This is a genomic window from Streptomyces sp. NPDC040622 (genome assembly GCF_055593965.1).
Map to the genome: position 1 here is coordinate 208,043 of NZ_JBVIXD010000003.1, position 339,340 is coordinate 547,382.

General features: G+C 71.4%; 307 protein-coding genes and 4 tRNA genes. 154 read left to right on the forward strand and 157 right to left on the reverse strand.

Going from position 1 to position 339,340, the window contains the following annotated elements:
- Nucleotides 1-248: 248 nt before the first annotated feature.
- The 5 genes from ACZ592_RS09305 to ACZ592_RS09325 all read right to left on the reverse strand — a co-directional run bounded on the left by ACZ592_RS09305 (nt 249) and on the right by ACZ592_RS09325 (nt 8,199).
- Nucleotides 249-3,470 carry an AfsR/SARP family transcriptional regulator gene (locus tag ACZ592_RS09305; protein WP_471580901.1) on the reverse strand — a complete coding sequence of 1,074 codons (3,222 nt, stop codon included), beginning with the start codon at nt 3,468-3,470 and terminating at the stop codon, nt 249-251.
- Nucleotides 3,471-3,597: 127 nt separating this feature from the next.
- Nucleotides 3,598-4,347: a response regulator transcription factor gene (locus ACZ592_RS09310; protein ID WP_471580902.1), complete on the reverse strand. Its 750-nt coding sequence runs from the start codon at nt 4,345-4,347 to the stop codon at nt 3,598-3,600.
- Nucleotides 4,344-5,705, reverse strand: coding sequence for a sensor histidine kinase (locus ACZ592_RS09315; protein ID WP_471580903.1), 1,362 nt, complete (start codon nt 5,703-5,705; stop codon nt 4,344-4,346). Before ACZ592_RS09315 ends, ACZ592_RS09310 begins: the two co-directional genes overlap by 4 nt.
- Before the next feature lie 102 nt (nt 5,706-5,807).
- Nucleotides 5,808-6,953 carry a fatty acid desaturase family protein gene (locus ACZ592_RS09320; RefSeq protein WP_471580904.1) on the reverse strand — a complete coding sequence of 382 codons (1,146 nt, stop codon included), beginning with the start codon at nt 6,951-6,953 and terminating at the stop codon, nt 5,808-5,810.
- Between the two features lie 67 nt (nt 6,954-7,020).
- Complete coding sequence (locus ACZ592_RS09325) at nt 7,021-8,199, reverse strand: ferredoxin reductase (RefSeq protein ID WP_471580905.1); 1,179 nt, start codon at nt 8,197-8,199, stop codon at nt 7,021-7,023.
- Nucleotides 8,200-8,988: 789 nt separating this feature from the next.
- Here ACZ592_RS09325 and ACZ592_RS09330 point away from each other — a divergent pair.
- The 3 genes from ACZ592_RS09330 (at nt 8,989) to ACZ592_RS09340 (ending at nt 15,365) form a co-directional block, all read left to right on the forward strand.
- Nucleotides 8,989-13,215 (forward strand): WD40 repeat domain-containing protein, encoded by a 4,227-nt coding sequence (locus tag ACZ592_RS09330; RefSeq protein ID WP_471580906.1) that lies wholly within the window; start codon nt 8,989-8,991, stop codon nt 13,213-13,215.
- A gap of 594 nt (nt 13,216-13,809) precedes the next feature.
- Nucleotides 13,810-14,598, forward strand: coding sequence for a GntR family transcriptional regulator (locus tag ACZ592_RS09335; protein WP_471580907.1), 789 nt, complete (start codon nt 13,810-13,812; stop codon nt 14,596-14,598).
- A 5-nt stretch (nt 14,599-14,603) separates the two neighbouring features.
- Nucleotides 14,604-15,365, forward strand: a complete 762-nt coding sequence (locus ACZ592_RS09340) for a glycosyltransferase family 2 protein (protein ID WP_471580908.1) — start codon at nt 14,604-14,606, stop codon at nt 15,363-15,365.
- A 95-nt stretch (nt 15,366-15,460) separates the two neighbouring features.
- Here the strand turns inward: ACZ592_RS09340 and ACZ592_RS09345 are convergent, their stop codons facing one another.
- The gene (locus tag ACZ592_RS09345; protein ID WP_471580909.1) at nt 15,461-16,381 is read right to left on the reverse strand and encodes an FkbM family methyltransferase; all 921 of its coding nucleotides are present in this window, start codon (nt 16,379-16,381) and stop codon (nt 15,461-15,463) included.
- Nucleotides 16,382-16,435: 54 nt separating this feature from the next.
- Nucleotides 16,436-17,659 carry an amidohydrolase family protein gene (locus ACZ592_RS09350; RefSeq protein WP_471580910.1) on the reverse strand — a complete coding sequence of 408 codons (1,224 nt, stop codon included), beginning with the start codon at nt 17,657-17,659 and terminating at the stop codon, nt 16,436-16,438.
- 185 nt (nt 17,660-17,844) lie between these two features.
- On the opposite strand from ACZ592_RS09350, the gene ACZ592_RS09355 reads away from it, so the two are divergent.
- The 5 genes from ACZ592_RS09355 to ACZ592_RS09375 all read left to right on the forward strand — a co-directional run bounded on the left by ACZ592_RS09355 (nt 17,845) and on the right by ACZ592_RS09375 (nt 21,509).
- The gene (locus ACZ592_RS09355) at nt 17,845-18,291 is read left to right on the forward strand and encodes a DoxX family protein (protein ID WP_471580911.1); all 447 of its coding nucleotides are present in this window, start codon (nt 17,845-17,847) and stop codon (nt 18,289-18,291) included.
- Between the two features lie 86 nt (nt 18,292-18,377).
- Nucleotides 18,378-18,953 carry a hypothetical protein gene (locus ACZ592_RS09360; RefSeq protein WP_471580912.1) on the forward strand — a complete coding sequence of 192 codons (576 nt, stop codon included), beginning with the start codon at nt 18,378-18,380 and terminating at the stop codon, nt 18,951-18,953.
- 131 nt (nt 18,954-19,084) lie between these two features.
- Nucleotides 19,085-19,762 carry a hypothetical protein gene (locus tag ACZ592_RS09365; RefSeq protein WP_471580913.1) on the forward strand — a complete coding sequence of 226 codons (678 nt, stop codon included), beginning with the start codon at nt 19,085-19,087 and terminating at the stop codon, nt 19,760-19,762.
- Nucleotides 19,763-20,004: 242 nt separating this feature from the next.
- Nucleotides 20,005-20,751, forward strand: coding sequence for a GAF and ANTAR domain-containing protein (locus ACZ592_RS09370; RefSeq protein ID WP_471580914.1), 747 nt, complete (start codon nt 20,005-20,007; stop codon nt 20,749-20,751).
- A 5-nt stretch (nt 20,752-20,756) separates the two neighbouring features.
- Nucleotides 20,757-21,509, forward strand: a complete 753-nt coding sequence (locus ACZ592_RS09375) for an ANTAR domain-containing protein (protein WP_471580915.1) — start codon at nt 20,757-20,759, stop codon at nt 21,507-21,509.
- A gap of 33 nt (nt 21,510-21,542) precedes the next feature.
- On the opposite strand, the gene ACZ592_RS09380 is transcribed toward ACZ592_RS09375, so the two are convergent.
- Nucleotides 21,543-22,925, reverse strand: a complete 1,383-nt coding sequence (locus ACZ592_RS09380; protein WP_471580916.1) for a glutamate decarboxylase — start codon at nt 22,923-22,925, stop codon at nt 21,543-21,545.
- A 160-nt stretch (nt 22,926-23,085) separates the two neighbouring features.
- Here ACZ592_RS09380 and ACZ592_RS09385 point away from each other — a divergent pair, with 160 nt between their 5' ends.
- Together ACZ592_RS09385 and ACZ592_RS09390 are read left to right on the forward strand one after the other, a co-directional pair.
- The gene (locus tag ACZ592_RS09385; protein ID WP_471580917.1) at nt 23,086-23,340 is read left to right on the forward strand and encodes a hypothetical protein; all 255 of its coding nucleotides are present in this window, start codon (nt 23,086-23,088) and stop codon (nt 23,338-23,340) included.
- Nucleotides 23,341-23,435: 95 nt separating this feature from the next.
- Nucleotides 23,436-23,801 carry a hypothetical protein gene (locus ACZ592_RS09390; protein ID WP_471580918.1) on the forward strand — a complete coding sequence of 122 codons (366 nt, stop codon included), beginning with the start codon at nt 23,436-23,438 and terminating at the stop codon, nt 23,799-23,801.
- 9 nt (nt 23,802-23,810) lie between these two features.
- On the opposite strand, the gene ACZ592_RS09395 is transcribed toward ACZ592_RS09390, so the two are convergent.
- Nucleotides 23,811-25,022: an FAD-dependent monooxygenase gene (locus tag ACZ592_RS09395; RefSeq protein WP_471580919.1), complete on the reverse strand. Its 1,212-nt coding sequence runs from the start codon at nt 25,020-25,022 to the stop codon at nt 23,811-23,813.
- Nucleotides 25,023-25,333: 311 nt separating this feature from the next.
- Here ACZ592_RS09395 and ACZ592_RS09400 point away from each other — a divergent pair, with 311 nt between their 5' ends.
- From ACZ592_RS09400 to ACZ592_RS09410, 3 genes are all read left to right on the forward strand, one after another.
- Nucleotides 25,334-25,975 carry a hypothetical protein gene (locus ACZ592_RS09400; protein ID WP_471580920.1) on the forward strand — a complete coding sequence of 214 codons (642 nt, stop codon included), beginning with the start codon at nt 25,334-25,336 and terminating at the stop codon, nt 25,973-25,975.
- 176 nt (nt 25,976-26,151) lie between these two features.
- Nucleotides 26,152-26,580 (forward strand): STAS domain-containing protein, encoded by a 429-nt coding sequence (locus ACZ592_RS09405; protein ID WP_471580921.1) that lies wholly within the window; start codon nt 26,152-26,154, stop codon nt 26,578-26,580.
- An 82-nt stretch (nt 26,581-26,662) separates the two neighbouring features.
- Entirely contained in the window at nt 26,663-27,313 is a 651-nt protein-coding gene (locus ACZ592_RS09410) for a M23 family metallopeptidase (RefSeq protein WP_471580922.1), read from the forward strand.
- A 25-nt stretch (nt 27,314-27,338) separates the two neighbouring features.
- On the opposite strand, the gene ACZ592_RS09415 is transcribed toward ACZ592_RS09410, so the two are convergent.
- Nucleotides 27,339-27,623, reverse strand: a complete 285-nt coding sequence (locus tag ACZ592_RS09415; protein WP_361169035.1) for a hypothetical protein — start codon at nt 27,621-27,623, stop codon at nt 27,339-27,341.
- 314 nt (nt 27,624-27,937) lie between these two features.
- Between ACZ592_RS09415 and ACZ592_RS09420 the strand changes: the two genes are divergently transcribed.
- The 6 genes from ACZ592_RS09420 to ACZ592_RS09445 all read left to right on the forward strand — a co-directional run bounded on the left by ACZ592_RS09420 (nt 27,938) and on the right by ACZ592_RS09445 (nt 31,130).
- The gene (locus ACZ592_RS09420; RefSeq protein ID WP_471580923.1) at nt 27,938-28,198 is read left to right on the forward strand and encodes a hypothetical protein; all 261 of its coding nucleotides are present in this window, start codon (nt 27,938-27,940) and stop codon (nt 28,196-28,198) included.
- A gap of 135 nt (nt 28,199-28,333) precedes the next feature.
- Nucleotides 28,334-28,765, forward strand: a complete 432-nt coding sequence (locus ACZ592_RS09425) for a hypothetical protein (protein ID WP_471580924.1) — start codon at nt 28,334-28,336, stop codon at nt 28,763-28,765.
- 290 nt (nt 28,766-29,055) lie between these two features.
- The gene (locus ACZ592_RS09430; RefSeq protein ID WP_471580925.1) at nt 29,056-29,307 is read left to right on the forward strand and encodes a hypothetical protein; all 252 of its coding nucleotides are present in this window, start codon (nt 29,056-29,058) and stop codon (nt 29,305-29,307) included.
- A 267-nt stretch (nt 29,308-29,574) separates the two neighbouring features.
- A complete protein-coding gene (locus ACZ592_RS09435) occupies nt 29,575-30,267 on the forward strand; it encodes a hypothetical protein (RefSeq protein ID WP_471580926.1) in 693 nt (230 codons plus the stop codon).
- Between the two features lie 172 nt (nt 30,268-30,439).
- Complete coding sequence (locus tag ACZ592_RS09440; RefSeq protein WP_471580927.1) at nt 30,440-30,721, forward strand: hypothetical protein; 282 nt, start codon at nt 30,440-30,442, stop codon at nt 30,719-30,721.
- A 145-nt stretch (nt 30,722-30,866) separates the two neighbouring features.
- Complete coding sequence (locus ACZ592_RS09445) at nt 30,867-31,130, forward strand: chaplin (protein WP_471580928.1); 264 nt, start codon at nt 30,867-30,869, stop codon at nt 31,128-31,130.
- An 84-nt stretch (nt 31,131-31,214) separates the two neighbouring features.
- Here ACZ592_RS09445 and ACZ592_RS09450 read toward each other — a convergent pair whose 3' ends face one another.
- The 9 genes from ACZ592_RS09450 to ACZ592_RS09490 form a co-directional block, all read right to left on the reverse strand.
- The gene (locus ACZ592_RS09450; RefSeq protein WP_471580929.1) at nt 31,215-32,105 is read right to left on the reverse strand and encodes a tyrosinase family protein; all 891 of its coding nucleotides are present in this window, start codon (nt 32,103-32,105) and stop codon (nt 31,215-31,217) included.
- A 40-nt stretch (nt 32,106-32,145) separates the two neighbouring features.
- The gene (locus ACZ592_RS09455) at nt 32,146-32,601 is read right to left on the reverse strand and encodes a tyrosinase cofactor (RefSeq protein ID WP_471580930.1); all 456 of its coding nucleotides are present in this window, start codon (nt 32,599-32,601) and stop codon (nt 32,146-32,148) included.
- The gene (locus tag ACZ592_RS09460; protein WP_471580931.1) at nt 32,598-33,104 is read right to left on the reverse strand and encodes a hypothetical protein; all 507 of its coding nucleotides are present in this window, start codon (nt 33,102-33,104) and stop codon (nt 32,598-32,600) included. The genes ACZ592_RS09455 and ACZ592_RS09460 overlap by 4 nt, the downstream gene beginning before the upstream one ends.
- Before the next feature lie 71 nt (nt 33,105-33,175).
- On the reverse strand, nt 33,176-33,862 hold the full coding sequence (locus tag ACZ592_RS09465) for a vitamin K epoxide reductase family protein (protein WP_471580932.1): 687 nt from the start codon (nt 33,860-33,862) through the stop codon (nt 33,176-33,178).
- Nucleotides 33,862-34,362 (reverse strand): DUF5949 family protein, encoded by a 501-nt coding sequence (locus ACZ592_RS09470; protein WP_471580933.1) that lies wholly within the window; start codon nt 34,360-34,362, stop codon nt 33,862-33,864. Before ACZ592_RS09470 ends, ACZ592_RS09465 begins: the two co-directional genes overlap by 1 nt.
- Nucleotides 34,363-34,643: 281 nt before the next feature.
- A complete protein-coding gene (locus ACZ592_RS09475) occupies nt 34,644-34,895 on the reverse strand; it encodes a chaplin family protein (protein ID WP_471580934.1) in 252 nt (83 codons plus the stop codon).
- Between the two features lie 133 nt (nt 34,896-35,028).
- Complete coding sequence (locus ACZ592_RS09480; RefSeq protein WP_471581402.1) at nt 35,029-35,307, reverse strand: hypothetical protein; 279 nt, start codon at nt 35,305-35,307, stop codon at nt 35,029-35,031.
- Between the two features lie 265 nt (nt 35,308-35,572).
- Entirely contained in the window at nt 35,573-36,241 is a 669-nt protein-coding gene (locus ACZ592_RS09485) for a hypothetical protein (protein WP_471580935.1), read from the reverse strand.
- A gap of 276 nt (nt 36,242-36,517) precedes the next feature.
- Entirely contained in the window at nt 36,518-36,757 is a 240-nt protein-coding gene (locus ACZ592_RS09490) for a chaplin (RefSeq protein WP_471580936.1), read from the reverse strand.
- Nucleotides 36,758-37,153: 396 nt separating this feature from the next.
- On the opposite strand from ACZ592_RS09490, the gene ACZ592_RS09495 reads away from it, so the two are divergent.
- The 9 genes from ACZ592_RS09495 to ACZ592_RS09535 all read left to right on the forward strand — a co-directional run bounded on the left by ACZ592_RS09495 (nt 37,154) and on the right by ACZ592_RS09535 (nt 47,962).
- The gene (locus tag ACZ592_RS09495) at nt 37,154-38,257 is read left to right on the forward strand and encodes a DUF3344 domain-containing protein (RefSeq protein ID WP_471580937.1); all 1,104 of its coding nucleotides are present in this window, start codon (nt 37,154-37,156) and stop codon (nt 38,255-38,257) included.
- Between the two features lie 57 nt (nt 38,258-38,314).
- Complete coding sequence (locus ACZ592_RS09500) at nt 38,315-39,475, forward strand: glycosyltransferase (protein ID WP_471580938.1); 1,161 nt, start codon at nt 38,315-38,317, stop codon at nt 39,473-39,475.
- Nucleotides 39,472-40,986: an exopolysaccharide biosynthesis polyprenyl glycosylphosphotransferase gene (locus ACZ592_RS09505; protein WP_471580939.1), complete on the forward strand. Its 1,515-nt coding sequence runs from the start codon at nt 39,472-39,474 to the stop codon at nt 40,984-40,986. Before ACZ592_RS09500 ends, ACZ592_RS09505 begins: the two co-directional genes overlap by 4 nt.
- 85 nt (nt 40,987-41,071) lie before the next feature.
- Entirely contained in the window at nt 41,072-42,484 is a 1,413-nt protein-coding gene (locus tag ACZ592_RS09510; RefSeq protein WP_471581403.1) for an O-antigen ligase family protein, read from the forward strand.
- On the forward strand, nt 42,481-44,217 hold the full coding sequence (murJ, locus tag ACZ592_RS09515) for a murein biosynthesis integral membrane protein MurJ (protein WP_471580940.1): 1,737 nt from the start codon (nt 42,481-42,483) through the stop codon (nt 44,215-44,217). The genes ACZ592_RS09510 and murJ (ACZ592_RS09515) overlap by 4 nt, the downstream gene beginning before the upstream one ends.
- Entirely contained in the window at nt 44,207-44,995 is a 789-nt protein-coding gene (locus ACZ592_RS09520) for a polysaccharide deacetylase family protein (protein ID WP_471580941.1), read from the forward strand. The genes murJ (ACZ592_RS09515) and ACZ592_RS09520 overlap by 11 nt, the downstream gene beginning before the upstream one ends.
- Nucleotides 44,992-46,137 (forward strand): glycosyltransferase, encoded by a 1,146-nt coding sequence (locus ACZ592_RS09525; protein WP_471580942.1) that lies wholly within the window; start codon nt 44,992-44,994, stop codon nt 46,135-46,137. Before ACZ592_RS09520 ends, ACZ592_RS09525 begins: the two co-directional genes overlap by 4 nt.
- A complete protein-coding gene (locus tag ACZ592_RS09530; protein WP_471580943.1) occupies nt 46,134-46,796 on the forward strand; it encodes a YveK family protein in 663 nt (220 codons plus the stop codon). Before ACZ592_RS09525 ends, ACZ592_RS09530 begins: the two co-directional genes overlap by 4 nt.
- Nucleotides 46,793-47,962, forward strand: coding sequence for a GNAT family N-acetyltransferase (locus ACZ592_RS09535; RefSeq protein ID WP_471580944.1), 1,170 nt, complete (start codon nt 46,793-46,795; stop codon nt 47,960-47,962). The genes ACZ592_RS09530 and ACZ592_RS09535 overlap by 4 nt, the downstream gene beginning before the upstream one ends.
- A gap of 45 nt (nt 47,963-48,007) precedes the next feature.
- On the opposite strand, the gene ACZ592_RS09540 is transcribed toward ACZ592_RS09535, so the two are convergent.
- Nucleotides 48,008-49,360 carry a glycoside hydrolase family 26 protein gene (locus ACZ592_RS09540; RefSeq protein WP_471580945.1) on the reverse strand — a complete coding sequence of 451 codons (1,353 nt, stop codon included), beginning with the start codon at nt 49,358-49,360 and terminating at the stop codon, nt 48,008-48,010.
- A 129-nt stretch (nt 49,361-49,489) separates the two neighbouring features.
- Here ACZ592_RS09540 and ACZ592_RS09545 point away from each other — a divergent pair, with 129 nt between their 5' ends.
- Together ACZ592_RS09545 and ACZ592_RS09550 are read left to right on the forward strand one after the other, a co-directional pair.
- Nucleotides 49,490-50,791: a carboxylate--amine ligase gene (locus ACZ592_RS09545; protein ID WP_471581404.1), complete on the forward strand. Its 1,302-nt coding sequence runs from the start codon at nt 49,490-49,492 to the stop codon at nt 50,789-50,791.
- The gene (locus tag ACZ592_RS09550; protein WP_471580946.1) at nt 50,784-52,031 is read left to right on the forward strand and encodes an NAD(P)-binding domain-containing protein; all 1,248 of its coding nucleotides are present in this window, start codon (nt 50,784-50,786) and stop codon (nt 52,029-52,031) included. The genes ACZ592_RS09545 and ACZ592_RS09550 overlap by 8 nt, the downstream gene beginning before the upstream one ends.
- Before the next feature lie 382 nt (nt 52,032-52,413).
- Here ACZ592_RS09550 and ACZ592_RS09555 read toward each other — a convergent pair whose 3' ends face one another.
- From ACZ592_RS09555 to ACZ592_RS09565, 3 genes are all read right to left on the reverse strand, one after another.
- Nucleotides 52,414-53,262: a chaplin gene (locus ACZ592_RS09555; RefSeq protein WP_471580947.1), complete on the reverse strand. Its 849-nt coding sequence runs from the start codon at nt 53,260-53,262 to the stop codon at nt 52,414-52,416.
- Nucleotides 53,263-53,359: 97 nt separating this feature from the next.
- The gene (locus ACZ592_RS09560) at nt 53,360-53,551 is read right to left on the reverse strand and encodes a chaplin (RefSeq protein WP_389313642.1); all 192 of its coding nucleotides are present in this window, start codon (nt 53,549-53,551) and stop codon (nt 53,360-53,362) included.
- A gap of 310 nt (nt 53,552-53,861) precedes the next feature.
- A complete protein-coding gene (locus tag ACZ592_RS09565; protein ID WP_471580948.1) occupies nt 53,862-54,272 on the reverse strand; it encodes a rodlin in 411 nt (136 codons plus the stop codon).
- Between the two features lie 197 nt (nt 54,273-54,469).
- Between ACZ592_RS09565 and ACZ592_RS09570 the strand changes: the two genes are divergently transcribed.
- Both ACZ592_RS09570 and ACZ592_RS09575 read left to right on the forward strand, forming a co-directional pair.
- On the forward strand, nt 54,470-54,835 hold the full coding sequence (locus tag ACZ592_RS09570; RefSeq protein ID WP_471580949.1) for a hypothetical protein: 366 nt from the start codon (nt 54,470-54,472) through the stop codon (nt 54,833-54,835).
- A gap of 89 nt (nt 54,836-54,924) precedes the next feature.
- Nucleotides 54,925-55,335, forward strand: coding sequence for a rodlin (locus ACZ592_RS09575; protein ID WP_471580950.1), 411 nt, complete (start codon nt 54,925-54,927; stop codon nt 55,333-55,335).
- A 70-nt stretch (nt 55,336-55,405) separates the two neighbouring features.
- Here the strand turns inward: ACZ592_RS09575 and ACZ592_RS09580 are convergent, their stop codons facing one another.
- A complete protein-coding gene (locus ACZ592_RS09580; protein WP_471580951.1) occupies nt 55,406-55,552 on the reverse strand; it encodes a hypothetical protein in 147 nt (48 codons plus the stop codon).
- A 378-nt stretch (nt 55,553-55,930) separates the two neighbouring features.
- Between ACZ592_RS09580 and ACZ592_RS09585 the strand changes: the two genes are divergently transcribed.
- The 5 genes from ACZ592_RS09585 (at nt 55,931) to ACZ592_RS09605 (ending at nt 59,034) form a co-directional block, all read left to right on the forward strand.
- The gene (locus ACZ592_RS09585) at nt 55,931-56,875 is read left to right on the forward strand and encodes an LCP family protein (protein WP_471580952.1); all 945 of its coding nucleotides are present in this window, start codon (nt 55,931-55,933) and stop codon (nt 56,873-56,875) included.
- A gap of 116 nt (nt 56,876-56,991) precedes the next feature.
- The gene (locus ACZ592_RS09590) at nt 56,992-57,399 is read left to right on the forward strand and encodes a rodlin (protein WP_471580953.1); all 408 of its coding nucleotides are present in this window, start codon (nt 56,992-56,994) and stop codon (nt 57,397-57,399) included.
- A 202-nt stretch (nt 57,400-57,601) separates the two neighbouring features.
- Nucleotides 57,602-57,823 (forward strand): hypothetical protein, encoded by a 222-nt coding sequence (locus ACZ592_RS09595; protein ID WP_471580954.1) that lies wholly within the window; start codon nt 57,602-57,604, stop codon nt 57,821-57,823.
- A 156-nt stretch (nt 57,824-57,979) separates the two neighbouring features.
- Nucleotides 57,980-58,378, forward strand: coding sequence for an ATP-binding protein (locus ACZ592_RS09600; protein ID WP_471580955.1), 399 nt, complete (start codon nt 57,980-57,982; stop codon nt 58,376-58,378).
- 152 nt (nt 58,379-58,530) lie between these two features.
- Nucleotides 58,531-59,034, forward strand: a complete 504-nt coding sequence (locus ACZ592_RS09605; protein ID WP_471580956.1) for a hypothetical protein — start codon at nt 58,531-58,533, stop codon at nt 59,032-59,034.
- Nucleotides 59,035-59,084: 50 nt separating this feature from the next.
- On the opposite strand, the gene ACZ592_RS09610 is transcribed toward ACZ592_RS09605, so the two are convergent.
- From ACZ592_RS09610 to ACZ592_RS09620, 3 genes are read right to left on the reverse strand one after another with little or no spacing between them, the layout of a single operon-like run.
- The gene (locus ACZ592_RS09610; RefSeq protein ID WP_471580957.1) at nt 59,085-59,456 is read right to left on the reverse strand and encodes an Asp23/Gls24 family envelope stress response protein; all 372 of its coding nucleotides are present in this window, start codon (nt 59,454-59,456) and stop codon (nt 59,085-59,087) included.
- Nucleotides 59,453-60,292, reverse strand: coding sequence for an Asp23/Gls24 family envelope stress response protein (locus ACZ592_RS09615; protein WP_471580958.1), 840 nt, complete (start codon nt 60,290-60,292; stop codon nt 59,453-59,455). The genes ACZ592_RS09610 and ACZ592_RS09615 overlap by 4 nt, the downstream gene beginning before the upstream one ends.
- Before the next feature lie 41 nt (nt 60,293-60,333).
- Nucleotides 60,334-60,921 carry an RNA polymerase sigma factor gene (locus tag ACZ592_RS09620; protein ID WP_471580959.1) on the reverse strand — a complete coding sequence of 196 codons (588 nt, stop codon included), beginning with the start codon at nt 60,919-60,921 and terminating at the stop codon, nt 60,334-60,336.
- 220 nt (nt 60,922-61,141) lie between these two features.
- Between ACZ592_RS09620 and ACZ592_RS09625 the strand changes: the two genes are divergently transcribed.
- The 5 genes from ACZ592_RS09625 to ACZ592_RS09645 all read left to right on the forward strand — a co-directional run bounded on the left by ACZ592_RS09625 (nt 61,142) and on the right by ACZ592_RS09645 (nt 65,085).
- On the forward strand, nt 61,142-61,663 hold the full coding sequence (locus ACZ592_RS09625) for an Asp23/Gls24 family envelope stress response protein (protein ID WP_471580960.1): 522 nt from the start codon (nt 61,142-61,144) through the stop codon (nt 61,661-61,663).
- Between the two features lie 79 nt (nt 61,664-61,742).
- Nucleotides 61,743-61,928 carry a hypothetical protein gene (locus tag ACZ592_RS09630; protein ID WP_471580961.1) on the forward strand — a complete coding sequence of 62 codons (186 nt, stop codon included), beginning with the start codon at nt 61,743-61,745 and terminating at the stop codon, nt 61,926-61,928.
- A 119-nt stretch (nt 61,929-62,047) separates the two neighbouring features.
- Complete coding sequence (locus tag ACZ592_RS09635; RefSeq protein WP_471580962.1) at nt 62,048-63,052, forward strand: DUF6286 domain-containing protein; 1,005 nt, start codon at nt 62,048-62,050, stop codon at nt 63,050-63,052.
- Nucleotides 63,049-63,633, forward strand: a complete 585-nt coding sequence (locus ACZ592_RS09640; RefSeq protein ID WP_471580963.1) for an Asp23/Gls24 family envelope stress response protein — start codon at nt 63,049-63,051, stop codon at nt 63,631-63,633. Before ACZ592_RS09635 ends, ACZ592_RS09640 begins: the two co-directional genes overlap by 4 nt.
- A 453-nt stretch (nt 63,634-64,086) precedes the next feature.
- Nucleotides 64,087-65,085, forward strand: coding sequence for a hypothetical protein (locus tag ACZ592_RS09645; protein WP_471580964.1), 999 nt, complete (start codon nt 64,087-64,089; stop codon nt 65,083-65,085).
- A gap of 142 nt (nt 65,086-65,227) precedes the next feature.
- Here ACZ592_RS09645 and ACZ592_RS09650 read toward each other — a convergent pair whose 3' ends face one another.
- On the reverse strand, nt 65,228-66,043 hold the full coding sequence (locus tag ACZ592_RS09650; RefSeq protein WP_471581405.1) for an RNA polymerase sigma factor SigF: 816 nt from the start codon (nt 66,041-66,043) through the stop codon (nt 65,228-65,230).
- A 332-nt stretch (nt 66,044-66,375) separates the two neighbouring features.
- Here ACZ592_RS09650 and ACZ592_RS09655 point away from each other — a divergent pair, with 332 nt between their 5' ends.
- A complete protein-coding gene (locus ACZ592_RS09655; protein WP_471580965.1) occupies nt 66,376-66,909 on the forward strand; it encodes a GNAT family N-acetyltransferase in 534 nt (177 codons plus the stop codon).
- A 28-nt stretch (nt 66,910-66,937) separates the two neighbouring features.
- Here the strand turns inward: ACZ592_RS09655 and ACZ592_RS09660 are convergent, their stop codons facing one another.
- Nucleotides 66,938-67,768 carry a class I SAM-dependent methyltransferase gene (locus ACZ592_RS09660; protein WP_471580966.1) on the reverse strand — a complete coding sequence of 277 codons (831 nt, stop codon included), beginning with the start codon at nt 67,766-67,768 and terminating at the stop codon, nt 66,938-66,940.
- Nucleotides 67,769-67,954: 186 nt separating this feature from the next.
- Between ACZ592_RS09660 and ACZ592_RS09665 the strand changes: the two genes are divergently transcribed.
- The gene (locus tag ACZ592_RS09665; RefSeq protein ID WP_471581406.1) at nt 67,955-69,739 is read left to right on the forward strand and encodes a S9 family peptidase; all 1,785 of its coding nucleotides are present in this window, start codon (nt 67,955-67,957) and stop codon (nt 69,737-69,739) included.
- 1,120 nt (nt 69,740-70,859) lie between these two features.
- Complete coding sequence (locus ACZ592_RS09670; RefSeq protein WP_471580967.1) at nt 70,860-71,744, forward strand: SURF1 family protein; 885 nt, start codon at nt 70,860-70,862, stop codon at nt 71,742-71,744.
- Nucleotides 71,745-71,780: 36 nt separating this feature from the next.
- Here the strand turns inward: ACZ592_RS09670 and ACZ592_RS09675 are convergent, their stop codons facing one another.
- The 8 genes from ACZ592_RS09675 to ACZ592_RS09710 form a co-directional block, all read right to left on the reverse strand.
- On the reverse strand, nt 71,781-73,118 hold the full coding sequence (locus ACZ592_RS09675) for a hypothetical protein (protein ID WP_471580968.1): 1,338 nt from the start codon (nt 73,116-73,118) through the stop codon (nt 71,781-71,783).
- A complete protein-coding gene (locus ACZ592_RS09680; RefSeq protein ID WP_471580969.1) occupies nt 73,115-73,777 on the reverse strand; it encodes a SigE family RNA polymerase sigma factor in 663 nt (220 codons plus the stop codon). Before ACZ592_RS09680 ends, ACZ592_RS09675 begins: the two co-directional genes overlap by 4 nt.
- Nucleotides 73,778-74,127: 350 nt before the next feature.
- Nucleotides 74,128-75,186 (reverse strand): aspartate-semialdehyde dehydrogenase, encoded by a 1,059-nt coding sequence (locus tag ACZ592_RS09685; RefSeq protein ID WP_471580970.1) that lies wholly within the window; start codon nt 75,184-75,186, stop codon nt 74,128-74,130.
- Complete coding sequence (locus ACZ592_RS09690; protein WP_471580971.1) at nt 75,183-76,454, reverse strand: aspartate kinase; 1,272 nt, start codon at nt 76,452-76,454, stop codon at nt 75,183-75,185. Before ACZ592_RS09690 ends, ACZ592_RS09685 begins: the two co-directional genes overlap by 4 nt.
- A gap of 236 nt (nt 76,455-76,690) precedes the next feature.
- Entirely contained in the window at nt 76,691-76,903 is a 213-nt protein-coding gene (locus ACZ592_RS09695) for a hypothetical protein (protein WP_471580972.1), read from the reverse strand.
- 28 nt (nt 76,904-76,931) lie between these two features.
- Nucleotides 76,932-77,882, reverse strand: a complete 951-nt coding sequence (locus tag ACZ592_RS09700) for a hypothetical protein (RefSeq protein WP_471580973.1) — start codon at nt 77,880-77,882, stop codon at nt 76,932-76,934.
- A gap of 289 nt (nt 77,883-78,171) precedes the next feature.
- Nucleotides 78,172-78,372, reverse strand: a complete 201-nt coding sequence (locus ACZ592_RS09705) for a DUF397 domain-containing protein (RefSeq protein WP_471580974.1) — start codon at nt 78,370-78,372, stop codon at nt 78,172-78,174.
- Nucleotides 78,369-79,163 (reverse strand): helix-turn-helix domain-containing protein, encoded by a 795-nt coding sequence (locus ACZ592_RS09710; RefSeq protein ID WP_471580975.1) that lies wholly within the window; start codon nt 79,161-79,163, stop codon nt 78,369-78,371. The genes ACZ592_RS09705 and ACZ592_RS09710 overlap by 4 nt, the downstream gene beginning before the upstream one ends.
- Nucleotides 79,164-79,246: 83 nt before the next feature.
- Here ACZ592_RS09710 and ACZ592_RS09715 point away from each other — a divergent pair, with 83 nt between their 5' ends.
- Nucleotides 79,247-79,654, forward strand: coding sequence for a hypothetical protein (locus tag ACZ592_RS09715; protein ID WP_471580976.1), 408 nt, complete (start codon nt 79,247-79,249; stop codon nt 79,652-79,654).
- A 76-nt stretch (nt 79,655-79,730) separates the two neighbouring features.
- Nucleotides 79,731-80,033: a hypothetical protein gene (locus ACZ592_RS09720; protein ID WP_471087089.1), complete on the forward strand. Its 303-nt coding sequence runs from the start codon at nt 79,731-79,733 to the stop codon at nt 80,031-80,033.
- Between the two features lie 75 nt (nt 80,034-80,108).
- Here ACZ592_RS09720 and ACZ592_RS09725 read toward each other — a convergent pair whose 3' ends face one another.
- From ACZ592_RS09725 to ACZ592_RS09735, 3 genes are all read right to left on the reverse strand, one after another.
- Nucleotides 80,109-80,768 (reverse strand): DUF5063 domain-containing protein, encoded by a 660-nt coding sequence (locus ACZ592_RS09725; RefSeq protein ID WP_471580977.1) that lies wholly within the window; start codon nt 80,766-80,768, stop codon nt 80,109-80,111.
- Nucleotides 80,761-81,360: a recombination mediator RecR gene (gene recR, locus ACZ592_RS09730; RefSeq protein ID WP_055569715.1), complete on the reverse strand. Its 600-nt coding sequence runs from the start codon at nt 81,358-81,360 to the stop codon at nt 80,761-80,763. The genes ACZ592_RS09725 and recR overlap by 8 nt, the downstream gene beginning before the upstream one ends.
- A 70-nt stretch (nt 81,361-81,430) precedes the next feature.
- Nucleotides 81,431-81,772 carry a YbaB/EbfC family nucleoid-associated protein gene (locus ACZ592_RS09735; protein WP_471580978.1) on the reverse strand — a complete coding sequence of 114 codons (342 nt, stop codon included), beginning with the start codon at nt 81,770-81,772 and terminating at the stop codon, nt 81,431-81,433.
- Nucleotides 81,773-82,000: 228 nt separating this feature from the next.
- On the opposite strand from ACZ592_RS09735, the gene ACZ592_RS09740 reads away from it, so the two are divergent.
- Complete coding sequence (locus ACZ592_RS09740; protein WP_471580979.1) at nt 82,001-82,759, forward strand: SLATT domain-containing protein; 759 nt, start codon at nt 82,001-82,003, stop codon at nt 82,757-82,759.
- Nucleotides 82,760-82,861: 102 nt separating this feature from the next.
- On the opposite strand, the gene ACZ592_RS09745 is transcribed toward ACZ592_RS09740, so the two are convergent.
- The 6 genes from ACZ592_RS09745 to ACZ592_RS09770 form a co-directional block, all read right to left on the reverse strand.
- Entirely contained in the window at nt 82,862-83,506 is a 645-nt protein-coding gene (locus tag ACZ592_RS09745) for a dihydrofolate reductase family protein (RefSeq protein WP_471580980.1), read from the reverse strand.
- 33 nt (nt 83,507-83,539) lie between these two features.
- Nucleotides 83,540-84,190, reverse strand: coding sequence for a hypothetical protein (locus ACZ592_RS09750; RefSeq protein WP_471580981.1), 651 nt, complete (start codon nt 84,188-84,190; stop codon nt 83,540-83,542).
- Nucleotides 84,191-84,350: 160 nt separating this feature from the next.
- The gene (locus ACZ592_RS09755) at nt 84,351-86,840 is read right to left on the reverse strand and encodes a dolichyl-phosphate beta-glucosyltransferase (RefSeq protein WP_471580982.1); all 2,490 of its coding nucleotides are present in this window, start codon (nt 86,838-86,840) and stop codon (nt 84,351-84,353) included.
- The gene (locus tag ACZ592_RS09760; protein ID WP_471580983.1) at nt 86,837-87,535 is read right to left on the reverse strand and encodes a GntR family transcriptional regulator; all 699 of its coding nucleotides are present in this window, start codon (nt 87,533-87,535) and stop codon (nt 86,837-86,839) included. The genes ACZ592_RS09755 and ACZ592_RS09760 overlap by 4 nt, the downstream gene beginning before the upstream one ends.
- Nucleotides 87,536-87,741: 206 nt before the next feature.
- Nucleotides 87,742-89,097 (reverse strand): aminotransferase class III-fold pyridoxal phosphate-dependent enzyme, encoded by a 1,356-nt coding sequence (locus ACZ592_RS09765; RefSeq protein WP_471580984.1) that lies wholly within the window; start codon nt 89,095-89,097, stop codon nt 87,742-87,744.
- 512 nt (nt 89,098-89,609) lie between these two features.
- Entirely contained in the window at nt 89,610-90,131 is a 522-nt protein-coding gene (locus tag ACZ592_RS09770; protein ID WP_471580985.1) for a hypothetical protein, read from the reverse strand.
- Between the two features lie 83 nt (nt 90,132-90,214).
- Between ACZ592_RS09770 and ACZ592_RS09775 the strand changes: the two genes are divergently transcribed.
- On the forward strand, nt 90,215-90,970 hold the full coding sequence (locus ACZ592_RS09775) for a response regulator transcription factor (protein ID WP_471580986.1): 756 nt from the start codon (nt 90,215-90,217) through the stop codon (nt 90,968-90,970).
- Nucleotides 90,970-92,304, forward strand: coding sequence for a sensor histidine kinase (locus ACZ592_RS09780; protein ID WP_471580987.1), 1,335 nt, complete (start codon nt 90,970-90,972; stop codon nt 92,302-92,304). The genes ACZ592_RS09775 and ACZ592_RS09780 overlap by 1 nt, the downstream gene beginning before the upstream one ends.
- On the opposite strand, the gene ACZ592_RS09785 is transcribed toward ACZ592_RS09780, so the two are convergent.
- Both ACZ592_RS09785 and ACZ592_RS09790 read right to left on the reverse strand, forming a co-directional pair.
- On the reverse strand, nt 92,243-93,049 hold the full coding sequence (locus tag ACZ592_RS09785; protein ID WP_471580988.1) for a VTC domain-containing protein: 807 nt from the start codon (nt 93,047-93,049) through the stop codon (nt 92,243-92,245). The genes ACZ592_RS09780 and ACZ592_RS09785 overlap by 62 nt on opposite strands.
- Complete coding sequence (locus ACZ592_RS09790) at nt 93,046-93,693, reverse strand: DUF4956 domain-containing protein (protein WP_471580989.1); 648 nt, start codon at nt 93,691-93,693, stop codon at nt 93,046-93,048. The genes ACZ592_RS09785 and ACZ592_RS09790 overlap by 4 nt, the downstream gene beginning before the upstream one ends.
- 222 nt (nt 93,694-93,915) lie before the next feature.
- Between ACZ592_RS09790 and ACZ592_RS09795 the strand changes: the two genes are divergently transcribed.
- The 4 genes from ACZ592_RS09795 (at nt 93,916) to ACZ592_RS09810 (ending at nt 98,905) form a co-directional block, all read left to right on the forward strand.
- Complete coding sequence (locus ACZ592_RS09795; protein ID WP_471580990.1) at nt 93,916-94,512, forward strand: DJ-1/PfpI family protein; 597 nt, start codon at nt 93,916-93,918, stop codon at nt 94,510-94,512.
- Nucleotides 94,513-94,576: 64 nt separating this feature from the next.
- The gene (locus ACZ592_RS09800; RefSeq protein ID WP_471580991.1) at nt 94,577-95,131 is read left to right on the forward strand and encodes a MarR family winged helix-turn-helix transcriptional regulator; all 555 of its coding nucleotides are present in this window, start codon (nt 94,577-94,579) and stop codon (nt 95,129-95,131) included.
- Between the two features lie 79 nt (nt 95,132-95,210).
- Nucleotides 95,211-97,175 carry a serine/threonine-protein kinase gene (locus ACZ592_RS09805; RefSeq protein ID WP_471580992.1) on the forward strand — a complete coding sequence of 655 codons (1,965 nt, stop codon included), beginning with the start codon at nt 95,211-95,213 and terminating at the stop codon, nt 97,173-97,175.
- A 158-nt stretch (nt 97,176-97,333) separates the two neighbouring features.
- Entirely contained in the window at nt 97,334-98,905 is a 1,572-nt protein-coding gene (locus tag ACZ592_RS09810) for a PstS family phosphate ABC transporter substrate-binding protein (RefSeq protein ID WP_471580993.1), read from the forward strand.
- A gap of 89 nt (nt 98,906-98,994) precedes the next feature.
- On the opposite strand, the gene ACZ592_RS09815 is transcribed toward ACZ592_RS09810, so the two are convergent.
- Nucleotides 98,995-100,278, reverse strand: coding sequence for an adenylosuccinate synthase (locus tag ACZ592_RS09815; protein WP_471580994.1), 1,284 nt, complete (start codon nt 100,276-100,278; stop codon nt 98,995-98,997).
- A gap of 177 nt (nt 100,279-100,455) precedes the next feature.
- Here ACZ592_RS09815 and ACZ592_RS09820 point away from each other — a divergent pair, with 177 nt between their 5' ends.
- The gene (locus ACZ592_RS09820) at nt 100,456-101,337 is read left to right on the forward strand and encodes a diacylglycerol kinase family protein (protein ID WP_471580995.1); all 882 of its coding nucleotides are present in this window, start codon (nt 100,456-100,458) and stop codon (nt 101,335-101,337) included.
- A 65-nt stretch (nt 101,338-101,402) separates the two neighbouring features.
- Here ACZ592_RS09820 and ACZ592_RS09825 read toward each other — a convergent pair whose 3' ends face one another.
- Nucleotides 101,403-102,020, reverse strand: coding sequence for a GbsR/MarR family transcriptional regulator (locus ACZ592_RS09825; RefSeq protein ID WP_471580996.1), 618 nt, complete (start codon nt 102,018-102,020; stop codon nt 101,403-101,405).
- A 115-nt stretch (nt 102,021-102,135) separates the two neighbouring features.
- Between ACZ592_RS09825 and ACZ592_RS09830 the strand changes: the two genes are divergently transcribed.
- Complete coding sequence (locus ACZ592_RS09830) at nt 102,136-103,116, forward strand: ABC transporter ATP-binding protein (RefSeq protein WP_471580997.1); 981 nt, start codon at nt 102,136-102,138, stop codon at nt 103,114-103,116.
- Nucleotides 103,113-104,681: an ABC transporter permease gene (locus ACZ592_RS09835; RefSeq protein WP_471580998.1), complete on the forward strand. Its 1,569-nt coding sequence runs from the start codon at nt 103,113-103,115 to the stop codon at nt 104,679-104,681. Before ACZ592_RS09830 ends, ACZ592_RS09835 begins: the two co-directional genes overlap by 4 nt.
- Nucleotides 104,682-104,737: 56 nt before the next feature.
- On the opposite strand, the gene ACZ592_RS09840 is transcribed toward ACZ592_RS09835, so the two are convergent.
- The 7 genes from ACZ592_RS09840 to ACZ592_RS09870 form a co-directional block, all read right to left on the reverse strand.
- Nucleotides 104,738-105,964: a cytochrome P450 gene (locus ACZ592_RS09840; protein ID WP_471580999.1), complete on the reverse strand. Its 1,227-nt coding sequence runs from the start codon at nt 105,962-105,964 to the stop codon at nt 104,738-104,740.
- 19 nt (nt 105,965-105,983) lie between these two features.
- Nucleotides 105,984-106,652, reverse strand: a complete 669-nt coding sequence (locus tag ACZ592_RS09845) for a response regulator (RefSeq protein ID WP_471581000.1) — start codon at nt 106,650-106,652, stop codon at nt 105,984-105,986.
- Nucleotides 106,649-107,989 carry a sensor histidine kinase gene (locus tag ACZ592_RS09850; RefSeq protein ID WP_471581001.1) on the reverse strand — a complete coding sequence of 447 codons (1,341 nt, stop codon included), beginning with the start codon at nt 107,987-107,989 and terminating at the stop codon, nt 106,649-106,651. The genes ACZ592_RS09845 and ACZ592_RS09850 overlap by 4 nt, the downstream gene beginning before the upstream one ends.
- A 165-nt stretch (nt 107,990-108,154) precedes the next feature.
- Complete coding sequence (locus tag ACZ592_RS09855; protein WP_471581002.1) at nt 108,155-109,033, reverse strand: alpha/beta hydrolase; 879 nt, start codon at nt 109,031-109,033, stop codon at nt 108,155-108,157.
- Between the two features lie 89 nt (nt 109,034-109,122).
- The gene (kynU, locus tag ACZ592_RS09860; protein WP_471581003.1) at nt 109,123-110,349 is read right to left on the reverse strand and encodes a kynureninase; all 1,227 of its coding nucleotides are present in this window, start codon (nt 110,347-110,349) and stop codon (nt 109,123-109,125) included.
- A complete protein-coding gene (locus ACZ592_RS09865) occupies nt 110,342-111,223 on the reverse strand; it encodes a tryptophan 2,3-dioxygenase family protein (RefSeq protein ID WP_471581004.1) in 882 nt (293 codons plus the stop codon). Before ACZ592_RS09865 ends, kynU begins: the two co-directional genes overlap by 8 nt.
- A gap of 271 nt (nt 111,224-111,494) precedes the next feature.
- Nucleotides 111,495-112,148, reverse strand: coding sequence for a CGNR zinc finger domain-containing protein (locus ACZ592_RS09870; protein WP_471581005.1), 654 nt, complete (start codon nt 112,146-112,148; stop codon nt 111,495-111,497).
- 111 nt (nt 112,149-112,259) lie between these two features.
- Here ACZ592_RS09870 and ACZ592_RS09875 point away from each other — a divergent pair, with 111 nt between their 5' ends.
- A complete protein-coding gene (locus tag ACZ592_RS09875) occupies nt 112,260-113,387 on the forward strand; it encodes an NADH:flavin oxidoreductase (RefSeq protein ID WP_471581006.1) in 1,128 nt (375 codons plus the stop codon).
- Between the two features lie 192 nt (nt 113,388-113,579).
- Here ACZ592_RS09875 and ACZ592_RS09880 read toward each other — a convergent pair whose 3' ends face one another.
- From ACZ592_RS09880 to ACZ592_RS09915, 8 genes are all read right to left on the reverse strand, one after another.
- Nucleotides 113,580-113,993, reverse strand: a complete 414-nt coding sequence (locus tag ACZ592_RS09880; protein WP_471581007.1) for a DUF3151 domain-containing protein — start codon at nt 113,991-113,993, stop codon at nt 113,580-113,582.
- A 76-nt stretch (nt 113,994-114,069) separates the two neighbouring features.
- On the reverse strand, nt 114,070-115,092 hold the full coding sequence (fbaA, locus tag ACZ592_RS09885; RefSeq protein WP_471581008.1) for a class II fructose-bisphosphate aldolase: 1,023 nt from the start codon (nt 115,090-115,092) through the stop codon (nt 114,070-114,072).
- A 195-nt stretch (nt 115,093-115,287) separates the two neighbouring features.
- On the reverse strand, nt 115,288-115,839 hold the full coding sequence (pyrE, locus tag ACZ592_RS09890) for an orotate phosphoribosyltransferase (protein WP_471581009.1): 552 nt from the start codon (nt 115,837-115,839) through the stop codon (nt 115,288-115,290).
- A 43-nt stretch (nt 115,840-115,882) separates the two neighbouring features.
- Complete coding sequence (locus ACZ592_RS09895; protein ID WP_471581010.1) at nt 115,883-116,677, reverse strand: aldose epimerase family protein; 795 nt, start codon at nt 116,675-116,677, stop codon at nt 115,883-115,885.
- A gap of 25 nt (nt 116,678-116,702) precedes the next feature.
- A complete protein-coding gene (locus ACZ592_RS09900; RefSeq protein WP_471581011.1) occupies nt 116,703-117,671 on the reverse strand; it encodes an SRPBCC domain-containing protein in 969 nt (322 codons plus the stop codon).
- 60 nt (nt 117,672-117,731) lie between these two features.
- Nucleotides 117,732-119,300 carry a polyamine aminopropyltransferase gene (locus tag ACZ592_RS09905; RefSeq protein ID WP_471581012.1) on the reverse strand — a complete coding sequence of 523 codons (1,569 nt, stop codon included), beginning with the start codon at nt 119,298-119,300 and terminating at the stop codon, nt 117,732-117,734.
- A gap of 61 nt (nt 119,301-119,361) precedes the next feature.
- Entirely contained in the window at nt 119,362-119,886 is a 525-nt protein-coding gene (locus tag ACZ592_RS09910; RefSeq protein ID WP_471581013.1) for a DUF2617 family protein, read from the reverse strand.
- Between the two features lie 387 nt (nt 119,887-120,273).
- Nucleotides 120,274-120,567 (reverse strand): hypothetical protein, encoded by a 294-nt coding sequence (locus ACZ592_RS09915; protein ID WP_471581014.1) that lies wholly within the window; start codon nt 120,565-120,567, stop codon nt 120,274-120,276.
- A 129-nt stretch (nt 120,568-120,696) separates the two neighbouring features.
- On the opposite strand from ACZ592_RS09915, the gene ACZ592_RS09920 reads away from it, so the two are divergent.
- Nucleotides 120,697-121,911 carry a pyridoxal phosphate-dependent aminotransferase gene (locus ACZ592_RS09920; RefSeq protein WP_471581015.1) on the forward strand — a complete coding sequence of 405 codons (1,215 nt, stop codon included), beginning with the start codon at nt 120,697-120,699 and terminating at the stop codon, nt 121,909-121,911.
- A gap of 99 nt (nt 121,912-122,010) precedes the next feature.
- Nucleotides 122,011-123,261 carry a hypothetical protein gene (locus ACZ592_RS09925; protein WP_471581016.1) on the forward strand — a complete coding sequence of 417 codons (1,251 nt, stop codon included), beginning with the start codon at nt 122,011-122,013 and terminating at the stop codon, nt 123,259-123,261.
- Between the two features lie 9 nt (nt 123,262-123,270).
- Here ACZ592_RS09925 and ACZ592_RS09930 read toward each other — a convergent pair whose 3' ends face one another.
- Together ACZ592_RS09930 and clpB are read right to left on the reverse strand one after the other, a co-directional pair.
- Nucleotides 123,271-123,834, reverse strand: coding sequence for a YbjN domain-containing protein (locus ACZ592_RS09930; protein ID WP_471581017.1), 564 nt, complete (start codon nt 123,832-123,834; stop codon nt 123,271-123,273).
- A 162-nt stretch (nt 123,835-123,996) separates the two neighbouring features.
- A complete protein-coding gene (clpB, locus tag ACZ592_RS09935) occupies nt 123,997-126,612 on the reverse strand; it encodes an ATP-dependent chaperone ClpB (protein WP_471581018.1) in 2,616 nt (871 codons plus the stop codon).
- 133 nt (nt 126,613-126,745) lie between these two features.
- Between clpB and ACZ592_RS09940 the strand changes: the two genes are divergently transcribed.
- Entirely contained in the window at nt 126,746-127,192 is a 447-nt protein-coding gene (locus ACZ592_RS09940; protein ID WP_471581019.1) for a pyridoxamine 5'-phosphate oxidase family protein, read from the forward strand.
- Nucleotides 127,193-127,383: 191 nt separating this feature from the next.
- On the opposite strand, the gene ACZ592_RS09945 is transcribed toward ACZ592_RS09940, so the two are convergent.
- Complete coding sequence (locus ACZ592_RS09945; RefSeq protein WP_471581020.1) at nt 127,384-127,758, reverse strand: hypothetical protein; 375 nt, start codon at nt 127,756-127,758, stop codon at nt 127,384-127,386.
- Between the two features lie 315 nt (nt 127,759-128,073).
- On the opposite strand from ACZ592_RS09945, the gene ACZ592_RS09950 reads away from it, so the two are divergent.
- From ACZ592_RS09950 to ACZ592_RS09965, 4 genes are all read left to right on the forward strand, one after another.
- Complete coding sequence (locus ACZ592_RS09950) at nt 128,074-129,063, forward strand: helix-turn-helix transcriptional regulator (RefSeq protein ID WP_471581021.1); 990 nt, start codon at nt 128,074-128,076, stop codon at nt 129,061-129,063.
- Between the two features lie 668 nt (nt 129,064-129,731).
- The gene (locus tag ACZ592_RS09955; protein ID WP_471581022.1) at nt 129,732-130,481 is read left to right on the forward strand and encodes a helix-turn-helix transcriptional regulator; all 750 of its coding nucleotides are present in this window, start codon (nt 129,732-129,734) and stop codon (nt 130,479-130,481) included.
- A gap of 102 nt (nt 130,482-130,583) precedes the next feature.
- Complete coding sequence (locus tag ACZ592_RS09960; RefSeq protein WP_471581023.1) at nt 130,584-131,561, forward strand: helix-turn-helix transcriptional regulator; 978 nt, start codon at nt 130,584-130,586, stop codon at nt 131,559-131,561.
- A 168-nt stretch (nt 131,562-131,729) separates the two neighbouring features.
- Entirely contained in the window at nt 131,730-132,464 is a 735-nt protein-coding gene (locus ACZ592_RS09965; protein WP_471581024.1) for a DUF6518 family protein, read from the forward strand.
- Here ACZ592_RS09965 and ACZ592_RS09970 read toward each other — a convergent pair.
- From ACZ592_RS09970 to dnaK, 5 genes are all read right to left on the reverse strand, one after another.
- Nucleotides 132,389-132,916 carry a hypothetical protein gene (locus ACZ592_RS09970; RefSeq protein ID WP_471581025.1) on the reverse strand — a complete coding sequence of 176 codons (528 nt, stop codon included), beginning with the start codon at nt 132,914-132,916 and terminating at the stop codon, nt 132,389-132,391. The two genes, ACZ592_RS09965 and ACZ592_RS09970, sit on opposite strands and share 76 nt — an antisense overlap.
- Nucleotides 132,917-133,003: 87 nt before the next feature.
- On the reverse strand, nt 133,004-133,459 hold the full coding sequence (locus ACZ592_RS09975; RefSeq protein ID WP_471581026.1) for a heat shock protein transcriptional repressor HspR: 456 nt from the start codon (nt 133,457-133,459) through the stop codon (nt 133,004-133,006).
- Between the two features lie 4 nt (nt 133,460-133,463).
- Nucleotides 133,464-134,657, reverse strand: coding sequence for a molecular chaperone DnaJ (gene dnaJ / locus ACZ592_RS09980; protein ID WP_471581027.1), 1,194 nt, complete (start codon nt 134,655-134,657; stop codon nt 133,464-133,466).
- A gap of 33 nt (nt 134,658-134,690) precedes the next feature.
- Entirely contained in the window at nt 134,691-135,404 is a 714-nt protein-coding gene (grpE, locus tag ACZ592_RS09985; protein WP_471581028.1) for a nucleotide exchange factor GrpE, read from the reverse strand.
- Entirely contained in the window at nt 135,404-137,269 is a 1,866-nt protein-coding gene (gene dnaK / locus ACZ592_RS09990; RefSeq protein ID WP_471581029.1) for a molecular chaperone DnaK, read from the reverse strand. The genes grpE and dnaK overlap by 1 nt, the downstream gene beginning before the upstream one ends.
- A gap of 348 nt (nt 137,270-137,617) precedes the next feature.
- Between dnaK and ACZ592_RS09995 the strand changes: the two genes are divergently transcribed.
- From ACZ592_RS09995 to ACZ592_RS10030, 8 genes are all read left to right on the forward strand, one after another.
- Entirely contained in the window at nt 137,618-139,900 is a 2,283-nt protein-coding gene (locus ACZ592_RS09995; protein WP_471581030.1) for a (Fe-S)-binding protein, read from the forward strand.
- Between the two features lie 305 nt (nt 139,901-140,205).
- Entirely contained in the window at nt 140,206-141,525 is a 1,320-nt protein-coding gene (locus ACZ592_RS10000; protein WP_471581031.1) for an FG-GAP repeat domain-containing protein, read from the forward strand.
- A gap of 41 nt (nt 141,526-141,566) precedes the next feature.
- The gene (locus tag ACZ592_RS10005; protein WP_471581032.1) at nt 141,567-143,075 is read left to right on the forward strand and encodes an FG-GAP repeat domain-containing protein; all 1,509 of its coding nucleotides are present in this window, start codon (nt 141,567-141,569) and stop codon (nt 143,073-143,075) included.
- 265 nt (nt 143,076-143,340) lie between these two features.
- Nucleotides 143,341-144,735 (forward strand): FG-GAP and VCBS repeat-containing protein, encoded by a 1,395-nt coding sequence (locus ACZ592_RS10010; RefSeq protein WP_471581033.1) that lies wholly within the window; start codon nt 143,341-143,343, stop codon nt 144,733-144,735.
- 81 nt (nt 144,736-144,816) lie between these two features.
- Nucleotides 144,817-146,286, forward strand: a complete 1,470-nt coding sequence (locus ACZ592_RS10015) for a VCBS repeat-containing protein (RefSeq protein WP_471581034.1) — start codon at nt 144,817-144,819, stop codon at nt 146,284-146,286.
- Nucleotides 146,287-146,592: 306 nt separating this feature from the next.
- Nucleotides 146,593-148,071 (forward strand): VCBS repeat-containing protein, encoded by a 1,479-nt coding sequence (locus tag ACZ592_RS10020; protein WP_471581035.1) that lies wholly within the window; start codon nt 146,593-146,595, stop codon nt 148,069-148,071.
- A 44-nt stretch (nt 148,072-148,115) separates the two neighbouring features.
- Nucleotides 148,116-149,588: an FG-GAP-like repeat-containing protein gene (locus tag ACZ592_RS10025; protein WP_471581036.1), complete on the forward strand. Its 1,473-nt coding sequence runs from the start codon at nt 148,116-148,118 to the stop codon at nt 149,586-149,588.
- 221 nt (nt 149,589-149,809) lie between these two features.
- On the forward strand, nt 149,810-150,802 hold the full coding sequence (locus ACZ592_RS10030; RefSeq protein ID WP_471581037.1) for a Yip1 family protein: 993 nt from the start codon (nt 149,810-149,812) through the stop codon (nt 150,800-150,802).
- A gap of 141 nt (nt 150,803-150,943) precedes the next feature.
- On the opposite strand, the gene ACZ592_RS10035 is transcribed toward ACZ592_RS10030, so the two are convergent.
- Together ACZ592_RS10035 and dcd are read right to left on the reverse strand one after the other, a co-directional pair.
- Nucleotides 150,944-151,441, reverse strand: a complete 498-nt coding sequence (locus ACZ592_RS10035; RefSeq protein WP_471581038.1) for a phosphoribosyltransferase — start codon at nt 151,439-151,441, stop codon at nt 150,944-150,946.
- 8 nt (nt 151,442-151,449) lie between these two features.
- On the reverse strand, nt 151,450-152,025 hold the full coding sequence (gene dcd / locus ACZ592_RS10040) for a dCTP deaminase (RefSeq protein ID WP_471581039.1): 576 nt from the start codon (nt 152,023-152,025) through the stop codon (nt 151,450-151,452).
- A gap of 637 nt (nt 152,026-152,662) precedes the next feature.
- Between dcd and ACZ592_RS10045 the strand changes: the two genes are divergently transcribed.
- Nucleotides 152,663-152,736 (forward strand) — tRNA-Gly (locus ACZ592_RS10045).
- Between the two features lie 255 nt (nt 152,737-152,991).
- Here ACZ592_RS10045 and ACZ592_RS10050 read toward each other — a convergent pair.
- Nucleotides 152,992-153,549, reverse strand: coding sequence for a hypothetical protein (locus ACZ592_RS10050; protein WP_471581040.1), 558 nt, complete (start codon nt 153,547-153,549; stop codon nt 152,992-152,994).
- A 36-nt stretch (nt 153,550-153,585) separates the two neighbouring features.
- Nucleotides 153,586-154,764, reverse strand: a complete 1,179-nt coding sequence (locus ACZ592_RS10055) for a helix-turn-helix domain-containing protein (protein ID WP_471581041.1) — start codon at nt 154,762-154,764, stop codon at nt 153,586-153,588.
- 132 nt (nt 154,765-154,896) lie between these two features.
- Between ACZ592_RS10055 and ACZ592_RS10060 the strand changes: the two genes are divergently transcribed.
- A complete protein-coding gene (locus ACZ592_RS10060; protein ID WP_471581042.1) occupies nt 154,897-155,487 on the forward strand; it encodes a flavoprotein in 591 nt (196 codons plus the stop codon).
- 562 nt (nt 155,488-156,049) lie between these two features.
- Here ACZ592_RS10060 and ACZ592_RS10065 read toward each other — a convergent pair.
- Nucleotides 156,050-156,532 carry a hypothetical protein gene (locus ACZ592_RS10065; protein ID WP_471581043.1) on the reverse strand — a complete coding sequence of 161 codons (483 nt, stop codon included), beginning with the start codon at nt 156,530-156,532 and terminating at the stop codon, nt 156,050-156,052.
- A gap of 920 nt (nt 156,533-157,452) precedes the next feature.
- Here ACZ592_RS10065 and ACZ592_RS10070 point away from each other — a divergent pair.
- Nucleotides 157,453-157,758: a hypothetical protein gene (locus ACZ592_RS10070; protein ID WP_471581044.1), complete on the forward strand. Its 306-nt coding sequence runs from the start codon at nt 157,453-157,455 to the stop codon at nt 157,756-157,758.
- Between the two features lie 894 nt (nt 157,759-158,652).
- Nucleotides 158,653-159,513 carry a hypothetical protein gene (locus ACZ592_RS10075; RefSeq protein ID WP_471581045.1) on the forward strand — a complete coding sequence of 287 codons (861 nt, stop codon included), beginning with the start codon at nt 158,653-158,655 and terminating at the stop codon, nt 159,511-159,513.
- Here ACZ592_RS10075 and ACZ592_RS10080 read toward each other — a convergent pair.
- From ACZ592_RS10080 to ACZ592_RS10100, 5 genes are all read right to left on the reverse strand, one after another.
- The gene (locus tag ACZ592_RS10080; RefSeq protein WP_471581046.1) at nt 159,501-160,358 is read right to left on the reverse strand and encodes an aldo/keto reductase; all 858 of its coding nucleotides are present in this window, start codon (nt 160,356-160,358) and stop codon (nt 159,501-159,503) included. The genes ACZ592_RS10075 and ACZ592_RS10080 overlap by 13 nt on opposite strands.
- Nucleotides 160,292-161,488, reverse strand: coding sequence for a JmjC domain-containing protein (locus ACZ592_RS10085; RefSeq protein ID WP_471581047.1), 1,197 nt, complete (start codon nt 161,486-161,488; stop codon nt 160,292-160,294). The genes ACZ592_RS10080 and ACZ592_RS10085 overlap by 67 nt, the downstream gene beginning before the upstream one ends.
- A gap of 85 nt (nt 161,489-161,573) precedes the next feature.
- Nucleotides 161,574-161,741, reverse strand: a complete 168-nt coding sequence (locus ACZ592_RS10090) for a hypothetical protein (RefSeq protein WP_382800963.1) — start codon at nt 161,739-161,741, stop codon at nt 161,574-161,576.
- A gap of 485 nt (nt 161,742-162,226) precedes the next feature.
- Nucleotides 162,227-162,520, reverse strand: coding sequence for a hypothetical protein (locus tag ACZ592_RS10095; protein ID WP_471581048.1), 294 nt, complete (start codon nt 162,518-162,520; stop codon nt 162,227-162,229).
- A 245-nt stretch (nt 162,521-162,765) separates the two neighbouring features.
- Entirely contained in the window at nt 162,766-163,980 is a 1,215-nt protein-coding gene (locus ACZ592_RS10100; protein WP_471581407.1) for a helix-turn-helix transcriptional regulator, read from the reverse strand.
- Nucleotides 163,981-164,208: 228 nt separating this feature from the next.
- Between ACZ592_RS10100 and ACZ592_RS10105 the strand changes: the two genes are divergently transcribed.
- The 3 genes from ACZ592_RS10105 to ACZ592_RS10115 all read left to right on the forward strand — a co-directional run bounded on the left by ACZ592_RS10105 (nt 164,209) and on the right by ACZ592_RS10115 (nt 167,825).
- Nucleotides 164,209-164,460, forward strand: coding sequence for a hypothetical protein (locus ACZ592_RS10105; protein WP_471581049.1), 252 nt, complete (start codon nt 164,209-164,211; stop codon nt 164,458-164,460).
- A 478-nt stretch (nt 164,461-164,938) separates the two neighbouring features.
- The gene (locus tag ACZ592_RS10110; RefSeq protein WP_471581050.1) at nt 164,939-166,177 is read left to right on the forward strand and encodes a hypothetical protein; all 1,239 of its coding nucleotides are present in this window, start codon (nt 164,939-164,941) and stop codon (nt 166,175-166,177) included.
- 310 nt (nt 166,178-166,487) lie between these two features.
- Complete coding sequence (locus ACZ592_RS10115; protein WP_471581051.1) at nt 166,488-167,825, forward strand: VanZ family protein; 1,338 nt, start codon at nt 166,488-166,490, stop codon at nt 167,823-167,825.
- A 14-nt stretch (nt 167,826-167,839) separates the two neighbouring features.
- On the opposite strand, the gene ACZ592_RS10120 is transcribed toward ACZ592_RS10115, so the two are convergent.
- Together ACZ592_RS10120 and ACZ592_RS10125 are read right to left on the reverse strand one after the other, a co-directional pair.
- Nucleotides 167,840-168,541: a cation efflux transmembrane domain-containing protein gene (locus ACZ592_RS10120; RefSeq protein ID WP_471581408.1), complete on the reverse strand. Its 702-nt coding sequence runs from the start codon at nt 168,539-168,541 to the stop codon at nt 167,840-167,842.
- Nucleotides 168,541-168,876 (reverse strand): ArsR/SmtB family transcription factor, encoded by a 336-nt coding sequence (locus ACZ592_RS10125; RefSeq protein WP_471581052.1) that lies wholly within the window; start codon nt 168,874-168,876, stop codon nt 168,541-168,543. Before ACZ592_RS10125 ends, ACZ592_RS10120 begins: the two co-directional genes overlap by 1 nt.
- Nucleotides 168,877-169,409: 533 nt before the next feature.
- Here ACZ592_RS10125 and ACZ592_RS10130 point away from each other — a divergent pair.
- The 8 genes from ACZ592_RS10130 (at nt 169,410) to ACZ592_RS10165 (ending at nt 179,070) form a co-directional block, all read left to right on the forward strand.
- Nucleotides 169,410-170,450, forward strand: coding sequence for a helix-turn-helix domain-containing protein (locus ACZ592_RS10130; protein ID WP_471581053.1), 1,041 nt, complete (start codon nt 169,410-169,412; stop codon nt 170,448-170,450).
- Between the two features lie 879 nt (nt 170,451-171,329).
- Nucleotides 171,330-171,929 (forward strand): chemotaxis protein CheB, encoded by a 600-nt coding sequence (locus ACZ592_RS10135; protein WP_471581054.1) that lies wholly within the window; start codon nt 171,330-171,332, stop codon nt 171,927-171,929.
- The gene (locus tag ACZ592_RS10140; RefSeq protein WP_471581055.1) at nt 171,929-173,803 is read left to right on the forward strand and encodes a CheR family methyltransferase; all 1,875 of its coding nucleotides are present in this window, start codon (nt 171,929-171,931) and stop codon (nt 173,801-173,803) included. The genes ACZ592_RS10135 and ACZ592_RS10140 overlap by 1 nt, the downstream gene beginning before the upstream one ends.
- 22 nt (nt 173,804-173,825) lie before the next feature.
- Nucleotides 173,826-174,680, forward strand: coding sequence for a GAF and ANTAR domain-containing protein (locus tag ACZ592_RS10145; RefSeq protein WP_471581056.1), 855 nt, complete (start codon nt 173,826-173,828; stop codon nt 174,678-174,680).
- Between the two features lie 13 nt (nt 174,681-174,693).
- Nucleotides 174,694-175,434 (forward strand): ANTAR domain-containing response regulator, encoded by a 741-nt coding sequence (locus tag ACZ592_RS10150; RefSeq protein WP_471581057.1) that lies wholly within the window; start codon nt 174,694-174,696, stop codon nt 175,432-175,434.
- A 259-nt stretch (nt 175,435-175,693) separates the two neighbouring features.
- Nucleotides 175,694-177,085: an alkaline phosphatase gene (gene phoA, locus ACZ592_RS10155; protein ID WP_471581058.1), complete on the forward strand. Its 1,392-nt coding sequence runs from the start codon at nt 175,694-175,696 to the stop codon at nt 177,083-177,085.
- Nucleotides 177,086-177,211: 126 nt separating this feature from the next.
- On the forward strand, nt 177,212-177,628 hold the full coding sequence (locus ACZ592_RS10160; RefSeq protein ID WP_471581059.1) for an effector-associated constant component EACC1: 417 nt from the start codon (nt 177,212-177,214) through the stop codon (nt 177,626-177,628).
- Nucleotides 177,625-179,070, forward strand: coding sequence for a caspase, EACC1-associated type (locus tag ACZ592_RS10165; protein ID WP_471581060.1), 1,446 nt, complete (start codon nt 177,625-177,627; stop codon nt 179,068-179,070). Before ACZ592_RS10160 ends, ACZ592_RS10165 begins: the two co-directional genes overlap by 4 nt.
- 70 nt (nt 179,071-179,140) lie before the next feature.
- Here ACZ592_RS10165 and ACZ592_RS10170 read toward each other — a convergent pair whose 3' ends face one another.
- Entirely contained in the window at nt 179,141-179,677 is a 537-nt protein-coding gene (locus ACZ592_RS10170) for a hemerythrin domain-containing protein (RefSeq protein WP_471581061.1), read from the reverse strand.
- A gap of 174 nt (nt 179,678-179,851) precedes the next feature.
- Here ACZ592_RS10170 and ACZ592_RS10175 point away from each other — a divergent pair, with 174 nt between their 5' ends.
- Nucleotides 179,852-181,699, forward strand: coding sequence for a bifunctional metallophosphatase/5'-nucleotidase (locus tag ACZ592_RS10175; protein ID WP_471581062.1), 1,848 nt, complete (start codon nt 179,852-179,854; stop codon nt 181,697-181,699).
- Nucleotides 181,700-181,726: 27 nt separating this feature from the next.
- On the opposite strand, the gene ACZ592_RS10180 is transcribed toward ACZ592_RS10175, so the two are convergent.
- Nucleotides 181,727-182,686: an MmyB family transcriptional regulator gene (locus ACZ592_RS10180; RefSeq protein ID WP_471581063.1), complete on the reverse strand. Its 960-nt coding sequence runs from the start codon at nt 182,684-182,686 to the stop codon at nt 181,727-181,729.
- Nucleotides 182,687-182,784: 98 nt separating this feature from the next.
- Between ACZ592_RS10180 and ACZ592_RS10185 the strand changes: the two genes are divergently transcribed.
- A complete protein-coding gene (locus ACZ592_RS10185) occupies nt 182,785-183,564 on the forward strand; it encodes an NAD(P)H-dependent oxidoreductase (protein WP_471581064.1) in 780 nt (259 codons plus the stop codon).
- Nucleotides 183,565-183,781: 217 nt separating this feature from the next.
- Here the strand turns inward: ACZ592_RS10185 and ACZ592_RS10190 are convergent, their stop codons facing one another.
- From ACZ592_RS10190 to ACZ592_RS10200, 3 genes are all read right to left on the reverse strand, one after another.
- The gene (locus tag ACZ592_RS10190) at nt 183,782-183,997 is read right to left on the reverse strand and encodes a hypothetical protein (protein ID WP_471581065.1); all 216 of its coding nucleotides are present in this window, start codon (nt 183,995-183,997) and stop codon (nt 183,782-183,784) included.
- 125 nt (nt 183,998-184,122) lie between these two features.
- Entirely contained in the window at nt 184,123-185,349 is a 1,227-nt protein-coding gene (locus tag ACZ592_RS10195; protein ID WP_471581066.1) for an MFS transporter, read from the reverse strand.
- A gap of 5 nt (nt 185,350-185,354) precedes the next feature.
- Nucleotides 185,355-185,936 carry an SDR family NAD(P)-dependent oxidoreductase gene (locus tag ACZ592_RS10200; RefSeq protein ID WP_471581067.1) on the reverse strand — a complete coding sequence of 194 codons (582 nt, stop codon included), beginning with the start codon at nt 185,934-185,936 and terminating at the stop codon, nt 185,355-185,357.
- Nucleotides 185,937-186,077: 141 nt separating this feature from the next.
- Between ACZ592_RS10200 and ACZ592_RS10205 the strand changes: the two genes are divergently transcribed.
- From ACZ592_RS10205 to ACZ592_RS10230, 6 genes are all read left to right on the forward strand, one after another.
- Nucleotides 186,078-189,791, forward strand: coding sequence for an AfsR/SARP family transcriptional regulator (locus tag ACZ592_RS10205; protein ID WP_471581068.1), 3,714 nt, complete (start codon nt 186,078-186,080; stop codon nt 189,789-189,791).
- Between the two features lie 80 nt (nt 189,792-189,871).
- The gene (locus ACZ592_RS10210) at nt 189,872-190,237 is read left to right on the forward strand and encodes a PH domain-containing protein (RefSeq protein WP_098243742.1); all 366 of its coding nucleotides are present in this window, start codon (nt 189,872-189,874) and stop codon (nt 190,235-190,237) included.
- A 127-nt stretch (nt 190,238-190,364) separates the two neighbouring features.
- Nucleotides 190,365-190,838, forward strand: coding sequence for an FxLYD domain-containing protein (locus ACZ592_RS10215; protein WP_471581069.1), 474 nt, complete (start codon nt 190,365-190,367; stop codon nt 190,836-190,838).
- A 204-nt stretch (nt 190,839-191,042) separates the two neighbouring features.
- Complete coding sequence (locus ACZ592_RS10220; protein ID WP_471581070.1) at nt 191,043-192,260, forward strand: abortive phage infection protein; 1,218 nt, start codon at nt 191,043-191,045, stop codon at nt 192,258-192,260.
- A gap of 112 nt (nt 192,261-192,372) precedes the next feature.
- A complete protein-coding gene (locus tag ACZ592_RS10225; RefSeq protein ID WP_471581071.1) occupies nt 192,373-193,368 on the forward strand; it encodes an SGNH/GDSL hydrolase family protein in 996 nt (331 codons plus the stop codon).
- 272 nt (nt 193,369-193,640) lie between these two features.
- Nucleotides 193,641-194,129, forward strand: a complete 489-nt coding sequence (locus ACZ592_RS10230; RefSeq protein ID WP_471581072.1) for a DUF7144 family membrane protein — start codon at nt 193,641-193,643, stop codon at nt 194,127-194,129.
- A gap of 278 nt (nt 194,130-194,407) precedes the next feature.
- Here the strand turns inward: ACZ592_RS10230 and ACZ592_RS10235 are convergent, their stop codons facing one another.
- Nucleotides 194,408-195,037 carry a MarC family protein gene (locus ACZ592_RS10235; RefSeq protein ID WP_471581073.1) on the reverse strand — a complete coding sequence of 210 codons (630 nt, stop codon included), beginning with the start codon at nt 195,035-195,037 and terminating at the stop codon, nt 194,408-194,410.
- A gap of 212 nt (nt 195,038-195,249) precedes the next feature.
- Nucleotides 195,250-196,158, reverse strand: a complete 909-nt coding sequence (locus ACZ592_RS10240) for a LysR family transcriptional regulator (protein WP_471581074.1) — start codon at nt 196,156-196,158, stop codon at nt 195,250-195,252.
- 153 nt (nt 196,159-196,311) lie between these two features.
- Between ACZ592_RS10240 and ACZ592_RS10245 the strand changes: the two genes are divergently transcribed.
- Together ACZ592_RS10245 and ACZ592_RS10250 are read left to right on the forward strand one after the other, a co-directional pair.
- On the forward strand, nt 196,312-197,619 hold the full coding sequence (locus ACZ592_RS10245; protein ID WP_471581075.1) for an SGNH/GDSL hydrolase family protein: 1,308 nt from the start codon (nt 196,312-196,314) through the stop codon (nt 197,617-197,619).
- Between the two features lie 101 nt (nt 197,620-197,720).
- A complete protein-coding gene (locus ACZ592_RS10250; RefSeq protein WP_471581076.1) occupies nt 197,721-199,148 on the forward strand; it encodes an MFS transporter in 1,428 nt (475 codons plus the stop codon).
- On the opposite strand, the gene ACZ592_RS10255 is transcribed toward ACZ592_RS10250, so the two are convergent.
- Entirely contained in the window at nt 199,124-199,510 is a 387-nt protein-coding gene (locus tag ACZ592_RS10255; RefSeq protein ID WP_471581077.1) for a hypothetical protein, read from the reverse strand. The genes ACZ592_RS10250 and ACZ592_RS10255 overlap by 25 nt on opposite strands.
- Before the next feature lie 60 nt (nt 199,511-199,570).
- On the reverse strand, nt 199,571-199,990 hold the full coding sequence (locus tag ACZ592_RS10260) for an SH3 domain-containing protein (protein WP_471581078.1): 420 nt from the start codon (nt 199,988-199,990) through the stop codon (nt 199,571-199,573).
- 146 nt (nt 199,991-200,136) lie between these two features.
- Between ACZ592_RS10260 and ACZ592_RS10265 the strand changes: the two genes are divergently transcribed.
- From ACZ592_RS10265 to ACZ592_RS10285, 5 genes are all read left to right on the forward strand, one after another.
- A complete protein-coding gene (locus ACZ592_RS10265) occupies nt 200,137-201,216 on the forward strand; it encodes an ATP-binding cassette domain-containing protein (protein WP_471581079.1) in 1,080 nt (359 codons plus the stop codon).
- Entirely contained in the window at nt 201,213-202,061 is an 849-nt protein-coding gene (locus ACZ592_RS10270; RefSeq protein WP_471581080.1) for an ABC transporter permease, read from the forward strand. Before ACZ592_RS10265 ends, ACZ592_RS10270 begins: the two co-directional genes overlap by 4 nt.
- Nucleotides 202,062-202,210: 149 nt before the next feature.
- Nucleotides 202,211-203,053, forward strand: coding sequence for a hypothetical protein (locus ACZ592_RS10275; RefSeq protein WP_471581081.1), 843 nt, complete (start codon nt 202,211-202,213; stop codon nt 203,051-203,053).
- A 322-nt stretch (nt 203,054-203,375) separates the two neighbouring features.
- On the forward strand, nt 203,376-204,329 hold the full coding sequence (locus ACZ592_RS10280) for an endonuclease/exonuclease/phosphatase family protein (protein ID WP_471581409.1): 954 nt from the start codon (nt 203,376-203,378) through the stop codon (nt 204,327-204,329).
- Nucleotides 204,330-204,373: 44 nt separating this feature from the next.
- Nucleotides 204,374-206,353 carry an FUSC family protein gene (locus ACZ592_RS10285; RefSeq protein WP_471581082.1) on the forward strand — a complete coding sequence of 660 codons (1,980 nt, stop codon included), beginning with the start codon at nt 204,374-204,376 and terminating at the stop codon, nt 206,351-206,353.
- 95 nt (nt 206,354-206,448) lie between these two features.
- On the opposite strand, the gene snpA is transcribed toward ACZ592_RS10285, so the two are convergent.
- On the reverse strand, nt 206,449-207,120 hold the full coding sequence (gene snpA, locus ACZ592_RS10290; protein ID WP_471581083.1) for a snapalysin: 672 nt from the start codon (nt 207,118-207,120) through the stop codon (nt 206,449-206,451).
- A gap of 220 nt (nt 207,121-207,340) precedes the next feature.
- Between snpA and ACZ592_RS10295 the strand changes: the two genes are divergently transcribed.
- Both ACZ592_RS10295 and ACZ592_RS10300 read left to right on the forward strand, forming a co-directional pair.
- Nucleotides 207,341-208,315 carry a LysR family transcriptional regulator gene (locus ACZ592_RS10295; protein ID WP_471581084.1) on the forward strand — a complete coding sequence of 325 codons (975 nt, stop codon included), beginning with the start codon at nt 207,341-207,343 and terminating at the stop codon, nt 208,313-208,315.
- A 200-nt stretch (nt 208,316-208,515) separates the two neighbouring features.
- Nucleotides 208,516-209,751, forward strand: a complete 1,236-nt coding sequence (locus tag ACZ592_RS10300) for a hypothetical protein (protein ID WP_471581085.1) — start codon at nt 208,516-208,518, stop codon at nt 209,749-209,751.
- A gap of 79 nt (nt 209,752-209,830) precedes the next feature.
- Here the strand turns inward: ACZ592_RS10300 and ACZ592_RS10305 are convergent, their stop codons facing one another.
- A complete protein-coding gene (locus tag ACZ592_RS10305; protein ID WP_471581086.1) occupies nt 209,831-211,936 on the reverse strand; it encodes a PhoX family protein in 2,106 nt (701 codons plus the stop codon).
- Between the two features lie 700 nt (nt 211,937-212,636).
- Here ACZ592_RS10305 and ACZ592_RS10310 point away from each other — a divergent pair.
- The 4 genes from ACZ592_RS10310 to ACZ592_RS10325 all read left to right on the forward strand — a co-directional run bounded on the left by ACZ592_RS10310 (nt 212,637) and on the right by ACZ592_RS10325 (nt 220,472).
- The gene (locus tag ACZ592_RS10310; protein WP_471581087.1) at nt 212,637-214,049 is read left to right on the forward strand and encodes a VWA domain-containing protein; all 1,413 of its coding nucleotides are present in this window, start codon (nt 212,637-212,639) and stop codon (nt 214,047-214,049) included.
- A gap of 97 nt (nt 214,050-214,146) precedes the next feature.
- The gene (metG, locus tag ACZ592_RS10315; protein WP_471581088.1) at nt 214,147-215,775 is read left to right on the forward strand and encodes a methionine--tRNA ligase; all 1,629 of its coding nucleotides are present in this window, start codon (nt 214,147-214,149) and stop codon (nt 215,773-215,775) included.
- A 173-nt stretch (nt 215,776-215,948) separates the two neighbouring features.
- The gene (locus tag ACZ592_RS10320) at nt 215,949-216,539 is read left to right on the forward strand and encodes a MarR family winged helix-turn-helix transcriptional regulator (protein ID WP_471581089.1); all 591 of its coding nucleotides are present in this window, start codon (nt 215,949-215,951) and stop codon (nt 216,537-216,539) included.
- A 138-nt stretch (nt 216,540-216,677) separates the two neighbouring features.
- Nucleotides 216,678-220,472 carry a hypothetical protein gene (locus ACZ592_RS10325; protein WP_471581090.1) on the forward strand — a complete coding sequence of 1,265 codons (3,795 nt, stop codon included), beginning with the start codon at nt 216,678-216,680 and terminating at the stop codon, nt 220,470-220,472.
- 51 nt (nt 220,473-220,523) lie between these two features.
- Here ACZ592_RS10325 and ACZ592_RS10330 read toward each other — a convergent pair whose 3' ends face one another.
- Nucleotides 220,524-221,159: a TetR/AcrR family transcriptional regulator gene (locus ACZ592_RS10330; protein WP_471581091.1), complete on the reverse strand. Its 636-nt coding sequence runs from the start codon at nt 221,157-221,159 to the stop codon at nt 220,524-220,526.
- 129 nt (nt 221,160-221,288) lie between these two features.
- Here ACZ592_RS10330 and ACZ592_RS10335 point away from each other — a divergent pair, with 129 nt between their 5' ends.
- Complete coding sequence (locus tag ACZ592_RS10335; RefSeq protein ID WP_471581092.1) at nt 221,289-222,194, forward strand: NAD(P)-dependent oxidoreductase; 906 nt, start codon at nt 221,289-221,291, stop codon at nt 222,192-222,194.
- A gap of 185 nt (nt 222,195-222,379) precedes the next feature.
- A complete protein-coding gene (locus ACZ592_RS10340; protein ID WP_471581093.1) occupies nt 222,380-222,559 on the forward strand; it encodes a hypothetical protein in 180 nt (59 codons plus the stop codon).
- Between the two features lie 160 nt (nt 222,560-222,719).
- Here the strand turns inward: ACZ592_RS10340 and aspS are convergent, their stop codons facing one another.
- Nucleotides 222,720-224,483 (reverse strand): aspartate--tRNA ligase, encoded by a 1,764-nt coding sequence (aspS, locus tag ACZ592_RS10345; RefSeq protein ID WP_471581094.1) that lies wholly within the window; start codon nt 224,481-224,483, stop codon nt 222,720-222,722.
- Between the two features lie 164 nt (nt 224,484-224,647).
- Here aspS and ACZ592_RS10350 point away from each other — a divergent pair, with 164 nt between their 5' ends.
- The gene (locus ACZ592_RS10350; RefSeq protein WP_471581095.1) at nt 224,648-226,882 is read left to right on the forward strand and encodes an ATP-binding SpoIIE family protein phosphatase; all 2,235 of its coding nucleotides are present in this window, start codon (nt 224,648-224,650) and stop codon (nt 226,880-226,882) included.
- Here ACZ592_RS10350 and ACZ592_RS10355 read toward each other — a convergent pair.
- The 3 genes from ACZ592_RS10355 to ACZ592_RS10365 form a co-directional block, all read right to left on the reverse strand.
- Nucleotides 226,795-227,901, reverse strand: a complete 1,107-nt coding sequence (locus ACZ592_RS10355) for an AI-2E family transporter (RefSeq protein ID WP_471581096.1) — start codon at nt 227,899-227,901, stop codon at nt 226,795-226,797. The two genes, ACZ592_RS10350 and ACZ592_RS10355, sit on opposite strands and share 88 nt — an antisense overlap.
- Before the next feature lie 56 nt (nt 227,902-227,957).
- Complete coding sequence (locus tag ACZ592_RS10360; protein WP_471581097.1) at nt 227,958-228,914, reverse strand: pirin family protein; 957 nt, start codon at nt 228,912-228,914, stop codon at nt 227,958-227,960.
- A gap of 131 nt (nt 228,915-229,045) precedes the next feature.
- Complete coding sequence (locus tag ACZ592_RS10365) at nt 229,046-229,537, reverse strand: SseB family protein (protein ID WP_055563227.1); 492 nt, start codon at nt 229,535-229,537, stop codon at nt 229,046-229,048.
- 207 nt (nt 229,538-229,744) lie between these two features.
- Between ACZ592_RS10365 and ACZ592_RS10370 the strand changes: the two genes are divergently transcribed.
- The 5 genes from ACZ592_RS10370 to ACZ592_RS10390 all read left to right on the forward strand — a co-directional run bounded on the left by ACZ592_RS10370 (nt 229,745) and on the right by ACZ592_RS10390 (nt 234,538).
- Nucleotides 229,745-231,571: an acyl-CoA dehydrogenase gene (locus ACZ592_RS10370; protein ID WP_471581098.1), complete on the forward strand. Its 1,827-nt coding sequence runs from the start codon at nt 229,745-229,747 to the stop codon at nt 231,569-231,571.
- A gap of 170 nt (nt 231,572-231,741) precedes the next feature.
- Complete coding sequence (locus tag ACZ592_RS10375) at nt 231,742-232,353, forward strand: Uma2 family endonuclease (protein ID WP_471581099.1); 612 nt, start codon at nt 231,742-231,744, stop codon at nt 232,351-232,353.
- A 42-nt stretch (nt 232,354-232,395) separates the two neighbouring features.
- Nucleotides 232,396-233,691: a M18 family aminopeptidase gene (locus tag ACZ592_RS10380; protein WP_471581100.1), complete on the forward strand. Its 1,296-nt coding sequence runs from the start codon at nt 232,396-232,398 to the stop codon at nt 233,689-233,691.
- A gap of 85 nt (nt 233,692-233,776) precedes the next feature.
- Nucleotides 233,777-234,004 carry a DUF6458 family protein gene (locus tag ACZ592_RS10385; protein ID WP_471581101.1) on the forward strand — a complete coding sequence of 76 codons (228 nt, stop codon included), beginning with the start codon at nt 233,777-233,779 and terminating at the stop codon, nt 234,002-234,004.
- Between the two features lie 39 nt (nt 234,005-234,043).
- Complete coding sequence (locus ACZ592_RS10390) at nt 234,044-234,538, forward strand: LURP-one-related/scramblase family protein (protein WP_471581102.1); 495 nt, start codon at nt 234,044-234,046, stop codon at nt 234,536-234,538.
- 53 nt (nt 234,539-234,591) lie between these two features.
- On the opposite strand, the gene ACZ592_RS10395 is transcribed toward ACZ592_RS10390, so the two are convergent.
- Nucleotides 234,592-235,425 (reverse strand): carbon-nitrogen family hydrolase, encoded by an 834-nt coding sequence (locus ACZ592_RS10395; RefSeq protein WP_471581103.1) that lies wholly within the window; start codon nt 235,423-235,425, stop codon nt 234,592-234,594.
- 170 nt (nt 235,426-235,595) lie between these two features.
- Between ACZ592_RS10395 and ACZ592_RS10400 the strand changes: the two genes are divergently transcribed.
- Entirely contained in the window at nt 235,596-236,420 is an 825-nt protein-coding gene (locus ACZ592_RS10400; RefSeq protein ID WP_471581104.1) for a maleylpyruvate isomerase family mycothiol-dependent enzyme, read from the forward strand.
- Nucleotides 236,421-236,518: 98 nt separating this feature from the next.
- Here ACZ592_RS10400 and ACZ592_RS10405 read toward each other — a convergent pair whose 3' ends face one another.
- Both ACZ592_RS10405 and ACZ592_RS10410 read right to left on the reverse strand, forming a co-directional pair.
- Complete coding sequence (locus ACZ592_RS10405; RefSeq protein WP_471581105.1) at nt 236,519-237,826, reverse strand: MFS transporter; 1,308 nt, start codon at nt 237,824-237,826, stop codon at nt 236,519-236,521.
- Nucleotides 237,823-238,485 (reverse strand): GntR family transcriptional regulator, encoded by a 663-nt coding sequence (locus ACZ592_RS10410; protein WP_471581106.1) that lies wholly within the window; start codon nt 238,483-238,485, stop codon nt 237,823-237,825. Before ACZ592_RS10410 ends, ACZ592_RS10405 begins: the two co-directional genes overlap by 4 nt.
- Nucleotides 238,486-238,713: 228 nt before the next feature.
- On the opposite strand from ACZ592_RS10410, the gene ACZ592_RS10415 reads away from it, so the two are divergent.
- Nucleotides 238,714-239,610: a D-alanyl-D-alanine carboxypeptidase family protein gene (locus ACZ592_RS10415; RefSeq protein ID WP_471581107.1), complete on the forward strand. Its 897-nt coding sequence runs from the start codon at nt 238,714-238,716 to the stop codon at nt 239,608-239,610.
- A gap of 108 nt (nt 239,611-239,718) precedes the next feature.
- Here ACZ592_RS10415 and ACZ592_RS10420 read toward each other — a convergent pair whose 3' ends face one another.
- Genes ACZ592_RS10420 through pdhA (ACZ592_RS10430) form a run of 3 tightly spaced genes read right to left on the reverse strand, consistent with a single transcriptional unit; the run spans nt 239,719 to nt 243,460 of the window.
- Nucleotides 239,719-241,266 carry a dihydrolipoamide acetyltransferase family protein gene (locus ACZ592_RS10420; protein WP_471581108.1) on the reverse strand — a complete coding sequence of 516 codons (1,548 nt, stop codon included), beginning with the start codon at nt 241,264-241,266 and terminating at the stop codon, nt 239,719-239,721.
- Between the two features lie 11 nt (nt 241,267-241,277).
- Complete coding sequence (locus ACZ592_RS10425) at nt 241,278-242,258, reverse strand: alpha-ketoacid dehydrogenase subunit beta (protein WP_471581109.1); 981 nt, start codon at nt 242,256-242,258, stop codon at nt 241,278-241,280.
- Nucleotides 242,259-242,260: 2 nt separating this feature from the next.
- Nucleotides 242,261-243,460, reverse strand: a complete 1,200-nt coding sequence (pdhA, locus tag ACZ592_RS10430; protein WP_471581110.1) for a pyruvate dehydrogenase (acetyl-transferring) E1 component subunit alpha — start codon at nt 243,458-243,460, stop codon at nt 242,261-242,263.
- A gap of 410 nt (nt 243,461-243,870) precedes the next feature.
- On the opposite strand from pdhA (ACZ592_RS10430), the gene ACZ592_RS10435 reads away from it, so the two are divergent.
- A complete protein-coding gene (locus tag ACZ592_RS10435; RefSeq protein WP_384551420.1) occupies nt 243,871-244,530 on the forward strand; it encodes a response regulator in 660 nt (219 codons plus the stop codon).
- A 166-nt stretch (nt 244,531-244,696) separates the two neighbouring features.
- Entirely contained in the window at nt 244,697-245,119 is a 423-nt protein-coding gene (locus ACZ592_RS10440) for a pyridoxamine 5'-phosphate oxidase family protein (RefSeq protein WP_471581111.1), read from the forward strand.
- Nucleotides 245,120-245,252: 133 nt separating this feature from the next.
- On the opposite strand, the gene ACZ592_RS10445 is transcribed toward ACZ592_RS10440, so the two are convergent.
- Nucleotides 245,253-246,821, reverse strand: coding sequence for a protein kinase domain-containing protein (locus tag ACZ592_RS10445; RefSeq protein WP_471581112.1), 1,569 nt, complete (start codon nt 246,819-246,821; stop codon nt 245,253-245,255).
- A 307-nt stretch (nt 246,822-247,128) separates the two neighbouring features.
- On the opposite strand from ACZ592_RS10445, the gene ACZ592_RS10450 reads away from it, so the two are divergent.
- On the forward strand, nt 247,129-248,787 hold the full coding sequence (locus ACZ592_RS10450; RefSeq protein WP_471581113.1) for a protein kinase domain-containing protein: 1,659 nt from the start codon (nt 247,129-247,131) through the stop codon (nt 248,785-248,787).
- A 122-nt stretch (nt 248,788-248,909) separates the two neighbouring features.
- Here the strand turns inward: ACZ592_RS10450 and ACZ592_RS10455 are convergent, their stop codons facing one another.
- The 10 genes from ACZ592_RS10455 to pdhA (ACZ592_RS10500) all read right to left on the reverse strand — a co-directional run bounded on the left by ACZ592_RS10455 (nt 248,910) and on the right by pdhA (ACZ592_RS10500) (nt 259,032).
- Nucleotides 248,910-249,452: a bacterial proteasome activator family protein gene (locus tag ACZ592_RS10455; RefSeq protein ID WP_471581114.1), complete on the reverse strand. Its 543-nt coding sequence runs from the start codon at nt 249,450-249,452 to the stop codon at nt 248,910-248,912.
- Between the two features lie 65 nt (nt 249,453-249,517).
- Nucleotides 249,518-249,892 carry a hypothetical protein gene (locus tag ACZ592_RS10460; RefSeq protein ID WP_471581115.1) on the reverse strand — a complete coding sequence of 125 codons (375 nt, stop codon included), beginning with the start codon at nt 249,890-249,892 and terminating at the stop codon, nt 249,518-249,520.
- 324 nt (nt 249,893-250,216) lie between these two features.
- Nucleotides 250,217-251,194 (reverse strand): NAD(P)H-quinone oxidoreductase, encoded by a 978-nt coding sequence (locus ACZ592_RS10465; protein ID WP_471581116.1) that lies wholly within the window; start codon nt 251,192-251,194, stop codon nt 250,217-250,219.
- 10 nt (nt 251,195-251,204) lie between these two features.
- On the reverse strand, nt 251,205-251,336 hold the full coding sequence (locus ACZ592_RS10470) for a hypothetical protein (RefSeq protein WP_471581117.1): 132 nt from the start codon (nt 251,334-251,336) through the stop codon (nt 251,205-251,207).
- A 2-nt stretch (nt 251,337-251,338) separates the two neighbouring features.
- Nucleotides 251,339-252,436, reverse strand: coding sequence for a potassium channel family protein (locus tag ACZ592_RS10475; RefSeq protein ID WP_471581118.1), 1,098 nt, complete (start codon nt 252,434-252,436; stop codon nt 251,339-251,341).
- Nucleotides 252,433-254,022 (reverse strand): molybdopterin molybdotransferase MoeA, encoded by a 1,590-nt coding sequence (locus tag ACZ592_RS10480; RefSeq protein WP_471581119.1) that lies wholly within the window; start codon nt 254,020-254,022, stop codon nt 252,433-252,435. The genes ACZ592_RS10475 and ACZ592_RS10480 overlap by 4 nt, the downstream gene beginning before the upstream one ends.
- The gene (locus ACZ592_RS10485) at nt 254,019-254,954 is read right to left on the reverse strand and encodes an NTP transferase domain-containing protein (RefSeq protein ID WP_471581410.1); all 936 of its coding nucleotides are present in this window, start codon (nt 254,952-254,954) and stop codon (nt 254,019-254,021) included. The genes ACZ592_RS10480 and ACZ592_RS10485 overlap by 4 nt, the downstream gene beginning before the upstream one ends.
- A 261-nt stretch (nt 254,955-255,215) precedes the next feature.
- Complete coding sequence (locus tag ACZ592_RS10490) at nt 255,216-256,877, reverse strand: dihydrolipoamide acetyltransferase family protein (protein WP_471581120.1); 1,662 nt, start codon at nt 256,875-256,877, stop codon at nt 255,216-255,218.
- A complete protein-coding gene (locus tag ACZ592_RS10495; RefSeq protein WP_471581121.1) occupies nt 256,877-257,893 on the reverse strand; it encodes an alpha-ketoacid dehydrogenase subunit beta in 1,017 nt (338 codons plus the stop codon). Before ACZ592_RS10495 ends, ACZ592_RS10490 begins: the two co-directional genes overlap by 1 nt.
- Nucleotides 257,890-259,032, reverse strand: a complete 1,143-nt coding sequence (gene pdhA / locus ACZ592_RS10500) for a pyruvate dehydrogenase (acetyl-transferring) E1 component subunit alpha (protein WP_471581122.1) — start codon at nt 259,030-259,032, stop codon at nt 257,890-257,892. Before pdhA (ACZ592_RS10500) ends, ACZ592_RS10495 begins: the two co-directional genes overlap by 4 nt.
- A gap of 206 nt (nt 259,033-259,238) precedes the next feature.
- Here pdhA (ACZ592_RS10500) and ACZ592_RS10505 point away from each other — a divergent pair, with 206 nt between their 5' ends.
- Nucleotides 259,239-259,748 carry an Lrp/AsnC family transcriptional regulator gene (locus tag ACZ592_RS10505; RefSeq protein ID WP_471581411.1) on the forward strand — a complete coding sequence of 170 codons (510 nt, stop codon included), beginning with the start codon at nt 259,239-259,241 and terminating at the stop codon, nt 259,746-259,748.
- Between the two features lie 98 nt (nt 259,749-259,846).
- On the opposite strand, the gene ACZ592_RS10510 is transcribed toward ACZ592_RS10505, so the two are convergent.
- Nucleotides 259,847-260,440, reverse strand: coding sequence for a TetR/AcrR family transcriptional regulator (locus ACZ592_RS10510; RefSeq protein WP_471581123.1), 594 nt, complete (start codon nt 260,438-260,440; stop codon nt 259,847-259,849).
- A complete protein-coding gene (locus tag ACZ592_RS10515; protein WP_471581124.1) occupies nt 260,437-261,948 on the reverse strand; it encodes a 3-hydroxyacyl-CoA dehydrogenase in 1,512 nt (503 codons plus the stop codon). Before ACZ592_RS10515 ends, ACZ592_RS10510 begins: the two co-directional genes overlap by 4 nt.
- Before the next feature lie 197 nt (nt 261,949-262,145).
- On the opposite strand from ACZ592_RS10515, the gene paaN reads away from it, so the two are divergent.
- The gene (gene paaN, locus ACZ592_RS10520) at nt 262,146-263,837 is read left to right on the forward strand and encodes a phenylacetic acid degradation protein PaaN (RefSeq protein WP_471581125.1); all 1,692 of its coding nucleotides are present in this window, start codon (nt 262,146-262,148) and stop codon (nt 263,835-263,837) included.
- Between the two features lie 13 nt (nt 263,838-263,850).
- Here paaN and ACZ592_RS10525 read toward each other — a convergent pair whose 3' ends face one another.
- The 3 genes from ACZ592_RS10525 to ACZ592_RS10535 are packed head-to-tail and all read right to left on the reverse strand — an operon-like array spanning nt 263,851 to nt 266,668.
- The gene (locus ACZ592_RS10525; RefSeq protein WP_471581126.1) at nt 263,851-264,630 is read right to left on the reverse strand and encodes a TrmH family RNA methyltransferase; all 780 of its coding nucleotides are present in this window, start codon (nt 264,628-264,630) and stop codon (nt 263,851-263,853) included.
- Nucleotides 264,627-265,898, reverse strand: coding sequence for an HTTM domain-containing protein (locus tag ACZ592_RS10530; protein WP_471581127.1), 1,272 nt, complete (start codon nt 265,896-265,898; stop codon nt 264,627-264,629). The genes ACZ592_RS10525 and ACZ592_RS10530 overlap by 4 nt, the downstream gene beginning before the upstream one ends.
- Nucleotides 265,895-266,668, reverse strand: coding sequence for a DUF5819 family protein (locus ACZ592_RS10535; RefSeq protein ID WP_471581128.1), 774 nt, complete (start codon nt 266,666-266,668; stop codon nt 265,895-265,897). The genes ACZ592_RS10530 and ACZ592_RS10535 overlap by 4 nt, the downstream gene beginning before the upstream one ends.
- A 426-nt stretch (nt 266,669-267,094) precedes the next feature.
- On the opposite strand from ACZ592_RS10535, the gene paaA reads away from it, so the two are divergent.
- The 6 genes from paaA to ACZ592_RS10565 all read left to right on the forward strand — a co-directional run bounded on the left by paaA (nt 267,095) and on the right by ACZ592_RS10565 (nt 272,056).
- Nucleotides 267,095-268,120, forward strand: a complete 1,026-nt coding sequence (gene paaA, locus ACZ592_RS10540; protein ID WP_471581129.1) for a 1,2-phenylacetyl-CoA epoxidase subunit PaaA — start codon at nt 267,095-267,097, stop codon at nt 268,118-268,120.
- Nucleotides 268,117-268,407, forward strand: coding sequence for a 1,2-phenylacetyl-CoA epoxidase subunit PaaB (gene paaB / locus ACZ592_RS10545; RefSeq protein ID WP_471581130.1), 291 nt, complete (start codon nt 268,117-268,119; stop codon nt 268,405-268,407). Before paaA ends, paaB begins: the two co-directional genes overlap by 4 nt.
- Nucleotides 268,408-268,463: 56 nt before the next feature.
- Nucleotides 268,464-269,162: a 1,2-phenylacetyl-CoA epoxidase subunit PaaC gene (gene paaC / locus ACZ592_RS10550; protein ID WP_471581412.1), complete on the forward strand. Its 699-nt coding sequence runs from the start codon at nt 268,464-268,466 to the stop codon at nt 269,160-269,162.
- Nucleotides 269,156-269,656 carry a 1,2-phenylacetyl-CoA epoxidase subunit PaaD gene (paaD, locus tag ACZ592_RS10555; protein ID WP_471581131.1) on the forward strand — a complete coding sequence of 167 codons (501 nt, stop codon included), beginning with the start codon at nt 269,156-269,158 and terminating at the stop codon, nt 269,654-269,656. Before paaC ends, paaD begins: the two co-directional genes overlap by 7 nt.
- On the forward strand, nt 269,656-270,735 hold the full coding sequence (locus ACZ592_RS10560) for a 2Fe-2S iron-sulfur cluster-binding protein (protein WP_471581132.1): 1,080 nt from the start codon (nt 269,656-269,658) through the stop codon (nt 270,733-270,735). The genes paaD and ACZ592_RS10560 overlap by 1 nt, the downstream gene beginning before the upstream one ends.
- A 187-nt stretch (nt 270,736-270,922) precedes the next feature.
- Entirely contained in the window at nt 270,923-272,056 is a 1,134-nt protein-coding gene (locus ACZ592_RS10565) for an acyl-CoA dehydrogenase family protein (protein ID WP_471581133.1), read from the forward strand.
- 61 nt (nt 272,057-272,117) lie between these two features.
- Here ACZ592_RS10565 and ACZ592_RS10570 read toward each other — a convergent pair whose 3' ends face one another.
- From ACZ592_RS10570 to ACZ592_RS10585, 4 genes are all read right to left on the reverse strand, one after another.
- Nucleotides 272,118-272,465, reverse strand: coding sequence for a rhodanese-like domain-containing protein (locus ACZ592_RS10570; protein ID WP_471581134.1), 348 nt, complete (start codon nt 272,463-272,465; stop codon nt 272,118-272,120).
- A 30-nt stretch (nt 272,466-272,495) separates the two neighbouring features.
- Entirely contained in the window at nt 272,496-273,323 is an 828-nt protein-coding gene (locus ACZ592_RS10575) for a hypothetical protein (protein WP_471581413.1), read from the reverse strand.
- Between the two features lie 250 nt (nt 273,324-273,573).
- Entirely contained in the window at nt 273,574-275,040 is a 1,467-nt protein-coding gene (locus ACZ592_RS10580; protein WP_471581135.1) for a DUF2252 domain-containing protein, read from the reverse strand.
- A 260-nt stretch (nt 275,041-275,300) separates the two neighbouring features.
- A tRNA-Leu gene (locus ACZ592_RS10585) sits at nt 275,301-275,387 on the reverse strand.
- Between the two features lie 553 nt (nt 275,388-275,940).
- Here ACZ592_RS10585 and ACZ592_RS10590 point away from each other — a divergent pair.
- The 6 genes from ACZ592_RS10590 (at nt 275,941) to pknB (ending at nt 284,146) form a co-directional block, all read left to right on the forward strand.
- Nucleotides 275,941-276,831, forward strand: a complete 891-nt coding sequence (locus ACZ592_RS10590; RefSeq protein ID WP_471581136.1) for an FhaA domain-containing protein — start codon at nt 275,941-275,943, stop codon at nt 276,829-276,831.
- 10 nt (nt 276,832-276,841) lie between these two features.
- On the forward strand, nt 276,842-277,360 hold the full coding sequence (locus ACZ592_RS10595; protein ID WP_471581137.1) for an FHA domain-containing protein FhaB/FipA: 519 nt from the start codon (nt 276,842-276,844) through the stop codon (nt 277,358-277,360).
- Between the two features lie 131 nt (nt 277,361-277,491).
- Nucleotides 277,492-279,045 carry a Stp1/IreP family PP2C-type Ser/Thr phosphatase gene (locus ACZ592_RS10600; protein WP_471581138.1) on the forward strand — a complete coding sequence of 518 codons (1,554 nt, stop codon included), beginning with the start codon at nt 277,492-277,494 and terminating at the stop codon, nt 279,043-279,045.
- 26 nt (nt 279,046-279,071) lie between these two features.
- Entirely contained in the window at nt 279,072-280,499 is a 1,428-nt protein-coding gene (locus ACZ592_RS10605; protein ID WP_471581139.1) for an FtsW/RodA/SpoVE family cell cycle protein, read from the forward strand.
- Nucleotides 280,496-281,959 carry a peptidoglycan D,D-transpeptidase FtsI family protein gene (locus ACZ592_RS10610; RefSeq protein WP_471581140.1) on the forward strand — a complete coding sequence of 488 codons (1,464 nt, stop codon included), beginning with the start codon at nt 280,496-280,498 and terminating at the stop codon, nt 281,957-281,959. The genes ACZ592_RS10605 and ACZ592_RS10610 overlap by 4 nt, the downstream gene beginning before the upstream one ends.
- A 168-nt stretch (nt 281,960-282,127) precedes the next feature.
- Nucleotides 282,128-284,146 (forward strand): Stk1 family PASTA domain-containing Ser/Thr kinase, encoded by a 2,019-nt coding sequence (pknB, locus tag ACZ592_RS10615; protein WP_471581141.1) that lies wholly within the window; start codon nt 282,128-282,130, stop codon nt 284,144-284,146.
- 116 nt (nt 284,147-284,262) lie between these two features.
- On the opposite strand, the gene ACZ592_RS10620 is transcribed toward pknB, so the two are convergent.
- The 5 genes from ACZ592_RS10620 to ACZ592_RS10640 all read right to left on the reverse strand — a co-directional run bounded on the left by ACZ592_RS10620 (nt 284,263) and on the right by ACZ592_RS10640 (nt 288,854).
- Nucleotides 284,263-284,997, reverse strand: a complete 735-nt coding sequence (locus ACZ592_RS10620; protein WP_471581142.1) for a class E sortase — start codon at nt 284,995-284,997, stop codon at nt 284,263-284,265.
- Nucleotides 284,998-285,021: 24 nt separating this feature from the next.
- A complete protein-coding gene (locus tag ACZ592_RS10625) occupies nt 285,022-286,425 on the reverse strand; it encodes a class E sortase (RefSeq protein ID WP_471581143.1) in 1,404 nt (467 codons plus the stop codon).
- Nucleotides 286,422-287,075 carry an aminodeoxychorismate/anthranilate synthase component II gene (locus ACZ592_RS10630; RefSeq protein WP_471581144.1) on the reverse strand — a complete coding sequence of 218 codons (654 nt, stop codon included), beginning with the start codon at nt 287,073-287,075 and terminating at the stop codon, nt 286,422-286,424. Before ACZ592_RS10630 ends, ACZ592_RS10625 begins: the two co-directional genes overlap by 4 nt.
- A 210-nt stretch (nt 287,076-287,285) precedes the next feature.
- Entirely contained in the window at nt 287,286-288,005 is a 720-nt protein-coding gene (locus ACZ592_RS10635; RefSeq protein WP_471581414.1) for a class E sortase, read from the reverse strand.
- A 78-nt stretch (nt 288,006-288,083) separates the two neighbouring features.
- Nucleotides 288,084-288,854, reverse strand: coding sequence for a DUF881 domain-containing protein (locus ACZ592_RS10640; protein ID WP_471581145.1), 771 nt, complete (start codon nt 288,852-288,854; stop codon nt 288,084-288,086).
- 142 nt (nt 288,855-288,996) lie between these two features.
- Here ACZ592_RS10640 and crgA point away from each other — a divergent pair, with 142 nt between their 5' ends.
- Nucleotides 288,997-289,254 (forward strand): cell division protein CrgA, encoded by a 258-nt coding sequence (gene crgA, locus ACZ592_RS10645; protein ID WP_356260983.1) that lies wholly within the window; start codon nt 288,997-288,999, stop codon nt 289,252-289,254.
- Between the two features lie 259 nt (nt 289,255-289,513).
- Here the strand turns inward: crgA and ACZ592_RS10650 are convergent, their stop codons facing one another.
- Together ACZ592_RS10650 and ACZ592_RS10655 are read right to left on the reverse strand one after the other, a co-directional pair.
- Nucleotides 289,514-290,410, reverse strand: a complete 897-nt coding sequence (locus ACZ592_RS10650; protein ID WP_471581146.1) for a rhomboid family intramembrane serine protease — start codon at nt 290,408-290,410, stop codon at nt 289,514-289,516.
- 115 nt (nt 290,411-290,525) lie between these two features.
- Nucleotides 290,526-291,059: a peptidylprolyl isomerase gene (locus tag ACZ592_RS10655; protein WP_471581147.1), complete on the reverse strand. Its 534-nt coding sequence runs from the start codon at nt 291,057-291,059 to the stop codon at nt 290,526-290,528.
- A gap of 331 nt (nt 291,060-291,390) precedes the next feature.
- Between ACZ592_RS10655 and ACZ592_RS10660 the strand changes: the two genes are divergently transcribed.
- Together ACZ592_RS10660 and ACZ592_RS10665 are read left to right on the forward strand one after the other, a co-directional pair.
- Nucleotides 291,391-292,104, forward strand: coding sequence for a DUF5324 family protein (locus tag ACZ592_RS10660; RefSeq protein ID WP_471581415.1), 714 nt, complete (start codon nt 291,391-291,393; stop codon nt 292,102-292,104).
- Nucleotides 292,105-292,266: 162 nt separating this feature from the next.
- Nucleotides 292,267-292,785: a flavin reductase family protein gene (locus tag ACZ592_RS10665; protein WP_471581148.1), complete on the forward strand. Its 519-nt coding sequence runs from the start codon at nt 292,267-292,269 to the stop codon at nt 292,783-292,785.
- Between the two features lie 91 nt (nt 292,786-292,876).
- Here the strand turns inward: ACZ592_RS10665 and ACZ592_RS10670 are convergent.
- Nucleotides 292,877-292,949, reverse strand: a tRNA-Ala gene (locus ACZ592_RS10670).
- 182 nt (nt 292,950-293,131) lie between these two features.
- Between ACZ592_RS10670 and ACZ592_RS10675 the strand changes: the two genes are divergently transcribed.
- Both ACZ592_RS10675 and ACZ592_RS10680 read left to right on the forward strand, forming a co-directional pair.
- A complete protein-coding gene (locus ACZ592_RS10675) occupies nt 293,132-293,680 on the forward strand; it encodes a helix-turn-helix domain-containing protein (RefSeq protein WP_471581149.1) in 549 nt (182 codons plus the stop codon).
- Nucleotides 293,681-293,729: 49 nt separating this feature from the next.
- On the forward strand, nt 293,730-295,529 hold the full coding sequence (locus ACZ592_RS10680) for a serine/threonine-protein kinase (RefSeq protein WP_471581150.1): 1,800 nt from the start codon (nt 293,730-293,732) through the stop codon (nt 295,527-295,529).
- A gap of 58 nt (nt 295,530-295,587) precedes the next feature.
- Here the strand turns inward: ACZ592_RS10680 and ACZ592_RS10685 are convergent, their stop codons facing one another.
- Both ACZ592_RS10685 and ACZ592_RS10690 read right to left on the reverse strand, forming a co-directional pair.
- On the reverse strand, nt 295,588-297,111 hold the full coding sequence (locus tag ACZ592_RS10685; protein WP_471581151.1) for a hypothetical protein: 1,524 nt from the start codon (nt 297,109-297,111) through the stop codon (nt 295,588-295,590).
- A 321-nt stretch (nt 297,112-297,432) separates the two neighbouring features.
- On the reverse strand, nt 297,433-297,561 hold the full coding sequence (locus tag ACZ592_RS10690; protein WP_003999697.1) for a DLW-39 family protein: 129 nt from the start codon (nt 297,559-297,561) through the stop codon (nt 297,433-297,435).
- 312 nt (nt 297,562-297,873) lie between these two features.
- On the opposite strand from ACZ592_RS10690, the gene ACZ592_RS10695 reads away from it, so the two are divergent.
- Complete coding sequence (locus ACZ592_RS10695) at nt 297,874-298,206, forward strand: DUF6344 domain-containing protein (RefSeq protein WP_471581152.1); 333 nt, start codon at nt 297,874-297,876, stop codon at nt 298,204-298,206.
- A 367-nt stretch (nt 298,207-298,573) separates the two neighbouring features.
- Here ACZ592_RS10695 and ACZ592_RS10700 read toward each other — a convergent pair.
- The 9 genes from ACZ592_RS10700 to dnaA form a co-directional block, all read right to left on the reverse strand.
- Nucleotides 298,574-298,650 (reverse strand) — tRNA-Ile (locus ACZ592_RS10700).
- A gap of 95 nt (nt 298,651-298,745) precedes the next feature.
- A complete protein-coding gene (locus tag ACZ592_RS10705) occupies nt 298,746-299,456 on the reverse strand; it encodes a DUF3566 domain-containing protein (protein WP_471581153.1) in 711 nt (236 codons plus the stop codon).
- An 18-nt stretch (nt 299,457-299,474) separates the two neighbouring features.
- Nucleotides 299,475-302,078, reverse strand: a complete 2,604-nt coding sequence (gene gyrA / locus ACZ592_RS10710; protein WP_471581154.1) for a DNA gyrase subunit A — start codon at nt 302,076-302,078, stop codon at nt 299,475-299,477.
- A 43-nt stretch (nt 302,079-302,121) separates the two neighbouring features.
- A complete protein-coding gene (gyrB, locus tag ACZ592_RS10715; protein WP_471581155.1) occupies nt 302,122-304,182 on the reverse strand; it encodes a DNA topoisomerase (ATP-hydrolyzing) subunit B in 2,061 nt (686 codons plus the stop codon).
- A gap of 265 nt (nt 304,183-304,447) precedes the next feature.
- The gene (locus tag ACZ592_RS10720; protein WP_471581416.1) at nt 304,448-305,005 is read right to left on the reverse strand and encodes a DciA family protein; all 558 of its coding nucleotides are present in this window, start codon (nt 305,003-305,005) and stop codon (nt 304,448-304,450) included.
- 11 nt (nt 305,006-305,016) lie between these two features.
- Nucleotides 305,017-306,138, reverse strand: a complete 1,122-nt coding sequence (gene recF / locus ACZ592_RS10725; RefSeq protein WP_471581156.1) for a DNA replication/repair protein RecF — start codon at nt 306,136-306,138, stop codon at nt 305,017-305,019.
- Between the two features lie 80 nt (nt 306,139-306,218).
- Nucleotides 306,219-307,103 carry a phosphogluconate dehydrogenase (NAD(+)-dependent, decarboxylating) gene (gene gnd / locus ACZ592_RS10730; protein WP_471581157.1) on the reverse strand — a complete coding sequence of 295 codons (885 nt, stop codon included), beginning with the start codon at nt 307,101-307,103 and terminating at the stop codon, nt 306,219-306,221.
- A gap of 89 nt (nt 307,104-307,192) precedes the next feature.
- On the reverse strand, nt 307,193-308,323 hold the full coding sequence (dnaN, locus tag ACZ592_RS10735; protein WP_471581158.1) for a DNA polymerase III subunit beta: 1,131 nt from the start codon (nt 308,321-308,323) through the stop codon (nt 307,193-307,195).
- A 1,022-nt stretch (nt 308,324-309,345) separates the two neighbouring features.
- Entirely contained in the window at nt 309,346-311,226 is a 1,881-nt protein-coding gene (dnaA, locus tag ACZ592_RS10740; protein WP_471581159.1) for a chromosomal replication initiator protein DnaA, read from the reverse strand.
- 367 nt (nt 311,227-311,593) lie between these two features.
- Here dnaA and rpmH point away from each other — a divergent pair, with 367 nt between their 5' ends.
- The 9 genes from rpmH to ACZ592_RS10785 all read left to right on the forward strand — a co-directional run bounded on the left by rpmH (nt 311,594) and on the right by ACZ592_RS10785 (nt 318,567).
- Nucleotides 311,594-311,731: a 50S ribosomal protein L34 gene (rpmH, locus tag ACZ592_RS10745; protein WP_006381191.1), complete on the forward strand. Its 138-nt coding sequence runs from the start codon at nt 311,594-311,596 to the stop codon at nt 311,729-311,731.
- Nucleotides 311,732-311,752: 21 nt separating this feature from the next.
- The gene (gene rnpA / locus ACZ592_RS10750) at nt 311,753-312,124 is read left to right on the forward strand and encodes a ribonuclease P protein component (RefSeq protein ID WP_471581160.1); all 372 of its coding nucleotides are present in this window, start codon (nt 311,753-311,755) and stop codon (nt 312,122-312,124) included.
- On the forward strand, nt 312,121-312,477 hold the full coding sequence (yidD, locus tag ACZ592_RS10755) for a membrane protein insertion efficiency factor YidD (protein ID WP_471581161.1): 357 nt from the start codon (nt 312,121-312,123) through the stop codon (nt 312,475-312,477). Before rnpA ends, yidD begins: the two co-directional genes overlap by 4 nt.
- 3 nt (nt 312,478-312,480) lie before the next feature.
- Complete coding sequence (yidC, locus tag ACZ592_RS10760) at nt 312,481-313,794, forward strand: membrane protein insertase YidC (protein WP_471581162.1); 1,314 nt, start codon at nt 312,481-312,483, stop codon at nt 313,792-313,794.
- A 14-nt stretch (nt 313,795-313,808) separates the two neighbouring features.
- Nucleotides 313,809-314,327 carry a Jag family protein gene (locus tag ACZ592_RS10765; protein ID WP_471581163.1) on the forward strand — a complete coding sequence of 173 codons (519 nt, stop codon included), beginning with the start codon at nt 313,809-313,811 and terminating at the stop codon, nt 314,325-314,327.
- Between the two features lie 100 nt (nt 314,328-314,427).
- On the forward strand, nt 314,428-315,144 hold the full coding sequence (gene rsmG, locus ACZ592_RS10770; protein ID WP_471581164.1) for a 16S rRNA (guanine(527)-N(7))-methyltransferase RsmG: 717 nt from the start codon (nt 314,428-314,430) through the stop codon (nt 315,142-315,144).
- Between the two features lie 310 nt (nt 315,145-315,454).
- Nucleotides 315,455-316,531: a ParA family protein gene (locus ACZ592_RS10775; RefSeq protein ID WP_471581165.1), complete on the forward strand. Its 1,077-nt coding sequence runs from the start codon at nt 315,455-315,457 to the stop codon at nt 316,529-316,531.
- Entirely contained in the window at nt 316,528-317,643 is a 1,116-nt protein-coding gene (locus tag ACZ592_RS10780) for a ParB/RepB/Spo0J family partition protein (protein ID WP_471581166.1), read from the forward strand. The genes ACZ592_RS10775 and ACZ592_RS10780 overlap by 4 nt, the downstream gene beginning before the upstream one ends.
- A gap of 306 nt (nt 317,644-317,949) precedes the next feature.
- Nucleotides 317,950-318,567, forward strand: coding sequence for a GNAT family N-acetyltransferase (locus ACZ592_RS10785; protein WP_471581167.1), 618 nt, complete (start codon nt 317,950-317,952; stop codon nt 318,565-318,567).
- Nucleotides 318,568-318,654: 87 nt separating this feature from the next.
- Here the strand turns inward: ACZ592_RS10785 and trxA are convergent, their stop codons facing one another.
- The 7 genes from trxA to ACZ592_RS10820 all read right to left on the reverse strand — a co-directional run bounded on the left by trxA (nt 318,655) and on the right by ACZ592_RS10820 (nt 328,712).
- Nucleotides 318,655-318,987, reverse strand: coding sequence for a thioredoxin (gene trxA, locus ACZ592_RS10790; protein ID WP_471581168.1), 333 nt, complete (start codon nt 318,985-318,987; stop codon nt 318,655-318,657).
- A gap of 47 nt (nt 318,988-319,034) precedes the next feature.
- A complete protein-coding gene (gene trxB, locus ACZ592_RS10795; protein WP_471581169.1) occupies nt 319,035-320,012 on the reverse strand; it encodes a thioredoxin-disulfide reductase in 978 nt (325 codons plus the stop codon).
- Between the two features lie 236 nt (nt 320,013-320,248).
- Complete coding sequence (locus ACZ592_RS10800; RefSeq protein WP_471581170.1) at nt 320,249-321,211, reverse strand: anti-sigma factor family protein; 963 nt, start codon at nt 321,209-321,211, stop codon at nt 320,249-320,251.
- Complete coding sequence (sigM, locus tag ACZ592_RS10805) at nt 321,208-321,918, reverse strand: RNA polymerase sigma factor SigM (protein WP_471581417.1); 711 nt, start codon at nt 321,916-321,918, stop codon at nt 321,208-321,210. The genes ACZ592_RS10800 and sigM overlap by 4 nt, the downstream gene beginning before the upstream one ends.
- 66 nt (nt 321,919-321,984) lie before the next feature.
- The gene (locus ACZ592_RS10810; protein WP_471581171.1) at nt 321,985-323,709 is read right to left on the reverse strand and encodes a protein kinase family protein; all 1,725 of its coding nucleotides are present in this window, start codon (nt 323,707-323,709) and stop codon (nt 321,985-321,987) included.
- Nucleotides 323,710-323,827: 118 nt separating this feature from the next.
- Nucleotides 323,828-326,272 (reverse strand): murein biosynthesis integral membrane protein MurJ, encoded by a 2,445-nt coding sequence (gene murJ / locus ACZ592_RS10815; RefSeq protein WP_471581172.1) that lies wholly within the window; start codon nt 326,270-326,272, stop codon nt 323,828-323,830.
- Between the two features lie 46 nt (nt 326,273-326,318).
- On the reverse strand, nt 326,319-328,712 hold the full coding sequence (locus ACZ592_RS10820; RefSeq protein WP_471581173.1) for a DUF6049 family protein: 2,394 nt from the start codon (nt 328,710-328,712) through the stop codon (nt 326,319-326,321).
- Between the two features lie 275 nt (nt 328,713-328,987).
- Between ACZ592_RS10820 and ACZ592_RS10825 the strand changes: the two genes are divergently transcribed.
- Nucleotides 328,988-330,454, forward strand: a complete 1,467-nt coding sequence (locus tag ACZ592_RS10825) for a CCA tRNA nucleotidyltransferase (protein ID WP_471581174.1) — start codon at nt 328,988-328,990, stop codon at nt 330,452-330,454.
- A 112-nt stretch (nt 330,455-330,566) separates the two neighbouring features.
- Here ACZ592_RS10825 and ACZ592_RS10830 read toward each other — a convergent pair whose 3' ends face one another.
- From ACZ592_RS10830 to ACZ592_RS10845, 4 genes are all read right to left on the reverse strand, one after another.
- On the reverse strand, nt 330,567-331,082 hold the full coding sequence (locus tag ACZ592_RS10830) for a DUF3824 domain-containing protein (RefSeq protein ID WP_471581175.1): 516 nt from the start codon (nt 331,080-331,082) through the stop codon (nt 330,567-330,569).
- A gap of 114 nt (nt 331,083-331,196) precedes the next feature.
- Entirely contained in the window at nt 331,197-332,453 is a 1,257-nt protein-coding gene (locus tag ACZ592_RS10835) for an MFS transporter (protein WP_471581176.1), read from the reverse strand.
- 79 nt (nt 332,454-332,532) lie between these two features.
- Nucleotides 332,533-333,615 carry an inositol-3-phosphate synthase gene (locus ACZ592_RS10840; RefSeq protein ID WP_471581177.1) on the reverse strand — a complete coding sequence of 361 codons (1,083 nt, stop codon included), beginning with the start codon at nt 333,613-333,615 and terminating at the stop codon, nt 332,533-332,535.
- A 59-nt stretch (nt 333,616-333,674) separates the two neighbouring features.
- Nucleotides 333,675-334,361 (reverse strand): PadR family transcriptional regulator, encoded by a 687-nt coding sequence (locus ACZ592_RS10845; protein WP_389716149.1) that lies wholly within the window; start codon nt 334,359-334,361, stop codon nt 333,675-333,677.
- A 373-nt stretch (nt 334,362-334,734) separates the two neighbouring features.
- Between ACZ592_RS10845 and ACZ592_RS10850 the strand changes: the two genes are divergently transcribed.
- Nucleotides 334,735-337,494, forward strand: coding sequence for a transglycosylase domain-containing protein (locus ACZ592_RS10850; protein WP_471581178.1), 2,760 nt, complete (start codon nt 334,735-334,737; stop codon nt 337,492-337,494).
- A gap of 148 nt (nt 337,495-337,642) precedes the next feature.
- A complete protein-coding gene (locus ACZ592_RS10855; protein WP_471581179.1) occupies nt 337,643-339,202 on the forward strand; it encodes a glycosyltransferase family 87 protein in 1,560 nt (519 codons plus the stop codon).
- Nucleotides 339,203-339,340: the final 138 nt, after the last annotated feature.

Consider the following 339,340-nt stretch of genomic DNA (forward strand, 5'->3'; position numbering starts at 1 on the left):
TGGTAGCCCTCCCTCCCCCCTCCCTCCCCCCCCCCCCTCCCCCCCCCCCCCCCCCCCCCCCCCCCCCCCCCCCCCCCCCCACCCCCCCCCTCCCCCCCCCCCCCCCCCCCCCCCCCCCGCCCGGCTTTCCGCCTGCCCGCGCCGCCCCCGTCGGGGCAGCTCCCTCAGGGCGGCTCCCTCAGGACGGCTCCCTCAAGCCCGGTCCCTGAAGCCCGGCCCCTCAAGCCCGGTCCCTCAAGCCCGGCCCCTCAGGCCCGCTCCACCGCCCGCAACGTCTCCGCCTCCAGGCGGCGCAGCGCGTCCTCGCGGGAGCACGCGGCCCCCTCCTCGTACGCCTGCCGGTAACCCTCCTCGCCCAGCGTCGCCACGATGCGGTCGATCACCTCGCGCCACTCCGGCTCGCCCCGGTCGAACGCGCCGCGCATCACCTGGCTCATCCCGAGCGATCTCGCACCGTCCTCGGGAGCGCCCTCCAACGTCCGCAGCCCGCCGAGCAGTTCGGCCACCCAGGCGAGTGCGGCACCGGCCCCCTGACCGAACAGGGCGCCGGCCGCCTCCGGCAGCAGGGCCCTGGCCGCCTCCGCGTCCCCCTCGGCGAGGCGGTTCTCGACGCGGGTGCTGACGATCAGGTCGCGGGCCAGTCCCGCCAGGGAGGGGCGCCGGGCGCTCAGCGCCTCCAGGCGGTCCAGGGTCGCGTCGGACCGCGCCAGGTCACCGGCCCTGCGGTAGACGTTGGCCAGGCCCACAAGGATGTTGGCCTCCAGGCGCAGCTGGCCGCGCTCGCGGGCCTGGCGGTGCGCGGCGTGCAGATCGCGGAAGGCGCCTTCCAGGTCGCCGCTGCGCCGGCGTTCGCGGGCGAGCCGGGCCTTGCTGAGGTAGAGGTAGTCCTCGGTGCCGAGTTCGGAGCTGAGGACGACGGTCCGTTCGAACGTGGCGATGGCCTGCGCGTACTCGCCGCGCAGCGAGTGGTCGCGGCCGATCGGGAGCAGGCTCATCACCAGCCCCCAGCGGTCGCCGACCTGCTCGAAGCCGCGCAGGGCCGCCAGGCGGGAGTCGGCGCCGGTGACCAGGTCGCCCTGTTCGGTGAGGGCGAAGTCCCGGGCCAGGTGGGCGGTGGCCCGTACCCAGGGGTCGGGCGAGGTGAGGGGGTCCGGGTCCGAGGGCGTGCCCGGACCGCCGCCGGTCGCCGCGGACGGGGCGGCGAGGCGGGACATCCGCAGGAGCAGCGCGGCCGGGTGGAACTCGCGAGCGGTCGCCGACTCGCCCTTGGCGGAGGGGAGTTCACTGGTCTCGTTCCGTGGGGCGGCCGGTCCTGGCGTCTCCGCCAGGTACGTGTCGAGCTGCGTGTTCATCCCCCTGATCCCCCAGTACCAGGACAGGGCGTCGACGAAGCGTGCGGTCAGGTCCGCGTCCGGGCCGTCGACGGTCGAGCGCAGCGCGAGGACGAGGTTGTCGTGCTCGGCGTCGAACACCCCGATCGCGCGCAGCTGTTCGTGGGTACGCAGGCGGGGTTCGTGTTCTTCCGCGAGGGCGAGGTAGTACGCGGCATAGCGCCGGGTGACCGTGTCGCCGCGCTCAGGCCCGGACTCGGGCCCGCGCCCAGGCCCGGACTCGGGCTCGGGCTCCGCCTCGGCGAGCCGTCTCGCCGCGTACGCGCGGACGGTTTCGAGCATCCGGTAGCGCGGCTCGCCCGTCCCCTCGTCGACGGTGTGGACCAGCGACTTCTCGACCAGGACGTCCAGGACGTACGGGATGTCGGCGGCCGGGAGCGAGGGGTCGGCGCAGACCGCCTCGAGCGCGGGGACCGTCGCGCCGCCCGGGAACACCGAGAGTCTGCGGGCGAGGATCCGCTCGGGTTCGTCGAGCAGGTCCCAGCTCCACTCGACGAGTGCGAGCAGCGTGCGCTGGCGCGGAAGCGCGGTGCGGCTGCCCGAGGCCAGGAGGCGGAAACGGTCGTCGAGGCGGCGCGCGATCTGCTCGACGCTCATCGAGCGGAGCTTGGCCGCGGCCAGTTCGAGGGCCAGCGGCATCCCGTCGAGCCGTCGGCAGACCTCGACCACGGCGTCGAGGGTCGAGGCGTCGAGCGTGAAGTCCGGCCTGACTCCGGCGGCCCGGTCGGCGAAGAGGCGGACGGCGGGCGACCGCGCGGCCTCGTCGGGCTCCGGCGATCCCGTCGGTACGTCGAGGGGGCCGAGGTGGCACAGGGACTCGCCGGTGATGGCGAGGGCCTCACGGCTGGTGGTGAGGATCCGCAACTCCGGCAGTTGTTGGAGGAGTTCGGCGGCGAGTTCGGCGGCCGCCTCGACGAGGTGCTCGCAGTTGTCGAGCAGGAGCAGGCCGTCGCCGCTGCCGAGGAGTCCGGCCATGCGCTCGACCGGGGTGGCCCGCTCCCCCTGGCCCGCTTCGTAGAGGCGGCCGTCGGTGGAGCTGAGGGCGCCGAGCACCGCGTCGGCCAGCTGGTCCGGTGCGCTCACGCCGGCGAGCGGCACGAACCAGACCCGGCCGCGCGCATGGGCGTGGTCCCGGCCCGCCGCTTCGATGGAGAGCCGGGTCTTGCCCGCGCCGCCGGGTCCGACGATGGTCACGAGCCGACCGCGCCCCAGCAGGGCGCCGACCCGCTCCAGTTCGTCGCCTCGGCCGACGAAGCTGGTCAGCCCGGCCGGGAGGCGGCTCGCGACGGCCTCGGCCCGCTCGGCCGGCGCCGCCAACTCACCGCGCAACAGGGTCAGATGGATCTCGCGCAGCTCGGCCGACGGAACGACACCCAATTCGTCGTCGAGCCGCTCGCGTATCGCCTCGTACACCGCGAGGGCGTCGGACTGCCGGCCTGCCGCGGACAGCGCCCGCATCCGCAGCCCGGCGACCCGTTCGCTCAACGGGCGTTCGGTGCCCGCCACTTCGAGGTCGGCGAGGACCTCGCCGTACCGTCCGAGCCGCAACTCGGCGTCGCAGCGGTCCTCGGCCGCCGCGGTCCGCAACGCGTCGAGCCGGGTCGCCACGGGCCCGGCGAACGGGGCGTCGAGGACGTCGGCGAGCGCGGCGCCCCGCCACAGCCCGAGCGCCGCCGCGAGCAGTGAGGCCGCCTCACCGGCCCGCCCGGCCGCGAGTTCCCGCCTGCCCCGGGCGGTCAGCTCCTCGAAACGGTGGACGTCCACGTCCTCGGGCCGCACCGAGAGCCGGTAGCCACCGGACGCGGACTCCACCGCCGCGGTCCCGCGCAGCGCCCTGCGCAGCCGGGAGACCAGCGCCTGCAGCGCGTTGGCCGCGTCGGCGGGCGGCTGCGCCTCGCCCCACAGGCCGTCGACGAGCGAGTCGGCCGACACCGTCCTGCCCTCCTCCAGGGCGAGCCTGGCGAGAAGCATCCGCAGCCGGACGCCGCCCACCTCGACCGGCGAGTCCCCGGCCTCATGAGAAGCCAGCGACTTCTCGTCGGCGTACACCTGAACCGGTCCCAGCAGCACTACGCGCATCACCGCGGCCCCCCCCTCCGTACCGACCGGCTCCTGCCGTGTCGATCATGCCTAAGACGCCGGGTCAGCATCACCCACCCGGCGCCGACGGTAAAGGGCCGCGGTCGAGCCCCCTGCCGCGGCCCGGTCAGGTGGTGGCGCCCGGTACGACCAGGCCCGACTCGTACGCGATCACCACCGCGTGGGTGCGGTTCTGCGCGGCGAGTTTGGTCAGCACGTTTCCCACATGAGTCTTGACCGTCTCCAGGCTCACCGTGAGGGTCTCGGCGATCTCCGGGTTGGAGAGGCCCCTGGCCATCAGCCGCAGCACCTCCTCCTCCCGTACGGTCAGGGCCGCCTTCGGCAGGGCATCGGCGGACTCCAGCGGTCGGGCGGCGACCATCCTGCGCAGGGCCGTGGGGAAGAGGATCGCCTCGCCCTCCGCCACCACCCGTACCGCTTCCGCGATCCGGCGGACCGGGAGCCGCTTGAGCACGAAGCCGCTGGCTCCCGCGCTGAGCGCGGCGGTGACGTAGTCGTCGTTCTCGAACGTCGTGATCACCACGACCTTCGGCGGCGCGGGTGTCTGCTCGGCGAGGAGGTGACGGGTGGCCTCGATGCCGTTGCGGCGCGGCATCCGGACGTCCATCAGGACCACGTCCGGGCGCAGTCGGCGTGCCTCTTCCACCGCCGCGATGCCGTCGGCGGCCTCCCCGACCACCGCGATCCCCGGCTGGGCGGCGAGCAGCGTGCGCAGGCCGCTCCGGGTCACCTCGTCGTCGTCCGCGATGAGGAGGGTGATGGGGGTGATGGGGGCGGGGGTCACGGCCTGATCAGGGGCGGGGGCGGGAGTGGGGGTGGGGATGGGGACGGGGGTGAGGGGGGCCGGTTGGGTCATGTGGGGATCCGGGTGGGGAGTCGGGCCGACAGGCGCCAGTGGCGCGGGCCGTCCGGGCCCGCCTCGAACTCGCCGTGCAGCAGTCGTACGCGTTCGGCGAGGCCGGGGAGGCCGTGGCCGGAGGTGGGGAACGTGCCGGCGGCGCCACCCGCGTGCGAGCCGGTACCCGTACCCGTCCCGTTGATCACGCTCAGCTCCAGGCCGTCCCGCGTCGCCGCCACCGCGACCGCGACCGGGCCGCCCGACCCGTGCCGCAGCGCGTTCGTCAGGGCCTCCTGGAGGATCCGGTAGGCCGCGCGGGAGAGCGTGCCCTGCACCTGCGTCAGGTCGCCCGACAGGGACGGCTCCACCCGCGTGCCCGCGTGCCGCAGCCGTTCCAGGAGTTCGGGCAGGTCGGCCAGGGTGCGAGTGGGGGCCGCCGTCGCCCCGACCACCCGCATACCCCCCTCATCCTCTCCCTCCTCTCCCTCTTCTTCCTCCTCTCCCTTCGCCGTCTTCACCGTCTCCTCCTCGCGCAGCACGCCCAGCACGTAGTCCAGGTCCTCCAGCGCGGACCGCGCCGACTCCTCGATGCTGCGCAGGGCGGCCCGTGCCGCCACCGGGTCGGCGGAGAGCACCTCGCCCGCCACCGCGGCCTGGATGGTGGTCGCCGTCAGCGTGTGGCCGATGGAGTCGTGCAACTCGTGGGCCAGCCGGTTGCGTTCGGCCAGCCGGTGTTCCCGCTCGGCGGCGAGCGCGAGGCGCTCCGCCGGGGACGGGCCCAGGAGTCCCGGCGCCAGCCGGCGCAGGGCCGCCGTCACCACCGCGCACACCGCCGCCGCCAGCAGCAGGCAGACGGCCGCCGTCGCCCAGCTCGGCCAGCCGGGCGCGGGGCGCGCCGACCAGCCGAAGAGGCTCAGGTCCACGTCGGCGCGCAGCCCGGCCACGGGGAGTGCCACGGCCGTGAGCAGCAGCAGACCGCTGATCAGCGCCCCCGTCCACCCCAGCGCCACGTGCAGCAACAGCCAGAGCGGAGTACGCCAGCGGCCGGTGGCGGCGGGCAGTACCTCGATGCTGGTGGACGCGCGGGCCGTCACCGGGGCCGGCAGCGGGTCGGGCAGCGGCACCCGCAGCATGCGCCGGGCGGCGGCGACGAGCGCGCGCCGCGTGGTGCGGGCCAGCCCGGTCGCCGCGATCAGCGCCGTCCAGACCAGCAGGGCCAGGGCGATCTGCACGCCCTCGGGCGCGGACGGCCACACCGCCGACACGGGCAGCACCGCGAGAAACAGCAACGGAAGGCTCGCCAGTGCGCCGCAATAGGCGAACAGCACGCCCGCGTACGTGGAGCCGCGCAGCAGCGGCCGGAATGTCCTGGTCATGATGCGGCCAGTATCGCCGGGCGACTCGCCCCCGACCTCCCTCGGTCGGGGGAGGTCGGTCGGGAGAGGTCGGTCGGGAGAGGTCGGGAGAGCGACGAGCGGTCACGCCACCGCGTGCCGCAGGACCCGTCCCCACATCGACGCGTACTGGCGCCACAGCGGTCCTGTGACGTACGGCAGGCCGTGGCGGGCGCAGAGTTCCCGGACGCGGGGGGCGAGTTCGGCGTACCGGTTGCTGGGCAGGTCGGGGAAGAGGTGGTGCTCGATCTGGTGGCTGAGGTTGCCGCTGAGCAGGTGCAGCAGAGGGCTGCCCTCGATGTTCGCCGAGCCCTGGATCTGCCGCAGATACCACTCGCCGCGGCTCTCGCCCTCGATCTGCTCCTCCGAGAACGTCTGTACGTCGCCGGGGAAGTGGCCACAGAAGATGACCGTGTGCGCCCAGATGTTGCGCGCGGTGTTGGCGGTGAGGTTGCCGAGGAGGCAGGGCAGCGCCGACGGGCCCGCGAGCAGCGGGAACAGGACGTAGTCCTTGGCCGCCTGGTGAACGGCCTTGCGGACCAGGCCCGTCACGTCGCCGAGCAGCGCCCGTACGCTCTTCTTCCCCTGCGGCACCGCGTCGGCCTCCAGGTCGTAGAGGGCGATGCCCCACTCGAAGACGGGCGCGAGCAGGGCGGTGTACAGCGGCTGCAGCAGGTGGACCGGGCGCCAGGGCTGGTCGGGGCTCATGCGCAGGACCGTGTAGCCGAGGTCGCGGTCGCGGCCGACGACGTTGGTGTACGTGTGGTGCAGGTGGTTGTGGGTGCGTTTCCAGGCGTCGGCCGGGGTGACGAAGTCCCACTCCCACGTGGTCGAGTGGATCGCCGGGTCGCCCAGCCAGTCCCACTGGCCGTGCAGGATGTTGTGGCCGAGCTCCATGTTCTCCAGCGTCTTGCCGACCGCGAGCAGGGCGGTGCCCGTCCACCAGGCGGGCGGGAAGAGGGAGACGGCCAGTGCGGCCCGGCCGCCCGCCTCGCAGCCGCGCTGCACGGCGATCACCGTACGGATGTACCGGGCGTCGTCGGCGCCGCGCGCGGCCAGGATCTCGGCGCGGAGCGCGTCCAGTTCGCGGCCCAGCTGCTCGGTGCGGTCGGTGGGGTCGGTGGGGCCCGCGTCACCAGAAGTGGCGGCAGCGGAGGCAGTTGCGGCAGAGGTGACAGAGGCGGCAGAGGCAGTAGTAGCCGTCGCGTTCCCGGGCAGGGTCATGCGCATGGGAGTCTCCAGGAGAGCTCGGACGTCTCGGGTCGATTCGGACATCTCGCCGTTCGGGGCGGACGTCTCACAGGTCGAGGGCGAGCGGGCCTGCCGCTCCGTTGACGCAGGTCTGGATCGACTCGCCCGGTTCGCCGTGCACTTCGCCGGTCCGCAGATCGCGCACCCGCCCGTCGGCGAGCGGGACGAGGCAGCCCAGACAGATCCCGCGACGGCACCCGTACGGCATCGCCACGCCCGCCGCCTCGCCGACCGCGAGCAGCGGCACGGAGGGCGCCGCCTCCGCCTCCACACCGCTGTGGCGGAACCGCACGGCGTGGGCACCGACCCCGTCGCCGGCGGCATCCCCGGGCGGCAGCGGCGCGAGCCGGAAGCGTTCCGTCCGCAGCCTTTCCCGTACGCCCGCAGCCTCCCAGTGCCGTTCGACGGCGTCCAGGAGCCCCTCGGGTCCGCACACCCGGGCCTCGCGCCCGCGCCAGTCCGGGCAGAGAGCGGCGATCCGGTCCGGAGTGAGCCGGCCGGCCGTGCGCGTGTGCGTGACATGGACGGTGAGCCAGGGCGACCGGTCCGCCAACGCCGCGAGCTCGGCCGCGAGGAGGCACTCCCGCGCACTCGGCGCGCTGTGCAGGAGAACGGTGTCCGGTACGGGCTCGGCGCGATGGCCGTCCCCGCGGCCGTGACCGTGCCGATCGACCCTCGCGAGGGTGCGCAATACACCCATGGCGGGAGTAATGCCGCTGCCCGCCGTCACGAACAGCAGCCCACCGGCCGGGGGCCGGTCCGGCAGCACGAAGTCGCCCTGGGCCGGTCCCAGCAGGAGCACGGTGCCCGGTGCGGTCCGCCGGACCAGGTGCGGGGAGACCCGGCCGTCGCGCCGCTCCTTCACCGTGATGGTGACCTCGCCGGCCGGAAGCGAAGCAGTCGGAACCGAAGCGGTCGGGAGCGAAGCGGCCTGGGGCGAGGCGATCGGGGGCGAAGTGATCGAGTACGTACGCCAGTGCCGTACGCCGTCGATCTCGACGCCGACCGGCAGGTACTGACCCGCCCGGTGCCCGCGCCAGCCCCGGCCCGGCCGGATCACCAGCGTGGCCGCCCCGGGTCCTGCCGGACGGACGTCCGTGACCCGGCCCGCGGGGTGCCGCGCGGACCACAGCGGGTCGAACAGGCCGAGGTAGTCGTCGGGGGTGAGGGGGCTGGTCAGCCAGGAAGCGGCCGCCACGACGTACTGGGACATGCGGTGGGACACGTGCGGACCCTCCCCTGCGGGGCCGAGCTCCGATCGGATCCGTATCTGCGGTATGTGCGGTATGTGCGGTGCGTACGTTATGCGCGGTGCATGCGGTACGTGCCGTACGTGCGCCTTTCGCACCTGAGGCACGTGTGTCTTCCGTATCCGAGGTGCGAACGCCCCGCCGTCGTCGCCGGGCCGCCGGAGTCGAGCGAAACACAGCTCGTCGCGGACCACACGCCCGCCGGTCCGGTTTGCGCCACCTCGCGCACGGCTCTCGCCAGCGCGGACGCGCTCGTGTCCTGGGTGGGGCGCGGCGGAACCGCTCAAGGATGGCCCGATGAAGCGCCCGGAGGCCGGTGGGCGGCGGCGCACGGCCCGACCGCGACGCCGCGTCGTATCGGCGCCGGTCCCTCCCCTCGTGGGGACCGGCACCGATCGACGCGTACGGCGCCGACGCGCGGTGCAACTGCGTATCGGCGCGGATCAGGGAAAGTCCGGATCCGCGTTCGATGTGAAGGCGGTCCGGGTATGGCCGACTGCGTTGATCTTTGGTGCCCACGCGACGTGCCGACGTCCCGCGAAGGCAAGCCAGGCTCAGAACATTCGGTGGCGTGAGCCGCCGCTGCGAGCACCGAGCCGATGACCTGCCAGGACGCTGCGTGGTTGGTTCGCTACTGAGGCGAGATCCTGCCAGCTACGGCTCCCACAGTGGAGGTTCCGGTTGCGTCCGGACCACTTCCTCGCAGGTCAGCCGTATAAAGTGAGTTTTCCGGTCCGGATGTCCAAGTGCGGCGGAAGTAAGGGGTGGAGGCCTTGAGTTCCGACTCAGGGGCACGCACAAGCTTCGCGGAAGGCCTCGCGCTGCTGTACAAGGAAGCCGGCAACCCGCCCCTCAAGCGCGTCGCCGAAGCGGTCGTCCGCCTCCAGCGGGTCGACGAACGCGGGCGGCCCGTACGCGTGTCCGCTCAGCGGATCAGCGACTGGCGACGCGCGAAGAACGTGCCGGCCCAGTTCGCCGCTCTCGCCGCGGTGCTGCACGTCCTGATCCCCGAGGCGCGGCGCGAGCGGCCCGTGCCGGTGTCCGCGGGCCTGTACGACATGGCGCAGTGGCACCGCCTGTGGGAGCGCGCCGTGGCCGACCCCGTCGGCGGCCCCGCCGCGGGTCCCGCGGAGGACGAGGACGGGGCGGCGGTCGAGCCGCCGGACGTCCCGAACGTCTGCCCGTACCGGGGGCTCGCCTCGTACCGCCGGCAGGACGCCCAGTGGTTCTTCGGCCGGGACCGGAGCACACAGGCCCTCGTCTCCCAGCTCCGCGCGACGGAGGAGACGGGCGGTCTCGTCATGCTCGTCGGTGCTTCGGGGGCGGGGAAGTCCTCCCTCCTGAACGCCGGTCTGGTGCCCACCCTGCAGAACGGCGCGCTGGGCGAAGAGGACGGCTCGGCCGCGGGTCCCGTGCTGCAGCTCGTGCCGGGCGGCGATCCGCTCGCCGAGCTGACCCGCCAGATACCCGAGCTCGCGCCCGCGGTCGCCGTCGCGCGGCAGCAGGAGCGGGACCTGGACCAGGATCGGCACCAGTCCGAGCCCTGCGCCGAGGAGTTCGTGCGGACCGTACGCGAGTCCGTCGAGGCCTGGGCGGAGCGCTCGGCACCCGCCGCGGCCGAAACACCCGCCGCACCCGCCGCAGCCAACGCACCCACCGACATCACCCCCGGTACCGACACCGGTGCCGGTACCAGCACCGACACCAGCCCCACCACCGGTACCGGTACCGGCGCCGACCCCTGCCCCAGCCCCAGCGCCCACCGGCACCTCAGCGCGGACGCCGGTCACACCGTCGGCCACTCCGTCCCCCGCCCGGTCGTCATCGTCGACCAGTTCGAGGAGACGTTCACCCTCGTCCCCGACGAGGCGGACCGGCGGGTCTTCATCCGGCTGCTGCACGCCGCCTGCGCCCCCGCCGACAACGGCGAACCGGCTCCCGCGCTCGTCGTCCTCGGCATCCGCGCCGACTTCTACGAAGAGTGCCTCTGCTACCCCGAGCTCGCCGACGCCCTGCAGCACCGCCACATGGTGCTCGGCCCGTTGACCAGCGCGGAGCTGCGCAAGGCGGTGACCGGTCCGGCCAAGGCCGTGGGCCTGGAGATCGAACCGGGCCTCGCGGAGCTGATCGTCAGGGAGGTCAGCACGGACGGCCCCCGCGGCGCGCACGACGCGGGCGTCCTGCCCCTCCTCTCCCACGCCCTGCTCGCCACCTGGCAGCGCCGCAAGACGGGCCGGCTGACCCTGGCCGGCTACCGCGCGGCGGGCGGCATCCAGGGCGCGGTGGCGGCGACCGCCGAGCGTGCCTGGTCCGGGCTCGACCCGGCGGCCCGCACGGCGGCGCGGCTGCTCCTGCTCAGGCTGGTCCGCCTCGGCGAGGACACCCAGGCCACCCGGCGGCGGGGTACGCGCCGCCAGCTCGCGGAGGAGTCGACGGACCCCCACAAGACGGAGGAGTCCCTCGAAGCCCTGGTCCGCGCCCGGCTCGTGACCCTCGACGCGGAGACCGTGGAGATCACCCACGAGGCGCTGCTGCACGCCTGGCCGCGCCTGCGCGAGTGGATCGACGAGGACAGGAACGACAACCTGCTGCGGCAGCGGCTCGAGGAGGACGGCAAGGCCTGGGAGGAGTCCGAGCGCGACTCGGCGCTGCTCTACCGGGGTTCCCGCCTCGAGCAGGCCCGCGCCTGGGCGAAGTCGGCGGGCGACACGTTCCTGACCCGGGGCGCGGTGGAGTTCCTGACCGCCTCGGCGAAGCTGCGCAGGCGTACGGTCTGGATCAGCCGGGGGGCGGTGGCGACGCTGGTCGTCCTGGCGATGGTGGCCGTCGTCTCCGCGGTGGTCGCGCGCCAGCAGCGGGACGACGCGGTGTTCGAGCAGGTGGTCGCCGAGGCCGACCGCGCCCAGCACACCGATTCGTCCCTCTCCGCCCAGCTCGACCTGGTGGCGCACCGGCTGCGGCCCGGCGACGAGGGCACCCAGAACCGGCTGATCTCGATCGTCAACGCGCCGTTGGCCACGCCCCTGCTCGGCCACAAGGGCGCCGTGTACCTCACGTCGTTCAGCCCGGACGGGAAGCTCCTCGCGACCGCCAGCTACGACCGGACCGTGCGCCTGTGGGACGTGGCGGACCCGACGCACGCCAAACCCCTGGGCAAGCCCCTCACCGGCCACAAGAGCTGGGTGAGCACGGCGGTCTTCAGCCCGGACGGCAAGACGCTCGCCAGCGCCTCGGACGACGGCACGATCCGCATGTGGGACGTGCGGGACCCGCGCCACCCGCGGCTGCTCGGCGAGCCCCTGGCCGGGCACGGCGGCACCGTCTACCTGCTCGCCTTCAGCAAGGACGGCCGGACCATGGCCTCGGCCAACGAGGACCACAGGGTGCGGGTGTGGGACGTGAGCGAGCCGGCCGGGACGAAGCGGCTCGCCACGCTGTCCGGCCACACCGGAGCCGTGCGCTCCGTGGCGTTCAGCCCTGATGGGCGGACGCTGGCGGCCGGTGGGGACGACGGCACGATCAGGCTGTGGAACACGGCCGAGCCCCGTCGCCCGGAGAAGATCGGCACGGTGCTGCGCGGCCACACGGACACGGTGCACTCCGTGGCCTTCAGCCCCGACGGGAAGACGCTCGCCAGCGGCAGCGCGGACAACACCGTGCGGCTCTGGGACGTCAGCACACCCCGCAGGGGCAGGGCGCTCGGCACCCCGCTCACGGGCCACGCGGGACCCATGTGGTCCGTGGCGTTCAATCCGGCGGGCACGATGCTCGCGGCGGCCAGCGCGGACAGCACGGCCAGCCTGTGGAACGTCCGTGATCCGGGGCACCCTTCGCAGGTGGGCGAGCCCCTCGCGGGCAGCAGCGGGGAGATGTACTCGCTCGGGTTCAGTCCGGACGGCCGTACGCTCGCCACCGGGACCGGCGACGCCAAGGTCCGCCTGTGGTCGGTCTCGACGGGCGACATGCTCGGACGTATCGGGGCGTTCCGCCCGGACGGGAAGGTCCTCGCCACGGCCGCGCGGGACGAGAAGGTCCGGCTGTGGAACGTGCGGAGTCCCGAGCGTCCCGAGCCGCTGGGCGATCCGTTCCGGCCGGGCGAGGGGAACGTACGGGCGCCGGTGTTCTCCCCCGACGGCCGCACGCTCGCGCTGCTCACCGGCAACCGCGCGGTGCAGCTGTGGAACGTCGCCGACCCGGGGCACCCTGTTCCGTACGGGCCACCGGTCGCGCTGCGGACCCGGTTCGCGGCCGCGCTGGCCTTCAGCCCGGACGGCCGCACGCTCGCGACCCCGGACACCGACCGCACCATCCAGCTGTGGGACGTCAGTTCACCGGGCGGCATGCGCAAGCTCGGCCGGCCGCTCACCGGCCACCAGGGGTACGTGAACTCGCTCGCCTTCAGCAAGGACGGCACCACGCTCGTCAGCGGCAGCGCGGACAGCACGGTCCGGCGCTGGAACGTGACCGACCGGCGCCGCGTCACGCGGCTCGGCACACCGCTCAAGGGGCACACCGGGCCGGTCAACATGATCGTCTACAGCCCCGACGGCCGCACGCTGGCCACCGGCAGCGACGACGGCACGGTGCGCCTGTGGGACGTCGCGGGCCACCCCGCGGAGCCCACCGTCGCCGCCACGCTGACGGGGCACACCGACGCGGTGGTGTCGCTGACGTTCAGCGAGGACGGCCACACCCTGGCGAGCGGCGGCAACGACAACACGGTGCGGCTCTGGGACGTCGACGATCCCACCGACGTCTCCCCCATAGGCCAGTCGATGAGCCCCAACACCAAGTCGGGCAGCTTTCTGACGTTCAGCCCGCGGAGCAACATGATCGGGGTTTCGAGCGGCACCGACACCGTCCGGCTGTGGAACATGGACACCGACGACGCGATCGACCGCATTTGCTCGACCACGCGGGGCGTGCTGACGCGGGAGAAATGGGACGAGTATCTGACCCGGCTCTCGTACGAGCCGCCGTGCGAGGAGTAGCGGGGCAGTTCGGGCAGCCGAATGGGCAGGGCCCGAGTGGTCAATGGGCAGGGGCGGAGTGGCCGAGGGGCCGAACTCGCGGGTGGCCGGGCGGGCGGAATACGGTTCGCTGTTTTCTCCGGCACCGGACCCGCCACGTGATCCCGATCACAACTGCGTACTTCGGTCGCCGAGTTGACTCCCGCCGCGCATTCCGCCTTGTTACTCTTGCTTACAGCCCGATCGCTGGTGCATCCCCCGTCGCCAGCGGTCGGGCTCTTCCATGTCCGGGCGCCGGAGAACAGGCCTATTGCGCCCTGCGCAACGCGGCCAATTGCGGCGCGCTTTTCAACATCCCGTCCGGCGGTCCGCATTAGGGCGCGAGATCGTTTCCCACCGAAACTTCCGGCCATAACGGCCGCCGAAACCACGCCATCGGACTCTCTCTTCCATCGCCTTCTGCCTGCCGCGCTTCCTTCCTCCTTCATCCTCCTTCACCCTCCATCACCCCAAGAAGCACGCACCGCGACCCCGCACACTCGTCAACTCCTCTTGAGGAGTCGTAGGGTGGGCCGGACGGCGGCCCGACGGCGGCCCGACCACCCAGGAGGCTCGGTGCCGAAGGCCTACGAGCAGATCGCGGACGACCTGCGCCGCTCCATCCGCACGGGCCAACTGCGGCCGGGCGAGCGGCTGCCCGCCGAGACGAAGCTCGCGCAGCGCTACCGCCGCAGCGTCCCCACCCTCCGCGACGCCCTGCGCCTGCTGCGCGAGGAAGGGCTGATCGAGAAGGAGCACGGCCGCGGCAACTTCGTGCGCCGGGCCCGGACGAAGGTGATCCGCGACAACTCCCGCCACCAGTGGGAGAAGAACCGCGTGCACCAGCCGCGCGAGGACCGGGCGCGCACCGGCTCCACCGAGCGCGACACCGGCCTCGGCCTGCGCGACCTCGTCTTCACGGCCGCCTACCGCGAGGTCCCCGCGGACGGGCGCCTCGCGTCGGCCTTCGGCGTCCCGGAGGGGACACCCCTGATCGAGCGCCGCTACCGGACCCGCCACGCCGCCGAGAACGCCCCGCTCAACCTGGCGGCCTCCTACCTGCGCCGCGACCTGGTGGCCGCGAACCCCGACCTCCTGGACGAGACCAGGGAGCCCTGGCCCGGCGGCACCCAGAACCAGCTCTCCACCGTCGGCATCGAGCTGTCGCGCGTGGAGGAACGCCTCACCGCACGGCCCCCCACCCCGGAGGAGGCCGCCGAGCTCGAACTCCCCCCGGGCACCTCCGTCCTGCTCCTGCGCAAGACGTCGTACGACACGGACGACCGCGTCGTCGAGGTCTCCGACGTCACGCTGCCCGGCGACCGCACCGAAGCGGTCTTCACCACTCCCCTGGAAAGGTGGTGAGTGCCGTGCGCCGGCGCGTCATCATCGTCACCGCCGTTCACGCGCCCTCGGCCCCGTTCCTCGCGGACGCGTACACATCGCTCTGCGCACAGGAGCTCCCCGAGGGCTGGGAGTGGCACTGGCTCGTCCAGGAGGACGGCAGGAGCGGGGAGGTGGCGCCGTACGTCCCGGACGACGCACGGGTGTCCTTCCGGCAGGGGCGGGCGGGCGGGCCGGGGGTCGCGCGCACGATGGCGCTCGCGCACGCCGACGGCGCGTACGTGAAGATCCTGGACGCCGACGACCGGCTGGCCCCCGGCGTGCTGGCCCGCGACCTCGCGGCGCTGGAGGCGGACCCGGCGCTCGGCTGGGCCACCTCCCGGGTCCTCGACCTGCTCCCCGACGGCTCCACGGCCGGTTTTCCCGGCGACCCCGACCACGGTCCGCTGGAGCGCGGCACGGTGCTCGCCCACTGGGCGGCGCACGACTACCGGGCGCCGGTCCACCCGGCGACGCTCTTCGTCCGCCGCGATCTGCTGGTCGCCCTCGGCGGCTGGATGGCCCTGCCCGCGTCCGAGGACACGGGGCTGCTGCTCGCGCTCGACTCCGTGTCCCGCGGCTGGTTCTCGGCCGAGGTGGGCCTGTTCTACCGCAAGTGGGAGGGCCAGATGACGGGCCAGTCCGCCCACGTCGACGCGGGTGAGCGGAACGCGCGCATGGCGGTGGTGGAGGCGCGGGCCAGGGCGCTCGGAAACCTCGGGTGGAGCTTTCCCGGCGGTGCCGGCTGACGTACCGGAGCTGACGCGTCAGCCGGGCACGCGGCAGCCGGGCACGCGGCAGCCGGAGCACCTCACTCCGGCTTCACTCCGACCTCACTCCGGCCTCACTCCAGCGTCTCGGCGTCGACCCGCGAGAAGACCAACTCGGTCTCCTCGACGACCGGTTGCCGCCAGCGCACCGGCGGCAGCGGACGGCGGATCGCGCCCGGGTACGTCTGGGGCGCGTACTCGTTGACGAGCCGGTAGGGGTGGAAGCCCGCCTTCTCGAAGGTCTCCAGCAACTCCTCGACGGAGTCGCCGAGTTGCGACATGCGGTCCGGGGTCACCTCCACGGCGATCTCCACGTCGGGCCGCAGGCGGTCGAGGGCCGGGGCGAGGCCCCTGACGACGCCGCCCTCCGCCCCCTCCACATCGATCTTGATCACGCGCGCGCGGGCGAGCTCGTCGTCTTCGAGGAGCTCGGGCAGCGGCGCGGCCTCCGCCTCGAAGGTGGACTCGGCGGGGCCGTCGTACGGCACGATGCTGTTCGCGCCCATGTTGTGCGAGCTGGCGAGGATGAACGTGAGCCGCTTGTGGCCGTCCGACACCGCGGCGTTGACCGCCCGGATGTTGGCGCAGCCGTTCAGCTCGGCGTGCTGGAGCACCCGCCGGTGGAAGACGGGCGAGGCCTCGATCGCCACGACCCGCCCCGCCGGGCCGACGAGCCCGGAGCCGACCACGGCGAAGTAGCCCACGTTCGAGCCGACGTCGACGAACACGTCCCCGGCACCGAGCCGCCCCCGCAGCCACCGCGTCATGTGCGGCTCCCAGGCCCCGAAGAGGTACACGTACCGCTGGATGAGGTCCTGGGTGTCGACGGCGAAGCGGTGGCCCGAGCGGTCGGCGACGACGCGCCGGCGCGGGCCGTCCCGCAGGCGCGGGTTCAGGAACCGCGCGGCCAGCGCCGCCTTGCCGACGTCGCCCGGCGCGTCACGCACGTACCGGCGCCCGAGCGTGACCAGCGTCTGCGTAAGGAACGTGTTCATCCGACTGCCTCTCCACCGGGGTCGGACGAACCGTATCCGGCCCGCGCCCGGCGCCTACCGACCGGCCCGGTCGAACGGCAGGTCCAGCATGCGGATGGCGTTCCCGCGCAGCAGCTTGTACTGCAGCTCCGCCGGGAGGTGGCCGACGTGGTCGGCGGCGACGTCCTTGGTGTGCGGCCAGGTCGAGTCGACGTGCGGGTAGTCCGTCTCGAAGGTGGCGTTGTCGACGCCGACGGTCTCGATCGCCTCGATGCCGTGCTTGTCGCGGAAGAAGCAGCAGAAGATCTGCCGGTAGTAGTACGTCGAGGGCGGCTCGGGGATCAGGTCCTTCACGCCGCCCCAGGCCCGGTGCTCCTCCCACACGTCGTCGGCGCGCTCCAGGGCGTAGGGGATCCAGCCCATCTGGCCCTCGCTGTAGGCGAGTTTGAGCCGAGGGAACTTGACCAGGACCCCGCTGAAGAGGAAGTCCATCATCGAGGCCATCGCGTTGTTGAAGGAGAGCGAGGCCTGGACCGCGGGCGGCGCGTCCGGGGAGGCGGCGGGCATCTGCGAGGACGACCCGATGTGCATGTTGACCACGGTCCCGGTCTCCTCGCACGCCGCGAAGAACGGGTCCCAGTACCCGGAGTGGATCGACGGCAGGCCCAGATAGGTCGGGATCTCGCTGAAGGTGACGGCCCGCACGCCACGGGCCGCGTTGCGCCGGATCTCGGCGACGGCGAGGTCCACGTCCCAGAGCGGGATCAGGCAGAGCGGGATCAGCCGCCCGCCGCTGTCGCCGCACCACTCCTCGACCATCCAGTCGTTGTACGCCCGGACGCAGGCGAGCCCGACCTCCTTGTCCTTGGCCTCGGAGAAGGTCTGCCCGCAGAACCGGGGGAAGGTCGGGAAGCAGAGGGACGCCTCGACGTGGTTGATGTCCATGTCCGCGAGGCGCGCCTTCGGGTCCCAGCAGCCCCGCCGCATCTGCTCGCGGGTGATGCCGTCCAGCGTCATCTCGTCGCGGGAGAAGCCGACGGCGGCGATGATGCGCTTGTACGGGAAGATGTTGCCCTCGTACTCCCACCAGTCGGTGATCTGCCCCGCCGGGTCCGTCGTGAACTTGTACTTGCCGCCGATGTACTCCAGCTCGCCGATGCCCGCGGTGAAGGGCTTGGGGCCCCGGTCGCGGTACTTGGCCGGGAGCCACTTCTCGAAGAGGTGCGCGGGCTCGATCACGTGGTCGTCCACGCTGATGACCCGGGGGAGTTCCTTGGTGCCGACCTCGCTGCTGACCACTGTTGTGCCCCCTACTGCCTGCCGGTTTGCTCGACTTAAATCTGACGATCCATCAGATTGAGGTTATGGCCTCGCCCTGACGACGGCAAGGACCGGCCCCGAACTCGGCCCCCGACCAGACCCCTTGCGCAATCCGCGACGGTCCGCTGAACTGACGCCCCGTCAGGTTTATGTGGGAGGACGCGATGCAGACGACCTGGCTCAGCGGAGCCGAGTGGGTGGCCGTGCTCAGGATCGGCCTCGGCCTGTGGTGGCTGGAGAGCTGGCGCCACAAGGACAAGAAGGAGTGGTTCCGCGGCGGCGGGATCGGCTGGGCGGCGGGCATCGCGGAGAAGCACCGGTGGCCCGTGGTGCGCAAGGGCTTCGACACCGTCGTCAGGCCGCGGCCGCGCGTGATGGCGTACATCGTCGCCTACGCCGAACTGGCCCTGGGCCTCGGCCTGATAGCCGGATTCCTCACTCCGGTCGCCCTGATCGGCGGACTCGTCCTCAACCTGATCTACCTGGTCCTGATGATCCACGACTGGGCCGAGCAGGGACAGAACTTCACGATGGCGCTTGCCTCCGTGGTCGCCCTCTTCGCCTGGAGCTGGCAGACGTGGTCGCTGGACTCGGCGCTGGGACTCTTCTGACCGTCCGTGCCGGCCGTGCGCGGCCCGCCACCGGTCCACCTCGTAGGATCATGCGGTCATCGTGGGGAGCCAGGACTGGGGGCGGCTTGAGCACCGGAGAGCAACTGGTCACCGTCGGCGCGGTGTTGCTCGGCGCGCTGACGACACACGCGACCAACCACCTGATGGAGCGCGGCCGCACCAAGCACCAGCTGCTGACCCGGTGGGACGACAAGAAGGTGGACGCGTACGGCGACTACGTCGACGCGGCGAAGGCACGGATCGCCCTGTCCGTCCGGCTCTACGAGTTCCGCGAGGGCCTGCGCGAGAGCGAGCGCACGGAGCAGGAGCTCCGCGAGGACCTGGCGGACGGCGGCCGGGCCTGGGGCAGCGCCTTCGAGCGGGTGATGCTGCTCGGGGGTGACGACGCCATCGAGGCGGGCCACGACCTCAACGCCCTGCTCTCCGAGATCGACTGGCAGGCCACGGGGCGGATCACCGGCAGCCTGGCCGAGTGGCGGGAGCGGCACCGCGCCGCCTTCCGTGCGATCAACGACTTCCACGAGGCGGCCCGGCGGGACCTCGGCATCCGGGGCAGCGTCAAGGGCGAGAAGCACCCGCGGCGGGACCTCCTCCTGCCGCCCGGGGAGCAGGCGCCCGCACCGGAGCCGCGCCGGCCGTGACGGCCCGCCGGGCGACCGGGCCCGGCGCACGCACTCCCGTACGCGCTCCCCGCACGAACTCCCCTCACATCTCTGGCCTGTTGATGCCGGACATGTCACCCTGCCGTCGCCCGGCAGACGAGGAGACGGTCATGAGCGAGCGCGTCCACGGCGAAGAGACGGACACGGCACCCTCCCCCGAGGCGGCCCTGCGGGCCCTGCACGCCGCACGCGCCAGGAGCGCCGCCCGCCGCGCCGCCGCCATCTGCCACTACATCGAACAGGCCGGGCGGCGGGAGGGTCCCGGCGAGGAAGCCGCACAGGAGCAGGACGCCCAGCAGCAGGGAACCCAGCAGCAGGGCGCCCAAGAGCAGGAAAACCAGGAGCAAGGAGCCCAGGAGCAAGGAGTCCGGGAGCAAGGAGTCCGGGAGAACATCGCCTGGAAGGCCGCCCACGCCGCCCGGGTCTGTGTCCAGGCCCTCGCCGTACTCGCCGAGAGCGCACCCGACCCCGCCGCCGACTCGCGCTGCGCGCGCAACGCCGCCGCCTCCGCCGCCCAGGCGGCCCAGATGGCACAGCTGCACGACCGGGAGGGAGGGGCGGCCGTCGCCGCCTGCCGGGCCGCCGTCAAGGCGTCGCTGGCCGCCTCGGCCGCCGCGGGCAGGGAGGGCCTCGGGAAGGACGGGGACCTGAACGGCGCGGCGGACCGGGCGGAGGCGGACGCCGTCGCCGCGGCCGAGCGCGCGGGCTGGATGGAACCGGGCCGCCTCCTGCCGGAGGTGTCCGCCGGCCTGCGCAGCCCCGAGCTGATGGCGATGATGCACTTCTGAACCACCGTGCCCACCGGCCCCGCCCCGCCGCCCGCCACCGGGGGGCACCGGAAAGCCCTCCCCCGCCGGCCCGCCGCGCCGCGGCCCGCACCGCAGTAGGCTGGCGGTGCGGGAGCCCTTGTCGTCGGCCCTCGCCGTGCTCGGCCCGTTTCGCACGAGGGGAGCAGGCCGGTTCCACGTAGTGTGCGCCGCGGACGGGCAGCTGCCCGTCCGGCGTCACGACCGCGGCGGGACGGAGAGCGGTGATCAGCGATGGCATGGCCGGTGTGCTGCGGTCGTTGCACCTCGGTGCGGCCGAGAGGCTCGCCGAAGATGCCGCGCGGGCGCTCGACGCGGCGGGGTTCGCGGTCTCCCTGCTCGTCGGCAACGGCCGTACGGCAGAACCGATCTGGTCCTTCCCCGAGATGAGCACCCACATCGAGGATCTGCAGTTCACGCTCGGCGAGGGGCCGGGCGTCGACGTCATGCGCCTCGGCTCGCCCGTCGTGGAACCGGACCTGGCCAAGGTGCGGTCGGACCGGTGGCCCGCCTTCCTGCCCGCGGCCCGCGGCCTCGGCGTCAAGGGCATGTACTGCCTGCCGCTCGGCATGGGCGCGATCCGGCTCGGCGTGGTCACGGTGCTCTGCCCGGACGCCGGCGGGCTGACCCCGCAGCAGTACGACGACGCCTCGGCCCTGACCGCCTCGCTGACCAGCGCTTTCCTCAACGGCGACCGGGGCCCTTCGACCAACGGGGGTGGGGCGGGCGCCGCCACCGCCACGCTCGTCGGCCAGCCCAGGGAGCTCAGCAGGGCCGTGGTGCACCAGGCCACGGGCATGGTCAGCGTGCAGCTGGGCGTGACCCTCGCGGAGGCCCTGGTGCGGCTGCGGGCCCACGCGTACTCCAGCGAGAAGCCACTGGCGGCCGTGGCGGAGGACGTCGTCGCCAGACGACTCCGGTTCAACGACGATACGGACGGGCCTCACCCGACCGAAGGGGGAACGAGGTGATCGGAATGACCCGTGAACAGCATCTCGCACAGACTCTCGTCGAGGTGGCGGACACACTTCTCGACGACTTCGACGTGCTGGAGCTGCTGCAGCGGCTGACCACCCGCTGCGTCGAACTCCTCGACGTCTCGGCGGCCGGCATCCTGCTGGCCGACGTCAACGACGAACTGCAGATCGTGGCCGCGTCCGACGAGCACACCCGGCTCCTGGAGCTGTTCGCCCTCCAGCACGACCAGGGCCCCTGCGTCGACTGCTACCGCACCGGCCGGGCCAGGACCAACATCGACCTCACCGTCCCCGCCGCCTCGGCGAACTGGCCGCGCTTCGCCGCGCGGGCCCGCGAGACCGGATACGTCACCACCCACGCGATCCCCATGCGGCTGCGCAAGCGGGTGGTGGGCGCGCTCAACCTCTTCCAGAGTGCCGAGGCCCCGCTCCAGGAGGACGAGATCGCGCTGGCCCAAGCACTCGCCGACATGGCGACCATCGCGATCCTCCAGCAGCGCTCCCTGGAACAGTTCCACCTGGAGAACACCCAGCTCCAGTCGGCGCTGGACAGCCGAGTGGTCGTCGAGCAGGTCAAGGGAATCCTCGCCGAGCGGTGGGACGCGACACCGGACGAGGCGTTCGAGACCTTCCGGCGCTATGCGCGCTCCCACAGCCTGCGCCTGTCGGAGCTGGCCGCCCGCATCATCGACGGCGACTTCGACACCTCGGCGATCCCGGCCCCCTCACGGGCGCCCCGCACGGACGGCTGACGCCCGGCCGGTGCCCCGCTTCCCCCCGGCCCCTCAGTGGTGGAAGCCCGGGGTCTCCGGCGCTCCCGTCGACCCGCCGGACAGCCGCTCCACGGCCGCCCGCAGGTCCGCCGCCAGCAGCATGATCTTGTCGTGCCCGATGCCGTGCCGGACCAGGACCCGCTGGATCACGGTCTCCTGGCGCTCCGGCGGCAGCGGATACGCGGGGACCTGCCAGCCCCGGGTGCGCAGCTGCTCGGTCAGGTCGTAGAGCGTGAAGCCCGAGGGTGACGCGCCGTCGGTGAGGGTCCAGGAGACGGCGGGCAGCGCCCCGCGCCCGTCGTAGAGGAGCGTGAAGGGGCCCATGCCGGCGATCTCGTCGGCCAGCGCCCGCGCGCTCGCCGCGCACGCCTCGTACACCTCGCGGTAGCCCTCGCGGCCCAGTCGCAGCAGCGTGTAGTACTGCGCGACGATCTCGCCCCCGGGGCGGGAGAAGTTGAGGGCGAAGGTCGGCATGTCGCCGCCCAGGTAGTCGACGCGGAAGACCAGGTCCTCGGGGAGATGGCCGGCCGAGCGCCACACGATCCAGCCGACGCCGAGCGGCGCCATGCCGTACTTGTGGCCCGACGCGTTGATGGAGACGACCCGCTCCACCCGGAAGTCCCAGTCGAGCTCCGGCTGGAGGAAGGGCGCGACGAAGCCGCCGCTCGCCGCGTCCACGTGGATCGGCACGTCGAGGCCGGTGTCCGCCTGGATCGCGTCGAGTTCGGCGGCGATCTCCGCGACCGGCTCGTAGTCGCAGGTGAACGTGACGCCGAGGATCGCGACGACGCCGATGGTGTTCTCGTCGACGTACTCCCGCAGCTGGTGCGGGCGCAGGCCCGTCGCGCCGGGCTCCAGGGGGACCTGGCGCAGCTCCACGTCGAAGTAGCGGGCGAACTTCTCCCAGCACACCTGCACCGGGCCGCAGACGAGGTTGGGCCGGTCGGCCGGCTTGCCCGCCGCCCTGCGCGCCTCGCGCCAGCGCCACTTGAGGGCGAGGCCACCGAGCATCCCGGCCTCGCTGGAGCCGGTGGTGGAGCAGCCCATGGTGGTCTCCCCCTCCGGGGAGTGCCACAGGTCGGCGAGCATGTGCACGCAGCGGGACTCGATCTCCGCGGTCTGCGGGTACTCGTCCTTGTCGACCATGTTCTTGTCCATGCAGAGGTCCATGAGGTGGTGCACCTCGGGCTCCGCCCAGGTCGTGCAGAACGTGGCGAGGTTCTGCGACGAATTGCCGTCCAGGGCCAGCTCGTCCGCGACCATCGCGGCCACCGCGCGCGGGTCGGAGGCGTGCTCCGGGATCCGGTGGGCGGGCAGTTTCCGCGCGCTGATCGGCGTGCTGTAGATGTCTTCGTACGCCTGACGGGTCCCGGAGGACACCTGGTGCAGCCCCACGACGGCGGTCCCTTCACCTCAAAACGGACGTGAACGGACTCCACCTTCACAGACGCCACCGAAGAATCAGGTAAAGGCGCGGGTCGCTCGGACGGTGGAATTGGGCCCGCGAGGGGCGGCGACGGCGCACCTTCCGGCGCCCGGCGCCGTTTGAGGAATCATGAACAACACCAAGCGCATGCTCGCCTCCCTCGCCCTGACCGCCGCCGCCGTCGCCGCTGCCGCCCCCGCCCACGCCGCGGAGCAGTGGGCCAACGAGTCGAACGGCGGCGTGGGCCACGCCGTCGGCAAGACCCTGGCCGACCCCACCGACACGGGCAAGGAGGTCCTGGACGCGGGCAAGACCGGCCTCAGCGTGGCCGAGACCGGCCTGAAGTCCGTGCACACCGGCACGCAGGCCGCCGGCGGGCGGTAGAGCGGTACGCGGCGGGCCCGTCACCCACCCCCGCCCACCCGCACCGGCCCCGCCCGCTCAGGACACGGGCGGGGGCGCGGAGGAGGATGGGGAGCGTGCTCACCGTGCTGGTGCTGGTGGGGCGACAGCGGGAGAAGGAGCTGATCGCCCGGATCGAGAGCGTCCCCGACGTGTGCGTCCTCTCGCACACCCACGACAGCTCCCTGGCCCTGGCCCGCGCGCGGGTGCTGCTGCCCGACGTCCTGGTCATCGACCTCAGCGCCTGCTTCTCCGGGGACGCGGCCTCGGTGGTGCACCGGGCGCGCCGGCTCGGCCTGCCGAGCGAGCTGGTCGTGCACGCGGGCGACACGGTGATCGGCTCCGTCTCCCCCGGCGGCGGCACCCGCCCGGCGGCGCAGAGCGAGCCGGGTGCTCTCGTGCGCACGCTCACCCGACTGGCCCGTCACCAGCTGTCGACCTGAGAGGGCGCGCTACGCCCGGCGGCTCTGCAGGGTGCGGGCCAGGCGCGAGCCCAGGCGCTGCTTGAGCCAGCGCAGGGCCTGCATGCGGCCGACCGTCCGGTCCAGGTGGAAGTAGAGCTGCGGCGGCACGTACGGGAGCAGCGGCGAGTGGCGCTGGCCGAGCAGCGCGAACATCTGGTGCGGCTCCAGGCCCATGTAGCGGGGCAGGTTCTCGTACCACTGGGCGCTGTGCCGGGCGGCGCTCTGCACCGAGAGCAGGGCCCGCTTGCGGTCCCTCTCGTACGCGGCCAGCGCGGCCGGCACCTGCTCGGGACCGGAGACCGGGCGCAGCGCCGCGGCCAGGCCCATCGCGTCGCGCAGCGCGAGCGTGGTGCCGGCGCCGATGGAGTAGTGCGTGGTGTGGGCGGCGTCGCCGATCAGCGCGAGGTTGCCGTGCGACCAGACCTCGTTGGTGACCGTCGGGAAGGCCTGCCACTGGGCGTGGCCGCGGGTGCCGGTACGGCCCAGGAGCTCGTGGCCGTCCAGCAGGTTCGCGAAGAGCTTCTCCAGCAGGCGCAGGGACGCGTGGTGGTCGAGCCGGTCGAAGCCCAGGGCCGCCCACGTCGTGGCGGAGCACTCCACGACGCAGGTGCTGCGCTCGGGGCTGAAACCGTACGCGTAGCACCAGATCCAGCCGTGTTCGCTCTGTACGAAGGAGAAGGTGAACGCGGTCAGGACGCGGGTCGTGCCGAGCCAGATGAAACGGTTGGCGCCCGTGGTCACGCGCGTGCCGAACCGCTCGGCGTGTGCCGCGCGCAGCCCGCTGTGCGCGCCGTCCCCCGCGACGACGAGATCCGCGCCGGGCAGCTCGTCGAGGCGGGTGATCTCCCTGCCGAACTCCAGCCGCACCCCGAGCGACCTGGCCCGGTCGGCGAGGACGGTCCGCAGCCGGTGGCGGCCGATGGCGTGCCCCGGGTCGCCGTCGTGCGCGGTGGTGCGGTCGCCGACGTAGGCGAAGCCGCCGCTCCAGCACACGGACTGCTCCTCGATGAGCCGTGCGGACTCGGGGTCGTGGGCGCGCAGGTCCCGCAGGAGGTCGGGCCAGTACGTCACACCCCAGCCGTAGGTGGTGCCGGCGTCGTGCCGCTCGTGGACCGTGACCTCGTGGGCCGGGTCCTGGAGTTTGGCGAGGACGGCCAGGTAGAGGGAGGCGGGCCCTCCACCGACGCAATCGATCTTCACGCGCGCTCCTGCTTGTTCTACGGAGAGGGGAGGAGAGGGGCACCAACGTAAGCGTCGGCGGAGCGCGCGGGACGAAAGCGGGCAAGGTGTCGCCTCTTCGGATGAGTGGGCCGGGACGAGCGCCCCCGCCGCCGCACGGGCGGTCGGGTGAACCGGCCGCCCCGCTGCGGACGGTCGGGTGAATCGGCGCGCCGATCCGCCGACGGCGGGCCGCACTTCGCGGACCGCGCGTTGTTCATCCGATATGACTTGGCCCCCTCCGGCCCCACCCCCGCCTCCGGGCCCCAGCCGCCTGCGTAAGGACCACCACGATGCACCGTACGAGTAGGCGCCGTATCTCCCTCTCCCTGGTGGCGGGCGCGGTCTCCGCCCTCGGCGCCCTGGCCGTCCCGCCCGCCTCGGCCGACGAGGCCTCCCCTCCCGTGACGGCGGCCTCCGAGCCGTCGGACGACCACTCACCGGCCTCCTCAGGACACGGCGCGGAGCCACCGGGCGGCCACGGCGACGAGAGGCCCCCGGCCCCGTCGGCGGACACCGGCCACGGCGAAGAGGCCACCCGGGGCTACGGCGAGGAGGCGCCCTCCCCCACCCCTCCAGAGGCCCACGGCCCGCAACCGACACCCACCTCCGCGCGGCCCACCCCTCCGACGCCACCGGTCGCCGCACCACCCGTCACACCGTCACCGCGCGCCCCGTCCCCGCCCGTTGCGTCGCAGCCCCCGGCGGCCGGGCCTCCCCCGACACCGTCCACCCCGCCCTCCTCCACCCCGCCCTCCTCCGCCCCGGGCCCCGGCGCGGGCCCCACCCGTCCCGGCACCCGCGCCCCGCGGGCGCCCGAACTCGCGGAGACGGGCCACGACCCGCGGATCCTCGCCCTGGGCGGCGCCGCGGTCGCCCTCGTCGCGGCCGGCACCTGGCTCCGGCTGCGCGCCCGGCGCACGCGCCGCGACTGAGCCCGCCGGGCCCGGCGGGTGGCCGGGCGGCCACGGGTGCCGGCTGTGACTTGTCCGTACCGGGCTGACGTCTCCGCGTCGATCCTGTATACCCGCAGTGAGCAGATCGCCCGGACCGGAACGGACTCGACCACGTGTTCGCCGGGCCGGTACCGACGACGGCAGCTGGAGGTGTGATGGGCACGCCACCCCACCGCTTGGCGATCACGCGCCTCGCGCACTCCGACGTCTGCGCCGTCTTCAGGATCAGCGGCGAACTCGACCAGGCCTCCGAGAAGTTCTTCATGGACACGCTGGCCGGCGCGGTCGACGCGGGCCAGCGCCACATCGTCCTCGACGTGACCGCGCTGACGTTCTGCGACTCCCGCGGCCTGAACTGCCTGCTCGCCCTGCACTGGCTGCTGCGGCGCAGGACCGGCGACCTGATGCTCGCCGGCGTGGGCCGCCGCCTCTCCGCGCTCCTGGAGCACAGCGGCAGCACACCCCTGTTCACCGTGCACACCTCCGTCGGCCAGGCCCTGCGCTCCCTGCCGGAACCCTCCCGCCCGCACTGGCCGCCGCCCGCCGAACGCAGCACGGGCGAGGGCGTGTCCCCACAGGCCTGAGCCACACCGGACACGCCCACCGCATACGCCAGGCGGCTCACCCGGGATGCGCGCCGCGCCCCGCGCCAGTGAGCTGTCGGACATGGATCACGACATAGCAAGCGCGGGCGCCACCACGCGGCGCCGCGCGCTGGGAACCGTCGCCGCGCTCCTGGTGGGCGGGGCGGTACCGCTGACCACCGCGCAGCGCGCCGTCGCGCACTCGGACGACCCCCGCCACGTCTGCACGGGCGGCTACGACGCCGGGTTCGAGGACACGCTGGAGATGGCGGACGACCGCCTCGACCCGGACGCGCTCCGCGGACTCCCGGCGGGCCCCGCGCCCCGGTACGCGCTGCCGCTGCGCCGCGGCTTCCGGGTCACCGCCGCCTACGGAGTGCGCGGCGACTGGCTCGCCGGGCACCACACCGGCATCGACCTGGCCGTGCCGCAGGGGACGCCCGTCTACGCCGTGGGCGGCGGCGCCGTGCTGGTCGCCGGCTGGTCGGGCGCGTACGGCAACGCCGTGACGATCCGGATGCCGGACGGCCACTACTCGCTCGTCGCGCACCTCTCGCAGGTCTCGGTCCGCGTCGGCCGGCAGGTCGGCGCCGGGACCCTGCTCGGGCGGAGCGGGGCCACCGGACGTGCCACGGGCCCGCACCTCCACCTGGAGGTGCGGGCCCGTCGTGACTACGGTTCGGACGTCGATCCGGTGAGCTACCTGGCCCGGCGCGGAGTGCGGCTGATCTGACCCCCGGCCGGTGCTTCCCGCGGGACTACTGAACGGCGGGCAGGGCGTTCGTGACGGGCGCCACCAGGTCGGTGAGCTGGTGCAGTTGGTTCAGCTGCTGCAGGCCGCCGAGCTGGCTCTCGACGCCCGGCACCTTGCCGCGCTGCTCCTCGGGGAGGTTGCTCTCCCCGAGGGTGTCGAGCGTGCTGACGAGCGAGGGCGATGCCGTGTCGTGGGAGTGCTGCGGGGCCGCCTGCGCCGCGGGGGTGGCGAGGGCCGCGGCTCCGGCGGCCAGCGAGACGGCGGCGATGAGTCGTCGTGCTGATGTCATGTCCTCACAAACGGCTCAGCTCCACGAAGGTCACGGGTTCCGCGACGCCCTCACCCGGGAAGCTCAGTGCTTTTCGGACGGTCGCGGGACACGCCCACCCGGGCCCGTCGGCCACTCGGCCGGGCTATTTGTCCGACAGAGCGTCAGGGCGTACGTATGCGCAGGTCACAGCGGCGCGAAGGGCCGACCGTTCACACGTGCGGAGGCGGCACTGATCTGCTGCCCGCGCGCGGACGCCACCGATCCGGTCCAGCTTGGGTCTGCGCGCGACACACCCCGTGCCGCCGCGCTCTCGCTCCTCGAAAGGAAACGCAATGCGCAGCTTCGCCAAGGCCGCCGCCGTCGCCGCCCTCGTCGCCCCCATCGTCCTGGGCGGTGCCGGTCTCGCCTCCGCCGCGCCGAGCGGTGACGGCCCCGCCTACGAGCACGCCCAGAACGCCGCGAACGCGAACGGCGGTTCGTGCACCAAGACGGTCAGCGGCTTCACCCCTGACGGCAAGGCCTACTTCCACAAGGTGACCCGCACCGCGGGCCCGACCGGCGCCACGGGCAGCGGCACGGGTTCGCACTCCTGACGCAGGTGCGGGGCCCCTGGCCCAGGTGCTGAGTCTGCGTGGCAGCACGAGACGGCGTGTGTCGCTCCCGGCGACACACGCCGTCTTGCGCTTCCGGCCCGACGAACACGACACAGGAACAGGAACAGGAGTGTGATGAAGGTTCTTCAGAGAGGTCGGCACGCGGCGCGGTTCGCGCTGCGGGCCGCGACGGTGTGCGCGCTGCCCGCGGCGGTCGCGCTGGGCGGGCTCACCCCCGCCCAGGCGGCCGACAGCCTCACGGTGACGCGGGTGACGGCCGACGCCGGCGAGCCCTCGGTGCTGGTCCACTACCGCTGCGACGCCCTGAGCGGCCTGGACTCCGTGCAGGTGGGCGTCTCGGACACGCAGGGCGGCGGGGTCTTCACGGGCACCGCGCCCGCCGACTGCGACGGCTCGCGGCACCAGGTGCGGGTGCGGGCCTCCCGCATGGGCGGTCCGCCGCTCGCCCGCGGCCACGAGTGCGTGGTCTCGGCCTCGTTGGGCACGGCGTCGCTGGGGATGTTCTCCCCCGTGGTGACGGCCGGCGGGGCGCGCACCGCCCACTGATCCCGAGGGTCGCGTCACCCTATTAGTGCATGCCGGAAAAACTGCGCCGCGCGGGCTGGTGACAGGTCGTCACCGCAGGTCAACGGGGCGTCACGGGGGCGATGCGCCGGTCTCGCCGAATCCTTCCGGCGGATCTCGACGGGCGCATCCGCCCGGACCTGCTCACGGTGATATCAGCAAGGCCGTGCGAGCGGGTCTTGTCCGTGGTCGTCAGGAACACTCCTGAACCTCCCGTTCACGGGAGAACGGCCACTCCGGTGCTCGCGACCCAATCGAAGGGAATGCGTCTCATGCGCAAGCTTGCCAAGGCGATCGCTGTTGGTGCTGTTGTCGTTCCGGTCGCCCTCGGTGGTGCCACTGTCGCGTCCGCCCACGACGGCCCGGGCTACCAGAAGTCGGACAACTCGGCGACCGTCAACGGTGGTACGTCCTCCAAGACGAAGAGCGGCTTCGGCGAGGACGGCACGGCCTACTTCGTGAAGTCGTCGAAGACGGCCAACTCCACCGGTGCGACGGGCAACTCGACCGGTTCGCATTCCTGACCCCACGGCTCTCTGAGAGCCGACGGGCAGCAGGCCCCGAGGGATCCATTCCTCGGGGCCTGCCGGTGCTTGAGGCCATCTGCCGCCCCCTTCGGAGGAATAAGCGGAAAGGCCGCTCAGCACATCGAATGATGTCCGGTAAAGAAGCACGAAAGCGCGAGAAGCACGAAGGCGCGAAAGCGCGAGAAGCACGGACCGCACAGCGGCCCGGCACACCACAGCAGGCCCGTCACCCGTCCTGACCGCCCGTCCTGACAAGGAGCACCGATGCCCGCCTCCCGCAGAATGCTGAGCACCCTGGCCCTGGCCGTCGCCTGTGCGGCCGCCGGGACCGCCACGACGGCCACCGCCCTGACGGCCCGCGAGGCGCCGTCGGCCACCGCCCCGGCCGACACCACCCGCACCGCGTCCGCCATCACCGAGCTCTCGGCGGAGGAGGTGAGCACGGGGTCGTCGGCGCGCGTACGCGTCACCGGACGCCTCGTGGAGGGCGCCACGCTCTCCTTCCCGCTGGCCCGCATCCCGCTCAAGGTCCAGGTCACCGACACGACGTCCGCCACGCCCGCGAGCTGCCACGCGCGCACGACGGACCGGGGCACCTTCAGCTGCTCGGTCGCCGTGACCCCGAACTCGGCCCGTTCGGTGAAGGCCGCCTTCGCGGGCAACGAGCTGTTCGCCCCGTGCTCCTCGACCACCAGCATCGGCTCCACGGACGACACCGGTCTCCCCGCCGACCCGCTGCTCCCGGACGCCGCCACGGAGCTCCCGGACGCGACGACGACACCGTCCACGACGACCACACCGGACACGACGACCACACCGGACGCGTCCCTCACCCCCGACGCGGCCACCACCCCCGACGCGTCCACCACCCCGTCCATCACCCCCGACGCGGCCACCCCCACCGCGCCGGAACTCCCCACCGCGCCGGCGACCGGCGCCCAGGCCCTGGCCGACTGAGCTCCACCGCTCCGCCGGACCACTCTGTTGAACTGATCGTTGAGCTGATCGGGTTGGATGACTGCATTACTCGTTCCTTCACCGCCGGGAGAGCGCCCCGGCTTTGCACAATGGGTCCGCAGAGAGGAAGTGGTTCACACCTCTCGCGGCAATCCCCAGGGAAGGAAGCCTTGTGAAGGCACGTCATCTCCTCATGTCCGCGATGGCGACGGCCGCCGTGCTGACGGTGGCGGGAGCGCCACTGGCACAGGCCGCGCCGAATCCCCCTGACTGGAATTCCGAGGCCCCCACGCCCGAATGGTCCAAGGAGACGCTCTCGTTCGGCACGGACACGATGCGGCACACCAGCACCGCGTCGGGCTTCACTCCGGACGGGACCGCCTACTTCTCCAAGGAGGGGATCGGGTTCTCGCCGGAGGGAATCGAGTTCAGCGAGATCTCCTCGCACTCCTGAAATCGGCCTGCCGAAATCGGCAGCCCGGCACGCGACGGCGGCATCCGGGCCGTCCGACGCCGTGTCCTCGCCTCGACGGCAGACGTTAGAAACGATGCGACTGCGTGTGGGCAGCCGCTCTATTCCAAGATCAAAGGAGAACGTGATGTCTCGCATCGCGAAGGCAGCCGCAGTCACCCTCGGCACCGGAGCCGTCGTCCTCGGCGGCGCCGGCCTGGCCATGGCGGACGCCGGCGCGCACGGTGAAGCCGTCGGTTCCCCCGGTGTCCTCTCGGGCAACCTGCTCCAGGTCCCGGTCAACGTCCCGGTGAACCTGTGCGGCAACACCGTCGACGTCATCGGCCTGCTGAACCCCGCCTTCGGCAACCAGTGCGTCAACGACGGACACGAGGGCGGCTACGGCGGCTGACCAGCCCCTTCCGAAGCCCTTCGAAGCCCCCGGTGCGCGTTCCACCGGGGGCTTCGGCGCGCCCGCCGCGAGCGGGGCCGGACCCTACTTCCCGTACGTGTACTGCCCCTTGTGCCCGAGGAGGTCGTCCGGCTTGACGTCCCACGGCGGCATCGGCTCGTGGCGGGCGACGATGCGCTGGTACTGGGACTCGCCGAGGGACGGGGGCCGCGCGGGCAGATAGCCGGCGGACCGGGGGTGCCTGCGCTGCCAGCGGTCCCACAGCAGGTCGACGAAGGAGTGGTTGAGCCAGAACACCGGGTCGTTCACCGAGGCCCCGCCCAGCATGTGGCCGCCGACCCAGCGGTGCACCCGGTTGTGGTTGCGCCACCGCTCCTTGCCCCGCGCCGACGTCCAGCCCTCCAGCTTGTTGCGGAAGCCCTCGGGGGCCGTGGAGTCCCACGGCTCCACGTCGTAGCGCGGGTCGGCCATCGCCCACTCGACGTCCTCCGGCGTGGGCAGGTCGACGGGGTCCTGCGGCCGGCCGAGATCACGGGTGAGGAACTCCCCGTCGGTGACGTCCTCCTTGATGGTCCAGTGCCCGTTCCCGTACGCGAAGGGCCCGGTCGTCACCTGCCGGTCGCCGCGCCGCCCGTTGCCGCCCATCAGGTCGGCGCCCCAGAGCGACGCGACCGGGCTGCGGTCCTTCGTCCAGTCCCAGTACGGGACGCTCACCCCGGCGTCGACGCGCTGCAGCGCCCGCTCGAACTCCAGCAGGAACCTGCGGTGCCAGGGGAAGAACGAGGGCGCCATGTGGGCCACCCGGAGCCGCTGGTCCCCGTCCGACACGTAGAAGTCGATGTGGATGCGGACGAACTCGTCGTACTCGCCGCGGCGCTTCAGTTTCAGGAGCGCGTCGACGAAGCGGCGCCGCTCCGCGCGGCTGAGGCTGCTCTGGTTCTTGCGCGTGCGGGCCGTAGCGGCGGTGCCGGCCATGGCGGTGTCCCTTTCTCTGCGTCAGGGGCAGGTGGCCCGCTCAGTGCAGGCGGCCGCTCAGGGCCCGCAGGGGGCCGAGTTCGTCGACGGCTCCCCGGGTGGCGGCGAGCGGCGTCGCGTACGACTGGTAGTGGTCCACCATGCTCAGGTAGCTGCCGTCGGCGCGGCGCATGAGCCCGAGCTGCTGCCCGTCGACGGTGATCCGCCAGCCTCCCGGCCCGTGCCCGTCCCGGTGGGCCATCGGTTCGCCCTGGATGCGCCGTCCCCCGTACATCTCGTCGAAGGGCGGGTCCTCGGGCCCGGCCGAGAAACCCGGCGGCTGCTGGTCCGGCACGGCGCGGGCGATGCCGAGGGCGCCGAGGAGCGCGGCGGCCGCGGTGCCGATGAGGTGGCGGCGGGTCAGCCGGTCGACGAGGCGCGCGGGCGCCTCCGGGGCGGGGGCCGGGGCCCGGCTCGGGACCGGGCCCACCCCGTCCGGCAGGGGCGCCACGGTCATGCGAGACCGAGGTCGGCGGTGGGCTCCGCGCTCAGGGCCGGCGCCTCGATGCCCGCGTTGGGCAGGGCCGGCGCGGGCAGGCCCCAGAGGTCGCCGCGCGGTGCCGACACCGGGAGGTCCAGGTTGGTGCTCGGCGTGCTGGCCTGGACGTCCGACGCCCCGGTCCGCATGCCGACCGACTCGATGGTGTCCTCGCCGAGGAGGTCGGACAGGGGCGCCACCACGCGGGTGGACGGGAGGCTGTTGTCGACCGGGATGCGCGGCAGGACCCGCTCGGGCAGGAGCTTGCCCTCCGCGTAGTGCGGACCGTCGAGACCCCCGCTGGGCAGGGGTACCGGGACGCCGGTGGAGATCTCGGGGGCGTCCATGTCCAGGGCGTTCTCCACCCCGTTCAGCGGGATGGGCACCTCGGGCTGTGCCGACGCGCTCGCCGAGGAGGCACCGCCGACGGCCGCCGCGCAGGCCATGACCATGGCGAAGGCACCTCTGGTTGATTTCTTCATCGTGCTCGACTCGTCCTTTCACTGTGCGACCACATGGCCCCGCCACCGGTTCGACAGTGCCGGGTCGGCATTCAGCTGGTCCAGAACTCCCACCAGCGCGTCAGGATGAGCATGCCGATGATTCCCATGTGCAGGGCGGGAAGAACCCAGGTGAACTCCCCCAAGAAACTACGCAGTACCCGGGGTGCGGGCAGGAATCCACACCGTACGTTGTGCGAAGTCACGTACCAGAACATGAGAATGGTGGCGGCCCAGGCCAAGCAGCACCACAGACAGAGGGAGTTGATGCGGTAGAGCGACTGGAATTGCAGCCAGGTACAGAATGCGACGCCGAATGCGGTGCCCGCATTGAAGGTCAGCCAGTACCAGCGGGGAAAGCGCGCACCGCCGAGCAGCCCGGCACCGACGCACATCACCGCCGCATATGCGGCGAGACCCAGCATCGGATTGGGGAATCCGAATACCGCGGCCTGCTCGCTCTTCATGATGTTGCCGCAGGCGACCACGGGGTTGAGGCTGCACCCGGGAACGAAGTCCGGGTCCTCCAGGAGGAGGAACTTGTCGAGGGTGACGACCCACGCGGCCAGCAGCCCCGCCGCGCCGGTGACCACCAGGAGCAGCCCCAGGAGCCGCCCCGCCGCCTGCTCACGGGGAGCCCGCCCCGCGGGCGCGGCGGTGGTCGTGGCGGCGGGGGCCGTGCCGGGGGCGCCGACGGCCTGCAGGGGCACTCCGTGCGGCAGTTCGGTGGTGCGGCGCATCAGCGCAGGCTGCGGGCGGGCAGCAGGCAGTGCGCGGCGTTGAGCATGGTCTCCTCGTCACCGGCGAACGCGGCGAGGGCCTCCTCGCCGACGGGCTCGCCCGGCTCGGCCTCCGGCCACGCGCGCGTGGTGGCCATGAAGTAGGCGTGGCCGCGCTGCTTGACGGCGGCGAGCCACTCCGGCGGGACCACGCACTGCGCGTTCAGGTGGGGCATGTTGACGACGGCCTGGTCGCCCTCGACGAGGAGGCTGACCGGCAGGGAGGGGTTGCGGGCGCCGTCGAGGACCGGGCCGCCGAGCGGCAGGCCGGTGTTGGCGAGGAGGGTGCGCATCGCCTCTGCGGTGCCCTCCGGGCCGCCCTCGGTGTCGCCGAGGGAGTAGGCGAGGAGGAAGGGCATGTCCTTCTCGTCCTCGGGGTGCTCGCCGCTCCAGGCGAGAACGGCCAGGGTTCCCAGATCAGTTGCTCGGAAGGGGCGCTGTTCACTGGAAGTTGTGGTCATGAGGGGAACCGTATAGACGCCGGAGGGCCGGTCCGGCCCCTTTGTCACCCGTGTGGCGCAGCCCGCGGCCGCCATCACACGATGGGGTCACCCGGTCGGCGCCGGTGACGGCACACACCGTACGGGGGGCGAACTCACCTTCCCCCGAAAGGCGTTGTCAGCCCGTCCGGCCGTCACCCCTCGGCCTCGCCGGCCGCTCTCACGCCGAAGGGCCGGTCCGTGAGCGAGGTGACCGGCCCTTGCGTACCTCGGACAGCTGTCCGAGGCGGCCCCGAGGGGTGTCAGTTGTTGACGCCCGTGTTGCCGAAGGCCGGGTTGAGCAGGCCGATGACGTTGACGCTGTTGCCGACGGCGTTGACCGGAACGTTCACCGGGACCTGCACGACGTTGCCGGAGGCGACACCGGGGGACTTCACGGCCGCGCCCTGGGCGCTGGCGCCGTCGCCCTCGGTGGCGAAAGCGCTGCCGGAAGCGGCACCGGCCGCGATGCCCGCGGCGGCGAGGACGAGAGCGGCCTTCTTGGCGTTCTTCATAATCAAACCTTCCCTAGGGGGTTCGCTTCAGACTATGGACCCGATTGCGAGAACCTCGGCAATAACACGCCCACGTGTTCCCGTTCGCCCGCCGGGCCAATACCCCCGAGGGGACGCGGGAATTGGACGGTACTTACTTGGCGAGCGGAAGTCCGCCGAGGAGCTCGGTGGGGCCGCCCGCCGAGTTCAGGGCGTCCGTGGCGCCCTTGACCGCGTTGACCGCAGAGTCCGGGTTCTCGGTGTCGAGCATGTTCGTGCTCAGCGGCTGGGCGTCGAGCAGAGGCTGGCTCGTAAGGGTGTCAAGACCACCGTTCAGGCTGGTGGGCGCCATTTCACCGGCGAACGCGGGCGCGGCGGCACCGGCAATGGCGATCGAACCGGCAAGGACAGCAGCAGCCTTCAGGGCCTTCATCATGTTCCTTTCTTCGGCAACTCGTGTCGCCTATGGGAGAACCGTTCAGGCACCGTTTGCCTGGTCTCTCTCTGTACCGGGACCAACGAGCGCAGGCGCTTACGGAAACCCCTCCTCCTAAAACTTCCGTGATCCCACTCGAATGAAGTGCGCGTTCCATCCTCATAACAACCGGACGATGTGCCAGGGGGGTTGACGGCACACGACGAAGCCCGCCGTGCCGGTCGGAACCGGCACGGCGGACTCACCGCGCGAAGACCTCGGCTCAGAGAGCGGGGGCCTTCGGCAGGGCGGGAGCCTGGGGCAGCCCCGGCGCCTTCGGCAGCGCGTCGGTGGGCAGCGCGGGCAGCTTCGGCAGGCCCGGCAGGTTGGGCGCGGGCAGGCCACCGCCGAGGACGGAGGCGACGGTGAGGTTCACCAGGCCGGTGACGACGGTCGGGGCCGCCGCGAGGACGGCCTTGGGGTCGCCGGCCGTGGCGGCCTTGACCAGTTCGTCGACCGCCTTCTGCAGCGCGGCGACGGCGTCGGCCTTGACGTCGACCGGAGCCTTGGCGTCACGCTGCGCGCCACCGGCGGGCAGCTGCGGCACCGCGGCGGCCGGGCTCGCGGGGGCCTTGGCCGGCGGCTTGGCGGCCGCCTCGAGCGCCTTCTTCACCGCGTCGGCGTGCTTCTTGGCGTCTTCGGGGGAGATCTTGTTGTCCTTCGCCTGCAGCACCGTGGTGAGCAGCTCCGTGACGGGGGTCAGGGCACCACCGAGGCCGTTCAGCTGCTGGGCCTGACCCAGCAGGGCGCCCGCGTCCGGGGCAGGCGCGCTGGTCGCGGTCCGGGTCTCGTCGCGGGAGGCGTCGGAGGCGAGGGCCGGACCGGCCGCGCCGAGAAGCAGTGTCGCGCACAGGGCGGTGGTCGCGATACGCCGTACGGGCAGAGCGCGCATAGGTGTTTCCCTTTCGGTGATGCGTCGGATCTTGTGATCACCGTGAAAGCGGCGGACCCCGACCGCAACCGAGCGACTGCGCGACGTAGCGGCCCCTCCCTCTGCCCTACGGGTATCCGCGCAGGTGAGAAGGGGATGTGACGACCGGTCGGCGATCGGCGGGGCGGCCCTCCATTCGGGGCACGGCCGTTAGCAGACCGACGCGACGGACCCGGCCGACACGCGGAACGGCCGCCCCCGGATTCACGGGGACGGCCGCTACGGTCCGACGGTGCGTCAGTCGTTGGCGCACTGGTTGCCGAACGCGGGGTTCAGCAGGCCGATGACGTTGACGCTGTTGCCGCAGACGTTCACGGGGACGTGAACCGGGACCTGGGCGGTGTTGCCGGAGATCACACCGGGGGAGTTGGTGGAAGCGCCCTGCGCGCCGCTGTCGGCGGCAGCGATACCCGCGGATCCGGCCACGGCGGCGGCGGCGACGGCGGACAGGGCGAGAGCCTTGGTGGTACGCGACATGGAGTGCTGCTCCTTGGTGATGATGCGACGTACGGGCGGGATGCCCGTCTGGAGGGTTCAACTGCCGAGTGCGACGACGAGTTGTGCGCCCAGACGGGTGATACGTGGCGGGACCCATTGCGGTGACGGCCCGACGACTGCCTGACCGGCGGGGACGCGCGTCAACTCAGCGCCGCCCCGGGGCGTGCGGACGGCCCCCGCCCGCCCCGCCCCGTGCGATACCTTCACGAATCCGACACACGTGCCGAGGTTGACCGAGCCACCCGCCGCAGCGGCTACAGTTGCGCTTCGCTCAAGGGCATTCCACTCATAAGCGTTTAAATTCGCACACTCCGTGCGAATCCCTCTCTCCGCTGTGGTTCAGAGTTCTTCACACCTCGGAAGGCCAACGCCGTCATGCGTCACTCCTTGGGACTGCGCCGCGTGTTCGTCATCCCCCTCGCACTCGCCGCCTGCCTCGCGGCGACCGGGACCGGGTCGGCCGCCCCGCCCGGCGGCGAGCAGACGCGCATCGACTTCGCACAGAGATACCGGGCGCTGCAGCACGGCGGGATCGTGCGGGCCGCCAACTCGGCGATCACCTGCCGCCGCGCGGTCGAACGGACAGCGGCCTCCTGCGACCGGACGCGCGGCGGCCGGGCGGGAGTGAACGACGACTTCGACATGTTCTACATCGACGTCGACGACGACCCGAACACCTACAACTCCAGCAGGGGCGAGGTCCGTCTGCCCCCGCACTCGCGCGTCTCCCACGCCCGCCTGTACTGGGGCGGGAACCTCAAGGTCGGCGAGCAGAAGCCGCACAAGGACAACGCGCGCGTGCTCGTCGCCGAACCCGGCGGCCGCTACAAACCGGTCATCGCCGACACGACGGTGGGTCACCGCGTCGCCGAGGGCGCCGACGCCTTCCAGGCCTCGGCCGACGTCACCGACCTGGTGCGCGGGGCGGGCGAGGGCGCGTACACCGTGGCCCAGGTCAATGTCGCCATGGGGCGCTCCCGGGCCGGCGCATGGGGCGGCTGGACGCTGGTGGTGGCGTACGAGAACGCCGCGGAGCCGCTGCGCCACCTCGCCCTCTGGGACGGCTTCGACACGACGGGGGAGCACGGGCGGCGGCACGAGGTGCGGCTGCGCGGGGTACCGGGGCCGGGGGCGGGCGGCACCGCCGGAGTGGTCGCGTACGACGGTGACCGCGGGCGGCGCGGGGACACGGTGAGCGTGTCGGCGGGCGGCGGCGCGGCCGTGCCCCTCACGGACGGCGCCAACCCGGCGGGCGACGCCCTCAACTCGACCATCAGCGAGCCGGGACGGCCGATCCGCAGGACCCCCGCGTACACGAACACCCTCGGGTACGACTCCGATGTCTTCGCGCTGCCCAAGGGGTCCGACCAGCACGGAGACCAGCACGGAGACCAGCACCGCGACCTGACGGTCCACCTTTCCTCGCAGGATTCGGCGTGGGTCGGCGTGGTCTTCGCCGCCGTCGACGCGAAGCGATAGCGCGCGTTGCTCCGCACGGACCCCGCGTCGCACCGCACTGACTCAAGGGAGTCGCGCATGCCTCTGCCTTCAGCACCTTCTTCCCCGCGGGTCCTGCACGTCAGCCAGCCCGTGGACGGCGGCGTGGCCCGGGTCGTCCTCGATCTGGCCGCCGCACAGACCGCGGCCGGCCTGGACGTGCACGTGGCCTGCCCGCGGGAGGGCTTCCTGCCCGACGCGCTGCGCGCCCTCGGCGTGCGCGTCCACCCCTGGGCGGCCACCCGCTCCCCCGGACCCGGCCTCGCCGCCGAGACCAGGGACATCAAGCGCGTCATCGGCGCGGCGCGGCCCACGCTCGTGCACGCGCACAGCGCCAAGGCCGGACTCGCCGTGCGCCTCGCGCTGCGCGGCGGCCTGCCCACGGTGTTCCAGCCGCACGCCTGGTCCTTCGAGGCGGTCGAGGGGCCCACCGCGTACCTGGCCCGCCTCTGGGAGCGCCGCGCGGCCCGGTGGGCGACCCGCATCCTCTGCGTCAGCGAGGCCGAGTGGGTCACCGGCAGGCGGGCGGGCATCGACGGCGCGTACACGGTGATCCCCAACGGCGTGGACACCGACCGGTTCGCCCCCGCCGCCCCGGGCTCGGCGGCCGACGGGACCCTCCGCCCGCTCGTCCCCCTGGTGGTGTGCGTCGGGCGGCTCTGCCGCCAGAAGGGGCAGGACGTGCTGCTGCGCGCCTGGGCCTCGGTGGCCGCCCAGGTGCCCGACGCCCGGCTGGTCCTCGTGGGGGACGGGCCCGACGGCGAACGGCTGCGCGAGCGGGCGGGACCGCGGGTCGCGTTCGCCGGGCCGGCCGCCGACGCCGCCCCCTGGTACCGGGCGGCCCACGTGGTCGTCCTGCCGTCCCGCTGGGAAGGCATGGCCCTCGCCCCGCTGGAGGCCATGGCCTGCGCCCGCCCGGTCGTGGTCACCGACGTCGACGGGGCCAGGGAGAGCATGCCGTCGGCCGACCGCGCGCACACCCTCGTACCGCCGGAGGACCCCGACGCGCTCTCCCGGGCGCTGGTCACCCTGCTGCGGGACGGGGAGCTGCGGGACGCGCTGGGGCGGCGGGGCCGCGCGCACGTGCTGGAGCACCACGACGCCCGGCGCACCGCGGCGGCGGTCCACGCGGTGTACGGCGAGCTGCTGGGCACAGCGACCACCGAACCCACCGAGTACAGGGAGTGCACCACCACGTGAGTGCGGAACGGACCGTTGCCTCCTCATCGGGTCAGCCACGGCAGGACATCCAGGCCCCGCCCGGGACCTTCGTCGTCGCGCCACGCGAAGCGACCGTTCCCCGTGCCGGGACGTCGGCACGCCAGCCGGCCCGAAGACGGCGCTCGGCCGCCGCGCTGCTGGCCGCCGACTGCGCCGCCGCCCTGCTCGCCATGGCGCTGCTCGCCGAACCGCGGCAGCAGGCCGTCCTCGCGCCGCTGCTCGTGGCCGGTGTGCTGCTCCTGAACGCGCGGGGCCGCCTGTACGAGTACGCGGTGCTGCCCGACGCCCTCGGCGAACTCCCCTCGCTGGCCGGGCGGATCGTGCTCGGCTGGTCCCTCACCGCGGTCGTCGCCTCCGCGCTGCCCGCGGCGGGGCCGCTCTCCGCCGAGCCGCTCTCCCTGGAGACCCTGGCCGGCGTCGCCGCCGTGCAGTGTCTGCTCAGCTTCGGCGGGCGCTCGCTGGTCCACCGGCAGCGGCGAACGGCCGTCGTGCGCAGCCCCCAGCCGGTACTGGTGCTGGGCCCCGGCGGGCCGGCCCGCGGCGTGGCCGCGGCCCTGCTGCGGCGGCCCGGCTGCGGCATGCGGCCGGTCGGCATCGTGAGCGAGGCCGCGGAACAGCCCGACGACCAGGCCCCAATCGCTGACGGAACGTCAGGACCCGTGCCAGAGCTGCCGGTTCTCGGCACCGTCGACGAACTCCAGCGTGCCGTCATCCAGAACGACGTCCGTGCCGTCTTCCTCCTCTCCGGGCACGGCCCCGGGCAGGCCCGGTGGCTGCAGGCACTGAGCGGCCTCGACTGCGACCTTTGGGAGCTCGATCCGCGCTGCCGCGACCTGGCACCCGCGCCGGGCGGACCCCGGCAGTACGTGGCCGGGTACGCCTGCCGTCCCCTGCTGCCCACCCGGCCCCCGGGGACCAGCCTCGGCAAGCGGCTCCTGGACATCACCGTCTCCGGCGTCCTGCTGCTCGCGGCGGCGCCGGTGCTCGCCACCTGCGCGCTGGTGCTGCGCTCCTTCGAGGGACCCGGGGTGATCTTCCGGCAGGAACGCGTGGGCAAGGACGGTCAGTTGTTCACGCTGCTGAAGTTCCGCACCCACCGGCCCGCCGACCCGCAGGAGGCGGCGACGCGGTGGAGCGTCGCCGACGAGCACCGGATGAGCGCCTTCTGCCGGTTCCTGCGCGGCACCTCACTCGACGAACTGCCCCAGCTGTGGAACGTGCTGCGCGGCGACATAAGCCTCGTCGGCCCCCGCCCCGAACGCCCCTTCTTCGTGGCGCAGTTCAGCCAGACCTACCCGGACTACGCCCACCGGCACCGGATGCCGACCGGCATCACCGGCCTCGCCCAGATCCACGGACTGCGCGGGGACACCTCCATCGAGGACCGGTGCCGCTTCGACAACGCCTACATCGACAGCTGGTCGTTCTGGCAGGACCTGTGCATCCTGCTGCGCACCCTCGGCTGCCTCGTACGCCGCACGGGGAGCTGAGCACGTGACCCACAGCCCGTCCACCGTCCTGCCCGAAGCGCGCCCGCTGCCCGGAGCCGTCCGCCGCTCCCGGCCGCTCGACGCGATGCTCCCCGGGCTGAGACATGCCGCGCCGGTGCTGCCGGTGATGCTGATGGTCGCGCTGCTCGCCCTGCCGGTGCCCGCCGAGGACCCCACCGCGGGCGGCGGCACCGGCTCCGCGGCCGACGCGGTGTCCGCCCTGGTCGTCGGCTTCTGCCTGGTGCGCCTGGTGCGGGACCGGCGGCGCCCGCTGACCCGGACGGCCGCCGTGCTCCTCGGGCTGCCGGTCGTCGGCATCACGGTGGCCGCCTTCGGTGCCGCCTCCGCGGCGACCGGCGTCGCCGGGGCCGCCCGCTACCTGCAGATCTTCGTGCTCGTCCCGGCGGCGGTGCTGATGCTGGTCCGCGACGCGCACCACTTCCGCCTGCTTGCCTGGTCGTTCGTCGGACTCGGCCTCTACCAGGGCGTCATCGGCGTCCACCAGAACCTCACCGGCACCGGCGCCTCGTACATGGGCGAGGACATCCGCGCGGTGGGCACCTTCGGCTCCACGGACGTCATGGGGATGGCCACCGTCGTCTCCTACGGACTCGTCTGCGCGCTGGCGCTGGCCTTCCGCCCCCGCACCCCGCGCCAGCGCTCGGCGGCCGTGGTCTGCGCGGCCCTGCTGACCGTGCCGCTCGCCCTGTCCTTCAGCCGCGGCGCGTGGATCGCCACCGCGGCGGCCTGCGGCGCGGTGCTGCTGCTCGCCGGGGTGCGCCGGGCGGGCCAGGTCCTGCTGGCGGCGGGCGCGGCCGCCGTGGTCCTGGTCGCCGGGTTCGGGGTCGGCTCCGCGATGCTCCAGGAGCGCCTGAGCAGCATCACCCAGGTCACGGACACTCCCGACCAGTCGGTCACCGACCGCTACACGATGTGGGCGGCGTCCGCCGACATGTGGCGCGGGCACCCGGTCACCGGCGTGGGCCTGAAGGGTTTCCCCGACCACCGCGACGGCCACGCCTCGCTGGCCCTGTCCTCCGGCAGCGACACGGCGGGGGCGGGCAGCGGCTTCGTGCGCCAGCCGCTGCTCTCGCCGCACAACATGTACCTGCTCGTCCTCAGCGAGCAGGGCCTCCTCGGCCTCACCACCCTCGTCGGCGGCTGGGCGGCGCTCGTGGTGTGCGGGCTGCGCCGCTGGAAGCGGCAGCGGGCGCGGCGCGGCCGGCCCGGCGGCCCGGAGCTCGACTGCGCGCTGGTCGCCTGCGGACTGCTGGTCTGGCAGCTCATCGACTTCATGTACGCCGACATCGGCGGGCCCTCCACCGTCCTGACCGCGGTCGCCTTCGGCCTCGCGGCCTGGTGGGCGGTCGGCTCCCGGGACGTCCGTGACTCCGGTGACGGCCATGACTCCGGTGACGGCCGCGACACCGCTGCCTCCGCCTGCACCGCTGCCTCCGCCGGCTCCGTCGCCCTGCCGGGAGAGGCGGGTACGCGATGACCACCGTGCCGCCGACGGTGGCGGACCAGGACCCCGATCCCGATCCCGACCCCGATCACCACCCCGGGCCCTGTCCCGATCACGACCACGGTTCCGCATCCGATCCGGGCCCGGAGCCGCACCCGCCGGCCACCCCGGTGGACGTCAAGTCTCCCGAGAAGAGCGCCGGTTCGTTCCTCGCCAAGGCCGCCCTGATCACGGCCGCGCTCTCCGTCGCCGGTTCGCTCCTCGGGCTCGTGCGCGACCAGGCGCTCGCGCACTTCTTCGGCGCCGGGACCGACACCGACGCCTTCCTGGTGGCGTGGACGGTGCCCGAGCTGGCCGCGACGCTGCTCATCGAGGACGGGCTCGCCTTCTTCCTCGTGCCCGCGTTCAGCCTGGCCCTCGCCCGGCGCGCGGAGGGGCCGTCCGCGGTCGACCCGGTCCACGAGTTCGTCCGGGCCTCGCTGCCGCGGATGACGCTCTGGTTCGTGGGCACGGCCGCGCTGCTCGTCGCCGCCGCGCCCTACCTGGTCGCGGTCCTCGCCCCAGGCCTGCCCGATCCCCAACTCGCGGTGGACTGCACCCGGTTGACCGCCACCTGCGCCCTGACCTTCGGCCTCACCGGCTACTGCAGCGCGGCCCTGCGGGCCCACCAGCGGTTCGTGGCACCCGCGACGGTCTACGTCGCCTACAACGCGGCCATCATCGCCGCCCTGTTCGCCCTCGCCCTGCCGCTGGGAGTACGCGCCGCGGCGGCCGGTGTGGCGGTCGGCGGCGTCCTCATGGTCCTCGTACAGGCACCCTCGCTCTGGCGTCAGCTGCGCGCGGACCCGGTACCGGCAGCCGCGCCCGCGCCCGCCCCGGGAACGGCCCCCGCGCCCGTGCCGGCCAGGACCCTGCAGACGGCGATCATCTGGACCGTCCTGCTCTTCGCCCTCTGCCGTCAGTCGCAGGTGCTGATCGAGCGCTTCCTCGCCTCGTCGCTGCCCGCCGGGGCCATCTCGCACCTGAACTACGCGCAGAAGGTCGCGCAGATGCCGATGGTCCTCTCGCTCATGCTGTGCACCGTCACCTTCCCCGTCGTCGCGCGGGCCCTGGCCGACGGCCAGACGGAACGCGCCCGCAAGCGCGTCGAGCGCGACGTCGTCCTCGCCGGGTGCATCGTGCTGCTCGGCGCGGCGGCGGTCATCGCCGCCGCGCCCCCGCTCATCCAACTGCTCTTCCAGCGCGGCGCGTTCAGGGCGGAGGACACCGCGGCCACCGCATCGGTCATGCGCGTCTACGCCCTCGGGCTGCTCGGCCACACCCTGGTGGGCGCCCTCGCGCGGGCGCACTTCTCGGTCGCCAGGACCACCTGGGTCCCGCTCTTCGCGATGGCCATCGGCATCGTGGCCACCGCCGGGATCGGCTTCCTGACCGTCGGGACGTGGGGCGTCCACGGGATCGCCGCGGCGAACGCGACCGGCATCTGCGTCACCGCGGTGCTCCTGCTGCGCGCCATGGGCCCGCGCACCGTGCCGATCAGGACGCGGGCCGTCGTCGGCCAGCTGGGCCGGCTCGTGCTCGCGGCCGCCGGGGCGACGCTGCTGGGCGCCGCCTGCGCGCAGCGGGTGGCGCAGCCCGCCGCCGCCGTCCTCGCGAGCTTCACGGTGGTGACCGTCTCCTTCGTGCTCCTGGGCCTGCTCCTGGGGGCGCAGCCCTGGGCATCCGTCCTACGCTCCGCCGGCAGAAAGCTGCGTCATGTCCGTTGATGTCACCCCGCCCGCCCCGTCCGGCACCGAGCCCTTCCTGCGACTCAGGCAGCCCCGCACCCCTGCGTGGGTGGCGATGTACCACTCCGTCGCCGACCCGGCCGAGGACCCGTACGAGATCACCGTCTCCCCCGAGCGCCTGGACGCCCAGCTGCGGTGGATGGGCCGCCAGGGGATGCGCGGCGTGTCGATGGCGCACCTGCTCGACGCGTGCGCGCGGGGCCAGGAGCACAACCTGGTCGGGCTGACCTTCGACGACGGCTACGGCGACTTCGTCGACCACGCGCTGCCCCTGCTCCGGCAGCACGACTGCACCGCCACCGTCTTCGTCCTGCCCGGCCGGCTCGACGGCGAGAACGCCTGGGACCCGCTGGGCCCGCGCAAACCGCTCCTCGGCGCGGACGGCATCCGGCACGCGGCCGAGGCCGGCATGGAGATCGCCTCGCACGGGCTGAGCCACGTCGACCTGACCGAGGCCGACGACCGGCGGCTGCGCCACGAGGTGAGCGGCAGCCGGGCCGCGCTGCACCGGCTGACCGGCGCCGATGTGCGGGGCTTCTGCTACCCCTACGGGCAGGTGGACGAGCGTGTGGTCGCCGCGGTGCGCGAGGCCGGATACTCCTACGCCTGCGCCATCGCGCCCGGCCCCCTCGCCGGCCCCTTCGCCCTGCCCCGCGTCCACATCGGCCAGGGCGACACGGCCTGGCGGCTGCGCCTGAAGCTGCGCACGAACCGGCTCCGGCGCCGCGCGCTGGGCGGCTCGGCGGTGTCCGGATGAAGGTCCTGCACGTCATCACCGGCCTCGGCGTGGGCGGCGCGGAACAACAACTGCGGCTGATGCTGCGCCACTTGCCGACGTCGTGCGACGTGGTGACGCTGACCAACGCGGGGGCCGTGGCGCAGGGCATCACCGCCGACGGAACGCGGGTGGCCGACCTCGGCATGGCGGGCAACCGCGACCTGGGCGCGCTGCCGCGCCTGGTCCGGCTCATCAGGGCGGGCCGCTACGACGTGGTGCACACCCACCTCTACCGGGCCTGCCTGTACGGCCGCATCGCGGCCCGCATGGCGGGCGTGCGGGCGGTGGTGGCCACCGAACACTCGCTGGGCGACTCGCAGATGGAAGGCCGCCCGCTGACCGCGGGGGTCCGCGGTCTGTATCTGGCCGGGGAACGCCTCGGCCGGATGACGGTCGCGGTCTCCCCCGCCGTCGGGGCACGGCTGCACCGGTGGGGCGTGCCGCGCCGGCGCATCCGGGTGGTGCCCAACGGCATCGAGGTCGACCGCTTCCGGTTCGACCCGGTCGCCAGGACCCGTACGCGCGAGCAACTCCAGCTCCCCGAGCAGGCGTTCGTCGTCGGGGGCGTGGGACGGCTGACCCCCGGGAAGCGGTTCGACGTGCTGCTGCGGGCCGCCGCCCAGCTGCCCGAGGATGTCGTCGTCCTGCTGGTGGGCTCCGGACCCGAGGAGCCCGGGCTGCGGCGGCTCGCGCACCGGCTCGGCCTGGCCGGACGCGTGCGGTTCGCCGGCGAGTCCACCCACGAGGGCGGCGGCGCCCAGGGCGGCGTACCCGACCTCCCCTCGCTGCTCGCCGCCATGGACGCCCTCGCCTCCCCCTCTCCCGAGGAGGCGTTCGGCCTGGCGCTCGTGGAGGGCCTGGCCAGCGGGCTTCCCGTGCTCTACGCGTCCTGCCCGGCCGTCGAAGGCCTCGGCACCGGCGAACGGTCCGGCGCCGCGTACTGCCCGAGCGACCCGGACTCCTTCGCGCAGGCCATGTACGGCCTGCGCGGCGACGTCCCGCCGCACCGCTCGGCACCGGCCGCGGTGCGGCACTACAGCATCACCCGAAGCGCCGAGCAGCTGATGAACGTGTACGCGTCCGTCGCGCCCGGCCCGACCCCGGAGGTGAACCCCCGATGAGCGACTCCGTGAACCCGCGCCCGCGCACCGCCCCCCTGCGCGCCCGCATCGCGCGGCTGCCCCGCTGGTGGCCGCTGCCGGCCTGCGCGGCCCTCGGCGCCCTGATCGGCGGCGGGTACGGCGTGCTGCAGACCCCGCAGTACACGGCCACGAGCTATGTCGTCGCCGTCCCGCAGGAGAAGGCGGACCCGGCGACGGCCCTCGGCTTCGCCCAGGCGTACGGCCGGGTGGCGACCCAGCTCGCCGTGCTCGCCGACGCCCAGGTGGCGGCGGGCATGTCGGCCACGGAACTGCAGGACAGCGTGAAGGTGGCCACGTCCCCGGACGCACCGATGATCGCGGTCTCGGCGACCGCGGCCAAGCCCGGGTCGGCGGCCGTCACCGCCAACGCGGTGGCCCGTTCGCTGGCGGGCAGCGCCAACCACTCCAAGGACAGCACGCAGGTCAAACTCCTGGCGTTCTCCCGCGCGTTGACGCCCAACGCCCCCTCGTCGCTGTCGGCCGGCGTGACGACCCTGGTGGGCGGCTGCGCGGGCGGGCTGCTCGGCGGCCTCGCGCTCCTGGTCCGCCCCCGCGGCCGTACGGAGCCGGAGCAGGAGGTGGCGGCCGGCGCCTCCGTCCCCGGGCCCGCGTCCGCCCTGGTCCGGAGCGCCCCGTGACGACGGCCCTGGCGAGGGACCTCAGGGCCGAACTGTGCGTGGACGAGAACGAGTTCGAGGCGCTCGCCGAGGCGTGGGGCCGGCTGTACCGGTCGTGCGCCGCGGCGACCCCGTTCCAGAGCCATGCGTGGCTGTCGTCCTGGTGGCGGTCGTACGGGCGGCGCGGGCGGCTGCGGGTCGTCCTGGTCCGCGAGGGCGACCGGCTGGTCGCGGCGGCGCCGCTGATGCGGGTGAGCAGGCCGCTGCCCGCGCTGAAGCCGCTGGGCGGCGCGATCTCCGACTTCACCGACGTCCTGCTCGACGACGACTGCCGTGAGGCGGGCACGGAGGCGCTCCTCGCGGGCCTGTACGCGCTCGCGGGGACTGCCGTGGTCGACTTCGGGGAGGTCAGGCCCGGCGCGTGCGTGGAGAGCCTGTACGCGCGCTGGCCGGGGCCGCGCAGGAAGCTGGCCGGTTCGGAGTGCCTCGAACTGCCCGCGCTGCCCATGGACGAGCTGCTCAAGCGGCTGCCGACCCCCCGCGCCCAGCGCACCCGGGCCAAGATGCGCAAGCTGTCGGCGCTGGGCGTGGAGAGCCGTGTCGTGCCCGTGGAGGAGGTGGAGTCCTCGGTACGCACGCTGCTGCACCTGCACCAACTGCAGTGGCAGGGCCGCAAGGTGACCTCCGAGCACCTCCAGCCCCGCTTCCACGAGCACCTGCTCCGCTCGATGCGCCCGATGGTCGCGGCCGGCGAGGCGGTGGTGACCGAGTTCCGCCTGGACGGCGAGGTGATGGCGGCGGACCTGACGCTGCTCTCGGGCACGCTGGCGGGCGGCTACCTGTACGGCGCCCACCCGGGGCTCAGGGAGCGCAAGGTCGACGTGGCCACGATGCTCCTGGACGCGTGCACGCGGCACACCGGCGGCGAGCACCGGCGGGCGCTGAGCCTGCTGCGCGGCAACGAGCCGTACAAGCACCACTGGCGCCCGGAGCCGGTCGCCAACCAGCGCTTCCTGCTGGCCCGCAGGCGCACCGCACCGCTGGTGCGCGCGGCCGCCTGGGGCGACTCGGGCCGCCGGTGGGCGAAGCGGCGGCTGCGCGAGCGGGCGGAGCGCCGTGGCGACGGCGAACAGCGCGGTGGCGAGCAGCGCGGTGGCGAGCAGCGCGGTGGCGGAGCCTCGTCGTGACGGCTCGCGCCACCGAGGCTCCCGCCACCGCGGGCGCGCGGGGACTCAGGAGCTCTTCTGCTCCTTCCACCAGTCGAACTTCAGGCAGAGCTTGCCGCCCAGCCAGTACTCGACCCAGTCGCCGAACTCCACCGGCGTGCAGTTCTGCGGCTTCGGCGGCTCGGTCGGCTGCGTCGGCTGCGTCGGCTCGGTCGGCTTGTCGCGTCCGGAGAGCAGGTCCCGGTAGACCGCCGCGGAGGCGGGGTTCTCCTTGCACTGCCACACGCCGTGCGGGCAGTAGTCGGTGACCGTGTTGTACAGGGGCTTCTTCTCGTCCATCCATTCGAGCATGCGGCGCATGTATTCCTTGTTGTCGCCGTTGCGGAACAGACCCCATTCCGGATACGAGATGGGCTTCTTGTGAGCCGCGGCGAAGTCCACGTGCTCCTGGAGTCCATAGGGCTCCTTGACCTGCTCGTCGAATGACATTCCGCGCGGCTGGTCGTACGAGTCCATGCCGATGATGTCGACCACGTCGTCCCCGGGATAGCACTGCGTCCAGGGAATGGCGTCACGCCCCCTGCTGGGCGTGAAGTCGAACTGAAACTTCTGCCCCGGGACCGAACGCATCGTGGTGACGAGTCTCTTCCAGTACTTCTTCCAGGACTCCGGGTCCGGACCGCAGCGATGGGTGTAGGTCGTGCCGTTCATCTCCCAGCCCGGCACGATCACCGTGTCCGGCACGCCGAGGTCGACCAGGCGCTTGGCGAGCGTGCGGTAGTGCTCGTCGAAGTCGCCCGCGGCCCCCTGCTTCAGGAGCCCCGCCACCTCGGTGTCGCCGACGCCCTCCTCGTTGCGCTCGAGCATCGGGACGTTGAGGACGAAGAGCCGGTCGTCCTTCTCCTTGCGCCACTCGGCCCAGTCCTCCAGGAAGTCCGGGGCGCCCTCGATGTTGGACCAGCGGTCGCCGGGGAGGTACGTGTGCCCCACCCTCAGCTCGGTGCCGCCGAGCCATTCGCTGAGCTCACTGATGCGCTTGACGCCGCGCGGGCCGTAATCGAGGTACGCGCCGATGGCGGGCGCCTTCTCCGGCGCCTCTGGGCTCGCGGACGGCGCGGGACCGGCCGTGGCGGAGGGGTCGGAGGTGACTTCGGGGACGGTCGGGACTGCCGGGGTGCTCGCGGGTCGTGTCGGCTCGCCGGAGGCCAGGGGCAGCGGCACCGCCGGGTCCGTCACGAGGGGCGCGGCCGGCACCGGCGGGTCGGCGGGCGCGGGAGCCGAGGGAACGGACCCCACGGGATCACCGTCGCGCACGATGCCCACGGTGTGTCCCGGCACGGTGGCGAGGGCCACCGACGAGACGATTCCGGCAGCGATGAAGGCGAGACGTTTACTGCGTAGACGACGCTGTGGGGTCATACCTGCTCCTCGTTTTCCTACCTCACTTCACTGACACTCCGTCATATTTATTTCTATTGCGCCAATCGGGTTTCTAATCCTGTGTTCCATCACATCGCCCGCATGGGCGATCGATAAGCGAGGGTGACGTTGCAGCCTCTGGATACACGAATTCCTGCGGTCCTATTGCGGATCGACAGGAATCCCTTCCACCACGGCACGCTGGGTGCCGTGCGCTCCCTCGGGCGCGCGGGTGTCGAGGTCCATCTGGTCGCCGACGACCGGGCCAGTCCCGTCCAGCGCTCCAGGTACCTGCACCAGCTGCACGTCCCGCCCGCCCCCGGCGCCTCGCTCGCCGAGGTGGCGGCCGTGCTGCGCCGCGTCTCCCGGCGCCTCGCGGGTCCCGCCGTCCTCATCCCCCTGGACGACGCGAGCGCCCTCGCCGTCAGCGCCCTGTACGAGGAGCTCACCGACCGCTTCCTGCTGCCCCGGGTGGCCGGCGGCGTCGCCGAACGCGTGGCGGACAAGGCGACCCTGGCCCAGGTCTGCGCCCAGGCAGGCGTCGCGCACCCGACGACACTGGCCCCGGAGTCCGCCGACGAGGCCGCAGGCGCCGTGGACCACCTCGGCTCCCCCGCGGTGGCGAAGTGGAGCCGCCCCTGGCTGCTGCCCCAGGACGCCGGGCTGCGCAGCACCACGGTGATCGGCTCCCCGTACGAGGCCGCCGCACTGTTCGAGCGGCGCGCCGAGGCCGGCAGCCGGCTGCTCCTGCAGGCCTTCGTGCCCGGCGCCCGCGACGCCGACTGGTTCGTCCACGGGTGCGCGGGCCGGGACGGGGTCGTGCGCGGCGGGGGCACGGGCCGCAAGCACCGCTCCTGGCCGCGCTCCGCCGGGCTCACGGTGAGCGGCGAGTGGGTCGCGAACCCCGCGCTCTGGACGGCGGCCGCGCAGGTCGTGTCGGCCCTGGAGTACCGGGGGATCTTCGACCTCGACTTCCGCAGGGACGCGGTGACGGGCGCGTTCCACCTCATCGACTTCAACCCGCGCCCCGGCGCCCAGTTCCGCCTCTTCGCCGACGGCACGGGCACCGACGTGGTGCGCGCCCTGCACCTGGGCCTGACGCACCGCCCGGTCCCGGACCCGCGGCCGCTGCGGGGCCGCACGTTCCTGGTGGAGAACTACGCCCCGCTGACCGCACTGCGCGCCCGGTCCCGGCCCCTGCGGCGCACGTCGTCCCCGTCCGGCGAACTCGCCTGGCACGCCGGGGACGACCCGGAGCCCGGCGCCGCCATGCGCCGCCTGTGGCGCCACCACGTGGTGCGACGGCTGCGCGACGGCCTGGCCCACCGGTCGCGCGGGGTGCTGACGGCCCTGTCGATCAGGGCACGCGAGCACGCGCCCGCCGTCCTTCCCGGCACGACGAACAGAGAGCGAGCAGTCACCGATGCATGACCTGCTGATTGTCGGAGCGGGCCCCTACGGCCTTTCGGTCGCCTCGCACGCGGCGGCGGCCGGCCTGGACGTGGGGATCTTCGGCAGGACCATGGCGTCCTGGCGCGACCACATGCCGCGCGGCATGTTCCTGAAGTCGGAGCCCTGGGCGTCCGACCTGTCCGACCCCGCGGGCCGCTACGGCCTGGCCGCCTACTGCGCCCGCGAGGGCCTGCCCGCCGAGCACGGCCGCCCGCTGCCCATCGAGCACTTCGCCGCCTACGGCCGCTGGTTCGCCGAGCAGGCCTCCCCGCCGGTCGACGAACGCCTCATCACCTCCGTCCGCGAGGCCCCCGGCGGCTACGAGGCGCGCACCGAGGACGGCGAGGTCCGCCCCGCGCGGGCCGTGGTCCTCGCGGTGGGCGTGCTGCCCTTCACCGAGATCCCCCGGGCCGTCCGGGGCCTCGGCGAGCACGTCTCGCACAGCAGCCACCACGCCGACCTGCACCGCTTCCGCGGCCAGGACGTGACGGTGCTCGGCGCGGGCCAGGCGGCCCTGGAGACCGCCGCCCTGCTGGCCGAACAGGGCACCCGCGTCCGGATCCTCGCCCGCTCCCCGCAGGTCGACTGGAACACCGTGCCGCCGGCCTGGCAGCGCCCGTGGTGGGAGTCGCTGCGCGCCCCGCACACCGGTCTCGGCTGTGGCTGGCGCAACCGGTTCTACGCGCAGACCCCCGGCCTGTTCCGCAGGCTCCCCGAGCCGACGCGCGCCCGGGTCACCGAGGCCGCGCTGGGCCCCGCGGGCGCGTGGTGGGTCAGGGAGCGCGTCGAGTCCGGCGTCGAGGTGCGGGTCGGCCACGAGGTCGTGTCGGCCGAACCCGACGGCGGGCGGGTGCGGGTGAGCACCGGCGGTGGCCTGCGCTTCACCACGGACCACGTCATCGCCGCCACGGGCTTCAGGGCGACGACCGCCCGCATCGACGTCCTGGATCCGGCGCTGCGGGGCCGCCTGCGCTCCCTCGCGGACGGCACCCCGTACGTCAGCGACCGCTTCGAGTCCTCGCTCCCCGGCCTCTTCCTGGCCGGCCTGACGACGGCGTCCAGCTTCGGCCCCGCGATGCGCTTCGTGTACGGGTCGGCGTTCACCGCACAACGGCTGGTGCGGGGCGTCGAACGGTACGTGCGAAGGGGCCCCGGCGGCCTGCTCCCGGCCCAGCCGCACGGGGAGGACGCCCGGCGGACCGCGGCTTCCGCGCGCTGAACGGGTGGCGCGAGGCCGCGGCGGGGCGTGGCGCACCGGAGGCCATTTCCGGTGTTCCTGGCCTCGGTTCAGGTAGCGCGTCGCAGAGACGGCACCGGGCTCGGCTTCCGTGTACATGACTGGGTACGTGACGGGGTCCATCGAAGCCGAGCCACCAAACCCGGGCAGCTCGTACGGGTGACACGGTCGGCGAACGGGTGAACCCCGGTTCCCTCGCGGGCCGTCCGGTGATGCACTGAGTGCGCTTCATGGGACGGCCGGGTCGCTGCCCGCCAGCCGTCGGCGTTCCGCCGTGGGCGAGCGACATCCCGCAACGGGCCGGTCCCCACCTCCTTGAGCCGGCAGGGAAGCGATCTCGTCCGGACTTCCCTGCCGGCGCCCGCTACCGCCGGGCCGTGGCCATTCCCCGCCGGTACAGGATCGCCCCGCCCAGCAGCAGCCCAGCACTCGCGGCCGCAGCTCCGAGCAGGGTGCCGTCCGCTCCCGTCTCGGCCAGCCTGGCCCGGGGAATCTCCGCGTGGACCGACCGCTCGGCGTGCGTGCCCTGCGGTCCGTGGTGCGGCGCGGGGGGCGCCGCCTCGACCGGGGCCTCGGGCCGGGGGGCAGGGGGCACCACCGCGCGGGGCCGCGGGGTCGGCGCCTCGGGCGGCGAGACGGCCGGCGGCGTGACGGTTTCGGGGGTGTGCACGTGCGGGGCCTCGCCGCCGCAGTGGTTGCCCATGACTCCCGAGAGCAGGGACACGACACCCACGGCGTTGCCGCAGACGTTCACCGGCACGTCGACCGGGGCCTGCACGCTGTTGCCCGACAGGAAGCCGGGCGAGTGGGACGCCTCGCCGTGGGTGGCGGAACCGGCCGTGTGCTCACCGCCGCCGGGCGCGGAGCGCGCGGAGCCGTAGCCCTCGTCGGCGGGTCCGGGCCGTGCGGAGCCGTAGCCCTCGTCGGCGTGACTCTGCCGGTCCGCATGCGGGGCGGCGGGGGCGGAGTGGCCTTCGGAGGCACACGAGTTGCCGGTGGCCGGGTTGCCCACCGCGACGCCGTTCGCGGTGTTCCCGCAGGCGTTCACGGGGACGTCGAGCGGGGCCTGCACGCTGTTGCCCGACAAGAAGCCGGGCGAGTCCAGCGCCTGCCCGTTCGCCTCCGAGGCTGCGAACGCGTGGGTGCCGGACAGGGACAGGATGCTCGTGGCGGCCGCCGCGGAGAGCATTCCTTTGCTGAGGGCCTGTCGCAATCTAGTGGTCTTTCTCTGTCCGAGGGGGAGCCGGCCTTGGCGCCGGGAGGGCTGCCAAGACCGGCCGAGGCGCAGCAGGAACTACCGGTGCGCTACGTCAGTCGTTGGCGCAGGTGTTACCGAACGCCGGGTTCAGCAGCGCGATGACGTTCACGCTGTTGCCGCACACGTTGACCGGAACGTGGACGGGAACCTGGACGACGTTGCCGGAGAGCACGCCGGGCGAACCGACGGCCGCACCCTCGGCGCCGGCGTCCGCGAACGCCGGGGCGCCCAGGCTCAGCGCCATGACGGCACCAGCGATGATCGTTGCGCTCTTCTTGAGCTTCACAGCTTTTCCCTTCTTTCGGGTCACGCCTGAACGCCGGCCGAAACCGGGCGGGCAGTTCCTGTTCCCGCACCGTGACCTGAGCCCTACTTAACGAGCGGTAGGAGCGGAGGAAACCGCGAAGTTGACACCCTCCGGAAGTTCACTCGAATGCGAATCACCGGCGAAGAAGCATGAGAGGCAGGGGAGTTGACCCCTTACATGAGAAAGCCCGGGCCGCCCGAGGAGGAAGGGATTCGGGCGGCCCGAGCAATCTCGGCAGTGCGGCGGATCAGCCGTTGCCCACACCGTTGCCGGCGAGGACCGGGATGTCGCTGAGGATGTGCGACAGCGGCTCGTCACCCTTGGCCTGGGTGGAGTTCTCGGTGCACTGCTGGTTCTGCGGGGCCGACAGGACCGGGATGTCCTGGACGGCGATCGGCACGAGGCCGACGAGGGAGCCGACGTTGCCCTTGACCGGCAGGCCGACACAGGGCTTGTTCAGCGAACCCTGCACGAGGGAGAGCTGGGGGCTCATGTCGCCCTTGGTGGCCGAGTTGCCGAACACCTGCTTGGCGCCGTTGCCGCTCAGCGACGTGGTGCCGCCGTCGTCACCGATGGCCATAGCGGCGGGCGAAGCGGCGGCGGAAATACCGACGACGGAGACGGCGACCGCAGCCGCTGCCATTGCCTTCTTAAGCATTTGATGTTCCTTTTCTGGCGGACGCTCAGGTTACTGCGGTCTGCTCAACTCGCCCTGGCGCGTTTAGTTGTGGTCGTTCACTCCATCGGATCTTTCACGCTTCACCGTGCTGCCGAATCCGCCCCGCGCGTCAAGGGCCAGATCGGCATGAAGGTCGGATTATCCTCAGAACATCCGGCCGGTTCTGGAAGGAATTCATGAAGCGTGGGAGAGGCAAGGCCTCCGATTGGAGCGAACGGGAGCTGCGTCTCGTGGAACGGCTCGCGACCGTGCACCAGGAGCTCGAACGGGTGCACAGGGAACGCGCGGCCCTCGTCTCCTACGTGTCGCGGCTGCACGGCGGGAGTGTCGGCCTCCCCGACCGGTCGGGCGGGCGCTCGGTGCACATCGACACCGCCGCGGGCAGCCTGTCGTGGCACGTCGACGCCGAGGACGCGGACCTCCTGTCGGAGTCCGCGGGCCGGGCCCCGACCCGCTCCGGCGCGGCGGCCGAGACGCTGAACCGGCTGTCGTTCCTGCATCTGCACCGCCGGCCCAACCGGCCGGCCCGGCGCGGCCGATAGGCCATCGGAGTGAACCCCAGCAACTCATCACTCCTGAGGCAGTTGCTCAGGGTGCTCCTTGGACGGGGCTCACTCAGAAGGGAAATCCTGTGCTGAAGAAGGTTATGACCGCAGCCGCGGTCACGGCTTCCGTCGTCGGCATGTCGGCTGCTGCCGCGCCCACGGCTCTCGCCATCGGCAACGACGGCGGCACCGAGACGATGAGCGGCAACAACGCCATGCAGGAGTTCGGCAACTCCGCCACGTACGGCAACATGAGCCCGCAGATGGCGCTCATCCAGGGCTCGCTGAACAAGCCCTGCATCGGCCTGCCCGCCAAGGCCAACGTCGGTTCGCTCGTCGGCCTCGTGCCGATCGCGGTCCAGGACATCCCGGTCCTGTCGGCCCCGCAGAACCAGCAGTGCACCGAGAACTCCACCCAGGCCAAGGGCGACGAGCCGCTGTCGCACCTCCTGGAGGACATCCCGGTCCTGTCGGGCAACGGCGCGGGCAACAACTGACGCAGCCGACCACAGTTCAGCGGGCCGCCATCTCTCTCCTTGGCGGCCCGCTGTTCCGTGTTCCGAAACGTCAGTACCGGGGCCAGGGGTCGCGCTCGACCAGGCTGGTCCACTCGGGATCGGGGCGCCCGGGAAGTGTTCTCCCCTGTTCGCGCCATTTTCTGAGCATCGATTCGTAGATCGGGTCCGTGTGGCAGTCCGGGGACTGCCTGCTCACCGGAATGACACCTTGCCGCTTCCATGGTCCTGCGCGGTCAGCCATATGTCCTCGTCACGAGTGGGGGCGTCTCCGGTTTCGTTCCTGTCGAAGTCGCGAACGAAACAGCACCGTTGAGGCGAAAGAGTTGTTCACTTGCGCCACACTGCCTCCGCAAAGGAATGACGGGTCGGCCGGTCTACGGTTTCAGGGTTCCTCTTTCCCCTCACCCAATTTGCGGAGAACAGCATGGGGACGGTCTCCCGTACGCCTGGTCAAAGGCGGGCCGCGAAACGGCTCGGCATCGTCACCACGGGGATCGCGCTCGCCGCCGCCCTCACCGGAATCACTGCGGCCGCCACCCCTCTCCCTGTCCAACGCGTCGATGTCTTCGGCGGCATGAAGAATCGTCCGAACGACGGACCCGGTACGAATATTCTTCTGCTCGGGACGGACAGCCGCGCCGGGCTCACGAAATCCGAGAGAAAGCGGTTCTCGACCGGCCGCAGGGGCTGCGACTGCTCCGACACGATGATGCTCGTCCACGTGTCGGCGAAGGACGACCGCGTCAGCGTCGTCGGTCTCCCCCGCGACTCGCACGCCGTCATCCCCAGCCACCGGGACGAGACCACCGGCCGGCGGCGCGCGGCCCACCCCGCCAAGCTCAACGCGGCCTGGGCCGAGGGCGGACCCGCGCTGGCCGTGCGCACCGTCGAGCAGATGACCAAGGTCAGGATCGACCGCTATCTGGAGGTCGACTTCCGGCGGTTCATCGACGGCGTGAACGAGGCGGGCGGCGTACGCGTATGCACCCCGCGCCCCCTCAAGGACTTCGCGACCAAGATCGACCTCAAGCCGGGCACCCACCACCTGACGGGCGGCGAGTCCCTGCAGTACGTCCGCTCCCGGCACGTGGACAACAGCGCGGACTTCGGCCGCATCCAGCGCCAGCAGCGCTTCCTGGTCGGGGTGCTGAGCAGGCTCGCCTCCGAGCCCTCCTTCGCCGATCCGGTCAGGACCGCGCGCGTGGCCCGCGTCCTGCTCGGGTCCGCCCGCGCGGACCGCGGCTTCACCGCCGACGACCTGGTCGCGCTCGCCACGACCCTGCGGGGGCTCGCCCCCTCGGCGACCGAGTTCACCACGGTCCCCGTACGCGGATTCGGCGCGCCGCGGGACGGCATCGGCGAAACCCTCGAGTGGGACGGCTCCAAGGCCGCGAAACTCTTCGGCTCCCTGACCCGGGACCGCGCCCTGACCAGCCGCAAGTCCTCGGCGAAGCCCGCCGATCCGCCGCGCCTCGGACACCGGGTGACCTTCCGCGGCGACAAGGTCGCCTGCCCCTGACGTTCAGCACATTAATGAGCCGAACGGGGCACAAGCCGCAACCGCCCGGCCCATCACTCAGTTGATCACCATGCGGCTCCGCAGCGGGGCCTCTCTTCGAAGGGAACATCACCACCATGAAGAAGCTGTTCGCGACGGCCGCCATCGCCGCTTCCGTCGCCGGCATGTCCGCCGTCACCGCCCCGCAGGCCCTCGCCATCGGCGACGACCAGGGCACCACCTCGGTCAGCGGCAACGGCGCCGAGCAGACCTTCGGCAACTCGGCCACCCACGGCGACATGAGCCCGCAGATGTCCCTGGTCCAGGGTTCGCTGAACAAGCCCTGCATCGGCCTGCCCGCCAAGGTCAACGCCGGTTCGCTCGTCGGCCTCGTGCCGATCGCCGTCCAGGACATCAACGTCCTCTCGGCCCCGCAGAACCAGCAGTGCACCGAGAACTCCACCCAGGCCAAGGGTGACGAGCCGCTGTCGCACATCCTCAGCGACATCCCGGTCCTCTCGGGCAACGGTGCCGCCAACCACTGATCGGCGAGCACCCCGCCGCAGCCGGGGGAAGTGCCGGGACAGGCCCGCGGTCCGCTGACGGCGCCGTCCCGCCTCCCCCCGGCGGCGTCACCCGTCCGGCGGTCTCCGGCAGGCAGCCCCGTTCGGGACCCCGCAGCGTGGTGAGGGTTCGTGCGCATGACACCGACGTGTGCGCACGCCTCAACACCGAAGGGTCTGAAGGATGAAGCACATAGCCCGCGCCCTGACCGTTGCCGGGATCACCGCGGCACTGGCCGTCCCCGCCGCCGGCATCGCCGCCGCGGCCCCCGCGAGCGCTCCGGTCGCTCAGCAGACCGTGAGCCGGGACTGGGACGACGACTGGGACCACCACCATCACCACGGTGACTGGCACCACCACGGCCACGACCACGGTCTGCTGGACGTGGGCCTGGGCCTGCTCTGACGCCTGGCTCCTGCGGTGGCCGCCACGGATTCCGTGGCGGCCACCGCGCATTTCCGTGCGGATCGGACGAACCACCCGAACGACGTGTGTGGGCGCCGCGCCATCGGGCAGCCGAAGAGGAACGGTCCCCCACAAGATCGGTGGAAGTGATGCGCTGTGACCATCGACAGCACGCAGGACACCGGCCTCCTCACCTGCCCCCGGAGCCCGGGAGCGGCCCGGGACATGGTGCGCTCCCTGCTCCGGCAGGGTCCCGGGGCCGGCGGTGAGATGGCCGTCGCCGACGCGGTGCTCGTGACCTCGGAGCTGGTCACCAACGCGATCCGGCACGGCGGCGGACTGCGCGGGTTCGAGTGCCGCGTACGGTCCGGCTTCGCCGAGATCGCCGTCGAGGACGCCAACGACGCGCTCCCGGTGGCCCGCCCCCGCACGGCGCTCCTGGTGAGCGGCGGCCACGGCTGGCCCGCCGTGCGCCAACTGGCCAGGGACGTGAGCGTCACGCACCTGCCGGGCGGCGGCAAACGCATCGTCGCCCGCGTACCCCTGGCGGCGTGATCCCCGCCCGGTGAGCACCCTGCCGGCCCAGCGGGTGCGACACCCACCGTGTGGCTACCGGGAAGGCCGCCGGTGAAGCGGTTCCATGGGCGTCGAACACCTCCCGAGGTGTCCTACGTACGCCTCCCCTCCCGGAAGGGCCGGTCCCCGCGGTGCAGCGAATCGTCAAGACCCTCCTCGTGACAGCAGTGGCCGCGGCATCGGTGCTGCTGCCCGGCACGGCGAACGCCGCCGAGCGGCACGAGGTCACCCTGGAGCGCACGGCCGCGCTCGGCGCCGACGGCAAGGCGCTCGTCGCCGGCACGTACACCTGCGAGGGCTTCACCGGCCCCGTGCGGCTGCGGGTCACGTTCCGCACGGAGCGCACCCGCGACCTCACCCCGGCGGAGGCCGAGACGATGCAGGGCCTCTACCAGTGGCTCGGCGTGGCCGGGACGCCCGTCCCCAAGACGTCCACGGTGCACACCGCACGGGAGCGGATCCTCGACGGTTCGTGCGACGGCAGCGCGACGGCCCACCCCTGGCAGCACGGGTTCGCCGACGCGGGGACGCGGGGCGCCAAGGCGTCGGTCTCCGTGACGATGTCCTCGGTGGACACGCGTACGGCCGAGACGACGCGGCTCGCCGACACGGCGGGCGAGGTGACGCTCGGCTGAGGCCCCGGCTCACCGGGTGCCGCGCGGGCCCGCCCGTCGTACGCCGCCGGTCAGACCCGGCCGGTCACCGTCACCGAGACCTGGGCGGGATCCGGGTTCCCGGCCGTCCGCCGCAGCGCCGCGGTCACGGCGGCCCGCACCTCGCGGGTGACGTCCAGGGCCCGGTGGCCGCGGCGCAGGACGACGTGGACCTCGACGTGCACACCCGCTCCCGCGCCGGGCCGGGTGACCCGCACGGCCGAGGAGCGGGACGAGGCGGTCGCCGCCCCGTTCTTCGCCGGGTCCGCCGGGATCCTCGTCAGAGGATTGGCGGCGCGCAGGAGGTCGGCGAGGCCTGGGCGCAGGAAGGCGACGCCCGGCGTGCCGAGCACCGCCTCCCGGACGGCGTCGGCCAGAGCACCGGAATCGAGTTGTTCCGTCACGGCTGCCACCCCTCTGCGCTGTCGTCCCTGTCGTCCCTGTCGTCCCTGTCGTCCCTGTCGTCCCTGTCGTCCCTGTCGTCGATCAGGTCGGCGACCGTCACGTCGACGGTCGCGACCGGCATGCCGAGCTCGGCGTCCACCGCCTCGATGACCCGGTGGCGGACGCGGTCCGCGACGTCCTGGAGGTTCCAGGTGAGCGCCACGGCCACCTCCACGCGGATCCGTACGGGCCCGCGGTCCCGCGGCGTCGACGGTGTCAGCGGCTCGATGCGGCAGCTGCCCGCCCGTACCCCTGTCAGGGTCTCCGCGGCGGCGCGGACGGTCCGGGCGGCCGCGGCCTCCACGATCCACGCGTCCTCGTCCGGCTCGCCCAGCGGGAGCGTGCGGCCGGGGCGCAGTTCGAGGCGGACCACGTCCATGACGCGGCCGACGAGCGCGGAGGCGTCGGGCTCCGGCTCGCGCGGGTCCCCCTCGCGGGCGGCGGAGACGACGCCCTCCAGGCGCCGCAGCGTGTCGAGCGCGCCGGCGCAGTGCGGGCAGGTGGCGGCGTGCGGGTCGGGCTCGCCGTTCTCCGCGCGCTCCCACACGCTCCACAGCTCGCGCCCGCAGGGCAGCAGCTCGTTCGTGTCGTCGTCGAGGTCGGCGTCGGCGTCGGCGGGTGTGCCCCCGGTCGGCACGCCGCCAGTCGGTACGTCGTCGGTCGGCACGCCGCCAGTCGGTACGTCGTCGATCGGTACGCCGCCAGTCGGTACGTCGTCGATCGGTGCGCCGCCGGTCGGTACGTCGTCGGTCGGTACGTCGGTCATGGGTTGTTCGGTCACTGGTTCGTCGGTCATCGATCCGTCCTGCAGTGGGTCGTCAGGACCGTGCTCCTCGTTCACCGCCATGCGTCCATCGCCTCCGTGAGATAGCGCCGCGCCCGGAAGACCCGGCCCCGTACCGCCTCGGGGCTGATGCCGACCGTCTCGGCGATGGATTCGTAGGCGAGGCCGTTGAGCTCGCGCAGCACCCAGCACACGCGCTGTTCCGGGGAGAGCCCCTCCATCGCCTTGCCGAGTTCCGCCACGGCGGCGTGCGACTCGGCGACCCGGGACGGCGACGCCTCGTGCTCCGGTGCGTGCGGCTCGGGCACCTCCGCCAGGTCCACGGCGGGGCGGCGGGCCCGCAGGACGTTCAGGCAGCGGTTGGTGACGATGCGGTGCATCCACGTACCGAACCGCGCCTCCCCGCGGAACTCCGGCATCTTGCGCCAGGCGCTCACGAAGGAGTCCTGCACCGCGTCCTCGGCCTCCGTCCGGCTGCCGAGGAGCCCGGTCGCGAGCCGCAGCAGTCCCGGCGCGTGACGGCGCACGAGCTCCTCGAAGGCCTCTTCGTCGCCCTCGGCGGCCCGCACCGCCAACAGCTGGTCGTCGTGCGGTGAGGAATCGTCGGCTTCCTCCCGCGCTCTGCCCCGGTCGCCCGGCACACGCGGCTCCTCTCACTCAGTCGTACTCCTACGACACTCGGCGGGGCGTCCGCGTTACGCGACGCGGACGTTCTCCCCGCCGGAGAAGAAATTCCTCCGAGACGCGTAACGAATCACGGCCACTCGTGTCAGACAAGCGCCGGGCCGGGCACCCGGCCCCCAGTGCGATCGGACAGCAGGCGGACGGCGACACGTCCCCGACGACGAGGAGATGCCTCTCATGGCGACTCAGGAGTTCACTTCGACGACGGCCGCACCCGGTGGCGACGAGAAGCGCCTCGGCGGCGCCGCGCACCAGAGCGTGCCGGGCAGCACCACCGTGACGGGCCGCACCGGGGCCGCGGAGCCCGCGGCGACCCGAGGCAAGACCTCCATCGCCGACGTGGTGGTGGTGAAGATCGCCGGGATGGCGGCACGCGAGATCCCCGGCGTGTACGACATGGGTGGCGGGCTCTCCCGCACCATCGGGGCGGTACGCGACCGCGTGCCCGGCGGCCGGCCGAACGTGGGACGCGGCGTGAAGGTCGAGGTCGGCGAGCGGCAGACGGCCATCGACCTGGACATCGTCGTCGAGTACGGCGTGCCGATCACCGATGTCGCCCACGACGTGCGCGAGAACGTGATCTCGGCCGTGGAGCGCATCACCGGACTGGAGGTCGTCGAGGTCAACGTCGCGGTCAACGACGTACGGCTGCCCGACGACGACACCGCGGACACGGGCGGCGAGACGCGCGTGGAGTAGGCAGCCACCCTGACAGGCCACGGGCTCGGCTCCGTTGTCCCGTTCTACCGATGTCTCCTTCTGTGGTGTGAGGTGAGTGGTGAGCACAGCTCTGGTAGGCCTGATCGCCGGGATGGCCCTCGGGTTCGCCGGGTGGTTCGGCGGCTTCGGCGCCTTCCTCCTGGTCGCCGCGCTCGGCGCGGTCGGCTACGTCCTGGGACGTCTCGTGGACAACGGCACGGACATACGGGACTTCCTCGGCGGGCGTGAGCGGGGACGTCGATGAGCACGCCGGGTGCGCATGGCGCACCGCGTACGCATGGCGCACCGGATACGCCTGGCGCACCGGTTTCGCCGGACACACCGTCACAGGAACGAGGTTCGACCACCGTCGCGGACCGCGCGGTGCGCCGCATCGCCGAGCGGGCGGCCACGGAGGCGCTCGCGCCCGGCGAGGTCCGTGCCACCCGCGCCTCCGCGGCGGTGCGCGGCCGCAGGGCACGGGTGGCCGTCGCCGTGACGCTGCCCTACCCCGCGGTGCTCGACGACGCGGGCGAGCGCGTGCGGTCGCACGTCGCCGACCGCACGGCGCACCTCACCGGGCTCACCGTGCCCTCCGCGCGGGTCCGGGTCCGTGAGCTGCGCCCGCGCGAAGGGGCACCGGCGGAGGCGGCGGCCGTGCCGGAGCGTGCGGGTGGCGCGGGCGCGGCCCGTGCGCGCCGCCCGTGGTCCGAACGGCGCCTGCCCGTCGCGGTGTTGGCGCTGGCCGCCGCCGCGGCCTGTGGCGTGGTCCTCTACGACGTGCTGGCCGTGCACGCGGCCGACCGGGCCCCGTCCCTGTGGCGGGCCGACACGATGGACCGGCTCACCGCGCAAGGACCGGACGGCGCCGCCTGGCCCGGCCTGGCGGTGGCCGCCGGGGTGCTCGTCCTCGGCGTCTGGCTGCTCGTGCTCGCCGTCACCCCGGGGCGGCGCGGCCAACTCCCCATGCGCGCACCGGTGTCGGGGCTGCGCGCGGTCATCGACCGGAAAGCCGTGGCGTCGCTGGTGCGGGACGCCGTGACGGAGCTGCCCGGGATCACCCGCGTACGGGTCGACGCCGGGCGGCGCAGGGTGCGCGTACGGGCCGGGCTCGCGTTCGGCGAACCACAGTCCGCGCGGCGGGAGGTGACCGGGGCGGCGGAGCGGGCCGTGGCCTCCTGCGGCCTGGCCAGGCCGCCCCGGCTGCGTGTGCGGCTGCGCACCGAACCCGCCTGGCGCGCGCCCGCCCCGCCGGCCCCGGCCCCCGCCCCGGTGCCGCACGATCCAGCCGCGCAAGGCACCCCCGCACACGGGAGCACCGTCCAAGGGAACACCGCGCAAGGGAACACCGCGCAAGGGAGCACCGCGCAAGGGAGCGCCGACCGATGAGCCGACTCCGCAACGGCACCAACCGCACCGCGCTGTTCTGCACGGCGGCGGCCCTCGTGGGCGCGGGCGCCGTGCTGGCGTCCGCGACCGGCCCCGTCCGCGACCGGCTGCCGTCGGGCTGGCCGCGGCTCGGCACCGACCGGGTGTGGCTCGACGGCGGGGACCTCGGACGGTGGCGCGACCAGGGCTGGTGGACGCCCGGCACGATCGCCGCGCTCACCGTCGGCGTCCTGCTGTTCCTGGGCTGGACGCTGGCGCAGGCGCGCGGCGGTCGGCTGCGTGAACTCTCCCTCGGGCAGCCCGAGGTGACCCTGACCGGGTCCGCGCTGGCCGCGGTGATGGCCGAGCGGGCCGGCGCCATCGACGGCGTGGCCCACGCGCACGTACGGCTGCGGGGGAACTCGCGGCGGCTGCGCGTCCGCATCACGCTGGTGCTGCAGCCGGACAGTTCCCCCGAGACGGTCCTTCAGCGGCTCGCGGGGCAGACGGTCGCCGAGGCGAGGGCGGCGACGGCACCGCGCTCGCTGGACGCCGACGTACGCCTCTCCGTGCGGTCGCACAAGGCCAGGAGGCTGCGCTGAACGGCCCCCGGTGCCGACTGGAAGGCCCCCGGCGCGACCCGGCCGATCAACCCGGCGTCGTCACCCGGTCGTGTCACCCCGCGTGTCGCATTGTAAGAACGATTCTGCGCCATTAGGAGTCCTTCAATTTCTCCTGAAAGTATGGCTGTCGGGCGCGAAAATGAACCCGTTCGGCGGGCGCCTCACCCGCCTGAAGACATCGGACGGCGCAACCGTCCGACCAGCAGTCAGGCGGTAAGAATGACTCGCCTGCTCATCGGAGAAGTAGGGCCGACCGGAGTACTCCGCGACTGACGCCATTTCCTTCAAAGACGCTCATCCGTTCAGCCGGTCATGGAACTCAGGGACCGGCTTGAGCGACATGCCGTGCTCGCAGACATGTATTGCGAAGCGAACGAACGTGTCGTGGATGCGCAGTTGACACTTGAGGAGCTGAGAAAGAACAGAAACCGTGTGCTGGCGGCTCTCGCCGTCACCCTGGGCAGCGATACGGGCGCCGCCCACGTGCTCGGCCTGCCGGAGCGCGACGTGCGTACGGCACGCAAGGCCGTGAACCGCGAGGAAGCACTCGACCTGGCGACCAACGCGCTGGAGATGGTGGCGGCCGAGGCGGCCACCAACCCCTCGTACGTGGCCCATCCCGCACCGGGGGAACCTCCCGAAGGCCCGGAGCCCCGGGCCGTTCCGGAGCCGGTCGCCCCATTACTCGCGGAGCCCGTGGCGGCACCCGCGGCGCCCGTACGGGAGACCGTCGCGGCGCCCGCTCCCGCGCCGGCCCCGGCCCCGGCCCAGGTGCCCGCTCCCCCGCCCGCACCGACCCCCGCTCCTCCCGCTCCCGTGGCCGCGACGCAGCCGCAGCCGGCCATGGCTGCCACCGCGCAGGCGGCTCCCGCGGCCACGCCCGCTGCCCCGCACGTGCAGGTCGCGGCTCCCACGGCGGTACCCGAAACCGTCTCGTGGACCGCGCCGATGGACCATCTCCTGGTCCAGGGCTGGCACGAGGGGGTGAACCCCAGCGTGCTCGCCACTCAGCTGGGCTGCGATCTGTCGGCACTGGCACTCAGGGTGCAGGAGCTCTCCTACGCGGAGAGCGCACCTGCCCAGGCCGCATCGGCCCAGACCGAAGTCCGGACGGGAGGTGACTCTTGGGAGCCCGCGCAGGCTCCCTCGCGACAACCCGGGCGCCACCGGCGCCACCGAGCCAACGGGTCTGCTCATGGCATTTTCCCGCAAGAGACGATGACCCACCCCGATCTGCAGGGTCATCAGGGCCACCAGGGTCTCCAGGCCCACCAGGGTCTCCAGGCCCACCAAGGTCTCCAGGGCCACCAGGGCCTTCAGCAGGACGGCCACCCGTCGGGCCTGGCCTACCACCCCTCGTACGCTCCCGAGGGCCAGCCCGCGGACTACCACCTTCCCTACGGGGACGTGGCGTACCCGGTCGGCATGTGAACTGCCGGCGGGCGAAGGGAACGGACGGCGAACGGGCCGCCCTCGTGCCGTGAGAACACGAGAGCGGCCCGTCGATGCCGGTCCGTCAGAGCTGATCCGACGAGGACTGATCCGACGGAGCTGATCCGCCGGAGCTGATCCGTCAGCGTTCGTCGAGCATGCCGGAGCGCAGCCGTGCGAGCGTGCGCGAGAGCAGTCGCGAGACGTGCATCTGGGAGATCCCGAGCACCTCGCCGATCTGGCCCTGCGTCATCTCGCGGCCGAAGCGCATCTCGATGATCCGGCGCTCGCGGTCGCCCAGCTGCTCGACGAGCGGGGCGAGCGTGTGCAGGTCCTCAAAGAGGTCGAGTGCCGGGTCGTCCTCGCCGAGGATGTCGGCGTAGTCGCGGCCCTGCGAGCCGTCGTCCTGGCTGACGGGCACGTCGATCGACCCGGCGGTGTAGCCGTTGGAGGCGACGAGGCCGTCGTTGACCTCCTGCTCGCTGATGTCCAGGTGTTCCGCGAGCTCCTGCACGGTGGGGTCGCGGTCCAGCTCGCCGGCCAGCCGCTCCTTGGCCTTGGAGAGGTCGGCGCGGAGCTCCTGGAGGCGGCGCGGCACGTGGACGGCCCAGGTGGTGTCGCGGAAGAACCGCTTGATCTCACCGGTGATGTACGGCAGCGCGAACGTGCTGAACGCGACGTCGCGGGAGAGCTCGAAGCGGTCGATGGCCTTGATCAGGCCGATCGTGCCGACCTGCACGATGTCGTCGATGTCGCTGCTGCCGCCGCGGAAGCGCGAGGCCGCGTACTGCACGAGCGACAGGTTCATCTCGATCAGGGTGTTGCGCGCGTACTGGTACTCGTGCGTGCCCTCTTCGAGGTGCTGCAGCCGGTCGAAGAAGATCTTCGACAGGGAACGCGCGTCCTTGGGCGCCATGCTTCCGGCGTCCTCGACCCACGGCAGTTCGCTGCCGGACATCTCGTCCCGGGGACACGCCGTGCGCGCTTCCTCGTGCGTGGATGCTGCAGTCAACTGTGTAGGCGGCCTCACGTGTTCACCTTTGGTCGGGGACATCCGGCGGACCTTCTGCCGTACGTCCGTCGGGACATCTGACGCGACATCTGTCGAGACGTCATCAGTCCGCCTGCCCAATGTTGCCGAGGTTAAGCTCCCGGCTTACGAGTGAAGTTCGCGGAGGCGGTGCCGGAGCGGCCCGACGCACCGTTCCCCTCACCGGTCGGTGCTGTCACCATGCGGAGTCCAGGGTGTAGGGGGAGTCGCCCTCAGCGGGGGCGGAGCGGGAGGCGCACATGGCAGAGGTGTTCTTGCGGCGGCTGAGCCGTTGGCAGGCCGAGCAGCAGCGCGAGGCCGTAGCCGACCTCTACGTAGAGGCCTACCGCGGCATGTCCGGCGCGGAGTACGGCAACCGGCGGGACTTCCTGCGCCGCTTCGAACACGACGTGCAGCAGACCGATTTCGAGATGGTGGTGGCCGACGCGGCGGGCCTGGTCGGCTGCCTCTACGGGTACCGCGCCGAACGCGGCGGCACGTGGTGGGAGGCCTTCCGCTGTGTGCTGTCCCCCGAGGTCGAGGAACGGACCTCGTCGGGTCGGGTGTTCCTGCTGGGCGAGCTGATGGTGGCGCCCACCGAGCGCAGGACGGACGTCGCCGCCCGGCTGCGGACGCTGCTGCTGACCCGGCACACGTCGGACGTCGTCGTCGCCGTCATCAAGACGGACGACGACCGCAGGCGTGAGGTGCTGGAGGCGTGGGACTGGACGAAGCTGGGCGAGTTCGAGCCGGAACGGGAGGGGTGGCTGCGACCGCCGTCGCCGCTGCCGTGAGCGGGGCCCCGCGCGCCGGGGCTGCGCCCTAGGGCCGGTCCTTGCTCGCCCGCAGGGAGTACATGAGCGGGACGCGGGGGCGGTCGGCGGGGAACCGGTAGGTCTCGTCGTGGCGTTCGAGCGAGCCGAAGCGCTGGAAGAGGGTCTGGTCGCGCTCCCGGAGGAAATCGATGCGCAGGCCCGCGGCGGCGAGCGCGGTCACGACGTCGCCGATGGGGTGCTGCCACTCGACGGTGCGGTTGTGGACGGTCGGGGTGGTGGTGTCCGCATACCCGCCGGGCGTCTCGTCGATCCAGGCGTCGCGCGCGAAGTAGTCGTGCTCGACGCGGGAGCCCGTGGCGTCGTCCAGGACGTCGGTGAGCGGGTGGAACTCGGAGAGGTACAGGAAGCCGCCGGGCGCCACGAGGGAGGCGGCGGTCTCCGCCCAGCGGCGGATGTCGGGCAGCCAGCCGAGCGCGCCCACGCCGGTGTAGACGATGTCGTACGAGGAGTCGGGCACCGCTTCGGCCGCGTCGTACACGTCGGCGGTGACGAAAGCGGCCCGCTCCGGGGTGAGGCCGAGCTCGGCGGCGAGGTCGCGGGCCGCCTCCACGGCCGGCTCGGAGAAGTCGAGGCCGACGACGCGGGACGCCCCGTGCCGGGCCCAGGAGAGGGTGTCCAGGCCGATGTGGCACTGCAGGTGCAGCAGCGACTTGCCCCGGACGTCGCCCACCTCGGCGAGCTCGTGATCGCGCAGCGGGTCCTGGCCCGCGCGGAACGCGTCGAGGTCGTAGTAGTCGCTGGCCAGGTGGAGCGGGACACGCTCGTCCCAGCGCCTCCGGTTGGTCTCGCGCCAGTCGGCGGGCGTCCGGGAGTACATGACCGGAAAGTTATCCACAGGCTGGGGAATCCCGCCAGCGGATTGTCCGCGGCGACAGGCAGTATGGGGGGCATGAGCGAGACGGGTGCAGAGACAGGTGCGGGAACGGGCGCGGAGCCGACGGGCGCGGAGCCGACGGGCGCGGAGCCGACGGGCGCCGCAGGGCCGGACGCGACGGCGGACGCGATGCCGGACTGGGAGAAGCGGTTCAGGGCGCCGCGGGTGTCGCTGCCGGACTGGGCGGAGGACGCCCCGGAGCGTTCCTTGTTCGTGTCGAACGCGACGGGTACGTACGAGTTGTACGCCTGGGACCGCACGACCGGCACCCAGCGCCAGGTGACCGAGCGGCCCAACGGCACGACCGACGGCACGCTCACGCCCGACGGCGAGTGGATCTGGTGGTTCGACGACACGGACGGCGACGAGTTCGGCGTGTGGCGGCGACAGCCCTTCACCGGCGGCGCCGACGAGACCGCGGTGCCCGGCCTCGAGGGCTCCTACCCCGCGGGGCTCGCCCTGGGCCGGGACGGCAGGACGGTGGTCGTGGGCCGCTCCACGGACGAGGACGGCTCGACGATCCATGTCGTACGTCCCGACGGCACCGCCCCCGTGGAGGTGTACCGCCACCGCGAGTCGGCGGGCGTCGGCGACCTCTCGCACGACGGCACGCTGATCGCCGTCGAGCACACGGAGCACGGCGACGCGATGCACTCCGCCCTCCGGGTGATCCGGCCGGACGGATCGACGGTCGCCGAGCTCGACGACACCGAGGGCGGCACGGTCGAGCTGGGCCTCGAGGTCCTCGGCTTCGCGCCGGTCGGCGGCGACACGCGCCTGCTGATCGGGCACCAGCGGCGCGGCCGCTGGGAGCCGATGGTGTGGGACGTCGCGTCGGGCGAGCGGAACGACCTCGCGCTCGGCCTGCCGGGCGACGTGAGCGCCGAGTGGTACCCCGACGGCACGGCCCTGCTGATCGCGCACGACTTCGAGGCGCGCGGCGAGCTCTTCCGCTACGACCTCGCCTCCGCGGAGCTGGTCCGCATCGAGACGCCCAAGGGCTCCGTGTCGGGCGCGACGGCCCGTCCCGACGGGTCGGTGGAGTACATGTGGTCGTCGGCCGCGGAGCCGCCGGTGGTCCGTTCCACGGCGGGCGGCGTGGTCCTGGACCCGCCCGGCATGAAGGCGCCGAAGTCCGTCCCCGTGGAGGACGTGTGGGTGGACGGGCCCGGCGGCCGCATCCACGCGCTGGTGCAGCGGCCCGCGGGCTCCCCGGGGCCGTTCCCCACCGTCTTCGAGGTGCACGGCGGCCCCACCTGGCACGACAGTGACGCGTTCGCGGCGGGCCCGGCCGCCTGGGTCGACCACGGGTACGCGGTCGTCCGGGTCAACTACCGCGGCTCCACCGGCTACGGCCGGGAGTGGACGGACGCGCTCAAGCACCGCGTCGGCCTCATCGAGCTCGAGGACATCGCGGCGGTCCGGGAATGGGCCGTCACCTCGGGCCTCGCCGACCCCGACCGCCTGATCCTCGCCGGCGGCTCCTGGGGCGGCTACCTCACCCTCCTCGGCCTCGGCACGCAGCCCGGTTCCTGGGCGGTCGGCCTGGCGGCGGTGCCCGTCGCGGACTACGTGACGGCGTACCACGACGAGATGGAGGCGCTGAAGTCGATGGACCGCACGCTGCTCGGCGGCACGCCCGAGGAGGTCCCCGACCGCTTCCGCGCGTCGTCCCCCCTCACGTACGTGGACGACGTGAAGGCCCCCGTCTACATCTCCGCCGGGGTGAACGACCCCCGCTGCCCCATCCGCCAGATCGACAACTACGTGGACCGCCTGGTCGCGCGGGGCGCGGTCCACGAGATCTACCGCTACGACGCGGGCCACGGGTCACTGGTCGTGGACGAACGCATCAAGCAGGTGTCCCTCGAACTGGACTTCGCGTCCCGTCACGTATCGCCTGCGGCGAGCTGAACGGGGGCGGGGCGAGGGGCACCCCTCGCCCCGCCCTGAGCCCGCCCTGCCCCGCACCGCGAGGCGGGGGCAGGGGGAACACTCCGCCCGGCTCCGAGCCCGAGGGCCGCTCGGAGGGGCACCACCCCGCCACCCCGCCGCTCCGCGGCTCCGCGGCTCCGCGGCTCCGCGACGACGGCCCTCGCTCACCCCGGCCGATCCCGAGCCCGAGCGGGCGCCCTCGAAGACACCTCCCGCTCTACCCCGCCGCTCCGCGGCGGATCTCTCCCACCCGCCCACCCGATTGCCCCGCACCGCGAGGGGAGGTTAGGGCGGTACCCCGGCCGGTTCCCAACCCGAGAGGGCGCCCTCGAAGACGCCCCGCCCTAGCCCGCCGGATCCCACACCCGCCCATCCGTTTGCCCCGCACCGCGACGCGGAGGCAGGGCGGGAACCCCCGGCAGCTCCGAACCCAGGAAGGCGCCCTCGAAGACGCCCCCGCCCTGGCCCGCCGCTGCGCGGCGGATGCCCCCACCCACCCACCCGTTTACCCGGCACCGCCCAGTACGGGTAGGGCGGGACGGTCACCGGGCGGGTGGGCCCAGCGATCCGCCACGGGCGTCGGACCCCAACGCCCACCCTGCGGTGCGGGGGGGCAAACGGGGGGGGCGGGTGGGAGGAATCCGCCGCGGAGCGGCGGGACAGGGGCCCCGACGAGGCCGCGGGACAGAGCACCGGCGCGAGGGGCAGGCGGACCCCGACGACGCAGGGCAAAAGGCCCGGCACAACCCGGGGCGGTCCGCCGCGACGGCGGCGAGCCCCTACCTCCACCGTGCGGTACGGGGCAAACGGGTGGGCGGGTGGGGGGATCCGCCGCGCAGCGGCGGGGCAGGGATTGTCCCGCCGGGCCGCTGGACAAGCACCGGCACGATCAGCCGCGACAGCGGCGAGCCCCTACGCCCACCCTGCGGTGCGGGGCAAACGGGTGGGCGGGTGGGAGGATCCGCCGCGCAGCGGCGGGCAGAGGCTGCACGGGCGGGGCCGAGGTCGGGTGGGTGAGCGTGGTGGAGGCGGCGACCGGAGGTGGGGGGAGGGCTACCCCACGGTTCAGCGGCCCGCAGGGCCCCCGTACCGTGGAAGCGTGTACCGGTTCCTGCTGACGCCCCGCTGGTGGGGGATCAACGTCTTCGTCGTGCTGGCCATCCCCTTCTGCATCTTCATGGGGTCCTGGCAGCTCGGCCGCTTCGAGGACCGCGTACAGGACCACGAGTCCGCCAAGGAGCAGGTCAAGGAACAGGTCGACGAGCGGGACGGGCGGGGCAGGCCCCTGGACTCGCTGCTGCCCGTCGACAAGGAGACCTCCGGCGAGCAGGCCAGGGCCACCGGCCGTTACGGCAGGCAACTGCTCGTGCCGGACCGGGAGTTGGACGAGAAGCGCGGTTTCTACGTCCTGACCCTGCTCCGTACCGATGACGGCAAGTCGCTGCCCGTGGTCCGGGGCTGGCTCCCCGGTGAGGCGAGCGCCGCGAAGGCCCCGGCCGCCCCCAAGGGCGAGGTCACGGTGACGGGTGCGCTGCAGGCGTCGGAGAGCCCCGGTTCCAACGGGGTCAGCGCCGCGGGCGGTCTCCCCCAGGGCCAGCTGGGTGCGATCAGCTCGGCGTCGCTCGTCAATCTCGTGCGCGACGACCTGTACGACGCGTGGATCACGCTCGGCAAGGCCGACGCGGGCATGAAGGCGGTCCCGGCGACCGCGCCCAACAACACCGGCCTGGACCTGAAGGCCTTCCAGAACCTCGGCTACACCGGCGAGTGGTTCGTCTTCGCGGGCTTCGTGCTGTTCATGTGGTTCCGGCTGTTCCGCCGCGAGGCGGAGTTCGCCCGTGACGCCCGCCTCGGCCTGCTCCCCGACGCCGACACCGGCCCCGACATCGGCCCCGCCCCTGCGAGCGAGCAGCCGCCGGTCGAAGCCCAGGAGACCCAGGGACCCCAGGGGACCCAAACGCTCCAGAAGCCCCAGGACGCCTAGAACACCGGCAGCACACCCAGGAAGCCGGCCGTACGCCTAGGAAGCCGGCAGCACGCCGGTCCGGTACACCGTCCCCGCGCACGCGTTGCCGATCGTCGTCGACGCCGAGGGCGCCCCCGCCTCCGCGGTCAGGGAGACCGTGACGCTGCCGTCGACGACTCCGCCGTCGGATCGGCCCAGCTGAGGCTCCGTACCGTCGGGCGAACCGCCCTCCGTGGCTCCGCTGCCGCCCTCCGAGGGCGTCGGGTTGGGCGTGGGCTCCCCGCCGTCCGAGGGGCACGTGTCCGACGGCACCCAGGCGAACCGCACCTCGTAGGCCGCGCCGGGCTGCAGTACGAGCGGCCTGGCCTCCTGCGAGGGGTCGGGCAGGCCGGTCGCCAGGTCGCCCGCCGTGTGGTCGACGACGCCGACCTTCGTGGGGTCGGCCGCGCCCTGTGCCACCACGCCGACCGCGCCCGCGGCCTCGATCGTGCAACTGGTGTCGGAGATGTTGGAGACGCGGAAGGAGCCGTACACCTTGCTGTCGGCCTCCGCCGTGCCCGCGCTGCCCGAGGCACCGAGCTGGGCCGCGTCGCAGACCGGCGAGCTGGCGGCCTCGGACGTGGAGGGGTCGGGCGAGCCCGTACCGCCGCCGCCCGTGCCGCCCTTCTCCTTGCCGTCCTTCTTGCCCTTCTTGCCCTTCTCGTCCTTGTCCTTGGACTTGTCGGGCTGCTTGCCGGAGCCCTTCTCGCCGCCCTCGGGATCCTTGCCCTGGCTGGAGCCGCCCTGGGCGTCCTGGCTGTTGCCCGCGATCGAGGTCCGGTCGTCCGAGTCGCCCTGGGAGTTGGTGACGTGCACCAGCGCGGGGACGGCGGTGCCGATGAAGAGCGCGGCGGCGGCGAGGCCGACGACGGCCTGGCGCTTGCGGGCCCTGCGGGCGGGAACGGCCTTGCGCAGATGTTCGAGAGAGCGCTCGCGGGGCTCGATCTCCTGGACGACTTCCCGCATCATGCGTCGCAGCGCGAGCTCGTCGGCGCGGAGTTCGTCCTCGGCGCCGGGGTCACCCTCGCCGGAGCCGCTCGCACCCGGGCCGCTCGCACCCGGGCCACTCGCATCCGGGCCACCGCTCCCGCCGGAGCCGCCGTCGCCCACCGGCCCGAGTCCCGCGACCGAGCGCAGCCGGGCCAGCGGGTCCTGTCCCACGTCAGGTCCCACGTCCGAGCCGGGTCCGTCCACCCTGTCCGGAGCATCCGTCCGGTCCGGTCCGTCCCCGGCCGCACCGGGCCCCTCGGGCCCGCTGTCCGGCCCGGGGTCGCCTTCGGGGCCGCGGTTCACGTTTCCGTTCCTGCCATGGTGCTCAAATCCGCCCTGCTCATCACGCTTGCGCTCACTCATGCCGGCGCCTCCATGGCGACCCTGAGGGCCGCGATGCCGCGCGATCCGTACGCCTTCACCGAGCCGAGCGATATGCCCAGCGTCTCGGCGACCTGCGCCTCGGTCATGTCGGCGAAGTAGCGCAGCACGAGGACCTCGCGCTGGCGCCGCTGAAGGCCGCGCATCGCCTTGATCAGTTCGTCGCGCTCAAGCTGGTCGTACGCCCCCTCCTCCGCGCTGGCCATGTCGGGCATCGGCTTCGAGAGAAGCTTCAGGCCGAGGATGCGCCGGCGCAGTGCGGACCGGGACAGGTTGACCACGGTCTGGCGGAGGTACGCGAGCGTCTTCTCCGGGTCGCGCACACGCTTGCGCGCCGAGTGCACCCGGATGAACGCCTCCTGCACCACGTCCTCACAGGACGCCGTGTCGTCCAGGAGCAGCGCGGCGAGGCCGAGCAGCGACCGGTAGTGGGCGCGATAGGTCTCGGTCAGGTGGTCAACTGTGGTGCCCGCGGTCATCGTGTCGTCAGCGCCCTCGCGCTGCGACGGAATGCGGGCGGGCCGCGCCGCGGGCATGGGTGCGATCACCGGCATGCCGCCGGCCGTGCGGGCACGCCGAGTAGGACGCAGCGCCGCCGCGCCTCTCGCCTGTACCGCTGTGAAGTCGAGTACCTCTGCCACGCTTGTTGGACACGCTTCCCCCCATCAGGGTTGTACGCATCCGGCATCGCGTTTGCGGCGTGCCGTTCGGCCGCCGCTCGAGACGATGCATCCAATGCCCCCATGCGTACCAGCTCTTCCCCTATGCCCTATTTTGTTGCGGCGCTCAGGCCACCCCTGAAGGCGACCGCTAAAGACGCCCCCCGAGCCACCGTCGGTTGCAGTGATCAGACGCGAATCTTCGAACGCGGAGATGATCCAGTTCAAGCGGTTGCGGCACCGAGTTGGACACAGAACTTACACAGATCCCACAAAGGTCCACGCCCGTGGGGTGGTCCATACCAATTGGTCCCGATCGCGCCGTTTCCGGCTCAGCCGGCCGTGAACTCCGCGGCCACCAGCTCCGCGATCTGCGCCGTGTTCAGGGCTGCTCCCTTGCGCAGGTTGTCCCCGCACACGAAGAGCTCCAGCGCGGTCGGGTCGTCCAGCGACCGCCGCACCCGGCCGACCCACGTCGGATCGGTCCCGACGACGTCCGCGGGGGTGGGGAACTCGCCCGCGGCGGGGTTGTCGAACAGCACGACGCCCGGTGCGGTCGCGAGGATCTCGCGCGCCCGGTCGACCGTGACCTCGTCCTCGAAGCGCGCGTGGACGGTCAGGGAGTGGGTGGTCACCACGGGGACGCGTACGCACGTGGCGGCGACGCGGAGCCCGGGCAGCCCGAGGATCTTCCGCGACTCGTTCCTGACCTTCATCTCCTCGGACGACCAGCCGTCGTCCTTCAGGGTCCCGGCCCAGGGCACGACGTTCAGCGCGACGGGCTCGGGGAAGGGGCCCGTGTCGTCACCGACCGCACGGCGTACGTCACCGGGGCTGGTGCCGAGCTCGCTGCCGGCGACCAGCTTCAGCTGGCGGCGCAGCGTGTCGACGCCGTCGCGGCCCGCCCCGCTCACCGCTTGGTACGAGGAGACGATCAGCTCGCGCAGACCGAACTCGGCATGCAGCGCGCCCACCGCGACGATCATCGAGAGCGTCGTGCAGTTGGGGTTGGCGACGATGCCGCGCGGGCGTACGCGCGCGGCGTGCGGATTGACCTCCGGCACGACGAGCGGGACGTCCGGGTCCATCCGGAAGGCGGCGGAGTTGTCGACCACGACGACGCCCTTGGCGGCGGCGACGGGCGCCCACTGGGCGGCCACCTCGTCGGGGACGTCGAACATGGCGACGTCGACCCCGTCGAAGACCTCCTCCGACAGGGCAAGCACCTCGGTCTCCGCACCGCGCACGGCCAGCTTCTTGCCGGCCGAGCGCGGTGAGGCGACGAGTCTGATCTCACCCCAGATGTCGGCGTGCTGCGACAGGATCTGGAGCATGACGGTGCCGACGGCCCCGGTCGCTCCGACGACCGCGAGCGTCGGCTTCCGGTTCATCGCCCGGTGCCTCCATAGACCACGGCCTCGTCCGTGTCGGAGTCGAGTCCGAAGGCGGTGTGCACGGCCTGCACGGACTCGTTCACGTCGTCGGCGCGCGTGACGACCGAGATGCGGATCTCGGAGGTCGAGATGAGCTCGATGTTCACACCGGCGTCGCTCAGCGCCTCGAAGAAGGTGGCGGTGACGCCCGGGTTCGTCTTCATGCCGGCGCCGACGAGGGAGATCTTGGCGATCTGGTCGTCGTAGCGCAGCGAGTCGAAGCCGACGCTCGCGCGGGTCTTCTCCAGGGCGTCGATGGCCTTGCGGCCCTCGGCCTTCGGGAGCGTGAAGGAGATGTCGGTCAGGCCCGTCGAGGCGGCCGACACGTTCTGCACGACCATGTCGATGTTGACCTCGGCGTCCGCGATCGCGCGGAAGATCGAGGCGGCCTCGCCCGGCTTGTCCGGCACGCCGACGACCGTGATCTTGGCCTCGGAGGTGTCGTGCGCGACACCGGAGATGATGGCCTGCTCCACCTTGCGGTCCCCTTGCGGTTCGTTGCTGACCCACGTGCCCTGCAGTCCCGAGAAGGAGGACCGCACGTGGATCGGGATGTTGTAACGGCGGGCGTACTCCACACAGCGGTGGAGCAGCACCTTGGAGCCGGAGCTCGCGAGCTCCAGCATGTCCTCGAAGGAGATCCAGTCGATCTTCCGCGCCTTCTTGACCACACGCGGGTCGGCGGTGAAGACACCGTCCACGTCCGTGTAGATCTCGCAGACCTCGGCGTCGAGGGCGGCGGCCAGGGCGACGGCGGTCGTGTCGGACCCACCACGACCGAGCGTGGTGATGTTCTTGCCCTCCTGGCTGACGCCCTGGAACCCGGCGACGATGGCGATGTTGCCCTCGTCGATCGAGGTCCGGATGCGGCCCGGGGTCACATCGATGATCCGCGCTTTGTTGTGGACGGAGTCGGTGATGACGCCGGCCTGGCTGCCCGTGAACGACTGGGCCTCGTGGCCCAGGTTTTTGATCGCCATGGCCAGCAGGGCCATGGAGATGCGCTCACCAGCGGTCAGCAGCATGTCGAATTCGCGTCCGGCAGGAATGGGGGATACCTGTCCGGCGAGATCGATCAACTCATCCGTCGTGTCGCCCATCGCCGACACCACGACAACGACCTGATGGCCGTTCTTCTTGGCGTCGACAATTCTCTTGGCGACCCGCTTGATGCCCTCGGCATCGGCTACGGAGGAGCCTCCGTACTTCTGCACGACAAGGCCCACGTGCGCTCCTCGCTCAATCCGTTGTGCGGTCGGCTCAGTCTAACGAGCGGCCGAAATCCGCCTCGGCTATATCACATCGTGAGATGTCCCGCTCACAAGTTGATCACCCCGGGCGTACGGTCCCGCTTTTCGGGACGCACGTTCCGGCCGCTCGGCTTGGCACATGCCCGCTTCGGAGCACTGCACTCCGGAAAGTGGGGCGGGTCACAGGTTCTGGCGGGCTCGGGCCGGGGGCCTCAGACGGTGTAGTCCTTGAGCCTGGCCGTGTCCAGGGTGATCCCGACAGGTTCGGGGAGCTCAACGACGTCACCGAACGCCCGGCCCTCGATCTTGAGACCTTGCCCGGGAAAGAGGGAGAGCTCGGGCCGCTGCTGCATGCAGACCTTGATCAGCCACATGACGATCTGGCCGTGGTCCTGGGGGTCATGGCGTCGCCTCCTTGACCCCATGGTGCCCGGGCCCGTGTTTCCTGCACGCTCATACGTCACCCCGGGGTGCCGGGAGGCCGGCGGCGCGGCGGAGCTCGGCCACGCGTTCGGTCACGTCGATCACGGTGTCGTCCTGAACGGCGTCGGGAGCCCGGCGCGGGCGGGCCAGGAACGTGTCCGGGACGTACCCGAGCCGTTCATCGCGGGGGCAGCACTCCACGCAGATCCCGTTGACGAGCTCCACGGACGTCTCGGACCCCTCGCAGATCGGGCAGATCATGACGGCGCGGGTGACGCGGGCGCGGGCCTGGGCAGGGGCCTGGCGTTTGGGGGGCATCTTGTTCTCCAGTCGGGTACGGGCGAGACCGCCCGGATTGGTGACGGTGGGCGGCAACCCTTCGGTGAGGGCACGCGTGATGTCCTGCGGACTCGCGCCCCTGGCCAGCCATTCCGCCGCGCTCGGCTCCAGCTGATCGCACTCCCGCTCGGAGAGGGCCATGCGGCGGTCGGCGGTGCGGAGTCGGGCGAGGGTTCGGTGTGCCGCGCTCGGCTCGTCCACCGGGGGCGGGGTGGACGCCTCCTCCCGCTCCGGCCTCGGCTCCGGCTCGTCCGCCCTCGCGAGCCCGGACCGGTACGTGTGCGTCACGTCCCGCCCGTGCCGCGCCCGCACGAACTCCCGCCACTCCTCAGGGGACTTCGCCTCCCGCGACCAGTACGTCCTGGTCACCCACCGCATCGAGTTGTCCTCGACGGTGAGGTGCTCCTTGACCCAGCGGAGGTGTCCGGCGTCGGTGAGGCGGGTGAGGGAGGTGCGGACCGCTTGCTGCCCGTAGCGGGGGTGCGCGGTGGCGAGGGCCTTGTAGCCCATCGCGGCGCCGACGGGGAGCCGGTCGATGAAGGTGGCGAGGTCGCGCTCGCGGGCGTTCAGGTGTGCGAAGTCGGATTCGCTGTGCGGGGTTTCGTCATCCGCGCGGCGCTTCCCGTACCCCGTTTTGGCCATGGGGTGGGACGGGGAGGGCAGGACGGGATTATGGTTGGCGGAAGCCACCATCGAAGTCTCGATTCGATGCGAAGGGCGAGGCCTCGGACCCGGTGTTGGCGCACCGGCCGAGGCCGTTCTTTTGCCGCGAACCTAGGGCGGCTTTACGTTCCGGCGCAAGCTGACCACGGAACGTCACCCTTGAGGGTGACGATCTCTTCAACTCCCGCTCTGGGCAGGTTGGTTGGCTTTGTTCCAGCGGTGACCCAACCAAGAAGGAGCTCGGGACCCGAGGCTCGGGACCCGAGGCTCAAGCCCCGGGCTGAACTGCGGCGACGAACGCGGACCACGCGGGGGCGGTGACGGTTATCTCGGGGCTCGCGGCCCGTTTTGAGTCGCGGATGCGGACGCCGCGGCATGCGGCCTGCCGTCGCTCCAGGGCGACCTCCAGGCAGGCGCCGCCCTCCGAGTCGCTGAAGCTCGACTTGAACCAGGTCAGGTGCTCGCTCACAGTTCCTCCGCCATCCCCTTGATGAAGAGGGCCGACCCTTCGGTGCCGAGGGCCTCCATGCGGATCATGCTAAGACGCTCCGTGTGTGAACTCACCACCTCCGCCTCGGAACTCAGCACACTCGTGGACGGGCCCTCGGTGAATGCCAGGCGCTCACGGTCTCGGGTCTCCAGGAGCACCATCGGCCCCAAGAGGGCAGCTGAGATCACCCGGTCGAACGGCAGGACCTGGACCGAGATGTTGCTCCGGCGCCCCACGTCGAGCAGACGGGCCAGCTGCTCCTTGTCCACCTGGGGCACCCTCAGCGCCGCCTCGTACACGACGAAGCTGAGCGCTACAGGCGACGTACGGGTGAGAATCTCCTGCCGCTCCAGCCTCGCGGCCACTCGCCGCTCCACCGTCTCTTCATCAAGCGGAGGACAGTGGTTGCCGATGAGCGACCTCGCATAGTGCTCCGTCTGCAACAACCCTGGGATCAGCGCGACTTCGTACCACCAGAGGCTGACCGCCTCACGCTCGTACTCCATGAAGTCCTGTGCCCGCGCCGGAAACTTCTCGGCCTTCACGTAGTCCTTCGCGGCACTCAGGATGCCGTCGGCCCCGCACAACTCGTCCGCCGCGTCCAACACGCGCGGCGTCGGCATGCGGACACCCTGCTCCATCGCCTTGATGGTGTCGGGCGCGTAGTTCGAGGCAGCCCCCAGCTCCTCTCGCGTGACGTTCGCCTTCATCCGCCACCGCTTCAGCTGGTTCCCCCCGTACCGCCACGTCGGGTTGTACTGAACGGACACAGAGCCCACCTCCGACCGGTACACCCCGGCGTGTACCACCTGAGTCACTACCGAGCGTAACCCGACACTCCCACGCTGTAGTCATGACGAACGCAATTCACTGGCCCGAGTGGGTCCCGGTGGCCGGGCACCAACTCCGCGTGTCCGGCGTCCACTTCGACGCCCTCCGCATCCAGGGCGTACGCGGGGAACAGGTCGCCGCCGGACTGGTCGAGGCGACGGGCGGGGACGCCGGGCCCGTCGTCTGCGAGGCCGTCGGCTTCCGGTGGATGTACTTCCTCGTGGCGCCCGGCGCCTCGAAGGACCACACCTGGCCGCTCGGCGTGCAGCGGTTCGGCGGGGCGGGCCGCCGCACGGTGACGTACGTCGGCGTCCCCGCCCTCAACGGCAACACCTGGCCGCTCCAGTGGTACTCGGAACCGACGCGGACGGCACCCTACGTGGCGGCGGACCAGCTGCTCGCGGTGATCGGCGGGGCGAAGGGGACATAAGATCATTCGGAACGGTTCGGGGGGCCGTCGACCGCCCCGTGCCGCCAGCACGTGAGCAGTTGACCATGGAGAGAACATGAAGCGCGTCATACGCGGCCTCGGCGCCGCCGCGGCCACCACCCTCATCGCCGGCGGAATGCTCGTCGCCCTGCCCGGCGCGGCGAGCGCCAACGACTACGGCTACAGCTGCAAGAACTGGAAGACCGGCAGCTCGACCTGGTCCGCCGACTGCCACGTGACGCGGGGCAAGGCGCGGACCGTGACGGTGTGCTCGAACAAGACGCACTACGGCGACTGGGTCGGCAAGGGCTACTGGAAGTTCGAGGGCGACTGCGGCAAGTACGCGCTCAGGGCCACCGACATCAACTGGAAGGCGTAACTCCCCGGCCGGTACGGGGAGTTCGTCCGGCGGGCGGCATCGGTGCCGCCCGCCGTGCGGGAGCCCACGCGGGAGCTACTTGACCGTCCTGAGGCCCAGCGGCCCCGCGATCTCCTCCGCCATGACCCTGCCCGCCTCCTCGGCGAGGGCGTCCTCCGTGAGGTCCTCGTCCGTGTCGAGGCCGTCCAGGTCCTCCAGGGGCTGGTTCAGGCGGACGTGGGCCACCAGGGACTGGAGGGCGCGCAGGGCGCCCGATGCCGTGGAGCCCCAGTTCGAGAAGTAGGAGAACTGCCACCACCACAGGGCCTCGGTCGTGCGGCCCGCGCGGTAGTGGGCCAGGCCGTGGGCCAGGTCGGCGACGACGTCCGCCAGGTCGTCCGAGATGCGGCAGGCCACCGGGGCCTTGCGGGGCTCGTAGGGGTCGAAGACCTCGGAGTAGACGTCGATCGGGTCGAGGAGCGTCGCCAGGCGCTCGCGGAGGTCGTCCACGTCCTGCTCGGGGCCGATGTCCGGCTCGTAGCGCTCCTCGGGGACGATGTCCTCGTGCGCGCCCAGGCGGCCGCCGGCCAGGAGGAGTTGGGAGACCTCCAGGAGCAGGAAGGGAACGGCCGAGTCCGGCTCGTCGCCCTTCGCGACCTCCCTGACCGAGACGATGAAGCTCTCGATCTGGTCGGAGATCTGGACCGCGAAGTCGTCCGGATTGTCGATCACGGTGTTCAGCGTGGCGTCAGACATCTAGGAGTCGTCTCCCCTCGAAGGCGCGGCCCAGGGTGACCTCGTCCGCGTATTCCAGATCTCCCCCGACAGGGAGTCCGCTGGCCAGGCGGGTGACCTTCAGGCCCATGGGCTTGATCATGCGCGCGAGGTACGTGGCCGTGGCCTCGCCCTCCAGGTTCGGGTCCGTGGCCAGGATCAGCTCGGTGACCGTGCCGTCCGCGAGGCGCGCGAGGAGTTCTCGTATGCGCAGGTCGTCCGGGCCCACGCCCTCGATCGGGCTGATCGCGCCGCCCAGGACGTGGTACTTGCCCCGGAACTCGCGGGTGCGCTCGATCGCGACCACGTCCTTGGGCTCCTCGACCACACAGATCACCGAGGGGTCGCGGCGCGGGTCGCGGCAGATGTTGCAGAGCTCTTCCTGCGCGACGTTCCCGCAGGTCGCACAGAAGCGGACCTTGTCCTTCACCTCCAGCAGGGCGTGCGCGAGACGGCGTACGTCCGTGGGCTCCGCCTGGAGGATGTGGAAGGCGATCCGCTGCGCGCTCTTGGGACCGACGCCGGGCAGCCTGCCCAACTCGTCGATGAGGTCCTGAACCACGCCTTCGTACAACGGAACGCCTTTCCTGAAGTCCTCTTGAGGGTCTCGGCTCTCTACGTACGGTAGTTGGCCGGGGGGTTTCTTAGAAGGGAAGTCCCGGGATGCCGCCGCCGCCCAGACCCTGGGTCAGCGGGCCGAGCTTCTGCTGCTGGAGCGCCTGCGCGTTCTCGTTGGCCGCCTGGACTGCCGCGACGACCAGATCCGCCAGGGTCTCCGTGTCCTCGGGGTCGACCGCCTTCGGGTCGATCACCAGGCCGCGCAGCTCACCCGAGCCGTTGACCGTCGCCTTGACGAGGCCGCCGCCCGCCTGGCCCTCGACCTCCGTGCGCGCCAGTTCCTCCTGTGCCGCCGCGAGGTCCTGCTGCATCTTCTGGGCCTGCTGGAGCAGCTGCTGCATGTTGGGCTGGCCACCACCGGGGATCACGATCAGCTCCGTTTCGTACGGTCCGTCTGGCGGGGTTCTCCGCCTGGGAACGAGCCTACGTGGTCGGCGGGCGGGTCGCCCCAGCACTCTTTCGAGTGAGATCCGCCGTCTTCCTATACCTGATCAAGCACCTCTTCCGGGCGGAAAAGCTGCGAAAGCGGGCTCATGGCCACCCATTGGGCGGTAGGACTTAGCGTCGATACGCGTGATCTCGCAGAGGAGTACCGGGTGAGCCAGCCTGAGATGCAGCCCGAGGGGGTGCCCCCCGAGGGGCAGGGCCAGGGGTCGGGGTCGGGGGCCGGTCCTGGTGCGCGGCTCGGCGATCTGACCGGGCGGGCCTTCCCCCTCGGCGACTGGGGCGAGCCCGCCGACCGGCTCCACGAGCTGTACCGCTGGGTGGAGCGGGGCGCCCTGAACACCGCCGACTGGTACCTCGCCGACCGGGGCCGCAAGCGGCGCGCGGCGCGGCTGCTGCGGGTGGGCGCGGCCCTGGGCGCCGTGGGCGGCGGCGTGTTTCCGCTGCTCGACCTGGCGGGGGCCGTGGGGTCCGTGGCCACCTGGGGATTCGTCTCGCTGCTCGCCGGGGTGGCGTGCGTGGGGTGCGACCGGTTCTTCGGGCTCACGTCCGGGTGGATGCGGGACGTGGCGACCGCGCAGGCCGTGCAGCGGCGGCTCCAGGTGCTGCAGTTCGACTGGGCGTCGGAGAGCGTGCGGGAGGTGCTCGGGCCCACCGAGGGCACCGCGGGCGAGGCGGCCGAGCGGTGTCTCGGGGTGCTGCGGAAGTTCTGCGAGGACGTGACGGAGCTGGTGCGCGCGGAGACCGCGGACTGGATGGTGGAGTTCCGGGCCGGGCCCGTGCCGCTGGCCATGCAGGCGCTGGTGCCCCTCGGCTCGCCGCGCGAGGCCCCGGCCGCCCCCGGCCGGTTTCCGCTGCCGCCCGGGGCCCGGCCGAACATGCCGCGGCAGCGGCCGCCCGAGCCCCGGTGAGCCGCCCGAACCTCGTCGAGAACGCTGAGCCGCTGAGCCGCTGGGCCGCCATGGCCCTTCTTAAAGAAGCCGGACCATGGCGCCCTTCTTAAAGAATGCGGGTCACTTCCGCCAGAACAGGTGGTGCGTGACGCCGCTCGCGCTGGGCACGACGTCCAGGTGGAAGCGGTCGAGCAGCTCGTCGGGGGACTCCCAGAGCCGTACGCCGGAGCCGAGCTTCACCGGCGAGACCGCCACGTGCAGGGTGTCGACGAGACCGGCGTCGAGGAACTCCCGGACGACCGTGGTGCCGCCGCCGAGCCGGACGTCCTTGCCGCCCGCAGCCTCCTTGGCCCGCTCCAGGACCTCGGCCGGCTCGGCGTCGACGAAGTGGAACGTGGTGTCGGAGAGCGTGAACGAGGGTCGCTCGTGGTGGGTCAGCACGAACACCGGGGTGTGGAAGGGCGGCTCCTCGCCCCACCAGCCGCGCCACTCGTGGTCCTGCCAGGGGCCCCGCTGGGGTCCGAACTTGTTGCGGCCCATGATCTCGGCGCCGATGTTGTGGGAGAAGTCCCGGGTGAAGTAGTCGTCGAGGCCGCGGCTCCCGCCGGGGTCGGTGCGGTTCGGCCAGCTCGCCGTGGCGCCGGCCCAGGCGAACAGGTCGCCCGGGTTCGCGTGGCCGAACGGCCGCTCAAGGCTCTGGCCCTCACCGGCGCCGAAGCCGTCCTGCGACACGGTGAAGTTCTGGACTCTCAGCAGCTGACTCATGTGGTTCCGCCTCCGAAGTGGGACCTTCCGGCCCTAGCTGTAGATGATCATCGAGCCCTGGGCCAGGCTCCGGGTCGCCGCCGCGTGCAGGCCGAGCCAGACGTGGCGCTCGCGCGCGAACGGGCTCTCGTCCGGCGGGGGCGCCGCCGCCGGTTCCTCCAGGGACGTGGGGGCGGCCGGCGGGGCCGGGGCCAGCGGCGGGTTCGCCGCGTCGATGCCGATCGCGGGGGCGACGAACTCCAGCTCGCGCAGGAGCGCCTGGGAGGAGCCCAGCGGGCCGCCGCCCGCGAGCAGCTCGTCGTTGGAGAGCGGCGCCGGGAAGTCCACGGGGACGTAGGCGCCCGCGTGGTCGTAGTGCCAGACCAGGTGCGACTGCTGGGCCGTGGCGTCGAACATCTCCAGGAGCTGTTCGTAGTCGCCGCCCAGCTCGTCGACCGGGGTGACCTCCAGGCCGCAGAGCTTGAGGAGGTAGGCGCGGCGCAGGAAGTGCAGGGCGTCGTAGTCGAAGCCCGCGACCGGGGCGACGTCGCCGGACAGGCCCGGCATGTAGGCGAAGACGGGCACGGAAGGGAGTCCGGCCTCGTGCAGCGCCTTGTCGTAGACGGCGAGTTCTTCGGCGAAGGGATTGTCGGCGCTGTGGCACAGCACGTCGACGAGCGGGACCAGCCACAGGTCGCAGGCCAAGAAGGTCTCCTCGGGTCGGTCTGGCGATGACGGTGACAGTGACGATGACGGTGCGAGCGGGACGTCGGTGCGGACGGGCGCGGTACGGCAGGGCGCGCGTACGGCGGCGATGGCCGTACGTCGCCGGGCGTGCAGGCAGCGTAGTCGGGTGCCGGGGCACCTAGCTGCCCTTGTGCGGATCCCGGCCGTTGTCCTGTCGCATGTCCTGTCGCACGTCCCATACCCATACGCCGCCTACCCACTTTCCGGGACGGCCAAGGAGCGCGTCCACGGTCGTGCGCAGTTGGGTGTCGTTCTGCTGCGGTGCGAGGACCAGGACGCCCGCCTTCCAGAACGCCAGGTCCTCGCGGGCCGCCGCGCGCCAGGCGGGCGTGACCTCGGGGATGCGCCCCGAGGAGCTGACGTCGCGCAGGAGGTTGGAGGTGTTGCGGGGCGAGGGGCCGTAGATGCCGATGCGGTCCGGGCCCCAGGGGCCGTTGAAGTAGCCGCCCGGGATGCGGAACGCCAGGTCCGCGCGGGTCTGCCAGTGCAGGCCCTCCGCGTTGGCGGGGTCGGGGACCGGCACCGGGACGAGGGTCTCGTCCTCGCCCACGTACGACCGCCAGGTGCCCTGCGCGATGAACGGCGGCACCTCGGCGCGGTCCACGGCCTTCAGCGGCGCGGGCACGATCGGCAGCAGCGCGAGGGCGACGGCCGCGAGCCCCAGGTACCGGAAGCGTTGGCTGTACCGGTCCCGGTACGGGGATCGGTGCGGGTCGTTCGGGTCATGCGGGGCGGGCAGCAGGCGGGCGAGTGCCAGCGCGAGGAGCATGCCGAGCGCCGGGGCGCACACCATCGCCACCCGCGACTCGATGACGGACTCGAAGAGCGGACGGCCGGAAAGCGCCGCCCACGGCCCCGGCAGGACGTGGTCCGTCAGCGGGATGCGGAACTTCGGGCCCAGCGAGAGCAGCGCCGCCCCGACCACGGTGAAGGCCAGCGCCTTGACGACCGTGCGCTCCCAGAGCCGTACGACGATCGCGAAGGCGAGGGCGACCAGCGGCCAGCCGAAGAACGCGTTCTGCTCGGTGGGGTTCAGGGCGAGGGCTGCGGCGCCGTCCTCGCTGCCCGCGAGGGAGCGTTCCGCGAAGGAGAGGAAGGCGAGCGGACTGTTGCCCGCGTTGTCGCCGTGCAGCACGCTCTGGTAGCTCTGCGGCCCGAAGAACTGCCAGTGCAGGGGGAAGGCCACCAGCGGGACGGTGACCGCCAGGGCGATGGCGAGGCCGCGGGCGAGCGGGCGCCAGGAGGCACGCGCCACGTCCGGGCGTGCGGCCGCGTACGCGAGCGCGAAGAGCAGCATGCCGAGCGCGGCGAGCAGCAGCGGCTCCTCGCCCAGGAAGATCTGGTACGTCGTGAAGAGGCCGAGGACGACTCCGTCGCGCACGACGCGGGTGCCCTCGCAGAGCCGCAGCGCCCTGTCGATGATCAGCGGGATCATGAACAGGACGATGAAGTTCGGGTGGGCGTTGGCGTGGCTGACCATCGGCGGCGCGAACGCGGCGAGGACCGCGCCGGCCGCGGCGGCGCCCCGGTGCGGGACCAGGCGCCTGCGGATCAGCCGGTACCAGGTGGCGGCGGTGGCGGCGAGGCCGCCGGTCATCGCCACGTTCAGGGCGACGGCGGGGCCGAGCAGCCAGGTCACGGGGGCGAGCGGGACGGAGAGGCCGAGCATGACCGTGTTGGCCATGAGGTTCACGCCGTCGGGGACGTTCTGGAGGGTGGTGAACAGGGGGTTGTGGAGGTGGCGGACGTTGTCCGCGGTCACCGCGAAGAACCACTCCCACTGGTTCTGGTCCTGCATGGAGTCGGGGAAGTAGCGGTCGGCGGGGGCCACCAGACGCCCCGAGAACAGGACGCAGGACAGGGCGAGGAACAGCAGCCCGGCCAGGACGTCCGCCCGGTGGACCGCGCGGGCCTTCAGGACGGTCAGCTCGGCGAGGACCTTCCCGTAGTCCAGCGGCCTGACCTTCGATCCCTCCTGGTGGGACCAGCGCACGGGCACCTCGGCGACGGGCCAGCCCGCCCGCCGGAAGTACTGCAGTATCTCGACGTCGATGCCCCAGCCGTGCAGGCGGGACGCGGCGAAGGCCTCGCGGGCCCGGTCGCCGTCGAAGAGCTTGAAGCCGCACTGGGTGTCGTGGACTCCGGGGACGGCGACCGTGCGTATCAGGAAGTTTCCGGTGCGCCCCAGGAGCTCGCGCAGCCGGTGCTGGTGGGCTCCGATGGTCGCGCCGGGCCGGGCGCGGGAGCCGATCGCCGCCGCGTGGCCGTCGGCGAGGGCCTTGTCGAGGTGGTCGAGCTCCTCGATGGGGGCGGCGAGGTCGGCGTCGGTGATCAGGACGCGGCGGCCGTAGGAGGCGAGGACGCCCAGGCGCAGGGCGTGGCCCTTGCCCCGGTTGCGCGGGCTGCTCAGGAGCTGGACGCGGGGGTCGGCGGCGGACGCCTCCGCGGCGATCTCCGCGGTGCGGTCGGTGGAGCCGTCGTCGACGACGATCAGCTCCCACGGGCCGCGCTGCGTGCGCTCCAGGTGCTCACGGATCGCGGCCAGCGTGGGGCCCAGGCGCTGTTCCTCGTTGTACGCGGGAACGACGACCGTCAGTTCCACGCTCATGCGGCCGCCAGCCGCTCGATCAGGGCCAGGGAGTGCGTGTTGTACTCCACGACGATCTCGTGGGCGCCCGCCGGGTCGCGGCGGACCAGGGCGTCGACGAGCTCGGTGTGCCGGGACCAGAGGAGGCCGCGCAGGTCGCCGCCGTTGAGGTCGCTCCAGCGGCGGAGGTGCGTGACGGCGCAGACCCAGGACTTCACGCGCAGGCGGTGCAGGAAGTCGGAGAGGTAGGGGTTGCCGAAGAGGGCGCTGAGCTCGCGCCAGAAGCGCAGGTCGTAGCCGATCAGGATGGTCAGGTCACCGGCGCAGGCCGCGCGGGCGGCCTCCTCGCCCCTGCGGCGCACGCCCACGAGGGCGGCGCCCGCGTCGTGGCGGGCGGCGCCGCCCGCCACGAGTTCGCGGAAGATGCCGTCCGCGACCAGGCCGCGGGCCTGGAGCATGCCCCGGTAGTCGTCCAGGGTGTGCTCGTGGACGCGGAAGCCGCGGTGCTGGTCGGCGTCCAGGAGGCCCTGGGCGGTGAGGTTGACCAGGGCCTCGCGGACGGGGGTCGCGGAGACGCCGTACTGCTCGGCGATCTCCTTGACCGTGAACTCCTGCCCCGGTTCGAGCCGGCCCGCGAGCACCTCGTCGCGGAGCGCGTCGGCGATCTGCTGGCGCAGCGTGCTGCGGATGACGGCCGGGCCGTCGGGTCCGGGCATGGTGGTGGGCCTCCCCCGCCGCGTTCCGGTCTGAACCGGTCGTTCGTGGTCGTATTCGCTTACGAGCACGTCAGACTACGTGGTTCGGGTTCCGCCGAGCCGGGACGCCTTTGATCGTTACCCGGCGCCGGCGGGCGGCCGCGGCGGGGAGGCGGCTGGAGCGGAGGTGGCTGGAGCGGGGAGGTGGCCCCAGCCGCGGGCGGGGGTTACACCGTGTGCTCGTCCGCCACCGTCAGCGCCTCGTCCAGGGCCGCCAGGCCCTCCTTCGCCTCCGCCTCCGTGATGGTGCACGCGGGCACCACGTGCGTGCGGTTCATGTTGATGAAGGGCCACAGGCCCCGCTTCTTCGCGGCCGCGCCGAACGCCGCCATGGGGGCGTTCGCCTCGCCCGTCGCGTTGTACGGGACCAGCGGCTCGCGCGTCTCGCGGTTCCTCACCAGCTCCAGGGCCCAGAACATGCCGACGCCGCGCACCTCGCCGATCGAGGGGTGGCGCTCGGCGAGGTCGCGCAGGCCCGGCTCGATGACCCGGGCGCCGAGGTCCGCCGCGTGCTCGACGACGCCCTCCTCCGCCATGACGTTGATCGTGGCGACGGCCGCGGCGCAGGCCAGCGGGTGGCCGGAGTAGGTGAGGCCGCCCGGGTAGGGGCGCCGGGCGAAGGTCTCGGCGATCTTCGCGGAGATGGCGACGCCGCCGAGCGGCACGTAACCGGAGTTCACGCCCTTGGCGAAGGTCAGCAGGTCCGGCGTGACGTCGAAGAGATCGGCGGCGAACCACTCGCCGGTGCGGCCGAAGCCGGCCATGACCTCGTCGAGGACGAAGACGATGCCGTACTTGTCGCACAGCGCGCGCACGCCCGCGAGGTAGCCGGGCGGCGGGATCATGATGCCCGCGGTGCCCGGCACGGTCTCCAGGATGATCGCGGCGACGGTCTGCGGGCCCTCGAAGACGATGGTGTCCTCCAGGTGCTGGAGCGCGCGCTCGCACTCCTGCCGCTCGGTCTCCGCGTAGAAGCGGGAGCGGTAGAGGAACGGCGCCCAGAAGCGGACGACGCCCGCCGTGCCCGTGTCGGAGGCCCAGCGGCGCGGGTCGCCGGTGAGGTTGATGGCCTGGTGGGTGCCGCCGTGGTACGAGCGGTACGCGGCGAGCACCTTGGGGCGGCCCGTGTGCAGGCGGGCCATGCGCGTGGCGTGCTCGACGGCGTCGGCGCCCGCGTTCGTGAAGAAGATCTTGTCCAGGTCGCCGGGGGTCCGCTCGGCGATGAGGCGTGCGGCCTCGGAGCGGGCCTCGACGGCGAAGGCGGGCGCGAACGTCGTCATCGTCGCCGCCTGCTCCTGGATCGCGGCGACGACCTTCGGGTGCTGGTACCCGATGTTGGTGTAGACGAGGCCACTGGTGAAGTCGAGGTAGCGGTTCCCGTCGTAGTCCCAGAAGTACGAGCCCTCGGCGCCGGCGATCGCCGGCGGATCGATGAGCTCCTGTGCGGACCAGGAGTGGAAGACATGTGCGCGGTCCGCGGCCTTCACGGCGGCGCCGACCTGGGGATTCGGCTGAGGGGTCATGGGCCCGAGGGTAAATGTCCGCGGAGTGGACACGGTATGGGCGTCCTGTCGGACGCGGGGCTCCTGGCTCGACACACTGTCGTGTGGCGGCCCTGTCGTGGGGCCTGCCCTGTCGTGGGGCCTGCCCTGTCGTGGGGCCTGCCCTGTCGTGGGGCCTGCCCTGTCGTGGGGCCTGCCCTGGGGGTCCCTTTGGCTGCGGGTGGGTGGGGGCTGGTCGCGCAGTTCCCCGCGCCCCTGAAAGCGGTGACTCCGGCCGTCTTGCATGTGCGGGTGCGCTGGGGCTGGGCGCGCAGTTCCCCGCGCCCCTGGGATACCCGGGGCCAGACCCCGCGCACGGCTCGGTCACCCGGGGCCCGCCGCGCAGTTCCCCGCGCTCCTGAAAGCGGCTGGCCCGGCCGTCTCGCATGTGCGGGTGGGTGGCGGTCGGTCGTCTTGCTCAGGGGCGCGGGGAACTGCGCGATCAGCCACGGCGGGCCCGCGGCCGGGTGAAGGCCCGAGGCCCAGGGGCCAGGTCAGTCGTCGGTGTCCGGGACGACCTTGGCCCGGGGGCCGTTCGCCGTGCAGCGGATCTCGTACGGGAGGTCGTCCTGTTCGTCGTCGTCGCCCGGCTCCGCCTCCAGGCGCACCACCCTCGCGGGGCCGCGCTCCACGTCGTCGTCGATGTGGAAGCCGTCGGCGGGACTCCAGGACACGAGGTAGACCGTGCCGTCGGTGCGGCACTCCACCGTGGCGGAACCGCCGGTGAAGCGGACGGTCGATCGTTCGGGGGAAGCGGTACCGGGGGACGGCGTGCCGGGAGACGACGTGCCGGGGGACGGCGTGCCGGACGAGGGCCGCGTGTGCGTGGGGGAGCCCGACGGTTCCTGGGACGACGCCGCCAGCGCCCTCCGTACCGCCGCCTCGTCCAGCGGTCTGCTGTGCGCCGCGTCGCCTCCGCTGTCCGAACTCGCCAACTGCCAGGCGCCCAGCGCCCCCGCCGCCGTACCCACGGCCACCCACGCCGCCGTCACGACGGCGTTCCGCCACTTCCTCATCCCGCCACTGTGCCGCATCGTTTCCTAACGTCCGGTTAAGACCCCGCCAAAGCCCCTGCCCCGCCCCTGACTACGGTGGTTGTATGGCGCATCTTCTCGTCGTCGAGGACGACCCCCAGCTCCGCGGCGCGCTCGTACGGGCCCTGCGCGACAAGGGGCACGCCGTGGCGACCGCGCCCAGCGGCATGGCCGGCCTGGACGCCGCCGTGACGGACAAGCCCGATCTGGTCGTCCTGGACCTGGGTCTGCCGGACGTCGACGGCGCGCAGGTGCTGCGGATGCTGCGCGCGGTCAGCGACGTGCCCGTCATCGTGGCCACCGCCCGCGACGACGAGCCGGAGATGGTCACCGTGCTGGAGGCGGGGGCGGACGACTACATCGTCAAGCCGTTCGGCGCCGCCCAACTGGACGCCAGGATCAGGGCGGTGCTGCGCCGCCTGGGCGTCACGGAGACCGAGGAGCCGCTGCGCGTGGGCGCCCTCTCCATCGACCCGGCCGCCCGCGAGGTCACCCTGGACCGGTCCCCCATCGACCTCACGCCCCGCGAGTTCGACCTCCTCGCCTACCTGGCCCGGCGCCCCGGCCAGGTGGTCTCCCGCCGCGAACTCCTCGCCGAGGTCTGGCAGCAGCCCCTGGGCGGCGCCGACAAGACGGTCGACGTCCACCTCTCCTGGCTCCGCCGCAAACTGGGCGAGACGGCCCAGGAACCCCGCTACCTGCACACGGTCCGCACCGTGGGCGTGAAGCTCGCCGCTCCCGGCGCGGAGAGCACCGGGGCCGGGGACACGGACGGCGAGGGCTCAGCCGCCGAGTCCACCGGCGCCGGGGCCACCGACTGATGCGCCGCAGCCTGCTCCTGCTCACCGCGGCGACCACGGCCCTGGTCCTGACCGCGCTGCTCGTCCCGCTCACCCTCCTGACCCGCTCCCACGCCGCCGACCGCGCCACCGCGGAGGCCACCGCCCGCGCCCAGTGGGTGGCCCACGCCCTGGGCCCCACTCTGGCGACCGCCGACGAGCGGGAGACGGCGGAGCAGACCGTGGAGAGCGTCAACGGACAGAACCTGCCCAGCACCTCGCTGATCCTCGCGAACGGCAAGATCATCGGGCCCCGCCCGGACCGCACCCCCACCGCCACGGACCCCGTCCGCCTGGCCCGCACCGGTCGCGCCTTCACGTACGAGAGGAGCTCCGGGGACCGGCTGGTCCTGGTGCCCGTGCAAGGCGCGAAGGACGGCACCGCGGTGGTCCAAGTGACGCTGACCCAAAAACAGTTGTACGCGGGGACGCTCGCCTCCTGGCTGGTCCTTGCCGGCATCGGCGTGGGCCTCGTCCTCGTCGGCCTGCTGCTCGCGGACCGTCTCGGCGCCCGGCTTGTCGGCGCCACCCGCCGGCTCGCCCGCACCGCGGACCGGCTGGCCGCGGGCGATCTGACGGCCAGGGCCGAGCCGGAGGGGCCGCCCGAACTCCGGCTGGTCGCGGGCGAGCTGAACCGGCTCGCCGCCCGCATCGACGAACTGCTCACCGCCGAGCGGGAGAACGCCGCCGACCTGGCGCACCGGCTGCGCACCCCGGTGGCCGCCCTGCGCCTGGACGCGGAGACCCTGCGCGACGCGGCCGAGGCCCGGCGCATCGCCGCGGACGTCACCGCCCTGGAGCGCAGCGTCGACGAGGTGATCCGCAAGGCGCGGCGCCCCCTGCGCGAGGCGCCGCGCGCGGACCTGGCGGCGGTGGCCCGCGAACGGGCCGCCTTCTGGGTGCCGTTGGCCGAGGACCAGAACCGCTCCGTCACCACGACGACCCCGCCCGACGAGGTCCCGGTGCCGGTGCCGGCCGACGAACTCGCGGCCGCCCTGGACGCGTTGATCGGCAACGTCCTGGACCACACCCCTCAGGGCACGGCCTACTCCGTCACCGTCCGGCGCACCCCGGAGGGCGGCGCGGAGCTGACCGTCGCCGACGAGGGCCCCGGCTTCCCGGACACGGCCCCCGACCGAGGCACGAGCGGCGCGGGCTCCACGGGCCTCGGCCTGGACATCGCGCGCCGGACCGCCGAGGAGGCGGACGGCCGCTTCGGCACGTCGAGCACCGCGTCCGGCGCGCGCGTCACCCTCACGTTCCCGCGTGCGCTCCCCGGGGGAACGCCGTCCGGACCGCCCGCGCCCACTTGTTGATGCCGAGCTCGGGCCGCAGCGCGGCGTACCCACCGCAGTACTTGGTGAAGTCGGCGGCCCGCACCCCGAACCGGTGCAGTACCCGGTCGGCCTCGGTCAGATGCCCCTTGGTCTTGGTCTCCACCAGGACGAGGCCGCTGTCGGCCGCGGCGCTGCGGCCCGTCGCCGTGTCCCGGACGACGAGCCCGGCGTCGCAGGTGATGCGCTGCCCGTCGGCGACGAACGTCGCCCGCTGGTACTCCGTCACGAGCGAGGTGGTGAGGCCGTCCGGCGCCTGGAGGCCGTACGACCCGCGCAGCACGCCGTCGAGGAAGCCGCGCCGGGCCGCGTCCAGGACGTGGTCGTCGTCCGTGAGGCGCTGGCGGTGCTTGACGGTCTCGCCGCGCCCGCTCTTCAGCTTGATCTCGAACTGGCGCTCCCCGCTGTCCTGGTAGACGCGCTCACGGATCCGGTAGCGCAGCCGCCGGCCCTGCCGGTGGTCGTGGAAGGTGACCAGCTCGGGGGTGTCGTAGTACGTGGAGTGGTACCGGAACCAGCGCTTGCCCCCGATGCTGAGGGCCCGGAAGGGGCCGCCGGCCCGGCGCGGGTCGGTGAGCAGGGCCGCGAGGTCCTCGAAGATCTCGACGGGCACCAGATAGCTGTGGTCGAAGCGGGCGAGCAGCTCCGCCCTGGCGTTCACCTCGTCGAGCGTGATGGGGTGCGCGGCCAGCGCGGCGCGGCCGATGGCGCGTACGGCGGGGTTCACACGGTCTCCTTCGGGTGGCTGGGGGTGATCGTGCGGGACCGGGTCGTGCGTCGTCGTACCGTCAACTCCCGGGGTGGCACCGAAGGTTCCGGCTGGCGGAAACGGACTTCCAGGACCATGAGGTCGCGTACGTAGTCCACTTCCTGCACGGTCCAGCCCAGCGGCTGCCCCAGGCGCCGCTCCAGCTCGGCGCGGAGCGGGCCCTCCTCCCGGTAGACGGCGTCCAGCGTGACGACCGCGCGCCGGTCCCGGGCGAACAGCCGGGGGTGGTCGGCGCCGTACATCACGGCGAGCAGGACGGCGGCGAGCAGGGAGGCGACCGGCAGTTCCAGCCCCGGCAGGCCGCAGAGCAGGCCGAGCACCAGGGTGATGAAGTAGTACGCCACCTCTTGGTGCTGCAGGGCGTCGGAGCGCAGCCGCACGATGGAGAGCACCCCGAACAGGCCGAAGCCGAGGGCGAGGCCACCGTCGCCCCCGACGGTCCCGAGCCCGGCGACGATCGCGAACAGCGCGACGTTCAGGGCGAGGTACGCGGGGACGAGCTCACGCCTGCGGTGCCGCGGATAGAAGACGCCGAAGGTCAGCAGGGCGACGGCGGCCAGGTCGAGGCCCAGGTGGGCGCTGAGGGTCAGTGTGCTGTCCATGACCAGGACGCTAGGGAGCGGAGGGTTAAGGCCGCCCCCTGTGGACGTTAACGAAGCGCCGCCGCTTCCCACATTGACAGCATCCTGTCGATTTGACAGCATGCTTACGTACGCAGCACAGAGGCACAGCCACCCAGCAGTGATCGCGCATCGATCCAGCAGTGATCCCCCAGCGGTCCGGCGCGATCCCGCGGCCGCACGGCACCAGCCCCGGAGGCCCTCATGTCCCGCAAGCCCGTACACCTGGCCGTCTACGACGCGTTCGCCGACTGGGAGACCGGCCACGCCACGGCGTGGCTCGCCCGCTTCGGCTACGAGATCCGCACGGTCGCCCGCACCGCCGCCCCCGTCACCTCCATCGGCGGCCTGCGCGTCCAGCCGGACCTGTCGCTGGACGAGGTCCGCCCCGCGGACAGCTCGCTGCTGATCCTGCCGGGCGGCGACCTGTGGGACACGGGCGACGAACTCGCGCCCTTCGCCCGCACGGCCCGCGCCTTCCTGGACGCGGGGGTGCCGGTCGGCGCCATCTGCGGGGCGACGGCGGGCCTCGCCCGCGAGGGGCTGCTCGACGACCGCGCGCACACCAGCGGCGCGGCCGTGTATCTCGCGGCCACCGGGTACAAGGGCGGCGAGCGGTACGCCGAGGCGGACGCGGTCACCGACGGCGACCTGATCACGGCGGGGCCGACCGAGCCCGTCGCGTTCGCCCGGGAGATCTTCTCCCGGCTCGGCGACGTCCTCGACGGCGAGCGGCTCGACGCGTGGTACCGCCTCTTCCACGACTCGGACCCGGCGGCGTACGAGACCCTCAACTCCTGAGCTCGGCACGGAAGATGACAGAGCACGACAGAGCACGACAGAGCACGACAGAGGACGGCGGAAGATGACTGACGAGGAACGGCGGGCGCGGCAGGACCTGCTCACCCGGACCGCGCTGACCGCCTTCCGCCTGAACGGCCAGTTCCTCGCCGTGTCGGAGGAGTTGGCCGGTCCCGCGGGCCTGACCGCCGCCCGCTGGCAGGTGCTCGGCGCCGCCCTGCGCGAGCCGCTGCCGGTGGCCGGGATCGCCCGCGCGATGGGCATCACGCGCCAGAGCGTGCAGCGTGTCGCCGACCTGCTGGTGGCTCAGGGCCTCGCCGAGTACGCGCCGAACCCGGCCCACCGCCGCGCCAAACTGCTCCGCCCCACGGCGGCGGGCCGCGCCGCCGTCGCGAAGATCGACCCCGGCCACGCGGAGCTCGCGGCCCGGCTGGCGACGGCGCTCGGCACGGAAGGGTTCGCGGAGACCGCACACGTGCTGGAACGCCTGTCCACGGCGCTCGACACGGTGCTCGGCACGGCCCTGGAGACGGGCGCCGAACCCCGCACGGAGCGGGCTGCGGAGCCCGCGTCGGCGCCCGATGCGGAATCCCATGCGGAACCCGTTACGGAACCGTAGACGCAAGCCCGCCCCGCCCTGTCCCACGGCCGCACTATCCTCACTCTGTTGCACACCAATGGGGGAGGTCGGTGCGGCGATGGAAAAGCTCGTACCCGGAGATCCGCAGCGGATCGGCGCGTACCGCCTGCTGGCGCGGCTCGGCGCCGGCGGCATGGGGCAGGTGTACCTCGCACGCTCCGGCCGGGGCCGCACGGTCGCGGTCAAACTCGTGCGCCAGGAACTCGCCGAACAGGACGAGTTCAGGAACCGCTTCCGGCAGGAGGTGCGGGCCGCGCGGCAGGTCGGCGGCGCGTGGACGGCGCCGGTCCTGGACGCGGACACGGAGGCGGCGATCCCGTGGGTCGCCACGGGCTACGTGGCCGGGCCCTCGCTGCAGACCGTCGTCTCGCACGACCACGGCCCGCTGCCCGAACGGTCCGTGAACATCCTCGCGGCCGGGCTCGCGGGCGCGCTCAAGGACATCCACGCGGCGGGCATCGTCCACCGCGACCTCAAGCCGTCGAACGTCCTGGTCACCATCGACGGCCCGCGCGTCATCGACTTCGGCATCGCGCGCGCCCTGGAGACGGTCACCGACGGCGGCCTGACCCGCACCGGCGCGCTGGTCGGCTCGCCCGGCTTCATGGCGCCCGAACAGGTGCGCGGCGACCGCATCACCCCGGCGTGCGACGTCTTCTGCCTCGGCTCGGTGCTCGCGTACGCGGCGTCGGGGGCGCTGCCCTTCGGGACCGCCAACAGCGGGGTGCACGCGCTGATGTTCCGCATCGCGCAGGAGGAACCCGACCTGACGGGGCTCCCCGAGAGCCTCACCGAACTGATCGGCGCGTGCCTGCGCAAGGCCCCTGCGGACCGGCCCTCCCTCGACGAACTCCTTGAGCGCACGGGCGCGGCGGCGGCCCTCGGCGACGGCCGCACGGTCGACCCGTGGCTGCCGGGTGCGCTCGTCGCCCAACTGGGGCGTCACGCGGTGCAGTTGCTGGACGCGGAGGATCCGGAGGAGGCGGCGGGGCCGGGCGCGGCAGGCGGTGGCGCTGATGCCGGTGCCGGTGCCGTGTCCGCGGGCGGGGAGGCAGCCGCGAGTGGGGGTGGGCCCGCGTCCCCGGGCGCCGACGCACCCGCGCCCACCGCCGAAGGCGCTGCCGCCGACCAGGGCGAAGCCACTCCCCCGCCCCCCGGTCACCCCGGCGCCGCCCCCGTCGGCCACCCCCCCACCATGGTGTCCGGCCAGGCCCCGCCCCCCACGCCACCGCCCGTCGCGCCCGTCGCGCCCGTCGCGCCCGGCTACGGCTACCCGCAGCAGCCCGCCCAGCCCGCCGCCTACGGCTACCCGCAGTACCCACAGCAGCCCCAGCACCCGCACGCCCAGCAGCTCCCGCCCGGCTACGGGCCCACGCCCGCGTACGGCCCGACCCCCGCGTACGGCCCCGGCGCCACCCCTCCGTACGGCCCCGTCCCGCCACCCGAACCCCCGCGCCGCAGCGCCCGTTCGACCGCGGCACTGATCGTCGTCGCGCTGATAGTGGCCATCGGGGCGGGCGGCGCCGTCTACGCCGTCATGAACGAGGACGGCACCGGCAAGAAGGGCGACGACGCCAAGAGCAGCGCCGGCGCCTCCCCGAAGACCCCGGAGGGCGGCTCGGCGTCGCCCGAGCCGAGCAGCTCGGACGCGACGACCCCGGACGCGGACAAGGGCACGGTCCCCGACAAGTACCTGGGCACCTGGAGCGGCGGCCTCGACAACCAGGACGGCCACAGCACCCGCGAACTCACCCTCCAGCAGGGCGACGTGGGCGACACGGTCCTCTCGGTGACGGCGGACGGGCCCGCCAAGGGCGGCGGCACCTACCACTGCGTCTTCCAGGGCAAGCTGCAGTCGGCGTCCGGCGACCGGCTGCGCATCGGGCCGACCGACGTCACGGTCGGCGAGCCGATGACGTCGTGCACGCCCGGCCGGCCGAGCGTCATCACGATCCTCGGCAACGGCAAGCTGCGGCGCGCGAACACGGACGGCAGCGGGGAGTTGACGTACGACAAGGGGTGAGGGCGAGAGGGTGAGGGCGAAGGAGTGAGCGAGCACCGGTGAGGCGGCGCCGGGCCCCGCCGTCCCGCCGTGCCGCCGTCTGAACCGGCGGCGAACAACTGCCGACAGGCCGGCGAAGCCGCCTCTCCGCGCGGTCCGGCCGCCTACCGTCACCGCCCATGGACTGGTTGAGCGCCGAGAACACCATCGCCGTGCTCACGGCCGTCCTCGGCCTGGCCGCCACCGTCGGCGCGCTCTGGTACGAGCGCCGGGTGCCGCGCCGCAAACGCGTCGGCTACCGCGTCCAGCTGGACACGGCCATAGGGGACAACGTCCGTACGGGCGGCGCCAACACGCGCCTCGGGCTCTTCGACGAGACCCCCGAGATGTCGGATGCGACGCTCGTCCTGCTGCGCGTCGAGAACGACGGCTCGCAGGCCGTGTCCGACGCCGACTACAGCGGCCGCGCGCTGCACGGCCTCACCGCCGTCTTCACCGGCCGCACCGTGCGCGGCCTCGCCGTCACCGCGCCCTCCGGCGACGACCACCTGATGGAGCACTTCACGGCGGGCGCGGGCCTGCGCTACGAGGGCAGCACGCTGCACATCCCGCGCGTCCCGCTCAACAGGGGGCAGCACTACAAGCTCCTCGTGCTGCTCACGGGCGGTCCCGTCGGCGGCGAGATCACGCTGTCCGGCGGCATCCAGGCGGGCGAGGTGCAGCCCAACCGCTCGACCACCACCCTCGACGGCAAGGCCCCGCTCCTTTCCCGGCCCGCGCAGCTCCTGACGGTCCTGCTCACCCTCTCCGTCGTCACGCTCGCCTCGATCATCGTGCTGCGCGAGGACGACCCGCCGCCGATCGAGTGCGCGACGGGCGAGCTGACGGTGCTCGGCTCGACGGCGTTCGCGCCGGTCGCCGAGGAGCTCGCGGAATCGTACGAGGAGGACTGCCCGGGCTCCGACATCACGGTGGCCGCGCACGGCAGTGCGTCGGGCGTGCGCGAACTGGACGACAGGGGAAGGGAGTTCACCGGCGGCGGCGGGGGCCGGGGAAAGGACCGGGGGAAGGGCGCGCCACCGCTGCTCGCCTTCTCCGACGGGCCGAAGTCCGACGGTCTGCCTCGGCTCGCCGAGACGCGCGTGGCGGTCTCCGTCTTCGCCCTCGTCCTCAACGACCGGGTGCCGCTGCGGAATCTGACCCTGCCCCAGGTGCGCCGCCTCTACCGCGGCGACGTCCGCAACTGGAAGCAGCTGGGCGGCCCCGACCTGCCGGTGGTCCTGGTCAGCCGCGGCTCGAGCTCGGGCACCCGCGACACGCTCCAGCGCCGGGTCCTCGGCGGCAGCTTCGAGATCAAGGCGTCGTCCAACGACTGCCTGAGCAAGGACGACCCCTCGGTCCCCGTCATCCGCTGCGAACTCGACTCCACCGACCAGGTCCTGGCCACCGTCGGCCGCATCCCCGGCGCCGTCGGCTACAGCGAACTGCGCGCCTCCTCGGGCCCCAAGGGCCTGCACCGCGTCGACCTGGAGGGCCACGCACCCTCCACCGACCAGCTGACGAGGACCGGCTACCCCTACCGCGAGATCGAGTACGCCTACACGTACGGCCAGCCTCCCGCCGACTCCCTGGCCTCCAGCTTCCTCGCCTACGCCCGAGGCAACGGCCTGGCCGTCATCCGCACCCACGGCCACCTCCCGTGCGCGACCCCGGAGGGCCTGCGCATCTGCGGCGACGACCTGCCGCGGTGACGGACACGCGCGAGGGGCGCCCCTGGCGGGACGCCCCTCTCCTGAGCCTCCGGGCTCCGGCGGCCGCCGGTGTCCGGCAGCCGTCCGCCCTAGACGAACGAGTTGATCTCGATCGTCTCCGTGCGGCCCGGACCCACGCCGATCGCGGAGATCGGGGCGCCGGACATCTCCTCCAGGGCCTTCACGTAGGCCTGCGCGTTCTTCGGCAGGTCGGCGAAGGTCTGGGCCTTGGTGATGTCCTCGGACCAGCCCGGCAGCGTTTCGTAGATCGGCTTCGCGTGGTGGAAGTCGGTCTGGTTGTACGGGAGTTCCTCGACGCGCTTGCCGTCGATCTCGTACGCCACGCAGACCGGGATCTGCTCCCAGCCGGTGAGGACGTCGAGCTTGGTGAGGAAGAAGTCCGTCAGGCCGTTGACGCGCGTGGCGTAGCGGGCGATCGGGGCGTCGAACCAGCCGCAGCGACGGTCACGACCGGTGGTGACACCGCGCTCGCCGCCGATCGTGCGCAGCGCCTCGCCGTCCGCGTCGAAGAGCTCCGTCGGGAACGGGCCCGCGCCGACGCGGGTCGTGTACGCCTTCAGGATGCCGATGACGCGGCTGATCTTCGTCGGGCCGACACCCGTACCCGTGCAGGCGCCGCCCGCGGTCGGGTTCGAGGAGGTGACGAAGGGATACGTGCCGTGGTCCACGTCCAGGAGCGTGCCCTGGCCGCCCTCGAACAGGACGACCTTGTCCTCGTCGAGCGCGTTGTTCAGGATCAGCGTCGTGTCGGCGACGTACTGCTTGATGTTCTCGCCGTGCTCCAGGAGCTGCTCGACGATCTGCTCGGCCTCGATGGCGCGGCGGTTGAACACCTTGGTCAGGAGCTGGTTCTTCTGCTCCAGGGCCGCTTCGACCTTCTGCTGCAGAATCGACTCGTCATAGAGGTCCTGCACGCGGATGCCGGTGCGGTTGATCTTGTCGGCGTAGGTCGGGCCGATGCCCCGGCCCGTCGTGCCGATCTTCCGCTTGCCGAGGAAGCGCTCGCCGACCTTGTCGACGGTCACGTTGTACGGCGTGATGACGTGCGCGTTGCCGCTGATCAGCAGCTTCGACGTGTCGACGCCGCGTTCGTTCAGACCGCTCAGCTCGGAGAGCAGGACCGACGGGTCGACGACGACTCCGTTGCCGATGACAGGCACGCAGTCCGGGGAGAGAATCCCGGAAGGGAGGAGATGCAGCGCGTACTTCTGGTCGCCTACGACGACCGTGTGGCCGGCGTTGTTGCCGCCCTGGTAGCGCACCACATAGTCCACCGAGCCACCGAGCAGGTCAGTGGCCTTTCCCTTGCCTTCGTCACCCCACTGAGCACCGAGCAGCACAAGTGCGGGCACAGGCGTACACCCCTTCCGGGCGGGGCATGTCCAAGGTCAGGGGCCGTAGCCGCCGATATGGGTGTGCCTTGGATGCTGCCCCGGAATAGACGAAGCCCCTGGCGCAATAGCGCAAGGGGCTCTTGCACAAAGATGCTACCCGAGGTCTCAAAGAACGGCTAAAAGAAAGGGCGCACGTTGTCGGCTCGCGACCAGCTCCTAGTCGTCATCGACCCGGTCGCCCGGCGCACGGACGGTGAGTCGGTACGGATCGCGAAGGACGTGCTCGGAGCGGGCGCGGCGGTCCGTGTCTGCCTCCCCGACGGCCCCGAGGACTTCACGAAAGCACTGGTCAGGAGGGGTGCGCGCCGCCTCGTGGTGATCGGAGACGACCGGGCGCTGCTGCGGGCGGTCGGGGTGCTCCACCGGGAACGGGACCTCGCGGGATGCACGCTCTCGGTCGTTCCCGTGGGCGCCTCGCAGACCCTCGCACGGGGCCTCGGAGTGCCCTCGGGAGCGGTCGCGGCGGCGCGGTCCGTCCTGGAGGGCGTCGAACGAAGACTCGATCTGCTGGTCGACGAGAGTGACGGCGTGGTCCTCGGCGACCTGCGGATCCCGCCGGTCGGGTCGGGCGCTCCCTCGGACGGCGGCGAGGAGGACTCCGACGCCGCCGACGCCGCGTCCCGGGTGGGCGCCGGCGTCGCCGCCGAGGGGCACGCCTGGCTGCGGACCTGCCAGTCCTTCGTCCGTACGCTCGCCGCGCGCCCCGCACGGCCCGCCGCGACGGACCGGCGCGCGCCCGCGCGGCTGCGCATCGAGGCGGACGGCGTCACGCTCGTCGACCTGGACCAGCCGGTCGAGGGCGTCCGCGTCACCGCGGGCCACGGCGGCCTCGTCCAGGTGGAGGTCAGACCGTCCTCGGTGGGCGCGGGGGCGGCGCCGCTGCGGGTGCGGGCGCGGACCCTGACGGTGTCCGGGGCCGACTTCCGCTACCGGGCGGACGCGGTGGTGACGGGCCCGGTGCGCACCCGGACCTGGACGGTGCACCCCAGGGCGTGGGGGCTTACGCTGCCGCGGTGATGTGCGGACGGGGCCGGTGGGGCCACCGGCCCCCGGGGGTTGCCGGGGTTGCCGGGGGTACCGGATCACTCCTGGCCGAAGAGTGCCTCGCGGTGCACGCGCCAGCGGTCCATCATTCCGGCCAGCTCGCCCTGGACGAACTCGAAGAAGGCCAGCGTCTCGGTCAGGCGCCGCCCCGCGGGCGTGTCCGCGCCGAGGCCCTCGACCCCCTCGCGCATCGCGTTCTCCCAGCGCTTGAGGATCGAGTCGCGGCTGCCCAGCGCCTCGTACCACTGGTTGCCGTGCACCCGGAAGAGGTCCCGCCGCGTCCCGGGCTCCCGCTCGCGCGTGACCATGTGCTGCTGGGTCAGGTAGCGCACGGCGCCGGAGACGGCCGCCGGGCTGACCCGCAGCTTCTCGCCGAGCTCCGCCGAGGTGAGCGCGCCCGCGTCGGAGGCGAGCAGGGCGGCGAAGATCCGGGCGGGCATCCGCTGCATGCCCGCCTCGACGAGTTGCGCGGCGAACTGCTCCACGAAGCGGGAGACGGCCTCCGGGTCGCGGTCGCGTACGGCTGACCGCTGCTCCCGGCCCGCGCTCCCGGCCTTCCCGCCGGTCCTGTCGGTCCTGTCGGTCCTGCCGGTCCTGTCGGTCCTGCCGTTCCCGTCGATCGCGTCGTTCCCGCCCTCGGCCTCGTGCCCGGTCATCCGCCGATCATCTCCCCTGCGTCTCCTCTGTGTCCGCCCCGCTCACCACGGCACAGCAGAGTTTATACACTTCCCTAACTTCACAAATTTGTGAAAGTAGCGTACGTTCCGAAACATGACGAGAGCAATCACCGTCTCCGGACTGCACAAGTCGTTCGGCGAGACGCACGCGCTGGACGGTCTCGACCTGGACGTCGAGTCCGGTGAGGTGCACGGCTTCCTCGGCCCCAACGGCGCGGGGAAGTCGACCACCATCCGCGTCCTGCTCGGTCTGCTGCGCGCGGACTCCGGCGCGGCCCAGCTGCTCGGCGGAGACCCCTGGCACGACGCGGTCGCCCTGCACCGCCGCGTCGCCTACGTCCCCGGTGACGTCACCCTGTGGCGCAACCTCTCCGGCGGCGAGGTCATCGACCTCTACGGGAAGCTGCGGGGCGGCCTGGACCGCGCCCGGCGCGACCGGCTCGTCGAGCGGTTCGAGCTGGACCCCACCAAGAAGGGCCGCGCGTACTCCAAGGGCAACCGCCAGAAGGTCGCCCTCGTCGCCGCCTTCGCCTCGGACGTCGACCTGCTGATCCTCGACGAGCCGACCTCCGGCCTCGACCCGCTGATGGAGGAGGTCTTCCAGCGCTGCGTCGAGGAGGAGCGCGACCGGGGCCGCACCGTCCTGCTCTCCTCGCACATCCTCAGCGAGGTCGAGACGCTCTGCGACCGCGTCAGCATCGTCCGCAGGGGCCGGACCGTCGAGACCGGCTCGCTGGCCGGCCTGCGCCACCTGACCCGGACCAGCGTCAGCGCCGAACTCGCGGGCGCCCCCGACGGCCTCGCGCGGCTGCCCGGCGTCCACGACCTGGACGTACAGGGCAACCGGGTCCGTCTCCAGGTCGAGTCCGACCGGCTCGACGCCGTCCTCACCACCCTCACCGCCGTCGGCGTCAGGTCGCTGACCAGCTCCCCGCCGACCCTGGAGGAGCTGTTCCTGCGGCACTATCAGGACAACACCGCCGACACCGACAACACCGCCAACACCGCCGACACCACCGACACCACCGACACCGACGACGCGGCCGGCGCGCACGGCGCGGCGATGACCCGATGACCGCCACCGCGGGCACCGGGAGCCTGCTGCGCCTCGCGCTGCGCCGCGACCGCGTCATGATGCCCGTCTGGGTCCTCCTCGTGTCCGGCCTGGTCCTGGCCATGCCGGGCTCCCTGGAGAGCTTCTACGGCACGGCCGCCGAGCGCGCCGACGCCATGACGGCGATGAACGCCAACGCCTCGATGCGCGCCCTGTACGGGCCGGTCTTCGGCGACTCCGTCGGCGCCCTCTCCGCCTGGCGCATCGGCTGCTACGCGGGCGTCCTGGCCGCCGTCATGAGTCTCGTCGTCGTCATCCGGCACACCCGCGAGGAGGAGGAGACCGGGCGCCAGGAGATGCTCTGCGCCGCCATGGTGGGGCGCAGGGCGCCGCTCACCGCCGCGCTGCTCGCCGCGTGCGTCGCCGATGCCGGGGCGGGACTCCTGATCACCGCGGGCCTGGCGGGGCGGGGCGCGGGCGGCGCCCTCGCGTTCGGCCTCGGCGTCGCGGGCGTCGGCATGCTGTTCGCCACCCTGGCGGCGATCGCCGCGCAGCTCACCGAGAGCGCGCGGGCCGCCAAGGGCCTGACGGCCGCGGTCCTCGGCACGGCGTTCGTGCTGCGGGCCGCGGGCGACGCCGGGACCTCGGGCGGGTCCTCCGCGCTGACCTGGGCCTCGCCGCTCGGCTGGCAGGAGAACCTGCGCGCGTACGCCGGTGAGCGCTGGTGGGTGCTGCTCGTCCTCGGCGCGGCGATCGCGGCCCAGGGGTTCGTCGCGTACGTGCTCGCGGGGCGCCGCGACGTCGGCATGAGCTTCCTGCCGACGAGGCCGGGGCCCGCGCGGGGCACGCTCGGCACGGCGGGCGCGCTCGCCTGGCGGCTGCAGCGGGGCGCGGTGGCCGGCTGGACGGCCGGTTTCCTGGCCGCCGGGGTCGTCTTCGGCGGGATGGCGTCCGGCGCCGCCGACCTCGTCGGCGACAACGAAAGCACCCGCGACGTCGTCGAGCGCCTCGGCGGGCGATCCGGGCTCACGGACGCCTTCCTCGCCACGGTGACCGGCATGTTCGGCATGATCGCCGCGCTGTACGTGGTGGTGTGCGTGCTGCGGCTGCACGGCGAGGAGACCTCGCAGCGGGCCGAGCCGGTCCTCGCGGGCGCGGTCGGCCGGCTGCGGTGGGCCGCCGGGCACCTCGTGATCGCGTTCGGCGGGACGGTGCTCCTGATGACGGCCGCCGGTCTCGGCGCCGCCCTCGGCCACCGTGCCGACGTGGGCGCCGTGCTGGGCGCGTGCCTGGCGCGGCTGCCCGCGGTCTGGGTCGTCGGCGGGCTCGCGGTGCTGCTGGTCGGGGCCTTCCCGAAGGCGGCCGCGGCGTCCTGGGCCGTGGCCGGGGTCTGCCTGGCGATCGGCTGGATCGGCCCGGTCCTCGACCTCCCGCAGGCCGTCATGGACCTCTCCCCCTTCGGTCACCTGCCGAAGCTGCCGGGCTCCGCGGTGTCCTGGCCGCCGCTGGTGCTGCTCACCCTGATCGCGGCGGCACTGGTGACGGCGGGCCTCGCGGGCCTGCGGCGCCGGGACATGACCGGCTGATACGACCGGCTGACAGGACGGGCTGCGCGGCCGGCTGTTCACGATCCGCTGAGGCGTCACACCTCGACGAGCAGTTCCTCCAGGCCCCGGATCACGAAGTTCGGCCTGCGCCGCGGCTCGGCGGCCGGCCGCAGGCCCGGGGCCCGGTGGAGCAACGCCCGCAGGGAAGCGGCCAGTTCGATCCGGGCGAGCGGCGCTCCGATGCAGTAGTGCAGGCCCGCGCTGAAGGAGATGTGCGGGTTGTCGCGGCGGGCCAGGTCGAGTTCGGCCGGGCGGTCGAAGACCGCGGGGTCGTGGTTGGCCGAGCCGAAGAGGAGCGCGAGCTCCGCGCCGCGCGGGATCGTCACCCCGTCGATCTCGATGTCGTCGAGGACCCAGCGCTCGAAGAGCTGCAACGGGGTGTCGTGGCGCATCAGTTCCTCGACGGCAGTGGGGACCAGGCCGGCCGGGTCGGCGCGCAGGGCGGCCAGCTGCGCCGGGTGGCGGAACAGCGCGTACCAGCCGTTGACCGTGGCGTTCACCGTCGCCTCGTGCCCCGCGTTCAGCAGCAGCACGCACGTCGAGATCATCTCCTGCTCGCTGAGCGACTCCCCGTCCTCGTACGCGGCGATCAGGCCGGAGATCAGGTCGTCGCCCGGCTCCTTGCGGCGGACCGCGATCAACTCCCTGAGGTAAGCGCTGAATTCGAGGGAGGCGCGGACCGCACGCTCGGCGCTCTCCTCGGACGGGTGCAGCTCGTACATCCCGCAGATCGCCGCCGACCAGGGGCGCAGCGGCTGCCGGTCGCCCTCGGGGATGCCCAGCATCTCGGCGATGACCGCGACCGGCAGCGGTTCGGCGACCCGCGCCGCGAGGTCACCGCCGCCGTCCGCCACCAGCTCCCGCACCAGCCGGTCCGCCAGCTCCGCCACGTACGGCCGCAGCCGCTCGACCGTGCGCGGCGTGAACGCCTTCGCCACCAGGCGCCGGATGCGGGTGTGCGTGGGCGCCTCCAGGTCGAGCATGCCGTTGTCGTTCAGGACGTGGAACGGCTCGTGCGCGGCGGGCGGTGCCTGGCGGCCGAACTCCTCGTGGGTGAAGCGGTGCAGGTAGGTGCGGCCCAGGCGCCGGTCGCGCAGCAGGGCACTGACATCCGCGTGGCGCGGGATCAGCCACTGGCCGGTGGGCCCGTAGTAGTGGGCGCGGCCCGCCTCGCGCAGGCGTGCGTACGCCGGGTACGGGTCGGCGACGAACTCCCGCGACGAGGGGGCGAACACCTCGGAGACCTCGAAGGCTGCGTCCATGGCGCGACGCTAGTGCGGCTCACCCCGGTGTGACCAGCCTCGCCTCGTACGCGAACACCGCCGCCTGCGTCCGGTCGCGCAGCCCCAGCTTCACCAGGACCCGGCTGACGTGCGTCTTGATCGTGGACTCGGCGACCACGAGCCGGGAGGCGATCTCCGCGTTCGACAGGCCCTGCGCGATGAGCACGAGGACCTCCGTCTCGCGCTCGGTGAGCTCGCCGTACTGCTGCGCCTGGACCGCCGCCGAGAGCCGCGGCGACTCCGCGAGCTTGGAGAACTCCGTGATCAGGCGGCGCGTCACGGTGGGCGCGAGCAGCGCCTCGCCGGACGCCACCACTCGTACGCCGTCGGCCAGTTGGCGGGCGGACGCGTCCTTGAGGAGGAAGCCGGACGCTCCTGCGCGCAGCGCCTGGTACACGTACTCGTCGAGGTCGAAGGTCGTCAGGACGAGGACCTTCGAGTCACCCTCGGCCGCGATGATCTCGCGGGTCGCCTCGATGCCGTTCAGCTCCGGCATGCGGATGTCCATCAGGACGACGTCGGGGGCGAGTTCACGCACCCGCTGGACCGCCTCCCTGCCGTTGACGGCCTCGCCGACGACCTCGATGTCGGGCATGGCGTTCAGCAGGACGGAGAAGCCCTCCCGCACCATGATCTGGTCGTCGGCGATCAGCACCTTGATCGTCATGAGTCCGCTCCCGCCGGGTCGATCCGGTCCGCGGGCGCCACCGGCAGGAAGACCGTGACCTCGTAGCCGCCCTCCGCCGTCGCCTCCGCCGTCATCTCGCCGTCCAGCATCGTGACGCGCTCCCGCATGCCGGTCAGGCCGTGCCCCGCACCCGGGGACGGCTTGACCAGGCCGGTCGCAGGACCGTTCACGATGCGCAGGCCCAAACCGCCCAGGACGTAGCCGACCTCGACCCGCGCCCCGGCGCCCGGCGCGTGGCGCAGGCTGTTGCTGAGCGCCTCCTGCACGATGCGGTACGCGGACAGCTCCACGCCCTGCGGGAGCTCGCGGACCGCTCCGGTGACCACCTTGTCGACGGCCAGGCCGGCGTCGCGGACGTTGTCCAGGAGCCGGTCGAGGTCGCCGAGCGTGGGCTGCGGGGCGTCCGGCGCCTCGTAGTCCTCCGCCCGTACGACGCCGAGGACACGGCGCAGCTCGGTCAGCGCGGACACCGCGTTCTCGCGGATCGTCACGAAGGCCTGCTCCAGCTCCGGCGGCGGGTTCTCCACGCGGTAGGGCGCGGCCTCCGCCTGGATGGCGACCACCGACATGTGGTGGGCGACCACGTCGTGCAGCTCGCGGGCGATGGTGGTGCGCTCCTCCAGGAGCGTGCGCTTGTCGCGCTCGATGGCGGTGACGGTGCGTTGCACGGTGACCTCGCGCTGTGCCTCGCGGCGCACGTGCACCACGGTGGTGACCAGCAGGGCGAGCGCGGAGAAGAACAGCATCGGCGGGGCGTTGGAGGAGCTGGGGCCGCCGGCGACGACCTCCGTGCCGAGCCCGTACGCCGCCGTCCCCAGCCACATCCACACGGCCGTGCGCGGACCCGTCCTGGCCGCGACCACGGCCAGCACGACGATGTGCCCGAAGAGGGCCGGGGGCGTCCACGGCCAGCCGTCCCAGGTGTTGCCGAGCACCGCGGTGAACGGGGTCGAGGCGAGCGAGACCCAGAAGGCGCCGACCGGCCTGACCAGCGTCATCAGGACGGCGGTCGCCGGGATGAAGCCGGTGAGGAGGTGCGCGATCCCGCGTCCGCCCATGCCGACCTGGTAGGCGATGAGCACGGTGATCAGGGCGGCGGTGGCCACCAGGGCGTGCGGGGTCCACGCGGCGTACCCGCGTATCCGCTGGGGAAGGAGGCGGGCCGCCAGCCCGCCCGTCGTCCGGGGAGGCAGCAGCCGGTAGGCGAAGGGATCGCGGAAAAGCGCCTCGCGCAGGCCGCTGAAGGCCTCCCGCACGAGGTGGTACTCGGGGCTCTTCTGGCCTCTGGCCTTGAGCTGCTCAGTCGTCTCGGTCACGTCTACGACGGTACGGGGGGCGAGCCGCCGGGGCGTCCATAGCCAGGGGGGTTCCCCGGGGTCCGTCCCAGGTACTACTCGGGCCCGGTCCCGGTGCCGTCAGGGAATCCGGGGCGCTGCCCCCAGACCTCGCTCCTCCCTCGCCGGAGGGGCTCCAACCGCAGGTCAGAACGCCAACTGGGCGATTTCTTCCGCTGCCACCGCGCACGCGTCCGCCGACGGGTCGATCAGGGGGAAGTGGCCGACGTCCTCCAGGAGCGTGAGGCCCACCACCTCGCCCGCCTTCGCCGCCGCGTCGGCGTACGCCTCCGCCACCGCCTGGGGCACCACGATGTCGGTGCGGCCCTGGACCACGGTCGTGGCGATGCCCGTCGGGAGCAGGGCGGCCGGGTCGGCGTAGGGCAGGCGCTCCTCGAACCTCTCGGCGCCGCCCAGGAGCTGCCCCGCGGCCCCGCCGCACACGTCGAGGTCCGCGGCGGCGCGCAGGTCCGCGATCGGGGCGAGCGCCACGACGCCGCGCAGTGCGGCAGGGCGGTCGGTGCGCCAGGGGGCGTCGGCGGGCAGCAGGTGCCGTGCGGCGGCCCACAGCGCGAGGTGGCCGCCCGCGGAGTGCCCGGCGACGACGGTGCGCCGCGCATCGGCCGACGGGAGGGCCGTCCGGACGAGCGCGGGCAGCGCGTCGCAGGCGGCCGCCACGTCGTCGAAGGTCTCGGGCCAGCGCCCGGCCACTGGCCCCGTGCCGCCCTGGGCGGGGAGGGAAGAGCCCCTGCGGTACTCGACGTTGGCCACGGCGAAGCCCCGGCGGGCGAGGAAGCCGGCGAACGGCGTGACGTGCTGCCGGTCGTAGGGAGCGCGCCAGGCGCCGCCGTGCAGGAGCACGACGAGCGGCGCGGCATGGCCGCCGTCACCCTTGGGGGCGTAGAAGTCGACGACCTGGTCGGGGTGTTCTCCGTAGGCGGCGGTGCTGTCCGGCTTCACGACGGGATGCGAGAAGGCGGCGTCGGCCTCGGCGGCATCACGGGCCACGGCGGCGTCGTCCAGCATGCGGCAACCTCTCCACAGCAGTGCGGCTTGCGGGCTGCGCCCGCTCCCCCGGGGTGCGGGGGAGCGGGAGCAAGATCCGCCGGACGCTATCAGTCCAGCGTGTCGGCCAGTACCCGGGCCGCCCGCTCCGCATCCCCGAAGGAGACGTACAACGGCGTGAATCCGAACCGCAGCACGTCCGGCGCGCGGTAGTCGCCGACCACGCCCCGCTCGACGAGACGGCGCATCACGTCGCCGGCACCCGCACAGCGCAGCGCGACCTGGCTGCCCCGCTCGGCGTGCGCGGCGGGGGTGAGGGACGCGACCCGCCCCGCGGGTACGTACGCCTCGACGCACCGCAGGAAGAAGTCGGTCAGGGCGAGGGACTTGGCGCGCACCGCGTCGACGGAGACGCCGTCCCAGACGTCGAGGGACGCCTCCAGGGCTAGCATCGACAGGATGTCCGGCGTGCCCACGCGAGCGCGCAGCGCCCCGCCCGCCGGTTCGAAGTCGGGCCGCATGCCGAAGGGTTCGGCGTGCGAGTTCCAGCCGGGCAGCGGCGAGTCGAAGCGGTCCTGGAGGCCTTCGCGCACGTACAGGTAGGCGGGCGAACCCGGGCCGCCGTTCAGGTACTTGTAGGTGCAGCCGACCGCGAGGTCCACGCCGTGCTCGTCCAGGCCGACCGGCAGCGCGCCCGCCGTGTGGCACAGGTCCCAGACGGATACGGCGCCCGCCGCCCGGACCGCCGCCGTCAGGCCCGGCAGGTCATGCAGGCGGCCGGTGCGGTAGTCGGCGTGGTTGAGCAGGACGGCGGCGGTGCGCTCCCCGAGGACGCCCGGTACGTCGCCCGGGGCCACGGGGATCAGGCGGCAGTCGGTGAGGCGGGCCGCCGACTGTGCGATGTACCCGTCCGTGGGAAAGGTCGTGACGTCAACGACGATCTCGTCACGCCCTCCGTCCGGGTCTCCGGCGCCGGGCCGCCGGGCGATGCGGACGGCGGCCACCAGCGCCTTGAAGACGTTCACGCTGGTCGAGTCGCCGACCACGATCCGGCCCGGGGCGGCGCCGACGAGGGGGGCGATGCGGTCGCCGATGCGCTCGGGGGCGGTCCACCAGCCGCTCTCGTCCCAGGAGCGGATGCGCAGGCTGCCCCACTGGCGGGTGATGACGTCCGCGACGCGCTCCGGGACGTGCGCGGGCAGGGCGCCCAGGGAGTTGCCGTCCAGGTAGACGGTGTCGTCCAGGACGAACTCCTTGCGCTTGGCGGCGAGTTCGTCGCGGGCGTCCAGGGCCTCGGCCTCGGCCCGCAGGCCGGACTCGGTCCGCCGGTCAGACATGGCTCCTCGCAGTCCACAGTTCGGGGAACACGTTCTTCGTCGCGCGCTTCTCCAGCCAGGCCACGCCCGCCGAGCCGCCGGTGCCCGTCTTGGAGCCCATCGCGCGGCGGGTGGCGACCAGGTGGTCGTTGCGCCAGCGCCAGACCAGCTCGCCGACGTCCGTCAGGACCTCGCCCAGGCGGGCGAGGTCGCCGCTCTCGTCGCCCGAGTAGAGCTCGGTCCAGACGGCCTCGACCTCCGGCGACGGCTCGTAGCGCGCGGCCAGGTCACGCTCCAGGACGGCCGCCGGGATCGCGTACCCGCGCCGGGCCAGGAGCGCGAGCGTCTCGTCGTACAGGCCCGGCTCCTGCAGCGCCTTCTCCAGCTCCGCGTGGACGCGCGGCGCGCCCCGGTGCGGGACCAGCATGGACGCGGACTTCTCGCCGAGCAGGAACTCCATGCGGCGGTACATCGCGGACTGGAAGCCGGACCCCTCGCCGAGCGCGCCGCGGTAGGAGTTGAACTGGGCGGGGGTGAGCTGCGCCAGCGGGCGCCAGGAGGCGTTCAGGGCCTCCAGCTCGCGCAGGCTGCGCTTGAGCGCGGCCACCGCCACGGGGATGTCGTCGCGGCGCAGCGCGTGCGCGGCCGTCTCCCACTCGTGGACGATCACCGTGAACCACAGCTCCATGACCTGGGTGGTGACCAGGAAGACCATCTCGCCGGGGTCGTCCGAGCGCAGGTGCTGGAGGTGGGTGAGGACGTCCGCCTGGACGTAGTCCTCGTACGGAGTGGTGCCCGCGAAGTCGAGGTTCGGGCTCTCCGCCTCGTCGGCCTCGGTGGACGCCGCTCGCTCCCCGGGGGATGTGGGGGCTGCCTCATGCGTCTGTGGGGACATCGCTGTCTCCTCGATACGTACTCCGGGTAGCGGTCCGCCCCTGCCGTTACCGACACGGGGGCCCCGGTCCCCACCGGAATCTTCTGCAACTTTCCCGGAATCGGCAAGGCGCCCCCGCCCCCACGTACACAGCAGTGAAAGGTGTACGCAGATGTCCACCGAAACCGGTACGCGGCCGTCGGCCGTCGCCCCCCGGCCCCGCCCCGCGAGGAGCCCGCGGACCCGCACCCTGAGACCTGGGCCGTCAGACCCGCACCTCAGACCCGCACCCTCAGGCCCGCGCCCTGCGGCGCTCCCGGCAGGCCCGCAGATGGGCGGCGTTCCCGCAGCCGCGCACCGAGTGCCAGACGCCGCTGTTGTTGCGGGAGCGGTCGTAGAAGGCGGCGGAACAGGGTTCGTTGCGGCAGATCTTCAGCCGCCGCCAGAGGCCCGACGCCTGGGCGAGCAGCGCCTCGGCGAGCACGGCCGAGGCCAGCCAGCGCGCTCCCGCGCCCTCCGGCTCCACGGTCAGCGCGCCGTCACCGGAGAGGGCGACGACGACGGGCGCGGAGGTGAACCGCACGGCACCGCCCGCCTGCCCCCCGCTCCGGCCCTCCTCATCGCCCGCATCGACCGCATCGCCCGCATCGCCCGCATCGGCCTGACTCCCCGAGGCGAGCGCGCGGCGCAGCTGGTCGCGCAGGCAGCGCAGCTGGAACAGGTCCGTCTCGGCCAGGGCCAGGCGCACATCACCCCGCCCGGTCTCCCCCGCCCACCCGCGCACGGCCCCGTCGGCCCACTCCTGGGCACGGTCGAGCTCCCCGTCGGCGAGCAGGTCGACGGAGTCGGGGTGGCCGGCGGGCGCGGTGTTCAGGAGCTCCTGGACGAGCGCGAGGCCGCCGGGCGCGGGGGTCAGACAATGGCGCTCGGTCGCGGGCCAGTTCATGGAGTTCACGGTACCCGCCTGGACGGCGACATGGGCAATCGGCTTACAGTGCTGTCAGACGCGTATGACTATGTTCGCGTCGAAAGTACCGATGAACCTCCGGGAGACGGCATGGAAGCCACGGAAACCACCACGTCACGAGCAGCGCGGCTCCTCGGCCGGCCCTTCGACATCAACGGCCTCAGCCTGCGCAACCGCATCGCCATGGCCCCCATGACCCGGGAGTTCTCACCGGACGGCGTGCCGGGCGCGGACGTGGCGGAGTACTACGCGCGCCGTGCCGCGGGCGGCGTCGGCCTGATCGTCACCGAGGGCACCTACGTCGACCACGCGTCGGCCGGCAGCAGCCACCGCGTCCCGCACTTCCACGGCGAGGCGGCCCTCGCGGGCTGGCGGCGGGTCGCCGAGGCGGTGCACGCGGCGGGCGGCCGGATCGTCCCGCAGCTCTGGCACGTCGGCACGACCCGTGACGCGGGCCAGGGCCCGGTCCCCGCGGCGCCCCCCGCGGGCCCCTCCGGCCTCGGCCTGGACGGCGAGGCCAAGGGCGTGGCGATGACGGGCGCCGACGTCGACGCGGTGATCAAGGCCTTCGCCGACAGCGCGGCCGACGCCGAACGGCTCGGCTTCGACGGCGTCGAACTGCACGGCGCGCACGGCTACTTGATCGACCAGTTCTTCTGGGACCGCACCAACCGGCGCACCGACGGCTACGGCGGCGGCCTCGCCTCCCGCGCCCGTTTCGCGCGCGAGATCGTCGAGGCGGTGCGCGGGGCCGTCTCGCCCACGTTCCCCGTGATCTTCCGCCTCTCGCAGTGGAAGGCGAACGCGTTCGACGCGAAGCTGGCCACGGATCCGGGCGAACTGGAGGCGCTGCTCGCGCCGTTGGCCGCGGCGGGCGTCGACGCGTTCCACGCCTCCACCCGGCGCTACTGGCTCCCCGAGTTCGAGGGCGACGACCTCAACCTCGCGGGCTGGGTCAAGAAGCTCTCCGGCAGGCCCACGCTGTCCGTCGGCTCGGTCGGCCTCGACAAGGAGTTCATCGGCCCGCAGGGCTTCACCAAGGAGTCCGCGTCGACCGGCATCGACCTGCTCCTCGACCGCATGGAGCGCGACGAGTTCGACGTCATCGCGGTGGGACGCAGCCTGATCGCGGACCCGGAATGGGCGAACAAGGCGCTCACCGACCGCCTGGCCGACGCGGCGCCGTACGAAGCGGCTCTGCTCCGGGAACTGCGCTGACTTCGCCTTCGGCTGCGGCTGCGGCTGGTCGCCCAGTTCCCCGCGCCCCTGGGAGAGCCCGCGCGGCGCGGGCCCATCGGTCACGCCCGTCCGGCGATTGAGGACGAGCCCCGGGGGGCGACGGGAGGGCCGGGGTGCTGCCACCCCGTGGCGGAGGACCCGGGGTGGCAGCACCCCGGGCCCCCGCCCACGTCAGCCGAGCGTCTCGGCCGCGGTGGCCGAGGAGTCCCGGAGGAAGCCCGCGCAGCGCTCGTACTCCTCCTGCTCGCCGATCGACTGGGCGGCCCGCGCCAGGGCGTGCAGCGCGCGCAGGAAGCCGCGGTTGGGCTCGTGCTCCCACGGCACCGGGCCGTGGCCCTTCCAGCCCGCGCGGCGCAGGGAGTCCAGGCCGCGGTGGTAGCCGGTGCGGGCGTACGCGTACGACTCGACGACGCTGCCGCGCTCGTACGCCTCGTCGGCGAGCCGTGCCCAGGCGAGCGAGGACGTGGGGTACTTCGCGGCGACGTCGGCGGCGGGCGTGCCGTTCGCGAGCAGCTCGCGCGGCTCGGGGTCGTCGGGCAGGTGGGTCGGGGGCGGTCCCCCGAGCAGATCCTTGTGAATGGCCATGGGGCAAGTCTGCTCCATGCGCGAACGGGCCCGGCACCCAGGGAAGGGTGCCGGGCCCGTTCAGGCGCGGAGCGGGTTACTTGAGCTTCGTGCCCGTGGAGCGCAGGTTCGCGCAGGCCTCGGTGACGCGCTTGGCCATGCCGGCCTCGGCGGCCTTGCCCCAGGTGCGCGGGTCGTACGTCTTCTTCGAGCCGACCTCGCCGTCGACCTTCAGGACGCCGTCGTAGTTCTTGAACATGTGGTCCGCGACGGGACGCGTGAACGCGTACTGCGTGTCCGTGTCGAGGTTCATCTTGACGACGCCGTTCTCCAGCGCGGTCGCGATCTCCTCGGCGGTCGAGCCGGAGCCGCCGTGGAACACGAAGTCGAAGGGCGACTGCTTGCCGTACTTGGCGCCGACGCCCTCCTGGAGGTCCTTGAGGAGCTCCGGACGCAGGACGACGTTGCCCGGCTTGTAGACGCCGTGGACGTTGCCGAAGGACGCGGCCAGGAGGTAGCGGCCCTTCTCGCCCAGGCCCAGGGCCTCGGCGGTGCGCAGCGCGTCGTCGACGGTCGTGTACAGCTCGTCGTTGATCTCGTGGGTGACGCCGTCCTCCTCGCCACCGGTCGGGGTGATCTCCACCTCAAGGATGATCTTCGCGGCGGCGGCCTTCGCGAGCAGCTCCTGGCCGATGGCCAGGTTGTCGGCGAGGGTCTCGGCGGAGCCGTCCCACATGTGCGACTGGAAGAGCGGGTTCAGGCCCTTGGCGACGCGCTCGGCGGAGACGTCCAGGAGCGGACGCACGTACGCGTCCAGCTTGTCCTTGGGGCAGTGGTCCGTGTGCAGCGCGACGGTGATGTCGTACTTGGCGGCGACGATGTGCGCGAACTCGGCGAGCGCGACCGCGCCGGTCACCATGTCCTTGTTGTACTGGCCACCCAGGAACTCCGCACCACCGGTGGAGATCTGGATGATGCCGTCGCTCTCCGCCTCCGCGAAGCCGCGCAGGGCCGCGTGCAGGGTCTGCGTGGAGGTCACGTTGATCGCCGGGTAGGCGAACTTGCCTGCCTTCGCCCGGTCGAGCATCTCGGCGTAGACCTCGGGGGTTGCGATGGGCATGTGTCCGCTCCTTGTGATGTGCGGGTGTGTGCTTGGCCCTGACCTAAGGGGGCGACGTCATCGTCGCCCCCATCTTTCCAGACTTGCCGGACCGCTCCGGCCGGAGTGCGGCCGGAGCGGTGAGGACCTAGGTCCCGAGTCCTCCGGCCGGCGGTCCGCCGGATCGACCAGTCGGCCGGCCCGTCAGTCGGCCCGTCAGTCGGTCAGACCGAGGTCGTCCTTGGAGAACGCGAAGAGGTAGGGCACGCCCGCGCCCTCGGTGATCTTCTCGCCGGCGCCGGTGGCCCGGTCCACGATCGTGGCGACGCCGACGACCTCGGCACCCGCCTCGCGGACGGCCTCGACGGCGGTCAGCGGCGAGCCGCCGGTGGTGGAGGTGTCCTCGACGACCAGGACGCGGCGGCCCTTGATGTCCGGGCCCTCGACGCGGCGCTGCATGCCGTGCGCCTTGGCCGCCTTGCGGACGACGAACGCGTCCAGGCGCTCGCCGCGCGCGGCGGACGCGTGCAGCATCGCGCCCGCGACGGGGTCGGCGCCCATGGTCAGGCCGCCCACCGCGTCGAAGTCGAGGTCCTTGGTGAGGTCGAGCAGCACCTGGCCGACCAGCGGGGCGGCCTCGCCGTCGAGGGTGACCCGGCGGAGGTCGATGTAGTAGTCGGCCTCCAGGCCGGAGGAGAGCGTCACCTTGCCGTGCACGACGGCCTTGTCCTTGATCTGCTGCAGCAGCTCGCCGCGTACGTCAGTCATGCCTAAGAGCTTAAAGCCGCCGCGCGGGCCCTCCGCGCACCGCTCAGAGCCGCCGCCAGCGCCAGGTCGTCGCCGTCTCCAGGGGCTCGATGGGGGTGACGAGGCGAGGGTCGGTGTTGAGCCCGTTCGGCGGTCCCGTCTGCGGTTCGACGCAGACCGCGGCCTCCTGCTCGTCGTAGACGACGACCCACTGCTCGCGGCTCGTGACCCGCACTTCCAGCCGTTCGGGCCAGGTGAGCGTCACGTCGACGCCGTCGGGCATGCCGAAGCAGTCGTCCCAGGGGCCCGGCCGCACGTCGACGCGGTGCCCGGTCGGCAGGTGGTCCTCGCCGCGCTCCTCCTGCCAGGCGGGCGCGAAGTCGACGCGGACGGGCTCGCCGCCGCCGTCGAGGGACCGGTTGAACCACGGGTGCCAGCCGGCCTGCGCGGGAAAGGAGGCGCCGTACGTCTCGATGCCCAGGCGCAGCGTCAGGCCGTCCTCGGTGAGCTCCACGATCTGCGTGACACGGCCGGGGTAGGGCCAGGGGTCGGTGAGGTCGTACGTGAAGACGGCCTCGGTCTGCGAGGTGCGCGCCGTGCGCCACTCGGCGTCGCGGGCGAAGCCGTGGATGGCGTGCGGCGGGGAGTTCAGCGGCATCTGATGGACGGTGGCGCCGTCGCGGAACCGCCCCTCCTCGATGCGGCCGCACCACGGCACCATCGGGAAGCAGCCGTACTTCCGGCCCTGCCTCAGCAGCTCGGCGCCGCCGATGCGCAGACTTCCGATGCGGCAGCCGTTGCCCGGCTGCACGGTCACTTCCGCGTCGCCCGCGGTGAGGGTCACGTCTTCGATGCTCACGGGCCCGACCCTACGGCGTGGGTGCTCAGCGGCGGCGGCGCAGGGCCCTGCCGACGACGATGGCCGAGGCCAGCGCGAGGGCGGCGGCGGGCGCGGCCCAGCGGAGCGTGGCGCTGGTGGCGAGGGAGTCGGGGGCGGGCGCGGGCGCGTACCGGCCGCGGGGCGGGGCGTGGTCGACCTCCTCGGCGCTGCGGCCGATCATGGTCCGGCGGGCGTGCGCGGCCTCGGCGGGCGGCACGGCGGCCAGGTGGAGGTTCTCCACGCCGTCCGCCTCGTCCAGGGCGTCCAGCGCTTCCAGGACCTCGGCCTGGTCGACCTCGTCCAGGTCGTCGAGGTCGTCCGCCGCGTCGAGGGCGTCGTCCAGGTGGGCGTCCAGCTCGTCGGACAGGTCGTCGGACAGCTCGTCGGCCAGCTCGTCGGCCAGCGGATCGAGGGAGGGCGGCGGCACCTCGGTCTCGAACACGGTGGCCGCGCGGGGCGCCGGCGGCTCGGTGTCGCCCGCGGCGTGGTTCCCGGTGTCGTCAGGCTTCCCGGCCGGGGCCTCCGGCTCGGGCGCCGTGTCGGGCGGCACCGCCGCGGCGAGCCCCTCCGCGAACCGCTCCAGGAGCCGCCGCACGGCGGAATCCACAGCCTGTGGATCACTTTCCGTGATCCGCCCCTCGGCGGCCGCGCTCCCGCCGAACACGAGCGTCGTGCCCCCGTCCGCCGGCGCGAGCCGCACGGTCAGCGACAGCTGCACGGTCCCGGAGCCGCGCGCCTCGGCGCCCTCGGCCTCCAGCGCGCACGTCCCGTCGTCGCGGGACTCGGTCAGCGCCGACCCGCGATACGTGATGGTGTGCCCTCCGACGCGCACCTTCAGGCGCCCGGAGAGCGGTCCCGCCGTCTCGTCCGCGTCACGCTGGAGCCCCGGGACCGCCCCGGCGACCCGCTCGGGGTCGGCCAGGACCTGCCGGAGCCGCTCTGCCGAGACCGGAACGAACACCTCATGCTCCATGGCAGCCGAGCCTACCCACGTGTCCGCCGCCTTGTACGACAGTTCGTCGGACCGTGTACGTCAGTTCGCGTAACGCGGATGCACGAGAGTGGACGGCGCGAGGCCGGGCTGCCGGGTCCGCTCGGCCGCCCGCGCCCCGGCCCGCACCACCTCGGAACCGGCCGTCCGCAGCAGTACGGGCACGTCCCGCGAGGCGAGCACGAAGCCCCAGTCTCGGGCGGCGCGGACGCCCCGCGCCGTACGGTCGGGCCCGGCGGCGAACCCGGACTGCCGGCCGCCCACCCGGTAGGGAACCGTCGCGAGCCCCGCCGCCCGCAGCGTCGCCTCGACCGTCCAGAAGACGCGCGGCCTCGCCGACATCGGGCCCGCGTGCACGGCGAGCCTGCCCCCGTCGGCGAGGACGCGGGTGGCCAGGCCGTAGAACTCCTGGGAGTAGAGCTTCGTGCTGGCGGTGATGCCCGGGTCGGGCAGGTCGGAGATCACCACGTCGTACGCCGCGCGGGCCGAGCGCAGCCAGCGGAACGCGTCGGCGTTCACCACCCGGACGCGCGGGTCGCGGTAGACGTGGGCGTTGAGCTCGCTGAGGGCCGGGTCGTGCCGGGCGAGGTCGACGACGCCCGCGTCCAGCTCCACGACGTCGACGTGGCGCACGCCGGGGTGACGCAGGACCTCACGCGCCGCGAGCCCGTCGCCGCCGCCGAGGATGAGCACGCGCGCGTGGGAGCCGCGCATCACGGGGGTCACGAGACCCTGGTGGTAGCGCTTCTCGTCCCGGCCGCTGATGCGCAGGCGCCCGTCGAGGTAGAGGTCGAGGGAGCTCCGCTTCCCGCCGGTGAGGACGACCTCCTGGACGTCGGTCTGCCGGGCGACCCGCACGTCCCCGCCGTACACCGCGCGCCGGGCGGCCCGCTCGAAGTCGTCGACGAGCACGGCGGCGGAGGCGAGCAGCGAGAGGACCAGGACGTTGACCGTCAGGAGCACCCAGCGGCCGCGCACGCTGAGGTCGCGCCCGAACAGGCCGAAGACCAGCGCGCCCCCGGCGACGGCGTTGACCGCGCCGGTGAACAGGGCGCCCGTCAACTGGCCGAACAGCGGAAGCAGCAGGAAGGGGAAGGCGAGCCCGCCGACCAGGGCGCCCACGTAGTCGGCGGCGAACAGGTCGGCGACGGCGCCGCTGGCGTCCTGGCGCCGGATGCGCTGGATGAGCACCATCAGGAGCGGCACCTCGGCGCCGATCAGGATGCCGATGGCCAGGGAGAACGCGACCAGGAGGGAGCGCGATCCGCCCGCCCACACCTCGCCCCGGTCGCCGGTCCACGCGAACGCCGCGTACAACGCCATGGCGCTGCACCCGCCGACCAGCGCGAGCGCCGACTCGACGAGGCCGAACCAGACGGCGGCGCGCGGGCGCAGCCGCTTGGCGAGCAGCGAGCCGACGCCCATGGCGAAGACCATCACCGAGAGCACGACGGAGGCCTGGGTGACGGAGTCACCGATCAGGTACGAGGCGAGGGCGACGAGTTCGAGTTCGTAGACGAGGCCGCAGGCAGCACAGACGAACACGCCGGCGAGAACGAGGAAACGTCCTGTCCGCGGCGAGACGGGCAACCGCACCGACGACTCGATCACGCCTGGAACGCTACGTCACGACACACTCACTCCGGGTCCCCCACATGGGTGCATCTCCCTCTCACAGCGACGCGGGCAGAGGCATCCTCGCCCCCACCCGCGTCCGCGTGGCCACCAGTTGGCCGTCCTGCGGATAGGCATGCCACGTCCGCCACATCAACGCCCCCTCGTGACTCTGCGCGAGCAGCGCGGTGAAGGCGTGCGGGCTGCCGGGGAACACGCCCGCGAGGCCGTGCGGGTGTTCGGCGACCAGGGCGAGCAGTTCCTGCGCCCGTCCCGCGAACTGACCGCTCGACAACGTCTCCACGCGCGCGGCGAATTCGTACTCCCAGTCCCCCATGCGCTTGGAGACGCCGAGAGGGAGGGGCGTACTGCTGCCGGGGATGCAGGCCACGGTCTCGGAACAGCCGCCCCGCTCCTCCTCGACGAGCACCTGGTGCGAGGCACCGAGAAGTCTCAACTGCAGTGAGGCGTCGGCCAGTTCGACTTCGAGAGTGGCCAACGCGGGCAGCGGCTCGCGCCCCAGGGCCCAGGCGAGGTCCGCGGCGCGCGTGTCGGTATAGACAGTCTTCAGGGTCGTGAGCATGGGTCGGCTCCGCTAACACGCAATGGAGGTGGGGCCGGCGCACCCGGATGGGACACCGGGCGGTCGGAATGCCGGCTCGTGCCCACGAGAACGTCACGCGACGGGTCTCCAGACTTCGGTCCGCGAAACCTGTACCGGACGTCCGAGGGCGGTGCTGACGTTTAAGAGGGAATCATGGTCGGCGACACTGCCACAGCGTTTTTACCCAACTTCGTAGGGTTTCCATCCCCATGAGGGCTGCACAGTTCAACTGTTCAGTACAGCAACCACGGCATGGCACCGGAGCGCGCGCCCGCCGCACCACTACGCACAACGCGAAAGCGCCCGGCGGGAATTGTCCGCCCCCGCCGGGCACTTCCTTCGAACCGGTGGACCAGCTGCCCCGTGTCAGCTGCCTCCGCCGCCGCAGCCGCCCCCGCCGCCCCCGCACGAGGAGCCTCCTCCGCACGAGGACCCACCCCCGCACGAGGACCCGCCCCCGCAGGAGTGCCCGTGGTGCCCGCCCCCGTGGTGCCCGCCGCCGTCCCCGCCGCCGGCCCACCAGCTGCCGCCGCCCGCCGAGCCGGACGCACCGCCCGAGCCCCATCGCGAGCGGGACTTGCGCGAGCCGCGCCCCCCGTAACCGATCCCCGCGGCCAGGGCGAACACGAGCACCGCGATGAAGACGAAAGCCAGGACCATGGCTCCCACACTCCTTCCGTTCCCCCGAAGCAGGTCCCCCCGTGGGCCGTGCTTCTTGCGTGACAGGGGGATGCCCCTGCCCGGACCGGCGCAAAGCAGAGTTGAGGAACTCCAGAGGTTCGGCGCAGGATGGCGGCCATGACGTCCTCCTCCGGGCGCGAGCGCCCGCTGCTCAACCGCCGCCTCGCCGAGTTCGGCACGACGATTTTCGCCGAGATGTCCGCACTGGCGGTGAAAACGGGCGCGATCAACCTGGGTCAGGGCTTCCCCGACACCGACGGCCCCGAGGCGGTGCGCGAGGCCGCGGTACGGGCGCTGCGCGACGGCCGCGGCAACCAGTACCCGCCGGGCCCCGGCGTCCCCGAGCTCCGCACGGCCATAGCCGAGCACCAGCTCGCCCGCTACGCCCTGTCGTACGACCCCGACCGCGAGGTCCTGGTGACGGCCGGCGCGACCGAGGCGATCGCGGCCTCGCTGCTCGCCCTCGTCGAGCCGGGCGACGAGGTCATCGCACTGGAGCCCTACTACGACTCGTACGCGGCTTCGATCGCCCTGGCCGGCGGAGCCCGGGTCCCGGTCACTCTGCGCCCCCGCGAGGGCCGCTTCGTCCTGGACCTGGACGAACTGCGCGACGCGGTCACCGACCGCACCCGCCTGATCCTCCTCAACACCCCGCACAACCCGACCGGCACCGTCCTGACCCGCGCCGAGCTCACCGAGATCGCGAAGCTGGCGGTCGAGCGGGACCTGCTGGTCGTCACCGACGAGGTCTACGAGCACCTGGTCTTCGACGACGCCGAGCACCTCCCGCTCGCCTCCTTCCCCGGCATGCGCGAGCGCACGGTGACCATCGGCTCCGCGGGCAAGACGTTCTCGTTCACGGGCTGGAAGGTCGGCTGGGTGACGGCCGCGCCGGAGCTGGTCACGGCGGTCCGCTCGGCCAAGCAGTTCCTGACGTACGTCTCCTCGGGCCCCTTCCAGTACGCCATCGCGGAGGCACTCGCCCTGCCCACCTCGTACTTCGACGACTTCCGCGCGGACATGCGGGCCAAACGGGACCTGCTCGGCGCGGGCCTGACGGCGGCGGGCTTCGACGTCTACCGCCCGGCGGGCACGTACTTCATCACCACCGACATCCGCCCCCTGGGCGACGAGCTCTCCCACGGCGGTGACGGCTTCGCCTTCTGCCGCTCCCTCCCGGAGCGCGCCGGCGTCGTGGCGATCCCGAACGCGGTCTTCTACGACCACCGCGCGGCGGGCGCCCCCTTCGTACGCTTCGCGTTCTGCAAGCAGACCCCGGTCCTGGAGGAGGCGGTGACCCGCCTCAAGTCGCTGGCGGGCTGAGCACACCGACGGGCGACGGCCGCGCGAGAGGGCCCGCGGCCCTCCCTCGCACGGCCCCCTCCGGTCGCGCCCGCGCCGGGCGCCCCGCAGGGTTCGGTTGTGAGCCAGTCCAGCAACCTCCTCACCGCCCCCGTCACGAAACCCCGCACCGGTGGTTGTGCCCGCCCCTCCCGTCGCGCCGGACGGCTGCCCCGGGCGGTGGCGGGCCCGCTCCTCGCCCTCGGCCTCTTCGCCGCCGCCCGCCTCACCGGCCTGGCGTGCGTCGCGCTGGTCGCGCACGTCACCCACCAGGACACGTTCGCGCTGCTCGGCCGGTCCTGGGACTCCCGCTGGTACGCGGAGATCGCCGCGCACGGCTACGGGCGCACCCTCCGCTTCGGCCCCGACGTGGTCCAGAGCGACCTCGCGTTCTTCCCCCTCTATCCGGGGCTCGTGCGCGCCGTCAGCGCCGTGCTGCCCGTCGGGCACGGTGCGGCGGGGCTGCTGCTGGCCTGGACGGCGGCCGGGCTCGCCGCGTGGGGCGTGTACGCGATCGGGGAGCGCTTGCACGGGCGGCGCGCGGCGACGTACCTGGTCGTCGTCTGGGCGCTGCTGCCGCACTCCGTGGTGCTGTCGCTCGCGTACACCGAGCCGGTGCTCACCGCGCTCGCCGCCTGGTCGCTGTACGCGGTGCTGACCGGGCGGTGGGTGTGGGCCGGCTCGGCGGCGGCCCTCGCGGGGCTCGCGCGGCCCAACGGGCTCGCGGTGGCGGCGGCGGTCGGCGCGGCGGCGGTGTGCGAGGCCGTCGTACGCCTCAGTCTCAGGAGGGACGGCCCGCGTGCGGCCCGTCGGCCGCCGGAAGTTGCCCACAGCCTGTGGAAAGTCTGCGCGGGCGCGGCGCTCGCCCCACTCGGCTGGACGTCATATGTTCTTTATGTAGGGATTCGCAAGGGAGATCCGCTGCACGGCTATTTCGCGGTGCAGAGCGGCTGGGGCTCCCGCTTCGACTTCGGCCTGGGCTCGCTCGTCTTCGTCAAGCACCTGCTGCGCGACGGCGACCGCCTCGTCTTCACGATGACCCTCGTCATCGTCGCCGCGGCGCTGCTGCTCCTCGCCCTGCTCGTCGCGGACCGCGCCCCGCTGCCGCTGGTCGCCTACACCGGCATGCTCGTCCTCATCACGGTCGGCGGGTCCGGCTTCTTCGAGTCCAAGCCGCGCTTCCTGCTGCCCGCGTTCCCGCTGCTGATCCCGCTCGCCCTCGCCATGACGAGAGCCCGGCCCAGAAGCGCCCACCTGGTGGTGTGCGCCCTGGCCGGGCTCTCGCTCGCCTATGGGACGTATCTGGTGACGACCGCCCACATGCCTCTGTAGGAGGAGGTCTCAGGCCTCGTCGTCGCCGGACTTCTCGCCGGTCCCGCCCTCGCCGGTCTGCCCCTCCGCGGAGTCGACCTCGGCCTCCAGGCCCAGCTGCTCGACGAGCCAGCGGTCGAACTCGATCGCGGCGCGCACCCAGCTGACCGTCGACGACACGAAGTGCTCCAGGGAGACACCGGTGCCGATCAGCATCTGGGCCTCGCCGATGAGGCGGACCGTGCCGTCGTCGTGCGTGTGGCTGTAGACCTTCGGCCACAGCGTGCGGCGGTTCCAGTCGTCGATCGACTCGAGAAGCCGCTGCTTCTCCTCGATCTGGTGCGGCCGGTCGTAGAACGTCCGCACCGAGAAGACCTGCTGGTCGTCCTCGCCGCGGAACATGAAGTACGTACGGAACTCCTCCCACGGCGCCGCGAGGTCACCCTCGTCGTCGACGACGTGCTTGAGCTCCATCTGGTCCAGGAGCTGCTTGACCAGGTCCTGGTCGGGGACGACGGGGCCCGCCGGTCCTGCGCCCTGCTGCGGTTCGGGCTGTCCCCCGAAATTCGGAATCGAGGACGGGTCGATGCTCACCGTGTATTTCCCTTCGTACGGATTCCGCCATCCTCTCCCAAGAGGGGGCCCCGGTCGCAACCCCGGCTCCGCGTCTGCCTGGAATCCGTCGTTCTCCGGCCGCGGGCCGTGGTCCGTCCTCGCGCGGTTCCCCGCGCCCCTCAAGGGGCGCGGGGTGTGCCGCTACAGGGACTTGGCGGTCCCGGGCTCCGTCGCCGGGCCCACGATCAGGCCCTCCTCGAAGACGTCCACGCGGACCGTGTCGCCGTCCTTCACCTCGCCCGCGAGGATCTCCTTGGCGAGCCGGTCGCCGATGGAGGTCTGGATGAGGCGGCGCAGCGGGCGCGCGCCGTACGCCGGGTCGTTGCCCTCGTCGGCGAGCCAGGCCAGCGCGCCGGGCGTGACGTCCAGCGTGAGCCGCCGGTCGGCGAGCCGCCTGGCGAGGCGGCCCACCTGCAGCCCCGCGATGTGCACCAGCTCGTCCCTGGTGAGCGCCGAGAAGACGACGAGGTCGTCGAGGCGGTTGAGGAACTCGGGCTTGAAGGAGGCCCGCACGACCTCAAGGACCTGCTGCTTCTTCTCCTCCTCGCTGGTCAGCGGCTCCACCAGGTACTGGCTGCCCAGGTTGGAGGTGAGGATCAGGATGGTGTTGCGGAAGTCGACCGTCCGCCCTTGTCCGTCGGTGAGGCGCCCGTCGTCGAGCACCTGCAGCAGGACGTCGAAGACCTCCGGGTGCGCCTTCTCGACCTCGTCGAGCAGCACGACGCTGTACGGGCGCCGCCGGACCGCCTCAGTGAGCTGGCCGCCCTCCTCGTACCCCACGTATCCGGGCGGGGCGCCGACCAGACGGGCCACGCTGTGCTTCTCGCCGTACTCGCTCATGTCGATGCGGACCATGGCCCGCTCGTCGTCGAAGAGGAAGTCCGCGAGCGCCTTGGCCAGCTCGGTCTTGCCGACGCCGGTCGGGCCGAGGAAGAGGAAGGACCCGGTGGGCCGGTCCGGGTCGGCGATCCCGGCGCGGGTGCGCCGCACGGCGTCGGACACCGCGCGCACCGCCTCGCCCTGGCCGATGAGCCGCTTGCCGAGCTCGTCCTCCATGCGGAGCAGCTTCTGCGTCTCGCCCTCCAGGAGGCGGCCCGCGGGGATGCCGGTCCAGGACCCCACCACATCGGCGATGTCGTCGGGACCGACCTCCTCCTTGACCATGGTGTCCTTGGCCTGGACGGTCTCCTCCTCGGCCTCGGACGCCTCTTCGAGGTCGCGCTCCAGCGTCGGGATCTCGCCGTAGAGCAGCTTGGACGCGGTGTCGAAGTCGCCGTCGCGCTGGGCGCGCTCGGCCTGGCCGCGCAGCTCGTCGAGCTTCTCCTTCAGCTCACCGACGCGGTTGAGGGACTGCTTCTCCTTCTCCCAGCGGGCGGTGAGGCCGCGCAGTTCCTCCTCCTTGTCGGCGAGGTCGCGCCGCAGCTTCTCCAGACGCTGCTTGCTGGCCGGGTCCGTCTCCTTGCTGAGCGCCAGCTCCTCCATGCGCAGCCGGTCGACGGAGCGCTGGAGCTCGTCGATCTCGACGGGCGAGGAGTCGATCTCCATCCGCAGCCGGGACGCGGCCTCGTCCACGAGGTCGATGGCCTTGTCGGGCAGGAAGCGGGAGGTGATGTACCGGTCGGAGAGCGTGGCGGCGGCGACGAGCGCGCTGTCGGCGATCTGGACCTTGTGGTGGGCCTCGTACCGGCCCTTGAGCCCGCGCAGGATCGCGATGGAGTCCTCGACGGACGGCTCGGCGACGAGCACCTGCTGGAAGCGGCGCTCCAGGGCCGGGTCCTTCTCGATCCGCTCGCGGTACTCGTCCAGGGTGGTGGCGCCGACCATGCGCAGCTCGCCGCGGGCGAGCATGGGCTTGAGCATGTTGCCCGCGTCCATGGCGGAGTCGCCGCCCGCGCCCGCCCCCACGACGGTGTGCAGCTCGTCGATGAACGTGATGACCTGCCCGTCGCTCTCCTTGATCTCGGAGAGGACGGTCTTGAGCCGCTCCTCGAACTCGCCGCGGTACTTCGCGCCGGCGACCATCGCGCCCAGGTCGAGGGAGACCAGCCGCTTGTCCTTCAGCGACTCGGGGACGTCCCCCTTCACGATGCGCTGCGCGAGACCTTCCACGACGGCGGTCTTGCCGACGCCGGGCTCGCCGATGAGGACGGGATTGTTCTTCGTGCGCCGCGACAGGACCTGCACGACCCTGCGGATCTCCTGGTCGCGCCCGATGACCGGGTCGAGCTTGCCCTCGCGTGCGGCGGCGGTGAAATCGGTGCCGAACTTCTCCAGGGCCTTGTACTGGCCCTCGGGGTCGGGTGTGGTCACCCGGCGCCCTCCCCTGCTCTTCTCGAATGCGTCCAGCAGCTTCCTGCTGCCGGCCCCGTGCCGGTTGAGTACGTCTGCGGCCTTGCCGCCCTTGGCGGCGATGCCGATGAGGAGGTGCTCCGTGGACAGGAAGTCGTCCCCGAGCTCCTTGGCGCGCTGCCCGGCGTCCGCGACGACGGACAGCAGCTCGCGGTCGGGCTGCGGGGGCGCGACGGTGGACCCGGTCACGCTGGGCAGCCCCGCCAGGACCCGCTCGGTGTCCGCGCGCACGGCCGCCTGGTCGGCGTCGGCCGCGGCGAGCAGGTCGGTGATGTTCTCGTTGTCCTGCCCCTCCAACAGCGCGAGCAGCAGGTGCGCGGCGGTCAGATCGGGGTGACCGTCCTGCACGGCGCGGCTGGTGGCCGCGTTGATCGCGTCCCGGCTCCTGTTGGTCAGCTCGGCGTCCACGTGCGCTTCTCCTCCTTACGGGTCCCGCTTACGGGTCCAACCCCAGTAACACTGACTAAGCCAACGTACACAAAGTTGAGTCTATTCCACTCAAGGAAGAAGGGGGAAGGCCGGGCGGCTATGTTCCGTAGCCATGACCGAGTCCCCCTCCGCACCGCGCGCCACTCCCCGGATCGACCCCCTGGATCCGCCCGAGCCCTACCTCAGCTTCTGGCGGGAACGCCACCACTGCACCCTGACGACCCCGCGCCCGGACGGCAGCCCGCACGTGGTGCCGGTGGGCGTGACGTACGACCCGGAGGCGGGGGTCGCGCGTGTCCTCGCGCGCAGGACGAGCAGAAAGGTCGCGCACATCCGCGCGGCGGCGGGCGAGGACGGCTCCGGGGCGCGGGTGGCCGTCTGCCAGCACGCGGGCCGGCGCTGGGCGACGCTGGAGGGCGTGGCCAGGATCGTGACGGAGCCGGCGGCGATCACGGCGGCGGAACTCCGCTTCGAGGAGCGCTACGGGCGCAGGCCGTCCCCGAACCCGGACCGGATCCTGATCGAGATCACGCTGACGCGGGCGCTCGGGAAGCCGTGACGGCGCCGCGTCCGCGTCCGCCGCGTCCGCCGCGTCCGCCGGGGGCGCGGGGCGCGGGGCACGAGGCGCGGGGCGGGGCGGGGCGCGACAGGCGTGCGCGCACACCACAGCGGCGCCACCGTGTTCAGGTCCACGGTGGCGCCGCTGCTGGGGGAAGCGCCTGCGCGATTTACAACGACGGGGGAATCGCGTCAGGCACTGCGGGGGGTGGCTGTGATGTTGTCCGGAACGCCCAGGGCGCTCAGGTCCTGCTGTTCGGGCCGGTCCGGCTGTTCCTGCTGCCCGACCATCTCGTGGTCGCGCCGGTCGAGATTGACGAAGACCATCCCGTACCGGATCGCGCATCGCACGGGCTGCGGCGCGCCGCGGGGCCGCCGCAGGCACCGGTACGCCCGTATCTCCTCCTCGTCGTCACGCGTGACGACGATCGGCTCGCCGAGCAGGGTCACCATCAACGAATCTCCGCGGTGGGGGATCGCGGTCACCAGATCGATGAAGTGCCATCCGGACCGGTAGGCGGTGGCCATTTCCCGGCGGAAGGTGCGGTCGTCGGGAGGGGTACTCACGAGGCCTCAGCCCCATGCGCGCCGTGAAGGTTCCAGGACACATCGCCCGCGGTCATCGTCGCGGAGGTACTGGTACCCGCACCGCCACCCGGGGTGTTCCATGAGACGTCTTGCGTCGTTGCGACAGCGAACGCCGCAGCGCCGAAGGCAACGACCAGCGCCGAGCGAAGCATTTTCGTGAACATCGTCAGCTTCGTCCTCACTTGATAGGTTCCTCTCCCCCGGCTCCCATGACGATGTCTCAATCCAGCACGTCGAGGCCACAGGGTCGGTGCATCATGTTCCTGTACGTACAGGACCCTGGGGGGTGGAGAATTGCTCATATCTGACACAAAACCGACACATCCCCACCCCATCACCGCCCTGTGCGATGAGGGAGCCCGGTTGTACGCGAGCGCGCTCAGTGCGGGACGCATTGCCCGTGACGAGATCGAATCCGCCCCGTGCCTGGTGGAATTCGCCCTGCTGCACACCGATCCGGACGACGCGAATTGGCTTCGCCCCGTTCCCCCCTCCGCCATTCTCGCGCAGCGCCTGCACCCCATCGAGCGGGAGATCCGGGACCGAAGAAAGCTCACCGTTGAACTGACAGACGCGTTTGAGCCTTTCATGAACATCAGTGCCCAACCGTCCGTGGCCACCCACGCGATCACCGTCCTCGAGGGCCTGCAGAGCATCAACGCCACGCTGGACGCGGCCACCGCCGCCTGCACGGACGAGATCCTGACCATTCAGCCGGGCGGCGTCCGCGGCGGCGACATGCTCTCCGCGTCACTGGAGCGCGTACGCGAACCGCTCGACCGCGGTGTCCGCATGCGCACCCTCTACCAGCACACCGTGCGCCACGGCCCCGGGGTCTTCGCCTACCTCGAGCAGTTGGACCCCCGGCAGATCCAGGTCCGCACGCTCGAGGAACTCATCGAGCGGATGATCATTTTCGACCGGTCGATCGCCGTCATCCCCGCGCGACGCGACCGGCAAGTGGCGCTGGAGCTTCGCCATCCGGGGCTCGTCGAGTATCTCGCCTCGGTATTCGAGCAGTTCTGGCAGCAGGCGACGCCGCTGAGCGAGGAAACTCCGTACAGCCCGGCGCACGGCGGAATCACCGGAGTTCAGCGGACCATTGCCAAACTCCTCATCGACGGCCACGTCGACGAGGCGATAGCCCGCCGTCTCGGCATGAACGTCCGCACCTGCCGCGCCCACATAGCCAAGATCGCCGCGGCCCTCGGCAGCGGCAGCCGCGCCCAGCTCGGCTACCTCATCGCCCAGTCGGGCATCCTCGACCACGACCGGCCGAGGTGACGTCGGCGTGACACGCCTCGCGGCGGACACGACCCCATTGAAGCGCTGAAGCGCTGACGCGCTGACTCGCTGACTCGCTGAAGCGCTGACTCGCTGAAGCGCTGACGCGCTGACGCGCTGACGCGCTGACGCGCTGACGCGCTGCGCTGCCCCGCTGCCCCACTCCTCCAGCCGACGCACTGCCCCCAGTACGGCCGGTTCCGACCCCTCGCGGAAGGCGTCGTCGGCACGGCCGCGCCGTCGGGACCCCGGCCGGCCGGCGGCCGAGGGGGAAACGCGCATCCGCGAAGACTCCGCCCGGGTCGCCGGGAGACACCCGCCGGACGGACCGTGTGCCACCACCGTCCCGGACGGGGCACGGCGCCGCGGGCCGCGCCGACGGAACGAGCAGGCGCCGGCGCGCCCCGGAACGCGCCCGTCATCCGCTCCGACGGCACCGGACACCCGGGCATCTGGCGGAATCTCTTCGCGCGGGCAAGCACTCCCGGCCGGGCCCTGGCGTAGGCGCACCCCCTGCCGACGCGTGACGCGCCATCGCCGTTCTCCGTACGCACCCTCTTGAACCGGCCCACAAGAAGTGGACACTTCAATCACAGGCTGTACTCCGACCCGCATCCCCCCGGCCTAGAGTCTCGGCTCTTCGACCCACCGGGAGGGGGGAGCCACCCATGACCCGACCCCACGTGCCCCACACGGCCGCGGAGCTCTGTGACGCGGACTCCGCCATCAGCCTCGTGCGGGGACTTCCGCAGATCGAGGACGCGATAGAGCGGGCGATCTCCGCCACCTCCCGCGAAGTGCTCACCGTTCAGCCGGGCGGTGTCCGGCCTCCCGAGGCCCTGGAGCGGACCCGCCCGCGCGAGCAGGCGGTCCTGTCCCGCGGAGGGCGCATGCGCACCCTTTACCAGCACACAACACGCCATTCCCTGCCCGCACTCGCCCACTTCGAGCAACTCCACGGAGACATCGAGGCGCGCACGCTCGACGAGGTCACCGACCGGCTCCTCGTCTTCGACCGGACCGTCGCGTTCATCCCGGCCGTCAAGGACCACACCGCCGCCCTGGAGATACGCCAGCCCGCCCTCGTCGACTACCTCGCCACGACCTTCGAACGGCTGTGGCGACTCGCCGTCCCCATGTATCCGCTGACGTCACAGCTGCCCTCCGAGAACGGCATCACCACCCGCCAGCGCGCCATCGCCGGCCTCCTCACCGAAGGCCTCACCGACGCCGAGGTGGCCACCCGCCTCGGCATGAACATCCGCACCGCCCGTGTCCACATCGCCAAGCTCGCCGCCACCCTCGGCAGCCACAGCCGCGCCCAGCTCGGCTACCTCATCGGCCAGTCGGGCATCGTCGGCCAGAGGGCCGCTGACGTCGGCGGCGACAGGGCGGGACAGCCGGAACAGGACAGGTAGAAGCAGCCGTCCAGAAGCAGACACTTCAACTACGGCATCCGGCCCGCTCCCTGCCCGCCTGCATAGAATCGCGACGCTTCAACCAGGCAGGAGGGGGCTCGCATGGCCACGAAGCACTTACCGCACGCCGTCGAAGAGCTCTGCGAGGCGGGACTGTCCGTCTACGCCCGGGCCCTGCGCCAAGGCCGGATCCCGGGCAGCGAGGCCGAACCGGCGCCCTGTCTCGTGGACCTGGGACTGCTGCGGCCCGGCCGCGACGACCCGGGGTGGCTGCACCCCACCGATCCCGCCGTCGCCCTGCCCCGCCTGCTGCGGACCATGGAGGACCGCGTCGACGACCAGCGCTCGCGCGAGGCCAGGATCAGCGAGGCTTTCGAGCCATTCCTCTCTCTCGACGCACAGCTCGCCATCGAGATCGAGGGCCCCGCCATCACCGTCCTCGACGGGATCGACCGCATCAACTCGGCCATCGACCGCGCCATGAGCGAGGTCACGGACGAGTTCCTCGCCGTCCAGCCCGGCGGCACGCGTCCCCCGGAGACCTTGGCCGAGGTCTTCCCCCGGGACCAGGCGATCCTCACCCGCGGCTGCCGGATGCGCACGCTCTACCAGCACACAACGCGCCATTCTCTGCCCGTGCTCGCCTACTTCGAACAGCTCGACGGCGACACCGAGGCCCGCACGCTGGACGAGGTCACCGACCGGCTCTTCGTCTTCGACCGGACCGTCGCGTTCATCCCGGCGAGCAAGGACCGCAGCATCGCCCTGGAGCTGCGCCACCCCGCCCTCGTCGAGTACTTCGCCACCACCTTCTGGCGCCTGTGGCGCCTGGCCACCCCCATGTGGCCGCAAGCCGCCCCACAGCCCGCCGAGGGTGGCATCACCGCACGTCAACGCGCCATCGCCGGCCTCCTCATCGAAGGCCTCACCGACGCCGAAGTGGCGGACCGCCTCGGCATGAACATCCGCACGGCCCGCGTCCACATCGCCAAACTCGCCGCGACCCTGGGCAGCAACAGCCGGGCCCAACTCGGCTATCTCATCGGCCAGTCAGGAATCCTGGAACACGAGCAGGATTAGTTCCGCAGCGACAATCCGACTCCTCCCCTATTCCCCTCCCCGATTCACGGCTGCCCCGTGAACGAGGGCGGGAAAGGCCTCCGCGGCAAGTCACCCACTCTCATGGCTGCCACAGCAGCTCCGCCTGCGGGAGCCATCGCCCCCGAGCCCAGGAAATCCACGCATACCGTGTCTCCTTCACGCCACCGCGTCCTGACAGCATCAGCCACGGTCATCACCGGCGCCGTACTCGGATTCTCCGCGCCCGCGCTCGCCCACGCCGGCAATTCGGCGGGCCAAGTGGCGCACCTCGTCCTGGCAGGCGGATGGCTCTGGGGAGCGCTGCCCTTCGTCATCGGACTCACCAGGAGGTCCAGGGCGGAGGCGGTCGCCCTGGGGGCCGTCGGGTTGGTCACCGCGGTGGTCGCGTACTACCTGACGAAGCTGGTCGACGGCGAGTACGTCACCGCGGATCTCGGCGATGCGTCGGGCGGCACGACACAGGTCGACTGGGCCGGCTATCTCTCGAAGACAGCCTTCTGGGGAATCGCCGCTTCTTTCCTCGGACCGCTGTTGGGATGGGCCGGGCACTTCGCCCGGAACCCCGGGCTCCGCGGGCTGCCTTTCCGGCTGCTCATTCCGGTCGTGGCGATGGTCGAAACGACGCAGCGCCTGCGGCTCGAATCCCCCCTGCACGAGGCGCCCGCCGGCACGACATGGACCGTCATCCGCATCGCGGCCCTCGCCTGCGCGGCGCTTCTCGTGGGCAGCGCGCTGTGGAACCGGCGGGACCGTACGCGGAGGAGGAGTGGCACGGGCGGTACGGGTGGCACGCGGAGTACCGGCCCTCAGACCCCGACCCCCTCCACCCACTCCCGCAACAGTTCCTCCCGGTCCGCCGCCCGCGGCGACCCGCCCGCGTGACGCCGGCCCCAGTCGGACATCGCCGTCAGGGTGGTCAGGAGGGTGCCCGCGCCCTCGGTCAGGCGGGACAGGAGTGCGCGGGAAAGGTCGTACTCCGTGCGGGAGTAGCCGATCGCCGCCGCGGTGTACGCCGTCAGCTCCCTCTCCTCGCCGTCCGCGTCCGTGATCCGCACCGTCATCATCGGCGCCTCGTCGCCCGCCGCCGAGGCCACCGTGAGGACCATGTCGACCACCGCGCCCACGTGCCGTTTCAGGGTCTTCAGCGGGACGTCGTCGACGGTGAGGCCGTAGACGTCCTCCCACGGCCACATGCCGGACTGGAGGTCGCCGAGCGCGAGGACTCCCTCCGGGGTCAGCCGTACTCCCGAGGAGCCCACGGCCGGCTTCGCGCCCACGTACACATCGCCCTCGGCGATCCAGAACAGCCCCACCATGGCCATGGTCAGCTCCACTCCCCGTCATCCACAGACCCGCACCCGTACACAGCGAAAGAGGGCCGGGAGGTGACAACCTCCCGGCCCTCCATCAGGGTACGAAACCTACTGCTCCGTCGATCTCTTCGGTCGCCAGACGACCAACGCGCTCGCCTGCTGCACGTCCTGGTAGGGGACGAGGTCGCGGCGGTACGAGGCGTGCACCGCCGCTTCACGTTGCTGCATGGCGGTGGCGGCACCCTCCACGGCAGCGGAGAGCTCCGCGACCCGCGACTGCAGCGCCGTGACCTGGTTCTCCAGCTCGATGATGCGCTTGATGCCGGCGAGGTTGATGCCCTCCTCCTGCGACAACTGCTGCACGGTGCGCAGCAGTTCGATGTCGCGGGCGGAGTAGCGGCGGCCGCGGCCCGCGGTGCGGTCCGGGGAGACCAGGCCCAGGCGGTCGTACTGGCGCAGGGTCTGAGGGTGGAGGCCGCTCAGCTGGGCCGCCACCGAAATGACGTACACCGGTGTCTCGTCGGTGAGTTGGTACGGATTGCGACGATGGCCGACCCTGTCCATGGGGTCACGCTCCCTTCGCGGCCTGGAACAGTTCTGCCCGCGGATCGTCCTCCGCAGTCGCCTTGCGGTACGACTCCAGGGCTTCCTTCGCCGCGTCCGACAGAGACGTCGGGACCGACACCTCCACCGTCACCAGCAGATCGCCCCGGCTGCCGTCCTTGCGGACCGCTCCCTTGCCGCGGGCCCGCATAGTACGCCCGTTCGGCGTGCCTGCGGGCAGTTTCAGCGTGACCGGCGGGCCGCCCAGGGTGGGCACCTTGACCTCGCCGCCCAGCGTGGCCTCGGGGTACGTCACCGGCACCGTGACCGTGAGGTTGTCGCCCTTGCGGGCGAAGACCGGGTGGGTGTCGACGTGCACGACCACGTAGAGATCACCCGCCGGGCCGCCGCGCTCGCCGGGAGCGCCCTTGCCGCGCAGGCGGATGCGCTGCCCGTCCGAGACGCCGGCCGGGATCCGCACCTGCATCGTCCGGGACGACTTGGCGCGACCGCTGCCGCCGCACACGTCGCAGGGGTCCTGGGCGATGAGCCCGCGGCCCTTGCAGTCCATGCACGGGTCGGTGAGGGAGAACCCTCCGCCGCCGCCCCGCGAGACCTGGCCCGTGCCGACGCAGGTCGGGCACACGCGCGGCGTGCCGTTCTTGTCGCCGGTGCCGGAACAGATCTTGCAGGGCGCCTGGGAGGACATGCGCAACGGCACCGTCGCGCCGTCCACCGCCTCCGTGAAGCTCAGCGTGACCTCGGACTCGATGTCCTGGCCGCGCCTCGGCTGCGTGCGCGCGCCGGCTCCGGCACCCGCACCGCCGCGGTTGAACAGGCCCCCGAAGACGTCACCGAGGCCGCCCCCGAAGCCGCCGCCGGCCGCTCCACCGCCACCCGGCGCGTTGCCTCCGAAGAGGTCGCCCAGGTCGAAGTTGAACGAGCCGCCGCCGCCTCCGGGGCCCTGCCGGAATCCGCCGTTGCCGAAGAGGGCACGCGCTTCGTCGTACTCCTTGCGCTTCTTGGGGTCGCCGAGGACGTCGTTCGCCTCGGAGACCTCCTTGAAGCGCTCCTCCGCCTTGGGATTGCCCTTGTTGGCGTCCGGGTGGTTCTCGCGGGCGAGCTTCCGGTACGCCTTCTTGATCTCGGCTTCGGTGGCGTCCTTGGGGACGCCGAGGACCTTGTAGTAGTCCTTCTCAATGAAGTCCTTGGTGCTCATCCCCGACGTCCCTCCTCACTCATGTCGTGACCGTCAGCCCTCGTCCGGGCCACCGGTCTCCTTCTTCTCGTCGGCCGCGTCCGGGGAGGCGTCGGTTCCCTCTGCCTCCGCGGCGCCTTCGCCCTTGACCGTCTGCGCGCCCGGCTGCGGCTCGGCCACGGCCACCCGCGCGGGGCGGATGGTGCGCTCGCCGATCCGATACCCCGGCTGCAGGATCGCGACGCAGGTCGTCTCGGTGACGTCCGGCGCGTACGAGTGCATCAGGGCCTCGTGGATCGTCGGGTCGAAGGGCTCGCCCTCCTTGCCGAACTGCTGCAGGCCCAGCTTGGCGACGACGGTCTCCAGCGACTCGGCGACCGACTTGAAGCCGCCCACCAGCTCGCCGTGCTCGCGCGCGCGGCCGACGTCGTCGAGGGTCGGGAGGAGCTCGGAGAGGAGGTTCGCCGAGGCGATCTCCTTCACCGTCACCTTGTCCCGCTCCACCCGGCGGCGGTAGTTCTGGTACTCGGCCTGGAGCCGCTGGAGGTCCGCGGTGCGCTCGTTGAGCGCGGTGCGCACCTGGTCCAGCTGGGCGGTCAGGCCCACGTCCTGTGCGGACGTCTTGCTTGCTGCGTCCCCGGCCGGGGCCGCCGGGCCCTCCTCGGTGGAGGGCTCGGCGGCCTTCGGCGCCGCGTCATCAGGGGTGGCGCCGGAGGGGACGTCAGGCTTCTCGGCGTTCTCGCCGAAGCCCGGGGTCTCCTCGGTCATCAGGCGGCGCCGCCCTTCGCGTCACCGGGCTTCTCGTCGTCGACGATCTCGGCGTCGACGACGTCGTCGTCGGCCTTGGGCTGCTCGTCACCGGGAGCGGCACCCTCGGCGCCACCCGCGGCCTGCGCGCCCTGGGCGTCGGCGTACATGGCCTGGCCCAGCTTCTGCGAGACGGCGGCGACCTTCTCGGTGGCGGTGCGGATCTCGGCCGTGTCCTCGCCCTTGAGCTTCTCCTTCAGCTCGGTGACGGCTTCCTCGACCTCGGTCTTCACATCGCCGGGGACCTTGTCCTCGTTGTCCTTGAGGAACTTCTCGGTCTGGTAGACGAGCTGCTCGCCCTGGTTGCGGGACTCGGCGGCCTCGCGGCGGGCGTGGTCCTCGTCCGCGTACTTCTCGGCCTCTTCGCGCATCCGGTTGACCTCGTCCTTCGGCAGCGAGGAGCCACCGGTGACGGTCATCTTCTGCTCCTTGCCCGTGCCGAGGTCCTTCGCGGTCACGTGCATGATGCCGTTGGCGTCGATGTCGAAGGCGACCTCGATCTGCGGGACACCGCGCGGGGCCGGCGGCAGGCCCGTGAGCTCGAACATCCCGAGCTTCTTGTTGTACGCCGCGATCTCGCGCTCGCCCTGGTAGACCTGGATCTGGACGGACGGCTGGTTGTCCTCGGCCGTCGTGAAGATCTCCGAGCGCTTGGTCGGGATCGTGGTGTTGCGCTCGATGAGCTTGGTCATGATCCCTCCCTTGGTCTCGATGCCGAGGGACAGCGGGGTGACGTCGAGGAGCAGGACGTCCTTGACCTCGCCCTTGAGGACACCGGCCTGCAGGGCGGCGCCGATGGCGACGACCTCGTCCGGGTTCACGCCCTTGTTGGCGTCCTGGCCGCCGGTCAGCTCCTTGACGAGCTCCGCGACGGCGGGCATGCGGGTGGAGCCACCGACGAGAACGACGTGGTCGATCTCGGAGAGCTGGATGCCCGCGTCCTTGATGACGTTGTGGAACGGCGTCTTGCAGCGCTCCAGGAGGTCGGACGTGAGCTGCTGGAACTGGGCGCGCGTGAGCTTCTCGTCCAGGTGCAGCGGGCCCTCGGCGGACGCCGTGATGTAGGGCAGGTTGATCGTGGTCTCCGTGGAGGAGGACAGCTCGATCTTGGCCTTCTCGGCCGCCTCGCGCAGGCGCTGGAGCGCCATCTTGTCCTTGGAGAGGTCCACGCCGTGGCCGTTGTTGAACTGCTTGACCAGGTAGTCGACGACGCGCTGGTCCCAGTCGTCACCACCGAGGTGGTTGTCGCCGTTCGTGGCCTTCACCTCGACGACGCCGTCGCCGATCTCCAGGAGGGACACGTCGAAGGTGCCGCCACCGAGGTCGAAGACGAGGATCGTCTGGTCGTCCTTGTCGAGGCCGTACGCCAGGGCGGCGGCGGTCGGCTCGTTGACGATGCGCAGGACGTTCAGGCCCGCGATCTCGCCGGCCTCCTTGGTGGCCTGGCGCTCGGAGTCGTTGAAGTACGCGGGGACGGTGATGACCGCGTCGGCCACCTTCTCGCCCAGGTACGACTCCGCGTCGCGCTTCAGCTTCTGCAGGATGAACGCCGAGATCTGCTGGGGGTTGAACCCCTTGTCGTCGATGTCCACCTTCCAGTCGGTGCCCATGTGGCGCTTGACCGACCGGATGGTCCTGTCGACGTTGGTGACCGCCTGGCGCTTGGCGACCTCGCCGACGAGCACCTCGCCGTTCTTCGCGAAGGCGACGACGGACGGCGTGGTCCTGGCACCCTCGGCGTTGGTGATGACGGTGGGCTCGCCGCCTTCGAGAACGCTGACGACGGAGTTAGTCGTGCCCAGGTCGATGCCGACCGCACGTGCCATTTCGATTCCTCCAGAGGTACTTCTTGAGTGGATCTGACTCAAGGATGCATGGTCGCTTCGCCGGAGTCAACAGAGCTGAGTCGAGGGGGCTCAACTCTTATCCCGCACTTACGCGCAATGCGGGCTTCCGCGGCCCCTCGTTCACCTGCGGGTTCGCCGTGGCCGGTCGCGCAGTTCCCCGTGCCCCTGGAGAACCGGGCGACACCACCTGCCCGGCAAGGGTTGCCTGAGCGACGCAGATCACCGCCCTGCTGGCTACAGTGCGGCTGAGTAAGTGGGTAGTCTCAGACGGACTGCATAAGTTACCGCTTAGTAATAGTTCGCCTCGCAGGCCCGAGGAGCCCCCAAATGCAACTCGCCGCGATCATCGTGTCGCTGGTCCTAATCGCGGTCGGCGTCGCGCTGTTCGGCCGTGCCATCCTGCAGATCTACCAGTTCGTGCGGCTCGGTCAGCCCGTGCCCGCCGGCCTCAGGACCGACAACCCCGTCCAGCGCACCCTCACCGTGGTCAAGGAGTTCCTCGGCCACACGCGCATGAACCGGTGGGGCATCGTCGGCTTCGCGCACTGGTTCGTGGCGGTGGGCTTCTTCTCACTGCTGCTGACGATCGTCAACGCCTTCGGCCAGCTCTTCAAGGCCGACTGGATCCTGCCGATCATCGGTGACTGGGCGCCGTACAACATCTTCGTCGAGTTCATCGGCACGATGACCGTGCTCGGCATCCTCACGCTGATCGTCATCCGGCAGCTGAACCGCCCCGGCAAGCCGGGGCGCAAGTCCCGCTTCGCGGGCTCCAAGACCGGCCAGGCGTACTTCGTCGAGACCGTCATCCTCATCGTCGGCGTCTGCATCTTCACGCTGCACGCCCTGGAGGGCGCCCAGCACCACGTCGACGGCTACGAGGCCTCGTTCTTCATCTCGTACCCCTTCGTGTCCTGGTTCGAGGGGATGGACCTCTCCACCCTGCAGACCCTCACGTACTTCTTCGCCGGGCTGAAGATCGCGACCTCCTTCATCTGGATGATCGTCGTCTCCCTGAACACCAACATGGGCGTCGCCTGGCACCGCTTCCTCGCCTTCCCGAACATCTGGTTCAAGCGCGAGGCGAGTGGCGGCACGACGCTGGGCGAGCTGCAGCCGATGACCTCCGGCGGCGAGCCGATCGACTGGGAGGACCCGGCCGAGGACGCCGTCTTCGGTGTCTCCCAGGTCGAGCAGTTCAGCTGGAAGGGCCTCCTCGACTTCTCCACCTGCACCGAGTGCGGGCGCTGCCAGTCGCAGTGCCCCGCCTGGAACACCGGCAAGCCGCTCTCCCCCAAGCTCCTGATCATGTCGCTGCGCGACCACGCGCACGCCAAGGCGCCGTACCTGCTCGCGGGCGGCGGCAAGGACATGGAGGGCAACGAGAAGGCGACCGAGGAGCAGCTGAAGGACGTGCCCGCGGCCGCCCTCGCGGAGGCCGAGCGCCCGCTGATCGGGACCGCCGAGGAGAACGGCGTCATCGACCCGGACGTCCTGTGGTCCTGCACCTCCTGCGGTGCCTGCGTCGAGCAGTGCCCGGTCGACATCGAGCACATCGACCACATCGTCGACATGCGCCGCTACCAGGTGATGATCGAGTCCGCGTTCCCGTCCGAGGCGGGCACGATGCTCAAGAACCTGGAGAAGAAGGGCAACCCCTGGGGCCTTGCCAAGAAGCAGCGCCTGGAGTGGACGAAGGAAGTCGACTTCGAGGTGCCGGTCGTCGGCAAGGACATCGAGGACCTCACCGAGGTCGAGTACCTCTACTGGGTCGGCTGTGCCGGCGCCCTGGAGGACCGGGCCAAGAAGACCACCAAGGCGTTCTCGGAGCTCCTGCACATGGCGGGCGTCAAGTTCGCGATCATGGGCGGCGACGAGAAGTGCACCGGTGACTCGGCCCGCCGCCTCGGCAACGAGCCGCTGTTCCAGCAGCTCGGCCAGGAGAACGTCATGGCGCTGAACATGGCGTTCGGCGAGGACCTCGACGACGACGGCAAGGTCACGCCCGAGTCGGCCAAGCCGAGGACGGCGAAGAAGATCGTCGCCACCTGCCCGCACTGCCTCAACACCCTGGGCAACGAGTACCCGCAGCTCGGCGGCGACTACGAGGTCATCCACCACACCCAGCTGCTCCAGCACCTGATCGACGAGGGCAAGCTGATCCCGGTGACCCCGGTCGAGGGCCTGATCACCTACCACGACCCCTGCTACCTGGGCCGTCACAACAAGATCTACACGCCCCCGCGCGAGATCATGGACAAGGTCCCGGGCCTGCGCCAGCAGGAGATGCACCGCCACAAGGAGCGCGGCTTCTGCTGCGGCGCCGGCGGCGCGCGCATGTGGATGGAGGAGCGCATCGGCAAGCGCATCAACACGGAGCGGGTCGACGAGGCGCTCAGCCTCAACCCGGACATCGTGTCGACGGCCTGCCCGTTCTGCCTCGTCATGCTCACCGACTCGGTCAACGGCAAGAAGAACGACGGCGCGGCCAAGGAGTCGCTGCAGGTCGTGGACGTCGCGCAGCTGCTGCTCGACTCGGTCAAGACGCCGGTCGACCCGGCAGGCGACGCCGAGTCCGTCGACGAGCCGGAGCCCGAGCCCGCCAAGTAGCCGCTCCGATCCGAGCGGCCGCTTCGATCGCGGTCCTGAAAGGGCCGGTTCCGCCTCCGGGCGGGGCCGGCCCTTCCGCGTTCCTGCGCCCGGTCGGGGACGGTCGGCGGAGCCCGCCCCGTGATGGACAAGTGACCTAAGCGGCATCCCACCGGGCTTAACGGTTCCGGTGAACGGGAGCATCATGTGCTGGTTGTTGTCTCATGGGGCGGTCGGGGTCGGGGTTGATGGCGGGCATACGCGCTGGCATACGAGGCATACGAGGCATACGTGGCGTACGAAGTGACGGAAGACCCGGCGTACCGGTGCGCCTCGCGGCGGGGGCGCTGGGCTGCGCGCTGCTGCTCGCGGGCTGCGCGGGCAACGACGACGACGGCAAGAGCGGCGACCGGCCGGTCAGCACGGCCGGCAAGGGCGTGGCGCAGCGCCCCGTGCCGGCCGGCACCGGCAGCAAGGTCGACGACGACTTCAACGGTGACGGCGCCCGTGACCTCGTACTCGACGACCTCGTGCACCGCGGCCACGGCGACGACGCCGGCATCGGCATCGTCTACGGCGGCAAGGACGGGCTCGTCCCCGGCGCCCGGCAACTGCTGAGCGCGCACGCCAACGGCGCCCGTACGAAGGGCCAGCTGCCCGCGGCCTTCGAGTCCGAGGCCTCCTGCGACCTCGACAGGGACGGCTTCACGGATCTGCTCGTCTCCACCGATCCGCCGTACGACGGGCAGGGGCAGCCGCCCGTGCCGCTGCAGATCCTCTTCGGCTCGCCCAAGGGCCTGGCCGGCCAGGCCGTGAAGCTGAAGGTGCCCGCGCAGGCACGTTTCGGCAACGACTGGCCGGACCAGCCGGTGTGCGGCGACTTCGACGGCGACGGCGCCGACGATCTCGTCCTGCACGCGAGCGGCGCCCGGCTCACCTTCCTGCGCGGCCCGTTCAAGCGGACCGGCGCCGCGCGCGCCGCGGGAAAGCCCGTCACCGCGCCCGGCAACAACCTCGTGACGGGCCGCGCCACGGACGTCGACGGCGACGGCTACGACGACGTGCTGGTGCGCAAGGCCGCGAACGCGTCCGGCGCCGCCGTCAGCGCCCTCGTCCTGGGCGGCCCCACGGGCCCCGACGAGACCGGCGTGCTCTTCCCCGCCGGCAAGGACATCGCCTTCGGCCGCTTCGGCAAGGGCAAGGGCACGGACGCGGCGATCGCCTCGCCGAAGGGCGTCGCCCTGCGCTACGAGGTGCCCGGCACCCTGCGCGGCTCCCTGGAGGCCAAGAACGTGTCGGTCGACGCGGGTGACCTGGACGGGGACGGCCTGAGCGAACTGGTCATGAGCGGCCGGGGCAGCGGGAGCGGCGGCGGGGCCGGCGACGTGCGGGTCTTCCGGGGACGCGAGGACGGCGTCGACCCCAACGCCTCGGCGCTCGTGGTGCCCTCGGCGAAGGGCACCACCCAGGTCCTCCAGGTCGCCGACTTCGACGGCGACGAACGGGACGACCTGGTGCTGCGCACGTACCGCGGCGACAGCCACGACACCGTCGGCGTCTACCCGGGCGTGACGATCGACCTGGTCTTCCGCACGCCGCGGATCACCTTCTCCACCGAGGAGTTCCTGTCGCCGGGCGAGAGCTGATGGCGCGGCCGACGGCCGGGGGCGGGGGCGGGGGTTCCACGGTGAACGCACGCTCCAGGGCCCTCGCGCTGTGCTGCGCGGCGGTGCTGCTCGCCGGGTGCGGCGCGTCCGGCGGCGAGAAGGATAAGGACACCGGTGCCCTGGAGTACGGGCGTCCGGACGTGGGCAAGGCGGCCGCGTCGCCCGCGCCCGGCGACTTCAACGGCGACGGGTACGACGACTACGCGCGCGTGCTCGACGCGCAGGACAAGCGCCGGGTCCCCGCCTCGCTGATCGTCCTCTACGGCTCCGCCAAGGGTCTGCTCACCGGGTCGCCCGCCCGTCTGACGGGCCGCGGCGGCGACGAGTTCTTCACCCCGCCGCACCGCGCCGACCTGGACGGCGACGGCTTCACCGACCTGGTGGCCGCGCGCGGCGAGTCCGACGACTGGCAGACCTTCGTGATGTTCGGCGGTCCGCGCGGTCTGTCCGCCCCGCGCCCCCTCGCGGTGGCGCCGGAGACCCGCGTCCTGGCCACCGGGGACTTCGACGGCGACGGCGCGGCCGACCTCCTCGACGGCGGGCGCGGCGGCTCGGGGGACACCAGCGCGACGGGCGTGCCCGACCCCGCCGCCGTGCTGCACGGCCCGTTCACCCGCGCGGGCAGGCCCGCCCGCACCACCCCCGTCGACCTCGGCCAGCACGGCTACATCAGCCCCTACGACGCCCTGGTCGGGGACGTCGACGGCGACCGGCGCACGGACGCGCTCCTCCTCTACGGCTTCGACGCCGAGCAGGACGACTCGGCGCCCGAGGACCTGACGGCGGTCGCCCACTTCCGGGGCGATCCGGCGAAGGGCCTCGTGGCGGGTCCCGAGGTGCCGTCCGAGGTGTACGCGTCGATGTCCGGCACCGACGGCCTGCGGGGCGGCACCGTCGCCGACGTGGACGGCGACGGCGTCGCGGATCTCGTCGGCTCCTCGCAGGTCACCAACGGCCGCGCGGCGAGCGGCGACAACCCCGGCAAGGTGACGGTCACCCCCGGCGCGCGGGCCGGACTCGGCGCGGGCCGCCCGGCCACCGGTCTGCGGCTCCCCGGACGGCACGGGGCGCTGTGGGGCGAGGCGCCGCTCGTCGGCGACGTCGACGGCGACGAGCGGCCCGACCTGGTCGTCAGCGACCCGCGGCCGAAGGCGCGGGCCGGGGGCGAGATCACCCTGCTGCCCGGCGGCGACACGGGCCCCGAGCCGCACCGCGCCCAGTTCGTGAGCCCCTTGACCGAGGGGCTGCCGAGCAGGAACGGGCGCCCCGACACCTGGTCCGGGTTCGTCGCCGACGCCCTGCTCGACGTCGACGGGGACGGCCGCGACGACGTCGTCGTCCACGCGGACGAGTGGGAGAGCGGCGAGCACCGCACCGAGAAGCGCAAGTACTACGGCGGGGAGGGCCGGGCGAAGACGCACGCGGGGTTCCTCGTCCTCCGCGGCTCCGAGAAGGGTCTGGATCCGGGGCGGGTGCAGTACTTCACGGCGGGCGAGGTGCGGGGCGGCACCACGTTCACGTACAAGTAGGCGGACAACGGGAGCAACAGACGCGTACCGGCAGCGGGGAGGGAAGGGCCGCAGGCGACCGCGTAAGGCCCACAACTTCGGGCCAAACAGGGCTAATTGGTGCACGGCCCGCGTACACCGGCCCGTCACCCCGTCACCCCCGAAGCGCAACCCTCTGTACGCCTCACGCGTCACACACCCCGGAAGCCATACCCAGAGGCTCACCGAGAGACCGCGGCCGACCGCGGTCCACCAGGGCCCTGTCCCCCACATCCGGGAGCTCCACGTGCGCGTAAGAAACCTGGCCGTCACCGTCGGCGTCGCGGCCCTCGCCGCCGCCGGTCTGACGCTGCCCCTGGCCGGTTCGGCGAGTGCCGCCTCCACCCTGAAGGACGACTTCAACGGCGACGGCTACCGTGACCTCGCGGTCGGCTCGCCCTCGTCCAACTCCGTGACGGTCACCTTCGGTTCGGCGGGTGGCGTCTCACAGAGCCGCGCCGTCACCGTCACCCAGAACACCTCCGGCGTGCCCGGAGTCACCGAGGCCGGCGACGAGTTCGGCGAGAACGTCACCACCGGCGACGTGAACCGCGACGGGTTCGCCGACCTCATCGTCGGCGCCCCCGGCGAGCAGGTCGAGGGCAAGCCGTCCGGCTCCGTCACGATCGTCTACGGCGGCAAGAAGCCCTTCACCACCGGCGGCCGCGCCCTGAACTCCCCGGCCGACACCTCGGGCCGCTACGGCGAGGCCACCGTGTGGACCGACTTCGACGGGGACGGCGCGGAGCAGCTCGTCGTGATCAGCGGCGACAACTGGTACTACTACTCCGGCGCCGGCGAGAACGGCGGGGTGTGGGGCCTGGAGGTCGACTTCCTGCCCGAGGGCGTCAAGCTGGACGGCATGGTCGCCGGCCACTTCAAGCACAAGAACGACATCAGCCTCGTCCTGTCGGGCGAACGAGCGGACGGCGGCGCCTACACCGCCCACATGAACGGCGGCGCCGGCGACTACGGCTACCTGGCCGAGGTCCTCGGCGAGGGCGACGACCCGACGGCGACGCGCGACGCGATCACCGCCGGTGACGTCGACGGCGACGGCTACACCGACCTGATCACCGGCAACGCCCGTGACACGGCGGGCGGCAAGGGCGGTTCGGTCACCGTGCGGCGCGGCGGCGACCGCGCGTTCGGCGCCCCGGTGTCGTACAGCCAGGACAGCGCGGGCGTCCCCGGCGCCGGCGAGAGCGGCGACGGCTTCGGCGGCTCCGTCTCCGCGGGCGACGTGACCGGCGACGGTCTCGCGGACCTCGCGGTGGGCGCGCCCGGCGAGACCGTCGACGGTGTCGCCGGAGCGGGCAGCGTCACGGTCCTCACGTCGTCGGCCGGAACGTTCACTTCGGGCCGGGCCTGGCACCAGGAGACCGCGGGCGTGCCCGGCGTCGCCGAGGAGAACGACCACTTCGGCACGTCCGTCCGCCTCAAGGACATCAACAAGAACGGCAAGGCGGACCTGGCGACCGGCGCGAGCGGCGAGGACATCGGCACGACGCGGGACGTCGGCGCGGTGTGGGTCCTGCGCGGCACGGCGACGGGCCTGACCTCGTCGTACGCGGCCTCGTTCAACGGCTCGGACTTCGGGGTCGGCGGGACGGGCGCGGACTTCGGCCGCACGCTCCGCTGACCACCGGCCGACAGCCACCGGCCGCCATCTCCGCAGGTGGCGGCAGCTAACAGACACAGCACCACAGTTGGGGGAACCCTCATGTCCACTCACATCCGCAAGCCCGCGCGCAACAAGGTCCTCGCGGCCACCGCGCTCTGCGCCGTCACCGCGCTCGGCGTCACCGGTCTGACGGCGGGCGGCGCGTCCGCCGCACCTGCCGCGCCCTCGAAGCTGCGCGCCGACTACAACGGCGACGGCTACGTGGACCTCGCGGTCGGCGTCCCCGGCGCGACCGTCGACGGCAAGGCCAAGGCCGGTTACGTCAACGTCGTCTGGGGCGGCGCCGACGGCCTCGGCAAGCACGGCTCCGCCACCGTCAGCCAGGCCACCGCCGGGGTGCCCGGCACCGTCGAGGCGGGCGACGGCTTCGGCACCGCCGTCGCCTCGGACGACATGAACGGCGACGGCTACAGCGACCTGGTCGTCGGGACGCCCGGCGAGGACAGCGGCGACAACCTGGCCGCGGGCACCATCGCCGTCGTGTGGGGCTCCGCGAGCGGCTTCAAGGGCGGCTTCACCGCCGCCAACGGCGACCTCGGCGGCAGCGCCTACGGCCGGCTGATCGCCACCGGCGACTTCGACAAGGACGGCGTCAAGGACATCTCCTTCACGGCCAGTTCCGACGAGCGCAACGCGGTCAAGGTGCGGCGCGGCCCCTTCACCCCGGGCTCGCCCGCCACCGTGTCCCAGGTCAAGAGCTGGCACTTCGGCCAGGGCCCGACCGCCCTCGCCACCGGTGACTTCGACGGCGACGGCCGCGACGACATCGCCGTGTCGCACAACGCCATGGAGGACACCGGCACGGAGATCCTGAACAAGGCGTCCGGTACGTGGAAGACGACGTGGGAGACGTCGGACTACACCCCGTCCGGCCTGGTCACCGGCGACTTCGACGGCGACGGCACGGCGGACCTCGCCATCGGCGACGTACGGCCGAACCCGGAGACCGAGCGGACGAACTGCGCGGAACGCCTCGGCGGCGCGATCCTCACCGTCTTCAACAAGAAGGGCGGCGCGCTCGGCGACGGCGGCCTCTCCTGCACCACGCAGGACTCGCCCGAGGTCGGCGACACCGCGGAGGCCGCGGACAACTTCGGCGCGCACCTCGCCGCGGGCAACCTCGACGGGACGGGCGGCGACGAGCTGATCGCCGGGGCCGACACGGAGGCCGTCGGCACGGCGAAGGACGCGGGCACGTACTGGAGCCTCACGTCGACCGGCGCGGGCAAGCCCTTCGTCGGCCCCGCCACCAGCCAGGACTCCGCGGGCGTCGCGGGCACGGCCGAGGCGGACGACCGCTTCGGCGCGGCCGTGGCGACCGGCGACTACAACGGTGACGGCCGCGCGGACGCCGCGGTGGGCGCGCCCGGCGAGGACGCGTCGAAGGGCGGCGTCTGGTACGCCCCGAGCGCGCGGAGCGGCGGCCCCAGCCCGGCGGTCACGTCGGTGACGCCCGGCAAGCTCGGTCTCGTGGGGGCGCGGTCGTACGGGGAGGTCATCGGGAAGTAGGTCCGGCCCGGCCGTCCGTCCGCCCGTCGGGCACCGTCCTGAGCACCGGCTCCGCCGAGTTGCCCCTCAAGCGCCGGACAGGCTGAGAAGGGGCGGGCTGAAGAACTTCAGCCCGCCCCTTCCTCACGCCATCCCTTCGCAGACAATCCCCACCCCACCCACACCCTCCAACTCCCCCTCCCCGTACAACCCTTGTGCCCCATCACAGGTCTCCTCTTCGCCGATCGCGGCGTGACGCCAGGGCCAACACCCGGTGAACGCGCCCGTTCCCGGCACACTCGACCGCGCATGCCCCAGGAGACCCGCATGGCCACGTACAAGCGCACCTCCACCGCACGCTCCGGACGCGGCCGCCTCGCCGCGGCGACCGCCGTCACCGTCGCGCTGACCGGTGGGCTGCTCGCCGGTACGGCCGCCCACGCCGCGCCCGCCGGACCGCTGCCCTCGCACGAGGCGGACTTCAACGGCGACGGCGTCGCGGACCTCGCCACCACCGCGCCCGGCGCCACCGTCGCCGGCCAGGGCGCGGCGGGCCAGGTCACCGTCACGTACGGCGGAAGCACCCTGCGCCACAAGACCTTCAGCCAGAACAGCGCGGGCGTCCCCGGCACCGCGGAGGCGGGCGACACGTTCGGCTACGACACCGCATACGGCGACTTCGACCGCGACGGCTACGACGACCTCGCCGTCGGCGCGCCCGGCGAGGACGTCGGCAGCGACAAAGACGGCGGCACCGCCCAGATCCTGTGGGGCTCCGCGAGCGGACTCTCCGGCGGTACGACGGTGCAGGACCCGCGCCCGACCGGGCACGACTACTTCGGCGGGCCCATCGAGGCCGGCGACTTCGACGGCGACGGCGCCACGGACCTGGCCATCGGCGCCCGCTCCGGCGCGGCCACCATCGATGTCCTGGACGGCAGGATCTCCCGCGCCCACGGCACCGGCAGCAGCCGTTACACGGTCAAGCCCGCCATCATCAGCGGCGAGGACGCGGGCCCCTTCAACCTGCACTCCGGCGACGTGAACGGCGACGGCCGGGACGACCTCGTCGTCGACGGCTACTCCACGGCCGACGAGTACAACGCCAACCTGTGGCTGCCCGGCACCGCGTCCGGGCTCAAGACCTCGGGCCAGCAGCGGCTGCCCGGCGGCCTCATCACCGACATCGGCGACACCGACGGCGACGGGTACGGCGACGTCATCATCGGTCTCGAATGGGACGACGGCATCGACGGCGCCCACAAGGGCGGCTCGGTGCACGTCGTGCACGGCGCCGCGAACGGCCCGTACGGCGACACGCAGGTCATCACGCAGGACAGCGCGGGCGTGCCGGGCTCGGGCGAGAAGGGCGACTCGTTCGGCAACGAGCTCGACCTCGGCGACATCAACGGCGACGGCCACCTCGACCTGGTCGTGGGCTCCGCGGGCGAGGACCTCGACGGGTACCAGGACGCGGGCGCGGTCACCGTCGTCTACGGCAAGGCCGACGGCTCCGGCCTGACCACGAGCGGCGCGGTCCTGCTCAGCCAGAACACCCCCGGCGTGCCCAACTCCAACGAGAAGCACGACTTCTTCGGCTCGGACGTGCACGTCGACGACCTCAACGGCGACGGCCGCGGCGACGTCATGGTAGGCGCGTACGGCGAGAACGGCCAGAACGGCGCCGTCTACCCCCTGACCAGCAAGGCGAACGGCTCCCTCACGGGCACGTCCGGCATCTACACCTCGACGGTCGGCATCTCCGCCACGGGCACCCCGCGCTTCGGCGCGAACTTCGCGGACTGACGCGGCAGCCCGGACCGCCTCCCCACCACAGACCAGGAGCTCCCGTGCACACACGCACCCTCGCCCTCGCCGCCGCCACCGTCCTGACCGCCACCGGCCTCGCCCTCCCCCTCGCCACCGGCACCGCGGCCGCCGCGGCACCGCCCCCGGCGGCGCAGGTGAAGAGCGACTTCGACGGCGACGGGTACGCGGACCTCGCCGTCGGCGTGCCCGGCGCCACCGTCGACGGCAAGGCGAAGGCCGGGTACGTGAGCGTCGTCTTCGGTGGGGAGGACGGCCCGAGCCCGCACGACGTACGGCGCATCACCCAGGCCACCGTCGAGGTCCCCGGCACCCCGGAGGCCGGTGACCGCTTCGGCGGCGCGCTCACCACCGCGTACATCGACGACGACGAGTTCGCCGACCTCGTCATCGGCGCCCCCGGCGAGGACATCGACGCCAGGACGGACGCGGGTTCCGTCACCGTGCTGTACGGCACCGGCGACGGCTTCGCCCTGGCCAACACCGCGGCCCGCGGCGCGAAGTCCGGCGACGCGTACGGAAACGCCCTGGCAGCCGCCGACTTCACCGGCGACACCGACGTCGACCTCGCGATCGGCGGCAAGGACCAGGTCGTCTTCAACGGCAACCCGTTCACCGCCGACACCCGGCCCCTCATGGGCCGGCCGATGGGCGGCCGCGCCCCCGTCATGACGACCGGCGACTACGACTCCGACGGCCACCCCGAGCTCGCCGTCGCCTACTACAAGCAGAGCCTCGGCTACACCCAGTCCCACGTCCAGCTCTACCGCTACGACAGGGACAACGAGTTCGAGGGCGACTTCGGCCTGACCTGGAGCAGCGACAACAGCGCCGCGAACGCGCTCGCCACCGGCGACTTCAACGGCGACGGCCACGACGACCTCGCCCTCGGCAACTGCCGCGAGATCGCCGACGAGAACATCGACGACCCCTGCGGGCCCGAGGAGATCGCCAAGGGCGGCGGCATCCACATCCACTACGGGGACGGCGGCGGTCTCGTGTGGCAGGGCCAGACCCTCAACCAGGACACCCCGGGGGTCCCGGGCGTCGCCGAAAAGGGTGACGACTTCGGCAACGCCCTCGCCGTCGCGGACATCGACGGCGACGGCAAGGACGACCTGATCGCGGGCGCCCCCGGCGAAGCCATCGGCAGCGCCGCCCGCGCGGGCGCCGTCACCGTCCTCAAGGGCGGAGCGAAGGGCATCCTCAAGGCGGACGGCTCGGCGACCGGCGCGGTCGCGTACCAGCAGGACTCGCCGAACATCCCGGGTGCCGCCGAGGCGGGCGACACGTTCGGCGCGGCCCTGGACACCGCCGACCACAACGGCGACGGCCGCCCGGACCTCTCGGCCGCCGCACCCGGCGAGAACGCGTCGGCGGGCGGCGTCTGGAACCTCCCCTCCGTCACGGCGGGCGGCACGGTCCTCACCCCGAACTCCCTGGGCCTGCCCGCCTCTTCGGTCCCGCTCGCATACGGAGCGGTGCTCGCCCGCTGACGCGCACCCGTACTCCGCGCACGCCCCGCACGCCCCCGCCGCACCCCACTCCGCCCCGCATATCCCCCGCCCCGCGGGTGCCCCCGGCCCTCCCGCGACCACCCGCCGACCTGTGGCAAACCCTTCAGGGTCCCCCTAGGGGTTGTCACAGGTCGGCAGCAAAGCCCTTCTCCTCCCGAGGAGGGACGACCCCACCCCCGAAGACCAGGTACGTTCGATTCGTGGCTGGATTCAGGATCGGACGCGGCCGGGACAACCGCGCCCCGCAACCGCAACAACAACCGCGGCAGCAGCCGTACGGACAGCAGGCCCCGCAGGGCCGCCCGTACGGCTACCCACCCGCGCCGTCGAACCCGCAGCAGCAGTACGGCGGGGGCGGCCCGCAGTACGGCGGCGGTGCCCCGCACGGCGGGCAGCAGCACGGCGGGCACCCGCAGGGCGGCCGGCAGTACGGCGGTGGCGGTCAGCAGTGGCCGCAGGCCGGCGGCGGTCAGCACGGCGAGCCCGAGTACTTCGGCGGCCCCGACGGACACGGTCAGGGGCAGGGCCAGGGCGGCTACGACCCGTACGCGGCCAACAACCCCGGCAGCACCCAGGCCTTCTCCATCGGCGAGGACCCCTACACCCAGGGCGACACCTACCGCGCCGGCCAGGCGAGCGCCCCGCCCGTGGGCCCCCGCCTGCACTGGAAGGACCTGCTGCGCGGCATCGTGCTGCGCCCCGCCCCCACCTTCCTGCAGATGCGGGACTACGCGATGTGGGGCCCCGCCCTCGTCGTCACGTTCCTCTACGGCGCGCTCGCGATCTTCGGATTCGACGAGGCCCGCGACGACGCGATCAACGCGACGCTGTCGTCGGCGGTCCCCTACGTCCTCACCACCGGCGTCGCGATCACCATCAGCGCCTTCATCCTGGGCGTGGTCACGCACACCCTCGCCCGCCAGCTCGGCGGCGACGGCGCGTGGCAGCCGACGGTCGGCCTCTCCATGCTGATCATGTCGATGACGGACGCGCCGCGCGTGATCGTCGCGATGTTCCTGGGCGGCGGCAACGCCTTCGTCCAGCTGCTCGGCTGGGCGACCTGGATCGCGGCGGGCACGCTGCTCACGCTGATGGTCAGCAGGTCCCACGACCTGCCGTGGCCGAAGGCGCTGGGGGCGTCGGCGATCCAGCTGCTGGCGATCCTGTCGATCATCAAGCTGGGCACGTTCTAGCGCTCTGACGTCCTGACGCTCTGACGACCTGACGTACCGGCACGAGAAGGGCCCCGGCGAGACTGCGAACCAGTCTCGCCGGGGCCCTTCTCTACGTCCGTCCTCCGTCCGGTAACGACCGTCCGGGTACCCGATCCGCGCTCAGGCGTCGAGGACCTGCCCCGCCCGCTTCACGACCGGCGGCTCGACGCTCCACGGGAAGTTGATCCACTCGTCCGTGCGCTTCCACACGTACTCGCACTTCACGAGGGAGTGCGACTTCTCATAGATCACGGCGGACCGCACCTCGGCCACGTGGCTGAGGCAGAAGTCGTGCACGAGCTTCAACGTCTTCCCGGTGTCGGCGACATCGTCGGCGATGAGCACCTTCTTGTCGGTGAAGTCGATGACGTTGGGGACGGGCGCGAGCATGACGGGCATCTCCAGGGTCGTGCCGACCCCGGTGTAGAACTCCACGTTCACGAGGTGGATGTTCTTGCAGTCGAGCGCGTACGCGAGCCCGCCCGCGACGAAGACGCCACCGCGGGCGATGGAGATGATCACGTCGGGCCGGTACCCGTCGTCGGCGATCGTCTGCGCGAGCTCTCGCACAGCGCCGCCGAACTTCTCGTACGTAAGGTTCTCGCGCACGTCACTCATGCTGGATGTCACACCTGGGTCCGATGGAAATTGAGGAAGGAACGGGAGGCGGTGGGCCCGCGCTGTCCCTGGTAACGCGACCCGTACCGCTCCGACCCGTAGGGCTCCTCGGCGGACGAGGTGAGCCGGAACAGACACAGCTGCCCGATCTTCATGCCCGGCCAGAGCTTGATCGGCAGCGTCGCGAGGTTCGAGAGCTCCAGGGTCACGTGCCCCGAGAAGCCGGGGTCGATGAACCCGGCGGTGGAGTGCGTGACGAGCCCGAGGCGCCCGAGGCTCGACTTCCCCTCCAGCCGGCTCGCGAGGTCGTCGGGCAGGCTGACGACCTCGTACGTCGACGCGAGCACGAACTCACCCGGGTGCAGGATGAACGGCTCGTCGCCCTCGGGCTCCACGAGCCGCGTCAGGTCGGCCTGCTCGCAGGAGGGGTCGATGTGTGGGTAGCGGTGATTCTCGAACACCCGGAAGTAGCGGTCCAGCCGCACGTCGATGCTCGAGGGCTGCACCATGGATTCGTCGTACGGGTCGATCCGTACGCGTCCGGAGTCGATCTCGGCCCGGATGTCCTTGTCTGAGAGAAGCACGCACCGAGGATACGCAGAGCGCGCGGGCCCTCCCCAATCGGACAGGTTCCCGCGCGCCCGGATGCCCCGTGCTCGCTCCCGCTTCCGCTTCGACTCCGGCTTCCGCTTCCGCTCCGGTTCCGCTTCGGTGCCGCTCCGGCTTCCGCTTCGACTCCGGCTTCCGCGTCTCGCCCTACCGCCGCTGCAAGGTCACCGGCACGGCGTGCCGGAGCCGGGCACAGCGCGGACAGCGGATGAGCCGGCCAGGACCGAGGCGGTCCGCCTGCTGCATCGGGAACGAAGCGGTGCTGAACACGTGCCCTTCGGCACATCGGACGACGGTGCGCTCCATCAAGTCTTCGAGTCCCTTCCCCAAGTCGTGGGTGAGCTGTCGTAGGTGAGCTCGTACGCGCCCGTACGCGCACGTACCCACACGTTCCTCGCTCGTCTCCGAGCCGACGACGAAAGCCCACATTACGGTACGAAAGGGACGCCTCTCCAGGCGGCACGACCACAATCCACGGTACGCCCCAACTCCCTCCCCCCGCACCGGCCATCCACCTCCCGGACAGCGCGAAGGCCCCGAGGCGAGAGCGCCTGGGGCCCGGGATGAGGTAGAGTGTGCGACGTTACGACCCCGCTTCATGCGGCGTCTTTCGCGGGTGTAGTTTAGTGGTAGAACATCAGCTTCCCAAGCTGAGAGTGCGAGTTCGATTCTCGTCACCCGCTCCACAGTTCTCAGCAGTTGAGGCCCAGGTCAGAGACCTGGGCCTTTGTGTTGTGCGCGTGGTCGGCGCTCAGGGCCTTCGGCTCGTGCCGGCTCCGTGGCACGAGCCGGGTCGTGTGGCATCGCGTCCGCGAGTCGGGCGGCGCGAAGTGCCCGTCTAATGCGTGTGGCCGGCTCGCAGTCCCGCTCCGCCTGGCAGGTTCCGCACTCGTACAGGTGCGAGATCAGGAGTTGATACGTGGCCCATCCCGCGACCGGGATCATGACGCCCCCGCGGCCGACCGTGCGAGGCCCAGGCCGACCAGTGCGGCTACGGACGGGAGGGCGCACAGGTCGCCGGGCTGATGCGGGAGGCTCACCCAATGAGGCCCGGGCGGAGCGGTGCGGTGGACGGCCGGGATGCCCAGATAGGTGCCCGGACCCAGGAACGCGGCTTCGTCGTCGTACGGCCACGTCAGTCGGTCGGCGCCGTTGACCAGCGCGTAGTACTGGCCGCCGGAGACATTGCGGAACAGGGGGCCGCTCAGCATCGCCGCGAGCGAGACGTCCACGGGCGACGGTGAATCCGTGCCGAGGGCCGCGTGCACGAGGGAGCCCGGGAGCCGCACCGCGCAGAAGCGCGGGCCGCACGGGAGCAGTGCGACGCCCCGTTCCGCCCACTCGCGCCGGGCCTGAGCCGGGCCCGGCCGAGCGCGCGCGAGCCAGTCGGAGATCGCTCCGTCTGTCTGGTGGAGGTGGAGATGGAGGTTCACGGGTCTTCCCCTGCCTTCAGCACCGATCAGGTCCACGACCAGGATGGCGACGGGCAAGGGGGTCAACTGTCACTCCGCGGTGACACCCGACGTCACGTGCGCTCAATGACCGAGCCAGGCGGAGAGGTGTCCCAGGGCATCAGGGGTACGACGCTGCTGGCGCACCAGTCCTTCGACGGTCGCACGGGCACCGGGGTGGTACCGCGTCTGCTGCGGAGCCAACTCGCGGGCCTTCGCGAGAGAGGCGAGGGCCGCTTCGTTGCGGCCCGTCTCCATCTCCGAGCGCCCCCGGTCGATCCACACGTGGGCGCGGCGCGACGCGGGCCACGACGGAGGCAGCTCGATCTCCTCGGCCTTCGCCACGGCTTCTCCGTGCCGCCCCATCTCGGTGAGCGCGGAGAGCTCGTGCGCGACGCAGTTCGTCGGGCCGAACGACAGCCAGTGGACGTGTCCCATTTCCCCAACCCTCCCGGCTATCTCCTTCGCCTCGCCCAGGTGGGTCCGCACGATGCCTTCGTCACGAGCACGCGCGGCGATGACGGCCGCGCCCAGGTGCAACTGCCCGGCCACAGCGAGGCTCTCGGGAGTCTCGTCGGCCTGGGAAAGCAGCTGGTGACCGGCGTTCACCAGGCGCAGCCCGATGGTGTGCTCGCCCTCGCGGTGGTAGACGAGCCCTCGCATGTACTGGCGTACGGCGGAGAGGACGGGGTCGGAGGCGCGCTGCGCGGCCCAGTCCATACGGTCCAGAGCGATGGTGGACAGGTCGTAGAAGCCGAGCTTGATGGTGACGTCGTGAGCGGTGCGGTAGGCGGAACCGAGCGCCGCCCACAGGTCGGTCGAAGGCATGCGGTGCGCGGCCGTGGTCAGTTCGGCGATCAGCCGGGGCAGGGAACGGGCGGCTGCGTGGAGGTGTGTGGCCCGCACCTGCCGACAGAGGGCGGCGGCAGCCTCCACCAGGTGAGGTGTCTCCCTCACGGCTGTCTCGGGGTCGGCGCCGAGGTCGTACAGGTCGAGCGACTCGCGAATGGGCCTGATCAGCTCGGCGAGGCGGTCCTGCTGGAGCTCGGTCATGTACGGCTGCCCGGTCAGCGCCGCGACATCGATCCGCAGCGCCCGCGCGCAGGCCGCGATGAAGTCCGGGCTCGCCGCCTTGTGCCCGCTCTCCACCTGGTGCAGGAGGCTGTACGAGTAGCCGGCCTTCATGGCCAGGCCCCGCTGTGTGTACCCGGCGAGCTTCCGCTGGTGAGAGATGCGGGCGCCGGGGTGGTTGTCTCCGGGCATGGCTGGGGCTCCGCTCCTGGGGCGACATCTGGAACGGTACCCACGGGGAGCTCCGCCGACCGGGTTCCTTCACTGATCCGCCTGATCCGGGGGGAGTTGCGTGCGGTTCGGCCCCGGGGTGGGATGAAGGACATGACCTCGAGTTCACGGAACGCGCCGAGTGCGCGGACGACACGAACCCTGTACCTGTTCGCGTCGGCGGCTCCGCCGGCCTTCGACGTCGCGGACGTCGCCGAAAAGGCGCGGCTCGATGGTTGGGACGTGTGCCTGGGCCTCACGCCCACCGCGGCGCGCTGGCTCGACGCCGAACTCGACGGGCTGGAAGCGCTGACCGGGCATCCGGTCCGCAGCGAGTACAAGCTGCCCGGCGAACCCGACGTCTGGCCACCGGCGGACGCACTCCTCTTCGCCCCGGCGACGTTCAATTCCCTCAACTCCTGGGCGCTGGGCCTCACATCGACATTCGTCGTGGGCGTCGCCGCCGAGGCCATCGGCAAGGGCATCCCCACGGTGACGGTGCCGTGCGTGAACGCCGCGTACGCCCGACACCGCCAACTCGACCGCAGCGTGGCGGAACTGCGCGAGCAGGCAGTGACGGTGCTGTACGGGGAGGACGGTTTCACGCCCAACCCCGCGGGGTCGGGGGCGCCGAAGGAGTACCCGTGGGATGTCGCGCTGGCGACGGTGGCGCGGGTCGCCGCGGGCGGGGGTGCTGGACGGTAGCGGGACGCTGTCGCCCACGTGGAGGCCTGGGCGCGCGCCATCGTCCGGAACCCACAGCCAAGCCCGAGCCTGCAGCACTCGGAGTGCGTTACAACTTTCTCTACCGGTTCAAGGGCCCGCGCACAGCGCGGGCTGGCCCCTTGGGCCGGGCCCTCACGCCTTCGGCGCAGGGCCCGGCCCAGTGGCCGCAAGCAAGTATCGGCCCGACGGTAGAGCCCTTGATGAACAAGGCCCCGGTCAAGGACATGCCTCCGGCGGGGGCGCGGCCGGCTCCGGGATGGACAGGGCGCCGCTCGCGCGTGCCGGCCGAATGGGGCGTGCGTGGGGAGCTCCCATCCCGTCTGCCATCGACCCAGGCAGAGCCGAGCAGACGCGGCCCATGGCGTCCAGGTCGTTCGTACAGTGGCGCGCTCCACCTGGACGCCATGAACCACGCCCGCTCCACGGTGTGTGGGTCGACGGCAGACGGGATGGGAGCTGAGGTGAGTGGTGGGTAACGGATAGTGGGAAAGCTCGGCGCGTAGGAGGGAAGCACGAGCCAGCCTTCAAAGACTCAAGCGAACTAAGACCACCGCTTGATGATCTTCGCTGGACTTTCCGGGGCCGCCCACACCTGGATACGAAGCTTCTCAGTGGTCTCGATGCTCTTGCTGGAGTCGACGTCGGCCTGAGCTGCCCGAGCCAAGTTGCTCTGGGACACGCGGACGCGGTTCCAGCCTGCCGGGACGTCAAATGTAGCCGCCTCGGGCGCGTAGTCCGTGCAGCCCAGAACCATCAGGCGCCCCAACGACACATCGAGGCTGGCCTCAACAACGTGATCGAATGCAGAGCTGTCGTCCCTAGGCTCCTCGGGCAGAACGACAACGGTGACGGACACGTTGACATTGACCACCGTGCCGATGCCCAGCGCATCCGGTGCAACCGCGAGGTGATCGGCAACGGCCTGGTCCGTCCACGCGTCGCTCAGGTCGCCGTCCGAATCCGCATCGGATACGTGTATCTGGAAGTAGTCGGCGAAGAGGGTGAGCTCTGTCGTTGTCGTCATGACGGCACAGTGCCATGCAGCACTGACTGCCCGTGCCCCCTCCGTGCCCGATAGACCGGGAACTCACGGGGAACCACGGTCACCAACGGGCAGCGAGCGCGACGAAGGCCCCCGACCAATGTTCCTGGTCAGAGGCCTTCAACCTGCGCGGTGGGTGTGGGATTTGAACCCACGGTGGCTCGCACCACGACGGTTTTCAAGATCGATCTATTGGGTGATCTTCGTTGATTTTCGGCCATGTTATTGAGCTGCCGCCGCCGCTAACTACAGCTAACTACGCCTAACTAAGGCTAACTAAGGCTCAGAAACTGAGCCCTTGATCTGCGTGGATGAAAGAAGTGCTAGCGGTCTCAGATCTCCCCTGAAGTGCTGTGCAGCCAGATTTGGCGTGGCTCATAAGTACATTGCGTCGCAATGTACAAGAGCGTCGTTGGGTGCCCGATTGCGTGGCCTGTTGGTGTCGCAGCAGAGCACCTCATCCGTCGAGGCGCGGCACCATATCCGGAAACATCAAAGGCCCATCACAAGCTCCGACCTGGAAGAAAGGGCTCTGTGATGGGCCATGAACCCGGAGGTTCAGTCATGAGTGTGCCCCTTCCGCCCAGGGACCTGTCAATCCGCTATCGGCAACCTTGGATCATCGTGATCATCTTCGTTCTCATGATCTGGAGCCCAGTCGCCGAAACAGTCCGTTCGTACGTGGACGCAGCAGCCTTCGTAGCGCTCGCCTCTGCCGGATGCCATACAGCAGCGAAGTACAGCAACCGCAGTAAGCGGGAGCGACCCTCCGCGGCTCTCTAAGGCTCAGTCGCGACCGGGGCAACGTCTCTGACCTCGCTGCATAGAGCTACGGATCAGAAGGTCATAGGGCAGATGCACCGACACGCTACTGTGCCGGTGCTCGCTCTTGAGGGGGACTGATGACCGATCGATCTTGGCAACTCTTGCAGGCGAACAACCTGCTCGGAACTCTCACGCTCGACGAGATCGACCAGCCGTGGTTTCGCTGCCACTTCACCGGGACGTCGGCCTGGGAAGGCGTTCGCCCCATCCTTGAGGAGTGGACCCACTCAATAGAGGCAGAGCAGCCTGACCCTCCAAGGGTCGAGCGAGCCATGGGAGCGGTGGATGCTCTAGGGCTGTCATTGGTGCCTGCCGACGGCAGCGAATCGATCGACGACTTCCTCATCCACGTAAGGGGCACTCAGGCCAGCTTCCGCTACTAGTTGCTCGTATGGCTCGGCTGAGACCAACAGTTGATCGTGCCAGACGCGTGCCAGGTTGGGCGGGGAACCACGGGGAATCGCGGACATCCAGGAGACACCCGTCAGGCCCTCGCAGGCCGTTACCCCGCAGGTCCGATGGACAGCTGGCCCTGGATCACCCGAGCTTCCCAAGCTGAGAGTGCGAGTTCGACTCTCGTCACCCGCTCTTGATTTCAGCCCCAGGTCATCGGCCTGGGGCTTGTTCGTTGTCTGGACCTGCCGGGGGCGACGTGCCCTCTGCGTACCTTGAGCCGCACCACCTGCCAGACCAGAAGGGCGACACAGTCGCCGGTGGCGCGCACGCCGACGGGCCGGCTCGAATCACGAGACGCGCTTCAATGTGGCCTGGGACACTCGTGGCCTCTGCGGAGTGAAACCGCGAGTGCGAAGCGGGGGTTGAGCAGCAGCTTGGCGTCATCGGCGAAGCACGCGCGCGGCCACGGTGCGCGGTAGCGCCACCACCGCTCAAGCACCGGGTCGATTTGCGAGCACTCGACCCAGGGTGGATCGTCAGGCCGTGCGTCTTCTGGTCCCGCTCTTGGCGGGAGCGGTGCGCCTCCGCCAAGACCACGAGAGGCAGGACAGCGATGGGCACGCCTCGGGGGGCGATGGATGCCTGTTCCTCGGCCCACCACTCAGCCTCGCCCTGGGCGCCGTGACGGTGGGGGAGCAGGTAGGTGACGACCTCGTGGTGCGCTTCGCGGTTCCACGGGGCTTGAGTCTCACCTTCTGCCACCCCAGCCGTCAGCCGAATGCCCCAGTCGTGGCGCCATCAGGCCGCGCCCGACGATGTGCCGAGTTGTCTGAACCACTTTGACCGAGATCGGCATGGGCTCCGGTGCTACGGTCGCCCGCATGACGCCCTCGGCACCCTCGGCGCGCGCCGTTGACTTGCGAGTTGAACCGGTCGACAACGTTCTCGATCACGTAGAGCGATCCCTTCAAGTCGAGTTGGACCGGGACACGGTGGTACGCAAACGCCGTTCGGTCGGGGCGCGGACGGACCGGCGGACGTGGATCCGTATTGAAAGGCGCGGGCTCGACAAGATCGGCGTGCAGGGCTGGAACGGCACCGAGTGCGCCGCGCGTCTGAAAGGCATTGCGCAGCCCACCTGGCAGGGATGTGTGGTCTGGGGGGATGCGGACGAGCCCGTGATGTGGCGAGCCGACGAGACCGAGCTCTTGCCGAGCGCGCCCATCGGCAACGCGATCCTCAGCGAGGACCCGGATCTGGAGGACGCATGGTGGCAGGCGTTCAACAGCTCCCTGGACACGCTTGCCACCCAGGACACGAGGCGCGTCGCCACCCCCGACACCACCACTATCACGCAGGCTCTCGTCACCGAGGCGGTCCGCAGCGTCTCCCCCAGCGACGGCTTCGATACGACCGTCGAGCGGTGGGTGCCAGCCCACGCGGACCTGAACTGGGCCAATATGACGGCGCCGACGTTCTCCCTCTTCGACTGGGAGGACTGGGGCAACGCGCCACAGGGCCTGGATTCCGCCTCGCTGTGGGGGAGCTCTCTTGCCGTCCCCGCTCTGGCCGATCGCGTACGGCACGAACGGCGCCACGACTTCGAGAGCCGGGACGGCAAGCTGATGACGCTCTTCGCGTGCTCGAAGATCCTCGGACCGGACGCGCACCCGCAGGACCCCCGGCTGGAGCCCGCGCGCCGCATGGCAGAGCAGATCATCGCGGAGCTTCAGGCGGGCTGACCACACGATCGGGCACGGATGAGGTCTCGGTACTCGCGGACGGCACGCTCATCAACCTGGCTGGTCAGGGCGCACATCAGTTGGCCCAGGTGAGCGCGCTCGTCCGTGCCCACGGCCATGGTGCTGACCTGCGGAAGGCAGTACGCCGCTCGAAAGGCCGCCTGCTCGCGGGACAGCTGGCCGTCGCCCTTGAGGAAGACACCCGGGTTGATCCTGTCCCACACCGGGGCGCGGGTACTGCCCCCGAAGGGGCTCATCCCCCAGATCCTGTCGCTGCCGAGACCCCATGCCGCGGCGACCGCATCCGCAGCATCGAGAGTCCTGGTCCCGACCAGCAAGCCGGCGCGCACCATGAGGACCGACGGCTGCGGCAGGGCCATGTCGACCAGGTCCACCAGTGGCGCCGGGTCCCAGGACGCGACACCCCAGGCACCGCACAGTCCCTTCGTCGCTGCGATGTCGAGCGCGGCGCACGCCTGGGCGAGTGCGTATCGGTTGTGGGACGCGGTGCCTTCGAGAGAGTGTTCCGGATTGTGCAGGAAGACCAGGTCCGGCTCTCGCCCAAGATCCTTGACCGCCTGCTCCACGGCTCCCTGCAACCGCGACGGGTCGAGGGAGTGCTCCACCCTGTCCGGCCCTGGGAGATAACCCACCTTGGTGGAGAGCCTGAACTTCGGCAGCAGATCTCCAGCCACCCGCGCGAGAACCTCGTGCGACCGAAAGCCGAGGTAGTTGGAGCTGGTGTCGAGCGCGGTGACGCCGAGGTCCAGCGCGCCGGTCAGGAGACGGCGTTCGTGACGAGACCGATGTAACCCGAGGACAACTCGGGGGTCAGCGTCGCGCATATCTCCTCCTTCACCAAGATCTCGGCGGCCTCCACCACCTCGGCACCCACCACGGCAGCCGCCTCGTCGAGCGGGACCGGCCTGCCGCTCAGCAGCAGGCGCAGGGCGGGCAGGGCCTTGGCCGCGAGGGTGAGCTTCTTGCCCGAGACCAGGACGTCGACGGTGTCGCCGTTCTCCTGGATCTGGGGGCGGAAGCGTGTGGTGCACACCGCGGTCTCCAGCGGCCCGAGGATGTCCAGGTAGGGCACATGACGGGGCAGGGTCGTCTGCTGCTCGTAGGCCGCCAGGAAGTCAGCGGGCGCACGTTCGCCGATCAGTTGGACGGCGGCCTCGGCCAGGGCTTGGCTGCTGGCGCCGGGGCCGCGGTCCAGGTCCTGCCGGAAGACCTCTCGCTCTCGGCACCAGTCGGCCAGCCATCCCATCCAACTCGTCCCCGTGCGCTGGGTGATCCCGAACGTCACATGGAGGCTCTTGCCCGAGCCGCTGCCGGTGCGGGTGGCCTGGTGCCAGTGACCCCGGGGAATGTGCATGATGTCGCCGGTCCGCATGACGCCGGACCACACGATCTCCTCGCTCGGGGTGGTGTTGGGGTCGGCGTCCCGGTAGAGGGGAACCGCGCGGGAGGTCCCGCGTACCTCCCACTCCTTCTCGCCCGCGAGCTGAACGATCACCACATCGTGGTCATCCCAGTGCAGCGGGAAGCCGGCGGCGTCGTTCGTCGTCAGGTAGGCGTTGACCTGCACTCGCTCGTGGGACCACCACTGCAGCGCCCGGCAGGCGACCTCCATGGTCGGGTCGAAGACGTTGAGCTGGTCGAGGATGAGCGTGGCGCCTTCCCCCAACAGCCCTCCCAGGCTCCGCATGTTGACCGTGGGGATGCTCTGGCCACGAGGGCTAACGACGTCGGTGTAGTAGATGGCCGGGTGGACTTCCACGCCCTTCTGGAAGCACCGGAACTGCGGACGGTTCAGGCTCCTGCGCATCGCGATGTCGAGCAGGCGGTTCGGGGTCAGGATGCGGGCGGCGAGGGCGGGGGCATCCATGTTTCCCCGCGCGAATCCCTTGCCGAGTCCGCCGGGGCCATCCCACCCGAGCGCCCCCTCTATGGCATTGATCAACTGGTGTTCCATTGCTGCCTCCTCATGAGTTCGACCATGTGGTGCAGGTGCGGCGGGGGCGAGCGAAAAGCGCCGTACTCGCCCCTGCCGCCTGGTGCTATGCGACGTCGGTCAAGTTGCCGTCACCGCCGGGCCACGGGGCGTCTCCGGAACTCCCCTGGTTGTCGGACCGGAGGCTGTCGTACCGGTCGTGGACAGCGGTCAGCTCTTCCACCGCCACCAGAAGGCCGCTCCGGGTAGGGGGCGGTGCTGTGGTCTCTGCCATCTCGTGCTCCTTCCTGTTCGATTCCCTCGCCAGGGCTCCGACGAGAGTTCAAGAGCCGCCCTCCACGTCCGTGGGAGATATGGATGCCGTGGGGGCGGCAGTCAGGGGGCAGCCTGAAGCCGGGTGCGGCGTGTCATGCACAGTCAGTTGCCGACAACTCCGTTCCGGGCCGGGTCGATCTGGACGTCTCGGTGTGGCGCTGTTCCGGCAGCCGCCAGGACCAAGGGATGGGTCACAGGTCCGGACTCACGCCGTGAACGGAATCGAAGAACCCGCGGGCAACGGCGGCCCGCCGGTTGGGCGGAAGAGGCTCCGGGATTCCGATCGCCGCCTAGGAAGTCGTACGCCCTCAACGGCCTTGTCCAGTCCCACCCCCGACGGGGGATCGAGCCGCCGTACTGGGTGGCCGCGCAGGAGCGGTGCCTTCTCACAGGATCCGGTGCGACCGGCCTTGGGGGCGGCGGCGCCCGGCCGCAGAGCGAGTTCTAGAGGGGGCCTTCTCGCTCCCTGCGCGCCTTGATCAGGGCACGATGCAGCCCGTCAGCAGGGTTCAGCGAGCGGGGCCTGGCCGGCAGCCGGTACCAGTGCAATCCCGGACCGGCGATGCGGTCCGCCTGCGGGACCACCACGTGACAGGTCACCCCCAGCGCAACGGTCCCCGGCTCCTCCCACCGCGCCGCGGTGCCGACCGACATCAGGAAGTACATCCGTGGCTCCCGGCCACCACTGTCGAGAATGACCGGCCCAACAGGCAGTTCCTGCTCCTCGATGAGCGCCACGGCCCGGCGCCCTACGCACTCAGGCGCGCGGACGGCATCCCACCACGTACCGGCGGGGCACAACTCCGGCTCGCTGCCGATGGGCATCCACCTCGGCAGCCGCGCGGACGGAATCGCATCGGACATAGGAAAGGCCCCCTCACAACTGGGTGTGAGAGGACCATTCCACTCGCAAGGCCGGTGCGCGCGGACAAACTGTCCGCACCCGAATCACGTCAACTGGCTTTGTTCCTCGGCACGTTGTGCTACGCAGCGCCCGCCCAGGAGCCGAACGCGGACAGTTCGGCAGACGGGTGCGTATCCATACGCAGCAGAGATCCGACCGTTTCACGCACAGATGGGTGGAATCGGGTGTGATTGGGGGCGATCTTCCTCGCCTGCTTCAGCTCGGCGAAGGCGCCGCCACGGTCGCCTTCGGCCAGGCGCGCGGAGGCGACGTCGATGTGGTGGTGGCTGGATCGCTCGCCGACCGTCGCGGCCGGCGGCACCCACTCGGCTCCACCCTGGCCCCATTCGGCAAGCCGGGCCAGAGCCTGCTCGCTGTCCCCGGTGTCGATCAGCGCGTGCACCGTGTGAATCTTGATGTTCGTCGGCCCGAAGCTCATCTCGTAGGCAAGGCTGTCCCGGTTGCCCCCCATCCGTGTGACCTGCTCGGCCTCCTGCAGGAACTCCTCGACTGCGTCGGGGTTGTTCTCCCTCGACTCGACCACCGCGAGCTTCAGCAACAGAGCTCCGTCGACCGCCAGTGCGTCGTGGGTGTACGAGTGCTCCGGCTGGAACCGCTCCAGCTCCCCGCGCAGCCCTTTGAGTTTGCGACGGGCCGACTCGGTCGCACCCTGGCGCAGCATCGCCCCCGCCACGAGGAATCCGGCCGTCACCTGCATGAGCGGATCACCACTTCGATCAGCGGCCCAACGCACCCGCTCCAAAGCCGTGTTGCCGAGATCGTGGTGCCCCATCTTGTGAGCCAGGCTGTTGACCGCGCGGTAGGCGCGGGCCAGGTGCCAGAACGCCTTCTGCTGTTCGTCCCCGCGCGCGCCAAAGGCCACATGGGTCAGTTCGGTGATCACTGCGGGCAGCAGCGGCCCCATGGGTACGTACCGAGCATCGCGCCGGAGAGCCGCAATCTGGTCCACCTCAGAGGCCAGGACCGGCAGCGTTCGCGGACGGGTCTCCAACTCGTCGGGAGCGTCGAAACACAGCAGGATGCGCCGCAACTCCGGTATGACGGCATGCACCCCTTCCTCGGCCTCCGGTTCCCCGTAGTAGGGCTGGCCGGTGAGCACCTCCGGGCCGAAGTGCAGTGCCCGCGCCAGAGCCAGTCTCAGACTCGGCGTCGCCTTCCGCGCGCCGGACTCCAACTTCTCTATCTGGCTGGGAGAAACCGCGACTCGCTGGGCGAGTTGCGCGGTGGACAGCCCCCGCGTCTTGCGCGCCACGCGGAGCCGGTGGCCCAACATCAAGCTCTCACCCACGTCGAGATCCCCTCGCTGATCGGAGCAACGTGGCCAGGGTACGGATGGTGAACGACGTCCAGAAGGGCCGTCGACAAGAGTTAACGGGCAGGCCGCCTCAGCACCCGGAGCGCGCCCCTGGGGGCCCGACAGTCAGGAGCACCACGTGGCCGGGACTGAGTACTGCTACAGCCCCAGGCGCTTAGGGCCAACACCCTGGTCCCCGCCGGCAACATGCTCGTCGTCAACGACGAGGGCGAACTCCTCCTGCAGTGCCGTCGCGACACCAGTCGGTGGGCCCTGCCCGGCGGGGCTCAGGTCACCGGCTTCCTCGGCGTCCACTCCAACCCCCAGCACATCGTCGTCTGCACCGATGGAGAGAACGGCCTCGGCGATTCCCCGCCACTGCTACGGATGGTGCCTGAAGAGTGCGCCGAGCGCGACGCGGAAGAGGCCCGAAGCCACCGATCGTCGTGCGCATGCTGACCGGCTAGCCGGTGCCAAGGCAACCGCCATAGCAGCCCCCCTCCGCGCCCAGGCTCGCCAGGACCCGCAGAGGCCTGGCCGCAGGCGACGTTCTCAAAGCTGTCTCTTCTCTCGAGCAATGATTTCGACTGCACTCACATGCCAGCCTGCCCCCAGGTGTTCATTGAGCTGTTGTACTGCCGCATGCCCGCCTAGCAGAATGACCCGATGCCGAAGAAGCGGATCTGAGGCTTCCTTCTCTGCCGCCTCGGGCCCTCTCCCGGTAATTCACAATGTTCTGCTCGGGTGACTCGGTGAGCCGGCAGAGCACCAGTCGGCGCCCTTGCCAAGATCTCGTTTCTCCTGAGCAACGATTCTGCCGTGCCGCCTCAAACTTGCCATCAGCACGGGCGGCACGACCCTTCAACAAGCCTACAATTGCGCACAGTTGATGGCGTGGACAGTCGTAGTGTCAGCGGGATGCGCGAGACTGCCTTGCGTGGAACTGTGGATACTAATCGGCGGGATCGTCGTCTGGACGCTCGTCGGCAGCGCGTGGGACATGACCCAGAGGACGCGACAGCGGACCGGCCGCCGGATAGCTGCTCCGGTCAGGAGCGCCCTCGCGGCAGTGAAGCGTCGACGGTTGCAGTGGGCGCGGGGCAGTTCGGGCAAGCTACTCAACCGGCTGCGGGAAATGACGCCAACGAGTGTGGTGGACCGGCTTCCGCAGGGATGGGGTCTCGTTCCTGGGTGGGTGGCACGGTGGTTCTACGCGACTCAGGCGGCCCTTCCTGTCCTCGTGGCGCTGCTCGGCTTCGTGCTGTTCATGGTGTGGAAGGCCGGGGAGTTAGGAACGTGGAGCAAGATGTCTCAGCCGCCTCCGCCTGACTCGGCAAAGGCCCCGACGGGACTTGATCCGTTGGGGGCGTTCATGAGCTGGGCGCACGGTGTGCCCGGACAGGTGCGCCATTGGGACGGCGCGAGCGATGTGTTCCATACGGTGCGTGGGCCGGTGATGGTCCTTTTCGTACTCGCCGTTGCTCTGGTGGTGCGCAGGGCGATTGTGGCCGCAAGGCAGGCAAAGAGCCCGGAGCAGCAACGCAGGGAGCGCGAAGCGCAGGACCGAATGCGGCACCGCAGCACCGGTGTTACCGGCGGGCCGCTTGCCTACCTGGAGTGCTGGCCGGTGGTGGCGTTGGTGATGTCCGCGTTGCAGTGCGCCGAGGCGCATCGCCAGCACCGCACTGCTCCACCGGGCAGCACGGTGGCCAGGGTGTCGATACGCACTGCAGAGCGGATCGTCTGGCGGGCGTACCGATCACGTAAGGGCAAGGCACGCCGTCACCACGAGCGGGTCATCAAGGAGCACTCCGAGCGGGTGGTCGCAGTCCTGCGAGAAGCGGAAGCCCGACAGGACGCAGAGCCTGAACAGGCGCTGGAGGACCTGATGGTCCTGCTGCTGACGATCGCTGAGCGCTACGCCGAGGGGCATGTGGGCCGGCTCTTGGACGACGCTCAGCTCGGCGAGGAGCGTGCGGCTCCGCGGGAGGGCCTGCGCTTTGTCGCCGTCGGGGTATCGGTCGTCGCGCTACTGGCGGGTGCTGCCGTTGCGGGCCTTCCCGACGCTGCGCTCGTCGCCCTGCTACCGGTGCTGGCCGTAGGGGCTGCGATCGTCCTCAACCGCGGAAAGGCGCCTACGCCCGGGCAGCTGACTGACCTGATCATTCCACGATAGATGTCAGCCACCCATTCGTATGCAGTGGTGCACTGCCTCTGATCGGCGACCATGTACCGGAACGCACTTTCGCTCATCTTCCCCGGGCTTAATTCACTGCAGATGGATTTTCAGAGCACACTCAAGGTCTGTATATGATCAATAGGTTGGGCCGCCCAAGGCCCTGGAAAGCTGGAAGGGCTCCCCCTGACGCTCTGGGGCACTTCCGGTGTTGCTCAGGCCCTGCTGACTCGCGGCACCAGAGAAGTGACCCCCCTGTTCTTCCCGGACGACGGGAGGGGCAGGGGTTTTCCCCAGTGAAGGTAACGACGTGTTCCACGCGATATTTCAGGGCAAGACTCAGTGGATTGCCCTCTTGGCATTCACTGCCACAGCGCTCGCTCTCGGCTCCTTCTTCTGGCTGAAGAAGCGGCGGCGGCCGGCTCTGATACCCAGCGCATTCGTCGCTTGTCTCGTCGTGGTCCTGGGCGTGACTCTCTTTCTGTCGGGCAGCGGTTCGGCAAGTCACGAGTGCACGATCAATCATCAGCTCGGGGAGCCCTTTCGTACCACTCAGGGCTTGCTGAACGGACTTATGACAGTCCCCCTCGGATTTCTCGGGCTGCTGGCCTCGCGGCGTCGGCTGCTCACCCTTGCCGGAGTGGTCGTCGGGCCCTGTCTGGTCGAACTGGCTCAGGCCTCGGTCGACGCGTTCTCCCGGCTGTGCGACAGCTCCGACGCGGAGATGAACATCCTCGGCGGCCTGGCCGGCATGGGCTTGGCCTGGTGGGTGGCACGTATGCGGGGGTTGGAACTGCGGTCCTACCGCGATGAACGCGTACCCGCCTTTGCCGTGGCCGCGGTTGGGGTCATCGGGGTGGCGGCGGCCATCCCCGGCACCGCATTCACCGCTGTCGACGCGACCAGCGTTCAGGCGGGGTCGGGGCGGCAGGCCGACGCCATGCGCGAGGCGCTCGACGAGGCCTTCGGCGACGGGTTCACGTCCGTCGGCGACAGCAAGCTTCAGTACGCGCCCTCGCTGGGGGCGAGCGGGCGCGGGAGCCTGCACTTCTCCGACGACAAGGTCGACGCGGAGATGTCGTGGCCGTCGAAGCTGTCGTTCACCGCCTCACTGGAGTACGGCGACACCCCCACCGACCGTTCCTTCCCCATCGACGGTCGGGAGCATCCCCACCTCGATCGCGACGGAGCGAAGAAGCTGGCCGCTCGGTACGCGCGGGCCCACTACCCGTGGGTGAAGGAGGCGACCCATGTGACCGCGGTGCCCGTCGCGGACGGCAAGCTCGGGTGGCTCGTCTCGTGGCGGGCCGTCGAGAACCGGGTGCTGATGCCGGCCATGCTCGATGTGCAGCTCAACACGGTGGGCCGCATCAGCCAGTTGAACGTGTCGCGGGGGCCCTCAAGCTTCGACGACCTGCCGTCGGTCGAGGTCGGCCGCAGTCGGGCGGTCGACAAGGTCAGGAAGTCCGTGAGCCACCCGGAGGCGCTCGACTTCCGTGCGAACGTCCTCAAAGCGGCTCGCCGCGACGGCCGGTGGAACCCGGAGTACATCGTTCAGGTCGTCGTGAAGGGCGCAGAGGACGGCGACTCGACGGACTACTTCGTGGACGCGCACACGGGCCGACTGCACGAGGACTCCCCGGAGTGACGGCTCCTGGCCCGTCAGCCGCAGCAGCCGCGGCAAGCGTCCCCGTCGGCCTCGGTGTCGGGCGTCGCCGCGGGCGCCGTCGACATCGCGCAGCAGCCCTTGCCGCGCCAGGCGTCGCGGCCTTCCTTTGTGGCGATCCCGGCGATGACGAGGGCGGCGATCGGGTCGGCCCAGGACCAGCCGAGGGTGGCGTTGAGGACCAGGCCCGCCAGGAGCACGGCCGAGAGGTAGGTGCACAGGAGGGTCTGCTTGGAGTCGGCGACGGCGGAGGCCGAACCGAGTTCGCGGCCCGCCTTGCGTTGGGCCGCCGACAGGAACGGCATGATCGCCAGGGAGAGGGCCGCGAGCACGATCCCGGGTACGGAGCGTTCGGCCTCGCCCGTGCCCGCCAGGGCGCGTACCGCATCGGCGGTGACGTAGACGGCGAGCGCGCAGAACGAGACCGCGATGATCCGCAACGTGGTCTTCTCGCGTGCCTCGCGCACGGCGTGCTCGCGGGCGGAGAACTGCCAGGCGACCGCGGCGGCGGAGGACACCTCGATCACCGAATCCAGGCCGAAGCCGATCAGCGCCGTGGACGACGCCGCGGTGCCGGCCGCGATGGCGATGACCGCCTCGACGACGTTGTACGTGATCGTCGCCGCCACCAGCAGGCGTATCCGGCGGGTGAGCGCCTCCCTGCGGGCCGGTGAGGGGCCCAGGAACACCGCCGTCATCAGCAGCAGCCCTTCGACTCGGCGTCCGGACACGTGCGATCCGTTTCCACGGCCACGACGGCGGTGCGCAGGGCGTCGATGGCGTGCCCGAGACGTTCGTCGGCGAGTTCGTAGCGGGTGCGGCGTCCGTCGGGCACCGTCACGACCAGGCCGCAGTCCCGCAGGCACGCCAGGTGGTTGGAGAGGCGGGTACGGGAGATGCCGAGCGCGTCGGCGAGATCGGCGGGGTAGGCCGGGGCCTGTTGGAGGGCCAGCAGGATGCGACAGCGGATCGGGTCGGCGAGTGCGCGGCCGAACCGGGCCAGCACCTCGATGTCGGGGGCAACGGTGAGCACGTCGCGAGAGTACAGGGGATGCTGAATTCAGGGAAGATTGAACTGTTGTGTGCGCGCCCCGCGTCTGGCTGTCCGCGGTTCCGGGCGGGTGCGTGACGTGACGTGACGTGACTTCAGCGACTGGTTCTGTCGACCGGCCTCCGCCTCCCGGCCGGCCCCGACGGCGAGGTCACCCTGGACCCCGTCGGTCGGCACCGGCGAGCAGTGACCCGGCGCGCGCTTCGCCCCTCGTAGCGCCATGAGGAGCCCCACGCCCCCACGCCCCCACGCCCTCCCCAGCACTCGGCCCCGCCCACCGCTCGACCCGCCGGAAGACATTCCTTGGCGCCGTTCAAGGCTCGGGGCGCATGCTGGTGGGAGGAGGGCGTGGGGGTCTCGTGGAGCCTTCGGGGAGGGCGCGTGCCGCCGCTCGCCCGAGGCGTCGTATGGGACGCAGCGCCGAGGCGTCGTACGGGGCTCTGCGCCTGCGCGCCGTACGGGGCTCTGCGCCTGCGCGCCGTGCGGGACCGAGCGTACGAGGGAGAGGGGCGAGCATGATTCGAGCGAGCCTGACCAGCGAGGCCGTGCCTCCCGAGGAACGGTTCGACTGGTGGTACGGGCTGAAGTCCGCGTCGCCGATCTCGACGACGCTCCGCAGCGACTTCACCGAGGACTTTCCCGTGGCGATCGACCACGTGGACCTGGGCGCGACGACGGTCACCACCATGGCGTACCCGTCCGCCGAAGTGCGGCGCACCGCCCGGCACATCCGCCGGGGCGACCCCGACAGCCTGCAGGTCTCCCTCACCCTCCAAGGGCTGAGCGGCTTCGAGCAGGGCGGGCGGAACGTGCGGTTCGGGGCGGGCAACCTGCTCATGTACGACTCGTCGTCGCCCTTCGAGGGGTGGATGAGGCGGGCGGACGAGAGCGGCGAACCCACCCGCTCCATCGTCGCCACGCTGCCCAGGAGCCTGCTGCCGTTCCCGCCCGAGCGCCTCGCCACCCTCGTCGCCCGGCCGCTCTCCGCGCAGGAGGGCTTCGGGGGGCTGCTCGCCCACTTCATGCGGCAAGTCGTCGACGACGTGGGGCAGTTCGGGGACACGAGCGCCGCCACGGATCGGGTCGACCGCACCCTCGTCGACCTCGTGGGGCAGCTGGCCGCCCAACACCTCGACCGGGAGCGCGAGTTGCCGCCCGAGAGCTGCAGGCGCACCCTGCTGCTCCAGGTGCGGAGCCACATCCGGCGCCATCTGCGCGACCCCGCGCTGAACCCGGACAGCATCGCCGCCGCGCACCACATCTCCACCCGCTACCTGCACCGGCTCTTCCAGGACCAGGGCCTCACCGTCTCCTCCTGGATCCGGCAGCTGCGCCTGGAGCGCTGCCGGCGTGCGCTGGCCAGCCCGGCGCTCGCCACCGTGCCCGTCGGGGCCGTCGCGGCCCGCTGGGGCTTCACCCAGCCCGCCGTCTTCACCCGCGCCTTCCGCGCCGCGTACGGGCTCACGCCCAGCGAAGTGCGCATGCGGGCGCTCGCGGGCAACAGCAGTGCGCTGGGGGTCAACGGGTGTGCGCTGGAGGTCAAGGACGTCGGGTGAGGTACGCGGAAGACTTCTGTGCGGCGGCGGGATCGGGGGTCGCCGCCGGTGTCCGCCGCTATGCCCCGTGAGAAGCGGGGGAGGGCGTAGGGGCGCGCACGCCGGATAGGGCGGTGTGCCGGGCGTGGAGATCCGGGCCCGGCACGCCACCCGGGGCCCGCAGGCGTTGGAGGGGGCGCCCGTGCGGTTGCTCCGCGGTCCGGTCCGGGCCGGTTCAGACCGCTCCGGACCAGGCCGGTCGAGCCCGCCTCGCACCAGCCGGTCCAGCCTTTCCCGAACCGTGCCGGTCCAGCCCGCCCCGGGACCAGCCGGTCGAGCCCGCCTCCGACCAGGCCGGTCAAGCCCGCCCCGGACCAGGCCCTTCAAACCCCTCCCGACCAGACCGGTCGAGGCCGCCTCCTCACACCAGCCGATCCAGCCCGCCCCGGGACCAGCCGGTCGAACCCGCCCCCGACCAGACCGGTCAACCCCGCCCCGAACCAGGCCCCTCAGCCCCCTCCCGACCAGGCCGGTCGAGGCCGCCTCCTCACACCAGCCGATCCAGCCCGCCCCGGGACCAGCCGGTCCAGCCCCTCCCGACCAGGCCGGTCAAGCACGCCCCGGACCAGGCCCCTCAGCCCCCTCCCGACCAGACCGGTCAAGCACGCCCCGACCCAGCCGGTCCAGCCGCCCCCGCCGCCCCCGACGGCAAGCCCGCCGGCGCCACGGCCGACCCCACCACGGCCGGCCCCGCCAGGGCACGGACACCGACCCGGGCGACGCGAGAGCCGACCCGGCCAGTACCTGCGACGAGCCCTCCTGCGTGCACGCGCCCGCCCCACCCCTCGCACGGCCGCTTCGCGCCTCACCCCGTGAGGGCGGCCACGATAGGCTCGGCGCGTGACGGCTGACCAGTACTCCCAGGGCCCGCCCGCCATCGTCGCTGTCGCGTCGTCCGCGGGCGGTGTCCAGGGGCTGATCACCCTGCTCGGGGCGCTGGGGCCGGAGATCGCCGTTCCGGTGCTGGTCGTCCAGCATCTCGACCCGCGGCACCGGACCGTGCTCGCCGAGGTCCTCTCCCGCCGGACCGCCCTGCCGGTGAAGCTCGCGGGCTCCGGGGAGGCCGCCGTGCCCGGCACCGTGTACATCGCTCCTCCCGACCGGCACCTGCTCGTGGGCGCCGACGGTGTCCTGACGCTGACCGAGAGCGAGGCCGTCCATTTCGTACGGCCCTCCGCCGACCTCCTCTTCCAGTCGGTCGCCGATGCTTACGGGCCACGCGCGATCGTCTGCGTGATCACCGGTACCGGTGTGGACGGCGCGACGGGCGCGAAGGCCGTGAAGGCGCGGGGCGGGACGGTGATCGCGCAGGATCCGCGGAGTGCGGAGTTCCCCGGGATGCCACAAGCCGCGGTGGACTCGGGAGCGGTCGATTTCGTGCTACCTCTTGAGGAGATCGCGGAGTTCGTCCGCGGACTTGTCGAAGCCAAGAGGCAGTGATGGCCGAACCTCAGAATGCTGAATCCAATGCGTCCGACGAGGCATTGGAGGAACTGCTGGTCTTCATCAGGGAGGCCCGCGGCTTCGATTTCACGGGGTACAAGCGTTCCACCCTGGGGCGGCGCATCCACAAGCGGATGTCCGACGTGGGGATCACCTCGTACGCGGACTACCAGGATCTCCTGGAGACCAGCGCGGAGGAATTCGGCGCGCTCTTCAACACGATCCTGATCAACGTCACCTCCTTCTTCCGGGACCCGGACGCCTGGACGTTCCTCCAGCGCGAGGTCGTCCCCGAGCTGCTCGCGGACATCCCTTCCGACCAGGAGGTCCGGGTGTGGAGCGCCGGGTGTTCCAGCGGTGAGGAGGCGTACTCCCTGGCGATCATGTTCGCGGAGGCGCTGGGCCTGGAGGAGTGCCTGCGGCGCGTCAAGATCTACGCCACGGACGTCGACGAGGAGGCGCTGCGCGAGGCCCGGTCGGGGCTGTATCCGACGAAGTCGCTCGAACCGCTCAGCCCGGAGCTGCGGGAGAAGTACTTCGAGCAGAACGGCGCGCAGTTCAGCTTCCGGCCGGATCTGCGACGGCGGGTGATCTTCGGGCGGCACGACATCACGCGGGACGCCCCGATCTCCCGGCTCGATCTGCTGATCTGCCGGAACACGCTGATGTACTTCAACGTCGAGGCCCAGACGCAGATCGTCGACCGTTTCCACTTCGCTCTGCGCCAGGGCGGTTTCCTCTTCCTCGGCAAGGCCGAGATGCTGCTGAACGACGCCGAGCGGTTCGAGGTGGCCGACATGCGGCAGCGGATCTTCCGGCGCCGCAGCGGTGAGGCGGGGCTGCCCTACCAGCCGGCTCCCCTGAAGATCCGAACGGGCACGGGCGTGGAACTGCACTCGGTCGCACGCACCCGTCAGCTGCGTGACCTGGTCCTGGACGCGGGGCCGACCCCGTCCATCGCGATCGACGGCGACGGCGTGGTCGTGGTGATCAACAGCCAGGCCAGGGTCCAGTTCGGGCTGACCCCGGGCGACATCGGACGTCCGTTCCAGGACCTGGAGATCTCCTACCGGCCGCTCGAACTGCGCTCCCTGATCGACCAGTCCACGCACGAGCGCAGGACGCTGCGGGTCAACAGGGTCGAGCGACGGGTGGGCGAGGAGATCCAGTACGTCGACATCCTCATCCAGCCGCTCACCGGGCCCAGCGGCCTGCACGTCGCCACGACGATCTCCTTCACCGACGTCACCGTGTCCACGCAGCTCAAGGCCGAGGTCAAGCGCGTACGCGAAGACCTGGAGACGGCGTACGAGGAGCTCCAGTCCACGAACGAGGAGCTGGAGACCACCAACGAGGAACTCCAGTCCAGCATCGAGGAGCTGGAGACCACCAACGAGGAACTCCAGTCGACCAACGAAGAGTTGGAGACGACGAACGAGGAACTCCAGTCCGGCAACGAGGAACTGGAGACCATGAATGACGAAATGCGCATCCGCAGCGAGGAGTTGGACGAGACCAGGGCGTTCCTGGAGGCCGTGCTCACCAGCATCGCGGCGGGCGTGGTCGTCCTCGACAGCAACCTGAAGGTCAAGAGCTGGAACCGGGGCGCCGTCGACCTGTGGGGGCTGCGCCCGGACGAGGTCCTCGACGAGCACTTCTTCGGCCTCGACTTCGGGCTGCCCACCGACGTCCTGCAGCCCGTGGTGCGGGAGTGCCTGAAGTCCCGCAAGCGGTCGGGCCCCGTCGGCGTCGAGGCGCTGAGCCGCATCGGCAGGCCCATCACGTGCGACGTGTTCTGCTCTCCGTTCGACGGGCACAACGGAGGAGTGGTCCTGATGATGGAGGAAAGCCGAAGCGACCCCTGCGAATGATGCCTGGACGTACCCTTCAGACATGAACCCGCAGGGGCAGGATGAGGCCCTCGGTCTGGCCGCGGTGGCCCAACGCCGTGCTGCCCAAGCGCTCGCGCGCGCGGAGCGGGCCGAGGCGGCCGCCGAGCGACACGAGCGCCTGGCAGTCGAGCGAGGGCAGGACTTCCACGCCCAGATCGCGGCGACGCACCGCAGAACGGCCGCGTGCCACCGGTCCTCGGCCGGTCTGCAGGAAGCATTCGCCCGTCGTACGGCGGACTGGGCCAGAGGCCGGGGGGGCCAACCCCGTTTCATGACCGGCGTCGCCGAGGCCTGCGGGGTGGACAGCGCCGCGCTCACCCTCGTCGACGCCGGGCAGAACCAGCTCGCGGTGGCGGTGTCCGACGAGGCCTCGCGGGCCGCCCAGGACCTGGAGTACGTACTGGGCGAAGGGCCGTCACGGGACGCCGCGCGGGGGCGCAGGCCACTCCTCGTGTCGGGGCGGGCGATCGAGACGCGCTGGCCCGGCTACGGGCCCGCCCTCGCCTCGCTGGGCATCACGTCGGTGGCCGCCGTACCGCTGGAGACGCAGGGCAGTTGCATCGGGGCGCTCGCGGTCTTCGATTCGCTGCCGGGCCGCCCGGGACCCCACGGCCTGACCGAGACCGCCGCCGCCCTCACCCGCATCGTGCTCCTCGGCCCCGATGCCGACCCCGAGCTGTACGGCGGAACGGACCACCGGGAGACCGTGCAGCAGGCCGTGGGCATGCTCTCCGCCCGGCTCGGCTGTCGCATCGAGGACGCGCTGGCCCTCATCAAGGCCCGCGCCTTCGCCGAGGAGGTGTCCCCCGAGGTCATCGCCCGGCGCATTGTGAACGGAGACCTGAATCCGAGCTGAGGGGAAAGGCCGTATGACGCCCGAACAGCAGCTGGCCGACGTGTTCGTGGCCCTCGCCGGCAGCGCCACGGAAGGAGCACCGGACGTTCCCGGCACCCTCTCGGTGCTCGCGCACCGCAGCCCGTCCCTGCTCGGCGTCCCCGCCGCGTCCGTGGTCTTCGCACCCGGGGAGCGCGAGGGCGAAGAGACACAGGTGAGCGGCTCCGACCCCGAGGTCACCCGCCTGGAGCGGGACGCCGTGGTCTGGCGCGAGGGCCCCGGACACGACTGCCGCCACACCGACCCGCGCCCGTCCCAGGCGGCACTCGACAGCCTCCCCGCCAGGCAGCGCTGGCCGCACTACACCCGCCGGGCCGTCGGGCTCGGCTACGTCCGCGCGGTGGCCCTCCCGCTGCGCGGACCCACCCGGACCCGCGGCGCCCTCGTCCTGCTGTCCGCCCACCGGGGCGCGCTGGAACCGGGCACGCTGGCGCTCGGCCAGTCCATGGCGGACTTCACCGCCGTCACCCTGGAACGCGCGCGCGAGGCCCACCGGAGCCGGACGCTCACCGCCCAGCTGGAACTGGCCCTGAGCAGCCGCGTGATCATCGAGCAGGCCAAGGGGGTGCTCGCGACGCGCAAGGCGCTGTCCATGGACGGCGCGTTCGACGTCATGCGCAAGCATGCGCGGTCGCGGCGGCGGTCGTTGAACGAGGTGGCGCGGGAGGTGGTGGAGGGGCACGCCGATCCGGAACTCACGGATCCGGCGTCTTGACTCTCGCTCTGGCCGTAGTGGCTGTCGCGGCCGCAGTGGCCGCGGTGGCTGTCGCGGTCGGCCCGGTCGGCCCGGTCAGCCCCCGTCGGCCCCGTCGGCCCCGACGGCCCCGACGGCCCGGCCCTCCGGCGATTCTCCTGGTCATCCGCAGGTCGCGTCGCCCCCGCGCCATCAAGAAGGCATCCGTACGTCCCGTGCGGTTCACGTCGCCCTGGTGTGGTGGCTGCACCGTACACGGATGATCTTCCGAGGAGTTCCCATGGCCAGACCCCGCCCGTCCCGCACGTCCCGTCGTCGGCTGACCGTCACCGCCGCCTCCGTGGTCGCCGCCACCGCGGTGGCCGTGACCGTCACCGCGTCCGCCGGTGCGTCCGACACGAAGGACCAGGCCCGGCGGGCGATCCAGGGCGGCAAGGCGAAGAACGTCATCCTGCTCATCGGCGACGGCATGGGCGACTCCGAGATCACGCTCGCCCGCGACTACACGGTGGGCGCGAACGGCCGCCTGAACATGGACAAGTTCCCGCTGACCGGCGCCTACACGACGTACGCGGTGCACAAGGACGGCACGCCCGACTACGTCACCGACTCCGCCGCGAGCGGTTCCGGCTGGGCCACCGGCGTGAAGACCGTCAACGGCCGCATCTCGAAGACGCCGGGCAGCGACAAGGCCGTGCCGACGATCCTCGAACTCGCGCAGAAGAAGGGGTACGCGACCGGGTCGGTCACCACCGCCGAGCTCACCGACGCCACCCCCGCCGTCCTCGCCTCGCACGCCACCGACCGCAGCTGCCAGGGCCCGGCCGACATGGCCAAGTGCCCGACGGACACGATCGCCAAGGGCGGCCCCGGCTCCATCGCCGAGCAGAGCGTCAACCACAAGGTCGACGTCCTCCTCGGCGGCGGCAAGCAGCGGTTCGACCAGAAGGTCACCGACGGCAGGTACAAGGGCCTCACGGTGACCGAGCAGGCCAAGAAGCTCGGCTACCAAGTCGTCACCAACGACGGCGAGTTGAAGAAGGTCAAGTCGGTCAAGGGCGGCAAGCCCGTGCTCGGTCTCTTCTCGCCCGGCAACGTGCCCGTCGAGTGGACCGGCAAGGCGGCGGCGAAGGGCGGCACCGACCCGCAGCGCTGCACCACGTCCAACCCCGGCCGCCCGGCCGGCACGCCCGCCCTCCAGGACCAGGCGAGCAAGGCCATCAAGCTCCTCGAGGCCAAGCAGAAGAGCGGCAAGATCAAGCAGGGATTCTTCCTGCAGATCGAGGGCGCCTCGATCGACAAGCAGGACCACGCGGCCGACCCGTGCGGCCAGATCGGCGAGACGGCCGCGTTCGACCGCGCGGTGAAGGTCGCCCGCGACTACGCGGCCAAGCACCCGGACACCCTGGTCGTCACGACCGCCGACCACGCGCACACCAGCCAGATCGTGCCGCTGGAGGCGCAGCCGCCCGGCCTGTCCTCGACGCTCGTCACCGACGAGGGCCAGCAGCTGAAGGTCAACTACTCGACGAACACGCCGGGTGCCTCGCAGGAGCACACCGGTACGCAGGTGCGGATCGCGGCGCAGGGGCCGCAGGCGTACCGGGTCCTCGGCGTCACCAACCAGACGGATCTCTTCTCGACGGTGCGTGAGGCGCTGCGGCTTCGCTGAGCCTCCGTACTCCGCCGTTTCCCACGCTCCCCGTGCCCGCGCGGGCGACTTGTCCCGGCCGCCTGCGCCGGGCGGTGCCCAGGGCCTAATCTGAGGCCCGGACAGAGCCGGGCACGGGGGCGGGGCATGGACGTCACGTTGATGAGCGGCGATTCCTCCGGCCCCGGAGCGGCGGGCGGTGGCGGTCTCGCGCCGCTGCGGAGGTGGATCGACGCGGATCCGGGTCTCGCGGGGGTACGCCGCACGGTCCACGGCCACGGTCCCGCCCGCGGTCCCGCCCGCGACGACGGACGCATGGGCGACGCCGTCGAGGTCATCAACCTCGTCGTGTCGAACTCCCTGGCCCTCGCATCCCTGCTGACCACCATCCTGAACTGGCGCGCCTCCCGTCCTTCGGCCCCGGAGATCCTGGTGGTCCTGGCCGACGGCCGGACGCTGACGGCCGACCGGGAGACCGTCGAACGCCTGCGGGACGAGGCGTCGGCCGCGGCCACCGGCACCTCGGACGACAGCGACGCCGAAAGCGACGGCGACACCCGATGACGACGGACCCGGCACCGCTGTCGGACCCGCGCAGATCCCAGGTCGTCCTCGTCGGCGTCCACACCTACGCCCACCAGAACGACCTGCCGTCCGTGGCCCGGAACGTGCGGACGCTCGCCGGCCTCTTCGGGGATCCGCGGATCTGGGGCGTCCCCGCCGCGCGGTGCACGCTGATCGAACAGCCCGCCGATCCCGTCGTCGTGCTCGACGCGCTGGAGGACGCCGCCGCGCTCGCCGAGGACACCCTGGTCTTCTACTACGCGGGCCACGGCGTGGTGGACCCGTACACCGAAGAGCTCTACCTCTCCCTGCCGGGATCGCGGCCAGCCCGGACGGACACCGCGCTGCGGTACGAGTACATCCGCAGGATCGTGGCCTCCAACTCCTTCCCCGCGCGCCGCAAGTTGATCGTCCTGGACTGCTGCTGGAGCGGGCGCGCGCTCATCGGGACCATGGGCGGCCGGTCCAGGATCGCCGACCAGGTCGTGGTGGAGGGCACCTGCCTGCTGACCGCGTCCTCGGAGACGGCGGAAGCGCTCGCGCCGCCCGACGAGCCGTACACCGCCTTCACCGGTGAACTGATCAACGTGGTGCGCGACGGCGTCGAGGGCGCCCCGGAATTCCTGGACATGGACGCGCTCTACGAAGAGGTACGCACCCGGCTCGTCGTCAAGTCCCGTCCCCTGCCGCAGCTGCGGAACCGCAACACGGCGGGCCGGATCAGCATCGCCCGCAACCGCGCGCACCTCTCCCTTTCGGCACCGCGCCTGGACGCCCCGCCCGGCACGCGCGCGGAGCTGGCCGACCTCATGCGCGCGGCGGAGGAGGCGAGCGCGGTGGGCCAGGAGGGCGACCCGGCGAGCGCGATGCGTGCCTACGCCGCGCTCGCCGCCGACTCCACCGCCCGTCTCGGCCCCGCGCACCCCTACACGCTGCGGCTGCGCCAGTGCTACGCCGACTGGACGGGGATCGCCGGGGACCCCCAGAGCGCGGAGCGGCTGTACGGAGTCATCGTGTACGACTGCGGCCGGCTGCTCGACGCGGAGCACCCGGTCACCGAGGCGGCGCAGCGGGGCGCCCGGCACTGGGCGAAGGCGGCGCGCACGTCACCGCGCGTCTGGCCGGACCGCGCGCCCCCGAGCGGCCGCCCCGAGGACTGGCCCGAACTGCCCCCGCTCCCCGTCTTCATGGCCGCCGAACTGCGCTCCACGTCCGCCGACCACAGCACCCACCTGCACATCTCGAATTCTTCCCCGCAGCCCCTGCGCCTGTACTGGCTCGACTACCAGGGCCAGGCCCAGCTCTACCGCGTCCTCAACCCTCGCGAGTCCTACGTACAGCAGACGTTCGTGAGCCACCCCTGGATCGCCGTGACCCCGACGGGCACGATCCGCGAGGCCTTCCTCCCCTCGGCCTCCCCGGCGCGGGTGATCCTGCGCTGAGAGGGCTGAGAGGGCTGAGAGGTCTGAGGGCGCGGCCCCCCTCACCATCACGCGGGCGTGGAACGGGGGTTCAGCCCTTCGCGATCTCGCGTACGTTTTCGAGGTCGCCGCAGCCCGACTTCAGCTGTCGGGTCCTCTCCCGCAGGAACGCCTCGCCCAGTTCCTCACGGCGGGGCATCGGGACGTTTTCGCGGGCTCCGTTGAGGATCGTGCGTTCCTCTTCGTCCGTGTGGTGGGCCACCGCCTCGACCAGGTTCTCCAGCTTCGTGTCCCAGGCGTCCGAGCCTGCTCCGGTGCCGGTCGTGGCCTCTTCCAGGAGGGCGAGGAGGGCCTTGTTGCCGTCGTCGTGTTCCTCTTCGCCGTGTTCCAGCTCTTCGTCGTCGATGTGCTTGAAGCGCTTGAGGGCGGGATAGACCTCGGACTCCTCCGCCAGCGCGTGGGCGATCAGCAGCGCGGCGAACTCCTCCAGCGCGGCCGTCCTGTCCGCCTCCACGCTGCGCATCTCCCGGAAGAGGTCCTCCATCCTGCGGTGGTCGGTGAGGATCAGCTCGACCACGTCGTGGGGGTGGTGGCCGTTCGGGTGTCCGGCCTGGGTCTCGGGCGTCATGTGCGTCGCCGTCCCTTCGTGCTTGGTGGGCAGGGCACTCGGTTACCCCCTCGCGCCGTCGGCGAACCGGGGACGGGGCCGCGTGGCGGTGCGGGTCTCGTGCGGGCGGGGGACTCGGCGCGGGCGCTGGCGTGTCCGGGGCCGGGGTGACCGACCCCTTCGTACCTTCGGGGCGTGACTGAATCCGCGCAGGGTGCGCCTCCCTCGTCCCCGTCCCCTCGGTCCGCGGTGGCCACCCGCCCCCCGTCGCGGTTCCGGCGTGCCGCGCTCGGCTGCGCGGCCGTCGTGACCGGGCTCGCGGGGCTCGCGCTGTCCGTGCCCGCCGCCTCCGCGACGGCCTCCGCCGTGCCGCCCGACCCGCAGCCCGTTCCGGCGACGCGCGGTGGCGTGCCCGTGCAGCTCCTCGCGCTCAACGACCTGCACGGCAACCTGGACCCCGTCGAGGGTCCCGCGGGGCGCGTGCGGCGCGGGAGCGGCGAACCGGTGCAGGCGGGCGGGCTGCCGCAGCTGGCCACGCTCGTGGGCAAGGCCCGTGCCGGGCAGACCAACTCGCTGACCGTGGCCGCCGGGGACATGATCGGCGGCAGCCCGCTCGTGTCCGCGCTCTTCCACGACGAGCCGACCGTCGCCGCCCTCGAACAGCTGAAGCTCGGCGTCAGCTCGGTCGGCAACCACGAGTTCGACGAAGGCCCGCGGGAGCTGAAGCGGATGGCCGAGGGCGGCTGTCACCCCGAGGACGGCTGCGCGCCCGGCGGCGGCTACGACGGCGCCGGCTTCCCGTATCTCGCCGCCAACGTGACCCGCAAGGGCGGCACCGAACCGCTGCTGCGGCCGTACGCCGTCAAGAAGCTGCCCGGCGGGAAGCGCATCGGGTTCATCGGCCTGGTCACCAAGAACGCGCCCGAGGCGATCAACGCCACGCAGATCCGCGACGTGGAGTTCCACGACGAGGTGCCCGTCGTCGAGCGCTACTCGAAGGAGCTGGCGAAGAAGGGCGTCGAGGCGCAGGTCCTCCTCATCCACGAGGGCGAGGCCACCAACGGGGTGGCCGGTGACGGCGACTGCGACGCCGACGGACCCGGCTCCGAGCTGCGCGGCCGCATCAAGGGCATCGCCGAGCGGACGCCGAGCGCGGTCGACCTCATCGTCAGCGGGCACTCGCACGACGCGTACGAGTGCACGGTCACCGACCCCGCGGGCCGGCCCCGTTCGGTGACGCAGGCCGACTCCTTCGGGCGTTCCTTCACCGATCTGCGCTTCCGGATGAGCGGCGACGGCGACATCATCCGCACCTCGGTGAAGGCGAAGAACCGTGTCGTGCCCGTCAGCACGCCCAAGCAGCGCGCGATGACCGAGCTCGTCGAGACCTGGCGCAAGCGCTCGGCGCAGGTCGCCGAGCGGACCGTCGGATACATCTCCGCCGACCTGCCGGGCCGCGGCTCGACGGAGCGGGAGACCCCGCTGGGCAGCCTGCTCACCGACGCGCAGACCGAGGCCACCCGCGGCGACGAGGCCGACCTCGCCCTCCTCAACCCGGGTGGCATGCGCGGCGACCTCGTGCACAAGGCCGACGGCGCCGTCACCTACGCCGACGCGTACCGCACGCAGCCCTTCGGGACCACGCTGCTGACGATGACGCTCACCGGCAAGCAGCTGATCGCCGTCCTGAAGGAGCAGTTCACCGGCGCCAACGCCGGCACTCCGCGCTTCCTGCAGCTCTCCTCGGCACTCTCGTACTCGGCCGACATGAGCCGTTCCGGCGGCGACCGGCTGCTCACGGACACCGTGAAGGTGAAGGGCGAGCGGGTGCGGGCCGACGCCGACAAGAAGTACCGCGTCACCGTGAACGACTTCCTCGCCAACGGGGGCAACGGCTTCACCACGTTCACGAAGGGCACGGACCGCGACGGCGGCGAGACGACCGACCTGGACGCGCTGGTCCAGTACCTGGAGAACAACTCCGCGCCGGACTCCCCCATCGCGCCGCCGGCTCCCGGCAGGATCACGTTCGTCAAGAAGTAGCGCGGCCGTACGGCGCTTGCGAACCGGCTACGAAGTCGCGAGGCGGGCCAGGGTGGCCGCCTCTTCGGTGCCCTGCGCCGCGCCGAAGACGTGGACCACCAGACCCGTCTCGCCGGGCGCGGCCGGCACGTGGAGCGTCTCGTAGTCCAGGGTGAGCACCCCGGCCTCCGCGTGCCGCAGCCGCTTGTGTCCGGCCGCGCACATCACCACCTCGCCGCTGTCCCAGATCCTCTTGAACTCGACGCTGCGGGACGTCAGTTCGCGGATCAGCGCGGTCAGCTCCGCGTCGTCCGGGTGGCGGCCCGCGGCCACCCGCAGCTGGCCCACCGCCTCCGCCGCCCGGTCCGCCCACTCCGGGTACACGTCGTGGGAGGCGGGGTCGAGGAAGAGGTAGCGGGCGTTGTTGCGGTCACGGCGGGGCGGGTCGGCGAGGCCGCCGATGAGCTCGGCGCCGAGCGCGTTCCAGGCGACCACGTCGAGACGGTGGTCCGTCGCGAAGGCGGGGAAGCCGGCGACCGCGTCCAGGATCTGCCGCAGCAGCGGGCTGACACGGGTGCTCGGCGCGGGGGCGCGCTCGGCGGCGGCCAGGGTCGCGAGGTGCCTGCGCTCCGCCGCGGCCAGGCCGAGCGCGTCGGCGAGGGCGCCGAGCACCTCGGCGGACGGCTGGGTGGCACGGCCCTGTTCGAGGCGTACGTAGTAGTCGACGCTGATCCCGGCGAGCTGGGCCAGCTCCTCGCGGCGCAGGCCGCGCACCCGTCGGCGGGTGCCGGCGTTGATGCCGACGCTCTCGGGGGCCACGCGGCCGCGGCGGGCGCGCAGGAACTCGCCGAGGGCGGCCTGGCCGGTGCCGGTGTTGGTGCCGGTGCCGGTGCTGGTGCCGGTGCCGCTCTCCGCGCCGGTGCTGGTGCTGGTGCCGCTCTCCGCGCCGGTGCCGGTGCTGGTGCTGGTCCCGGTCCCGCTGGCTGTGTTGCTGGCGTCCACGTCCATGCGGTCAAGTATCAGGTGGTCCTCGCAGTACCAGGAACGGTGTTCCTCCACCGAACAGAGTGCTGGCTGCCCGGCCGCGTACGGGAGACGTTGGCGGCATGAAGATTCTCGTCGTCAGCGCCCACCCCGAACCGCGCTCGCTCACCGCCTCCCTCGCCCGCTTCGCCGTCGACCACCTGCGGGCGGCGGGCCACGAGGTGCGGGTCTCCGACCTCTACGCGATGAAGTGGAAGGCGACGGTGGACGCCGACGACTTCCCGGACTTCTGCGCCGAGCCCGAGCGGCGGCTGCACGTCTTGGACGGCTCGCAGGAGGCCACGCTCGCTGGGCGGCTGTCCGCGGACGTCGTGGCCGAGCAGGAGAAGCTGCGCTGGGCCGACGCCGTGGTGCTGCAGTTCCCGCTGTGGTGGTTCTCGCCGCCCGCGATCGTCAAGGGCTGGATCGACCGCGTGTTCACCGCCGGGTTCGGTTACGGCCCCACGCTCCCCCCGCCGTACACCGAGAACGTCGGCGACCTCGCCGGGAAGCGCGCGCTCCTGTCGGTGACGGCCGGCGCCCGGGAGACGTCGTTCTCCGACCGGGGGATCCACGGCCGCATGGCGGACGTGCTGTACCCGCTGCAGCACGGCCTGTTCTGGTTCACCGGCGTCTCGCCGCTCGAACCGTTCGTCGTGTACGAGGCGAACGAACTGCCCGAGGAGCGGTTCGCGGCGGTGCGGGAGGCGTACGCGGCCCGGCTGGACGGCCTCTTCACCGACGCGCCGGTGCCGTTCCGCACGCTCGACGGGGGCGACTACGACCACGACATGCGGTTGCTCGGCGGGGTGGAGGAGGCGGGGACGGACGGGTTCGCACTTCATGTGCGGCCGGCGGGCTGAGCCTGGCGCCGAGCCTGACGCTGCGCCTCGGTGGGGGTCGGGGGGCGAGTGGGGGACGGGTGGGCCCCCGCCGTGCGCGCGGAGGCCCGGCCTGCACCTGGGGGGTGCGGGTCGGGCGTCACGCGTAAGCGTCAGGCGTCGGGCATCGGGCGTCAGGCGTCGGGCTTCAGCCATCAGGTGTCAGGCGTCAGGCGTCAGGCCGGGCTTCCCGCTCTCCTCAGTTCGTGCCCGAGTCGCCCGAATCGGCTGTGCTGCCGCTGTTGTTGCCGCTCCGGCCGCTCTTCTTGGTGGCCGAGGCGACCAGTTCCGCGGAGGCCACCGTCACCTTCGCCACGCCCCGGACCCAGCGCGGGCCGCCCCGCGCCGCCCAGACGACCGCTCCCAGGCCCGCGGCGGCTATCAGCACCGCGATGCCGAGCAGGACGATCATCATCGGCCTCCCCCTTCCTCGTAAGTTCCGTGTAAGGAGGGAGATTTTCTCAGACCGGCGTTCGTGGACCTACCGCACGTCGGACAGTCGTACGTCGAGCAGTCGTACGTCGGACGCTCGTGGGCGGGTCAGCCCCGCGCCGGGAACCCGTGCTTGCGGGCCGCGACCACCACCAGCAGGACCGGGATCAGGAGCAGCAGGATCGTCCAGGGGAAGGACGACGTGCCGACCAGGCCCAGCAGGATGCCGCCGAAGACGCCGCCGCCGGCCATCGCGACGTTCCACAGGGTGACGAGCATCGCCTGGGCGGCGTCCGCCGCGTCACCTCCCGCGTCGCCCGCGGCGGTCTGCAGGAGGGTGGGGGCGCCGCCCCAGCCAAGGCCCCAGAGCGTCACGGCGACGTACACGAGGGCGGAGTTGTCGGAGAAGACGGCCAGGACGGCCGCCGCCGCGCCCATGAGGAGCACGCTCGCGAGGGTCAGCGCGCGCAGCCTGCGGTGGATCAGCGCGCCCACGATCCAGATGCTCGCGAGGGACGCGGCGCCGAAGACGAGCAGGACGAGGTCGGTGGAGCCGCCCATGCCGAGGCCGTCGAGGAACGTGGCGATGTACGTGTAGAGGACGGTGTGCGCGAGGACGAAGACCAGGGTGACGAAGAGGACGGGCGTCACACCGGGCAGGCGCAGGGTCGACAGCATCGGGGTCTTCTCGCCGCGGCCCTGTCCGGGGTGGTCGGGGACGAGGGCGGCGATCCAGGCCAGCAGGCCGACGGTGAGCACGGTCATGACCAGGAACGCGACCTGCCAGCTGAGCACCTTGCCGAGGAACGTGCCCGCCGGGACGCCGAGCGACAGCGCGACCGGGATGCCCGCCATGGCGATGGCGATGGCCTTGCCCTGGAGGTGGGCGGGTGCCATGCGGCGGGCGTACCCGGCGAGCAGCGCCCAGGCGAGACCGGCGGCGACACCGGCGACGAAGCGGGCCGCCATGGTGAGGGTGTAGTCGGCGGAGACCGCCGTGACCGTGTTGGCGGCGGCGAACCCGGCCATCGCCACGAGGAGCAGCCGCTTGCGCCGCCAGCCCGCGGTGGCCGCGGTCAGCGGTATCGCGGTGAGCGCGGTGCCTATGGCGTAGATCGTGACGGTCTGCCCGGTGGCGGACTCACTGACGCCGAGGTCGGCGCTCATCGCGGGCAGCAGGCCCGCGGGCAGCGTCTCGGTGAGACTGGTGATGAAGACGGCGGTGGCGAGGGCGAGCAGCGCGAGTATCGGAAGCTTCTGCTCCGGGGGGCCGGTGCGGGTGGTGTCGCTGGTGTCGCTGGTGGAGCGGCCGGGGGTGACCTCTGCGGTACGCATGGCGGTCAGGTCCTTTCGGGGCGGGTACGTGTGCCTGTACGTGTGCCTGTACGTGAAGGGGTGGGGGCGTTCGCCCCGGTGGGCGCGGCGTCGGTGGGCGTGGGCGCGGCGCGGGAGATGCCGTCCGCGAGGCTCAGCGCGGTACGGGCGGTCTCGTCGGCTGATCCGCGACAACGGATGAGCGGGGCGAGGGAGTTGACCGCCGGGTCGTCGGTGGGCCCGGCGAGGACGACCACGCCGCCCTCCCTCAGCAGCCGCAGCAACCCGCGCGCGGGCGGCGCGGGCAGCCCGTCGTCGGCGTGGACGAAGAGGTAGTCGATGCGGCCGAGTCGGGCGGTGATGACGGGAGCGAGGGGGTGGGGCTGGTGGTGGCGAGCTGTCGGGGGCGCCGGCGGCGGCCGGCCAGGGTCGTAGGGGATGACGTGGGCGCAGGAGCCCAGTTCCGCGGACGCCTCCGTCAGGTCCGTGCCCGGGAGGACCGTCATCAGGACCTCCGCGCCGCCCTCCACCAGCCGCTTGGCGACCGCCAGGCCGAGACCCTTCGCGCCGCCGACGACCACGGCCTTCGTGCCTGCGTACTTGGGCATGTGCCCCTCCTGCGTCCCGTGCTGCGTCCCGTGGTTCCTTGCTGACGGGGACGACTCTGCTCGGGGGCGCTTCGGGGTCGCTGACGGTTCGCTGACGGTCGCGGCAACCGCGGGTCCTGAGGCCTGTGTACGGTGATCCGCATGCGGTTCGGGGTGCTGGGTCCACTGACGGTGTGGGACGGCGAGGGGGAACCGGTGAGGGTCCCCGAGGCGAAGGTCCGGGCGCTGCTCGCCGATCTTCTGGTGCACGAGGGCCGGTTGGTCTCCGCCGACCGGCTCATCGACGACCTCTGGGGCGCGGCGCCGCCCGGCAACCCGTCCAACGCCCTCCAGTCCAAGGTCTCCCAACTGCGCCGGGCCATCGGCCGCGACCGTGTGGTGCATCAGGCGCACGGCTACCGGATACGGGTGGACGTGGGTGCGGGGGAGTCGGGTGCGGGGGGTTCTCGTGCCGAGGACTCCGTGGACGCGTTCCGCTTCCGCGACCTCGTGGCCGGGGCCCGTCGCGAGGGTGATCCGCGGGTGCGGGCCGACCGGCTCACCGAGGCCCTGGGACTGTGGCGCGGGCCCGCGTACGCCGACCTCGCCGACGAGGCGTTCGTCCGCCCGGCGGCGGACCGGCTCGCGGAGCAGCGCCTCGCCGTACTGGAGGAACAGGCCGAGGCACGCCTCGCCGCGGGCGATCGCACGCTGCTCACCGGGGAGCTCGCGGACCTGGTGGCCCGGCACCCGCTGCGGGAGCGGCTGCGGGCCGTCCAGGTGCGCGCGCTGTACCTGGCGGGGCGCCAGAGCGAGGCCCTCGCGTCCTACGCGGACCTGCGAAAGCAACTGGCCGAGGAGTTGGGACTGGATCCGGGGCCGGAGCTGACGGCGCTCCACGAGGCGATCCTGCGGCAGGACCCGACGCTCGCGCCGGCAACTCTCCTCACACCGTCAACTCTCCTCGCACCGGCAGCACCGGCAGCACCGGCCGGGCCGCTGGTTGCGGGCGGGCCGGGTGCGATGAGCGGGCCGCTGGCTGCGGGCGGACCGACGACCGTGGGCGGGCCGACGGCAACAAGCTGGCCGACGACGGTGGGCGGACCGACGGCGACAGGCGGACCGGCGGCCGTGGGCGGACCGACGGCGACAGGCTGGCCGCCAGCAACAGGCGGACCGACGGCCCCCGCCGTCGACCCTCAGCACAACGCCCAGCCGCAACCCCAACCGCGACCCCAACCCCACCCCCGCACCAACCTCCCCACCCAGCTCACCCCCCTCCTCGGCCGCGAACCCGCCGTCGGCGAAGTCGGGCGGCTGCTCGGCGGCGCCGTCCGCCTGGTGACGCTCACCGGGCCCGGCGGCGTCGGGAAGACGCGGCTCGCGCTGGAGGCGGCGGGCCGGTACGCGGGGGCGGACGCCTCCGACGGCGTCTGGCTCGTCGAGTTCGCGGGGCAACGCGGCGGCAGCGGCGTCGCCGACCTCGCGCAGGCCGTCGCCTCGGTCCTCGGGCTGCGCGACGACGCGCCCGGCGGGCCGACCGGTCCCGGCGCCGCCGCCGACCCCGTCGACCGCCTCGCCGCCGCCCTGCGGGACCGCCGCACGCTGCTCGTCCTCGACAACTGCGAGCAGGTCGTGGACGAGGCGGCCCACTTGATCGACACGCTGCTGCGGGCCGCGCCCGGACTGCGGGTCCTCGCCACCAGCCAGGAGCCGCTGGGCCTCACGGGCGAGACGGTGTTCCTGGTGGAGCCGCTGCAACCCGTCGACGCGGTGGGCCTGTTCGCCGCCCGTGCCGCCGCCTCGGCGCCCGGCTTCACGCTGCCCACCGACGGCGACGAGGCGGCGGCCGTCGCGGAGATCTGCCGCAGGCTCGACGGCATCCCGCTCGCGCTCGAACTGGCGGCGACGCGTGTACGCGCCCTGGGCGTACGCGAGTTGGCGGACCGCCTCGGCGACCGCTTCCGGCTCCTCAGCTCGGGGCAGCGCGGCGCCCCGGCCCGTCAGCAGACCCTGCGGGCGGTGATCGACTGGAGCTGGGAACTGCTGAGCGCTCCCGAGCGCATCGTGCTGCGCCGCCTCGCCGTGCACCGCGACGGGTGCACGCTCGACGCGGCGGAGGCGGTCTGCGCGGGCGACGGCGTGGCACGCGAGGAGGTCCTCGACCTCGTCACCCGTCTCGTCGACCGTTCCCTGGTCGTCATGGCGCCGGGCCCCGCGGGGACGGCGCCGCGCTACCGGCTCCTGGAGTCCGTGGCCGCGTACGCCATGGAGCGGCTGCACGAGATGGCGGATCTCACCGGCGTACGCGAACGCCACCTGCGCCACTACCTGAACCTCGCCGAACAAGCCGCCCCGCACCTGCGCTCCGGAGCCCAGCGCACCTGGCTCGCCATCCTGGACGCAGAGTCCGCGAACCTGCGCGCGGCGCTGGACGAGGCGGTCGGGGGTGGCGGGGCGGCGCCGGGCAGTGCTGTCCCGGATGAGTCGGCCCCGCACAGGTCGGCGCCGGGCAGGTCGGCCCCGGGCGAGGCGGCAGGCCGCACCCCCGGGCCCGACGCCGTGCGGCTCGCCTCCGCGCTTGCCTGGTGGTGGCTGCTGCGCGGGCGCCTCACCGAGGGGCGGCGCGCGCTCACCTCCGTGCTCGACGCGATCGAGGCCCTGCCCGCAGCCGGGGCTGCCGCGTCCGGCGAACTTCCCGCCCTGCGCGACGCCTTCGCGCTCCTGACCGGTGATCGCTCCACCACCAAGGCGGGGCCCGGCAAGCCCGCCCGGCACGCCCACACCCACACTCACTCCCACGCCCACGCCCACGCCCCCACTCACGTTCACACCCTCTGGCTGAGCGCTTACGGGCTGTTCAGCGCCGGGGATCCTGTCGCCAGTGAGCAGGTCAACGCTCGCGTGCTCGAGCTCGCCGCCGCGTTCGAGGACCCGTGGGGCACCGCGGCGGGGCTCGGGCTGCGCGCCATGCACGCGTTGATCCGCGGCGACCTCGACACGATCGGCGGCGACGGGCTGCGCGCGGCCCGGCTCTTCGAGGAACTCGGCGACGGCTGGGGCCAGTTGCAGACCGTCACGCCACTCGCCGTGCTCGCCGAGATCAAGGGCGACTACGACGAGGCGGCCCGCCGCCAGCACGAGGGGCTGCGCATCGCCCGCGAGCTCGGCCTCGCGGCAGAAGTCTCCGCGCGGCTCTCCGGGCTGGGGCGGCTCGCGCTGCTCACCCACGACTGGCAGCGGGCCCGCGAACTGCACGTGCAGGCACGGCAGTTGGCCGTCGAGCAGGGCTACCGCTACGGGGAGATCCACGCGGAGATGGGCCTCGCCCTCGGCGCGCGCCGCGCCGGAGACCTGGCCGCCGCCGAAACGCACCTGCACCGCATCCGCGATCACCACGCCGACGTCTCCTCCCCCGCGGGCGACCACCTGCTCCACGCCGAGCTGGGCTTCCTCGCGGAGCTGCGCGGCGACGGCGCCGGGGCCGAGGCCCACCACGTGCTCGCCCTGGACATCGCCCGTACCCTCGCGGAGCCCCGCGCGCTCGCCCTCGCCCTGGAAGGCCTGGCGGGCGCGGCGGCACTGGACGGCGACGCGGCCGGGGCGGAGCGCGCCGCCCTCCTGCTCGGCGCGGCGGACGCGGCCCGCCGCAGTGTGGGCGCCCCGCTGCCGCCCGCCGAACGCGCCGACGTCGACCGGATCACGGCGAAGGCCCGGGCGGCCACCATGGGTGAACCGGCCGGTGAAACGACCCATGGAACGGCCGATGGAATGACCGATGGAACGGCCGATGAACCGTCCTTCGACACCGCGTTCGCGCGGGGCGCGGAGCTGCCGCCCGGCGAGTTGCCCGGGGGCGCGCGCCACGCCGAGTGAGCCATTTGGGTGAGGCCACGCGAAGGACCCGCAGGTAGGATTCGTACAGAATTTCGGAGTTCGTCTAGCGGGGGGCCCACATGGCACTGTTCGGAAACGCGCACACCGTCGACCCGATGAAGGCGCAGAGCGAGTACGCGCGACTGCTCGGTCACGGCGAGCAGGTGCACGCCGCGTACACGCTGATACGCGACACCATGCTCTTCACCGACCGCCGGCTGATCATGATCGACAAGCAGGGGATCACCGGCAAGAAGGTCGAGTACCACTCCATTCCGTACCGGAGCATCACGCACTTCGCGGTGGAGACGGCCGGGCACTTCGACCTCGACGCGGAGCTGAAGATCTGGATCTCCAGCAACCCGACGCCGATGCAGAAGACGTTCACCAAGGGCGTCGACATCTACGAGGTGCAGGCGATCCTGACGCAGTTCGTCGCCCGCTAGGCCCGGAACCCGCCGGAGCCCGACGGCGGACTCTCCCGGCGTGCGGCCTCCGCCCCGCTGAACTTCACTGGGGGGACCAAGTGAAGCGATCGAGCACGCGACCGATCGAGCGAGCGACGGAGGCGGCATGGCCGGGTACGGATACGGGTTCGGGTCCAGGACGCGCGGCCTCGCCGCGGCGGCCCTCGCGGGTGTCGTCGCCCTCGGGGCCGCCGGCTGCTCCGACGGGGACGACCCGTCGGGCGCGGCCGACCGGGCCGCCTCCGCCGTGGCCTCCGCCACCGCGCGAGCGGGCGAGAAGATCCACGAGGTCAAGGGCGGCATCGACGCCAAGGGCGACGTGCGGCTCGGCGACCCGTCGACGGACGGGGACGGCCGTACGACCGTGCAGGTCACCGCCGAGAACACCGCCGACTCCACGAAGACCGTCGCCGTCCAGGTCTCCTTCAAGAACGCCGACGGCAAGCTCCGCGACACCGTCGTGGTCACGCTCTCCGACATCCCCGCGGGCGACTCCGAAGAAGCCACGGCCCGCAGCACCCACAAGCTGGACGACCCCGACGGCGTGAAGGCGGACGTCACGACGGCGCTGCGCTATTGATCCCGCGTACGGGAGGACGGGCACCGGGAGCCGGGCGCCAGGAGCAGGCCGGGCGTCGCGCGACCTAAGTAGCCGTCCCGACCGGGCCGTTCAGACCTCCGTCGCACCCGCGTAGACCAAAGACCGATGGGCCGGGCCTCCTCCCCCGGCGACGCTGGGGTCCGTTCGGCGGCACCGGGCCGCCACCGGTTCACGGGAGGCACTGTGCGCGGCGACGGCGGCAGCGGTACCAGCGGCGGGGGATTCAGCAGGGGCCGGTTCCTGGCCGGCGCCGGGGCGGTCGGTGCCGTCGCGGTGACCGGCGGGCTCCTCGGCACGGAACGGGCAGGCGCCGAAGGGACTTCCGCGCGGGCCCGGGAAGCCGGGGCCGGGGCCGAGACGGCTGTCCCCGCCGGAACAGGGGACCGGCGGGGGCTCGCCCATCGGGGGGTCTGTTACGAGGTGGGGGACGGGGAGTCGGCCGCCACCGCCTGGAACGCGCACCGCATGCGCAAGGATCTGCGGGCCATCAAGGGGGAGCTGCACGCCAGCTCCGTCTCCGTGTTCGGCGACGGGGTCGAGCGGCTCGCCGCCACCGCGTCCGAGGCCGCCGAGCGCGGTCTGCACGTCTGGCTGCAGCCCCGCCTCGGGGACGTACCGGAGCGGGACATCCTCGACCACCTCGCCGAGACCGGGCGGCACGCGGAGCGGATGCGGCGGCAGGGGGCGCGCGTGTACCTCAGCGTCGGGTGTGAGTTCCTGCTGTTCGTGCCCGGGATCGTGCCCGGCGCCGACGCCACCGAGCGGGTCCAGAACATCATCAAGGGGAACTACGACCCGGAGAAGATGGTCCGCAAGCTGCGGAGCTTCGTCGGGCGGGCGGCGAAGACCGGCCGTTCCGTCTTCCACGGGCCGCTGACCTACGGCGCCGCGCACGACGAAGAGGTCGACTGGGCCCTGTTCGACCTCGTCAGCGTCAATTACTACGGGTACCACCGGGACCGGGCCGACTACGTCAAGGAGCTGAAGCCGCACCTGCGTTGGGGCAAGCCCGTCGCCATCACCGAGTGCGGGTCCTGCACGTACGAGGGGGCGCCCCAGGACGGCGGCATGGGGTGGCTGGAGGCCGTCGACTACACCAAGGAGCCCCCGGAGATCACCGCGGGCCTCAAGCGCAGCGAGCGCACGCAGGCCGCGTACCTCTCGGACGTCTTCGACGTCTTCGAGTCCATGAACCTGCATGCCGCGCTGGTCTACAACTTCCTCAGCCCCGAGCTTCCGCACCGCCCCGGCGACCCGCGGCACGACCTCGACACGGCGAGCTACAGCCTCACCAAGACGATCAGGAAGCGCCCGGACGACCCGGAGTCGCCCTGGCACTGGGAGCCGAAGGAGTCCTTCCGGGCGCTGGCCCGCCGCTTCGAGCGGGCCGAACGCCACTGACCTGGCCAACACGCTTGATCAGGCTGCCACTTGGCAGGCCGATGCCTTCCTTCGCCGCCGCGCATGTGTTTGCCTTAGGGCCGTTTCGGCTGCCTGGGGCGGGAGTTGGCACATGCGCAAGCTGGTCGGTGCGGGTGTGGTGGCGTGTGCGCTGCTGCTGGGGGCGTGCGGGGATCCCGGGGGCGGGGACGGGGACGACACGCCGGCCGCTGTCCCGGACGCCCCGCGCGCGTCGGCTTCCGGGGCGCCTTCCGGTACGCCGAAGAGCGCCGCCTCCCCGGAATCCTCGGATTCCCCGAAGAGCGGGGAGGCCGAGGACGACGGCCCGCCCTCCTCCACCACCCGCCGCCCCGCCGCGCAGGCCCCCGTGCCGTCCCCGAAGGTGCTCTACCTCGGGGACTCGCTCGCCATGGAGAACCAGGACGTGCTCGGCGGGCACCTGCGCAGCCGGCTGGGTGCCCGCTACCGCAGCGCGCCCTACTCCGGCACCACCCTCTGCGACTACCTCGACGGCACCGGCAAGGACTCCCTCGTACCCGACAAGGACAAGGCCGCCGCGCTCGTGCGGGCCGAGCGGCCGGACTACGTGGTGCTGCAGTTCTGGGGCAACGCCTGGGGCTACACGCCCTGCATGGACGGGATCACGTACGACGAGCAGCGCGAGCGGTACTTCGCGCGGTACGCGGCCGACGCGCGGAAGCTGGCCGCGCAGATCGCCGGCGCGGGCGGCTCGCACCGGCCCCGCGTCGTCTGGGTGCTCCAGGGGCCCGACCCGATCACGCCCGACCGGGTACGCCGCGTCAACGAGGTCTACCGGGCGCAGGCCGAGGCCTCCGGCGGGCTCGTCGCCGACGCGGGCAAGGCGGTCGCCCCCGCGTCGGGCCGGTACACGTGGGTGGAGAAGCTGCCGTGCACGTCGTACGAGACGAAGAACCCGGCGTACTGCACGGAGCCCGGCACGGGCCGCACCGCCCTGCACCGGGGCAAGGACTACCTGCACTTCTGCCTCGCCCCGACCACGGCCAAGTCCCGTCCCTGCCCGGTGCGTTCGCCGGGCATCCGGCGGATGGCCTCGGAGATCACCCGGACCCTGGCGGGCGCGTCCTAGCCGACGACCCGGGTCGGCGACGCCGCGTGGGCCGCCCCCGCGCAGCGCGACCGCCTTCTCGCCGCCGACAACGCACCGCAGCCCGTACGCGCCGCCAAGCAGCCCCTCGCGCCCCATGACGGCGTGCCGTTCCGGCTCTGCCTGGAGGTCACCGGTGCGGGCGGGACTCACCGCGGGCGGGACTCACCCGTTCGGCCCTGCCCCGGTCGCCGCCCCTCGAGTGCCGTCACAGGCTGTGAGTCCCTGACCGTGAAGAAGAGAATGGGGTGGCCATGAGCAGTGCGACAGCGCCCGAGAGCAGCGGCCCCGGCACCACGGGGCCCGGCGGCAGCGCACCGCATCAGCCGAACCAGCCGCACCACAAGCACGGCGGGTCCGAGGCCGCGTGGGCGTCGGGCGGCACCATGTTCGCCGGTGTCCTGATGCTGGTGAACGGCATCCTCGGCATTTTCGAGGGCATCGCGGGCATCGCCAAGGACGACGTCTACGAGCGGATCGGCGACTACGTCTACAAGTTCAACCTCACCACGTGGGGCTGGATCCACCTGGTCCTCGGCATTCTCGTGGCCGTCATGGGCTGGGGCATCCTCAAGGGCGCGAGCTGGGCGAAGGCGGGCGGCGTCGCGCTGGCGGCGCTGGCGATCGTCGCGCAGTTCCTGTGGCTGCCGTACACGCCCGTCTGGGCGCTCATCTCCATCGCGATCGGCGTCTTCGTGATCTGGGCGCTGTGCACCGATCGCTCGGACCGGCCCGTCGCCTGACGGATGGCGGCCGTCGGGGAGCTCTCCGGCCGGCCCGTCGCCAAGTGGACCTCGCCGCAGGGCGTGGAACCGATGGCGGCGGGCGCCGCCGTGTGCCGGCCGCACACCATGGCGCTCCGGGGGCCGTGAACTTCTGCACCGCCGCGGAGCTCGCCGCGCGTGCGGTGGGGCGCGACCCGGTCCTCGCCGGGTGCACGGCGGCGGAGGCGTGGGCGGTGGGGAAACGGCTCGCGGACCTGTGCCGGGCCCGTGGGGGCTCCGCGGACCCCGTCCGCCGCTCAGTGGCCGCCGCGTCCGACCGGTACGCCGAGCGCCGCCAGGCCGTCGAGCACCAGATCCACGCCGACCGCGGCGAGCAGCAGGCCCAGGAGCCTGCCGAGGAGTTCGATCGTGGCGTGGTGCGTACGGCGCAGGACACGGGCCAGGAGCACCACGCAGAGCAGGTCGATGGCGATCACGGTGACGTACGCGCCGACGACCGTGGAGCGCCACGTCCAGGAGTCGCGGGCCGCGCCCTCGATCAGTACGGCGGTCATCGCCAGCGGGCTCACCACGTACGGCATGAGGAGCTGTCGCACCCCGCTGACCAGGTCGGGAGCGTCGTCGCCAGGGCCCTCCGTGCCGAGGTGGACGCCGAGGACGAGCCCGACGGCGTAGAGGAAGAAGATGACGCCGCCCGCCAGTTGGAGCGCGGGCGTGGAGATGTGGAAGAGGTCGAGGAGCCAGGGCGAGGCGATGCCGGTGACCAGGCCGACGACGACCGCGGCCGCCGAGGAGAGCACGGCGATCCGGCGCAGCTCGGACGTCGGATGGTTCTGCGCGAGCCCGGCGAAGGCGAGCAGCACCTTGGGCGGCCCGACCACGGAGAAGAACGTGATGAATGCGGCGGAATAGCTGAGAGCGGTCACGCACGGCATCCTGCCGGGGCGGCACACGGATCCCGGTGAAGCGCCGCGCGGGGTTCCGCACCAGCGGCATTCCGTAGCGGGCGGACAGAACGGCGCGGGCCCCGGCGAGGCGGACGCCAGAACGGCGCCGGCCCCGGCAGGGCGGACGCCAGAACGGCGCCGGCCCCGGCAGGGCGGACGCCAGAACGGCGCCGGCCCCGGCAGGGCGGACGTCAGAACGGCGCGGGCCCCCCGTGGGCCGCCACCGTGTCCCGTACCGCCTGCGCGAACGCCTCCGTGCGGGCCGAGACGCCGGCCGTGCGGTGGATCAGCGCCACCTCCGCGTCCGGCACGTCCGTCAGCGGTACGAAGGTGACGCCGGGCCGCGCGTAGTACTTCTCCACGGAGGCGACCACCGGCGAGATCCCCCGGCCCGCCCCGATCAGCGTCATCAGCTCCTGGAAGGACGCGACGTCCTGCCCGCGGCGGATCTCCCGTCCGGACGGCGTGCGGGGCGGCACGTGGAAGTCCCACCAGTACGCGGGCGCGCCGTTCACCACACCGAAGAACGTCTCCCCCGCCATCTCCTCCAGGGACACGGACGTCCGACCGGCGAGGGGGTGGCCGAGGGGCATCGCGAGCATCCTCGGTTCGTTGATGACGACCGGGCCGACGGTCAGGTCGGGCTCCTGGACGGGCAGACAGGTGAAGAGCAGGTCGACCTCGCCGGAGCGCAGGGCGCCCAGCGGGTCCTGGAACTGCGTCTCGCGCATCCGCACCTCGACGCCGGGGAAGCGCTCCCGGAACGTGGCGAGGACCGGGGCGGTCAGCGTGCCCGCGCCCGCGCCGAGGAAGCCGACGTGCAGCTCGCCGTCGACACCCCGCGCGGCGTCCTTGGCGCGCGCCACGGCCGCGTCCATCTCCTTGTGCAGCGGCGCCAGATCCTCGTACAGCTGACGGCCCAGCGGTGACATCCGCACGACCCGGCTGGTGCGCTCGAAGAGCGGGGCGCCGATCTTGCGTTCCAGCTTCTTCACCGTCTGGCTGACCCGGGCCTGGGAGAGCACCAGGCGCTCGGCGGTGCGGCCGAAATGCAGCTCCTCCGCCAGCGTCAGGAAGGTCTCCAGCTCCTGCCGTTCCATCGCATACCCCCTGTGACCTGCATCGATAAGCACGAGCGCGTCGATCGTTTCACGGATCGCCGTTGATGGGGCAGGGCGATCGGCGGATCTTTGAGGAGTCAGGACGGTGACCGCCGAGCCGACGCTCACCCCCTCAACTCCCTGGAGCCTGTGATGATTTCGCGCGTCCGCACCCCCCGCACCCCCCGCACCGCCCGCACCTCTCTCGCCGTCGCCGCCGCCGCCACCGCCCTCGCCCTGACCGCGGGCCTCGCCGTCACCGGCGCCCAGGCCTCGCCCGGCCGCCACGAGGGCGGGAAGGGGGCCGCGTGGACGGCGGCCTGGGCCACCTCGCCGCAGCGGCCCAGCGCCGGCTTCGAGCCCAACTGGTCGGAGGCCGGATTCGACGGCCAGACCCTGCGCCAGGTCGTCCGCGTCACCGAGGGCGGCGACAGGGCCCGCATCCGCCTCTCCAACGCCTACGGCGCCTCGCCGCTGCGCATCGAGAGCGCCACCATCGCCCGTACGGAGAAGGGGGCGGCGGTCGAGAAGGGCTCGGTCCGGCGGCTCACCTTCGACGGCAAGCCATCCGTCACCGTCCCGGCCGGCCGCCAGCTCTCCAGTGACGCGGCCGGACTGGACCTCGACGCCTTCGAGTCCGTGACCGTCACCCTGCACCTGGCGGGCACCACGGGCCCCGCCACCTTCCACGCCCAGTCCTTCGCCACCAGCTACCGCGCCCAGGGCGACCGCACCACCGACACCGGCGCCGGCGCGTTCGGCGAGTCGACGGAGTCCTGGTACTACCTCTCCGGCGTCGACGTCAGCGGCGAGAAGCAGCGGCGGCGCGACGGCGTCGTCCTCTTCGGCGACTCCATCACCGACGGCTTCGCCTCCTCCACCGACCACAACCGCCGCTGGTCCGACGCCCTCGCCGAACGCCTCGCCAAGTCCGGCGACCGGCGCCCGGTCCTCAACTCCGGCATCGGCGGCAACATGGTCCTCAACGACTCCGCCTGGTACGGCGACAGGAGCGCCAACCGCTTCTCGCGGGACGCCCTCGACCTGCCCGGCGTCGGCACGGTCGTCGTCCTCGAAGGCCTCAACGACATCGGCTACAGCGAGACCGACAAGCCGACCTACAAGCCCGCCCCCGTCGTCTCCGCCCGCGAACTCATCGACGGGCACCGGACGTTGATTCGCGAGGCCCGCGCCAAGGGCGTGCGGGCCGTCGGCGCCACACTGCTCCCGCTCGGCGGCTCCGACCACTACGGCGAGCACGCGGCCGCCGTCAGCGACGAGTTCAACCACTGGGTGCGCACGTCCGGCGAGTACGACGCGTACGTCGACTTCGACAAGGCGCTCGCCGACCCGGAGGACCCGGAGCGGATCGCGCCCGCGTACGACAGCGGCGACCACCTGCACCCGAACGACGCGGGATACCGGGCGATGGCCCGCGCGGTCGATCTCGGATCGCTCTGATCCACGCGGATTTGTTCTGAGCTGATCTGTTCCGAGCTGATCCGTTCCGAGCTGATCCGTTCCGAGCTGATCCGTTCCGAGACGACGGGAGTCATCCAGCCATGGCCACCACCGCCCCCGCGCCGGTCGCGACCCCCCGCATGACCGGCCGTCAGAAACTCGTCCTGACCCTCCTCCTCGGCTCCCAGTTCATGATCGCCGTGGACTTCTCCATCCTGAACGTCGCCCTGCCCGTGATCGGCGACGGCCTCGGCTTCCCGCTCGCCCACCTCCAGTGGATCGCCACCGCCTTCGCGCTCGCCGCGGCCGGGTGCACGCTCCTCCTCGGCCGGATCGCCGACCTCTTCGGGCGCAAGCGGCTCTTCATCGGCGGCACGGCGCTGCTGGGGCTCTCCTCGGCGCTCGGCGGTCTCGCCACCACCCCCGAGGTCCTGCTCACCGCCCGGGTGCTGCAGGGCCTCGCGACCGCCGCGGTCACGCCCGCCGGGCTCGCCCTGCTCACCACCGCGTTTCGCGAGGGGCCGCTGCGGGACCGGGCGCTCGGCCTCAACGGCGCGCTGATGTCGGCGGGCTTCACCACCGGCGCCGTCCTCGGCGGCCTGCTCACCGAACTGCTCTCCTGGCGCTGGGCGTTCCTCGTCAACGTGCCGGTCGCCGCGGCCGTCGCAGCCCTCGCGCCGGCCCTGCTCACCGACTCCCGGATCGTCTGCAAGCACCGCCTGGACCTGCCGGGCGCGGTCACCGTCACCGGCGGACTGCTCGCCCTCGTGTACGGACTGACCCGGGCCGGCGAGAGCGGCTGGCGCGATCCCCTCGCGCTCGGCACGCTGCTCGCGGGCGCGGCGCTGCTCGTCGCCTTCTGGTGCGTGGAACAGCGCTCGCCCGCGCCCCTCGTGCCCGTCCGTGTCATGCGGCGCCGCACGGTCGTCGTGGGCAACGCGGCGGGCCTGATCGCCTTCGCCACCGAGACGTCGCTGGTCTTCCTCCTGACGCTCTACCTGCAGGAAGTCCTCGGCCACTCGGCGCTCGCCACCGGTCTCGCCTTCGGCGTCCTCGGCATCGGCACCGTCGTCGGGGGCACGCTCGGCGGCCGTGCGGTCGGCCGGTTCGGCAGCGGGAACACGATCCTCGCCGGGGGCGCGGTCCAGGCCGCCGCCACCCTCTCCCTGGTCGCGCTCGGCACCTCGGAGGGCTGGCTGTCCCTGCTGCTCGCGGCCACGTTCGTCGGCGGCGTCGGCAACATGCTGCTCATCGTCGGCTTCATGGTGACCGCCACGTCCGGCCTGCCCGACTCCGAACAGGGCCTGGCCACCGGGCTCGCCACGATGACCCAGCAGGTCGGCATCGCCCTCGGCATCCCGGTGATGAGCGCGATCGCCTCCGCCCGGATGGGCACGGGGACGACGGCCGACGCCGTGCTATCCGGCGTGCGGGCCGCCGTCCTCGTCAACTCCCTGCTGGTGCTCGTCGGTTCACTGCTCGCGGCGCGGTCGCTGCGGCGCGCTCACTCCGTCGTGCAGTACCGGTAGAACACCGCGGTGAACACTCCGGCCGACACCACGAGGGACATCACCACCGACCTCAGCACGCTGGCGTCGGTGAGGCTGTACAGGAAGCCGAACGCGATCCCCGCGAACGCCGTCCACGCCAGGGCGCGCAGTTCGCGGGGCAGCGCCGGTGCCACCCGGTGCAGGGCCACGAAGACGGCGCCGACGATCAGGCCCGTGACGACGCCGAACAGGACGTTGCCGGTGGTGATCGGTCCTGCGTCCCGCCGGATCGAGGCGGCCCAGAGGCCGTAGACGACGGCCAGGAGCAGCGGTCCCGCCCAGCGGGCGGTCGCGCCGGCCCTCCCGACGGGCACGGAGTAGACGGGTGCGGCGTGTGCCATGACGGTTCCTTCCGTGGGGGACAGAGCGGGTGCGCCGCCGATCGACGGCGGGTGGGTGGCTCAGTGGTGGTTCCGGTGGTCGCAGGGGTCCTGGTGGCAGTCCCGGTCGCGCCACTGCGGACACGGGTCGGCGGCGGAGCAGCTCGGGACGTGACGGCCGCCGGTGTCGACGTAGGCCGCGCTCACCCAGCCGCGGACGCCGACCAGCCAGTACCAGGACGGGTCCCCGAACACGGCGGTGCCCGAGGTGGCGCATTCCACGCGGTCCTGGCTCCCGTACGGAAGCATCGCGACGACCTCGCCGCCGGTGCTCGGCCGGTCCCTGACGTGCAGATCGGGGCCGGAGACGACGGTGCCCCAGATGACTCCGCCGCCGTCGTGGGCGGGGCTCGTGGATGTCGCGGCGGTGGCGGCGACGGCGTTTCCCGCGGTCAGGACGGCCGCGGCGGCCACCGCCCCCAGGCTCAGAGCGATGCGCATGATCGGCCTCCTCGCCCCCCCATCCAGGAAACACCCGTTCGGCCCAGCCCTCCACCGGAGCCGGACCGGGAGCGGTGGTGCGATGAGTTTCCGGGGCCGCCGCGGTCTGCCCCCATGACGGATTTCATTCGAAAGGGCGGGCGGACATGAGCACCATGGCCATCGAGACCGCGGGTCTGGTCAAGACCTTCGGGGACAACCGCGCGGTCGACGGCATCGACCTCACCGTCCCGGCAGGCACGGTCTACGGCGTCCTCGGGCCGAACGGCGCGGGCAAGACCACGGCGGTCAAGATGCTCGCCACGCTGCTGCGCCCCGACGGCGGGGAGGCGCACGTCTTCGGCCACGACGTGGTGCGCGAGGCGGACGCCGTGCGCGGCCGGGTCAGCCTCACCGGGCAGTACGCGTCCGTCGACGAGGACCTGACCGGCACCGAGAACCTGGTCCTGCTCGGCCGCCTGACCGGCCACCACAAGAAGGCGGCACGCGACCGCGCCGGACAGCTCCTCGACGCCTTCGGCCTGACCGAGGCCGCCGCCCGCCAGGTGAAGAACTACTCCGGCGGCATGCGGCGCCGCATCGACATCGCCGCGTCCATCCTCAACACCCCCGACCTGCTCTTCCTCGACGAGCCGACGACGGGCCTCGACCCGCGCAGCCGCAACCAGGTCTGGGACATCGTGCGCGCGGTCGTCGCGCACGGCACGACCGTCCTGCTCACCACCCAGTACCTGGACGAGGCCGACCAGTTGGCGGCCCGCATCGCCGTCATCGACCGGGGCAAGGTCATCGCCGAGGGCACCAAGGGCGAGCTGAAGGCGTCCGTGGGCGCGGGCTCGGTCCACGTACGCCTGCGGGACGCCGCGCAGCGCGAGGAGGCCGCGCGGCTGCTCGGTGCGGTGCTCGACGCGGAGGTGCAGCTGGAGCCGGACCCGGTCGCCCTGACGGCCCGGGTGGGCGCGCAGGGCGGCCGGGCGGCGGGCGGAGCGCAGGGCCCGGCGGACGGGCGGGCGGACGGTCGGGACGCCGCCGAGCAGGCCTCGCGGGCCCTCGCCGAGCTGGCCCGCGCCGGCATCACCGTCGACAACTTCTCGCTGGGCCAGCCCAGCCTGGACGAGGTCTTCCTCGCCCTGACCGGCACGGACGCCACCCACCAGGGTGCCGCGCCCGGAGGTGCCGCGCCCCGGAACCCCGCGACCGACCTGAAGGAAGAGGCCACGGCATGAGCGTCACCGCCCCCACCGAGACCCAGGACCTCGCCCCCGTCAGGACCGAGTCCCTCGCCGAGCTCCTCATCGCCACCGAGCGCCCGCCCCGGCCGACCGCGCTCTCCGCCTGCCTGACGTTCGGCTGGCGCGCCATCCTGAAGATCAAGCACGTACCGGAGCAGCTCTTCGACGTCACGGCGTTCCCGATCATGATGGTGCTGATGTACACGTACCTCTTCGGAGGCGCGCTCGCCGGGTCGCCGCGCGAGTACATCCAGTACCTGCTGCCCGGCATCCTCGTGATGTCCGTCGTCATGATCACGATGTACACGGGCGTCTCGGTCAACACCGACATCACCAAGGGCGTCTTCGACCGCTTCCGCACGCTGCCGATCTGGCGGCCCTCGACGATGGTCGGCTACCTCCTCGGTGACGCCCTGCGCTACGCCATCGCCTCCGTGGTGATCCTGACCGTCGGCCTGATCATGGGCTTCCGGCCGGACGGCGGCTTCGTGGGCGTCGTGGCCGGCATCGCCGTCCTGCTCGTCTTCTCGTTCGCCTTCTCCTGGATCTGGACGATGTTCGGGCTGCTCCTGCGCACCGAGAAGTCGGTGATGGGCGTCAGCATGATGGTGATCTTCCCGCTGACCTTCCTCAGCGACATCTTCGTGAAGCCCGAGACGATGCCGGGCTGGCTGCAGGCCTTCGTCAACAACAACCCCATCACCCACGTCTCGTCGGCGGTCCGCGCCCTGATGGACGGCACGTCGCCGACGTCGGCACTGATGTGGACGTTCGGCTGGGCGCTGCTCCTGGTCGCGGTCTTCGGGCCGGTGACGATGCGTCTGTACAACCGCAAGTAGCCCGGCGCCGCCGCCTGCGGCGGACTCCGTTGCCCCATATGCAGTCGCCCCGGTCGCGCCCCGCGCGGCCGGGGCCTTGCCTTGGATGCGTGCCGAAAACCGTCCGTCGTGAGCCAGGGACCTCCCGCGCCCGGGGTGTCCCGTCCCCCGTGCTGCTCGTCCTCGCCCTCCTGGTCTTCCTCCTCGTCCCGCTCGGCGCGCTCTCCATCTGGGCGAAGTACGAGATCGGGGACCGGGACAGCTACGTCGCCACGATGGCGCCGCTGGCCGCCGACCCCGCGGTGCGCACGGCGGTCGCGGACGCGGTGACCGACTCGGTGATGAAGGAGATCGACGTCGGCCCGCTGCAGGGCACGGTCACGTCGTTCGTACGCGACGCGGTGAGCTCGTTCTCCGAGACGGCGGCGTTCAAGACGGCCTGGGAGGCGGCGAACCGGGCGGCGCACGACGCCGTGCAGTCCGCCCTGAACGACGACGAAGCGAACGGCGAGGTGACCATCGACCTCGCTCCCATCACCGAGCAGGTCAAGCAGCAACTGACCGACGACGGCGTGCCGTTCGCCTCGAAGATCCCCGTGAAACACACCGAGATCACCATCCTGCAGTCCAAGGACCTCGGCGGCGCGGCGGAGATCTTCCACGCGCTGCAGGTGGCCGGGGTCTGGCCCGCGGTGGCGGCGGCCGTCCTGGCCGTCGCCGCGGTCCTGCTCGCGCGCCGCCGCCGGGCGGCGCTGACCGGTGTCGCCCTCGCCGTGGCCCTCGGCGCCGCGGTCCTCGCGGTCCTCGTCGCGGTCGGCCGCGCGCTCGCCCTCGACGACCTGCCCGCCGACATCTCCCACGACGCGGCGGGCGCGGTCTACGACGCGCTGACCGAGACGCTGCGGGTGACGGCCTGGGTGATCATCGGGGTGGGCGTGCTCGTGGCGCTCGCGGCGTGGCTCGTACCGCGTGCGCGCCGGAACCGGCGGGCCGGCCCGGCCCGCGTGGCGTGACGCCCGCGCAGGGCGCGGTCTGCCCGCCCCGGCCCCCGGAAACCCTGGCGGCGAGTTCCCCGCGCAGGTCCTGAGCGCCACGGGCAACCGTCGTCCGCCCCGCCCCGTCTCTGAGGGAGGATTCGGGCAGCGACAAGCGGTATCCGGTGACGACGAGAGGCCCCTTCCCTTGGGCAGCACGGACAGTACGGGTGGAGCGGGCGGATCGGGCGGCACGCGCGGAGCGGGCAGCACGGGCCGAGCGGGCGGCACGTACACCGCTCGCGGCGCGACCCTCGCCCCCGCCGCCGAAGAGGACTTCGACGAGCGGGCGCCACGGCGCGTGGGGCGGGCCGCCGCGTGGGGCGCCGCGCTGCTGCTGGCGGCGGTCAGCACCGTCCTCGGGTTCCGCGTCGCCGACTCCGACGGGTTCACGCCCGTGCCGCAGCTGCTCGCCTTCCTGCCCTGGCTGCTCGCGCCCGCCGTCGCCGGCCTCCTGATGGCCTTCCTCGGCCGCTGGCGCACCGGCATGCTGTGGGGCGTCGTCGTCCTTGGCCTCCTGGCCTGGTACATGGAGCCGTACGGGAACACCGACGAGCCGAGCGGGGACGCCGTCGCCGAACTGCGCGTCCTCACCTCCAACGTCGAGTTCGGGCAGGGCACCCGGTCACTCGTCGACGCGGTCCGCGAGGAGCGGCCCGACCTGCTCTTCGTCGAGGAGTGCGACCGCGCCTGCGCCGCCCTGCTCCGCAAGGAGCTGCCGCACGCCGACTACCCCTACCGCGCGGCCCACGACGCGACCGGCGCCGAAGGCTCCGTCATCCTCGCCAAGGTCCCGCTGAAGGGCGCGCGGGGCATCGAGGGCACCCTCGGCATGCCCGGTGCCGTCGCCGACGTCGCAGGCCACCCCGTCCGCGTACAGCTCGCGCACCCCATGCCGCCGATGCCCCGCGAGGTCGGCCTGTGGCGCTCGGAGCTGCGGGGCCTCCAGGACTACGCGGCCGGGGGCGACGGCAGGCCCACGATCGTCGCCGGGGACTTCAACGCCACCCAGGACCACGCCGCGTTCCGCTCGATCCTGGACGAGGGGCTGCGCGACGCCGCCCGCCTCGCCGGGAGCCCGCGCGCCCCGAGCTGGCCCGCCGCCGTGCCCTCGCCGCTCGGCGCGCAGATCGACCACGTCCTCGCCACGCCGGACTTCGCGGCCCGCGACGCCCGCTTCCTGGACATCGGGCAGACCGACCACCGGGCCCTCGCGGTCACGCTGGTTCTGCACAAGCCGGAAACAGAGCGTTGATCCACCGGCCCGGGCACGTTACGTAAAACGCCGATAATGGGCAGATGCCCCGAGAGTCCCGCCCCGCCCGTCCGGTCTCACTGAGCCCGCTCACCCCACCCGACTGGCTGGTCAGGTCCCTCAAACCGCAGTCCGCACCCATCCCCTGGGCCGCCGTGGCCCGCGCCTCCCTCGCGATGTCGCTGCCGCTGGCCGTCGGCATCCTCGCGGGACGGCCCTCGTACGGCGCGCTCGCCGCGATGGGCGCCCTCTCCGGAGTCATCGGCGACACCGCCGACGCCTACCGCATGCGGATCCTCAACATCGCCGTGCCGCAGCTCTTCGGCGCCCTCGGCGTCACCCTCGGCACGCTCGTCTTCGGCCACGGCTGGTTCGCGGTCGGCGCGGTCACCTTCGTCGCCCTGGTCTCCGGGATGATGTCGACGATCGGCGCCGTCGCCTCCGTGTCCGGGCTGCTCCTGCTCCTGAACTGCGTGGTCGGCGCCGGGCTCCCGATGCCCGGCCAGTGGTGGCTCGCGCCCCTCCTGATGACCGGCGGCGGACTCCTCGTCCTGCTGCTCGCGCTGCTCGCCTGGCCGCTGCGCTCCGGCGTCCCCGAACGCGCCGCCGTCGCCGCCTCCTACCGCTCGGTGGCCGACCTCCTCGACGCGGCGGGCACCGACGGGTACGGCGAGGCGCGCACCGCCGTGACCGCGTCCCTCAACCAGAGCTACGACCTCGTCCTCGCCCGGCGCGCCCGCGACCACGGCCGCAACCCCGACCTGGTCCGGCTCGTCGCCCAGCTGAACGCGCTGGTCCCCGTCCTGGAGGCCGCCCCCGCCGCCCACCACGCGGCCCTTCACGGCAACGTCCACCTGCCCGACAAGGTGGCCGCCGCGCTGCGCGACCTGGCCGACGCCGTCCAGTACGCCCGCCCCGCGCCGCCCGCCCCCGGCTTCGACGAGCCCGACGACGCCTCGCGGCGCGCCCTCGCCCACGCCCTGCGGCACGTCACCGAGACCCTCGGCGACCCCGACCCGCTGGGCGTCATCGAGAGCGACGACCGCCTCGGCCATCCCGCCGCCCTGCGCGTACGGGCCCGCCGCGCCGCCCGCAACGTCGTCCTGTCCAGCGCGTCCTGGCGCTACGGCCTGCGGCTCGCGCTCTGCATCGGCATCGCCCAGTCCCTGGTCTCGCTCATCGACGTGCCCAGGTCGTACTGGGTGGCCCTCACCATCACGTTCGTCCTCAAGCCCGACTTCGGCTCGGTCTTCTCCCGCGCCATCCTGCGCGCGATCGGCACGGCCGCGGGGCTCGTCGTCGCCACCGCCGTCCTCAGCCAGGTGCCGCACGGCTGGTGGGACGTGCCGGTGATGATGCTGCTCGCCCCGCTCATCCCCGCCCTCACCACACGCGGCTACGGCTACCAGACGGCGGCGATCACCCCGGTCATCCTGCTGCTCTCCGACCTCCTCAACCACCAGGGCCTCGGCCTCGTCCTGCCCCGCCTGGTGGACAGCCTGATCGGCTGCGCGATCGCGCTCGTCGCGGGCTATCTGCTCTGGCCGGAGAGCTGGGGCACACGGATCGGCGACCGGCTCGCCGACGCGGTGGCCGACACGGCCTCGTACGTCGACTGCGCGTTCGGCACCCCGGAGGACCCGGCGGCCCGCGCCCGCATGCGCCGGCGCCTCTACCGCGACCTGTCCGTCATCCGCTCCGAGTTCCAGCGCGCCCTGACCGAGCCGCCGCCCACCGGGACGCGGGCCGCCGCGTGGTGGCCGCTGGTCGTCGCCGTCGAACGCATCCTGGACGCCACGACCGCGGCGCGGGTCCGCATCCGGCACGGCGCCCCGGCCCCGGCCCCCGACGAGGTGGCCGAAGTCTCCCGCGAGCTGCGCGAGTTGGCGGTGGGCCTACGCGCGTCGGACACCCTGATGGAGGTCGACACGACGTTCACGGTGGGCCCGAAGGACAGCGTCCTTGAACCGCTGCGCCAGGAGGTGGGCGCGGCGAGAGCGATCGCGTCGCCGCAGGTTCCTTAGCGGCCACGCCCCACAAAGGGGTGCGGGGAACCGCGCGACCGGCCGGGACCGGTCCGCAGCTCCCCGACAACCTCACTGTCCGTTACAGCACGGCGCTAGCGTGCCGCGTTCACCTTGTGGAGCGCCTTCGCGAGACCGTTCGCCCACAGCTGGTCGACCTGCCCCCGCTCCGTCGCGTCCGGCTGCGAGTTCGTGCAGGACGGGCCGGGGCCGCCGCCCGACATCAGCTGGGTGCACGGCCCGTCGTACGTGTCCGGCAGGCCGAGCACGTGCCCGGTCTCGTGGGCGGTGACGCGGGTCGAGTCGTACTCCTGGTTCTGCGCGTAGTCCAGGAAGATGTAGCCGCTTCCGTGGCCGTCCGTGCTCGCGTACGAGCCGCGCGGGTCGTCGCCCTCGCGGTACTCGAAGCTCGCGCCCGAACTGCCCTCCTGAAGCTTCACGTTGGAGACGGCGCCGTTCCAGATGGACGTGGAGCTGGCTATCTGCTGGGCGAAGGTGGGGGCACCGGACGCGTCGTAGGTGACGGTCACGGACTTCGCGCCGGGGTTGGCCGCGCGCTTCTCGGCGACCGCCTTCACGACGGCCTCGAAGAACGCCTTGTTGGCCTTGGCCTCCGCGGCCGAGCCCTGGTACTCGGCGTACGAGGACGTGGCGGTGGTCGCCGACGCGGAGTCGATCGAAGCGGTCGCGGCGGAGGCCGAGGTCGCGCCGAGTCCGGCGACGGTGAGGCCGAGGACGGCCGCGACAGACAGGTAACGCTTGTTCATGTGTGGGGGGCTCCCTACTCGTTCCACGACCGATGGGGCGGTCGATGAAAGGTGAACGGTTCGGTGCATGTGAGTGTCGGGGAGCGTGGGGCCCATGGGAATGATGGCAACTCGCGATAGCACGGCCCTATCACCCACTCCCGGCCTGCCCAGAACGGCTGGTTCTCAGGGGGTTTGGGTGTCTGGTGCGGCGGCCGCAGCGGCTCTACGCTCATCGACCATGGAGCTCGAGGTCAGGCACCTCCGCGCGCTGTGCGCCATCGCCGACACCGGCAGCCTGCACAAGGCCGCACGCCAGCTCGGCATGAGCCAGCCGTCGTTGACGACCCAGCTGCGGCGGATCGAGCACGCGCTCGGCGGGCAGCTCTTCTCGCGCGAGCGCACCGGCTGCCGCCCGACCCAGCTGGGCCGGGTCGTCCTCAGCCGCGCCCGCCCCCTCGTCACGGAGATGCGTGCCCTGGTCGCCGAGACCAAGGCGGCCGCCGCCCGTACCGCCGAGGGACCGCAGCTGCGCATCGGCTCCACCGCGAGCCGCGCCATACCGGGCTGGCTGCGCAAGCTGCGCGTACGGCTGCCCGGGTTCGAGATGTCGCTCCAGATGGACGTGTCCGCGAACGCGCTGCTGCGCATGGTCTCGACCGGCCACCTCGACATCGCCTTCGTGCACGAGGTGGAGGGCTGCCCGCTGCGGATGCCGGAGAGCCTGCGAAGACGGGTACTCCTGGACCGCGAACCCCAGTTCGTCTCCCTGGCCGCGGACCACCCGGCCGCGAGCCGCCCCGTCGTACGCCTCTCCGACCTCGCCGAGGACCGCTGGATGGTGGATCCCACCGTCGACGGCGAATGGGACGGCCTGCGCCGCGTCCTGACCGCGGCCGGCCTCAACCCCCGTGTCCTGCACGGCGATTACCTCACCGCGGCCTCCCTGGTCGCCACCGGCGAAGTCGTCACCCTGTGCCAGCCGACCTCGTTCGGCAGGGCCGACATGGCCGTGCGCCCCCTCTACGGCGACCCCCTCGGCGTCCGCCTCGTACTGGCCGCGCGCACCGAGGAGGAGATCGACGCGGTGTACGGGGAGCTGGAGGCCTCCTACTGGGAAGCCGCACGCCAGGCACCCGCCTACACCGACTGGCTGCTGCGGGCCGGCGACGCCCGGGGAACCTCCGGCGGGACGTTGGTCCCCGCCAGCAGGTGACCTTCGGCAAACACCCTCTGACCTGCACTTTTTCCCGTTTTACGGTACTGGGTCACGGCCTGCGGCCACTTGTTACGTTTCCGACGGATGACGCACACATGGCGGTCGTAGCTTCCTCTCTGTCGCCACCGCAAAGGGGGCACAAGCAGAAGAAGCTCCAGAAACTCGGATATCTCGCCCAGTAGCAACGAGGAACCACCATGCGCGCCACCCGCCGTACCTTCCGTACCGCCGCCATCGCCACCGGAGCCATCGCCGCGCTCGCGGTCCCGACGACGGCCGCCTTCGCCGCGGACGCCCCGTCGGCCCCGCACGGCCAGGTCGCGCAGGACGACCAGTCGGGCAACCAGGACCAGTCCGGCAAGGACCAGGGCCAGGACAAGACCAGCCCGGACGAGAACAAGAAGGACGAGACGGGCAAGGACGACTCGGGCAAGGACCAGACCGACAAGGACCAGACCGACAAGGACAAGGACAAGCCCGTCCCCGGCAGCTGGACCTCGCTCGGCACCAAGGACCTCGGCAAGGGCTGGACCGCCAAGGTCGACATCAACGGCTCCGCCCGTACCGCCAAGGCCACGATCTCCCTGAACGGCGCCGCCAAGGGCTCGCTCACCGCGTACGAGAAGTCCGCGTCGACCTCGATCAACGGCAGCACCTTCACGCTCTCGCCCGACGGTTCCGTCACCGCCAAGCTGGTCGACCAGGACAAGGACAAGCAGAAGGACAAGGACAAGCCCGTCCCCGGCGGCTGGACCTCGCTCGGCACCAAGGACCTCGGCAAGGGCTGGACCGCCAAGGTCGACATCAACGGCTCCGCGCGCACCGCCAAGGCCGCCATATCCCTCAACGGCAAGGCCAAGGGCTCCCTCTCCGCGTACGTGAACCCCGCGACCACCAAGATCGACGGCAACACCTTCACGCTCGCGGCCGACGGCACCATCACCATGAAGGGCGGCAAGCCCACCCCGCCGAAGCCGCAGCCGGAGAAGCGCACCTTCGTCCGCGAGTACCACGACCTCGGCGGCACCGGCTTCGACGCCAAGGTCTACAAGGTCAAGGGCGGCTACGAGGCCGACCTGCTCGCCAAGGCGCCCGACTCCGGCAGGAAGACCGTCTGGGACACCCTGAAGCAGTCCGGTGACAAGGCCGCGTACGGGCAGCACAACGGCGCCCACTTCGTGCTCAACCCCGACGGCACCATGAAGGGCTGGGTCGACGGCAAGACGCACGGCAACACCAACGGCCACACCGCCAAGCCGCAGCCGCGCAACGGCTCCGACCAGGTCGTCCCGAAGGGCGGCGTCAAGGCCGGCGCCGACGGCGTCGCGTCGGCCTCCGACGACACCCCGCTGATCGCCGCGGGCAGCGGCATGGCGGCGCTCGGCGCGGCCGGCCTCGGCTTCGCGGTCTACCGCCGCAAGCAGAACGGCTGACCAGGACCGGGCCGTACGTGACGAGGGGCACCCCGCGAACCGCGCGGAGTGCCCCTCGTCGTGTGTCGCGCGCCGCGCGTCAGACGCCGATGTCGCGGCCGTCCTCGCGCCACACCGACACGACCGACGGGCGGACGATCCGGCCGGGACCGTCGGGCCAGGCGCTCGCCGGCTTCTCCACCGACGCCCCGTCGACCTCGCCCGGGTGCTGCACGGCGACGACCACGCGCCGGTCCTGGACCAGCGGACCGCAGGTCTCCGCGCCGGTCGGCATGGTCAGGAACTGCTTGAGCTCACCGCGCCGGTCACCGCGCGTGGCGACACCGAACAGGCCGTCGTGCGAGCCGAGTTGGGCGCCGTCCGTGGAGATCCACAGGTTGCCGTGCGGGTCGAAGGCGACGTTGTCGGGGCAGGAGATCGGGCTGACCTTGTCCTTGGGGAAACCCGCGAAGTACGTGGCCGGGTCCTCCGGGTCGCCCGCGACGAGGAAGAGCGACCAGGCGAACGTCGTCGCCTCCGCCCGGTCGCGGCGCTCGGTCAGCTCCAGGATCTGCCCGTGCTTGTTGAGGTTGCGCGGGTTGGCCTCGTCGGCGCCGGCCTTGCCCGCCTTGCCCCGGTCGGAGTTGTTGGTGAGCGCGACGTACACCTTGCCGGTGTGCGGCGACGGCTCGATGTCCTCGGGACGGTCCATCTTCGTCGCCCCGACCTTGTCACCGGCGAGCCGCGTGAAGACGTACACCTCCTCGGCACTCATGCCGTCCACGTGCGAGACGGCTTTGCCGCCGGGCCCCGCGGTGGCCAGCGGGATCCACGTGCCGCTGCCGTCGAACTCGCCGTCGGCGGGCAGCGTCCCCTTCCCGTCGATCTGGTCCGCGGGGGAGTCTCCGGTGAGCCGGGCGACATACAGCGTGCCCTCGTCGAGCAGCGTGAGGTTGTGCTCGTGCGCGGACCGCGAGGTGCCCCTGGCCACGCGCTTGCTGCTGACGAACTTGTAGAAGTAGTCGAACTTCTCGTCGTCACCCATGTACACGACCGGCCGGCCGTCGTGCGTCAGGCGCGGCTGGGCCGCCTCGTGCTTGAAGCGGCCGAGCGCGGTGCGCTTGCGCGGGGTCGACTGCGGGTCGTACGGGTCGAGTTCGACGACCCAGCCGAACCGGTTGGCCTCGTTGGGCTCCTTCGCGAGGTCGAAGCGGTCGTCGAACCGCTCCCACTTGCGCTCGGACGCGCCGCCGACGACGCCGTACCGCTTGAGGCGGGCGGCGGTCGTGGGGTCGCTCACCTTCTCCGCATTGGCGAAGTATTGGTTGAAGTTCTCCTCGCCGTGCAGCGTCGTGCCCCACGGGGTGGTGCCGCCGGAGCAGTTGTTGAGGGTGCCGAGGACGGTGGTGCCGCGCGGGTCGGCCTTCGTACGGACGAGCTCGCTGCCCGCGACCGGGCCCGCGAGACGGAACCGGCTGGTGGCGGTCAGGCGCCGGTTGAGCTGGTGCCGGGAGACGGCCCGCAGCTTCCCGCTCCGCCGCTCCCCCTCCACCACGACGACGGAGAGCCCATGCGCCGCCCAGGCGATCTCGACCTGCTCGCGGGTCGGGTTCGCGGGGTCGTACCCCTTGAACATCAGGATCTCGTCCGTGTACTCGTGATTGGCGACCAGGACCTGACGCCCGAGCTCACGGCGGAGCGGCAGCAGGCTCAGGAAGTCGTTGTTGTAACCGAACTGCCCGGCCTGGGCCTTGGCGGACTGCCGGTCCGCGTCGAAGGCGGGCGCGCCGCGCAGGATGGGCTCGCCCCAGCGGATGACGACGTTCTGCTCGTAGCCCGCGGGGACCGTGACGGTGTCGGCGGTGTTCGGCGCGACGGGCGCGAACCTCAGCCCGCGCGCTCCCTCGCTCTTCCGGCCACCGTGGTGGCCCTGGGGCGCGCCGGCGGCGGGCGCGGCGGCCGCCTCGGGAGCGGCAGGACCCGCCATGACGGCGCCGCCCGCCGCGGTGGCGACGGTCACGACGGCGGTGGCGCGCATCATCGAACGGCGGCTGAGCGCACCGGCGATGACGTCGCCCACGTACGCGTTCTCGCTGGTGTTGGGCACCTCGCCGAAACAGGCGTCACCACAGCGGAACCGGCAGGTCAGGGCGGAACGGCCGCCGCTCCCCTGATGCGAGGTCATGATCGGCAGCAGCTTGCGCACGGGTCCTCCGTCGTTGTGGCGTGCCCGCCGTTGTGGCGTGCTCGTCGGTGTGGCGGGCCCGCCGTTCTGGCGTGCTCCGGGACGTGGCTTGATTCCGCCGTGAGGCTAGGTGCGGGTTCCGGCAGCGCGGGGGCCTGCGGGTGAACGGAGGGTGAATCCGTGGCGCATGGGAGGGAGTTGCCGCGAAGGTGTCCGGGGGCGGCGCGGGGCGCGGCACCGGAAGATGTTCGGCGCGGTGGTTCGGGCGGGTGACGGAGGGCGACCCTGCCCAAGATCGCGTACAGCGGCGGCTAACCTTACGTGTCCGCCCTGGCCAGGGATTTTCGGGAATCAACTCACGCGAAGGGTTGCGCACATGGGCATTCTGAACCGCCTGCGGAACGCGTTCGGACGGTCACGCAAGGAGAGCGTTCCGGAGGCACGGGAGCCTGAGCGTGCGACGACCACGCCGGAGCCGGGGCCGTCCCCGGAGGCGGTGACGCTCCCGTCCCCCTCGCCCGAGCCGACCCCGCCCCCCAAGGCGTCGCTCCCGTCCCCCAGCCAGGAGCCGTCCCCCTCGGCGGTCGACGACTTGGTGGCAGCGGCGTTCGACAACGTCTCGGTCCCGAACCCGTCCCCGGAACCGGATCCTGGCCGAGGGCCTGTAACGAAGCCGACGTCCGCGCCGGACGCCGAGGCGAAGCCGGCCCCCGCGGCAGAGGTGGACCCCGAGCCTGCGGCCGACGCGGACCTGGAGGGCCCGACCGAGGCGACGACCGAGCCTGCGGCTGAAGCGGCACACGCGGACGCGACCGAGGCGGACACGGCCAAGGCGGACACCGACGCGGCAGACAAGACCGCCCCCGAGACGACGACCAGGCCTGCGGCTGAAGCGGCACCGGCGGGCGCGACCGAGGCGGACACGGCCAAGGCGGACGCCGACGCGGCAGACAAGACCGCCCCCGAGGCGACGACCGAGCCTGCGGCTGAAGCGGCACCGGAGCGTGCGGATGATGCGCCCCCGGCGTCCGCCGAGCCCGCGGCCGACGCGGACCCGGAGCCTGTGGCCACGGCGACCACCGACGCGGAGGCCGCGCCGGTCACCGCGCCGGTGCCCGCGACGAGCCCCGGGGCTGAGGCGGAGCCCGATCCGGCCACCGTCTCCGAGCCGAAGGCGGCCCTTGCCGGGGCGGAGGCTCCGGCCGCGGAGACCGAGGCAGCCGCTGCCGGCACCTCCCTCGCCGAGGCCGAGGCCGCAGACGGAGGCGCTGCCGCTGTGCCCACGGTGCCGGGCAGCGATGAAGTCGGCGTTCCCGAAGCCACCCTCCGGCCGGAGGCCGAGGCCACCGCGGAGGCCACCCCCGAGCCGAGGGTCGAGGCCACCCCTGAGGCCACCCCCGAGCCGAAGGCCGAGCCCGCCCCGGAGGGGGAACCCCAGCCGGAGGGGGGCGTCGGCAAGCCGGCGCTGCCCGCGGCGAAGGTGCGGTCCAGAGCCCCGGGGCTGGCCACCGCCTACAAGGCCGCCGCCGCAGCCCTCAAGAAGTACGACCTGACGGGAACCCGCGCCCAGGTCTACCTGGTCCTCGACCGCTCCGGCTCCATGCGCCCGTACTACAAGGACGGCTCCGCCCAGAGCCTCGGCGAGCAGGTCCTCGCCCTGGCCGCCCACATCGACCCGGACGCCGCGAGCCCGACGGGCCCCTCCGTGCACGTCGTCTTCTTCTCCACGGAGATCGACGGCACCGGCACTCTCACGCTCTCCGAGCACGAGAACCGCATCGACGAGCTGCACGCCGCGGCGGGCCGCATGGGCCGCACCAGCTACCACCGCGCGATCGAGGAGGTCGTGGCGCACCACGAGAAGTCGGAGCGCGCCGGCGAACCCGCCCTGGTGATCTTCCAGACGGACGGCGCCCCCGACGCGAAGGGCGTGGCGACGCAGGCGCTGAAGGACGCCGCCGCGCACCCCCTCTTCTTCCGGTTCGTCGCGTTCGGCGAGCACGACGCGAAGGGCTTTGACTACCTCCGCAGGCTCAAGGCGGAGAACGCGGCCTTCTTCCACGCGGGCCCCACGCCCCGCGAGCTCACGGACAAGGAGCTGTACGAGGGTCTGCTGGCGGACTGGCGCCCGTAGCCCGGGAGGGCGGGCGGACCCGGGAGCCCGGAAGCCCCGGGTCCGCCCCCTGATATCGATGTGAGTCGATCTTGATCCGGCCGTTAGGATTTCGACCATGGCGGCCATTGGATCCGAGAAGCAGGGAGCGGGCGAGAACGCGAAGGCGTTCTACGTCTCGACCCCCATCTACTACGTAAACGACGCTCCTCACCTGGGCCACGCCTACACGACCGTTGCAGGGGACGTGCTCACGCGCTGGCACCGTCAGCGCGGCGAGAAGGTGTGGTACCTCACCGGCACGGACGAGCACGGTCAGAAGATCATGCGCACGGCCGAGGCGAACGACGTCACCCCCCAGGAGTGGTGCGACAAGCTCGTCACCGAGGCCTGGAAGCCCCTCTGGGAGCACCTGAACATCGCGAACGACGACTTCATCCGTACGACGGAGAAGCGTCACACCGACCGCGTCCAGGAGTTCGTCCAGGATCTCTACGACAAGGGCGAGATCTACAAGGGCGGCTACGAGGGCCCGTACTGCGTGGGCTGCGAGGAGTACAAGCTCCCCGGCGACCTCATCGACGGCGAGGGCGCGTTCGAGGGGCAGAAGCTCTGCCCCATCCACAAGAAGCCGGTGGAGCTCCTCAAGGAGGAGAACTACTTCTTCAAGCTCAGCGAGTACGGCGACAAGCTCCTCGCCCTCTACGAGGCGAACCCGGGCTTCATCCAGCCCGAGTCCGCGCGCAACGAGGTCGTGAACTTCGTCCGGCAGGGGCTGCAGGACCTGTCGATCTCGCGCTCGACCTTCGACTGGGGCGTCCCGGTCCCGTGGGACGACAAGCACGTCATCTACGTGTGGGTCGACGCGCTGCTCAACTACGCGACGGCCGTCGGCTACGGCGCCAACCAGGAGAAGTTCGACGGGACCTTCCCCGCCGACGTCCACCTGGTCGGCAAGGACATCCTCCGCTTCCACGCGGTGATCTGGCCCGCGATGCTGCTCGCGCAGGGCCTCCCGGTGCCCGGCAGGATCGCCGCGAACGGCTGGCTGATGGTCGGCGGCGAGAAGATGTCGAAGTCGAACCTGACGGGCATCAAGCCGCAGGACCTGACCTCGCACTTCGGCGTGGACGCGTACCGCTGGTACTTCCTGCGCGCGATCGCGTTCGGCAGCGACGGCTCGTTCTCCTGGGAGGACTTCTCCGCCCGCTACACCTCCGAGCTCGCCAACGACTACGGCAACCTCGCCTCGCGCGTCGCCGCCATGGTCGGCAAGTACTTCGGCGGCGCGCTGCCCGGTGCCACGGCCGACGGCGACGCGGAGCAGGCGGTCAAGGACGGCCTGGCCAAGGCCGTCGCCGAGGCCGACCGGAAGATCGGCGAGGAGCTGGACTTCCAGGGCGGCATCCTGGCGATCTTCGAGTTCGTGAAGCAGGTCAACGGCTACATCACGGAGCAGGAGCCGTGGAAGGTCGCCAAGGACGACTCGCCCGAGGGCAAGGCCCGCCTGGCGACGATCCTCTACACGGCGGCGGAGTCGCTCCGCGCGGTCGCGGTCCTGCTGAACCCGGTCATGCCGGAGACCTCGCAGAAGCTCTGGGACTCCCTCGGCGCGGAGCCCCTCCTGGGCGCGCTCGCCGAGCAGGACGTCCAGGCCGCCGGCACGTGGGGCAGGCTCCCCGCGGGCGCGACGGTCACGAAGGGCGCGGTGCTGTTCCCGCGCCTGGAGGAGAAGCCGGCCGCGTAACGGCGCCGGACGCCGCACGGCAAGGCCCCGTAAGGTCCCGGTGCCCTCCCGAAACCCGGGGCGGGCACCGGGACCTTCCGCACCCCCCCCCCCCCCCCCATCCACCGCGCCCACCACCCACCGCGCCGACCACCCGCCGTCCCCAGCCGGGGCGTTGGGATAGCGTCGCCGTCATGAACCCGCCCGGAGGAAGCGACCACACCCCCGAACACGACGGCGGCGGACCCGGCGCCACCGGCCGCGCCCGCCTGACCGGCCAGGCGCCCCTGCCCGACAACGCACCCCTGCCCGACCAGGCCCCGGCCGACCCCACCGCCGCCGACGAGACGCTGGCGAACCAGCCGATCGGCTACTGGACAGGACGTGCCCACGCCGCCGTCACCCGTCCACTGCGGGACGCCATGGCCAGGATCGACGTGACACAGCCGCAGTACTGGGTGCTGAACCGCGTGAGCGCGGGCCCGACGGCGCCGAGCCGCGACGACGTGATCGACCTGCTGACACCGCTGGCGGACGGCCCGCACGACATCGGCCGGGTCATCGACCAGCTCCTGTACCGGAGTTGGCTCCGGGCCACCCCGGACGAGACGGGCCACCACCCGACCCTGCGCCTCACCGCCGAGGGCGAGGCCGCCCGCCTGCGCCTGCGCGAACTGGCGACGGAACTGCGCGCGGTGGTCCACGAGGGCGTCACGGACGAGGAGTACGTGGCAGCGCTGAAGGTGCTGCGCAAGATGACGGCCAACGCGGAGGCGGCCTCGTAGCCCACCCCCCTTCTTCTCGGGGCCGCCGCCCGCGGCGAAGGAGCTGTCCACCCCCGCCCCGACGTACGCCGCCCTCTACCCTGGTCGCAGAAACGTCCTGTCGGGGTGGGAGGGCTTGTGGGCGGCTCCGGTGCGGGCTTGGGTGGCGTGGAGAACTCCGTCTCCGGCGGGCGGCAGGACATCGTCGTGCAGGGGCGGGACTTCAACGGGCCGGTCACCGTCCACGGCGGCTCCGCCGGACGGCCGCGGCCCGCGCGCTCCGCGTACTGGGAGCACGTACGGAACATCGCGCCCGCCGAACTCATCGACCGCGAGACGGAGTTGGCCGAGCTCGCCGCCTTCTGCCGGGGTGCGGGGGAGCGTTCCTTCGCGTGGTGGCGGGCCGGCCCCTGGGCCGGCAAGAGCGCGCTGCTCGCATGGTTCGCGCTGCACCCGCCCGAGGGCGTCCGCGTCGTCCCCTTCTTCATCACCGCCCGCCTCGCCGCGCAGAACGACCGGAGCGGCTTCGTGGACGTGGTCCTGGAGCAACTGGCCGAGCTCGTCGGCGAACCCGTGCCGCCGCAGCTGACGGAGGCCACGCGGGAGGCGCATCTGCTGCGGCTCTGCGGGCGGGCGGCCACGGAGTGCCGGGGGCGGGGCGAGAGGCTCGTCCTGCTCGTGGACGGCCTCGACGAGGACCGCGGGAGCACGGACGGGCCCGACTCCCACAGTGTCGCGGGGCTCGTGGCCCGGATCCCTCACGAGGCGCTGCGGGTCGTCGTCGCGGGCCGGCCGCATCCGCCGCTCCCGGCGGACGTACCGGGCACCCACGCACTGCACCAGGCGTGCACGGTACGGGAGTTGGAGCCGTCCGCGTGGGCCGGTGCGGTGCGCAGCTCCGCCGAGCAGGAGCTGAAGCGGCTCTTCCACGCGGGCGGCCGCCACCTCGACACGCTCGGGCTGCTCACCGCGGCGGGCGGCGGCCTGAGCCTCGACGACCTCGCCCACCTGACCCGCTCCGCGCCCTACGAACTCCAGGACGTCCTGCGCACCGCGTCGGGCCGCACCTTCGAGGTCCGCGAGGGCGCCTACCTCCTCGCCCACCAGGAACTGCACCTCCAGGCACGGCGGTTGATCGGTGATACGGGGCTCGGCGCGTACCGGGAGCGGCTGCACACGTGGGCCGCCGGGCACCAGGAGCGCGGATGGCCCCCGAAGACCCCGTCGTACCTGCTGCGCGGCTACTTCGCGATGCTGCGCGAGCACGCGGACGTCCCCCGTCTCGTCGCGCTCGCCGCGGATCCGGCCCGGCACGAACGGCTGTACGGCGACACGGGCGGCGACGTGGCCACGCTCGCGGAGATCCGCGCGGGCGAGGAGGCGGTGGTCGAGGCGGTCGTCGAGGGGGGCCTCCGGGCGGGCGTCGAGGCCGGTGGGCAGCCGCTGTCCGACCTGCTGCGGCTCGCGGTGCAGCGGCACATCCTGTCGGAGCGCAATATCGCCGTTCCGGTCGAACTGTCACAGGCCATGGCCGCGTTGGGCCACGCCGACCGTGCGGTGGCCCTCGCGCTCAGCCAGCCCCACCTGAGGGAACAGGGCACCGCCCTCATCGGCGTCGCCGAGGCGCTGCGCCGACGGGGAGAAGGTGAGCGGGCGGCCGGAGCACTGCGGAAGGCGGAGGCCACCGCCCACCGGCCGGGCCGACACGCCGGCGACCCGCGGCTCCTGGCGGAGGTGGTCGAGACGTGGCTCGCCTGGGGTGAGCTGGAGCACGGCGGTGAGCTGGCGAAACGCGCGTGGGACGAGCGGGCCGGCACACTCGCCGAGGGCGACGAGCAGAACTACGAGCGGGCGCTGGAACTCCTCACGGTGGCCCTCGGCATGGCGCGAGCGGGTGCGGCCCGCCAGGCCGCCGAGTTCGCCCGCCTGGCGGAGAAGCCCCTCAGCCTCGGTGGAAGGTTCTACTCCGGCAACTCGGTGCTGGCCATCGCCAGGACGTACGCGCAACTGGACGAGGTCGAGCGCGCGCTCGCGTTCGCCGAAGGGCTGAAGAACGAGCGCGCGTACAGCGAGACCATCGCGCATGCCGCCCGTGTGGAGATCGCCCTGGTCCTCGCCAGACGCGGCGACTTCGCGGGCGCCCAGTCGCTGGCCCTGCCGACACCTGAGGTGGACGCCGGTCCCACCCCCGCCGCCACGACCGGTCTGGACCACCTGACGCGGGGGGAGAACTGCCGGGTGTTGATCGCCGTCGGCCGCCACGCCGAGGCGGAGGAACTCGCCCTCTCCCTCCCGTCGAGCCACAACCGCTGCTCGATCGCCCTGTCCATGGCTCGAGCAGGGCAAGCCGACCGGGCGCTGCGGCTGATGGCGGGCGTCAAGCCGGTGCACACCGACGGCGGCGCTCTGACCAGGGCCTTCTGCAAGGCCCTGATAGACGGGGGACGGTACGAGGACGCTTCACGCACGGCCCGGCGGCTCGCCGGGGAGCATGGGGTGCGGGGCTCGATCGTGTGCGGCCCGGTCGCCCTGGCCATGGCCGCAGCGGGCCAACACCGCCGCGCGCTGGAGCTGGCCGAGCCCCTGGACGAGGCGGCCCCGCGACCGGCGGAGCTGTACTGGAAGTCCAGGGTCCTGCTCGCCGTCGGGCAGCCCGGTGCCGCGCGGAGCCTGGCCGCCACCATCCCGGTGCGGGGCTGGCAGACCGCGGGTCTCGCGGCGGTCACCCGAAGCCTCGCGGCCGAGGGGCGTACCGAGGAGGCGGAAGCCGTCCTCGCCCAGGCCGAGTCCGGCTACCGCGACGCCGCTCCCCTCCTCGACGACGTGCGCGAACGGGCCCTGGTGGCGACGGCCCTGGCCGAGGCCGGCCACCACCGGCAGGCCCTCGCTCTCCTCGAAGGCATCGAGGAGCGGCTGACCGAGGAGGAGTCCGCCTCCGCGTCTCCCTACGCCTCCCTCGAAAAGGAGGCCGTGGCCCGGGCGCTGGCGGCCACCCGACAGTTCGAGCGCGCCTTGGGAAACATCCCCGCCGCCAGGCCGCACCACGACCACGCGGACACGGATGCGGACACCGACGCAGAGGCGGAGGCGGCGGCAGACGTGGGCGCGGAGGCGGACGTAAAGGCAGAGGCGGAGGCGGACGTGGACGCGGACGTCTGGCTGCTGGCCGTCATCCGGCAGTTGACCGCATCGGGAGAGCCCCGCCTCGCCCAGGCCCTGCTCCCCGGTCTCGCCCATGCGTGGAACCGCGAGGGCACGGCGTGCGAGCTGGCGGCGCACCACGCCGGTCAGGGACAGTTCGACCTGGCGCTCTCCCTCGTAGGCTCCACCTCGCCCGACACCGAACACCGCCTGGAGACCCTGGCGGTGATCGTCGAGCGTCTCGCCGGAGACGGCCAACGGGCCCGGGCCGAGGGCCTCTTCACCGACCTCATGGCGGCGGCGGACCGGACGCCGACGAAGCACCGCGGCACGTTCGCCGCGCTCGCCCGTGCCGCGTACGCCCTCGACGACCACGCGACGACGACGGCCCTGTTCGACCGGGCCGACGACAGCTTCCCGTACGAGCGCTACGAGGGGGAGTTCGCCCGGGTCGCCCGGGCGCTGGTGCACACCGGCCGGGACGACCGCGCCGAGGCCTTCGTCCGCGGGAGCCAGGACGGCCTGGACAGGGGCAGCATCCTGGTCGGCCTCGTCGAAGCCCTCGCCGCGTCCGGCGACCACGCCCGCGCCGAGGCCCTTGCCCGGTCCCTCGCCCCGTCGTCCCGGACCACCGCGGCCGTCTGCGGGGCCCTCGCCCTCGCGCTGCCGCCCGACCGCGCCACCCCGTCCGCCGCGCTGGCGGTCCACCACGGCGACTGGATCACGGCGCTCCCCGCCCTCCTCCACGCCGACCCCGACACCCTCGGCGTCCTCACGGGCCCGGACATCTGGCCGCGACTGATCGCGTACTGAGCGCCGGGCCCCGAACCGAGCGCCGGACCCCGAACGAGTGCCGGGCCCCGCTCACACCCCGTAAGACCCCACCAACCGCGCCAACTGCCGCCCCGCCGCCCGCAAGGGCTCCTCGCTGCGGGACACCTGGGCCGTCACCTCGGCGCCCTCCAGCGCGCTGATCACCGTCGTCGCCACCTCCCGCGCGTCGTCCGCGCCGAACCCCGCTGCCAGCAGCTTCTCCTCGACGACCCGTTCCCAGCCGCGCAGCGCCTTCGCGCACACCCGCTGGATCTCCGAGTCCGTGCCGAGCGTCTCCAGGGCGGCGGCCGTGACGGGGCAGCCGTCGGTCCAGCCCGACTCCCGCAGGGCGACGGCGAGTTCGGCGGCGCAGGACTCGACCGCCGCCGCCGGATCCCTCTCCCGCGCCAGCGCGGCCCGCAGCAGCGTCGCGAACTCCTCGTCGCTGTACGTGATCGCCGCGACCGCGACGGCCTCCTTCCCGCCGGGGAAGAAGTGGTAGACGGAGCCGAGCGTGGCCTCCGCCTCCTGGGCGATCTGCTTGATGCCGGTGCCGACGTAACCCTGGCGCTGGATGAGGCGGGCGGCGACGACGACGATCCGGTCGCGGGTGCTGAGGGCTGCGCCGGGCGCCGTGCCGGACGCGGGTCCGGGCGTCGAGCGGGGCGCTGCGCTGTTCTGGGCCATGGCTCCACCCTACCCAGCCATTAAGTAGAGCGTTCGTTCTAGAGCCGTGCTACGTTCTCCCCGAGCGCTGGATAGAGCGATCGTTCTAGTCGCTGTTCGTTGACGTTCCGCACCTTTCTGGAGTCACGCATGCCTGCCACCGCACCCTCCGCCACCACCCCGGCCCCGGCCCCCGCCGTCACCGTCATCGGTCTCGGCCCGATGGGCCGGGCCATGGCCGCCGCCTATCTCGACCGCGGCTACCGCGTCACCCTCTGGAACCGCACCCCGTCCCGCGCCGACTCCCTGGTCGAGCGCGGCGCGATACTCGCCGGGAGCGTCGAAGAGGCGCTGCGCGCCAACGAGTTGGCGATCCTCAGCCTCACCGACTTCGACGCGATGTACGCGGTCCTCGGGACCGCCGAGGCCGCCGTCGCGGGCCGCACCCTCGTGAACCTCAGCTCGGACACCCCGGAGAAGGCGCGGGCGGGGGCCCGTTGGGTGACCGGCCTCGGCGGCACCCATCTCACCGGCGGGGTCCTCGTGCCGCCGCCCCTGATCGGCACCGCCGACGCGTCGACCTTCTACAGCGGGCCGCGCGAGGCGTACGACCGGCACCGCGACGCCCTCGAAGTCATCACCGGCAAGACCGACCACCGGGGAGAGGACCAGGGGCTCGCCGCCCTCATGTACCAGCTGAACATGGCGATCTTCTGGCCGTCGATGATCGCCTACTGGCAGGCCGTCGCCATGGCCGGCGCCCACGGCCTCACCGCCGAGGACATCGCGCCGCACGCCGCGGAGAACTTCGCGGGCATGGGCCACTTCATCGACTTCTACGCGCCCCGCATCGACGCGGGGAACCACGCGGGCGACGTCGACCGCACCGCGATGGGCCTGGCCAGCATGGAACACGTCGTGCACACCGCCGCCGACGCGGGCGTGGACACGGCGTTCCCGAAGGCGGTGCACGACGTCTTCCGCCGCGTGGTGGCGGCCGGCCACGGGGCGGACAGCTTCTCCTGGGCGGTGGAGTTGATGAGGAAGGGCGCCTGACGGCCACCTCGCGGCACAGAGCGGCCACCCCACGGCACAGAGCCAACCGCGCCCCGCACGCCGCAATCGCGGCTCGGGGCGACTGCCCACCGGAACGAGGGGTATGTCTCACGGTGAGCTAAGTCATGCGGAGAGGAGGCTTAAATTGACGCCGCCTTCACACCTGCCTACGTAAGCTTCACGACATGGCCACGACTCCCTCCCCCGACCGGCGGCGCACCGCCGACGAGGTCAATGAGGACATCCGTGCGCTGTGGCTGCGCGCGGGCGGACGCCTCCGTCCCGACGAACGCGTCCGGTACGAGCAGCTCGTCACCGAGTGGGCCGAGGCGGAAGCCAACGCCTCGCCGACCCACGCCGCTTGAGCAGCGCACCCTCCAAGGGCACGAGAAACCGCGCGACCAGCCACAACACGCCCCCGCAACACACCCGCGGTGACACAGAACGAACACCGGAACGCCAAGAGCACCGAGAACGCCAAAAGGGCCCCGGAACCAGTCTGGTTCCGGGGCCCTTCTCGCACCGCTACTGCGCCGCGGGCTTCCGCAGCGAGATGTTCAGCTCGCGCAGACGGCTCTCGTCCAGCTCGGTGGGCGCGCCCATCATCAGGTCCTGCGCGTTGCCGTTGAGCGGGAAGGAGATCGTCTCGCGGATGTTCGGCTCGTCGGCGAGGAGCATCACGATGCGGTCGACGCCCGGGGCGATGCCGCCGTGCGGCGGGGCGCCGAGGCGGAACGCGCGCAGCATGCCCGCGAACTCGTGCTCGACGGTCTCCGCGTCGTAGCCCGCGATCTCGAAGGCCTTGATCATGACGTCGGGCTCGTGGTTCCTGATGGCGCCGGAGGAGAGCTCGATGCCGTTGCAGACGATGTCGTACTGCCAGGCCAGGATGTCGAGCGGGTCCTTCTCCGTCAGGTCCTTCATGCCGCCCTGCGGCATCGAGAAGGGGTTGTGGGAGAAGTCGATCTTCCCGGTGTCCTCGTCCTTCTCGTACATCGGGAAGTCGACGATCCAGCAGAAGCGGAAGACGCCCTCTTCGAAGTGGCCCGCGCGCTTGGCCGCCTCGACGCGCACCGCGCTCATGATCTTCGAGACCTCGTCGAACTCGCCCGCGCCGAAGAAGACGGCGTGCCCGGCCTCCAGGCCGAGGCGCTTGGTCAGCTCGGCGACGTTCTCCTCGGTGAGGAACTTCGCGATCGGGCCGGTCAGCGAACCGTCCTCGGCGACGCGCACCCAGGCCAGGCCCTTGGCGCCCTGCTCGACCGCGTAGTCACCGAGACCGTCGAAGAACTTGCGGGACTGCGATGCGGTGTCCGGCACCGGAAGGGCACGCACGTGCTTGCCGGCGAAGGCCTTGAACTCCGAGGCCTCGAAGATGTCGGTGATGTCGACCAGTTCGAGCTTGGCGCGCAGGTCGGGCTTGTCGTTGCCGTACTTCAGCATCGACTCGCGGAACGGGATGCGCGGGAACGGCGAGGTGACCTCGCGGCCGCCGCCGAACTCCGTGAAGAGCTCCGTCATCAGCTTCTCGATGGGGCGGAAGACGTCTTCCTGCTCCACGAAGCTCATCTCGACGTCGAGCTGGTAGAACTCGCCCGGCGAGCGGTCCGCGCGCGCATCCTCGTCGCGGAAGCAGGGTGCGATCTGGAAGTAGCGGTCGAAGCCCGAGATCATCAGCAGCTGCTTGAACTGCTGGGGGGCCTGCGGCAGCGCGTAGAACTTGCCGGGGTTCAGGCGGGAGGGCACGACGAAGTCGCGCGCGCCCTCGGGGGAGGTCGCGGTGAGGATCGGCGTCGCCATCTCGTTGAAGCCGAGGGCCACCATCTTGGAGCGGATGGCGGCGATCACGGCCGACCGCAGCATGATGTTGCGGTGCATGCGCTCGCGGCGCAGGTCCAGGAAGCGGTACTCCAGGCGCCGCTCCTCGTTCACGCCGTCCTCGGCGTTGATCGTGAAGGGCAGCGGGGCGGCGGCGCCGAGCACCTCGACCTCGGCGGCCTCGATCTCGACCTCGCCGGTGGGCAGCTCGGGGTTCACGTTGTCCGTGCCACGCGAGACGACCTTGCCGTCGACGCGGACGACGGTCTCCTTGGACAGCTTGTCCAGGACCTCGGCGGCCTTGGTGCCGGGGCGGGCCACCAGCTGCGTGATCCCGTAGTGATCGCGGAGATCGATGAAGAGAATGCCGCCCAGGTCTCGGCGATTGTGCAGCCAGCCGCTCAGCCGGACGTCGGTGCCGACGTCAGAGGCGCGGAGCTCGCCGCAGGTGTGGGACCTGTACCGATGCATCGTCGTTCATCCAGTCTTCGCGAATAGGGGAGAGAGCAGACCACCCCAAGGCTACCGTCCGGCCGAAGATCGGTTTCCGGATATCCGCGGGCGCCACCCTCCCGGGGCCCGGGAACGACGGGGCTCGGTGGCGGCTTCCCTGTACATCTTCCTAAAGTGGGTCAATGCGCACCGACGATCCCCTTCAGCGGGTGGGGGATGACTCCCTGCCTCCCGTACGGGACGTCCTGGCCGCGATCGCGACCGGCCTGTGGCGCTGGGACAACGCGTCCGGGACCGTCACGCTCGACGCGGAGGCCGCCCGGCTCCTCGGCCTGCCCGCCCACGCCCAGACCCTCACCGAGGCGGGCGTGCGCTCCCGCTTCCACCCCGTCGACTGGAACGAGATCTACGGGACCGTCCAGCTCGCCGTCGCCGAGGGCACCCTCGCCGAGGCCCGGCTGCGGATCATGGACGAGACCGGGCGGCGGGTCCTGCGCACGGTGCGCAGCCGCTCCAAGCCCGTGCTGCACGGCACGACCGAGGCGTACGAGCTGATCGGCACACTGCAGGAGGTGACGGAGCCCGCGCCGGGCACCGCCGCCCGCACCCCGGTCACCGGCGACTGGCGGCGCTCCCGGGAGGCGTTCCTGCTCGACGCGGGGCGCGCGCTCGCCGAGGCGCGGTCCACGGAGGAGGTCCTCAGGGTCGCCGCGGGGCTCTCCATGCCGGGGTTCTCGCCGGACGGCCTCGCGGTCTTCGGGGTCGAGGGCGAGCGGCTGACGATCATCGGGCACCACGGCCACCAGCCCGGCGACGACGGCCCGTTCTCCGCGATGCCGCTGGACACCGACTACCCGGCCGCCGAGGTGGTCCGCACCGGCCGCGCCGTGTACCTGTCCACGCCGGAGGACTACCGCAGGCGCTATCCGGCCGCCTGGCCGCTGGCCAGTCGTTTCGAGCGGCAGTCGTGGGCGTTCCTGCCGCTGACCGTCGCGGGCCGCACGATGGGCACGTGGATGGCGGCCTTCACGTATCCCGTCTCCTTCACGCCCGACGAGCGGTCCGTCCTGACGACGGTCGCGCGGATGCTGGCGCAGGCCCTGTCGCGGGCCGGCGTCGCGGAGTCCGAGCGGGAGCTGACCGAGGGCCTGCAGCGCTCGATGCTGCCGCTGCTCGGGCCGCGCATCCCCGGGATGAGCGTGGCCGCCCGCTATGTGCCGACCGGCGGGGGACTGCAGGTCGGCGGCGACTGGTACGACATGATCCCGCTGCCCAGCGGCCGCATCGCCTTCGTCATCGGCGACGTGCAGGGCCACGACGTGCGCGCGGCGGGCCTGATGGGCCAGCTGCGGATCGCCCTGCGCGCCTACGCCTCCGAGGGGCACCGCCCCGACGCGGTCCTCTCCCGCGCCACCCGCTTCCTGTCGGGGATCACGGAGTCCATCACCTACGGGTCCAGCGGCACGGGCACCGACGAGGCCACCGAGCACGACCCGCGCTTCGCGACCTGCCTGTACGTGGAGGCCGACCCGGCGACCGGCGTCCTGGAGATGGCCCGCGCGGGCCACCCCGAACCCGCGATACGCATGAGCGACGGAACGGTCCTGCTGCGGCCCACCGCGGGCGGCCTGCCCCTGGGCATCGACCCGGACGCCGACTATCCGACGACCCGGCTCGTCCTGGAGTCCGGCGAGACCATGCTGATCTGCACCGACGGGCTGATCGAGACCGGCGGCCACGACCTGGACAGCGGCTGGTCGCGGATCAGGACGATCCTGGAGGAGTACCGGGACGAGGGCGAGGCCGACGGTCTCGAGCAGCTCGCCGACTCGCTCGTACAGGCCGTGCACGGGCCCTCCTCCCACCACACCACGGGCCCGCTCGTGGACCGGCGCGAGGACGACATAGCCGTGCTGCTGCTGAGCCGTACGAGCCGCTCCGAGCAGCGCACGGACGCCCGCCGCACCGTCCTGACCGTCGCCCAGGCCGAACCGGAGCGCATCGCGGGCGCGCGGCGCCACCTGCGGGACCTGCTGCACGACTGGGCGGACGACGACCAGGTCGACTCGGCGGTCCTGATGGTCTCGGAGATGCTCACGAACGTCCTCGTGCACACCGACGGCGACGCCCTGATGGTCGCCGAGGTCACCGGCGAGCCGGGCGCCCGCCGGCTGCGGGCCGAGGTCGCCGACGGCAGCGACGACCTGCCGCACAAGCGCCACCCCGGCGAGCTCGCCTCCTCGGGCCGCGGCCTGGTCCTGATGGAGCTGCTGGCCGGCGCGTGGGGCGTGGACCCGCGCGGCGACGGCAAGAGCATCTGGTTCGAGCTCTACGAAGGGGCGGGGCCCTCCGTCGGCGGGGCCGGGGCGGTGGACGCCGGCGTGCTCGACGTCGGCGAGGACGACGTACCGGAGTAGCGCGACCGCAGCTCCGAGACGATGCCGAACGCCGCCGCCGTCAGCGGCACCGCGAGCAGCATCCCGAGGATCCCGGCCACCGACGCCCCCGCGGTGATCGCCAGCATCACCACCGCCGGGTGCATCTGCACGGTGCGGCTCTGGATCATCGGCTGGAGGATGTGGCCTTCGAGCACCTGCACGGCGAGGACCACGCCGAGCGCCCACAGCGCGATGACGAAGCCTCGGTCGGCGAGGGCGACCAGGACGGCGACCGCGCCGGACAGGAACGCCCCGAGGTAGGGGATGTACGCGCCGACGAAGACGAGCGCGCCGAGGCCCCAGGCGCCGGGGACACCGAGGATCAGCAGGCCGACGGTGATGCAGAGGGCGTCGATGAACGCGATGATCGTCGTCCCGCGCATGAAGCCCTCGATGGCCTCGAACGCGCGGTGCGCCATGGCCTCGACGGAGTCGGCGCTGTCGCCGGGGGCCAGCGAGCGCAGCGCGTCCGTGGCGCGCCCCGAGTCGCGCAGGAAGAAGAAGACGAGCAGCAGGGCGAGGACGGCCATCGCCATCATCTCGCCGACGGTGCTGAGGCCGCTGATCACCCCGGACGCGGCGGTCCCGCCGAACTTCCCGAAGAGCTCCTTGGCGTTGGACGCCATGTCGTCGAGCGAGGTGCCCGCCGCCCCGAAGTACTTCGACAGGTCGGTCGCGGCCTGCTTGAGGGAGGAGACGATCTGGTCGCCGCTGTCGATCAGCGCCTTGACCACGATGTACGTGGCGCCGCCGACGACGGCGACGACGGCCGCGCAGGTCAGCCCCGCGGCCAGGGAGCGCTGCACCTTCATCCTGACGAGCCGCCGGTACAGCGGGCCGAGCAGCGCGGTGCCGAGCAGCGCGAGCAGGACCGGGGTGACGGCTGTCTTGAACGTGACGCAGAGCCAGATCCCCACGCCGGCGACGCCGGTGACGAGGAGGGCGACGACGCACCAGGCGGCGAGGCGGCGCGCGGGCTCGGGCAGAAGGGTGCTCACCCTCCTACCCGAGCACGGCGCCGCGGGGCCCGCACGTTATGTACGGCCGGGCGGCCCTACATGCCGTGGACCGCGGGAACGGTGCCGAGCAGCCCCTTCTGGAAGTCCTCGAAGGCCTGCTGCAGCTCGGCCTGACTGTTCATCACGAACGGTCCGTAGTGGGCCATCGGCTCGCGGATCGGCCGCCCGCCCAGCAGCACGACCTCCAGGTCGGGGGCGTGCGCGTCCTGCCGCTCGTCCGCGCGGACGGTCAGCGAGGACCCGGCGCCGAAGACCGCGGTCTGCCCCATGTGCACGGGCCGCCGCTCGGTGCCGACGCTGCCGCGCCCGGCGAGGACGTACGCGAGTCCGTTGAAGTCCTCGCGCCAGGGCAGCGTCACCTCGGCGCCGGGACGCACGGTCGCGTGGATCATCGTGATCGGCGTGTGCGTGATGCCGGGGCCCTCGTGCCCGTCCAGCTCGCCGGCGATGACGCGGAGCAGCGCGCCGCCGTCGGGGGTGGAGAGCAGCTGGACCTGGCCGCCGCGGATGTCCTGGTAGCGGGGGTCCATCATCTTGTCCTTCGCGGGCAGGTTCACCCACAGCTGGAGGCCGTGGAAGAGGCCGCCGGACTGGACGAGGGACTCCGGCGGCGCCTCGATGTGCAGGAGGCCGCTGCCGGCCGTCATCCACTGGGTGTCGCCGTTCTGGATGGTGCCGCCGCCACCGTTGGAGTCCTGGTGGATGAAGGTGCCGTCGATCAGGTACGTGACCGTCTCGAAGCCGCGGTGCGGGTGCCAGGGGGTGCCCTTGGGCTCGCCCGCCTCGTACTCCACCTCGCCCATCTGGTCCATCATGATGAACGGGTCGAGGTACTTGTAGTTGATCCCCGCGAAGGCCCGGCGCACCGGGAACCCCTCGCCCTCGAAGCCGCTCGGCGCCGTGGTCACGGCGAGCACGGGGCGCGCGACGGCGTCGGCCGGCGCCACCACCCGGGGCAGGGTCAGCGGGTTCTCGACAGTCACTGCAGGCATGGTCGGTACCTCCTTGTGAGCTCACTTTAGTTGAACGTAGAACTTTCTGCCACTCACAACGAACGGCGCCCGGAGGGGATTCCCTCCGGGCGCCGGGCTGACCGAAAACGGTCTACGGGTGGCGGCGCGCCCTAGCCGTACATACGGCGCATCGCGAAGTCGACCATCTGCTCCACGGCCTTCGCGTCGAAGACCATGCGGTGCTCGCCCTCCATGTCCAGGACGAAGCCGTACCCGGTCGGGAGCAGGTCGATCACCTCCGCGCCGGTGATCACGAAGTACTTGGAGTCCTTGCCGGCGTACCGGCGCAGCTCCTTGAGGGAGGTGAACATCGGGATCACGGGCTGCTGGGTGTTGTGCAGCGCGAGGAATCCGGGGTTGTCGCCGCGCGGGCAGTAGACCTTCGAGGTCGCGAAGGCCTGCTGGAAGTCCTCGGCGGACATGGAGCCCGTCGTGAAGGCCCGCACGGCGTCCGCGAGGGACGGCGGCGAGGGCTCGGGGTAGAGCGGAGGCTGCTGGCCGTAGCCACCGCCGGGCATGCCCTGCATCTGCTGCGGCGGCGGCTGCGCGCCCGGCGGGGCGTACTGCTGCTGGGCGCCGGGATTCTGGTCGTAGCCGTACATGAGGCGAAGCCTACTGAGTCGCGGATGGCGGGCCGAGCCGTGTCCGCAAAGTCCCGTCCGCCCCGCGACGCCCGGCACGACTCGCCCTTCGGGCGGACGACGTGACGTTGCGGACACGACTCGGGGGTTGCATCTTATTACCGGCGGGTAGCATCATCGTAGCTACTTGCTGGTATTCATCCCTTTCCTGCTTACGGAGCCTTCGCCATGGGCCACTACAAGTCGAATCTCCGCGACATCGAGTTCAACCTCTTCGAGGTGCTCGGCCGCGACAAGCTGTACGGCACCGGCCCGTTCGCGGAGATGGACGTCGACACCGCCAAGAGCATCCTCGACGAACTGCGCCGCCTCGCCGAGAACGAGCTGGCCGAGTCCTACGAGGACGCCGACCGCAACCCGCCGGTCTTCGACCCGGCGACCAACACCGCCCCGGTCCCCGCGACGTTCAAGAAGAGCTACCAGGCCTTCATGGACTCCGAGTACTGGCGCCTCGGCCTGCCCGAGGAGATCGGCGGCACGACCTCCCCGCGCTCCCTGATCTGGGGCTACGCGGAGCTGCTGCTCGGCGCGAACCCGGCGGTCTGGATGTACTCCTCCGGTCCCGCCTTCGCCGGCATCCTCTTCGAGGAGGGCAACGAGGCGCAGAAGAAGGTCGCCTCGATCGCCGTCGAGAAGCAGTGGGGCTCCACGATGGTCCTGACCGAGCCGGACGCCGGTTCGGACGTCGGCGCGGGCCGCACCAAGGCCGTCCAGCAGGACGACGGCTCCTGGCACATCGAGGGCGTGAAGCGCTTCATCACGTCCGGCGAGCACGACATGTCGGAGAACATCCTCCACTACGTCCTCGCCCGCCCCGAGGGCCACGGCCCCGGCACCAAGGGCCTCTCCCTCTTCCTCGTGCCGAAGTACGAGTTCGACTGGGAGACCGGCGAGCTGGGCGCGCGCAACGGCGTGTACGCGACGAACGTCGAGCACAAGATGGGCCTCAAGGCCTCCAACACGTGCGAGATGACGTTCGGCGACCAGCACCCCGCCAAGGGCTGGCTGATCGGCGACAAGCACGACGGCATCCGCCAGATGTTCCGCATCATCGAGTTCGCCCGCATGATGGTCGGCACGAAGGCCATCGCGGCGCTCTCGACGGGCTACCTGAACGCCCTGGAGTACGCCAAGGAGCGCGTGCAGGGCCCCGACCTCGCCCAGTTCATGGACAAGGCCGCGCCCAAGGTGACGATCACCCACCACCCGGACGTGCGCCGCTCGCTGATGACGCAGAAGGCGTACGCGGAGGGCATGCGCGCGCTCGTGCTGCACACCGCGGCCGTCCAGGACGACATCCAGGTCAAGGAAGCGGCCGGCGAGGACGCCTCGCAGCTGCACGCCCTCAACGACCTGCTCCTGCCGATCGTGAAGGGCTACGGCTCGGAGAAGTCCTACGAGCAGCTGGCGCAGTCGCTCCAGACGTTCGGCGGCTCGGGGTACCTCCAGGAGTACCCCGTCGAGCAGTACATCCGTGACGCCAAGATCGACACCCTCTACGAGGGCACGACGGCGATCCAGGGCCAGGACTACTTCTTCCGGAAGATCGTCCGCAACCAGGGCGCCGCGCTGAACGGCCTCGCCGAGGAGATCAAGAAGTTCCTCGCGGTCGGCACGGGCGGCGAGGGCCTGGCCGGTGCCCGCGAGGAGCTGGCCAAGGCCGCGGTCGAGCTGGAGGCCATCGTCGGCGTCATGCTGACCGATCTCGCGGCCACCGAGCAGGACGTGAAGTCGATCTACAAGGTGGGCCTGAACACCACCCGCCTCCTGATGGCCTCGGGCGACGTCGTCGTCGGCTACCTGCTGCTGCGCGGTGCCGCGGTCGCCGCCGAGAAGCTGGAGACGGCCTCCGCGAAGGACGTCGCCTTCTACCAGGGCAAGATCGCCGCCGCGAAGTTCTTCGCGACGACCGTCCTGCCGGGCGTCACCGCGGAGCGCAAGCTCGCCGAGGGCGTGGACCTGGACCTGATGGAGCTGGACGAGGCGGCGTTCTAGTCCGAGCCGTCGGACCCGCCCGACCCGCCCGACCCGGTTCGTGCATGGTCGACCGGGTTTCCCTCGCACGTCAGCGCGATGCCGCCACCTGATTCCTTCGGGTGGCGGCATCGTCGTATGCCCTGGGTACGCTGAGTGAACGGCCGAGAATCCCGTCCATGGGAGGGACCATGACCGCCGAGCCCCGCACCGACGCCCCGCGCGCGCTCCAGCCCGACGGCTCGGCCTGGCCGATGCCGCCCCAGGACGGTTACACGACGGACGACTTCTTCAGCCTCGACCTCCCGCCGCACACCGAGTTGATCGACGGGAGCCTGATCTTCGTAAGTCCGCAGCGCAAGTTCCACACCCTGGCGATGGACCTCTTGGTCAACGGTGTGCGCGCCACCGTCCCCGAGCACCTGCGCGTGCGCCGCGAGATGGCCGTCGTCCTCGGCCACAAGCAGGCACCGGAGCCGGACCTGGTGGTGGTGGCCGCGGAGGCCGACGCCGACCAGACCCAGACCCGCTACCGGGCCGAGGACGTCCTGCTCGCCGTCGAGGTCGTCTCCCCCGACTCCGAGGAGCGCGACCAGGACACCAAGCCCCGCAAGTACGCGGCAGCCGGCATCCGGCACTTCTGGCTGGTGACGATGGACGAGAACGACCGGCCCGCCGTGCACACCTACGAACTCGACCCGCACACCGGCGGCTACGCGCCCACCGGCATCCACCACGACCGGATGAAGCTCGCCGTGCCGTTCACCGTCGACATCGACCTCACCGAGATCGACCGCCTCTGATCGCCCCGCCACCCGGCCGACAGCCCCATTAGGCTGGCAGCCATGAGCACCCCGTCCCGCTTCGACCGCGGCCACACCGAAGACCTCATGTCCTTCCTCGCCGCGAGCCCCTCGCCGTACCACGCCGTGGCGAGCGCCGCCGAGCGGCTGGAGAAGGCCGGTTTCCGGCAGGTCGAGGAGACCGACGCCTGGGACGGCACGACCGGCGGCAAGTACGTGCTGCGAGGCGGCGCCATCGTCGCCTGGTACGTCCCCGAGGGCGCCGCCGCACACACCCCCTTCCGCATCGTCGGCGCCCACACCGACTCCCCCAACCTCCGCGTGAAGCCGCAGCCCGACGCGGGCGCGCACGGCTGGCGGCAGGTGGCCGTGGAGATCTACGGCGGGCCGCTGCTCAACTCCTGGCTCGACCGCGACCTCGGCCTCGCCGGACGCCTGACCCTGCGCGACGGCACGACCCGCCTGGTGGACGTCGACCGGCCGCTGCTCCGCGTGCCCCAACTGGCCATCCACATGGACCGGTCCGTGCACACCGACGGGCTCAAGCTCGACAAGCAGAAGCACATGCAGCCCATCTGGGGCCTCGGTACCGACGTCCACGAGGGCGACCTGATCCACTTCCTGGAGGAGGAGACCGGCCTCGGGGAGGGCGACGTCACCGGCTGGGACCTCATGACGTACGCCATCGAGCCGCCCGCCTTCCTCGGCCGCGACCGCGAACTGGTCGCGGGCCCCCGCATGGACAACCTCCTGTCCGTGCACGCCGCGACGGCCGCGCTCGCCGCCGTCGCCGCCCGGGAGGACCTGCCCTACATCCCCGTGCTGGCCGCCTTCGACCACGAGGAGAACGGCTCGCAGTCCGACACCGGCGCCGACGGCCCGCTGCTCGGCTCGGTCCTGGAGCGCTCGGTGTTCGCCCGCGGCGGGAGCTACGAGGACCGTGCGCGCGCCTTCGCGGGCACCGTCTGCCTCTCCTCCGACACCGGCCACGCCGTGCACCCCAACTACGCGGAGCGGCACGACCCCACGCACCACCCCCGGGCCAACGGCGGCCCGATCCTCAAGGTCAACGTGAACAACCGTTACGCCACCGACGGTTCGGGCCGCGCCGTGTTCGCCGCCGCCTGCGAGAAGGCGGGCGTGCCCTTCCAGTCGTTCGTCTCCAACAACGCGATGCCGTGCGGCACGACCATCGGCCCGATCACCGCGGCACGGCACGGCATCAAGACCGTCGACATCGGTGTCGCGATCCTCTCCATGCACAGCGTGCGCGAGCTCTGCGGCGCCGACGACCCGCACATGCTGGCCAACGCGCTGGTCGCGTTCCTGGAGGGCTGAGGCCGCATCCCCGAATGTCTGTGTGGTTACGAGGGACCCGGGTACACGGAGACTTCGTAGCCACGACAGCAGGGAGGCGGTCCTCATGGGCCTCGGCGGATGCATTCTTCTGATCGCCGCGGGTGCCATTCTCGCGTTCGCGACGGACTGGGAGATGGAGGGGCTCAACCTCACCGTCGCCGGTCTCATCATGATGGCCGTGGGCCTCATCGGTGTCGCCGTCTTCACCAGCATCGGCCGGCGCAGGCGGGCGGTCCAACCGGTCGCGCAGACCACCGTCGTCGAGCCGGACCAGCAGCGCCGCGGATACTGACATGTCCGACCCGGTGCGGTTCGGGGTAGTCATGGCGCCATGAGACTTCTCGTACGCGACCGGATGCTCGGCATCGGTGACGACTACTGGATCGAGGACGACCAGGGCCGGAAGGTCTTCCTCGTCGACGGCAAGGCCATGCGCCTGCGGGAGACCTTCGAGCTGAAGGACATGCAGGGCCGGGTCCTCGTCGACATCCACGCCAAAGCGCTCTCCCTGCGGGACACGATGGTCATCGAGCGCGAGGGCGAGTCCCTCGCCACCGTGAAGCGCAAGCGCCTCTCGCTGCTGCGCAACCACTACCGCGTGACGCTGGTCGACGGCACCGAACTCGACGTCAGCGGCAAGATCCTCGACCGGGAGTTCGCCATCGAGTACGACGGCGAACTCCTGGCCGACATCTCGCGCCGCTGGTTCCGCGTCCGCGAGTCGTACGGCCTCCAGGTCGTGCGCGAGGACGCCGACCCCGCGCTGCTCCTCGCCGTCGCCGTCTGTGTGATCCGGCTCGCGGAGAAGGAGCGCGAGGACGACTGACCGTCGGGGGTGCCGGCCGCCCGGGGGCCCGGCCCCTCAGGGGGCACCGAACGTCAGGAGCGGGGCCTGGGCGGGGGAGCCAGGCCCAGGAGGCGGTCCTTCAGCGCCGGGAACTGCTCCCGGGTCTGCGCGATCTTCGCGGGGTCCAGGTCGACGGTGAGGACCTCCTCGCCGTCGCCCGCCTCCGCGAGCACCTCGCCCCACGGGTCGACGACCACGCTGTGCCCGGCCTGCGGCACCCCCGCGTGCGTCCCGCCGGTGCCGCACGCCAGGACGTACACCTGGTCCTCGACCGCCCGCGCCCGCGCGAGGAGCAGCCAGTGCTCGCGGCGGCGCGCGGGCCAGCCCGCCGGCACCACGAACATCTCGGCGCCCGCGTCGACGAGCCCCCTGAAGAGCTCGGGGAAACGCAGGTCGTAACAGGTCGCGAGGCCGAGCGTGGTGTCCGGCGTGCGGACCGTCGCCAGTTCCGAACCGGCCGCCATCAGCACGGCCTCGCCCTTGTCGAAGCCGAAGCGGTGGATCTTGCGGTACGCGGCGGCGAGTTCACCGTCGGGGGAGAAGACGAGCGAGGTGTTGCAGAGCGGCCCCTCGCCCCCGGAACCGCCGTCGCCGGCCGTGCGCTCGGGGATCGACCCGGCGTGCAGCCACACGCCCGCGTCGCTCGCGGCCTTCGCCATCGCCTCGTACGTCGGCCCTTCGAGGGGCTCCGCCTCACTCGCGAAGGACTCGTACGCGAAGGCTCCCGTGGTCCACAGCTCCGGCAGCACGACCAGGCCGGAACCCTCACGCTCCGCGACCTCGCGCACCAGTGAAGAGACGCGTGTCCGACGGGAATTGACCGGTTCGTCCTCGTCTACGGCGATCTGGATGAGAGAGGCGCGCACACTACCACCGTCCTGGCATTCGAGCCGTCAATGCAGGCCTACGATCGTCACACGAAAGCACTGCCGGGGTGCCTGCGAGCAGCGTACTGTGATTTTCCGGGGGAGCCCCCCGGACCCCCATACGCCACTCTCAGTCACCCACCGCCCGCGTACGACCGCCGAGGGGTCCCGTGAGTCTCCATCCCAGCCTGCAAACCTACGCCGATGCCTGGACGCATTCCGTGGAAGCGATATCCGAGCTGGTGTCGCCGCTCGCCGAGGCGGAGTGGAGCTGGGCCACCCCCTGCCCCGGCTGGTCGATCCGCGACATCGTCTCCCACGTCATAGGCCTCGACTGCGAGATGCTGGGCGATCCCCGCCCCATCCACACCCTCCCCCGCGACCTGTACCACGTACAGACCGAGGGACAGCGGTACATGGAGATGCAGGTCGACGTGCGGCGCCACCACACCGCGCCCGAGATGACCTCCGAGCTGGAGTACACGATCATCCGCCGCTCGCGGCAGCTGCGGAACGAGTCGCGGGACCCCTCGGTGAAGATCCGCGGTCCGCTCGGCAGCGAGCAGACCCTCGAACTGGCCACGCGCCTGCGGGCCTTCGACGTGTGGGTGCACGAGCAGGACCTGCGCACCACGCTCCGCAAGCCCGGCAACATCGACTCCCCCGGCGCCTACGTCACCCGCGACATGCTGTTGCAGGGGCTCCCGAAGGTCGTCGCGAAGAAGGCGGGCGCGCCCGCGAACTCGGCGGTGGTCTTCGACGTGCACGGCCCCGTCGAGTTCCTGCGCACCGTGCGCGTGGACGCCGAGGGCAAGGGCACCGTCGACAGCGCGCCCTCGCTGGGCCCGCTCGCCACCCTCGGCCTCGACTGGGACACCTACTTCCGGCTCGCCTGCGGCCGCGTGACGTACGCGTCCGTGGCGGACCGCATCAAGGTCGAGGGCGACCAGGAGCTCGCCGAGGCGATCCTGCGCGACTTCGCGGTGACGCCGTAGCCGGGCCTTCCGGAGGCCGAGGCCGAGGGACTGACCCGCACTGAGGACTGACCCGCACTGAGGACCGGGGCTTCGGGGGCAGAGCCCCCGAGCCGGTCTCAGACGGGGACGTGGACCGCCTCGACCCGGCTGGCGACCAGCCGCTCCCGCTCCCGCCGCACGGCCTGCTTGCGGAGCCGCAGGATCTGGCAGAGCCCCAGCGCCTCCAGCACGAACACCGCGGAGAACGCCACCCGGTAGTTGTCGCCCGTCGCGTCCAGCAGGATGCCGATCGCGAGCAGCGTGGTCATGGAGGCGACGAAGCCGCCCATGTTGGTGATGCCCGACGCCGTGCCCTGCCGCTCCGGCGGGTTGGCGGGCCGCGCGAAGTCGAAGCCGATCATCGAGGCGGGCCCGCAGGCGCCGAGCACCGTGCACAGGACGATCAGGAGCCACATCGGCGCGTGGTCGCCGGGGTGGACGAGGACGGACGCCCAGGCCGTGGCCGTCGCCGCGACGGTGCCGAGCGCCAGCGGGAGGCGCGCGGCGTGGTGCCGGGCGACGATCTGGCCGTAGACCAGGCCGATGACCATGTTGGAGAGCACGACCAGCGTGAGCAGTTCGCCGGCCGTCGCCCGCGAGAGGCCCTGCGCCTCGACGAGGAACGGCAGGCCCCACAGCAGCAGGAAGACCATCGCGGGGAACTGCGTGGTGAAGTGCACCCACAGGCCGAGCCGGGTACCGGGCTCCCGCCAGGACTGGGCGATCTGCCGGCGCACGAAGGCCGCTCCGGTGTGTCCCACCGGCTCCGGCTCGTGGCCCTCGGGGTGGTCCTTGAGGAACAGCGTCATCAGGACCAGGACGACCACACCGCACAGCGCGCTGCCCGCGAAGGCCGCGGTCCAGCCGACCGAGTGCAGCAGCCGGGCCAGGACCAGGGTCGAGACGAGGTTGCCCGCCATGCCGACGAGCCCCGCGAGCTGCGCGACCATCGGGCCGCGCCGGGCCGGGAACCAGCGGGTGCCGAGCCGCAGGACGCTGATGAAGGTCAGCGCGTCGCCGCAGCCGAGCAGGGCGCGGGAGACGAGCGCCATCGCGTACGTCGGCGAGAACGCGAAGCCGAGCTGGCCGATCGTGAAGAGGACGACGCCGATCGTCAGCACCTTCTTGGTGCCGAGGCGGTCGACCATGAGGCCGACGGGTATCTGCATGCCCGCGTACACGAGCAGTTGGAGGATGGAGAAGGTCGACAGCGCGGACGCGTTGACGTGGAAGCGGTCGGCCGCGTCCAGTCCCGCGACGCCGAGCGACGTGCGGAAGATGACCGCGACGAAGTAGACGGCGACGCCGATGGACCAGACGAGCACCGCCTTGCGGCCGCCGGGCGGGTCGCCGGGCAGCGAGACGGGCGCGGAGGCGGCGCTCACCGCACCTCACCCCGCGCCAGGTTCTGGAACCAGCCGACGTGCCGGGTCACCACGGCGACGGCCGCGTCGCCGTCGCCGTCGCGCAGCGCGTCGAGGATCTCCTCGTGCTCCGCGAGCGTCTTCGCGATCCGGTCGGGGTGCGAGTGCATCACGGCGACGCCCATCCGCAGCTGCCGGTCCCGCAGTTGGTCGTAGAGGCGCGAGAGGATCTCGTTCCCGCCGCTGCGCACGATCTCCGCGTGGAAGCAGCGGTCGGTGACCGCGGCCTCGGCGAGGTCGCCCGCGGCGGCCTGCGCGCGCTGGCGCTCCAGCAGTTCCGCCAGCCGGGCGATCAGCCCCGCGGGCGCGGGCACCGCCTTGCGCACCGAGTGCTTCTCGACGAGCAGCCGCGTCTCGACGACGTCCGCGATCTCCTGCGCCGAGACGGGCAGCACGAGGGCGCCCTTCTTCGGGTAGAGCCGCAGCAGCCCCTCGACCTCCAGCTTCAGGAGCGCCTCGCGCACCGGCGTCCTCGATACCCCCACCGCCTCGGCGAGCTCGCCCTCGGTGAGGAGGGTGCCGCCCTCGTAGCGGCGTTCGAGGACGGCTTGCTTGACGTGCGCGTAGACGCGCTCGGCGGCGGGCGGCCGCTTGGCTGCGGCGAGAGCGGTGGCTGGCATGCGCACAGCATAGATACAACACGTATACGCCGGAATCCCCGTCCACATCGCGGGCACGCGCCCCACGCGACACAGGACCGGGAGCGCGGCTGGGAGCACGGCCAAAAGCACGGCCGGTACGGAGAAATTTCACGGTGTTCCGGCACATCCATCGGCCCCTCTCGCTCGTCTATTGAGAGAGCGGCACCCTCATGCCGCCGCAGTCCAGGGGCATTTGGAGCATTGAACTTGAATACCGGCATCAAGGGCGTACGCCGCGCATCGGCCGTTATCGTCACCACGGGCGCAATGCTCGCCGGCGGCGCCCTCACCAGCCCGGCCCACGCGGCCGCACCGCCGAAGCCGTCCATCGTCGCCAAGGGCGGCTATGTGATGAACAGCGGCACGGGCAAGAGCCTCTACACCAAGTCCGCCGACACCCGCCGTTCCACCGGGTCGACGACGAAGATCATGACGGCCCGCGTGGTGCTCGGCCAGCGGAACCTCAACCTGGACTCCAAGGTCAAGGTCGAGAAGGCCTACAGCGACTACATCGTCCGCAACAACTACGCCTCGTCGGCCCGCCTGATCGTCGGCGACAAGGTCACCGTCCGCCAGCTCCTGTACGGCCTGATGCTGCCGTCCGGCTGCGACGCCGCGTACGCGCTCGCCGACAAGTTCGGCAAGGGCTCGACCCGCGCCAAGCGTGTGAAGAGCTTCATCGGCCAGATGAACTCGACCGCGAAGACCCTCGGCCTGACGAACACGCACTTCGACTCGTTCGACGGCATCGGGCACGGCAAGAACTACTCGACGCCCCGCGACCTGACCAAGCTCGCGCGCAACGCCATGAAGTACTCCACGTTCCGCACGGTCGTGAAGACCAAGTCGACGACGCAGAAGGTCACCACCAAGTCCGGTGGCTACCGCAACATGTCGTGGTCGAACACCAACAACCTCCTCGGCTCCTACCGCGGCGCCATCGGCGTGAAGACGGGCTCCGGCCCGGAGGCGAAGTACTGCCTCGTCTTCGCCGCCACCCGCAGCGGCAAGACCGTCATCGGCACGGTGCTCACCTCGTCGTCCCTGGCCAACCGCACCTCGGACGCCAAGAAGCTGATGGACTACGGCTTCAAGGTCGCCTGACGCGCGGCAGCAGTACGCACGCATACGTACGGGGAGGGGCCCGCCGCGACAGCGCGGCGGGCCCCTCCTGCGCGTGCCGCTTCTCTGCGCGGCGCGCGTACAGCCGGACTACGACCAGGTCAGCAGCCGCTTCGGCCGCTCCAGGACCGCCGCCACGTCGGCGAGCACCTTGGAGCCCAGCTCCCCGTCCACCAGGCGGTGGTCGAAGGAGAGCGCGAGCGTCGTCACCTGGCGCGGCTTGACCTTGCCCTTGTGGACCCACGGCTGGAGCTTGATCGAGCCGACCGCGAGGATCGCGGACTCGCCGGGGTTCAGGATCGGCGTGCCCGTGTCGACGCCGAAGACTCCGACGTTCGTGATCGTGACCGTGCCGCCCTGCATGTCGCCGGGCGCCGTCTTGCCCGAGCGGGCCGTGGAGACCAACTCGCCGAGCGCACCGGCCAGTTCGGGCAGGGTCTTGGCGTGCGCGTCCTTGATGTTCGGCACGATCAGACCGCGCGGGGTGGCCGCGGCGATGCCCAGGTTCACGTAGTGCTTCTGGACGATCTCCTGGTTCGCCTCGTCCCAGGCCGCGTTGACGTCGGGGTTGCGGCGGATCGCCACGAGCAGGGCCTTGGAGATGAGCAGCAGCGGATTGACCCGCAGCCCCTCGAACGCCTTGTCCTGCTTCAGCTCCTCGACCAGCTTCATCGTCCGCGTCACGTCGACCGTCACGAACTCGGTGACGTGCGGCGCCGTGAACGCCGAGCCGACCATCGCCTGCGCGGTGACCTTGCGGACGCCCTTGACCGGGATCCGGGTCTCGCGGGCGTCGGAGCTCGCCGTACCCACCGTGCCCGCCGTGTTCCCCGAAGGGGCGGGGGCGGCGGCCGGGGCGGGCTGCGCCGGCGCCTGGGGCGCCTGCGGGGCGGGCGCGGCGACGGAGGCCCGGGCCACCGCCGCGTGCACGTCCTCGCGGGTGATGATCCCGTCGGGGCCGGACGGCGTGATCGTGGCCAGGTCGACGCCGAGGTCCTTGGCGAGCTTGCGGACGGGCGGCTTGGCGAGCGGCCGGGCGCCGTCGGCCGCCGTGCCGTTCGTACCCGCGCCGTCGGCCGCCGAGCCGTTCGTACCCGAGGCAGGCGGTGCGGCGGGTGCGCTCGTGCCGTTCAACTCGGCCTGGACCGCCGTCGCGTAGCGCGCGCCGGCCTGCGGCTCGTCGGACTGCTCGGGGACGGCCGTCTTGCGCGCGCGCCGCTTGGTCGAGGACTCGGCGACTCCGTAGCCCACGAGGACGGGCTGCCTGCCTGCCTTGGCGGGCTCCTCCCCGGCGGCGGGCTCCGCGGCCGGAGCGGCCTGCGCGGCCTGTGCGGGGGCCGACTCGGCGGGCGCGGCCTGCGCGTCCGCGGACGCGCCGCCCGACACGTCGACCGCGATGATCACCTGGCCGACGTCGACCGTGGTGCCCTCGGGGAAGCGCAGTTCGCGCACGGTGCCGTTGAACGGGATGGGCAGCTCGACCGCTGCCTTGGCGGTCTCCACCTCGCACACGACCTGTCCGTCGGTGACCGTGTCACCGGGCTGTACGTACCACTTGAGGATCTCGGCCTCGGTGAGTCCCTCGCCCACGTCGGGCATCTTGAACTCGGCAAGAGCGGTGTCAGTCATCGTCGTCACGCCCCTCTCCCTCAGTACGCCAGCGAGCGGTCGACGGCGTCGAGCACCCGGTCAAGGCCCGGCAGGTACTCCTCCTCCAGGCGCGCCGGCGGGTACGGGGCGTGGTAGCCGCCGACCCGCAGCACGGGCGCCTCCAGGTGGTAGAAGGACCGCTCGGTGATGCGTGCCGCGATCTCCGCGCCGGTGCCCAGGAAGACCGGGGCCTCGTGGACGACGACGAGGCGGCGCGTCTTCTCCACCGAGGTCTGCACCGTGTCGAAGTCGATGGGCGACATCGAGCGCAGGTCCAGGACCTCCAGGGACTTGCCCTCCTCCTCGGCGGCCGCGGCCGCCTCCAGGCAGACCTTCACCATCGGGCCGTACGCCGCGAGGGTCAGGTCGGTGCCCCGGCGGGCGACGACGGCCTTGTGCAGGGGGCCGGGGATGGCCTCCTTGTCGACCTCGCCCTTGTCCCAGTACCGCCGCTTGGGCTCGAAGAAGATGACGGGGTCGTCGCTCTGGATGGCCTGCTGCATCATCCAGTAGGCATCCGCCGAATTCGACGGGGAGACCACCTTGAGGCCCGCCACGTGCGCGAAGAGCGCCTCGGGCGACTCGCTGTGGTGCTCGACCGCGCCGATGCCGCCGCCGTACGGAATGCGGATGACGACGGGCATCTTGATCTTGCCGAGCGCACGGGCGTGCATCTTCGCGAGCTGCGTGACGATCTGGTCGTACGCGGGGAAGACGAAGCCGTCGAACTGGATCTCCACCACGGGGCGGTAGCCGCGCAGCGCGAGGCCGATCGCCGTGCCCACGATGCCGGACTCGGCGAGCGGGGTGTCGATGACCCGGTCCTCGCCGAAGTCCTTCTGCAGCCCGTCCGTCACGCGGAAGACGCCGCCGAGCTTGCCGACGTCCTCACCCATGATGAGGACCTTGGGGTCGGTCTCCAGCGCCGTGCGCAGCGATTCGTTGATCGCCTTGGCGATGGGAAGTTTCTGGACAGCCATGGTTACTTGCCCTCCCCGCCCGCGGGGGCGTCCGCGAACGACGCCTGGTAGGCGGCGAACTGGGCGCGCTCCTCGTCCACGAGCGCGTGCCCGTCGGCGTAGGCGTTCTCGAAGATCGCCATCAGATCCGGATCCGGCATCGCCCGCACCACCTCTCGCACTCGCTTGCCCAACGCTTCGCTCTCCTCGTCGAGTTCCGCGAAGAATCCCTCATCCGCGTGACCCTCGGACTCCAGATAGGCGCGCAGCCGCAGGATCGGGTCCTTGGCCTCCCAGGCCTCCCGCTCCTCGTCCCTGCGGTACTTGGTCGGGTCGTCGGAGGTGGTGTGCGCGCCCATGCGGTACGTGAACGCCTCGATCAGCGCCGGGCCCTCACCCGTGCGGGCCCGCTCCAGGGCCCACTTGGTGACGGCGAGGACGGCGAGCACGTCGTTGCCGTCGACCCGCACACCGGGGAAGCCGAAGCCCTGCGCGCGCTGGTAGAGCGGCACCCGGGTCTGCTTCTCGGTGGGCTCGGAGATCGCCCACTGGTTGTTCTGGCAGAAGAAGACGACCGGCGCGTTGTAGACCGCGGAGAAGGTGAACGATTCGGCCACGTCGCCCTGGCTGGAGGCACCGTCGCCGAAGTACGCGATCACGGCCGAGTCCGCGCCGTCCTTGGCCACGCCCATCGCGTAGCCCGTGGCGTGCAGGGTCTGCGAGCCGATGACGATCGTGTACAGGTGGAAGTTGTTGGTGTTCGGGTCCCAGCCGCCGTTGTTCACGCCGCGGAACATGCCGAGCAGGTTGGTCGGGTCGACGCCGCGACACCAGGCGACGCCGTGCTCGCGGTACGTGGGGAACACGTAGTCGTCGTCGCGCGTGGCCCGCCCCGAGCCGATCTGCGCCGCCTCCTGGCCGAGCAGCGACGCCCACAGGCCCAGCTCGCCCTGGCGCTGCAGGGAGGTGGCCTCGGCGTCGAAGCGGCGGGTGAGGACCATGTCGCGGTAGAGGCCGCGCAGCTCCTCGGCGGTGATGTCCGCGACGAACGCGTCGTACACGGCGTTCTTCGCGTCGTTGACCCGCTTCCCCTCCGGGGTCAGCAGCTGTACGAGCTCGGGCTCCGTGCTTTTCTGCGGCGCGGGCTTCTTGGCGCTCGCGCGCTTCCCGCCGCCGGTACTGCTGCGGCGCGGTTTGCGCGCGGCGGTGCTCTCCACGGTCACGTGTGCTCCTCCGTCGGTCCGGCCCCCGGGATTACCGGGTGACTGGGTCCCCCCTCGCTCTTTGAGAGCCTGGGGGAAGCGGCTCGCCTGTCCGTGCCCGCGCACGGGGTGGGTGCGACTCGGCCGGGAACAGGCGTGACAGGTGCCCCGGCGAGCTCCCTGCACAAAACACGTTACCCAGTGCTTCCCATTTCTGTGAAACCCCATCTGACCTGCGAATTTGCTTGGATTTCCAAGTATCTGACTGCTTGGATTTCCGAGTAAATCGAGAAAGTCGGGAACAGTTCCTGGTCACAGCACTGATCACAGCCTGGCAGGGGGCCGGAACACCGGCACGTTATCCCGGCCACCCCACGCATTGGAAGGGTTCCGCCCGGGCACGGAAAGAGAACGTGTGTGAGACTGGCTCCGTGCGCGAAGACGGAAAAATTACGGTATTTCTCCTCGACGACCACGAAGTGGTCCGGCGTGGAGTCCATGAGCTGCTCTCCGTGGAGTCCGACATCGAGGTCGTCGGCGAAGCGGGAACCGCGGCAGATGCCCTGGTCAGGATCCCCGCGACCCGGCCGGACGTGGCCGTGCTCGACGTGCGCCTGCCGGACGGCAGCGGTGTCGAGGTGTGCCGCGAGATCCGCTCCCAGAACGAGGACATCAAATGCCTGATGCTCACCTCGTTCGCCGACGACGAAGCCCTCTTCGACGCGATCATGGCCGGTGCCTCCGGTTACGTCCTCAAGGCCATTCGCGGCAATGAGCTCCTGACCGCCGTCCGGGACGTGGCCGCCGGCAAGTCCCTGCTCGACCCCGTCGCCACGGCCCGGGTCCTGGAGCGGCTGCGCGACGGCAACAACGCCAAGGGCGACGACCGCCTGGCCAACCTCACCGACCAGGAGCGGAAGATCCTCGACCTGATCGGCGAGGGCCTGACCAACCGCGTGATCGGCGAGCGACTGCACCTGGCCGAGAAGACGATCAAGAACTACGTCTCCAGCCTGCTCTCCAAGCTGGGCATGGAGCGCCGCTCCCAGGCCGCCGCGTACGTGGCGCGCATGCAGGCGGAGAAGCACTGACTCCGTCCTGAAGGGCCGCCTGACGTCCTCCTGAAGCCGGCAGGGCGCCCCGCGCGACCGGGGGCCGACGGCTGGGACCGCCCCCCGGTTCAGGGACTTACGTCCTCGGTTTGTGGGGGCGGGATCCCCTTTCCCGACGCCCCGTCGATGAACCAAGGTGGGGGTCATGCCCACCGACGAACAGCTCGCCTTCGACCTGCTCAGCCACGCCGACTACGGCCGGGTGGCGACCAGCATGCGCGCGCTGCCCTTCCTCGCGGCGTCCCGCCACATCGTCGTGGACGGCACGATCCTGCTGCGCATGCACAAGGGATACGGCTACCACCAGGCGTGCATCGGCAGCGTCGTGGCGTACGGCGCGGACAACCTCAACCTGGCGAGTGCCCGTGAGGGCCAGTGGACCGTGCAGCTGGTCGGCGTCTGCGAGTCCGTCGAGCCGACCACCGCGGAACTGGAACTCTTCGGTCCGGCACCGCACTACGTGGACGGTGAGCTCTTCGACCCCGTCTACCTGCGCATAGAGCCGCAGTTCACGACGGTCCACGCCTTGCGGGCCGGCCACGACCGGCGGCTCCAGCACACGCTGTAGGCCGCGTTTCGCACGGGCCGGCCCAGGCGGCGTTCCGCGCGGGCCGGCGCAGGCCGCGTTCCGCACGGGTCACAGGCCTCGTACGACTGAGGGCCCCGCATCGCGGGGCCCCACGTCACTCACCGGGCGGGGCTCAGAGCCCTTCGCCCTCGCCACCGCCGCCGTTGCCGGCGCCCTCGTCGTCACCCTCCGGCTGCGTCGGATCACCGGTCGGCTCGGTCGGGTCGTCGGTCGGCTCGGTCGGATCCCCGGTGGGCGTGGTCGGGTTCCCGGTCGGCGTGGTCGGGTCGCCGGTCGGCGTGGTCGGGCCCGTCGACGGATTCGTCGGGTTGGTCGGCCTCGTCGGCTGCGGGTCGTAGTCCGTCGCGCCGCCCGTCTCCGTACCCGTGTCCGTCTCCTCGTCCGTCGGGTCGTCGTCCGCGCTCTTGCTCGGCTTCTCGGACTGCGACTGCTTCGTCGCCGGAGTCTTCGGGGTTTCCTTGCCGTCCTTCTTGTCGCCCGCGGTCAGCGCGAACGCGACACCCACGGCGATGGCGATGACCGCGAGCACGGCGAAGATCCACATCTTGCCGCGGCCGCCCTTGCCGCCGTGGTGCCCGCCGTCGAAGCCGCCGTCGTCGCCGCCCGGCGGACGCAGCATGGGGCTCGGGATCTGCGCGGTCCCCGAGTCGGGGTGCGCCATCGCGGTGGTGCCCGCGACGCCCATGGCCGGGGTGTTCCCGCCCTCGTGCATCTCCACGGGCCCGGTGTTCCAGGTTCCCGTGTGGCTGCCCTGCTCGTGCAGCATCTGCAGCCCGTACTGGACGAGGCCGCGCATCTCCTCCGCCGTCTGGAACCGGTCGTCCGGGTCCTTGGCGAGCGACCGCATGACGAGCCCGTCCAGCTCGGGCGGCGCCGCGTCCGAGACCTCGGAGGGCGGCACGGCCTGGTCCTGGACGTGCTGGTAGACGACGGAGAGGGGCGTCTCACCGGTGAACGGGGGCCGCAGCGCGAGCAGTTCGTAGAGCAGGCAGCCGGTCGCGTACAGGTCGGAGCGGTGGTCGACGGCCTTGCCGAGCGCCTGCTCGGGCGAGAGGTACTGGGGCGTGCCCATGACCATGCCGGTCTGGGTCATCGTCGACTGCGCGCCGTGCAGGGCGCGCGCGATGCCGAAGTCCATCACCTTGACCGCGCCGGTGTTGGTGATGATCACGTTCGCGGGCTTGATGTCGCGGTGCACGATGCCGTGCTGGTGCGAGTAGGCCAGGGCCTCCAGGACGCCCGACACGATGATCAGGGCCTGCTCGGGGCCCGGCGCCTCCGCGTTGATCAGCAGATCGCGGATCGTCCGGCCCTCGACGATCTCCATGACGATGTACGGGACGACGTTCGGCCCGACCACGTCTTCACCGGAGTCGTACACCGCCACCACGGCGTGGTGGTTGAGACCGGCCACCGACTGCGCCTCGCGCGTGAAACGGGCCTTGGAGACCGGGTCCTCGGCAAGGTCGGAGCGGAGCAGCTTGACCGCGACGGTGCGGCCGAGACGTACGTCCTCGGCCGCGAAAACCTCGGCCATGCCGCCCCGGCCGAGTCTGTGGGTCAGGCGGTAGCGGCCGTCGCCGACCAACCCGCCGTTGCCCCACAATTCAGGCGCGTCTGACATACCGCCGCCAGTCGCCTCGGGGTCGGACGGGCCCTGAGCGCGCTGCGTCTGTGCCATCAGTCCTCGCCGTCGTTTCTGGTCGTGGTACTTGGTACTGAGTACGTCGAGATACGGGGTACTCCGTCGGGTCACGCTACAGCCTTCGCGCCACCCGCCGGTTCGAGCCGGACCGGTCATCAAAGCCGTCCGTGGGTCCCGTGCGCAAACTTGTAACGCTTCCGAGACGCTTCTTGCGCGTACGGTCACGGAACGGGCACCGAGCTTGACGCGTCATCGTCCTCGGGCAGACTTGGCCTGGAATAGCGGGTAATCGATGACCAGCCGCGGAGCCGTCCGGCAGCCGCGCCGATGGGGGACGCACGAGATGAGCAGCCAGGACGGCGCACAGGGGCGGTACGCGGGGCGTTCGCTGGCCGGTGGCCGCTACCAACTGCGTGATCTGCTCGGCGAAGGCGGCATGGCGTCGGTACACCTCGCCTACGACACCGTGCTCGACCGGCAGGTCGCCATCAAGACACTGCACACCGAGCTCGGCCGCGAACAGTCCTTCCGCGAACGCTTCCGCCGCGAGGCCCAGTCGGTGGCGAAGCTCACGCACACCAACATCGTGTCGGTCTTCGACACCGGCGAGGACGAGCTCGACGGCGCGACGATGCCGTACATCGTCATGGAGTACGTCGAGGGCCAGCCGCTCGGCTCCGTGCTCGACACGTCCGTGACGCAGTTCGGCGCGATGCCGTCCGACCAGGCTCTGAAGATCACCGCCGATGTGCTCGCGGCGCTGGAGATCAGCCACGAAATGGGCCTGGTCCACCGCGACATCAAGCCCGGCAACGTGATGATGACCAAGCGCAACGTCGTCAAGGTGATGGACTTCGGCATCGCCCGCGCCATGCAGTCCGGCGTCACCTCCATGACGCAGACCGGCATGGTCGTCGGCACCCCGCAGTACCTTTCCCCGGAACAGGCGCTCGGCCGCGGCGTCGACGCCCGCTCCGACCTCTACTCCGTCGGCATCATGCTCTTCCAGCTGGTGACGGGCCGGCTGCCGTTCGAGGCGGACTCCCCGCTCGCCATCGCGTACGCGCACGTTCAGGAGGAGCCGGTCGCTCCCTCCTCGATCAACCGTTCCCTTCCGCCCGCGCTCGACGCGATCGTCGCCCGCGCGCTGAAGAAGAACCCGAACGAGCGCTTCCCCACGGCCGAGGCCATGCGCGACGAGTGCCTGCGCGTCGCCCAGTCCTTCCAGGCCGCGGCCCCCAGCATCGTGCCGGGCGCGCAGACGGCGAGCGGCGCGGGCGTGGGCGCGGCGGTCTTCCCGCCCGTCGACGCCTCGCTCCCGCAGAACGGCAACGTCCAGACGCCGTACCAGCCGGGCGCCTACGGCCCGCCCACCCCGGCGCCCACGCCGGGCTACGGCTACCCGCAGCAGGGCTACCAGACCCCGCCGCCCACCAACGCGTACGCCCCGCAGCAGGGCGCGCACACCCCGCCGCCGTACAACCTCTCCCCGCAGCCCGCCACGGCGACGGCCGGAGGTCCCGGCGGCACGAACAACTCGGGCGGCTCGGCCGGCTCGGGCGGCCGCAAGCGGAACATGCCGGTGATCGTCGGCTCGATCGTCGTCGCGCTGATCGCCATCGGCGGCCTGATCACCGCCCTCACGATGAGCGGCGGTGACGACGACGGCGGCAAGGAAGCCTCCACCGACAAGTCGGCGCAGCCGGTGGCGGGGCACAAGGGGCCCGAGCGCCGGAACGTCATCGAGACGGAGAAGTGCACCGACCCCGAGGTCGGTTACAACGACGAGGAGAAGATCAAGGTCCCGGACTTCACGTTCAAGGACTGGAAGTCGGTCCTGTCGTGTCTGCAGGCGGCCGGCTGGGGCTACGACAAGCGCAAGGTCGACGAGAACGCGTACGGCCAGGACACCGTCATGCGGCAGACCCCGAAGGAAGGCACGGAGGTCGACCCGAAGACGCTGGAGCTCCAGTTCGACATCTCCACGGGCAACCCGGCCTAGCGGTTCCTCTTCTTCCCCCTTCCTTTCTTCCACCACGCCCAGGGGCTCGGTACGCGCGATGCGTACCGAGCCCCTGGGCGTAGTCGTAGGGCGTAGTCGTTAGGGAAGCGACCGACGGGTGTCTACAGGTAAGGGCCTCCCGTGCGGCCCGCGAGGCCGCCGCCCTCTTCCTCCTCGTCGCCGCCCACGCCGGGCGGCAGCGCCCTGCGCATCTGCTCCAGCTGGGCCCGCGCCGCCATCTGCTGCGCGAACAGGGTCGTCTGGATCCCGTGGAAGAGGCCTTCGAGCCAGCCGACCAGCTGGGCCTGCGCGATCCGCAGCTCGGCGTCGCTCGGCGTCGCCTCCTCCGTGAAGGGCAGGGAGAGCCGCTCCAGCTCCTCGACGAGCTCGGGGGCGAGACCGTCCTCGAGCTCCTTCACCGAGCTGGCGTGGATCTCCTTGAGGCGGACCCGGCTCGCCTCGTCGAGAGGAGCCGCCCGCACCTCCTCCAGCAGCTGCTTGATCATGCTGCCGATACGCATGACCTTGGCCGGCTGTTCGACCATCTCGGTCACCGGGACTTCGCGGGATTCATCGTCTCCGCCGCCACCGAGAGCCATTCCGTCCTGGCCCACGACCAGGACCTGAGGGCTCTCCGACGACCGTTCGTTCCTCGGCATCTCCATGCCGCCATTCTCTCGCACCCGTACATCACACATCGGTGGTGCCCCCGTACGCGGATGATCCACCCTCACGCGCGGCGCAGCCGCAGTCCCAGGAAGCCGAGTCCGAGGCCGATGAGGACCAGCCCGCCGCCGAGGGGCAGGACGCGGAGGTTCGGCAGGACGGGGCCCACCGGAGTGCGTTCCCCCCGGTCGAAGGCGGTGTCCCGGTGCGTGACGGGGGTCGGCCGTGACGGTTGCGGGGGCGGGACGGGGGGCGGTGTGTAGGGCGGCGGGATCCGGCGCGGCACGTCCACGAGGCCCGGCCGCTCCCGCCCCTCGCCCGCGCGGGTCCCGGCCCGGGAGGTCTCGTCGACGGTGGTCACGGGCCCGTTGACGGAGGGCTCCGCGGCGAACGAGACGAGTCCGGGTACGACCGCCGTCAGTACCGCGAGAAGCGCCACGACGACGAAGGCGGACCCTCTCGGCAGGAAAGCCGGGCGTCTCGACTGCGAAGCCGGCCGTCTCGACTGCGAAGCAGTCACCGCGCTGCCCCCTCCCGCCACCGGGTCGCCAAGGTCGTGAAAGATCACCGCACCGCACCAGGTGACAAGCCTCACACAATGCTGCTAATCCGGCATCTCGGTCAGGGTGTGGCCGACGAGGGGGAAGGTCGCGAGGGGGCCAGGTCGCGAGGGGGGGGAGATCGCGAGGGGGGGAGATCGCGACAAGGGCGGGCTGGGAGGAGGGCGGGGAGTCCCGTCCCCTCCCGCCGCCCCCGGCAACCGCTACCGCGTCAGCAGCACCTTGCCGATGTGACCGCTCTCCTCCAGCACCCGGTGCGCCGCCGCCGCGTCGCTCATCGGCACCGTACGGTCCACGACGGGCCGCACATGGCCCCCGCCGATCAGCGGCCAGACGTGCTCCCGCACCGCGGCGACGATCGAGGCCTTCTCGGCGGCCGGGCGGCCGCGGAGCGACGTGGCGGTCACCGCGGCCCGCTTGTTGAGGAGCGCCGCGATGTTCAGCTCGCCCTTGACGCCGCCCTGCATGCCGATGATCGCGAGCCGGCCGTTGACCGCGAGGGCCTGCACGTTCCGGTCCAGGTACTTCGCGCCCATGTTGTCGAGGATGACGTCCGCGCCCGCGCCGTCCGTGGCCCGCTGGATCTCTTCGACGAAGTCCTGCTCGCGGTAGTTGATGAGGACGTCCGCCCCCAGCTCGCCGCAGAACGCGAGCTTCTCCTTGGTGCCCGCGGTGACGGCGACCTTCGCGCCGACGGCCTTGGCGAGCTGGATCGCCATGGTGCCGATGCCGCTCGAACCGCCGTGCGCGAGCAGCGTCTCGCCCGGGCGCAGGTGGGAAATCATGAAGACGTTGGACCACACCGTGGAGGTGACCTCGGGCAGCGCGGCCGCCGTGACGAGGTCGACGCCGTCGGGCACGGGGAACAGCTGGCCGACGGGGACGACGACCTGCTCCGCGTAGCCGCCGCCCGCGAGCAGGGCGCACACCTCGTCGCCGACCGACCAGCCGGAGACGCCGGGGCCGAGCGCGGTGACGCGGCCCGAGCACTCCAGGCCGGGGTACGGGGAGGAGCCGGGCGGCGGGTTGTAGAAGCCCTGCCGCTGCAGCAGATCGGCGCGGTTCACGGCGCTGGCCGCCACCTCGACGAGCACCTCGCCCTCGCCGGGCACGGGATCGGGGACCTCGGCCCACACGAGCGCTTCGGGGCCGCCGGGTTCGGGGATCGTGATCGCATACATGCTGGCGAGGCTACTCGCGTCCCTGTGCGGGGGCCTCCCAGATCAGGCCCCCGCCCCCGCCCTCGGCTTCGCCCTTGCCCTCGCCCTCGCCGTCGACCTCGACCTCACCCTCGCCCTCGACCTGGCCCGAGAGCCGCCCCACGGTCAGTGCGGCGGCAACGGCTTCAGGTCCGGGGCGACCGCCGTGCCGGGCGAGGCACGGACGATCGTGATCAGACGGTCCGTCAACTCCAGCTTGCCGACGGCAGGATCGTCGTAGCCGAGCACCCGGTGTCCTCGTACGACACTCACGACCAGGTCCTCCGTCGCCCGGACGTTCAGACCCACCTCGGCCTTTATGACCGGCCGTTCGACGAGGTCGAGGCCGCTGCCCTGCTGGATCAGGTCCTCCATGACCATGCCCGCGCTCGGGCTGAGCACAGAGAGACCGAGCAGCCGGCCCGCCGCACTGGCGCTGGTGATCACGGCGTCGGCGCCGGACTGGCGGAGCAGCGGCGCGTTCTCCTCCTCGCGCACCGCCGCCACGATCTTCGCCCCGCGGTTCAGCTGCCGTGCCGTGAGCGCGACCAGGACGGCGGTGTCGTCGCGCTGAGTCGCGATGATGATCTGGCGCGCCCGCTGCACCTCCGCGCGGAGCAGCACGTCGCTGCGCGTCGCGTCGCCGATGACGCCCGCGAAGCCCTCCGCCGTGGCCGCTTCGACGACCTTCGCGCTGGGGTCGACGACGACGATCTGGTCGGCCTTCAGACCGGTCGCGCGGACGGTCTGGATCGCCGACCGGCCCTTGGTGCCGAAGCCGACGACAACAGTGTGTTCACGCAAGTTGGACCTCCAGCGGGACAGACGCCATTCCTCGCGGGTCCGTTCCGTGAGCACTTCGAGGGTGGTGCCGACCAGGATGATCAGGAAGAGCACGCGCAGCGGCGTGATCAGGAGGATGTTGGTGAGGCGGGCGCTGTCGCTGTACGGAACGATGTCGCCGTAGCCGGTGGTGGAGAGCGTGACCGTCGCGTAGTACGCGGAGTCCAGGAAGTCGACGTGCTCGTCCGAGTTGTCGTGGTAGCCGCTGCGGTCGATCCAGACGATGAACGTCGTCAGGGCGAGCACCAGCAGCGCCATCGCGAGACGGCGGGTGACCTGGCGCAGCGGGCGCTCGATCTTGCGCTGGGGCAGCTTGATCCGGTGTGTCGTGTGCTGCTCTTCGGGGTGACGCGCGATCGCGTCATGCCCGGGAAGTTTCACGTGAAACGCTCCTCGCCGTCTACGCGTGCTCCAGCTCCGGGCCCGGATCCTGTGCCCGTGCCTACCTCTGCACCGGCCCCGCCCCCGATCCCTGCGACCGGGCCACCGTACAGACCCGCCGTACCGGTGCCCGTACCCACCTCCGGCACGGCCCACGGAAGGTCGAGGATCTCCAGCTCGTGGCCCTGCCGCGCCCCACCGGGCGGCACGACCGCGAGCCCGTCGGCCGCCGCGATGCCGCGCAGCATCGCCGGGCCGTTGAAGTGCAGCGGAACGGCCCGGTCGGCGCGCAGGGTGACGGGGACGAGTCGGGTGTCGTGCGGGTGTCCCTGCACGCCGTCGCGCAGCGGAGCGATGTACGTGGACGGCCCGCCGCAGCCGGTCGCGCGTCCGGAGAGCGTCCGCAGCAGGGGCTCGGCCAGCGTCAACAGTCCCGAGACGGCGGCGAGCGGATTGCCGGGCAGGCCGACGAGGTGCTGTCCGGGCCGGATGCGGGCCAGCAGCATGGGGTGTCCGGGGCGCACCGCCACCCCGTCCACGAGCAGCTCGGCGCCGATCCTGCGCAGGGTGGGGTGGACGTGGTCGACCGGCCCCGACGCGGTGCCGCCCGTCGTGACGATCAGGTCGGCGGTGGACGAGGTGATGGCGTCGTGGAGGGCCTCCGCATCGTCACCGAGGCGCCGCACGGCGGTGACCTCGGCGCCCAGGGAGTGCAGCCAGGGCGGCAGCATCGGGCCGAGCGCGTCACGGATGAGGCCCTCGCGGGGGAGGCCGTCCGTCAGCAACTCGTCGCCCAGGACGAGGACTTCGGCGCGGGGCCTGCGGACCACCGTCAGCGAGTCGTACCCGGCGGCCGCCGCGAGGCCGAGCACGGCGGGGGTCACCAGGGCGCCGGACGGCAGGAGATGGTCGCCGGAGCGGCACTCCTGGCCGCGCGGGCGGATGTCCTGGCCGGTGATCACCTCGCGCCGCGCGTGCAGTCTGCCCTGGTCGTCGAGCATGCCGTGCTCGCTGCGCAGTACGGCGGTGGAGTCCTGCGGGATGCGGGCGCCCGTCGCGATGCGGACCGCTTCTCCGTCGCAGAGCGCGTCCGGAACACCGTGCCCGGCGAGGATCCCGTCGGCCCGCACGGCCCAGGGGCCCGGGCCCGCGACGACCCAGCCGTCCATCGCCGAGGTGTCGAAGGGGGGCAGGTCCGTGAGGGCGGTGAGCGGCACGGCGAGGATCAGGCCGAGGGCGCGGTCCAGGGGGACGGGGTCGGGCCCGGCCCCCGGCCGGGTGGCGGCCTGCTCCGCGCGGGCCCGGGCGGCGGGCCAGGGGGTGACGCGGGAGTGTGCCGCGTCGGCGGGAGCGGCGGCGGTGCCGACGGGGCCGGGGGCGGCGGGGGCGCTGCCGACGGGGCTCTGCGGGGTGGTGGCCGAGGGCCCGGCGGCTCCGGCGGGTCTCCCGGAGCGGGGGGCCTGACCGGAAGCCGGTGCCGACCGGGAAGCGGCGTCGGGAACGGCGTCGTCGTGGCTGTCGCGGTCGCCGTTCACCAGGGCGAGCGCCTCGTCGAGCTCGGCGTCCGACGCGGGCTGCCCGGTCATCCGGCGTCCGGGGGCGTTCGCGGGGCGGCGTCGGGCTTCGCGTCCTGCCCGCCCCCGGCCTGCCCGCCCTCGTCACGCTGTTCCTCGTCCGCCCAGCGGACCGCGAGCGCGGCGGCCTTGCGCGTCGCCTCGGCCACCGCGTCGGCCCCGCCGCCCGCTCCGCCCCGCGCGGCGGCCTGCGCCGCCGCGTAGCCGACGAGGAACGTGGTCAGCGGTGCCGCGGGCCGGGCCACACCGTGCGCGGCGTCGCGGGCGAGGTCCAGGAGGGCGCCGGTGTCTACGTCGAGGTCGATGCCCAGCTCGTCCTTGACTGCGGAAATCCATTCGTCCAACACGTTCCCATGCTCCCTGATGCGCGCCCTGGCAGCGGCGATGTCGTCCCAGGTGTCGCAGTCGAAAGCCGCGACGGGGTCGGTGATCCTCGTGAGGCCGAGCCGCGCGGTGAGCAGCCGCAGCGGCAGCCCGGCGACACCGCCCTCCGGGCGTCCTTCGCGCGCGAGGGCGGCGATCTCCCCGCGCAGCGCGGCGCCCCGGTAGGCGGCGACGAGGGGCTGGTCGCGGCCACCGGGGTCGGTCAGGACCGCTCCGTCCGCGCCGCTGTCCCGCAGGGCCGCGAGGAGGCGGCCTACGGTCTGTTCGCCGAGAAAGGGCAGGTCGGCGGAGAGCACCACCACGTGCTCCGCCGCCGTGTGCCGCAGCCCCGCGTCGAGCGCGGCCAGCGGGCCGCCGCCCGCTGGCTCCTCGCGGGCCCACACGACGGGGCGCGCGGTCGGCCGCGGCGCGGCGACGACGACGGTGGTCGAGGCGCCGGAACAGGCCGCGAGGACCCGGTCGATCAGCGTCCGCCCACCGACCCGGACCCCCGGCTTGTCCGCCCCGCCGAGCCGCGCGGCACCACCCCCGGCGAGCACGACGGCGTCGTACGCGGGCACGGTGGCGACGGCCGCGGGCGCAGGGGTGCCATACGCGGGCTCGGTGGTGCCGGCCTCGGGCACGGTAGTGCCGTACGCGGACACGGCCGTGTCGTCCTCGGGCGGCGACGCGGCGTCGCGCGGGCTGCCCTCGTTCGTGGTCACACCCCGAGTATGGGCCCACGAAGGATCATTACCACCCCCGCGAAAGGCCCTACGGGCAAGGGACTTACGTCACGCGGGCCGGCCGGGTCCCGCACCCCGCGGCCGGCCCGGTCCTCCTCACAGCGACCGCAGCAGCACCGCCGGCTGTTCGACGCAGTCCGCCACGTAGCGCAGGAAGCCACCCGCTTCGCCGCCGTCACACACCCGGTGGTCGAAGGTGAGCGACAGCTGCACCACGTGCCGCACCGCCAACTCCCCCTGGTGGACCCACGGCTTGGGCACGATCCGGCCGACCCCGAGCATGGCCGCCTCGGGGTGGTTGATGATCGGCGTGGAGCCGTCGACCCCGAACACCCCGTAGTTGTTGAGCGTGAACGTCCCTCCGGTGAGCTCCCCCGGAGTGAGCGAACCCTCGCGCGCGGCCTCCGTGAGCCGGATGAGCTCCGCGTTGATCGAGTCCGTCGACCGCGACTGGGAGTGCCGCACCACGGGGACGACCAGGCCACGGGGGGTCTGCGCGGCGAACCCGAGGTGGATGTCCGCGAATCGCCGCACCTCCCGCGCCTCCATGTCCACGGAGGAGTTGAGCATCGGGAAGCGGGTCAGCGCGGCCACGCTGATGCGGGCGAACAGCGCGAGCAGCGACACCTTGTGGCCGCCGCGGCTCGTCACCGCGTCGTTCATGGCCTTGCGGGCCGCGAGCAGCTCGGTGGCGTCGGCGTCGACCCAGCAGGTGGCCTCGGGTATCTCCCGCCGGCTGCGGGACATCTTGTCCGCGACCAGGCCCCGGATGCCGCTGAGCGCGTGCCGGGACTCCCTGCCGGCGTTCCGCGGCTCCTGTCCCGCCTCGACCAGGCGGCGCGCATCGGCGCGGCCCGCGCGGATCAGCTCGTCGTCCTCGCGCACGGCCGCCTTGACCGCCGCCGTCCTGCGCGCCTCGGCCGCGTCCTCGGAGTCGCGGGCATCGGCCGCCGCGCGGGGCGGCTCGTACGGGGTCATCCGGGGGGTCTCGTGCGTAGCCGTCTCATGCCTGGCCGTCCCGGGCGACGCGTGCGTGAGCGTGCGGTCCTTCGGGACGGTCGCACCCGACTTCAGGGCGGCCTCGACATCGGCCCGCGTGATCAGGCCGTCCGGGCCCGAACCCGCGAGGCCCCGCAGATCCACGCCGTTCTCCCGCGCCAACTTGCGCACGAGGGGCGAGATCACCGGGACCGGCCCGTCGGGGCGCGCCGACGCGTGCATCCGACCCGTCGACTGCTCCGCGCCCAGTGCGCCGGCCGGCGCCGCGGAGTCGGCCGGCGCCGCGGGCTCGACCGGGGCGGGGCGCGTGGGCCGCACCCTCCTGCGGCGCGCGGGCGCCGCCGCCGTGCCGTAGCCGACCAGAACGTTCCCGGACGACTCCTCGGCGGCCGTCTGCAGGGCCCGCTCGGCGGGCTCCTCCGGGGCCCGGGTCCCGGAGGACCGCTCCGGAACAGCGGTCCGGGCAGCGGACCCGGACGCGGACCCGTTCGTGGAGGGTGCGCTCACGGCGACCGTCAGCAGCGGGGCTCCGACGGGCAGTTCGACGCCTTCCTCACCGAAGCGGGCCGTGACCACGCCTCCGTAGGGGCACGGCACCTCGACCATCGCCTTGGCCGTCTCGACCTCGACGACCGGCTGGTCCACGGCCACGACGTCGCCGACCTCGACGAGCCAGCGGACGATCTCCGCCTCGGTCAGGCCTTCCCCGAGGTCGGGCAGCTTGAATTCCAGACTGCTCACATCAAAGGCCTGCGCCATCAGCTCTCCGCCTCCCACTGCAGCCGCGCGACCGCATCCAGGATCCGGTCGACACCCGGCAGGTGGTGCTTCTCCAGCATCGGCGGCGGATACGGGATGTCGAAGCCCGCGACCCGCAGCACCGGTGCCTCCAGGTGGTGGAAGCACCGCTCGGTGACGCGCGCGGCGATCTCGCCACCGGGTCCTCCGAAGCCGCCCGACTCGTGCACGACGACCGCCCGGCCCGTGCGCCGTACGGACGCGGCGACCGTCTCGTCGTCGAAGGGCACCAGCGAGCGCAGGTCGACCACTTCGAGGTCCCAGCCCTCGGCGCGCGCGGCCTCGGCGGCCTCCAGGCAGACGGGCACGGACGGGCCGTACGTGATGAGCGTGGCGCTGCGCCCGGGGCGCCGCACGACCGCGCGGCCGATCGGCTCGACGGCCTGCGGAGCGTCCGGATTCCAGTCGGCCTTCGACCAGTACAGACGCTTGGGCTCCAGGAAGACGACGGGGTCGTCGGAGGCGATGGCGGCACGCAGCAGGCCGTAGGCGTCGGAGACCGTGGCCGGCGTGACGACGTGGAGTCCCGGGGTCGCCATGTAGTACGCCTCGGAGGAGTCGCTGTGGTGCTCGACGCCGCCGATGCCACCGCCGTAGGGCACGCGCACGGTGATGGGCAGCGGCATCGCACCCCGGGTGCGGTTCCGCATCCGGGCCACGTGCGAGATCAGCTGCTCGAAGGCGGGGTAGGCGAAGGCGTCGAACTGCATCTCGACGACGGGCCGCAGCCCGTACATCGCCATGCCGACGGCCGACCCGAGGATGCCCGCCTCGGCCAGCGGCGTGTCCGTGCACCGGTCCTCGCCGAACTCCTTGGCGAGCCCGTCGGTGACCCTGAAGACCCCGCCGAGCGCCCCGACGTCCTCTCCCAGGACGTGCACGGACGAGTCCTCCGCCATGGAGTCCCGCAGCGCGCGCCCGAGCGCCTGCGCCATGGTCGCCGGTCTGGTGACCGGCTTCGCCGCGACCGTGGTCATCGCGCGTCCTCCTCGGCCTCTTCGGCGGCGTCCAGCTCGGCCCGCAACTGCGCCGCCTGCTCACGCAGTTGGGTGGTCTGCTCGGCGTACACGTGCGCGAAGAGATCCATGGGGTCGAGCACCGGGTCCTGGTTCATGCGCTCGCGCAGGTCGGCCGCCATGGCTTCGGCGTCGTCGCCCGCCTGCCGCTTCGTGTCGTCGTCCAGGAGTCCGCGCTCCGTCAACTCCCGCTCCAGGAGCAGGATCGGGTCGTGGTCGCGCCAGGCAGCCACGTCGGCGTCCTGGCGGTAGCGGGTCGCGTCGTCGGCGTTCGTGTGAGCTTCCATGCGGTACGTGACGGCCTCGACGAGCGTGGGGCCGCCGCCCGCCCGCGCGAGGGAGACCGCTTCGCTCAGCACCTCGTGCATCGCCGCCGCGTCGTTGCCGTCGACCAGGCGACCCGGCATGCCGTACCCGACGGCCTTGTGGGCCAAGGAGGGGGCGGCGGTCTGCTTGTCGAGCGGCACGGAGATCGCGAAGCCGTTGTTCTGGACGAGGAAGACCACGGGGGCCTGCCACACCGCCGCGAAGTTCAACGCCTCGTGGAAATCGCCCTCGCTGGTGCCGCCGTCGCCGACCATGGCGAGGGCGACCACGTCGTCGCCCTTGAGCCGGGCGGCGTGGGCGAGGCCCACGGCGTGCGGGAGCTGGGTCGCAAGAGGGGTACTCAGGGGCGCTATGCGGTGCTCGCGCGGGTCGTACCCGGTGTGCCAGTCGCCGCGCAGCAGCGTCAGGGCGCTCGCGGGGTCCAGACCGCGGGCGACCACGGCGAGGGTGTCCCGGTAACTGGGAAAGAGCCAGTCGCGCTCCGCCAGGGCGAGGGCGGCGGCGATCTCGCACGCCTCCTGCCCGGTGCTCGAGGGGTAGACCGCGAGCCTGCCCTGCTTCGTGAGCGCCGTCGCCTGCGTGTTGTACCGGCGACCGCGCACCAGCTCCGCGTAGAGACGGAGCAGGAGCCCCGGGTCGGCCTTCTCGGCGGCCGCGGTGCCAAGGACGCGGTACGGCTCCGCGTCCGGCAGCAGCGGCGCGGGATCGGTCCTGGGCTGCCAAGCGGGGGGCGGGGTGGGCCGGTAGGCGCCCCGCTGCTCCATGACCGTCATGACGGCACCTCCTGGGGGGAAGCGATCTCCTCGTGGGAGCGGCATAAGAGGCGCGTCGACGTGGTGCGCCTCACCTACCGATTGTTCGGTCGTCGGCACATTTTGGCTACAGGCACCGTCAGGCTGTGGACAAACGGTTCTCCACAGCCTGGGATGGATGCAGTACGTCCATGGTAGGGAGGCGGGGGGACATGGCATCTGAACGAATGGCCGACGGGCCCGACGGCGACTACCCGGAGCTCCGGCTACCGGAACCCCGCATGCCGGATCCCCGACCCCTGGACGCCATCGACCGGGACATCCTGCAGATCCTGCACACGGACGGTCGCGCGTCGATACGCTCCGTGGCCGAACGCGTCCACGTGTCGCGCGCCAACGCCTACGCCCGCATCAACCGCCTCATCGACGACGGCGTGATCCGGGGCTTCGGGGCGCGGATCAACCACGAGCGGGCCGGGCAGGGCGCGTCCGCGTACATCACGCTCAAGATCGTCCAGAACACCTGGCGCACGGTGCGGGAGCATCTGCGCACACTCCCCGGTGCGTCGCACATCGCCCTGGTCAGCGGCGACTTCGACGTACTGCTCCTGGTGCACACGCCGGACAACCGCGCCCTGCGGGAACTGGTGCTCACCCGTCTCCAGTCCATCCCGGAAGTCCTCAGCACGCGCACGCTGCTGGTCTTCGAGGAGGACGACATGGAACCGGAGCACTGACCCGGGCGGGGCCTGCGCGGACCGGAACAGCGGTCGGGCCCAGCGCTCGGCCTGGGTGTCGACGCCCGGGCCTCGACGCCCGGCCTCAACACTCGGCCTCAACGCTCGGTGCGCAGCCCTCCGAAGGCCAGCTGCACGACCGCGTCGGCGATCTGCTCGCCGTTGGCGGCGCCCCGGCTCTCCGGCCGGTACCACTCCACAATGGAGTTGATCATGCCGAAGAGCAGCCGGGTCGCCAGACGCAGTTCGACGTCCGAGCGCAGGTCGCCGTCCGCGACGGCCTCCTTGAGCAGCTCGGCGACCTGCTGGTCGAACTCCCTGCGCCGCTCCATGGCCCAGCGCTCGGTGTCCGTGTTGCCGCGCACCCGCAGCAGCAGCGTCACATAGGGCAGTTCGCCGACCAGGACCTCCACGGTGCGGCGCGTCACGTACTCCAGACGCTGGACCGCACTGCCCACGCGCGCGTGGTGCTCGGCAAGGATCCCGAAGAGCCCGTCGAGGGCGCGGCTCACCGCACGGCGCAGCAGCTCCTCCTTGCCCGACACATGGTGGTAGATCGAGGACTTGGAGATGCCGGCCGCCTTGGAGAGGTGCTCCATGGACGTGCCGTCGTAGCCGCGCTCGTTGAAGACCCGGACGGCCACGCTCAGCAGCGTCTCCGGGGTGTAGGTGTCCCGCCGGGCGGTGGTCATGAGTACTCCTCTCGCACGGCTTGGCGCCGCAGGGCCTGGGAGGGCGCGTAACGCCCTGTGGGGTACTCGTCGTGCAGGCCGTCGAGCGCCTCCGCCACCCGGTACGCGGTGAGCCGGCGGGCCCATTCCAGCGGTCCGAGCGGGTAGTTGACGCCGAGCCGCATGGCGGTGTCGATGTCCTCGGCGTCCGCCACCTCGCGCCCCACGGCGTCCAGGGCGAAGTCGACGAGCAGCCACACCGTACGGGCCACGATCATGCCCGGGGTGTGCCCGATGACGCTGACCTTCTTGCCGAGCGCCTGGAAGAGGCCGACCGCCTCGCGCAGCCCCTGCTCGCTCACCCTGCTCGACGGGGCGAGGGCGATCCTGGTCGCGGCGCGGTAGTCCAGCGCGAGGTCGAAGTGGATCGTGGGCTCCGCCGCGGTGTCGGCCGCCGTGCCGTCGGCGAGGGCGAGCCGCGTACCGCTGGGCAGTTCGATGAAGCCGGGGTAGCTCGGGACGCCCTTGCCGCGTCCCACCCGTATGCCCGCCTTGCCGATCAGGTCCGGCAGCGCGTCCGCCGGGAAGAGGTCGCCGTGCACGGCGACCGACTCCGGGGCCTTCGCCGCCGGCGCGGTGTGCGGCTCCGCTCGCGGGGCGTCGTCCCCGTACGCGTACCAGCCTTGACCCGTCTTGCGTCCGAGACGGCGCGACTCGACGAGGCGGCGCTGGGCCAGCGAGGGCGTGAACTTGGGGTCCTGGAAGAAGGACTCCCACACCGAGCGCGTGACGGCTTCGTTGACGTCCTGGCCGATGAGGTCGGTGAGCTCGAAGGGGCCCATCTTGAAGCCGCCGCACTCGCGCAGGACGGCGTCGATCGTGGCGGGGTCGGCGACCCGCTCCTCGTACAGGCGCAGCGCCTCGGCGTAGAAGGGCCGAGCGATGCGGTTGACGATGAATCCGGGGGTGTCCGCGCAGCGCACCGGGGTCTTGCCCCAGGCCTTGGCGGTCTCGTACGCGCGCGTGGCCGCCGCCTCGTCCGTCGCGAAGCCGCTGACGACCTCGACGAGGGGGAGCAGGGGCGCCGGGTTGAAGAAGTGCAGGCCGACGAAGCGGCCCGGCACGCGCAGGACGCCCGCGACGGCGGTCACCGAGAGAGAGGAAGTGTTGGTGGCCAGCAGACAGTCCTCGGCGACGACTTCTTCGAGGTCCTGGAACAGCCGCTGCTTTACGTCCAGTTGCTCCAGGACCGCCTCGACGACGAGGCCGCAGTCGGCGAGCTCCGCGAGGCTCTGGGCGGGGGCGAGCCGGGCGCCGGCCGCGGCGCGCTCGTCGGCCGTCAGCCTGCCCTTCTCGACGAGCCGGTCCAGGCGGGCGCCGATCGCGTCGGCGGCGGCCTTCGCCCGGTCGGGCACGGCGTCGTACAGCCGCACGGGGTGGCCCGCGACCAGGGCGACCTGGGCGATGCCCTGCCCCATGGTTCCGGTGCCGACCACGGCAACGGCGCTGCTGAGCTCGAGTGCTGTCATGCTCGCGATCCTCCCGCACGGCCCGTCGGCCGAGGGGTGCGGGGGTGGCCGTGAAGAAGTTGTCCACAGGTTTGCCGGACCCCCTTGTCCCGACCGATCGTTCGGTTACTCTAGCCGTGTCAGAGCGTTCCTGCCCACCGTCCCTGCCCAGCTCGCCAGCTCGATGAAGAGCTGCTCGAGGAGGAGTTGGTCCCGTCATGGCCGCCGAACCCACCGCGCACCAGCTGATCGCCAAGCACCGGCCCACCCTCGACCAGGCGCTGGAGACCATCCGCACCCGCGCGTACTGGTCCCCCCACCCCGAGCACCCCAAGGCGTACGGGGAGGACGGCAGCCTGAGCCTGGCCGAGGGCAAGGCCGCGTTCGACGCCCTCCAGGGCACCCGCTTCGACCTCGACCAGCCCGGCACGGACGACTGGGTGGGCGGCGAAGTGTCGCCGTACGGCCCGGAGCTGGGCATCACGTACCCGCACGCGGACATCGACACCCTGCTCCCCGCGATGCGTGCCGGGATGCGCGCCTGGCGCGAGGCGGGCGCGGAGGTCCGCGCGAGCGTCTGTCTGGAGATCCTGTCGCGGATCAGTGCCCGCACGCACGAGTTCGCGCACGCGGTCATGCACACCAGTGGCCAGGCCTTCATGATGGCCTTCCAGGCGGGCGGCCCGCACGCCCAGGACCGCGGCCTGGAAGCCGTCGCGTACGCGTACGCGGAGCAGGCCCGCACCCCCGACGCCGCCCAGTGGTCCAAGCCCCAGGGCAAGCGCGACCCCCTCGCGATGAACAAGCGGTTCACCCCCGTGGGGCGCGGCATCTCGCTCCTGATCGGCTGCAACACCTTCCCGACGTGGAACGGCTACCCGGGCCTGTTCGCCTCGCTCGCCACCGGCAACCCCGTCCTGGTCAAGGCCCACCCGCGCGCGGTCCTGCCCCTGGCGCTGACGGTGCGGATCGCCCGCGAGGTCCTCGCCGACGCGGGCTTCGACCCGAACCTGGTGTGCCTGGCCGCCGAGCGGCCCGGCGAGGGCATCGCCAAGACCCTCGCCGTGCGCCCCGAGATCAAGCTGATCGACTACACCGGATCGACCGCCTTCGGCGACTGGCTGGAGGCCAACGCCCGCCAGGCGCAGGTCTACACGGAGAAGGCCGGGGTCAACACGGTCGTCGTCGAGTCGACGGACAACTACAAGGGAATGCTGGCCAACCTCGCCTTCTCCCTGTCGCTGTACAGCGGCCAGATGTGCACCACCCCGCAGAACCTCCTGATCCCGCGCGACGGCATCGCCACGGACGCAGGACCGAAGTCGTACGACGACGTGGTGTCCGACCTCGCCGCCTCGGTGAACGGCCTGCTCGGCGACGACGCCCGGGCGAACGGCATCCTCGGCGCGCTGGTCAACCCCGACGTGAAGGCCCGCCTGGAAGCGGCCACCGGCCTCGGCGAAGTCGCCCTCCCCTCACGGGAGATCGCCAACCCCGAGTTCCCGGACGCCGTGGTCCGCACCCCGGTCATCGTCAAGCTGGACGGCGCCAAGCCGGACGCGGAGGCGGCCTACCTCAGCGAGTGCTTCGGCCCGGTCTCCTTCGCCGTCGCCGTCGACTCCGCGGCCGACGCCGTGGAGTTGCTGCGGCGCACGGTGCGCGACAAGGGAGCGATGACCGTCGGGGCGTACACGACGTCGCAGGAGATCTCCGAAGCCGTCGAGGAGACCTGCCTCGAAGAGTGCGCCCAGCTGTCCCTGAACCTCACGGGCGGCGTCTATGTGAACCAGACCGCGGCGTTCTCGGACTTCCACGGCTCGGGCGGCAACCCGGCGGCGAACGCCGCGCTGTGCGACGGCGCGTTCGTGGCCAACCGCTTCCGCGTGGTGGAGATCCGCAAGGACGCGTGACCTGCCGGCGGGTTCAGGCCTCCGCGCCCGGGGGCCTGCCCGCCGACCAGTGGAAGAGCGTCATGCCGACGCTCGTCGCCAGGTTGTAGCTGGAGACCTGCGGGCGCATCGGCAGGGACACCAAGTGGTCCGCGCGGTCCCTCACTCCGGCCGACAGGCCACTGCGCTCCGACCCGAAGGCGAGCACGGCGTCGTCAGGAAGCTTCAGCGCTCTGATGTCCTCGCCCTCCGCGTCGAGCGCGAACACGGGACCGGGCGGCAGACCGGCCGGGTCCACGCGCTCCACGGCCGTCGCGAAGTGCAGGCCCGCGCCGCCGCGTACGACCGTGGGATGCCACGGGTCGAGCGTGCCGGTCGTGACGACGCCGGTCGCCCCGAAGCCGGCGGCGAGCCGGATCACCGCCCCCGCGTTGCCGAGGTTGCGGGGGTCGTCGAGCACCACGACCGGTGCCGGCCTGGGGATACGCGCGAGCGCCTCCAGGTTGGCCTCGCGGGACGGACGTACCGCGAGGGCGGCCACCGCCGTGGGGTGCAGCCGCGGCACGAGGGCGCGCAGCCGCTCGTCCGGGACCTCCACCAGGAGCGCGTCGAACGCGTCCCGCACGTCCGGCGCGAGATCGTCCGCGAGCGCCAGAACGGCCGCCCGGTCACTGGTCAGCGCGACCGGCACCCGCGCGGCGAAGCGCAGCGCGTGCTTGATCGCGTGGAATCCGTCGAGCAGCACGGAGGTGTCGGCGAGCCCGTGCCAGGCGCGTACGGCGCCGTCGGGATCCGCCCCGTCCGTCCTCTTCATGGAGTGAAGCCTACGCGCGCCTGCTCAGGAGCCCCGCCGTCCCGCTTCTCCGCCGGCACGCGCTGCTCCGGCACCGCGCCGCGCCCGGCGAAGCGTCCGAAGCGGGCGAGCGGAAGCCCGCGCCACGGCAGCCGGGACGGCGGACGACGTGATACCGCCCCCCTACGCGCGCGTGCCGCCCAGCCGCCCAGGCGCCGCAGGAACGACGTCGGCAGGAACACGGCGTCGGCCGCGATCATCGCCAGCGAGAAGAACGGCAGTCCCAGGACGACCGCGATCACGGCGTGCTCGACCATCATGGCCGCCAGCAGGACGTTCTTGACCCGGCGGTTGAAGAGCGTGAAGGGAAAGGCCACCTGCACGATGACCGTCCCGTACGTCACGAGCAGCACCATGAGGCCGTGGGACGAGAGCAGTTCGGAGAGGGCGGGCCACGGGGAGAAGTAGTCGAGGTTGAGCGGGTAGTAGACCGCCGTGCCGTCCTGCCAGCGGCTGCCCTGGATCTTGTACCAGCCGGCCGTCGCGTAGATCAGACAGGCCTCGACCATGACCACGAGGAGTCCCGCGTTGTGGGCGAGGTTGGCCACGACGTCGAGCAGCTTGCGCAGTTCGCTGCGGGGCGCGCGCCGCCCCACGGCCCACCACAGGCCGTGCGCCAGCAACAGGCCCCAGAAGAACAGCAGCCAGCCGCGGCTGAGCTCCCCCATGAACGTCACGGCGGACAGGCCGAGTCCGCACACCCACCACAGCGCGGGGCCCACCCGGTCGACCGGCTCCGCACCCGCCACGCGCGCGCGTGCCGCACGCCGCGCGTCCAGCGACCAGACCTGGCCGCACCGGGTGAAGACCAGATAGGTCGCCATCAGGTGGATGACGTTGTCGCCGCCGTCCCCCATGAAGATGCTGCGGTTCTGCAGCGACAGCACACCGATCATGAAGAGCACGGACATCGCGCGCGTGTGCCAGCCGAGCAGCAGCAGAGCGCTGCTGAGCATCGCCAGGGCGTAGACGATCTCGAACCAGATCTGTCCGTCCGACCACATCAGGGCGGTGAAGGCGTCGTTGCTCGCGATGAGCTGCTGCGCCATGTCCCAGCTCCAGGGGCCGTCGGGGCCGTACATCTCCTGGCGGTGGGGGAGTTCGCGCAGCAGGAAGAAGAGCCAGGTGGCGGCGAATCCGATGCGGATCACCGCGGACTGGTACGGGCCCAGGGCGAACCCGGTGACGCGGTTGACGCCCTGCCCCAGCGAGCGGTCGAAACGGGTCACCGGCCAGTCCTCTCACCGGAGAGCGGCAGGTCGTCGGGGCCCACCGGCCACCAGGGAAGGAGTCGGTACACCGGCTTGGCGGAGACCTTCTCCTCGCTCCACTTCGGCGGCCGCACGCTGGTCGTCTTCGAACGCAGCTGCACGCGCTCGATCTCGTCGCCCTCGCCTCCCGGCGCCTCCCGGTCGAGCCGCATGTACGCGATGCGGCGCACGTAGCGTTCGGAGAGCTGGCCCCGCAGGCCGACGGGACGATTCTGCGCGTCGTGCGAGCCCACGTAGAAGTCCCAGCCCCGCCGGAGTTCGTTCTGCTGCGTATGGCTGGGCAACAGGTTGCCGTCGATCGCGGCGCCGTCCTGCGCGGAGAGGTCGTACCAGTCCGTGGTCCGCATGCTCCCGCCGGCCGTACGGAGCTCGGCGCGGGCCTGCACGGCGACGTTCTGCTGGAGCGGGTTGGGCGCGAAGAGCTTCCAGTTCTGCTCGAACTCGGGGTAGATCCACTCGTCGACGACGTCCCCGTGCTTCTTGGTCAGGGTGTTCGAAGGCGCGGCGTGGAGGAAGAGCATCCCGATGTGGACGCAGGCGGCCACGGCGACGACCGCGAGCGCGCAGGCGGCGGCGATCTGATGGCCGAGCTTGAGCCCGGCGATGCCTACGCGGGCGTCGGGCCGGGGCGTGGGCTGCGGCACGGACTGGGGGACGACGGCGATTCCCGAGCCGGCACCGGCCTCCGCGGCAGACCCGACCGCCGCCGCGTCCGAACCGGGTTCCACACCCGGACCCGGATCGGGATCCACACCCGACCCGCCCACCACACCCGACCCGTCGACCGCACCTGACTCGGGCTCCGTACCTGACTCGGGCTCCGTACCTGACTCGGGCTCCGCACCTGACTCGGGCTCCGCCCCTGGCTCGGTCACAGGGCCGGGCTCGGCCACCGGCCCCGGTCCGGCCGTCGGACCGGGCTCGCCGGGCCCGGCGTCCTCGCCGCCCGAGCCCTTGTCGTAGCCGTCCATTGCGCCCCGTTCCCCGTCTTCGCACCGACCCTGCCGCCGGAACGGTACTCAGGCCTGCCCGCCGCGCACAGCGTCCGTGAAGTTATCCACAGGGTTGACACCTTATGGCGGCGAGCCGCACCATTGAATTCAACGAACCGAACGATCGGTCGGGCGGTTCGCACAGGGTCGAGGGGGACCGAGATGGCGACAGCAGCCGCACACCGGGCGGCAGGGACTCAGCCGGACGAGGCCGCGCCCTCTGCCGAGCGCGCCGAGGAGCACTTGGCCGCCTTCGACGCGGCGGTGGCCGCCGACGAGCGCATCGAGCCGCGCGACTGGATGCCGGACGCCTACCGCGCGTCCCTGGTCCGCCAGATCGCCCAGCACGCGCACTCCGAGATCATCGGTATGCAGCCCGAGGCCAACTGGATCACGCGCGCCCCCTCCCTGCGGCGCAAGGCGATCCTCATGGCCAAGGTGCAGGACGAGGCCGGCCACGGCCTGTATCTCTACAGCGCGGCCGAGACCCTCGGCACCAGCCGCGACGAGCTGCTCGACAAGCTCCACTCCGGCCGCCAGAAGTACTCATCGATCTTCAACTACCCCACGCTGACCTGGGCCGACGTCGGCGCGATCGGCTGGCTCGTGGACGGTGCGGCGATCACCAACCAGGTCCCCCTGTGCCGGTGCTCCTACGGCCCCTACGCACGCGCGATGGTCCGCGTCTGCAAGGAGGAGTCCTTCCACCAGCGCCAGGGGTACGAGTCGCTGCTCGCCCTCAGCCGCGGCACCCAGGCCCAGCACGACATGGCGCAGGACGCGGTGAACCGCTGGTGGTGGCCCTCGCTGATGATGTTCGGCCCGCCCGACGACGAGTCCTCGCACTCCGAGCAGTCGATGACGTGGAAGATCAAGCGCCACTCGAACGACGAGCTGCGCCAGCGCTTCGTGGACATCTGCGTCCCCCAGGCCGAGTCCCTCGGCCTGACGCTCCCCGACCCGGACCTGGTGTGGAACGAGTCCCGGGGGCACCACGACTTCGGCCCCATCGACTGGACCGAGTTCTGGGACGTCCTCAAGGGCAACGGCCCCTGCAACGACCAGCGCATCACCCAGCGCCGCCGCGCCCACGAGGACGGCGCCTGGGTCCGGGAGGCCGCGGCCGCGTACGCCGGGAAGCAGGCTGCCGGCAAGCAGACCGCACAGCACGGAGAGGCGACAGCATGAGCAGCTCGACCGACTGGCCACTGTGGGAGGTGTTCGTCCGCTCCCGCCGCGGGCTCTCCCACACCCACGCCGGCAGCCTGCACGCGCCGGACGCCGAGATGGCCCTGCGCAACGCCCGCGATCTGTACACGCGCAGGAGCGAAGGCGTCTCCCTCTGGGTCGTGCCGTCCGCCGAGATCACCGCCTCCTCCCCGGACGAGAAGGACTCCTTCTTCGAGCCGGCCGGCGACAAGCCCTACCGCCACCCGACGTTCTACGAGATCCCGGACGGGGTGAAGCACCTGTGACCACCACCCCAGCCGCTCGGCCCGCCCCGGCGCCCCTCGCCGTCGACGCCCCGGCCCTGCCCGCCCTGGCCCTCGGCGACGACGCGCTGGTGCTCTCCCACCGCCTGGGGGAGTGGGCGGGACACGCCCCCGTCCTCGAGGAGGAGGTCGCCCTGGCGAACATCGCCCTCGACCTGCTCGGCCAGGCCCGGATCCTGCTCTCGACGGTCGGCGACGAGGACGAGCTGGCGTACCTCCGCGAGGAGCGCTCCTTCCGCAACCTCCAGCTGGTCGAACAGCAGAACGGCGACTTCGCGCACACCATCGCCCGCCAGCTCTACTTCTCCACCTATCAGACCTTGCTGTACGGGCAGTTGGCCGCCTCCGGGGGCGAGTTCGCCCCCTTGGCCGCGAAGGCCGTCAAGGAGGTCGCCTACCACCAGGACCACGCCGAGCAGTGGACCCTGCGGCTCGGCGACGGCACGGAGGAGAGCCACGGGCGGATGCAGCGCGGACTGGACGCGCTGTGGAGGTTCACCGGCGAGATGTTCCAGCCGGTGGCGGGCCTGGACGTCGACCGGCAGGCACTGCGGGACAAGTGGACCTCGTCGGTCACGGCGATCGTCGAGCGGGCCACCCTGACCGTCCCCGCGGGCCCGCAGAGCGGCGCGTGGGCGGCCGGGGCCGGGCGCCAGGGCCTGCACACCGAGCCGTTCGGCCGGATGCTCGCCGAGATGCAACACCTGCACCGCAGCCACCCGGGGGCGTCATGGTGACGACCGCGCCCACCGCGCTGGAGGCGGAGCTCCTGGCCCTCGCGGGCTCGGTGCCCGACCCCGAGCTGCCCGTGCTGACGCTGGCCGAGCTCGGTGTGGTGCGGGGGCTGCGGATCCTCGCCCCCGGCAAGGTCGACGTCGAACTGACCCCCACGTACACGGGCTGCCCGGCGATAGAGGCCATGAGCGCCGACATCGAGCAGGTGCTGCACGATCACGGCGTGGCCGAGGTCGAGGTGCGCACGGTCCTCTCCCCCGCCTGGTCGACGGACGACATCAGCGCCGAGGGCCGCCGCAAGCTGGCCGAGTTCGGCATCGCTCCCCCGCGCTCCCACCCGGCGGACGGGCCCGTGCCCCTGAGCCTGTCGATCCGCTGCCCGCACTGCAACTCCACCGACACCGAACTGCTCAGCCGCTTCTCCTCCACGGCCTGCAAGGCACTGCGCCGCTGCGCCTCCTGCCGTGAACCCTTCGACCACTTCAAGGAGTTGTGATGGCCCGCTTCCACCCGCTCCGGGTAGCGGCGGTCGACCGGCTCACCGACGACTCCGTGACGCTGACGTTCGACGTACCGCCTCCGTTGCGTGCGGAGTACCGCTTCACACCGGGCCAGCACCTCGCCGTCCGCCGCTTCGTCGACGGCACCGAGATCCGGCGTACGTACTCGATCTGCTCCCCGGCATCGCCTCCCGAAACCGCGGGAGAGCCCCGGGCGCTGCGCGTCGGTGTGCGCCTCGTCCAGGACGGCGCCTTCTCCACGTACGCCTTCAAGGAAGTCGCCGTCGGCGACGAACTGGAGGTGATGACGCCGGCCGGCCGCTTCACCCTGGACCCGGCCCCGGGCCGCTATGCGGCGATCGTCGGCGGCAGCGGCATCACCCCGGTGCTGTCCATCGTGACGACGCTCCTGGAGCGCGAGCCCAAGGCGGACTTCTGCCTCATCCGCAGCGACCGCTCCGCCGCCTCCACGATGTTCCTGGAGGAGGTCGCCGACCTCAAGGACCGGTGGCCCGACCGGTTCCAGCTGGTGACCGTGCTCTCCCGGGAGGAGCAGCAGGCCGGTCTCGACTCCGGCAGGCTCGACGAGGAGCGGCTCGCCCGGCTGCTGCCCGCGCTGCTGCCGGTGGCGGACATCGAGGGCTGGTTCCTGTGCGGCCCGTTCGGTCTCGTGCAGGGCGCCGGTCGGACCCTGCGCGCCCTCGAGGTGCCCCGACGCCGCGTCCACGAGGAGATCTTCCACGTGGACGACGGCCTTCCCGCCGCCCCCTCGGCCCCCGGATCCGCGCCGGTTCCCACGCACAGCACGGTGACGGCGACGCTGGACGGCCGCTCGGGCACCTGGCCCGTCCAGGAGGGCGAGACCCTGCTGGAGACGGTGCTGCGCAATCGCGCCGACGCGCCCTACGCCTGCAAGGGCGGGGTCTGTGGCACCTGCCGGGCCTTCTGCGTCTCGGGCGAGGTGCGGATGGACCGCAACTTCGCGCTGGAGCCGGAGGAGACCGAGGCCGGCTACGTACTGGCGTGCCAGTCCCGTCCGGCCACCGACACCGTGGAGCTGGACTTCGACCGCTGATCCCCGCCCGCCCACCCGCCGCCGCACTCGCCCTGCCTGTTCCCTTCCCATAGAACCTGTTCTATCTTGACGGCCCGTCAGATACGAACAGACGGAACAGATGGACCAGATAGACCAGATGGACCAGACGAAGCAGGCGGAAAAGGCGACGGATACGTCGGCCGGCCGGTGCGCGGGAGGACGGGCAGTGGACTTCACCTTCACCGAGGAACAGCAGGCCGTGGTCGAGACGGCCAAGGCGCTCTTCGCCGACGTCGCGCCGGACGGGGTGCCGAGCCCCGCCCTGACCCCCGGCGCCGTCGCCGAGGACTTCGACCGCGCCCTGTGGTCCCGGCTGGCCGACGCCGACCTGCTGGGCCTCCTCATCGACGCCGACCACGGCGGCGTGGGGCTGGACCCCATCGCCCTGTGCCTGGTCCTGCGCGAGTCCGCGAAGGTGCTCGCGAGGGTCCCGCTCCTGGAGAGCGGCACCGTCGCCTGGGCCGTACAGGCCTATGGCAGCGACGAGCTGAGGCAGCGGGTCCTGCCCGCGACGGCCCGCGGCGACCTGGCCCTGACCGTCGCCGCCAACGGCCGCACCGGACACGACCCCGCCGACCTGGCCGTCACCGCACAGCGCGACGGCGACAGCTGGATCCTGGACGGGCTCCAGACGGGCGTGCCCTGGGCGCAGAACGCCGACCTCGTCGCCGTTCCCGCGCACACCCCCGAAGGACGCACCGTCCTCGCCCTCGTCCCCCGGACCCACGAGGGCCTCTCCATCGCCGAGCAGTTCTCCACCAGCGGCGAGCGCCTCGGCGAACTCCGTCTGGAAGGCGTCCACATCGCCGCGTCCGACGTCATCGAGGCCGACGGCGTCTGGGACCGGCTGCGCGATCTGCTCGCCACCGGCACCTGCGCGCTCGCCCTGGGCCTCGGCGAGGGGGTCCTGCGCATGACGAGCGAATACACCAGCAAGCGCGAGCAGTTCGGCCATCCCGTCGCCACGTTCCAGGCCGTGGCCGTCCAGGCCGCCGACCGCTACATCGACCTGCGCTCGATGGAGGCCACCCTCTGGCAGGCCGCCTGGCGCATCAGCACCGGAGCGGAGGGCGCCCTGCCCGCGGCCGGAGACGTGGCGGTCGCCAAGATCTGGGCCTCGGAGGGCGTACGGAGGGTCGTGCAGACGGCCCAGCACCTGCACGGCGGCTTCGGTGCCGACACCGACTACCCCCTGCACCGCTACCACGCCTGGGCCAAGCAGCTGGAGCTCTCCCTCGGGCCGGCAGCGGCCCACGAGGAAGCACTGGGCGACCTCCTGGCCGCCCACGCACTCGGCTGATCCCCGCCCGGGCAGGCACTGCAAACACTGCGGGTCCTGCTGGTCCTGCGAGCAGGTGCCGTCAGATCACGGTGCCCGGCTGGTCCTTGGCGTCGACGACGGGCCGCCCGGCGGCCTGCCATGCCTCCATGCCACCCGCGACGTTCACCGCGTCGATGCCCTGCTGCCCCAGATACATGGTCACCTGGGCGGAGCGACCGCCGGACCGGCAGATGACGTTGACCCTGCCGTCCTGCGGCGCGGCCTCGGTCAACTCGCCGTACCGGGCGACGAATTCACTCATCGGGATGTGCAGCGCGCCCGCGGCGTGGCCGGCCTGCCATTCCTCGTCCTCCCGGACGTCCAGCAGAAAGTCACCGCTCGCGAGGTCGTCGACGCCGACCGTGGGCACCTGAGATCCGAAAACCATGCCCCTGACGCTACCCGAAGGTCCGCGCCGTCAGTCGCGCAGTCGCGCCAGCTCCGCCTCACGCTCGGAGACCTGCGCGAGCAGCTGCTCGGCGATCTCGTCGAGCAGCGCGTCCGGGTCGTCGGGGGCGAGCCGCAGCATCCCGCCGATCGCACCCTCCTCCAGCTCCTTGGCGAGGACCGAGAGGAGCTCCTTGCGCTGGGCGAGCCATTCGAGCCTGGCGTACAGCTCCTCGCTGCGGGTGAGCCGCAGCTCCTCGGGCACGGGCCCCGCGGCCCACTCCTCGGAGAGCTCCCGCAGCATCGCCTCGTCACCGCGCGCGTACGCGGCGTTCACCCGCGTGATGAACTCCTCGCGCCGCTGCCGCTCGCCCTCCTCCTGCGCCAGGTCCGGATGGGCCTTGCGGGCCAGCTCGCGGTAGAGCTTGCGGGCCCCCTCGCCGGGACGCACCCGCTGCGGCGGCCGCACCGACTGCTCGGTCAGCATCGACGCGGCCTCGGGGTAGAGACCCTCACCGTCCATCCAGCCGTGGAACAGCTCCTCGACGCCCGGCATCGGCATCACACGGGCCCGCGCCTCGTCGGCCTTGCGCAGGTCCTCGGGGTCGCCGGTGCGGGCCGCGGTGGCCTCGGCGATCTGCGCGTCCAGCTCGTCGAGACGGGCGTACATCGGGCCGAGCTTCTGGTGGTGCAGGCGGGAGAAGTTCTCCACCTCCACCCGGAAGGTCTCCAGCGCGATCTCATACTCGATCAACGCCTGCTCGGCCGCGCGCACCGCCTTCTCGAGCCGCTCCTCGGGACGGGCCTGCGCCTGCTCCCGCGAGCGCTCTTCGGACCGCTCCTTGAGCCGCGCCTTCAGCTGGTCCTTCAGCCGCCCTTCGGAGCCGGACTGCTGCGCCTCCTCGGGGGGAGTGTCAGGAGTCTCGGGCTGCGTCGGCTCGGCTTCCGGGGTCGTCACCCGTCCAGCCTAGGCCACGCCAGGCCCCGCCCTGGAAGCCCGCCTTTCCCGGGCCGCGTCCCGTTCGAGCCACCCCCGCACACCGCCCGTCCCAGGCATCCCGCACATTCCGCGTCCCTCGTACTCCCGCGCTCCCCGCACGTCTCTCACGTCACACTCCGGCCTCCGCCGCCACCCGCCCCTCCTTGACCGCCCGCACCAGCAGCGCGTGATCCGCCTCCGTGCGGCCCGCGTAGGCCGTCGCGAACCGCGCGATCGCCTCGTCGAGCTCGTCGTTCTTGCCGCAGTACCCCGCTATGCGGCGCGGGTCCGCACTGTGGGCGTGTGCGCGGGCCAGCAGGGCGCCGGTCATGCGGCCGTAGTCGTCGAGCTGGTCGGCGGCCAGTGCGGCCGGGTCCACGCTTCCCTTGCGGTTCCTGAACTGACGCACCTGGAAGGGCAGTCCGTCGACCGTCGTCCACCCGAGCAGGAAGTCGCTGACCACCTGCATCCGCTTCTGGCCGAGCACCACCCGGTGTCCTTCGTGCGGGACCTCCGGCGTCTTGAAGCCGGCCACCGGCAGATGGGGCAGCAGTACGGAGGGCCGTGCCTCCTTCACCTGGAGCACCAGCGGCTCGCCCCGGTGGTCGAGCAGCAGCACCACGTACGACCGCAGGCCGACACTGCCCGTGCCGACGACACGGAACGCCACGTCCTGGATCGCGTACCGCGCGAGCAGCGGCAGCCGGTCCTCGGTCAGCGTGCCCGGATACTCCCCCAACCCGGCCGCCACCGAGGCGGCCTCCGCGTCCGGCACGCGCCGCAGGACGGGCGGTGCGTCGACGAAGCGCCGTCCCTCGGCCCCGTCCGCGCCCCGAACCCGCTCCGTCGACTTCGCCGCGAACCGGGCGCTCGTGTTCTGCCGCGCCTTCTCGGAGACCCGCTCCAAGGTGCCGAGGAGGTCACGCGCGTCCGTGTGCGAGACCAACTCCTCGTCCGCGATGGCGTTCCACGCGTCGAGGGCGGGGAGCTTCGCAAGGAGTCGCATGGTGCGGCGATACGCGCCGACGGCGTCCAGCGCCGCCTCCTCGCAGGCGTCCTCGCTAGCGCCCGCTTCGCGCCCCGCGAGCACCAGGGACGCGGCCAGGCGCTTGAGGTCCCACTCCCAGGGACCGTGCACCGTCTCGTCGAAGTCGTTCAGGTCGATGACCAGGCCGCCCCGCGCATCCCCGTACAGCCCGAAGTTCGCCGCGTGCGCGTCCCCGCAGATCTGGGCCCCGATGCCGGAGAGCGGGGTGCGCGCGAGGTCGTACGCCATGAGTCCGGCGGAGCCCCGCAGGAAGGCGAAGGGAGAGGCGGTCATCCTGCCGACCCGGATCGGCGCGAGCTCGGGGAGCCGGCTGCGGTTGGTCTCCAGCACGGCGGCCACGGGATCGGGCCGCCCGCCGTCCACCGCGAACTCCGCGTGCGCGGCACGCGGCACCCGGCGCCGCAGCTCCTTGCCCTCCGCCTTGGGCGACCCCGGTGCGGGCCACTCGGCGAAGCCCGGCACCCTCGGCACCCGCTCGCCCCGCCCGGACCGCTTCCCCTGCCCCCGCAGCCTGCGCTGCCCAGGAATCTTTCCGTCGAGATCCACCATGTTTTCGCCCCCGCCGGCCATCGGCCCGTCCCCGAATCAGGCCTCGACGGTACCGCCGCCCTCCGCCCCTCGTCAGAGCCTGTGGATAACTCCGATGACGCACAGGTGACATACATCACCACCGGGTAGACGGGCGCTGTGGGCGAGAGCTGTGAGCGAGACCTCGAACAGCCTCTCCGGGTTGCCCGGCACACGCCGCGGGCGCACAAAAAGAAGCGGCCCCCTTCCGGACTTTCATCCGGAGGAGGACCGCTTCCTCATGGTGCGCGAGGGGGGAGTTGAACCCCCACGCCCTTTCGGGCACTGGAACCTGAATCCAGCGCGTCTGCCTATTCCGCCACCCGCGCATGGGTGCTGTCTTTGGGTCTCTCACTGTGTGGTGCGAGCGCCTGCCGACATCCAGAAGATTAGCACGCTGCAGCGGGTGGATTCACATCCGATTACGGGGGCACCTGCCCAGGAGATCCGGCTGACCCCGGTCGCTCCGCGTCGAGTCCCGGCACGGCCCCGACCGGCGCTCGGACCGGTTCCGTCCCGTTCGGCACCCCGGCCCGCACCCGGTCGCACACCCCGTCCACCGGCATCCGCCCCGACCCCGCCCCGACCGGGCTCACCGAGGTCCACAGCCAGGTGCGGGACACTGGCTTCGGGCCCCCTCTACGATCCCCCTGTAAGAGGAGGCTCGAGCAGGCGTCCCGAGCAACTGCCCGTACGGGGTGCCCGGGGCACGGATCAGGGCCCTCTCAGGGGTCCTGGGAGGATCCCTGGGCGCCGATGCGGGAATGCCTTGTGAGAGGCGACACTCGTCGACCGGGCGGACAGGGGGAACCAGCCGATTTCCCGGCGCGTGGATACGATCAGTAAGCAGTACCAGGATGACTACGACGGAGGAGGTGCCCCATGGGAGTCCTGAAGAAGTTCGAACAGCGCCTCGAAGGTCTGGTCAACGGCACCTTCGCCAAGGTGTTCAAGTCCGAGGTCCAGCCCGTCGAGATCGCCGGCGCACTCCAGCGTGAATGCGACAACAACGCGACGATCTGGAACCGCGAGCGGACCGTCGTACCCAATGACTTCATCGTGGAGCTCAGCGCCCCCGACTTCGATCGGCTGAGCCCGTACTCGGGCCAGCTGGGCGACGAGCTCTCCGGCATGGTGCGGGACTACGCGAAGCAGCAGCGCTACAGCTTCATGGGCCCCATCAAGGTGCACCTGGAGAAGGCCGAGGACCTCGACACCGGCCTGTACCGCGTGCGCAGCCGCACCCTGGCCTCCAGCAGCTCCCAGGCGCCCGAGCACGCTCCCGCGGGCCCCGGCGGCCCCGGTGGCGCCCCCGCGGCTCCCGGCCGCGGCGCAGGCGGCGGCAGCGGCTACCCGCAGCCGCCCTCCGGCGCTCCCGGAGGCGCACCTCCCATGCCCGCCGCGCCCCCGCCCGGCGCGGGTCGCCCCGGCGGGCAGTCCCCGGCTCCGAACAGGCCCGCGGGCCCCGGTGCCGGACCACTTCCGGGCGCCCAGGTGCGGCGCTGGATCGAGATCAACGGCACACGCCATCAGATCTCCCGCCCGACGCTGGTGCTGGGACGCAGCACCGACGCCGATGTGCGGATCGACGACCCCGGCGTATCCCGCCGGCACTGTGAGATCCGGACCGGAACGCCCTCGACGATCCAGGATCTCGGGTCTACCAACGGCATCGTGGTAGACGGGCAGCACACCACCCGCGCTACGCTCCGCGACGGCTCGCGGATCGTCGTGGGTCAAACCACCATCGTTTACCGGCAAGCCGAAGGGTGAAGCGGGGGCAATGTCAGAGCTGACCCTGACGGTCATGCGGCTAGGTTTTCTGGCCGTTCTGTGGCTGTTCGTGATCGTGGCCGTCCAGGTCATCCGCAGCGACCTGTTCGGAACGCGCGTCACACAGCGCGGTTCGCGCCGCGAGCGACCCCAACAGGCCGCCCGCCAGCAGCAGGCCGCCGCGCCTCCGCAGCAGCGACAGCAGCAGGGTGGCGGTGGCCGCCAGCGGCGTGGCTCCCCCACGAAGCTGGTGGTCTCCGAGGGCATCCTCGCCGGGACGACCGTCGCACTGCAGGGCCAGACCATCACGCTGGGCCGTGCGCACGATTCGACGATCGTGCTGGACGACGACTACGCCTCCAGCAGGCATGCCAGGATCTACCCGGACCGTGACGGCCAGTGGATCGTCGAGGATCTCGGGTCCACCAACGGCACGTATCTCGACCGGACCCGACTCACCACCCCGACGCCCATTCCGCTGGGCACGGCGATCCGCATCGGCAAGACCGTCATCGAGCTGCGGAAGTAGTACTACGTCATGGAAGAGCGCGAGCGGAGCGAGCGAGCCGAAGCGGCTGTCCGGGGACTGGACGCCGGCGCGCTCCCGACCGGAGGGTGGGCACCGTGCGGATGTACCCGGAGCCGACGGGCGAGGTGCGCATGAGTCTGTCTTTGCGCTTCGCCGCCGGATCGCACAAAGGCATGATCCGGGAGGGGAACGAGGACTCCGGTTACGCCGGCCCGCGTCTCCTCGCGATCGCCGACGGCATGGGGGGCCAGGCCGCGGGTGAGGTGGCGAGCTCCGAGGTCATCTCGACGCTCGTCACGCTCGACGACGACGTCCCCGGCTCGGACATCCTGACCTCGCTGGGCACCGCCGTGCAGCGGGCCAACGACCAGCTGCGCCTCATGGTCGAGGAGGACCCCCAGCTCGAGGGCATGGGGACGACCCTGACCGCCCTCCTGTGGACGGGCCAGCGCCTCGGTCTCGTGCACGTCGGCGACTCGCGCGCCTACCTCCTGCGGGACGGCGTCCTCACCCAGATCACCCAGGACCACACCTGGGTGCAGCGCCTGGTCGACGAGGGCCGCATCACCGAGGAAGAGGCCACCACCCACCCGCAGAGGTCCCTCCTCATGCGCGCGCTGGGCAGCGGCGACCACGTCGAGCCGGATCTGTCGATCCGCGAAGTGCGCGCCGGCGACCGGTACTTGATCTGCTCGGACGGGCTGTCCGGCGTCGTCTCCCACCAGACGATGGAAGAGGCCCTCGCCAGCTACCAGGGCCCCCAGGAGACCGTGCAGGAGCTGATCCAGCTCGCGCTGCGCGGCGGCGGCCCCGACAACATCACCGTGATCGTCGCCGACGTCCTGGACATCGACAGCGGCGACACCCTCGCGGGACAGCTGTCCGACACCCCCGTGGTGGTCGGCGCGGTCGCCGAGAACCAGCTCCAGGCGCAGGACGACGGCGCCATGCAGACCCCCGCGGGCCGCGCGTCCGGCCTCGGCCGTCCGGTGCCGCCACAGCCCTCCGGGGGTGGCTTCGGCCCGCCCGGCAGCGGCGACACCACGGGGTACGTCCCCGAGGGCGGCTTCGGCGCCTACGACGACGAGGACTTCGTCAAGCCCCGCAGCGGCGGCCGCAAGTGGCTCAAGAGATCGCTCTACACGGCGCTCGCGCTCGCCGTGATCGGCGGCGGCCTCTACGGCGGCTACCGCTGGACGCAGACCCAGTACTACGTGGGCACGAACGACAAGCACATCGCCCTCTACCGGGGCATCGACCAGGATCTGGCCTGGGTCAGTCTGTCGAAGGTCGAGAAGGACCACCCCGAGATCGAACTCAAGTACCTGCCGCCCTACCAGCGCAAGCAGGTCGAGGCCACCATCCCCGAGGACAACCTCGACGAGGCCACGGGCAAGATCACGGAGCTCGGCCTGCAGGCCTCCGCCTGCAAGAAGGACGCCGAGCGCCGCGAGGTCGAGCGCGAGAACAACGCCAAGACCGGCGAGGGCGAGGCCGGCGGCACGACCGGGCTGCGCACCGAGCCGAACCCGGACCCGAGTTCCTCGGCGACCGGCAAGAACGACAAGAACAACAAGAACGACAGCACCGACAAGAACAAGTCCGAGACCGCACCGACTCCCACACCCGGCCCCAGCCTCTCCGAGGATGAGCAGAAGCTGGTCCCGCTGTGCGGTAAGCAGTAAGCAGCCGTTGGGGGCCCTTGCACGCCATGAGCAGTAGTACTACACACACGTCGACGATCGGCGCGATCGGAGCGCCGAGCCGGCGCAACACCGAGCTCGCGCTGCTCGCGTTCGCGGTCGTCATCCCGCTGTTCGCCTACATCAACGTAGGCCTGGCGCTCGACGGCAAGCTGCCGTCCGGCATGCTCGGCTACGGCCTGGGCCTCGGACTTCTCGCCGCGGTCGGCCACATCGTGGTCCGCCGTTTCGCGGCCTACGCCGACCCGCTGCTGCTACCCCTCGCCACGCTGCTCAACGGCCTGGGCCTGGTGGTCATCTGGCGGCTCGACCAGTCGGAGAAGCTGCAGAGCCTGGCCAAGGCCCAGTTCGGTGCCTTCAGTGCCTCGGCGCCGAAGCAGCTCATGTACTCCGCGATCGGTATCGCGCTCTTCGTCGGCGTACTTCTGTTGCTCAAGGATCACCGCATCCTGCAGCGGTACACGTACATCTCGATGGTGGGCGCCCTCGTTCTGCTCCTTCTGCCGCTCGTGCCCGGCATCGGGCAGAACATCAACGGCGCCAAGATCTGGATCCACCTCGGCGGCTTCTCGATCCAGCCCGGCGAGTTCGCCAAGATCGTCATCGCGATCTTCTTCGCCGGGTACCTGATGGTGAAGCGCGACGCCCTCGCCCTGGCCAGCCGCCGTTTCATGGGGCTGTACCTCCCGCGCGGCCGTGACCTCGGGCCGATCATCGTCGTCTGGGCGATGTCGATCCTGATCCTCGTCTTCGAGACCGACCTCGGTACGTCGCTGCTGTTCTTCGGCATGTTCGTCGTGATGCTGTACGTCGCCACGGAGCGCACCAGCTGGATCGTCTTCGGTCTGCTGATGTCCGCGGTCGGCGCGGTCGGCGTGGCCACGTTCGAGCCGCACGTACAGAAGCGCGTCGACGCCTGGCTGAGCCCGTTCTCCGACGCGGTCATCGCCTCGACCGGCAGTGACCAGGTCGCCCAGTCCCTGATGGCGTTCGGCTCGGGCGGCGTGCTCGGCACCGGTCTCGGCCAGGGCAACTCCGACCTCATCGGCTTCGCGGCCAACTCCGACTTCATCCTCGCCACCTACGGCGAGGAACTGGGTCTGGCCGGGATCATGGCGGTCCTGCTGATCTACGGCCTGATCGTGGAGCGGGGTGTCCGCACGGCGCTCGCCGCCCGCGACCCGTTCGGCAAGCTCCTCGCGATCGGCCTCTCCGGCGCCTTCGCCATCCAGGTCTTCGTCGTCTCCGGCGGCGTCATGGGTCTCATCCCGCTGACGGGTATGACGATGCCGTTCCTCGCGAACGGCGGTTCCTCCGTCATCGCCAACTGGGCCCTGATCGGCATCCTGATCAGGATCAGCGACACCGCGCGCCGCCCGGCGCCGTCCCCCGCCCCGAACCCCGACGCCGAGATGACCCAGGTGGTCCGACCGTGAACAAGCCCCTGCGCCGGATCGCGATCTTCTGCGGGCTGCTCGTCTTCGCCCTGCTCGCCCGGGACAACTGGCTCCAGTACGTCCAGGCGGACTCCCTCGCCAAGCACGAAAAGAACCGCCGCGTCACCATCGAGCGCTACTCGCAGCCGCGCGGCGACATCATCGTCGACGGCAAACCCATCACCGGTTCGAAGGCGACCCCGGGCAGCGACCTGAAGTACAAGCGCACCTGGAAGGACGGGCCCATGTGGGCCCCCGTCACCGGTTACTCCTCGCAGCGCATCGGCGCCAACCAGCTGGAGAACCTCGACGACGGCATCCTCACCGGCAACGACGACCGGCTCTTCTTCCGCCGCACGCTCGACATGCTGACCGGCGAGAAGAAGGAGGGCGGCAATGTCGTCACGACCCTCAACTCCGCCGCGCAGAAGGCCGCGTACGACGGTCTGAAGGGCCGCGGCAAGGGCGCCGCCGCCGCGATCGACCCGTCCACGGGCGCGATCCTTGCGCTGGCCTCCACGCCGTCGTACGACCCGGGGGACTTCGCGGGCAACACCAACGACGAGGCCCAGAAGTTCCTCGACCTCGACAAGAGCAAGGACAAGCCGCTGGTCAACCGCGCGCTGCGCGAGACCTACCCGCCCGGCTCCACCTTCAAGGTGGTCACGGCGGCGGCTGCCCTGGAGCACGGCCTCTACGACGACATCGACGGCAAGACGGACTCCCCGCTGCCCTGGACGATGCCGAACACCACGCAGCCCCTCAAGAACGAGGGCAACATCCCCTGCAAGGACGCCACGCTGCGTGAGGCGCTGCGCTGGTCCTGCAACACCGTCTTCGGCAAGATCGGCTCCGATCTCGGCAAGGACAAGATGCTGGAGACGGCGAAGAAGTTCGGCTTCAACTCCGAGCAGTTCATCCCCGTCCGCTCCAACGCCTCCAACTTCCCCGAGGACATGGACAGGCCGCAGACCGCGCTGTCCTCCATCGGACAGTTCGAGACGGCCGCCACCCCCCTGCAGATGGCCATGGTCGCCTCCGCGATCGCCAACGACGGCAAGCTCATGGAGCCGTACATGGTCAGCGAGCTGCAGGCGCGCAACCTCGACGTCGTCGAGAAGCACTCGCCCAAGGAGATGAGCGAGCCGCTCTCGGAGGAGAACGCCCAGAAGCTCCAGGAAATGATGGAGACGGTCGTCGACAAGGGCACGGGAACCATGGCCAAGATTCCCGGCGTCACTGTCGGAGGAAAGACGGGTACGGCGCAGCACGGCGTGGCGAACAGCAAGAACCCCTACGCCTGGTTCATCTCGTACGCGAAGACGGACTCCGGTTCGCCGGTCGCCGTCGCCGTGGTCGTCGAGGACAGCGACGCCAGCCGCCAGGACATCTCCGGTGGCGGCCTCGCCGCGCCGATCGCCAAGGACGTCATGAAGGCAGTCATCGACAGCAAGAAGTGACCCCCATCACGGCCTCTCCACATCGGTGCACGTTGCGGTACCGGTCCGGTATCGGGTGACGGTCGCGGCCAGGTCACGCAAGTCGATCCGGGTACCGTATGCCCGGACAGCACACCGCCGGACCACACAACGGTGCGGTCGGGACCGACGGAGAGGGCTGGATTAGCTATGGAAGAGCCGCGTCGCCTCGGCGGCCGGTACGAGCTGGGCCAGGTGCTCGGCCGTGGTGGCATGGCCGAGGTGTACCTCGCGCACGACACCCGGCTCGGCCGCACGGTGGCGGTGAAGACGCTGCGGGTGGACCTCGCTCGTGACCCGTCCTTCCAGGCCCGGTTCCGCCGTGAGGCCCAGTCGGCCGCCTCGCTGAACCACCCGGCGATCGTCGCGGTCTACGACACCGGCGAGGACTACGTCGACGGGGTCTCCATCCCGTACATCGTGATGGAGTACGTCGACGGCTCCACACTGCGTGAGCTCCTGCACTCCGGCCGCAAGCTGCTGCCGGAGCGGGCCATGGAGATGACGATCGGCATCCTCCAGGCCCTGGAGTACTCGCACCGCAACGGCATCGTGCACCGCGACATCAAGCCGGCGAACGTCATGCTGACGCGCAACGGCCAGGTCAAGGTCATGGACTTCGGCATCGCCCGCGCCATGGGCGACTCCGGCATGACGATGACGCAGACCTCCGCGGTGATCGGCACGGCGCAGTACCTCTCCCCGGAGCAGGCCAAGGGCGAGCAGGTCGACGCCCGCTCGGACCTCTACTCCACGGGCTGCCTGCTCTACGAGCTCCTGACCGTCCGGCCGCCCTTCGTGGGCGACTCCCCGGTCGCGGTGGCCTACCAGCACGTACGTGAGGAGCCGCAGGCCCCGAGCGTCTTCGACGGAGAGATCACTCCGGAGATGGACGCCATCGTCCTGAAGGCCCTCACCAAGGACCCGGACTACCGCTACCAGTCGGCCGACGAGATGCGCGCCGACATCGAGGCCTGCCTCGACGGCCAGCCGGTCGCGGCCACCGCCGCGATGGGCGCGGTCGGCTACGGGACCGACGGCTACGGCGCCGACCAGCAGACGGCGATGCTGCGCCCGCAGAACGGCGGCGGCCAGACGTCCATGATGCCGCCGGTCAACCCGGACGACGGGGGTTACGGCTACGACGAGGGCCGTGGCCGCCGCCAGAAGAAGAACAACACCTCGACCTGGCTGCTCGTCCTCGCGGGCGTCCTGGTCCTGGTGGGGGCGATCCTCATCGGGAAGTGGGCGTTCACCGGGGACGGCGGCAGCGACGGATCCCTGAAGGCGCCGAAGCTGGTCGGCGAGACCGAGGCCGAGGCGAAGAAGTCGGCCGCGAACGTGGGCCTCAAGTTTGAGGTCGGCGACCGCAAGGCCTGCGCGAAGTTCCCGAAGGGCGAGATCTGCGACCAGGACCCGGGGGTGGACGCCGACGTGAAGAAGGGCGACACCATCTCGGTGACGGTGTCGACGGGCTCCCCGAAGATCACGGTTCCGGACGTGCAGGGCCTCAGCTACGAAGAGGCCAGGAAGCAGCTCAAGGGCAAGGGCTTCACCAGCATCGAGAAGGAGATGCAGGAGTCCGACCGGCCTCAGGGCAAGGTCATCGACCAGGACCCGGCGGGCGACAGCAAGATCGAGAAGAGCGAGACGATCACGCTCACCGTCGCCCAGGAGAAGAAGCTCACCTCCGTTCCCGATGTCACCGGCCTCGACTACGCGGCCGCCGAGAAGCAGCTCAAGGACAACGGCTTCTCGGCAGCCCGCCAGGACGTCGCCAGCGAGGACGTCGACGAGGGCAAGGTCATCAAGACCACGCCCGCGGCCGGCACCTCGGCCGAGCCCGGCTCCACGGTCAACGTCCAGGTGGCCAAGAAGGCCGAAGAGGCGACCGTCCCGCCGCTCGCGGGGCAGAAGCTGAAGGACGCCCGCAAGGCGATCGAGGACGCGGGCCTGACGGTCGGCACCATCACCGGTCCGCAGGACGACGACGCCCTCGTGGTCCTGCCCCAGCCCAACGCGGGGGAGAAGGTCGCGCCGGGCTCGGCGGTCAACCTGACCACCGCGGGCGGCGGAGGCGGCAACAACGGCGGTGGCGACAACGGCGGCGACAACGACGGCGGCAACCGCGATGAGCACGACTGGGGCGACTGGGGAGTCCTGAACTGACCGGTCCCTCCCACCCCGGCCATACGACGGAGCCCCGGTACCGCTGAGCGGTACCGGGGCTCCGACGTGTGCGGCGGCGGCCGGCGCTTCCTCGGCTCCGTCCGCGGCGGACGGCCCTACTCCAGCTCGGCCGGCGGCGTCCTCTTGTTGTCGACCTTCTCGATCCGCTCCAGCTCGCCCCACACCACGTACCGGTAGCGCGAGGTGTAGACCGGCGTGCAGGTCGTCAGCGTGATGTAGCGGCCCGGCTTCTTCACGCCCGACTCCTTGGGGACGGGGTCCAGGACCTTCACGTTGAACTTCGAGGTCTCGGGCAGCGTCGCGTACACCTTGTAGACGTACCACTTGTCCCGCGACTCGTAGACGATCGAGTCGCCCTTCTTGATCTTGTCGATCTTGTGGAACTTCGCGCCGTGCCCGTCGCGGTGCGCGGCCAGCGTGAAGTTCCCCTTCTTGTCCTGCGGAAGGGCCGACTTGACCGGGTCCTTGTAGTAGCCGGCGACGCCGTCGTTGAGGACCTTGCTGCTGGTGCCCGCCTTGACGAGCACCTCGCCGCCGCCCATCGCGGGGACGTGCAGGAAGCCGATGCCGTCCTTGGTGTCGATGGAGCCGGGGCCGCCCGCCCACCGGTCGCGCACGCGGTCACCCTGCTTGTGCGCCTCACGGTCCGCTATGACGTTCGTCCACCAGAGCGAGTAGACGACGAAGAGACCGAGCACGAGGCCCGCGGTGATGAGGAGTTCACCGAAGACGCTGACCGCGGTGACGATGGGGCCGCGACCCCGCCGTCGCGGTGCGGGAGCGGGTGCGGGCGCCTCGGCCCGCTTCTCGTCGTCGGTCGTGGCTGCCACTCGATGTGCCCCGTTCTCACCGTTCTAGTTCACGAGCGCGCTCGGCTTGCCCTTGCTGCGCGGCCGTTCCTCGACCATCTTGCCCCAGACGATCATTCGATACTTACTCGTGAATTCCGGGGTGCAGGTGGTCAGTGTGATGTACCGGCCGGGTTTGGTGAAGCCCGATCCGGGCGGTACGGCGCCGATCACACTGGTGTTGCCGGGCGAGGTCTGCGGCAGGATGCTCGCCATCTTGTAGACGAAGTACGTGTCCTGCGTCTCCACCACGATGGGGTCGCCCGGCTCCAGGCGATTGATGTAGCGGAACGGTTCGCCATGGGTGTTCCGGTGGCCCGCCACCGCGAAGTTGCCCTTCTTGGCATCCGGCATCGGGGTCTTGGTGCCGCCCTCGTTGTAGTGGCCGACCATCCCGCGGTCCAGGACCTTCTGCTTGTCGATGCCCTCGGCGACCGGGACGACGACGTCCAGGCGCGGGATGTGCAGCAGCGCGAAGCCCTGCCCTGGCTCGAAGGTCCCGGGCTTGCCCTTGCCCTTGGCCCAGCTCTCCTGCAGGTCATGGGCGGCGCCGTTCGCCTGCTGGTGGGCCCGGATGTTCGTCCACCACAGCTGGTACGTGACGAAGAGGAGCATCAGGACACCGACGGTGATGAAAACTTCGCCGAGCCCCCGGCTGATCACCGCGCCCGGCGACGGTCTGCGGGCACGCTCCGCGCGGCGGGCCTCCAGGCGGGAGAGGGGCGCACCGGAAGAGGGCGGCCCTGCGGGGCGGCTTCCGCCCTTCTTGGCGGCCCTGCGGCGCGCGGCCCGGCCCTCCGTGGGGCGCTCGTCGTCCGGCTCGGCCGTGCGGCGGTGCGTGTCCACCGTCCGCAGGCCCACCGTCTGGCCGTCGGATGCCTGGCCGTCGGGCGCCTGGCCGCCGGATGCCTGGCCGCCTGATATCTGCTCGGCTTCGGAGGCGTGTTCCGGGGCGTACGTGGGGGTGGGCTGCTGGGCGGTCTGCTCAGGGGCGTAGGCGCCGTAGAGCTGCTCGTACGTGGGCTCCGGCGTCTGAGCGGGCGGCTGCGGCTGTGGCTGTGGCTGCTGCGGCTGGTGAAACTCCCGCACCTGCGGTGCGTACGGCTGCGGCTCCTGCACCTGCTGCGACTGCCGCTGCTCCTGCTGCCCGTACCAGTCGCGCGCGTACCCCTCGGGGTCGTACCACTCCCGCGCCTGGGCCTCCTGGGGCTGCGCGGTCGGCTCCTGGGCGGCCTGGGCCTCGCCCTGCCCGCTGCGGAACCACGGCGACGGGTGCTGCCCCGGCAGCGGATCCGTCAGCGGGTCGTCCAGGTGATCGACCGCCGCCTCGAACGCATCGGCGCCCCCGTACGCGTCGTTCGCGTCATGCGGGGCTCCGGACGAGTCGCGCTCGGGGCGCAGGGCGGTCACGCCGTGGCCCTGCCCACCACCGGGGCCAAGCCGCTCGATCGGGCCACGGCTCCGGTGTCGCCGCACTCCACCAGCCAGTTGGCGAGCATCAGGTGGCCGTGCTCGGTGAGCACCGACTCGGGGTGGAACTGCACACCCTCGACCAGCAGTTCGCGGTGGCGCAGCCCCATGATGATGCCGTCCTCCGTGCGTGCGGTGACTTCCAGCTCCGCCGGGACGGTGGTGGGCTCGGCGGCCAGCGAGTGGTAGCGGGTGGCGGTGAACGGCGACGGCAGGCCCGCGAAGACGCCCTTGCCGTCGTGCCGGACGGAGGAGGTCTTGCCGTGCAGCAGCTCCGGGGCGCGGTCCACCACGCCGCCGTACGCCACGGCCATGGACTGCATGCCGAGGCAGACGCCGAAGACGGGCACGCCGGTGGCGGCACAGTGCCGGACCATCTCGACGCAGACGCCCGCCTGTTCCGGGGTGCCGGGACCCGGCGAGAGCAGCACGCCGTCGAAGCCGTCCTGCGCGTGGCGGAGCTCGACCTCGTCGTTGCGCAGGACCTCGCACTCGGCACCCAGCTGGTACAGGTACTGGACGAGGTTGAAGACGAAGCTGTCGTAGTTGTCCACGACGAGGATGCGGCTGCGGCCGCTCGCGGTACTCACTGGCCGTCCACCGTCACGTCGTTGAAGGGCAGCAGCGGCTCCGCCCACGGGAAGACGTACTGGAACAGCACATAGACCACCGCGAAGACGAGCAGCAGCGAAATCAGCGCCCTCACCCATGCGTTTCCCGGCAGATGCCGCCAGATCCAGCCGTACATGCCGTCCCTTCCGTCACGTACGGGAAGGCCTCCCTCGCCGTACCGCACCAGACTAACGGCGCAGTGCCTCCGGTTTCCCGGCCTCCACGGGCTGGGTCGCATCCAGATGCGCCCAGGCGATCAGCCGGTGGCTGTGGCCCCACTCTGGTTCGCAGGTCGTAAGGGTGAGGTAACGTCCCGGGCCGTCATAGCCGGATTTGCGCGGCACGGGATCAATGACACCGATGTCGCCGGGGAGCGTCTTGTAGGGCTTCTTGTCGATGCGGTACGTGAACCAGGTCGAGCCGTCGGTCAGTACGACGGGGTCGCCCGGGCGCAGTTCCGGGAAGTCCTTGAAGGGGTCCCCGTAGGTGCGGCGGTGGCCCGCCACGGAGAAGTTGCCCTTCTGGCCGAGCCGGGCCGTGGAGGCGTAATGGCCGAGGCCCTTCTTGAGGATGTCGGTTCCGGTGCCCTGGAGCACGGGCTTGTTCCACGTGAAACCGAACCGCGGGATGTACATCACGGCGAAGGCCTTGCCGTCCTGGTAGGCGGCGGGCTCCTTCGGCGAGCTCTCGGCCGCCCCGTCGTCCGTACCCTCGCCGTCCGCGCCCTTACCGCCCGTCCCCGCGGCGACCGCGCCCTGCGCCCACTGGTCCTGCAGCTTGTCGATCTGGCTGTCCATGGCGTTGTCGGCCTTCACGCCGGTCCAGAACAGGACGTACACGACAAAGAGCACGATCAACGTACCGACGGTGATGCACAGTTCGCTGAACGACCTGATGAGCACACGCACGGACACAGGACGGTCCCTCCCCAGGGGTTGATCCGCCGTTCTCCACGGCCTCGGCAGCCGCTACCGCCGCAAGAGCCTCTACTCCACGGGCTTCGCGTGGTGGAGATCCACTGTGCCCGAGTAGCCGGGAAGAGTCACCGCCCCGTCGTCGTCCACTTTCCAGCCGAGTCCGTACGCGTTGACGTACAGCATGTAGTTCTGGATCTCGGGCGAGGCCGCGAGGGCGGTCTTGAGCTTGTCGGTGTCACCGACCGCGGTGACCTTGTACGGCGGGGAGTAGACCCGGCCCTGGAGGATCAGCGTGTTGCCGACGCAGCGCACGGCGCTCGTGGAGATCAGGCGCTGGTCCATGACCTTGATGCCCTCGGCGCCGCCCTGCCAGAGGGCGTTCACCACGGCCTGGAGGTCCTGCTGGTGGATGACGAGGTCGTTGGGCTGGGGCTCGGGATAGCCGGGGAGCTTGGCGGTGGCGTTGGGCGGGGCATCGGCGAGGGTGACCGTGACCGCGTCGCCGTTCAGCTTCTTGGTGCCGGCGTTCTCCTCGAGCGCCTTGAGCCGGGCGTCGTCGGCCTTGGTGCTGCCGCTGTCGCGCTGGGCCAGCGATTCGACGTCGTCGCGCAGTGTGCCGTTGGACTCATCCAGCGCGCCGTTCTTGTGGCTGCGCTCCTGAATGAGGTCCGAGAGTTTCAGCAGAGAGGCGTCGGTGCGGATGTTGGTGCCCTTGGCCGTGTTGAAACTGGTGAAGAAGATCAGCCCGGCAAGGGCGAAAACAGCACCCGTAAGCACCCGAACCGGACGCCATCGGGGGCGACGACCGGCACCTTTGTGGGAGTCGGGAGAATTGCTCAACGTACCCTTATCTCCTTCAGCGCCGCGGAAGCACTACGCTAACGGACGCCCGGGGGAGGGTTCAGCTCCCTGTAGTGCCCCGCCCGGCGCCAGCCCACAGTTACCTGCGCGGCCACGCAGCGCATCGACAGGAGAAACCCTCGTGCCGAAGTCACGTATCCGCAAGAAGGCAGACGACTACACCCCGCCGCCCTCCAAGAAGGCGACGGCCATCAAGCTGACCAACCGCAGCTGGGTCGCTCCGGTGATGCTGGCGATGTTCCTCATCGGGCTCGCCTGGATCGTCGTCTTCTACGTCACGGACGGCAAGCTGCCGATCGACCCGCTGGGCAACTGGAACATCGTGGTCGGCTTCGGCTTCATCGCCGCGGGGTTCGGCGTCTCCACGCAGTGGAAGTAGGGCCCGGACCCGGGTAGGACGAACGCCCCGAGCGCAAGCCCTGCCCTGAGTTATCCACAGCGCTATCCACATGGGGAAAAGGTCTGAAGATCTGTGGATAACCTTCAGCCGGTTGACGCCGGTGTGACTGGCCCACCGGTTCCCTGTTCGCCGCTCGCCCCTTGTCCTTCCTGGGGAAACCCAGGTCAGGGACAAGGGGCACGGTTGTTCCCCACAACATGCACAAGATCCACCACCCGCTGTGGACAACGTGGGTACGTCAGGTGAGCTGCCCGGTCCGTACGAGGACCATGACCACAGCCACGACCAGCACCAGCGCACAGCTGCCGTACTGGATGAGGTTCCGCCGCTCGCGGGGCGCGTGGACCATCGCGTAGCCGACGATGACACCGCCGACGAGCCCGCCGACGTGGGCCTGCCAGGCGATGTTGGGCCACCAGAAGGTGATCACCATGTTGATCGCCAGCAGCGCGATCACCGGCCGCATGTCGTAGTTCAGCCGCCGCATCAGGATGGCGGTCGCGCCGAACAGCCCGAAGATCGCGCCGGAGGCCCCGACCGAGGGCCGGAACGGCTCTTCGAGCAGATACGTCAGCGCACTGCCCGCGATCCCGGACACCGCGTAGAGCGCGAGGTAGCGGACCCTGCCGAGGGCCGCTTCGAGCGGGCCGCCGATCCACCACAGGCTGAGCATGTTGAAGGCGATGTGCATGTAGCTGCTGTGCAGGAACATCGCCGTCACCAGGCGGTACCACTGCCCCTCGGCCACACCCTCGACCGAGCCGAACTCCGGGACGAAGGCGCGCCCCAGCAGGTCGAACCGGTCGGTGAAGCGGTCGCCGACCGCCAGCTGCACCAGGAACAGGGCGAGGTTCAGCCCGACCAGGACCTTGGTGACCAGGCGCGGGTCGGCGGTGATCGCCCCGCCCGCGACCGTGCGCGGCTGGTTGGCCTCCGGCGCGTGACCGGTGCCCGAACCACCGCGGACGCACTCCGGGCACTGGAAGCCGACCGAGGCACTGATCATGCACTCGGGGCAGATGGGGCGCTCGCAGCGCGTGCAGGTGATGCCGGTCTCACGGTCCGGATGCCGGTAGCAGCCGGGCAGGCCCGACGCCCCTTGCGACTCCTGCGGGCTGCCTGGCGCCTGGTCCATGGGGTCCCCTCAAATCTCCGTACGAAGGCACTGTGGCGGCACACGTGGCAACGCACCGCCCCGCCCTTCCTTACGGACGGGCGGGGCGGATTGGTTCCCTCGCGGTACGCGCAGGTCAGGCGTCGCGGGTCTCGACGACCACGGACTCGATGACCACGTCGTTGACCGGGCGGTCGGTGCGCGGGTTGGTCTGAGCGGCAGCGATCGCGTCCACGACCTTCTTGCCGGCGTCGTTGCTGACCTCACCGAAGATCGTGTGCTTGCGCGTCAGCCACGCCGTCGGCGACACAGTCACGAAGAACTGCGAGCCGTTGGTACCCGGGCCGGCGTTGGCCATGGCCAGCAGGTACGGCTTGTCGAAGGCCAGGTCGGGGTGGAACTCGTCCTCGAACTCGTAGCCCGGACCACCCGTGCCGTTGCCCAGGGGGTCACCGCCCTGAATCATGAAACCGCTGATCACCCGGTGGAAGACCGTGCCGTCGTACAGCCGGTCCGTCGTCTTCTTGCCGGTCGCAGGGTGAACCCACTCGCGCTCGCCCTGGGCGAGCTCAACAAAGTTCTTGACCGTCTTGGGCGCGTGGTTCGGCAGAAGCCGGACCTCGATGTCGCCCTGGTTGGTCTTCAGGGTGGCGTAAAGCTGCTCAGCCACGATCTGCCTTCCGTTGTCTTCTGTGACCCCCCGATCCTCGCACGGACCGGATTGGGACGAGTAGCCACCGAGTGGGCGCGCGTCGAAGCGATTCGTGGCATTGTCGGCCAAGAGCTCTTGTTGCACCGATTCGATCGAATTGAACGGACCGCGCCGATCGATCGGCGGAGCAGAGATCTTTTCCTTGTTCAGAGTGGATTCGGAGATTGGCCGGCGTCAGATCCCATGACCCGGATGCCCGCCCTCGCATGCCTTGGAGCGATCCGGAAGGCATGATCGTTGAAAGGGTGGAAAGGTGACAGACCTATACGCCACCGAGGAGGAGGATCCCGTGACCCGCATCGACAGCGTGCGCGCCGCGACCGGCTCGGCCAAGGACAGCGTGCGTCACGCCGCGGACGCGGTGGCACCCTATGCCGACACGGCCAAGGACCGGGCCACCCAGTACGCCCACGAGGCCCGCGTACGGCTCGCGCCCAAGGTGTCGCAGGCCGCCCAGCAGGCTGCTGAGCAGGCCCGTGTCCAGTACGGTGCCCACGTCGCACCCCGCGTCGAGCAGGCCCGCACGCATGTGCCGCCGAAGGTCGACCACGCCGCGCACGAAGCCGCTGCCCGCACCCGCAAGGCCGCCCGCCAGGCCGCCGACTACTCCAAGCCCCGGATCGAGCAGGCGGTCGCCGCCGCACAGCCCGTCCGTGACGAGGCCGCGTCCCGTGGCACCGCGGCCCTCGCCGCGCTGCGCGGCCAGGTCTCGGCGAAGGAAGTCCAGCGGCTGACCCGCAAGCACGAGCGCCGGGCCAGGGCGGGTCGCCTCGCCAAGGGCCTCGCCGTGCTCGGCATCCTCGCGGGCGGTGCCGTCGTCGCGTGGAAGTGGTGGGACAAGCAGGCCAACCCCGACTGGCTGGTCGAGCCGCCCGCGGCCACGGAGGTCCCGGACAGCACGCCGCTGACGTCGGTCGACGGCTCCGGCCAGACATCCCTCGACCCCGAGGTCCAGGCCAAGCAGGCCGAGGCCGAGGCGACGGACCGCGACAAGCGGGGCTAGTGCCTGAGCCCCTGAGTGCCTGAGTGCGCCAGTACGCAGAATGACGCCGTGGGGCGGGAGGCCATCTGAGTCTCCCGCCCCACGGTGTTTCACGTGAAACACCGCCCCAGACCCGCTCGACCCTCACCACTGGACGACCAACCGGGGGAGGACAGCCAACCGGTGGACGACAACCACGGGCAGATGGACATGGACGAGGACCTCTCCGCCTTCACCGCACTCGCGGACCCCTCCGTGTACGTGGTCACCGCGGCGTCGGACGGACGACGTGCGGGCTGCCTGGTCGGCTTCGCGGGCCAGTGCTCCCTGGACCCCGTCCGCTTCGCCGTATGGCTCTCCAAGGCCAACCACACCTACGGCGTCGCCCTGACCGCACGCACCTTGGCCGTCCACCTGCTGCCACGCCACCGGCACGACCTCGCCCAACGCTTCGGATCGCTCTGCGGCGCGGAGACCGACAAGTTCGCCGGCCTGGCCCGGCACGAGGGGCCGGACGGCACCATCGTCCTGACTGACGCCCTGGCCTGGTTCGCCGGACGCGTCCACGACCGCTTCGACGGAGGCGACCACGTCGCCTTTCTCCTGGACCCGCTCGCCGTCCACACCCCGGCCGCACCCGGCGGCCACACCTCGCTGACCCTGCACGACGCGAGCGACATCACGGCCGGCCACCCCGCGTAAGCCCGGTCCTGTGCGCCCGTCACCTGCCCGTCACACGAGAAAGAGCCCCTCTGACCTGCGTTTCCACAGATCAGAGAGGCTCTCCGCGATGTGGAGCCTAGGGGAGTCGAACCCCTGACATCTGCCATGCAAAGACAGCGCTCTACCAACTGAGCTAAGGCCCCGTACGCGATACGACGGACCGGAAGAATCACCTCCCGGCGTGCATCGCAGACCAGAGTACCGGGTCACCCCCCAGATCTCGCAAAAGGATTGGGGGTCCCGGTCCACGACCACGCTCCGTAAGATGCACGACGTGGTTCGCGGCAGCGAACCACGGTCTTAGGGGAAGCGATGGGGAGACGCAATGGACGCCGCACAGCAAGACACCACCGCGAGAGCACGGGAGCTCCAGCGGAACTGGTACGGGGAGCCGCTGGGGGCGCTCTTCCGACGCCTCATCGATGATCTGGGCCTGAACCAGGCACGCCTCGCCGGAGTCCTCGGACTGTCCGCGCCCATGCTGTCCCAGCTGATGAGCGGTCAGCGCGCGAAGATCGGCAATCCCGCGGTCGTCCAGCGCGTCCAGCTCCTTCAGGAACTGGCGGGCCAGGTCGCGGACGGCAGTGTGAGCGCCGCCGAGGCCACCGACCGCATGGACGAGATCAAGAAGTCCCAGGGCGGCTCCGTCCTCACCAACACCGCGCAGAACGCGACCAGTTCGGGCGCACCCACCGTCAAGCGCGTGGTGCGCGAGATCCAGTCACTGCTGCGCTCGGTGGCGGCGGCCGGCGACATCATCGATGCCGCCGACTCCCTCGCCCCGACCCACCCCGAGCTGGCAGAGTTCCTCCGGGTGTACGGCGCCGGGCGCACCGCGGACGCGGTCGCCCACTACGAGGCGCACCAGAGCTGAGCCGTCGACCGGGCCGCCGCGCGGCCCGGAAGGGGAGCGGAGCGCGACCATGGGTGAGGTCTTCGCCGGCCGGTACGAACTGGTCGACCCGATCGGGCACGGAGGAGTCGGAGCCGTCTGGCGCGCCTGGGACCACCGGCGACGCCGGTACGTGGCCGCCAAGGTCCTTCAACAGAGCGACGCGCACTCCCTGTTGAGGTTCGTGCGGGAACAGGCCCTGCGGATCGACCACCCCTATGTGCTCGCGCCCGCCAGCTGGGCCGCCGACGACGACAAGGTCCTGTTCACCATGGACCTGATCGGCGGCGGCTCGCTGGCCCATGTCATCGGGGACTACGGCCCGCTGCCGCCCCGCTTCGTCTGCACCCTGCTCGACCAGCTCCTCTCCGGTCTCGCGGCCGTCCATGCCGAGGGCGTCGTGCACCGTGACATCAAACCGGCCAACATTCTGCTGGAGGCCACCGGTGCCGGGCGCCCTCATCTGCGCCTGTCGGACTTCGGTATCTCGATGCGCAAGGGCGAGCCCCGGCTGACCGAGACCGACTACGTGGTGGGCACGCCCGGCTACTTCGCCCCCGAGCAAATGCTGGGCGCCGAACCGGACTTCACCGCGGACCTCTTCGCCGTGGGCCTGGTCGCCCTGTACCTCCTGGAGGGTGCCAAGCCGGATGCCAAGGCGCTGATCGAGTACTTCGCCGAGCACGGCACGCCACGCGCCCCACAGGGCATCGCCGAGCCCCTCTGGCAGGTCATCGCCACCTTGCTCCAGCCCGATCCCCAGACGCGCTTCCGCACCGCCACGGGCGCGCGCAAGGCACTGGCCTCGGCCACGGAGATGCTGCCCGAGCCCGGCCCCGACGACGAACTGATCGAGATCTTCGACCAACTGGCCCCGCTCCCCACGGGATTCGGCCCCGATGGCCCCCTCACACGTCCGCCACGGCCCCGGCCTGGCCACGCGCCCAGCCATGAACCCCGCCACGCACTCGACTTCCCGCCCGCTCAAGCCCCCGATCTGCCGCCCGCCAACACCCCCCGCCACGCGGCCGCCGTCCACACGCACGGTCAGGCGTCGCACTCCGCTACGGGCCACGCCATACCCGGCGCATCCTCGACACCGCCCCCGCAGACACCGCCCCCGCCCCCGCCGACACAGCCCGCACTCGCACCGCTCACGCCGTCGTCGACTCCGACCCCCTCACCGGTACCGGATTCGGCTCCCCCACCGGCGCACGGCCCGGCCCTCTGGACGACTCAGACTCCGGCTCCCGCACCGCCTCCGACACCGACGCAGGGCTCTCAGGGCTCGCCGGACCCTCAGGGCTTCACACAGACCCCCACTCCCACGCCGCCCACTCCCACGCCGCCCACTCCGACTCCGTATCCGGCGCATGCTCCGTATCCGGCGCGAGCTCCGATGCGGCCCTCCGGCACCTCGGACACCGGCAGCTTCCACCTGCCCCCGCCCGTGCAACCACCTCAGCCGCCCCAGCCGTCCACTCCCCCCACTCCGATGCCACTGCGGGCACCCATACCTGACCCTCGGCCCGAACCCACGCATGTGCCCTCCCCTCATCAGGCCGCGCACCAGGTCACGTCACCCACGCCTCCCCACGGCCCCGCACAAGCCGTGACGTCCTCGGCGTACCGCGCCCCTGCCTCTACTTATCCATACACCGCTCACGCCACCCAGGTTCCGTCCTCGAAACCACCCATTCCCCAGCCCCTCGCCACGGCCCTTCACGCCCGGCAGAAACGCCCCGGACCACCCGCGAAGGTCGCGGCGCCGATGCTGCTCGTCGCGCTGGCCTGCCTCGCGATCGGCGTCTGGGCGCTCACCCAGCTCTGAGCGAGGCTCTGAGACAGCCCTTGCGCGAGCCCCTGAGAGAGCCTCTGAGAGAGCTCTCTCACCAGTCCCGGGGCGGGCCGAACCGCGCAGGCGCGTCCGCGGTCCCGGCTTCGGACGAAGGCGATTCCGAAGCCGTGTCCACACCACTGGCACGGACACCACTGGCACGGACACCGCTGGCACGGACACCAGCACCACCGCTGCCACCACCCGCACCAGCACCCGCGCCTGCACCGGCCGCAGCCATGGCCACGGCCTCGGTCCTGTCCGCCCTGCGCCGAGCGACCAGCGTCCACACGCCGAGAATCCCCAGGAGCACCACGCCGACGCCGATCCCTCCGGCCGCGAGCACCACCATGAGCCCGTCGCCGCGTCTACCGGGCTCGTCCCCGACCCCGACCGCCGTCTCCCCCCGCTGCGCCGCCTCCGTGTCCCGCTCCGAGACCCCGAAGTCATCGGCGGGCCGGGGCGATCCCGCGTACGAGGGCCCGGGCCGTGGCGATCCCTCGACGTCCACCCGCAGCGTCAGCTCCAGCGGGTCCTCGCCGAACTTGGCCCCGACGGCCGGGTTGAGATGGACCGACACGTAGTACCAGCCGGCGAACCGCATCGCTGCCACCTCGTCGGTGGGGGCGAAACGATTCTCGTAAGCGACCGGCGGCAGCGGATCCAGCGACCCCGACTTCTGCTTGCCGTCGTACGCGGTGTCGATGTCCTCGATCTGGGCCCGCACCGGATTGTGCAGCGACGTGACCAGCGCGGACGAGACGTATCCCGTGTCCCGCACCGTCCCACGCCCCACGCCACCCGTGCCCCCGCCCGTGCCCCCACCCGTGTCCGCGATCCCGCTCGCACTGCCGAGCTCGGCCGTGACCGAGAGCTGCTGCCCCCAGTCGACCGGTACGCGGTAGAAGAGCGTCTCTCCGGGCCTTATGCCGGCGCCCCAGACCCCCCTCTCCAGGCCGCGCGCGGTGGTGAAGCTCGTACCGCCCTCGCGCGTCCTGCGCTCGCCCGAGGGCGGTGCGGGGGTCGCCGAGTCCCACGACTTCGGCGGCTCCGTCTCACTGTCCGCACGCAGCGCGGGTTCTGACGCGACGTGAAGTTCCAGATCCCAGTCGTCCTGGGCACCGGCCCCCGACGCCCTGGTGTGCTCGACGAGCACGTAATACGTACCGGCTCCCGTGCAGCTCTTCTGATCCGGACCGACCCTGCGCGCCGCCGTGGCCGTGATCGGACGGGCACTCTCCGAAGAGCCGAACCGCGCCGCCTCCGACTCCAGGGGACTGCAGTTGTTGCCGTCGGAGTCCTGCACGGACACCTCGACACCGTCGGCGTAGGAAACCCTCGTGCCGGCCTTCGGGATCGCGGTGACCGAGACGTACGCGCTGTCGTCGGCCCCGAGCTCCAGACGGTAGAAACGCTGCCCCACGCGCGGGAGGGCACTTTTGTACGTCTTCCCGGGGCTGAGCCGGTGCCCCTCCACATTGCTCGTCGCGCCCTCGACCGTCTCGGCGCCCTCGGCGAACGCGTACGGCTCGGGCGCCCCCGCGGCCGCGGCCTGCGGCTCGGAAAGCGCTGCCACCGCGCACAGAGCGGCCAGCACAGACACCGCCCGGCCACGGCCTCGCTCCGCCGCTCTTCGGCACCCGCCCAGCCGCCGCCCCATCACGCGCCACCCCTCGTCGCGAACCCAGCCGTCCCACCCATCCCGACCGTCCTGCCCGCCCGACGCGACGCGGACACCACCACGAACCCGCCACCGCCACAACCGCGCCACCCGGACATTCGCTTAAGCAAGCATTTTATTCACTTATGCGAATACTGGCAGGAGTGCCGCCCCGGAACAGCACAAGGCCCCGGCCGCAAAAGCGACCGGGGCCTGTGAAGTGACTGTTGTCGATACTCACGAACCCGTGGGCACGGAGTCAGTCGCCTCCGTCCACAGATCCTGCTCGGCGCGATCCGCCTGGATCTGGCGGTACACGAGGAGCCCGCCGATGGCGGCCAGTGCGACCAGGAGAAGCTTCTTCACCGCGCGACCTCGTCTTTCCTTGACGTAGGGGACTTCTGGCGCCCGACTATACACACCGAGCGATATCGATCGGTGACCTGGATCCGCCTCAACTCCCGCCCCGTACACAGCAATCGAAACGGACCCGGGAACTCCAGGCTGATCCGATCCACTGTGACTTTCGCCGCTTTACCCCCTTCTCGGCCCCCTTGCGGCCATCCGGGTGGTGTTCATCTGAACATCGACGCGGCGCGAGCGTCGGTCCCCCACTCTCGGCCCGGCATACACATCATGAGGAAAGTACGCAAATCGCCCAACCCGAATTGAGGGGCCATGACCGGCAACAAGGCCATGAAACTGTGGACCACGATCGTCACCGCCTTCCTCGCGCTCTTCGCCGCGCTGGGACTCACCACGACGGCCACCGCGGCCACGGCGGTACAAGAGACCACGAACACGCGCAACACGACGGTGTGCGAACCCACAGCGGCGATGGCGGCCCTCTGGTCCGCGGCGTACGAACGGTCGTTGCCCCCGACGATGAAGCAGCGCATCCGCGCCGAGGCCCACGGGTCGTCCCCCAGCTGCCGGCACCTGCCCCCGACGGACACGGAAGCCGAGGCTGAGACCACTGCTCAAGAAGCCGGGCTCGCCGCAGAGCCGTAATCCCGGGCCCACCCCCAGGGCACACGCCCTCCCCAGCTTCAGAAGACCCCCGGCCACCACAGGCCGGGGGTCTTCTCGCATGTGCGCGGGGGCCTGCAGCAGCGGCGACACCGCGTACCCCGACGCGCGTCGGCGCTGTGTCGCTGGTGCTGTGCCGCCGGTGCTGTGTCCGCCCTGGCCGCCACACCCTCTTCCCCACCCCTGACAGGGCACGGCAGGTAGCAGAGGGAGAAGCAAAAGCACCAAAGCGCGGGCACACACAGGCAGGCACAGAGGCACAGACAGGCGTAGGCACAGCCGTCATTACGGGAACGCCCTCCCCCAGAAACGCCAGAACCCCCAACCGAATCGGTTGGGGGTTCCGTGCTGGTGGGGCTAACAGGATTTGAACCTGTGGCCTCATCCTTATCAGGGATGCGCTCTAACCAACTGAGCTATAGCCCCGCCGCGCTGCGGTATGTCCCGCGCGCTGACCTCTGAAGATTAGCGCACCTGGGGGCCAGTCCCAAAATCGATACCCGCGCGCGGGGGAGCAGCCGCTACTCGTCCTCGGCCAGGGTCAGCTCGACGCCGCCCACGAAGCCCGCGGAGAGGTTGTAGATGAAGGCGCCCAGCGTCGCCAGCGCGGTCGCCAGGACGACGTCGATGACCGCGATGACCGACGCGAACATCAGTACGCGCGGCAGCGACAGGAAGGACTGCAGGTCGAAGCCGTTGGACTCGTTCGAGCCCGTGGCCTCGGAAATCGTGCCGCCGACCGTCGAGAAGACGCCCATCGCGTCCATGACCATCCACAGGACGGCCGCCGCGACGATCGTGCAGATGCCGAGCGCGATGGAGAGCAGGAAGCTGACCTTCATCACCGACCACGGGTCGGCCTTGGCCACCCGGAGCCGGGCCTTGCGGGTGCGCGGCGTCGTGCGCGCCCCGGTGCGCGGGCGCCGCACCGCGCCCTGCTGCCCGCCCTGCTGATACGCCTGCGGCGGGTGATACGGCTGGGACGACTGCTGCTGAGGCTGTCGCTCCCCTGGCAGGGGCCCACCGCTCTGCGTGCCCTTTCCGGCCGCGTACGACGTGTCGTACTGGCCGGAGGCCTGACCAGAAGTCCCCGGCCCTCGGGTGTCCGTCACAGTCCCCCCCTGGGATCCATGAGACTTGTCGGAGTCGTGTGCATCAGTGGCGGAGCCACGGGCACCGTCCGTGCCGGTGGTGCCGGTCCTGTTCGCCCCGGCGCCCGTGGCTCCACTCACGATGACTCACTCCTCGCGCTACTCGGCCGAGGAGTCCGTGCCCTCGTCCGTACCGTCGGCCGGCTCGGCACCGTCCGATTCGTCGACGACGATGTCTCCGTCGACTTCTTCGGCTTCGCGCCCGGCCTCGGCGTTACGAGCGATACCGACCACGGCATCGCGCTTGCCCAGGTTGATCAGTTGGACGCCCATGGTGTCACGGCCCGTCTCCCTGACCTCGTTGACTCGCGTACGAATCACACCGCCGGACAGCGTGATGGCGAGGATCTCGTCGGTCTCCTCGACCACCAGGGCACCGACGAGCTCTCCACGGTCCTCCACGATCTTGGCGGCCTTGATGCCGAGGCCACCGCGACCCTGGACGCGGTACTCGTCGACGTTGGTCCGCTTCGCGTACCCACCGTCGGTGGCGGTGAACACGAACGTACCCGGGCGGACGACATTCATCGAGAGCAGCTCATCGCCGTCGCGGAAACTCATTCCCTTGACACCTGAAGTGGCGCGGCCCATCGGGCGGAGCGCGTCGTCCGTTGCGGTGAACCTGATCGACTGGGCCTTCTTGCTGATGAGCAGCAGGTCGTCCTCGGACGAGACGAGCTCGGCGCCGATCAGCTCGTCGTCCGAACCGTCGTCCGTCTCGCGGAGATTGATGGCGATGACGCCACCGGAGCGAGGCGAGTCGTAGTCCTTGAGCGGGGTCTTCTTTACGAGGCCGCCCTTGGTGGCGAGCACCAGGTAGGGCACCGCTTCGTAGTCACGGATCGCGAGGATCTCGGCGATCTGCTCGTCCGGCTGGAAGGCGAGGAGGTTCGCCACGTGCTGGCCGCGGGCGTCGCGTCCGGCGTCGGGGAGCTCGTATGCCTTGGCGCGGTAGACACGGCCCTTGTTGGTGAAGAACAGCAGCCAGTGGTGTGTCGTCGACACGAAGAAGTGGTCGACGATGTCGTCCTGCTTCAGCTTCGTGCCGCGCACGCCCTTGCCGCCGCGCTTCTGCGAGCGGTAGTCCTCCGTCTTGGTGCGCTTGATGTAGCCACCGCGCGTGATGGTGACGACGATGTCCTCTTCGGCGATCAGGTCCTCCATGGACATGTCGCCGTCGAAGGGCACCAGGGCGGAGCGACGGTCCTCGCCGAACTTGTCGACGATCGCCGCGAGCTCCTCGCTGATGATCTGGCGCTGCTTCTCGGGCGAGGCCAGGATCGCGTTGTACTCGTTGATCTTCGTCTGGAGCTCGTCGTGCTCGGCGACGATCTTCTGGCGCTCCAGGGCCGCGAGGCGGCGCAGCTGCATCTCGAGGATGGCGTTGGCCTGGATCTCGTCGATCGACAGGAGGCCCATCAGGCCCTCGCGCGCGACGTCGACGGTCTGGCTGGCCCGGATGAGCGCGATGACCTCGTCGATGGCGTCCAGGGCCTTCAGGAGGCCACGCAGGATGTGCGCGCGCTCCTCGGCCTTGCGCAGCCGGTACTTCGTCCGCCGGACGATGACCTCGACCTGGTGGGTGACCCAGTGCCGGATGAAGGCATCCAGCGAGAGGGTGCGCGGCACGCCGTCGACCAGGGCCAGCATGTTGGCGCTGAAGTTCGACTGCAGGTCGGTGTGCTTGTAGAGGTTGTTCAGCACGACCTTGGCGACCGCGTCCCGCTTCAGGACGATGACCAAGCGCTGGCCGGTGCGCGAGGACGACTCGTCGCGGACGTCGGCGATGCCGCCGACCCTGCCGTCCTTGACCAGGTCGGCGATCTTCTGCGCGAGGTTGTCGGGGTTGGTCTGGTAGGGGAGTTCGGTGACCACCAGGCACTGGCGGTTCTGGATCTCCTCGACCGCGACGACCGCGCGCATCGTGATGGAGCCACGGCCCGTGCGGTACGCCTCCTCGATGCCCTTGCGGCCCACTACTAGTGCGCCGGTCGGGAAATCGGGGCCCTTGATGCGCTCGATCAGCGCGTCGAGCAGTTCCTCGTGCGAGGCCTCGGGGTGCTCCAGGGCCCACTGCGCGCCCGCCGCGACCTCGCGGAGGTTGTGCGGCGGGATGTTGGTGGCCATGCCGACCGCGATGCCCGCCGAGCCGTTGATCAGCAGGTTCGGGAAGCGCGCCGGCAGAACCGTCGGCTCCTGGTTGCGGCCGTCGTAGTTGTCCGTGAAGTCGACGGTCTCCTCGTCGATGTCACGGACCATCTCCATGGCAAGCGGCGCCATCTTGCACTCGGTGTACCGCATGGCGGCGGCCGGGTCGTTGCCCGGGGAGCCGAAGTTGCCGTTGGAGTCCACCAGCGGCATCCGCATCGACCACGGCTGGGCGAGGCGCACCAGGGCGTCGTAGATGGAGGAGTCGCCGTGCGGGTGGTACGTGCCCATGACGTCACCGACGACGCGGGCGCACTTGTAGAAGCCCTTCTCGGGGCGGTAGCCACCGTCGTACATCGCGTACAGGACGCGACGGTGGACGGGCTTCAGGCCGTCCCGTACGTCGGGCAGCGCGCGGGACACGATGACGGACATCGCGTAGTCGAGATAGGAGCGCTGCATCTCCGTCTCGAGCCCGACGGGCTCGACACGCATGCCCACGCCGGGAACGGCGGGCTCCTCTTCGGGCATCACAGGGGTGTTCTCGTCGGCCATTGCTGGTCAAAGTCCTTTCGAGGTGCGGCTCGTACGGGCCGACTCAGATGTCGAGGAAACGGACGTCCTTGGCGTTGCGCTGAATGAACGAGCGCCGTGCCTCGACGTCCTCTCCCATCAGCACCGAGAAGAGGTCGTCGGCCTGTGCCGCGTCGTCCAGGGTGACCTGGCCGAGCACGCGGTGTTCCTGGTCCATCGTGGTGATGCGCAGCTCCTCGGCGTTCATCTCGCCGAGGCCCTTGAAGCGCTGGACCGAGTCGTCCTTGATGCGCTTGCCGGCCTGGCGGCCGAGCTCCACCAGGGCGTCGCGCTCGCGGTCCGAGTACGCGTACTGGAAGTCGTCCCGCGACCACTTGATCTTGTAGAGCGGCGGACGCGACAGGTAGATGTGCCCAGCCTCGACCAGCGGCCGCATGAAGCGGAACAAGAAGGTCAGGAGCAGCGTGTTGATGTGCTGACCGTCGACGTCGGCGTCCGCCATCAGGATGATCTTGTGATAGCGGAGCTTCTCGATGTCGAAGTCCTCGTGCACACCGGTGCCGAAGGCGGAGATCAGCGCCTGGACTTCCTGGTTGTGCAGGATCTTGTCGACGCGGGCCTTCTCGACGTTCAGGATCTTGCCTCGGATGGGCAGGATCGCCTGGTACATCGGGTTGCGGCCGGACTTCGCCGAACCACCGGCGGAGTCACCCTCGACGATGAAGATCTCGCACTTCGTCGGGTCGTTCGACTGGCAGTCGCTCAGCTTGCCCGGCAGCGACGCCGTCTCCAAGAGCCCCTTGCGGCGGGTCAGGTCGCGCGCCTTGCGGGCGGCCACCCGCGCGGTGGCGGCCTGGATGCCCTTGCGGATGATGTCCGCGGCCTCGTTCGGGTTGCGGTCGAACCAGTCCGTGAGGTGCTCGTGCACGACCTTCTGGACGAAGGTCTTCGCCTCGGTGTTGCCCAGCTTGGTCTTCGTCTGGCCCTCGAACTGGGGCTCGCCCAGCTTCACCGAGATGATCGCCGTCAGACCCTCGCGGATGTCCTCGCCCGTGAGGTTGTCGTCCTTCTCGCGAAGGAGCTTCTTCTCGCGCGCGTAGCGGTTCACCAGACCCGTCAGCGCGGCCCTGAAGCCCTCTTCGTGCGTACCGCCCTCGTGCGTGTGGATGGTGTTCGCGAAGGAGTACACGCCCTCGGTGTACTGCGAGTTCCACTGCATCGCGATCTCGGCCGAGAGCATGCGCTCCTTGTCCTCGGCCTCCACGTCGATGACGGTGGGGTGGATGACCTCGCCCTTGCGGGAGTTGAGGTACTTCACGAAGTCGACGATGCCGCCTTCGTAGTGGTACGTCACCGTACGGACCTCGTCGTCGGCCGACTCGGCCGTGTCCGCACCGGCCGTCGCCTTGGCCGACTCACGCTCATCCGTGAGGTTGATGGTCAGACCCTTGTTGAGGAACGCCATCTCCTGGAAGCGCCGCGCGAGCGTCTCGAAGGAGTACTCGGTCGTCTCGAAGACGTCCGGGTCGGCCCAGAAGGTGACCGTGGTGCCCGACTCGTCGACCGCTTCGTGCTTGGCCAGCGGAGCGGTCGGCACGCCCAGCTTGAAGTCCTGGGTCCAGCGGAAGCCGTCGCGCTTGATATCGACCGAGAGCTTGGTGGAGAGCGCGTTCACGACCGAGACGCCGACGCCGTGCAGACCACCGGAGACGGCGTAGCCGCCGCCGCCGAACTTGCCGCCCGCGTGCAGGACGGTCAGGACGACCTCCACCGCGGGCTTCTTCTCCACGGGGTGCATGTCGACGGGGATGCCGCGGCCGTTGTCGATGACACGCACACCGCCGTCGGCGAGGATCGTGACGTCGATGGTGTCGGCATGCCCGGCGAGGGCCTCGTCGACGGAGTTGTCGACCACTTCCTGCACCAGGTGGTGCAGGCCACGCTCACCGGTCGAACCGATGTACATGCCGGGTCGCTTGCGGACCGCGTCCAAACCCTCGAGGACGGTGATCGCGCTGGCGTCGTACGAGGGTGTGACCTCGCCGTTCGCGCCGGCGGCGGTGGACGGGATGTTCTCGTTGGGGTTGCCGGAATCGGCCACGAAGCGCCCTTTCTGGCACAGCACAAGCCAAGCTCCCGGCGGTGGCCGGAGCGGCTGCGTCGTTCAGCGATAGTCAGCGTTGCTCGGTGCGTCCCACAAGTGGGGCGGGATTAGCTTCCAGTCTACCGGTAGCGCTGACAGTGATGGGGGTTTGCCGGTACCTGAGTCCGCATGTGCCGCCCTGAACCGTCCTCGGCCGACTCCCCATATGCGGCCCAGGGCTCCAGAAGGCTCACAGCGGCACTCAGCGCTTTGGGACGTCAACCGCCAGCTACCGCCGCCGACGGCCTCAGCCGTAGGTGTCGCCGGGGCCCGTGCTGCCGGGTGCGCGCAAGGGTCCGAAGCGGCGCGCGGGACCTCCGGGGCCGAGCACCTTGATGAGGCGCACGGTGCCGTGTCCCAGGTCCTCGTTGAGGCGCGCGACCAGCTGCGGAGCCATCAGCCGCAGCTGGGTCGCCCACGCAGTGGAGTCGCACTGGACGGTCAGGACGCGGTCGTCCTCGTCGTACTTCTGCGGGACGCAGTGGTTGGCGAGGTCGTCGCCGACGATCTGCGGCCAGCGGCCCATCACGCCGCCCACCGCCGCCGGCGTCTCCCAGCCGCGCTCGGTGATCAGCCGGTTGATCGCGGAGCCGAGCGGCAGCGGGTCGCGCCCGTCGGCGCGCGCGCCGGACCGCAGTCCGCCGCGCCGCGCCTGCTTCTTCTGCTGCGCCGCGTCCCCACGCGCGCGTGCCTGTTCCTTCGCGGCACGCAGGGCGACCCGGGCGAGGTCGACGCCGGAGGGCTCGGGCGTCTTCGCGGCCCCCTCGGAGCCGGTGCCGGAGCCCTGGGCACCCCCCTCGGGCAGCTCTTCGGCGCTCACGCGCGCTCCACCGCGCCGTCCGACACCGCATAGCGCGTGCCGGCCAGCACACCCGGCACGTCGTCGTCCACGGCGGCGGTGACCAGGACCTGCTCGCCGGGGGCCACCAGCTCCGCGAGGCGCTCCCTGCGGCGCGCGTCCAGCTCGGCGAAGACGTCGTCGAGGACGAGCACCGGCTCATTGCCCTCGGCCCTCAGCAGGTCGTACGAGGCCAGGCGCAGCGCCAGCGCGTACGACCAGGACTCGCCGTGGCTCGCGTACCCCTTCGCGGGCAGCTGGCCCAGCTTGAGCACCAAGTCGTCGCGGTGCGGACCCACCAGCGTGACGCCCCGCTCGATCTCCTGCTTGCGGGCCTCTTCCAGGGCGGCCATCAGCTGTTCGTGGAGCGCCTCGCGCGTGTGCCCGTCGCCGGACGCCGAGGGCTTGTACTCCAGGGAGACGGGTCCGCCGCCGGGTGCCAGCTGTTCGTACGCCTTGTCGGCCAGCGGCTGCAGCACCGCGATCAGGTCGAGCCGCTGGGCGAGCAGCTCGGCGCCCGCGCGCGCGAGGTGCTGGTCCCAGACGTCGAGCGTGGAGAGGTCCATGGAGCGTCCGCCGTGGCGGCGGGCCAGGGCGGCCGACTTCAGGAGGGTGTTGCGCTGCTTCAGGACGCGGTCGTAGTCGGACCGGACGCCCGCCATGCGCGGGGAGCGCGCGGTGATCAGCTCGTCGAGGAAACGCCGGCGCTCGCCGGGGTCCCCCTTGATCAGCGCGAGATCCTCCGGTGCGAACAGGACCGTACGCACGATCCCCAGCACGTCACGGGGCCTGACCTGCGACGATCTGTTGATGCGGGCGCGGTTCGCCTTGCCGGGATTGAGCTCGAGCTCGATCAGCTGCTGCCGCTCGCCCTGGCGGACCTGGGCCCTGATGACGGCGCGCTCGGCGCCCATGCGCACCAGCGGGGCATCGGATGCGACCCGGTGGCTGCCGAGCGTGGCGAGGTAGCCGACGGCCTCCACGAGGTTGGTCTTGCCCTGGCCGTTCGGGCCCACGAACGCGGTGACGCCCGGGTCGAGAGGGACCTCGACCCGGGCGTACGAGCGGAAGTCGGCGAGGGACAGATGCGTGACGTGCATGGTGTGCGCCGACCTCCCCCGGCCTACTTCATCGCTGAGAGGCCTGTGCACAACGGCTGTGGTTGCGCACAGGCTGTGGATCAGTTCTCGCTCTTGGACTCGACCGCGTGGCCGCCGAACTGGTTGCGCAGCGCGGCGATCATCTTCATCTGCGGGGAGTCGTCCTGGCGCGAGGCGAACCGGGCGAAGAGCGAGGCCGTGATCGCGGGCAGCGGCACGGCGTTGTCGATGGCGGCCTCGACCGTCCACCGGCCCTCTCCGGAGTCCTGCGCGAAGCCGCGCAGCTTCTCCAGGTGCTCGTCGTCGTCCAGGGCGTTGACCGCGAGGTCGAGCAGCCAGGAACGGATGACCGTGCCCTCCTGCCAGGAGCGGAAGACCTCACGGACGTCCGTGACGGAGTCGACCTTCTCCAGGAGCTCCCAGCCCTCGGCGTAGGCCTGCATCATGGCGTACTCGATGCCGTTGTGGACCATCTTTGAGAAGTGGCCCGCTCCGACCTTGCCCGCGTGGACCGAACCGAAGTCGCCCTCGGGCTTGAGCGCGTCGAAGACCGGCTGGACCTTCGCGATGTCCTCGGCGTCGCCGCCGTACATCAGCGCGTAGCCGTTCTTCAGGCCCCAGACGCCGCCGGAGACACCGCAGTCGACGAAGCCGATGCCCTTGGCCTTCAGCTCCTCGGCGTGCTTCTCGTCGTCCGTCCAGCGGGAGTTGCCGCCGTCCACGACGACGTCGCCGGGCTGCAGCAGCTCGGCCAGCTCGTCGATGGTGGACTGGGTCGCGGCCCCGGCCGGGACCATCACCCACACCACTCGCGGACCCTTGAGCTTGCCGACCAGCTCTTCGAGACTGGCGACGTCCGCGACGTCCGGGTTGCGGTCGTATCCGATGACGGTGTGACCTGCGCGGCGGATGCGCTCGCGCATGTTGCCGCCCATCTTGCCGAGGCCGACGAGACCGAGCTCCATCAGAGGTTCCTTCACTAGCGAGGTGGCGTTACGGCACTTTCGTACCTGCGTCCGAGCCTACGCCCGGACGCACGCACACACCTGTGGGCTCAGCCGCTCAGACGTACAGGCATGATCAGGTACTTGTAGGCCTCGTCCGCCTCCGCGTCCAGGGCCGGCCTGCCGCTCAGGAGCGCGGGCTTCGTCGACGTCGTGAACGACAGCTGGGCGACCGGCGAGTCGATCGCGCTCAGGCCGTCGAGCAGGAACGTCGGGTTGAAGGCGATCGAGACGTCGTCGCCCTCGAGCTGGGCGTCGACCCTCTCCACAGCCTGTGCGTCGTCGCTGGAGCCTGCCTCCAGGATCAGCACGCCCTGCTCGAAGCTGAGCCGCACCGGAGTGTTGCGCTCGGCCACCAGGGCCACGCGCTTCACGGCCTCGACGAACGGGGCGGTCTCGATGACCGCGATCGAGTTGAACTCCGTGGGGAAGAGCGTCTTGTACTTCGGCAGGTCGCCCTCGAGAAGACGCGTGGTCGTACGCCGTCCCGCGCCCTCGAAACCGATCAGGCCCTCGCCGGCACCCGACCCGGACAGCGCCAGGGTGACCGTGTCGCCGCTCGTGAGCGCCTTGGCGGTGTCCAGGAGCGTCTTGGCGGGGACCAGGGCCACCGCGGACGCCTCGGGGTTCTCCGGCTTCCACAGGAACTCACGGACCGCGAAGCGGTAGCGGTCGGTGGAGGCCAGGGTGACCGTGTCGCCCTCGATCTCGATGCGCACACCCGTCAGCACCGGCAGCGTGTCGTCGCGGCCCGCGGCGATGGCGACCTGCGCGGCGGCGGAGGCGAAGACCTCACCGGGGACGGTGCCCGTGGCGGTCGGCATCTGCGGCAGTGCGGGGTACTCCTCCACAGGAAGCGTGTGGAGTGTGAAGCGCGAGGAGCCGCAGACCACCGTCGCCCGTACACCGTCTGTGGAGATCTCCACCGGACGGTTGGGGAGCGCACGGCAGATGTCCGCGAGGAGCCGACCGGACACGAGGACCGTGCCCTCTTCGTCGATCTCCGCGTCCACCGATACGCGTGCCGAGACCTCGTAGTCGAAGCTCGACAGGCTCAGCGCGCCTTCCTCGGCCTTCAGCAGCAGTCCCGCGAGCACGGGCGCAGGCGGCCGGGCCGGGAGGCTGCGCGCCGCCCAGGCCACCGCCTCCGCGAGTACGTCGCGTTCAACCCGGATCTTCACCGTTAGCCGCCCTCCTGCTGTTGCTGGCTGCTCTCGCCCGCTGGGCCAGTGGCCCTCGTCGTCTGACTCGGTGTCTCTCAGCCATGCCGTGGGAAGGACACCGGGGAACAGTCTGACGCACCGCACTGACAGTCGTTGCCTGTCGGGGTCAAGTCGTGGCGAGCGGTGTCGGGCCACCGGAGAGCAAGTTGTGCACAGCCCCCCCTTCGAAACGATTTCCCCGGTCTCTCTAGTTGTCAGTAGTAGTAGGGGCTGTGGAAACCGTGGATAACCGCGAAAGCGCAGGTCAGCACCGGTTTTTTATCCACTGAGCCTGTGGGCGGCACCCGTGGACAACCGGTGGTTTCTGTGGACGGGCGAAAGTTCTGCACACCCGATGCACAGGGAGGGGCGACTTCTCCCCAGCGCTGTCCCCAGCTTTACCCAGCTTCCCCACAGGCCAACCGACCACCTTGGTGTGACGCCTTTCACTCGACACGGTGAGAGGGCGCGTCGCGTTGCCGAACAGTGGACAGCCGTGTGGAGAAGCTGAAGAAAGCTGGGGACAACGAGCCCGAGCCTGTGGGCCGCCGGTGGACAACTTCATGCACAGCCTGTGGATGAGTTTTTTCTCCACAGGCTGTGGAGAGTCTTCGTCCACGAATCCACAGGCTGTTGACCTGGCCTGATGATCTCTCAGCAGGGTCCCCTGTGGACAGTGTCTGGACAACTTCCCAGTCCCCAGGGTGTGGAGGGGAGAAAGTGCCCAGATCTGTGGAGAACAGCCGCCTGAGCAGGGGAAATCGAACAGCGGGCCCGGTCGTACGACGCCTCTGTGCGGTCGCGAGAAGGCCCGGCGGACCTCAAAATGCCGTTCTCGACGTCGCACGCGCGGCTCTCGACGCCTTCCACGCGCGCGTGAGGATGCCTCTGGGCAAAGAAGAGGGCGCCCCAGGAGGTGTCCTGGAGCGCCCTCGGTGACGTGTCCCGGCGGCTCTGTCCGTGGGAGCTGTGTGCCCCAGGAGCCCTGCCTCCGGGAGCTGTCAGCCGTTCTTGATGCGGTTGGTGAGCTCGGTGACCTGGTTGTAGATCGAGCGGCGCTCCGCCATCAGCGCGCGGATCTTGCGGTCGGCGTGCATCACCGTCGTGTGGTCGCGGCCGCCGAACTGCGCGCCGATCTTCGGCAAGGAGAGGTCCGTCAGCTCGCGGCAGAGGTACATCGCGATCTGGCGTGCCGTCACCAGCACGCGGCTGCGCGAGGATCCGCAGAGGTCGTCCACGGTCAGCCCGAAGTAGTCCGCCGTCGCGGCCATGATGGCCGGGGCCGTGATCTCCGGTGAGGCGTCCTCGCCGCCGGGGATCAGGTCCTTGAGAACGATCTCGGTAAGCCCCAGGTCCACCGGCTGCCGGTTCAGCGACGCGAACGCGGTGACCCGGATCAGCGCGCCCTCCAGCTCGCGGATGTTCCGCGAGATGCGCGAGGCGATGAACTCCAGCACCTCCGGCGGGGCGTTGAGCTGCTCCTGCACCGCCTTCTTGCGAAGGATCGCGATACGCGTCTCCAGCTCCGGCGGCTGGACGTCGGTGATCAGTCCCCACTCGAAGCGGTTGCGCAGCCGGTCCTCCAGGGTGACCAGCTGCTTGGGCGGCCGGTCGCTGGAGAGAACGATCTGCTTGTTCGCGTTGTGGAGCGTATTGAAGGTGTGGAAGAACTCCTCCTGCGTCGACTCCTTGTCCGCGAGGAACTGGATGTCGTCGACGAGCAGGATGTCCATCTCGCGGTATCGCTTGCGGAAGCTGTCGCCCTTGCCGTCGCGGATGGAGTTGATGAACTCGTTGGTGAACTCCTCCGAGCTCACGTACCGCACGCGCGTGCCGGGATAGAGGCTGCGGGCGTAGTGCCCGATCGCGTGCAGCAGGTGCGTCTTGCCGAGCCCCGACTCCCCGTAGATGAAGAGGGGGTTGTACGCCTTCGCCGGCGCCTCGGCGACGGCGACCGCGGCCGCGTGGGCGAAACGGTTCGACGCGCCGATGACGAAGGTGTCGAAGAGGTACTTCGGGTTGAGGCGCGCGGTGGGCTCGCCGGGCCCCGTCGCGGGCGCCGGCTGCGCGGCCAGCGGGCCGGGGGCGCCGCTCGACGAGGTGGGACCGACCGGGCCGCCCCGGTGCACGCCGTGACCGCCGTGGCTGGCGCCCCGGTGACCGCCGGGCGGCTCGGACATGTCGTGACGCTCGCGCCGGTCCTGCTGCTCGGACCGCTGCTGCTCGTACGGCGAGCGGTCCTGCGGCGGCTGCGAGCGGTAGTCGTGCTGCGGCTGCTGGACCGGGTTCGCGTACGGGTCGCGCTCGGGGAAGCCGAGCCGCGGCTGCTGCCAGCCGTAGTCGTCCTGGCGCTGGGGCTGCGGCCAGGCGCCGGGGCCCGGGCGCTGGTAGTCGGGGTAGGCGGGCCGTGCGGTCGGCATCTGGTCGGACCGGGAGCCGCCCTGGTGCTCGTCCTGGCGGTCCTGACGGTGCCCGTAGCTGTCGTACGGGTCACGGCCCTGACCGGAGGAGGGGGACAGCTCGGGCTCCTCGTAGCGCTGCTGGTGCGACTGCTGAGGAGCGGGCTGCTGATGAAGGGGCGGCGCAGGCGGGCCCATCGGTTCGCCCACGGAGTCGTCGACCGTGATGGCGATACGGATCGGACGGCCGCACTCACGGCTCAGGGTCTCGCTGACCACGGGGGCGAGCCGGCCTTCCAGTACGCCCTTGGCGAATTCGTTCGGAACGGCGAGGAGCGCGGTGTCGGCGACGAGCGCCAGGGGCTGGCAGCTCCGCAGCCACCGCTCGTCCTTCGCCTCGACGCCCTGCCCGCGGCCCTCACCCAGCAGATGTTCCAGAACTCGTGGCCACACTGCGGCAAGATCGGCAGGTACGTCAGCCACAGGGCACGCTCTCTCACGGGGTCCCACGAACGTGTGGTTCCTGGGACGGAAATCGGGATGGGGAGGGGGAAGGGTGCGAATCGGAGTTCCGTCACGGTAGTCAGGGCGACGGGTGCGGTTCAAGTTGTTGTCCACAGGCTGTGCACAGTGTCTCTCCCTGACGGCCGGTTTGACCGGATGGCGTAGCCCCGCGTACCGTAAACAGGTCGAGTTGTCGATGGCTGCTGCCGCCTGCCTCCGATGGGCAAAGATCACGATCTGTGATTGTGAAGCGGTGCACTCGGTGCGTATTCGCGAGCTTCTCGTGGGCGCACGGTGACAGCCAGGCGATGTCCCGCCACCAACGAGTCTTTTCTGGAGCCCCCGAGTGAGCAAGCGCACCTTCCAGCCGAACAACCGTCGTCGCGCCAAGACCCACGGCTTCCGCCTGCGGATGCGCACCCGTGCCGGTCGCGCGATTCTCGCGAACCGTCGTGGCAAGGGTCGCGCCAGCCTGTCCGCCTGATCTCAGTCAGGTCATGACGTCGTGCTGCCTACCGAGCATCGGCTGAGGCGGCGCGAAGACTTCGCGACCGCGGTACGCCGAGGACGCCGGGCCGGACGCCCGCTTCTCGTCGTCCATCTACGTAGCGGTGCAACGGACCCGCACGTGCCAGGGGAGAGCCTTCCCCCGACACGTGCGGGTTTCGTCGTGAGCAAGGCCGTGGGCGGAGCGGTCGTACGCAACGCGGTGAAGCGCAGACTGCGTCACTTGATGCGCGACCGGTTGGCCCTCGTGCCCCCCGGTAGCCTGGTAGTAGTACGAGCGCTGCCCGGAGCGGGCGACGCCGACCATGCACAGCTGGCCCGAGACCTGGACACCGCCTTGGAGCGGTTGCTGGGAGGGGGCGCGCGATGAAGTACCCGCTGCTGGCTCTGATCAAGCTGTACCAGTGGACGATCAGTCCGCTGCTGGGCCCGGTGTGCAAGTACTACCCGTCGTGTTCCCGCTACGGCTACCTGGCCATCGACCGGCACGGTGCGATCAAGGGAACGGCGCTCACTGCCTGGCGCATCCTGCGGTGCAATCCGTGGTCGCTCGGTGGTGTCGACCATGTTCCGCCGCGCAAGCGTCCGCGGTGGCACGAGATGCTGCGCGCTGCCTGGCGCGAACGCAAGGGCGGGCCCTCCGCCGCAGGCGCGCCGACCGGGGATCTCCCCTCGGGCACGGCCGCCGAGACCGAGACCCCGTCCCATGCTCAAGGAGCCTGATTAGTGGACACGATTGCCAGTCTCTTCAGCTTTATCACGACACCAGTTTCGTGGGTCATCGTCCAGTTCCACTCGGTGTACGGGAAGATCTTCGGTCCCGACACGGGCTGGGCCTGGGGCCTGTCCATCGTGTCCCTGGTGATCCTCATCCGGATCTGCCTGATCCCGCTCTTCGTGAAGCAGATCAAGGCCACTCGGGCGATGCAGACGCTGCAGCCCGAGATGAAGAAGATCCAGGAGCGCTACAAGAGCGACAAGCAGCGTCAGTCCGAAGAGATGATGAAGCTGTACAAGGAGTCGGGTACCAACCCGCTCTCCTCGTGCCTTCCCATCCTGGCGCAGTCGCCGTTCTTCTTCGCTCTGTACCACGTGCTCAACGGCATCGCCACGGGCAAGACGATCGGTGTCATCGACGACCAGCTCCTGGAGAGCGCGCGTAAGGCGCACATCGTCGGTGCTCCGCTGGCCGCGAAGTTCACCGACGGCGCCGACAAGGTCGCCTCCCTCGGTGCCACCCTGACGGATGTCCGGGTCGTCACCGCGGTCATGATCATCCTGATGTCGGCCTCGCAGTTCTTCACGCAGCGCCAGCTGATGACGAAGAACGTCGACACCACGGTCAAGACGCCGTTCATGCAGCAGCAGAAGATGCTGATGTACGTCTTCCCGGTCATGTTCGCCGTCTTCGGCATCAACTTCCCCGTCGGTGTCCTCGTCTACTGGCTGACCACCAACGTGTGGACCATGGGCCAGCAGATGTTCGTCATCCGCCGCAACCCGACTCCCGGCTCCAAGGCCCAGGCCGCGTTCCTGGAGCGCCTGCAGAAGCAGCTCACGCACACCAAGAAGGTGCGGGGGCGTGGCAACACGAACGTCATCAAGGCGATCGTCGCCAAGGGCCGTGACCGCAACGAGTTCGAGCGCAAGTTCATCAACGGCCTGACCAAGGCGGGCCTCGTGGCCCAGACCGACGGCACCGTGATCGAGAGCGACACCACCGTCGTCACCGAGACCGAGGACGGCACGCCCGCAGGCGGCGCCCCGAAGCGTCAGCAGCCCAAGCGCCAGAGCAAGGCCAAGCGCCAGACGGCCACGACGCAGGGTGCGACCGGGGCCACCAAGGCGGACGACGACACCTCCGACGAGAAGACCTCGCTGGAGAAGGTCGCGGCCGAACCCGAGGACGCCTCCCCCAAGGCCAAGCAGACCGGTGGCAACCAGGGCAACAAGCCCAACCCCGGTCAGCGCAGCCGAGCCAAGTCGGGACAGCAGCGCAAGGGCCAGCAGCGGCCCAAGCACCCGTCCTCCAAGAAGTAGAAGGAGCCCATCCCGTGACGGAAGGCACCACCACCACCTCCGCCGCAGCCGAGGCCGGCGACACCCTCACCCGCCTCGAGCAGGAGGGCGAGATCGCGGCGGACTACCTCGAGGGTCTGCTGGACATCGCCGACCTGGACGGCGACATCGACATGGACGTCGAGGCCGACCGTGCCGCTGTATCGATCATCAGTGAGGGCGGCGGCCGCGACCTGCAGAAGCTGGTCGGCCGTGACGGCGAGGTCCTGGAGGCGCTTCAGGAGCTCACGCGTCTCGCCGTGCACCGCGAGACCGGTGACCGCAGCCGCCTGATGCTGGACATCGCGGGCTACCGCGCCAAGAAGCGCGAGGAGCTCTCGGAGCTGGGCGCCAAGGCCGCGGCCGAGGTGAAGAGCTCCGGCGAGCCGGCCAAGCTCGAGCCGATGACTCCGTTCGAGCGCAAGGTCGTGCACGACGCCGTCAAGGCCGCAGGTCTGCGCAGCGAGTCCGAGGGCGAGGAGCCGCAGCGCTTCGTCGTCGTACTCCCCGCCTGATCGGCACAGCGTCCCCCGGCCCCGTCTGTTCGCAGGCGGGGCCGATCTTTGTCAGCCTGTTAGACAGCCACCCCCAGTGCGGTACGGAAGGACGGTCCCCGTGACGGAGGAAGCGGAGCTCCCCCCGGCGCCGGAAGAGGCCCGGACGGTATTCGGTGATCGCTTCTCGGACGCGGTCCGGTACGCGGAACTCCTTGCCGACGCGGGAGTCCAGCGCGGTCTGATCGGTCCTCGCGAAGTGCCACGCCTGTGGGAACGGCACCTGCTGAACTGTGCGGTGCTCTCCGAGGTCGTGCCCGAGGGCGTCACGGTGTGCGATGTCGGCTCAGGCGCCGGCCTGCCGGGTATCCCGCTCGCCCTGGTCCGCCCGGATCTGAAGATCACGCTTCTCGAACCGTTGCTGCGGCGTACGAACTTCCTCACCGAAGTGGTGGAGCTGCTCGGCCTCGACCACGTGACGGTCGTGCGCGGCCGTGCCGAGGAAGTGCTCGGCAAGCTCCCTCCGGTCCACGTGGTGACCGCGCGCGCCGTCGCGCCGCTGGACCGCCTGGCGGCCTGGGGTGTGCCGCTGCTCAGGCCGTACGGAGAGATGCTGCTCCTCAAGGGAGACACCGCCGAGGAAGAGGTCAAGGCGGCAGGCGCCGCCTTGAGCAAGCTCGGCGCGGTGGACACGTCGGTACTGCACGTCGGCGAGGGCGTCGTGGACCCGCTGTCCACGGTCGTCCGGGTCGAGGTCGGGGAGAGTCCCGGCGGCGTGCGCTTCGCGGCGAAGCGGGCCAAGGCGGCTCGCGCCGGACGCGCTCGCCGTCGCCGCTGAACCGCTCCCCTCGGTATCCGTGGCCGTTCCTTCGTCGACAGCCACTGATCCGTCCTGGCGACGAGCCGTACTCCACAAAAGCTGCAAAACGTACCCATACCGGGGTGTCGCACCAGCGGCACCCCGGCTGCCGTGCATCGTGTTTCACGTGAAACGTCGCTCACTGCTGCATGGCATCATCAGTCGCGGCCGCGCTGCTGAACCTCGCGACCGCCGACCCCTCGGTTCCCTCGATAAGGGGACGGAGTTGTCCACAGAGGTGGATTCGTCCACAGAAGACCGGGCCTCGCTGGTTCATGACCCTCAAAGCATGGGAGGCTCTGTTCATTGCGAGCCTGATGTCGAGGAGAGTGAATCCTTGCGGTCCGACGCCAACATCGCGGGACCGATGACCGATCCGGTCCCCGGTCCCCGTACCGAGTCGGCGGGGGAGGATGTTTCACGTGAAACACCGACCCCGATGGACGACACACCCATCGGTCGTGCTGCCCAACTGGCAGTGGAAGCTCTCGGCCGCGCAGGCGAGGGTCTGCCACGTCCTGAGCAGACCCGCGTCATGGTGGTCGCCAACCAGAAGGGTGGGGTGGGCAAGACGACGACAACCGTCAATCTCGCCGCCTCACTCGCTCTGCACGGCGCACGCGTCCTGGTGATCGACCTCGACCCGCAGGGCAATGCCTCTACGGCTCTCGGGATCGACCATCACGCCGAAGTGCCCTCTATCTACGACGTCCTGGTCGACAGCAGGCCGCTCTCCGACGTCGTCCAGCCGGTACCCGACGTCGAGGGTCTCTTCTGCGCCCCGGCCACCATCGATCTCGCCGGTGCGGAGATCGAGCTGGTGTCGCTGGTGGCACGGGAGAGCCGGCTGCAGCGGGCGATCCAGGCGTACGAGCAGCCGCTGGACTACATCCTCATCGACTGCCCGCCGTCGCTGGGCCTGCTGACGGTCAACGCGTTGGTGGCCGGTGCGGAGGTGCTGATCCCCATCCAGTGCGAGTACTACGCACTGGAAGGGCTGGGTCAGCTCCTGCGCAACGTCGACCTGGTGCGGGGACACCTCAACCCGAACCTGCATGTGTCGACGATCCTGCTGACCATGTATGACGGCAGGACTCGACTCGCCTCTCAGGTGGCGGACGAGGTGCGCAACCACTTCGGTGACGAGGTCCTGCGGACGAGCATCCCGCGGTCGGTCCGCATCTCCGAGGCCCCGAGCTACGGCCAGACGGTGCTCACCTACGATCCGGGATCGAGTGGCGCCCTCTCCTACTTCGAAGCGGCACGAGAGATCGCGCTGCGGGGAGTCGGAGTGCGCTACGACGTCCAGCACGCCCACACGGGCGCTCAGAACGACCAGCACAGCATGACGGAGGGGATGCAGTGAGCGAGCGAAGGAGAGGGCTGGGCCGAGGCCTCGGTGCCTTGATCCCTGCAGCCCCGACGGAGAAGCAGCCCTCGCAGAACATGGGGGGAGGCTCGACCTCTCCCTCGGCGGTACCGGTACTGACCGCTGAGCGAGGCGTGGCGGCCGCGAAGGTGGCGGCGCTCCCGCAGAGCTCTGTTTCACATGAAACGGTGGCGCCGCCGCAGCAGTCCGCGGAGACGCCGGAGAACCAGACGGTAGCCGGGGCGTACTTCGCCGAGCTGCCGCTGGATGCCATCACCGCCAACCCGCAGCAGCCGCGTGTGGTGTTCGACGAGGACGCTCTCGCCGAACTGGTGACCTCCATTAAGGAGGTCGGGCTTCTCCAGCCGGTCGTCGTACGGCAGATGGGACCCGCACGCTACGAGCTCATCATGGGCGAGCGGCGCTGGCGGGCCTGCCGGGAGGCGGGCCTGGAGCGCATCCCGGCCATCGTGCGGGCCACGGAGGACGAGAAGCTCCTCCTGGACGCGCTGCTCGAGAACCTCCACCGTGCGCAGCTGAACCCGCTGGAAGAGGCTGCCGCCTACGACCAGTTGCTCAAGGACTTCAACTGCACGCACGACCAGCTGGCGGACCGCATCGGTCGGTCCCGCCCGCAGGTCTCCAACACACTGCGACTGCTGAAGCTCTCGCCGGCGGTACAGCGTCGGGTGGCTGCCGGAGTTCTCTCCGCGGGGCACGCCCGTGCACTGCTCTCCGTCGAGGACTCCGAGGAGCAGGACCGGCTCGCACACCGCATCGTGGCCGAGGGGCTCTCGGTGCGTGCGGTCGAGGAGATCGTGACCCTCATGGGTTCGCGGCCACAGAGCGCTCCGAAGGCCAAGGGGCCGCGGGCCGGCACCCGCGTCTCGCCGGCGCTCAGCACCCTCGCCACCCGGCTCTCCGACCGGTTCGAGACTCGGGTGAGGGTGGACCTGGGCCAGAAGAAGGGGAAGATCGTCGTTGACTTCGCCTCTCTGGAGGACTTGGAGCGCATCCTCAGCACACTGGCTCCGGGAGAGGGGCCTGTCCTGAAGAACGGGCTGGACGAAGACGCCTCGGACGACCCCTCCGAGGGCGACAAGGCCTAGTCACAGAGCTCGGTACCGCGAGAGCGGGCCGTGTCCGGTCTGTACCGGAACACGGCCCGCTCTTTGCTTTCCTACGGTATCGGTGCAATCGCTTCGTGGATACGATGCGTTCAGGTATGGCGCATCCACCTGACGGCACCTCATTGGGGAGGCGGGGGCCATGCGAACGATGAGCCGCACCGGACTGATGACCGCGGGCCTGGGGCTGGGAGCGGTCGGCGGCTTCGTCGGCAGCCTGCTCAGGGAACGCAGCGCGCTGACAGCCGCCCGCAGTGCGGCGGCCGACGGAAGTGAGGAACCGCCTTCATGGGGCGTCGGCTCGTACCGCTCACACTGGACAACCTCCCGGACCTCCCCAACCGTTGCCGGGAGTGCGTCTTCTGGGAGCTGGATCCGGTCAGCGGAGAGGCGGCAGTAAAGGCAGGAACCCCGGAGCTGGAGAAAGAGGCGTGGATCTCCGCTGTCCTGCTGGAGTGGGGATCCTGCGGCCGGGTCGTCTACGTCGACGACGTCCCGGTGGGCTTCGTGCTCTACGCGCCTCCGGCCTACGTACCGCGCGCCACGGCGTTCCCGACGAGCCCGGTGTCCCCGGACGCCGTTCAGCTGATGACGGCCTGGATCATGCCCGGCTATCAGGGACAGGGACTCGGCAGGGTGATCGTCCAGACGGTCGCGAAGGATCTGCTGAGACGAGGCTTCAAGGCGATCGAAGCCTTCGGGGACGCACGGTGGGAGAAGCCTGCGTGCCTGCTGCCGGCGGATCATCTCCTGTCGGTGGGGTTCAAGACGGTCCGCCCGCATCCTGCCTACCCGCGGTTGCGGCTCGAGCTGCGCACCACGCTCTCCTGGAAGGAGGACGTCGAGTTGGCGCTCGACCGTCTGCTCGGAGCGGTGCAGAAGGAACCCGCGCTGCGACCGCTGTGACCCGGGGAATCAGGGCGACGACAAGCGAATGGACCAGCCCCCACAGGGACTGGTCCATTCGTGTTTCACGTGAAACATCGTCGCCGATTACTCGGAGATGAAGTCCTCGAGGTCGCGGACGATCGCGGCCTTCGGCTTGGCGCCCACGATGGTCTTGGCCACCTCGCCACCCTGGTAGACGTTCAGGGTCGGGATGGACATGACGCCGTACTTGGCGGCTGTCGCCGGGTTCTCGTCGATGTTGAGCTTGACGACCTCGATCTTGTCGCCGTGCTCGGCGGCGATCGCCTCGAGCGAGGGCGCGATCTGGCGGCACGGACCGCACCAAGCGGCCCAGAAGTCCACCAGGACAGGCTTGTCGCTCTTGAGGACGTCCTCGTCGAAGGAGGCGTCTGTCACGTTCTTCAGGGTGCCGGCCACTGCGGGCTCCTCATTTCTCGGGGTGGTGCAGGGGTGAAGGGTAGGGATCAGACGGTGGCGGTCGGGGTCTTCTCGGGCTCGGGTGCCTCGGCGTCGGAGAGCGCCGCCAGGAAGCGCTCGGCGTCGAGAGCGGCGGAGCAGCCGGTGCCGGCAGCCGTGATCGCCTGACGGTACGTGTGGTCGACGACGTCACCAGCGCCGAAGACACCGGTCAGGTTCGTCCGGGTCGAGGGCGCGTCGACCTTCAGGTAGCCCTCGTCGTCCAGCTCCAGCTGACCCTTGAAGAGCTCCGTGCGCGGGTCGTGGCCGATCGCGATGAACAGGCCCGTCACGGGCAGCTCGGACGTCTCGCCCGTCTTCAGGTTGCGCAGCGCCAGACCGGAGAGCTTCTGCTCGCCCTTGATCTCGGCGATCTCGCTGTCCCAGATGAACTTGATCTTCGGGTCGGCGAAGGCACGGTCCTGCATCGCCTTGGAGGCGCGCAGGCTGTCACGACGGTGCACGATCGTCACGGACTTGGCGAAGCGCGAGAGGAAGGTGGCCTCCTCCATCGCGGTGTCGCCGCCGCCGATCACGGCGATGTCCTGGTCCTTGAAGAAGAAGCCGTCGCAGGTGGCGCACCAGGAGACGCCGCGTCCGGAGAGGGCGTCCTCGTTCGGCAGGCCGAGCTTGCGGTGCTGCGAGCCGGTCGTGACGATGACGGTCTTCGCGCGGTGCACGGTGCCCGCGGTGTCCGTCACGGTCTTGATCTCACCACTGAGGTCGACGGCGACGATGTCGTCGGGCACGAGCTCGGCGCCGAAGCGCTCGGCCTGGGCCCGCATGTTGTCCATGAGCTCGGGGCCCATGACGCCGTCCTGGAAGCCGGGGAAGTTCTCCACCTCGGTGGTGTTCATCAGTGCACCGCCTGCTGTGACGGCGCCCTCGAACACCAGCGGCTTCAGCGACGCGCGCGCGGTGTAGAGCGCCGCTGTGTAGCCGGCGGGCCCGGAGCCGATGATGATCACGTTACGGACGTCGGTCACGGCTTGATTCCTCGTCTCTGGGGACTGCTGCGTACTGCTGGTGGGTGCCCGTCTCAGGACTCTCACCCCACCCAACGGATCCTACGGGGCATGCATTCCCCGACGCGTCCGAGCGCACGGAAGCGTGTCAGGAAGGCGAGTGCCGTGCACCACAAGACGGCTGGTCGCAGCGTCGGGTGCCCGTAGAACGGTGTGGAAAAGGATCGAGCCGTCAGCTCCGCGGGGGACCTGGGACGTCAGTTCTGTGGGTAGGCGTGCGTCACGAGGACCTTGCCCGCGGGCGGCGAGGACTTGCCGACACAGGTCGCGTCGACGACGTACGCGGAGACCTTGGTGGTGTCGGAGTCATGGGGCACCACGACGAGGTAGGCGCGCTTGCCCTCGTACGAACCCTCTTCGGCAGCGAGCGGAATCTTGTCTCCGATGCCGCGCTGAATGCACTCCGGGACCTGGACCGCCTGCTTCGGCGCGTTCATCTTGGGGGACTCCGGGCTGGAGCGGGTGTCGAACGACGGCGTCGAGCCGTCCGACTTCCCTCCGGACTCGTGGACGGAGTTCTTGTCGAGGAGATCGGCGACACGCCCCTTGAGCTTTCCCTCGGCGAAGGTGCTCGCGGTGTCCCGTCCGGAGGCCGTTCCGGTCGTCTCGCCGGAGTCGCCGCCCATCGTCTGGATCAGCAGGGTGCCCAGGCCGATCGCGGCCGCGGTGAAGACGGCGCTGAGCACGGTGGTCCGTCGGCGCATGCCCCGCAGGCGACCGCCGCGCCCCGGTCCGGTGGCAGCGCGGCCTCGTCCGGCGGGGCGGTCGGTGGCCTCGGAGGATGCGGGAGCCGACGATGTTTCACGTGAAACACGCGCGACAGCGGGCGACGGCGCAGTGGAGACGGACTCGGGGGCCGGGGCCTCGGGCGCCACGTCCTGGGAGGGGAGGCCCTCGGGAACGGTGGAGTCGAGCAGCGCTTCCGCCGCCAGTGCCGCGTCGATGCGGCCGGCGATGTCGTCCGGCATGCGCGGAGGGCCGGGGAGGGTACCGAGTATCCCGCGGATCTCCTCCAGAGAGGCGTAGACGTCGGCGCACAGCTCGCAGCTGTCCAGGTGCCGCCGCACGTCGCTGGTGCGCGACGGGGAGAGCATGCCCTCGGTCAGTTCGGAGATCTCAGCGACTTCCGGGTGCCCGGCCGAGTCGGTCGTGGTTGTCACGCTCGCCCACCTCCGCCCTTCACGGCAGCTGAATCGCTTGGTCCTGAATCCCGTGGCCCTGCTGCCGGTGGGACGGATGTCCCCTGCGTCCGGTTCCTTCCTGAGCCGGGCTTCTTGCTTTCTCCGCCGACGCCGCCGTCCCCGTCGCGTGAAGGTGCCTCCGTACGCAGATGCGTGAGCAGCGGCAGCAGTCTGGCTCTGCCGCGCGCGCAGCGGCTCTTGACGGTGCCGGTGGGGACGTCCAGGACCTGGGCGGCCTCGGCCACCGGGTAGCCCTGCATGTCGACCAGGACCAGGGCGGCGCGCTGGTCGTGCGGGAGGGTGCCCAGCGCCTCCAGGAGCTCCCGGTGGACGTCACCCCGCTCCACCGGGGCGGCGGCCGACTCCTCCGGCTCCAGAAGCTGTTCCAGGCGCTCGGTGTCGTCGATCGGGGAGGTCTTCCGGGATGCCGCTTTGCGCGCGCGGTCCAGGCAGGCGTTCACGGTGATCCGGTGCAGCCACGTCGTCACGGCGGACTGCCCGCGGAACGTGTGCGCGGCGCGGTAGGCGGAGACGAGGGCGTCCTGCACCGCGTCGGCGGCTTCCTCGCGGTCCCCGAGCGTGCGCAGGGCCACGGCCCACAGCCGGTCGCGATGGCGCCGCACCAGCTCGCCGAAGGCGTCTTTGTCGCCGGCGACATGGCTGGAGAGGAGGTCCTTGTCGCTCATCTCACCGTGCGCGGTGCCGTCCACCGTCGAACCCCCTCCCCCAGTGAGCCGTGGCGGGCCGATGCCTCAGCCCTTGAGCTTCACGTCCGTTATGGCTTGCTTGTATCCCGCGCTGTAGTACCCGTCGAGACCGGACTTCGGCACCGCGGTCATCCACAGGAGCACGTACCGCGACTTCACGGCCTTCTTGGCCTTGATCGTCGCGGTCTGGCCCGACGTGGTGGCCGTACCGATCTTCTTCATCGACTCGATGCCCGCCGAGGGCGTCAGCGAATCCGTTGCGTACAGCGAGACCGTGGTGTGGGGGCCGCCGTACCGAAGCGCTATCGACGCCTGCGACACGTCCTTCTCCGAGCCGAGGTCGTAGACGATACCGACACCGGGCTTGTACGGGGCGAGCTCAGGGCCGTCGTTGAACGTCTTGGTGCGCCAGAGCGTGGACGAGTCGTTGTCGTAGGTGTTGGCGACGGTCCCCGGGGCCTGGAGGGCTTCGCCCTTCAGGGCGAACTCCTGACCATTCTTGATGCTGATCGGCTTCGCGGGCTTGGGCTGCCCCTTGTCGCCGCCTCCGGTGGTGTGCGACGTACCGGAGTCCCCGGACTTTTCGCGGTCCATCAGGGCGTCGGCCAGCTGCCAGCTGCCCAGGCCGAGCGCGGCGATGAGCAGCGCCGAGACGGCCCACTTGAGGGCCTTGCCGGTACGGCTCTGCAGCGGGGGCGGCGGGGCCTGCACGGGCTGGGTGGCGCCCGGGTGGGCCGCGGTGCGGCCGTATGTGCCCTGCTGGTACGTCGTGCGCTGGTATTCGGGCGGCGCGGTGAACGCGGGCTCCGGCGGGCGGATGCGGGGCATCTCACCGATCGCCTTCACCAGCTCCTCCGGCGTCGTGCACGGAGGTTCCTGGCGTGACGCGGTCGCGCCGTCGTTGACGAGCGCGCGCATGGCGAGCTCGGAGAGGCCGCGGTGGACGCCCGCCCGCACCTGGTCGGGGGCGATGAGTCCGACGCCCTTGGGCAGCCCGGAGAGGCCGTACGCATCGTCCTCGTAGGGCCAGCGCTGGGTCAGTGAGGCGTACAGGAGAGCGCCGATCGCCTCCGTGTCCGTGCGCTGCGGGGTTTCGGAGCCGATGCCGCGCAGCGCGGCGTTCACGGCGAGGCCGCGGATGCGGTACTGGCCCGTGGACGTGCGCAGGACGGCGCTCGGGGTCAGCCGCAGATGCGCGAGACCCTCACGGTGCGCGGCAGCCATGGCCTGGGAGACCTGGCTGACGAGCTGGTAGGCGTCATGTGCCTCGAGCGGGCTCGCGGCCAGGAGTGCGGTGAGCTCCGTGGCGTCCGGAAGCCACTCGTGGACGACGTAGACGAGATCGTTCTCCTCGACGGCGTCCAGGACCTGCACGAACCGCGGGTCACCGAGCAGCGCCGAGGAACGGGCCGCCGCGAGGACCGAGCGGGCCCTCGGGTGGTCGGCGGGCAGGAGATGCACGCCTACGGCGCGGCGCAGCTTCTCGTCGACAGCACGCCAGCTGCTGAAACCGTCCAGACGGGTGACGCACTCTTCGAGCCGATAACGTCTGGCGAGTTTGTGACCGCTGTGCAGTTCTGGGGGTGAGGGGGCCTCGCGGGTCGCGGGCGCCTTCTTCTCCGCCGTCTCCGCCGCGTCTTCATCTGCTGCCGTGTCCCGCTCCCGGGTCTGGGCCACCCCGTCGGCCGTGGCCTGCTCCGCCTTGGCGGTCAGCGGCTCATCGCCGCTGTTGTCTGCCACGTCGACGGCAGCCGTGCTCCGTTCCGCCACCGTCGTTCCTGCCTCCCCATCCGTTGCGCTTCGTCAGACGCCAAAGCCAATTGTGCCCACAGTCCGGTGCTATGCACGACACGCGGTGGCCGACGATGGTTGTGCGGGGCCGACCATCTCAGCGACCGAGACGGCCGCGGACCATGCCGACCATCGAGTTGAGCTCCGCGATCCGCATCTTCCGGGCGGCCACGAAGAAGACACCGATGAGTGCGATGCCTCCGGCGACCAGCGCCGCCAGGGAGCTGATCGCCCCGGTGCCCATCGCCTTCAGGATGGCGAAGCCCACGGCGCCACCGACGAGGGCCGCGGGGATCGAGGCGCCGAAGAGGCGGGTGTACGTGCGTGCCACCTGGGCGCCGTCCAGATCGCCGCCGAGTCGCACCCGCAGGCGCCGCCAGGCGACACCGACGCCGACCGCGTAGGCGAGGCCGTAGGAGGCGGCCATGCCGACGACGGCCCACCGGGCGGGCAGGACGAAGAAGCACAGGGCCGAGGCCACCGCGTTGACGGTCGCCACGATCACGGTGTTGTAGAACGGCGTCCGCGTGTCCTCGTAGGCGTAGAAGCCGCGCAGGACGACGTACTGGACCGAGTACGGAATCAGGCCGAGCCCGAACGCCATCAGGGTGTAGCCGATGTTCTGCGCGCCCGAGCCGGAGCCCGCGTACAGCAGCGTCGCCATCGGCACGCCGAGGGCGAGGAAGGCGAAGGCGCACGGCACGATCGCCACGGCCGAGGTCCGCAGGCCGTACGAGATGTCGTCGCGGACGGCAGCCGCGTCGCCGTCGTTCGCCGAGCGGGAGATGCGGGGCAGGACCGCGGTCATCACGGAGACCGTGATGATGGCCTGCGGCATCTGCCACAGGAGCAGCGCGTAGTTGTAGGCGGTGATGCCGGTGCCGGAGTGGCCGTCCGCCGTGGCCGTCGTGCCCGCGCTGGTGGCGAGCTGGGTGACGACCACCATGCCGATCTGGTTGGCCAGCACGAAGAAGAAGGTCCACTTCGCGAGCCGCGCGGCCTTGCCGAGGCCGTGGCCGCGCCAGTCGAAGCGCAGCCGGAGCTTGAAGCCGGCCTCGCGCAGGTACGGGAGCATGGCCAGGGCCTGCACGACCAGGCCGAGCAGGGTGCCGAGACCCAGGAGGCGCACGCCGTCCGGCGTGATGTTCGCGGGGGTGACCCCGGAGTCGGTGAAGCCGCCGAAGGCCCAGATGAAGGCGCCGAAGGTGGCGATGACGACGATGTTGTTGAGGACCGGGGTCCACATCATCGCGCCGAAACGGCCGCGGGCGTTGAGGATCTGCCCGAGCACGACGTGCACGCCCATGAAGAACATCGTCGGAATGCAGAAGCGCGCGAAGGTGACGGTGACGTCCATGCGGACGGGGTCGTCCGCGATCGTCGGCGACATCATGCGGACGAACATCGGCGCCGCCACCACACAGATGAGGGTGACACCGGCGAGCAGGACCATCACGAGGGTCAGGAGCCGGTTGGCATAGCCCTCGCCCTCGTCCTCGTCGTTCTTCATGGCCCGCACGAGCTGCGGGATGAAGACCGCGTTCAGGGCGCCGCCGCCGACCAGGACGTAGATCATCGTCGGCAGGGTGTTCGCGACCTGGTACGAGTCGTTGAGCAGGCCGACACCGATCGCGGCGGCCATGACCAGGGTCCGCAGGAAGCCGGTGAGGCGGGAGACGATCGTGCCCGCCGCCATGAGGGCGCTCGACTTCAGCAGGCTCGACGCGCGGCCGCCGGACTTGGCGGCGGGCGCCGGTCCCGGTGAAGGTGCCGGCGCGGGCGCCGGTGCCGGCACGATCGGCTGGTCCGCGGGCGGGTAACCGCCGTCGACGGGCTGCTGGTAGCCGTTGCCCTGCTGGTAGCCGTCACCCTGGGGATAGTCGCCGCCCTGGGGATAGCCGGCTTGCGGGTACCCGCCTTGCTGGTACCCGGCCTGCTGGTAGCCCGCCTGTTGATAGCCGCCCTGCTGGTACGCGTTCTGCTGGTACCCGGCCTGTTGGTAGCCGTCCTGCGGATACGCGCTCTGCTGCTGACCTTCCTGCTGGTATCCGGCCTGCTGATTGCGGTAGCCGCCCGGCTGCTGGTCACGGAAGAGGTGAGCGAAGGCGTCCGGCTCGTGGTGTTCCTCGCCGGAATGGGTGACCAGGTCATCGACGCCGACGAACTGCGTCGTACGGGCGTCGTCGCCGTACGGGAGGTGCCGGGTCGGCCCCTCCGGCTCGGGGGCCGGGGGCTGTGCCCACATGCGCGGGTCGGGGGCGTGCTGGGGGGAGGGCGGCTGGCCGTAGAGCGGCTGCTGCTGATAGGTGCCGGGCGGCGGCGGGGGGTGCGCCGCGCGGTCGTACAGGGCCTCGGTCACCGGGTCCTGGGCGGAGAGGTCCTGCGCCCGGTAGGGGTCCTGGTCGTAGGCGTCCTGGAGATACATGTCCGGTGCGGGCTGCGGGGGCACCTGCCCGTGCTCGGGAGAGCCGGGCGGCGGGCCCCCGGGCGAGGCGGAGCCGCCCGTGCCCTGGCCACGGTCACCGTCGTACGGCGCGTTCATGGTTACCCCACCTCATCGTCCCCGGGCCCACCGGCCACGACATCGCTCAACGGTCCACTCTCTCACCCGTGTCCGACGGGTCGGTGCTTTCCGGAGCGGTGTCCGGTGTCGGGTCACTCGGCTGCTCGGGGTCGTCCGTCCCGGACGCGTCTCCGGAACCCCCCTCGGGGCCGTCCTCCGGTCCTTCGTCCGTGCCCTGTTCCGGGCCTTCCTCGGCCTTCTTGCGGGCCGCGCGCTTGCGCTGGGTGTACATCCGGAACCCGGCGAGCACGAGGAGCAGGAGTCCGCCGGCGATGACGAGCATCACGGTGAGGGTGACCTCGGTGACGTTGACCTCGAAGCGCACGGCCTGGCCGTAGGGCTCGCCGTCCTCCGTGTAGAGCTGGGCGTACACGGGGACCGGACCGTTGGCATTGGCCGTGGTCGTGAACTTCACGGATTGGGAGTGCCCGCCCGCGACCTTGATCGGCTTCTCTTCGAACTGGCCGTCGCCGATCTTCAGACGCGTGGGATTCGTGGAGGAGAGGCGCAGGACCAGGTGGTCGACGCCCTGCACCAGGTTGTTCTGCACCGATACCGGGATCGTCGCGCTGCGGCCCGAGAGCTTCGCGTCGGACCGCTGGATCAGGGAGACCTGCTTGGTGAGGTCTCCCAGGTAGGCCCCGACGCTGTCCTGGTAGGCCGTCGCCTCCTTCGGGCGGCCGCGCCAGGACGTCGACATCTCACGGTCTATGGCCCGCCCGAAGGGGGTGACCACGCGGTCCTTCTCGCTGAGGATCACCTGAAAGCGTTCGAGCTGGTTCTGGGTGCTCTGGATCGACTCGAAGGCCTTCTGCGGCAGTTCCTGCTTGCGCAGCGCCGCAGGGTAGGCGGCGGCCGAGGGTACCCGGGTGGTGGCCTGTGGGTCCGGCTTGGCCTTCGCCGCAGCCGTCAGGTCCTCGAACTGCGACCACTTGCCGTCGGCGAGCGTGCTCAGCGCCTTCTGCATGGTCTGCGCCTGGCTGGCCGAGGGCATGCGCTGGGGGGCGACGACGATGCTCCGCTGCTTGCCGGGATCCTGCATGGTGAGCATCAGGCTCTGGGCGAGGAACTCCTGGACGGCGAGCGTCGAGTTCTCGGACTCCGACATGTCGCCCTGGAAGGCCGTCGAGAGGCGGGCGTCGGCCACCACGGCGGTCGTGCCGCCGCCGATGGGCCGGGCCGCGGTCGGCGCGTACGGCAGCCCGCCGGTCTCGCGCAGGCTGTCGCTCCGGGTGATCACCGAGTGGGCGCCCGCGGAGGTGGCGACGTCGACGACCGACGGGTCGATCGCCCCGTCGGCGGGCCACGCGAAGTCCGTGCTCGGCTTCACCTGGAGGATCGTCTGCACCGTCTCGGCGCCGACGTCAGTGGCTTCCTTGAGGCGGCCGAGGGAGCCGCTGACCTTCTTGCCGTTGTGCGCGAGGGAGGCAAGATCGGGGTCGGCGAAGGGCAGCGCGACGACCTTCTTGCCCTTGACGGCGCTCTGGAGGTCGTTGAGCCACTGGTTCGCGACCGCCTGGTGCCGGCCGGCCCGGGTCGTGTCCCCGTGGGGGTTCTCGATCCGGTAGTTCTTCGTCATCGCCTCCACGGCGGCGAGCAGATCCGGGTCGATGACCCAGGTGACGTCCAGTTCCTTGCCGCGGGACAGGAGCTGCTCCAGGCGCCCGCCGGAGGCCAGCTCGTCGGCCAGGTCGTCGTTCTTGAAGACGGGCGTCTGCTGTTCGTCGGACCCGGTCTTCGCCGTGAGGTGAGTGGAGGTGGTGAGCGGCCACAGGTACGACATCTTTGTCTTCGTGCCGGCCGCTTCGGGCTGCCACGGCAGGAAGGTGCGCTCGATGCCGAGCACCTGGGAGTAGGGCTGGGCGCTGGTCTGGCCGGTGAGGGTGACGCCCAGCTGGTAGACGCCACTGGCGGACAGGGACAGGGCCTTGACGGGTACGGAGATGCTGAAGTCCTGTCGCACACCCGGCGCGAGCCTGGTGATCTTCTCGACGTACTTCCCGCCGACCTCCGTGCCGTCCGCCCCCGGCTGGTAGCCCGTGCGCTTTGCGGCGCTGTCGATCTCGCTGCGGCTGTTGAGGGTGGGGCCGACGCGCAGGCCGACCTGTGCCCCGGTCACCGTCTGCTTGCCGTTGTTGGTGACCGTGCCCGAAACGGTGAGCGTGTCGCCCTCGCCGGGAGCGGTGGGGGTGAGCGAGTCCAGGGAGACGTCGACGGTGCGGGATCCGGTGGCGTCGGCCTTCGCGCTCGGCACGGCGCCGGTCTTGGTGTCCGGCACCGTGGCATGCGCCACAGGACCTGCCGGTACCTGCAGAAGGCCGGCCAGCAAAGGGGTACCCACCAGCAGTGCTGCGGTGCGCCGCAGCCACCGGCTGGCAGGTGAGGGGCTCGTCCCCGGGAAGTCTGCCGCCTCGGCCACGCGTTCGCCCGTCCCTCGTCATCAGTGGTCGTCGGTTGTGCGTCCACGCATGGTAACGATGCGCGCTGTGGCGAAGTGCCGCGGACTGCTCCACGTGATCGGAAGTGGACAGCTCCATGTGACCTGCGGACAGCTCCAGGTGAGGAGTGGGCAGCTCCGCGTGATGGTGGCGAAGCTCCGCGTGATGGGGCGGCGCGGCGGCGCGACCGTCGGGCCGTGGGGCCCGGCGGGAATCGGGTCGGCCGCGGGCGCCGGGCCACGTACCCTTTTCTGTTGTGCCGAACGCCATTGAAGACAATCCCAGCGAACTGAGCCAGGTGCAGCGCCGCGCGGTCGGCGAACTGCTCCGTGTGTCCCCTGTCGCGGACGACCTCGCCCGCCGGTTCCAGGAGGCAGGGTTCTCCCTCGCCCTGGTCGGCGGCTCGGTCAGGGACGCCCTTCTGGGCCGGCTCGGCAATGACCTGGACTTCACGACCGACGCCCGCCCCGAGGACGTACTGAAGATCGTCCGGCCGTGGGCCGACGCGGTGTGGGAGGTCGGGATCGCCTTCGGCACGGTCGGCTGCCAGAAGGACGCCCGTGTCGGAGACGTTGATCTGAGCTTCCAGGTCGAGGTTACGACGTACCGCTCGGAGGCGTACGACAGGACCTCGCGCAAGCCGGAGGTCTCGTACGGCGACTCCATCGAGGAAGACCTCGTCCGGCGCGACTTCACCGTGAACGCGATGGCCGTGGCGCTCCCCGAGAAGGAGTTCATCGACCCGCACGGCGGCCTTGAGGACCTGTCCGAGCGCGTCCTGCGTACCCCCGGCACTCCCGAGGACTCCTTCTCGGACGACCCGCTGAGGATGATGCGGGCCGCGCGTTTCGCCGCGCAGCTGGACTTCGAGGTGGCCCCCGACGTCGTCGCCGCGATGACGGCGATGGCCGAGCGCATCGACATCGTCTCCGCGGAGCGCGTGCGGGACGAATTGAACAAACTGATCCTCTCCGCACATCCGCGCAAGGGACTGGCCCTTCTCGTCGACACGGGGCTGGCCGAGCGGGTTCTGCCCGAGCTGCCGGCGCTGCGTCTGGAACGTGACGAGCACCACCGCCACAAGGACGTGTACGACCACTCGCTGATCGTCCTCGAGCAGGCGATGGCGCTGGAGACGGACGGCCCCGACCTGACGCTGCGGCTCGCCGCGCTGCTGCACGACATCGGCAAGCCGAAGACGCGGCGCTTCGAGGGCGACGGCCGGGTCTCCTTCCACCACCACGAGGTGGTCGGGGCCAAGATGGTCAAGAAGCGGATGACGGCTCTCAAGTACTCCAACGAGCTGGTGAAGGACGTCTCGCGACTGGTCGAGCTCCACCTGCGCTTCCACGGCTACGGCACGGGAGAGTGGACGGATTCGGCCGTACGCCGCTACGTGCGCGATGCGGGTCCGCTCCTGGAGCGTCTGCACAAGCTGACCCGCTCCGACTGCACGACGCGCAACAAGCGCAAGGCGAATGCCCTGTCGCGTGCGTATGACGGCCTGGAGGAGCGCATCGCCCGCCTGCAGGAGCAGGAGGAGCTGGACTCGATCCGACCCGATCTCGACGGCAACGACATCCAGGAGATCCTGGGCGTCGGCCCGGGCCCGGTGATCGGCAAGGCCTACAAGTTCCTGCTGGAGCTGCGCCTCGAGAACGGGCCGATGGAGCGGGACGCCGCGGCGGCGGCGCTCAAGGAGTGGTGGACCGCGCAGAACTGAGACGGGGCGGCGGGTGTCTCACGGTTTCACGTGAAACATCCGTCACCCCGGATATGCCGAGGGGCGTTGTTTCACGTGAAACCGTGAAACAACGCCCCTCGGCCGTCTTCTCCTACTTGGTCTTCTTCAGGCAGAGCACCACGTTGTGGCCCTTGCCCTGCTGGTAGTAGGCGACCTCGGAGGTCTTGACGGCCTCGCACTTGTCGCTGTCGCTGGTGTTGTCGAACTTCTCGACGACCTCGAACTCGGAGTCGCTTGAGGAGCAGTCGACTTCCTTGAGGTCCGGCGAGAACTGCGTGCCCTCGTTGTGCATGCAGCTGCCGACCGACGTGGACTCGGCATCGCTCTTGCCGAGGTACCACTTGCCGACGGCTATGAGGATCGCGACCAGGATGAAGCCGCCGATGCGCAGAAGCAGCTTCCTGCCGCTGCGGCGGGGGGCCGGCGGCGGGGGAACGGGGCCGCCCTGGTTGAAGGCCGGATACGGCTGCTGCGGCACGGTCCCCTGACCCTGCTGCGGCGGGTAGGGGGCCTGCTGGCCGTACGGTGCGCCGCCCTGGGGCTGGCCATAGGGGTTCTGGCCCTGGGGCGGGTACGGAGTCTGGCCCTGGGGCGGCGGAGTGGTCACTTTGGGGTTCCCCCTTGAACGAGAGCGCGATGGCGCGAATAAGACGCCCGTAAGTTATCGGGGAGCAGTGACATCTCTGAAGCCCAGAGGGGCTCTGTGTCACTGATGTGACACTTACTGCGCGTCAAACCGCCGCATAGCGGCCGCAATTGCCGCGTAGAGCAAAGCCACCCCGACGACCAGCGGAGCCGACCGCCCATCAGGCGGCAGGACCAGCGCCGCCACCGCTGCCGCGCCCACGAACGCCACGTTGAAGAGGACGTCGTAGAGGGAGAAGACGCGGCCGCGGAAGCCGTCGTCCACCGAGGACTGCACCACCGTGTCCGTGGCGATCTTCGCGCCTTGGGTCGTCAGGCCGAGCACGAAGGCGGCGACGAGGAGGGGGACGGGCTCGAAGGGGAGGCCGAGTGCCGGTTCCAGGACAGCCGCTGTGCCCGCGCACGCGGCGATCCAGCCGCCCGGTCCCAGGCGTCCCACCGCCGTCGGCGTCACCAGGGCCGCCACGAAGAACCCCGCGCCCGAGACCCCCACGGCCAGGCCCAGCAGCGCGAGCCCGTCGGACTCCGACGACGACCAGGCGTACCGGCACAGCATGAGGACCATGACGGTCAGCGCGCCGTAGCAGAACCGCAGCACTGTCATCGCGGCCAGTGCGCGGGTGGCGGCGGGGCGCCCGGCAAGGTGCCGGACCCCGGCCTTCAGTCCCCGTGCCGTTCCGGCCAGCGCCGCCACGAGCCGTGGCTGCACCAGGTCCGGGTCGGGGCCGAGCAGTTCACGTGCCATGCGCAGCGAGGCGAGAGCCGCGCAGAGGTACAGGGCGGCGCCGCAGAGGACCACTGCCGCGTCCGAGTCCGCCCCGACCAGGCGGATCACGAAGGCGAGGCCGCCGCCCACGGTGGCGGCGAGCGTCCCCGCGGTCGGCGACAGGGAGTTGGCGATGACCAGACGGTCGGCGTCGACCACCCGCGGCAGCGCGGCCGAGAGCCCGGCCAGGACGAAGCGGTTGACGGCGGTGACGCAGAGGGCGGAGAGGTAGAAGAGCCAGTCGGGGACGCCGCTCAGCATCAGCACGGCGGTCAGCGCCGCCAACGCGGCCCGCAGGAGGTTGCCGTACAGGAAGACCTGGCGGCGTTGCCAGCGGTCGAGGAGGACGCCCGCGAAGGGGCCGATCAGGGAGTAAGGGAGGAGCAGTACCGCCATGGCGGAGGCGATGGCCGCCGGCGAGGTCTGCTTCTCCGGGGAGAAGACGACGTAGGTGGCGAGCGCGACCTGGTAGACGCCGTCCGCGCCCTGGGAGATCAGCCGTACGGCGAGCAGCCGCCTGAAGTCCCGCAGTCGCAGCAGTATCCGCAGGTCACCGACGACAGCCATGGAGCACACCCTCACATACGAGGAGGGCCCCCGGGCGCAACGCCCGAGGACCCTCGACAAGCAACAAGGAGAGAGCTGTTTAGCGCTCGACCTCGCCCTTGATGAACTTCTCGACGTTCGCGTAGGCCTCGTCGTCGAAGTACTGCACCGGCGGCGACTTCATGAAGTAGCTCGACGCGGAGAGGATCGGGCCGCCGATGCCGCGGTCCTTGGCGATCTTCGCGGCGCGCACGGCGTCGATGATGACACCCGCGGAGTTCGGGGAGTCCCAGACCTCGAGCTTGTACTCCAGGTTCAGCGGGACCTCACCGAAGGCGCGGCCCTCGAGGCGGACGTACGCCCACTTGCGGTCGTCGAGCCACGCGACGTAGTCGGACGGGCCGATGTGGACGTTGTTCTCGCCCAGCTCACGGTCGCGGATCTGCGAGGTGACGGCCTGCGTCTTCGAAACCTTCTTCGACTCGAGACGGTCGCGCTCCAACATGTTCTTGAAGTCCATGTTGCCGCCGACGTTGAGCTGCATGGTGCGCTCGAGACGGACACCGCGGTCCTCGAACAGCTTCGCCATCACACGGTGCGTGATGGTGGCGCCGACCTGCGACTTGATGTCGTCGCCGACGATCGGGACGCCCGCCTCAGTGAACTTGTCGGCCCACTCCTTGGTGCCGGCGATGAAGACCGGAAGGGCGTTGACGAAGGCGACCTTGGCGTCGATGGCGCACTGCGCGTAGAACTTCGCGGCGTCCTCGGAACCCACGGGCAGGTAGCAGACGAGGACGTCGACCTGCTTGTCCTTGAGGGTCTGGACGACGTCGACCGGGGCCTCGGCGGACTCCTCGATGGTCTGGCGGTAGTACTTGCCCAGGCCGTCGAGGGTGTGACCACGCTGGACCTGGACGCCGGTGTTCGGCACGTCGCAGATCTTGATGGTGTTGTTCTCGCTGGCACCGATGGCGTCCGAGAGGTCGAGGCCGACCTTCTTCGCGTCGACGTCGAACGCGGCGACGAACTCGACGTCACCGACGTGGTACTCGCCGAACTGGACGTGCATCAGGCCCGGGACCTTGGCGTCCGGGTCGGCGTCCTTGTAGAACTCGACGCCCTGGACCAGCGAGGCGGCGCAGTTGCCCACGCCGACGATGGCTACGCGAACCGAACCCATTCCGGTTGCTCCCTGTGTGATCTCGGTATTCCGGTTGAAACCCGGCGGAACGCTGGGTCTCACTTGGCGGGGTCATCGGACGGATCCGGCGGCGGGTTGGTCTCCCGCCGCCGGGGCAGGCCCGCCGACTCCCCAGATGTGCTGTTCTGCTGAGCGGAGCTGTCGGGGGCGGACCTTTGCTGGTCCCGTCCCGCTCGCTCGCTCTCGATGAGCTCGTTCAGCCAGCGCACTTCGCGCTCCACGGACTCCATGCCGTGCCGCTGAAGCTCAAGCGTGTAGTCGTCCAGGCGCTCCCGGGTTCGGGCCAGGGAGGCGCGCATCTTCTCCAGACGCTCTTCGAGGCGGCTGCGGCGGCCCTCGAGCACCCGCATCCGTACGTCCCGCGAGGTCTGCCCGAAGAAGGCGAAGCGGGCGGCGAAGTGCTCGTCCTCGTACGCGTCGGGGCCGGTCTGCGAGAGCAGATCCTCGAAGTGCTCCTTACCTTCCGCCGTCAACCGATAGACGATCTTGGCGCGACGCCCTGCGAGTGGTGCCGCGAGGGCGTCTTCGGGGGTGCTGCCCGACTCCTCGATCAACCAGCCGTTGGCGACCAGCGTCTTGAGGCAGGGGTAGAGCGTCCCGTAGCTGAAGGCGCGGAACACTCCCAGCGACGTATTGAGTCGTTTCCGCAGCTCATAGCCGTGCATCGGGGACTCGCGGAGTAGACCGAGGACGGCGAATTCCAGGATGCCGGAGCGCCTGCTCATCGTCGCCTCCCCTCCGCAACGGTCCTTCAGTACGGCCTTTATGCCGAGCTGATGTATCGACTCGATACATCGAGACGATAGAACGGCGATCCGGCTGAGACAAGAGGGGGCACGGTGAACGGCGTCACATCACCGATTCGTAGGAAGTAACTTGCCTGATTTGGGGTGAACTTCGGCTCTACGAGGGTTTTGACGGTGCGTAGTCTGTGCGCCATGTATGCCGCCGGGAACCAAGTGACGTCAGGGGGCGTCGTGGTTCCCGGTGCAGTGCGGGTGAGCTCAGGAACGGGCGCATCCGTACTTCGGGGGGACCGGAAACCAGCCGCCGTTTCCAGGCGTGGACAGCTGCGCCTGCCCGAGGAGTAATCGTTCGATGAGCGAGCACCGTCGCAAACCGCCGCAGCCTCAGGGCGGCGGACGCGCCGCGGCCAGGCGCGGCGCCCCAGGGGCGCCGTCGGGCCGCCGCGCGGCACCGCGGGGCGACACTGGAGCGCCCTCGTCCTCGCATGGGACGCCAGGGCCCGAGTCCTCGGGTGACGAGGGCCGTCCCTACGGGGGCAGGGCCGAGGCCCGCCGTGCGGCACAGCGCAGCGGGTCGGTCGGCGCGGGCGGCGGACGCCGCAGGGCGCCCGACGGAGGCGGCCGCGCGGGCGGTGGTGGCGGTGGCCGTCGCGGTGGCGGCGGGCGCGGTGGCTCCGGTGGTCCGGGGCGCGGCCGAGGCCGTGGTGCCGAGCCGCCCCGCAAGAAGCGCTTCATCGACTACCCGCGCGCGGAGAAGGACGGTCTGCGGCGCTGGGTCCCGTCGTGGCGTCTGGTCACCGGGACGTTCATCGGCTTCCTCGGCGGCCTGATGGCGGTCGCCGGCATCGCCTACGCCCTGGTGGAGGTGCCGGAGGTCGACAAGGCCGCGAAGGCCCAGAACAACGTCTACTACTGGGCCAACGGCAAGCAGATGGTCGCGACCGGTGGTGAGCGCAACCGCCAGATCATCGACTACGACGACATCCCCAAGGAGATGCGCTTCGCCGTCATGTCGGCGGAGAACAAGTCGTTCGAGAAGGACAAGGGCGTCGACCCGATGGGCATCACGCGTGCCCTGGTCAACATGGCCAAGGGCGGGCAGACCCAGGGCGGCTCGACCATCACCCAGCAGTACGTGAAGAACGCGCGCCTGGGCGACCAGTCGCAGACGTTCACCCGTAAGTTCAAAGAGCTCTTCATCTCGATAAAGGTCGGCCGGACGGTCCCCAAGGAAGACATCATGGCGGGGTACCTGAACACCGCCTACTACGGGCGAGGGGCCTACGGCATCCAGGCGGCCGCACGGGCGTACTTCAACAAGGAAGCCAGCGACCTGGACCCGAGCCAGTGCGCTCTCCTCGCGACGGTGCTCAAGGGCGCCACGTACTACGACCCCGCCGGCTACCCCGAGATCGACCCGGCGGCCAACAAGGACGACAACACCGCCCGCGCCAAGAAGCGCTGGAAGTGGATCCTCGACGAAGAGGTCAAGGACGGCCGTCTGACCGCTGAGCGGCGCGGCGAGTACACGAAGTTCCCCAAGCTGCAGAACCCGCGGTCGAACGCGGACCTGGCCGGTCAGACGGGTTATCTCGTCGACCTGGCTAAGGCGTACGTCATCAGGAACACCAACATCACCGCCGAGCAGCTCCAGCAGGGCGGCTACGAGATCCACACGACCTTCGACAAGAGGAAGGTCACGGAGCTCGAGAAGTCGGTGAACGAGGTCCGCAAGAAGAGGATCAAGCCGAAGGAGCGTCCGGACAAGGACACGCACGTCCAGTTCGGCGGCGCCTCGGTGGATCCGAAGGACGGCGCGATCAAGGCCATCTACGGCGGTGAGGACGCGACCAAGCACTTCACCAACAACGCCGACCAGACCGGCGCCCAGGTGGGTTCGACGTACAAGCCGTTCGTGCTGGCCGCCGGCTTCAAGTACGGCGTGCGCGACCCGGACGGCGCGGAGGTCCAGGCCGACGGCGAGCGCACCATCGTCAATCCGAAGAGCCTGTACAGCGGCAAGAACAGGCTGAAGATCCAGAAGTACAACGGGGACGTCTGGACGGACCGCGAGGGCAAGCAGTGGAACCAGACGAACGACGGCGACCGGTCGTACAACGCTCCGAGCTACCAGATCGATCTCCGCGAGGCGATGCGTGAGTCGGTCAACTCGGCCTATGTGCAGCTCGGCATGGATGTCGGTCTGGACAAGGTGAAGGAGGCCGCCATGGACGCGGGTCTCCAGGACGACTCGTCCATGGCGAGCGCCAACTACCCGTCCTTCTCGCTGGGCACCTCGTCGCCGAGCGCGATCCGCATGGCCGGGGCGTACTCCACCTTCGCGGCGAGCGGCAAGCAGAACGATCCGTACTCCGTCACCGAGGTCGAGCACGAGGGCGACACGGTCTACCGGCACGAGAAGCAGACCAAGCAGGCCTTCACCGAGCAGGTCGCCGACAACGTCACCGACGTGCTGCGGACAGTCGTGGACAAGGGCACCGGCACGTCCGCCCAGCTCTCCGGCCGTCAGGTCGCGGGCAAGACGGGTACGACCGACGGCAACAAGTCCGCCTGGTTCGTGGGGTACACCCCGCAGCTTTCGACGGCGGTGAGCATGTACCGGCTCGACGACAACGAGGGCAACAAGAAGCGCCAGTTCCTGGAGATGTTCGGTACGGGTGGCGAGGCGAAGATCCACGGTGCCTCGTTCCCCGCGAGGATCTGGCAGGACTACATGACCCAGGCGCTCAAGGGCGAGGAGTCCGTGCCCTTCCATACGCCCGATCCGATCGGTGAGCTCGTCGGTGAGACGCCGCCTCCGCCGCCGTCCCCGACGCACACCGAGGAGCCGGAGGAGACCGTGTCGCCGACGCCGTCGGAGACGAAGTCCTCCAAGCCCCCGACGGAGTCGCCCGATCCCACCGAGTCCTGCGAGCCCCTCGACTGGGACTGCAACCACGACGGTGGCGGGCAGAACGGCGGGCCCGAAGGAGGCGACAACGGTGGTGGCCCCGGCGGCGAGTCACCACCCGCGACGGAGGATCCGGCCGGCGGTGGAGCAAACGACGGCAACGACGACGGGAACACCATCTGGGGCCGCTCGGGCAACTGATCCACACCCGCCGGGGTGACCCGGCGGGTGCCCCGAGGGCCTCCCCCGCCGATGTTTCACGTGAAACGAGGACCGCCGCACCGATGGGTGCGGCGGTCCTCTTCGTCTTCCCCGTCGCGGACCACGGTTCTCAGTTGCGTACGGCAGGATGGCGGGCATGCCCAGTGCAGACCCCAGCGCAGAGACGCCGCGCGCGAGCGCGTACGAGCCTGTGAGCCCGCAGGAGCCGGAGCCGGTACGTCCGACGAAGGAGGACGAGGTCGCCAGGGCCGGCAGCGAGCTGATCGGGGGCCCGGTCGGACGAAGAGTGCTGTTCGCGGCGACCTGGTGGACTCCCGTACGCGTCATCGCGCTCATCGCGCTCGGCATGTTCGCGCTCGGGATGGTCCAGAAGATGCCGTGCTACAACGGCGCGTGGTTCTTCGGAGCGAGCTCGCAGTACACCCACGCCTGCTACTCCGACATCCCGCATCTCTACCAGGGGCGCGGATTCGCCGACGGTCTCGTGCCGTACTTCGACCGGTTGCCCGGCGACATGGAGTACCTCGAGTACCCGGTCCTCACCGGTGTGTTCATGGAGATGGCCTCCTGGGTGACGCCCGGCAGCGGCTCCATCCAGCACCAGGAGAAGATCTACTGGATGGTCAACGCCGGGATACTGATGGCTTGCACCGCGGTCGTCGCCGTCTGTGTCGCGCGCACCCACCGGCGCCGCCCCTGGGACGCGCTGCTCGTCGCTCTCGCGCCGGCCTTCGCCCTGACGGCCACCATCAACTGGGACCTGCTCGCCGTGGCCCTCACGGCCGCCGCGATGATGATGTGGGCCCGCGCGCGTGTCCTGGCCTTCGGCGTGCTCCTGGGCCTCGCCACGGCCGCCAAGCTCTACCCGGTGCTGCTGCTCGGGCCACTGCTGATCCTGTGCTGGCGGGCGGGCCGCTGGCGGGAGTTCAGGACCGCCCTGCTCGGTACGGCGGGCACCTGGCTGGTGGTCAACCTTCCGGTGATACTGCTCGCGAGCGACGGCTGGTCGAAGTTCTACACGTTCAGCCAGGAGCGCGGCGTGGACTTCGGCTCCTTCTGGCTGATCCTCTCCCAGCGCATGGACTCCCCGCTGAGCACGGACACGGTCAACACCCTGGCGACGGCACTGATGCTCCTCGCCTGCCTGGGGGTCGGCGCGCTCGGCCTCACCGCGCCGCGCCGCCCGCGCTTCGCGCAGCTCGCCTTCCTGGTGGTCGCCGCCTTCATCCTCACCAACAAGGTCTACTCGCCGCAGTACGTACTGTGGCTGATTCCCCTCGCCGCGCTCGCCCGGCCGCGCTGGCGCGACTTCCTGATCTGGCAGGCGTGCGAGGTCGCGTACTTCCTCGGGATCTGGCTGTACCTGGCGTACACGACGAGCGGGGACGCCCACAAGGGACTGCCGACCGAGGGCTACCAACTGGCCATCACCGTGCACCTGTTGGGGACGCTCTACCTGTGTGCCGTGATCGTGCGCGACATCCTGATGCCGGAGCGGGACGTGGTCCGCAGGGCCGGTGACGACGACCCCTCGGGCGGCGTCCTGGACGGCGCGCGGGACGTGTTCGTGCTGGGGGCGGCGGGCCGTCCGGAGCGGGCCGCGACGCGCTCCGGCAAGGCCCCGCCCGTGAAGTGGGGGTCGGCGTCGGACCTGTCACGCCGAGGCTCCCGGGGCATTTCACCCTGAGCGAACGGTCTCTTGGCGATACGGAGGAGGGGGGGGGGGGAGGGGGGGGGGGGGGGCCCCCCCCATGCTTTGGAGGGACGTATTAGAGGTGGGACACCCAGGTGAACCGGGGGGTGGTGGGTTGTCGAGGGGGCAAAA

Bases quoted from the DNA above. Each gene is read 5' to 3' on its own strand.
- ACZ592_RS10385 (WP_471581101.1), top strand. From the start codon at position 233,777: ATGGGCCTCGGCGGATGCATTCTTCTGATCGCCGCGGGTGCCATTCTC.
- ACZ592_RS10465 (WP_471581116.1), bottom strand. From the start codon at position 251,194: ATGTATGCGATCACGATCCCCGAACCCGGCGGCCCCGAAGCGCTCGTG.
- ACZ592_RS09940 (WP_471581019.1), top strand. From the start codon at position 126,746: ATGACCGAGTCCCCCTCCGCACCGCGCGCCACTCCCCGGATCGACCCC.
- fbaA (WP_471581008.1), bottom strand. From the start codon at position 115,092: ATGCCCATCGCAACCCCCGAGGTCTACGCCGAGATGCTCGACCGGGCG.
- ACZ592_RS10145 (WP_471581056.1), top strand. From the start codon at position 173,826: ATGAACCCGCAGGGGCAGGATGAGGCCCTCGGTCTGGCCGCGGTGGCC.
- ACZ592_RS09465 (WP_471580932.1), bottom strand. From the start codon at position 33,862: ATGCGCCGCACCACCGAACTGCCGCACGGAGTGCCCCTGCAGGCCGTC.
- ACZ592_RS10650 (WP_471581146.1), bottom strand. From the start codon at position 290,410: ATGGACCAGGCGCCAGGCAGCCCGCAGGAGTCGCAAGGGGCGTCGGGC.
- paaA (WP_471581129.1), top strand. From the start codon at position 267,095: ATGGCGACAGCAGCCGCACACCGGGCGGCAGGGACTCAGCCGGACGAG.
- ACZ592_RS10225 (WP_471581071.1), top strand. From the start codon at position 192,373: ATGCGCAAGCTGGTCGGTGCGGGTGTGGTGGCGTGTGCGCTGCTGCTG.
- ACZ592_RS10505 (WP_471581411.1), top strand. From the start codon at position 259,239: ATGGCCGACGGGCCCGACGGCGACTACCCGGAGCTCCGGCTACCGGAA.
- ACZ592_RS09530 (WP_471580943.1), top strand. From the start codon at position 46,134: ATGAGCGACTCCGTGAACCCGCGCCCGCGCACCGCCCCCCTGCGCGCC.
- ACZ592_RS09430 (WP_471580925.1), top strand. From the start codon at position 29,056: ATGCGCAAGCTTGCCAAGGCGATCGCTGTTGGTGCTGTTGTCGTTCCG.
- ACZ592_RS10775 (WP_471581165.1), top strand. From the start codon at position 315,455: ATGGGAGGCTCTGTTCATTGCGAGCCTGATGTCGAGGAGAGTGAATCC.
- ACZ592_RS10450 (WP_471581113.1), top strand. From the start codon at position 247,129: ATGAGCAGCCAGGACGGCGCACAGGGGCGGTACGCGGGGCGTTCGCTG.
- ACZ592_RS10120 (WP_471581408.1), bottom strand. From the start codon at position 168,541: ATGACGGCGGTGTTCCTGGGCCCCTCACCGGCCCGCAGGGAGGCGCTC.
- ACZ592_RS10015 (WP_471581034.1), top strand. From the start codon at position 144,817: ATGTCCACTCACATCCGCAAGCCCGCGCGCAACAAGGTCCTCGCGGCC.
- ACZ592_RS10140 (WP_471581055.1), top strand. From the start codon at position 171,929: ATGGCCGAACCTCAGAATGCTGAATCCAATGCGTCCGACGAGGCATTG.
- ACZ592_RS10130 (WP_471581053.1), top strand. From the start codon at position 169,410: ATGATTCGAGCGAGCCTGACCAGCGAGGCCGTGCCTCCCGAGGAACGG.
- ACZ592_RS09470 (WP_471580933.1), bottom strand. From the start codon at position 34,362: ATGACCACAACTTCCAGTGAACAGCGCCCCTTCCGAGCAACTGATCTG.
- ACZ592_RS09410 (WP_471580922.1), top strand. From the start codon at position 26,663: ATGGATCACGACATAGCAAGCGCGGGCGCCACCACGCGGCGCCGCGCG.
- ACZ592_RS10680 (WP_471581150.1), top strand. From the start codon at position 293,730: ATGGGTGAGGTCTTCGCCGGCCGGTACGAACTGGTCGACCCGATCGGG.
- paaN (WP_471581125.1), top strand. From the start codon at position 262,146: ATGGCCGCCGAACCCACCGCGCACCAGCTGATCGCCAAGCACCGGCCC.
- dnaJ (WP_471581027.1), bottom strand. From the start codon at position 134,657: ATGAGCACCAAGGACTTCATTGAGAAGGACTACTACAAGGTCCTCGGC.
- ACZ592_RS09525 (WP_471580942.1), top strand. From the start codon at position 44,992: ATGAAGGTCCTGCACGTCATCACCGGCCTCGGCGTGGGCGGCGCGGAA.
- ACZ592_RS10245 (WP_471581075.1), top strand. From the start codon at position 196,312: ATGATTTCGCGCGTCCGCACCCCCCGCACCCCCCGCACCGCCCGCACC.
- ACZ592_RS09425 (WP_471580924.1), top strand. From the start codon at position 28,334: ATGAAGGTTCTTCAGAGAGGTCGGCACGCGGCGCGGTTCGCGCTGCGG.
- ACZ592_RS09865 (WP_471581004.1), bottom strand. From the start codon at position 111,223: ATGTCCCCACAGACGCATGAGGCAGCCCCCACATCCCCCGGGGAGCGA.
- ACZ592_RS09590 (WP_471580953.1), top strand. From the start codon at position 56,992: ATGAAGAAGCTGTTCGCGACGGCCGCCATCGCCGCTTCCGTCGCCGGC.
- dnaK (WP_471581029.1), bottom strand. From the start codon at position 137,269: ATGGCACGTGCGGTCGGCATCGACCTGGGCACGACTAACTCCGTCGTC.
- ACZ592_RS09550 (WP_471580946.1), top strand. From the start codon at position 50,784: ATGCATGACCTGCTGATTGTCGGAGCGGGCCCCTACGGCCTTTCGGTC.
- ACZ592_RS10150 (WP_471581057.1), top strand. From the start codon at position 174,694: ATGACGCCCGAACAGCAGCTGGCCGACGTGTTCGTGGCCCTCGCCGGC.
- ACZ592_RS10200 (WP_471581067.1), bottom strand. From the start codon at position 185,936: ATGCCCAAGTACGCAGGCACGAAGGCCGTGGTCGTCGGCGGCGCGAAG.
- ACZ592_RS10340 (WP_471581093.1), top strand. From the start codon at position 222,380: ATGGCCACGACTCCCTCCCCCGACCGGCGGCGCACCGCCGACGAGGTC.
- ACZ592_RS09365 (WP_471580913.1), top strand. From the start codon at position 19,085: ATGAGCGAGCGCGTCCACGGCGAAGAGACGGACACGGCACCCTCCCCC.
- ACZ592_RS10250 (WP_471581076.1), top strand. From the start codon at position 197,721: ATGGCCACCACCGCCCCCGCGCCGGTCGCGACCCCCCGCATGACCGGC.
- aspS (WP_471581094.1), bottom strand. From the start codon at position 224,483: ATGCATCGGTACAGGTCCCACACCTGCGGCGAGCTCCGCGCCTCTGAC.
- ACZ592_RS10170 (WP_471581061.1), bottom strand. From the start codon at position 179,677: ATGACGCCCGAGACCCAGGCCGGACACCCGAACGGCCACCACCCCCAC.
- ACZ592_RS10065 (WP_471581043.1), bottom strand. From the start codon at position 156,532: ATGACGACAACGACAGAGCTCACCCTCTTCGCCGACTACTTCCAGATA.
- ACZ592_RS10410 (WP_471581106.1), bottom strand. From the start codon at position 238,485: ATGCCAGCCACCGCTCTCGCCGCAGCCAAGCGGCCGCCCGCCGCCGAG.
- ACZ592_RS10515 (WP_471581124.1), bottom strand. From the start codon at position 261,948: ATGACAGCACTCGAGCTCAGCAGCGCCGTTGCCGTGGTCGGCACCGGA.
- ACZ592_RS09975 (WP_471581026.1), bottom strand. From the start codon at position 133,459: ATGGACAGGGTCGGCCATCGTCGCAATCCGTACCAACTCACCGACGAG.
- ACZ592_RS10055 (WP_471581041.1), bottom strand. From the start codon at position 154,764: ATGCCCGGAGACAACCACCCCGGCGCCCGCATCTCTCACCAGCGGAAG.
- ACZ592_RS09455 (WP_471580930.1), bottom strand. From the start codon at position 32,601: ATGACCGTGGCGCCCCTGCCGGACGGGGTGGGCCCGGTCCCGAGCCGG.
- ACZ592_RS09485 (WP_471580935.1), bottom strand. From the start codon at position 36,241: ATGCGCGCTCTGCCCGTACGGCGTATCGCGACCACCGCCCTGTGCGCG.
- ACZ592_RS10845 (WP_389716149.1), bottom strand. From the start codon at position 334,361: ATGAGCAGGCGCTCCGGCATCCTGGAATTCGCCGTCCTCGGTCTACTC.
- ACZ592_RS10570 (WP_471581134.1), bottom strand. From the start codon at position 272,465: ATGGTTTTCGGATCTCAGGTGCCCACGGTCGGCGTCGACGACCTCGCG.
- snpA (WP_471581083.1), bottom strand. From the start codon at position 207,120: ATGAACAAGCGTTACCTGTCTGTCGCGGCCGTCCTCGGCCTCACCGTC.
- ACZ592_RS10840 (WP_471581177.1), bottom strand. From the start codon at position 333,615: ATGGGTTCGGTTCGCGTAGCCATCGTCGGCGTGGGCAACTGCGCCGCC.
- ACZ592_RS09355 (WP_471580911.1), top strand. From the start codon at position 17,845: ATGCAGACGACCTGGCTCAGCGGAGCCGAGTGGGTGGCCGTGCTCAGG.
- ACZ592_RS10100 (WP_471581407.1), bottom strand. From the start codon at position 163,980: ATGTTGGGCCACCGGCTCCGCGTGGCGCGCAAGACGCGGGGGCTGTCC.
- ACZ592_RS09445 (WP_471580928.1), top strand. From the start codon at position 30,867: ATGTCTCGCATCGCGAAGGCAGCCGCAGTCACCCTCGGCACCGGAGCC.
- ACZ592_RS09460 (WP_471580931.1), bottom strand. From the start codon at position 33,104: ATGAAGAAATCAACCAGAGGTGCCTTCGCCATGGTCATGGCCTGCGCG.
- ACZ592_RS09500 (WP_471580938.1), top strand. From the start codon at position 38,315: ATGCCTCTGCCTTCAGCACCTTCTTCCCCGCGGGTCCTGCACGTCAGC.
- ACZ592_RS10560 (WP_471581132.1), top strand. From the start codon at position 269,656: ATGGCCCGCTTCCACCCGCTCCGGGTAGCGGCGGTCGACCGGCTCACC.
- ACZ592_RS09480 (WP_471581402.1), bottom strand. From the start codon at position 35,307: ATGAAGGCCCTGAAGGCTGCTGCTGTCCTTGCCGGTTCGATCGCCATT.
- ACZ592_RS10240 (WP_471581074.1), bottom strand. From the start codon at position 196,158: ATGGAACGGCAGGAGCTGGAGACCTTCCTGACGCTGGCGGAGGAGCTG.
- ACZ592_RS09615 (WP_471580958.1), bottom strand. From the start codon at position 60,292: ATGACCGACGAACCAGTGACCGAACAACCCATGACCGACGTACCGACC.
- ACZ592_RS10590 (WP_471581136.1), top strand. From the start codon at position 275,941: ATGGGAGTCCTGAAGAAGTTCGAACAGCGCCTCGAAGGTCTGGTCAAC.
- ACZ592_RS10185 (WP_471581064.1), top strand. From the start codon at position 182,785: ATGAAGATTCTCGTCGTCAGCGCCCACCCCGAACCGCGCTCGCTCACC.
- ACZ592_RS10165 (WP_471581060.1), top strand. From the start codon at position 177,625: ATGACGACGGACCCGGCACCGCTGTCGGACCCGCGCAGATCCCAGGTC.
- ACZ592_RS09955 (WP_471581022.1), top strand. From the start codon at position 129,732: ATGACCCGACCCCACGTGCCCCACACGGCCGCGGAGCTCTGTGACGCG.
- ACZ592_RS09855 (WP_471581002.1), bottom strand. From the start codon at position 109,033: ATGCTGGACGACGCCGCCGTGGCCCGTGATGCCGCCGAGGCCGACGCC.
- ACZ592_RS09560 (WP_389313642.1), bottom strand. From the start codon at position 53,551: ATGGCGCTGAGCCTGGGCGCCCCGGCGTTCGCGGACGCCGGCGCCGAG.
- ACZ592_RS09650 (WP_471581405.1), bottom strand. From the start codon at position 66,043: ATGTCCGGCAGCGAACTGCCGTGGGTCGAGGACGCCGGAAGCATGGCG.
- ACZ592_RS09995 (WP_471581030.1), top strand. From the start codon at position 137,618: ATGCAACTCGCCGCGATCATCGTGTCGCTGGTCCTAATCGCGGTCGGC.
- ACZ592_RS09405 (WP_471580921.1), top strand. From the start codon at position 26,152: ATGGGCACGCCACCCCACCGCTTGGCGATCACGCGCCTCGCGCACTCC.
- ACZ592_RS09725 (WP_471580977.1), bottom strand. From the start codon at position 80,768: ATGTCTGACGCCACGCTGAACACCGTGATCGACAATCCGGACGACTTC.
- ACZ592_RS10785 (WP_471581167.1), top strand. From the start codon at position 317,950: ATGGGGCGTCGGCTCGTACCGCTCACACTGGACAACCTCCCGGACCTC.
- ACZ592_RS10070 (WP_471581044.1), top strand. From the start codon at position 157,453: ATGACCGATCGATCTTGGCAACTCTTGCAGGCGAACAACCTGCTCGGA.
- ACZ592_RS09625 (WP_471580960.1), top strand. From the start codon at position 61,142: ATGGCGACTCAGGAGTTCACTTCGACGACGGCCGCACCCGGTGGCGAC.
- grpE (WP_471581028.1), bottom strand. From the start codon at position 135,404: ATGACCGAGGAGACCCCGGGCTTCGGCGAGAACGCCGAGAAGCCTGAC.
- ACZ592_RS09695 (WP_471580972.1), bottom strand. From the start codon at position 76,903: ATGGGGTCAAGGAGGCGACGCCATGACCCCCAGGACCACGGCCAGATC.
- ACZ592_RS10360 (WP_471581097.1), bottom strand. From the start codon at position 228,914: ATGCCTGCAGTGACTGTCGAGAACCCGCTGACCCTGCCCCGGGTGGTG.
- ACZ592_RS09305 (WP_471580901.1), bottom strand. From the start codon at position 3,470: ATGCGCGTAGTGCTGCTGGGACCGGTTCAGGTGTACGCCGACGAGAAG.
- ACZ592_RS10285 (WP_471581082.1), top strand. From the start codon at position 204,374: ATGCCCCGAGAGTCCCGCCCCGCCCGTCCGGTCTCACTGAGCCCGCTC.
- ACZ592_RS09315 (WP_471580903.1), bottom strand. From the start codon at position 5,705: ATGACCAGGACATTCCGGCCGCTGCTGCGCGGCTCCACGTACGCGGGC.
- ACZ592_RS09810 (WP_471580993.1), top strand. From the start codon at position 97,334: ATGGACTGGTTGAGCGCCGAGAACACCATCGCCGTGCTCACGGCCGTC.
- ACZ592_RS09450 (WP_471580929.1), bottom strand. From the start codon at position 32,105: ATGGCCGGCACCGCCGCTACGGCCCGCACGCGCAAGAACCAGAGCAGC.
- ACZ592_RS10160 (WP_471581059.1), top strand. From the start codon at position 177,212: ATGGACGTCACGTTGATGAGCGGCGATTCCTCCGGCCCCGGAGCGGCG.
- ACZ592_RS09800 (WP_471580991.1), top strand. From the start codon at position 94,577: ATGACTGACGAGGAACGGCGGGCGCGGCAGGACCTGCTCACCCGGACC.
- recF (WP_471581156.1), bottom strand. From the start codon at position 306,138: ATGCACGTCACGCATCTGTCCCTCGCCGACTTCCGCTCGTACGCCCGG.
- ACZ592_RS10675 (WP_471581149.1), top strand. From the start codon at position 293,132: ATGGACGCCGCACAGCAAGACACCACCGCGAGAGCACGGGAGCTCCAG.
- ACZ592_RS10365 (WP_055563227.1), bottom strand. From the start codon at position 229,537: ATGTACGGCTACGACCAGAATCCCGGCGCCCAGCAGCAGTACGCCCCG.
- ACZ592_RS09495 (WP_471580937.1), top strand. From the start codon at position 37,154: ATGCGTCACTCCTTGGGACTGCGCCGCGTGTTCGTCATCCCCCTCGCA.
- ACZ592_RS09805 (WP_471580992.1), top strand. From the start codon at position 95,211: ATGGAAAAGCTCGTACCCGGAGATCCGCAGCGGATCGGCGCGTACCGC.
- ACZ592_RS10580 (WP_471581135.1), bottom strand. From the start codon at position 275,040: ATGGTGGATCTCGACGGAAAGATTCCTGGGCAGCGCAGGCTGCGGGGG.
- ACZ592_RS09835 (WP_471580998.1), top strand. From the start codon at position 103,113: ATGACCGCCACCGCGGGCACCGGGAGCCTGCTGCGCCTCGCGCTGCGC.
- murJ (WP_471580940.1), top strand. From the start codon at position 42,481: ATGACCACCGTGCCGCCGACGGTGGCGGACCAGGACCCCGATCCCGAT.
- ACZ592_RS10180 (WP_471581063.1), bottom strand. From the start codon at position 182,686: ATGGACGTGGACGCCAGCAACACAGCCAGCGGGACCGGGACCAGCACC.
- ACZ592_RS09700 (WP_471580973.1), bottom strand. From the start codon at position 77,882: ATGGCCAAAACGGGGTACGGGAAGCGCCGCGCGGATGACGAAACCCCG.
- ACZ592_RS09790 (WP_471580989.1), bottom strand. From the start codon at position 93,693: ATGGACAGCACACTGACCCTCAGCGCCCACCTGGGCCTCGACCTGGCC.
- ACZ592_RS09775 (WP_471580986.1), top strand. From the start codon at position 90,215: ATGGCGCATCTTCTCGTCGTCGAGGACGACCCCCAGCTCCGCGGCGCG.
- ACZ592_RS10020 (WP_471581035.1), top strand. From the start codon at position 146,593: ATGGCCACGTACAAGCGCACCTCCACCGCACGCTCCGGACGCGGCCGC.
- yidD (WP_471581161.1), top strand. From the start codon at position 312,121: ATGAAGTACCCGCTGCTGGCTCTGATCAAGCTGTACCAGTGGACGATC.
- ACZ592_RS10455 (WP_471581114.1), bottom strand. From the start codon at position 249,452: ATGGAGATGCCGAGGAACGAACGGTCGTCGGAGAGCCCTCAGGTCCTG.
- ACZ592_RS10205 (WP_471581068.1), top strand. From the start codon at position 186,078: ATGCGGTTCGGGGTGCTGGGTCCACTGACGGTGTGGGACGGCGAGGGG.
- ACZ592_RS10445 (WP_471581112.1), bottom strand. From the start codon at position 246,821: ATGGCACAGACGCAGCGCGCTCAGGGCCCGTCCGACCCCGAGGCGACT.
- ACZ592_RS10370 (WP_471581098.1), top strand. From the start codon at position 229,745: ATGGGCCACTACAAGTCGAATCTCCGCGACATCGAGTTCAACCTCTTC.
- phoA (WP_471581058.1), top strand. From the start codon at position 175,694: ATGGCCAGACCCCGCCCGTCCCGCACGTCCCGTCGTCGGCTGACCGTC.
- ACZ592_RS09845 (WP_471581000.1), bottom strand. From the start codon at position 106,652: ATGACGATCAAGGTGCTGATCGCCGACGACCAGATCATGGTGCGGGAG.
- pdhA (WP_471581122.1), bottom strand. From the start codon at position 259,032: ATGACGGTCATGGAGCAGCGGGGCGCCTACCGGCCCACCCCGCCCCCC.
- ACZ592_RS10060 (WP_471581042.1), top strand. From the start codon at position 154,897: ATGACCTCGAGTTCACGGAACGCGCCGAGTGCGCGGACGACACGAACC.
- ACZ592_RS10075 (WP_471581045.1), top strand. From the start codon at position 158,653: ATGACGCCCTCGGCACCCTCGGCGCGCGCCGTTGACTTGCGAGTTGAA.
- ACZ592_RS10190 (WP_471581065.1), bottom strand. From the start codon at position 183,997: ATGATGATCGTCCTGCTCGGCATCGCGGTGCTGATAGCCGCCGCGGGC.
- ACZ592_RS09310 (WP_471580902.1), bottom strand. From the start codon at position 4,347: ATGACCCAACCGGCCCCCCTCACCCCCGTCCCCATCCCCACCCCCACT.
- ACZ592_RS09755 (WP_471580982.1), bottom strand. From the start codon at position 86,840: ATGAGCGTGGAACTGACGGTCGTCGTTCCCGCGTACAACGAGGAACAG.
- ACZ592_RS09870 (WP_471581005.1), bottom strand. From the start codon at position 112,148: ATGAACTGGCCCGCGACCGAGCGCCATTGTCTGACCCCCGCGCCCGGC.
- ACZ592_RS10255 (WP_471581077.1), bottom strand. From the start codon at position 199,510: ATGGCACACGCCGCACCCGTCTACTCCGTGCCCGTCGGGAGGGCCGGC.
- ACZ592_RS10510 (WP_471581123.1), bottom strand. From the start codon at position 260,440: ATGACCACCGCCCGGCGGGACACCTACACCCCGGAGACGCTGCTGAGC.
- ACZ592_RS10525 (WP_471581126.1), bottom strand. From the start codon at position 264,630: ATGAAGAGGACGGACGGGGCGGATCCCGACGGCGCCGTACGCGCCTGG.
- ACZ592_RS09420 (WP_471580923.1), top strand. From the start codon at position 27,938: ATGCGCAGCTTCGCCAAGGCCGCCGCCGTCGCCGCCCTCGTCGCCCCC.
- paaD (WP_471581131.1), top strand. From the start codon at position 269,156: ATGGTGACGACCGCGCCCACCGCGCTGGAGGCGGAGCTCCTGGCCCTC.
- ACZ592_RS09795 (WP_471580990.1), top strand. From the start codon at position 93,916: ATGTCCCGCAAGCCCGTACACCTGGCCGTCTACGACGCGTTCGCCGAC.
- gnd (WP_471581157.1), bottom strand. From the start codon at position 307,103: ATGGAGCTCGGTCTCGTCGGCCTCGGCAAGATGGGCGGCAACATGCGC.
- ACZ592_RS09520 (WP_471580941.1), top strand. From the start codon at position 44,207: ATGTCCGTTGATGTCACCCCGCCCGCCCCGTCCGGCACCGAGCCCTTC.
- ACZ592_RS10035 (WP_471581038.1), bottom strand. From the start codon at position 151,441: ATGAGTGACGTGCGCGAGAACCTTACGTACGAGAAGTTCGGCGGCGCT.
- ACZ592_RS09675 (WP_471580968.1), bottom strand. From the start codon at position 73,118: ATGAGTGAGCGCAAGCGTGATGAGCAGGGCGGATTTGAGCACCATGGC.
- ACZ592_RS09900 (WP_471581011.1), bottom strand. From the start codon at position 117,671: ATGGAGCATGAGGTGTTCGTTCCGGTCTCGGCAGAGCGGCTCCGGCAG.
- ACZ592_RS09400 (WP_471580920.1), top strand. From the start codon at position 25,334: ATGCACCGTACGAGTAGGCGCCGTATCTCCCTCTCCCTGGTGGCGGGC.
- ACZ592_RS10320 (WP_471581089.1), top strand. From the start codon at position 215,949: ATGAACCCGCCCGGAGGAAGCGACCACACCCCCGAACACGACGGCGGC.
- ACZ592_RS10855 (WP_471581179.1), top strand. From the start codon at position 337,643: ATGGCGGGCATGCCCAGTGCAGACCCCAGCGCAGAGACGCCGCGCGCG.
- gyrA (WP_471581154.1), bottom strand. From the start codon at position 302,078: ATGGCCGACGAGAACACCCCTGTGATGCCCGAAGAGGAGCCCGCCGTT.
- ACZ592_RS09660 (WP_471580966.1), bottom strand. From the start codon at position 67,768: ATGTACTCCCGGACGCCCGCCGACTGGCGCGAGACCAACCGGAGGCGC.
- ACZ592_RS09875 (WP_471581006.1), top strand. From the start codon at position 112,260: ATGGAAGCCACGGAAACCACCACGTCACGAGCAGCGCGGCTCCTCGGC.
- ACZ592_RS09540 (WP_471580945.1), bottom strand. From the start codon at position 49,360: ATGACCCCACAGCGTCGTCTACGCAGTAAACGTCTCGCCTTCATCGCT.
- ACZ592_RS09475 (WP_471580934.1), bottom strand. From the start codon at position 34,895: ATGAAGAACGCCAAGAAGGCCGCTCTCGTCCTCGCCGCCGCGGGCATC.
- ACZ592_RS10480 (WP_471581119.1), bottom strand. From the start codon at position 254,022: ATGACCGGGCAGCCCGCGTCGGACGCCGAGCTCGACGAGGCGCTCGCC.
- ACZ592_RS10265 (WP_471581079.1), top strand. From the start codon at position 200,137: ATGAGCACCATGGCCATCGAGACCGCGGGTCTGGTCAAGACCTTCGGG.
- pyrE (WP_471581009.1), bottom strand. From the start codon at position 115,839: ATGACTGACGTACGCGGCGAGCTGCTGCAGCAGATCAAGGACAAGGCC.
- ACZ592_RS09880 (WP_471581007.1), bottom strand. From the start codon at position 113,993: ATGGCCATTCACAAGGATCTGCTCGGGGGACCGCCCCCGACCCACCTG.
- ACZ592_RS10390 (WP_471581102.1), top strand. From the start codon at position 234,044: ATGAGACTTCTCGTACGCGACCGGATGCTCGGCATCGGTGACGACTAC.
- ACZ592_RS09415 (WP_361169035.1), bottom strand. From the start codon at position 27,623: ATGACATCAGCACGACGACTCATCGCCGCCGTCTCGCTGGCCGCCGGA.
- ACZ592_RS09510 (WP_471581403.1), top strand. From the start codon at position 41,072: ATGCTCCCCGGGCTGAGACATGCCGCGCCGGTGCTGCCGGTGATGCTG.
- ACZ592_RS09830 (WP_471580997.1), top strand. From the start codon at position 102,136: ATGACGAGAGCAATCACCGTCTCCGGACTGCACAAGTCGTTCGGCGAG.
- ACZ592_RS10295 (WP_471581084.1), top strand. From the start codon at position 207,341: ATGGAGCTCGAGGTCAGGCACCTCCGCGCGCTGTGCGCCATCGCCGAC.
- ACZ592_RS10850 (WP_471581178.1), top strand. From the start codon at position 334,735: ATGAGCGAGCACCGTCGCAAACCGCCGCAGCCTCAGGGCGGCGGACGC.
- ACZ592_RS09320 (WP_471580904.1), bottom strand. From the start codon at position 6,953: ATGCGCATGACCCTGCCCGGGAACGCGACGGCTACTACTGCCTCTGCC.
- kynU (WP_471581003.1), bottom strand. From the start codon at position 110,349: ATGTCTGACCGGCGGACCGAGTCCGGCCTGCGGGCCGAGGCCGAGGCC.
- ACZ592_RS10425 (WP_471581109.1), bottom strand. From the start codon at position 242,258: ATGGCTGTCCAGAAACTTCCCATCGCCAAGGCGATCAACGAATCGCTG.
- pknB (WP_471581141.1), top strand. From the start codon at position 282,128: ATGGAAGAGCCGCGTCGCCTCGGCGGCCGGTACGAGCTGGGCCAGGTG.
- ACZ592_RS09665 (WP_471581406.1), top strand. From the start codon at position 67,955: ATGCCGGACTGGGAGAAGCGGTTCAGGGCGCCGCGGGTGTCGCTGCCG.
- ACZ592_RS09765 (WP_471580984.1), bottom strand. From the start codon at position 89,097: ATGACCCCTCAGCCGAATCCCCAGGTCGGCGCCGCCGTGAAGGCCGCG.
- ACZ592_RS09655 (WP_471580965.1), top strand. From the start codon at position 66,376: ATGGCAGAGGTGTTCTTGCGGCGGCTGAGCCGTTGGCAGGCCGAGCAG.
- ACZ592_RS10080 (WP_471581046.1), bottom strand. From the start codon at position 160,358: ATGCGCGACGCTGACCCCCGAGTTGTCCTCGGGTTACATCGGTCTCGT.
- ACZ592_RS09745 (WP_471580980.1), bottom strand. From the start codon at position 83,506: ATGAGTCAGCTGCTGAGAGTCCAGAACTTCACCGTGTCGCAGGACGGC.
- ACZ592_RS09385 (WP_471580917.1), top strand. From the start codon at position 23,086: ATGAACAACACCAAGCGCATGCTCGCCTCCCTCGCCCTGACCGCCGCC.
- ACZ592_RS10270 (WP_471581080.1), top strand. From the start codon at position 201,213: ATGAGCGTCACCGCCCCCACCGAGACCCAGGACCTCGCCCCCGTCAGG.
- ACZ592_RS09960 (WP_471581023.1), top strand. From the start codon at position 130,584: ATGGCCACGAAGCACTTACCGCACGCCGTCGAAGAGCTCTGCGAGGCG.
- ACZ592_RS09585 (WP_471580952.1), top strand. From the start codon at position 55,931: ATGAAGAATCGTCCGAACGACGGACCCGGTACGAATATTCTTCTGCTC.
- ACZ592_RS10605 (WP_471581139.1), top strand. From the start codon at position 279,072: ATGAGCAGTAGTACTACACACACGTCGACGATCGGCGCGATCGGAGCG.
- ACZ592_RS10335 (WP_471581092.1), top strand. From the start codon at position 221,289: ATGCCTGCCACCGCACCCTCCGCCACCACCCCGGCCCCGGCCCCCGCC.
- ACZ592_RS10695 (WP_471581152.1), top strand. From the start codon at position 297,874: ATGACCGGCAACAAGGCCATGAAACTGTGGACCACGATCGTCACCGCC.
- sigM (WP_471581417.1), bottom strand. From the start codon at position 321,918: ATGAGCGACAAGGACCTCCTCTCCAGCCATGTCGCCGGCGACAAAGAC.
- ACZ592_RS10375 (WP_471581099.1), top strand. From the start codon at position 231,742: ATGACCGCCGAGCCCCGCACCGACGCCCCGCGCGCGCTCCAGCCCGAC.
- ACZ592_RS10600 (WP_471581138.1), top strand. From the start codon at position 277,492: ATGAGTCTGTCTTTGCGCTTCGCCGCCGGATCGCACAAAGGCATGATC.
- ACZ592_RS09770 (WP_471580985.1), bottom strand. From the start codon at position 90,131: ATGAGGAAGTGGCGGAACGCCGTCGTGACGGCGGCGTGGGTGGCCGTG.
- ACZ592_RS10085 (WP_471581047.1), bottom strand. From the start codon at position 161,488: ATGGAACACCAGTTGATCAATGCCATAGAGGGGGCGCTCGGGTGGGAT.
- paaB (WP_471581130.1), top strand. From the start codon at position 268,117: ATGAGCAGCTCGACCGACTGGCCACTGTGGGAGGTGTTCGTCCGCTCC.
- ACZ592_RS10210 (WP_098243742.1), top strand. From the start codon at position 189,872: ATGGCACTGTTCGGAAACGCGCACACCGTCGACCCGATGAAGGCGCAG.
- ACZ592_RS09570 (WP_471580949.1), top strand. From the start codon at position 54,470: ATGAAGCGTGGGAGAGGCAAGGCCTCCGATTGGAGCGAACGGGAGCTG.
- ACZ592_RS09760 (WP_471580983.1), bottom strand. From the start codon at position 87,535: ATGCCCGGACCCGACGGCCCGGCCGTCATCCGCAGCACGCTGCGCCAG.
- ACZ592_RS09435 (WP_471580926.1), top strand. From the start codon at position 29,575: ATGCCCGCCTCCCGCAGAATGCTGAGCACCCTGGCCCTGGCCGTCGCC.
- ACZ592_RS09685 (WP_471580970.1), bottom strand. From the start codon at position 75,186: ATGAACCGGAAGCCGACGCTCGCGGTCGTCGGAGCGACCGGGGCCGTC.
- ACZ592_RS10300 (WP_471581085.1), top strand. From the start codon at position 208,516: ATGCGCGCCACCCGCCGTACCTTCCGTACCGCCGCCATCGCCACCGGA.
- ACZ592_RS09840 (WP_471580999.1), bottom strand. From the start codon at position 105,964: ATGGACGCAGCCTTCGAGGTCTCCGAGGTGTTCGCCCCCTCGTCGCGG.
- ACZ592_RS10215 (WP_471581069.1), top strand. From the start codon at position 190,365: ATGGCCGGGTACGGATACGGGTTCGGGTCCAGGACGCGCGGCCTCGCC.
- ACZ592_RS10490 (WP_471581120.1), bottom strand. From the start codon at position 256,877: ATGGCGCAGGCCTTTGATGTGAGCAGTCTGGAATTCAAGCTGCCCGAC.
- murJ (WP_471581172.1), bottom strand. From the start codon at position 326,272: ATGAACGCGCCGTACGACGGTGACCGTGGCCAGGGCACGGGCGGCTCC.
- ACZ592_RS09490 (WP_471580936.1), bottom strand. From the start codon at position 36,757: ATGTCGCGTACCACCAAGGCTCTCGCCCTGTCCGCCGTCGCCGCCGCC.
- ACZ592_RS09375 (WP_471580915.1), top strand. From the start codon at position 20,757: ATGACCCGTGAACAGCATCTCGCACAGACTCTCGTCGAGGTGGCGGAC.
- ACZ592_RS09715 (WP_471580976.1), top strand. From the start codon at position 79,247: ATGACGAACGCAATTCACTGGCCCGAGTGGGTCCCGGTGGCCGGGCAC.
- ACZ592_RS10835 (WP_471581176.1), bottom strand. From the start codon at position 332,453: ATGGCTGTCGTCGGTGACCTGCGGATACTGCTGCGACTGCGGGACTTC.
- metG (WP_471581088.1), top strand. From the start codon at position 214,147: ATGGCGGCCATTGGATCCGAGAAGCAGGGAGCGGGCGAGAACGCGAAG.
- ACZ592_RS09565 (WP_471580948.1), bottom strand. From the start codon at position 54,272: ATGCTTAAGAAGGCAATGGCAGCGGCTGCGGTCGCCGTCTCCGTCGTC.
- ACZ592_RS10595 (WP_471581137.1), top strand. From the start codon at position 276,842: ATGTCAGAGCTGACCCTGACGGTCATGCGGCTAGGTTTTCTGGCCGTT.
- ACZ592_RS09345 (WP_471580909.1), bottom strand. From the start codon at position 16,381: ATGAACACGTTCCTTACGCAGACGCTGGTCACGCTCGGGCGCCGGTAC.
- ACZ592_RS10380 (WP_471581100.1), top strand. From the start codon at position 232,396: ATGAGCACCCCGTCCCGCTTCGACCGCGGCCACACCGAAGACCTCATG.
- ACZ592_RS10260 (WP_471581078.1), bottom strand. From the start codon at position 199,990: ATGCGCATCGCTCTGAGCCTGGGGGCGGTGGCCGCCGCGGCCGTCCTG.
- ACZ592_RS09910 (WP_471581013.1), bottom strand. From the start codon at position 119,886: ATGCTCACGACCCTGAAGACTGTCTATACCGACACGCGCGCCGCGGAC.
- ACZ592_RS09780 (WP_471580987.1), top strand. From the start codon at position 90,970: ATGCGCCGCAGCCTGCTCCTGCTCACCGCGGCGACCACGGCCCTGGTC.
- ACZ592_RS09920 (WP_471581015.1), top strand. From the start codon at position 120,697: ATGGCGGCCATGACGTCCTCCTCCGGGCGCGAGCGCCCGCTGCTCAAC.
- ACZ592_RS09595 (WP_471580954.1), top strand. From the start codon at position 57,602: ATGAAGCACATAGCCCGCGCCCTGACCGTTGCCGGGATCACCGCGGCA.
- ACZ592_RS10230 (WP_471581072.1), top strand. From the start codon at position 193,641: ATGAGCAGTGCGACAGCGCCCGAGAGCAGCGGCCCCGGCACCACGGGG.
- ACZ592_RS09825 (WP_471580996.1), bottom strand. From the start codon at position 102,020: ATGACCGGGCACGAGGCCGAGGGCGGGAACGACGCGATCGACGGGAAC.
- ACZ592_RS10105 (WP_471581049.1), top strand. From the start codon at position 164,209: ATGCTCGTCGTCAACGACGAGGGCGAACTCCTCCTGCAGTGCCGTCGC.
- ACZ592_RS10440 (WP_471581111.1), top strand. From the start codon at position 244,697: ATGCCCACCGACGAACAGCTCGCCTTCGACCTGCTCAGCCACGCCGAC.
- ACZ592_RS10350 (WP_471581095.1), top strand. From the start codon at position 224,648: ATGCGCACCGACGATCCCCTTCAGCGGGTGGGGGATGACTCCCTGCCT.
- ACZ592_RS09640 (WP_471580963.1), top strand. From the start codon at position 63,049: ATGAGCCGACTCCGCAACGGCACCAACCGCACCGCGCTGTTCTGCACG.
- ACZ592_RS10090 (WP_382800963.1), bottom strand. From the start codon at position 161,741: ATGGCAGAGACCACAGCACCGCCCCCTACCCGGAGCGGCCTTCTGGTG.
- ACZ592_RS09720 (WP_471087089.1), top strand. From the start codon at position 79,731: ATGAAGCGCGTCATACGCGGCCTCGGCGCCGCCGCGGCCACCACCCTC.
- ACZ592_RS09915 (WP_471581014.1), bottom strand. From the start codon at position 120,567: ATGGTCCTGGCTTTCGTCTTCATCGCGGTGCTCGTGTTCGCCCTGGCC.
- ACZ592_RS10495 (WP_471581121.1), bottom strand. From the start codon at position 257,893: ATGACCACGGTCGCGGCGAAGCCGGTCACCAGACCGGCGACCATGGCG.
- ACZ592_RS10195 (WP_471581066.1), bottom strand. From the start codon at position 185,349: ATGCGTACCGCAGAGGTCACCCCCGGCCGCTCCACCAGCGACACCAGC.
- ACZ592_RS10330 (WP_471581091.1), bottom strand. From the start codon at position 221,159: ATGGCCCAGAACAGCGCAGCGCCCCGCTCGACGCCCGGACCCGCGTCC.